At 56.2% G+C, this 461,373-nt stretch carries 397 protein-coding genes, 9 tRNA genes, 3 rRNA genes, 2 pseudogenes, 1 riboswitch and 1 other annotated feature (2 of these 413 cut by a window edge); of the genes and pseudogenes, 160 read left to right on the forward strand and 251 right to left on the reverse strand.

Annotated elements, in window-relative coordinates:
• A protein-coding gene (locus ACOQH0_RS14980; protein WP_120157864.1) for a TerC family protein crosses the window boundary here: on the forward strand, nt 1-671 show its 3' portion. It extends 913 nt beyond the left edge of the window; only the last 671 of its 1,584 coding nucleotides appear in the window; the start codon falls outside the window, past its left edge; its stop codon occupies nt 669-671.
• Nucleotides 672-800: 129 nt separating this feature from the next.
• Here the strand turns inward: ACOQH0_RS14980 and asmA are convergent, their stop codons facing one another.
• The 3 genes from asmA to udk all read right to left on the reverse strand — a co-directional run bounded on the left by asmA (nt 801) and on the right by udk (nt 3,988).
• Nucleotides 801-2,651, reverse strand: a complete 1,851-nt coding sequence (gene asmA / locus ACOQH0_RS14985; protein WP_421510729.1) for an outer membrane assembly protein AsmA — start codon at nt 2,649-2,651, stop codon at nt 801-803.
• Between the two features lie 22 nt (nt 2,652-2,673).
• The gene (dcd, locus tag ACOQH0_RS14990) at nt 2,674-3,255 is read right to left on the reverse strand and encodes a dCTP deaminase (RefSeq protein ID WP_006176323.1); all 582 of its coding nucleotides are present in this window, start codon (nt 3,253-3,255) and stop codon (nt 2,674-2,676) included.
• Nucleotides 3,256-3,346: 91 nt separating this feature from the next.
• Entirely contained in the window at nt 3,347-3,988 is a 642-nt protein-coding gene (gene udk, locus ACOQH0_RS14995; protein WP_010431898.1) for a uridine kinase, read from the reverse strand.
• A gap of 343 nt (nt 3,989-4,331) precedes the next feature.
• Between udk and ACOQH0_RS15000 the strand changes: the two genes are divergently transcribed.
• Nucleotides 4,332-7,661, forward strand: a complete 3,330-nt coding sequence (locus ACOQH0_RS15000; protein ID WP_421510730.1) for a diguanylate cyclase — start codon at nt 4,332-4,334, stop codon at nt 7,659-7,661.
• Here ACOQH0_RS15000 and alkA read toward each other — a convergent pair.
• Nucleotides 7,626-8,498, reverse strand: a complete 873-nt coding sequence (gene alkA / locus ACOQH0_RS15005) for a DNA-3-methyladenine glycosylase 2 (RefSeq protein WP_421510731.1) — start codon at nt 8,496-8,498, stop codon at nt 7,626-7,628. The genes ACOQH0_RS15000 and alkA overlap by 36 nt on opposite strands.
• A gap of 130 nt (nt 8,499-8,628) precedes the next feature.
• Here alkA and yegD point away from each other — a divergent pair, with 130 nt between their 5' ends.
• The 9 genes from yegD to yegQ all read left to right on the forward strand — a co-directional run bounded on the left by yegD (nt 8,629) and on the right by yegQ (nt 23,110).
• Nucleotides 8,629-9,981: a molecular chaperone gene (yegD, locus tag ACOQH0_RS15010; RefSeq protein WP_421510732.1), complete on the forward strand. Its 1,353-nt coding sequence runs from the start codon at nt 8,629-8,631 to the stop codon at nt 9,979-9,981.
• A gap of 208 nt (nt 9,982-10,189) precedes the next feature.
• Nucleotides 10,190-11,392 (forward strand): MdtA/MuxA family multidrug efflux RND transporter periplasmic adaptor subunit, encoded by a 1,203-nt coding sequence (locus ACOQH0_RS15015; RefSeq protein ID WP_108416552.1) that lies wholly within the window; start codon nt 10,190-10,192, stop codon nt 11,390-11,392.
• Nucleotides 11,392-14,514, forward strand: a complete 3,123-nt coding sequence (locus ACOQH0_RS15020) for an MdtB/MuxB family multidrug efflux RND transporter permease subunit (RefSeq protein ID WP_421510733.1) — start codon at nt 11,392-11,394, stop codon at nt 14,512-14,514. The genes ACOQH0_RS15015 and ACOQH0_RS15020 overlap by 1 nt, the downstream gene beginning before the upstream one ends.
• Nucleotides 14,515-17,592 (forward strand): multidrug efflux RND transporter permease subunit MdtC, encoded by a 3,078-nt coding sequence (gene mdtC / locus ACOQH0_RS15025; RefSeq protein ID WP_421510734.1) that lies wholly within the window; start codon nt 14,515-14,517, stop codon nt 17,590-17,592.
• Nucleotides 17,593-19,008 (forward strand): MFS transporter, encoded by a 1,416-nt coding sequence (locus ACOQH0_RS15030; protein WP_120157856.1) that lies wholly within the window; start codon nt 17,593-17,595, stop codon nt 19,006-19,008.
• A complete protein-coding gene (gene baeS, locus ACOQH0_RS15035) occupies nt 19,005-20,408 on the forward strand; it encodes a two-component system sensor histidine kinase BaeS (RefSeq protein WP_089599856.1) in 1,404 nt (467 codons plus the stop codon). Before ACOQH0_RS15030 ends, baeS begins: the two co-directional genes overlap by 4 nt.
• On the forward strand, nt 20,405-21,127 hold the full coding sequence (baeR, locus tag ACOQH0_RS15040; RefSeq protein WP_010433713.1) for a two-component system response regulator BaeR: 723 nt from the start codon (nt 20,405-20,407) through the stop codon (nt 21,125-21,127). Before baeS ends, baeR begins: the two co-directional genes overlap by 4 nt.
• A gap of 134 nt (nt 21,128-21,261) precedes the next feature.
• Nucleotides 21,262-21,594: a YegP family protein gene (locus ACOQH0_RS15045; protein WP_421510735.1), complete on the forward strand. Its 333-nt coding sequence runs from the start codon at nt 21,262-21,264 to the stop codon at nt 21,592-21,594.
• Between the two features lie 154 nt (nt 21,595-21,748).
• The gene (gene yegQ / locus ACOQH0_RS15050; protein ID WP_010433709.1) at nt 21,749-23,110 is read left to right on the forward strand and encodes a tRNA 5-hydroxyuridine modification protein YegQ; all 1,362 of its coding nucleotides are present in this window, start codon (nt 21,749-21,751) and stop codon (nt 23,108-23,110) included.
• Between the two features lie 162 nt (nt 23,111-23,272).
• Here yegQ and ACOQH0_RS15055 read toward each other — a convergent pair whose 3' ends face one another.
• Complete coding sequence (locus ACOQH0_RS15055) at nt 23,273-23,773, reverse strand: DUF523 domain-containing protein (RefSeq protein ID WP_421510736.1); 501 nt, start codon at nt 23,771-23,773, stop codon at nt 23,273-23,275.
• A gap of 141 nt (nt 23,774-23,914) precedes the next feature.
• Between ACOQH0_RS15055 and yegS the strand changes: the two genes are divergently transcribed.
• Both yegS and ACOQH0_RS15065 read left to right on the forward strand, forming a co-directional pair.
• Entirely contained in the window at nt 23,915-24,814 is a 900-nt protein-coding gene (yegS, locus tag ACOQH0_RS15060) for a lipid kinase YegS (protein WP_010433703.1), read from the forward strand.
• Nucleotides 24,815-24,941: 127 nt separating this feature from the next.
• A complete protein-coding gene (locus ACOQH0_RS15065; protein ID WP_421510610.1) occupies nt 24,942-26,084 on the forward strand; it encodes an IS481 family transposase in 1,143 nt (380 codons plus the stop codon).
• 92 nt (nt 26,085-26,176) lie between these two features.
• Here the strand turns inward: ACOQH0_RS15065 and ACOQH0_RS15070 are convergent, their stop codons facing one another.
• The 7 genes from ACOQH0_RS15070 to fbaB form a co-directional block, all read right to left on the reverse strand.
• Nucleotides 26,177-26,950, reverse strand: coding sequence for an ABC transporter ATP-binding protein (locus tag ACOQH0_RS15070; protein WP_120157853.1), 774 nt, complete (start codon nt 26,948-26,950; stop codon nt 26,177-26,179).
• 9 nt (nt 26,951-26,959) lie between these two features.
• Nucleotides 26,960-27,820: an ABC transporter ATP-binding protein gene (locus ACOQH0_RS15075; RefSeq protein WP_421510737.1), complete on the reverse strand. Its 861-nt coding sequence runs from the start codon at nt 27,818-27,820 to the stop codon at nt 26,960-26,962.
• On the reverse strand, nt 27,792-28,697 hold the full coding sequence (locus ACOQH0_RS15080; protein ID WP_421510738.1) for an ABC transporter permease: 906 nt from the start codon (nt 28,695-28,697) through the stop codon (nt 27,792-27,794). Before ACOQH0_RS15080 ends, ACOQH0_RS15075 begins: the two co-directional genes overlap by 29 nt.
• Entirely contained in the window at nt 28,694-29,731 is a 1,038-nt protein-coding gene (locus ACOQH0_RS15085; RefSeq protein WP_421510739.1) for an ABC transporter permease, read from the reverse strand. The genes ACOQH0_RS15080 and ACOQH0_RS15085 overlap by 4 nt, the downstream gene beginning before the upstream one ends.
• Nucleotides 29,728-31,344: an ABC transporter substrate-binding protein gene (locus ACOQH0_RS15090; RefSeq protein WP_421510740.1), complete on the reverse strand. Its 1,617-nt coding sequence runs from the start codon at nt 31,342-31,344 to the stop codon at nt 29,728-29,730. The genes ACOQH0_RS15085 and ACOQH0_RS15090 overlap by 4 nt, the downstream gene beginning before the upstream one ends.
• Before the next feature lie 33 nt (nt 31,345-31,377).
• Nucleotides 31,378-32,532: a mandelate racemase family protein gene (locus ACOQH0_RS15095; RefSeq protein ID WP_421510741.1), complete on the reverse strand. Its 1,155-nt coding sequence runs from the start codon at nt 32,530-32,532 to the stop codon at nt 31,378-31,380.
• 343 nt (nt 32,533-32,875) lie between these two features.
• Nucleotides 32,876-33,928, reverse strand: a complete 1,053-nt coding sequence (gene fbaB, locus ACOQH0_RS15100) for a class I fructose-bisphosphate aldolase (RefSeq protein ID WP_421510742.1) — start codon at nt 33,926-33,928, stop codon at nt 32,876-32,878.
• Nucleotides 33,929-34,178: 250 nt separating this feature from the next.
• On the opposite strand from fbaB, the gene ACOQH0_RS15105 reads away from it, so the two are divergent.
• The 3 genes from ACOQH0_RS15105 to ACOQH0_RS15115 are packed head-to-tail and all read left to right on the forward strand — an operon-like array spanning nt 34,179 to nt 37,407.
• Nucleotides 34,179-35,456 carry a nucleoside permease gene (locus tag ACOQH0_RS15105; RefSeq protein ID WP_089599315.1) on the forward strand — a complete coding sequence of 426 codons (1,278 nt, stop codon included), beginning with the start codon at nt 34,179-34,181 and terminating at the stop codon, nt 35,454-35,456.
• Nucleotides 35,453-36,457 carry an ADP-ribosylglycohydrolase family protein gene (locus ACOQH0_RS15110; protein ID WP_421510743.1) on the forward strand — a complete coding sequence of 335 codons (1,005 nt, stop codon included), beginning with the start codon at nt 35,453-35,455 and terminating at the stop codon, nt 36,455-36,457. The genes ACOQH0_RS15105 and ACOQH0_RS15110 overlap by 4 nt, the downstream gene beginning before the upstream one ends.
• Nucleotides 36,454-37,407, forward strand: coding sequence for a PfkB family carbohydrate kinase (locus ACOQH0_RS15115; RefSeq protein ID WP_421510744.1), 954 nt, complete (start codon nt 36,454-36,456; stop codon nt 37,405-37,407). Before ACOQH0_RS15110 ends, ACOQH0_RS15115 begins: the two co-directional genes overlap by 4 nt.
• On the opposite strand, the gene ACOQH0_RS15120 is transcribed toward ACOQH0_RS15115, so the two are convergent.
• Genes ACOQH0_RS15120 through thiM form a run of 3 tightly spaced genes read right to left on the reverse strand, consistent with a single transcriptional unit; the run spans nt 37,381 to nt 39,737 of the window.
• Nucleotides 37,381-38,127 (reverse strand): GntR family transcriptional regulator, encoded by a 747-nt coding sequence (locus tag ACOQH0_RS15120; protein WP_010433675.1) that lies wholly within the window; start codon nt 38,125-38,127, stop codon nt 37,381-37,383. The two genes, ACOQH0_RS15115 and ACOQH0_RS15120, sit on opposite strands and share 27 nt — an antisense overlap.
• Nucleotides 38,128-38,169: 42 nt before the next feature.
• Nucleotides 38,170-38,970, reverse strand: coding sequence for a bifunctional hydroxymethylpyrimidine kinase/phosphomethylpyrimidine kinase (gene thiD / locus ACOQH0_RS15125; protein ID WP_421510745.1), 801 nt, complete (start codon nt 38,968-38,970; stop codon nt 38,170-38,172).
• A complete protein-coding gene (gene thiM / locus ACOQH0_RS15130; protein ID WP_421510746.1) occupies nt 38,967-39,737 on the reverse strand; it encodes a hydroxyethylthiazole kinase in 771 nt (256 codons plus the stop codon). The genes thiD and thiM overlap by 4 nt, the downstream gene beginning before the upstream one ends.
• 35 nt (nt 39,738-39,772) lie before the next feature.
• A riboswitch (TPP riboswitch) is annotated at nt 39,773-39,869 on the reverse strand.
• A 707-nt stretch (nt 39,870-40,576) separates the two neighbouring features.
• Here thiM and ACOQH0_RS15135 point away from each other — a divergent pair.
• From ACOQH0_RS15135 to ACOQH0_RS15155, 5 genes are all read left to right on the forward strand, one after another.
• Nucleotides 40,577-41,683: a YadA-like family protein gene (locus tag ACOQH0_RS15135; RefSeq protein ID WP_421510747.1), complete on the forward strand. Its 1,107-nt coding sequence runs from the start codon at nt 40,577-40,579 to the stop codon at nt 41,681-41,683.
• Nucleotides 41,684-41,863: 180 nt separating this feature from the next.
• Nucleotides 41,864-42,088 carry a hypothetical protein gene (locus tag ACOQH0_RS15140; protein WP_421510748.1) on the forward strand — a complete coding sequence of 75 codons (225 nt, stop codon included), beginning with the start codon at nt 41,864-41,866 and terminating at the stop codon, nt 42,086-42,088.
• A 9-nt stretch (nt 42,089-42,097) separates the two neighbouring features.
• Nucleotides 42,098-42,535 (forward strand): hypothetical protein, encoded by a 438-nt coding sequence (locus ACOQH0_RS15145; RefSeq protein ID WP_421510749.1) that lies wholly within the window; start codon nt 42,098-42,100, stop codon nt 42,533-42,535.
• A 313-nt stretch (nt 42,536-42,848) separates the two neighbouring features.
• Nucleotides 42,849-44,225, forward strand: a complete 1,377-nt coding sequence (locus ACOQH0_RS15150) for a diaminobutyrate--2-oxoglutarate transaminase (RefSeq protein WP_014884533.1) — start codon at nt 42,849-42,851, stop codon at nt 44,223-44,225.
• Between the two features lie 18 nt (nt 44,226-44,243).
• A complete protein-coding gene (locus tag ACOQH0_RS15155; RefSeq protein ID WP_089599322.1) occupies nt 44,244-45,710 on the forward strand; it encodes a pyridoxal phosphate-dependent decarboxylase family protein in 1,467 nt (488 codons plus the stop codon).
• 50 nt (nt 45,711-45,760) lie between these two features.
• On the opposite strand, the gene ACOQH0_RS15160 is transcribed toward ACOQH0_RS15155, so the two are convergent.
• Complete coding sequence (locus ACOQH0_RS15160; RefSeq protein WP_211449615.1) at nt 45,761-46,681, reverse strand: LysR family transcriptional regulator; 921 nt, start codon at nt 46,679-46,681, stop codon at nt 45,761-45,763.
• Nucleotides 46,682-46,803: 122 nt separating this feature from the next.
• On the opposite strand from ACOQH0_RS15160, the gene ACOQH0_RS15165 reads away from it, so the two are divergent.
• Nucleotides 46,804-48,582 (forward strand): adenine deaminase, encoded by a 1,779-nt coding sequence (locus ACOQH0_RS15165; RefSeq protein WP_421510750.1) that lies wholly within the window; start codon nt 46,804-46,806, stop codon nt 48,580-48,582.
• Between the two features lie 20 nt (nt 48,583-48,602).
• Complete coding sequence (locus ACOQH0_RS15170; protein ID WP_010433650.1) at nt 48,603-49,946, forward strand: NCS2 family permease; 1,344 nt, start codon at nt 48,603-48,605, stop codon at nt 49,944-49,946.
• On the opposite strand, the gene ACOQH0_RS15175 is transcribed toward ACOQH0_RS15170, so the two are convergent.
• From ACOQH0_RS15175 to ACOQH0_RS15185, 3 genes are read right to left on the reverse strand one after another with little or no spacing between them, the layout of a single operon-like run.
• Nucleotides 49,943-52,141 (reverse strand): polysaccharide biosynthesis tyrosine autokinase, encoded by a 2,199-nt coding sequence (locus ACOQH0_RS15175; protein WP_421510751.1) that lies wholly within the window; start codon nt 52,139-52,141, stop codon nt 49,943-49,945. The genes ACOQH0_RS15170 and ACOQH0_RS15175 overlap by 4 nt on opposite strands.
• A gap of 7 nt (nt 52,142-52,148) precedes the next feature.
• Nucleotides 52,149-52,589, reverse strand: coding sequence for a protein-tyrosine-phosphatase (locus ACOQH0_RS15180; RefSeq protein WP_010433643.1), 441 nt, complete (start codon nt 52,587-52,589; stop codon nt 52,149-52,151).
• Nucleotides 52,589-53,728: a polysaccharide export protein gene (locus tag ACOQH0_RS15185; protein ID WP_421510752.1), complete on the reverse strand. Its 1,140-nt coding sequence runs from the start codon at nt 53,726-53,728 to the stop codon at nt 52,589-52,591. The genes ACOQH0_RS15180 and ACOQH0_RS15185 overlap by 1 nt, the downstream gene beginning before the upstream one ends.
• 491 nt (nt 53,729-54,219) lie before the next feature.
• Here ACOQH0_RS15185 and ACOQH0_RS15190 point away from each other — a divergent pair, with 491 nt between their 5' ends.
• Together ACOQH0_RS15190 and ACOQH0_RS15195 are read left to right on the forward strand one after the other, a co-directional pair.
• Nucleotides 54,220-54,552, forward strand: a complete 333-nt coding sequence (locus tag ACOQH0_RS15190) for an RcnB family protein (protein WP_042718816.1) — start codon at nt 54,220-54,222, stop codon at nt 54,550-54,552.
• A complete protein-coding gene (locus ACOQH0_RS15195) occupies nt 54,503-54,982 on the forward strand; it encodes a GNAT family N-acetyltransferase (protein ID WP_421510753.1) in 480 nt (159 codons plus the stop codon). Before ACOQH0_RS15190 ends, ACOQH0_RS15195 begins: the two co-directional genes overlap by 50 nt.
• A gap of 93 nt (nt 54,983-55,075) precedes the next feature.
• Here ACOQH0_RS15195 and apbC read toward each other — a convergent pair whose 3' ends face one another.
• Nucleotides 55,076-56,185, reverse strand: a complete 1,110-nt coding sequence (gene apbC, locus ACOQH0_RS15200) for an iron-sulfur cluster carrier protein ApbC (RefSeq protein ID WP_421510754.1) — start codon at nt 56,183-56,185, stop codon at nt 55,076-55,078.
• A gap of 137 nt (nt 56,186-56,322) precedes the next feature.
• Here apbC and metG point away from each other — a divergent pair, with 137 nt between their 5' ends.
• A complete protein-coding gene (gene metG, locus ACOQH0_RS15205) occupies nt 56,323-58,356 on the forward strand; it encodes a methionine--tRNA ligase (protein WP_421510755.1) in 2,034 nt (677 codons plus the stop codon).
• 31 nt (nt 58,357-58,387) lie between these two features.
• On the opposite strand, the gene ACOQH0_RS15210 is transcribed toward metG, so the two are convergent.
• Genes ACOQH0_RS15210 through ACOQH0_RS15220 form a run of 3 tightly spaced genes read right to left on the reverse strand, consistent with a single transcriptional unit; the run spans nt 58,388 to nt 61,304 of the window.
• On the reverse strand, nt 58,388-58,858 hold the full coding sequence (locus ACOQH0_RS15210) for a DUF1456 family protein (RefSeq protein WP_421510756.1): 471 nt from the start codon (nt 58,856-58,858) through the stop codon (nt 58,388-58,390).
• Nucleotides 58,859-58,905: 47 nt separating this feature from the next.
• A complete protein-coding gene (gene btsR / locus ACOQH0_RS15215) occupies nt 58,906-59,625 on the reverse strand; it encodes a two-component system response regulator BtsR (protein WP_010433622.1) in 720 nt (239 codons plus the stop codon).
• Complete coding sequence (locus ACOQH0_RS15220; RefSeq protein ID WP_042718811.1) at nt 59,619-61,304, reverse strand: sensor histidine kinase; 1,686 nt, start codon at nt 61,302-61,304, stop codon at nt 59,619-59,621. Before ACOQH0_RS15220 ends, btsR begins: the two co-directional genes overlap by 7 nt.
• Before the next feature lie 217 nt (nt 61,305-61,521).
• Here ACOQH0_RS15220 and mlrA point away from each other — a divergent pair, with 217 nt between their 5' ends.
• Together mlrA and ACOQH0_RS15230 are read left to right on the forward strand one after the other, a co-directional pair.
• The gene (gene mlrA / locus ACOQH0_RS15225; RefSeq protein WP_010433616.1) at nt 61,522-62,262 is read left to right on the forward strand and encodes an HTH-type transcriptional regulator MlrA; all 741 of its coding nucleotides are present in this window, start codon (nt 61,522-61,524) and stop codon (nt 62,260-62,262) included.
• Nucleotides 62,263-62,331: 69 nt separating this feature from the next.
• Nucleotides 62,332-62,445 (forward strand): protein YohO, encoded by a 114-nt coding sequence (locus ACOQH0_RS15230; protein WP_010433613.1) that lies wholly within the window; start codon nt 62,332-62,334, stop codon nt 62,443-62,445.
• Here ACOQH0_RS15230 and ACOQH0_RS15235 read toward each other — a convergent pair.
• The 5 genes from ACOQH0_RS15235 to bglX all read right to left on the reverse strand — a co-directional run bounded on the left by ACOQH0_RS15235 (nt 62,420) and on the right by bglX (nt 68,615).
• Nucleotides 62,420-63,157: an ABC transporter permease gene (locus ACOQH0_RS15235; RefSeq protein ID WP_421510757.1), complete on the reverse strand. Its 738-nt coding sequence runs from the start codon at nt 63,155-63,157 to the stop codon at nt 62,420-62,422. The genes ACOQH0_RS15230 and ACOQH0_RS15235 overlap by 26 nt on opposite strands.
• Nucleotides 63,141-64,091 (reverse strand): ABC transporter ATP-binding protein, encoded by a 951-nt coding sequence (locus ACOQH0_RS15240; protein WP_089597976.1) that lies wholly within the window; start codon nt 64,089-64,091, stop codon nt 63,141-63,143. The genes ACOQH0_RS15235 and ACOQH0_RS15240 overlap by 17 nt, the downstream gene beginning before the upstream one ends.
• Nucleotides 64,084-65,241, reverse strand: a complete 1,158-nt coding sequence (locus ACOQH0_RS15245; RefSeq protein ID WP_421510758.1) for an ABC transporter permease — start codon at nt 65,239-65,241, stop codon at nt 64,084-64,086. Before ACOQH0_RS15245 ends, ACOQH0_RS15240 begins: the two co-directional genes overlap by 8 nt.
• Before the next feature lie 12 nt (nt 65,242-65,253).
• Nucleotides 65,254-66,171, reverse strand: a complete 918-nt coding sequence (gene osmF / locus ACOQH0_RS15250; protein ID WP_089597974.1) for a glycine betaine ABC transporter substrate-binding protein OsmF — start codon at nt 66,169-66,171, stop codon at nt 65,254-65,256.
• Between the two features lie 146 nt (nt 66,172-66,317).
• On the reverse strand, nt 66,318-68,615 hold the full coding sequence (bglX, locus tag ACOQH0_RS15255; protein WP_421512363.1) for a beta-glucosidase BglX: 2,298 nt from the start codon (nt 68,613-68,615) through the stop codon (nt 66,318-66,320).
• A gap of 189 nt (nt 68,616-68,804) precedes the next feature.
• Here bglX and dld point away from each other — a divergent pair, with 189 nt between their 5' ends.
• Together dld and ACOQH0_RS15265 are read left to right on the forward strand one after the other, a co-directional pair.
• A complete protein-coding gene (dld, locus tag ACOQH0_RS15260) occupies nt 68,805-70,553 on the forward strand; it encodes a D-lactate dehydrogenase (RefSeq protein WP_214605646.1) in 1,749 nt (582 codons plus the stop codon).
• 112 nt (nt 70,554-70,665) lie between these two features.
• Nucleotides 70,666-71,220, forward strand: coding sequence for a GNAT family N-acetyltransferase (locus ACOQH0_RS15265; protein ID WP_089597972.1), 555 nt, complete (start codon nt 70,666-70,668; stop codon nt 71,218-71,220).
• A 95-nt stretch (nt 71,221-71,315) separates the two neighbouring features.
• Here the strand turns inward: ACOQH0_RS15265 and pbpG are convergent, their stop codons facing one another.
• Together pbpG and ACOQH0_RS15275 are read right to left on the reverse strand one after the other, a co-directional pair.
• Complete coding sequence (gene pbpG / locus ACOQH0_RS15270) at nt 71,316-72,239, reverse strand: D-alanyl-D-alanine endopeptidase (RefSeq protein WP_010433590.1); 924 nt, start codon at nt 72,237-72,239, stop codon at nt 71,316-71,318.
• Nucleotides 72,240-72,406: 167 nt separating this feature from the next.
• Entirely contained in the window at nt 72,407-72,994 is a 588-nt protein-coding gene (locus ACOQH0_RS15275; protein ID WP_010433589.1) for a Yip1 family protein, read from the reverse strand.
• Between the two features lie 157 nt (nt 72,995-73,151).
• On the opposite strand from ACOQH0_RS15275, the gene ACOQH0_RS15280 reads away from it, so the two are divergent.
• Nucleotides 73,152-73,724 carry a DedA family protein gene (locus ACOQH0_RS15280; protein WP_010433587.1) on the forward strand — a complete coding sequence of 191 codons (573 nt, stop codon included), beginning with the start codon at nt 73,152-73,154 and terminating at the stop codon, nt 73,722-73,724.
• Between the two features lie 88 nt (nt 73,725-73,812).
• Here the strand turns inward: ACOQH0_RS15280 and ACOQH0_RS15285 are convergent, their stop codons facing one another.
• From ACOQH0_RS15285 to dusC, 7 genes and pseudogenes are all read right to left on the reverse strand, one after another.
• Entirely contained in the window at nt 73,813-74,577 is a 765-nt protein-coding gene (locus ACOQH0_RS15285) for an SDR family oxidoreductase (protein WP_089597971.1), read from the reverse strand.
• A 50-nt stretch (nt 74,578-74,627) separates the two neighbouring features.
• Nucleotides 74,628-76,046: a multidrug resistance outer membrane protein MdtQ gene (mdtQ, locus tag ACOQH0_RS15290; RefSeq protein ID WP_421510759.1), complete on the reverse strand. Its 1,419-nt coding sequence runs from the start codon at nt 76,044-76,046 to the stop codon at nt 74,628-74,630.
• 327 nt (nt 76,047-76,373) lie between these two features.
• A complete protein-coding gene (locus ACOQH0_RS15295) occupies nt 76,374-77,768 on the reverse strand; it encodes a glycoside hydrolase family 1 protein (protein ID WP_303568929.1) in 1,395 nt (464 codons plus the stop codon).
• Between the two features lie 12 nt (nt 77,769-77,780).
• A pseudogene (bglF, locus tag ACOQH0_RS15300) lies at nt 77,781-79,746 on the reverse strand (PTS beta-glucoside transporter subunit IIABC).
• 24 nt (nt 79,747-79,770) lie between these two features.
• A complete protein-coding gene (gene licT, locus ACOQH0_RS15305) occupies nt 79,771-80,604 on the reverse strand; it encodes a BglG family transcription antiterminator LicT (protein ID WP_010433577.1) in 834 nt (277 codons plus the stop codon).
• 155 nt (nt 80,605-80,759) lie between these two features.
• Nucleotides 80,760-82,067 (reverse strand): carbohydrate porin, encoded by a 1,308-nt coding sequence (locus tag ACOQH0_RS15310; RefSeq protein ID WP_085928921.1) that lies wholly within the window; start codon nt 82,065-82,067, stop codon nt 80,760-80,762.
• A 339-nt stretch (nt 82,068-82,406) separates the two neighbouring features.
• Entirely contained in the window at nt 82,407-83,339 is a 933-nt protein-coding gene (gene dusC, locus ACOQH0_RS15315) for a tRNA dihydrouridine(16) synthase DusC (protein WP_010433571.1), read from the reverse strand.
• A 167-nt stretch (nt 83,340-83,506) separates the two neighbouring features.
• Between dusC and ACOQH0_RS15320 the strand changes: the two genes are divergently transcribed.
• The 5 genes from ACOQH0_RS15320 to ACOQH0_RS15340 all read left to right on the forward strand — a co-directional run bounded on the left by ACOQH0_RS15320 (nt 83,507) and on the right by ACOQH0_RS15340 (nt 87,963).
• Entirely contained in the window at nt 83,507-83,902 is a 396-nt protein-coding gene (locus tag ACOQH0_RS15320) for a CidA/LrgA family protein (protein ID WP_042715956.1), read from the forward strand.
• The gene (locus tag ACOQH0_RS15325) at nt 83,899-84,594 is read left to right on the forward strand and encodes a CidB/LrgB family autolysis modulator (RefSeq protein ID WP_042715955.1); all 696 of its coding nucleotides are present in this window, start codon (nt 83,899-83,901) and stop codon (nt 84,592-84,594) included. Before ACOQH0_RS15320 ends, ACOQH0_RS15325 begins: the two co-directional genes overlap by 4 nt.
• A gap of 129 nt (nt 84,595-84,723) precedes the next feature.
• Nucleotides 84,724-85,608 (forward strand): cytidine deaminase, encoded by an 885-nt coding sequence (gene cdd, locus ACOQH0_RS15330; RefSeq protein WP_421510760.1) that lies wholly within the window; start codon nt 84,724-84,726, stop codon nt 85,606-85,608.
• 126 nt (nt 85,609-85,734) lie between these two features.
• Nucleotides 85,735-86,454: an outer membrane permeability protein SanA gene (gene sanA / locus ACOQH0_RS15335; protein ID WP_010433553.1), complete on the forward strand. Its 720-nt coding sequence runs from the start codon at nt 85,735-85,737 to the stop codon at nt 86,452-86,454.
• A 120-nt stretch (nt 86,455-86,574) separates the two neighbouring features.
• A complete protein-coding gene (locus ACOQH0_RS15340) occupies nt 86,575-87,963 on the forward strand; it encodes a glutamine synthetase family protein (RefSeq protein ID WP_421510761.1) in 1,389 nt (462 codons plus the stop codon).
• A 44-nt stretch (nt 87,964-88,007) separates the two neighbouring features.
• Here ACOQH0_RS15340 and mglC read toward each other — a convergent pair whose 3' ends face one another.
• The 7 genes from mglC to ACOQH0_RS15375 form a co-directional block, all read right to left on the reverse strand.
• Nucleotides 88,008-89,018: a galactose/methyl galactoside ABC transporter permease MglC gene (gene mglC, locus ACOQH0_RS15345; RefSeq protein WP_010433547.1), complete on the reverse strand. Its 1,011-nt coding sequence runs from the start codon at nt 89,016-89,018 to the stop codon at nt 88,008-88,010.
• A 15-nt stretch (nt 89,019-89,033) separates the two neighbouring features.
• Entirely contained in the window at nt 89,034-90,554 is a 1,521-nt protein-coding gene (mglA, locus tag ACOQH0_RS15350) for a galactose/methyl galactoside ABC transporter ATP-binding protein MglA (protein WP_010433543.1), read from the reverse strand.
• A gap of 79 nt (nt 90,555-90,633) precedes the next feature.
• The gene (mglB, locus tag ACOQH0_RS15355; protein WP_010433541.1) at nt 90,634-91,632 is read right to left on the reverse strand and encodes a galactose/glucose ABC transporter substrate-binding protein MglB; all 999 of its coding nucleotides are present in this window, start codon (nt 91,630-91,632) and stop codon (nt 90,634-90,636) included.
• A gap of 296 nt (nt 91,633-91,928) precedes the next feature.
• Nucleotides 91,929-92,951 (reverse strand): HTH-type transcriptional regulator GalS, encoded by a 1,023-nt coding sequence (gene galS, locus ACOQH0_RS15360; protein ID WP_010433539.1) that lies wholly within the window; start codon nt 92,949-92,951, stop codon nt 91,929-91,931.
• 155 nt (nt 92,952-93,106) lie between these two features.
• The gene (yeiB, locus tag ACOQH0_RS15365) at nt 93,107-94,264 is read right to left on the reverse strand and encodes a DUF418 domain-containing protein YeiB (protein WP_010433536.1); all 1,158 of its coding nucleotides are present in this window, start codon (nt 94,262-94,264) and stop codon (nt 93,107-93,109) included.
• Between the two features lie 18 nt (nt 94,265-94,282).
• A complete protein-coding gene (folE, locus tag ACOQH0_RS15370) occupies nt 94,283-94,951 on the reverse strand; it encodes a GTP cyclohydrolase I FolE (protein ID WP_010433535.1) in 669 nt (222 codons plus the stop codon).
• A gap of 102 nt (nt 94,952-95,053) precedes the next feature.
• Nucleotides 95,054-96,202: a YbfB/YjiJ family MFS transporter gene (locus ACOQH0_RS15375; RefSeq protein ID WP_421510762.1), complete on the reverse strand. Its 1,149-nt coding sequence runs from the start codon at nt 96,200-96,202 to the stop codon at nt 95,054-95,056.
• Between the two features lie 138 nt (nt 96,203-96,340).
• On the opposite strand from ACOQH0_RS15375, the gene fghA reads away from it, so the two are divergent.
• Entirely contained in the window at nt 96,341-97,168 is an 828-nt protein-coding gene (gene fghA / locus ACOQH0_RS15380; protein ID WP_120157818.1) for an S-formylglutathione hydrolase, read from the forward strand.
• A gap of 99 nt (nt 97,169-97,267) precedes the next feature.
• On the opposite strand, the gene cirA is transcribed toward fghA, so the two are convergent.
• The 3 genes from cirA to yieE all read right to left on the reverse strand — a co-directional run bounded on the left by cirA (nt 97,268) and on the right by yieE (nt 101,970).
• Nucleotides 97,268-99,238 carry a catecholate siderophore receptor CirA gene (gene cirA / locus ACOQH0_RS15385; protein WP_421510763.1) on the reverse strand — a complete coding sequence of 657 codons (1,971 nt, stop codon included), beginning with the start codon at nt 99,236-99,238 and terminating at the stop codon, nt 97,268-97,270.
• A gap of 225 nt (nt 99,239-99,463) precedes the next feature.
• Nucleotides 99,464-100,933 carry an amino acid permease gene (locus ACOQH0_RS15390; RefSeq protein ID WP_421510764.1) on the reverse strand — a complete coding sequence of 490 codons (1,470 nt, stop codon included), beginning with the start codon at nt 100,931-100,933 and terminating at the stop codon, nt 99,464-99,466.
• Between the two features lie 170 nt (nt 100,934-101,103).
• The gene (yieE, locus tag ACOQH0_RS15395) at nt 101,104-101,970 is read right to left on the reverse strand and encodes a DNA-binding transcriptional regulator YeiE (RefSeq protein ID WP_100165868.1); all 867 of its coding nucleotides are present in this window, start codon (nt 101,968-101,970) and stop codon (nt 101,104-101,106) included.
• A 98-nt stretch (nt 101,971-102,068) separates the two neighbouring features.
• Between yieE and ACOQH0_RS15400 the strand changes: the two genes are divergently transcribed.
• Nucleotides 102,069-103,115, forward strand: coding sequence for a YeiH family protein (locus ACOQH0_RS15400; RefSeq protein ID WP_421510765.1), 1,047 nt, complete (start codon nt 102,069-102,071; stop codon nt 103,113-103,115).
• Nucleotides 103,116-103,179: 64 nt separating this feature from the next.
• Nucleotides 103,180-104,037, forward strand: a complete 858-nt coding sequence (nfo, locus tag ACOQH0_RS15405) for a deoxyribonuclease IV (RefSeq protein ID WP_089597956.1) — start codon at nt 103,180-103,182, stop codon at nt 104,035-104,037.
• A 75-nt stretch (nt 104,038-104,112) separates the two neighbouring features.
• Here nfo and fruA read toward each other — a convergent pair whose 3' ends face one another.
• From fruA to fruB, 3 genes are read right to left on the reverse strand one after another with little or no spacing between them, the layout of a single operon-like run.
• Nucleotides 104,113-105,798, reverse strand: coding sequence for a PTS fructose transporter subunit IIBC (gene fruA / locus ACOQH0_RS15410; RefSeq protein ID WP_089597955.1), 1,686 nt, complete (start codon nt 105,796-105,798; stop codon nt 104,113-104,115).
• Nucleotides 105,799-105,814: 16 nt separating this feature from the next.
• Nucleotides 105,815-106,753 (reverse strand): 1-phosphofructokinase, encoded by a 939-nt coding sequence (gene fruK / locus ACOQH0_RS15415; protein WP_010433510.1) that lies wholly within the window; start codon nt 106,751-106,753, stop codon nt 105,815-105,817.
• Nucleotides 106,753-107,883 (reverse strand): fused PTS fructose transporter subunit IIA/HPr protein, encoded by a 1,131-nt coding sequence (gene fruB, locus ACOQH0_RS15420; RefSeq protein WP_348556392.1) that lies wholly within the window; start codon nt 107,881-107,883, stop codon nt 106,753-106,755. Before fruB ends, fruK begins: the two co-directional genes overlap by 1 nt.
• 365 nt (nt 107,884-108,248) lie before the next feature.
• Here fruB and setB point away from each other — a divergent pair, with 365 nt between their 5' ends.
• A complete protein-coding gene (gene setB / locus ACOQH0_RS15425; protein WP_421510766.1) occupies nt 108,249-109,430 on the forward strand; it encodes a sugar efflux transporter SetB in 1,182 nt (393 codons plus the stop codon).
• Here the strand turns inward: setB and ACOQH0_RS15430 are convergent.
• Nucleotides 109,427-109,681: a YkgJ family cysteine cluster protein gene (locus ACOQH0_RS15430; RefSeq protein ID WP_421510767.1), complete on the reverse strand. Its 255-nt coding sequence runs from the start codon at nt 109,679-109,681 to the stop codon at nt 109,427-109,429. The two genes, setB and ACOQH0_RS15430, sit on opposite strands and share 4 nt — an antisense overlap.
• A gap of 164 nt (nt 109,682-109,845) precedes the next feature.
• Between ACOQH0_RS15430 and yeiP the strand changes: the two genes are divergently transcribed.
• Nucleotides 109,846-110,418 (forward strand): elongation factor P-like protein YeiP, encoded by a 573-nt coding sequence (gene yeiP / locus ACOQH0_RS15435; RefSeq protein WP_008500940.1) that lies wholly within the window; start codon nt 109,846-109,848, stop codon nt 110,416-110,418.
• Between the two features lie 119 nt (nt 110,419-110,537).
• On the opposite strand, the gene uxuA is transcribed toward yeiP, so the two are convergent.
• Complete coding sequence (uxuA, locus tag ACOQH0_RS15440; RefSeq protein ID WP_042715826.1) at nt 110,538-111,728, reverse strand: mannonate dehydratase; 1,191 nt, start codon at nt 111,726-111,728, stop codon at nt 110,538-110,540.
• A gap of 205 nt (nt 111,729-111,933) precedes the next feature.
• Between uxuA and ACOQH0_RS15445 the strand changes: the two genes are divergently transcribed.
• The 9 genes from ACOQH0_RS15445 to yejF all read left to right on the forward strand — a co-directional run bounded on the left by ACOQH0_RS15445 (nt 111,934) and on the right by yejF (nt 123,514).
• Entirely contained in the window at nt 111,934-113,400 is a 1,467-nt protein-coding gene (locus ACOQH0_RS15445; protein ID WP_010433495.1) for a mannitol dehydrogenase family protein, read from the forward strand.
• Nucleotides 113,401-113,524: 124 nt separating this feature from the next.
• A complete protein-coding gene (locus ACOQH0_RS15450) occupies nt 113,525-114,511 on the forward strand; it encodes a CobW family GTP-binding protein (RefSeq protein WP_407585919.1) in 987 nt (328 codons plus the stop codon).
• A gap of 33 nt (nt 114,512-114,544) precedes the next feature.
• On the forward strand, nt 114,545-115,240 hold the full coding sequence (locus tag ACOQH0_RS15455; RefSeq protein WP_421510768.1) for a phosphatase PAP2 family protein: 696 nt from the start codon (nt 114,545-114,547) through the stop codon (nt 115,238-115,240).
• Nucleotides 115,241-115,674: 434 nt separating this feature from the next.
• On the forward strand, nt 115,675-116,244 hold the full coding sequence (gene mepS, locus ACOQH0_RS15460; RefSeq protein ID WP_010433488.1) for a bifunctional murein DD-endopeptidase/murein LD-carboxypeptidase: 570 nt from the start codon (nt 115,675-115,677) through the stop codon (nt 116,242-116,244).
• A gap of 127 nt (nt 116,245-116,371) precedes the next feature.
• The gene (locus tag ACOQH0_RS15465; protein ID WP_421510769.1) at nt 116,372-117,925 is read left to right on the forward strand and encodes a cyclic di-GMP phosphodiesterase; all 1,554 of its coding nucleotides are present in this window, start codon (nt 116,372-116,374) and stop codon (nt 117,923-117,925) included.
• Nucleotides 117,926-117,989: 64 nt separating this feature from the next.
• Nucleotides 117,990-119,795, forward strand: a complete 1,806-nt coding sequence (locus ACOQH0_RS15470; RefSeq protein WP_421510770.1) for an extracellular solute-binding protein — start codon at nt 117,990-117,992, stop codon at nt 119,793-119,795.
• A 9-nt stretch (nt 119,796-119,804) separates the two neighbouring features.
• Complete coding sequence (locus tag ACOQH0_RS15475; protein WP_042714263.1) at nt 119,805-120,899, forward strand: microcin C ABC transporter permease YejB; 1,095 nt, start codon at nt 119,805-119,807, stop codon at nt 120,897-120,899.
• A complete protein-coding gene (locus tag ACOQH0_RS15480) occupies nt 120,899-121,924 on the forward strand; it encodes an ABC transporter permease (RefSeq protein ID WP_010433477.1) in 1,026 nt (341 codons plus the stop codon). Before ACOQH0_RS15475 ends, ACOQH0_RS15480 begins: the two co-directional genes overlap by 1 nt.
• Nucleotides 121,925-123,514: a microcin C ABC transporter ATP-binding protein YejF gene (gene yejF, locus ACOQH0_RS15485; protein ID WP_421510771.1), complete on the forward strand. Its 1,590-nt coding sequence runs from the start codon at nt 121,925-121,927 to the stop codon at nt 123,512-123,514. It begins immediately after the preceding gene.
• Nucleotides 123,515-123,517: 3 nt separating this feature from the next.
• Here yejF and ACOQH0_RS15490 read toward each other — a convergent pair whose 3' ends face one another.
• The 3 genes from ACOQH0_RS15490 to rsuA all read right to left on the reverse strand — a co-directional run bounded on the left by ACOQH0_RS15490 (nt 123,518) and on the right by rsuA (nt 126,063).
• A complete protein-coding gene (locus ACOQH0_RS15490; RefSeq protein WP_010433471.1) occupies nt 123,518-123,862 on the reverse strand; it encodes a YejG family protein in 345 nt (114 codons plus the stop codon).
• A 280-nt stretch (nt 123,863-124,142) separates the two neighbouring features.
• On the reverse strand, nt 124,143-125,339 hold the full coding sequence (locus ACOQH0_RS15495; RefSeq protein ID WP_421510772.1) for a Bcr/CflA family multidrug efflux MFS transporter: 1,197 nt from the start codon (nt 125,337-125,339) through the stop codon (nt 124,143-124,145).
• A 16-nt stretch (nt 125,340-125,355) separates the two neighbouring features.
• Nucleotides 125,356-126,063 (reverse strand): 16S rRNA pseudouridine(516) synthase RsuA, encoded by a 708-nt coding sequence (rsuA, locus tag ACOQH0_RS15500; protein WP_108416614.1) that lies wholly within the window; start codon nt 126,061-126,063, stop codon nt 125,356-125,358.
• Between the two features lie 280 nt (nt 126,064-126,343).
• Here rsuA and ACOQH0_RS15505 point away from each other — a divergent pair, with 280 nt between their 5' ends.
• Together ACOQH0_RS15505 and rplY are read left to right on the forward strand one after the other, a co-directional pair.
• Complete coding sequence (locus ACOQH0_RS15505) at nt 126,344-128,104, forward strand: DEAD/DEAH box helicase (protein WP_421510773.1); 1,761 nt, start codon at nt 126,344-126,346, stop codon at nt 128,102-128,104.
• 125 nt (nt 128,105-128,229) lie between these two features.
• Complete coding sequence (rplY, locus tag ACOQH0_RS15510; RefSeq protein WP_010433464.1) at nt 128,230-128,514, forward strand: 50S ribosomal protein L25; 285 nt, start codon at nt 128,230-128,232, stop codon at nt 128,512-128,514.
• 52 nt (nt 128,515-128,566) lie between these two features.
• Here the strand turns inward: rplY and yejK are convergent, their stop codons facing one another.
• Nucleotides 128,567-129,574 carry a nucleoid-associated protein YejK gene (gene yejK, locus ACOQH0_RS15515; protein ID WP_008500957.1) on the reverse strand — a complete coding sequence of 336 codons (1,008 nt, stop codon included), beginning with the start codon at nt 129,572-129,574 and terminating at the stop codon, nt 128,567-128,569.
• A 134-nt stretch (nt 129,575-129,708) separates the two neighbouring features.
• Between yejK and ACOQH0_RS15520 the strand changes: the two genes are divergently transcribed.
• The 3 genes from ACOQH0_RS15520 (at nt 129,709) to ACOQH0_RS15530 (ending at nt 131,863) form a co-directional block, all read left to right on the forward strand.
• Complete coding sequence (locus ACOQH0_RS15520; protein WP_001135586.1) at nt 129,709-129,936, forward strand: YejL family protein; 228 nt, start codon at nt 129,709-129,711, stop codon at nt 129,934-129,936.
• Between the two features lie 19 nt (nt 129,937-129,955).
• On the forward strand, nt 129,956-131,713 hold the full coding sequence (gene yejM / locus ACOQH0_RS15525; RefSeq protein WP_421510774.1) for an LPS biosynthesis-modulating metalloenzyme YejM: 1,758 nt from the start codon (nt 129,956-129,958) through the stop codon (nt 131,711-131,713).
• Between the two features lie 73 nt (nt 131,714-131,786).
• Nucleotides 131,787-131,863 (forward strand) — tRNA-Pro (locus tag ACOQH0_RS15530).
• Between the two features lie 35 nt (nt 131,864-131,898).
• Here ACOQH0_RS15530 and ACOQH0_RS15535 read toward each other — a convergent pair.
• Together ACOQH0_RS15535 and ACOQH0_RS15540 are read right to left on the reverse strand one after the other, a co-directional pair.
• Nucleotides 131,899-133,086, reverse strand: a complete 1,188-nt coding sequence (locus ACOQH0_RS15535) for an MFS transporter (RefSeq protein WP_421510775.1) — start codon at nt 133,084-133,086, stop codon at nt 131,899-131,901.
• Nucleotides 133,087-133,212: 126 nt separating this feature from the next.
• Nucleotides 133,213-133,473, reverse strand: a complete 261-nt coding sequence (locus ACOQH0_RS15540) for a DUF2534 family protein (RefSeq protein WP_010433451.1) — start codon at nt 133,471-133,473, stop codon at nt 133,213-133,215.
• A 202-nt stretch (nt 133,474-133,675) separates the two neighbouring features.
• On the opposite strand from ACOQH0_RS15540, the gene eco reads away from it, so the two are divergent.
• Nucleotides 133,676-134,182 carry a serine protease inhibitor ecotin gene (eco, locus tag ACOQH0_RS15545; protein ID WP_108416617.1) on the forward strand — a complete coding sequence of 169 codons (507 nt, stop codon included), beginning with the start codon at nt 133,676-133,678 and terminating at the stop codon, nt 134,180-134,182.
• A gap of 135 nt (nt 134,183-134,317) precedes the next feature.
• Here the strand turns inward: eco and mqo are convergent, their stop codons facing one another.
• Complete coding sequence (mqo, locus tag ACOQH0_RS15550) at nt 134,318-135,967, reverse strand: malate dehydrogenase (quinone) (RefSeq protein WP_089597942.1); 1,650 nt, start codon at nt 135,965-135,967, stop codon at nt 134,318-134,320.
• Nucleotides 135,968-136,154: 187 nt separating this feature from the next.
• On the opposite strand from mqo, the gene ACOQH0_RS15555 reads away from it, so the two are divergent.
• Nucleotides 136,155-137,444, forward strand: coding sequence for a SulP family inorganic anion transporter (locus ACOQH0_RS15555; RefSeq protein ID WP_010433440.1), 1,290 nt, complete (start codon nt 136,155-136,157; stop codon nt 137,442-137,444).
• Here the strand turns inward: ACOQH0_RS15555 and mgtE are convergent.
• The 6 genes from mgtE to ACOQH0_RS15585 all read right to left on the reverse strand — a co-directional run bounded on the left by mgtE (nt 137,407) and on the right by ACOQH0_RS15585 (nt 144,743).
• On the reverse strand, nt 137,407-138,843 hold the full coding sequence (mgtE, locus tag ACOQH0_RS15560; RefSeq protein ID WP_218307690.1) for a magnesium transporter: 1,437 nt from the start codon (nt 138,841-138,843) through the stop codon (nt 137,407-137,409). The genes ACOQH0_RS15555 and mgtE overlap by 38 nt on opposite strands.
• Before the next feature lie 148 nt (nt 138,844-138,991).
• Nucleotides 138,992-140,635, reverse strand: coding sequence for a multidrug ABC transporter permease/ATP-binding protein (locus ACOQH0_RS15565; protein WP_420984956.1), 1,644 nt, complete (start codon nt 140,633-140,635; stop codon nt 138,992-138,994).
• A gap of 75 nt (nt 140,636-140,710) precedes the next feature.
• Nucleotides 140,711-141,361: a DNA oxidative demethylase AlkB gene (alkB, locus tag ACOQH0_RS15570; RefSeq protein ID WP_411777390.1), complete on the reverse strand. Its 651-nt coding sequence runs from the start codon at nt 141,359-141,361 to the stop codon at nt 140,711-140,713.
• Entirely contained in the window at nt 141,361-142,419 is a 1,059-nt protein-coding gene (ada, locus tag ACOQH0_RS15575) for a bifunctional DNA-binding transcriptional regulator/O6-methylguanine-DNA methyltransferase Ada (protein WP_211449102.1), read from the reverse strand. The genes alkB and ada overlap by 1 nt, the downstream gene beginning before the upstream one ends.
• Before the next feature lie 72 nt (nt 142,420-142,491).
• Nucleotides 142,492-143,547 (reverse strand): FAD:protein FMN transferase ApbE, encoded by a 1,056-nt coding sequence (gene apbE / locus ACOQH0_RS15580; RefSeq protein WP_108416621.1) that lies wholly within the window; start codon nt 143,545-143,547, stop codon nt 142,492-142,494.
• Between the two features lie 104 nt (nt 143,548-143,651).
• The gene (locus ACOQH0_RS15585; RefSeq protein ID WP_126816609.1) at nt 143,652-144,743 is read right to left on the reverse strand and encodes a porin OmpC; all 1,092 of its coding nucleotides are present in this window, start codon (nt 144,741-144,743) and stop codon (nt 143,652-143,654) included.
• A gap of 742 nt (nt 144,744-145,485) precedes the next feature.
• Between ACOQH0_RS15585 and rcsD the strand changes: the two genes are divergently transcribed.
• Nucleotides 145,486-148,158: a phosphotransferase RcsD gene (gene rcsD / locus ACOQH0_RS15590; protein WP_100165848.1), complete on the forward strand. Its 2,673-nt coding sequence runs from the start codon at nt 145,486-145,488 to the stop codon at nt 148,156-148,158.
• A gap of 16 nt (nt 148,159-148,174) precedes the next feature.
• On the forward strand, nt 148,175-148,825 hold the full coding sequence (rcsB, locus tag ACOQH0_RS15595; protein WP_003859405.1) for a response regulator transcription factor RcsB: 651 nt from the start codon (nt 148,175-148,177) through the stop codon (nt 148,823-148,825).
• Nucleotides 148,826-148,915: 90 nt separating this feature from the next.
• Here rcsB and rcsC read toward each other — a convergent pair whose 3' ends face one another.
• Nucleotides 148,916-151,762: a two-component system sensor histidine kinase RcsC gene (gene rcsC, locus ACOQH0_RS15600; RefSeq protein ID WP_089597935.1), complete on the reverse strand. Its 2,847-nt coding sequence runs from the start codon at nt 151,760-151,762 to the stop codon at nt 148,916-148,918.
• A gap of 135 nt (nt 151,763-151,897) precedes the next feature.
• The gene (gyrA, locus tag ACOQH0_RS15605) at nt 151,898-154,534 is read right to left on the reverse strand and encodes a DNA topoisomerase (ATP-hydrolyzing) subunit A (protein WP_042715151.1); all 2,637 of its coding nucleotides are present in this window, start codon (nt 154,532-154,534) and stop codon (nt 151,898-151,900) included.
• Between the two features lie 146 nt (nt 154,535-154,680).
• Between gyrA and ubiG the strand changes: the two genes are divergently transcribed.
• The 4 genes from ubiG to yfaE all read left to right on the forward strand — a co-directional run bounded on the left by ubiG (nt 154,681) and on the right by yfaE (nt 159,533).
• Nucleotides 154,681-155,409 (forward strand): bifunctional 2-polyprenyl-6-hydroxyphenol methylase/3-demethylubiquinol 3-O-methyltransferase UbiG, encoded by a 729-nt coding sequence (gene ubiG, locus ACOQH0_RS15610; RefSeq protein WP_417931519.1) that lies wholly within the window; start codon nt 154,681-154,683, stop codon nt 155,407-155,409.
• Nucleotides 155,410-155,757: 348 nt separating this feature from the next.
• Nucleotides 155,758-158,043: a class 1a ribonucleoside-diphosphate reductase subunit alpha gene (nrdA, locus tag ACOQH0_RS15615; RefSeq protein ID WP_023312513.1), complete on the forward strand. Its 2,286-nt coding sequence runs from the start codon at nt 155,758-155,760 to the stop codon at nt 158,041-158,043.
• Nucleotides 158,044-158,148: 105 nt separating this feature from the next.
• Nucleotides 158,149-159,279: a class Ia ribonucleoside-diphosphate reductase subunit beta gene (gene nrdB, locus ACOQH0_RS15620; protein WP_010433416.1), complete on the forward strand. Its 1,131-nt coding sequence runs from the start codon at nt 158,149-158,151 to the stop codon at nt 159,277-159,279.
• Entirely contained in the window at nt 159,279-159,533 is a 255-nt protein-coding gene (yfaE, locus tag ACOQH0_RS15625; RefSeq protein ID WP_421510776.1) for a class I ribonucleotide reductase maintenance protein YfaE, read from the forward strand. Before nrdB ends, yfaE begins: the two co-directional genes overlap by 1 nt.
• A 103-nt stretch (nt 159,534-159,636) precedes the next feature.
• Here the strand turns inward: yfaE and glpQ are convergent, their stop codons facing one another.
• Together glpQ and glpT are read right to left on the reverse strand one after the other, a co-directional pair.
• A complete protein-coding gene (gene glpQ, locus ACOQH0_RS15630) occupies nt 159,637-160,695 on the reverse strand; it encodes a glycerophosphodiester phosphodiesterase (RefSeq protein WP_421510777.1) in 1,059 nt (352 codons plus the stop codon).
• A gap of 11 nt (nt 160,696-160,706) precedes the next feature.
• Nucleotides 160,707-162,059 carry a glycerol-3-phosphate transporter gene (gene glpT / locus ACOQH0_RS15635; RefSeq protein ID WP_089597932.1) on the reverse strand — a complete coding sequence of 451 codons (1,353 nt, stop codon included), beginning with the start codon at nt 162,057-162,059 and terminating at the stop codon, nt 160,707-160,709.
• A 252-nt stretch (nt 162,060-162,311) separates the two neighbouring features.
• On the opposite strand from glpT, the gene glpA reads away from it, so the two are divergent.
• Genes glpA through glpC form a run of 3 tightly spaced genes read left to right on the forward strand, consistent with a single transcriptional unit; the run spans nt 162,312 to nt 166,334 of the window.
• Nucleotides 162,312-163,940, forward strand: coding sequence for an anaerobic glycerol-3-phosphate dehydrogenase subunit A (gene glpA / locus ACOQH0_RS15640; RefSeq protein WP_420984947.1), 1,629 nt, complete (start codon nt 162,312-162,314; stop codon nt 163,938-163,940).
• On the forward strand, nt 163,930-165,147 hold the full coding sequence (gene glpB / locus ACOQH0_RS15645) for a glycerol-3-phosphate dehydrogenase subunit GlpB (RefSeq protein ID WP_421510778.1): 1,218 nt from the start codon (nt 163,930-163,932) through the stop codon (nt 165,145-165,147). Before glpA ends, glpB begins: the two co-directional genes overlap by 11 nt.
• On the forward strand, nt 165,144-166,334 hold the full coding sequence (gene glpC / locus ACOQH0_RS15650; protein WP_421510779.1) for an anaerobic glycerol-3-phosphate dehydrogenase subunit GlpC: 1,191 nt from the start codon (nt 165,144-165,146) through the stop codon (nt 166,332-166,334). Before glpB ends, glpC begins: the two co-directional genes overlap by 4 nt.
• Before the next feature lie 33 nt (nt 166,335-166,367).
• Here the strand turns inward: glpC and ACOQH0_RS15655 are convergent, their stop codons facing one another.
• The 4 genes from ACOQH0_RS15655 to tctD all read right to left on the reverse strand — a co-directional run bounded on the left by ACOQH0_RS15655 (nt 166,368) and on the right by tctD (nt 170,401).
• On the reverse strand, nt 166,368-167,567 hold the full coding sequence (locus ACOQH0_RS15655) for a nicotinamide mononucleotide deamidase-related protein YfaY (protein WP_256459138.1): 1,200 nt from the start codon (nt 167,565-167,567) through the stop codon (nt 166,368-166,370).
• A gap of 94 nt (nt 167,568-167,661) precedes the next feature.
• Complete coding sequence (locus tag ACOQH0_RS15660) at nt 167,662-168,201, reverse strand: YfaZ family outer membrane protein (RefSeq protein WP_010433398.1); 540 nt, start codon at nt 168,199-168,201, stop codon at nt 167,662-167,664.
• Nucleotides 168,202-168,330: 129 nt separating this feature from the next.
• Nucleotides 168,331-169,740, reverse strand: a complete 1,410-nt coding sequence (locus tag ACOQH0_RS15665) for a sensor histidine kinase (protein WP_421510780.1) — start codon at nt 169,738-169,740, stop codon at nt 168,331-168,333.
• A complete protein-coding gene (tctD, locus tag ACOQH0_RS15670; RefSeq protein ID WP_042716616.1) occupies nt 169,727-170,401 on the reverse strand; it encodes a transcriptional regulator TctD in 675 nt (224 codons plus the stop codon). The genes ACOQH0_RS15665 and tctD overlap by 14 nt, the downstream gene beginning before the upstream one ends.
• A gap of 151 nt (nt 170,402-170,552) precedes the next feature.
• Here tctD and ACOQH0_RS15675 point away from each other — a divergent pair, with 151 nt between their 5' ends.
• Genes ACOQH0_RS15675 through ACOQH0_RS15685 form a run of 3 tightly spaced genes read left to right on the forward strand, consistent with a single transcriptional unit; the run spans nt 170,553 to nt 173,502 of the window.
• Nucleotides 170,553-171,533, forward strand: coding sequence for a Bug family tripartite tricarboxylate transporter substrate binding protein (locus ACOQH0_RS15675; RefSeq protein ID WP_089597926.1), 981 nt, complete (start codon nt 170,553-170,555; stop codon nt 171,531-171,533).
• An 11-nt stretch (nt 171,534-171,544) separates the two neighbouring features.
• Nucleotides 171,545-171,976, forward strand: coding sequence for a tripartite tricarboxylate transporter TctB family protein (locus tag ACOQH0_RS15680; RefSeq protein WP_010433389.1), 432 nt, complete (start codon nt 171,545-171,547; stop codon nt 171,974-171,976).
• Nucleotides 171,977-171,987: 11 nt separating this feature from the next.
• The gene (locus ACOQH0_RS15685; RefSeq protein ID WP_421510781.1) at nt 171,988-173,502 is read left to right on the forward strand and encodes a tripartite tricarboxylate transporter permease; all 1,515 of its coding nucleotides are present in this window, start codon (nt 171,988-171,990) and stop codon (nt 173,500-173,502) included.
• Here the strand turns inward: ACOQH0_RS15685 and menE are convergent, their stop codons facing one another.
• From menE to ACOQH0_RS15725, 8 genes are all read right to left on the reverse strand, one after another.
• Nucleotides 173,503-174,864 carry an o-succinylbenzoate--CoA ligase gene (gene menE / locus ACOQH0_RS15690; protein WP_421510782.1) on the reverse strand — a complete coding sequence of 454 codons (1,362 nt, stop codon included), beginning with the start codon at nt 174,862-174,864 and terminating at the stop codon, nt 173,503-173,505.
• Entirely contained in the window at nt 174,861-175,826 is a 966-nt protein-coding gene (menC, locus tag ACOQH0_RS15695; RefSeq protein ID WP_421510783.1) for an o-succinylbenzoate synthase, read from the reverse strand. Before menC ends, menE begins: the two co-directional genes overlap by 4 nt.
• Entirely contained in the window at nt 175,826-176,683 is an 858-nt protein-coding gene (gene menB / locus ACOQH0_RS15700) for a 1,4-dihydroxy-2-naphthoyl-CoA synthase (protein ID WP_421510784.1), read from the reverse strand. The genes menC and menB overlap by 1 nt, the downstream gene beginning before the upstream one ends.
• Entirely contained in the window at nt 176,680-177,456 is a 777-nt protein-coding gene (gene menH, locus ACOQH0_RS15705; RefSeq protein ID WP_421510785.1) for a 2-succinyl-6-hydroxy-2,4-cyclohexadiene-1-carboxylate synthase, read from the reverse strand. The genes menB and menH overlap by 4 nt, the downstream gene beginning before the upstream one ends.
• A complete protein-coding gene (gene menD / locus ACOQH0_RS15710) occupies nt 177,453-179,123 on the reverse strand; it encodes a 2-succinyl-5-enolpyruvyl-6-hydroxy-3-cyclohexene-1-carboxylic-acid synthase (RefSeq protein WP_421510786.1) in 1,671 nt (556 codons plus the stop codon). The genes menH and menD overlap by 4 nt, the downstream gene beginning before the upstream one ends.
• Before the next feature lie 88 nt (nt 179,124-179,211).
• The gene (gene menF, locus ACOQH0_RS15715) at nt 179,212-180,507 is read right to left on the reverse strand and encodes an isochorismate synthase MenF (protein WP_421510787.1); all 1,296 of its coding nucleotides are present in this window, start codon (nt 180,505-180,507) and stop codon (nt 179,212-179,214) included.
• A gap of 95 nt (nt 180,508-180,602) precedes the next feature.
• A complete protein-coding gene (elaB, locus tag ACOQH0_RS15720) occupies nt 180,603-180,908 on the reverse strand; it encodes a stress response protein ElaB (protein WP_029485146.1) in 306 nt (101 codons plus the stop codon).
• 53 nt (nt 180,909-180,961) lie between these two features.
• Nucleotides 180,962-181,423 (reverse strand): GNAT family N-acetyltransferase, encoded by a 462-nt coding sequence (locus ACOQH0_RS15725; protein WP_010433368.1) that lies wholly within the window; start codon nt 181,421-181,423, stop codon nt 180,962-180,964.
• Nucleotides 181,424-181,494: 71 nt separating this feature from the next.
• On the opposite strand from ACOQH0_RS15725, the gene rnz reads away from it, so the two are divergent.
• Together rnz and ACOQH0_RS15735 are read left to right on the forward strand one after the other, a co-directional pair.
• A complete protein-coding gene (rnz, locus tag ACOQH0_RS15730) occupies nt 181,495-182,412 on the forward strand; it encodes a ribonuclease Z (RefSeq protein ID WP_421510788.1) in 918 nt (305 codons plus the stop codon).
• 64 nt (nt 182,413-182,476) lie between these two features.
• Nucleotides 182,477-183,481: a chemotaxis protein gene (locus ACOQH0_RS15735; protein WP_120157786.1), complete on the forward strand. Its 1,005-nt coding sequence runs from the start codon at nt 182,477-182,479 to the stop codon at nt 183,479-183,481.
• Nucleotides 183,482-183,573: 92 nt separating this feature from the next.
• On the opposite strand, the gene nuoN is transcribed toward ACOQH0_RS15735, so the two are convergent.
• From nuoN to lrhA, 14 genes are all read right to left on the reverse strand, one after another.
• Entirely contained in the window at nt 183,574-185,031 is a 1,458-nt protein-coding gene (gene nuoN / locus ACOQH0_RS15740) for an NADH-quinone oxidoreductase subunit NuoN (RefSeq protein ID WP_010433361.1), read from the reverse strand.
• A gap of 6 nt (nt 185,032-185,037) precedes the next feature.
• Nucleotides 185,038-186,567 (reverse strand): NADH-quinone oxidoreductase subunit M, encoded by a 1,530-nt coding sequence (gene nuoM / locus ACOQH0_RS15745; protein ID WP_089597916.1) that lies wholly within the window; start codon nt 186,565-186,567, stop codon nt 185,038-185,040.
• 76 nt (nt 186,568-186,643) lie between these two features.
• The gene (gene nuoL / locus ACOQH0_RS15750) at nt 186,644-188,485 is read right to left on the reverse strand and encodes an NADH-quinone oxidoreductase subunit L (protein ID WP_089597915.1); all 1,842 of its coding nucleotides are present in this window, start codon (nt 188,483-188,485) and stop codon (nt 186,644-186,646) included.
• Entirely contained in the window at nt 188,482-188,784 is a 303-nt protein-coding gene (nuoK, locus tag ACOQH0_RS15755) for an NADH-quinone oxidoreductase subunit NuoK (RefSeq protein WP_006176506.1), read from the reverse strand. Before nuoK ends, nuoL begins: the two co-directional genes overlap by 4 nt.
• The gene (nuoJ, locus tag ACOQH0_RS15760; RefSeq protein WP_010433354.1) at nt 188,781-189,335 is read right to left on the reverse strand and encodes an NADH-quinone oxidoreductase subunit J; all 555 of its coding nucleotides are present in this window, start codon (nt 189,333-189,335) and stop codon (nt 188,781-188,783) included. The genes nuoK and nuoJ overlap by 4 nt, the downstream gene beginning before the upstream one ends.
• A 10-nt stretch (nt 189,336-189,345) precedes the next feature.
• Complete coding sequence (gene nuoI / locus ACOQH0_RS15765; protein ID WP_003861491.1) at nt 189,346-189,888, reverse strand: NADH-quinone oxidoreductase subunit NuoI; 543 nt, start codon at nt 189,886-189,888, stop codon at nt 189,346-189,348.
• Between the two features lie 13 nt (nt 189,889-189,901).
• Entirely contained in the window at nt 189,902-190,879 is a 978-nt protein-coding gene (nuoH, locus tag ACOQH0_RS15770) for an NADH-quinone oxidoreductase subunit NuoH (RefSeq protein WP_010433351.1), read from the reverse strand.
• The gene (nuoG, locus tag ACOQH0_RS15775; protein ID WP_421510789.1) at nt 190,876-193,599 is read right to left on the reverse strand and encodes an NADH-quinone oxidoreductase subunit NuoG; all 2,724 of its coding nucleotides are present in this window, start codon (nt 193,597-193,599) and stop codon (nt 190,876-190,878) included. Before nuoG ends, nuoH begins: the two co-directional genes overlap by 4 nt.
• Before the next feature lie 54 nt (nt 193,600-193,653).
• On the reverse strand, nt 193,654-194,991 hold the full coding sequence (gene nuoF / locus ACOQH0_RS15780) for an NADH-quinone oxidoreductase subunit NuoF (protein ID WP_089597913.1): 1,338 nt from the start codon (nt 194,989-194,991) through the stop codon (nt 193,654-193,656).
• Nucleotides 194,988-195,488: an NADH-quinone oxidoreductase subunit NuoE gene (gene nuoE / locus ACOQH0_RS15785; protein ID WP_006176513.1), complete on the reverse strand. Its 501-nt coding sequence runs from the start codon at nt 195,486-195,488 to the stop codon at nt 194,988-194,990. Before nuoE ends, nuoF begins: the two co-directional genes overlap by 4 nt.
• A gap of 2 nt (nt 195,489-195,490) precedes the next feature.
• A complete protein-coding gene (nuoC, locus tag ACOQH0_RS15790) occupies nt 195,491-197,293 on the reverse strand; it encodes an NADH-quinone oxidoreductase subunit C/D (RefSeq protein ID WP_089597912.1) in 1,803 nt (600 codons plus the stop codon).
• Nucleotides 197,294-197,382: 89 nt separating this feature from the next.
• Complete coding sequence (nuoB, locus tag ACOQH0_RS15795) at nt 197,383-198,057, reverse strand: NADH-quinone oxidoreductase subunit NuoB (RefSeq protein ID WP_003861482.1); 675 nt, start codon at nt 198,055-198,057, stop codon at nt 197,383-197,385.
• Nucleotides 198,058-198,072: 15 nt separating this feature from the next.
• Complete coding sequence (nuoA, locus tag ACOQH0_RS15800; RefSeq protein WP_010433335.1) at nt 198,073-198,513, reverse strand: NADH-quinone oxidoreductase subunit NuoA; 441 nt, start codon at nt 198,511-198,513, stop codon at nt 198,073-198,075.
• Between the two features lie 631 nt (nt 198,514-199,144).
• Nucleotides 199,145-200,083, reverse strand: a complete 939-nt coding sequence (gene lrhA / locus ACOQH0_RS15805) for a transcriptional regulator LrhA (protein WP_089597911.1) — start codon at nt 200,081-200,083, stop codon at nt 199,145-199,147.
• Between the two features lie 938 nt (nt 200,084-201,021).
• Between lrhA and alaA the strand changes: the two genes are divergently transcribed.
• Both alaA and yfbR read left to right on the forward strand, forming a co-directional pair.
• A complete protein-coding gene (alaA, locus tag ACOQH0_RS15810) occupies nt 201,022-202,236 on the forward strand; it encodes an alanine transaminase AlaA (protein WP_008500204.1) in 1,215 nt (404 codons plus the stop codon).
• Nucleotides 202,237-202,354: 118 nt separating this feature from the next.
• Entirely contained in the window at nt 202,355-202,954 is a 600-nt protein-coding gene (gene yfbR / locus ACOQH0_RS15815; protein ID WP_010433329.1) for a 5'-deoxynucleotidase, read from the forward strand.
• Between the two features lie 55 nt (nt 202,955-203,009).
• Here yfbR and ACOQH0_RS15820 read toward each other — a convergent pair whose 3' ends face one another.
• The 4 genes from ACOQH0_RS15820 to yfbV form a co-directional block, all read right to left on the reverse strand.
• Nucleotides 203,010-204,842 carry an SLC13 family permease gene (locus ACOQH0_RS15820; protein ID WP_010433326.1) on the reverse strand — a complete coding sequence of 611 codons (1,833 nt, stop codon included), beginning with the start codon at nt 204,840-204,842 and terminating at the stop codon, nt 203,010-203,012.
• Nucleotides 204,843-204,917: 75 nt separating this feature from the next.
• Nucleotides 204,918-205,577, reverse strand: coding sequence for a sugar phosphatase (locus ACOQH0_RS15825; RefSeq protein ID WP_421510790.1), 660 nt, complete (start codon nt 205,575-205,577; stop codon nt 204,918-204,920).
• An 11-nt stretch (nt 205,578-205,588) separates the two neighbouring features.
• Nucleotides 205,589-206,083 (reverse strand): YfbU family protein, encoded by a 495-nt coding sequence (locus tag ACOQH0_RS15830; protein WP_010433320.1) that lies wholly within the window; start codon nt 206,081-206,083, stop codon nt 205,589-205,591.
• A gap of 92 nt (nt 206,084-206,175) precedes the next feature.
• Nucleotides 206,176-206,631, reverse strand: coding sequence for a terminus macrodomain insulation protein YfbV (gene yfbV, locus ACOQH0_RS15835; RefSeq protein ID WP_010433317.1), 456 nt, complete (start codon nt 206,629-206,631; stop codon nt 206,176-206,178).
• 337 nt (nt 206,632-206,968) lie between these two features.
• On the opposite strand from yfbV, the gene ackA reads away from it, so the two are divergent.
• Entirely contained in the window at nt 206,969-208,171 is a 1,203-nt protein-coding gene (ackA, locus tag ACOQH0_RS15840; protein ID WP_010433314.1) for an acetate kinase, read from the forward strand.
• A 76-nt stretch (nt 208,172-208,247) separates the two neighbouring features.
• Nucleotides 208,248-210,389, forward strand: a complete 2,142-nt coding sequence (gene pta / locus ACOQH0_RS15845; RefSeq protein WP_421510791.1) for a phosphate acetyltransferase — start codon at nt 208,248-208,250, stop codon at nt 210,387-210,389.
• A gap of 110 nt (nt 210,390-210,499) precedes the next feature.
• On the opposite strand, the gene ACOQH0_RS15850 is transcribed toward pta, so the two are convergent.
• From ACOQH0_RS15850 to ACOQH0_RS15870, 5 genes are all read right to left on the reverse strand, one after another.
• Nucleotides 210,500-211,453, reverse strand: coding sequence for a transketolase family protein (locus tag ACOQH0_RS15850; protein WP_421510792.1), 954 nt, complete (start codon nt 211,451-211,453; stop codon nt 210,500-210,502).
• The gene (locus tag ACOQH0_RS15855) at nt 211,446-212,276 is read right to left on the reverse strand and encodes a transketolase (RefSeq protein WP_420984934.1); all 831 of its coding nucleotides are present in this window, start codon (nt 212,274-212,276) and stop codon (nt 211,446-211,448) included. Before ACOQH0_RS15855 ends, ACOQH0_RS15850 begins: the two co-directional genes overlap by 8 nt.
• On the reverse strand, nt 212,273-213,664 hold the full coding sequence (locus tag ACOQH0_RS15860; protein WP_421510793.1) for a PTS ascorbate transporter subunit IIC: 1,392 nt from the start codon (nt 213,662-213,664) through the stop codon (nt 212,273-212,275). Before ACOQH0_RS15860 ends, ACOQH0_RS15855 begins: the two co-directional genes overlap by 4 nt.
• A gap of 21 nt (nt 213,665-213,685) precedes the next feature.
• Nucleotides 213,686-213,958 (reverse strand): PTS sugar transporter subunit IIB, encoded by a 273-nt coding sequence (locus tag ACOQH0_RS15865; RefSeq protein ID WP_003861447.1) that lies wholly within the window; start codon nt 213,956-213,958, stop codon nt 213,686-213,688.
• Nucleotides 213,959-214,038: 80 nt separating this feature from the next.
• Nucleotides 214,039-214,482: a PTS sugar transporter subunit IIA gene (locus tag ACOQH0_RS15870; RefSeq protein WP_421510794.1), complete on the reverse strand. Its 444-nt coding sequence runs from the start codon at nt 214,480-214,482 to the stop codon at nt 214,039-214,041.
• A gap of 236 nt (nt 214,483-214,718) precedes the next feature.
• On the opposite strand from ACOQH0_RS15870, the gene ACOQH0_RS15875 reads away from it, so the two are divergent.
• Nucleotides 214,719-215,738 carry a LacI family DNA-binding transcriptional regulator gene (locus ACOQH0_RS15875; RefSeq protein ID WP_010433293.1) on the forward strand — a complete coding sequence of 340 codons (1,020 nt, stop codon included), beginning with the start codon at nt 214,719-214,721 and terminating at the stop codon, nt 215,736-215,738.
• 3 nt (nt 215,739-215,741) lie between these two features.
• Here ACOQH0_RS15875 and yfcD read toward each other — a convergent pair whose 3' ends face one another.
• The 3 genes from yfcD to yfcF are packed head-to-tail and all read right to left on the reverse strand — an operon-like array spanning nt 215,742 to nt 217,616.
• Nucleotides 215,742-216,308, reverse strand: a complete 567-nt coding sequence (gene yfcD / locus ACOQH0_RS15880; RefSeq protein ID WP_010433290.1) for an NUDIX hydrolase YfcD — start codon at nt 216,306-216,308, stop codon at nt 215,742-215,744.
• 55 nt (nt 216,309-216,363) lie between these two features.
• Nucleotides 216,364-216,915 (reverse strand): phosphodiesterase, encoded by a 552-nt coding sequence (gene yfcE, locus ACOQH0_RS15885; RefSeq protein ID WP_010433287.1) that lies wholly within the window; start codon nt 216,913-216,915, stop codon nt 216,364-216,366.
• A 56-nt stretch (nt 216,916-216,971) separates the two neighbouring features.
• On the reverse strand, nt 216,972-217,616 hold the full coding sequence (yfcF, locus tag ACOQH0_RS15890) for a glutathione transferase (protein WP_218307716.1): 645 nt from the start codon (nt 217,614-217,616) through the stop codon (nt 216,972-216,974).
• A 139-nt stretch (nt 217,617-217,755) separates the two neighbouring features.
• Here yfcF and yfcG point away from each other — a divergent pair, with 139 nt between their 5' ends.
• The 4 genes from yfcG (at nt 217,756) to ACOQH0_RS15910 (ending at nt 220,290) form a co-directional block, all read left to right on the forward strand.
• Complete coding sequence (gene yfcG, locus ACOQH0_RS15895) at nt 217,756-218,385, forward strand: GSH-dependent disulfide bond oxidoreductase (protein ID WP_010433282.1); 630 nt, start codon at nt 217,756-217,758, stop codon at nt 218,383-218,385.
• Between the two features lie 75 nt (nt 218,386-218,460).
• Nucleotides 218,461-218,829, forward strand: a complete 369-nt coding sequence (gene folX, locus ACOQH0_RS15900; RefSeq protein ID WP_010433280.1) for a dihydroneopterin triphosphate 2'-epimerase — start codon at nt 218,461-218,463, stop codon at nt 218,827-218,829.
• 13 nt (nt 218,830-218,842) lie between these two features.
• Complete coding sequence (locus ACOQH0_RS15905; protein WP_148400455.1) at nt 218,843-219,736, forward strand: TIGR01777 family oxidoreductase; 894 nt, start codon at nt 218,843-218,845, stop codon at nt 219,734-219,736.
• A gap of 44 nt (nt 219,737-219,780) precedes the next feature.
• Nucleotides 219,781-220,290, forward strand: a complete 510-nt coding sequence (locus ACOQH0_RS15910; RefSeq protein WP_218307718.1) for a GNAT family N-acetyltransferase — start codon at nt 219,781-219,783, stop codon at nt 220,288-220,290.
• Nucleotides 220,291-220,419: 129 nt separating this feature from the next.
• Here the strand turns inward: ACOQH0_RS15910 and hisP are convergent, their stop codons facing one another.
• The 15 genes from hisP to pdxB all read right to left on the reverse strand — a co-directional run bounded on the left by hisP (nt 220,420) and on the right by pdxB (nt 234,512).
• Complete coding sequence (gene hisP, locus ACOQH0_RS15915) at nt 220,420-221,193, reverse strand: histidine ABC transporter ATP-binding protein HisP (protein WP_010433274.1); 774 nt, start codon at nt 221,191-221,193, stop codon at nt 220,420-220,422.
• 8 nt (nt 221,194-221,201) lie between these two features.
• Nucleotides 221,202-221,915 carry an ABC transporter permease gene (locus ACOQH0_RS15920; protein ID WP_010433272.1) on the reverse strand — a complete coding sequence of 238 codons (714 nt, stop codon included), beginning with the start codon at nt 221,913-221,915 and terminating at the stop codon, nt 221,202-221,204.
• Nucleotides 221,912-222,598, reverse strand: coding sequence for a histidine ABC transporter permease HisQ (locus tag ACOQH0_RS15925; protein WP_089597903.1), 687 nt, complete (start codon nt 222,596-222,598; stop codon nt 221,912-221,914). The genes ACOQH0_RS15920 and ACOQH0_RS15925 overlap by 4 nt, the downstream gene beginning before the upstream one ends.
• An 88-nt stretch (nt 222,599-222,686) precedes the next feature.
• On the reverse strand, nt 222,687-223,469 hold the full coding sequence (hisJ, locus tag ACOQH0_RS15930; RefSeq protein ID WP_010433264.1) for a histidine ABC transporter substrate-binding protein HisJ: 783 nt from the start codon (nt 223,467-223,469) through the stop codon (nt 222,687-222,689).
• Between the two features lie 225 nt (nt 223,470-223,694).
• Nucleotides 223,695-224,477 carry a lysine/arginine/ornithine ABC transporter substrate-binding protein ArgT gene (gene argT / locus ACOQH0_RS15935; protein WP_014171026.1) on the reverse strand — a complete coding sequence of 261 codons (783 nt, stop codon included), beginning with the start codon at nt 224,475-224,477 and terminating at the stop codon, nt 223,695-223,697.
• Nucleotides 224,478-224,767: 290 nt separating this feature from the next.
• Nucleotides 224,768-225,337, reverse strand: a complete 570-nt coding sequence (locus tag ACOQH0_RS15940) for a UbiX family flavin prenyltransferase (RefSeq protein WP_010433259.1) — start codon at nt 225,335-225,337, stop codon at nt 224,768-224,770.
• A gap of 88 nt (nt 225,338-225,425) precedes the next feature.
• Entirely contained in the window at nt 225,426-226,943 is a 1,518-nt protein-coding gene (purF, locus tag ACOQH0_RS15945) for an amidophosphoribosyltransferase (RefSeq protein ID WP_010433256.1), read from the reverse strand.
• Nucleotides 226,944-226,976: 33 nt separating this feature from the next.
• Nucleotides 226,977-227,465, reverse strand: coding sequence for a colicin V production protein (cvpA, locus tag ACOQH0_RS15950; RefSeq protein ID WP_000262116.1), 489 nt, complete (start codon nt 227,463-227,465; stop codon nt 226,977-226,979).
• A gap of 254 nt (nt 227,466-227,719) precedes the next feature.
• Complete coding sequence (gene dedD / locus ACOQH0_RS15955; protein WP_126544345.1) at nt 227,720-228,406, reverse strand: cell division protein DedD; 687 nt, start codon at nt 228,404-228,406, stop codon at nt 227,720-227,722.
• Complete coding sequence (gene folC, locus ACOQH0_RS15960) at nt 228,396-229,664, reverse strand: bifunctional tetrahydrofolate synthase/dihydrofolate synthase (protein WP_421510795.1); 1,269 nt, start codon at nt 229,662-229,664, stop codon at nt 228,396-228,398. Before folC ends, dedD begins: the two co-directional genes overlap by 11 nt.
• Before the next feature lie 70 nt (nt 229,665-229,734).
• A complete protein-coding gene (gene accD, locus ACOQH0_RS15965) occupies nt 229,735-230,640 on the reverse strand; it encodes an acetyl-CoA carboxylase, carboxyltransferase subunit beta (RefSeq protein ID WP_010433245.1) in 906 nt (301 codons plus the stop codon).
• Between the two features lie 154 nt (nt 230,641-230,794).
• Nucleotides 230,795-231,454, reverse strand: coding sequence for a DedA family protein (locus ACOQH0_RS15970; protein ID WP_303568988.1), 660 nt, complete (start codon nt 231,452-231,454; stop codon nt 230,795-230,797).
• Nucleotides 231,455-231,482: 28 nt separating this feature from the next.
• Nucleotides 231,483-232,295, reverse strand: a complete 813-nt coding sequence (gene truA, locus ACOQH0_RS15975; protein ID WP_042716992.1) for a tRNA pseudouridine(38-40) synthase TruA — start codon at nt 232,293-232,295, stop codon at nt 231,483-231,485.
• Nucleotides 232,295-233,308 (reverse strand): aspartate-semialdehyde dehydrogenase, encoded by a 1,014-nt coding sequence (locus tag ACOQH0_RS15980; RefSeq protein WP_421510796.1) that lies wholly within the window; start codon nt 233,306-233,308, stop codon nt 232,295-232,297. Before ACOQH0_RS15980 ends, truA begins: the two co-directional genes overlap by 1 nt.
• Before the next feature lie 67 nt (nt 233,309-233,375).
• On the reverse strand, nt 233,376-234,512 hold the full coding sequence (gene pdxB / locus ACOQH0_RS15985) for a 4-phosphoerythronate dehydrogenase PdxB (protein WP_182945759.1): 1,137 nt from the start codon (nt 234,510-234,512) through the stop codon (nt 233,376-233,378).
• A gap of 112 nt (nt 234,513-234,624) precedes the next feature.
• On the opposite strand from pdxB, the gene flk reads away from it, so the two are divergent.
• On the forward strand, nt 234,625-235,632 hold the full coding sequence (gene flk / locus ACOQH0_RS15990; RefSeq protein WP_421510797.1) for a flagella biosynthesis regulator Flk: 1,008 nt from the start codon (nt 234,625-234,627) through the stop codon (nt 235,630-235,632).
• Between the two features lie 91 nt (nt 235,633-235,723).
• Here flk and ACOQH0_RS15995 read toward each other — a convergent pair whose 3' ends face one another.
• Together ACOQH0_RS15995 and fabB are read right to left on the reverse strand one after the other, a co-directional pair.
• Nucleotides 235,724-236,902, reverse strand: coding sequence for an MFS transporter (locus ACOQH0_RS15995; protein ID WP_421510798.1), 1,179 nt, complete (start codon nt 236,900-236,902; stop codon nt 235,724-235,726).
• A 68-nt stretch (nt 236,903-236,970) separates the two neighbouring features.
• A complete protein-coding gene (fabB, locus tag ACOQH0_RS16000) occupies nt 236,971-238,188 on the reverse strand; it encodes a beta-ketoacyl-ACP synthase I (protein WP_089597894.1) in 1,218 nt (405 codons plus the stop codon).
• A 158-nt stretch (nt 238,189-238,346) separates the two neighbouring features.
• Between fabB and mnmC the strand changes: the two genes are divergently transcribed.
• Nucleotides 238,347-240,344: a bifunctional tRNA (5-methylaminomethyl-2-thiouridine)(34)-methyltransferase MnmD/FAD-dependent 5-carboxymethylaminomethyl-2-thiouridine(34) oxidoreductase MnmC gene (gene mnmC / locus ACOQH0_RS16005; protein WP_421510799.1), complete on the forward strand. Its 1,998-nt coding sequence runs from the start codon at nt 238,347-238,349 to the stop codon at nt 240,342-240,344.
• A gap of 58 nt (nt 240,345-240,402) precedes the next feature.
• On the opposite strand, the gene ACOQH0_RS16010 is transcribed toward mnmC, so the two are convergent.
• The 6 genes from ACOQH0_RS16010 to prmB are packed head-to-tail and all read right to left on the reverse strand — an operon-like array spanning nt 240,403 to nt 244,954.
• Complete coding sequence (locus tag ACOQH0_RS16010) at nt 240,403-240,681, reverse strand: YfcL family protein (RefSeq protein ID WP_048029667.1); 279 nt, start codon at nt 240,679-240,681, stop codon at nt 240,403-240,405.
• A gap of 13 nt (nt 240,682-240,694) precedes the next feature.
• On the reverse strand, nt 240,695-241,240 hold the full coding sequence (locus tag ACOQH0_RS16015) for an elongation factor P hydroxylase (RefSeq protein ID WP_238458825.1): 546 nt from the start codon (nt 241,238-241,240) through the stop codon (nt 240,695-240,697).
• Complete coding sequence (locus ACOQH0_RS16020; protein ID WP_089597892.1) at nt 241,240-242,049, reverse strand: sulfite exporter TauE/SafE family protein; 810 nt, start codon at nt 242,047-242,049, stop codon at nt 241,240-241,242. The genes ACOQH0_RS16015 and ACOQH0_RS16020 overlap by 1 nt, the downstream gene beginning before the upstream one ends.
• Nucleotides 242,049-242,873, reverse strand: coding sequence for a penicillin-insensitive murein endopeptidase (mepA, locus tag ACOQH0_RS16025; protein WP_010433221.1), 825 nt, complete (start codon nt 242,871-242,873; stop codon nt 242,049-242,051). The genes ACOQH0_RS16020 and mepA overlap by 1 nt, the downstream gene beginning before the upstream one ends.
• Nucleotides 242,874-242,875: 2 nt before the next feature.
• Nucleotides 242,876-243,961 (reverse strand): chorismate synthase, encoded by a 1,086-nt coding sequence (gene aroC / locus ACOQH0_RS16030; protein WP_421510800.1) that lies wholly within the window; start codon nt 243,959-243,961, stop codon nt 242,876-242,878.
• A 60-nt stretch (nt 243,962-244,021) separates the two neighbouring features.
• A complete protein-coding gene (gene prmB / locus ACOQH0_RS16035) occupies nt 244,022-244,954 on the reverse strand; it encodes a 50S ribosomal protein L3 N(5)-glutamine methyltransferase (RefSeq protein WP_010433217.1) in 933 nt (310 codons plus the stop codon).
• Nucleotides 244,955-245,099: 145 nt separating this feature from the next.
• Between prmB and smrB the strand changes: the two genes are divergently transcribed.
• A complete protein-coding gene (smrB, locus tag ACOQH0_RS16040) occupies nt 245,100-245,651 on the forward strand; it encodes an endonuclease SmrB (RefSeq protein ID WP_421510801.1) in 552 nt (183 codons plus the stop codon).
• Nucleotides 245,652-245,697: 46 nt separating this feature from the next.
• On the opposite strand, the gene sixA is transcribed toward smrB, so the two are convergent.
• The 4 genes from sixA to ACOQH0_RS16060 form a co-directional block, all read right to left on the reverse strand.
• The gene (sixA, locus tag ACOQH0_RS16045; protein WP_003861375.1) at nt 245,698-246,183 is read right to left on the reverse strand and encodes a phosphohistidine phosphatase SixA; all 486 of its coding nucleotides are present in this window, start codon (nt 246,181-246,183) and stop codon (nt 245,698-245,700) included.
• A 209-nt stretch (nt 246,184-246,392) separates the two neighbouring features.
• Nucleotides 246,393-248,540, reverse strand: coding sequence for a fatty acid oxidation complex subunit alpha FadJ (gene fadJ, locus ACOQH0_RS16050; protein WP_421510802.1), 2,148 nt, complete (start codon nt 248,538-248,540; stop codon nt 246,393-246,395).
• Nucleotides 248,540-249,850, reverse strand: coding sequence for an acetyl-CoA C-acyltransferase FadI (gene fadI, locus ACOQH0_RS16055; RefSeq protein ID WP_218307729.1), 1,311 nt, complete (start codon nt 249,848-249,850; stop codon nt 248,540-248,542). The genes fadJ and fadI overlap by 1 nt, the downstream gene beginning before the upstream one ends.
• Before the next feature lie 237 nt (nt 249,851-250,087).
• Nucleotides 250,088-250,372, reverse strand: a complete 285-nt coding sequence (locus tag ACOQH0_RS16060) for a YfcZ/YiiS family protein (protein ID WP_421510803.1) — start codon at nt 250,370-250,372, stop codon at nt 250,088-250,090.
• Between the two features lie 372 nt (nt 250,373-250,744).
• On the opposite strand from ACOQH0_RS16060, the gene fadL reads away from it, so the two are divergent.
• Nucleotides 250,745-252,028 (forward strand): long-chain fatty acid transporter FadL, encoded by a 1,284-nt coding sequence (gene fadL, locus ACOQH0_RS16065; protein WP_010433202.1) that lies wholly within the window; start codon nt 250,745-250,747, stop codon nt 252,026-252,028.
• 44 nt (nt 252,029-252,072) lie between these two features.
• Here fadL and mlaA read toward each other — a convergent pair whose 3' ends face one another.
• Nucleotides 252,073-252,825, reverse strand: coding sequence for a phospholipid-binding lipoprotein MlaA (gene mlaA / locus ACOQH0_RS16070; RefSeq protein ID WP_010433199.1), 753 nt, complete (start codon nt 252,823-252,825; stop codon nt 252,073-252,075).
• 315 nt (nt 252,826-253,140) lie between these two features.
• Here mlaA and ACOQH0_RS16075 point away from each other — a divergent pair, with 315 nt between their 5' ends.
• Both ACOQH0_RS16075 and ACOQH0_RS16080 read left to right on the forward strand, forming a co-directional pair.
• Nucleotides 253,141-254,070: a formate/nitrite transporter family protein gene (locus ACOQH0_RS16075; RefSeq protein WP_256459109.1), complete on the forward strand. Its 930-nt coding sequence runs from the start codon at nt 253,141-253,143 to the stop codon at nt 254,068-254,070.
• Nucleotides 254,071-254,145: 75 nt separating this feature from the next.
• Nucleotides 254,146-254,217, forward strand: a tRNA-Arg gene (locus tag ACOQH0_RS16080).
• A gap of 26 nt (nt 254,218-254,243) precedes the next feature.
• Here the strand turns inward: ACOQH0_RS16080 and ACOQH0_RS16085 are convergent.
• Nucleotides 254,244-255,623: a diguanylate cyclase gene (locus ACOQH0_RS16085; RefSeq protein ID WP_421510804.1), complete on the reverse strand. Its 1,380-nt coding sequence runs from the start codon at nt 255,621-255,623 to the stop codon at nt 254,244-254,246.
• 264 nt (nt 255,624-255,887) lie between these two features.
• Between ACOQH0_RS16085 and lpxP the strand changes: the two genes are divergently transcribed.
• Both lpxP and ypdK read left to right on the forward strand, forming a co-directional pair.
• Nucleotides 255,888-256,808: a kdo(2)-lipid IV(A) palmitoleoyltransferase gene (gene lpxP, locus ACOQH0_RS16090; protein WP_421512364.1), complete on the forward strand. Its 921-nt coding sequence runs from the start codon at nt 255,888-255,890 to the stop codon at nt 256,806-256,808.
• Between the two features lie 357 nt (nt 256,809-257,165).
• Complete coding sequence (gene ypdK, locus ACOQH0_RS16095; RefSeq protein ID WP_099458937.1) at nt 257,166-257,237, forward strand: membrane protein YpdK; 72 nt, start codon at nt 257,166-257,168, stop codon at nt 257,235-257,237.
• Between the two features lie 55 nt (nt 257,238-257,292).
• Here the strand turns inward: ypdK and alaC are convergent, their stop codons facing one another.
• A complete protein-coding gene (gene alaC, locus ACOQH0_RS16100; protein WP_421510805.1) occupies nt 257,293-258,528 on the reverse strand; it encodes an alanine transaminase in 1,236 nt (411 codons plus the stop codon).
• 387 nt (nt 258,529-258,915) lie between these two features.
• On the opposite strand from alaC, the gene ACOQH0_RS16105 reads away from it, so the two are divergent.
• Entirely contained in the window at nt 258,916-260,613 is a 1,698-nt protein-coding gene (locus tag ACOQH0_RS16105; protein ID WP_421510806.1) for a LytS/YhcK type 5TM receptor domain-containing protein, read from the forward strand.
• 13 nt (nt 260,614-260,626) lie between these two features.
• Nucleotides 260,627-261,358, forward strand: coding sequence for a LytR/AlgR family response regulator transcription factor (locus tag ACOQH0_RS16110; RefSeq protein WP_010433183.1), 732 nt, complete (start codon nt 260,627-260,629; stop codon nt 261,356-261,358).
• 35 nt (nt 261,359-261,393) lie between these two features.
• Here the strand turns inward: ACOQH0_RS16110 and glk are convergent, their stop codons facing one another.
• On the reverse strand, nt 261,394-262,359 hold the full coding sequence (gene glk / locus ACOQH0_RS16115; protein WP_089597886.1) for a glucokinase: 966 nt from the start codon (nt 262,357-262,359) through the stop codon (nt 261,394-261,396).
• 205 nt (nt 262,360-262,564) lie between these two features.
• Between glk and ACOQH0_RS16120 the strand changes: the two genes are divergently transcribed.
• On the forward strand, nt 262,565-263,800 hold the full coding sequence (locus ACOQH0_RS16120; protein ID WP_237844566.1) for an ion channel protein: 1,236 nt from the start codon (nt 262,565-262,567) through the stop codon (nt 263,798-263,800).
• Here ACOQH0_RS16120 and ipdC read toward each other — a convergent pair whose 3' ends face one another.
• Nucleotides 263,801-265,459: an indolepyruvate decarboxylase gene (ipdC, locus tag ACOQH0_RS16125; protein WP_089597884.1), complete on the reverse strand. Its 1,659-nt coding sequence runs from the start codon at nt 265,457-265,459 to the stop codon at nt 263,801-263,803.
• A gap of 185 nt (nt 265,460-265,644) precedes the next feature.
• On the opposite strand from ipdC, the gene mgrA reads away from it, so the two are divergent.
• On the forward strand, nt 265,645-266,634 hold the full coding sequence (mgrA, locus tag ACOQH0_RS16130) for an L-glyceraldehyde 3-phosphate reductase (protein ID WP_421510807.1): 990 nt from the start codon (nt 265,645-265,647) through the stop codon (nt 266,632-266,634).
• A 133-nt stretch (nt 266,635-266,767) separates the two neighbouring features.
• Nucleotides 266,768-267,121 carry a DUF2502 domain-containing protein gene (locus ACOQH0_RS16135; RefSeq protein WP_148400472.1) on the forward strand — a complete coding sequence of 118 codons (354 nt, stop codon included), beginning with the start codon at nt 266,768-266,770 and terminating at the stop codon, nt 267,119-267,121.
• A gap of 34 nt (nt 267,122-267,155) precedes the next feature.
• Here the strand turns inward: ACOQH0_RS16135 and ACOQH0_RS16140 are convergent, their stop codons facing one another.
• Nucleotides 267,156-268,394 (reverse strand): Nramp family divalent metal transporter, encoded by a 1,239-nt coding sequence (locus ACOQH0_RS16140; RefSeq protein ID WP_108416672.1) that lies wholly within the window; start codon nt 268,392-268,394, stop codon nt 267,156-267,158.
• A 350-nt stretch (nt 268,395-268,744) separates the two neighbouring features.
• On the opposite strand from ACOQH0_RS16140, the gene nupC reads away from it, so the two are divergent.
• Entirely contained in the window at nt 268,745-269,932 is a 1,188-nt protein-coding gene (nupC, locus tag ACOQH0_RS16145) for a nucleoside permease NupC (protein WP_010433166.1), read from the forward strand.
• Between the two features lie 46 nt (nt 269,933-269,978).
• On the opposite strand, the gene ACOQH0_RS16150 is transcribed toward nupC, so the two are convergent.
• From ACOQH0_RS16150 to ACOQH0_RS16160, 3 genes are all read right to left on the reverse strand, one after another.
• A complete protein-coding gene (locus ACOQH0_RS16150) occupies nt 269,979-272,168 on the reverse strand; it encodes an EAL domain-containing protein (RefSeq protein ID WP_421510808.1) in 2,190 nt (729 codons plus the stop codon).
• A gap of 212 nt (nt 272,169-272,380) precedes the next feature.
• A tRNA-Ala gene (locus ACOQH0_RS16155) sits at nt 272,381-272,456 on the reverse strand.
• Nucleotides 272,457-272,497: 41 nt separating this feature from the next.
• Nucleotides 272,498-272,573: transfer RNA gene (locus tag ACOQH0_RS16160), tRNA-Ala, on the reverse strand.
• 217 nt (nt 272,574-272,790) lie between these two features.
• Here ACOQH0_RS16160 and ACOQH0_RS16165 point away from each other — a divergent pair.
• Both ACOQH0_RS16165 and ACOQH0_RS16170 read left to right on the forward strand, forming a co-directional pair.
• On the forward strand, nt 272,791-273,153 hold the full coding sequence (locus ACOQH0_RS16165; RefSeq protein ID WP_010426183.1) for a YfeC-like transcriptional regulator: 363 nt from the start codon (nt 272,791-272,793) through the stop codon (nt 273,151-273,153).
• Nucleotide 273,154: 1 nt separating this feature from the next.
• Nucleotides 273,155-273,541, forward strand: a complete 387-nt coding sequence (locus ACOQH0_RS16170; RefSeq protein WP_089597879.1) for a YfeC-like transcriptional regulator — start codon at nt 273,155-273,157, stop codon at nt 273,539-273,541.
• Between the two features lie 51 nt (nt 273,542-273,592).
• On the opposite strand, the gene gltX is transcribed toward ACOQH0_RS16170, so the two are convergent.
• A complete protein-coding gene (gene gltX / locus ACOQH0_RS16175; RefSeq protein ID WP_421510809.1) occupies nt 273,593-275,008 on the reverse strand; it encodes a glutamate--tRNA ligase in 1,416 nt (471 codons plus the stop codon).
• Nucleotides 275,009-275,266: 258 nt separating this feature from the next.
• Between gltX and ACOQH0_RS16180 the strand changes: the two genes are divergently transcribed.
• The 5 genes from ACOQH0_RS16180 (at nt 275,267) to ACOQH0_RS16200 (ending at nt 276,123) form a co-directional block, all read left to right on the forward strand.
• Nucleotides 275,267-275,342, forward strand: a tRNA-Val gene (locus tag ACOQH0_RS16180).
• Nucleotides 275,343-275,384: 42 nt separating this feature from the next.
• A tRNA-Val gene (locus ACOQH0_RS16185) sits at nt 275,385-275,460 on the forward strand.
• A 29-nt stretch (nt 275,461-275,489) separates the two neighbouring features.
• Nucleotides 275,490-275,565 (forward strand) — tRNA-Val (locus ACOQH0_RS16190).
• Nucleotides 275,566-275,569: 4 nt separating this feature from the next.
• Nucleotides 275,570-275,645, forward strand: a tRNA-Lys gene (locus ACOQH0_RS16195).
• Between the two features lie 136 nt (nt 275,646-275,781).
• Nucleotides 275,782-276,123, forward strand: coding sequence for a FlxA-like family protein (locus ACOQH0_RS16200; RefSeq protein WP_421510810.1), 342 nt, complete (start codon nt 275,782-275,784; stop codon nt 276,121-276,123).
• On the opposite strand, the gene ACOQH0_RS16205 is transcribed toward ACOQH0_RS16200, so the two are convergent.
• The gene (locus tag ACOQH0_RS16205) at nt 276,114-277,046 is read right to left on the reverse strand and encodes a LysR family transcriptional regulator (protein ID WP_421510811.1); all 933 of its coding nucleotides are present in this window, start codon (nt 277,044-277,046) and stop codon (nt 276,114-276,116) included. The genes ACOQH0_RS16200 and ACOQH0_RS16205 overlap by 10 nt on opposite strands.
• 89 nt (nt 277,047-277,135) lie before the next feature.
• On the opposite strand from ACOQH0_RS16205, the gene ACOQH0_RS16210 reads away from it, so the two are divergent.
• Nucleotides 277,136-278,131 carry a bile acid:sodium symporter family protein gene (locus tag ACOQH0_RS16210; RefSeq protein ID WP_010433751.1) on the forward strand — a complete coding sequence of 332 codons (996 nt, stop codon included), beginning with the start codon at nt 277,136-277,138 and terminating at the stop codon, nt 278,129-278,131.
• On the opposite strand, the gene ACOQH0_RS16215 is transcribed toward ACOQH0_RS16210, so the two are convergent.
• From ACOQH0_RS16215 to zipA, 3 genes are all read right to left on the reverse strand, one after another.
• The gene (locus tag ACOQH0_RS16215) at nt 278,128-278,343 is read right to left on the reverse strand and encodes a DUF3820 family protein (RefSeq protein ID WP_003861328.1); all 216 of its coding nucleotides are present in this window, start codon (nt 278,341-278,343) and stop codon (nt 278,128-278,130) included. The two genes, ACOQH0_RS16210 and ACOQH0_RS16215, sit on opposite strands and share 4 nt — an antisense overlap.
• A 1-nt stretch (nt 278,344) precedes the next feature.
• The gene (gene ligA, locus ACOQH0_RS16220; protein ID WP_421510812.1) at nt 278,345-280,360 is read right to left on the reverse strand and encodes an NAD-dependent DNA ligase LigA; all 2,016 of its coding nucleotides are present in this window, start codon (nt 280,358-280,360) and stop codon (nt 278,345-278,347) included.
• Between the two features lie 69 nt (nt 280,361-280,429).
• Entirely contained in the window at nt 280,430-281,413 is a 984-nt protein-coding gene (gene zipA, locus ACOQH0_RS16225; RefSeq protein WP_010433757.1) for a cell division protein ZipA, read from the reverse strand.
• 230 nt (nt 281,414-281,643) lie between these two features.
• Here zipA and cysZ point away from each other — a divergent pair, with 230 nt between their 5' ends.
• The 5 genes from cysZ (at nt 281,644) to crr (ending at nt 286,437) form a co-directional block, all read left to right on the forward strand.
• Nucleotides 281,644-282,405, forward strand: a complete 762-nt coding sequence (gene cysZ / locus ACOQH0_RS16230) for a sulfate transporter CysZ (protein ID WP_420984531.1) — start codon at nt 281,644-281,646, stop codon at nt 282,403-282,405.
• Between the two features lie 163 nt (nt 282,406-282,568).
• The gene (cysK, locus tag ACOQH0_RS16235) at nt 282,569-283,540 is read left to right on the forward strand and encodes a cysteine synthase A (protein ID WP_010433759.1); all 972 of its coding nucleotides are present in this window, start codon (nt 282,569-282,571) and stop codon (nt 283,538-283,540) included.
• Between the two features lie 317 nt (nt 283,541-283,857).
• Complete coding sequence (gene ptsH, locus ACOQH0_RS16240; protein ID WP_000487600.1) at nt 283,858-284,115, forward strand: phosphocarrier protein Hpr; 258 nt, start codon at nt 283,858-283,860, stop codon at nt 284,113-284,115.
• 44 nt (nt 284,116-284,159) lie between these two features.
• The gene (ptsI, locus tag ACOQH0_RS16245) at nt 284,160-285,887 is read left to right on the forward strand and encodes a phosphoenolpyruvate-protein phosphotransferase PtsI (RefSeq protein WP_010433760.1); all 1,728 of its coding nucleotides are present in this window, start codon (nt 284,160-284,162) and stop codon (nt 285,885-285,887) included.
• A gap of 40 nt (nt 285,888-285,927) precedes the next feature.
• Complete coding sequence (gene crr / locus ACOQH0_RS16250) at nt 285,928-286,437, forward strand: PTS glucose transporter subunit IIA (protein ID WP_003861316.1); 510 nt, start codon at nt 285,928-285,930, stop codon at nt 286,435-286,437.
• 44 nt (nt 286,438-286,481) lie between these two features.
• Here crr and pdxK read toward each other — a convergent pair whose 3' ends face one another.
• The 10 genes from pdxK to ACOQH0_RS16300 all read right to left on the reverse strand — a co-directional run bounded on the left by pdxK (nt 286,482) and on the right by ACOQH0_RS16300 (nt 294,820).
• Nucleotides 286,482-287,318, reverse strand: a complete 837-nt coding sequence (gene pdxK, locus ACOQH0_RS16255) for a pyridoxine/pyridoxal/pyridoxamine kinase (protein ID WP_010433761.1) — start codon at nt 287,316-287,318, stop codon at nt 286,482-286,484.
• 5 nt (nt 287,319-287,323) lie between these two features.
• On the reverse strand, nt 287,324-288,235 hold the full coding sequence (cysM, locus tag ACOQH0_RS16260) for a cysteine synthase CysM (RefSeq protein ID WP_421510813.1): 912 nt from the start codon (nt 288,233-288,235) through the stop codon (nt 287,324-287,326).
• A gap of 113 nt (nt 288,236-288,348) precedes the next feature.
• The gene (gene cysA, locus ACOQH0_RS16265; RefSeq protein ID WP_296229278.1) at nt 288,349-289,443 is read right to left on the reverse strand and encodes a sulfate/thiosulfate ABC transporter ATP-binding protein CysA; all 1,095 of its coding nucleotides are present in this window, start codon (nt 289,441-289,443) and stop codon (nt 288,349-288,351) included.
• Entirely contained in the window at nt 289,433-290,308 is an 876-nt protein-coding gene (gene cysW, locus ACOQH0_RS16270; protein WP_421510814.1) for a sulfate/thiosulfate ABC transporter permease CysW, read from the reverse strand. The genes cysA and cysW overlap by 11 nt, the downstream gene beginning before the upstream one ends.
• On the reverse strand, nt 290,308-291,141 hold the full coding sequence (gene cysT / locus ACOQH0_RS16275; RefSeq protein WP_010433768.1) for a sulfate/thiosulfate ABC transporter permease CysT: 834 nt from the start codon (nt 291,139-291,141) through the stop codon (nt 290,308-290,310). The genes cysW and cysT overlap by 1 nt, the downstream gene beginning before the upstream one ends.
• Nucleotides 291,141-292,154, reverse strand: coding sequence for a thiosulfate/sulfate ABC transporter substrate-binding protein CysP (cysP, locus tag ACOQH0_RS16280; RefSeq protein WP_421510815.1), 1,014 nt, complete (start codon nt 292,152-292,154; stop codon nt 291,141-291,143). The genes cysT and cysP overlap by 1 nt, the downstream gene beginning before the upstream one ends.
• 173 nt (nt 292,155-292,327) lie before the next feature.
• Nucleotides 292,328-293,227 (reverse strand): Dyp-type peroxidase, encoded by a 900-nt coding sequence (locus tag ACOQH0_RS16285; protein WP_089597869.1) that lies wholly within the window; start codon nt 293,225-293,227, stop codon nt 292,328-292,330.
• A 92-nt stretch (nt 293,228-293,319) separates the two neighbouring features.
• Nucleotides 293,320-293,895: an RpoE-regulated lipoprotein gene (locus ACOQH0_RS16290; protein ID WP_010433775.1), complete on the reverse strand. Its 576-nt coding sequence runs from the start codon at nt 293,893-293,895 to the stop codon at nt 293,320-293,322.
• Nucleotides 293,896-293,958: 63 nt separating this feature from the next.
• Entirely contained in the window at nt 293,959-294,408 is a 450-nt protein-coding gene (locus ACOQH0_RS16295) for a DUF2919 domain-containing protein (RefSeq protein WP_421510816.1), read from the reverse strand.
• The gene (locus ACOQH0_RS16300) at nt 294,395-294,820 is read right to left on the reverse strand and encodes a GNAT family acetyltransferase (protein ID WP_003861292.1); all 426 of its coding nucleotides are present in this window, start codon (nt 294,818-294,820) and stop codon (nt 294,395-294,397) included. Before ACOQH0_RS16300 ends, ACOQH0_RS16295 begins: the two co-directional genes overlap by 14 nt.
• A 212-nt stretch (nt 294,821-295,032) precedes the next feature.
• Here ACOQH0_RS16300 and amiA point away from each other — a divergent pair, with 212 nt between their 5' ends.
• Both amiA and hemF read left to right on the forward strand, forming a co-directional pair.
• The gene (amiA, locus tag ACOQH0_RS16305; protein ID WP_421510817.1) at nt 295,033-295,908 is read left to right on the forward strand and encodes an N-acetylmuramoyl-L-alanine amidase AmiA; all 876 of its coding nucleotides are present in this window, start codon (nt 295,033-295,035) and stop codon (nt 295,906-295,908) included.
• Nucleotides 295,908-296,807 (forward strand): oxygen-dependent coproporphyrinogen oxidase, encoded by a 900-nt coding sequence (hemF, locus tag ACOQH0_RS16310; protein WP_421510818.1) that lies wholly within the window; start codon nt 295,908-295,910, stop codon nt 296,805-296,807. Before amiA ends, hemF begins: the two co-directional genes overlap by 1 nt.
• 89 nt (nt 296,808-296,896) lie before the next feature.
• Here hemF and maeB read toward each other — a convergent pair whose 3' ends face one another.
• Entirely contained in the window at nt 296,897-299,176 is a 2,280-nt protein-coding gene (gene maeB / locus ACOQH0_RS16315; RefSeq protein ID WP_010433785.1) for an NADP-dependent oxaloacetate-decarboxylating malate dehydrogenase, read from the reverse strand.
• A gap of 246 nt (nt 299,177-299,422) precedes the next feature.
• Between maeB and tal the strand changes: the two genes are divergently transcribed.
• Nucleotides 299,423-300,373 (forward strand): transaldolase, encoded by a 951-nt coding sequence (gene tal / locus ACOQH0_RS16320; RefSeq protein ID WP_421510819.1) that lies wholly within the window; start codon nt 299,423-299,425, stop codon nt 300,371-300,373.
• Between the two features lie 19 nt (nt 300,374-300,392).
• Nucleotides 300,393-302,381: a transketolase gene (gene tkt, locus ACOQH0_RS16325; protein WP_193939350.1), complete on the forward strand. Its 1,989-nt coding sequence runs from the start codon at nt 300,393-300,395 to the stop codon at nt 302,379-302,381.
• 149 nt (nt 302,382-302,530) lie between these two features.
• Here the strand turns inward: tkt and ACOQH0_RS16330 are convergent, their stop codons facing one another.
• The 3 genes from ACOQH0_RS16330 to aegA all read right to left on the reverse strand — a co-directional run bounded on the left by ACOQH0_RS16330 (nt 302,531) and on the right by aegA (nt 306,318).
• A complete protein-coding gene (locus ACOQH0_RS16330; protein ID WP_126816138.1) occupies nt 302,531-303,574 on the reverse strand; it encodes a DUF1176 domain-containing protein in 1,044 nt (347 codons plus the stop codon).
• A 109-nt stretch (nt 303,575-303,683) separates the two neighbouring features.
• Nucleotides 303,684-304,274, reverse strand: a complete 591-nt coding sequence (gene nudK, locus ACOQH0_RS16335; RefSeq protein ID WP_100165781.1) for a GDP-mannose pyrophosphatase NudK — start codon at nt 304,272-304,274, stop codon at nt 303,684-303,686.
• Between the two features lie 67 nt (nt 304,275-304,341).
• Nucleotides 304,342-306,318 (reverse strand): formate-dependent uric acid utilization protein AegA, encoded by a 1,977-nt coding sequence (gene aegA, locus ACOQH0_RS16340; RefSeq protein WP_421510820.1) that lies wholly within the window; start codon nt 306,316-306,318, stop codon nt 304,342-304,344.
• Nucleotides 306,319-306,469: 151 nt separating this feature from the next.
• On the opposite strand from aegA, the gene narQ reads away from it, so the two are divergent.
• Both narQ and acrD read left to right on the forward strand, forming a co-directional pair.
• Nucleotides 306,470-308,164: a nitrate/nitrite two-component system sensor histidine kinase NarQ gene (gene narQ, locus ACOQH0_RS16345; RefSeq protein ID WP_421510821.1), complete on the forward strand. Its 1,695-nt coding sequence runs from the start codon at nt 306,470-306,472 to the stop codon at nt 308,162-308,164.
• Nucleotides 308,165-308,306: 142 nt separating this feature from the next.
• Entirely contained in the window at nt 308,307-311,420 is a 3,114-nt protein-coding gene (acrD, locus tag ACOQH0_RS16350) for a multidrug efflux RND transporter permease AcrD (protein ID WP_421510822.1), read from the forward strand.
• Nucleotides 311,421-311,527: 107 nt separating this feature from the next.
• Here the strand turns inward: acrD and ypfM are convergent, their stop codons facing one another.
• On the reverse strand, nt 311,528-311,587 hold the full coding sequence (ypfM, locus tag ACOQH0_RS16355) for a protein YpfM (protein ID WP_015572204.1): 60 nt from the start codon (nt 311,585-311,587) through the stop codon (nt 311,528-311,530).
• A gap of 388 nt (nt 311,588-311,975) precedes the next feature.
• On the opposite strand from ypfM, the gene ACOQH0_RS16360 reads away from it, so the two are divergent.
• The 3 genes from ACOQH0_RS16360 to ACOQH0_RS16370 are packed head-to-tail and all read left to right on the forward strand — an operon-like array spanning nt 311,976 to nt 313,684.
• Entirely contained in the window at nt 311,976-312,326 is a 351-nt protein-coding gene (locus ACOQH0_RS16360) for an ArsC family reductase (protein WP_148400482.1), read from the forward strand.
• Between the two features lie 10 nt (nt 312,327-312,336).
• A complete protein-coding gene (gene dapE / locus ACOQH0_RS16365) occupies nt 312,337-313,464 on the forward strand; it encodes a succinyl-diaminopimelate desuccinylase (protein ID WP_253179601.1) in 1,128 nt (375 codons plus the stop codon).
• 22 nt (nt 313,465-313,486) lie between these two features.
• On the forward strand, nt 313,487-313,684 hold the full coding sequence (locus tag ACOQH0_RS16370) for a YpfN family protein (RefSeq protein WP_000383991.1): 198 nt from the start codon (nt 313,487-313,489) through the stop codon (nt 313,682-313,684).
• 38 nt (nt 313,685-313,722) lie between these two features.
• Here ACOQH0_RS16370 and ypfH read toward each other — a convergent pair whose 3' ends face one another.
• The 6 genes from ypfH to dapA all read right to left on the reverse strand — a co-directional run bounded on the left by ypfH (nt 313,723) and on the right by dapA (nt 320,180).
• Nucleotides 313,723-314,418, reverse strand: a complete 696-nt coding sequence (gene ypfH, locus ACOQH0_RS16375; RefSeq protein WP_421510823.1) for an esterase — start codon at nt 314,416-314,418, stop codon at nt 313,723-313,725.
• Nucleotides 314,419-314,491: 73 nt separating this feature from the next.
• Nucleotides 314,492-316,438, reverse strand: a complete 1,947-nt coding sequence (locus ACOQH0_RS16380) for a tRNA(Met) cytidine acetyltransferase TmcA (protein WP_421510824.1) — start codon at nt 316,436-316,438, stop codon at nt 314,492-314,494.
• On the reverse strand, nt 316,438-317,307 hold the full coding sequence (locus ACOQH0_RS16385; protein WP_421510825.1) for a neutral zinc metallopeptidase: 870 nt from the start codon (nt 317,305-317,307) through the stop codon (nt 316,438-316,440). Before ACOQH0_RS16385 ends, ACOQH0_RS16380 begins: the two co-directional genes overlap by 1 nt.
• Before the next feature lie 120 nt (nt 317,308-317,427).
• Nucleotides 317,428-318,141, reverse strand: a complete 714-nt coding sequence (purC, locus tag ACOQH0_RS16390; RefSeq protein ID WP_010433825.1) for a phosphoribosylaminoimidazolesuccinocarboxamide synthase — start codon at nt 318,139-318,141, stop codon at nt 317,428-317,430.
• A gap of 109 nt (nt 318,142-318,250) precedes the next feature.
• The gene (bamC, locus tag ACOQH0_RS16395) at nt 318,251-319,285 is read right to left on the reverse strand and encodes an outer membrane protein assembly factor BamC (protein ID WP_010433828.1); all 1,035 of its coding nucleotides are present in this window, start codon (nt 319,283-319,285) and stop codon (nt 318,251-318,253) included.
• Nucleotides 319,286-319,301: 16 nt separating this feature from the next.
• Entirely contained in the window at nt 319,302-320,180 is an 879-nt protein-coding gene (dapA, locus tag ACOQH0_RS16400; RefSeq protein WP_010433831.1) for a 4-hydroxy-tetrahydrodipicolinate synthase, read from the reverse strand.
• A 145-nt stretch (nt 320,181-320,325) separates the two neighbouring features.
• Here dapA and ACOQH0_RS16405 point away from each other — a divergent pair, with 145 nt between their 5' ends.
• Nucleotides 320,326-320,895, forward strand: a complete 570-nt coding sequence (locus ACOQH0_RS16405) for a glycine cleavage system transcriptional repressor (RefSeq protein WP_042715787.1) — start codon at nt 320,326-320,328, stop codon at nt 320,893-320,895.
• Nucleotides 320,895-321,365 (forward strand): thioredoxin-dependent thiol peroxidase, encoded by a 471-nt coding sequence (gene bcp, locus ACOQH0_RS16410; protein ID WP_010433836.1) that lies wholly within the window; start codon nt 320,895-320,897, stop codon nt 321,363-321,365. Before ACOQH0_RS16405 ends, bcp begins: the two co-directional genes overlap by 1 nt.
• Nucleotides 321,366-321,503: 138 nt before the next feature.
• Here the strand turns inward: bcp and ACOQH0_RS16415 are convergent, their stop codons facing one another.
• Entirely contained in the window at nt 321,504-322,568 is a 1,065-nt protein-coding gene (locus tag ACOQH0_RS16415) for an AI-2E family transporter (protein ID WP_010433838.1), read from the reverse strand.
• A gap of 221 nt (nt 322,569-322,789) precedes the next feature.
• On the opposite strand from ACOQH0_RS16415, the gene bepA reads away from it, so the two are divergent.
• Together bepA and arsC are read left to right on the forward strand one after the other, a co-directional pair.
• Nucleotides 322,790-324,253 (forward strand): beta-barrel assembly-enhancing protease, encoded by a 1,464-nt coding sequence (gene bepA, locus ACOQH0_RS16420; RefSeq protein ID WP_010433840.1) that lies wholly within the window; start codon nt 322,790-322,792, stop codon nt 324,251-324,253.
• A gap of 15 nt (nt 324,254-324,268) precedes the next feature.
• Nucleotides 324,269-324,625 (forward strand): arsenate reductase (glutaredoxin), encoded by a 357-nt coding sequence (arsC, locus tag ACOQH0_RS16425; RefSeq protein ID WP_042715785.1) that lies wholly within the window; start codon nt 324,269-324,271, stop codon nt 324,623-324,625.
• On the opposite strand, the gene ACOQH0_RS16430 is transcribed toward arsC, so the two are convergent.
• Nucleotides 324,622-325,446 carry an XRE family transcriptional regulator gene (locus ACOQH0_RS16430; protein WP_421510826.1) on the reverse strand — a complete coding sequence of 275 codons (825 nt, stop codon included), beginning with the start codon at nt 325,444-325,446 and terminating at the stop codon, nt 324,622-324,624. The two genes, arsC and ACOQH0_RS16430, sit on opposite strands and share 4 nt — an antisense overlap.
• A gap of 147 nt (nt 325,447-325,593) precedes the next feature.
• Here ACOQH0_RS16430 and celB point away from each other — a divergent pair, with 147 nt between their 5' ends.
• From celB to ACOQH0_RS16445, 3 genes are read left to right on the forward strand one after another with little or no spacing between them, the layout of a single operon-like run.
• A complete protein-coding gene (celB, locus tag ACOQH0_RS16435; RefSeq protein ID WP_421510827.1) occupies nt 325,594-326,913 on the forward strand; it encodes a PTS cellobiose transporter subunit IIC in 1,320 nt (439 codons plus the stop codon).
• A 3-nt stretch (nt 326,914-326,916) separates the two neighbouring features.
• A complete protein-coding gene (locus ACOQH0_RS16440) occupies nt 326,917-327,873 on the forward strand; it encodes a N(4)-(beta-N-acetylglucosaminyl)-L-asparaginase (protein WP_421510828.1) in 957 nt (318 codons plus the stop codon).
• Nucleotides 327,873-329,291 (forward strand): leucyl aminopeptidase family protein, encoded by a 1,419-nt coding sequence (locus ACOQH0_RS16445; RefSeq protein WP_421512365.1) that lies wholly within the window; start codon nt 327,873-327,875, stop codon nt 329,289-329,291. The genes ACOQH0_RS16440 and ACOQH0_RS16445 overlap by 1 nt, the downstream gene beginning before the upstream one ends.
• An 88-nt stretch (nt 329,292-329,379) precedes the next feature.
• Here ACOQH0_RS16445 and ACOQH0_RS16450 read toward each other — a convergent pair whose 3' ends face one another.
• The 5 genes from ACOQH0_RS16450 to bglK form a co-directional block, all read right to left on the reverse strand.
• Nucleotides 329,380-330,081, reverse strand: a complete 702-nt coding sequence (locus ACOQH0_RS16450) for a DnaA inactivator Hda (protein WP_211438414.1) — start codon at nt 330,079-330,081, stop codon at nt 329,380-329,382.
• 94 nt (nt 330,082-330,175) lie between these two features.
• Nucleotides 330,176-331,465 carry a uracil permease gene (uraA, locus tag ACOQH0_RS16455; protein ID WP_089597849.1) on the reverse strand — a complete coding sequence of 430 codons (1,290 nt, stop codon included), beginning with the start codon at nt 331,463-331,465 and terminating at the stop codon, nt 330,176-330,178.
• Between the two features lie 83 nt (nt 331,466-331,548).
• Entirely contained in the window at nt 331,549-332,175 is a 627-nt protein-coding gene (gene upp, locus ACOQH0_RS16460; RefSeq protein ID WP_010433852.1) for a uracil phosphoribosyltransferase, read from the reverse strand.
• Nucleotides 332,176-332,401: 226 nt separating this feature from the next.
• Nucleotides 332,402-333,832, reverse strand: coding sequence for a 6-phospho-beta-glucosidase (locus tag ACOQH0_RS16465; protein ID WP_421510829.1), 1,431 nt, complete (start codon nt 333,830-333,832; stop codon nt 332,402-332,404).
• 10 nt (nt 333,833-333,842) lie between these two features.
• Nucleotides 333,843-334,736 (reverse strand): beta-glucoside kinase BglK, encoded by an 894-nt coding sequence (gene bglK, locus ACOQH0_RS16470; RefSeq protein WP_421510830.1) that lies wholly within the window; start codon nt 334,734-334,736, stop codon nt 333,843-333,845.
• Between the two features lie 246 nt (nt 334,737-334,982).
• Here bglK and purM point away from each other — a divergent pair, with 246 nt between their 5' ends.
• The 4 genes from purM (at nt 334,983) to ppx (ending at nt 340,468) form a co-directional block, all read left to right on the forward strand.
• Entirely contained in the window at nt 334,983-336,020 is a 1,038-nt protein-coding gene (purM, locus tag ACOQH0_RS16475) for a phosphoribosylformylglycinamidine cyclo-ligase (protein ID WP_421510831.1), read from the forward strand.
• Nucleotides 336,017-336,658 carry a phosphoribosylglycinamide formyltransferase gene (gene purN, locus ACOQH0_RS16480; RefSeq protein ID WP_010433861.1) on the forward strand — a complete coding sequence of 214 codons (642 nt, stop codon included), beginning with the start codon at nt 336,017-336,019 and terminating at the stop codon, nt 336,656-336,658. Before purM ends, purN begins: the two co-directional genes overlap by 4 nt.
• A 207-nt stretch (nt 336,659-336,865) precedes the next feature.
• Nucleotides 336,866-338,926: a polyphosphate kinase 1 gene (gene ppk1 / locus ACOQH0_RS16485; RefSeq protein WP_010433862.1), complete on the forward strand. Its 2,061-nt coding sequence runs from the start codon at nt 336,866-336,868 to the stop codon at nt 338,924-338,926.
• Between the two features lie 3 nt (nt 338,927-338,929).
• A complete protein-coding gene (ppx, locus tag ACOQH0_RS16490; RefSeq protein WP_089597845.1) occupies nt 338,930-340,468 on the forward strand; it encodes an exopolyphosphatase in 1,539 nt (512 codons plus the stop codon).
• A gap of 4 nt (nt 340,469-340,472) precedes the next feature.
• Here ppx and ACOQH0_RS16495 read toward each other — a convergent pair whose 3' ends face one another.
• Complete coding sequence (locus ACOQH0_RS16495) at nt 340,473-342,713, reverse strand: EAL domain-containing protein (protein ID WP_421510832.1); 2,241 nt, start codon at nt 342,711-342,713, stop codon at nt 340,473-340,475.
• 353 nt (nt 342,714-343,066) lie between these two features.
• On the opposite strand from ACOQH0_RS16495, the gene ACOQH0_RS16500 reads away from it, so the two are divergent.
• Entirely contained in the window at nt 343,067-343,255 is a 189-nt protein-coding gene (locus ACOQH0_RS16500) for a YfgG family protein (protein WP_042717858.1), read from the forward strand.
• Here ACOQH0_RS16500 and ACOQH0_RS16505 read toward each other — a convergent pair.
• Nucleotides 343,252-344,142, reverse strand: a pseudogene (locus ACOQH0_RS16505) (LysR family transcriptional regulator). The gene ACOQH0_RS16500 and the pseudogene ACOQH0_RS16505 sit on opposite strands and share 4 nt — an antisense overlap.
• Before the next feature lie 97 nt (nt 344,143-344,239).
• Here ACOQH0_RS16505 and ACOQH0_RS16510 point away from each other — a divergent pair.
• The 3 genes from ACOQH0_RS16510 to ACOQH0_RS16520 are packed head-to-tail and all read left to right on the forward strand — an operon-like array spanning nt 344,240 to nt 346,743.
• A complete protein-coding gene (locus tag ACOQH0_RS16510; RefSeq protein ID WP_421510833.1) occupies nt 344,240-345,469 on the forward strand; it encodes an MFS transporter in 1,230 nt (409 codons plus the stop codon).
• A 51-nt stretch (nt 345,470-345,520) separates the two neighbouring features.
• Entirely contained in the window at nt 345,521-345,988 is a 468-nt protein-coding gene (locus ACOQH0_RS16515) for a DUF6130 family protein (RefSeq protein WP_010433873.1), read from the forward strand.
• Nucleotides 345,989-345,999: 11 nt separating this feature from the next.
• Nucleotides 346,000-346,743 (forward strand): alpha/beta fold hydrolase, encoded by a 744-nt coding sequence (locus ACOQH0_RS16520; protein ID WP_421510834.1) that lies wholly within the window; start codon nt 346,000-346,002, stop codon nt 346,741-346,743.
• A gap of 13 nt (nt 346,744-346,756) precedes the next feature.
• Here the strand turns inward: ACOQH0_RS16520 and ACOQH0_RS16525 are convergent, their stop codons facing one another.
• Complete coding sequence (locus ACOQH0_RS16525; RefSeq protein WP_421510835.1) at nt 346,757-347,200, reverse strand: winged helix-turn-helix transcriptional regulator; 444 nt, start codon at nt 347,198-347,200, stop codon at nt 346,757-346,759.
• Between the two features lie 116 nt (nt 347,201-347,316).
• Between ACOQH0_RS16525 and ACOQH0_RS16530 the strand changes: the two genes are divergently transcribed.
• A complete protein-coding gene (locus ACOQH0_RS16530) occupies nt 347,317-348,531 on the forward strand; it encodes an MFS transporter (RefSeq protein ID WP_421510836.1) in 1,215 nt (404 codons plus the stop codon).
• On the opposite strand, the gene iolB is transcribed toward ACOQH0_RS16530, so the two are convergent.
• From iolB to ACOQH0_RS16580, 10 genes are all read right to left on the reverse strand, one after another.
• A complete protein-coding gene (gene iolB / locus ACOQH0_RS16535) occupies nt 348,497-349,321 on the reverse strand; it encodes a 5-deoxy-glucuronate isomerase (RefSeq protein ID WP_421510837.1) in 825 nt (274 codons plus the stop codon). The genes ACOQH0_RS16530 and iolB overlap by 35 nt on opposite strands.
• 9 nt (nt 349,322-349,330) lie before the next feature.
• A complete protein-coding gene (gene iolE, locus ACOQH0_RS16540; protein WP_421510838.1) occupies nt 349,331-350,221 on the reverse strand; it encodes a myo-inosose-2 dehydratase in 891 nt (296 codons plus the stop codon).
• Between the two features lie 11 nt (nt 350,222-350,232).
• The gene (locus tag ACOQH0_RS16545) at nt 350,233-352,137 is read right to left on the reverse strand and encodes a bifunctional 5-dehydro-2-deoxygluconokinase/5-dehydro-2-deoxyphosphogluconate aldolase (protein ID WP_421510839.1); all 1,905 of its coding nucleotides are present in this window, start codon (nt 352,135-352,137) and stop codon (nt 350,233-350,235) included.
• A 12-nt stretch (nt 352,138-352,149) separates the two neighbouring features.
• Nucleotides 352,150-353,283 carry a Gfo/Idh/MocA family protein gene (locus tag ACOQH0_RS16550; RefSeq protein WP_421510840.1) on the reverse strand — a complete coding sequence of 378 codons (1,134 nt, stop codon included), beginning with the start codon at nt 353,281-353,283 and terminating at the stop codon, nt 352,150-352,152.
• Between the two features lie 8 nt (nt 353,284-353,291).
• Nucleotides 353,292-354,320 carry an ABC transporter permease gene (locus ACOQH0_RS16555; protein WP_028014045.1) on the reverse strand — a complete coding sequence of 343 codons (1,029 nt, stop codon included), beginning with the start codon at nt 354,318-354,320 and terminating at the stop codon, nt 353,292-353,294.
• Between the two features lie 11 nt (nt 354,321-354,331).
• On the reverse strand, nt 354,332-355,879 hold the full coding sequence (locus ACOQH0_RS16560) for a sugar ABC transporter ATP-binding protein (protein WP_010433898.1): 1,548 nt from the start codon (nt 355,877-355,879) through the stop codon (nt 354,332-354,334).
• Nucleotides 355,880-355,927: 48 nt separating this feature from the next.
• Nucleotides 355,928-356,857 (reverse strand): sugar ABC transporter substrate-binding protein, encoded by a 930-nt coding sequence (locus tag ACOQH0_RS16565; protein WP_064673752.1) that lies wholly within the window; start codon nt 356,855-356,857, stop codon nt 355,928-355,930.
• Between the two features lie 31 nt (nt 356,858-356,888).
• Nucleotides 356,889-357,875, reverse strand: coding sequence for an inositol 2-dehydrogenase (iolG, locus tag ACOQH0_RS16570; protein WP_421510841.1), 987 nt, complete (start codon nt 357,873-357,875; stop codon nt 356,889-356,891).
• Between the two features lie 302 nt (nt 357,876-358,177).
• A complete protein-coding gene (gene iolD, locus ACOQH0_RS16575; RefSeq protein ID WP_421510842.1) occupies nt 358,178-360,103 on the reverse strand; it encodes a 3D-(3,5/4)-trihydroxycyclohexane-1,2-dione acylhydrolase (decyclizing) in 1,926 nt (641 codons plus the stop codon).
• An 11-nt stretch (nt 360,104-360,114) separates the two neighbouring features.
• On the reverse strand, nt 360,115-361,620 hold the full coding sequence (locus ACOQH0_RS16580; RefSeq protein ID WP_421510843.1) for a CoA-acylating methylmalonate-semialdehyde dehydrogenase: 1,506 nt from the start codon (nt 361,618-361,620) through the stop codon (nt 360,115-360,117).
• Nucleotides 361,621-361,911: 291 nt separating this feature from the next.
• On the opposite strand from ACOQH0_RS16580, the gene ACOQH0_RS16585 reads away from it, so the two are divergent.
• Nucleotides 361,912-362,742, forward strand: a complete 831-nt coding sequence (locus ACOQH0_RS16585) for a MurR/RpiR family transcriptional regulator (RefSeq protein WP_008502123.1) — start codon at nt 361,912-361,914, stop codon at nt 362,740-362,742.
• Between the two features lie 56 nt (nt 362,743-362,798).
• Here ACOQH0_RS16585 and guaA read toward each other — a convergent pair whose 3' ends face one another.
• The gene (gene guaA / locus ACOQH0_RS16590) at nt 362,799-364,376 is read right to left on the reverse strand and encodes a glutamine-hydrolyzing GMP synthase (protein ID WP_089597818.1); all 1,578 of its coding nucleotides are present in this window, start codon (nt 364,374-364,376) and stop codon (nt 362,799-362,801) included.
• Nucleotides 364,377-364,443: 67 nt separating this feature from the next.
• Complete coding sequence (gene guaB, locus ACOQH0_RS16595; RefSeq protein WP_010433923.1) at nt 364,444-365,910, reverse strand: IMP dehydrogenase; 1,467 nt, start codon at nt 365,908-365,910, stop codon at nt 364,444-364,446.
• Nucleotides 365,911-366,069: 159 nt separating this feature from the next.
• Here guaB and xseA point away from each other — a divergent pair, with 159 nt between their 5' ends.
• The 3 genes from xseA to ACOQH0_RS16610 are packed head-to-tail and all read left to right on the forward strand — an operon-like array spanning nt 366,070 to nt 368,872.
• Nucleotides 366,070-367,443 carry an exodeoxyribonuclease VII large subunit gene (gene xseA, locus ACOQH0_RS16600; RefSeq protein ID WP_421510844.1) on the forward strand — a complete coding sequence of 458 codons (1,374 nt, stop codon included), beginning with the start codon at nt 366,070-366,072 and terminating at the stop codon, nt 367,441-367,443.
• 58 nt (nt 367,444-367,501) lie between these two features.
• On the forward strand, nt 367,502-368,521 hold the full coding sequence (locus ACOQH0_RS16605; RefSeq protein ID WP_421510845.1) for a M4 family metallopeptidase: 1,020 nt from the start codon (nt 367,502-367,504) through the stop codon (nt 368,519-368,521).
• Nucleotides 368,522-368,872 carry a protealysin inhibitor emfourin gene (locus ACOQH0_RS16610; RefSeq protein WP_006811517.1) on the forward strand — a complete coding sequence of 117 codons (351 nt, stop codon included), beginning with the start codon at nt 368,522-368,524 and terminating at the stop codon, nt 368,870-368,872.
• On the opposite strand, the gene ACOQH0_RS16615 is transcribed toward ACOQH0_RS16610, so the two are convergent.
• The 13 genes from ACOQH0_RS16615 to ACOQH0_RS16675 all read right to left on the reverse strand — a co-directional run bounded on the left by ACOQH0_RS16615 (nt 368,869) and on the right by ACOQH0_RS16675 (nt 388,458).
• Nucleotides 368,869-369,090 (reverse strand): zinc ribbon domain-containing protein, encoded by a 222-nt coding sequence (locus tag ACOQH0_RS16615; protein ID WP_025912814.1) that lies wholly within the window; start codon nt 369,088-369,090, stop codon nt 368,869-368,871. The two genes, ACOQH0_RS16610 and ACOQH0_RS16615, sit on opposite strands and share 4 nt — an antisense overlap.
• Nucleotides 369,091-369,140: 50 nt before the next feature.
• A complete protein-coding gene (locus ACOQH0_RS16620) occupies nt 369,141-370,175 on the reverse strand; it encodes an oxidoreductase (RefSeq protein WP_421510846.1) in 1,035 nt (344 codons plus the stop codon).
• A 58-nt stretch (nt 370,176-370,233) separates the two neighbouring features.
• Nucleotides 370,234-371,778: a peptide MFS transporter gene (locus ACOQH0_RS16625; protein ID WP_089597813.1), complete on the reverse strand. Its 1,545-nt coding sequence runs from the start codon at nt 371,776-371,778 to the stop codon at nt 370,234-370,236.
• A gap of 299 nt (nt 371,779-372,077) precedes the next feature.
• Nucleotides 372,078-373,550 carry a ribosome biogenesis GTPase Der gene (gene der, locus ACOQH0_RS16630; protein WP_108416722.1) on the reverse strand — a complete coding sequence of 491 codons (1,473 nt, stop codon included), beginning with the start codon at nt 373,548-373,550 and terminating at the stop codon, nt 372,078-372,080.
• 112 nt (nt 373,551-373,662) lie between these two features.
• Nucleotides 373,663-374,841: an outer membrane protein assembly factor BamB gene (bamB, locus tag ACOQH0_RS16635; protein ID WP_421510847.1), complete on the reverse strand. Its 1,179-nt coding sequence runs from the start codon at nt 374,839-374,841 to the stop codon at nt 373,663-373,665.
• 10 nt (nt 374,842-374,851) lie between these two features.
• The gene (locus ACOQH0_RS16640) at nt 374,852-375,472 is read right to left on the reverse strand and encodes a YfgM family protein (protein ID WP_042718337.1); all 621 of its coding nucleotides are present in this window, start codon (nt 375,470-375,472) and stop codon (nt 374,852-374,854) included.
• Between the two features lie 13 nt (nt 375,473-375,485).
• Nucleotides 375,486-376,760, reverse strand: a complete 1,275-nt coding sequence (gene hisS, locus ACOQH0_RS16645) for a histidine--tRNA ligase (protein ID WP_089597811.1) — start codon at nt 376,758-376,760, stop codon at nt 375,486-375,488.
• A gap of 80 nt (nt 376,761-376,840) precedes the next feature.
• Nucleotides 376,841-377,959 (reverse strand): flavodoxin-dependent (E)-4-hydroxy-3-methylbut-2-enyl-diphosphate synthase, encoded by a 1,119-nt coding sequence (gene ispG, locus ACOQH0_RS16650; protein WP_008502138.1) that lies wholly within the window; start codon nt 377,957-377,959, stop codon nt 376,841-376,843.
• 26 nt (nt 377,960-377,985) lie between these two features.
• Nucleotides 377,986-378,984 (reverse strand): cytoskeleton protein RodZ, encoded by a 999-nt coding sequence (gene rodZ, locus ACOQH0_RS16655; protein WP_215230129.1) that lies wholly within the window; start codon nt 378,982-378,984, stop codon nt 377,986-377,988.
• Between the two features lie 293 nt (nt 378,985-379,277).
• On the reverse strand, nt 379,278-380,444 hold the full coding sequence (locus ACOQH0_RS16660) for a bifunctional tRNA (adenosine(37)-C2)-methyltransferase TrmG/ribosomal RNA large subunit methyltransferase RlmN (protein ID WP_089597809.1): 1,167 nt from the start codon (nt 380,442-380,444) through the stop codon (nt 379,278-379,280).
• A gap of 147 nt (nt 380,445-380,591) precedes the next feature.
• Nucleotides 380,592-381,023, reverse strand: a complete 432-nt coding sequence (gene ndk / locus ACOQH0_RS16665) for a nucleoside-diphosphate kinase (protein WP_010433958.1) — start codon at nt 381,021-381,023, stop codon at nt 380,592-380,594.
• Nucleotides 381,024-381,179: 156 nt separating this feature from the next.
• Nucleotides 381,180-383,504, reverse strand: coding sequence for a peptidoglycan glycosyltransferase PbpC (pbpC, locus tag ACOQH0_RS16670; RefSeq protein ID WP_421510848.1), 2,325 nt, complete (start codon nt 383,502-383,504; stop codon nt 381,180-381,182).
• Nucleotide 383,505: 1 nt separating this feature from the next.
• The gene (locus ACOQH0_RS16675) at nt 383,506-388,458 is read right to left on the reverse strand and encodes an alpha-2-macroglobulin family protein (RefSeq protein WP_421510849.1); all 4,953 of its coding nucleotides are present in this window, start codon (nt 388,456-388,458) and stop codon (nt 383,506-383,508) included.
• A gap of 286 nt (nt 388,459-388,744) precedes the next feature.
• Between ACOQH0_RS16675 and ACOQH0_RS16680 the strand changes: the two genes are divergently transcribed.
• From ACOQH0_RS16680 to ACOQH0_RS16695, 4 genes are all read left to right on the forward strand, one after another.
• On the forward strand, nt 388,745-390,289 hold the full coding sequence (locus ACOQH0_RS16680) for a PTS transporter subunit EIIC (RefSeq protein WP_089597806.1): 1,545 nt from the start codon (nt 388,745-388,747) through the stop codon (nt 390,287-390,289).
• 12 nt (nt 390,290-390,301) lie between these two features.
• Nucleotides 390,302-391,669: a 6-phospho-alpha-glucosidase gene (locus tag ACOQH0_RS16685; protein ID WP_421510850.1), complete on the forward strand. Its 1,368-nt coding sequence runs from the start codon at nt 390,302-390,304 to the stop codon at nt 391,667-391,669.
• A gap of 90 nt (nt 391,670-391,759) precedes the next feature.
• Entirely contained in the window at nt 391,760-392,605 is an 846-nt protein-coding gene (gene sseA / locus ACOQH0_RS16690; protein WP_059312119.1) for a 3-mercaptopyruvate sulfurtransferase, read from the forward strand.
• Complete coding sequence (locus ACOQH0_RS16695; protein ID WP_010433975.1) at nt 392,605-393,375, forward strand: MurR/RpiR family transcriptional regulator; 771 nt, start codon at nt 392,605-392,607, stop codon at nt 393,373-393,375. Before sseA ends, ACOQH0_RS16695 begins: the two co-directional genes overlap by 1 nt.
• 17 nt (nt 393,376-393,392) lie before the next feature.
• Here ACOQH0_RS16695 and sseB read toward each other — a convergent pair whose 3' ends face one another.
• The 11 genes from sseB to trmJ all read right to left on the reverse strand — a co-directional run bounded on the left by sseB (nt 393,393) and on the right by trmJ (nt 402,143).
• Nucleotides 393,393-394,169: an enhanced serine sensitivity protein SseB gene (sseB, locus tag ACOQH0_RS16700; RefSeq protein WP_420984572.1), complete on the reverse strand. Its 777-nt coding sequence runs from the start codon at nt 394,167-394,169 to the stop codon at nt 393,393-393,395.
• Nucleotides 394,170-394,280: 111 nt separating this feature from the next.
• Nucleotides 394,281-395,567: an aminopeptidase PepB gene (gene pepB, locus ACOQH0_RS16705; RefSeq protein ID WP_421510851.1), complete on the reverse strand. Its 1,287-nt coding sequence runs from the start codon at nt 395,565-395,567 to the stop codon at nt 394,281-394,283.
• Between the two features lie 60 nt (nt 395,568-395,627).
• Nucleotides 395,628-395,828: a Fe-S cluster assembly protein IscX gene (gene iscX, locus ACOQH0_RS16710; RefSeq protein WP_003860650.1), complete on the reverse strand. Its 201-nt coding sequence runs from the start codon at nt 395,826-395,828 to the stop codon at nt 395,628-395,630.
• A 1-nt stretch (nt 395,829) separates the two neighbouring features.
• Nucleotides 395,830-396,165, reverse strand: coding sequence for an ISC system 2Fe-2S type ferredoxin (gene fdx, locus ACOQH0_RS16715; RefSeq protein WP_033146221.1), 336 nt, complete (start codon nt 396,163-396,165; stop codon nt 395,830-395,832).
• A 1-nt stretch (nt 396,166) separates the two neighbouring features.
• Nucleotides 396,167-398,017: a Fe-S protein assembly chaperone HscA gene (gene hscA, locus ACOQH0_RS16720; protein ID WP_421510852.1), complete on the reverse strand. Its 1,851-nt coding sequence runs from the start codon at nt 398,015-398,017 to the stop codon at nt 396,167-396,169.
• Between the two features lie 14 nt (nt 398,018-398,031).
• Nucleotides 398,032-398,547, reverse strand: coding sequence for a co-chaperone HscB (gene hscB / locus ACOQH0_RS16725; protein WP_010433997.1), 516 nt, complete (start codon nt 398,545-398,547; stop codon nt 398,032-398,034).
• A 79-nt stretch (nt 398,548-398,626) separates the two neighbouring features.
• Nucleotides 398,627-398,950: an iron-sulfur cluster assembly protein IscA gene (gene iscA / locus ACOQH0_RS16730; RefSeq protein ID WP_003860659.1), complete on the reverse strand. Its 324-nt coding sequence runs from the start codon at nt 398,948-398,950 to the stop codon at nt 398,627-398,629.
• A gap of 13 nt (nt 398,951-398,963) precedes the next feature.
• Entirely contained in the window at nt 398,964-399,350 is a 387-nt protein-coding gene (gene iscU / locus ACOQH0_RS16735; protein ID WP_003860661.1) for a Fe-S cluster assembly scaffold IscU, read from the reverse strand.
• A gap of 24 nt (nt 399,351-399,374) precedes the next feature.
• On the reverse strand, nt 399,375-400,589 hold the full coding sequence (iscS, locus tag ACOQH0_RS16740) for a cysteine desulfurase (RefSeq protein ID WP_020883022.1): 1,215 nt from the start codon (nt 400,587-400,589) through the stop codon (nt 399,375-399,377).
• A gap of 117 nt (nt 400,590-400,706) precedes the next feature.
• Nucleotides 400,707-401,198 carry a Fe-S cluster assembly transcriptional regulator IscR gene (iscR, locus tag ACOQH0_RS16745; protein ID WP_089597799.1) on the reverse strand — a complete coding sequence of 164 codons (492 nt, stop codon included), beginning with the start codon at nt 401,196-401,198 and terminating at the stop codon, nt 400,707-400,709.
• A 216-nt stretch (nt 401,199-401,414) separates the two neighbouring features.
• Nucleotides 401,415-402,143 carry a tRNA (cytosine(32)/uridine(32)-2'-O)-methyltransferase TrmJ gene (trmJ, locus tag ACOQH0_RS16750; protein ID WP_010434012.1) on the reverse strand — a complete coding sequence of 243 codons (729 nt, stop codon included), beginning with the start codon at nt 402,141-402,143 and terminating at the stop codon, nt 401,415-401,417.
• A 131-nt stretch (nt 402,144-402,274) separates the two neighbouring features.
• Between trmJ and suhB the strand changes: the two genes are divergently transcribed.
• Nucleotides 402,275-403,078 carry an inositol-1-monophosphatase gene (gene suhB, locus ACOQH0_RS16755; protein ID WP_010434013.1) on the forward strand — a complete coding sequence of 268 codons (804 nt, stop codon included), beginning with the start codon at nt 402,275-402,277 and terminating at the stop codon, nt 403,076-403,078.
• Between the two features lie 40 nt (nt 403,079-403,118).
• Here the strand turns inward: suhB and ACOQH0_RS16760 are convergent, their stop codons facing one another.
• Entirely contained in the window at nt 403,119-404,099 is a 981-nt protein-coding gene (locus ACOQH0_RS16760; protein WP_421510853.1) for a nickel/cobalt transporter, read from the reverse strand.
• Nucleotides 404,090-404,728, reverse strand: a complete 639-nt coding sequence (locus ACOQH0_RS16765; RefSeq protein ID WP_108416738.1) for a DUF1007 family protein — start codon at nt 404,726-404,728, stop codon at nt 404,090-404,092. Before ACOQH0_RS16765 ends, ACOQH0_RS16760 begins: the two co-directional genes overlap by 10 nt.
• A 125-nt stretch (nt 404,729-404,853) precedes the next feature.
• On the opposite strand from ACOQH0_RS16765, the gene csiE reads away from it, so the two are divergent.
• Entirely contained in the window at nt 404,854-406,131 is a 1,278-nt protein-coding gene (gene csiE, locus ACOQH0_RS16770; protein WP_010434019.1) for a stationary phase inducible protein CsiE, read from the forward strand.
• Here csiE and ACOQH0_RS16775 read toward each other — a convergent pair whose 3' ends face one another.
• Nucleotides 406,132-407,271: a 3-phenylpropionate MFS transporter gene (locus tag ACOQH0_RS16775; protein ID WP_010434021.1), complete on the reverse strand. Its 1,140-nt coding sequence runs from the start codon at nt 407,269-407,271 to the stop codon at nt 406,132-406,134.
• Between the two features lie 172 nt (nt 407,272-407,443).
• Here ACOQH0_RS16775 and ACOQH0_RS16780 point away from each other — a divergent pair, with 172 nt between their 5' ends.
• A complete protein-coding gene (locus ACOQH0_RS16780; RefSeq protein ID WP_032653045.1) occupies nt 407,444-407,866 on the forward strand; it encodes a DoxX family protein in 423 nt (140 codons plus the stop codon).
• 54 nt (nt 407,867-407,920) lie between these two features.
• Here the strand turns inward: ACOQH0_RS16780 and glyA are convergent, their stop codons facing one another.
• Entirely contained in the window at nt 407,921-409,174 is a 1,254-nt protein-coding gene (gene glyA, locus ACOQH0_RS16785) for a serine hydroxymethyltransferase (RefSeq protein WP_046888197.1), read from the reverse strand.
• A 305-nt stretch (nt 409,175-409,479) separates the two neighbouring features.
• Here glyA and hmpA point away from each other — a divergent pair, with 305 nt between their 5' ends.
• Complete coding sequence (gene hmpA / locus ACOQH0_RS16790; RefSeq protein ID WP_407586126.1) at nt 409,480-410,670, forward strand: NO-inducible flavohemoprotein; 1,191 nt, start codon at nt 409,480-409,482, stop codon at nt 410,668-410,670.
• A gap of 81 nt (nt 410,671-410,751) precedes the next feature.
• On the opposite strand, the gene glnB is transcribed toward hmpA, so the two are convergent.
• From glnB to purL, 5 genes are all read right to left on the reverse strand, one after another.
• Complete coding sequence (gene glnB / locus ACOQH0_RS16795) at nt 410,752-411,090, reverse strand: nitrogen regulatory protein P-II (protein WP_003860685.1); 339 nt, start codon at nt 411,088-411,090, stop codon at nt 410,752-410,754.
• Nucleotides 411,091-411,155: 65 nt separating this feature from the next.
• A complete protein-coding gene (gene glrR, locus ACOQH0_RS16800; RefSeq protein WP_100165739.1) occupies nt 411,156-412,493 on the reverse strand; it encodes a two-component system response regulator GlrR in 1,338 nt (445 codons plus the stop codon).
• The gene (gene qseG, locus ACOQH0_RS16805; RefSeq protein WP_421510854.1) at nt 412,490-413,242 is read right to left on the reverse strand and encodes a two-component system QseEF-associated lipoprotein QseG; all 753 of its coding nucleotides are present in this window, start codon (nt 413,240-413,242) and stop codon (nt 412,490-412,492) included. The genes glrR and qseG overlap by 4 nt, the downstream gene beginning before the upstream one ends.
• 1 nt (nt 413,243) lies before the next feature.
• Nucleotides 413,244-414,671: a two component system sensor histidine kinase QseE/GlrK gene (gene qseE, locus ACOQH0_RS16810; protein ID WP_421510855.1), complete on the reverse strand. Its 1,428-nt coding sequence runs from the start codon at nt 414,669-414,671 to the stop codon at nt 413,244-413,246.
• A gap of 535 nt (nt 414,672-415,206) precedes the next feature.
• Nucleotides 415,207-419,094: a phosphoribosylformylglycinamidine synthase gene (gene purL / locus ACOQH0_RS16815; RefSeq protein WP_303569050.1), complete on the reverse strand. Its 3,888-nt coding sequence runs from the start codon at nt 419,092-419,094 to the stop codon at nt 415,207-415,209.
• A 267-nt stretch (nt 419,095-419,361) separates the two neighbouring features.
• On the opposite strand from purL, the gene mltF reads away from it, so the two are divergent.
• Nucleotides 419,362-420,912, forward strand: coding sequence for a membrane-bound lytic murein transglycosylase MltF (gene mltF / locus ACOQH0_RS16820; RefSeq protein WP_260662445.1), 1,551 nt, complete (start codon nt 419,362-419,364; stop codon nt 420,910-420,912).
• Here the strand turns inward: mltF and tadA are convergent.
• Genes tadA through murQ form a run of 4 tightly spaced genes read right to left on the reverse strand, consistent with a single transcriptional unit; the run spans nt 420,800 to nt 424,272 of the window.
• On the reverse strand, nt 420,800-421,339 hold the full coding sequence (gene tadA / locus ACOQH0_RS16825) for a tRNA adenosine(34) deaminase TadA (RefSeq protein ID WP_089597789.1): 540 nt from the start codon (nt 421,337-421,339) through the stop codon (nt 420,800-420,802). The genes mltF and tadA overlap by 113 nt on opposite strands.
• A gap of 24 nt (nt 421,340-421,363) precedes the next feature.
• Nucleotides 421,364-421,999 carry a phosphatidylglycerophosphatase C gene (gene yfhb, locus ACOQH0_RS16830; RefSeq protein WP_421510856.1) on the reverse strand — a complete coding sequence of 212 codons (636 nt, stop codon included), beginning with the start codon at nt 421,997-421,999 and terminating at the stop codon, nt 421,364-421,366.
• A gap of 3 nt (nt 422,000-422,002) precedes the next feature.
• Entirely contained in the window at nt 422,003-423,367 is a 1,365-nt protein-coding gene (locus ACOQH0_RS16835; RefSeq protein ID WP_421510857.1) for a PTS transporter subunit EIIC, read from the reverse strand.
• Between the two features lie 11 nt (nt 423,368-423,378).
• Nucleotides 423,379-424,272, reverse strand: a complete 894-nt coding sequence (murQ, locus tag ACOQH0_RS16840; protein WP_010434055.1) for an N-acetylmuramic acid 6-phosphate etherase — start codon at nt 424,270-424,272, stop codon at nt 423,379-423,381.
• A gap of 118 nt (nt 424,273-424,390) precedes the next feature.
• Here murQ and ACOQH0_RS16845 point away from each other — a divergent pair, with 118 nt between their 5' ends.
• Together ACOQH0_RS16845 and ACOQH0_RS16850 are read left to right on the forward strand one after the other, a co-directional pair.
• Nucleotides 424,391-425,239, forward strand: a complete 849-nt coding sequence (locus tag ACOQH0_RS16845; protein ID WP_010434058.1) for a MurR/RpiR family transcriptional regulator — start codon at nt 424,391-424,393, stop codon at nt 425,237-425,239.
• A 46-nt stretch (nt 425,240-425,285) separates the two neighbouring features.
• Entirely contained in the window at nt 425,286-425,546 is a 261-nt protein-coding gene (locus tag ACOQH0_RS16850; protein WP_010434061.1) for a YfhL family 4Fe-4S dicluster ferredoxin, read from the forward strand.
• Here the strand turns inward: ACOQH0_RS16850 and acpS are convergent.
• From acpS to rseD, 12 genes are all read right to left on the reverse strand, one after another.
• Nucleotides 425,543-425,923, reverse strand: coding sequence for a holo-ACP synthase (acpS, locus tag ACOQH0_RS16855; protein WP_047346780.1), 381 nt, complete (start codon nt 425,921-425,923; stop codon nt 425,543-425,545). The genes ACOQH0_RS16850 and acpS overlap by 4 nt on opposite strands.
• Nucleotides 425,923-426,654, reverse strand: coding sequence for a pyridoxine 5'-phosphate synthase (gene pdxJ / locus ACOQH0_RS16860; RefSeq protein WP_420984582.1), 732 nt, complete (start codon nt 426,652-426,654; stop codon nt 425,923-425,925). The genes acpS and pdxJ overlap by 1 nt, the downstream gene beginning before the upstream one ends.
• A gap of 76 nt (nt 426,655-426,730) precedes the next feature.
• Nucleotides 426,731-427,438, reverse strand: a complete 708-nt coding sequence (recO, locus tag ACOQH0_RS16865) for a DNA repair protein RecO (protein WP_089598411.1) — start codon at nt 427,436-427,438, stop codon at nt 426,731-426,733.
• Nucleotides 427,439-427,456: 18 nt separating this feature from the next.
• Nucleotides 427,457-428,362 (reverse strand): GTPase Era, encoded by a 906-nt coding sequence (era, locus tag ACOQH0_RS16870; RefSeq protein ID WP_006176722.1) that lies wholly within the window; start codon nt 428,360-428,362, stop codon nt 427,457-427,459.
• Complete coding sequence (gene rnc, locus ACOQH0_RS16875) at nt 428,359-429,039, reverse strand: ribonuclease III (protein ID WP_010434072.1); 681 nt, start codon at nt 429,037-429,039, stop codon at nt 428,359-428,361. Before rnc ends, era begins: the two co-directional genes overlap by 4 nt.
• A 222-nt stretch (nt 429,040-429,261) precedes the next feature.
• Nucleotides 429,262-430,236: a signal peptidase I gene (gene lepB / locus ACOQH0_RS16880; RefSeq protein WP_089598412.1), complete on the reverse strand. Its 975-nt coding sequence runs from the start codon at nt 430,234-430,236 to the stop codon at nt 429,262-429,264.
• A gap of 16 nt (nt 430,237-430,252) precedes the next feature.
• On the reverse strand, nt 430,253-432,052 hold the full coding sequence (lepA, locus tag ACOQH0_RS16885; RefSeq protein ID WP_089598413.1) for a translation elongation factor 4: 1,800 nt from the start codon (nt 432,050-432,052) through the stop codon (nt 430,253-430,255).
• A gap of 185 nt (nt 432,053-432,237) precedes the next feature.
• On the reverse strand, nt 432,238-432,714 hold the full coding sequence (gene rseC, locus ACOQH0_RS16890; protein WP_182401157.1) for a SoxR-reducing system protein RseC: 477 nt from the start codon (nt 432,712-432,714) through the stop codon (nt 432,238-432,240).
• Entirely contained in the window at nt 432,711-433,664 is a 954-nt protein-coding gene (gene rseB, locus ACOQH0_RS16895) for a sigma-E factor regulatory protein RseB (protein ID WP_010434078.1), read from the reverse strand. Before rseB ends, rseC begins: the two co-directional genes overlap by 4 nt.
• Nucleotides 433,664-434,314 (reverse strand): anti-sigma-E factor RseA, encoded by a 651-nt coding sequence (gene rseA, locus ACOQH0_RS16900; protein WP_421510858.1) that lies wholly within the window; start codon nt 434,312-434,314, stop codon nt 433,664-433,666. The genes rseB and rseA overlap by 1 nt, the downstream gene beginning before the upstream one ends.
• A 31-nt stretch (nt 434,315-434,345) precedes the next feature.
• Entirely contained in the window at nt 434,346-434,921 is a 576-nt protein-coding gene (gene rpoE, locus ACOQH0_RS16905) for an RNA polymerase sigma factor RpoE (RefSeq protein ID WP_006176728.1), read from the reverse strand.
• The gene (gene rseD, locus ACOQH0_RS16910; RefSeq protein ID WP_226348011.1) at nt 434,918-434,983 is read right to left on the reverse strand and encodes a rpoE leader peptide RseD; all 66 of its coding nucleotides are present in this window, start codon (nt 434,981-434,983) and stop codon (nt 434,918-434,920) included. Before rseD ends, rpoE begins: the two co-directional genes overlap by 4 nt.
• Nucleotides 434,984-435,346: 363 nt before the next feature.
• Here rseD and nadB point away from each other — a divergent pair, with 363 nt between their 5' ends.
• On the forward strand, nt 435,347-436,966 hold the full coding sequence (gene nadB / locus ACOQH0_RS16915; RefSeq protein WP_421510859.1) for an L-aspartate oxidase: 1,620 nt from the start codon (nt 435,347-435,349) through the stop codon (nt 436,964-436,966).
• Here nadB and trmN read toward each other — a convergent pair.
• On the reverse strand, nt 436,951-437,688 hold the full coding sequence (gene trmN / locus ACOQH0_RS16920) for a tRNA(1)(Val) (adenine(37)-N(6))-methyltransferase TrmN (protein WP_089598416.1): 738 nt from the start codon (nt 437,686-437,688) through the stop codon (nt 436,951-436,953). The genes nadB and trmN overlap by 16 nt on opposite strands.
• A gap of 132 nt (nt 437,689-437,820) precedes the next feature.
• On the opposite strand from trmN, the gene srmB reads away from it, so the two are divergent.
• Nucleotides 437,821-439,149, forward strand: coding sequence for an ATP-dependent RNA helicase SrmB (gene srmB, locus ACOQH0_RS16925; RefSeq protein ID WP_042715662.1), 1,329 nt, complete (start codon nt 437,821-437,823; stop codon nt 439,147-439,149).
• 53 nt (nt 439,150-439,202) lie between these two features.
• Here srmB and grcA read toward each other — a convergent pair whose 3' ends face one another.
• Complete coding sequence (gene grcA, locus ACOQH0_RS16930) at nt 439,203-439,586, reverse strand: autonomous glycyl radical cofactor GrcA (RefSeq protein ID WP_008502190.1); 384 nt, start codon at nt 439,584-439,586, stop codon at nt 439,203-439,205.
• Between the two features lie 313 nt (nt 439,587-439,899).
• On the opposite strand from grcA, the gene ung reads away from it, so the two are divergent.
• Nucleotides 439,900-440,589, forward strand: a complete 690-nt coding sequence (gene ung / locus ACOQH0_RS16935; protein ID WP_214605732.1) for a uracil-DNA glycosylase — start codon at nt 439,900-439,902, stop codon at nt 440,587-440,589.
• 39 nt (nt 440,590-440,628) lie between these two features.
• Here ung and ACOQH0_RS16940 read toward each other — a convergent pair whose 3' ends face one another.
• Nucleotides 440,629-441,759: a tRNA/rRNA methyltransferase gene (locus ACOQH0_RS16940; protein ID WP_089598418.1), complete on the reverse strand. Its 1,131-nt coding sequence runs from the start codon at nt 441,757-441,759 to the stop codon at nt 440,629-440,631.
• Nucleotides 441,760-441,963: 204 nt separating this feature from the next.
• Here ACOQH0_RS16940 and trxC point away from each other — a divergent pair, with 204 nt between their 5' ends.
• The 6 genes from trxC to ACOQH0_RS16970 all read left to right on the forward strand — a co-directional run bounded on the left by trxC (nt 441,964) and on the right by ACOQH0_RS16970 (nt 447,684).
• A complete protein-coding gene (gene trxC / locus ACOQH0_RS16945; protein WP_089598419.1) occupies nt 441,964-442,383 on the forward strand; it encodes a thioredoxin TrxC in 420 nt (139 codons plus the stop codon).
• A 69-nt stretch (nt 442,384-442,452) separates the two neighbouring features.
• Complete coding sequence (tapT, locus tag ACOQH0_RS16950) at nt 442,453-443,151, forward strand: tRNA-uridine aminocarboxypropyltransferase (RefSeq protein WP_421510860.1); 699 nt, start codon at nt 442,453-442,455, stop codon at nt 443,149-443,151.
• Between the two features lie 35 nt (nt 443,152-443,186).
• A complete protein-coding gene (locus ACOQH0_RS16955) occupies nt 443,187-445,850 on the forward strand; it encodes a bifunctional acetate--CoA ligase family protein/GNAT family N-acetyltransferase (protein WP_214605735.1) in 2,664 nt (887 codons plus the stop codon).
• Between the two features lie 84 nt (nt 445,851-445,934).
• Nucleotides 445,935-445,982: a hypothetical protein gene (locus ACOQH0_RS16960; RefSeq protein WP_214594211.1), complete on the forward strand. Its 48-nt coding sequence runs from the start codon at nt 445,935-445,937 to the stop codon at nt 445,980-445,982.
• Nucleotides 445,963-447,315: a CDP-diacylglycerol--serine O-phosphatidyltransferase gene (pssA, locus tag ACOQH0_RS16965; protein ID WP_237702340.1), complete on the forward strand. Its 1,353-nt coding sequence runs from the start codon at nt 445,963-445,965 to the stop codon at nt 447,313-447,315. The genes ACOQH0_RS16960 and pssA overlap by 20 nt, the downstream gene beginning before the upstream one ends.
• 45 nt (nt 447,316-447,360) lie before the next feature.
• Nucleotides 447,361-447,684, forward strand: a complete 324-nt coding sequence (locus ACOQH0_RS16970; RefSeq protein WP_010434103.1) for a YfiM family lipoprotein — start codon at nt 447,361-447,363, stop codon at nt 447,682-447,684.
• On the opposite strand, the gene ACOQH0_RS16975 is transcribed toward ACOQH0_RS16970, so the two are convergent.
• The 8 genes from ACOQH0_RS16975 to rluD all read right to left on the reverse strand — a co-directional run bounded on the left by ACOQH0_RS16975 (nt 447,681) and on the right by rluD (nt 459,013).
• Complete coding sequence (locus ACOQH0_RS16975) at nt 447,681-448,976, reverse strand: MFS transporter (RefSeq protein WP_029485167.1); 1,296 nt, start codon at nt 448,974-448,976, stop codon at nt 447,681-447,683. The genes ACOQH0_RS16970 and ACOQH0_RS16975 overlap by 4 nt on opposite strands.
• 213 nt (nt 448,977-449,189) lie before the next feature.
• A 5S ribosomal RNA gene (gene rrf / locus ACOQH0_RS16980) occupies nt 449,190-449,305 on the reverse strand.
• A 68-nt stretch (nt 449,306-449,373) separates the two neighbouring features.
• A 23S ribosomal RNA gene (locus ACOQH0_RS16985) occupies nt 449,374-452,280 on the reverse strand.
• 192 nt (nt 452,281-452,472) lie between these two features.
• A tRNA-Glu gene (locus ACOQH0_RS16990) sits at nt 452,473-452,548 on the reverse strand.
• Between the two features lie 85 nt (nt 452,549-452,633).
• Nucleotides 452,634-454,173 (reverse strand): 16S ribosomal RNA (locus ACOQH0_RS16995).
• Together the 16S, 23S and 5S rRNA genes with 1 tRNA gene alongside form the textbook arrangement of a ribosomal RNA operon.
• 428 nt (nt 454,174-454,601) lie before the next feature.
• Nucleotides 454,602-457,175 (reverse strand): ATP-dependent chaperone ClpB, encoded by a 2,574-nt coding sequence (gene clpB / locus ACOQH0_RS17000; protein ID WP_089600687.1) that lies wholly within the window; start codon nt 457,173-457,175, stop codon nt 454,602-454,604.
• Nucleotides 457,176-457,304: 129 nt separating this feature from the next.
• On the reverse strand, nt 457,305-458,036 hold the full coding sequence (gene yfiH, locus ACOQH0_RS17005) for a purine nucleoside phosphorylase YfiH (protein ID WP_120159267.1): 732 nt from the start codon (nt 458,034-458,036) through the stop codon (nt 457,305-457,307).
• Nucleotides 458,033-459,013, reverse strand: coding sequence for a 23S rRNA pseudouridine(1911/1915/1917) synthase RluD (gene rluD / locus ACOQH0_RS17010; RefSeq protein WP_010434127.1), 981 nt, complete (start codon nt 459,011-459,013; stop codon nt 458,033-458,035). The genes yfiH and rluD overlap by 4 nt, the downstream gene beginning before the upstream one ends.
• 131 nt (nt 459,014-459,144) lie before the next feature.
• On the opposite strand from rluD, the gene bamD reads away from it, so the two are divergent.
• From bamD to pheA, 4 genes are all read left to right on the forward strand, one after another.
• Nucleotides 459,145-459,882 carry an outer membrane protein assembly factor BamD gene (gene bamD / locus ACOQH0_RS17015; RefSeq protein ID WP_010434129.1) on the forward strand — a complete coding sequence of 246 codons (738 nt, stop codon included), beginning with the start codon at nt 459,145-459,147 and terminating at the stop codon, nt 459,880-459,882.
• A gap of 270 nt (nt 459,883-460,152) precedes the next feature.
• On the forward strand, nt 460,153-460,494 hold the full coding sequence (gene raiA, locus ACOQH0_RS17020; RefSeq protein ID WP_008502470.1) for a ribosome-associated translation inhibitor RaiA: 342 nt from the start codon (nt 460,153-460,155) through the stop codon (nt 460,492-460,494).
• 103 nt (nt 460,495-460,597) lie between these two features.
• Nucleotides 460,598-460,723, forward strand: a sequence feature (Phe leader region).
• The gene (pheL, locus tag ACOQH0_RS17025; RefSeq protein ID WP_100249759.1) at nt 460,599-460,646 is read left to right on the forward strand and encodes a pheA operon leader peptide PheL; all 48 of its coding nucleotides are present in this window, start codon (nt 460,599-460,601) and stop codon (nt 460,644-460,646) included. (Overlaps the previous feature by 48 nt.)
• A gap of 30 nt (nt 460,724-460,753) precedes the next feature.
• Nucleotides 460,754-461,373: the 5' portion of a bifunctional chorismate mutase/prephenate dehydratase gene (gene pheA, locus ACOQH0_RS17030; RefSeq protein ID WP_010434130.1), read on the forward strand. 541 nt of this gene lie beyond the right edge of the window; the window shows 620 of its 1,161 coding nt (coding positions 1-620); the start codon lies at nt 460,754-460,756; its stop codon lies beyond the right edge, outside the window.

Below are 461,373 nucleotides of genomic sequence, written 5' to 3' on the forward strand. Positions count from 1 at the left end.
TCATGACCTCGCGTCACGATATCGAGCACATCGATTTGACGGCGCCGGAAGAGCAAATCCGCGCCCTGCTGGATAAAAACCAGCACACTCGGGTCGTAGTGACGGGCGGTGAAGAGGAAGAGGAACTGCTGGGCGTGGTGCACGTCATTGACCTGCTACAGCAGCAGCTGCACGGCGAGCCGCTTAATCTGCGCGTGCTGGTACGCCAGCCGCTGGTGTTCCCGGAAGGACTGCCGTTGCTCTCTGCGCTTGAGCAGTTCCGTAACGCGCGGACCCACTTCGCGTTTGTCGTTGATGAGTTTGGTTCTGTGGAAGGGCTGGTGACGCTCAGCGATGTTATGGAAACCATCGCCGGTAATCTGCCGAATGAGGTGGATGAAATCGATGCGCGCCATGACATTCAGAAAAACGCAGACGGTACGTGGACGGCTAACGGCCATATGCCGCTGGAAGACCTGGTGCAGTTTGTGCCGTTGCCGCTGGATGAGAAGCGTGAGTATCACACCATTGCAGGTCTGCTGATGGAGTATTTACAGCGCATCCCGCAGCCGGGGGAAGAGGTTCAGGTAGGCGACTATCTGCTGAAAACGCTGCAAATTGAAAACCATCGCGTGCAGAAAGTGCAGCTCATTCCACTGCGGGATGAGGAAGAAATGGATTTTGAGGTGTAGGTAAAAAAAACGGCAACCTGGCTGCCGTTTTAGGGTTTGCTCCCTCTCCCGTGGGAGAGGGCTGGGGTGAGGGCATCAGGCCGCACTGGCTGCCGGGTAAGGCGTAGCCGCCACCCGGCACCACTGACATCAAAGCTTATCTAACAGCTTCTTCACGTCCTTGCCGGTTTGGGAATCTTTATTGCGGTCCGCCCAGCTATTCAGCCGACGTTTTGCTTCGTCCTGCAGATGCTTACGCAATATCTGATCGACCTGCAGGCTGTAATTCAGCGCCTGCCATTTACCGTAAACGTTCAGCGGGATCGGCGTCTCTTTCAGGAAATCGATAAGCTCGCCTTCGCCTTCCCATCCGGAAAGCACACGAACGTTAAACCGCGTATCCGCCGTCTCTTTCACTAAATCCAGCTTGCCCTCCCCCGTCAACGACAGCAGAGAAGATGTTCCCTGCATCTCGTCCAGGGACAGCTTTCCGTTATCCAGGGTCAGCTCACTGGTAAAGTTATCGAGACGCGTTGCGCTATCGTAGTTTTCTTGCGCTTTGACATTGCTGCTGCGCTCTACCGCCTGTTGCACCAGCTGCTGGAAGTTGAGGCCTTCCATTCGGGTGTCTTTCAGCTCAACGTGCGCCTGCCCCTGCCAGTCGCGGCGAAATGCCTCCGCGTCAATCTTCGTGCCGGAGAAATCCCCCGCCAGCGTCAGCTGCCCCGTGAGGTCAATCGGATAATTGAAGGCTTTGAGGATCGCCCCGATCTCAATGTTTTCAAGGTGTGGCTGGAATTCGGCGCTGGCCACGTCTTTGCGCACGTCCAGCGTGCCCGGCAGCGACATGTTCCCCGCGCCCATCTTGCCGCTGAGTTCAGAGATCACCAGCAGGCCATTATGGTTGAACATCTGGCTGCTGACGTCGGTGAAATCAATACCGCGCCAGCGTACGCTGTTGGCTTTCAGCAGTATGTCGGCGGTAAATCCGCGCAGACCGTTGTAATTGGGCTGATCGAGATTTGAGGAGATCACCGGACGCGGTTTCGCGGCCTGGCTTTGCCCTGTCTGCGCGACATCGCCGTCAGCCGCAGCGTTCGGCTGCGGTGGCAGCAGGTTTTCCAGGTTCAGCTTGTCGAACTGCAGGTCAAAAACCCATTTCGGTTTTTCAGCAAGCGAGACGCTCGCCTGCCCTTTCAGGGTACTGTCGTTGGCCTGCAGGTTGAGCGCGTTTAGCTCCAGCTGCTTGTTTTCTTCATGCCAGACGGCCTGCAGCGTACCCTGACCGGTAATCCCTGCTGTCGGCAGGTCTGCACCCGTCAGCTGCCAGTTCAGCTGCTGGACATCCGCCGTCAGACGATGGGGATAGTCCGACGCGTTCACGTTAGCGTTCATGGAGAGGTTCAAATCGCGCTGATCGCGGTTGACCCGCCCGGAGAACTCCACGGTGGCGATATGGTTGGCGTCCTGCTCCATCTTGAGGTTGATGTTGCGCACGGTGACCTGCTCGTCACCTTCATGCTGGAAGACCAGCACGCTGTCGGCCACTTTCAGGTTACCTATATCGAACGACCAGCCGGTATCAGACGGCTCATCCGGCAAGGTATTTTCGCGTGGCGCGACGGGGGCATCCGCTTTACGCACAGCCTCAGTTTGGGGAGTCAGCTGGATCACCGCCCCTTTCAGCATCACCTGGTCAACCTGAAGCTGATGCGAGAAGAGCGGGATCAAAGCCACATCAAGGCGCATATTGTCTGCCGACACCAGCGGCTGAGACGCCCCTGGCGCGGTTAACGACATACGACCCGAGAGAATGCTGAGTTGCGGCCAGACGTGCCAGCGCAGCGGCCCGTCCAGCTTCAGTTCATACCCGCTGCGTGCTTCGACCTGCCGCACCATATAAGCACGGAAATCATTGGGGTTAACCAGCAGCACCAACGCAGAAAGGCCAGCCACCAGTACCACCAGCAAAATCATCAGCGTTGTCAGAACTCTTCTCATGGCATCCTCAGTGAACGAACAATCAGTCTTTATCAATACGACTGGCAACCGCACCCTGCTGGTCGCGATATTTCGCGTCCTGACGGCGGTTGTAAGGACGATCTGCCGGGCCCGTCAGCGGCTCAAAGCTCAACGCGCCAATCATCATGCCCGGGCGCAGCGCCAGAGGCAATTTACCGGCGTTGAAGAACTCCAGCACGATGCGGCCAGACCAGCCGGGATCGATACGATGAGCGGTAACGTGAACCATCAGGCCCAGGCGCGCCAGCGAAGAGCGGCCATCCAGCCAGCCCACCAGATCGGCAGGCAGCGTCACCGACTCAAAGGTCACTGCCAGCGCCAGCTCACCGGGATGCAAATAAAACGCCTCGCCCTCATCAAGGACGATTTCGTCACTCATCACGCGATCGAGCGCGGCGCTGACTTCATCTTTCGGCCCGCTGAGATCGATAAACGGTGCCGTGTGGCCGCTGAAGGTGCGGAATTTATTCCCCAGGCGCACGTCAACGGTGACACCGTTAATGCGCTCTACCGGCGGACGCGGGGTGATAGACAGGCGGCCTTCATCCAGCCAGGCTTCTATATCGCGGTCACAAAGACGCATGGCACTTTCTCCTTTCGTGCATCGTGCCCCGCAACCGTAGGGTCACAGGGCAAAACCAGGTTATCTCTGAACGGTACACAATTCGCGCGGCTTATTCAAAAAACTGGCTGATTTTCGCTTTTAAGATATCAATAGCAATACGGTTTTTACCGCCACGAGGCACGATAATATCGGCGTATTGCTTAGATGGCTCGATAAATTGCAGGAACATTGGACGCACGGTTTTCTGGTATTGCGCCATGACGGAGTCCATGGAACGACCGCGTTCGTTAACGTCGCGCTTGATGCGGCGCATCAGACAGATATCCAGCGGCGTATCGACGAAAATGGAGAAATTCATCGATTCACGCAGACGCGCATCCGTCAGCAGCAGGATGCCTTCAAGGATAATGACTTTTTTCGGTTCAATGTGAACCGTTTCCTGCGTGCGGGTGTGCTCTACGTAGCTGTAGACCGGCAGTTCAATGGCCGTACCGTTTTTAAGCGACTGAAGATGCTGGAACAACAAGCTGTGATCCATCGCACTGGGGTGGTCGTAGTTGGTTTTGACGCGCTCTTCCATCGAAAGATGGGATTGGTCTTTGTAATAGCTGTCTTCGGGAATGACGCCGATGTGCTCATCACCGACTTGTTCACGCAATTCGCGATAAAGCGTACTGGCAATTAGACTCTTACCTGAAGCCGATGCGCCGGCGATGCCTATGATGACGCACTGATGAGACTTATCAGTCATAAATTTAGCGACCTGATTAACCTGGATGTTAAGGAAGGACGACGCCGGAGCGTCAAACGCGGCAATTATAGGGATTTCGCGGGCGTGATACCAGTCGAAAGCGCAGGTTATGCGAGACTGCCTGAAAAGTCTCTTTTTACGCCCTGAGTGAAATTTTAATGCCTGCTTTTTCGGCGTTCACCCGGAATTTTTCCCGGAGTAACTATTTAATAAGTCTATGATGTCAAAATCTGAGCAGTCAGCATATGATTTGTAAATTGTTTGTACTAGCATAAACGAAATTAATCCTTTCACGCGCCCGGACCTCGCTCCTGACGGCATGGCGTCCCTGGATAGAGCGGTAATGAATAAACAATACCAACGGGTTTTGGTTACCACCCCACATCCTTTATTACGACTTGTCTGCCTGGGCCTGGTCACCTTCATTTTTACCCTATTTTCACTCGAGCTGACCCGCTTTGGTACGCTGCTGGCACCGCTGTGGTTCCCGACGTCCATCATGATGGTGGCCTTTTATCGCCACGCCGGGAAAATGTGGCCGGGCATTGCGTTGGCCTGTTCGTTCGGCAATATTCTGGCCTCGTGGATGCTGTTCTCATGGGGATCCCTCAACCTCGCCTATACCTTTGTGAATATTATCGAGGCGTGCGTTGGGGCGTTACTGTTACGCAAACTGCTCCCCTGGTACAACCCGCTGCAGAACCTGAACGACTGGATCCGCCTGACCGTGGGCAGTGCGTTGATCCCGCCTCTTGTGGGCGGGGTACTGGTTTATTTACTGGTGCCGAACACTGAACCCCTGCGTAATTTCCTCATTTGGGTGTTGTCGGAATCCATCGGTGCGCTGGCGCTGGTGCCACTAGGACTGCTGTTTAAACCACACTACCTGCTGCGTCACCGTAACCCGAAACTGCTGCTGGAAACGCTGGTGACGACGGTGATAACGCTGGTGCTCTGTTGGGCGGCGATCACCTGGCTCCCGTGGCCTTTCACCTGCGTCATCGTTCTGCTGATGTGGAGCGCCGTTCGCCTGCCGCGGATGGAAGCCTACCTGGTATTTTTAGCCACTATCATGATGGTCTCCCTGATGATGGCAAGAAATCCGGCGTCGATAACGCCGCAGAATGTTATCGTTGCGTTCAACGCCCCCTGGCTCCCCTTCCTGATGATGCTGCTGCCCGCCAACGTCATGACGATGGTGATGTACGCGTTTCGCGCCGAACGCAAGCACATCACCGAAAGCGAAGAGCGTTTTCGTAATGCGATGGAGTATTCCGCCATCGGTATGGCGCTGGTGGGGATCGAAGGCCAGTGGCTGCAGGCCAACAAAGCGTTATGCAATTTCCTTGGCTATAGTCAGACGGAGCTTCAGTCCCTCACCTTCCAGCAGTTGACCTGGCCTGAGGATTTGAACACCGACCTTGAGCAACTTGAGCAACTGGTAAGCGGCGAAATTAATACCTACACGCTGGAGAAACGCTATTACACCCGTAATGGCGAGGTTGTCTGGGCGCTGCTCGCCGTCTCCGTTGTCCGTCATGCTGACGGCACGCCGCTCTATTTCATCGCCCAGATTGAAGATATTAACGACCTGAAACAAACCGAGTGGGTCAACAAACGCCTGATGGAGCGCATTACGCTCGCCAACGAAGCGGGCGGGATTGGCATCTGGGAGTGGGATCTGGAGCCGGATATTATTAGCTGGGACAAGCGGATGTTCGAGCTTTACGAAATCCCGCCGCACATCAAACCGACCTGGCAGCTCTGGCATGACGCCATGGTGCCAGAAGACCGGGAGCATGCAGAAAAAGTGCTGCGCGATTCATTAATCGCAAGGCTGCCGTTTAAGCTGGAATTTCGCATTCGGGTGAAGGACGGCATTCGCCACATTCGTTCACTGGCCAATCGGGTGCTGAACAAGCAGGGCGAGGTGGAACGCCTGCTCGGCATCAATATGGATATGACCGAGGTGAAGCAGCTTAACGAAGCGCTGTTCCAGGAAAAGGAACGTCTGCATATTACGCTCGACTCCATCGGCGAAGCGGTGATCTGTACCGACATCGACATGAACGTTACCTTTATGAACCCGGTCGCCGAGAAGATGAGCGGCTGGCCGCAAACCGAGGCCATCGGGCAACCGATTCTGCGCGTGCTGCACATTACCTTTGGCGAAAATGGACCGTTGATGGAGAACATCCACAGCGGCGATATGTCACGGTCCGATATCGAACAGGACGTGGTGCTCAACTGCCGCAACGGCGGGAGCTTCGACATTCACTACAGCATCACGCCATTAAGTACCCTGGACGGGCACAATATTGGCTCCGTACTGGTGATTCAGGACGTGACCGAGTCGCGCAAAATGCTGCGCCAGCTGAGCTATAGCGCCTCCCATGATGCGCTAACCCGACTCGCAAACCGCGTCAGTTTCGAGAACCATCTCAAACGTCTGCTGCAAACGGTGCATGAGACGCATCAGCGTCATGCGCTGGTGTTTATCGATCTCGATCGCTTCAAAGCCGTTAACGATACGGCAGGTCATGCCGCGGGCGACGCCCTTCTGCGGGAACTCTCATCCCTCATGCTGACCATGCTGCGCTCCAGCGATGTTCTGGCGCGGCTGGGCGGGGATGAGTTTGGCCTCCTGCTGCCGGACTGCAATATCGAAAGCGCGCGCTATATCGCGGGACGGCTGATTAACACCATCAATAACTATCACTTCACGTGGGAAGGACGGCTGCACCGGATCGGCGCCAGCGCGGGTATCACGCTGATTGATGAGAGCAACCATCAGGCGGCGGAAGTGATGTCTCAGGCAGATATCGCCTGTTATGCCTCAAAAAACAGCGGACGTGGTGTGGTAACGCTCTACGAGCCACAGCAGGAGCGGATCCACAGCAACCGCAGCATGATGTCACTGGACGAGCAGTGGCATATGATCAAAGACAATCATCTGATGATGATAGCCCGCAGCGTCGCCTCCCCGCGCATTCCGGAAAGCGCCAGCTTCTGGCTGCTGTCGCTCCGCCTGTGGACCAGCCAGGGTGAAATGCAGGAAGAGCATGCCTTCCGCTCAGGTCTGGCGGAGCCTGAACTGCTGCACGCCCTCGACAGGCGGATCTTCAACGAGTTCTTCCGTACCTTTGCCGCACCCGTTGCCGCAAAAGGCATGGGCGTTGCCCTGCCGCTCTCGGAAGCCGGATTAGCCAGCGTCACGCTGGTGGATGAACTGCTCGATTTGCTTGAGAAAAGCCCGCTGCCCGGCCGTCTGCTGCATCTGGTTATCCCGGTTGACGTGGTGCGCAACCCGGATGAAAACGCGCAGCGTAATTTGCAAAAACTCCGCCATGCGGGCTGCCGCGTGGTGTTAAGCCACGTGGGACGCGATATGAATGACGTTAACCACCTGAGCCCCAACATGGCTGATTATCTGATGCTGGATACCGACGTGGTTAACAACGTTCACGGCAATTTGATGGACGAAATGATGGTGACCATTATCCAGGGGCACGCTCAGCGTCTGGGGATGAAAACCCTGGCGGGACCCTGTCATCAGCCGATCGTCATGGATACGCTTTCAGGCATTGGTATCGACTTCATTTACGGCGATACCATCGCTGAAGCGCAGCCGCTGGAGCTACTGCTGAATACCAGTTACTTCGCCATCAATTAAGGGTGACCAGCCGTCGGTATACCAGATGTGTAACAGCGCATAGGAGCGCCACGGCTGCCAGCGTTCGGCATAGCGACGGATTTGCGCGGGCGTCATGCCCGCGAAGCGCTGCTTAATCAGATAATCATCCGGCAGAAAGACATCTTTCGCCTGCCAGCCGCGCAGGGCCAGATAGTTTGCCGTCCAGCGACCAATTCCCGGCCGCTGCTGTAGCGCCTTCATTCCGGCCTCAATATCCGCCGGCGGGGAAAGCGGAAACGTCCCGTCGAGCGCCGACTGTGCCAGATGAATCAACGACTCCGCCCGCTTTACCGGCATGCCTAAGGCTTTCAGCGCCATCGGATCCGCTGCCGCCAGCGCGTCCGGCGTGGGGAAACAGAGATAGCCCGGACAATCCGCCACCGGTTCGCCGCACAGCGCCACCACGCGCGACGTCAGTTTCGCCGCCATGGCCACGCTCACCAGCTGTCCGAGAATGGCCCGAACGCCCTGTTCGTAGGCATCCATTGCCCCTGGCAAACGCAAGCCCGGCCGCGCGGCACCGAGATCGCCCAGCGTATCCGCGATGAGCTGTGGGTTACAGGCGAGATCGAACAGGCGCGCTATACGTTCAAGGCAGGTCTGCGCAACCGGGATAAGTCCCGGACTGAGCGTCACGACCAGCGTATGGGCCGCGGTATCTGGCGTCACGCGAAAGACACCCCGATGGCCATCGCAGGCGAAACTGCGCTCGTAGTAGTCGCCCGTGACGGTTTCAATGCCCGTGACCGCACGCGCACCAAGAAAGCTAAACATCCACTGCCAGTCGTAAGGGGGTTGCCAGGTCAGGGTGTACATCGTCTCTCCTTTTGAGTTCTCCACAGCATAAACGGAAAGGTCCTGTTTCGCCTTGCTTTCATATTCCTGTTGTCGCCATGAAGACATTTCGTTAAAGTCTCGCCCCTTCTCACTGGCATGGGGATTTATCGTGTTTATTGGATTCGACTACGGTACGGCAAACTGCTCGGTTGCGATTATGCAAAACGGACAGCCGCAGCTCCTGAAAATGGAGAAAGAGAGCACGCTGCTGCCGTCAATGCTCTGCGCGCCAACGCGCGAAGCGGTCAGCGAATGGCTGTTCCGCCATCACCAGGTTCCCGCTACCGCAGCGGAAACCCAGGCGCTGCTGCGCCGTGCGGTCAGCTTTAACCGTGAAGAAGATATCGACGTTACGCCGTCCAGCGTGCAGTTCGGCCTCTCCTCGCTCGGTCACTATATTGAAGATCCGGAAGAGGTTTACTTCGTCAAATCACCGAAATCCTTCCTGGGTGCCAGCGGCCTGAAGCCGCAGCAGGTGGCGATGTTTGAAGATCTGGTGTGCGCTATGATGCTGCACATCCGTCATCAGGCGCAGACCCAGGTGCCGAATGCCATCACCCAGGCGGTGATTGGTCGCCCGATTAACTTCCAGGGGCTGGGCGGCGACGAGGCCAACCAGCAGGCGCAGGGGATCCTTGAGCGTGCGGCGCACCGCGCGGGCTTCCGCGACGTGGTGTTCCAGTACGAGCCCGTTGCCGCCGGGCTGGATTTTGAAGCCACGCTGACGGAAGAAAAACGCGTATTAGTCGTGGATATCGGCGGGGGTACCACGGACTGCTCGCTGCTGCTGATGGGGCCAGAGTGGCATAACCGTCGCGATCGTGAAAACAGCCTGCTGGGGCACAGCGGCTGCCGCGTAGGCGGTAACGATCTTGATATCGCGCTGGCATTCAAGAGCCTGATGCCGCTGCTCGGCATGGGCGGCCAAACAGAAAAAGGCATCGCCCTGCCGATCCTGCCGTGGTGGAACGCGATTGCCATTAACGACGTGCCTGCGCAAAGTGATTTTTACAGCACCGCGAACGGCCGCTTCCTGAACGACCTGGTGCGCGACGCGCAGGACGCCGACAAGGTCGCGCTGCTGTATAAGGTGTGGCGTCAGCGCCTGAGCTACCGCGTGGTACGTACTGCGGAAGAGAGTAAAATTGCGCTTTCCGACCGCGCAGAACATGCGGTCTCGCTGCCGTTTATCAGTGACGATCTGGCTACAGCAATTTCGCAGGACGGGCTGGAAACCGCACTTGCTCAGCCGCTGCAGCGCATTCTGGAACAGGTGCAGCTGGCGCTGGAAAACGGCAAAGAGAAGCCGGACGTTATCTACCTGACCGGCGGTAGCGCCCGTTCACCGCTGCTCAAGAAAGCGCTGGCGGAACAGCTGCCGGGCATTCCGATTGCAGGCGGCGATGACTTTGGCTCCGTTACCGCCGGTCTGGCCCGCTGGGCGCAGGTGATGTTTAGGTAGTGCTGCTGTGCCGGGTGGCGGCTTCGCCTTACCCGGCCTACAAAATCCTCGAACCGTAGGCCGGGTAAGCAAAGCGCCACCCGGCTAAAAAGATCGCCACACTCAGACCATTCCTGACAGTCTTCCATATTTCCTCCATTTTTCCGCTGTGTTAGCTGACTAAACTAGTATCATTCCCCGAAGTGTTTCAGGATGAGAACGTATAACGATGAAAGGCAGTAACAAATCCCGCTGGGCAATCGCCGCTGGCATCATTGTGGTGGTCCTTGCCGCCGCCTGGTACTGGCACAGCCAATCCGCTAACGCCCCGGCACCCGCCGGTGCCACAAGCGCGTCGCAGGGCCCAGCCGCCGGAGGTCGTCGCGGAATGCGCGGCGGTGCGCTGGCACCGGTACAGGCGGCAACGGCGGTGAACAAGGCCGTTCCTCGCTATCTTACCGGCCTCGGGACCATTACTGCCGCCAACACCGTGACGGTGCGCAGCCGCGTCGACGGCCAGCTTCAGGCCATTCACTTCCAGGAAGGACAGCAGGTCAAAGCGGGTGATTTACTGGCGGAAATCGACCCGAGCCAGTTCAAGGTTGCCCTCGCCCAGGCGCAGGGCCAGCTCGCGAAAGACAAAGCTACCCTCGCCAACGCTCGCCGCGATTTAGCGCGCTACCAGCAGCTGGTGAAAACCAACCTCGTGTCACGTCAGGAGCTGGACACCCAGCAGTCGCTGGTCAGCGAAACGCAGGGCACCCTCAAAGCCGACGAAGCCGCCGTCGCCAGCGCACAGCTGCAGCTGGACTGGAGCCGCATTACCGCGCCGATTGACGGACGCGTGGGCCTGAAACAGGTCGATATCGGCAACCAGATCTCCAGCGGCGACACCACGGGCATCGTAGTCATCACCCAGACTCACCCTATCGATTTGGTCTTTACCCTGCCGGAAAGCGAAATTGCCACCGTGGTGCAGGCGCAAAAAGCCGGAAAGGGGCTGGTCGTGGAAGCCTGGGACCGCACCAACAAGCAGAAGCTGAGCGAAGGTACTCTGCTCAGCCTGGATAACCAGATCGACACAACGACCGGCACCATCAAGCTGAAGGCGCGCTTTAACAACCAGGACGATGCCCTCTTCCCGAACCAGTTCGTCAATGCGCGAATGCTGGTCGCGACCGAAGAGAACGCGGTGGTGATCCCAACGGCTGCGCTGCAGATGGGTAACGAAGGTAACTTCGTCTGGGTACTGAACAGCGACAATAAAGTCAGTAAACATCTGGTGAAAACCGGGATTCAGGACAGCCAGACGGTGGTGATCGCCGCCGGGCTTTCCGCTGGCGACCGCGTGGTGACAGACGGCATCGACCGCCTGACCGAAGGTGCGAAAGTGGAAGTGGTTGAACCGGCGAAACAGGGAGCGAAAGCCTGATGCAGGTGATGCCACCAGGCTCTACAGGTGGGCCTTCACGCCTGTTTATTTTGCGACCTGTCGCCACCACGCTGTTGATGGTGGCGATCCTGCTGGCCGGGATTATCGGCTACCGCTTCTTGCCCGTGTCGGCGCTGCCGGAAGTGGATTATCCCACCATCCAGGTGGTAACGCTCTATCCGGGTGCGAGCCCGGACGTGGTGACGTCCGCCATTACCGCACCGCTGGAGCGCCAGTTTGGGCAGATGTCTGGCCTGAAGCAGATGTCCTCGCAAAGCTCCGGTGGGGCATCCGTCGTGACGCTGCAGTTCCAGCTGACGCTCTCGCTGGACGTCGCCGAGCAGGAGGTACAGGCCGCCATCAACGCCGCCACCAACCTGCTGCCGTCTGACCTGCCTAACCCGCCGGTCTACAGCAAGGTGAACCCGGCGGATCCGCCGATCATGACGCTCGCCGTCACCTCCTCCGCCATGCCGATGACGCAGGTGGAAGACATGGTTGAAACACGCGTGGCGCAGAAAATTTCGCAGGTCTCGGGTGTGGGCCTCGTTACGCTGGCAGGCGGCCAGCGCCCGGCCGTTCGCGTGAAGCTGAACGCGCAGGCCATTGCCGCGCTGGGCCTGACCAGCGAAACCATCCGCACCGCCATCAGCAATGCTAACGTCAACTCGGCGAAAGGCTCGCTGGACGGCCCAACCCGCGCCGTGACGCTTTCCGCCAACGACCAGATGCAGTCTGCCGATGAATACCGTCAGCTCATTGTGGCCTACCAGAACGGTGCGCCGATCCGTCTGGGCGACGTGGCGACCGTAGAGCAAGGGGCGGAAAACAGCTGGCTGGGGGCGTGGGCCAATAAGCAGCAGGCGATCGTGATGAACGTGCAGCGCCAGCCTGGCGCGAACATCATCGACACCGCCGACAGCATTCGCACCATGCTGCCGCAGCTGATCGAAAGCCTGCCGAAATCGGTCAGCGTGAAGGTCCTTTCCGACCGCACCACCAACATTCGCGCGTCGGTTACCGACACCCAGTTTGAGCTAATGCTGGCGATTGCGCTGGTCGTCATGATCATCTATCTGTTCCTGCGCAACGTCCCGGCAACCATTATCCCCGCCGTCGCCGTGCCGCTCTCGCTGGTCGGGACCTTTGCGGTGATGGTGTTCCTCGATTTTTCGATCAACAACCTGACGCTGATGGCGCTCACTATCGCCACCGGGTTCGTGGTGGATGACGCCATCGTCGTTATCGAGAACATTTCGCGCTATATCGAAAAAGGTGAGAAGCCCTTAGCCGCCGCGCTGAAGGGCGCGGGCGAAATCGGCTTTACCATTATCTCGCTGACCTTCTCGCTGATTGCGGTGCTGATCCCGCTGCTGTTTATGGGCGATATCGTCGGACGTCTGTTCCGCGAGTTTGCCGTGACGCTGGCGGTCGCCATTTTGATCTCCGCCGTGGTCTCGCTGACCCTGACGCCGATGATGTGCGCCCGCATGCTGAGCCACGCGTCGCTGCGCAAACAAAACCGCTTCTCACGCGCCTCCGAGCGCATGTTCGAGTGCGTTATTGCCGCTTACGGTCGCGTGCTGGCGAAAGTCCTGAACCATCCGTGGGCAACGCTCGGCGTGGCGCTGGGTACCCTGGCGCTCAGCGTGATGCTGTGGATTTTTATTCCGAAAGGCTTCTTCCCGATCCAGGACAACGGCATTATTCAGGGTACGCTTCAGGCCCCGCAGTCGGTCTCATTCGCCAATATGGCGCAGCGCCAGCAGCAGGTCTCTGAAATCATTATGAAGGACCCGGCGGTGGAGAGCCTGACCGCCTACGTGGGGGTGGATGGTACCAATCCGTCGCTCAACAGCGCGCGCCTGCAGATCAACCTCAAGCCCCTGGATGACCGCGACGACCGCGTTAACGCCGTCATTGAGCGTCTGCAAAACGCCGTCGCGCGGGTGCCAGGCATTGCGCTTTACCTGCAGCCCATTCAGGATTTAACCATTGATACCCAGGTCAGCCGCACGCAGTATCAGTTCACCCTACAGGCGACCACGCTGGATGCCCTCAGCACCTGGGTGCCGCAGCTGGTGGAAAAACTGAACGCGCTGCCGCAGCTCGCGGACGTCAGCAGCGACTGGCAGGATAAAGGGCTGGCGGCGTACGTGAACGTCAACCGCGACACCGCCAGCCGTCTGGGCATTACCATGGCGGACGTGGACAACGCCCTGTATAACGCCTTTGGTCAGCGCCTGATTTCCACCATCTACACCCAGGCGAACCAGTATCGCGTGGTGCTGGAGCACAACACGGATAACACGCCGGGCCTCGCCGCGCTGGACTCGGTGCGCCTGACCAGTAAAGACGGCGGTATCGTGCCGTTAAGCGCCATTGCCAGCGTGGAGGAGCGCTATACCCCGCTGTCGATCAACCACCTGGATCAGTTCCCGTCCACCACCATTTCCTTTAACGTGCCGGACGGATACTCGCTGGGCGAAGCGGTAGAGTCCATTCTGAGCGCCGAAAAAGAACTCAGCTTCCCGTCCGATATTCAGACCCAGTTCCAGGGGAGCACGCTGGCGTTCCAGGCCGCGCTGGGCAACACCGTCTGGCTGATTGTCGCCGCGGTGGTCGCGATGTACATCGTGCTCGGCGTGCTTTATGAGAGCTTTATTCACCCGATCACCATCCTCTCTACCCTGCCGACCGCAGGCGTGGGGGCGCTGCTGGCGCTGATGCTGGCGGGCAGCGAGCTGGACGTCATTGCCATCATCGGCATTATCCTGCTTATCGGTATTGTGAAGAAAAACGCCATCATGATGATCGACTTCGCCCTGGCCGCCGAGCGCGAGCAGGGAATGTCGCCACGCGATGCCATCTTCCAGGCCTGCCTGCTGCGTTTTCGTCCGATCCTGATGACGACCCTCGCCGCCCTGCTGGGCGCGCTGCCGCTGATGCTCAGCACCGGCGTCGGTGCTGAGCTGCGCCGCCCGCTGGGGATCGGCATGGTTGGCGGTCTGCTGGTCAGCCAGGTGCTGACGCTCTTTACCACGCCGGTGATCTACCTGCTGTTTGACCGCCTGGCGCTGTGGGCGAAAAGCCGCTTCCCGAAACGTGAAGAGGAGGCGTAAGTGAAGTTTTTCGCCCTCTTCATTTACCGCCCGGTGGCGACAATTTTACTCTCCGTCGCCATCACCCTGTGCGGTGTGCTCGGCTTCCGGCTGCTGCCGGTGGCCCCGCTGCCGCAGGTGGATTTCCCGGTGATCATGGTCAGCGCCTCGCTGCCCGGCGCGTCGCCGGAAACCATGGCCTCGTCGGTCGCCACGCCGCTGGAGCGTTCGCTCGGGCGCATTGCAGGGGTCAACGAGATGACCTCCAGCAGCTCGCTGGGCAGCACGCGCATTATTCTGGAATTCAGCTTCGACCGGGATATTAACGGTGCCGCCCGCGACGTGCAGGCGGCGATCAACGCCGCACAAAGCCTGCTCCCGAGCGGCATGCCGAGCCGACCGACCTATCGTAAAGCCAACCCGTCCGACGCGCCGATCATGATCCTGACGCTCACCTCGGACACCTACTCGCAGGGTCAACTGTACGACTTCGCCTCTACGCAACTGGCGCAGACCATCGCCCAGATTGACGGCGTGGGTGACGTTGACGTCGGCGGAAGCTCCCTGCCCGCCGTGCGCGTGGGGCTGAACCCGCAGGCGCTGTTTAATCAGGGCGTGTCGCTGGACGACGTGCGTTCCGCCATCAGCAATGCCAACGTGCGCAAACCGCAGGGGGCGATTGAGGACGGTAGCCACCGCTGGCAGCTCCAGACCAATGACGAGCTGAAAACCGCCGCGGAATACCAGCCGCTGATTATTCACTACAACAACGGCGCGGCGGTGCGCTTAAGCGACGTTGCCAGCGTCACCGATTCGGTGCAGGACGTGCGTAACGCCGGGATGACCAACGCCAAACCGGCGATCCTGCTGATGATCCGCAAGCTGCCGGAAGCCAACATCATCCAGACGGTCAACAGCATCCGCGAGCGCTTGCCGGAGCTGCAGGAGACCATTCCGGCGGCCATCGATCTGCAGATTGCGCAGGATCGCTCCCCGACCATTCGCGCCTCGCTTGAAGAGGTGGAGCAAACGCTGATCATCTCCGTGGCGCTGGTGATCCTGGTGGTGTTCCTGTTCCTGCGCTCAGGCCGCGCGACGCTGATCCCGGCGGTGGCGGTGCCGGTCTCGCTGATTGGCACCTTTGCCGCCATGTACCTGTGCGGCTTTAGCCTTAACAACCTGTCGCTGATGGCGCTGACGATTGCCACCGGCTTCGTGGTGGATGACGCCATCGTGGTGCTGGAGAATATCTCCCGCCATCTGGAAGCGGGCGCGAAGCCGCTGCAGGCGGCGCTGCAAGGGACGCGCGAGGTCGGTTTTACCGTGCTCTCCATGAGCCTGTCGCTGGTGGCGGTGTTCCTGCCGCTGCTGCTGATGGGCGGGCTGCCGGGCAGATTACTGCGCGAGTTTGCCGTCACGCTCTCCGTGGCGATAGGTATCTCACTGGTTATCTCGCTCACGCTCACGCCGATGATGTGCGGCTGGATGCTCAAGCGCAGCAAGCCCCACACCCAGCCGCGCCGTAAAGCCTTTGGTCGTGTCCTGATGGCGATGCAGGAAGGCTATGGTACTTCGCTGAAGTGGGTGCTAAACCATACGCGGCTGGTCGGGCTGGTGCTTATCGCCACCATTGGCCTGAACGTCTGGATGTATATCACCATCCCGAAAACCTTCTTCCCGGAGCAGGATACCGGGGTGCTGATGGGCGGTATTCAGGCCGACCAGAGCATTTCGTTCCAGGCAATGCGCGGCAAGCTGCAGGACTTTATGAAGATCATTCGTGAAGACCCGGCGGTAGATAACGTCACCGGCTTTACCGGCGGGTCGCGCGTCAACAGCGGGATGATGTTTATTACCCTCAAGCCCCGCGACGAGCGAAATCTTACCGCGCAGCAGGTGATTGACCGCCTGCGCGTGAAGCTCGCCAAAGAGCCGGGCGCGAACCTGTTTTTGATGGCCGTTCAGGATATCCGCGTCGGCGGTCGTCAGGCCAACGCCAGCTATCAGTACACTCTGCTCTCGGATGATTTAGCCGCCCTGCGCGAGTGGGAGCCGAAGATCCGTAAAGCGCTGGCCGCCCTGCCGGCGCTGGCGGACGTCAACTCGGATCAGCAGGACAACGGCGCGGAGATGGCCCTCACCTACGACCGCGAAACCATGTCGCGGCTGGGCATTGACGTGGCAGCGGCTAACAGCCTGCTGAACAACGCTTTTGGTCAGCGCGAGATTTCTACCATCTATCAGCCGATGAATCAGTACAAGGTGGTGATGGAGGTTGACCCGCGCTACACCCAGGACATCAGCGCGCTGGACAAGATGTTTGTCATCAACAGCGACGGCAAGGCCATCCCGCTGTCGTACTTCGCCAGCTGGCAGCCGTCAAATGCGCCGCTGTCGGTTAACCATCAGGGCCTTTCGGCGGCCTCGACCATTTCGTTTAACCTGCCAACCGGCTCGTCGCTCTCAGAGGCCAGCGATGCTATCAACCGCGCCATGACGCAGCTTGGCGTACCGTCCACCGTGCGCGGCAGCTTTGCCGGCACGGCGCAGGTGTTCCAGGAGACGATGAACTCGCAGGTGATTTTGATTCTGGCGGCGATTGCTACGGTTTATATTGTGCTGGGCGTTCTGTATGAGAGCTACGTTCACCCGCTGACCATTCTCTCGACGCTACCATCGGCGGGCGTGGGGGCACTGCTGGCGCTGGAGCTGTTCGGCGCGCCGTTCAGCCTCATCGCGCTCATCGGGATTATGCTGTTAATCGGTATTGTGAAGAAAAACGCCATCATGATGGTCGACTTCGCGCTGGACGCCCAGCGCAACGGCAACCTGTCGCCGGAGGAGGCGATCTTCCAGGCCTGCCTGCTGCGTTTTCGTCCGATCATGATGACCACCCTGGCGGCGCTGTTTGGCGCGCTGCCGCTGGTGATTTCGGGCGGCGACGGCTCTGAGCTGCGCCAGCCGCTGGGGATCACCATTGTCGGCGGGCTGGTAATGAGCCAGCTGCTGACGCTGTACACCACGCCGGTTGTCTATCTGTTCTTTGACCGCCTGCGGCTGCGCTTTTCACGTAAAAAGAGAACCACGGTGACCGAGTAAATGACCGACCTCCCCAATAACGTTCGCTGGCAGCTGTGGATAGTCGCATTCGGCTTCTTTATGCAGTCGCTGGATACGACCATCGTTAATACGGCCCTCCCCTCAATGGCGAAAAGCCTGGGTGAGAGCCCGCTGCACATGCATATGGTGATTGTCTCCTACGTGCTGACGGTAGCGGTCATGCTGCCTGCCAGCGGCTGGCTGGCGGACAAAGTGGGCGTGCGCAATATCTTTTTTACCGCCATCGTGCTGTTTACCACCGGATCGCTGTTTTGCGCCCAGGCCAACACCCTCGACCAGTTGGTGATGGCGCGGGTACTGCAGGGCGTCGGTGGCGCGATGATGGTGCCGGTCGGGCGGCTAACGGTGATGAAGATTGTGCCGCGCGAGCAGTATATGGCGGCGATGACCTTTGTGACGTTACCCGGTCAGGTGGGGCCGCTGCTGGGCCCGGCGCTGGGTGGGATTCTGGTGGAGTACGCCTCCTGGCACTGGATTTTCTTAATCAACCTGCCGGTGGGCATCATCGGCGCCATCGCCACTCTGACGCTGATGCCGAACTACAAAATGCAGACGCGGCGCTTTGATTTCTTCGGCTTTATCCTGCTGGCGGCGGGCATGGCCACGCTCACGCTGGCGCTCGACGGGCAAAAGGGGCTGGGTATTTCGTCCCTGACGCTGGGGATGCTGGTCGTTATCGGCATCACCGCCATTCTGTGGTATCTGTGGCATGCTCGCGAGAATGACAAGGCGCTGTTCAGCCTGAATTTGTTTAAAAACCCCACCTACCGTCTTGGTCTGTTCGGCAGCTTTGCCGGGCGTATTGGCAGCGGGATGCTGCCGTTTATGACGCCCGTGTTTCTGCAAATTGGCATGGGTTTTTCGCCGTTCCACGCGGGCCTGATGATGATCCCGATGGTGCTCGGCAGCATGGGGATGAAGCGTATCGTGGTGCAGGTGGTGAACCGCTTTGGCTACCGCCACGTGCTGGTCGCCGCCACGCTGGGGCTGGCGCTGGTAAGCCTGTTGTTTATGGCCGTGGCGCTGATGGGCTGGTATTACGTCCTGCCGCTGGTGCTGTTTTGCCAGGGGATCATCAACTCCATGCGCTTCTCGTCGATGAACACCCTGACGCTGAAAGATCTGCCGGACGAGCTGGCGAGCAGCGGCAACAGCCTGCTGTCGATGGTCATGCAGCTTTCCATGAGCGTCGGCGTGACCATTGCGGGCTTGCTGCTCGGCATGTACGGGCAGCACCATCTCAGCGTGGACACGCCCGTTGCGCATCAGGTCTTTTTATATACCTATCTCAGCATGGCGGTGATTATCGCCTTGCCCGCCGTCATCTTCGCCAGAGTCCCGAATGACACCACAAAGAACGTCGTGATCCGACGCGGCAAAAGGAGTGCACCATGAAATTCTGGCGTCCGGGTATTACCGGCAAACTCTTTGTGGCGATTTTTGCCACCTGTATCGTCCTGCTGATCACCATGCACTGGGCGGTGCGGGTCAGCTTTGAGCGCGGGTTTATTGACTACATCAAGCACGGCAACGAACAGCGCCTTCAGGGGTTAAGCGATGCGCTGGGCGAGCAGTATACGCAGCACGGCAACTGGCGGTTCCTGCGCAATAATGACCGATTTATCTTCCAGATCCTGCGCTCGCTGGAGCACGATAATGACGACGACCGCCCGGGCCCGGGCATGCCGCCACACGGCTGGCGCACCCAGTTTTGGGTGATAGACCAGGACATGCGCACGCTGGTTGGGCCGCGCGCACCGATACCGCCGGACGGCACGCGGCGCGCCATCACCGCTAACGGCGCCACGGTGGGCTGGGTGATCGCCTCGCCGGTGGAACGCCTGACGCGCAATACCGATATTAACTTTGACCGCCAGCAGCGTCAGACCAGCTGGCTGATTGTCGCCCTGTCGACGCTGCTCGCCGCGCTCGCCACCTTCCCGCTGGCGCGCGGTCTGCTCGCCCCGGTGAAACGGCTGGTGGAAGGCACGCACAGGCTGGCCGCCGGGGACTTTACCACCCGCGTCGACACCCGCAGCCAGGACGAACTGGGCAAGCTGGCGCAGGACTTTAACCAGCTCGCCAGCACGCTGGAGAAGAACCAGCAGATGCGCCGCGACTTTATGGCCGATATTTCCCACGAGCTGCGCACCCCGCTGGCGGTGCTGCGCGGCGAGCTGGAGGCGATTCAGGACGGCGTGCGTCAGTTTACGCCCGAATCCGTGGCCTCGCTGCAGGCGGAAGTGGGTACGCTGACCAAGCTGGTGGACGACCTGCATCAGCTCTCCATGTCCGACGAAGGCGCGCTGGCCTACCAGAAAGCGCCGGTCGACGTGATTAACATTCTGGAAGTGATCAGCGGCGCCTTCCGCGAGCGCTTTGCCAGCCGCAACCTGAAAATCGATCTCTCCCTGCCGGACAGCGCGGTGGTGTTTGGCGATAAAGACAGACTGATGCAGCTGTTCAACAACCTGCTGGAAAACAGCCTGCGCTACACCGACAGCGGCGGCGGGCTGCATATTTCCGGCAGGCAGGAAAACGGACGCTTCGCCCTCACCTTCGCGGATTCCGCCCCCGGCGTGCAGGATGCGCAGCTGGAGAGACTGTTTGAGCGGTTTTATCGTACTGAAGGATCGCGTAACCGCGCCAGCGGCGGCTCCGGGCTGGGGCTGGCGATTTGCGTCAACATCGTCGAAGCCCACAACGGCACCCTCCGCGCCGCCCATTCGCCTTTTGGCGGGGTTAGCATTACAGTAGAGTTACCTCTGGAACGGGATTTATCGAGAGAAGCATGACCGAGTTACCGATTGACGAAAACACGCCACGCATTTTGATTGTGGAAGACGAGCCTAAGCTTGGGCAGTTACTGATCGACTATTTACGCGCGGCAAGCTATGCCCCGTCGCTGATTAACCATGGCGATCGGGTGTTGCCCTACGTACGGCAGACGCCGCCGGACCTGATCCTGCTTGACCTGATGCTGCCGGGTACTGACGGCCTGACCCTGTGCCGCGAAATTCGTCGTTTCTCCGACGTGCCCATCGTGATGGTGACCGCCAAAATAGAAGAAATCGACCGCCTGCTGGGACTTGAAATAGGCGCGGACGATTATATCTGCAAACCTTACAGCCCGCGTGAAGTGGTCGCCCGCGTGAAAACCATTCTGCGCCGCTGCAAGCCGCAGCGCGAGCTTCAGGTGCTCGACGCCGAAAGCCCGCTGATTGTCGACGAAAGCCGCTTCCAGGCAAGCTGGCGCAGCAAGCTGCTGGACCTGACGCCTGCGGAATTCCGCCTGCTGAAAACCCTCTCCCACGAGCCGGGAAAAGTGTTCTCCCGCGAACAGCTGCTGAACCACCTGTATGACGACTACCGCGTCGTGACCGACCGCACCATCGACAGCCATATTAAAAACCTGCGCCGCAAGCTGGAGGCGCTGGATGCCGACCAGTCGTTCATTCGCGCGGTGTATGGCGTGGGGTATCGCTGGGAAGCGGATGCCTGCAGGATTGTGTAACATATCCCCTCTGAAACCCGCCTCTGGCGGGTTTTTCTTTTCTGGAATCAATCCATGAATCAACCATACTCTTTTTACCGGTTCGCTTATTTATAACTGGTGCTGATAATTTTACCTTCGATAAAGGAGTACCTATGTCTGGTTGGTTCGAATTAAGTAAAAGCAGTGATGGTCAGTTCAGGTTTGTGCTGAAAGCTGGCAACGGTGAGATCATTCTCACCAGCGAGCTTTATACCAGCAAAAGCGCGGCTGAAAACGGCATTGCTTCCGTACGCACAAACAGCCCCCTGGACGAGCGCTTTGATAAGAAAACGGCCTCGAACGGGAAGTTCCATTTCAATCTAAAGGCGGGCAACCATCAGGTGATTGGCAGCAGCCAGCTTTATGCAACGGAACAATCGCGTGATAAGGGCATAGTCTCGGTCAAAACCAACGGGTCTGCCCAGACGGTAAAAGACAACACCTGACAGCACGAAGCACGCCGGGAGCGCGGTGACGCGACCCGGCGCTTTACCTCCCTGCCCCACAGCGCTACAATGCCCGCCCTTAAAGTGTGGGATCTCCCCTTACCGCTGCACCAGGTGCACGCGGATCTGACCTGTCATCAGAACGAGAAAAATCATGTTTAAACCGGAACTCCTTTCCCCGGCGGGAACGCTGCAAAATATGCGTTACGCTTTCGCCTATGGTGCCGATGCGGTATACGCGGGTCAGCCGCGCTACTCGCTGCGCGTGCGCAACAACGAATTCAACCACGAGAACCTGCAGCTCGGCATCAACGAAGCGCATGCCCTGGGCAAAAAATTCTACGTGGTGGTGAACATCGCGCCGCACAACGCCAAGCTGAAAACGTTCATCCGCGATCTAAAGCCGGTCGTGGAGATGGGGCCGGACGCGCTGATCATGTCGGACCCGGGTTTAATCATGCTGGTTCGGGAGCACTTCCCGGAGATGGATATTCACCTCTCTGTGCAGGCCAACGCCGTCAACTGGGCGACGGTGAAGTTCTGGAAGCAGATGGGGCTAACCCGCGTCATTCTGTCTCGCGAGCTTTCCCTCGAAGAGATCGAAGAGATCCGCACCCAGGTGCCGGATATGGAAATCGAGATTTTCGTCCACGGTGCGCTGTGCATGGCCTACTCCGGCCGCTGCCTGCTGTCTGGCTATATCAACAAGCGCGACCCGAACCAGGGCACTTGCACCAACGCCTGCCGCTGGGAATATAACGTCCAGGAAGGCAAAGAGGATGACATCGGCAACATCGTACACAAGCACGAGCCGATCCCGGTGACCAACGTTGAGCCAACGCTGGGCGTCGGCGCGCCAACCGACAGTGTGTTTATGATTGAAGAAGCCAAGCGTCCGGGCGAGTACATGACCGCCTTTGAAGACGAACACGGCACCTACATCATGAACTCCAAAGACCTGCGCGCCATCGCGCACGTCGAGCGTCTGACCCAGATGGGCGTGCACTCCCTGAAAATCGAAGGCCGCACTAAGTCCTACTACTACTGCGCGCGTACCGCGCAGGTGTACCGCAAGGCTATCGACGATGCCGCTGCCGGTAAACCTTTCGATACCACCCTGCTGGAGACGCTGGAAGGTCTGGCGCATCGCGGCTACACCGAAGGCTTCCTGCGCCGTCATACCCACGATGATTATCAGAACTACGAGCACGGCTACTCCATTTCTGAGCGCCAGCAGTTTGTCGGCGATTTCACCGGCGAGCGCAAAGGCGCGCTGGCGGCCGTGGCGGTGAAAAACAAATTCACCAAAGGCGACAGCCTGGAGCTCATGACCCCGCAGGGCAACATGAACTTCCGTCTGGAGCATCTGGAAAACAAAAAGGGTGAAGCGATTGACGTCGCGCCGGGCGACGGACACGTCGTCTGGCTGCCGGTTCCTGAAGAGGTCGAGCTGGAGTTCGCACTGCTGATGCGTAATTTTGAAGGTGAAAACACCCGTAATCCGCACAGCAAATAGTCAATCAGCGGGATTTTTTCATATCGGGATAATTCTTAGAATCGGATCACATACCGCTTCGTTCAATACGGGTATTATCCCCAGCGCTGAAAAACATAACCCATAAATGCTAGCTGTACCAGGAACCACCTCCTTAGCCCGCGTAATCTCCCTTACGTGGGCTTATTTTTTGCCTTCTCTTCCCTCAATCCAGGCGATAAGTTCGGCGATTTGCTCCTCTGAAAACACCGCGATGCCATGTTCTGCGAGCAGCGATGCCGCAACCCCCATGCCCGTCTTGCGTATACCGCTGAAAGAACCGTCATAAATAACCTGGCTGCCGCACGTTGGGCTGCCGTCAGTTAACAACGCGGCGCTACAGCCCGATTCCAGAGCGGTACGCAGCGCGAGCCAGGCTGCAAGCTGGTATTGCTCAGTCACATCCAGCCCCGTATTTTCGATTATCCTGGCTTGCCCATGCATCACGTCTTTACCGTCAGCAGAGATAATCTCTGCCGGTGGACGGGGTACAGGCAATCCGGCAGCAAGCTCTGGACAGTGGATAACCAAACGTTCTTCCTGTTGCCAACGTGCGAGTTGCGCGTTCATTCGGGATTTTTCACTACCGTTATAACGGACTTTGAAGCCCATCAAACATGCGCTTACCAGAATTTTATTTATCATCGCTTTTCTGTGATTACATGAATCTCATCGCTGAATTGTAACGCGCTTTCTTGCCTTTTTTGTCCCTTTCATCCTGTTCTTACCCGCTTTTTTCCTCTCTGCTATACACTCTAACTAACGCTAAAAAAGGGAGCAGCGCGGATGGCAACCTATCCAGACAGTTTATTGATTCTCAACGGCAAAAGTGCGGGCAACGATGTGCTTCGCCAGGCCATTACCGAATTACGGGAAGACGGTGCGCGCATTCACGTGCGGGTGACGTTTGAAAAAGGCGACGCGGCACGGTACATCGATGAAGGCATCCGACTGGGCGTCAAAACCATTATTTCCGGCGGCGGAGATGGAACCATCAATGAGATCGCCTCCGCGCTTATCGACCTGTCGACGACAGACCGCCCGGTGATGGGGATTTTGCCGCTTGGCACGGCTAATGATTTTGCCACCAGTGCCGGGATCCCAGAAGACTTCGGGAAAGCGCTACAGCTGGCAATTCTGGGTAAAGCGACCGCCGTAGACATTGCGCAGGTGAATGATAAAACCTGCTTTATCAATATGGCAACGGGCGGCTTCGGTACGCGCATTACCAGCGAAACGCCGGAAAAGCTAAAGGCGGCGCTGGGCGGCGTGTCATACCTGATCCACGGCCTGATGCGCATGGACACGCTGAAGCCCGACCGCTGTGAAATCCACGGTGAGAACTTCCACTGGCAGGGCGACGCGCTGGTGATTGGCATCGGCAACGGGCGTCAGGCGGGCGGCGGACAACAGCTTTGCCCGGAAGCGTTGATCAACGACGGCCAGCTCCAGCTGCGTATTTTCACCGGTGACGGCCTGCTGCCTGCGCTGTTCACCACGCTGACGCAACCGGAAGAGAGTCCAAATATCATCGCCGGGAAATCGGCATGGTTTGAAGTGAATGCCCCACACGGGATGACCTTTAACCTCGACGGAGAACCGCTGAGCGGGACGCAGTTTCGCATTGAGGTGTTACCCGGTGCGCTGCAGTGCCGTTTGCCGCCGGACTGCGCACTTTTGCGCTGAGGTTTTGTCGGGGATGCCATTCTCCCTCTCCCTGTGGGTGTACGGTCCGGGGACATAGTGAACACTTGTTCGGGGACATGGTAGACACTTACAACTAAGGCATAAGAACCCGTTTATGGAGTCGCTTATGCCCTGGGATGCGAGAGATACCATGTCATTACGTACCGAGTTTGTTTTGTTCGCCTCGCAGGACGGGGCGAACATCCGTTCCCTCTGCCGTCGCTTCGGCATTTCACCGGCCACCGGCTACAAGTGGCTTCGCCGCTGGGCGGAGGAAGGGGCCGCCGGCCTTCAGGACCGCCCGCGCATACCGCACCATTCCCCGAACCGCTCATCTGACGACATCACTGCCCTGCTGCGTATGGCCCATGACCGCCATCAACGCTGGGGCGCACGCAAGATAAAGCGCTGGCTCGAAGACCAGGGGCACACCATGCCCGCCTTCAGCACCGTCCATAACCTGATGGCCCGTCACGGCCTGCTGCCGGGCACTTCACCGGGCATTCCCGCCACGGGACGCTTCGAACACGACGCGCCGAACCGCCTCTGGCAGATGGACTTTAAGGGCCACTTTCCCTTTGGCGGTGGCCGCTGCCATCCGCTCACCCTCCTGGACGACCATTCCCGTTTTTCCCTGTGCCTGGCGCACTGTACCGATGAACGGCGCGAGACCGTGCAGCAGCAACTGGTCAGCGTGTTTGAACGTTACGGCCTGCCGGACCGGATGACGATGGACAACGGCTCACCGTGGGGAGACACCACCGGCACCTGGACGGCGCTGGAGCTGTGGCTGATGCGCCACGGTATCCGGGTGGGGCATTCCCGGCCTTATCATCCGCAGACGCAGGGCAAGCTGGAGCGTTTTCACCGCAGCCTGAAGGCGGAAGTGCTGCAGGGCAAGTGGTTCGCGAGCGAGGGTGAACTGCAGCGCGCCTTCGACCACTGGCGGACGGTGTACAACCTTGAACGCCCGCATGAGGCGCTGGATATGGCGGTACCGGGCTCGCGGTATAAGCCGTCTGCACGACAATACAGCGGCAACACCACGCCCCCGGAATACGACGAGGGCGTGATGGTCAGGAAAGTGGATATCAGCGGAAAGCTGAGCGTGAAAGGGGTAAGTCTGAGCGCAGGCAAGGCGTTCAGGGGAGAACGGGTCGGGCTGAAGGAGACGCAGGAAGACGGCAGCTACGAGGTGTGGTGGTACAGCACGAAAGTGGGGGTGATCGACCTGAAGAAAAAGTCGATCACCATGGGTAAAGGATGTTAAAAAGTGTTCACCATGTCCCCGAACACCTGTCTACCATGTCCCCGGACCGTACAGTGGGAGAGGGCCGGGGTGAGGGCACCAGACCGCCCCCCTTAATACACCGCCACCTCTCGCGCCATCTCGCGGGAATACTGCTGGCTGGCATTGACCAGCATCCGCGTATAGTCGGTTTTGGCCTGTCCGGCCACCAGCGCGTCGACGGTCAGGCTTTCGAGGATTTTGCCGTACTGCATCACCGCCACCTTCTGGCACAGGTGGGCAATCACGCCCAGATCGTGCGTTACCATCAGGTAGGTCAAATTTGACTCACGCTGAAGCTCCGCCAGCAGGTTGAGGATTTCTGCCTGCACGGAGACGTCCAGCGCCGAGGTCGGCTCATCCAGCAGCAGCACCTGCGGCTCCAGAATCAGCGCTCTGGCAATCGCCACCCGCTGGCGCTGGCCGCCGGAAAGCTGGTGCGGATAACGGTCGCGAAAGGCCCGGTTTAACCCCACCTTATCCAGCAACGTATGAATACGTCTGTCGCGGTCTTTTATGCCGTGGATCTGCAGCGGCTCCTCCAGAATATCCCCGATAGTGTGGCGCGGATGCAGCGAGCCGTACGGGTCCTGAAACACCATCTGCACCCGACGGCACCGTTCCCGGCTGATGCGCTTTTCCAACGGCCTGCCGCCAATCGCCAGCTCACCGTCCCAGTGGGTAAACAGCCCGGCCAGACATTTCAGCACCGTGGTTTTGCCCGAACCGGACTCCCCCACCAGGCCATAAATCTCACCCTCTTTCACGCTGATATTCACATCGTCCAGTACCTGATTGCGCTTCTCGCCTTCGCCGAACGCCAGGTTGAGGTGGTTAATCTCGATCATCTCTGCTCCTTACTCGGTGAGCCAGCTGTCCTGACGCTGTAATACCGGTAGCGTCGGACGGCGATGGTTGATTTCAGGCAGCGCGCTGATTAAACCCTGCGTGTACGGATGCTTCGCGTTGTGCAGATCCTTCGCGGCAATCGACTCCACCACGCGCCCGGCGTACATCACCAGCACCCGGTCGCAGAAGCTGCGCACCAGGTTGATGTCGTGGCTGATAAAGATCAGCCCGAGCCCGCGGGACTGCACCAGGTCGTCGAGCAGGCCGAGCACCTGTAAACGCACCGACACGTCCAGCGCCGAGGTCGGTTCGTCGGCAATCACCAGCTCCGGGTCGGTGATCAGCATCATGGCGATCATGATGCGCTGCCCCTGCCCGCCGGAAATCTCGTGCGGATAGAGGTGATACACCCGCCCGGGCTGGCGAATGCGCACCACGTCAAGCATTTCCAGCACTTTGGCTTTCGCTTCCGCCTTGCGCCCCGGATGATGGGTCAGCCAGGCTTCGGCAATTTGATCGCCCACGCAAACCACCGGGTTAAGCGAGTACTTCGGGTCCTGCATGATCATCGAGATACGCTTGCCGCGAATGCCACGCATCTGCGCCTCGCTGACAGAGTGTAAATCGACGTCGCCAAACTGCATCCGCGAAGCGCTGATTTGCGCTTTGGCCGGATGCAGGCGCAGCAGCGACCGCCCGACGGTGGATTTGCCGGAGCCGGACTCGCCGACAATCGCCAGCTTTTCGCGTCCGAGCTGGAAAGAGACGCCGCGCACCGCGTGGGTCACCGCGCCGCCGTTGATGAAATCGACGTGGAGATCGCGCACGTCGAGCAAGGGGTTATTCGCTGCGAGGATCGAGGATGTCACGTAGGCCATCTCCTAAGAAGTTGAACGCCAGGCTGTTAATCAGGATCGCCAGTCCCGGAATAGTCACTACCCACCAGCACTCCATCATGTAGGTGCGACCGCTGGAGATCATCGCCCCCCACTCCGGCTCCGGCGGCTGTGCGCCGAGGCCGAGAAAGCCCAATCCGGCAGCGGTGAGAATGATCCCCGCCATGTTCATGGTGATACGGATAATCACCGACGGCAGGCACAGCGGCACGATGTGGCGCGACAGCACGCGCACCGATGACGCCCCCTGCAGACGCACGGCGGAGATAAAATCGGCCTGACGCAGGGAGAGCGTTTCGGCACGCGCCAGACGGGCTATCGGCGGCCAGGCGGTAAGCGTAATGGCAATGACGACGTGCTCCAGCCCCGGTCCCAGCGCCGCCACAAACGCCAGCGCCAGCACCAGGCTCGGGAAGGAGATAAAGATATCGGTCACGCGCATCAGCACGGCATCCACCTTGCCGCCGAAATAACCTGCGGTCACCCCCAGCAGCAGCCCCAGCGGGCCGACGGTCACGGAGACCAGCAGCACGATATAGAGCGTGATGCGCGAGCCGTACACCAGGCGACTGAAGATGTCGCGGCCAAACTCGTCGGTGCCAAACCAGTGCTGCGCGTTCGGGGCGACCAGCGCGTTATTCAGGTCCTGTACCAGCGGATTGTATGGCGCGATCAGCGGTGCAAAAGCCGCCACAATCAGCAGCAGCAGGATAATCCCGCCGCCGATGGCGGTGAGCGGGTTGCGCGCCATCTTGCCGACAAAACCGGCGGCGCGGCCCAGCGTACGCTTGATACGCTGGCGGCGTTCGGACGGCCCCGCCCCCAGCGGCGTATCCAGAGAAACGGTCATGATTTCGTCCTCGGGTCAAAGAGTTGATACAGCATGTCGGAGAGCAGGTTGAGCATCACGAAGATAACCCCCACCAGCAGCACGCAGCCCATGACCGCGTTCATGTCCCCGAGCAGCAGGCTGCCGGTGAGGTACGAGCCGAAGCCCGGCCAGGAGAAGACGGTCTCAATCAGCACCGCCCCTTCCAGCAGCGAGCCGTAGGCCAGCGCCACCACCGTCAGCAGCTGTACGAGGATATTGCGAAACGCGTGATTCCAGATCACCTGACGCTCGGTTAAGCCTTTTACTCGCGCGGTGATGATGAACTCCTGCGACAGCTGCGCCAGCATAAAGCTGCGGGTCATGCGGCTGATGTAGGCCAGCGAGTGGAAGCCGAGCAGCGAGGCCGGTAAAACCAGATGGTTAACGGCGTTCCAGAACACCGCGCCGTTCCCGGCCAGCAACGCATCCACCGTCATCAGTCCGGTGCGGCGTGGGACTACCCCCTCCAGTCCGAGATCCAGACGTCCCGCGCCCCCCACCCAGCCAAGCCAGGCGTAAAACAGCAGCAGCCCCATCATCCCGACCCAGAAAATGGGCGTGGAGTAACCCGCGAGGCTGATGATGCGCACCACGTAGTCGGAAACGCTGTTGCGACGCGCCGCCGCAAGCACCCCCAGCGGGATGCCTAAGCCCGCGCCGACGATTATCGCCATCGTCGCCAGCTCAAGCGTCGCCGGGAAAACGCGCAGGATATCGGCGGTCACCGGTTTGCCCGTCAGCAGCGCGTTGCCCAGATCGCCGTACAGAAGGTTACTGAGGTAAATGCCGAACTGCGTCAGCAGAGATTTATCGAACCCCAGCTGGTGATAGACCTGCTGGTAGGTGCTGTGGTCGGCATCCGGGCCAACAATCGCCAGCACCGGGTCGACGGGCATCACGCGGCCGATGAAAAAGGTCAGCAGCAGCAGGCCGAACAGCGTTATCAGCACCTGCGTGAGTCGCGTTGAGAAGCGCCGGGCCCGGGAGCCGGGCGCGAAAATCGCCACGCTCATTTTTCACCTCCGGTTTTGTAGACGTCGCGCAGGAAGGTCGTGGCCGACGGGTGCGACTGAAAGTTCTTCACCTCGTTACGCACCACCACCGAATCCACCATCTGCGACAGGGGGATCATCGCCGGGATCAGCGCGTCGTAGCGCACCTGGATCTGCTGGTAGTCGGCGACCTGTTTCTTCGGATCGCGCTCCAGCAGGGCCTTGTCGATCATCTCGTTGAGCGGCTTATCGTAAAAACTGGTGCGCCAGCCCTGGAAATTGGTCAGCCGGGCTTCGTCACTGTTGTCCGGGTTATAGACCAGCGCGCGCAGGCTGGAGTGCGGATGTGGCTCTACCCCGCTGCCCCCGCGCCCGACAAGCATGTCGAACCTGCGCTCGCGCATTGCGCCGTAGATCTGGTTCCCGGTGCCGGTGATGATTTTGGCGTTAATCCCCGCCTGCATCAGCGTTGACTGCACCGCAATGGCAATGTTCAGGAACGGCTGATCCGCCAGCACCCTCAGGGTCGTATCAAATCCATCCGGATAACCCGCCTCTGCCAGCAGTTTTTTGGCACGAGGGATATCGAGCTTATAGCCCGGGTCCGGCAGCGTTGATGGCATACCCGCCTTGATGGGGCGCTGGTGCAGCACACCGTAGCCCGGCATGAGCGCTTTATTGATGCCCTGATAGTCAATCAGGTAGCGCACCGCTTCGCGCACCTTCGGGTTAGCGAAATGGGCCTCCTTCATGCTCATCGCCACGTAGTAGACCGTGCCTTTTTGCACGGCTTCTACGGTGAGCTGGGGGTCTTTACGCAGGGCGTTGATGTCCGCCACCGCCATATTGTTGGCAATGTCGAGGTCACCCTTTTCAATCATCAGACGCAGGGTTTGCGACTCCTGGAAATGGCGCAGCACCACGCGGCTCATCTTCGGCGCGTCGCGCCAGTAGTGCGGGTTACGCTGCATGCGCAGCACGTCCTTCGCCTGCCAGGTCTCCAGCATAAACGGGCCGGAACCGGCTTCGTTGGTGGTCAGCCAGCGGTTGCCCCAGTCGTTGTTGACCGCATGCTGCTGCACCGTTTTGCTGTCCAGCACGCCGAGGTTGCCGAGCGCGCCAAGGGAGTAAATCACCAGCTGCGGGTCGTTGGCCTTTGGCAGGACAATCTGCACCGTGTTCGCATCGGGTGCGCTGATGTGGCTATCGATGTTTTTCTTTGAAAATCCGTAGGATTTCCACACCGACGCCTGCGCAAGGTTGAGGTGCAGCAGGCGGCGCATCGACCAGACCACGTCCTCCGCCGTGAGCGGATTGCCGGAGTGAAACTTCACGTCATCGCGCAGATGGAAGGTCAGGGTTTGACGGTCCGGCGAAATATCCCATGACTTTGCCAGCGCGGGCCTGACGTTGGTGAGTTCGTTCGGATCCAGCTCCACCAGCGAATCATAGAGATTGACCACAATGCAGACCACTTCGTTACCGGTCATTGCCGCCGGGTCGAGGGTCAGGAGGTTGTTCATATTCATGCCGATGATGAGCTGGTCGGGCGGCGTTTTTGCGACCGCCGCACCGCTCCCCATCATCAGCGAGAGCGCGAGCAAGCACGCCCCGGCTAAAGGAGATCGTTTCATGTATATATCGCCTGTAGGGTACGTTTTTATCTGTCAGTCGTGGCTGACGGTATTGGCTTCGATATATGCAAAATTAATGTCTTCGCCCAGTCCTGGGCGGCTCGGCAGGCTGACCATGCCGTGCTCGTCCATCGGGTCGACCAGGCTGTTGAGGTACGCTGCCGGTTTGTCGTAGTCGAGGAACGGGTGCAGCAGGCCGCGCTCGTACCAACGGCAGTTTTTAATGGCGCCAATCACCGCCAGGCTCGCCGCGCCGTTGCCGTGTACTTCGCAGTCCATCCCGAAGGCTTCCGCCAGGTTCGCCACCTTCAGCGTCGGAGAGATGCCGCCCACGCCGTTGGCGCCCGCGCGCAGGATGTCGCACGCCCCGGCTTTGATCCAGTCCGCGCGGCTGTGGTGTTTTCCGCCCAGGCTTTCCGGGCCGATAATCGGGATCGACAGGTTTTCCGCCAGCCAGGCGTAGGAGGCCATGCTCTCCTCCTCCATCGGCTCTTCGAACCAGGCGAAGTTGAGTTTTTCCAGCTCCTTGCCGATGTACAGCGCCTCGGTGCGGCTGTACCAGTGGTAGCCGTCGATCATGAGATCGATATCCGGGCCAACCGCTTCACGCACGGCGGCGCAGGCTTTGACGTCCATCTTCGGGTTGGGGGCAAAGGAGACCGGCGGCATCCAGGTATGCAGCTTGATGGCCTTGTACCCGCGCGACACCAGCGTCTCGGCAAAGCTGGCGTACTCTTCCGGCGTGGATAAGCCACCCGGCAGATCGTCACCGCACATGGTGCTGCCGTAGGCCGGGACCTTGTCGCGATAGCCGCCCAGCAGCTTCCAGACCGGCATGTTGAGCTTGCGGCCAATCAGATCCCACAGCGCCTGTTCGACGAAGCCCAGCGCGCGCTCGGTCAGCTGATGCGCGCTACCGCGCTGCCAGTGCGCCAGATCCTGCCAGATGCGCTCACGGTTGAACGCGTCCTGGCCGACCAGCACCTTGCGAAAGAAGGTGTTGACCACAAAGGGGCGCACCACTTCCGGCGGCGCGAAGGAATACCCTTTGGTGCCATCATCTGCCGTAATAGAAAGCATCGCCATTTTAGCCATGCTCTCAGGCCCCGGATGCGAATGCCCGGCAGCGTCGGAAACCCGACGCGTCGGGTACTGGAAGACGGTGACGTTTACAGATTCAATTTTCATTATCAGTCCTTAAGACGACAGAGGTTCAGCGCGATTCGAATTTTGAAAAGCCGTTTCGAAACTAACTTTAAGCGCAAAATTCGTCCGCTGCCTTAGACAGATTCCGCTAAGCACTGACCTTTTTTTGTGCATATGCACGGGAAGGAGTGACAGTTTTCACAAAAGAAGGGGGAAGTGTGAGGTGGATCGGGAGAGGAGTTCTGGAGAAATGAAATAGTATTTCAAATAGAAAGCTAATTCAGGCTGTAGGCCGGGCAAACAACGTGCCGCCCGGCATTAGCGGCTGAGTGGCCTGAGGCCCTCACCCCGGCCCTCTCCCGGAAGGAGAGGGAGAAATAATGTCTTAAGCGATCGTCACCTTGCTGTCCAGATAGACGTCCTGAACCGCATTAATCAGCTTCACGCCGTCGGCCATGGTTTTCTTAAATGCCTTACGGCCCAGGATCAGCCCCATGCCGCCCGCGCGTTTGTTGATCACCGCCGTACGCACCGCGTCTGACAGGTCAGTATCACCGCCTGCCGCCCCGCCGGAGTTGATCAGCCCCGCGCGGCCCATATAGCAGTTCGCCAGCTGGTAGCGCACGAGATCGATCGGGTTATCGCTGGTCAGTTTGCTGTAAACGCGATCGTCGGTATAGCCGAAGTTTACCGCCTTATAGCCGCCGTTATTTTCGGCCATTTTTTGCTTCACGATATCCGCGCCGATGGTCGCCGCCAGATGGTTCGCCTGGCCGGTCAGATCGGCTGACACGTGGTAGTCCACGCCGTCTTTTTTGAACGCGTTGTTTCGCAGGTATGCCCATAGCACCGTCACCATGCCCAACTCGTGCGCGCGCTCGAAGGCGGCAGAGATCTCTTCAATCTGACGACGAGACTGTTCAGAGCCAAAGTAAATGGTCGCTCCCACTGCCACCGCCCCCATATTGAATGCCTGCTCCACGCTGGCGTACAGGGTCTGGTCATATTCCGTTGGGTAGCTCAGGGTTTCGTTATGGTTCAGTTTGACGAGGAACGGAATGCGGTGGGCATAGCGACGCGAGACGGAGGCCAGCACGCCGTAGGTCGATGCCACGCAGTTACAGCCCGCTTCAATCGCCAGTTCGACAATGTTCTTCGGATCGAAATAGAGCGGATTCGCCGCGAAGGATGCCCCCGCAGAGTGCTCAACGCCCTGGTCTACCGGCAGAATGGAGAGATACCCGGTGCCGCCCAGTCGCCCGGTGTTATAGAGCGCCTGCATGTTTCGCAGCACGGCAGGCGGACGGTTGTTGTCCACCATCACGCGGTCCACGTAGTCGTGCCCGGGCAGGTAGAGCTGGTCAGCTGGAATGGTCATACAACGATGCTGTAAGAGGCTGTCGGCGTCTTTGCCAAGCAACTGCGCAATATCAGTCATAGTGATGCTCCCGTAAGTCCGACGTCGAGTCGGAGCGTGTGATCCAAACCCACGTTTTGCAGGCAGACTAAGCCTGGTACCGACTTAACAGATTTTCCACCGTCTGCAACTTTTTTAAGCACAATCTGCTGGCTCGTTTCATGTACAACAATTTTGTTACACTGATCAAACATTCACCTCAAAGGTATTTAAAAGGTATTATTAAGTGGTATGTTAAAGGCGTACCCTCACTGACATGCAGGATTAAAAAATGAAAACGAAAGTCCAACTGTCATTCATGATGTTTGTTGAATGGTTTATCTGGGGCGCCTGGTTTGTGCCGCTGTGGCTGTGGCTGAGCAAAAGCGGTTTTACCGCCGGGGAAATCGGCTGGTCTTACGCCTGCACCGCCATTGCCGCAATCCTTTCACCGATTCTGGTCGGCTCGCTGACGGACCGCTTCTTCGCCGCCCAGAAAGTGCTGGCGGTGCTGATGTTCGCCGGTGCGATTCTGATGTACTTCGCCGCACAGCAAACCCAGTTCAGCACCTTCTTCCCGCTGCTGCTGGCCTACTCCCTGACCTATATGCCGACCATCGCGCTGACCAACAGCATTGCCTTTGCCAACGTGGATGACGTCGAGGCAGACTTTCCGCGCATCCGCGTGATGGGCACCATCGGCTGGATCGCCTCAGGCCTGGCGTGCGGGTTCCTGCCGCAGATGATGGGCTATAGCGACATTTCCGATACCAATATCCCGCTGCTGATGACCGCAGCCAGCTCCGCCCTGCTCGGCGTCTTTGCCCTGTTCCTGCCGAATACGCCGCCGAAGAGCACCGGCAAGCTGGACTTTAAGGTGATGCTGGGGCTGGACGCGCTGATCCTGCTGCGCGACAGAAACTTCCTGGTGTTCTTCTTCTGCTCGTTCCTGTTCGCCATGCCGCTGGCCTTCTACTACATTTTCGCCAACGGCTATCTCACCGAAGTCGGCATGAAAAACGCCACCGGCTGGATGACGCTGGGCCAGTTCTCCGAAATTTTCTTTATGCTGGCGCTGCCGTTCTTTACCAAACGCTTTGGTATTAAGAAGGTCTTGCTGCTGGGGCTTATTACCGCTGCCATCCGCTACGGCTTCTTTGTTTACGGCGGTGCGGAACAGTACTTCACCTACGCCCTGCTGTTCCTCGGCATTTTGTTGCACGGCGTAAGCTACGACTTCTATTACGTGACCGCGTACATCTACGTGGACAAAAAAGCGCCAGCGCACATGCGCACCGCGGCGCAGGGCTTGATCACGCTGTGCTGTCAGGGCTTTGGTAGCCTGCTGGGTTACCGCCTGGGCGGCGTGATGATGGAAAAAATGTTCGCTTACAAAGAGCCGGTGAATGGGCTGACCTTCAACTGGGCCGGAATGTGGACATTTGGTGCAATCATGATTGCCGTGATTGCCGTGCTGTTTATGCTGTTTTTCCGCGAATCGGATAAAGAGATCACCGCAATTGAGGTGGTTGATGGCGATACCGCGCTGACACAAGGGGAAGTTAAATGAAACAAGAACGTGTTCTCGGTGCCCTTTACGGGCAGGCGTTAGGGGATGCGATGGGCATGCCGTCGGAGCTGTGGCCGAGAAAGCGCGTCAAAGCGCACTTCGGCTGGATCGACCGTTTCTTACCCGGCCCGGCGGAGAATAACGCGGCCTGCTATTTCAACCAGGCCGAGTTCACCGACGATACCTCGATGGCGCTCTGTCTGGCGGATGCGATTATCGAGTGCGACGGGCAGATTAACGCGGACGTTATCGGCAAGCATATTCTTCGCTGGGCGCTGGATTTCGACGCGTTTAATAAGAACGTGCTCGGCCCCACCTCGAAAATTGCCCTCAACGCCATTCGCGACGGCAAGCCGGTGAGCGAACTGGAAAACAACGGCGTGACCAACGGGGCGGCGATGCGCGCCTCTCCGCTGGGCTGCCTGCTCCCGGCCACGCGTCTGGAGCATTTTGTTGAGCAGGTGGCGCTGGCCTCCAGCCCGACCCATAAATCCGATCTCGCCATTGCCGGTGCGGTGGTGATTGCCTGGTCGATTTCCCGCGCCGTCGACGGCGAAAGCTGGCAGAACATCGTTGATGCCCTGCCGGGGATCGCCCGCTTTGCGCAGGAGGCGAAAACCACCACCTTCAGCGCGTCACTCGCGGCGCGTATTGAACTCGCGCTGAAAACCGTACGAGAAGCCAACGGGATTGAGTCCGCCAGCGAGCAGGTGTATCAGCTCGTGGGTGCCGGAACCAGCACCCTCGAATCCGTTCCGGCGGCCATTGCGATGGTCGAACTGGCGGGAACTGACCCAAACCGCTGCGCCATTTTATGCGCCAACCTGGGCGGCGATACCGACACCATTGGCGCAATGGCCACAGCAATATGCGGCGCATTGCACGGCGTGCAGGCCATTGACCCGACGCTGAAGGCCGAACTCGACGCCGTTAACCAGCTCGATTTCGGTCACTACTGCGAAAAACTCCTGCACTATCGGGAGCAACGGGAGGGCATATGACGTCTTTGGCTCAGCGCCTTGAAACCTTGCACGCCACGCGCCCGGTGACGGTGCTGGGCGCGGCGGTGATAGACGTCATCGCCGACGCTTACGCCCTGCCCTGGCGCGGGTGTGATATCGAGCTTAAACAGCAGGGCGTCAATATCGGTGGCTGCGCGCTCAATATCGCCATCGCCCTGAAACGGCTCGGTATTGCGGCGCAAAATGCCCTGCCCGTCGGCCACGGTGTGTGGGCGGATATTATTCGCAACGCCATGGCGAAGCAGGATCTGCACAGCGCGGTGGAAGCCGATACGGGTGATAACGGCTGGTGTCTGGCGCTGGTGGAGCCAGACGGCGAGCGCACCTTTATGTCCTTTAGCGGCGTGGAGAACCAGTGGCAGCAGCGCTGGCTGGATGCGCTTCACGTTCCGCAAAACAGCCTGGTCTATTTATCCGGCTATCAGCTGGCCTCGCCGTGCGGCGAGCTGCTGACACGCTGGCTGGAGGGGTTGCAGCACGTGACGGCATTTATCGATTTCGGTCCCCGCATCGCGGATATCCCCGACGCCCTGATGGCGCGGATTATGGCCTGCAGACCAATTGTGTCGCTCAATCGCCAGGAGGCGGAGCTTGCCGCAGAAAGACTGGGTGTTGAAGTGGAAACCCTCGGCACGCAGTGGCAGCAGCGTTTCGGTGCCGCGCTGATTGTGCGCCATGATAAAGACGGTGCCGCGTGGTATGACGGTGACGTCTCGGGCGTGGTTTCGGCATTTCCGGCTACGGTTGTGGATACCATTGGCGCAGGCGACAGCCACGCGGGCGGCACGCTTGCCGGGCTGGCGGCGGGATGGTCGCTGGCAGATGCGGTTCTGCTGGGGAATGCCGTGGCGTCCTGGGTGGTCAGCCATCGCGGCGGCGATTGCGCACCGACTCGCGACGAATTACTCCTCGCACACAAAGACGTATAGATCGCTGCGGCAGTAGCTGATGCTGTACTCAATTGGCCGGTGCTGTTGGTCAAGCGCAACCTGCTTGATCACCAGCACCGGTATTTTTTCGTCCATCTTAATGTGCGCCTGAAATTCACTGTCCGGCATACGGGCGCTCACGCGCGAACGGGTACGCTGCGGGAAAATATTCTGACTGCGGAAGTAATCGTAAAGCGAGACGCCAATCGCATCAGGGTCGTGGATAAATCCCGTCGGCACCCAGGACTCCTCAATCGAGACGGCGTCATCGTCAACGTAGCGAATACGCTTGAGCAGGAAAACCTCGCTCTCGGGGGGAATTGAAAGATGGTTCGCCACCTCTTCGGGACACTTCACCACCCGCTTGTTGACCCACAGCGTATTGGGTTTTTGACCGCGCAGGACCACCTGTTGAGAGAACCCGCGCGCCTCTTTCAGCGAATACTCGAAGATGTTATTGATTTGCGTGCCATAGCCACGGGAGCGCGTGACCACGCCCTCTTCCTCCAGCGCCTGCATCGCTTTACGCACGGTAATGCGCGACACGCCGGTTAACTGGCTCAGATCGCGCTCGCCGGGCAAAATATTCCCGTGCTCCAGCATGCCGCTTCGCACCGCATTTTTTACCGTTTCGGCAAATTTCAGGTACAGCGGCGTGTTGTCCGGCGCGGCGATCCGTTCATTCAGTTGAGCGATTAACCGGGTATGCGCTTGTTCCATCTCTGTTTTCTCAGGCGTGGTGTTTCCTGCCAGTATACTGGGTTACCACCACGCATGAAAATGATGAACCGGCCCAATACCGTGACCCACTTCCAGAGTATCGGCTTTTGCCAGCGCCGCGGAGAGCCAGATTTTAGCTTCGCCCACCGTATCGGCCCAGCTGTCATGCCGTGGACGCAGCGCAGCAAGCGCGGCTGAGAGCGTGCAGCCCGTGCCGTGGGTGTTTTTAGTCTGCACGCGCGGCGCGGTAAAACGCATTTCGCCGTCGCGGGTAAAGAGCCAGTCCGGGCTTTCGACATCATCAAGATGACCGCCCTTCATCAGCACCGCGCCGCAGCCCATCGCCAGTAGCGCGTTCCCCTGCGCTTTCATTTCACGTTCGTTTTGCGCGTGCGGGGCACCCAACAGCGCGGCGGCTTCCGGCAGATTGGGCGTGATCAGCGCCACCTGCGGCAGCAGCTTTGTGCGCAGCGTCTCCACGGCGGAGGCAGAGAGCAGCGGGTCGCCACTTTTCGCCAGCATGACGGTATCCAGCACCACGTTTTGCACCTGATAACGCTTAAGCCGCTCGGCCACCGCTTCCACAATGTCCGTTTCGGCCAGCATGCCGATCTTGGTGGTATCAATGCGCACGTCGCTGAACACCGAATCCAGCTGCGTGGCAACAAAATCCGGCTCGATACGGTAGACCGACTGCACGCCGCGCGTGTTTTGCGCCACCAGCGCGGTAATGACGGAACAGCCGTATGCGCCAAGCGCGGAGAAGGTTTTCAGGTCAGCCTGGATACCCGCGCCGCCGCTGGGATCGGTACCGGCAATGGTCAGTGCGTTAATCCGCTTCATGCCTGCTCCTCCAGCGTGTAGAGCGCATCCAGGAACGCGCTGGCAAAACTGCCCGGGCCACGAGACTGCGCAACAGCGATTGAGCCAGCTCGCTTCATCCATCCGCAGGCAGCCGTGACGTTATCCAGCCGGTCGCCCGGCAGCGAGCAGCTCGCCGCCACGACAGCCGAGAGCGCGCAACCGGTGCCCACCACGCGCGTCATCAGCGGGTCACCGCCCGTTACCGTGCGCGTGCGCTGTCCATCGGTGATGTAATCCACTTCTCCCGTGACCACGACAATTGCATTCGTCTGACGCGCCAAAGCCTGCGCGGCAGGCACCGCGCTTGCTGCAGTGTCGGTGGTATCAACGCCGCGCCCGCCCGCGCTCATCCCGGCAAGGGCAAGGATTTCAGAGGCGTTACCGCGGATCGCGGCGGGTTTCAGAGCGAGGATTTGATGGCAAAAACGGGTACGGAACGCGAGCGCGCCAACGGCAACCGGGTCGAGCGTCCAGGGCTTACCCGCCGCCACCGCGCTTTCAATCGCCCGACGCATCGACTGGGCGCGCGGTGCGGTCAGCGTGCCAACGTTAATCAGCAGCGCATCGGCGATGTCAGCAAACTGCTCGGCCTCTTCGGCCTCAATCACCATCGCTGGCGATGCACCGAGAGCCAGCAACACGTTGGCCGTGAAGGTCTGTACAACATCGTTGGTCATACAGTGCGTGAGCGGGGAACGGGTTCGGAACTGATGTAAAACGTGTAAATCGAGCAGGTCAGGCTGCATGGTTTCGCTCCTGCCTTGCGTGAAGAAGCGATGACCGGGAAGGCATCTGACTTCCCTACGCTGGCATTATCCAGATCAGGTAATACGGGTATTTCTCAGCCTTCACAAAGAAGGGCACCCCGAGTCAAAATACTTATAAAACAATTAATTACAAATCAATAGTTTGTGAGTATTTAGTGTAACCGGGGCCGTAGGCAGGGTGCAAGATTTTTCGATTTACCGCATCTGGAATAGCTGAATCACGCCCGGCAGGGGCGAACACCAAAGACTAATAGTACCGAAAGGTATTAGTTAGAGCGACGATAAGAAGCAACACAGTTGATACGTATAAGAAGTTAACGATTCTCTTTTATCTTTCCGGTTATATCCCTCTCTCTCATGGATTATTCCTAAAACGTAAATTTTAATCACCGCGATTAATCAGCGCGCATTTTAATGTTTACTTTCACCTTTAAAATCTATTCGTTTCAAATGAAATAAATCATTAAACAACTCCACTACCTAAGCAGTAAAATAAAACCCCTAAAAAAGTGAAATAAAATTCCATTCCAATCATAAACTTAACTAGAACCTTTTCCGGATAAAAATTAAATCACTGATAAACAAATAGAAATTAAAGACTTACTGCAACATACCACTTTAGCTATTGGTGCTTTACTTGACCTAAATCAATAATTTTAAGCGCAAATTATCTATAGTTCACCATCGTCACACAAAACAAATAGATGTTTCTTTACAAAATTTGACATACTTGAACTTACTCTTTTTGCTCTGCCAGACCAAACGTTGGTAATAACACTATCGTTTATTTTATCTATAGAATATTGCGAGTCTTTACAATGAAACCCCTTAATAAATCAGTGATTGCTGTTGCTGTTTTTGGTGCTGTTTTTGGTGCTCTTTTTGCTGGTTCAATGAATATTGCTTATGCTGCTACCCCTGCTAGCGATGTTGAAATGGCTACAGGTGAAACGGTAGAAACTGCAATCACTAACTTACAGGGTAAAACAGACGGCTTATCTAATGATGTAGCTGGTATCGTGTTTACTGATCTCCCTACTCTGCATCAAACTGATAAAGGGCTTCAAAATCAAATCACAGCTACTAACAAAGATGTGAATGATACTAAAGATGCTGTGATTCTGATTAATAATGACCTGCAAGGCGCGAAACAGCTTCTTGCTGATAAAGCACAGATTGCACAAGATACAGCTAATGCTAACTCTACCCGCATTACAGCACTGGAAAACCAGCCTACCCCGAAAGATGGTATTGATGGTAAAGATGGGGCTACAGGTGCGCAAGGTGTACAGGGTTTACAGGGTTTACAGGGCTTGAAAGGTGATACAGGCGCACAAGGTGTAGCGGGTGTTGCTGGTAAAGATGGTGTTGATGGTGTTGATGGTAAAAATGGTATTGACGGTAAAGCAGGTAAAGACGGCATAGACGGGAAAATCGGCGTTAACGGGAAAGATGGTAAGAATGGGTTGAATGGTAAAGATGGTGTGAGTGGTAAGAACGGCGCTAACGGCGTTACCACCACCATCACTAAGAAAGAAGTTGATACTAAAACTATCAATCTTGTTAAGTCACTTAATACACAAACTACAGCACAAGCTAAAGATCTGAAAGCTGCTCAACAAGTATTTGCACAAGCACAATCTTCAAGCAATGCTCAATTTAAAAACCTGAAGGATGAAGTTGACGACAACAAGAAAGAAGCGCGTGGTGGAGTAGCCTCTGCCGTTGCGATTGCATCAATGCCACAGGTCGAAAAAGATCAGGCTATGATGTTCTCTGCTGGTGTAGGGTCATTTAAGAATGAGCAAGCTATCAGCGTTGGCACTTCTCTCCATGCCGGTGAACATACAGTGATCAAAGCTGGTATTAGCGATTCGACAAATAACGATCTTGCTATGGGCGCGGGTATCGGGATCGGTTTTTGAATAAAACACCGCTGATACATATATAACCCGCTCGTCTCTGGTAAGAATTTCGATGATAGCAAAAAACATGTCCAGATATATATTCATCTCAGCCGTGCTGTACCTGATGCTAATTGGCGTCGGGATTTGGATAGGCGTGATGTATTTATCTTATTATCTGTGTAGTTTATAAGGTATAAAATGAAAAAATTAATTATTACCGTGGCGGGTATATTTATACTTGCGGGGTGCGTATCGCCCGATCAGCGCATCGCAAACTGCACGGCGAAAGGCGTAAGTTATGACACCTGCTATTTGTCCGAACAGCAAAGACAGCAAGGCATTAATAACGCTTCGCTCTCTGCCGCTTATGCGAATGCGGCAAGAGCGACAGAAAATGCACATAAACATGCTCACCACCACTAAGGTTTTATAATGAAAGCACAGTTAACAGTGATGACTCTGTTGTTCGCAATCGCTGCGACCCCGGCACATGCGATTAACGCCCACTATCGCGCACAGCTGGAGCGTTCCGGATGCACCCAGATAAGCGAAGGCGATGGCTCTTGCGATATCACTAAAACGAAAGCGGAAAACGCGGCGCAACACGACCAAACGACGACCGTTCACGATCCGATGCGTGCGGCCACCTTTTCGTCACCGACCGTTAATGCCACGATTTCCAACGGCTTTTTTAGTGCGACCATTAATGGCAAAAAGGCCACCGTCAAACGTCTGAATGCGGCGTTCTATGAAATTCACGGTAATGACGTTGTTATATCGTTTAGCCTTGATGAGAACGGTATTGCCGATGCCTCCTGGAATAAAACTAAGGGTCGTGACCACGGCATTTTGCAGGTCAGGCAGAAATAACGTGCTCAAGGAGGCCATGTGCCTCCTTTTTCCACAGCGAAAAGCACGATTTGTCACACTCTTTTCTCTACTTTTACAGTTCTGACAAACCCATCATAAGCGGCTGTTTTTATTGTGCATAAAGTGCAACTTTCTTTCTGGAAACGGGGATAACCCTCCCCCTGTGCCCTCTGCCACAAAACAGTAAACAAATTAACCATTGAGCCCCGTGGCAAAAGGCTCTATATTGGCGGCGTTTTTTTCAGGCCCCCATCTGTTTTTTAACTTTTTATTCAATCGTGGCTCATAACGAAGCGGCGGTTGTAGGAGTGATATGATGACGGATAAAGTCCGTATTGACACCGTAGATGCCCACAAAAGCAACGAAACCTATCTGGCCCGTCAGGCCGAGTTTGAATCTAACGTCAGGAGTTATCCGCGCAAACTGCCTTTAGCGATCACTAAAGCAGAAGGCGTGTGGATCACCGATGCAGATAATAAAGAATACCTTGACTGTTTAGCAGGCGCAGGGACCCTTGCGCTTGGCCATAACCATCCTGATGTGCTGAAAAGCATCCAAAATGTCATTACCAGCGGCTTGCCGTTACATACCCTGGATCTGACTACGCCTCTGAAAGACGCGTTTTCTGAATACCTGCTCTCTCTGCTGCCTGGTCAGGGCAAAGAGTACTGCCTGCAGTTCACCGGTCCATCCGGTGCTGACGCCGTTGAAGCGGCGCTGAAGCTGGCGAAAAAAGTGACCGGTCGTAGCGGTATCATCAGCTTCTCTGGTGGTTACCACGGTATGACCCACGGCGCACTGTCCGTGACCGGCAACCTGTCTCCGAAAGAAGCGGTTGACGGTATGATGCCAGAAGTTCAGTTCATGCCTTATCCGCACGAGTACCGTTGCCCGCTGGGTATCGGTGGTGAAGCGGGCGTGAAAGCGCTGACCTACTACTTCGATAACCTGATCAACGACGTTGAAAGCGGCGTGCGTAAACCTGCGGCGGTGATCCTGGAAGCCGTTCAGGGCGAAGGCGGCGTGAACCCGGCTCCGGCTGAGTGGCTGCAGCGCATCCGTAAAGTGACTCAGGAACACGGCATTCTGCTGATCCTCGACGAAGTTCAGGCTGGCTTTGCCCGTACCGGTAAATTCTTCGCCTTCGAACACGCGGGCATTGAGCCAGACATCATCGTGATGTCTAAAGCTGTCGGTGGCGGTCTGCCGCTGGCCGTGCTCGGTATCAAAAAGCAGTTCGATGCATGGGCACCAGGTCACCACACCGGTACCTTCCGCGGCAACCAGCTGGCGATGGCAACCGGTCTGACGACGCTGAAAATCCTGAAAGACCAGAACATCGCAGGCAAAGTGGCTGCACAGGGCGAATGGCTGAAAGGCCAGCTGAAAGAGATGGCGAAGCGCTACCCGGTTATCGGACACGTTCGCGGTCTGGGCATGATGATCGGTATTGAGATCGTTAAACCACACGAAGCGGCTGACCACATGGGTTGCTTCCCTGGCGACGGCGAGCTGTCTGCACTGATTCAGAAGAAGTGCTTCGAAGCCGGTCTGATTCTGGAGCGTGGCGGTCGTAACGGTATCGTTCTGCGTCTGCTGCCGTCTCTGCTGATCAGCGATGAAGAGCTGAAAATCTTCCTGGATAAATTCGAGCAGGCACTGCTTGCTGCGGGCGTTCGCCCGGCGTAACCGGAGTTGTTGATTACGATGTCTGATTCAAACCCAATTTTGTTCTCCTCTGCGCAGAGCATTGAAGCTTACCAGCAGGCGATTGAACAAAGCACTCAGGCTGTGATGCAGTGGCTGAAACAGCCTGAGATGTACCAGGGCAAAACGGTCGCGGAACTGCGCGACCGTATTAAGCTGGATTTCAACCCGAAAGGGCTGGGCAACGAAGCGGCGATTGAACGCGCCGTGGAGTTCTTCCTGAAAGACAGTTTGTCCGTTCATCACCCGCAGTGTGTGGCGCACCTGCACTGCCCAAGCCTGGTCGTAAGCCAGGCGGCGGAAGTGCTGATCAACGCCACTAACCAGAGTATGGACTCCTGGGATCAAAGCCCGTCCGCAACCATTATCGAAATCAAACTGATCGAGTGGCTGCGTACCCGCGTGGGTTATCAGGCTGGCGACGCAGGTGTGTTCACCAGCGGCGGCACCCAGAGCAACCTGATGGGCCTGATGCTGGCGCGCGATGCGTTCTTCGCGCGTCTGGGTCACTCTGTTCAGCAGGATGGCCTGGTAGGCGATCTGCGCAAAATTCGCGTGCTGTGCTCCGAGAACGCCCACTTCTCCGTGCAGAAAAACATGGCGCTGATGGGTCTGGGCTACCAGTCCGTGGTGCAGGTGAAAACTGACGAATTCTCCCGCATGGATCTGACCGATCTGGCGGCGAAAATTGAGCAGTGCAACGAGAACGGCGAGCAGATTCTGGCGATCGTCGCGACGGCAGGTACCACCGACGCCGGTGCTATCGACCCGCTGCGTGCCATTGCAGAACTGGCGGCGAAACAGAACATCTGGGTACACGTTGATGCGGCCTGGGGCGGTGCGCTGCTGATGTCCGAGCAGTATCGTCACTACCTGGACGGCATTGAGCTGGTGGATTCCATTACCCTGGACTTCCACAAGCAGTTCTTCCAGACCATCAGTTGCGGCGCGTTCCTGCTGAAAGAAGCGCGTCACTATGAGCTGATGCGCTATCAGGCGGCTTACCTGAACTCTGAGTTCGACGAAGAAGCGGGCGTGCCTAACCTGGTGTCCAAATCTCTGCAGACCACCCGTCGTTTCGACGCGCTGAAGCTGTGGATGAGCCTGGAAGCGCTGGGTCAGGAGCAATATGCGGCGATCATCGATCACGGTGTGACCCTGGCACAGCAGGTTGCGGGCTACGTGAAAGAGCAGTCTGCTCTGGAGCTGGTGATGCAGCCACAGCTGGCGAGCGTGCTGTTCCGCTTCCGTCCTCAGGCGCAGATGGATGATGCAGGCATCGCCCTGCTGAACCAGAAGATTGGTGATGCGCTGCTGGAATCTGGCCGTGCTAACGTCGGCGTGACCGAGCATAACGGTATCACCTGCCTGAAGCTGACCCTGCTGAACCCAACCGTGACGCTGGAGGACGTAAAAGTTCTGCTGTCTCTGGTTGAGCGTACCGCACAGGAAGTTCTGGCTAAGTAATGCTTATCCCTCTCCCGTTCGGGAGAGGGTATTTTCCCCTGCCCTATCCCTCAGTGTGTCCTCAAGGTTTCAACCATTAGCGTAAAGCACGATTCGATAAGCGTCGGTAACGGCTGTGGCGCACGCATCAATGCCACCGTTCGGGCAAGTGCCGGTTGCTGAAGATGAACCACCTTAAGCTGCGGATCCTGAAGATGCGTGGTATAGAGTTGCGGCAGTATCGCCACGGCCAGTCGGGAACGCACCAGGCCGTACAGCGTTTCGATATAATCCACCTGATAACGTGTCTGCAACGACAAACGATGGCTTTCAGCGAGCGCGCCGACCAGGCGTTGGATGTTACCTTTTGAAAACACGGCGATATCTCGCCCAACAAGCTGCTTCCAGGGTAAATGCGCCGACGCCGCCAGCGGATCGTCACAATGAATCACCGCAACAAATGGATCCTCCTGCAGCGGGAAGACGGACAGTTGTTCCGGCACAGAACTGTCCAGTGCGCCAATGCCAAAATCAATCTGCCCTTTCAGCAACTGCGCCACCAGCGCATCATTGGTTTGATCGTGAAACTCTACCTTAAGACGCGGAAAAGCCTGCGCCAGCGTTTGGGGTAACTGCGGGAACAAGAGCGAGCTGACGGATGGCACCAGCCCAATGCGCACCGTGCCGTCACCGCCTGCCTGCACAATCTGCTGCATATCGTCAAAGGCAAGCTGAGCCACGCTAAGCACCCGCTGCGCGTGCGGGAGGATTGCGTTGCCCAGCTCCGTCAGCGTCACCGCTGAGGCGGTACGGTTTACCAGCTTGCCGCCGAGCACCGTTTCGATTTGCCGCAATGCGCTGCTGAGCGCAGGCTGGCTGATCGCCAGCTTGCTGGCGGTGTCGGTGAAATGACGCAGTTGCGCCAGAGTGACAAAATACTGTAGCTGTCGCAGTGAGAGCGCGGGCAAGCGCTGCCAGGGTTCCATCGTCATTATCGTTTACACGCGTCGCAGAATAAGCCGGGGTTATCGGGTGATAAATTTTATCAGCTGGGCAAACGTTTGCCGCGTGCATAGAGTAACGCCATTATTTTCATGCTGGAACCGTTAATTACATGAGTGCCGAAACCCGACGCCGTGCCGTCCAGGCTGCACGCGGTGAAATGCCGTTCGACCTGCTGCTTACACACACCCGCATTGTTGATATGGCCACGGGTGAGATCCGCGACGCCGATGTCGGCATCGTGGGCGGCCTTATCGCCAGCGTTCATCCGCGCGGCAGCCGCAGCGATGCGCGTGAGACGCACGATCTGAACAACCGGTATCTCTCTCCGGGACTGATGGATACGCATGTGCATCTGGAGAGTTCACACCTGCCTCCCGCTCGTTATGCAGAGATTGTGCTGGCACAGGGCACCACCGCTGTATTCTGGGATCCGCATGAGCTGGCGAACGTGCTGGGCATTGCAGGCGTACGTTTTGCCATTGAGGCCAGCCGTAACCTGCCGCTGCAGGTGATGGTCGCTGCGCCATCAAGCGTGCCATCGACTCCGGGGCTGGAGATGTCTGGCGCAGACTTCGCCGGAGAAGAGATGAATACCCTGCTCGGCTGGCCGGAAGTGCGCGGCGTGGCGGAAGTGATGGATATGCACGGCGTGCTTAACGGCAGCCAACGCATGCTGGAAATTATGCAGGCCGGGCTGGACAGCGGAAAGCTGATTGAAGGCCACGCGCGCGGGCTTCACGGTGCGGATTTACAGGCTTATCTGGCCGCAGGCGTGACCTCCGATCATGAGCTGACCTCCGCAGACGATGCGCTGGAAAAACTGCGCGCCGGGCTGACGCTGGAGATCCGCGGCTCGCATCCTTATCTGCTGCCCGATATCGTAAGCGCCCTGAAATCCCTGCCCCACCTTTCTTCACAAATTACGGTCTGCACCGACGATGTTCCGCCCGATATACTGTTGGAAAAAGGGGGGATCGTTGCGCTGCTGAACCTGCTGATTGAACACGGATTACCGGCGACGCACGCGCTGCGTTTCGCCACGCTGAACGCCGCCATTCGCCTGCAGCGTAACGATCTGGGGCTGATTGCCGCCGGGCGTCGCGCGGATCTGGTGGCGTTTGACTCGCTTGAAAAGCTGACGGCTCGTCAGGTGTATGTCGCCGGTAAGCTGATTGCGCGCGACGGGGCAATGATTGAACCCATCGTTGACACGATATTGCCCCTCCCGCGTGATACCGTGCGGCTGTCTGCACTCGCAGACGATGATTTCCGTATGAAAATCGACAACGCGAAACACGGCGTGGCGCGCCTGCGCCATATCAGCGGCGCACGCTTCACGCAGTGGGGTGAAGTTGACGCGCAGGTACGTCACGGCGTAGTGGCGATCCCGGATGGCTTTAGCCTGATCTGGGTTCAGCATCGCCACGCCCGCCATGCGGCGAAACCACAAATGGCCCTGCTCGAAGGCTGGGGTGAACTGCGTGGGGCCATTGCCACCAGCTATTCTCACGACTCTCACAATCTGGTGGTACTGGGCCGCGATCCGCACGACATGGCGCTGGCAGCCAACATGCTTATCCAGAGCGGCGGCGGGATGGCGTTGGTACAGAATGGCGACGTCATCGCCCACGTCGCCATGCCGATTGCGGGGATGCTTTCGGAACTGCCCCCTGATGAGCTGGCTCGCCAGTTCAGGGAACTGCGCGAGCGTAGCAATTTGATTGCCGACTGGGAACCGCCGTATCGGGTCTTTAAAGCCATAGAGGGCACCTGTCTTGCCTGCAACGCCGGTCCGCATTTGACCGATCTTGGACTGACCGATGGGACCACGCGCCAGATTGTCGATCCGTTAATTTCTTACCGGGAAACCCCGGACAACACACAATAATGCCGAAGGAGAGCCGGATAATGGCCGACAACACCGTTAATTCGCCAGCACCAGGGAGCTGGCTCGAACGCCGTTTTGCACTGCATGCGCGTGGCAGCACCGTACGCACCGAGTGCCTGGCTGGCATCACCGGTTTTCTCGCCGCCGCCTACCTGCTGGTGGTGATCCCAGGGCTGCTGGCGGTCGGAGGAATGGATAAAGGCGCGGCAACGACGGGCACCATTCTGGTCTTCGTTGCCGGAACGCTACTGATGGCGTTCTATGCCAACCTGCCCTTTATCGTCGGGCCCGGTATTGGCGGTTCGGTCCTGGTCGGCGTCACGCTTGCGGGCAGCGAAGGTATTGGCTGGCAAATTGGTCTCGGCATCGCCTGCTGGTCAGGGATTTTATTCTTCCTGCTGACCCGCTTTGGGCTGCGTGAAGTCGTCACCCGTTCGGTCCCGCAGTCCATCAAGCTGGGGTTGACGGCCTCCATCGGCCTGTTTGTTGCCGTGCTCGGTTTTCGTAACGCCGGGCTGGTGTTGGCAAACGCGAAAACGAATGCCCTGATGCTGGGAGATTTCCTGTCACCGGCGGCGCTGGTCGCGTTAGCGGGTCTCTTCCTGGCCATCGCGTTACAGGCGCGCCGCATTCCAGGGGCAATACTGTGGGCCATTCTGTTCGCCACTCTGGTCGGTATTCCGCTGGGCGTGACAAAGCTTCCTGGTCAGTTTATTGATATGCCGCATTCTCTGGCCCCGGTTATCGGCCACATTGATATGCTCGGGGCGCTGAACATTGCCTTCCTGCCATTCCTGTTTGTCTTCTTTGCGTCGGAATTTTTCTCCACCATGGGCACCACTCTGGCTGTCGGTGGTGAGGCGGGATTACTGGATGACGAAGGCAACATGCCGCATATCAACCGTCCGTTTATGGTGGACTCCATTGCCGCTGCGGTAGGTCCGTGGGTCGGTATTCCAGCCGCGACGGCGCTGATCGAATCTTCGGCTGCTGCTGAAGCGGGCGGTAAAACTGGCATGACGGCACTGGCTGCGGCAGTGATGTTCCTGTTGATGTTGCTGTTTACGCCTGTTGCACTGATGATCCCAAAAGAAGCCACCGCACCGGCGCTGATCCTCATTGGACTGAATATGTTTAGCGGCTTACGTAAGGTTGATCTGGCGAACTTCACCGACGGCCTGCCGGTTCTGATGATGGTCATGATAACGCTGATTGCCAACAGCTTCGGGACAGGAATTGCTGGCGGTTTGCTGTTTTACATCGTGATCAAAGCGATTGCCGGGAAATGGCGCGAAATCCCCGTTGGTCTGTGGATCCTTGCCATTCCCCTGGTCTACTACTTCGCTACGCTGGTGAAGCACTAACCCTCACGCCGCTTTTCCTTCGGGGTATAGCCGTAGTCGTAATGGCTGTACCCCGAGTGATAATAGAGCGAGGCGGACTTCACGATATCATTAAGAATAGCGCCATTCACCTGCACGCCCGTCTGCAGCAAACGTTTTACGCTTTTCTCAATTTCTTTCGCGCTGGTTTTACCGAAGCGGGCAACCAGTAAGGTTGTCGAAGCTAATTGGGCTACCAGCTCTGCATCCGTAACGGCAAGCACTGGGGGAGTGTCCACAATCACAATGTCATAATGTTCGTTAGTCCATGCCATCATTGCCTGGAAGCGTTCACTCATGAGCAGTTCTGATGGGCGCAAGGGCTGCGGGCCACAAGTCAATACCTCTATTCCAGCGCTCTCAACGTGTTGAATTGCCTCTGCCCACTCCACTGTTCCTTCCAGCACATTGGATAACCCACAATGATTGTCGATCTCGAAGATATTATGCACGTATCCCATGCGCATATCCGCATCGATAAACAGCACACGCTGTCCAGCCTGGGCGGCTACCGCCGCCAGCGATGTGCTAACCAGCGTTTTTCCGCAGTCTTGTGTCGGCCCGGAAATCATCACAATCCGATTAGTGGCATCCATTAAAGTGAAGTGCAGGCTGGTTCGCAGTCCACGAATTGCCTCGACAAAGATATCAGTAGGCCGATCGACAGGCAGGAAAGGAACGTTCGACGTCCTGTGTTTCCAGTGGGAGGCAAACAAATACTTCCCGCGCAGGTGCGTTTTTTTCCAGAGCCATACCGAGCGCGGCAGCGTCGCCAGGACCGGCATCCCCTGCGCTTCCAGTTGCTCAGACGAGGTAATTCCCTGTTTAAAGGCAGCAAGAACTAATACAAAGCCGCTGGAGAATATCAGTCCCAACAGTATGCCAAGCACGATAATGAGTGCTTTTCGTGGTTTTATGGGTTCAGGTTGCGTAACCGCAGCGTCAATGATCCGCACGTTTCCGATAGCGCTGGAGCGAGAGATATTGAGCTCTTGCTGGCGCGTTAATAACTGCAGGTAAATGGCGCGCCCGGATTCAACATCCCGGCTCAAACGCAAAATTTCCTGCTGTGTGGAGGGCATGGTTGATACGCGATCGTTCAGGCGGGCACGCTGCTTCTCAAGGGTTTGGCGCTTTTCGCGTAATGCGCGATAGGTTGGGTGATCCTTTTTGAAAAGCTGTGAGATCTCCGCTTCACGGAACGTCAGCTCGTTGAGCTGATTCTCCACATTAACAACCTGATCGAGAACGGACTTCGCCTCCAGGGATAAATCGACGGAATCGCGCTGCTCACGGTATACATTCAGTCGCGCTTCGGCCTGATCCAGATCGTGACTGATTTTCGGTAACTGATGCTGTAAAAAGGTCAGGCTGCGGGCATCCTGGGCTTCCTGACGCTCAATATTCTGATTGAGGAAATTTTCTGCAATCGTATTCAGTACCACGGCAATCTTGCCAGGTTCTTCGCCCGTTAGCGTTAACGCGATCATTCCGCTCTGTTTCGCTGATTCCGCAACGGTGAGCCCTTTCTGAAGCGCGTTGATGGCTTCAAGCTTTGTAATGGTTTTGAGCGAGAACTGCGTCCCTGGCGCAGCGCTGAGCGATGTCACCAGAAGAGAGACACCATCTTTAAGCAGCGTTTTCCCGACATAACCTACAACCTCGAAGCTTTCGCCCTCAAGGTGATACCGTCCCTGCTCCAGCACGGTCAGCACAAGCTCTTGCGGTTTGCCATCCAGTCTGGGGATGGTAAGTTCAGCGATGGTCAGGTGACCTGGCTTGCTGGGGCGAAAATGTGCCCACAGATGTCCCACGATCGGGATAACGCGCTGCTTAACCCGGTACGTCAGCCCCAGTTCATCCACGGTCTTCCCGAGGATCATTCGCGATTTTATCAGCAAGATTTCCGGTGCAACGTCTGGCGAAAGATCGGAGCCGAACTGTCTTATGCTTTTCAGCAATGAGTTATCCTGCTTCGCTTCTATCTGCACAAGCGCGTCAGCCTGATAGACAGGGGTGACAGAAAACGCATAGAGTCCCGCGCACACCGTTAACAGGAGTGTTACCAGGACGATCATCACCCGATGATCGAATATCTCAGCAAGCAGTTGCAGAAGATCAATTTCATTATTTTGCGGTGCCGCTGCACCATATGTATCTGAAGTATTAGATGGCATTCCTGCTTTATTCCTTTTGACTCAAACGACGAGCCCATTCCTGACTGGCTTTTCCCAACTGCCCGAAAACATATTCGAAAGCATCACGGCTTTTGCGGTAGGGATCGGGAATATCCTTTGTCTCCAGCCATTGTCCAAATAGCAGTGATTTCCCACGATTCTCCGGGGCCATAGCCGCAATAAAACGGAGATGTTCTGGCTCCATCACCAGAATCAGATCGGATTTTTGCAGCAAGCTGCGCGTCAGCTTGCGCCCCACGTGATCGTCTAGCGAGACACCATGATGCCAGGCGACATCCTGAGCAACCGCATCTGCCGGATGTCCCTCAAGACCGAAAATACCTGCTGAGGTCACCTGTTTCCCGGGTAATTGCTGACGCAACAGCCGCTCCCCCATCGGGGAGCGGCAAATATTACCCGTGCAAACCACTAAGATTGAGTTGAACATTATTGCGGCCAGGATCGGATGTAACGAACCGTTTCGGTCAGGTCATGTACGCCACTGATGGTCGGCACAAGCTGTGTAATAACGCGATTCCAGCGCGATAACGGTGCCGTTGTCACGTAGACAATGTCATACGGCTCGAGCTGGAATTCAGTGCCCAATACCATCGCTGACGCATCTTTCGCATTGAGCTGATAAATTTTCGCGATGATGTCCGTCTGGCTTTTTTGATGCACCGAGCGAATGACAAAAATGCCGGTTGCATCAGCCATGTTCTGGTTCAGGCCGCCCGCATTGCCCAGCGCTTCCGCCAGCGTCATCCCACTGCGATCCATCTTCAGTGTGCTCTGCTTAACCACTTCGCCCATGACAAAGACTTTCAGGGCATCATTACGCGGTACAAACAGGATATCGCCAGGATAGAGCAGTTTGTTTTGTGTTAAATCGCCGAGTTGCATCAGGGCATACAGCGAAAGGCGAGAGTCCTGGCCATTATGGGTGAGAACGACATTGCGCCAGTCGGCATCCGCTGAAAGACCGCCAGCGGCATTGACCGCATCCATCACGGTCAAGGGGATGTTGGTGATGGGTTGTTGGCCAGATTTCGCGACTTCTCCCGTCACGTAGGTTTTTTGCGAACGGAAAGAAGCGATGCTGACATCCACCTGGGGGCTCTCAATGAATTTATCCAGCCGCGCGGTGATCTCTTCACGTACCTCCGAAACTGTTTTTTCTGCCACATACAGTTTCCCAACGTAGGGATAAAAGAGCGTACCGTCCGCGTTGACCCAGTTTCCCGCGTCACTTGCGCTACGGTACTGCCCTGCTGGCGTCGTCAACTCAGGATGATCCCAGACGGTTACCGTCAGGATGTCACCGGTGCCGATTCGGTATTCCCAGTTTTTCACCTGCTCATCAAGATTAGGATTTGCCTGAGATTTTGATACGGGCGGGCGCAATTGTTCAATCAACACTGGGGTCAGTGGATAAATTTCCACGTGTTTATCAAGCTGATAATCTTTATCTTCTGTTGCAATAACATTTTTTCCGGTCATGGATAAATCCTGGCCCGGTAAAAATACACAGCCTGTTAACTGGCTTATTGCAAGAAATAAAAAGGAAAATACCGTTGTGTTTTTCATTTATATCAACATATCTTTTATCATTGTGCTTATCGTAAGAACGACAATTTTATTTAATATAAATAACCATATAATTCATTGAATTAAATGAATTACAATGTGTTAATAAAGAGTATTGTCAACGCAGTAACCAGATACTGAATCGTCTAAAGCGACCCGCTCTATGGAGCCGGGGTTCAGAAGTCATAACATGTCGTGCCGGGGCCGATATTAAATGTTCTGCTGTGGGAAAGCATTCGCTTAACGGTCCAATTTTGAAGTAGTCATGCGTTTTCAGAATTAATTAATAAATTAATAAATACATTAAATATAAAACACAAATATCATTCACGGCCGTTATGTACTTTCTTTGTTGCGACTACACAAAACCGTTCAGTTTTGTTACATTTTTTTTCAAACACACCATGTTTTGATACTTAAAATGGACTGTCTGCCGCGCATACTAAAACCCACAGACGAAATGTATCTGTAACGATATCACTGGAGAAAAAATGGCTAAGCGTAAATTGCTGCTTCTGGGTGTACTACTGTCTCTGGCGGGCTCCGCATTTTCTGCTCCGCAAACGGCTGCAGCACCTTCTGGCATCAAAGCCTATGAAGAACAAGAGTTCATCGCTGACTTTACAAAATTCAAGATTGGCGACACGGCGCCAGCGCAGTATCAAACGCCCGAGTACACCATCAAACAGTACCAGCTGCGTAACCTTCCAGCACCGGATGCCGGAACACACTGGACCTACATGGGTGAGAACTACGTGCTGATTGGCGATGCCGATGGAAAAATCCATAAGGCCTATAACGGAGATATCTTCTATCACCGCTAATACGATCCTGGTTCGTGCCTGGCAGGAGAGCGATCGTCCTTTCCTTCGCACGATTTACCTGCATGCCCGGCGCGACGCCTGGCCATGGTTGAACGGTGCGGAATGGCAGCTTGAGGACTTTGACGCCGCAATCCTGGACGAAGAGGTTTGGGTGGCTGAGCAGGACGGGCATCGACTTGGCTTCGCCTCCGTCTGGACGAACGATAATTTTCTGCACAACCTGTTTGTTGACCCGCAGTATCAGAGCCTGGGCGTCGGGCATGTGTTGCTGGAACAGGTGCAGAAAACGTTTACCAGTACGGGGTCGCTTAAGTGTCTGGTCAAGAATGGGCGTGCTGTTGCGTTTTACCAGCGACACGGCTGGCACATCGAGGCGACGGGTGATTCTCCCGACGGAGAGTATTATCTGATGCATTATCGGCTTGGGTAAAGTCAGGTGGCGCTTCGCTTACCTGACCTACAAACCCAAATTTCGTAGGCCGGGTAAGGCGAAGCCGCCACCCGGCACTGAAGCGCAGAGGAATTACACCGCGCGGAACGCGATTTCGCTCGGAATGACTTCGCCCTGCCAGTAAAGCTGCGCCGCAACGCGCCCCGCCAGCTGACGATACATATCCGCAAATTCGCTGTCCGGACGGCTCACCACGGTTGGTTTACCGCTGTCCAGATCTTCACGCAGCGTGATGTGCAGCGGCATCTGCCCCAGCAGCTGAGTGTGATACTGCGCCGCCAGCTTCTCCGCACCACCGGTACCGAAAATAGGCTCATGGTGTCCGCAGTTGCTGCAGATATGCATGCTCATGTTCTCAACGATACCCAGCACCGGTACTTCCACCTTCTCGAACATCACGATGCCCTTTTTGGCGTCGATCAGCGCGATATCCTGCGGCGTGGTCACGACGACCGCTCCGGTTACCGGAATGTTCTGCGCCAGGGTCAGCTGAATGTCGCCCGTGCCCGGCGGCATGTCCAGCACCAGATAATCCAGATCCGGCCACATGGTTTCCTGCAGCATCTGCATCAGCGCCTTGCTGGCCATCGGGCCGCGCCAGACCATCGCGTTATCGTCGGTGACCAGATAACCAATCGAGTTGGTTGCCAGACCGTGCGCCATGATTGGCGCCATGTGAGTGCCGTCCGGCGAGGTTGGACGCTGATTTTCCGCGCCCAGCATGTTTGGAATGGACGGGCCATAAATGTCCGCATCCAGAATACCGACTTTTGACCCTTCCGCTGCCAGCGCGAGCGCCAGGTTTACAGCCGTGGAGGATTTACCCACCCCACCCTTGCCCGAGCTGACGGCAATAATGTTTTTTACGCCGTTCACGCCAGGCTGGTTTTTCACGCGCTTCAGCGTGGCGATACTGTGGCTCAGCTTCCAGTCGATCGCCTTCGCACCGGTGATGCGCAGCAGCTCCGAGCTGGTTTGCTCTTTCAGCGCGTCGAAGGCGCTGGTCCAGACGAACGGCATCTGCAGCTCAATGTGCAGCGTATCGTCCAGCCAGGCAACGTGGTGTAACGCTTTCAGCGTCGTAAGATTGTGCTTCAGGGTTGGATGCTGAAAGTTAGCCAGCGTCCCGGCGACCATTGCTCGTAAGGCTTCCGGTGATTTGGCCTGGGATTGAGAACTCATCCCGACTCCTTTGTTCTTGTGAATAAGACCTTAGATGAACAAGTTTACCTGAAAGGCCGTGGTTTGTGCTTACTTAATAATGCCCCTTTTGGTAATATCAAAAACCCTTTTCACAGTTAAAAGAAGTAATGCCTACTATGACTCAAGTCGCGAAAAAAATTCTGGTAACGTGCGCACTGCCGTACGCCAACGGCTCAATCCACCTCGGCCACATGCTGGAGCATATCCAGGCTGATGTCTGGGTCCGTTACCAGCGAATGCGCGGCCACGAGGTTAACTTCATCTGTGCGGACGATGCTCACGGCACGCCGATCATGCTGAAAGCGCAGCAGCTGGGGATTTCCCCGGAGCAGATGATTGCCGAAATGAGTCAGGAGCATCAAACTGATTTTGCTGGCTTTGACATCAGCTATGACAACTATCACTCCACGCACAGCGACGAAAACCGCGAGCTGTCGGAGCTGATCTACACCCGTCTGAAAGAGAACGGTTTTATCAAAAACCGTACTATTTCTCAGCTGTACGATCCGGAAAAAGGCATGTTCCTGCCGGACCGCTTCGTCAAAGGCACCTGTCCGAAATGTAAATCCCCGGACCAGTACGGCGATAACTGCGAAGTGTGCGGCGCGACCTACAGCCCGACCGAGCTTATCGAGCCGAAATCCGTGGTATCCGGTGCAACGCCTGTGATGCGTGACTCCGAGCACTTCTTCTTTGACCTGCCGTCCTTCAGCGAAATGCTGCAGGCATGGACCCGCAGCGGCGCGCTGCAGGAGCAGGTCGCGAACAAGATGCAGGAGTGGTTCGAATCCGGCCTGCAGCAGTGGGATATCTCCCGCGATGCGCCGTACTTCGGCTTCGAAATCCCGAACGCGCCGGGTAAATACTTCTACGTCTGGCTGGATGCGCCAATCGGCTACATGGGCTCCTTCAAGAACCTGTGTGACAAGCGCGGTGACACCGTCAGCTTCGATGAATACTGGAAGAAAGATTCCACGGCCGAGCTGTACCACTTCATCGGTAAAGACATCGTTTATTTCCACAGCCTGTTCTGGCCAGCGATGCTGGAAGGCAGCAACTTCCGCAAGCCAACCAACCTGTTCGTTCACGGCTACGTGACGGTGAACGGTGCGAAGATGTCCAAATCTCGCGGTACGTTCATCAAGGCCAGCACCTGGCTGAACCACTTCGACGCGGACAGCCTGCGCTACTACTACACCGCGAAGCTCTCTTCCCGTATCGACGATATCGACCTGAACCTGGAAGATTTCGTACAGCGCGTGAACGCGGACATCGTCAACAAGGTGGTGAACCTGGCGTCCCGTAACGCGGGCTTTATCACCAAGCGTTTTGACGGCGTGATGGCGGCTGAACTGGCTGACCCAGCTCTGTACCAAACCTTTACTGACGCAGCGGCGACCATTGGCGAAGCCTGGGAAGCGCGCGAGTTCGGTAAAGCGGTGCGTGAAATCATGGCCCTGGCTGACCTGGCGAACCGCTATGTCGACGAGCAGGCCCCGTGGGTTGTCGCTAAGCAGGAAGGTCGCGATGCCGATCTGCAGGCTATCTGCTCCATGGGCATCAACCTGTTCCGCGTGCTGATGACCTACCTGAAGCCGGTTCTGCCACAGCTGGCTACCCGCGCTGAAGCGTTCCTGAACACCGAACTGACCTGGGATGCAATGGCGCAGCCGCTGCTCGGCCACAAGGTGAACACCTTCAACGCGCTGTATAACCGCATCGAGATGAAGCAGGTTGAAGCCCTGGTGGAAGCATCCAAAGAAGAAGTGAAGGCTGCTGCGGCACCGGTCACCGGCCCGCTGGCAGACGATCCGATTCAGGACACCATTACCTTTGACGATTTCGCCAAAGTCGACCTGCGCGTGGCGCTGATTGAAAACGCGGAATTCGTGGAAGGCTCTGACAAGCTGCTGCGCCTGACGCTGGATCTGGGCGGCGAGAAGCGCAACGTCTTCTCCGGTATCCGTTCTGCGTATCCGGACCCGCAGGTGCTGATCGGTCGTCAGACCGTGATGGTGGCGAACCTGGCACCGCGCAAAATGCGCTTCGGCATCTCCGAGGGGATGGTGATGGCTGCAGGCCCTGGCGGGAAGGATATCTTCCTGTTAAGCCCAGACGAAGGCGCGAAGCCGGGTCAGCAGGTGAAATAACAAAAAAGCCGGAGATAATCTCCGGCTTTTTTTATGGTTTCGGGTGATGCACCCGGTGGGTCAGCCCGCGCAGGAAATTACGCAAAAACTGGTCGCCGCACTCGCGGTAGTTTTTATGGTCCGGCGCGCGCATCATGGCGGTCACTTCCGGCACCGACACGCGGTATTTTTGCTCGGTCATGATCGCGACAATATCGTCCGTTTTCAGCGAGAACGCGATGCGCAGCTTTTTCAGCACCGTGTTGTTGTTCACGCGACGCTCCAGCGCCAGTTCTGGCGCGGCCGGATCTTTGCCACGCTTATCGTAAATCAGGCCGTTCAGGAAACCCGACAGAATGATGTCGGGGCAGCGAACAAACCCCTCTTCGTCTTCTTTAGTCATCCAGGTATCGAAACCCGCAGACGTGGCTTCCATGTCGGACAACGCAAGAATGCGCACCATGTCATTATTGTTTGCTTTCAGGGTGTAGCGCAGGCTACGAAGAATGTCATTACTAATCATGAGTGCCTTTAACTGTCGATGATGCAATGGCGCGCAGTGTACCAGTTTTACAGACCAATCGCCTCTTTCAAACTCTTCAGGTAGCGACGGCTGACGGGCACCGTATGCCCGGCACGCAGCACCAGTTCGGCCTGGCCGTTATCTTCCAGGCGGATCTCCTTCAGGTGCGCCATGTTCACCAGATACTGACGATGGCAGCGGATCAGCGGCGTGCGGCTCTCCAGGGTGCGAAGCGTCAGCTCTGTAAAGCCTTCATTTCCCTCCGCGCTGGTGACATATACCCCGCTCAGACGGCTGCTGACAAAGGCCACGTCATCCATCTGCAGGAGATAAATGCGGCTGTGCCCGGTGCAGGGGATAAACTTCAGCGGCTGCTGGTTTTCCGGCAGCAGCGTCATATCCTGCACGGTGCGCTCCTGGCGTAAACGAGTGAGCGTTTTATCCAGCCGCTTCTCTTCAATCGGTTTCAGCAGATAATCAAAGGCATGTTCTTCAAATGCCTTCACGGCATATTCATCAAACGCTGTCAGAAAGACGATATAGGGGCGGTGCTCAGGATCAAGCATCCCGACCATCTCCAGCCCGCTGATGCGCGGCATCTGAATGTCGAGGAACAGCACGTCCGGACGCAGTTTGTGCACCGCACCGATGGCCTCAATGGCATTTGCGCACTCACCCACTACCTCGATATCACTCTGCTCCTGCAATAGCACGCGCAGGTTTTCCCGTGCCAGCGGCTCGTCATCCACAATCAGCACTCTTAACATGCGTTTTCCTCCAGCGGCAGTCGTAAGGTGATACGGGTAAATCGGTCGGGTTCACAGGCGACGGTAATGCCACAGTCGTCACCGAAGTGCGCACGCAGGCGTTTATCCACCAGGCTCATCCCTAACCCACCCGATGCGGAAGGGACGTAGAGTCCGGCGTTATCCTCAATATCCAGCACCAGATGGTGGTTAAACTGGGTAGCAGAAATGGTGATCTCCCCGATGCCCAGCAACTGCGATGTACCGTGTTTGATGGCATTTTCTACAATAGGCTGAAGGGTAAAAGCCGGAAGATGCTGGTACGCCAGCGCGTCCGGGACGGAGAGCGACACCTGCAGGCGAGACTGGAAGCGTGCCTGTTCAATCTGCAGGTACGCGTTAACGTGTTCAATCTCGTCGGCCAGGGTCACGATTTCGGAAGGCCGTTTTAGGTTCTTGCGGAAAAAGGTCGACAAAAACTGCACCAGCTGCGCGGCCTGATCGCTGTCGCGGCGGATCACCGCCTTCAGCGTATTAAGCGCATTAAACAGGAAATGCGGATTGACCTGGGCGTGCAGGAGTTTGATCTCTGACTGCGTCAGCAGCGCTTTCTGCCGTTCATACTGCCCCGCCAGAATTTGCGCGGAAAGCAGCTGGGCAATCCCCTCCCCCAGCGTGCGGTTGATCGAGCTGAACAGACGGTTTTTCGCTTCGTAGAGCTTAATCGTCCCCATCACCCGCTGATTTTCACCGCGAAGCGGGATCACCAGCGTCGAGCCAAGCTTGCACTGCGGATGAAGCGAGCAGCGGTAGGGGATCTCATTCCCGTCCGCATACACCACTTCACCGGTTTCAATGGCGCGCAGGGTATAGGTTGATGAGATCGGTTTGCCCGGCAGATGGTGGTCGTCTCCGGTACCGGTAAACGCCAGCAGCTTTTCGCGGTCGGTAATGGCGACGGCACCGATATCCAGCTCCTTGTAGAGCACCTGCGCCACCTTCATGCTGTTTTCTTCGTTAAATCCCTGACGCAGGATCCCCTCCGTTGAGGCTGCAACTTTCAGGGCCGTCGCGGAAAACGCCGAGGTGTATTTCTCAAACATGGCGCGCTTGTCGAGCAGAATACGCATAAACAGCGCCGCGCCCACGGTATTGGTCACCATCATCGGAGCTGCAATATTGCTCACCAGGTGCAGCGCATCGTCAAACGGACGGGCAATCAGCAGGATAATCGCCATCTGCGCCATCTCTGCCACGAAGGTAATCGCACCGGCGGTAAGCGGGCTAAATACCTTATCCGGACGGCCGCGTTTGATCATGTAGCTGTGGACAAGGCCACCCAGTAGCCCTTCGACGATCGTGGAGATCATACAGCTCAGCGCCGTCATGCCGCCCATAGAATAGCGGTGCAGACCGCCGGTAAGCCCCACAAGGCCGCCGACAACGGGACCGCCAAGCAGGCCGCCCATCACCGCACCGATGGCGCGCGTATTGGCAATGGAATCTTCGATATGGAGACCAAAGTAGGTCCCCATAATGCAGAAAATGGAGAAGGTCACATAGCAAAGCAGCTTGTGCGGCAGACGGACGGTGACCTGCATCAGCGGAATGAACAGGCGCGTTTTACTCATCAACCAGGCGATGACAAGAAACACACACATCTGCTGAAGCAACAACAGCACCAGATTAAACTCGTACATACAAAAAACCGCACATTCTAAAAACGCGTAACATACACTGATGCAGGTAAACTTTCTTTGAAGCGCGCCAAAAAAGCTGCAAATCGTGTCGGTCATCACAGCTTTTGCCGAACATCGCGCATGCTTCGCATTATTTGTTCAAAAAACGATCAATCCTTCCTGGTTCGGCAAAGTGGGTCTACAGTTAAGCTGGGGACGCGTAAGCCAGGGGGCGAATATGGCGCTTTACACAATAGGTGAAGTGGCACTCCTTTGTGATATCAATCCCGTTACCCTACGGGCGTGGCAGCGACGGTATGGATTACTTAAACCGCAGAGAACGGACGGTGGGCATCGTCTGTTCAACGAGGCCGATATCGACCGGATCCGCGAGATAAAAAGCTGGATCGACAACGGTGTGCAGGTCGGCAAAGTGAAATCCTTGCTTAGCCATGACGATCCGGACACCCAGCATCTCTGGCGTGAGCAACAGGAAGCACTGCTGCGGCTCCTGCAGGCGGGTAACCTGCAGCGCCTGCGCGCGTGGATAAAAGATCAAGGGCGTGATTATCCCGCGCAAACGCTGATCACCCATCTTTTCATTCCGCTCCGTCGACGCCTTCAGTGCCAACAGTCTACCCTGCAGGCGCTGCTCAGCATGCTCGACGGCGTACTGATCAACTATATTGCCGTCTGCCTTGCCTCGGCGAAGAACAAGGCCGGAAAAGATGCGCTGGTGGTTGGCTGGAACGTGCACGACACCACGCGTCTGTGGCTGGAAGCCTGGATTGCCACCCAAAAAGGCTGGCGCGTGGATGTGCTCGCGCACTCGCTGGCCCAGCTGCGGCCCGAGTTTTTTGACGGTCAGACCCTGCTGGTCTGGTGTGGCGAAGTGCCCTCCGCCTCGCAGCAACAGCTGCTGACGGAATGGCGCGAGAATGGTTACCCGGTTTATTCCCTGGGCCCGGATGAGCCATAACGGCATTTAATGGTTCATTAACAGCTGCGCTTCACCGTATAATTGTTCCGTTAACAACAGGAGCACATGATGAAGGCAACTAAACTGGCGGTAATTACCCTTTTTGTCCTGATGGCCGTAAGCGGTATCGGCGGCGTGATGCTGGCGGGTTACTCGTTTATCGTCCGTGGCGGTGTCGGCTGAGATACCGAGCCAGGCGCTCGAAAAGGCGATCGACCACAATCGCCGCCAGCGCAACCAGTAGCGCCCCCTGAATAATGTAGGCCGTATTAAATCCGCTTAAGCCGATAATAATCGGCGTTCCCAGCGTATTTGCCCCCACCGTCGAGGCGATAGTCGCCGTACCGATGTTGATAATCACCGACGTGCGGATCCCGGCGATAATGACCGGTGCCGCGAGCGGGAGCTCAACCTTGCGCAACCGCTGCCAGGCGCTCATGCCCATCCCTTCTGCTACGCTCAGCACCGATGCGGGCACCGCCGCAATACCGGCCAGGGTTCCCTGAAGTATCGGCAATACCCCGTATAAAATCAGCGCAATAATCGCCGGCTGCTGCCCAAAGCCAATAACCGGTACCGCAATCGCCAGCACCGCCACCGGCGGAAACGTCTGACCGATCGCCGCAATCGTCTCCACCAGCGGACGAAACTCACGTCCCGATGGCCTTGTCACCGCGATCCCTGCCCCCACGCCGAGGACGATGGCAATGACGCTTGAGATCGTCACCAGCCAGGCGTGCGCCAGCGCAAGGTTAATAAAACTCTCCTGTTGATAGACCGGTCGCGGCAGGCCAGGAAAGAGCGAACCGAACAGCGCCGCGCTGTGCGGCATCAGAAAGAGCAGGCCGACGAAGAGCAGCGCCAGCCAGAGCAGCGGATCACGCATGACCTTCACGCGTCACCTCCCCGGCCAGCAGATCGCGAAAATGCAATGCACCACAGGTTGTTCCCTGGCTGTTGGTCACCGGCAGGATCTCACATTGTCTGGCGACGAAAGCAGACAGCGCATCCCGCAGGCTCATCTGCTCCTGTAACGGTTCCCCGCTTAGCGGCGCATCCTGTCGGCGCATATAATCGCCAACGGTGCGCAAAGAGAGCAGCCTGACGCCAAGCTCGCTGCGGCCAAAAAATTCGCGCACAAAGTCGTTCTTCGGCTGGCTCAACAGCGCAAGCGGCGTGCCCTGCTGTACCACCTCACCGTGGTCCATCAGCACCAGATGGTCAGCCAGGCGCAGCGCCTCATCAATGTCGTGCGTCACAAGGATAATGGTGCGCCCCAGAATGCGGTGGATGCGGGTCATCTCCGCCTGCAGCGCACCGCGTGTGACCGGATCCAGCGCGCCAAAAGGTTCATCCATCAGCAACACCTGCGGATTGGCCGCCAGCGCGCGCGCGACCCCAACCCGCTGCTGCTGTCCGCCGGAAAGCTGATGCGGGTAGCGGTCACGCAGTGTCGGCTCTAATCCCAGCAGGGCCATCAGCTCATCCACCCGCGCATGGGTTTTCGCCCGCGTCCATTTTTCCAGCTGCAGCACGGTGGCGATGTTCTGCGCCACGGTCCAGTGGGGGAACAGCCCGATAGACTGAATGGCATAGCCCATACGACGGCGCAACTCCAGTACCGGCAGGCTGCGGATCTCTTCTCCGGCAAAGCGAATCATCCCGCTGTCGTGCTCAACCAGCCGGTTGATCATCTTCAGGGTGGTGGATTTTCCCGACCCCGATGTGCCGATCAATACCGAAAACGCCCCCTCGGCAAAATGCAGATTCAGGTGGCTTGCCGCCGGACGACCGGCAAAGGTTTTACTGACATCATGAAATTCAATCATTGGCTCTTCTCCCGAGCAGCGCGAGCCACAGGGCAAATAACGCATCCAAAACAACCGCCAGCGCGATAGTGGGCACCACGCCCAATAAGACCAGGTCCAGCGCGCTGCTGAGCAGCCCCTGGAATACCAGCGCACCAAAACCGCCCGCGCCAATGAGCGCAGCAATCACCGCCATCCCCACGGTTTGCACCGTCACTACCCGCAAGCTGCGAATTAACAGCGGAAGCGCAAGGGGTAACTGTATTTTCCAGAAACACTGCCGCGCGCTCATTCCCATCGCATGGGCACTTTCCAGCACATCCGGCGCAACCTGGCTTAAGCCCGCCACCACACCGCGCACCAGCGGCAGCAGCGCATAGAGCACCAGCGCGATCAGCGCGGGCGTGAGTCCGGTACCGGCAATGCCGATGTCCCCCAACGCGGGAAATGACCTCGCCAGACCGGCCAGCGGAGCAATGAGCAATCCAAACAGGGCCACGGAGGGAACCGTCTGAATGACGTTGAGAACGGTGAACACGCTCCCCTGTCGCGCCGGATGGCGATAGCACAAGATGCCCAGCGGGACGCCCAGAAGCAGCGCCGGGAAAAGCGTGCCAAAGAGGATCGTCAGATGTTGCGAGAGCGCATCATCAAACACCTCCTGGCGATTGGCGTACTCTTTTAACAACGAGAGATTATTCAGCTCACCGCTAAACAGGAGGACCAGAGGGATGAGCCAGATTTGCGCGTTCAGCAGCCAACGCCAGACGGGTGCTGGCGTCAGGCGGCGAATGGCATCGCTACAGGCCAGCAGGCAGAGCGCCATCCACAGCCACAAACCGCTGCCGATGGACGTACGCGCCAGCGGGCTTTCCGCAGACATCATGAGCGTCGCCGACTGCCCTGCGATCCAGAACAGCCCCAAAAAAAGGGCTTCACAGAGGAGCAGCGTCAGCCAGTGTGCGGCACGACCTGACCAGAGCGACAGGACGACGGTCGCGCCCAGCGCCACCGCCAGCAGCGCGGGCGAAAACGACCAAATCTGCCAGAGTGCGCGCCCTTCACCCGACATCAGCCGGTTAGGCGCGACGTTCACAAAAGGTAACGCGACCGCCGCGATGGCCACACAGGCCAACAGCAGCAGCACGCGGTTATGACATTGTATTGGCACAGCTTTATCCTGTTACTTCACAAGCCCTTGTTGTTTCAGGAAGTCCGCCGCCACTTTTTTGGCATCCAGTCCCTCAACGGCAATGCTGGCGTTCAGCTGCTGCAGCGTTTTTTCATCCAGTTTTTCAAAGACCGGTTTGAGCCATTCCGCAATATCCGGGTACGCTTTCAGCACCGCTTCGCGCACTACCGGGGTCGGGGCGTAAATCGGCTGGACGCCTTTCGGGTCGGTCAGGGTTTGCAGTCCAAGGGCCGCAACCGGGCCGTCGGTGCCGTAGGCCATCGCGGCATTTACTCCGGAGGTTTGCTGCGCCGCGGCTTTGATGGTCACTGCCGTATCACCGCCTGCCAGAGAGAGCAGCTGGGCCTGATCAAGCTTGAAGTCGTAGGCTTTTTCGAACGCAGGCAGCGCGTCAGGACGTTCGATAAATTCAGCCGACGCAGCGAGTTTGAAATCGCCCTTCTCTTTCAGGTAGCGGCTGAGATCCGCGAGCGAGGTCAGCTTGCCCTTCTCCGCCACGTCCTTACGCACCGCGATGGTCCAGGTATTGTTCGCAGGCGCAGGCGTCAACCAGACCAGTTTGTTCTGATCTGCGTCCAGTTTTTTGACTTTTTCATACCCGGCGCTGGCGTTTTTCCATGCCGGATCGTTCTCATCTTTGAAGAAGAATGCGCCGTTTCCGGTGTATTCAGGGTAGATATCCAGCTCGCCGGAGGTAATAGCACCGCGCACGACGGGCGTTGTACCGAGCTGAACTTTGTTGACCGTTTTGACCCCGTGGCTCTCAAGCACCTGCAAAATAATATTGCCGAGCAGCGCCCCTTCGGTATCAATCTTTGATCCCACTTTGACAGGCTCAGCCGCCTGAAGCGGCAGGCTAAGCGCGGCCAGTAACACCGCAGAGCCTAACATCCCCTTTTTAATCGTCATTCCGCTGTCCTCATTTTTTTATCGCCTTTTTCAGAGGCTTGAGAGAAAAGCGTAGCTTAAAACGGCGTGTTTAACCGTCAAAATGCCTTTTTAGCATAAGGTAAGACGCATCCCCCGTGAGGCGGGGGATGCGAAGGAAGGGAGGATTACTGCAGTTCGAACTCGCCTTTATTCACCCGGGCGGAATCCGCGCCGATGAATACGTTAAACTTGCCGGGTTCCACAACGTATTTCATCTGCTGGTTCCAGAACTTCAGCGCATCGACGTCAATCGGGAAGCTTACGGTTTTGGTTTCGCCAGGCTTGAGTGACACCTTGTCGAAACCGCGCAGCTGCTTCACCGGACGGCTCATGGACGCGGTAACATCCTGAACGTACATCTGGATCACCGTCGCGCCTTCGCGCTTGCCGGTGTTGGTCACGTCCACGCTGGCGGTGACCTTGCCGTCACGCTTCATGGTAGGCGCCGACATTTTCACGTCAGAGACCTTAAAGGTGGTGTAGCTCAGACCGTAACCAAACGGATACAGCGGGCCGTTGGCTTCGTCGAAGTAGCGCGAGGTGTACTTGTTCGGCTTGTCGGCGTTATACGGACGACCGGTGTTCAGGTGGCTGTAGTACACCGGGATCTGTCCGACGGAGCGCGGGAAGGACATCGGCAGCTTGCCCGACGGGTTGTAATCGCCAAACAGCACGTCAGCAATAGCGTTACCGCCTTCAGTACCGGCGAACCAGGTTTCCAGAATAGCATCAGCCTGCTGGTCTTCTTTCACCAGCGCCAGCGGACGGCCGTTCATCAGCACCAGCACCAGCGGTTTGCCGGTGGCCTTCAGGGCGGCGATCAGATCGCGCTGGCTCTGCGGAATGGTGATATCGGTACGGCTGGAGGCTTCGTGCGCCATCCCCTGCGCTTCACCCACGACCGCGACAACAACTTCAGACTGCTTCGCGGTGTTAACCGCTTCGTCGATCATCTCTTTTGGCGTGCGCGGATCCACCTTCACCGCTTCCTCGTACTGATTGAGGAAGGTAACGATGTCTTTATCGTCGGTGACGTTTGCACCTTTGGCGTACACCACTTTCGCGTTTTCACCGACGGCATTTTTAATGCCGGTCAGCACGGTGACGGACTGATCCGCCACGCCAGCCGCAGACCAGCTGCCCATCACGTCGCGCTTGCTGTCGGCCAGCGGGCCGACCACGGCGATGGTGCCGGATTTTTTCAGCGGCAGCGTGTCGAGGCGGTTTTTCAGCAGCACCAGGCTTTCACGCGCGACTTCACGCGCCTCTTTGCGGTGCAGACGGCTTTCGGCATTGGTGTCAGCCGGGTCAGAGTCCTTCGGTCCCAGATGGCTGTACGGATCGTTAAACAGCCCCATGTCATATTTCACGTTCAGCACGTGGCGCGTGGCATCGTCCAGCTCCGCCATCGTCACCTTGCCGCTCTTCACCAGCCCCGGCAGGTATTTGCTGTAGTACTCGTCGCTCATGCTCATGTTGATGCCGGACTTGAGCGCCACGCGCACCGCATCTTCCGGATCGGACGCCGTGCCGTGTTTAATCAGCTCTTTAATCGCGCCGTGGTCAGAGACGGTAATGCCCTTAAAGCCCCACTGGTCGCGCAGCACGTCTTTCAGCAGCCAGGAATCGGACGTCGCTGGCGTGCCGTTCAGCGAGTTCAGCGCCACCATCACCGCGCCGCTCCCCGCATCCAGCCCTGCCTTGTACGGCGGCATGTAGTCATTGAACAGACGCTGCGGGCTCATGTCGACGGTGTTGTACTCTTTACCACCTTCAACCGCGCCGTAGGCCGCAAAATGCTTCACGCTGGTCATCACCGAGTAGCGGTCCGCCGGACTTTTGCCCTGCATCGCTTCCACCATGGTTTTACCCATTGTGGCCGTTAAATAGGTATCTTCACCAAAGCCTTCCGACGCGCGGCCCCAGCGCGGATCGCGGGAGACATCGACCATCGGCGCCCAGGTCATGTTCAGGCCATCGTCCGCCGCTTCATACGCCGACACGCGCCCGACGGTTTTCACCGCGTCGAGGTTAAAGGAGGAGGCTAACCCGAGGCTAATCGGGAAGACGGTACGCTGGCCGTGCAGCACGTCATAGGCAAAGAAGAGAGGGATCTTCAGGCGGCTGAGTTCCATCACCTGATCCTGCATTTTACGGATATCCTGACGGGTGACGGTGTTAAAAATCGCCCCCACCTGGCTCTCTTTAATCATCTCACGGATGGCCTCTTTCGGGTTATCCGGGCCGACGCTGATAAGACGCAGCTGACCGATTTTCTCATCAACCGTCATCTTTTTGAGCAATTCCGTGACAAACGCGTCGCGGGCTTCAGGCGTGAGCGGGTGATTACCAAACAAATCCTCTGCGAGCGCAGGTTGCAGCGCCAGGCTGACGGCGACACCTACAGAACATAGCCATTTCATGTCGTTATACTCTCTCATCAATAACCGCCGGACGATCTCGGCCATACCGTGCGAAAAGCGCAGTGTGCCACAAACCCTTTGAACCTTGCAGGGTTATTCTCTGATTTTTCTCGTGAATACTCGACCGCTTAACAGTTAATCGCGCTATGCTTTACAGCGAGAAATTTGCCCCACCACAAGGAGTGGAAGATGTCTTCTGTTCGAACTGACGATAACAATACTTTTATTAACGAACTGTCGCGCCTGGTTGGTCACTCTCACCTGCTTACTGACCCGGCTAAAACCGCCCGCTACCGCAAGGGTTTCCGTTCCGGCCAGGGTGACGCGCTGGCCGTGGTCTTCCCCGGCACGCTGCTTGAGCTGTGGCGCGTGCTGAGCGCCTGCGTCGCCGCCGACAAGATTATTTTAATGCAGGCCGCCAATACCGGCCTGACCGAAGGCTCCACGCCGAACGGCAATGATTACGATCGTGACATCGTGATTATCAGCACCCTGCGCCTCGACAAACTTCACCTGCTGGACAAAGGCGAACAGGTGCTGGCCTTCCCCGGCACCACGCTTTACACGCTGGAAAAAGCGCTTAAGCCGCTGGGACGCGAGCCACACTCGGTGATCGGCTCCTCCTGTATTGGCGCGTCGGTGATCGGCGGGATCTGCAATAACTCCGGCGGCTCGCTGGTGCAGCGCGGCCCGGCGTATACCGAGATGTCGCTGTATGCCCGTATCGACGAAAACGGCAAGCTGACGCTGGTGAACCATCTGGGTATCGATCTCGGCGTGACGCCGGAGCAGATCCTGAGCAAGCTTGACGATGACCGCGTGAAGGACGAAGACGTTCAGCACGATGGTCGCCACGCGCACGATCATGATTACGTCACCCGCGTGCGGGATATCGACGCCGATACCCCGGCGCGCTATAACGCTGACCCAGACCGCCTGTTTGAATCCTCCGGCTGCGCAGGCAAGCTCGCCGTTTTTGCCGTGCGTCTTGATACCTTCCCGGCAGAGAAAAAGCAGCAGGTGTTTTACATCGGCACCAATCAGCCCGAGGTGTTGACCGAAATCCGTCGTCATATTCTGGGCGAATTTACCCACCTGCCGGTCGCGGGCGAATATATGCACCGGGATATATACGACATCGCCGAGCGCTACGGGAAAGACACCTTCCTGATGATCGACAAGCTCGGCACCGACAAAATGCCGTTCTTCTTCACCATGAAGGGCCGCACCGACGCGATGCTTGATAAAGTGTCGCTGTTCAAACCGCACTTCACCGACCGCTTTATGCAGAAGCTGGGCAACGTTTTTCCGGCGCACTTACCGGAGCGAATGAAAACCTGGCGCGATAAGTATGAGCACCACCTGCTGCTGAAGATGGCCGGAGACGGGATTGCTGAAGCACAAAACTGGCTGACCGAGTTCTTCAAGACGGCTGAGGGTGATTTCTTTGCCTGCACGCCGGAAGAAGGCAGCAAAGCCTTCCTGCATCGTTTCGCCGCCGCAGGCGCAGCCATCCGTTATCAGGCGGTGCATTCCGAAGAGGTGGAAGATATTCTGGCGCTGGATATCGCCCTGCGACGCAACGATACCGAATGGTTTGAGCACCTGCCGCCGGAGATCGACAGCAAGCTGGTGCACAAGCTCTATTACGGCCACTTTATGTGCTATGTCTTCCATCAGGATTACATCGTTAAAAAAGGCGTTGACGCGCACGCGCTTAAAGAGCAGATGCTCGCCCTGTTACATGAACGTGGCGCGCAATATCCTGCAGAACACAACGTCGGGCATCTTTATAAAGCGCCTGACGCACTTAAGCAGTTTTATCGCGAGAATGACCCTACAAATAGTATGAATCCCGGCATTGGTAAGACAACGCGGAAGAAATACTGGAAAGAAGAGACAGATGCGGAGCAGCCCATAACGCAAGCATCTGATTAATTCATACAGCCATATTTGAGAGATTGTTAAGCGCTCCTTAATCGTACTAGAGTAGCGATCTGTCGCCGGAGAGACGTTTCTCCGGCATTCTACGATAAGGAGCGGGCACATCATGTCGGCTGTAGATATTTTATCCGAAACCGAACTAGAGGTGCGTGATGCCCTGCCAGATGATGCGCATGCCATCTCGGCCATCTATGCATGGCATGTACTCCATGGTCGCGCATCCTTCGAAGAAGTTCCCCCCACCGTAGACGAAATGCGTAAGCGTATGAAAAACGTCATCGACAGCGGTTTGCCGTGGCTGGTCGCGCTGTACCGCGGTATCGTCGTCGGCTATTGCTATGCCACACCGTATCGTCCGCGACAGGCTTATCGCTATACGCTGGAAGAATCAATCTATGTGGATGCCAGCACCACGGGCCGTGGATTTGGCTCGACGATGCTGAGCGCGCTGATCGCACGCTGCGAGCAGGGCCCGTGGCGGCAGATGATTGCCGTTGTGGGTGACGGGAATAACAACTCGGGCTCGCTGCGCTTACATAAAAAGCACGGTTTTGATGTCGTGGGTCAATTGCGAAGCGTTGGGTATAAGAAAGGCGACTGGCGGGATACGTTGATAATGCAGCGCCCGCTCAACGACGGTGACTGGACGCTGCCGGAGTAGGCCCAGTGCGGTCTGGTGCCCTCACCCCGGCCCTCTCCCACAGGGAGAGGGTGCAAACACTAAAAACGGCAACCAGGTTGCCGTTTTGCTTTTATCTAATCGTTCTGCGCCGTCGCCATCTGTTCCGCTTTCTGCTTTTTATACGTCAGCGCCGCGGCCGGAACCGGCTGCACTTTCCCGGTCTCAATCCAGGTACGCAGGCGGCTGGCATCCGCGAAGTGGGTATATTTGCCGAAGGCATCCATCACCACCAGCGCAACCGGCTTGCCGTTAAACACGGTGCGCATCACCAGGCAGTGGCCTGCCGCATTGGTAAACCCGGTTTTGGTTAACTGGATATTCCAGTTCTCGCGATACACCAGATGGTTAGTGTTGCGGAATGGCAGCGTGTAGGACGGGTTAGAGAACGTCGCCATGTCCTCACGCGTGGTGCTGAGCTGGCCAAGCAGCGGGTACTGCTTGCTGGCAATCAGCATCTTCGTCAGATCACGCGCCGTTGAGACGTTATGAATCGACAGCCCGGTCGGCTCCACATAGCGGGTGTTGGTCATCCCCAGCGATTTGGCTTTGGCATTCATCGCGCGAATAAACGCATCATAGCCGCCCGGATAGTGGTGCGCCAGGCTCGCTGCCGCGCGGTTTTCGGAGGACATCAGCGCCAGCAGCAGCATATCCTTACGGCTGATTTCACTGTTCAGACGCACACGGGAGTAGACGCCTTTCATTTCCGGCGTGTGGCTGATATCGACCTTCAGTTTTTCATCCAGCGGCAGTCGTGCATCAAGCACCACCATCGCGGTCATTAATTTGGTAATGGAGGCGATCGGACGCACCAGATCCGGGTGGCTGGCATAGATCACTTTGTTGGTGTTGAGATCGACGATCATCGCGCTGCCGGAGGCAATTTGCGGTTGTGCCGCCGCGGAGGTCACCGCAGGCGTTTTGGCGATGGCTGGCGCGGCAGCGGACGCACCCAGCAGCAGCGCCAGGCTCAGTAATGAAACTCGGAATTTCAGCATGGTGAGACTTCTGATAATTATTCACGCACGTAATGACGTACACCGCCTGCGTCAACGGATAAACGCAGGCTGGCATCGGCATCATAGCGGTCACCGTGCGTTGTCGCCAGCGGAGAATCGTGAACAGATGCTGCATTGCTGGCATTTACGCCAGCAATGCAGTGAGCTTAAAAGAGACGGTATCCATAACCCCACAGAATAACCGTCAGAGCCAGTAACGCCTCCAGGACCAGAACCCCGATGGCAAGCGTAGAGCTGGAGAAGCTCAGGCCCTCTTCTTTATTGATATTCAGGAAGGTTGGCACCCCTACATACAGCAGATAACCGGTGTAAAAGAGGGCAACAGTACCGATCAGCGCGCACAGCCAGACCAGTGGATAGAGCGCAACAATACCGCTTAAGAACAGCGGGGTCGCGACATATCCGGCAAAGACCATACAGTGGGCCAGCGACGGACGCTGCGGGTAGTTTCGCGCCATCCAGTGAATAACGCGCCCCATCACCGCCACACCCGCCAGCATCAGGCCGTAAAAAATGACGGCAAGATACAGCCCGGTAAACCAGGAGAGCTGAACCACGGTGCCATCACCAAAGTTCCAGCCGATTTGTGTTGTGCCTATAAACGCACAGATTACCGGCACCGCTGCCATCAGCAGCACATGGTGCGTGTAATGATGCGCGACCGTTTCGTTCTCGCTTCTGATCACGTGCATTTCACGATCGGGATGGGAGAAGAGTCCCCAGACATGGTTCATAGCGCCCCCTTGTTGTCGGCCCGTCAGCGATACTCTAAGTATAATGCAGGCTTTAGATTATTTTATGTACAGCGGGAAAATTCCGTTGATTGCCGCACGGTTGATTCTGGGGGTATATGATTAAAGCAGGCTCGGACAGGGAGATAACTCAGACGTAATGGATATCAACGGACTCATTGAACAATATGGATATGCCGCGCTGGTCATCGGTAGCGTGGCAGAAGGCGAAACCATCACGCTGTTAGGCGGCGTTGCGGCGCATCAGGGATTGCTGAAATTCCCGCTGGTCGTCGCCGCGGTCGCGCTGGGCGGGATGATTGGCGATCAGCTGCTCTACTTTTTGGGGCTGCGCTTCGGGCCTACGCTGCTTAAGCGTTTCGCAAAGCATCAAAAGAAAATCCGCCGCGCTCAGCGCCTCATTCAGCGTCATCCCTATCTGTTCGTCATTGGCACCCGCTTTATGTACGGCTTTCGCATTATCGGGCCGATTCTGATCGGTGTCAGCCGTCTACCGCCCAAAATATTTCTGCCGCTCAATATTGTAGGCGCGATTGCCTGGGCGCTGATCTTCACCACGCTCGGCTACGTGGGCGGAGAGGTGATCGGACCGTGGCTGCATAATCTCGATCAGCATATTAAACACTGGGCGTGGCTGATTCTGGTGGTTGTGGCGGTGATTGGGGTCAGGCTGTGGATGCGGCACAGGGAGAAGAGGCGGGATGAGGATTAGCTTAGTGCGGTCTGTTGCCCTCTCTCACAGGCAGAGGAGGTTTTTAGTTCCCTCTCCCCTTGGGAGAGGGTTAGGGTGAGGGGGAAAACTACCCCTCCGGCTTAAACTGCGGATTCGCCAGCATAAATCCGCCGTCAACGATAAAGGATTGTCCCGTCGTGTAGCTGGCATCGCTGTCGCACAGCCACGCCACCAGGCTGGCGATCTCTTTGGTATGCCCCGGCCTTGCCAGCGGGATTTCCGGCATTGAGCCTTCTTTCACTTCGCTATCATCCATGTCGTTCATCGGCGTGGCAATCGCCCCGGGCGCAACGGCGTTCACCAGAATCTTGTGCTTAACCAGCTCCAGCGCCATGGATTTGGTTAAGCCACCCAGCGCATGTTTTGCCGCGGTATAGGCGCTGGCGTCAGGCAGCGGCGTGTGCTCATGCACCGAGGTGATGTTCACAATTCGCCCCCCTTCCCCCTGCTTCACCATCTGCCGCGCGGCAATCTGCGAACAGAGAAACGCGCCGTCCACGTCAACGGTGAAAATGTTCCGCCAGTCGTCAAACGGCATCTCAAGGAATGGCGCTTTGGTCATCGCCCCGGCATTGTTGACCAGAACATCAAGCCGACCGAAACGCGCAATCAGCGTATCAATGGCCTTTGCACCGTCCGGCAACGTGCTCAGATCAAGCTGGATAGCCTCTGCACGTTGCCCCCTCGCCTCAACCTCGCGACAGGTTTCCCGCGCGCCGCTTTCATCGGAATGCCATGTGACACCGACATCAAAGCCGCGCTCTGCCAGCATCAGCGCGGTGGTTTTACCGATACCGGAATCCGATGCCGTCACAATTGCTACTCGGGTCATATTCACCTCCTGAAAATGTGCAAAGAGGTAAGTATAGATAATCACCCTTTTTAGCTGTGATGATAGCCACCACCCAGCGCGGACGTCAGCTGTAGCGTGGCATCCACGTACTGCCCTTTCAGGGTTAGCGTAGCGATATGTTCCTTGAGTGCCGGAATTTTAGCCTCGCTGACGCGGGAACCGGCAATAATCCCGGCGCTAAAGCGCGCCTGTGCCAGTGCCACCACGCGCGCAGCATCTTTCTCGACCTGCTGCTGTTGCTGGTTTTTAGCGGTCAGGGTTTCAACTTCACTGGCCGTGCGCGCCACCTGGTTAACGGCATCGACCACCGCTTTGTTGTAGTTCGCCACCGAAAGGTTGTTCTGCGCCTGGGCGATATCCAGATTCGCATTCAGCCTGCCGCTGTCGAAGATCGGCAGCGTCAGCCCCGCGGTGACGCCCATTTGCTGGGCGGAGGAACGGAACAGATCGCTCAGATGCAGGGCATCCTGCTGCAGGAATGCCATCAGGTTCACGTCGGGATAGAAGGCGGCTTTGGCGGCATCCACTTCGCTCAGGGAAGCTTCAATGTACCAGTGCGCCTCCTGCAGATCAGGGCGGCGAGCCAGCAGTTCGTATCCCAGCGTGGCGGGCAACGCCGCTTCCGCTGTCGGTAAAGCATGGCGAGTCAGCTTCATCGAGGAGGTATTGGTCAGGGCCTGAAGACGTGCCTCAACGGCTTTCATTTTGCCTTTTACCCCGGCAAGCTGCTCTTCGGTTTTGCTGGCATTGATATCGGTTTCAACACCTTCTACGGAGGAGGTGATCCCGTGCTGATAAAGCTCGCGGTCGGCACCGATGATATTTGCCTGCTCGTGTTTAATCTCTGCAAGAACCTCCCCCACCGCGGCCTGGGTCTGCCACTCCCAGTAAAGCCGCGCGACGCTGCTGGCCAACAGCTGACGCGTCTGCTCCATCTCGGCTTTCTGGGCGTTGACCTTGCCGATGCGGGCTTCAACCTGCGCGCGGTTTTTGCCCCACAAATCGAGATCCCAGCCCGCTGTCAGGCCAAATGTTCCGTTGGTGTACCACGGCCCGGTCGTACCCGCGGCCGGATCGGTAATGGCGAAAGGCCCCATCAACCCTTCCGCAGACATTTTTTGCCGTTCCGCATCGACTGAAAAATCAATCTGTGGGCCATCTGCCGCCATGGTGGCTTTCGCCTGCGCTTCCGCGAGCGTAATACGCTGTCGGGCGATTTGCATATCCGGCGCATCATTTAGCGCCTTCGCGATCAGCGAATTAAGCTGCGGATCGTTATAGTCTTTCCACCATTCGTTTTTCGGCCAGCGGGTTCGGCTTAGCCTTGTATTCACCGACGCCGCAGTGGCTTGCGCTTTAATTGGCGATACGCTGGCATGTTCCGGCGCGCAGGCAGCCAGCATGAAGACAAGAGGGGTACTCAGAGATAAAATAAGAGAACGTTTCATGACGCCATAACTCAAAAAATTAAAGGCGCAAATTACGCTTGATGCCATTCTGTTTTTTAGTAACGCGTGGCAAACCGCAAATTGTCATACATTTTCATATTCGGCAATTTATTCCCAATCACAATGAATAAATTCAATACATTCATACCAATTATGAATTGACTGCTACACTTATTCAGTGTCATACACGGGCAGGAGAAGGGAATGAAAATATTACTGTGGGTTATTTTAATTATATTTTTGATAGGGCTGTTAGTGGTTACCGGCGTATTCAAAATGATTTTCTGATCTATTTGCCCGGCACTGCGCCGGGCGACGTTATTCCTTTCAGGCTTTCAGCGATGCCCCCTTCGTGGCAATCACCTCTTTATACCAGTAAAAACTCTTTTTGCGGCTGCGGGCCAGGGTGCCTTTACCGCTGTCGTCGCGGTCTACGTAAATAAAGCCGTAGCGCTTGGACAGTTCCGCTTTGGACGCGCTCACCAGATCGATCGGCCCCCAGCTGGTGTAACCCATCACCTCGACACCGTCGTCAATGGCCTCACGCACCTGCACCAGGTGGTCATTAAGGTAGCTGATGCGGTAGTCGTCCTGCACCACGCCGTCGGCGTCCGGTTTGTCCTTCGCGCCAAGGCCGTTTTCTACAATAAACAAGGGCTTCTGATAGCGATCCCAGAGTACGTTCAGCAGCGTGCGCAGGCCCACCGGGTCAATCTGCCAGCCCCACTCGGAGCTTGCCAGATGCGGGTTTGGCACCATGCTCAGGATGTTGCCCCGCGCCTGCTTGTTCAACTCTTCATCGGTTGTCACGCAGCCAGTCATGTAATAGCTGAACGAGATAAAATCGACGGTGGATTTCAGCGCCTCACGGTCGGCGTCGGTGATATCAATCTGGATGCCGCTGTCGCGGAAGAAGCGCAGCATATAGCCTGGGTACGCCCCGCGGCACTGCACGTCGCCAAAGAACTGCCAGGCGCGGTTCTCCTGCAGCGCTTCCAGCACGTCTTCCGGCCTGCAGGTCAGCGGGTACATCAGGCCGCCCAGCAGCATGTTGCCAATTTTTGCATCCGGGATAATCTCGTGGCAGGCTTTCACCGCCAGCGCGCTGGCCACCAGCTGATGGTGGATCGCCTGATACACTTCCCCTTTGCTGCTGGTTTCGGGCAGGCCCACGCCGGTCATCGGCGCATGCAGGGACATATTGATTTCGTTGAAGGTCAGCCACAGTTTCACCTTCTCCCTGTAGCGCGCAAACACGGTGCGGGCGTAGCGCTCAAAGAAGGTAATCGTCTGACGGCTGCCCCAGCCGCCGTACTGCTTCACCAGCCCCCACGGCATCTCATAGTGCGACAGCGTAACCAGCGGAGTGATGTCGTGCGCAGCCAGCTCGTCAAACAGCCGGTCGTAAAACGCCAGACCCGCTTCGTTTGGCGCCTGCTCGTCCCCGTTCGGGAAGATACGCGTCCAGGCAATGGAGACGCGCAGGCAGCTAAAGCCCATTTCGGCAAAGAGTTTGATGTCTTCCGGGTAGCGGTGATAAAAGTCGATGGCGACATCCTTAATGCCGCTGTCGCCCGCCACGCGCTCCACCACCGGGCCAAACACCCCCTGCGGCTGGACGTCTGAGGTGGACAGCCCTTTGCCATCCTCCAGCCAGGCGCCTTCTACCTGGTTCGCGGCAACCGCGCCGCCCCATAAAAAATCATCCGGGAAAGTTTTCATCACGTTCTCCTGTTATTGATGGCTTACGCTGAGCAGCGGTGCACCGGCGTTAACGGACGTTGCCGCCACGGTCGCCACCTCGCGATACTCGTCGCTGTTACTGATAATGATTGGCGTCGCCAGGTCGTATCCGGCATCGATAATCGCCTGACGATCAAACTCCAGCATCAGGTCGCCAGGCTGCACCCTGTCGCCCACCTTCACGTGGGCGGTAAACGGTTTACCATCGAGCTTCACGGTGTCGATTCCCACGTGGATTAACACTTCAATCCCGCTGTCGCTGAGCAGGCCAATGGCGTGTTTGGTCTGGAAAAGAGAGGCAACAACGCCCGCAAACGGGGCAACCACCCTGTTGTCGGAGGGAATGATGGCAGCACCGCTGCCCAGCAGGCCGCTGGCAAAGGTGGTATCGGGCACCTGATCGAGCGCCAGCACGGTACCGGTCATCGGTGCCAGTACATCGTTTTCACCCGCTGGCGCAACCACCTCGAGCGCTGAGCGTGCTGGCATGCCCGCCACCAGCGTGAGGACGCAGCTCAGCACCAGCGCCACCACGGTGCCGATAATGCCGCCCCACAGCGTGGCATCTACCCCACCCGGCGGGATCATCTGGGCGATGGTAAAGACGTTGGCAAAGCCGAAGGAGTACACGTGGGTGTCGCTGAAGCCGACAATCGCGCCGCCGATTGCCCCCGCCACGCAGCCGAAAATAAAGGGTCTGCGCAGCGGCAGATTAACGCCATAGACTGCCGGTTCGGTGATGCCGAAAATCCCCGCCGTCACGGACGACCCGGCCAGCATTTTCTGACGCGCATCGCGAGTGCGCAGGAAAATCCCCAGCGCCGCGCCGACCTGGCCGAACACCGCAGGCAGCAGCATCGGCAGCATGGAATCATGCCCCAGCACCGCCAGGTTGTTGATCATCAGCGGCACCAGCCCCCAGTGCAGGCCGAAGATGACGCAGACCTGCCACAGCGCGCCCATCGCCGCGCCCGCCAGCCACGGTGCCAGGACGTAAATCCACTGGTAGCCGTTGGCCAGCAGCTGGCTGAGCCAGGTTGCCAGCGGGCCAATCACCAGGAAGGTCAGCGGCACGGTCACGCCTAAGCAGATCAGCGGCGCGAAGAAGTTTTTCATTGAGGATGGCAGCAGCCTGGTGCTCTGTTTTTCCAGCCAGCAGCTGACCCACGCGGCAAGAATGATGGGGATCACCGACGAGCTGTAGTTGAACCAGGTCACGGGGATGCCGAGAAACGCCTCGGAAACCGCCCCTGGCTGCTGGCTGGCGTTAAACGCCGCAATCATCATCGGGTGGGTGAGCGCCCCACCGATCACCATGGTAATAAAGGGGTTGCCGCCGAATTTCTTGCCCGCGGTATAGCCCAGCACCAGCGGGAAGAAGAAGAACAGCGCGTCGCTGGCCGCGAACCAGATTTTATAGGTGCCGCTTTCAGGGGTGAGCCAGCCGCAGACAACCGCCAGCGCCAGCAGCCCTTTCAGAATACCGGAGGCTGCCAGAATGCCGATAAACGGGGTGAAAATTCCGGAGACGATGTCGATCAGGCGGCCCAGCAGGTTGCCCTTGTCGCCCTTCTCTTCCACGGCTGGCGCATCGTCAGTGAGCCCGGCCTCTTTGCGCACCGCCTGCCAGACGTCATGCACGTGGTTGCCAATCACCACCTGGAACTGGCCGCCGCTTTCGACCACCATAATCACGCCCGGATTTTTCTTCAGCCCTTCGGCATCCGCTTTCTGGTTATCTTTCAGTTTAAAGCGAAGCCGGGTCGCGCAGTGGACAAGGCTGACAATGTTCTCTTTTCCGCCAACGTGGCCGAGAATATCCGTCGCTAAAGCCTGGTATTCCATCTCGATTTCCTTACATCCGATGCCCGCAGGCACCTGTTGACTGAGTATAAAAATAAAAAAACCCGAGAACGTCCTCCATTCGAAGGCCGCGCTCAGGTTTTGCCTGCGTTATGCAGTAACAATCCAGATTTGAGGCTTAACGCCCCTCTTTTCTCACCCGTTCAATATGAATGGCGAGGAACATAATTTCTTCGGTCGTCAGCTCGCGCTGATAGCTTTTGTTCAGGTGCTGCGCGATTTTCTCGGCGCATTTCCATGCTTTCGCGTAGTTGTCCTTTACCGCGGTATGCAGCGAGATATCGTCATCGTCCACCACGGTGCGGGTGAGCATCCGCTGGGCAAAAAACTTCAGATGCGTGACAAAACGCTGATAGCTGAGCGACTCTTCGTCGTACTCCAGCTGCAGCTGATACTTCACCAACTGCAGGATCTCCTGCATCACCCTTGTCACATGCATCACTTCCGGCATTTCGCTGTTCAGCTGCGCGGTGACCAGATGCAGCGCGATAAACCCCGCTTCATCCTCAGCCAGCTCGACGTTCAGGCGTTTGGCGATAATGGCCCTCGCCTCCTGCCCCAGCTCAAACTCCTTCGGATAGAGGCGCTTAATGTCCCACAGCAGCACGTTTTTGATCGCCAGCCCTTTCTTCTGGCGCTCAATCGCGAAGTAACAGTGATCGGTCAGGGTGATATACAAACTTTCCTGCAATTTCCCCAGCCGCTGCGCCGCCAGCCCAATGATGCGGTCGCAGGTGGTCATCACCTCCAGCGGGATCTGGCTCAGCAGCTCACCGAGACGCTGCACCAGCTCATCGCTCTGTAACGCAAATACCTTTTCAATCAGCGCGGTATCCAGCGCGTCACCCACGCGCCTCTGAAAGGCCAGCCCGCGGCCCATCACCACCTGTTCACGCCCGCGCTCATCCTGAACAACCACCACGTTATTATTGAGTATCTTGGCGATTTTCATCGGAACCCCAGAAACAAAAAAACCTGACCTCCAGCAGAAGCCAGAAAATCAGGTTTTGCCTGCCGAAGCAGTAACAATCCAGTTCTGGCACTCTATCAGTTTCATTCGTAGCCTCAATGCATCACGGGTAAAAAACGTGACGCAGATCGACATTGCTAGAACGTCACAACGGTTTTCAGCTCTGTTACCCAGGCATCCTGCGTCCGGGATACGCCGCCCGGATGGTGCCAGTACTGAATGCCCGGCTGCAGCTCCAGCCACGACACCGGACGGAAGCGATAGTAAAACTCACCGTTCAGGGAGTGGCCCGGCACCGGGTGATACGCCGGATCGTTATAGTCCGACACGCCACTCAGGCTGTTCATATAGCGCTGGTTGCGGGCGTACTGGCTGCTCATATCAATCCAGGTTAGCCCGAAGCCAATCCAGTCTTCCGGCCGGGCGTCAAACAGCCCGCGGTAGCGCAGCGAGGCGGCATACACCTGATGCATGTAATTGCTACGCTGATCCGCAAGGCTCATGCTGACCGAGGTGCTTAACCCGCGATTCGGATCGTCCTTGTGCTGCGTGATCTGCTGGTTAAGCCCGGCGTACATGAACCACGTGCGGTTATGCTTCTCGTAACCGTCCGGATCGCTCGCCCCAGCCCCGCCGGATTTTCCGCGGTAGAGATCGGTTTGCGGCGCGTTGGTAAACACCACGCCGAGGTTATAGGCGCCCGGCAGACCGTTAATCAGCGGACGCGCTTCGATTTCGACCGGGAGCAAGACCCCTTTGCTGCCCTTCGTCGACCAGCTCCATGCGTGGCTGCGGCTGGAGGCGTCCGGGTTTTGCTCCATCACGCCGCCTTTTAAGGTGACGGCTGGCGTGAGCTTATACTCCAGCGTGGTGCCCCAGGTGTGAACGTTCCAGTTGTTCCAGGTCAGCGAGTTGGCCGATTTCCCGCCGCACTGGGAGAGCAGCTGAAAGTCGCACGGGATGATCTGGTCGAAGGTCTGCACCTTGTTCATCATGCCGATACGCCAGGTGAGGCGTCGGTCATCAAAGCTGCGGGCAAACGTCAGCCAGCCCAGACGGGTAATGGATTGCCCGCCCCAGCTTTCCTGGGTCAAATCGTTGAAGTTCACGCGCGGATCCTGCACACGTTTGGTGGTAAGGTCGTCGTTGTGGTTGCGGTTGACGATGTTCCCCTCGATACGCGCATCCGGGATGCCCGTCCAGCGCTCCAGATCCTGGTTGAAGGTCAGCGCGAACTGGTCAATATAGGCCACGTGGGAGTCGTGGTTATATCCGCCACCACCGTTCCAGCCAATTTCATTCAGGTATCCGAGGTTATAGGTAAAACCGTTATCGTTAAGGATTTTACGTATGCCGAGCATTTCGCCCAGAACAGGCTCCGGCGGGGCTTCGAACCCTAATACCGTTCCATTCCACTCCTGCGCCATTGTTAAAGGCGATATCATCAATAAAGCGAGGGCATAGAGATTATTTTTATTTGTCATAATAGCAACCTGTAGCTGAGTATTAGTGCGTAACCGTTCGCAGGAAATTTTTCTATTTCCCGTCGTGTTTTAATTATTCGTTCCAGCAAAAAGCGTTAGGCCAAATGGTTCTCCTGCGTGAATGACAGGCAAAAAAAAACCTAAGCGCTCCACAGCGGTGAATGCTGTGAAACGCTTAGGTTTTGCCTGTTAACCAGTAACAATCCTGCGTTGAAAACAGTGGCACCTTAACACCGTCGCGCCACCTTGAAAACCTGCATCGTTTTATATTTTAAAAAAGTGTGAGCAAATTAACGCTTATTATTTTGACTGGATCACGCGCGCAATATCCGCAGAGGTCTGTAGCGTACGGATCTCCTGAAATAAGCCTAACGCTTCGCTATATTCCTTGCGCAAATAACTGAGCCACTGCTTAATACGCGCAACGTGATACAAACCGGTGTCGCCCTGCTTTTCCAGACGGCTGTATTTTTGCAGCAGCGTGACCACGTCTGCCCACGGCATACGCGGTTCATTATATTTCACCACCCGGCTGAGGTTCGGCACGTTCAGCGCGCCGCGGCCTATCATCACCGCATTACAGCCCGTCTCCTTCATGCACGCCTGCGCACTTTCGTAGTCCCAGATTTCGCCGTTGGCGATAACCGGAATGCTGAGGCGTTTGCGGATCTCGCCAATCGCCTGCCAGTTAATGCGGTCCGCTTTGTAGCCGTCCTCTTTAGTACGCCCGTGCACCACCAGCTCGGTGGCACCGGCCTGCTGCACCGCATCGGCAATTTCAAACTGCCGCGCGTCGCTGTCCCAGCCCAGGCGCACCTTTACCGTCACCGGCAGATGCGACGGCACGGCCTCACGCATCGCCTTCGCGCCGCGATAAATGAGTTCAGGATCTTTCAGCAACGTCGCCCCGCCCCCGCTGCCGTTCACCATCTTCGACGGACAGCCGCAGTTGAGATCGACGCCATAAGAGCCCAGCTCAACCGCACGGGCGGCGTTCTCCGCCAGCCATTCTGGGTACTGCCCCAGCAGCTGAATACGCACCAGCGTACCGGAGGTCGTCCGGCTCTGGTTGTGCAGCTCGGGGCACAGACGATAGAAGGATTTTACCGGCAACAACATATCGACCACGCGCAAAAACTCCGTCACGCAGAGATCGTAATCGTTCACCTCGGTCAGAAGCTCGCGCACGAGGGAGTCGAGCACGCCTTCCATAGGGGCCAGTAAAACACGCATAGCAGTACCTGTGAAAAAAGACGCGCTATAGTATCTGCTCTGTATGGTTGAGGAAAGCACGGCGTTCCATTCTGGAATGTCTGGTATGCTCAAATTTCATGATGTGATCCGTGGCACATTTCTGGGTTTAATTGTATGATGAATGCGTTTCATCAAGGACTTTCACCATGAGCAAATCACTGAATACAATCTGGCAGTATCTGCGCGCATTCGTCCTGATTTACGCCTGCCTGTACGCCGGGATTTTCATCGCCTCGCTGCTGCCGATCGTCATTCCCGGCAGCATTATCGGGATGCTGATCCTGTTTGTGCTGCTGGCGTTACAGGTGCTGCCCGCGAAGTGGGTCAATCCTGGCTGCTTCGTCCTTATCCGCTACATGGCGCTGCTTTTCGTGCCCATCGGCGTAGGTGTCATGCAATATTACGACGTGCTCAAAGCGCAGTTCGGCCCGATTGTCGTCTCCTGTGCGGTCAGTACGCTGGTGGTATTCCTGGTGGTGAGCTGGAGTTCGCACATCGTGCATGGCGAACGTAAAGTGGTCGGGGAGAAAACAAAAAAATGATGGCCAATATCTGGTGGTCGCTGCCGTTAACCCTGGCGGTGTTCTTCGCTGCACGAAAACTTGCCGTACGCTTCAAAATGCCTTTGCTCAACCCGCTGCTGGTGGCGATGGTGGTGATTATTCCGTTCCTGCTGCTCACCGGCATTCCCTACGAACGCTACTTCGCAGGGAGCAAAATTTTAAACGATCTGCTGCAGCCTGCCGTTGTCGCGCTGGCATTTCCTTTATATGAACAGCTGCACCAGATCCGCGCCCGATGGAAGTCCATCATCACCATCTGCTTTATCGGTAGCCTGGTGGCGATGATCACCGGCACCTCGGTGGCCCTGTTAATGGGCGCCTCTCCGCAGATTGCCGCCTCTATTCTGCCGAAGTCCGTCACCACACCGATTGCGATGGCCGTGGGCGGCAGCATCGGTGGCATTCCGGCTATCAGTGCGATGTGCGTGATTTTCGTCGGGATCCTGGGCGCGGTGTTTGGCCATACCCTGCTGAATCTGATGAAGATCCGCACCAAAGCTGCACGTGGTCTGGCGATGGGGACTGCATCTCACGCCCTGGGCACCGCGCGCTGCGCCGAAGTGGACTATCAGGAAGGGGCGTTTAGCTCGCTGGCGCTGGTGATCTGCGGGATTATCACCTCCCTGATTGCACCCTTTGTCTTCCCGATTATTCTGGCGGTGATGGGCTAAAATTTGCGATGCGTCGCGCAATTTTCATTTTGTTTTCATAAGTTGCATACATAATGAGAAGTGGATCACATATAAAGCCCCAACGGCTCCGTACACTACCGATCCATTAACCTTTATGAGGCAAACGCCATGCACCCACGTTTTCAAGCTGCTTTCGCCCAGCTTGCAGAGAATTTGCAATCAGCCCTGGCTCCGGTTCTGGCGGATGCGCATTTCCCCGCCCAGCTGACGGCGGAGCAGGTCACGACGCTGAAACAGGCAACGGGACTGGATGAAGACGCGCTGGCTTTCGCACTGCTGCCCCTGGCTGCTGCCTGCGCGCGTGCCGACCTTTCCCACTTCAACGTCGGCGCCATTGCACGCGGCGTAAGCGGAACCTGGTACTTCGGCGGAAACATGGAGTTCCTCGGTGCGACCATGCAGCAGACCGTTCACGCCGAGCAAAGCGCCATCAGCCACGCCTGGATGCGCGGTGAAAAAGCGTTGAGCGCCATCACCGTTAACTACACCCCTTGCGGTCACTGCCGTCAGTTTATGAACGAGCTGAACAGCGGGCTGCAGTTGCGCATTAACCTGCCGGGCCGCGCGCCGCATACGCTGGGGGATTACCTGCCGGACGCCTTCGGTCCGAAAGATCTCGAGATTAAAACGCTGCTGATGGACGAGCAGGATCACGGTTTCGCCCTGTCCGGCGATGACCTGAGCGAAGCGGCCATTCGTGCGGCGAACAAGAGCCATACGCCATACAGTCAATCGCCAAGCGGCGTGGCGCTACAGTGCCGTGATGGCCGCATCTTTACCGGCAGCTATGCGGAGAACGCCGCGTTTAACCCTACGCTGCCTCCGCTGCAGGGCGCACTTAACCTGCTGAGCCTGAACGGCTACGACTATCCGGACATTCAGCGCGCCATTCTGGCAGAAAAAGCCGATGCGCCGCTGATTCAGTGGGACGCCACCGCCGCGACGCTGAAAGCGCTGGGCTGCACCACAATCGACCGCGTGCTGCTTGCCTGAACCTTCCGGCGGGCAGAAATGTCCGCCAGTTTGCTGAAAAAGCCCTCAGTTGATTCACCGTTTCTTGCGCTAACCAGGCGGGTACAGTAGCCTGAGTGAACTTTCATCCACGAACGAGCCATCTCCATGTTAAAGCGCGTTTTTTACAGCCTGTCTGTCCTGGTCGGCATACTGCTGTTGATCGTGCTCGGTCTCGACCGCTGGATGAGCTGGAAAACCGCCCCCTACATTTTTGACGACCTCCAGGATCTTCCCTACCGTCAGGTTGGCGTGGTGCTCGGCACCGCCAAGTATTACCGCACCGGCGTGATCAACCAGTATTACCGCTACCGCATACAGGGTGCGCTGAACGCCTATAACAGCGGCAAGGTGAATTACCTGCTGCTGAGCGGCGATAACGCCCTGCAAAGCTACAACGAACCGGTGACGATGCGTAAGGACCTGATTGCCGCAGGCGTCGATCCTGCCGATATCGTGCTCGACTACGCCGGGTTCCGCACCCTGGACTCCATCGTGCGCACCCGCAAGGTGTTCGACACTAACGATTTCATCATCATCACCCAGCGCTTCCACTGCGAGCGCGCGCTGTTTATTGCGCTGCATATGGGTATCCAGGCGCAGTGCTACGCCGTGCCGTCGCCAAAAGATATGCTGAGCGTGCGCGTGCGCGAGTTCGGTGCCCGCTTTGGCGCATTAGCCGATCTCTACATCTTCAAACGTGAACCGCGCTTTTTAGGCCCGCTGGTGCCGATCCCGGCGATGCACGAAGTGCCGGAAGATGCGCAGGGTTACCCGGCGGTGACGCCAGAACAGCTGCTCGATCTGCAGAAAAAAGAGAAAAAATAGCTTCCGTTTATAGTTTCTTTACGCCGGGTGCCGCGCTTTTTATCCCCTCTTTACGCCTAACCTTTTACGCTGAGTTCACTGCCGCTACGGCTTCATTGAAGACTGACTATGAACTCGATAATGAACGCGTTTTTCCTGAAAAGTATCCGCCCGTACTTTACTTTCCCGGGCCTGGCGCTACCGACCGCGCTCAATTCCGGCCTCTATCTTGAGGAGAAGCTTGCCACCCTGAAGCAGAGCCTGTCGGTGGAAGTGGCGGATTATCTCGAGCGTTACCCGCAAACCAAACACATCGATGTCTGCCTCAACGATAGCAACGGCATTATGCGCGGTAAGCGACTTTCCGTAGACAGCATGCTAAGTCTGGAGAAAGGCTGTTATTTTCCTCTCTCGGTCTATTCGATGGATCAAAAAGGGAAAGTCGCCGCGTCACGTGACGATGAGCCAGACCGACTTTGCATGCCGGTTGCCGGTTCCCTCCGCCCCTCTTCGCACGATCCGCTGCATACCGCACAGATCCTCCTGACGATGAAGGACATCGACGGGCAACCTTGCCCCCTTGAGCCACGCGTCATATTGCAGAACGTTCTGGCGCGTTTTCATCAGCACGGGCTGTATCCGGTTATTGCGCCGGAAATTGAGTTCTACCTGACGGGGCCTGGCACTCAGGAGCTGCAGAATCAGGGCTGCTTTCACATGGATACGTCGTCAGCTCACGCTGCGCTGTTTGACGAGCTGGAACAGCTGGCACACCAGCAGCATATTCCCCTGACCGGAATTGTGGCAGAGGCTGAATCAGGTCAGTTCGAGTTAAACCTGAAGCACAGCCATCGGGTCGTGGAGGTCTGTGACAATATCCTGGCACTGCGTCGGTTAACGCGGTTTGTCGCTGAAAAGCACGGCCTTCAGGCTAACTTTATGGCCAAGCCGTTCAGCCACTTGTCCGGCAGCGGGCTGCATTTTCATTTCAGCCTGAATGATACTCACGGTGATAACGTATTTGCCTCACCGGCTGATGAACTCAATAGCATGATGCGCTTATGCATCGCAGGTCAGCTGGCGCTGATGCCCGCCTCCATCGCCATTCTGGCCCCCGGCGTTAACGCTTTCCGGCGCCTTCGTAAAAACCTCACAGAGCCATTATTCCATTCATGGGGTTATAACACCCGCACTGCCGCGCTGCGTATCCCCTGCTCTGATGAGAGCAACCGTCGTATTGAGTATCGTCTGGCGGGCGCTGATGCCAACCCGTATCTCGTTGCGGCAACCATCCTGACAGGCATGTTGTACGGTCTGGAAAATGTCGATGAGGATGATTTACCGGAACCGCAGCGTGATGAGCCAGAACTTCCACTGTTCCAGCAGCAGGCAATCGAGGCGTTTTCCCGCTGCCAGTATCTCACCGACAGCTTAGGCGAAGCCTTTTCAGAACAGTGGATAGCCTGCAAGCTTTCTGAACTTGACTGGTTCGAGAGCATAGTCACCGGACAGGAATCCACGCTAGCGTAAAAAAAAGCCCGCTCAATGAGCGGGCCGGATAATGCGAGATGCCATTATTTCTTACGTGCGTATTTCAGTGAGTCCAGCGCAACCGCGAAGATGATGATGGCGCCTTTGATGATGTACTGCCAGTACGGGTTCACACCGATGTAGGTCAGACCGTAGTTGATGACGGTAAAGATAATCACACCGGTGACCACGCCGAGCACGGTACCCACGCCGCCGCTGAAGGAGACGCCACCCACCACGCAGGCCGCAATCGCATCCAGCTCGTACATGAAGCCAAGGTTGTTGGTGGCAGAGCCGATACGGCCCGCTTCCAGCATCCCGCCGAAGGCGTAGAACACACCAGACAGCGCATAAATCATCAGCAGGTTCAGGGCAACGTTAACGCCGGAGACTTTCGCCGCTTCCGGGTTACCGCCGATGGCGAAAATGTTTTTACCAAAGCGGGTTTTGTTCCACAGCACCCAAACGAAGGCCACGGCAATCAGCGCATAGAAGGTGATATAGGACAGGCGGAAGCTGCCTAGCGCGATAAATCCTTGCGTAAAGGTCGAGAAGCCGCTGTCAAAGCCCGAGATTGGCGACGCGCCCACGAAGTCGTAGTACAGGGAGTTGATACCGTAAACGATGATCATCGTACCCAGCGTGGTGATAAATGGCGTCACGTTCAGGTAAGCAATGATGATGCCGTTGATCAGGCCGATCACCGCACCGATGGCGCAGACAATCAGGATCACCACGAAAATCGGCATGGTGGCCATTTCCGGGAACACCTTGTTGGCGTTTTCCATCGACTGCAGCAGAGTTGCCGCAATAACCGCCGCCAGCCCTACCTGACGTCCTGCTGACAGGTCAGTCCCCTGGGTAACAATCAACCCCGCCACGCCCAGCGCGATGATGATACGCACGGAGGACTGAGTCAGAATGTTACTCAAGTTCAGCAGGCTTAAGAACGTAGGGTCCTGGAAGATAATAATGGCCAGTAATACTAAAAGAACAACGTAAATACCGCCTTCTTTCAGATAAGTGAGAAAACTTTTCTTATTTAACGCACTCATGAGGAGCCCCTGATCTTAAAGGTGCAAAGACGCAAGACGCAAAATTTCGTTTTGCGTTGTCGTTTTGGTGTCAACAATACCGGCAACGAGACCATTGCTCATAACCAGAATACGGTCTGTGATCCCTAACAGTTCCGGCATTTCGGAAGAAATAATAATGATCCCTTTATTCTTTTTCGCCAGCTCAGCAATCAGCTGATAAATTTCAAATTTTGCACCCACATCAATACCGCGGGTCGGTTCATCCAGCATCAGAATTTCGGGCTGGGTCAATAACCAGCGGCCAATAATGACTTTTTGCTGGTTCCCACCCGAAAGCGAACCAATTTGCGTACGGTGCCCTGGCGTTTTGACGCGCATGGAGTCAATTACCCATTGGGTATCGCTCTTCATGCGGGAATTATCCAGCAGACCGATTTTACTTTTATAGTTGCGAATGTTCGAAATTAACGAGTTAAAGTTAATATCGAGATAGGCATAAATACCGGTCGAGCGACGCTCTTCCGTCACCAGCGCGAAACCGTTATTAATGGCTTCGTTGGCGTTATGGTTGTTAATTTTTTTACCGTGCAGCGTAATGGTGCCACCCGATTTTTCCCGGATACCAAACAGGGTTTCCACGATATCGGTACGTTTGGCCCCTACCAGTCCGGCAATGCCCAGAATTTCACCTTTGTGCAGGTCGAACGAGATATCGCGAATGGACGGCTGGCGCAGCGAGGTGAGATTGCGCACTTCCAGAATCACTTCGCCCGGCTTGTTTTCTTTGTCCGGGAAGCGCTGGTTCAGGGAACGGCCGACCATCATGGCGATGATCTTGTCCATGTCCAGCCCTTCCAGCGGCTGAGTGGCAATCCACTGGCCGTCGCGTAGGATGGTAATTTCATCGCACAGCTGGAAGATCTCTTCCATTTTATGCGAGATATAGACAATGCCGCAGCCGCGATCTTTCAGTTTGCGAATAATGGTAAAAAGGTGATTAACCTCTTTTTCCGTTAATGACGACGTGGGTTCATCCATGATGACGATCTTCGCGTCATAGGAGAACGCTTTGGCAATTTCGATCATCTGCATCTGAGAAACGGATAATGTTCCTACGCGGGCGCGCGGATCGATATCAATATCCAGCTCATCGAAAATCGCTTTGGTGTCGCGATACATTTTATCCTGATCGACAAACACACCTTTGGTTGGGTAACGTCCCAACCACATGTTATCCATTACCGAGCGTTGCAGTACCAGGTTTAATTCCTGGTGAACCATCGAGATACCGTTTTCCAGTGCTTCTTTCGCTGAATGGAAATCGATCTCTTTCCCCTGAAAAAGAATGCTGCCAGAATCTTTTTGATAGATCCCAAAAAGACATTTTAATAATGTTGATTTACCCGCACCGTTCTCCCCCATCAAGGCATGAATAGAGTGAGGACGCACTTTTAAATTAACATTATCGAGTGCCTTAACTCCGGGGAAAGACTTGTTAACACCGGTCATTTCCAACAAGTATTCACCGGACGACTGAGTAGTTGTGCTGACCATAATTATACCTTGTTGGCCTCGCATATCGCGTTATAAAAGGGCGCAACGAATTGCGCCCAGTGAAGACAAAACAAAGATCTTATTTACCGATAAACTCAGCCAGGTTGGACTGGTCTACGCCCACGTATGGCACGCGAACGATTTTGTTTTCAATTTTCCAGGTCGTGCCGTCAGCAGCACCTTTACCGTCGGCCAGGTTTTTCGCCAGGTCGAAGGTGGCTTTCGCCTGGTTGTTGGCATCGTTCAGAACGGTACCGGCCATCGCACCGGATTTAACCAGCGCCAGCGCTTCTGGCAGCGCATCTACGCCGAACACAGGAATGGAGGATTTGTTGTGTGCTTTCAGGGCTTCAACGGCACCCATCGCCATCGCATCGTTGTTCGCGATCACGACTTCGATTTTGTTGGCGTTCGGGCCAGACAGCCACGCATCCATCTTATCTTTCGCCTGAGCGGTATCCCACATGGCGGTATCTAACGCCAGCTGCTGGGTTTTCAGGCCCTTGTCGTTCAGCTCTTTGATAACGTAGGTGGTACGGGCTTCAGCATCCGGGTGGCCTGGTTCGCCTTTCAGCAGAACGAACTGAATTTGACCGTCTTTGTTCAGGTCCCAGTTCGGGTTCGCCGCCCAGTGTTTCGCGATCAGATCGCCCTGAATAATGCCGGACTCTTTGGAGTCAGTACCGACGTAAAACGCTTTGTCGTAGCTATCCAGCGCCTTACGGGAAGGTTCTTTGTTGAAGAAGACGATTGGCACGTTCTGGCCGCGCGCTTTCTCAATAACCGTACCTGCTGCAGCCGGGTCAACCAGGTTGATCGCCAGGGCTTTCACGCCTTTCGCCAGCAGAACGTCGATCTGGTCGTTCTGTTTGGACTGGTCGTTCTGGGAGTCGTTCATCAGCAGCTGAACGTCTGGCGCTGCTTTCGCATCTTTCTCAATTGCTTTACGCACAACGGACATGAAGTTGTCGTCGTATTTATAGATGGTCACGCCAATACGGGTATCCGCAGCGTGCGCTGCTGCACCAAAAAGCATGCTTGCCATTACAGCAGACAGAGTCAACACCTTCTTATTCATGGTATCTCCGGTTTTTTTTTATGCAGGGTAGTTCTTGTGAATAACGGTCGGCGGGCAGGTGTTAATAAAACGTTACTGATCGCCGAAGTTCACTTATAAAATTTCTATCTTCCGTGTTCGGTAACGCTCCAGAAATGCGTTTTATTCGTTGTTTTCGGCTCGCTGGCTATGGTGAAAATGATTAATCACCGTTACATAGCGTTTCAGCCTCTAAAACGCTGACATCATAGTCAGCGGCTTGTTAAGATACTGTGAATTTACTCACAGATTGAAAACGGTTACATCACGCCACATAATTAGTTAGTGATCGGAGCCACAGTTTGCCGAATAGAGACAGAATGCCGCCTGACTAAAGTTGGCATGAAACAGTGTGTTGCATCCGGATCCAGCAGGCCTGCGGCACCCTGTAACGCCAGTTCTGTCGCCAGTTTTGCCATCGAGGCAATGGGGTAACGCACGGTGGTTAACTGTGGGTCGGTGTAACGGGCAATCGGGATATCATCGAAGCCAATCAGCGACAAATGCTGTGGCACCGCAATTCCGTTGTCTTTCAGCGCAGTCAGCGCCCCCGCCGCCATGCTGTCGTTATAGGCAAACACGGCGGAAAGTTGCAGATTACGGCCCAGCAGCTCGACCATTGCGGCTTCCCCACCCTGCATATCCGGCGTACCGGTTCCTACCCAGCTTTCAAGCGGGACAATGCCGTGCTCTTTCAACGCATTCTGCCACCCTTCCCGACGCATTCCGTCGTCTTCAATCTGGTGGCTGGAAGCAAGATACCCGATACGCTGATGGCCGTTGCTGATGAGCATCCGCGTCGCCATCATCGCGCCGCTGACGTTATCCAGCCCAACGCAGCGGTGCGCGTAGCCTGGCACAATCCGGTTGATTAACACCATCCCGGGGATCTGCTCCATAAACCCGGCCAGCTCTTCGTCGCTTAACGCTTTTGAATGCACAATCAGGGCATTGCAACGCTGGCGTATCAGCACCTCAATGGCATGACGCTCTTTTTCCGCCTCGTGATAGCTGTTGCCAATCAGCACGTATTTCTGGTGCTGCTGGGCGACAACGTCCACCGCTTTAACCAGCGCGCCAAAGAAGGCATCGGACACATCCATCACCACGACGCCAATGGTATCGCTCACCTGCGTCGCCAGCGCCTGCGCGTTGGCATTTGGCCGGTACCCAAGCTGGGTCACGGCTTTCATTACGGTTTCACGGGTTTCAGGGCTGACCAGCGCGCTGTTGTTCAGCACGCGAGAGACGGTAGCCACGGAAACGCCCGCCAGGCGGGCGACGTCACGAATGGTGATCATGTTCACCATCCTTCATAGGATTGCAGCAACTCACAGACACCCCCTGTGTTTAGCAAGGAGGCTATTTTGGCAGCGAGAAAGAGGGGACTACGTGAAGAAGCTCACACAGATGAAAACGCTTACATCCGTTTTGTTAATGATTGTGATCCAGATCGTTATCCGGATGTATTACGCAATGATACACCCGAAGCATGTGCGGTTAATTTTCGCCAGACCCACTCCAGCGGTCCCTGGCGGAAATAACGCAGCCAGATAACGGAAAACGCCAGGTTAACCATCCAGACCGGAATAACAAACGCCAGCAGCGTGAGTCGGTCGAATTTCATAAACAGGCCAAATCGGTAGAACAGCGTGGTGCAGATCAGCGTTTGCAGGATGTAATTGCTTAACGCCATGCGGCCAACGCAGGCCACGGCGCTGACAATCCACAGGCGGGAAAGCTGCGGCCAGAAGCCGTAGATCAGCGCCGCGTAGCCAATGGTCTGGAACGGGGCGCTAAGCTCACGTGGCACCTGAAGCAGGAAGGCGCACCAGCGGTAATCCCAGTGAAGATGCCACTGCATTATCACCGCCGGGAGATTAATCAGCACGCCGAGCAGGACCAGACCCGCGCCCGTGCGGCGATAGTGGCGCAGGCTGAATTCGCCCTTCAGCCAGCCGGTGCGCATCAGGGATGCCCCCATCAGCATCATCCCTGCCAGCTGCCAGCCGTACTGCGCGCCCAGCGCAAGGAGATTATCACCGAGCATATCGGCACGATTACCGATCGCCTCAGCCCCCCCTTTCAGCTTCCAGAACTGCTCATACTGCAGGTTGGCCGCGTCGGGGATCCACGAGCGGTTTGTTGAATCGCCAGAGATAACGCCCAGCAGAAACAATACGCAAAGCCCCATGACATAGAGCATCACGCCGGTGTTGAACAGGCTTTTTACGCTGGGCGCATCGCGGATAAGACGCCAGCAGATGAGCCCAACTAACCCGTAGGCGAGCAGAATGTCGCCATCCCAGAAAAACAAACCGTGAATAAAACCGAGGATCGCCAGCAGCGTTAAACGAGACTGGATCCAGCGCGTGCCGCGTTTGAGCAGAAGCTGCAACCCTGCGCCAAACAGCAGCGCAAACAGCGTCAGGAATTTAACCTGCGCAAAGAGATCGAGGATCGCCCATGTCCAGGCATCGCTTCGGGTGATATCGCCGTACCAGGCGGGATTGAGATAAGCGGCCTTCGGCAAACCGAAGGCGCTAATATTGAGCAGCAGGATACCGAGAATGGCGACGCCGCGAACAAAATCGAGCGTGACGTTTCGCTCCATGGTCCCTGCCCTGTCTGATTAATTGTGGTGACGCACGGCGCGCAGGAACTCCTGGCGGGTGTTCTGGCTCGATTTAAACAGACCGCCCAGCGACGTGGTTGTGGTTGCGCTGGTCGCATCACGCACGCCACGCGCTTTCACGCAATAGTGCACAGCGTCGATAGAGACCGCCACGTTACTGGTGCCCAACAGCGTTTGCAGCGCGGTCAGGATCTGCTGCGTCAGACGCTCCTGCACCTGCGGACGCTGGGAGAAGAATCGCACGATACGGTTGATTTTGGACAGGCCAATTACCGTATCTTTTGGAATATACGCCACGGTCGCTTTGCCATCGATGGTCACGAAGTGGTGCTCGCAGGTACTGGTGAGCGTGATATCGCGCACCGTCACCATCTCATCGACCTTCATTTTGTTTTCAATGACGGTGATTTTCGGGAAATTGGCGTAATCAAGGCCAGAGAAGATCTCGTCTACGTACATTTTCGCGATGCGCTGAGGCGTCTCCATCAGGCTGTCATCGCTCAGATCGAGATTCAGCAGTTGCATGATCTCGGTCATATGCCCGGAAATCAGACGTTTACGGGTTTCATTATCCAGTTCCTGAACCGGGGGACGCAGTGGCGTTTCAAGACCGCGCGCAACCAGGGCTTCATGGACCAGAGCAGCTTCTTTACTGAGTGATGACATTCTTTTCTCCTGCAGGTGTGGCGTCTTTTGCCCTCGTTGTGGCAAAAGTGTGCGCTCATTGTGCGTGAGGCGGCGCACATAATCCAGTATTCACGACGATAATTATTGCAATTGCTGCTGCCTTTCAGCCTGACGGTTCCAGACCAGTGCCCCGCCGATGAACAGCGCGATGCCCGCCAGCCCCAGCGCAGGCTCCAGCCGATGCGTTAACCAGGTGGAGAGCGCGGACGTCACAGGGCCAATCAGCTGGCCGATGGCATAGCCGGTGGTGAGCAGTCCCGCCATATAGCGCGTGTGGTTCGGTGCCAGCTCGCGACCGTAGAGCAGAGAAAGCTGCACGGCACATAAGAACCCGCCGCCGACCAGCAGACCGCCCGTCAGCAAACCGCCAATGCCCGGCAGCAGCCAGGCGGCCAGCACGCCTGCACCCTGTAACCACAGAACAATCGCCAGCCTGCGGTTAGCCGTGGATGTATGACGCAGTAGGATGCTGAACACGATGCCGATGACGGCAGCGAAACCGAAAATCGGCCAGACAAACTGGGCAAACAGGCTGCCAGGAAAACGCACCGCCGCCATTTGCGACAGGAAGGTCGCCGGGAGGATATAGCCAAACCCCGCGAGGCTGTAGCTCCAGACCAGGCGCTTTAAATCCGCCGTCAGCACCAGCGGCTCCGGTGCGGTTCCAGGCCGATGGAGTTGCCCGGATCTTGGCAGGTAGCGTGCTACCAGTGCAATCAGCACCAGTGCCAGCACGCCGTAAATCTGCCATGCCGCCCCGGCAGAGAGCGCCTTCGCCTGAATATAGACCGCGAGCAGCCCGCTCAGGGCAATGCCTGCGCCCGGCCCGGCAAAGACAGCGGCGCTTAGCCCCGGTTTACCCAACTGACCCAGCCGTTCGTTGGTCCAGGCGGCTATCAGTACCATAGACCAGCCGCTCATGCAGCCAATCACGAAGCGCAGTAAACCATGAACCATGGCGTTATCCGCCGCAGCCGAGAGCAGCGTCAGCGCAACCGCGCCAGTGATGCCCAACCAGAGGCGTGTTTCCACAAAGCGATGGGCGCGCATGGCATCCCACGCCCCGACCAGATAGCCCAGATAGTTCATCGCCGCCACCAGACCCGCACTGGTTAGCGTGAGTTGCCCGGCGGCAATCATCAGCGGTACCTGAGGCGTAAAGGCAAAGCGCCCGATCCCCATTGCCACCACCAAAACCACAAATCCGCTGAGCGCGATACGCAGCGCCATGACCGCTCCAGTTGTTAAAGAAAAGTAAATTTATGATGCAGTATCTGAGCGTAAGGGGAAAGTGAAAGTTACTCACAGGTCAATGAAAACTCTGTATTATGGATTTTATGAATACGTATCATCATTAAGGAGCCTTGCATGGAACTGCTCGAAGAGCACCGTTGTTTTGAAGGTCGACAGCAGCGCTGGCGGCACGACTCCACCGTACTGAACTGTGCGATGACGTTCAGCATTTTCCTGCCGCCGACGGAAAAACCGCCGGTTCTGTTCTGGCTTTCTGGCCTGACCTGCAACGACGAAAACTTCACCACCAAAGCGGGTGCGCAGCGTATTGCGGCAGAGCTTGGCATTGCGCTGGTGATGCCAGACACCAGCCCGCGTGGGGATGAGGTCGCCGACGATGCCGGATACGATTTAGGCAAAGGCGCCGGATTTTATCTCAACGCGACCGAGCAGCCATGGGCGAGCCACTACCGCATGTATGACTACATTCGTGACGAGCTGCCTGCGCTGATTCAGGCGGAGTTTGCTGTGAATGACCGTTGCGCCATCAGCGGGCACTCAATGGGGGGTCACGGTGCGCTTATCATGGCGCTGAAAAACCCTGGGAAATACACCAGCGTGTCGGCGTTTGCGCCGATTGTGAACCCAACGCAGGTACCCTGGGGGCAAAAAGCCTTTACCCACTATCTGGGCGATAATGCAGAAACCTGGCAGGAATGGGACAGCTGCGCGCTGATGCTGGCAAGTCAGACAGAGGATGCGATACCAACGCTTATCGATCAGGGTGATGCGGATCAGTTCCTCGCAGGACAGCTACAGCCTGCGGTGCTGGCTGAAGCGGCTCGCCAGAAAGACTGGCCGCTGACGCTGCGCATTCAGCCGGGGTATGACCACAGCTATTACTTCATCGGGTCTTTTATTGAAGATCATCTCCGCTTCCATGCGGAGCACTTGTTCGCATAAGTGCGTGCGATTGCCGGGTGGCGGCTTCGCCTTACCCGGCCTACGTTCGTGGTTTTTGTAGGCCCGGTAAGCGAAGCGCCACCGGGCATAAAGGTTACATCAGAACGTATAATCCACGCCTACAAAGTAGCGACGACCATCTTCCGTATAGCTGTAATCGTCACGGCTCAGGTCTTTATCCAGCAGGTTCTGCACGCCTGCGCGCAGCTTAACGGCTTTCGTTGCCTGCCATGCCGCACCGGTGTTCCAGATAACGTAGCCGCCCGGCGTCGGTTCACCGCTGGTAAGCGCGCGTTTCTCGCCTTTATAGTTACCCTGCACATAGAACGACCAGTCCTGAGTTGCCTTCCAGTCAACGGTTCCGTTGGCGGTGTGGAACGGCAGTTCGGAGAGCGGCTTGTTGCCGCCATTGCTGATATCACGACCATCGTTGTAGGTGTAGTTCAGCGTGACTTTCCAGTCTTCCGCAATCGGGAATTTCAGCTCGGTTTCCACCCCACGGATACGCGCCTTGTTGACGTTGTAATAGCGGAAAATGGGTTCGCCGTCGGCGTTCAGCCCAACATAGTTCGGGTAGCTTTGCGCCTGGTTCACGTTAGCCGTACGGCTGATGCTGATGCGGTCGTCCACGTCGTTCTGGAAGGTGGTGATGCTGGCCTGCACGCCTTCTAGCCAGCCCTCTTCCCCGCTGTAGTAGAGTCCAAGCTCGAAGCTTTCGCTGGTTTCTGGCTTCAGATCCGGGTTACCGACAATCTCGCAGGCGCCGCGGCAGGAACCGGTGATCCAGTCCGGGCTGAGCTGCAGCAGCGATGGCGCTTTAAACGCGGTGGCCCAGCCCCCTTTCACCGTGACGGTGTCGGTCGCGTTGTAGACCAGATAGGCACGCGGGCTCCAGTGGTCGCCGTAGGTTTCATGGTCATCCATACGGATGCCGGTGGTCAGCGCCAGCGGCTCGAAGATACGCCATTCATCTTCAAGGAACAGCGCGTACTGGCTTGCCGAGGTCGTGCTGCTGGTACTCCCTGTCAGGTTGACCGGATCCTTCAGCTTATCGTGACGCCACTCGCCGCCGAAGGTCAGCAACTGATTGATTTCGCCCAGCGGCAGGACGTATTTCCCGTCAACCGCGTTACTCTCGGAGGTAATCGGACTGCTGTTGCCCGGGTTTTTGTTGTCGACCTTCTCGCCGTACACCTTCAGTTCACTGTTGCCCAAGCCCCAGCGGCCGTTGTGGCTCAGGGAGTAGTTCTGGCGCTCAAGGCGGTTTTTGTCGAGGGAGTCAGAGTCGCGATCCTGGCGGTCGAAGCCGTATCCCGCGGTAAAGTCATGATTTTCCGTCGGCGTCCAGGCGAATTCGACGTTGGCATCGCGGCTGGTGAAGCCTTCGATACGCGGCGTTTCACCGTTCGCAGAAGTAGAGGAGCGTTGCTGATCGTCTTTTTCACGTTTAGACACGCTGCCGTAGGCTTTAAGCCCCAGCACGCCGTCCACCAGCGGACCGCTAGTGTAGAACTGACCGTTGTTGGTGTCACCGCGGTCGCGGTGTTCCTGAATGGTTGAATCCGCGCTCAGGGTTCCGGTCCATTTCTGACCGATTTTTTTGGTGATGATGTTGACCACGCCACCCAGCGCATCGGAACCGTAGAGGGAGGACATCGGGCCGCGCACCACTTCGATCCGCTCGATAGCGTCGACAGGCACCCAGTTCAGGTCAAAATCGTTGTGGCGGAATACCGCATTGCGGGAGCTAACGCGTTTGCCGTCGACCAGAATCAGTGTGTAGCTGCTGTCCAGACCGCGAATGCTGACCCCTTTGCGGTTGTCCCCTTCGTTTGTGAGCTGCACGCCAGGCACATCCTGTAACACATCTTTCAGGTTCTGAACGGGCTTACGCTTTAAGTCTTCCTGAGTAATGACGCTAATGCTCGCCGGTGCGTCTTTCAGGTTTTGCTCGGTCGCGGAGGCCGTTACAACCAGTGTGTCGCCAGATTCCGCAGCGATGACAGGCAGTGCCAGGGACATTGCGGACGCACAAAGTCCTCCCCTGACGAAGGGATTCAACCTAAACATTCCATATCTCCATGAGGTAAATACAACTAAATCAACAAATTATTGCTCACAACGCCTGAGGGGCCGCCCGCATCTTCGGCAGGTCGGTGTGCTGCTTATTATCCCGTAACGATAAAGCAAACGATAACCATTATCAATTCAATTGTTAAAAATTATATCCGTTCTGCATACTGTGGAGATAAAAAAGCCCGCTCAGGTGAGCGGGCTAAAAGAGAGGAACTGCGGTTATTGTTTAAATCGTTCCGGGAAATCCATTTCACTGTAGCGAACGAAGTGGGTTCCTTTCGTCAGTTTGTAGCCAAACCAGATGATCAGGAACAGCGGAATACCGATGTAGGTGGCCGTGACAGCGCCCCAGTCAATGGAATCCGCAAGGAAGGCTTCATAGTTCTGCCCCAGGGTAATAATCAGGCACAGAATGAAGGCGAAAATCGGCCCCAGCGGGAAGAATCCCGAGCGGTACGGCAGGTTATTCAGGTCATGGCCCTGCATCACATAGCCGCGACGGAAGCGGTAGTGGCTGATGGCAATCCCCAGCCAGGCGATAAAGCCCGTCATCCCGGAGGTATTCAGCAGCCACAGGTAGACCGTCTGGTTGCCAAACATAGAGGTCAGGAAGCACAGACCGGCAATCACCGTAGTTGCATACAGCGCATTACGCGGTACGCCGCCACGTGACAGTTTGGAAAAAATACGCGGGGCTTTACCGTCGCAGGCCAGGGTGTACAGCATACGAGTGGATGCATACATGCCGGAGTTACCCGCAGACAGCACCGCCGTCAGGATCACCGCGTTCATCACCGCCGCCGCCGAGAGCAGACCCGCGTGCTGGAAGACCAGCGTGAACGGGCTGACGCTGATGTCTTTGACATCGTTACGCAGCAGGCTCGGGTCGGTATACGGAATAATCAGGCTGATAATCAGAATAGCGAACACATAGAACAGCAGAATACGCCAGAACACCTGACGCACCGCGCGCGGAATGTTCTTCTCCGGGTTTTCAGACTCACCGGCCGCAATACCGATAAGCTCGGTTCCCTGGAAGGAGAAGCCGACAATCATCGCCACGCCAATCATTGCCGAGAAGCCCCCGGCAAACGGCGCATCGCCTATCGTCCAGTTACTCCATCCGGCAGGCTGAGCGCCTTTAAAAATACCCACGATCATCGCCACGCCGACAACGATAAAGATGATGACGGTAGCCACTTTAATTAAAGAGAACCAGTATTCTGCTTCGCCGAAACCGCGCACGGAGATGTAGTTCAGCAGGAAGATGACGGCCAGGAACAGGGCGCTCCAGATCCAGCCCGGCGTATCCGGGAACCACCAGTTCATCACCAGCTGCGCGGCGACCAGGTCAACGGCGATAGTGACCGCCCAGTTGTACCAGTAGTTCCAGCCCAGCGCGAAGCCGAAACCTTCTTCAACGTATTTTTGCCCGTAGGTTGAAAACGAGCCGGACACCGGCATGTAAGCCGCCAGTTCACCCAGACTGGTCATCAGGAAGTAGACCATCAGGCCAATCAGGATATAAGAGAAGAGTGCCCCACCCGGGCCTGCTGCCGAAATCGTTGCGCCAGAGGCAACGAAAAGACCTGTACCGATTGAACCGCCGATAGCGATCATCGTCAGGTGACGCGCCTTAAGTTCGCGACGTAGCGCGGGCGCTTCTGTGGTTTTAGTTTCTGAAACCATGTGAAAATGCTGTCCATTTATTAAATGAGGCGCGATTGTAGCAGACGATCTCCGTTCCTTCCGGCAGAAATACCCAGTTATAAGAGAGCTTCATGACTCGGCCAGGATTATAAGTAAAGCATAATTTTTCCCTCTCCCCTTTGGGGAGAGGGTTAGGGTGAGGGGCGATTTCACATCTCGCAATAGCGCAGAAAACGCTGCAGAGCGCTGGAAAGGTGTTTCTGGCGATGGTGAATGCACCACAGCGTGCGCACCAGCTTCGGCAGAGGAATGGGAATTTCGACCAGCGATCCGACCTCAAGCTGTTCAGCGATCACGCGCCGCGAAAGGCAGCTGATGCCCAGTCCATGACGCACCGCGTGCTTAATGGCCTCTGAGTTGCCCAGCTCCATCCCCAGCTGGAACTGCGGCAGATGGGAGAGCAGCAGGTAATCGACGATTTCACGCGTGCCAGAACCCTGCTCGCGCAGGATCCACTGCGCCTGCGCCAGACGTTCCAGCGTCACCTCGCCCTGTAATAAAGAAGAGGCCGGGGAGGCAAACACCACCAGTTCATCTTCCAGCCAGGGTTCGGCAATGATATCCACGTTGTGGCACGGCCCTTCAATCAGGCCGATATCGACGCGGAAATCGATCACCGCGTTAATCACGTCCTGGCTATTGCCCACGCTCATCTCCAGCGGCAGCGTCGGGAAATCACGGCGGTAGCGGGCAATCACCTCCGGCAGGATGTAGTTACCAATGGTGCTGCTGGCAAACACGCGGATCGCGCCGTTGTCTTCGCGGAACAGCTGTTCAATTTCGATGGCCTGTTCCAGCAATGCCAACGCGCGCGGGTAAAGCAGACGGCCATGTTCGTTGACCACCAGCCGCTTCCCTACCCTGTCGAACAGCTGCACGCCCAGCTGCCCTTCGAGATCGGTTAGCGCCGCACTGACCGCAGACTGCGAGAGCGCCAGCATCTGCGAGGCCTGGGTCGTCGATCCACTCTTCAGCACTTCAGCGAAGACTTCCAGTTGACGCAATGTAATGTGCATGGTTGTTTACCACTTATATAGATTAATTATAAATATATAATCAATTTTATTTTTAAGCCAGTGCGCCGTAACCTTTAAGCCAGACAAAGGAGAAGGTTATGTCAGAACTCACCTTACAACATCATCGTACAGTGTGGCACTTCGTGCCGGGTCTTGCGCTCAGCGCCGTGATAACCGGCGCAGCATTATGGGGCGGCAGCATTCCCGCTGTTGCGGGCGCAGGTTTCAGCGCCCTAACGCTGGCCATTTTGCTCGGCATGGTGGTCGGGAATACCCTATACCCGCGCATCTGGAAATCCTGCGACGGCGGTGTAATTTTCGCCAAGCAGCATCTGCTGCGTCTCGGGATCATTCTTTACGGCTTTCGCCTCACCTTTTCGCAGATTGCGGATGTGGGTGTGAGCGGGATTGCCATTGACGCCCTGACCCTGACCAGCACCTTTTTACTGGCCTGCTTTATCGGCCAGAAAGTCTTTGGGCTGGACAAGCACACCAGCTGGTTGATCGGTGCCGGGAGCAGTATCTGTGGGGCAGCGGCGGTGCTGGCAACAGAACCCGTCGTTAAAGCCGAAGCCAGCAAGGTAACCGTGGCGGTGGCGACGGTGGTGATCTTCGGTACGCTGGCGATCTTCCTCTACCCGGCGATGTATCCCCTGGTCGCCCACTGGTTTAGCCCGGAAACCTACGGCATCTATATTGGTTCGACCATGCACGAAGTGGCTCAGGTAGTCGCAGCAGGACACGCCATTAACCCGGAAGCCGAAAACGCGGCGGTGATTGCCAAAATGCTGCGCGTGATGATGCTGGCCCCGTTCCTGATTTTCCTGGCCGCGCGGGTTAAACAGCTGGCTCCGGCTGGCGGCAGCGAGAAGAGCAAAATCACCATTCCGTGGTTTGCTATCCTGTTCATCGTGGTGGCAATCTTTAACTCCTTCCACCTGCTGCCAAAAGCGGTAGTGGATATGCTGGTGACGCTGGACACCGTGCTGCTGGCGATGGCGATGGCGGCGCTGGGTGTGACCACTCACGTCAGCGCACTGAAAAAAGCCGGTGCGAAACCGCTGCTGATGGCGCTGGTGCTCTTCATCTGGCTGATTGTCGGCGGTGGCGCGATTAACCTCGCCGTGCACAGCCTGATGGCATAAACCACTACATCCTTCTCCTGTTAACCCGCTATCATAAGCATTTCGGGTTAACAGGAGTCCCTTTATGAAATACGTTGGAGCGCACGTTAGCGCCGCCGGTGGCCTTGCGAATGCCGCCATTCGCGCCGCCGAAATCGAGGCAACCGCTTTCGCCCTGTTCACCAAAAACCAGCGCCAGTGGCGCGCCGCAGCGCTTACCGCTGAAGTGATTGATGATTTCAAAGCCGCCTGTGAGAAATACCACTACGGGCCTGGCCAAATCCTTCCCCACGACAGCTACCTGATTAACCTCGGGCACCCGGTTCAGGAAGCGCTGGATAAATCACGCGAGGCGTTTCTTGATGAAGTGCAGCGCTGCGAACAGCTGGGGCTGACGCTGCTGAACTTCCATCCTGGTAGCCATCTGATGCAGATTGACGAAGATGCCTGTCTGGCGCGCATTGCCGAGTCCATCAACATGACGCTGGACAAGACCAAAGGCGTCACCGCGGTGATTGAAAATACCGCCGGTCAGGGCAGCAACCTCGGCTTTAAGTTCGAACATCTGGCGGCGATTATTGACGGCGTGGAAGACAAATCCCGCGTGGGCGTGTGCATTGATACCTGCCACGCGTTTGCGGCCGGGTATGACCTGCGCACCACCGAGGCAACGAAAAACACCTTCGAAGAGTTCGAGCGCATCGTGGGCTTTCAGTACCTGCGCGGCATGCACCTGAACGATGCAAAAAGTGCGTTCGGCAGCCGCGTTGACCGACACCACAGCCTGGGCGAAGGCAACATCGGCCATGATGCGTTCCGCTTTATCATGCAGGACGCCCGCTTCGACGGTATTCCGATGGTGCTCGAAACCATTAACCCGGATATCTGGGCGGAAGAAATCGCCTGGCTCAAAGCGCAGCAAACCGCTGAACAGGCGGCATAAAAAAAGCCGGGCTGCTTACGCACCCGGCTTTTTTTGTAGGTCGGGTAAGGCGAAGCCGCCACCCGACACCTTTTATTACGCTGCTTTTGCCACAACTTCCGCTTCCGGACGCTTCAGCACCGCATAAGACAGCCCCGCCACCAGCGTACCGGCAATAATCGCCAGCAGATAGCCCAGTACCGGAGTGATTGCGCCTGGGATCAGCAGCACGAACAGACCGCCGTGTGGTGCCATCAGCTTAGCGCCAATCGCCATAGAGATTGCACCCGTTACCGCACCACCGACGATACAGCATGGCAGAACGCGCATTGGGTCACGTGCTGCGAACGGAATCGCGCCTTCGGTAATGAAGCAGAGGCCCAGAACCAGCGCCGCTTTGCCGCCTTCCTGCTGTGCTTTATCGAACTTACGACGGGCAATGATCGTTGCCAGACCGAGCGCCAGCGGTGGCACCATACCTGCCGCCATGATCGCCGCCATCGGCGCGTAGGTCTGGGTACTCAGCAGGCCAACGCCAAAGGCGTACGCCGCTTTGTTCACCGGGCCCCCCATGTCGGTACACATCATACCGCCGAGGATTGCGCCCAGCAGAACCGCGTTAGCGGTGCCCATGGTTTGCAGCCAGTGGGTCAGACCCGCCAGAATGCCCGCAACCGGCTTACCAATCAGGTAAATCATCGCCAGACCGACCACCAGGCTGGAGATCAGCGGGATAATCAGGATCGGCTTCAGCGCTTCCATACTCTGTGGCAGCTTCAGCTTAGCGCTAATCAGCTTCGCGACGTAACCCGCCAGGAAACCGGCAATGATACCGCCGATAAAGCCAGAACCGGTGCTCACCGCCAGCATACCGCCGATAAGACCCGGCGTCAGACCCGGACGGTCAGCAATGGAGAAGGCGATAAAGCCTGCCAGTACCGGTACCATCAATGCGAACGCGGAGCCGCCGCCGATCTGCATTAACGCAGCCGCCAGCGTGCCTTCTTCTTTAAACGCGGTAATACCAAATGCGAAGGAGAGCGCGATACACAGACCGCCAGCCACCACCATCGGCAGCATGTAGGACACGCCGGTCAGCAGGTGGCGATATGCGCCAGCAGACTCTTTTTTCCCTTCGGTCGGGGTTTTCGCTGCACCGGTCGCCTGATACGGCCTGGCTTCCACCAGCGCCTTATCAAATTCCTGAGCGGTCTTTTTCAGCGCCAGACCGGTAGAGGTGCGGTACATTGGCTTACCGGCAAATTTCGCCAGATCCACTTCGATATCCGCCGCCACGATCACCAGATCGGCTTCCGCCACTTCTTCAGGGGTAATCGCATTGCCCGCGCCAACCGAGCCGCGCGTTTCAACTTTCACCCACCAGCCGCGTTTTTTCGCTTCGGTTTCAATGGCTTCAGCCGCCATAAAGGTGTGCGCCACGCCTGTCGGACAGGCCGTAACCGCGACAACGCGTTTCGGACCGGAAGCCGCAGCCGGGGCCGCCGCCACAGGCGCACTGTACACAGTGGCGTGACCTTTCGCTTCGCTCAGGAACAGCTCAGGATGTGCCACCGCGCGATTAATATCGCCCAGCCACACTTTTTTGCCGTTCAGCGCGCTGTCTGCGGGGATTTTATCGCCCAGGACAATCGCCAGTTCGGCATCGCCTGGGTTATCAATGATGTCCAGGTGTGCTTTTTGTGCCGCCGCGCCCAGCAGGGTCTTCGCCATGTAGGCGCGAGCCTGTCCGAGACCGGAGTCAATGATCAGCAGCGTTTTCATTATTCCTCTCCTGCTGTTAGTTAAAAGGTTTTAAGTCAACGCGCGCCATCATCGCGGCTAACTGGGTACGATCGGTAATACCGACATTGCTCTGGCTCACGGCCAGGGCAGCAACGGCGGTGGCAAGACGTAACGTATGTTCACTTGATTCACGCATCAGCAGACCGTAGATCAGCCCACCAACCATGGAATCCCCCGCACCAACGGTACTCACGACTTCCATTGACGGCGGTTTGGCAATCCATTCACCTGAAGCGTTAACCCACAACGCCCCTTCTGCACCCAGCGAAATCACCACGTGAGCGATACCCTGCTCGCGCAGCGCATGGGCAGCTTCAATCACATCCTTTAATTCTGGCAGCTTACGGCCTGCCCAGATCTCCAGTTCGCGACGATTTGGTTTCACCAGCCACGGAGAGGCTTTAAGACCCGCCACCAGCGCATCGCGGCTGCTGTCAAAAATAATGCACGGGCACTGGCTGCGCAGGCGCGTCATCCAGTCGGTGAAGGCTTCCGGGCTCACGCCGGACGGCAGGCTGCCGCTGACGCACACCATGTCGAACTGGCCAAGCCAGGTCAGGGAGTCGGTGACAAAGCGTTCCCAGTCAGCAGGCGTCACTTCGAAGCCAGAGAAGTTGAGATCGGTGACTTCGCCGTCTTTCTCCGTCAGCTTAACGTTGATGCGGGTACGGCCCTGAACGACCTGGAAACGGTTGGCAATGCCCAGCTCGCTGAACAGCTGCTGGAAACCGTCCTGGTTATCTTTTCCGAGGAAGCCGCCGACGGTGACGTCGATACCGAGGTCTTTCAGCACCTTCGCGACGTTAATCCCTTTACCCGCCGCATGCAGGCCTGTGGTACGCACGAGGTTCACTTCGCCGCGTTCAATTTCCGGGCAAAAGCCCACCAGGTCGTAAGCCGGGTTCAGCGTAATAGTCGCAACACGTCTGCTCATTATGCGCCCTCCCCCAGACCTGCCGCGATGGCATCGCCAATCGCTTTCAGTGCCTGTTCAGCATCGGCACCCTGTGCGGTGAAGCGCAGACGGTGGCCTTTCTTCACGCCCAGCGCGACAACTTTCATCAGGCTACGGCCATTCGCCGGTTTGCCTGAGCCATCCAGGTTGGTCACGGTAATCTCGCTTTCAAATTGTTTAATGGTGTTCACCAGCATGGTGCCCGGACGAGCGTGCAGGCCGTGTTCATTACGCACCACGAACTCTGCGTTCAGCACGTCCTCGGTCAGCGCATCGTCGCTGGTCAGCAGCGCAAGCACGGTGGCTGCATCAGCGTTCAGCAGTTTTTCAGCATTGTTGTTCAGCAGCAGATCGCTCAGGCGCTTCAGTACCGCAACCGGCTGGTCATCGACCATTGCCACGGTGACCAGCATCGCGGCGCGCTCGCCATCTACGTCAAACGCAGTAGCGGCGCGGCTGACAGCAACTGCGCTGCGCAGGTTGCCTTCAGCACTGTCGTTCAGCCAGACGCCCTGGCCCAGATTCAGCGGCTTATCATTGATAGCGCGCGTAACGAATGTCGCATCGGCCGCACCGGCCTCCTTCAGGCGACCCGCGTTCAACGCTTGCAGGGTCACCAGGTCAGAGGCTGCAACATCCAGCGTCAGGGTTTCATTATCCAGTTTCAGCGCTTCGCTCTGTTTTTCACCCATCAGCAAGGCGCGCAGCTCTTCAGCCGTGGTCACAGACTTCAGCTGTTCCGCCACCGAGTCATCGCTCAGCACGTGCGTCAGCTGGCGCAGCAGGCCCAGGTGTTCGTCGCTGCTGGCGGCGATACCGATAGCCACATAAGCCACCTGACCGTCACCCCAGAGCACGCCCTGCGGGAACTGATAAACCTGCACGCCCGTTTTCAGCACCTGGTCGCGGGTGTCGGTGGTGCCGTGTGGAATAGCGATGCCATTGCCGAGGAACGTTGAAGTCTGCTGCTCGCGGGCCAGCATGCCGTTAACGTAACCCTCTGCCACGTTACCTGCCTGCACGAGGGCAGCGGCAACCTGGCGAATAGCCTCTTCTTTCGTCCCGGCCTGTGCGCCCGGGTGAATATCCTGAACAGATAACTGGAACATGGTTCTCCTCTCCTGCTGAAGTTGAATCGTTTCAGCCTTAATGAGAAAAAATGCGCTAACCTGCTCCGTCAGTTAAAACAAGATAGCGCTGAAACGTTTCAAAAAGTCTTGCTCTTTCTGCAAAGCGTTGCAAGGAAAGTTACATTTGGCTGTTCAGAATTTAGAGTTACAGCACATTTCTCCTTTCTTCAGCTGAATAGTGCTGACGTTCAGCACGTCAGTTTCAGCTAAGTTCAGCAACCGTTTTCAAATTGAAATGCCATTTTGATTTTTTGTAGCAAAAGTGACCGCACCCTCTGTTTATTTCATGACTGGCGGCGTAAACTCCGCGTCTTTCTGACCCACGCTGATCCTGATACGAAAACATGCATAACACCCCCGCTGCCGCCTCACCAAAGCCCCTTGATTTGACGTCAACGGCGTTTTTGATCGTTGCTTTCCTTACCGGGATCGCCGGGGCCTTACAAACGCCCACGCTGAGTTTATTTCTGACCAATGAAGTCCACGTCCGTCCGGCGATGGTCGGCTTCTTCTTTACCGGCAGCGCCATCATCGGCATCCTGGTCAGCCAGTTTCTGGCAGGACGTTCCGACAGAAAGGGCGATCGCAAAAGCCTGATTGTCTTTTGTTGCCTGCTGGGGGTATTCGCCTGCGTGCTGTTTGCCTGGAACCGTAACTATTTCATTTTGCTTTTTATTGGGGTATTTCTGAGCAGTTTTGGCTCTACCGCCAACCCGCAGATGTTTGCCCTTGCCCGTGAGCATGCTGACCAGACCGGACGCGAGGCGGTGATGTTCAGCTCAATCCTGCGTGCCCAGGTGTCGCTGGCATGGGTCATTGGTCCACCACTGGCTTATGCGCTGGCGATGGGCTTTGGCTTTACGGTGATGTACCTGAGTGCGGCGGTGGCCTTTGTCGTGTGCGGCACAATGGTGTGGTTCTTCCTGCCCTCAATGCGTAAAGAGCCGAAACTGGCGACAGGCGCGCTGGAAGCACCGCGTCGTAACCGCCGCGATGCCTTGCTCCTCTTCATCATCTGTACGCTGATGTGGGGCACCAACAGCCTTTATATCATCAACATGCCGCTGTTTATTATTGATGAACTGCACCTGCCGGAGAAGCTGGCGGGCATCATGATGGGGACGGCCGCTGGCCTTGAGATCCCGACCATGCTGATTGCTGGCTATTACGCAAAGCGCTTTGGGAAACGTTTTTTGATGCGCATCGCGGCGGTCGCCGGGCTGCTGTTCTATGTCGGGATGCTGACGGTGCATACGCCCGCGCTGCTGCTGGCTTTACAGCTGCTGAACGCCATCTATATCGGCATTCTCGCCGGGATTGGCATGCTCTACTTCCAGGATTTAATGCCGGGTCAGGCAGGCTCTGCCACCACCCTTTATACTAATACCACCCGCGTGGGCTGGATTATTGCGGGCTCGATGGCCGGTGTCGTGGCGGAGATCTGGAACTACCACACGGTATTCTGGATTGCCCTGGTAATATGCGTCCTGACGATAACCTGTCTGACGCGGATCAAAGACGTTTAGGGCGCGGTGAGCGCTTCCAGCTCAAGCAGGTACGTCATCGCCTGCGCTCGCGTATTGCCGCACATGTCCGCGGAAGGCTGAAGCCCGGAGCACACCTTTGGGCGCAGGGGCGACCCAAAGATCATACAGAGATTAGCGTCAGAAAGCTGAACGCAGCGGGTATTGGCAGGCTTGCCCTCCGGCATTCCTGGAATGGGGCTTGAAATGGACGGTGCAGTACAGCACGCGCCACAGTCTGAACGACAATCCATAAATGCTCTCAGTCAGTGATGAACACCCGCGCAGTCGGGCATCGGGCGCACAGTAACACCTTTTTTGTATTGATAGCAAAAGCCACGAATTCCGCTTGCCTGAAAGGCCGCGCGCGAGTAATTTGGCGCGATATTTTTTACCTCCCGTAAACAGGATTACTGCAATGCCAAGAGCGAACGAAATTAAGAAAGGTATGGTACTGAATTACAACGGCAAACTGCTGATTGTGAAAGATATCGATATTCAGGCACCTAGCGCCCGTGGTGCAGCGACGCTGTATAAAATGCGTTTCGCCGATGTGCGTACCGGCCTGAAAGTAGAAGAACGCTTTAAAGGTGACGATATCGTCGATACCGTGACCCTGACCCGTCGCTATGTTGATTTCTCCTACATCGACGGCAACGAATACGTGTTCATGGACAAAGAAGATTACACCCCGTACATCTTCACTAAAGATCAGATCGAAGAAGAGCTGCTGTTTATCCCTGAAGGCGGTATGCCGGATATGCAGGTGCTGACCTGGGACGGCGTGCTGCTGGCGCTGGAACTGCCTCAGACCGTGGATCTGGAAATCGTGGAAACCGCACCGGGTATCAAAGGCGCGTCGGCCAGTGCGCGTAACAAACCGGCTACCCTGACCACCGGTCTGGTTGTGCAGGTGCCAGAATACCTGTCTGCTGGCGAGAAGATCCGCATCCATATCGAAGAAAAACGCTATATGGGTCGCGCTGACTGATTGCGGCATTTGTCGGGTGGCGGCTTCGCCTTACCCGACCAACAAAAACACAAAAACCGGCTCTCAGGCCGGTTTTTTATTGTAGACCCGGTAAGCCCGTCGCCATCGGGCAATAGCGCTTACAGAAGCTCCGGATACTTCGTCATCTTCAGCGCCAGCTCAACGCCGCGCACTTCTGCCATCCCTTTCAGGCGACCAATCGCCGAATAGCCTGGGTTGGTTTTCTTACGCAGATCGTCCAGCATCTGGTGTCCGTGATCCGGACGGAATGGAATAGGACGCACATCGCCCGCGTGCTTACGGCGCACTTCTTCCGCCAGAATGGCATCCACCACCGCCACCATATTCACGTCACCGTTCAGGTGCGCGGCTTCGTGGAAGGTTTTTGGGTTCTCTTCGCGGCAGGTTGCACGCAAATGCGTGAAGTGAATACGATCGCCAAAGGTTTCAATCATCCGTACCAGGTCGTTATCCGCACGCACGCCGTAAGAACCGGTACACATCGTAAAGCCGTTATAGATACTGTCTACCGTCTCTTTCAGCCACTGCATATCTTCAATCGTCGACACAATACGCGGCAGGCCGAGGATAGGACGCGGAGGATCGTCCGGGTGAACAGCAAGACGCACGCCGGACTCTTCTGCCACCGGTACTATCGCGCGCAGGAAGTACGCCATGTTTTCGCGCAGCTGGTTTTTATCGATATCACCGTATTCCGCCAGACGCGCGCGGAACTGGTCCAGCGTGTAGCCTTCTTCAGCACCCGGCAGCCCGGCAATGATGTTGCGGGTCAGCTTTTCAATATCCGCTTCACTTGCTGCGTGGAACCACGCGAGCGCCTGCTGCTGCTCTTCTGCGGTGTAATCCGCTTCAGCACCCGGACGCTTCAGAATGTGCAGTTCAAACGCCGCAAACGCGATCTGGTCGAAACGCAGCGCTTTTGAACCATCCGCCATCTGGTATTCAAGATCGGTACGCGTCCAGTCCAGGATAGGCATAAAGTTATAGCAGACCGTATCAATGCCGCAGGCCGCCAGATTTCGGATACTCTGCTGATAGTTGGCAATCCAGGTCTGGTATTCACCCGAATGGGTTTTGATATCCTCGTGGACCGGAATACTTTCCACGACTGACCAGGTTAACCCCTTCTCCGCCAGCAACGCCTGACGCTTTTGAATTTCCTCAACCGGCCACACTTGCCCGTTAGGAATATGATGCAGTGCCGTGACAACGCCTGTCGCGCCAGCCTGACGCACATCATCAAGAGAAACCGGATCGTTCGGCCCGTACCAACGCCAGGTTTGTTCCATTGCCTCACCCTCTCAAGTTGTTATACCAATATGGTTTACTGCAATGACGACTACCATACATGTTTACCGCGAAGGGTCAATACAGCGCCACACATTGATTGATCAAACTCACAGAACGGGGATATTTACGGCTTACCAATTCAATTTGCTGTCATATAACTTTACACTGCCATTGTTAATTAATGGTTAATCAGGTGTGTATTTCATGAAGACAATTGCTTCCACCTCGCTTCCTGCCCGCGTGCAGCAGCCTCGCTACGATCGCCAGCAATTACGCTCGCGCATTGTCCATTTCGGCTTCGGCGCATTTCACCGCGCGCATCAGGCGTTGTTAACAAACCGGGTGCTGAATGAGAAAGGAGGCGACTGGGGTATTTGTGAAATTAGCCTCTTCAGCGGTGATGTGCTGATGAGCCAGCTGCGCGCGCAGGATCATCTCTTTACCGTGCTGGAGAAAGGTGCGGAGGGGAACCAGGCTATTGTTGTCGGCGCGGTACATGAATGTCTGAATGCCAAACTCGATTCGCTGGCGGCCATTATTGAGAAATTTTGCGAACCGCAGGTTGCGATTGTCTCCCTCACCATCACGGAAAAAGGCTATTGCATCGATCCGGCGACCGGCAAGCTGGATATGCACAATACCCGCATTCTGCACGATCTGGAAAACCCGACCGAGCCGCATTCCGCGCCGGGGATCCTGGTCGAAGCCCTTCACCGCCGTCGCGAACGCGGCCTGCCGCCGTTTACCGTTCTCTCCTGCGACAATATCCCGGACAACGGCCACGTCGTAAAAAACGCCGTGCTCGGGATGGCGCAAAAACGTTCCGCTGAGCTGGCCGGGTGGATTGATGCTCACGTGAGTTTCCCGGGCACGATGGTCGACAGAATTGTCCCCGCCGCAACGGAGACCTCGCTTGCGGAAATCACGCAGGAACTTGGCGTTGAAGATCCCTGCGCCATCAGCTGCGAGCCGTTTATTCAGTGGGTGGTCGAAGATAACTTTGTCGCCGGACGCCCTGAGTGGGAAGCTGCAGGCGTGCAGATGGTGAAGGATGTTCTACCGTGGGAACAAATGAAGTTGCGGATGCTCAACGGTAGCCACTCTTTTCTGGCTTATCTGGGATACCTCGCCGGATACGCGCATATAAATGAATGCATGGAGGACGCGAGCTTCCGCGAAGCCGCCCGCCGCGTAATGCTGAACGAGCAGGCTCCCACATTGCGCATCACAGACGTGGATCTCACGGCCTATGCCGACAGCCTGATCGACCGTTTTGCGAATCCCGCATTGCAGCATCGAACCTGGCAAATCGCGATGGACGGCAGCCAGAAGCTGCCTCAGCGCATGCTGGATGGGATCCGTGTCCATCTCGAACGTAAAAGCGCGTGGCCGCTGCTGGCGCTGGGGGTTGCAGGCTGGATCCGCTACGTCAGCGGCACGGATGAGCGCGGAGACGCGATTGATGTTCGCGACCCGCTTAGTGATAAAATCCAGTCAATCGTCAAGGCCAGCAGTGAAGCGGAGCGCGTGAACGCCCTGCTGACGCTGAGCGAAGTCTTTGGACAGGATCTGCCTCATAACAGCGTCTTTGTAAATGCGGTAAACGAAGCATATCAGCGCCTGACCCGCTACGGTGCGCGTCAGGCTGTTATTGAAACGTTAAATATTTAACCATTCTTGCCCTTAAGGCGAACGGAAAACCTCTCCGTTCGCCCTTCCCCCTTCTCATGACGCTTTTTTTTCGCCAGGATGATGGTTAATTGTTATAGCATCACAGTAAGTCATGGGAGCGCATGTGACCAAAACCAACCTCATCACCGGTTTTCTCGGCAGCGGAAAAACCACCTCAATTTTGCACCTGCTCGCGAATAAAGACCCGGCAGAAAAGTGGGCCGTACTGGTCAACGAATTTGGCGAAGTGGGCATCGATGGCGCATTGCTGTCTGACAGCGGGGCAATGATCAAAGAGATCCCGGGCGGCTGTATGTGTTGCGTGAATGGATTACCCATGCAGGTCGGGCTGAACACGCTGCTGCGCCAGGGTAAACCGGACCGTCTGCTGATAGAGCCGACCGGGCTGGGCCACCCTAAGCAGATCCTCGATTTGCTGACCGCCCCGGTTTACGAGCCGTGGATCGACCTGCGCGCCACGCTGTGTCTTCTGGATCCGCGCCTGCTTCTGGACGAGAAGGCCGTGGCCAATGAAAACTTCCGCGATCAGCTCGCCGCGGCAGATATCATCGTGGCGAATAAAGAGGATCGTGCAACGGCTGAAAGCCAGGCCGCGTTTGATGCCTGGTGGCAACATTTCGGCGGCGATCGTCAACGGGTTCACACCACTCAGGGCAAAATTGACAATGCCCTGCTCGATCTCCCCCGTCTGAACCTGGCGGAACTGCCCGTCAGCGCGGAACATGCGCATAGCCACGCGGTGAAGCAGGGTCTGGCGGCCCTGAGCCTGCCGGAACATCAGCGCTGGCGTCGTAATCTCAACAGCGGTCAGGGCTACCAGGCTTGCGGATGGATCTTCGATGCCGATACGGTTTTCGACACCATCGGGATTCTGGAATGGGCCAGACTTGCTCCGGTAGATCGCGTCAAAGGCATTATGCGAACCCCGGACGGGCTGGTACGCATCAATCGCCAGGGCGCAGATTTCTTTATCGAAACGCAAAATGTTGCCCCCCCGGACAGCCGGATAGAGTTAATTAGTGCGGTTAACGCCGACTGGAACACGCTGCAGACCAACCTGTTGAAGCTTCGTTTAAGTTTCGACGGCTAACGTTGCCCCAGATTTCAAACGATGCTGAACGTTATGACGACTCGATTTCCCTTAATACTGCTGCTGAATGCTGCCGGTCTGGCACTCTTTTTATCCTGGTATCTGCCGGTGAACCATGGTTTCTGGTTCCCGCTGGATTCCGGTATTTTCCACTTCTTCAACCAGGCGCTGGTGAAGAGTGAAACCTTCCTGTGGCTGGTCGCGATTACCAACAATCGCGCCTTCGACGGCTGTTCACTGCTGGCCATGGGCTGCCTGATGCTCTCTTTCTGGCTGAAAGAAGATAAAACAGGACGTCGCCGCATTGTGATCACAGGCCTGGTCATGCTGCTGACTGCGGTTGTGATTAACCAGCTGGCGCAACATTTGATGCCGGTAAAACGCGCAAGTCCTTCGCTCTATTTCCCGGATATTCACCGCGTCAGCGAATTACTGCATATCCCGACTAAAGATGCGTCTAAGGACAGTTTCCCCGGCGATCACGGTATGATGCTGCTTATTTTTTCAGCATTCATGTTGCGCTATTTTGGCAAAAAAGCCTTTGCGACGGCGCTGGTAATTGTGGTCGTGTTTGCTTTCCCACGCGTCATGATCGGCGCTCACTGGCTGACAGATATTGTTGTGGGTTCGCTCTCTGCGGTGCTGATTGGTTTGCCATGGGTGCTGATGACGCCGTTAAGCGATCGATTAATAGCCAATTTTAATCGTTACCTGCCTGGCGATAAGTAACAAGTTCTAAACAAATAACCCATCGTAATTAACGCAAACTATCGGGGATCATTTCGTTCCCTGATAGTCCCCTCTCTTAAATTGCCCCGCGCCGTCATATTCTTGTCATCTCATTCATGTTGAAAATGAAGCAATTGCCTGAGCTGGAGCCGCTTCTGACGGCTTTTTGGGGCATTTACGTTTTTTTACTCTCGGTATCACAATTTCTTATAAAAAATCGGACTTTTTTGCTCGCAATGCCCCTTGCAATCGGTTAATCTCGAACTCGTTTTGCCCCACTGAGATAATTATTATCATGGTGAATAAATTTGTGCACTGCGCCACAAATCTGACCAGAAAGAATTGTCTCAATGTGAACAGCTAATTAGTCTCGTCACGTTTGGCATTTTTATAACGATATTTATCGTTAAGGACTTCAAGGGAAAATAAACAAAATGGTCAAATCTCAACCGATTTTGAGATATTTCATGCGGGGGATCCCGGCGATAGCAGTAGCGGTTCTGCTTTCGGCATGTAGTACATCGAACACCGCTAAGAATATGCATCCTGAGACGCGTGTTGTGGGAACAGAAGATTCCTCGTCACTGCAAGCCTCTCAGGATGAATTTGAGAATATGGTGCGTAATCTGGACGTGAAGTCCCGTATTATGGACCAGTATGCTGACTGGAAAGGCGTGCGTTATCGTCTTGGCGGCAGCACGAAAAAAGGCATTGATTGTTCCAGTTTCGTACAACGAACCTTCCGCGAACAATTTGGGTTAGATCTTCCGCGTTCAACCTATGAACAGCAGGAGACGGGCAAGTCGATTTCGCGTTCCAAACTGCGTACCGGTGATTTAGTTCTGTTCCGTGCGGGTTCTACGGGTCGACATGTTGGCATCTACATTGGCAACGACCAGTTCGTTCATGCTTCCACCAGCAGCGGTGTGACCATTTCCAGCATGAATGAACCATACTGGAAGAAGCGCTACAACGAAGCGCGCCGTGTATTGACCCGCAGTTAATATGATGATTGTATCGTTGGTTATCCCTTGGCTGGCGATATAATAAAAAAAAGCACTGCTTCGGCGGTGTTTTTTTTTGCCCGTTACACTGAATACATTCAGCGGCTACTCAGGAATCACGATCTCTATGTTCACCCGCTACTTTTCCAGTCATCGCAAGATACTGTTTCTCAGTATTGTCACAGGGCTCTTTGTCGCCCTGCTCCTGGGCTCATTGCAGTTTTTCTGGAGTTACCACAAGCGGGAAGTCAGATTCGATACCCTGATTGAAGATGTGAGCATCTACATGGAGAGCTACTTCGGAGAGCTAAAAGAGTCTATCGATCTCCTCCAGCCGCTTACGCTGAACAATTGCCATGAGGTTAACGCTGAACTGACTTCACGCGCTGCCTTCAGTATTAATGTGCGCGCCTTCCTGCTGGTCAGAGACAAAATAGCGTTCTGCTCTTCCGCCACAGGGTCGATGAATTCCCCTATGGAAGCGCTTATACCCGAGCTGCACATCAACAAACCGATCGATATTGCCCTGCTGTCCGGCACGCCCATGCTGCCGAATAAACCGGCCATTGCCATCTGGTACCGTAATCCGTTGGTTAAGGACGGCGGCGTCTTTACCTCGGTGAATCTCAATCTGACACCGTACCTGCTCTATGCTGCGCGTCAGGACGAGTTCGCGGGTATTGCCATCATCATTGGCGACAACGCGTTGTCGACAATGTCCAGCACGCTGGTTAAGGCGGAAAATCTCCATGAACACGCCGCCCGCACCGCCACGCTGAAAGACATTCCTCTGACCATCAAGATCTATGCCGAAGCCTGGACCAGCGAGGAAATCCTCTTCGCCCTCTTCTTCGGGCTGGTGTGCGGCATAGCCGCCGGAACGCTCAATTTTTATATCCTGACCATACGTCTGAATCCAGGTAAGGAAATTTTAAGCGCGATTAAGCACAATCAGTTCTATGTGGTGTATCAGCCCGTGGTCGATGCTAAAGAGCTGAAAATGCGCGGTGTGGAAGTGCTGATGCGCTGGAAGCACCCGACGATGGGCGAAATCCCACCGGATGCGTTTATTAACTTTGCTGAAGCGCAAAAGCTGATTGTTCCTCTGACGCTGCATCTTTTTGATCTCATTATTCGTGACGCACCGGTATTACAAAGCGTGTTGCCTGCGGGAGCCAAGCTGGGGATAAACATTGCGCCTGGGCATTTGCATGCGGAGAGTTTTAAAGAAGATATGCAACGCTTCAACGCCTCGCTGCCGCCCGATCATTTCCAGACGGTACTGGAAATCACCGAGCGCGACATGATTAATCAGCGCGAGGCCAACCAGCTTTTTGAATGGCTGCACAATGAAGGCTTTGAAATCGCGATTGATGATTTCGGGACCGGCCACAGCGCCCTGATTTATCTCGAGCATTTCACAATGGACTACATCAAAATCGACCGGGGTTTTGTCAATGCCATTGGAACCGAAACCGTTACATCGCCCGTACTTGATGCCGTATTGACCCTCGCAAGGCGACTGAACATGTCCACCGTCGCCGAAGGGGTGGAAACGCCCGAGCAGGCGGCCTGGCTGCGCGAGCATGGCGTTAACTTCCTGCAGGGATACTGGATCAGCCGCCCTATGCCGCTGGCGCAGTTTCGCACATGGCAACCCAATATGATGTCCGGTGAATAATTTCACAATGGCGGCGACGTCACTTATTATTCAGTTTTAATGTGAACGAAGGATCCGCCACGAGATGTTTATGCGCGTCGTAGTGATGTTAATGGCGGTGGTGAGCCTGTCCAGCCAGGCGCAGACCATCAAAGAGAGCACGGCATTCGCGGTGATTGGCGAACCTAAATACGCGGTTAATTTTACCCACTACGATTACGTCAACCCCGCCGCGCCTAAAGGCGGAAACGTGACGCTCTCGGCCACGGGCACCTTCGATAACTTTAACCGCTTTGCCCTGCGCGGCGTGGCGGCGGCGCGTACGGAGTCCCTCTATGACACGCTGTTTGTGACGTCAGACGATGAGCCGGGCAGCTACTACCCGCTGGTGGCGGAAAACGTACGTTACGCGGATAACTTCGCGTGGGCCGAAATTTCACTCAACCCGCAGGCGCGTTTTCACGATGGCACGCCGGTAAGCGCCCGCGACGTGGCCTTCACGTTTCACAAGTTTATGACCGAAGGGGTCCCGCAGTTCCGTCTGGTGTACAAAGGCACCACCGTGAAAGCTATCGCCCCGCTCACCGTGCGTATCGAACTAAGCGAACCAAACAAAGAGAATATGCTGAGCCTGTTCTCCTTGCCCGTCATGCCTGAGTCCTTCTGGAAAAACCACAAGCTGAGCGACCCGCTCTCCACGCCGCCGCTGGCGGGTGGCCCGTATCGCATTACCGACTGGCGAATGGGGCAGTATGTGGTCTATTCCCGGGTCAAAGATTACTGGGCTGCAAATCTTCCGGTAAACCGTGGTCGCTGGAACTTTGACACCCTTCGCTATGATTATTACCTTGACGATAACGTGGCGTTTGAGGCGTTCAAAGCGGGTGCGTTTGATTTGCGCGTGGAGAGCAGTGCCAAAAACTGGGCTACGCGCTATATCGGGAAAAACTTTGCCAACGGTTACATCGTTAAAGACGAGCATAAAAATGAATCGGCCCAGGATACCCGCTGGCTGGCGTTTAACATCCAGCGCCCGGTATTCAGCGACCGTCGGGTGCGCGAGGCGATTACCCTGGCGTTCGATTTCGAGTGGATGAACAAGGCGCTGTTTTACGGCGCCTACAGCCGCGCTAACAGCTATTTCCAGAACACTGAATATGCCGCTCGCGACTATCCTGATGCCGATGAGCTGGTCTTGCTGGCTCCGCTGAAGGCGGAACTCCCGCCAGAGGTCTTTACGAGCGTGTTTGAACCGCCTAAATCCGACGGTAAGGGTTTTGACCGTGACAACCTTCTGAAAGCCAGCGCGCTGCTGGATGAGGCGGGATGGCACCTGAAAAATCAAAAACGGGTGAACGTGCAAACGGGCAAACCGCTGAGTTTCGAGCTCCTGCTCGCTTCAGGGGCAAATGACCAGTGGGTACTGCCGTTTAAGCAGAATCTCGCCCGGCTGGGGATTACTCTGAATATCCGCCAGGTGGATATCGCTCAGCTCACCAACCGCAAGCGCAGCCGGGATTACGATATGATGCAGAGCCTGTGGGCCGCGCAGCCGTGGCCCAGCGGCGATTTGCAAATTTCGTGGGCCTCCAGCTACATCAACTCCTCCTACAATGCCCCCGGCGTTAAGAGCCCGGCGATCGACTCGCTGATTGAGAAAATTGTGGCCGCGCAGGGCGAAAAAGAAAAATTGCTTCCGCTTGGCCGCGCGCTCGACAGGGTGTTAACCTGGAACTACTACATGCTGCCAATGTGGTACATGGGCGAAGATCGCCTTGCCCGTTGGGACAAATTCTCGCTGCCCTCTGTACGCCCTGTCTATACGCTGGGTTTCGATACCTGGTGGTATGACGTGAACAAAGCCGCCAAACTGCCCGCAGAGCGGCGTTAAGGAATAACAATGGGTGCTTATCTGATCCGCCGCTTGCTGCTGGTTATCCCGACGCTGTGGGCCATCATCACGATTAACTTTTTCATCGTCCAGATTGCCCCTGGCGGACCGGTGGATCAGGCTATCGCCGCCGTGGAATTTGGCCACAGCGGGGGAATGCCCGGCGGCGGCGGTGAAGGGATGGGCGCGAGTCACGCAAGGACCGGCGTGGGTAATATCAGCGAAAGCCACTACCGCGGCGGGCGCGGGTTGGATCCAGAGGTGATCGCCGAGATCACCCATCGCTACGGCTTTGATAAACCGCTGCATGAGCGTTATTTCAAGATGCTCTGGGATTACGTCCGCTTTGATTTTGGCGATAGCCTGTTTCGCAGCGCATCCGTGCTGACGTTAATTAAGCAAAGCCTGCCGGTTTCCGTCACCCTTGGTCTGTGGGGAACGTTGATTATCTATCTGGTCTCCATTCCGTTGGGCATTCGAAAAGCGGTCTACAATGGCAGCCGCTTTGATATCTGGAGTAGCACCTTCATCATCATCGGCTATGCGATTCCGGCGTTTCTGTTTGCGGTTCTGCTTATCGTCTTTTTCGCCGGGGGGAGTTATTTCGATATTTTCCCGCTCCGGGGATTGGTGTCAGCTGATTTCAGCACTCTGCCGTGGTATCAAAAAATCACCGATTATTTCTGGCACATCACGCTGCCGGTCCTCGCGACGGTCATTGGCGGTTTTGCGGCGCTGACGATGCTGACCAAAAACGCCTTCCTTGATGAAATCCGTAAACAGTATGTTGTCACCGCGCGCGCAAAGGGCGTGGGTGAAAAACAGATCATGTGGAAGCATGTTTTCCGCAACGCGATGCTGCTGGTGATTGCCGGATTCCCGGCCACCTTCATCAGTATGTTTTTTACCGGCTCGCTGCTGATAGAGGTGATGTTCTCCCTAAACGGTCTGGGACTGCTGGGCTATGAGGCCACCGTCTCGCGCGATTACCCGGTCATGTTTGGCACACTCTATATTTTCACCCTGATTGGCCTGCTGCTGAATATTATCAGTGATATCAGCTATACGCTGGTCGATCCCCGAATCGATTTTGAGGGCCGCTGATGCCGCGTTTAAGCCCCGTCAACCAGGCCCGCTGGGCACGCTTTCGCCACAACCGCCGCGGCTACTGGTCGCTATGGATCTTCGCCGTGCTGTTTATCTTAAGCATGTGCGCCGAGCTGATTGCGAACGATAAGCCGCTGCTGGTGCATTTTAACGACCGCTGGTATGTGCCTGTGTTGAACAACTACAGCGAGAGTGATTTTGGTGGCCCGTTTGCGACCCCGGCTGAATATCAGGATCCGTGGCTTCGCGATCAAATCGACAGGCACGGCTGGGCGCTCTGGGCCCCCATTCGCTTTGGCGCAAACAGCATAAACTTTGCTACCTCAACCCCCTTCCCTTCGCCTCCCTCCGCGCAGAACTGGCTGGGAACCGACGCGAACGGCGGTGACGTGCTGGCGCGCATTCTCTACGGCACGCGGATCTCTCTGCTTTTCGGGCTGATGCTGACGCTCTTTTCCAGCGTGATGGGTGTCGTCGCGGGTGCCGTTCAGGGCTATTACGGCGGAAAGCTCGATCTCTGGGGGCAACGCATCATTGAAGTCTGGTCGGGAATGCCAACGCTGTTTCTGATCATCCTGCTGTCCAGCGTAGTGCAACCTGGCTTCTGGTGGCTGCTGGGGATCACCGTCCTGTTTGGCTGGATGGCGCTGGTGGGCGTAGTGCGGGCGGAATTTCTGCGCACGCGGAACTTTGACTATATCCGTGCCGCACAGGCGCTGGGGGTCAGCGATCGGGCGATTATTTTCCGCCATATGCTCCCCAACGCCGTGGTCGCAACCCTGACCTTTCTGCCCTTTATTTTGTGCAGTTCCATCACCACCCTCACCTCGCTTGATTTCCTTGGTTTTGGGCTGCCGCTCGGCTCGCCATCGCTCGGCGAACTGTTGCTGCAAGGCAAGAACAATCTTCAGGCGCCGTGGCTTGGCATCACTGCGTTTCTCTCAGTGGCCGTGCTGCTTTCGCTGCTGATCTTTATTGGCGAAGCCGTGCGCGATGCCTTTGATCCCGACAAGGCGGTATAGATGACGCAACCTCTTCTGAGCATTGAAAACCTGTCTATTGCCTTTTCGAAGCAGGGCGAGACCCGCACGGTGGTGAATGACCTGTCACTGCAGATCCAGCGCGGCGAAACGCTGGCGCTGGTGGGGGAATCGGGTTCCGGTAAGAGCGTCTCGGCCCTCTCCATCCTGCGTCTGCTCCCTTCCCCGCCGGTCAGCTATCCGCAGGGTGACATTCTGTTCCATGGCAATTCGCTGCTGCATGCGGATGAGCAAACCCTGCGCGGGATCCGCGGCAATAAGATTGCCATGATTTTTCAGGAGCCGATGGTCTCGCTCAACCCGCTGCATACGCTGGAAAAACAGCTCTACGAAGTGCTGTCACTCCACCGGGGCATGCGCAAAGAGGCGGCGCGGGGTGAAATTCTCGATTGCCTTGAGCGCACGGGCATTCGCAATGCCGCCAAACGGCTGACCGATTTTCCGCACCAACTCTCCGGCGGAGAACGTCAGCGCGTGATGATCGCCATGGCGTTGCTGACGCGTCCTGAACTGCTGATCGCCGATGAACCGACGACGGCACTGGACGTGACGGTTCAGGCGCAGATATTGACGCTGCTGCGGGAACTGCGTGACGAACTGAACATGAGCCTGCTGTTTATTACGCACAACCTGAGCATCGTAAGAAAACTGGCTGACAGCGTGGCGGTGATGCAAAACGGACGATGTGTTGAGCAAAATATGGCAGCCTCGCTGCTGACGGCACCTCAACACCCCTATACGCAGCGCCTGCTCAACAGCGAACCCTCTGGCGATCCCGTTCCCCTGGATGCCGACAGCGAGCCGCTGCTGCGCGTTGAGGGACTGGGCGTTTCATTTCCCGTTCGTAAAGGCATTTTACGGCGCGTTATCGATCGGAACCCGGTTCTGAAAGATATCCGTTTCTCTCTGCGTCCCGGTGAATCGCTGGGGCTGGTTGGTGAGTCGGGTTCTGGCAAGAGCACCACCGGTCTGGCGCTGCTGCGCTTAATCGCCTCGCAGGGTGAGATCCTCTTTGACGGCATGCCGCTCCACACCCGGAACCGTCGCCAGATGTTGCCCGTGCGTCCACGCATGCAGGTTGTTTTTCAGGATCCCAACTCCTCGCTTAACCCAAGACTGAGTATTTTGCAGATTGTTGAAGAGGGTTTACGCGTTCATCGTCCCACGCTGAGCGCTCAGCAACGTGAAGAAGAGGTGATGCTTGTCATGGCTGAAGTGGGATTAGATCCCGCCACGCGCCACCGCTATCCTGCGGAATTTTCCGGCGGTCAGCGCCAGCGCATCGCGATTGCCCGCGCGCTGATCCTGAAACCTGAGTTGATCATTCTTGATGAACCCACCTCTTCACTGGACAGAACCGTACAGGCGCAGATCCTGACGCTGTTAAAAGGGTTACAGGAGAAGCATCGGCTGGCCTATATCTTCATCAGCCACGATTTACAGGTGGTGCGGGCGTTGTGCCATCAGGTGATTGTGTTGCGGCAGGGAGAAGTCGTCGAACAGGGAGAGTGCCAGCGCGTATTCACTGCGCCAACGCAGAGCTACACGCGCCAGCTACTGTCAGCAGACTAGCGCTCAGAAAGGATATTGACCAGAGAAAGGCTCGGCAATCGCCACGCCGAAGTTTTTCAGACGGCAGGTGGCAGCGAATTCATCCTGGCTGTTCACAAACAGGCAAGGCTCGCCTTCGCATTCCAGCACGGAGCTATCCACTTCGATATCCGTCAGCGCCTGACTGAGGCGCTCCATGACCGGCCATGCATTTTCGTCGCTCGGACTCAGCAGTTTGAGCGCAACCAGACAATTCTCGCACCCTGCGCCGCTTTGCGGAATCGGTTCAACTTTCGAACCTGCAAAACCCGCCGACCAGCGATAGCTCTGGGGCAAGCGATGGACAATGGAGAGTTGTAATGTATTCACGTTCGTTCCCCGGAAGCAAAAAATTACTTCACAATTTATTTACATTTATAGTATCACATGATTGCAAACCTGCACTATTTAGCGGTTTTTATAGGCATTGCAGGCTCGCGTGGGCGCTATATGTACCCGTTTCTGCGATCTAACTCAACCTTTTTAAATACAATGATGTGACTTTTTACATAAATATATTTTACATAAAAGAAACAAACACAGGGTAAACGAACAGCGCTTTGGTTGATATGCATCAACAAAAAGGCCCGAATCGGGCCTTCAGTGTGCTTTAGTGAGCGGCTTTACGCGGCCGACTGGCATAAAGATAGAAGAGAATGGAGCTGGTTGCGCAGAAAGCGATTGCCCACAACATCGGCCATGCGGTGTTAAACGTGGCCATCGAGAGCAGCGCCCCAACGACAGCGCCAATCCCAAAGCGGAACGTCCCCGCCAGTGACGACGCCGTGCCTGCCATATGCGGGAATTCATCAAGGATAACCGCCATCGCGTTGGAAGAGATCATCGACACGCAGCCGACAAACGCCGCCACGCCCACCACCAGCGCCCAGAAGCCAATCCCCAGGAACGCGCTCACCACCATCCAGATAGCCATAACGAACTGGATCCACAGCCCGGCGCGGAACATATTGATCGCCCCTACCCGCCGTACAAAGCGGCTGTTGATGATGGTCATAACAAACAGAAACACGATGTTCAGCGCAAAGTAGTAGCCAAAGTGCTGCGGCGAAACGTGGTTCAGTTCGATATAAACAAACGGCCCGGCGCTCAGGAAGGAGAACATCCCGGCAAAGCTGAAGCCGCTCGCCAGCATGTAGCTCAGCACGCGCTTATGGCGAAACAGCGAGGCGAAATTCCCCATTGTGGTACGAATGTGGAACTTCTGCCGACGCTCAACGGGCAGCGTTTCATCAATAAAGAAGAAAATCATCGCCGAGGCCAGCAGCGCGGCAAGCGCCAGGATCCAGAATATGGCGTGCCAGCTGAACCACACCAGCACGGCACCACCGACCATCGGGGCCACCAGCGGCGCAATAGTGGTAACCAGCATGACGAACGACATCATGCGGGAGAACTCTTCTTTCGGGTAGACATCGCGCATCAGGGCGTTGATCACCACGCTCGCGGCGGCGGCGGCCAGACCGTGGAAAAAGCGCATGATAATCAGCTGATCGATACTCTGCGCCAGCGCACAGGCAACGGCTGCGCCCGCAAAGACCAGCGTTCCGCCCAGGATAACAGGCTTGCGCCCAAGGCTATCCGCCATCGGCCCATACAGAAGCTGACCGATAGCAAAACCGAGAATATAGGTACTGAGCGTCATCTGCGCGCTGCCCGCCGGTACGCCAAACTGCGCGGAAATCACCGGCAACGCGGGCAGATACATATCGATGGAGAGCGGCATCAGCATCGCCAGCAGGCCAAGGATGAAAACGATCTTGAAAGACGAGTGTGGCCTGGTGGTCACAGAGTTCTCCTGAAATTTAGCGTGAAGGCAGACCGACGCTGGCGATCTCTTCTTCCGTTAACGGGCGGTATTCGCCCGGCTCGAGTTCCGGGTCAAGCTCAATCGCACCAATACGTTCACGATGCAGGCCCACAACGTGGTTGCCCACTGCGGCGAACATCCGTTTCACCTGGTGATAGCGACCTTCGCTGATGGTCAGACGCACTTCCGTCGGGGTGATGACTTCAAGCACCGCCGGTTTGGTCAGATCTTTTTCATTATGCAGCTGAACGCCTTTGGTGAATTGCTCTGCCGTGTCATCCGATACCGGCGACTCCAGCGTGACCAGATAGGTTTTCTCGCAGTGATGGCGCGGAGAGGTGATGCGGTGAGACCACTGACCGTCATCGGTCATCAGCACCAGACCGGTAGTATCGATATCCAGACGACCCGCGGCATGCAGCTTGTGCGCCACTGGCTCATCGAGGAAATAGAGCACCGTCGGGTGATCCGGATCGTCCGTTGAACAGACGTAGCCTTCCGGTTTGTTGAGCATGAAATAGCGCGGACCGTGCTGCTGGGTCAGCGGATTGCCGTCATACTCCACCTGATGTTCAGGCTGGAGTTTGAAAGCGGTGTCTTTCACAATGTCGCCATCCACGGTAACGCGGCTGGCGCGAATTTCGCGCCCGGCAATAGCGCGGCTTACGCCGAGTTGCTGAGCGATAAACTTATCAAGTCGCATGAAATCTTTTTAGCCTTAATGGTGCTGGAAGTCGGACAACGCGCCCGAAAAAGAAGCAGTCAAGAACGGTTCAGTATAATGGTCTGGTTGCGCCACTCAAGGGAAAAAGTTTCGTGGCATACTATCTATACCCTAAATAATTCGAGTTGCATGAAGGCGGCAAAGGAGTGAATCCCCGGGAGCTTACATAAGTAAGTGACCGGGGTGAACGAGTGCAGCCAACGCACAGGCAACTTGAAGTATGACGGGTATATGTGCGGAATAACGAAACCGAGACCCTATGACTTTTACACTTCGCCCCTATCAGCAAGAAGCCGTCGACGCCACCCTCGCCTGGTTCCGTAAACATCGGGAACCGGCAGCCATCGTGCTCCCGACAGGTGCAGGCAAAAGCCTTGTCATCGCCGAGCTGGCGCGTCTGGCACGCGGGCGCGTGCTGGTGCTGGCGCACGTTAAAGAGCTGGTGGCGCAAAACCATGCCAAGTATTGTGCGCTTGGACTTGAAGCCGATATTTTCGCCGCCGGGCTGAAGCGCAAAGAGAGTCACGGCAAAGTGGTGTTTGGCAGCGTGCAGTCGGTTGCCCGTAACCTGGATCTTTTTCGCAGCGAGTTTTCACTGCTGATTGTCGACGAGTGCCACCGCATCAGCGATGACGACGACAGCCAGTATCAGCAAATCCTGACGCATCTGAAGGAAGTGAACCCTCACATTCGCCTTCTCGGCCTGACGGCCACGCCGTTTCGTCTGGGGAAAGGCTGGATTTATCACTTCCATTATCACGGCATGGTGCGCGGGGATGCGAAAGCCCTGTTCAGCGACTGCATTTATGAGCTTCCGCTGCGCTACATGATTAAACATGGCTATCTGACGCCGCCGGAGCGGCTGGATATGCCGGTGGTGCAGTACGACTTCAGCCGCCTGCAGGCGCAAAGCAACGGGTTGTTCAGCGAAGCGGATCTTAACCAGGAGCTGAAAAAACAAAAGCGCATTACCCCGCACATCATCAGCCAGATTGAAGAGTTTGCGCAGACGCGCAAAGGGGTAATGATCTTTGCGGCCACCGTTGAGCATGCCCGAGAAATTACCGGGTTGCTGCCCGCTGACGACGCGGCGCTGATCACCGGCGAAACGCCCGGTCCGGAGCGCGACAGCCTGATCGAGGCCTTCAAAGCGCAGCGGTTTCGCTATCTGGTCAACGTGTCGGTGTTAACCACCGGGTTTGATGCGCCGCACGTTGACCTGATTGCTATTTTACGCCCGACCGAATCGGTGAGTCTCTATCAGCAGATTGTGGGCCGCGGCCTGCGCCTCTCGCCGGGCAAAACCGACTGCCTGATTCTGGATTACGCCGGGAATCCGCACGATCTGTACTCCCCTGAGGTCGGCACACCGAAAGGCAAAAGTGACAACGTGCCGGTCCAGGTTTTTTGTCCCGCCTGCGGGTTTGCCAATACCTTTTGGGGAAAAACCACCGCTGACGGTACGCTGATCGAACACTTTGGCCGCCGCTGTCAGGGCTGGTTTGAAGACGATGAAGGCCATCGCGAGCAGTGCGATTTTCGTTTCCGCTTTAAAAACTGTCCGCAGTGCAATGCCGAAAACGATATTGCCGCCCGTCGCTGCCGGGAGTGTGACACGATCCTGGTCGACCCTGATGACATGCTTAAGGCTGCGCTGAAGCTGAAAGATGCCCTGGTGCTGCGTTGTTCCGGCATGGCCCTGCAGCCCGGTGCGGATGAAAAAGGCGAGTGGCTGAAAATCACCTACTACGATGAGGATGGCGCAGACGTCAGCGAGCGTTTCCGGGTGCATACACCGGCGCAGAGAACGGCTTTCGAGCAGCTCTTTATCCGTCCGCACACCCGCACGCCGGGGTTGCCCCTGCGCTGGATAACCGTTGCCGATATCGTTCATCAGCAGGCGCTGCTGCGCCACCCGGATTTTGTTGTCGCCCGCAAGAAAGGCCAGTTCTGGCAGGTGCGTGAGAAGGTCTTCGACTACGAAGGACGCTTCCGCCGGGCAAATGAATTGCGCGGTTAACGGGACTTTTCGTTGATGTGAGGGGCATTTGAGTATAAAATGCCGCCCGCTTCACATCCGTGAGGCAGAACACTCACCTGCTGCTGGGTCGCCTGTAGTAGGGTTTAAAATACAGAGAGAAATCAATGTTCACTATCGAAGCAGAAGTACGTAACGTGCAGGGTAAGGGTGCGAGCCGCCGCCTGCGTAACGCCAACAAGTTCCCAGCTATCGTTTACGGTGGCGAAGCTGCTCCAGTTGCAATCGAACTGGACCACGACAAAGTATGGAACCTGCAGACCAAAGCTGAATTCTACAGCGAAGTTCTGACCATCGTTGTTGGCGGTAAAGAAGAAAAAGTGAAGGTTCAGGCTGTACAGCGTCACCCGTTCAAGCCAAAACTGTCTCACATCGACTTCGTTCGCGCGTAATCGCAAACTCGTCGAATAAAAACCCCGCTTCTGCGGGGTTTTTTTATGGCTGCTATTTACCGCCAGAGGTGCGACGCTGCAGCTGATCGCGCAGGTTCGGCGGCGTGCCTTTGATGGTCAGCGTGTCGGTGGCCGGATCCCAGAAGATGCGTTCCCCCAACAGCATGGCGTCAAAGTTGATGGTTAATCCACCGCCGCTACCGGCAAATTTGGTGAGCTGACGCAGCGTACTGCGGTCCGCCGGGAAACTCTCTTCCAGTTCATAGCCTTTTTCAGCCGTAAATTCCTGGAAGCTGACTTCACTCACACCTGCCAGCTCTTTTGACAGGGATTCCAGCTCAATCTCTTCGCCTGCCTGCAGCTGCTCGTTGCAGTAACTGTAAACCTGCTGACGCACGGTCTGACGCTCTGATTTATCGAGCTGCGCTTCCGCCGTAAAATCATCAACCGCCTGCAGCAGACCTTTGTTCTGCGCTTTGGCGTTCAGACCTTCGCTGGCACCGAGGAAGTCCATAAAGAAATCGGCGACTTTGCGCCCCACGCGCCCTTTCAGGAAAGTCAGATAGCGGGTCGATTCCGGATTGGTTTCCCACTCGGTCAAATCAATACGCGCCACGATATCCGCATGGTTGATATCCAGATAGTGCGTCGAGCTGATGTCCAGCTGCTCATTCACGCGCATGCTGCTTAAGTTGTTCAGCACGGTCACCAGCAGGTATTCCACCGCCAGGTAACGGTAATGGCAGAACAGGACGATACCGCCATCGGCGAACGGATATTTTGCCAGCTCGTCACGCAGACGCCCGGTTGCGGCACGGCTGAATGCCAGGAAATCTTCTTCGCCCTGACGCTGAAGACGCAGGCTATCCGCCAGTTCGCTCTCTTCGCTGAACAAACCATAGGCTTTATTTTTAGCACTGTAGACGCGGTGCAACTCCGCCATCATTTCCACAACGGTCGCCGTGGGTTCAAGTAACGAATCGCGCAGCACCACTTCAAGGGTTTGCTCATCACGCTTGATAAGCTGGTGCAAGGCAATCTGGTTGATTTCCAGACTCATGATAAACTCTCCTTTTAGACCGGGCGGTATTCAACCACCACCAGCGTATGTGTGCAACAGAAGATAAAAAAGGGGAAAAAAAGCTGTTGCTACGGTAATATGTCGCCCTTCTCTCAACAAACTGATTTTGATTTATGCCACAACATTCCCGCTACAGTGACGAACACGTTGAACAACTGCTCAGTGAGCTTGTCAACGTACTGGAAAAACATAAAACGCCAACCGATCTCTCCCTGATGGTTTTGGGAAATATGGTTACCAACCTTATCAACACCAGCGTTGCTCCGGCTCAACGTCAGGCGATCGCCAAATCTTTCGCCCAGGCACTGCAGTCCTCGGTTAGCGACGACCAGGCACACTAAGGGAAACGAACAACAGTTTATGGTGACGAATCGTCAGCGCTACCGTGAAAAAGTCTCCCAGATGGTCAGCTGGGGGCACTGGTTCGCCCTGTTCAACATTCTGTTGGCGATGGTTCTCGGCTGCCGTTATCTGTTTGTGGCGGACTGGCCCACCACGCTTATCGGACGTGTTTACTCGTGGATAAGCCTGGTCGGTCACTTTAGCTTTCTGGTCTTCGCCACCTATTTGCTCATCCTGTTCCCTCTGACGTTTATCGTCATGTCGCAGCGTCTGATGCGGTTCTTGTCCGCCATCCTTGCGACCGCGGGCATGACGCTTTTGCTGATCGACAGCGAAGTCTTTACCCGTTTCCATCTGCATCTCAACCCTATTGTCTGGGAGCTGGTCATTAACCCCGATCAGAACGAGACCGCACGTGACTGGCAGCTGATGTTTATCAGCGTGCCCATTATTCTTCTGATTGAGATGCTGTTTGCCACCTGGAGCTGGCAGAAGCTGCGAAGCCTCACCCGGCGGCGCCATTACGCGAAGCCCGTTGCCGCGCTCTTTTTCATCTCATTCATCAGTTCGCACCTCATGTATATCTGGGCGGATGCGAACTTCTATCGTCCTATCACTATGCAGCGCGCCAACCTGCCGCTCTCGTATCCGATGACGGCACGTCGTTTCCTTGAGAAACACGGTCTGCTGGATGCGCAGGAGTATCAGCGCCGCCTGGTCGAGCAAGGTAATCCGGAAGCGGTCAGCGTGCAGTATCCGCTGAGCGATTTGCGCTATCGCGACATGGGCCGCGGGCAAAACGTTCTGCTGATCACCGTTGATGGTCTAAACTATTCGCGCTACGAGAAGCTGATGCCCGCACTGGCGGCGTTCGCGGATAAGAACATCACCTTTACGCAGCATATGAGCTCGGGCAACTCAACCGACGCGGGTATTTTCGGCCTGTTCTATGGGATATCGCCGAGCTACATGGATGGCGTACTGTCTTCACGCACGCCAGCAGCATTGATTACCGGGCTTAACCAGCAAGGTTATCAGCTGGGGCTGTTCGCGTCCGATGGCTTCAACAGTTCGCTGTACCGTCAGGCTCTGCTCTCTGATTTCTCCCTGCCTGCCGCGCAGAGCCAGTCTGACACCCAGACGGCAAACCAGTGGATTAACTGGCTGCAGCGCTACGCTCAGGAAGATAACCGCTGGTTCTCCTGGGTTGCGTTTAACGGCACTACGGATGACAGCAATCAGAAAGGCTTCACCCGTCGTTACACTCGTGCGGCAGGTGATGTTGATGCACAAATTGCGCGCGTGCTGACCGCCCTGAACGACTCGGGCAAGCTGGACAATACGGTAGTGATTATCACTGCGGGCCATGGCGTGCCGCTGGGCGACGATATGGAGAGCATGGCCTGGTCACGTCCGAACCTGCATGTGCCACTGATCGTTCACTGGCCGGGTACCCCTGCGCAGCGCATCAATCTGCTTACCGATCATAAAGATGTGATGACCACATTGATGCAGCGCTTGTTGCACGTCAGCACGCCGGCTAACGAGTACTCTCAGGGGCAAGATCTCTTTAGCGCCACTCGTCGTCACAACTGGGTGACTGCCGCAGGTGGCAATACGCTGGCGGTCACGACGCCTGAGCTGACGCTGGTACTGAACAGTAACGGGAGTTATCAGACCTATAACCTGAAGGGCGAGAAGCTGAAGGACCAAAAACCACAGCTCAGCCTGCTGTTGCAGGTCCTGACGGACGAGAAACGGTTTATCGCTAACTGATTAATAATAAACCAGTTAGCGCGTTCTTCCCCTTGCATTCAAAAAGGAATCGAGTAGTATTCTTTTCATGCGTCGGCACGTAGCGCAGCCTGGTAGCGCACCGTCATGGGGTGTCGGGGGTCGGAGGTTCAAATCCTCTCGTGCCGACCAAAACTTTTAAAACCAGCCTTTTACGGCTGGTTTTTTTATTGCAGCGCGTCCGGCGTTTTACGCAAGTAAACCAGCGTAGCCAGGCAAATCACCGCCCCGGCATAAAACGTATATTCTGCGCCTGCCGCTTCCCAGATCACTCCTGCCCCCACGCTGGCAATAAGCAAGCCAACGCCACTGACCATGCTGAAAATGCCGTAGGCGGTGCCGCGTAAATCCGCTGGTGCAGTTTTCGCAATCATTGCCGGCAACAGTCCCTGCGTCATCCCCATGTGCAAGCCCCACAGCGCGACGCCTAAAAGAATCCCGCCCCAGTGGGAACTCAGCGCCAGCACAACGTCGGCACCTATCAATACCACCAACCCCCACTGCAGCAGCCGGGTGTGGCTCATTGAGTCTGAGAGCTTGCCAAAAGGATAGGCTGAAAGGAAATAGAGCAGGTTCATAGCCACCATCACCAGTGGGATCAACGCCAGCGGGACGCCCGACTGCTGCGCGCGAAGCACCAGAAACGCTTCACTAAAGCGAGCCAGAGTGAAGACGGCCCCCAGTCCAATGACCCACCAGCAGCCTTTGCCCAGCCGCTTCAGGTTCTCTTTTTTAATCGGATTGGTTCGCTTATGTTCGACAGGGGTTTTCGGTTCACGAAGTCCGAAGAAAAGTAACGCTACGGCGAGCACGCCGGGGATCACAGCGATCCAGAATATGGTGCGAAAATCGTCGTTCCACAGCAGCATTAACCCGACGGCCAGCAAGGGGCCAAGAAATGCACCGATGGTATCCATAGACTGGCGCAGACCGAACGCCGCACCGCGCAGTTCGGGCGGCGTCACGTCAGCGACCAGCGCGTCCCGCGGTGCGCCGCGGATGCCCTTCCCCACCCGGTCGATGAGTCGTGCCCCCAGAATCATGCCGGACGACGAGGCGATGGCGAACAGCGGTTTGCTCAGCGCGCCCAGCCCGTAGCCCAACACCGCCAGCCCTTTTCGCTTGCCGAGGTAGTCGCTGATTGCACCGGAAAAGACTTTAATAAACAGCGCCGTGGCTTCTGCCAAACCTTCAATAAGACCGATGAAAATCACGCTGGCACCGAGCGTTGTGACCATAAACAACGGCAGCAGGCTGTGAATGATCTCAGACGAGATATCCATCAACATGCTAACGCCACCTACAACCCAGACTCCTTTCGGGATCCGGCTGAGCGTTGCAAACCGGGATAACATTGAGCATCTCCTGCTTTCTGTAGAACAATCTCGTTCGACACAGAATATCCTGGAAATGCGAATAAATATCATCAGGCATAAAAAAAGCCAGCCCGGGAGGCTGGCTTGATTCTCGCCGATAAACGATCAGTGCTTATCGCGTCCGCCCAGGAAGAAAATGCCCAGCGGAATGGCAAGCAGAACGGTGAACACCAGGCTGTAAACAAAGATCATCGCCGATTGCAGAACGTACATGCTGGTCGTCCATGCAGAGAGGGGAATGTTGTACTGTTCAATGACGCCAACAATGGTTGCCCGTCCAACGCATGCAGCAGCAATCATAAACACAACCAGCAGCGCCAGCAGGAATTTACGGCCTTCAGGTGTTTTCAGTTTTGCGCGAACCATCTCTCTTCCCTTTACAGATGAATAACATTATCTGAGGCTTAAAATAACACGATCTCCCCACCGACTCCATACCAGCATTAAAAACCATTTTTAATGCAAAAATGCAGTTTATTACACTGCACCCAATGAAAATATAAGTAAATCACTCCAATCATTCATGGTGGTTATGTTAATCTCGGCAGGATCGTTTTGACTGAAAGGAATGACTGTGAAAAACGCACCTAAATTTGCTATCGCTCTTATCGCCGCCTGTGTCAGCACCGGGGCTTTCGCCAGTAACACGCAAAGTGAACAGCCGCTTGAAAAAGTCGCACCGTATCCGCAAGCGGAAAAAGGGATGAAACGTCAGGTAATTCAGTTACCGGCGCAGCAGGAAGAAGCGAACTTTAAAGTAGAGCTGTTAATTGGCAAGACGCTGGAAGTGGACTGCAACCAGCACCGTCTGGGCGGTCAGCTGGAAAGCAAAACCCTGGAAGGCTGGGGTTACGACTACTATGTCTTCGACAAAGTGACGTCGCCGGTTTCCACCATGATGGCGTGCCCGGACGGCAAAAAAGAGAAGAAATTTGTCACCGCGTATCTGGGTGATAACAGCCTGCTGCGCTATAACAGCAAGTTGCCGATCGTGGTCTATACGCCTGAAAACGTGGAAGTGAAGTATCGCGTGTGGAAGGCAGATGAAACTGTCGGACAAGCGGTAGTACGTTAAAAATAAGTCGGGTGGCGGCTTCGCCTTACCCGACCCGGAAAGGGTGCGTTCTGGTGCCCTCACCCCACCCCTCTCCCACCGGGAGAGCGAGAAAACACTAAAAACGGTAACAGATGTTACCGTTTTGCTTTTATCTTACAGCGCGATATCCGCAACCGGTTTGTTTTCCGCCTGAGGCTTCAGCTCCGCTTTTGGCGCAGCATCCGCAGCCTGCGGCTTCACGTACTGCAGCTGCAGTACACGGCTGGTGTACTCCAGCTCCTGCTCCGTCGCATCCACGTTACCGTTCAGCTTCGTACCGTATGATGGAATAATGGTTTTCAGCTTCGCCTGCCATTCCGGGCTGGCGACTTTATCTTTAAACACTTTTTCCATCAGGTGCAGCATGATTGGCGCAGCGGTAGACGCACCCGGTGACGCCCCCAGCAGCGCGGCAATGGTGCCATCTTTATCGCTCACCACTTCGGTACCCAGACGCAGCACGCCGCCTTCTTTAGGATCGCGCTTGATGATTTGTACGCGCTGACCCGCCTGCCATAAACGCCAGTCTTCTTTCTTCGCCTGCGGGTAGTACTCTTTCAGCGCCTCGAAACGATCGTCATCAGAGAGCATCACCTGGCTAATCAGGTATTTCACCAGATCGAAGTTATCCAGCCCCACGTCCATCATTGGCTTCACGTTAGAGGTGGTGGTTGCGCTGAGCAGATCCCACAGGGAGCCATTTTTCAGGAACTTGGTGGAGAACGTCGCGAACGGCCCGAACAGTACGACGCGTTTACCATCAAGCATACGGGTGTCGATGTGCGGAACGGACATCGGTGGCGCGCCCACGGAAGCCTGACCGTACACTTTCGCCAGATGACGGTTCACCACTTCCGGGTTTTCAGAGACCAGGAACTGGCCGCCGACCGGGAAGCCCGCATAGTCGTCAGCTTCAGGAATACCGGACTCCTGCAGCAGCTTCAGCGCCGCACCGCCGGCACCGATGAAGACAAATTTCGCCTTGATCACGTGTTCGGCTTCATTGTTTTTCAGATCGGCAACGGTCACGCTCCAGCTGTTGTCCGCGTTGCGCTTAAAACCGCGCACTTCGGTGCTGAGCTGCAGATTGAAGTTCTCTTTTTTCTTCAGAGACGCGACCAGCTGACGGGTAATTTCACCGTAGTTGACGTCAGTACCAATTTCGGTACGGGTCGCTGCCACTTTCTGATTCGGGTCACGACCTTCCATCACCAGCGGTGCCCACTCTTTGATCTGGGCATGATCTTCAGAGTATTTCATCCCGCGGAACAAGGTGCTCTGCTGCAGAGCGGCATAGCGCGCGCGCAGGAAGTTGACGTTCTGGTCGCCCCACACAAAGCTCATGTGCGGTACGGTGTTAATGAAGGAGTGCGGATCGTGCATCACGCCGCTGTTGACCTGGTGTGACCAGAACTGGCGTGAGATCTGGAACGCTTCGTTGATCTCTACCGCCTTCTCGATACTAATGGAACCGTCCTTTTTCTGCGGCGTATAGTTCAGTTCCATGAGTGCCGAGTGTCCGGTACCGGCGTTGTTCCAGCCGTTAGAGCTCTCCTGCGCCACGCCATCGAGGCGTTCAACCATGGTCATGGACCAGTCCGGCTGCAGTTCGTGCAGATAAGTTCCCAGCGTGGCGCTCATGATACCGCCACCAATTAATAGGACGTCCGTTTCCTGCTCTTTTGGTGCGTCTGCTTTCGCCGCCATTGAGACGGTGTTAAGCCCCACGGCCAGAGAAAAGAGCATGGCAGTCATTTTTTTCATAATTTATGCCTTAGTGTAAAAGTGCTTGATGCGTGGAAATTGCAGGTGAAAAAAGCTGCGGGGGCACGGTAACAACTTTTAAATATTGTTTAAAGGTTACGAAATTATTGTAATTGTGAAATTTAATGATGGATTGTTTGTAGGGGATTACGCTGGCAACTGGCAATCACTGAATTTTGTGGATACTATGCTGCACTTTGTGATCGCGCGCACGGAAGCCTGCCCTAACCAGCGAACTGTTATGTCCTTACCTCATTCAGCTGTATCCCCCGAAGACCGCGTAGCCAACGTGCTGCGTTCCCCTAAGCTGCTGACGCGTGAAATGCTGGCGGGCGTGATCACCGCTCTGGCGCTGATCCCCGAGGTCATCTCATTTTCCGTGGTGGCGGGCGTTGACCCGAAGGTCAGCCTGATCGCCTCCGTGGTGTTGTGTCTTGCCCTGTCTGTACTCGGTGGTCGTCCGGCGATGGTCACGGCCGCGGCCGGTTCCGTGGCGCTGGTCATTGGCCCAATGGTGCATCAGCATGGCGTACAGTACATTCTTCCCGCCGTGCTGATGGCTGGCGTGATTCAGATTCTGTTTGGCGTACTGGGCATGGCAAGACTGATGCGCTTTATTCCCCAGTCGGTCATGACCGGGTTTGTTAACGCCCTGGGCATTTTGATCTTCTTCGCACAGGTGCCGCATTTCTGGAGCCGAAGCCCGCTGATTGTGGGCCTGTTCGTGCTGACGCTGCTGATCGTGCTGTGGGTGCCGCGCTATATCAAAAGCATCCCTTCCCCGCTGATTGCGATTGTGCTGTTAACCTTGTTCACCGTTTCAACCGGCCAAATCCTGCCGACCGTGGGCGATGAAGGCTCCATGAGCGGCGGTTTGCCGGGGCTTACCGAGCTGTTGGTTCCGCTCAATGTGCAGACGCTGAGCATTATCTGGCCGTGCGCGTTGAGCATCGCATTTGTCGGCCTGCTGGAATCCCTGCTGACGGCAAAGCTGGTGGATGAGCTGACCGCAACGCCGTCAAGTAAACGCCGCGAAAGCATTGGATTAGGCGTCGGCAATATTCTGTCTGGTTTTTATGGCGGCATTGCGGGCTGCGCGATGATCGGACAAACCATCGTCAACGTGGAGATGGGCAAGGGCCGAAGCCGTATTTCAACGCTTGCGGCGGGCATCGTGCTGCTGATCCTGGTGACGGCGCTCAGCGAAGTGATGGCCAAAATCCCGATGGCGGTGCTCGCGGGGATCATGGCGATTGTCGCCGTTAAAACCTTCAGCTGGCATAGCCTTCAGCCTGCAACGGTAAAAAATGCCCCGATAGCGGAAACGGTGGTCATGCTGGTCACCGTTGCCGCCACGGTATCAACCGGTAATCTGGCGATTGGCGTGCTGGGCGGGATTATCGTCATGGCACTGCTTCCCGCCCGCATTAAACGTCGGGCTACAGAAGAAAAATCGTCGCCAGCCCAAGAAAAATAAAGAAACCACCGGTATCGGTGATGGCGGTAATCATCACGCTCGACCCCACCGCGGGGTCGCGCCCCAGTTTGGTCATCGTCAGCGGGATAATCACGCCCATTATCGACGCCACCAGCAGGTTCAGCACCATCGCCAGCATCATCACACCGCCCAGCGCCATATCATCGTACAACCACCAGGTGATGCCGCCCATAATCCCGCCCCACACCAGGCCGTTAATAAGCGCGACGCCCATCTCTCTAAAAATGAGCCACGAAAAGTTACCCGGCTGAATATTTTCCAGCGCCAGGGCGCGAACGATCATGGTGATCGTCTGGTTTCCTGTGTTACCACCAATCCCTGCGACGATCGGCATCAGCGAGGCGAGCGCCACCAGCTGTGAAATGGTGTGCTCAAAGCCATCAATCACCCGGGAGGCGATAAACGCGGTACAGAGGTTAATGGCCAGCCACGCCCAGCGGGTTTTGACCGCTTTGCCCACGGACGCATGGACGTCATCTTCCGCGCTGATCCCACCGAGAGCACGTAAGTCGTTATCGGTCTCTTCATAAACCACGTCAATGATTTCATCGATGGTCAGACGCCCCATCAGCTTGCCGACGGAATCCACTACCGCCGCGCTCACAAGGTCGTCACGTTCGAAGGTTCGTGCCGCTTTTTCCGCATCGTCTTCCGGGGAGAAGACCATCGGCTCGGTTTCCATCACCTCGCTCACCCGCCGCTGGGTACTGTTCAGCAGGATGGTTTTCAGCTCCAGCTCGCCGAGCAGAGTTTTGTCCCGGGAGGTAACGAACAGTTTATCGGTGTTGTCCGGCATGTTGCCCAGACGTCGTAAATAGCGCTGCACCGTACCGAGCGTGACGTCAGGACGCACCATGATGACGCCGAACTCCATGATCGCGCCGACGCTGTTTTTCTCGTAGTGCATCACCTGACGCACGCGCGCCCGCTCCTCCGCAGGCAGTGACGCCAGCAGGCGACCGGTCAGGTTTCGCGGCAGGTGCTGAACGAGGTAAATCTGCTCGTCGATATCCAGCGTTTGCAGGGCATCCAGGATATCGCGGTCGCTCATCTCATCGATCAGGTCGTCCCAGACGTTTTCCGACGCCTCAAGCAGCACCTGTCCGCGCTCGTGATCCTGCACCAGCCGCCACAGGGCGTGACGTTCTTCCGAGGGAAGCGCTTCGAGAGTATCCGCCAGATCCGGTGGGGGTAAATGAGCAACCAGCGCACCTACCTCAGCAATATCGTCGGCTAAGGTGCCGACATCATATTGCTCAGCCAGGGTCAGTTTACCTAATAACGCAGAAGTAACCGCTTTATCGGTCGTGAGAAGCCAGATAAGTCGCGCACGCTCCTGGTCACGCTGTCTGGCGCTGTTTTTCTTTAATACCGACATCAATCATAAATCCATTAAATGAGTTGGCATTAAGCATAGCGCGGGGATATGTAAATAAGAATAAACAACGGGGCGGGATGGAGAAAAAATCGCCACTACGGCCACGATCTATCCCCTCTCCCTGTGGGAGAGGGTTAGGGTGAGGGCATCAGGCCGTGCGCGCCACCGCGTCACGCGATGCTGCATCGCGTTCTTCACCGGTCAGCTCGCTCAGCGTGCCGTCGCGCATCTCCAGCAGACGGTCGGCGTGAATGAAGTAATGATCGTCGTGGCTGATGGCGAAAATGGTTTTGCCCATATCCTGCATCAGCGGCAGCAGCACCTGATAAAACTCGCGGCGGAAATGCGGGTCCTGATCGGCCGCCCATTCATCCAGCAGGATGATGTCACGCTCTTCCGCCAGGGCCAGCAGCAGCGCCACGCGCTTTTTCTGCCCTTTCGAGAGCTTAAGGTTCAGGATCTTGCCGTCCTGAAGCTCAAGCTTGTGCGACATCTGCAGATGCCCAAGCCACTTCTCCACCAGCGCCGGATTGGCCTGCTGGCCTTCCGGCCCCAGCAGCCGATCAAACAGCCAGACGTCGGTAAATACCGCCGAGAAAAGCTTACGGTAATCCTCCGGTTTCTCTGCGCTCAGCGCCTTACCGTCCAGCAAAATCTCGCCCGACTGCGGTTGATAAAGCCCGGTCAGCAACATTGCCAGCGTGGATTTACCGCTGCCGTTGCCGCCAATCAGGAACAGCAGCTCGCCACGGTGAATCGTCAGGTTAACCGGCCCCACGGAGAAGGCGTTATCCTGATAGCGGAACGTGACGTTACGAAGCTCCAGCGTCTGCCAGTTCGGGAAAGCCTGCGGGCGCGGGAATTCAGCCTTAAACGGCGCGAGATCGAACTTCTTAAGCTTGTTAAACGCCACCTGCGCACTCAGCAAGGTGGGCAACGCACCGACGGCCGAGAGCAGTGGCGTGCGCAAAAACAGCAGCGTCAGCGAGTAGGTTGCCGCCACGTTGGTGTCCGCCCAGCCCAGACTGTTCGCCATCCAGAACACCAGGCCAATGGCACCCAGCATCATGATGTTCGACCAGTTCACCGCGCTCAGGTGGAAGGTATCGGCGCGAATGATGTGATGCCGGTATTCGCGCGCGTCCGGGATATAGAGATTATTGAAAATATGCTCAGCGCGCTCGCGGTTCAGGGTCAGCTCTTTGCGCCCTTCCAGCACCGTCTGGTAATCGTTGTAAAGTTTATCTTCGGTTTCGCGAAGTACCGCCATGTGTTTGTAGACGCGCGACACCAGCAGGAACCCGCCCCATATGGTGATGACAATCCACAGCGCGGTAACCGCCAGCATTTTAGTGGAGAGCCAGGCAAGGTAGGCCGCCGAACCGAAGGTCAAAATGATACCTTGCACCAGCTCAGGCAGACGCACAAAGGCGATGGTAATGGCGCGCACGTCGCTGGTCAGCCCTGCAAGCAGGGAGGCACTGCCGAGCTGCTCCACGCGCTCAACCTGCGTGTCGAGGATCCGCTTGATAAATTCGCTGCGCAGACGGAAAACGAAGTGGTGGCCGAGCGCGGTCAGGGCCAGCTGTGAACCCAGCGTGACCGCCATCAGCAGCAGCAATAAACCCAGAAATTCCGGCAGAACGGCCAGCGAGGAGTCGACCATTTCAATCAAACGGACGTTGATAAAGGCGATCAGGCCGATACCCAGCGCGGCGCTGGCAAGGCTTAACGCCATCACCGCAATAAAAGGCCAGCGATACTGACGCCAGACAAGAAGAAGTAGTTGCATGCAGAGCAATCCGGACAAGAAAATCAGCCCGCAGTGTAAACTGCCTTGCGTTTACATCAAGAATAATTCTTATTTTTATTCGCCATAAGCCGCCTGACGGAACGTCAGGTTAAAGCGAAACGCCCCCGTTTGCGGGTGAACACCAGGTTTAAGCGGTTGAATGCCGTGATAAAAGAGCCTCGACTCGCCGCCCCAGACCACCACATCACCGTGCTCCAGCATCAGACGCTTAAGCGGATCGTTACGACGTAATCCACCAAACTGAAAGACAGCGGGCAGACCCAGAGAGACCGAAACGATTGGCGCGCGCAGATCCGGCTCATCCTTATCCTGATGCAGCGACAGTTTTGCCCCGACGGCATAGCGGTTGATCAGACAGGCATCCGGCTGAAAATCGGCATACCCGGCGGCAACCGCAGCCTCGTGGCAGAGTCGCTGAAACGCATCCGGCATCGGCGGCCACGGCTTGCCGGTGGTGGGATCATTGGGCGCATACAGATAGCCGCGTTCGTTGGTCGCCCAGCCGAGTTGACCGCAGTTGGTCATCGCCACTGACATGGTATACCCGCCCGGCGTCACCATATGGCGAAATGGCGAGACGGCCGCCACCTCATCAATGCCTGTCAGTAACGCCGCTGCGCGGGAAAGCGCAAAGCGGCGCAGGATCACCGCCCCCGGCGCGAGCGGCTCCTGCCAGGGCTCCGCATCGGCAAAAAGATCGAGCATTATTCCTCCCGGCGACTCGCCTCACGTTTAAGCAATATCGCTTTTCGTGCCGTCCCCCAACGATAACCCGAAAGCGCCCCGTCGTTTCGCACTACGCGATGGCAGGGAATGACGATCGCCAGTTTGTTTGCGGCGCAGGCACCTGCCACGGCGCGTACGGCATTGGGTTTACCCATCGCCTTTGCCACCTGTTGGTAGCTTGCCGTTTCACCACAGGGAATGTTGCGAAGGGCCTGCCAGACCTGCTGCTGAAAAGCCGTTCCGCGGATATCCAGCGGAAGCGCCAGCGGCACCGAGCGGCTGTCAATACTGCTCATCACCTGCTGGATGCGCTGCGCGAACGGACCTTCAAGCACTTCTCGCTCCGCGCGGGGAAACAGCGTCAATAGCTCCCCTTCTAAAGTCGCATCGTCGTCACCCAGCAGGATTGCGCAGATCCCGCGCTCGCTTTCGCCAACCAGACAACGCCCCAGGGAACAGTCGCTGATGGCGTAACGAACCGCGACATCCCCGCTGCGGTACTGCTTCGCCGTCATCCCCAGCGCCTCATCGGCTTTCCGGTAATAACTGCTGCTATCGGGAAACCCTGCCGCCAGTACAGCGTCGGTAATTTTATCCCCCTGCGCCAGCGCGCTGCGCAGACGATGTTCCCGCGCGGCCTGCTGCCAGGCTTTAGGCGTCATGCCGGTCACGGATTTAAACAGACGGTGGAAATGGAAAGGACTGCTGGCGACCTTCTGCGCCAACGCCTCCAGCGTTAACGCCGGATCCTGCTCCAGCAGGCGGCAGGCCTGTTCAACTTTCGCCAGCGTCTGCTGATGTGGGTTGAGCTTGTCCGGCATACAACGTTTGCAGGGGCGAAAGCCGTCCTGAACAGCGTGCTGAGCATCAGGATAGAAGCGGACATTTTTACGCAGCGCGTGGCGGGCACGACAGGACGGACGGCAATAAATCCCCGTCGTCTGAACCGCAAAGACAAACTGATTATCGGCGCGAGGATCGCGGCCAAGCACGGCTTGCCAGCGATCTTCATCGGTAGTAAAGGTTACGTTTTTCATCATCAGCTCCTCTTACAAGCATAATCCTACCTTGCCCGAGTGCCACCGAACAAAAACCCGCAACCTTGCTTTTTAATTTTTTTCGCTCACCAGGAAACCCGTAAACTGCGGCGAGCTCCAGGTTTTGAACCCGTCGCCCTCTTTGGTGATCATATAGACCGCGAGCTGTTCCTGCCGCGCCACCTCTTTGGCCTTTTCCGGGCCGAGTACCATCAGGCCGGTATCCCAGGCGTCCGCTTCCAGTGCCGTCGGCGCGATCACCGTAACGGAAACAAGATTATGGGTAATCGGACGGCCGGTCTGCGGATCGATGACATGCGAAATGCGTTTGCCGTCGAGCTCATAATAGTTTCGATAGCTTCCCGAGGTGCTGATCCCGTGGCCGTTGATATCCACAATCGCCTGCACCGCGTTTTGCCGATCGGTCGGTTTTTGAATGGCCACCCGCCACGGTTTGCCACTGGCGTTCATCCCCCGGCTGACGAGCGCACCGCCCACCGAGACCAGATAGCGGGAAATGCCTTCACGCTCCATCAGCGCCGCAAGATGATCTGCCGCATACCCCTCGCCTACCGTTGAGAGATCGACAAAGAGATCGGGAATGTCTTTTTGCAGATATTGTTGACCGTACTGGTTAATGACCGTCAGGTGTTGCAGCCCGGTGCGCGCGCGGGCGTCATCAATCGCCGCCTGGTCAGGCGTGGTCACCGGCTGCTTGTTGGGGCCAAACCCCCACAGATTCACCAGCGGGCCGACGGTCACGTCCATCGCGCCGTTGGTTTTATACCCCACGCGCATTGACTCCGTCACAATATCGGCCATGGCTTCACTCACCGGCCACAGAGAGGTGCTGGTTGAGAGGTTAAAACGCATGAGCGCTGAGTCGTTTTTATAGGTTGAAAGCAGCTGGTCGTCAGCGTCGAGCTGGGACTGAATTTTGCCGCGAAGTTCGTCAGCCCGCGCCGTGTCGAGATGCATGACGCTCACGCGCCAGAAGGTGCCCATCGTTTTTCCTTCCAGCACCGTCGCCGCTGGCGCGTCAGTTTGTGCTGAGGGTGCAGGCGCGTCACACGCTGTCAGGAAAAAAAGCATAGCCAGAACGCTGGCGCGTAAAAAAGTCATATCCATTCATTATTATCCTCATGCCAGGGCGGCAAGAGTACACCAAAATGGTCCCGTTGTAAGACCCAAAAAAAGGGGCCAGAAGGCCCCTTAGTTACGCAATGAAGCGATTAGAACTGGTAAACCAGACCCAGCGCGACGACATCGTCAGTGCTGATGCCAGCGCTACGAGTGAAGTCGTTCTCGTCCAGCAGGTTGATTTTGTAATCAACATAGGTGGACATGTTTTTGTTGAAGTAGTAAGTCGCGCCCACGTCAACATATTTCAGGATATCCTGGTCGCCGTAGCCGTTTTCCAGATCCTTACCTTTAGACTGCAGGTAAGCCACGGATGGACGCAGACCGAAGTCGAACTGGTACTGTGCAACCACTTCGAAGTTCTGCGCTTTGTTAGCCCAGCCCAGATCGCCCGCGCGGGTCGCATTGTAGGTCTGGGTGTACTGTGCAGCCAGGTAGAGGTTGTTCGCGTCGTATTTCAGACCACCGGTGTAGGTGTCAGCACGATCGCCGGTACCGAAGCCCATGTCGTTCTGGGAGTTGGTACGTTTAGAGCTGGTGAGAGCAGTACCGATACCGAAGCCTTCGCCCAGATCGTAAGTGATAGAACCACCGTAGCCATCACCGTTCTGACGGAGTGCAGAACGACCGTTGTTGGTCTGGTCTTCACCACTGACGCTACCGTTTTTACCCTGATACTGCAGCGCGAAGTTCAGGCCATCAACCAGACCGAAGAAGTCCTGGTTACGGTAGGTCGCGAAGCCATTACCACGCTGCTGCATGAAGTTGTCAGAACCGTAGGTGTCGCCGCCGAATTCTGGCAGTACGTCAGTCCAGGAGGTGACATCGTAAACAACACCGTAGTTACGACCGTAATCGAAAGAACCCGCGTCGGCAAATTTCAGACCCGCGAACGCCACACGCGTCCAGGAGTTGTTTTCGTTTTCGCCGGAGTTACCCTGAATCTGGTATTCCCACTGGCCGTAACCGGTCAGTTGGTCATTAACCTGCGTTTCGCCCTTGAAGCCAAGACGCATGTAGGTCTGGTCGCCGTCAACGCTGTCGTCATCAGAGAAATAGTGCAGACCATCAACTTTACCGTACAGATCTAATTTGTTGCCGTCTTTGTTATAAATTTCAGCCGCATTTGCTGCGCCTGCTACCAGCAGTGCTGGTACCAGGAGGGACAGTACTTTAACTTTCATTTTATTAACCCTCTGTTATATGCCTTATTATTACCACTGCTTACTGATTAACCCTCTTAACCAGTCGGCAACTTCATTCTCCTCAAAAATACAGAATAATCCAACGAGAATATGATACGAAAACTTTTAAGATGTTTCATTTATCTATCAAGATGTTTCAATTTGTAAACATCAAGGAACTTTTACAAAGCACGCAGGGGTTAAAAATATAGCACCAATAATCAAAATGAAAAAAAATTGACTTAAAATCAGCTAATTAGATAAAAAATCATGACAGCACTGAATGATAAAACAAAACAAGCCAATATCACTAAAATAGCTCTCGCTATCATCATTAACTTTATTTATTACCGTCATTCAGTTTTGAATGTCTGTTTATCCCTAATTGAACCGAATGCCGAGCGTTCGGTTTTTTTTTACCTTTCTTTACGCAACTATATTTTTCTTGTGCTACCGCTCCGAAATCGTAACGACTATTAACTAAATCGCCCCCTGACCCTTCGCAGACCCGCATCATTTCTACAAAACTCAATTTCTTGTTTATTCGTGCTATTCCCGGAAAGATGTCGATTTATATTTATACACCCCGCCGTCATTTGTACATATTTCACGCACCGAGCACTGCCGACATTCTTCGTGGAAAAAGTCCGTCATTCTCAGACCATGACGCTGGAAATTCAGGTTTTACCCTTTATACTGCCGTATCCCCTTAAAGCACGGCCATCACGGGTTAAAGATATCAATGAGTCAGACTGAAACTACCGCCCTGAGCAAATTCTCCCTCCTTCCTGGGAGCATCACCCGTTTCTTTCTTCTATTGATCGTTGTGCTGTTGGTCACGATGGGGGTCATGGTTCAAAGTGCGGTCAATGCCTGGCTGAAGGACAAGAGTTACCAGATCGTTGATATCACTCATGCGGTACACAAACGGATCGACACATGGCGCTATGCGACCTGGCAGATCTACGACAACATTGCCGCCGCGCCCGCAACCACCACCGGGGAAGGATTACAGGAGACACGCCTTAAGCAGGATGTGTATTACCTGGAAAAACCTCAGCGTAAGACAGAAGCCCTGATTTTCGGTTCGCATGACAGCGCGACGCTTGAGATGACGCAGCGCATTTCAACCTATCTTGATACTCTCTGGGGCGCAGAGACCGTGCCCTGGTCGATGTACTACCTGAACGGTCAGGACAACAGCATGATCCTGATCTCCACCCTGCCGCTCAAAGACCTCTCATCCGGATTTAAAGAGACGACGGTAGGGAGCATTGTGGATTCACGCCGCGCAGAAATGTTGCAGCAAGCCAACGCCCTGGATGAGCGCGAGAGTTTCTCCTCTTTGCGCCGTCTGGCCTGGCAAAATGGACATTACTTTACGCTGCGCACGACGTTTAACCAGCCGGGACACCTCGCAACCGTGGTGGCGTTCGATCTGCCGATCAATGACCTGATCCCCCCGGACATGCCGCTGGACAGCTTCCGCCTGGAGCCTGACAACAGCACGCAAAACCTGCGCAACCCGCCGGATAAAGAAGGGACAGAGAGTGTCTCTATTTCATTTAACGGCTCAAAAATCGAAATTGCGTCATCGTTAAATTCAACCGGCATGCGTCTGGTGTGGCAGGTGCCGTTTGGCACCTTGCTGCTTGATACATTGCAAAACATCCTGCTGCCGCTGCTGCTGAACATCGGTTTGCTGGCGCTGGCGCTGTTTGGCTACAGCACGTTCCGCTTCCAGCCGGGACGTCAGAGTGACGCCTCTGCTGTCTCTGCGGGCACCAGTAATGAACTTCGCGTATTGCGCGCCCTGAATGAAGAGATTATTTCGGTCCTGCCGCTCGGGGTGCTTGTTCACGATCAGGAAGCCAACCGCACCGTGATGAGCAACAAGATTGCCGATCACCTTCTGCCCCACCTCAACCTGCAGAACATCACGGCGATGGCGGACCAGCACCAGGGGGTAATTCAGGCGACCATTAATAACGAACTGTATGAGATCCGTCAGTTCAGCAGCCAGGTTGCATCCCGTACGCAAATCTTTGTTATTCGCGATCAGGACCGTGAAGTGCTGGTCAACAAAAAGCTCAAGCAGGCGCAGCGGCTTTACGAGAAAAACCAGCATGGCCGCACGGCGTTTATGCAAAATATCGGTGATGCGTTCAAACAACCGCTAAAAACGCTAGCTGCTCAGGCTGCGGGTCTGAACACGCCAGAAGGCCAGCAGTTGACGAGCCAGGCCGAGTCGCTGGTGCGTATGGTGGACGAAATTCAGCTCGCAAACATGTTGGAAAATGACATCTGGAAAGGCACCCCAACGCTCTTTTCTATCCAGGATCTGATCGATGAAGTGGTTCCGGAGGTGCTCCCGGTCATTAAGCGCAAAGGGCTGCAGCTGCTGATCAACAACCACCTCCCGGCAAATGACGAGCGCCATGGCGATCGCGAAGCGCTGCGTCGGATCCTGCTGATGCTGATCCAGTATTCGGTCACCACCACCCAGATCGGCAAGATCACTCTCGAAGTCAGCACTGACGAATCGACGGAGGATCGCCTGACGTTCCGTATTCTGGACACGGGTGAAGGCGTCACCGTAAGTGAAATTGATAATCTGCACTTCCCGTTCCTGAACGATACCCAGAGTGACCACTACGGCAAAGCGAACGCCCTCACCTTCTGGCTGTGCGATCAGCTGGCACGTAAACTGGGCGGTCACCTGAATATTAAGGCGCGTGAATCCCTCGGCACACGCTACTCGCTGCATGTCAAAATGGCGGCGAATCCACAGGAAGAAGATGAAGAACGTCTGCTGGATGATGTGGTGGTGATGGTCGATGTGACCTCAAACGAGATCCGCAATATCGTGGTTCGCCAGTTAGAAAATTGGGGTGCGGCCTGCATCACGCCGGACGAAAGGCTTGCGAGTCAAGAATTTGATCTATTTTTAACTGATAATCCGTCTAATCTTACTGCCACAGGCTTGCTTTTAAGCGATGATGAGTCAGGCGTGCGAAAAATCGGCCCAGGCCAGCTGCGCGTCAACTTTAATATAAGCAATGCGATGCAGGAAGCTGTACTACAACTTATAGAAGAGCAACTGGCGCAGGAAGAGATAGCGGAATCACCGTTAGGCGGCAATGAAAATGCCGAGCTCCACGCCAGCGGATACTATTCACTCTTTGTTGATACAGTACCAGATGATGTTAAGCGGTTGTATACTGAGTCCGCTGCGAATGATTTTGCAGCGCTGGCACAGACAGCACACCGGCTTAAAGGGGTGTTTGCCATGCTTAATCTGGTTCCCGGCAAGCAGTTATGTGAAACGCTGGAACATCTAATTCGTGAGAAAGATGCCTCTGGCATTGAAAAATACATCAGCGACATTGACACCTATGTCAAGAGCTTGCTGTAGCAAGGTAGCCTTATACATGAACAATATGAACGTAATTATTGCCGATGACCATCCGATTGTACTGTTCGGTATTCGCAAATCACTTGAACAGATCGAGTGGGTGAATGTAGTCGGTGAATTTGAAGACTCTACAGCACTGATCAATAACCTTCCTAAACTTGATGCACACGTGCTCATTACCGATCTGTCCATGCCTGGAGACAAATACGGTGATGGGATCACGCTCATCAAATACATTAAACGTCACTTCCCGGACATCTCGATCATCGTTCTGACCATGAACAACAACCCGGCGATCCTGAGCGCAGTGTTGGATCTGGATATCGAAGGGATTGTGCTGAAGCAAGGTGCACCAACCGACCTGCCAAAAGCGCTGGCAGCGCTGCAGAAAGGCAAGAAATTCACTCCTGAAAGCGTCTCCCGCCTGCTGGAGAAAATCAGCGCGGGTGGCTATGGCGACAAGCGCCTGTCTCCAAAAGAGAGCGAAGTTCTGCGTCTCTTCGCAGAAGGTTTCTTGGTAACCGAGATTGCCAAGAAGCTGAACCGCAGTATTAAAACCATCAGCAGCCAGAAGAAATCAGCAATGATGAAGCTGGGTGTGGACAATGATATTGCGCTGCTCAACTATCTCTCCTCCGTGACGCTGAGCGCAACGGATAAGGATTGATCCCGGGCAGGTGAGCGGCCTGATGCCCTCACCCCGCCCCTCTCCCACAGGGAGAGGGTGAAAAACGTAAAAGGCCCTCGCGGGCCTTTTTTATATTCTGGTTTTTCTCACGCGATCCGCATAAATCGACAATGTCTGTTTCAGCACGTCCAGCGTCACCGGTTTCGACAGGCAGCTGTCCATGCCAGACTCCAGGCAGCGCTGCTTCTCTTCCGCCAGGGCGTTAGCCGTCACGCCAACGACCGGCAGCGTCAGGCCAAGCTGGCGAATACGCTGCGTCAGACGGTAGCCGTCCATGTTTGGCATATTCACGTCGCTCAGCACGATATCAATATGGTTTTTACTCAGCACGTTCAGCGCATCGACGCCGTCGTTGGCGGTTTTACACTGATATCCGAGCGAGCCAAGCTGGTCGGCCAGCAGGCGGCGGTTAATCGGATGGTCGTCCACCACCAGAATCATCATATCGTCATTCACTGACGCCAGCGCATCCGGTGACGGCAGTGCCGTTGCGCCATCGCTGTCTTCAAGCTGTACGCTGTAAATGCGCGCCAGTAGCCCTAACAGCTCATGCGGGGTCGCCACGCTGTGCACCCATTCCCCCGGCGCGCGCTCCAGCGGAATACCAATATGACGACGGCAGAACATGATCACCCCTCTTCCCGGCCACGCCTGTTCCGGCATGTCGTCAGCGATCAGCATATCGTCCACGTCCGGAGTCTGCCCTTCATATCGGCATACCCGTACGCCACTGTGGTTAAGCAGCGCCGTCAGATAATCATTGAGCGAAGCATTATGCACAGCCAACCAGCAGCGCTTGTCGCTCAGCCCATCGACCGTCGTTTTAGCCGGATACTGCGCCGAGTAGAGCGGAATACGGATGGTGAACTGGCTTCCCATGCCCGGTTCGGTATCGACCGAGATATCCCCGTCCATCATGCTGATGAGCTTTTCACAAATCGCCAGCCCCAGCCCGGTGCCCTGGAAGTTGCGCTGCACGCCCGTCCCGACCTGGAAGAACGGGTCGAACAGACGGACCACCTCCTTCGCCGGGATGCCCACGCCCGTATCACGCACACGGATAGTCAGATAGTCCCCTACGCGGCACACGTGGAGCACAATACAGCCAATATCGGTGAATTTGATGGCATTGCTCAGCAGGTTGGATATGACCTGCTGCAGGCGCATCGGATCGCCGTGCAGCGTCAGCGGCACGTCAGGTTCGATAAAGCAGTACAGTCCCAGCTGTTTACGCACCACCAGCGGCAGGTAGTTGGCGCTAATATGGTTCATGACCTCGCGTGGGGAAAACTCGCGCGGCTCGATTTTCAGCTGCTCTGACTCAATTTTTGAAAAATCGAGAATATCGCTGATGATTTTCAACAACAGGCTTGAAGAGTTGTTCATCGCCGTGACCAGGCGATCAACCCCTTTCGGCAGCTCTTTCGTCTGCAGCAGATCGAGGTTACCGATGATCCCGTAAAGCGGCGTGCGCAGCTCGTGGCTGACGGTAGCAAGGAACATTGATTTCGACTGGCTGGCCTGCTCGGCCGCCTGCGCCATCTCCTGAAGCGACTCTTCCATTTTCACGCGCGCGGAGACATCCACCAGCACGCAAATGGCTACGTTTTCATTACGATAGCGCGAATGCACGAAGCTGATTTGCAGGTTGGTGTGGGTGCTGGTCAGCACGTCCACAAAGTTAACCTGCTGCCCGCAGATAATCTGCGTCAGCCGCTGCCTGTCCTCATGCGTCAGCATGTTCAGGTAGTTATGCGCCAGCTCGTTACTGAGGATATTGGTGCCGTCCTGGGTGCGCAGGATACAGATCCCCACCGGCGCAGAGGCGACAATCTTACGGTTAAACTGCTCATGCTCTTCGAGACGCTGGGCGTCTGCCTCTGCCGGAATAAATATCCGGCGCTCATACATGCGCGCCAGCATAAACAGCGCCACGCCCACCGCGATATTCAGCAAAATGGCGTTGAGGATCAGGATGCGAATGCGTTCGAGCACCATATCCACCGGCACCGAATAGACAATGCTGAGCGACGAAGGCGGCAGACTTTTCTTCAACACCAGTTCGCGGAAACCGGAGGTGTAGCCAAACCATGACCGCTCCTGCATCCAGTGCGGATCAACGTTCAAACGGTTATCCGGCCCGGCAAGGGAGATCAGGGAATGACCGTTTTCATCGAGAATGGTCACCCCCATCGGCAGGCTTCCCGGCGTGAAGAAGTTTTCCATGCGGATGGTTTGTTCAATGCCCAGCAGCGCCTGCAGGCGGTTGCCCAGATACACCGGCGTCAGGGCATAGAAATAGCCCACGCCCGTGCGCGGGCCCTGGCTAATCCAGAAGATGTTATTCCCGCGCTCGTCCTGCGGCGCATTGCGGTATTTCACAATACGCTCATGCAGGCTTTTCAGCGCGTCATCGCGCTCTACAGGCATGTCGCGCAGGCCAAAATCGGCCATGCAGAGATTTTCGCTGCCAATAAGATAGACGCGGTTCAGGTCATAGGCCGCGGAGAAGTTGTCACGCCAGTAGCGCATAAACCACGCCAGCGATTCCAGCGAGCCGCGCCAGGTGCTGCCCATTGCGGAGCAGTCAGAGTCCGGGAACAGGGGCTCAAAGTCGGGCACTTCGGTTTTATCATTGCGCCCACGAATGGCAAGAATACCGTTTTCCGCCGTCAGGCGATTCTCGGCAATGTACTTCAGCTCCTTCATGACGTCAGAGGTGCGCTGAATGTAGCGCTGGGCCTGATCGGAGCTGAGATTAAACTCCTGGCGGATCTCCGCTTCTTTCTGGTGTAGCGCATTAACGATGAAAAACACCGAGAACAGAGCCACCAGCAACCAAAGCAGTAGCGCCAGCGCCCGGAACAGATAGCGAGAGACTTTCAGCGTGGTACGAAAGGAGACGAGGTATTTCAAAGGGGCGAGGCTCCGCCATCGGGGTCAAAAAGAATGTGGTTAAGGTAGCGGTAAACGCGGCTTGTCGCAACGTTCACTTGTCTGCTTGTGCAAAAGAAAAGGGCCGGAAACCGGCCCTTTTTGCGTCAGGAGACATTACTCGTCAGCGTCATCCGCTGCATCTTCGTCGGTGTCCGCTTCCGGCGCGATTTCATCATCGCCTTCCGCTACCGTACCATCGATGGAGTCGAGTTCTTCGTCATCCACAGGCTCAGCAACGCGCTGCAGACCCACCACGTTTTCATCTTCCGCTGTACGGATGAGGATCACGCCCTGGGTGTTACGACCCACCACGCTGATCTCAGATACGCGAGTACGCACCAGCGTACCGGCATCGGTGATCATCATGATCTGGTCGGCGTCGTCCACCTGCACCGCGCCGACAACGGAACCGTTGCGCTCGGTCACTTTGATAGAGATAACGCCCTGCGTACCACGGGACTTAGTCGGATATTCGCTTTCCGCCGTACGTTTACCGTAGCCGTTCTGCGTGACGGTCAGGATAGCCCCTTCGCCGCGTGGAACGATCAGGGAAACAACGGAGTCTTCACCCGCCAGTTTGATCCCACGAACGCCTGTTGCCGTACGGCCCATTGCGCGGACCGCGTTCTCTTTGAAACGCACCACTTTACCGGCGGCGGAGAACAGCATCACTTCATCGGAACCGGAGGTCAGATCCACACCGATCAGTTCGTCGCCTTCGTTCAGGTTCACGGCGATAATACCGGCCGAACGCGGACGGCTGAATTCGGTCAGCGCGGTTTTCTTCACAGTACCGCTCGCAGTCGCCATAAAGACGTTCACGCCCTCTTCGTACTCGCGTACCGGCAGGATAGCGGTGATACGTTCATTCGCTTCCAGCGGCAGCAGGTTGACGATTGGACGGCCACGCGCGCCACGGCTTGCTTCCGGCAGCTGATAGACTTTCATCCAGTAGAGACGACCACGGCTTGAGAAGCAGAGGATCGTGTCATGGGTGTTCGCCACCAGCAGACGGTCAATAAAGTCTTCTTCTTTAATACGTGCCGCAGATTTCCCTTTACCGCCACGACGCTGTGCTTCGTAGTCGGTCAGCGGCTGATACTTCACATAGCCCTGGTGAGACAGGGTGACCACCACGTCTTCGCGGTTGATCAGATCTTCAATGTTGATATCAGAGCTGTTTGCGGTGATTTCGGTGCGACGCGCATCGCCGAACTGATCGCGGACCAGCTCCAGCTCTTCGCGGATCACTTCCATCAGGCGGTCTGCGCTACCCAGGATATGCAGCAGCTCAGCAATCTGTTCCAGCAACTCTTTGTATTCGTCGAGCAGTTTTTCATGCTCAAGGCCGGTCAGTTTCTGCAAGCGCAGATCCAGAATCGCCTGTGCCTGCTGCTCGGTCAGATAGTACTGACCGTCGCGCACGCCGAATTCAGGCTCCAGCCACTCAGGACGCGCAGCGTCGTCGCCCGCACGTTCGAGCATGGCGGCTACGTTACCCAGCTCCCACGGACGCGCGATCAGGGCTGCTTTAGCTTCTGCTGGCGTCGGCGCACGGCGAATCAACTCAATGATCGGGTCAATGTTTGCCAGGGCAACGGCCAGCGCTTCAAGGATGTGGGCACGGTCGCGCGCTTTACGCAGCTCGAAAATAGTACGTCGGGTCACCACTTCACGGCGGTGACGCACGAACGCGCTCAGGATCTCTTTCAGGTTCATGATCTTCGGCTGACCATGGTGCAGTGCAACCATGTTGATACCGAAGGAAACCTGGAGCTGAGTCTGGGAGTACAGGTTGTTCAGCACAACCTCACCCACCGCGTCACGTTTGATCTCAATCACGATGCGCATACCGTCTTTGTCAGACTCGTCACGCAGCGCGCTGATACCTTCAACACGTTTTTCTTTTACCAGCTCGGCGATTTTTTCAATCAGGCGCGCTTTGTTCACCTGATACGGGATCTCGTGAACAATAATGGTTTCACGACCCGTTTTGGCATCCGCTTCCACTTCGGCGCGGGCACGGATGTAAATCTTGCCACGACCGGTGCGGTAGGCTTCTTCAATACCACGACGACCGTTGATGATCGCCGCCGTCGGGAAGTCCGGGCCCGGGATGTGTTCCATCAGCCCTTCAATGCTGATCTCTTCATCGTCGATATAGGCCAGGCAGCCGTTGATCACTTCGGTGATGTTGTGTGGCGGAATGTTGGTAGCCATACCGACCGCGATACCGGACGAACCGTTCACTAACAGGTTCGGGATCTTGGTTGGCATAACATCAGGAATGCGCTCAGTGCCGTCGTAGTTATCGACGAAATCAACGGTCTCTTTTTCCAGGTCGGCCATCAGCTCGTGGGCGATTTTCGACATACGGATTTCCGTATAACGCATCGCCGCTGCGGAGTCGCCGTCAACAGAACCAAAGTTACCCTGACCATCTACCAGCATGTAGCGCAAGGAGAATGGCTGCGCCATACGGACGATGGTGTCATAAACGGCGGTATCACCATGCGGGTGATATTTACCGATGACGTCACCCACGACGCGGGCAGATTTTTTATAGGCTTTATTCCAGTCATTGCCCAATACGTTCATGGCGTATAGTACGCGACGGTGTACCGGCTTAAGGCCATCGCGGACGTCCGGCAGCGCACGGCCAACAATGACCGACATCGCATAGTCCAGATAGGAGCTCTTCAGCTCTTCCTCGATGTTAACCGGTGTAATTTCTCTCGCAAGGTCGCTCATCTAACCGCTATCCCTCTACTGTATCCCGGATTCAAAGGTCGCAAATTATAACACAGCCGCGGTGATTGAGGTAAACCAATAAGCTTTATTCACCCGCGCGGGCTGATATACTCCTTTGTCTTGCTAAATAAGGAGTAAAAGCGCCCATGAATGCCGAAAAATCCCCGGTGGCTCACAACGTTGACCACGAAGAGATTGCCAAATTTGAAGCGGTGGCGTCCCGCTGGTGGGATCTCGAAGGTGAGTTCAAACCTCTGCATCGCATTAACCCGCTGCGTCTGGGCTATATCGCGGAGCGTTCCGGCGGTCTGTTCGGTAAGAAAGTGCTCGACGTCGGCTGCGGCGGCGGCATCCTGGCTGAAAGCATGGCGCGCGAAGGGGCCACCGTTACCGGCCTGGATATGGGCTTTGAACCGCTGCAGGTCGCCCGCCTTCACGCGCTGGAGTCCGGCATTCAGGTGGATTACGTGCAGGAAACCGTGGAAGAGCACGCGGCAAAACATGCCCACCAGTACGATGTGGTGACCTGCATGGAGATGCTGGAGCACGTTCCCGACCCGCAGTCCGTAGTGCATGCCTGTGCAAAACTGGTGAAACCGGGCGGTCAGGTCTTCTTCTCAACCATCAATCGCAACGGCAAAGCCTGGCTGATGGCCGTTGTTGGCGCAGAATATGTGCTGCGCATGGTGCCGAAAGGGACGCACGACGTGAAGAAATTCATCAAGCCTGCGGAGCTGTTAAGCTGGGTTGACCAGACGTGGCTCAAAGAGCAGCACATCACCGGCCTGCACTACAATCCGCTGGCCGATAAATTCAAGCTCGCACCGGGCGTAGATGTTAACTATATGTTGCATACCACCGCCAAAAACGACTAACGTCATTCGTTATTCTTATAAAGATTGCGCGACATCATGTTGCGCAATTCTGACCTCCCGTTGAAGAAATCAGCACTCGATCAAATTTTGAATTTTTTTTCTTAATTATTGACATGTCTTCCAGGCCTTACGGTACGAGGACTTAGCCTTTTTTACCCTTTCACAACCTCAATTTAACGTCAAAATCAACCCTTGTGCTGAAAAGATTCGATACTAGAATACTCACCATATAGCGTTTTTCTTATCGCAAACCCCCTATATGTAGTATTTATCCACAGAGTTAGTCACAAGACGGATCTGTGGATAAGCGGGGGATATTTTTTTATTTCACGGACAGGTAAACCCCACATGAATCAGAGTCTGCTGGTGACAAAGCGCGACGGTACCACCGAGCGTATCAATCTGGACAAAATCCATCGAGTTCTCGACTGGGCAGCAGAAGGACTGAACAACGTATCTATCTCCCAGGTTGAACTGCGTTCCCACATCCAGTTCTACGACGGCATCAAAACGTCTGATATCCATGAAACCATCATCAAGGCAGCGGCGGATCTGATCTCCCGTGAAGCACCGGATTATCAGTACCTCGCTGCACGTCTGGCGATTTTCCACCTGCGTAAAAAAGCCTACGGTCAGTTTGAGCCGCCTAAGCTGTACGATCACGTGGTGAAAATGGTTGAGCTGGGCAAATACGACACGCATCTGCTGGAAGACTATACGGAAGAAGAGTTCGAGCAGATGAACGGGTTTATCGATCACTGGCGCGACATGAACTTCTCCTATGCGGCGGTGAAGCAGCTCGAAGGCAAATACCTGGTTCAGAACCGCGTAACCGGTGAGATCTACGAAAGCGCCCAGTTCCTCTATATTCTGGTGGCTGCCTGCCTGTTCTCTAACTACCCGCGCGACACCCGTCTGGAATACGTGAAGCGTTTCTACGATGCGGTATCGACGTTCAAGATTTCTCTGCCGACGCCAATCATGTCTGGCGTGCGTACCCCAACCCGTCAGTTCAGCTCCTGCGTACTGATTGAGTGTGGTGACAGCCTGGATTCCATCAACGCCACCTCCAGCGCCATCGTGAAATACGTTTCCCAGCGCGCCGGTATCGGTATCAACGCCGGTCGCATCCGTGCGCTGGGCAGCCCGATTCGCGGCGGTGAAGCGTTCCACACCGGCTGTATTCCGTTCTATAAGCACTTCCAGACGGCAGTGAAATCCTGCTCTCAGGGCGGCGTGCGCGGCGGTGCAGCGACCCTGTTCTACCCAATGTGGCACCTGGAAGTGGAAAGCCTGCTGGTTCTGAAAAACAACCGCGGCGTGGAAGGCAACCGCGTGCGTCACATGGACTACGGCGTGCAGATCAACAAGCTGATGTACACCCGTCTGCTGAAGGGCGAAGACATCACCCTGTTCAGCCCGTCCGACGTCCCGGGCCTGTATGACGCCTTCTTCGCCGATCAGGACGAGTTCGAGCGTCTGTACACCAAATACGAAAAAGACGACAGCATCCGCAAACAGCGCGTGAAGGCGGTAGACCTGTTCTCCCTGATGATGCAGGAACGTGCTTCTACCGGCCGTATCTACATCCAGAACGTGGACCACTGCAACACCCACAGCCCGTTTGACCCGGTTGTTGCACCAGTGCGCCAGTCTAACCTGTGCCTGGAGATCGCCCTGCCGACCAAACCGCTGGAAGACGTGAACGACGAAAACGGTGAAATCGCGCTGTGTACGCTGTCCGCGTTCAACCTGGGTGCGATTAAGAGCCTGGACGAGCTGGAAGAGCTGGCCGTGCTGGCCGTACGTGCCCTCGACGCCCTGCTGGATTACCAGGATTACCCAATCCCGGCCGCTAAACGCGGTGCAATGGGCCGTCGTACTCTGGGTATCGGCGTGATCAACTTCGCCTACTGGCTGGCGAAAAACGGCAAGCGTTACTCTGACGGCAGCGCCAACAACCTGACGCACCAGACGTTTGAAGCCATTCAGTACTACCTGATGAAAGCATCTAACGAGTTGGCGAAAGAGCAAGGCGCGTGCCCGTGGTTCAACGAAACCACCTACGCGAAAGGCATTCTGCCAATCGACACCTACAAGAAAGACCTGGACGCGATTGTTAGCGAGCCGCTGCACCTCGACTGGGAAGGCCTGCGCGAGTCCATCAAGACCCACGGCCTGCGTAACTCCACGCTCTCTGCCCTGATGCCGTCCGAGACCTCTTCGCAGATCTCCAACGCCACCAACGGCATTGAGCCGCCGCGCGGCCACGTCAGCATTAAAGCCTCGAAAGACGGCGTGCTGCGTCAGGTCGTACCGGATTACGAGACGCTGGGTAACAACTACGAGCTGCTGTGGGAAATGCCTAACAACGACGGCTACCTGCAGCTGGTGGGTATCATGCAGAAGTTTATCGACCAGTCGATCTCTGCCAATACCAACTATGACCCGACGCGCTTTCCGTCCGGCAAGGTTCCGATGCAGCAACTGCTGAAAGACCTGCTGACCGCGTATAAGTTTGGCGTGAAAACCCTGTACTATCACAACACCCGTGACGGTGCGGAAGACGCGCAGGACGACATGGTGCCGTCAATTCAGGACGATGGCTGCGAAAGCGGCGCATGTAAGATCTAATAAATCCCCTCACCCTAACCCTCTCCCACAGGGAGAGGGAACTCTTTCCCCCTCTCCCTGTGGGAGAGGGCCAGGGTGAGGGAAATACCACCACAGGACACATTCATGGCATATACCACCTTTTCACAGACGAAAAACGACCAGCTCAAAGAGCCGATGTTCTTCGGCCAGCCGGTCAACGTGGCACGCTACGATCAGCAAAAATATGACATCTTCGAAAAGCTGATTGAAAAGCAACTCTCCTTCTTCTGGCGCCCGGAAGAAGTGGACGTTTCCCGCGACCGTATCGATTTCCAGGCGTTGCCGGATCACGAAAAACATATCTTCCTCAGCAACCTTAAGTACCAGACGCTGCTGGACTCCATTCAGGGTCGTAGCCCGAACGTGGCGCTGCTGCCGCTGATCTCAATTCCTGAGCTGGAAACCTGGGTAGAAACCTGGGCGTTCTCCGAGACGATCCACTCCCGCTCTTACACCCACATCATCCGCAACATCGTGAACGATCCGGCGGTGGTGTTTGACGATATCGTCACCAACGAGCAGATCCAGAAGCGCGCGGAAGGCATTGCGCACTACTACGACGAGCTGATCGAGATGACCAGCTACTGGCATCTGCTGGGCGAAGGCACGCATAACGTGAACGGCAAAACCATTACCGTGAACTTGCGCGCGCTGAAAAAGCAGCTGTACCTGTGCCTGATGAGCGTTAACGCGCTGGAAGCGATCCGCTTCTACGTGAGCTTCGCCTGCTCCTTCGCCTTTGCCGAGCGCAAGCTGATGGAAGGCAACGCCAAAATCATCCGCCTGATCGCCCGTGACGAAGCCCTGCACCTGACCGGGACTCAGCACATGCTGAACCTGCTGCGCAGCGGCGCGGACGACCCGGAAATGGCTGCGATTGCCGAAGAGTGCAAGCAGGAATGCTACGATCTGTTCGTGCTGGCGGCCCAGCAGGAAAAAGAGTGGGCAGACTACCTGTTCCGCGACGGCTCCATGATTGGCCTGAACAAAGACATCCTATGCCAGTACGTTGAGTACATCACCAACATCCGCATGCAGGCGGTCGGTCTCGACCTGCCGTTCCAGACGCGCTCCAACCCAATCCCGTGGATCAACACCTGGCTGGTGTCCGATAACGTGCAGGTGGCGCCGCAGGAAGTGGAAGTAAGTTCTTATCTGGTCGGTCAGATTGATTCTGAAGTCAACACCGACGACCTGAGCGACTTCCAGCTCTGATGACGCGCGTAACGCTGAGCCTTTCGGGCACCGAAGTGATGTGCCAGGAAGAGCACCCTTCACTGCTGGTGGCGCTAGAAGCGCATCAGGTGGAGGTAGAGTACCAGTGTCGTGAAGGCTATTGCGGCTCGTGCCGCTGCCGTCTGGTCGCAGGCCAGGTGGACTGGCTGACCGAACCGCTGGCCTTTATCAGTGAAGGAGAAATTTTGCCCTGCTGCTGCAGGGCAAAAGGCGATATTGAGATCGAGATGTGATTGCCCTGTTTCCCTCTCCCTGTGGGAGAGGGTTAGGGTGAGGGCATCAGGCCGCAGAGCCTGATTGTCGGGTGGCGGCTTCGCCTTACCCGACCTACAAAACCTACTTCCGGTGAATGAATTCGACCGCTTTATCCGGGAAATCCGTAAACAGTCCGTCCACGCCTGCCTGCTTATACAACACCTCATAAAGCTGATTCACGTCCGTGGCATACTCCGGCAGCTGGTCTGCACGCACCGTGTACGGATGCACCAGCATCTTGCTGGCATGTGCCTCTTTCACCATCGCCGTCAGCTTCACGTGGCCCGACGTGGAGCCTTCCGCCACCAGCATGTGGTAATCCGGCCCGATACCATCGGCGTACTGGGCAATCAGCTTCATCGCGCCCGGCTTAAACATCCAGTCGTAGTTGTAGTTCACCCACTTCCCGTCCGGCTGCTTCTCCTGGGTTTCATTCCAGTCGGTATAGGCAATCAGCTGTACCAGATTGAGATCCATCCCCATCTTCGGCTCCAGCTCGGTTTTGATGCGCTTCAGCTCGGCGGCGTCAAAACACTGCAGGTAAACTTTGTCCTTCTTGCTGGTATAGCCGTACTGTTTCAGCACCTCCAGCGTCTTCGCGGCAATGTCTTTCCCTTCCTGATGGTGGAACCACGGCGCTTTGATCTCCGGGTAGATACCGATGTTTTTACCGGTGGAGTGGTTCAGCCCCTGAACAAACTCAATCTCCTCCTGGAAGGTATGGATGCGGAAGTCGGACTTGCCCATCGGGAAACGTCCCGGATAGACCTGCACCTTCTTGCCGTTTTCAATCTCGAAGCCTTCGGTAAACTTCAGCGAGCGGATCTCCGCCAGCGTGAAGTCGATGGCGTAGTAGCGCCCATCTTTTCGCGCGCGGTCCGGGAAACGCTCCGCCACGTCCGTTACGCGGTCAAGATAATGGTCATGCAGGACAACCAGCTGGTCATCCTTGGTCATCACCAGATCCTGCTCAAGATAATCCGCGCCTTGCGCATAGGCCATCGCTTTCGCCGGGAGCGTATGCTCCGGCAGATAGCCGCTGGCACCGCGGTGGGCAATCACAATCTTATCAGCAGCCAGCGCGGAGCCGGTCATTAAACCAGCCAGCAGCAGGCCGGTTGCAAGTTGGGTTAATTTCATCGCATTGCTCCTTATTGACGACGCGCCAGCACTTCCGCGTGGTGACGTTTTTCACCGATCATGACGACAATCAACAGCAGTACAGCCAGCACGCTACCGCCAATCATCACCATAAAACCGCCGTCCCAGCCGAAGAAGTCAACGGTGTAGCCCACAATGGCGCTCGCCGCGACCGAACCGCCGAGATAGCCGAACAGACCGGTAAAGCCCGCCGCCGTGCCTGCCGCTTTTTTCGGGGCCAGCTCCAGGGCATGCAGGCCAATCAGCATCACCGGACCGTAAATCAGGAAACCGATAACGATCATGCAGGCCATATCTACTGACGGGTTGCCCGGCGGGTTGAGCCAATAAACGACGGTGGCAATGGTCACCAGGGTCATAAAGAACACGCCCGTCGCCCCGCGGTTGCCCTTGAACACTTTGTCTGACATCCAGCCGCAAAGCAGCGTGCCAGGGATCCCGGCATATTCATACAGGAAATAGGCCCAGGAGGATTTATCCAGCGCGAAGTGCTTCACCTCTTTCAGGTAGGTTGGCGACCAGTCGAGGATGCCGTAGCGCAGCAGGTAAACGAACACGTTGGCAACCGCGATGTACCACAGCAGCTTGTTGGGCAGCACGTACTTCATGAAGATCTGTTTTGCGGTCAGCTCTTCTTCGTGCTCCTTGCTGTAATCATCCGGATAGTCGTTTTTGTACTCTTCAATCGGCGGCAGGCCGCAGGACTGCGGCGTGTCGCGCATCAGCGCGAAAGCAATAATTGCCACGACGATGGCGCCAAAGGCGGGCATATACAGCGCGGCTTTCCAGTCGTTGAACCAGGCCATACCGAGCAGGAACAGCAGAGGCGGAAGCCCACCGCCGACGTTATGGGCACAGTTCCACACCGACACGATGCCGCCGCGCTCTTTCTGCGACCACCAGTGCACCATGGTACGTCCGCACGGCGGCCACCCCATTCCCTGGAACCAGCCGCAGAGGAACAGCAGCACGAACATAATCGCAATACTGGACGTCGCCCACGGCACGAAGCCCATGAACAACATCACCGCGGCCGCCAGGATCAGACCGGCAGGCAGGAACACGCGCGGATTCGAGCGATCCGACACCGAGCCCATGATGAATTTGGAAAAACCGTAGGCGATGGAAATCCCCGACAGCGCGAACCCCAGATCGCCGCGGGAGAAGCCCTGCTCCACCAGATACGGCATGGCGAGCGCAAAGTTTTTACGCACAAGGTAGTACGCCGCGTACCCGAAGAAGATCCCCAGGAAGATTTGCCAACGCAGACGGCGGTAAAGCGGATCAATTTCTGCCTCTGGCAGACGCGCACGATGCGGCGCGGGTTTGAAGATACTGAGCATGACAGCCTCCGTGGCCTTGAATTAAATGGGCAGGTGGCTCGCACCTGACTTCCAGAGGCGGGGATGTTAAGAAATCACGGTGATTGTTACTGTGAATCAACGCACAGATTGTTACAGAAATATGACGGAATGCGCAAAAAAGCGCATGAAATCACGTTTCACTTTCGAATTTCGCGCGTTTATGTTCGAAATCAAACAAACCACACGATTGATATGGCTAAATGATAAAAAAACGAACATAGAGGGTAAACAATGACCATTCACGATCCTCGTTATAGCGATGTGATAATCATTGGTGGTGGTGCAACCGGCGCCGGGATCGCACGCGACTGCGCCCTGCGCGGCCTCAGCGTAACGCTTCTGGAGCGTCATGACATTGCCACAGGCGCAACCGGGCGTAACCACGGCCTGCTGCACAGCGGCGCGCGGTATGCGGTGACCGACTGTGAATCCGCGCGCGAATGTATTGCTGAAAACCAAATCCTCAAGCGTATCGCCCGCCACTGCATTGAGCCGACTGACGGCCTCTTTATTACCCTGCCCGAAGATGACCTCGCCTTTCAGAAGACCTTTATTACCGCCTGCACCGCGGCGGGCATTCAGGCGGAGGCCATGGATCCGGCGCTGGCGAGGCGGCTGGAACCATCGGTTAACCCGGCGCTTATCGGTGCTGTTAAGGTGCCTGACGGCACCGTCGACCCCTTCCGCCTGACGGCCGCCAATATGCTGGACGCCCGCGAGCATGGCGCCCGCATTCTGACCGGGCACGAAGTGACCGGGCTTATCCGCGAAGGTCATCGCATCTGCGGCGTACGGCTCCTTGACACGCAGTACAACGAACACAGCGAGCTGTATGCCGCCGTAGTGGTCAACGCAGCGGGGATCTGGGGGCAGCGCATTGCGGAATACGCCGACCTGTCGGTGCGCATGTTCCCGGCGAAAGGATCGCTGCTGATCCTCGACCACCGCATCAATAACCACGTGATCAACCGCTGCCGCAAACCGTCCGACGCCGATATCCTCGTCCCGGGTGACACCATTTCGTTAATCGGTACCACCTCAACCCACGTCGACTACAGCGAAATTGACTACAACCGCGTGACCGCCGAAGAGGTCGACATTCTGCTGCGGGAAGGGGAAAAACTGGCCCCGGTAATGGCGCAGACGCGTATTCTGCGCGCCTACGCGGGCGTGCGTCCGCTGGTCGCCAGCGACAACGACCCGAGCGGACGCAACGTCAGCCGGGGCATCGTGCTGCTCGATCACGCCGGGCGCGACGGCATGGACGGATTTATCACCATCACAGGCGGCAAGCTGATGACCTACCGCCTGATGGCCGAGTGGGCGACCGATGCCGTCTGCCGCAAGCTGGGGAATACCGAAGCCTGCATGACGGCAGACCAGCCGCTGCCCGGCTCGCGGCAGTCCACCGAAAAAACCCTGCAAAAAATTATCTCCCTGCCCGCGCCGCTGCGCGGATCCGCGATTTACCGCCACGGCGACAGAACGCCACAGTGGCTCGGTGAAGGACGGCTGAGCCGCAGCCTGGTGTGCGAGTGCGAAGCCGTCACCGCCGGTGAGGTGCAGTACGCGGTGGAGAGCCTGACGGTCAATAGCCTGCTCGACCTCCGCCGCCGCACCCGCGTGGGCATGGGCACCTGCCAGGGCGAGCTGTGCGCCTGTCGTGCCGCCGGGCTGCTGCAGCGTTTTCACACCACCACCGCCACCCAGTCGCTCGATCAGCTCAGCGCGTTTTTAAACGAGCGCTGGAAAGGCATTCAACCTGTCGCCTGGGGGGACGCCCTGCGCGAAAGCGAATTTACCCGCTGGGTCTACCAGGGACTTTGCGGTCTTGAGAAGGAGCAACACGATGAAATTTGATACCGTGATTGTCGGCGGCGGGCTGGCAGGCTTGCTCTGCGGCATCAAACTCACGAAGCAGGGGCTGCGCTGCGCCATTATCACCCGCGGCCAGAGCGCCCTGCACTTCTCATCGGGATCGCTGGATCTGGTGGATGAAGCGTACCGCGATACGCTGCCGCCGGAGCACCCGTATCACCTGATTGGCGCGCACAACGTTGACCGTTTTGCCCTGGAAACCGAAGCGCTGCTGGCGGACTGTGGCGCGCGTCTGAAGGGAAGCGCCAGGCAAAATCACCAGCGCGTCACGCCGCTCGGCACCCTGCGCTCCGCGTGGCTCAGCCCGGAAGAGGTGCCCGTCGCCCCCATTCACGCCGCGCGCGTGCGGGTGGTGGGTATTAGCGGCTTTCTGGATTTTCAGCCCCATCTCGCGGCGGCGTCACTTTGCCGCCAGGGCGTTAACGCCGAGACGGCAGAGATAGAACTGCCTGAACTGGATGTCCTGCGCGATAGCCCGAGCGAGTTTCGCGCGGTGAATATCGCCCGTTTTCTGGATAACGAGGACAAATGGCCGCTGCTGTATGACGCGCTCAGGCCACTCGGCGAAACCTGCGATGCCCTGTTGATGCCCGCCTGCTTTGGTTTAAACGACAACCGACTCTGGCGCTGGCTGTCCGATCGTCTGCCCTGCTCGCTCGGCCTGCTGCCTACGCTTCCCCCTTCCGTGCCGGGCATTCGTCTGCACACCCAGCTTCAGCGCCAGTTTGTTGCGCAGGGCGGCGTGTGGATGGCGGGTGATGAGGTAAAAAAAATCACCCTGACCGACGGCGCGGTGAGCGAAATCTGGACGCGGAACCATGATGATATTCCGCTCCGCGCGCGCTACGCGGTACTGGCAAGCGGCAGTTTCTTCAGCAACGGGCTGCTGAGCACACGCAACGGCATTCGGGAAGCCATTATTGGGCTGGATGTCCGGCAGAGCGCTTCCCGCGCGGACTGGTATCAGAGTGATTTCTTCACGCCGCAGCCCTGGCAGCAGTTCGGCGTCATCGCCGATACGCATCTGCACCCGCAGCTTTCCGGTAAATCGATCGGCAATCTCTTCGCCATCGGCTCCGTACTGGGCGGATACGATCCCATCGCACAGGGCTGCGGCGGCGGGGTTTGCGCCGTCACGGCGCTCCACGTTGCAGAGCAGATTATTCAGCGCACGGAGGTTGCACAATGAACGACACCCGTTTCGAAAGCTGCATCAAATGCACGGTTTGCACCACCGTCTGCCCGGTCAGCGGCGTGAACCCGCGCTACCCCGGTCCGAAGCAGGCCGGGCCGGACGGCGAGCGTCTTCGCCTGAAGGACGGCAAGCTGTACGACGAGGCGCTGAAATACTGCATCAACTGCAAACGCTGCGAAGTAGCCTGCCCGTCGGATGTTAAAATCGGCGATATCATCCAGCGTGCCCGCGCGCGCTACAGCACGCAGAAACCCACACTGCGCGATGCGATCCTGAGCCATACCGATCTGATGGGCAGCGTCTCGACGCCCTTTGCCCCGCTGGTGAATGCCGCGACCTCACTCAAGTCGGTGCGTCAGCTGCTGGATGCCACGCTTAAAATCGACCATCACCGCAGCCTGCCGAAATATTCTCACGGCACCTTCCGCCGCTGGTACAAGTCCGTCGCGGCGGAACAGGCCCAGTACGCCGACCAGGTGGCCTTTTTCCATGGCTGCTATGTGAATTACAACCACCCGCAGCTGGGTAAAGATCTGCTGAAAGTGCTGAACGCCATGGGTACCGGCGTACAGCTCCTTAGCAAGGAGAAGTGCTGCGGCGTCCCGCTGATTGCCAACGGATTTACCGATAAAGCGCGTAAGCAGGCGAAAAGTAACGTCTCGTCGCTGCGCGAGGCCATCGTCGACAAGGGGATCCCGGTCCTGGCCACCTCGTCCACCTGTACCTTTACGCTGCGCGATGAGTATCCGCACCTGCTGGATGTCGATAATACCGGACTGCGCGAGCATATTGAGCTGGCGACGCGCTTCCTGTGGCGCAAGCTGGACGGCGGACAGACGCTGCCGCTGAAGGCATTACCGCTGAAGGTGGTCTATCACACGCCGTGTCACATGGAGAAAATGGGCTGGTCGCTCTATACGCTGGAGCTGCTGCGGCTTATACCGGGGCTGGAGCTGACGGTGCTGGACTCACGCTGCTGCGGGATTGCGGGCACCTACGGCTTTAAGCGTGAAAACTACGAAACGTCACAGGCGATTGGCGCTCCGCTGTTCCGCCAGATTGAAGAGAGCGGCGCGGATATCGTGGTAACGGACTGCGAAACCTGCAAGTGGCAGATTGAGATGTCCACCAGTAAACGCTGCGAACATCCCATTACCCTGCTGGCGAAAGCGCTGGGGTAAGCATTGCCGGGGCGAGAGGCCCCGGCAAACGCATCATTCGATGAACAGCGACTCCACGACGTTAATCCAGCCGTGCTCGCTGGCGACTTCTTTACCGTTCAGCCAGCGGCGCAGCATGTTCAGCGCCATCATCGCGCAGACCTCCTGACGCACCGCCAGGCTGTGGCGCGTTATACTCATTTTCACCCGCAGCGCATGCGTGCCTTCCGGCGTTGCCAGCGCAAAATTGAGATGTTCCTCATCCAGCCCACCCACAAACATCGCCAGACCGGCAAAGTGTTTCACCCTGCGCTCTGACGCCCAGCGCGCGGTCTGCGCCAGCGTCTCCTGCTGGAACGGCACCACTTCACTGGCGAGCAGCGGCGCATTCACGCGGGAAAGCTGCAGCGCCAGCAGGCCGCCGGTGAACTGTTCGCTGAGGGTGACGCTCAGCTGACGGGATTGAAGACTCTGGGCAATCTGTGCGGGCAGCCCTTCCGTGCCTTCAAAGATCAGGCTTTCGCCCGCGACGCGCTGCACTTCAGGCCACAGCGCCAGCATGGCGGCTTTTTCCGTCGCCGGGCCGGTCAGCTTGAGTTCGATAATGGGCATCGACGAGCGATAGCCCATCGAGACGCCCGGCGGCAGCTGGAGATGATCCAGGCTCTGAGCCAGATCGCTTTCCGAGCGGCCAAAGGTGGTCAGGCGCAGACACAGCGGCGGCTCTGGCAGCGTAAAGCGCGCCCGCAGGCGCGGCAGGATTTGCTGCTCGACCATCACTTTAAATTCAGAAGGCACGCCGGGGGTGAAGAACATCAGGCAGCGGTTGAGCTGTACGGCAAACCCGCAGGCGGTACCGACCGGGTTATCGACCAGCTCTGCGCTGGCGGGTATTTCAGCCTGCTTGCGGTTGCTGGGTGCCATCACGCGACCACGATCGGAGAAGAAGCGTTCCATCTGCGTCAGCCACGCCTCGTGCAATACCAGCCCCTCGCCTTTCGCGGTGGCGGCAGCCAGCGCGCTGAGATCGTCGCTGGTGGGGCCGAGTCCACCGTTCACAATCAACACGTCGCAGTGCTCGCTGCGCTCGCGAAGAACGTTCACCAGTGACTCAAGATTGTCGCCCACGGTGTTGCGGCGCGTTAACGGTAATCCTTGCTCAAAGAATAAATCGGCAAGCCAGGCGGCATTGGTGTCAATAATTTGCCCATGCAGCACTTCGTCGCCGGTGGATAACATCTCCACGTTAATCATTGTGTTCTCCCGCTTATATGGTCGAAACACTATAGCGCAATTGAATGGGGGGAGCAGAGAGAAACTGGCGCGACAGGACGCCGCGCCGAAGAGATTAGAAGCCTGCGCTTACGCCCACGTAAGGGCCATCAGCCAGCGCGTTGTCGCGGTTGCCGTCTTTACCCGCCAGGTTCAGATAGCGATAACCCGCTTCGATAGTGATCGGACGCATGATAGTCCAGCGCGCACCGGCATTGGCTTCTTCGTAGCTTTCGATACCGCTGGAGAGCGAATCCGGAGAGTAGTAGTACTCGCCGAACAGGCCGAAGCTGTCGCCAATTTTCCACTGCAGGCCGCCGCCGACCGCCGCCGCGTAGCCTTCGTCGCCGTCGTTCGGGTTGGTGTAGATCCCTTTGCCGCCAACGGTCGCCAGGAATGGACCAAGAGGAACGTTGAAGCCGAGCCCAAGGCTTGCCGCATCGCCGTCGTCATCGTTATGCGTCCAGCCGCCGGTCATTGCCAGACCGGCGCTATCCGTGCCAAGACCAAAGCCCAGATGGGTATAATCCTCACCCGCCGAGCCGTTGAAGCTGATGGCGTTAGCCGCCGAAGAGATAACCATCAGGCCTAAGCCCATTAATGCCACTTTTTTCATTGTCGTGATCCCGCACAATTTATAGATATTAAGTCCCAAAACCGCGAGATTTTAACCTGCCTCACTGCGGGATCAAGCACTCTGCGTGCGTCAGACAATTAGTTTGTAACGATTTGATAATATCTGCCTTTATCCCATCAGCAGAAAACGCATTTTCACACTCAGCCCGCCTAAGTGTTCACTGCGGGAAAGTTGAAGATGGCTGCAGTGCAGCCGGGCAATATCGCTCGCCAGCGCCAGCCCGATGCCAGACCCTGCCGCGTCACCGACGTTATCCAGACGGCGAAACGGCAGCATCGCCTGCGGGATCAGATTTTCCGCAATCCCCGGCCCGCTGTCTTCCACGCTCAGGTCAACCGCGCCGTTATCCACGCGCAGGTAAACCGTTACGATCCCGTGCTCCGGCGTGTATTTGATGGCGTTCTCCAGCAGGTTTGCGCAAAGCTCGCCGAGCAAAACCTCATCGCCTTCGATAATCGTCGGCTGCAGCTCACCGTCGTACCCCAGGTCAATCGCTTTGCTGCGCGCCTGCGCCAGCCGTGAAAAGCAACAATTCTGCACGACCTGCACCAGATCCACCGGGGTAAACTGGCGCTCCCCCTGCTCTTTTCGCTTCACCGCCGAAAGCTGAAGCAGGCGTTCAGTCAGCACAATGGTGTTATCCAGCGTCACATTCATCGCCCGTAAACTCTCCTGCCACAGCGCCGGATCGTCCCGCGTCAGGGCCACGGAGACCTGCGTTTTCAGCACCGCCAGCGGGGTTTTAAGCTGGTGAGAGGCATCGGCATTAAAGCGTTCCTGCCGCGACAGCACTCCACGCAGTCGGTCAATATAGCGGTTGAAGGCCACAATCAGCAGGCGCGTTTCTGACCAGGGCAGCAGCTCGGGCAGCGGAGACAGCAGCCCCGGCTCGCGACGCACCATGAGCGAGGACAGCTGGCGCATCGGGCGCAGCACGCGACGCAACAGCCAGGCGGTTAAGATCAGCGTCAGCAGGACCAGCAGCCCCTGAGATACCCAGGACGAAAAAAGCAACTGGCTGGCAAGATAGCGACGGGACTGCAGCGTTTCAGCAACATAGATCTCCGCCATCCCGACGACGTTATCTTCGTTGATGGGCTGAAGCAGCTTCGCCACGCGAATCGCCTGCCCGCGATACTCGGTGTGATAAAACCAGGCCAGCGCCGGGTAGAGCGTAGTGCGCGAGGTTGAAGGGGGCATCTTCGGCAGGTCGTCGTAGCCAGAAATCACCCGCCCGGCGGGGTCTACCACCTTGTAATACAGCCTGTCATTCATGTTGAGCTCAAAGCTGTCGAGCACCACCCAGGGCACATTCACCTGCAGCTTGCCGTTATGCACTTCAAGCCGCTCAGAGACCGTACGCGCCGACGATAACAGCGTGCGGTCGTAAGCCTGCGTCGCCGCTTGCAGGGCGCTGACGTAGCTATTAAACGCTGATAATCCCCATAACAGCAGCAGCGGTAACCCCAGAAACAGCAGAAGTTGCAGATAAAGGGACTGCGGTTTAGCCCACTTCATCGCCACACTCCAGCACGTAACCCAGCCCGCGCAGGGTGGTAATCTTCACCCCGCTGCCGCTCAGTTTCTTGCGCAAGCGGTGAATATAGAGATCGATGCTCTCCGGGCTCACGTCGTCGTTCAGGCTAAACACCTGATCGAACAGCTGCTGGCGGGAAACGGGCCGGGTCCGGCGGTGCATCAGCACCTTCAGCAGGGAAAGCTCGCGCGGCGTCAGGGAGAGCGGTTCATCGTGCAGCAGAAAAAAACCGTCATCGTCGTATTCCAGCTCGCCCAAAAGCTGACGCTCCTGGGTTCGCCCTTCACTTCTGCGCAGCAGCGCGCGCAGCCGCGCATCAAGTTCTTCCAGCTCAAACGGCTTCGGCAGATAATCATCCGCCCCGGCGTTCAGTCCTTTCACCCTGTCCGCCACGTTGCTGCGGGCGGTGAGAAACAGCACCGGGAGCGTCTGCCCGCGCTTTCTCAAACGATGGACGACCTCAAGGCCGTCGAATCCGGGCATACCGATGTCCAGAATAGCGACGGCATAGTTTTCACCCTGCAACAGATGGTCGGCTGCCCGCCCGTCGTTAACGCAGTCCACGGCAAAGCCTCCCTGCACCAGCGCTTTCTCCAGCCAGTGAGCCAGCTCACGATTATCTTCCGCCAGTAAGAGACGCATATCACATCCTGTAAAGTTCGTGTCGCAGTGAAAGGGAAATGAAAGGTTAATGTTTTAACAATCACGCAACGGAACCGCTACAAGGTGGTTCACATAATCAGAAAAAAAGCCCCGTACCCGTACTCCCGGTTCTCCGGCGTGAGGATAAACGATGAAAAAACAATTACTTTCGACCCTTGCTGCAAGCGTATTGATGTTGAGTGCCTCTGTCGTCCAGGCGCAGGATGTCCCGTCCCGCACCGAATGTATCGCCCCGGCCAAACCGGGCGGCGGCTTTGACCTGACCTGCAAGCTGATTCAGGTCAGCCTGCTGGAGACAAAGGCTATCGAAAAACCGATGCGCGTCACCTACATGCCGGGCGGCGTGGGTGCGGTGGCTTACAACGCCATTGTGGCGCAGCGTCCCGCCGAAGCGGGTACCGTGGTGGCCTTCTCCGGCGGCTCGCTGCTGAACCTCTCGCAGGGCAAATTTGGCCGCTACGGCGTGGATGACGTGCGCTGGCTCGCGACCGTTGGAACGGATTACGGCATGATCGCCGTTCGCGCTGATTCCCCGTGGAAATCGCTGAAAGACCTGCTGACTGCGATGGAAAAAGACCCGAACAGCGTGGTGATTGGCGCCGGTGCGTCGATCGGAAGCCAGGACTGGATGAAAGCCGCCCTGCTGGCGCAGCAGGCAAAAGTGGACCCGCACAAGATGCGCTACGTCGCCTTTGAAGGCGGCGGCGAGCCGGTCACGGCGCTGATGGGTAATCACGTGCAGGCCGTCTCCGGCGACCTCAGTGAAATGGTGCCTTACCTGAGCGGGGATAAAATCCGCGTGCTGGCGGTCTTCTCGGAAAACCGTCTGCCGGGCCAGCTGGCGAACGTCCCTACCGCCAAAGAGCAAGGCTACAACCTGGTCTGGCCGATTATTCGCGGCTTCTTCGTTGGGCCGAAAGTGACCGACGCCGAATACCAGTGGTGGGTGGATGCCTTCGCCAAACTCCAGCAAACCGATGAGTTCAAAAAGCAGCGCGATCTGCGCGGCCTGTTTGAGTTCAACCTCAACGGTAAGCAGCTGGACGAGTATGTCAAAAAACAGGTGAATGACTACCGCGAACAGGCGAAAGCCTTCGGTCTGGCGAAGTAAACGGAGGCGCTATGAGCGATCGTATTTTTGCCGGGATATGGCTGCTGCTCTGCATTGGCGGGTTGTTCGTCGCCTGGCAGATCCACAGCGAATACAGTTATGAACCGGTGGGGCCACGCCCCTTTCCGATGGGTATCGTCGGCCTGATGCTGCTCTGCTCCGTAGCAATGCTGTTGCGCCATCCTGACACCGTGGAGTGGCCGCCCAGGCGCATTCTGCAACGTCTGCTGGTAATGGTAATTGTGTTGCTGATGTACGCGTGGGGCTTTGAGTGGCTCGGCTTCCCGATTGCCACCGCTATCCTGACGATGGTGATCGGCATGTTGTTTAACGCCACGCTGCCCACAGCGGGGCTCTCGGGTGCGGTACTGGGCATTTTGCTCTGGTACGCCTTCGACCGCCTGCTGGACGTGACCTTACCCCTTGGCGCATGGTTTAACTAACGGAGCACGCTATGGATACCTGGATTTACCTCTCGCAGGGGTTCGCGGTAGCGATGACCCCGGAAAACCTGGTGATCGCCCTGATCGGCTGCTTCGTGGGCACGATCGTCGGCCTGCTGCCCGGTCTTGGTCCGATTAACGGCGTGGCGATACTTTTGCCGCTCGCCTTTGCCCTGCACCTGCCGGCTGAATCCGCCCTGATCTTACTGGCGACGGTGTATATCGGCTGCGAGTACGGCGGACGCATCTCCTCCATACTCCTGAACGTGCCCGGCGATGCCGCCGCCATTATGACCGCGCTCGACGGTTATCCCATGGCGCAACAGGGACGCGGCGGCGTGGCGCTCTCCATTTCTGCCGTCAGCTCGTTCTTCGGTTCGCTGATTGCCATTGGAGGTATCATTCTGTTCGCCCCTGCGCTGGCCCAGTGGTCGCTGGCGTTTGGCCCGGCGGAATATTTTGCACTGATGGTGTTCGCTATCGCCTGCCTCGGCAGCATGATGGCGCAAAACCCGCTCAAATCGTTTTTGTCTGCGCTGATTGGCTTAGGGTTAGCCACCGTCGGTGTGGATGCCAACACCGGGGTTTATCGCTTTACCTTCGACAGTGTTCACCTGTCCGACGGCGTGCAGTTTATCGTCGTCGTGATTGGCCTGTTCTCTGTCTCAGAAATCTTACTGATGCTGGAACATACCAGCAGCGGGCAGACGCTGGTGCGCAAAACCGGCCGCATGCTCTTTAATGCCAAAGAGGGGGCGCAGTGTGTGGGTGCTACCCTGCGTTCGTCGGTGATTGGTTTCTTCGTCGGCATCCTGCCCGGCGCGGGGGCGACCATCGCCAGCGCTATCACCTACATGACCGAGAAAAAGCTGAGCGGCAACAGCGACAGCTTCGGTAAGGGCGATATACGCGGCGTGGCGGCGCCAGAGGCGGCCAATAACGCCTCGGCCTGCGGCTCGTTTATCCCGATGCTGACGCTCGGCGTGCCGGGCTCCGGCACCACGGCGGTGATGATGGGCGCGCTGACGCTCTATAACATCACCCCGGGTCCGGCGATGTTCACCGAGCAGCCGGACATCGTGTGGGGGCTGATTGCGGCACTGCTGATCGCCAACGTGATGCTGCTGGTGATGAACATCCCGCTGATCGGTCTGTTTACCCGCATGCTGACCATTCCCCTGTGGTTCCTGGTGCCCGCCATTGCGGCGGTCTCTGCGGTTGGGGTGTACGCGGTGCACAGCACCACCTTCGACCTGGTGCTGATGGTACTGCTTGGCGTGCTAGGATACATCTTACGCAAGATGCACTTCCCGATGTCGCCGCTGATTTTAGGCTTTGTGCTGGGTGAGATGCTGGAGCAGAACCTGCGCCGCGCCCTCTCCATTAGCAACGGCAATATGTCGATACTGTGGGAGAGCAGCGTAACGAAGATCCTGCTGGCCATGGCGATCATGGTGATTGTGGTGCCGCCGATCCTACGCCTGCTGCGTCGACGCCAGCGCAAGCCCGAGCCGGACGTCGGCTGATTAGCCCCTCAGCAGGGCATTGACCCACTGTTTTAACGCCTGGCGGGAGATTTTTATCCCGCCATTTTTTAGCTCTGCGGGCAGCACCAGCCAGTGTACCGGCTGTTCAAAACGCGCCAGCCTGCCCTGGATCCAGTCAGGGAATTGCGCGATATCCGTTCCCGGCTCGCACTCCACCACCGCCACAGGACGCTGTCCGAACTCGGCGTCGTCCAGCGGGACGATAAACACCTGGCTTATCTGCGGATGCGTGGCGATAACGCGCTCCAGCGATTCGGGTTGGATCCCCTCTCCTCCGCTGAAAAAGAGGTTGTCCATACGACCTAAAATCGTCAGACGACCGTTGCGCCATTCCCCGCGATCGCGGGTGGCAAACCAGCCCTGCGCGTTAGTGAGCGGAAGAAGCGCACCGTCTCGCCAGTAGCCCGCCGCCATGCTTTGCGCTTTGATCCAGATTTCCCCCTCGACCAGCTCCACTTCCCGACCCGGCAGGGCGGTTCCCACATCCGGCTCGCCGTCCGCCGCTTTCGCGCAAACGGTAGAGGCGAACTCCGTCAGGCCGTAACCGCAGAAGGTGCGAATGCCCTGCTCCCGCGCCTTCTCGGTCAGTTCAACGGGAATTGCCGCTCCGCCGAGCAGAACGGCTTTCAGCGCAACGTGGTGTTGAGTATGAAACAAACGCCACAGCTGGGTCGGCACCAGCGACGCGTGCGTGCAGCCCTCCAGCGCCTGCTCCAGCGGCTGCTTCTTGCGCACGGTCAAGCGCCCGCCCGCCAGCAGCCAGCGCCACAGAATCCCCTGACCAGAAACGTGAAACAGCGGCAACGACAGCAGCCAGTCGTCGTCCCCGCCGTAAGGCATCAGCGCCAGCACGCCTTGCGCGCTCGCAAGATGCGCCGCGCAGGTGTGAACCGCCGCTTTTGGCAACCCCGTCGAGCCAGAGGTTAACGTCATGGAAGCCAGGCGATCCGGCTGCCACGCGGCCGCATATTCCCCTGCGAGTTCTGACAGGCTAAGGGCAGAGAGCCCGTCAAACGCGCCGTCCAGCACCAGCGCATGGCGCAGCGTCATCTGCGGGAGCAGGACGTCCAGCAAGGGGCGCGGAAGCTGGGGATTGACCGGCAGAATGCGCGCACCGCACTGCAGCAGCGCAAGCCACGCCAGCAGCGTTTGCGGGTGGTTATGGGCGAGCAGCATCACGCCGTCACCCTCCTGCACGCCCTGACGATGGAACCCGGCGGCAAGGCTATCGATGCGCGCACAAAGCTGTTGCCAGGTGAGAACATCGTCGTCCAGGCGCAGCGCGGGTTTTTCCGCACGCTGCGTGCGCCAGTGCCGCCAAGGCCAGTCGGTAAAACTCATAGCAGCGGCTCCAGCGCCTCAACGTCGAGGCACGGCAGTATGCTGTCCGGCCACTGACGAATAAGCTGCGTTTGCATCAAGCTTAACGTGTCGAGGCCAGGGATGGTCTGCGGTGTGAGCCAGGCCGCAATGCGCGCCAGCTGCGTCAGCCCGAGGCTGGACTCAATGGATGAACTGATCACCGCCGTCAGCCCCAGGGCGTGCGCAGCCGCGACCTGCTCACGCACCTTGTCCAGGCTGCCGGTCAGCGTCGGCTTAATGACCACCGCACTCACGCCCGGCTCGGCGACAAATTCAAAATCGGCTTCGCGCAGGCTTTCATCCCAGGCAATCGCGATGCCCGTTTCACGGGCAAAGGCGCGGGAGTCATCCCGCGTTTTGCACGGTTCTTCCAGAAACGCGATGCGGTTGCGGTAGGCCGGGTTGACGTACTTCGCGAACTGCTGCGCCTTAAGCGGCGTCCAGGCGCGGTTGGCATCCAGCCGCAGGCGCAGGTCCGGGATTGCTTCCAGCAGCAGGTTGGCGACCATCCCGTCGCGCACCGCTTCGTACAGGCCAACTTTGATTTTCGCCACTTTCTCGCCGGGCATGGCGGAGAGCAGCGCGAACAGTTCGTCCGGATCGCCGGTACAGAGCGGCGCCGCGCGGTAGTTGGCTTCCTGAGGCAAGCTCCCGTCAAGCTCCGCCAGCGCACAGCTGATGCCGAATGCAGCGGAAGGCAGGTCCGGCAGGGCCGGATTAGCGCCTTCACGCCACGCGCGCGCCCAGGCCAGCAGCGCCGCCTGCGCGTCATCCAGCGACTCCAGGCTAAAGCCCGGCAGAGGTGAAATCTCGCCCCAGCCTTCCCGCTCGCCCTGCCGGAGATGCACTAAGAGTCCGTCACGGGTTTTTAACCGCCGCTCGCGCAGCACCACGCCCGCGTCCATCGGTATCTGCCAGCGGTAAACCTGAGCGCGACGCATTACGGGTTCCGTTTGTATTTGCTGAAGTCCGGCTGGCGCTTTTCGTTAAACGCGTTGCGTCCTTCCTGACCCTCTTCGGTCATGTAGAAAAGCATGGTGGCGTTACCCGCCAGTTCCTGCAGACCCGCCTGTCCGTCACAGTCGGCGTTGAGGGCCGCCTTCAGACAGCGCAGCGCCATTGGGCTGTTTTGCAGCATTTCGCGGCACCAGCGCACGGTCTCTTTTTCAAGATCGGCAATTGGCACCAAGGTATTCACCAGGCCCATATCCAGCGCTTCCTGCGCGTTGTACTGACGGCACAGGAACCAGATTTCACGCGCTTTTTTCTGCCCAACGATGCGTGCCATGTAGGACGCACCCCAGCCGCCGTCGAAGGAGCCGACTTTCGGGCCAGTCTGGCCGAAGATGGCATTTTCAGCGGCAATGGTCAGGTCGCACATCATGTGCAGCACGTGGCCGCCGCCGATGGAGTAACCCGCCACCATCGCGACAACCGGTTTTGGACAGGTACGGATCTGGCGCTGGAAATCGAGGACGTTCAGGTGGTGCGTACCCGCATCATCCTGGTATCCGCCGTAGTCGCCACGCACTTTCTGATCGCCGCCGGAGCAGAACGCTTTGTCACCTTCACCGGTCAGGACAATCACGCCGATGTTGTCGTCATAGCGCGCGTCGGCCAGCGCCTGAATCATCTCTTTCACGGTCAGCGGACGGAACGCGTTGCGTACCTGCGGACGATTGATGGTGATTTTGGCGATGCCGTCGGTGGACTTGTGGTAACGAATGTCGGTGTAGCCTTCGGAGCAGTCCTGCCATTCAACCGGGGCGTAGAGCATGTGTTCATCAGGATAGATCATAGAGTGTCCTTTGTTCGAATACGCAGTATCTGAGCCAGACTCGCGGCGACCGCGCCGGGGTTTTCCCGGTGGGCGTTGTGTCCGGCGTGAGGAATAACCTGGCGTTCGGCGTTCAGTTCGGCGGCGATGGCCGAAAACTTCTCGTCGCGTTCACCATAGAGATAATAAAAAGGGGCGTTGCACGCGCTCAGCGCAGAACGCAGGTCGGGCTGCACGGCCAGCGAGGTGGCTTCAAGCATTGCTGCCAGATTCACACCGCTGTTCCGGCTACGCAGGGCAATCAGTTCGCCGCGCTGCGCATCCGTAAGAGAGTCAAACACCGGCTGCTGATACCAGTCGGCAAAGACGTCAGGGAGCGGTTCAGCACGAAAACGCGTCGCCCAGCGGCGATCGGACGCCAGCCGCGCCTCTCGCGAGCCCGCATCCTGCAGCCCAGGATGACCGCCTTCAACGACAATGCCGCATAAGCCCTTTGGCTGCTGGCAAGCCTGAAACATCGCAATGCGGCCGCCGAGAGAGTATCCCACCAGCCAGTAGTTAAGTATGTTGTAACTAAGTAAGGTGCTGGCAAGCAAATTGCTGAGATCGTTAAACCCGGCGACGCTGAAACCGGCAGATTCGCCGTGTCCCGGCAGGTCGAGATACAGCCGGGGATATTCGCGCAATGACTCCCCGACAGCCTGCCACTCGCGGCAATCGCCGGAAAACCCGTGCAGAAAGACCAGCCAGGGGTAACCCGGCTTACCGTTATGCTGCACGCCAGCCAGGGTCACAGGTGGCTCACCTGCGCCAGCAGATTTTGCAGCTTCTGCGCGCCGTCAGCATCGTTCACCACCAGCTCAATAAGCGTGGTGCCCGGCTGCCGCCAGGCGCTGCTTAACGCCGTATCCAGCTGTTCCCAGTTTTCAGGACGATGATACTTGAGGCTGAACATGGCGGCGGCATGCTCGAACTGCACGTTTTGCGGCATCAGGTAGAAGCGTTCGCGCTCGCTCTGCGGCGTCGGCAGCAGGGAGAAAATCTGCCCGCCGTTGTTGTTCACCACAATCAGCACAAAGGGCGCGGAGACCTGACGCAGCAGCGCCAGCGCGTTGAGGTCATACAGTGCAGAGAGGTCGCCCACAATCGCCAGCGTCGATTTCGCACTGGCGCGCTGCACGCCTGCCGCCGTGGAAATAAGCCCGTCGATGCCGCTGGCTCCGCGGTTGCTGTAAACCGGATAGCCTGCGGGCAGCTTAGAGAAGGCATCAATGAGGCGGACTACCAGGCTGTTGCCGACAAACAGCTGCCCCTGCTCGGGCAGATAGTGGCGAATACGGTGCGCAAGCTCGGCTTCACCAAAACCTTCGCACTGCGCACTGGTGAGCTCCCACGCCTGGCGCGAGAGTTCCGGGATCGCCACCGCCCAGGGTTTACGCTTTTCTGCCGGATGCAGTTCCAGCCAGCTATCAATCTCGCTCACCAGACGACGACCGCGATGGTGCGCCGGGTCGAGCCGCCCCTCCCGCGGATCCACCAGCCAGTACTCTTCCGGTGTGCAGGTAGCCTGCCACTGCAACAGACGCTTCCCGGTGAGGCTGGAGCCGATCTGGACCACAATCTGCGCCTGCGCCAGTTCGGTGACCGCTTTGGCATTACCCAGCCAGAGATCGGCGCACGGCAGCGGCTGACCGGTCTGGGAAAGCACGTCGCCAATCAACGGCCAGCCGAGAGTTTGCGCCCATTCGGCGACCAGCTTGCCTTCAGCCGCGCTCATGCGACCGGCAATCACCACACCGCGCTTCTGTCGCCAGAAGAACCAGTCGCGCTGTTTCGCGCTTTCCAGGTGCGTCTGCTCGCGCAGCCAGGGTTTTTCGCTCTCCCACCAGTCACCGAGCTGCTGCTGCCAGGCCAAACCGGTGTCATTCAGTTCACCGTAGAGCGGCTCGGCAAACGGGCAGTTGATATGCAGCGCACCGCTGCGCAGCGAGCCCATCGCGTGGTCAAGGGTCGAAACCAGCCAGCTTGCCGGAATATCCTGAGTTGGACGCGGCAACGAGACCGTCTGGGAAGGATGAGATGCGAAAATACCCGGCTGGCGAATCGCCTGATTGGCACCGCAGTCGATAAGTTCAGGGGGACGATCGGCCGTCAGCAGGATCAATTTTTCACCGGTTAACCCGGCTTCGATGAGCGCCGGATAGAGGTTCGCTACCGCGGTTCCGGAGGTGACAATCACCGCGACGGGGGCGTTGCTGGCTTTCGCCAGCCCTAACGCCAGATGACCCAGACCGCGCTCGTCAAAATGGGTGTGGTGAATAAAGGCCCGGTTTTCAGCCGCCGCCAGCGTCAGCGGCGTGGAGCGGGAGCCCGGTGCAATACACACGTGCCTGACGCCATGGCGGGTCAGGGCTTCGAGGATCACCGTCGCCCAGCGTCGGTTAAAAGAACTTACTGACATGAGTTTGTCCGGTATCAAGAATGCGACACAGTATAAATAATAGAAAAATTTGGAATTTTGATATGAATCGGGAATGCGCGAATCAGTATTAATCCCTAAGGAGCAGAGAACGCAGCCCGGCGGCTTTGTTTTCTATCTCCTGCCACTCCTGTTCCGGGTCAGACCCGCTGACGATCCCCGCCCCGGCGTAGAGCCGCAGCGCCGCGCCGTGGACGCGTGCAGAGCGCAGCGCCACGCAGAATTCACTTTGCTCAGGCGATAAATAGCCGGCCGATCCGGCATACCACTCGCGGTCAAAAGGTTCCACGTTCTGGATAAACGCACGCGCCGCCTGGCGCGGTAGCCCGGCCACCGCCGCAGTCGGCTGCAGAACATGCAGACACTGTTCATCGTCAGCGTGTTTGAGCTCGGTCCAGATGCAGCGCCGCAGATGCTGCACCTTCCGCAACCGCACGACCTGCGCGGGCAGCACCTCCAGCGTTTGGGTGTGATGCTGCAAGCGCTCGCAGATGTCCTCTACAACCAGCATATTCTCACGCTGATTTTTATCGTCTTTCATCAGCCAGTCGCCCAGACGCCGGGCATGAGCGTCATCCGCGTGGCTGGCGACAGTGCCTGCCAGCGCTTCGGTGCGCAGCAACGTGCCGCGCCGACGCCACAGACGCTCGGGCGTAGAGCCCAGAAACGCGTTGCTGGCATCGAAAACCATGCAGAAGTGGTAGCAGTTCAGGTTGAGCGCGCGGCTGGCTGCCATCAGGGCAACGGCATTTACCGGCTGATGGCATTGCAGATCGGTGGCGCGGGCGAGGACCACTTTTTCAAACTCACCGTGCGCGATAGTCTCCGTTGCCTGCCGTATAAGGCGCAGCCATTCCGGTTTTTGCGGCTGGTGCGTTTCGCGTTCCACCTGAACGGACAGCGGGCGGATCGGTTTGGCGTCCTGAAGACTGCCTAAAAAACGCTGTGCCACCTGTGCATCTTCCTGAAGGGAACACTCACTCCACAGCTGCAGGCGCAGGGTGGCAACGCCACCTGAACGTCGCCAGAGCAGGCGCGGTAAAAACAGGCTGCCCTTTTCCGGGGAAAAGGCGTTCAGGCCGCAAATGCGGGTGTCACTGGCTGCATGCTGCGTATGCAAAAACTGCGAGGCCAACGCGAGAGAAGAAAAATGGATAACGGCACCCAGCGCGGCCAGCTCTTCATCGCCGCTACGCTGCTGCCAGTAAAATTGGGGATAGCATTGCTGGGCACCCAGCCAGGCCAGGGGATCGAATGCGTCGTTTAACGGGAAAGAGACGTCGAAATGACGTAAACCGGGTGTTGCGGGTAACGCTTGCGCCAGCCGTGTGCGCAGTTGCTCCAGCGCGAGGAATATCGAATGCACGCGAACCTCTCCCTGTTAAAACCTCGTATTATACGGGGTACCATAAGAAATATCAGTACCCACGTATAGGGAGTGGTTAACCGTTTAAAACGTTGTTAACGACGGGCCAAGAGCAGCCCCAGTACCAGCCCGACGGCAGCACCGGCGCCAATGCCTTGCCACGGTTTTTCATGCACGTAATCATCGGCACGATAAACCGCTTTTTTCGCGCGGTAGTAGTAATTATCAGACGCATGGCTGACGCGGTTTTTCACTTCATGCAGTGCTTTTTCGGCACGCGCTTTAAGCTCAATATATTTCTGATCGGCAGGGTCGCCGGACGAACGTAACACCTCTTCCAGCGTCTCGCTCAGCAAGGCCAGGTCGTCGTCGATACGGGTATCCCAGGATTGAAATGACATATTTTTCTCCATGTTGTTACACCAGTCCGCTAACTATAGCCAACGACTCGCCATTACGCCTGCTTCGTTTCCCTCGCCATGCCGATATGCGGAATGCCATCTTCGTCATACACATCCGTCACTGGCGCAAAGCCAAAGTGCCCGTAAAAGGATTGAAGATGCGCCTGCGCGCCGAGGTATAACGCCTTGTCTGGCCACTGTTTTTCGCACGATGCCAGGGTTTTCTCCATCAGCTGATAGCCCAGTTTTTCACCGCGCGCTTTATCGCTGATGATGACGCGGCCAATCACCACCGGCTCGAAATCGTCGTCGCTTTTCAGAATCCTCGCATACGCCACCAGCTCGTTTTCGCGCCAGCCGAGGATATGACGGTTCTCGCCGACGAGGTCATCGCCATCGATGTCCTGATACGGGCAGGTTTGCTCAACAACAAAGACTTCGCAACGCAGCTTCAACAGGGCATACAGTGAATGAACGGTGAGTTCGCTATGGTGTAAATCTTGCCACTGGATCATGTCTGTCTCCTTACTGGGGTTCATCACGTTATACTAAACCCCTCCCCGTTCGGCAAAGGGCTGATTGCATTATGGAACTGATTTTTCTGGGTACGTCCGCTGGCGTGCCAACCCGCTCACGAAACGTGACGGCGATCCTGCTGGATCGTCATCACCCCACCCGCGGCGGTCTGTGGCTGTTTGACTGCGGTGAAGGCACGCAGCACCAGCTGCTGCGTACCGCTTATCATCCGGGCAAACTGGATAAAATTTTTATTACCCATCTGCACGGTGACCACCTTTTCGGCCTGCCCGGCCTGCTCTGCAGCCGCTCGATGGCCGGTAATGCCAACCCGCTGACGATTTACGGGCCGGCGGGTATTCGGGAATTTGTTGAAACGACGCTGCGCCTGAGCGGCTCGTGGACGGATTATCCGCTCGAGGTGGTGGAGATCGCCGAAGGCCTGGTCTTCGACGATGGCGCGTATACCGTCACTGCCCAGCCGCTTAATCATCCGGTTGAGTGTTACGGCTATCGCATTGAAGAGCACGACAAACCCGGCGCGCTCGACGCCGCGGCTCTCATCGCTGACGGCATAAAGCCCGGCCCGCTGTTCCAGCGTCTTAAGCAGGGAGAGACCGTCACGCTGGAAGACGGGCGCGTGGTGAACGGTCAGGACTACCTCGCGACGCCGCAGCCGGGAAAAAAGCTGGCGATCTTTGGCGATACCGCGCCGTGCCCTTCCGCCCATCTGCTTGCACAGGGCGTGGATGTGATGGTGCATGAAGCGACGCTTGAAACGGCGATGGAAGAGAAAGCCAACAGCCGGGGCCATAGCTCGACGCGTCAGGCGGCGCAGCTTGCCCGTGACGCGGGCGTCGGGAGATTGATCGTCACTCACGTTAGCTCGCGCTACGACGCGCGGGGATGTGCAAGCCTGCTGGCAGAGTGCCGTCACCTGTTCCCGGCGTGTGAGCTGGCGGAAGATTTCACTCAGGTCAGCGTTTAGTCCTTCATTTTTCCCTCAGGATGCCGATAACGATTAAAAGGTCAGCATTTCTCTTGAGGGTAGAATGGATAATTTCCAGAAAGATATTGATGACAGGGCGAATCTGACCCTGTCGAACCGTTTTGAACTGTTGCTGTTCCGTCTTGGCACCTCTCTGAACGAAAATAAGTCCGAGCTGTTTGGCATTAACGTGTTCAAGCTGCGCGAAATCGTGCCGATGCCGGCGTTCACCAAACCCGCAGGCATGAAGTCTCCGCTTATGGGGATGGTGAACATTCGCGACCAGGTGATCCCGGTGATTGACCTGGCCGCCGTGGCCGGATGCAAGCCGACGACCGGACTGAACATTCTGCTGATCACCGAATACGCCCGCAGCGTGCAGGCGTTTGCCGTGGAGTCCGTTGAGAACATCATGCGTCTCGACTGGAAACAGGTTCACGCGGCCGAAACCGCCGTCAGCGGGCGCTATATCACCAGCATCGCCTGTCTGGACGAGAAGACCGATACCAACGATCTGGCGATGGTGCTGGACGTTGAGCAGATCCTGTACGACATCACCCCGGCTAACCACGATCTGCACGCGACCAATCTGAAAACCACCAAATTCAATATCAAGCCGGGCTCGGTCGCGATTGTTGCGGAAGATTCCAAAGTGGCGCGCTCGATGCTGGAGAAAGGCCTGCAGGCGATGGAAATCCCCGCGCAACTGCACATTACCGGTAAAGACGCATGGGAGAAAATTGGCGTACTGGCGGCACAGGCGCAGGCTGAAGGGGTTCCCATCACCGATAAAATTGCACTGGTGCTGACCGACCTCGAAATGCCGGAGATGGATGGCTTTACGCTGACGCGCAAAATCAAAACCGATCCGTTCCTGAAGGATATTCCGGTGGTGATCCACTCGTCTCTGTCCGGCAACGCCAACGAAGACCATATTCGCAAGGTGAAGGCCGACGGGTATGTGGCGAAGTTTGAGCTGAACGAGCTATCGTCAGTGATTGAGGAAGTGCTGGACCGCTCGATGAAGAAGATTGACGGGCCGTTGATTAGCCGGAAGCAGCTGGCTTAAGTCTGGTGCGGGCTGGTGCCCTCACCCCAACCCTCTCCCACAGGGAGAGGGCGAAGACCATAAAAAAACCCGCCGAGGCGGGTTTTTTGCTTTTACATTAACGGCATCGCTCGCTGCACGATATCAATCAGCGGCTGCGGATAGATACCGAAGATCAGCACCAGCAGCGCAGAGATAAGCACCACGATACCACCGGCGCTGTACTGCCAGTTGGTCGGTGCATCGCGGTTAAGCTGCTGAGGCGCGCTCAGGTACAGGCTCACGGCCACGCGCAGGTAGTAGTAAAGGCCGATCGCGGAGCCGATAACGACACCCGCCGTCAGCCACCACAGACCCGCATGAACACCGACTGCCAGCACGTAGAACTTACCGATAAAGCCCAGCGTCATCGGGATACCCGCCAGCGAGAGCATCATTACGGTCATCACAGCAGACAGAATCGGACGGTGCCAGAACAGACCACGGTAGGAGAACAGTGAATCCGCATCCGGACCACGGTACGGGCTGGACATCAGGCTCACCACGCCGAACGCGCCGAGACTGCTGAACAGGTAACCCGCCAGATACACGCCCACGGCTTCCATCGACATCTCGCCGCTCTGCAGCGCAATCAGCGCCACCAGCAGGTAACCCAGGTGTGAGATAGACGAGTAGCCCAGCAGACGCTTGATGTTGGTCTGGCTCAGCGCCATCAGGTTACCGAAGATGATTGAGACGAACGCGATAATGCCCAGCACCACGCGAACCGCTTCGCTGTCACCTACCGGTGCGTACAGGAACAGACGCATCACCACACCGAAGATAGCGATTTTGCTCGCTGTCGCCAGGAAGGTCGACACCGGAGCCGGTGCGCCCTGGTATACATCTGGCGTCCACAGGTGGAACGGCACCAGAGAGAGCTTGAAGCCGAGGCCAACAATCATCATGCCCAGACCCGCCAGCAGCAGCGGCTCGTGCAGCATGCCGTCGCCGAGGCTCTTGCCGATGGCCAGGAAGGAGAGATTACCCGTCTGTGCGTACAGCAGCGCGATACCGAACAGCAGGAACGACGAGGCAGCAGCGGACAAGATGGTGTACTTGATCGCCGCTTCCAGAGAGCGTTTCTGGCGGAAGGCGTAACCAATCAGGCCGAACAGCGGGAGTGAGATCAGCTCAATACCGAGGAACAGCGCGGCCAGGTGGTTCGCGTTCGCCAGCAGAATGCCGCCCAGTGCGGCAATCAGTACCAGCAGGTAAAACTCTTCTTTGTTGTCGTTGTAGCCTTCAAGCCACGGGTACGCAAAGGTGCAGGTTGCCAGGCTTGCCAGCAGAACCAGACCGGTGTACAGCATGGCGTAACCGTCAACGCGCATCAGCGGCGTGACATCCATCGCGCCCGCCTGGCCAACAAACCAGAGGGAGACTAACGCAGCGTTCAGACCCAAAACGGACAGGGTCGCATTCAGGAAGTGATTGCGTCGCCACGCAATGGAGAGCATCACAACCACCACCGTCAATCCGACGATCAGCAGCGGTAGCAGCGCGATCAGTTGTTGTGGAGTTATTGTCATGGCGAATTACGGCCTTGTAGTAGAAGCAGAATTAACAAACCACTGCTGGATGTTGCCCATCGCGCTATGCGAGGTATCCAGAATCGGCTGCGGATAGAAGCCCAACAGCACCAGCAGTACGACCAGCAGCAGGATGATGAACAGCTCACGCAGCGACATCCCCGGCAGTTCTTGTGCAGCAATTTCGCTCTTCGCTTTACCGAAGTAAGCGCGGTGCAGCATCGCCAGCGAGTACACGGAAGCGAACACCAGACCAAAGGTGGAGATGACGGTAATCATCGGAACCACTTTGAAGCTGCCGAACAGAATCATAAATTCGCCGACGAAGTTACCGGTGCCCGGCATACCCAGGGTGGCAACCGCGAAGAACATGGAGAGCGCTGGCAGCCATTTCATTTTGCCCCACAGGCCGCCCATCATACGCATGTCGCGAGTATGCAGACGTTCGTACAGCTGACCGCACAGGATGAAGAGACCCGCGGCGGACAGGCCGTGCGCAATCATCTGAATGACCGCGCCCTGGTACGCCAGCTGGCTGCCGGTGTAGATCGCAATCAGCACGAAGCCCATGTGGGAAACGGAGGTGTAGGCAATCAGACGCTTGATGTCGTACTGCGTGAAGGCCATCCACGCGCCGTAGAAGATACCGATCACGCCGAGCCACATGGCAATGGGTGCGAATTCAGCGGAGGCATTCGGGAACAGCGGCAGTGCGAAACGCAGCAGACCGTAGGCCGCCGTTTTAAGCAAGATGCCCGCCAGGTCAACGGAACCCGCCGTCGGTGCCTGAGAGTGCGCGTCTGGCAGCCAGCCGTGCAGCGGAACCACCGGCATTTTCACCGCGAAGGCGATGAAGAAGCCCAGCATCAGCAGGTATTCCACGCCGTGAGACATCGGGGTCTTCAGCAGCTCTTCATAGTTGAAGGTCCAAACACCGGTCGCATTGTAATGCACGAACACCAGCGCCAGGATGGCAATCAGCATCACCAGACCGCTCGCCTGGGTATAGATGAAGAACTTGGTTGCCGCCGTGATACGCGTTTTACCGTCGGACGCCTTATGCCCCCACAGCGCGATCAGGAAATACATCGGCACCAGCATCATCTCCCAGAAGAAGAAGAACAGGAACATGTCGATGGCAAGGAACACGCCGATCACGCCGCCCAGGATCCACATCAGGTTCAGGTGGAAGAAGCCCTGGTATTTTTCGATTTCTCGCCAGGAGCAAAGTACCGCCAGAACGCCGAGCAGGCCGGTCAGTACCACCATCAGTAGCGACAAACCGTCAATCGCGAGGTGGATCGTAATGCCGAAACGCGGGATCCACGGCAGGATAAACTCAGACTGCCACTGCGGAATGCCCGCAGACTGGGTCAGAGAGTAGCCACCCTGCAACCAGAGTTGCAGGCCAAGTGCGAGCGTTAATCCCATGGTGATCAGCGCGATCCAGCGCGGCATCTTCACGCCAAAGCGTTCAGTCTGCCAGCACAGGAAGCCGCCGATGAAGGGAATTAATATTAGCCAGGGTAGTAACATGGCGATTTACATTCCTTTTTAAGGCCCCCAGCAGGGGCCTGATTTTCAACGAATTCGAATAAAATTCACTTAACGATCAACGCAACACCATCAGCAGCGCCAGCACGACAACCGCACCGATGCTCATGGATGCCACATACCAGCGCAGATAACCGTTCTCACTGTACAGCAGGCCTTTACCTGCAAAGCGGGAGAGGATCGCCGGGATATTCATCAGGCTGTTCAGCGGGTCGCGTTTTACCAGCCACGCGATGCCCAGGAACGGCTTAACGAAGATCATGTCGTACAGCCAGTCGAAGCCCCACGCGTTGTACCACCAGGTGCCCAGCAGACGGCCCGGCGCACTGTTGGCAACGGCAGTTACCAGCGTACGTTTACCCAGCCACAGCCATGCAGCAATCAGGATGCCCGCGATAGCAACCACGCCGGAGGTGATTTCAAGCGTCAGAACGCGACCGTGCTCAAGCTCGGTTGTCGCCGGGAGTACGCCCTGCAGCGGTGGCACAATCATCGCGCCAACGAAGGTGGAGAGTACCAGCAGCACAATCAGCGGCAGGTGATGGGTGATCCCCTTCCCTGCGTGAGCGTGAATTTGTTCTTTACCGTGGAATACGATGAAAATCATACGGAAGGTATACAGGGAGGTCATGAACGCACCGACCAGACCCGCAACCATCAGATTGATATGACCATTCGCCATGGCACCCGCAAGGATTTCGTCCTTACTGAAGAAGCCCGCGGTGATCAGCGGCAGTGCCGCCAGCGCCGCGCCGCCCACCAGGAAGCAGACATACACCAGCGGGATAGACTTACGCAGTCCGCCCATCTTGAAGATATTCTGCTCGTGGTGGCAGGCCAGGATCACCGAACCGGATGAAAGGAACAGCAGCGCTTTAAAGAACGCGTGCGTCATCAGGTGGAAAATGGCGGCGTCCCACGCCTGAACGCCCAGCGCCAGGAACATGTAACCAATCTGGCTCATGGTGGAGTACGCGAGAACGCGTTTGATGTCGGTCTGCACCAGTGCGGCAAAGCCTGCCAGCACCAGCGTGACCGCACCGACGATACCCACCAGATGCAGAATTTCCGGGGTCATCAGGAACAGGCCATGGGTACGCGCAATCAGGTAAACACCCGCGGTTACCATGGTCGCGGCGTGGATCAGCGCGGAGACAGGCGTTGGACCCGCCATCGCGTCGGCCAGCCATGTCTGCAGCGGCAGCTGCGCGGATTTACCCACAGCGCCACCCAGCAGCATCAGCGTTGCCCACCACAGCATGTTGTTGCCTGCTTCGAAGTGCGCCGGCGCCAGTTCCACCATTTCGCGGAAGTTCAGCGTGCCCAGTTCGTTATAGAGAATGAACAGCGCGAAAGCGAGGAACACGTCACCCACGCGGGTCACGACGAACGCTTTCATGGCCGCTGCGCCATTCTTCGGATCGGTGTAGTAGAAACCGATCAGCAGGTAAGAACACAGACCCACGCCTTCCCAGCCCAGGTACATCAGCAGCAGGTTATCGGCCAGCACCAGAACAACCATGCTGGCGATAAACAGGTTGGTGTAGGCGAAGAAGCGGGAGTAGCCCTCTTCACCGCGCATATACCAGGAGGCGAACATGTGGATCAGGAAGCCCACGCCGGTGACAACGGAGAGCATGGTCAGAGACAGACCATCCAGCACCAGGTTGAAACCGATGTTGAAATCACCGACCGACATCCACGTCCACAGCGGCACGCTGAAAGGCTGACGTCCGTTGTTAAAGAAGTCGATACCCGCATACGCTGTAACCAGCGCAGCCAGACCGATTGAGCCGATACCCACGGTCGCAGACAGATTCTCAGACCAGCGGCCGCGAGAAAACGCCAGCAGCACGAAGCCAATCAGCGGAAAAATAATGGTTAAGGCAAGCATGTTCATCCACGCAACTCACTTACTGAATCGATGTTCAGGTTCTGGCGGCGACGATGGAGCTGCAGCAACAGCGCCAGGCCAATACTCGCTTCGGCAGCCGCAAGGCTGATGGCGAGAATGTACATCACCTGACCGTCGGCCTGGCCCCAGTAGCTCCCGGCGACCACGAAGGCCAGCGCCGAGGCGTTAATCATGATTTCCAGACCAATCAGCATAAACAGCAGATTGCGGCGGATAACCAGACCGGTTAAGCCCAGAACGAACAAAATCGCAGCGAGGATCAGTCCATGTGTTAAGGGGATCATGCGCGCTCCTCCGTTTTTCTTTTCGCGCGGTCATCAGTGCGGTTGCTCAGCACCTCGCCCACACGCTCTTCACGGCCGACGTGGAAGGCAACAACCAGACCTGCCAGCAGCAGCATTGACGCCAGTTCAACCGCCAGAACATAAGGGCCAAACAGAGCAATACCCACTGTCTTAGCGCTGATTGGCGTACCGTCGATGCCCTGATCGTTCACGCCCAAAATGGCGTAAACAATCACCACCAGCATGATGGCCGACAGAATTGCCGGACCAATCCACACCTGCGGTTTTAACCACTGACGTTCCTGCTCAATTTCAGAGCCGCCCAGGTTCAGCATCATCACCACGAACACGAACAGCACCATGATGGCACCGGCGTAGACGATGATTTCCAGCGCACCGGCGAAGTGCGCGCCCAGCGCAAAGAACACCCCGGAAATGGCCAGCAGCGAAATGATTAAGTACAGCAGCGCATGCACCGGATTGGTGTGCGTGATCACTCGCAGCGTAGCCAGGATGGCGATAAGGCCACAGATATAAAAAGCGAATTCCATTGCCCTCTCCTTACGGTAACAGGCTCTTGACGTCGATAGGCTTAGCTTCGTTCTCTGCTTCGCCCTTATCTTTGCCGTCGATTGCCATACCCGCCATCCGGTAGAAGTTATATTCCGGGTATTTGCCCGGACCGGAAATCAGCAGATCCTCTTTCTCGTACACCAGGTCCTGACGCTTGTACTCACCCAGTTCGAAGTCTGGAGTCAGCTGAATCGCCGTGGTTGGGCACGCTTCTTCACACAGACCGCAGAAGATGCAGCGTGAGAAGTTGATGCGGAAGAACTCAGGGTACCAGCGGCCATCTACCGTCTCGGCTTTTTGCAGAGAGATACAGCCTACCGGGCACGCTACCGCACACAGGTTACAGGCAACGCAGCGCTCGGAACCGTCCGGATCGCGCGTCAGCACGATACGGCCACGGTAGCGCGGCGGCAGATATACCGGCTCTTCCGGGTACATCCGGGTTTCGCGTTTGGCAAACGCGTGCAGGCCGATCATCCAGATACTGCGTACCTGGGTGCCGAAACCTACTAATAATTCTTTTAAGGTCATGGTCTAAAGCCCCTTATGGCTGCTGCCAGAGAATGACAGCCGCCGTTACCAACAAGTTGACGAGCGTCAGCGGCAGGCACACTTTCCAGCCGAAGGACATTACCTGGTCATAACGCGGACGCGGTAAGGACGCACGAATCAAAATGAACATCATCATAAAGAACGCGGTTTTCAACGCGAACCAGATGAACGGCGGTAAGAACGGGCCATGCCAGCCACCAAAGAACAGCGTTACCATCAACGCGGAAATGGTGACGATACCGATGTACTCGCCCACGAAGAACAGACCGAATTTCATACCGGAATATTCAATGTGGTAACCGTCGGCCAGTTCCTGTTCGGCTTCTGGCTGGTCAAACGGGTGACGGTGACACACCGCCACGCCCGCGATAGCAAAGGTAATAAACCCAAAGAACTGCGGGATAACGTTCCAGATGTCAGCCTGGTTGTTGACGATGTCGGTCATGTTAAATGAACCGGCCTGCGCCACCACGCCCATCAGGGAAAGACCCAGGAACACTTCGTAGCTCAGCGTCTGCGCGGAAGCACGCATCGCACCCAGCAGCGAGTATTTGTTGTTACTGGACCAGCCTGCGAACAGCACCGCGTAAACCGCGAGACCTGCCATCATCAGGAAGAACAGAATGCCGATGTTCAGGTCAGCGACCACCCAGGTCGGGCTGACCGGAACGATAGCAAACGCCAGCAGCAGCGAAGTGAAGGCGATCATCGGTGCCAGAGTAAAGATCACGCGGTCCGAGAAGCGCGGGATCCAGTCCTCTTTAAAGAACATCTTGATCATGTCCGCCACAAGCTGGAGTGAACCACCCCAGCCCACGCGGTTCGGTCCGTAACGGTTCTGGAACAGACCGAGCAGACGACGTTCACCAAAGCTCATGAACGCGCCGCAGGTGACCACCACCAGCAGAATCACAACCGCTTTCAGAATACTCAGCAGGATGTCGATAAGATCCGGCGTTAACCAACTCATGCTTTTGCCTCCTGCAGGTTATCAAGACGCGCACCCGCCAGTACCGGCGCGATGCCAGGCATACCCATTGGCAGACCCACCTGCCCTGCTGTCAGACCCTCAGAGATAATCAGCGGCAGGCTGATTGTCTGGCCGTCATAGCTAAAGGCAATGTTTGCGTCCGCGTTAACGCCAAGCTTCGCGGCATCCGCCGGGTTGAGCTTGATGTACGGCTGCGGCATGCGGGTCTGGAAGACCGGTGAACGCTGGGACAGCTCGTCGCTACCGAACAGATGGTAGTACGGCGCGATACGCCAGTTGCCATCCTGGGCCTGGAAGCTCGCCGGTACGGTGGTGAAGAAGTCCAGACCGGTTTCGGAGGCTTCAATCAGACGCACGCCCGGATCGCCGTGGCGCAGGGAGCCACCCACTTCAGCCTGGAACTTGTTCCATGCCTGCGGGGAGTTCCAGCCTGGCGCCCATGCGAATGGGATTTGCGAACGCGGCGCAGACGGCTGGTTGTTCCCTTCCATTGAGAAGGCGAACATCGTGTCTTTATCCTGCGGCTGGCGCGGTTCGTGCACGCTGATATTGGCGCGCATTGCGGTACGACCGCTGTAACGGTGCGGTTCACGCGCCAGTTTCTGGCCGCGAATGCGGAAGCTTGCTTCAGGCGCGGCATCTTTAATGCCTGCCAGCTGAGGCAGTTTTTCGACGACCGCGTCGATAACGTGGTCGAGCTGCGTCCAGTCCACTTCACGGCTCTGCACGGTGCTGTGCAGGGAGTGCAGCCAGCGCCAGCTTTCCAGCATCACGGTGTTGCTGTCGTAGTACGCCGGGTCATAAACCTGGAAGAAACGCTGTGCGCGGCCTTCGTTGTTGATAACGGTACCATCGCTTTCTGCGAAGCTTGCCGCAGAGAGCACCAGGTGCGCTTTATCCATAATCGCCGTGCGCTGATGGTCAATCACCATCACCAACGGCGCTTTGGAGAGCGCGGCGTCAACGCGAGCAGCAGAGGCATGGCGATGCAGATCGTTTTCCAGCACAACAACGGCGTCAGCAGAGCCGGATTCCAGTTCGCTTAACGCTGCTTCCAGCGAGCCGCCGCCAATCATACCCAGACCGATGCTGTTCACCGCACGGGCAATCATGGTCACACCGACGTTCGCTCCGCGGCCTTTCAGGGCTTTGGCAACGTTGGCTGCCGCCTGAATGATCTCGGCGCTACCGGCGTTGGTCCCGGAAATAATCAGCGGTTTTTTCGCACCGGCCAGGGCCTGAACAATCACGTCGACCTTGTTCTGCAGGTCGCGATCCAGCTCAACGGCCGGAGAGTTGCTGTCCAGCGCGTGGGCAATCGCAAAGCCAAGACGCGCCTGATCTTCAACCGGTGCGCAGTAGGTCCACGCCGCGATATCGTCCAGACGGGTATTGTCAACGTTGGTCACAAACAGAGGATGCTTCGCGCGCTGACCGATGTTCAGGATTGCCGCAATCTGCCAGTCGGCCACTTTCTGCGCCGCTGCCATTTCACGTGCTTTCCCCTTCACCGCCTGACGAACCGCCAGAGCCGCGCGTGCGCCGGTCTGCGTCAGGTCTTCACCCAGCACCAGAACCGCATCATAAGATTCAATTTCGCGCAGCGCAGGGGTGTGGACACCGCCTTCACGCAGCACTTTCAGTACCAGCTGAAGACGTTCCTGCTCGCCCTGAGCGATACCGGTATAGAAGTTTTCCGCCCCAACCAGCTCGCGCAACGCGAAGTTGCTTTCGATACTGGCGCGCGGGGAGCCGATACCGATCACTTTCTTCGACTGGCGCAGAATATCTGCCGCGCCCTGCATCGCCTGTTCAGCGTTCAGGGTAATGAAGTCGTCGCCACGGCGCTGAACCGGCTGACGCGGACGGTCTTTCAGGTTGACATAGCCATAGCCGAAACGACCGCGGTCGCAGAGGAAGTAGTGGTTAACGGTACCGTTGTAACGGTTTTCGATACGGCGCAGTTCGCCGTAACGCTCACCCGGGCTGGTGTTACAGCCGAGGGAACACTGCTGACAGATGCTTGGCGCAAACTGCATGTCCCATTTACGGTTGTAACGCTCGGAGTGGGTTTTATCCGTGAATACGCCGGTCGGGCAGATTTCTACCAGGTTACCGGAGAATTCGCTTTCAAGCGTACCGTCTTCCGGACGACCGAAGTAGACGTTGTCATGTGCGCCATACACGCCCAGATCCTGACCGTCTGCGTAGTCTTTGTAGTAACGCACGCAGCGGTAGCAGGCGATGCAGCGGTTCATTTCGTGAGAGATGAACGGCCCCAGATCCTGATTACGGTGGGTACGCTTGGTAAAGCGATAGCGACGGAAGCTGTGACCGGTCATGACGGTCATATCCTGAAGATGGCAGTTACCGCCCTCTTCACAAACCGGACAGTCGTGCGGGTGGTTGGTCATCAACCATTCCACCACACTTTCGCGGAACTGTTTGGCTTCTTCGTCATCAATCGAAATAAAGGTGCCTTCGGTGGCTGGCGTCATACAGGACATCACCAGGCGACCACGCGTGTCTTCCGCGTTTTGATATTGCTTCACCGCACACTGGCGGCAAGCACCGACGCTGCCCAGCGCCGGATGCCAGCAAAAGTACGGAATATCGAGGCCAAGAGACAGACAAGCTTCCAGCAGGTTGTCCGCCCCGTTGACTTCGTATTCTTTGCCGTCTACATGAATCGTAGCCATTAGCATGCTTCCAGTTGTCTCGGTCGAAACCGAGCGTTAATCAAAATTCTGTTTTTACCAGCGCGCTTTCAGCAGGTTCGGCTGAATCCCATTGATTGAATGGGTATTGCTGAACGGCTGCTTGATGCCTGCTTCGAATTCGTCGCGGAAATATTTAATCGCGCTCTGCAGCGGCTCGACGGCACCCGGTGCGTGGGCACAGAAGGTTTTGCCTGGGCCTAAGAATCGACACAGTTGCTCAAGTGTCTCGATATCGCCAGGCTGGCCTTCGCCACGTTCGATTGCACGCAGGATCTTCACGCTCCACGGCAGTCCGTCACGGCACGGTGTACACCAGCCGCAGGACTCGCGGGCGAAGAACTCTTCCAGGTTACGCACCAGCGAGACCATGCCGATCTCGTGGTCGACGGCCATCGCCAGCGCCGTACCCAGACGGCTGCCTGCTTTACCAATGCTTTCGAATTCCATCGGCAGATCGAGGTGGGCTTCGGTCAGGAAGTCAGTCCCTGCCCCACCCGGCTGCCAGGCTTTGAATTTCAGGCCATCGCGCATGCCGCCCGCGTAGTCTTCAAGAATTTCGCGTGCGGTGGTACCGAACGGCAGTTCCCAGACGCCAGGATTTTTAACGCGACCAGAGAAGCCCATCAGCTTGGTACCGGCATCTTTACTTGAGGAGATGCCCTGATACCACTCCACGCCGTTGGCGAGGATAGCCGGAACGTTACACAGGGTTTCGACGTTGTTTACGCAGGTCGGTTTACCCCATACGCCGGAGCTTGCCGGGAACGGTGGCTTAGAGCGCGGGTTCGCACGGCGACCTTCCAGGGAGTTAATCAGCGCGGTTTCTTCACCGCAGATATAACGCCCGGCACCGGTGTGCACGAACAGTTCGAAGTCAAACCCGGTGCCCAGGATGTTTTTGCCAAGCAGGCCCGCTTCGGTGGCTTCGGCAATCGCGCGACGCAGGTTTTCTGCCGCTTCGATGTACTCACCGCGCAGGAAGATGTAGCCACGGTACGCTTTCAGCGCAAACGCGGAGATCAGCATGCCTTCCACCAGCAGGTGCGGCAGCTGCTCCATCAGCAGGCGGTCTTTATAGGTGCCCGGCTCCATTTCATCGGCGTTACACAGCAGGTAACGGATGTTCATGGATTCGTCTTTCGGCATCAGGCTCCACTTCAGACCGGTGGAGAAGCCCGCACCGCCACGCCCTTTCAGGCCAGAATCTTTTACCGCGTTAACGATGTCGTCCGGCGCCATGCCGCCAAGGGCTTTACGCGCACCGGCATAGCCGTTTTTGCTTTCGTATTCTTCAAGCCATACCGGCTGTTTATCATCGCGCAGACGCCAGGTCAGCGGATGCGTCTCAGCAGTACGAATTACAGTTTTCATTTGTACTGCTCCAGCAGGTCAGGAATCGCTTCCGGCGTCAGATGGCTGTGAGTGTCCTCATCAATCATCATGGTCGGCCCCTTGTCGCAGTTACCCAGGCAGCAGGTCGGCAGCAGAGTAAAGCGTCCATCGAACGTGGTCTGGCCCGGCTTGATATTGAGCTTCTTCTCAATCGCAGCCTGAATGCCCTGATAACCGGTGATGTGGCAGACAACGCTGTCACAGTAGCGGATCACATGGCGGCCAACCGGCTGACGGAAGATCTGGCTGTAGAACGTGGCTACGCCTTCTACGTCACTTGCCGGAATACCCAGCACTTTTGCGATCTCGTAGATCGCCCCATCCGGCACCCAGCCACGCTGTTTCTGTACGATTTTCAGCGCTTCAATGGACGCCGCACGCGGGTCTTCGTAGTGGTGCATCTCGTGCTCAATAGCGGCACGTTCTGCTTCACTCAGCTCAAAAGCCTCGGTCTGTGGTTGTTGATTCTCGTGCATAATTAGCGGTCCACATCTGACATAACAAAATCGATACTACCCAGATACACAATCAGGTCGGAGACCAGACTGCCGCGAATGGCGGCCGGGATCTGCTGCAGGTGCGCGAAGCTTGGCGTACGCACGCGGGTACGGTAGCTCATAGTGCTGCCGTCGCTGGTCAGGTAGTAACTGTTGATACCCTTGGTCGCTTCAATCATCTGGAAGGATTCTTGCGCCGGCATGACCGGACCCCAGGAAACCTGCAGGAAGTGGGTGATCAGGGTTTCGATATGTTGCAGCGTGCGCTCTTTCGGCGGCGGCGTCGTCAGCGGGTGATCCGCCTTGAACGGGCCTTCCGGCATGTTGTTGAGGCACTGCTCAAGGATGCGCAGACTCTGGCGCAGCTCTTCCACTTTCAGCATCACGCGGGTGTAGCAGTCGGAAACACCGCCGCCCACCGGGACTTCAAAGTCGAAGTTCTCGTAGCCAGAGTAAGGACGGGCTTTACGCACGTCGAAATCAATACCGGTCGCACGCAGACCTGCACCTGTCGTCCCCCACTCCAGCGCTTCTTTCGCGCCGTAGGCAGCAACGCCCTGAGAACGACCTTTCAGAATGGTGTTACGCAGCGCGGCTTTCTCATAAGACGCCAGACGTTTTGGCATCCAGTCGAGGAATTCACGCAGCAGACGGTCCCAGCCGCGCGGCAGATCGTGTGCCACACCGCCGATGCGGAACCAGGCCGGATGCATACGGAAACCGGTAATCGCTTCCACCAGATCGTAGATTTTCTGACGGTCGGTAAAGGCGAAGAATACCGGGGTCATCGCGCCGACGTCCTGAATGAACGTGGAGATGTACAGCAGGTGGCTGTTGATACGGAACAGTTCTGACAGCATGACGCGAATCACGTTAACGCGATCCGGCGTGGTGATACCCGCCAGTTTCTCAACGGCCAGCACGTATGGCATTTCGTTAACGCAGCCGCCGAGGTACTCGATACGGTCGGTATACGGAATGTAGCTGTGCCAGGACTGACGCTCGCCCATCTTTTCAGCACCACGGTGGTGGTAGCCGATATCAGGCACGCAGTCGACAATCTCTTCGCCGTCAAGCTGAAGAATAATACGGAATGCACCGTGCGCAGACGGGTGGTTTGGACCGAGGTTGAGGAACATGAAGTCCTCGTTTTCGGTACCGCGCTTCATGCCCCAGTCTTCCGGCTTGAAGGTCAGCGCTTCCATCTCCAGATCCTGCTTGGCTTTGGTCAGCTCAAACGGGTCGAATTCGGTTGCACGTGCCGGGTAGTCTTTACGCAGCGGGTGGCCGGTCCAGGTCTGCGGCATCATGATGCGCGTCAGGTGCGGGTGGCCGTCAAAGGTCATGCCGAACATTTCCCAGGTTTCACGCTCGTACCAGTTCGCGTTCGGGAAAAGTTTGGTAATCGTCGGCAGATGCATGTCGTTTTCAGACAATGCCACCTTGAGCATGATATCCGTATTACGGTCTATTGAGATCAGGTGGTAGAAAACGGAAAAATCCGCAGCAGGGAGACCCTGGCGGTGAGTACGCAGACGTTCATCCATGCCGTGTAAGTCAAACAGCATGACGTAAGGTTTCGGCAATTTCTTGAGGAAATCGACCACTTCCAGTAATTGTTCACGCTTCACCCAAACAACGGGTACCCCGGTGCGGGTGGCCTGAACAGTAAAGGCATCCGGCCCAAAACGGTTGCGCAGTTCGCCAACGACTGGGTCATCGAGATGATCCCGTGTCTGCCAGGCGGCTTCTTGCGCGGTTAAGTCGGTCATATTGTTCACCATTGCAAATGGTCCGTGGTGACTGTTAAGCCTGGCTTCGCGCTATTTGAGTAGTGATATGCGAAGGTGTTCTCCAGGCCCACAGGCGCAAATTAAATTTCGTCAGGCGTACGCAGGTTGGTGACGGCAATACGTTCACCACGTTTACGCTCGCGCTCGGACTGCATGTTCGCGCGATACACACCCTGATCGCCAACAACCCACGACAGTGGGCGACGTTCTTTACCGATAGACTCCTGCAGCAGCATCAGCGCCTGCATGTAAGCTTCCGGACGCGGCGGGCAGCCCGGAATGTAGACATCCACCGGGATAAACTTATCTACGCCCTGCACGACGGAATAAATGTCGTACATACCGCCAGAGTTTGCACATGCGCCCATGGAGATAACCCATTTTGGCTCCAGCATCTGGTCATAAAGACGCTGAATAACCGGGGCCATCTTGGTAAAGCACGTACCGGCCACCACCATCAGGTCAGCCTGACGTGGGGAAGCACGCAGTACCTCTGCCCCAAAACGCGCAACGTCATGCACCGCAGTGAATGACGTCACCATTTCAACGTAGCAGCAAGAAAGGCCAAAGTTGTAAGGCCAGATGGAGTTCTTACGACCCCAGTTGACCATATCGTGCATGGCATGTTCGAGCTTGCCCATGTACACGCTTTTATTGACTTCTTGCTCCAGGGGGTCGGTTACGATCTCCTGTTTTTGCAGGGGGTAACGGTCATTCTCACCGTTAGGATCTATGCGGGTGAGCGTATAATCCATCTTATTGCCTCGCTGTTACTGCTGACGATTAGAGATACTGTTTTCCGGGTTGATCTGTTCACGGCGTGAACGCGCAGGCGTCCAGTCCAGCGCGCCAATACGCACCAGATAAACCAGACCGGCCAGTAACACTAAAATGAAAATTGCGGCCTCGACAAAGCCCACCCAACCACTTTCGCGAATGGAGGTCGACCATGCGAAAAGGTAAAGCGCTTCCACGTCGAAGATGACGAAGAACATGGCTACCAGGTAGAACTTGGCAGACAGGCGTAAGCGAGCGGTACCTACGGAATCAATACCTGATTCGAAAGGTGTGTTTTTGTGCCTTGCGCGGGCGCGACCGCCCAGGAACCAGCCGCCGACTAACATCAGGCAGCACAGGCCAATGGCTACAATAAGAAAGATTGCGAATGCCCAGTGATGAGCGATGACTTCTGTGGATGTTGACATACTCATTGCTTACTCATCAAAAGTGATACCGACGACACTGCTCTTGCTGGCAGATGGGCATCACATCGATTCATGGGGAGGAACAAATAACCTTACACTAACTGTCAGAAATGAGACATAGACAGCAAAATGATGGGGTTTTTTACTCCTTTCTATAACCTTTTGTCAACTTTAACAAAGGTTTCTTCACATTAAATGACATCAAGCGATTCTCATTAACATTTCATGCCCTTTTAACCCTGGTGGGTACCTGACTTTACGTCAAATGCATGTTGTTGAATCGTGTCCGTTTTGGAAGTAAAAAAAATAACCCTCCTATTTTGACAGGATTTGCCAAGGATTCCTCCCCCCAAATAGGAGTATTTTCTTGATCTGAGACACGCTTTTGTTAATTCAATCAAGAAACCGGCAACATATTTCCTGTTTTTTTAACATTGAATGGGGAAGCGGCAAGGTAGAACGGAAAACGAACACGATTTAACCAAAACAATCTATCTCACTGATATTTAAAGCTTACATGATCTAACCCTGTATTCGGAAAGGGTATTTTTACCAAAAAAAAACCACTTCACGCGAAAATCGCGCGAGTGGCTCTTTTTTACACTTACAATTTGTTACGAGAATTTTGAGTGTTTGATCACTCAAAGTCCCCTTCAACGATCAGGGAGTCATCCCCCCCTTCCGGAGTAACATGCTCGTATTGCCAGGGATTATGGTAGTTTTCCATCGCCTCAAACACGACTTTTGCCAGCTCGTTATTGCTGGTTGCGTTGTGGCATAACAGATACTCCGTATCCGGCAACGCAGGAAGACCATCACTTTTACCCAACACGCGGAGATCCGGACTCATCATTTCCACCGGACGCGCTGTTACGCCGAGCCCCGCTTTCACGGCAGCTCGAACAGCGGGTAGCGTTGAGGCCACATAGGCCAAACGCCACGGAATGTTGGCCTCATTGAGCGCCGACAGCACCATATCCCGGAACGGACTTGGATCATCCAGTAAGACCAATGGAATGGGCTCACCTTGTTGCAGTACATATTCAGCCGCGCAATACCAATGCGTTGGAGAAGTCCGCAGCGTCAGACAATCAAATTGCCCAGGACGATGCGTCGTGACCACCAGATCCACTTCATTCTCTTTGAGCATCTCAATCATAAAAGCATTACGCTTTACGCTAACATCCAGCGCAAGCTTCGGATAAACCGAACTGATACGATTGAGAAGAAACGGCAATATCGTATCCGCTGACTCATCAGATGCGCCTAATGTTAACACCCCCTGGAGGTTGCTAAACATTAAAGACATACATGCTTCATCATTAAAGCGAAGTATTTTCCTGGCATAACCCAGTAGCTGGATACCGTGTTCCGTTAAGAGCTTATTACGTCCATGACGTGCAAAAAGCTCTTTACCGACCAGTTGCTCCAGCCGCTGCATTTGCTGGCTAACGGCAGACTGGGTTCGGCAAACTGCGGCAGCAGCTGCTGCAAAAGTGTTGAGATCGGCGACCGCAACAAACGTTCTCAGCAGATCGAGGTCGAGATTCATTATCGGACGATTTGCATTTATCATATCTATTCACTTTCAGGTTGCTCGTGCGGAGCTGCCCGGGTTGAAGCTGTGTGTAACAGTTAAGCAATTCCCTCTGAAGGTTTCCCTCGCATCCCGGCCCGGCAGACTGCCTGACAGATAGTTATTGTGCTGCTGTATATCAACAGTCAGAAAGCACGTTTCATGACGTTATTTTTATTCTCTTAAACGTTCAGAATATTTAGATGTTCGCAGGTTTCTGTAAATTACATTAAAGGTATGACACCTTTACGGCCATCTTTATCGCAGCGCGGTTAACGTAGCAGGATGTGTTCGGCACACACCAGCCAGAGATAAATCCAACAATAACAATCAATTAATTTAGAAAAGCGGATCCAGATATACAAAACATAGGGCTCTGGCGCCTGCTTTCCTGAAAGACATCTTAACCCAAATCCACTTTATTTATAAGTCTTATTGCAATATTAAGGATTAAGAGGGACTGTTAAGCCTCTCAACTAATTTTATTAAAATTAACTAAAGTTGCATTTTGTTGGTTAATAATAAATAAATTTTAATTTAGATTAAGACCATTCATTAATAACACTTAACATTAATTTCACATGAGTAACTTTTAGCCTAAGCATACTATTCCAACAGTCTGTCTCGAAGCATCTGATTTTACGAAAAGTCACTTAGGGGAACTTCTTACTGCGTATTGGGCATGTTTTTTATTTTTATCAGCATAATATGAAATACAACTCAAAATAAACAGCACAATAAACTTCAGAACATACTTATCACATTACTTTAGCACAACAGAACTCACTGCAAGCAGTGAAATAGATTCCACAGGAATTGACGCATTGTACAAAATCTTCTCCTGTACACCCTTCAAAACGAAGCGAGGGGGGAGTACATTGTTCCGTGCAGACTTCCACGGCAGGGAGTGGCAATACTAGCGAAAAGGTTAAAGGTTCATGTCCCCTATCGAAAAATCCAGCAAACTAGATAACGTCTGTTACGACATCCGCGGCCCGGTTCTGAAAGAGGCCAAACGCCTTGAAGAGGAAGGCAATAAGGTTCTGAAACTCAACATTGGTAACCCTGCGCCATTTGGTTTTGAAGCGCCGGATGAAATTCTGGTTGATGTGATCCGCAACCTTCCTACTGCACAAGGCTACTGCGATTCAAAAGGACTCTATTCCGCGCGTAAAGCCATCATGCAGCACTATCAGGCGCGCGGTATGCGTGACGTAACCGTTGAAGATATCTATATCGGCAACGGCGTCTCTGAACTGATTGTGCAGGCGATGCAGGCGCTGCTGAACAGCGGCGACGAAATGCTGGTACCTGCGCCGGACTACCCGCTGTGGACGGCGGCCGTGTCGCTGTCGAGCGGTAAAGCCGTTCATTATCTCTGTGACGAGTCCTCTGACTGGTTCCCGGACCTTGATGATATTCGCGCGAAAATTACGCCTCGCACGCGTGGCATCGTGATCATTAACCCGAACAACCCGACGGGTGCGGTCTATTCGAAAGAACTGCTGATGGAGATCGTCGAGCTCGCCCGCCAGCACAACCTGATCATTTTTGCCGACGAAATCTACGACAAAATCCTGTACGACGCGGCACAGCACCACTCGATCGCCGCGCTGGCCCCGGATCTGCTGACCGTCACCTTTAACGGCCTGTCTAAAACCTACCGCGTAGCCGGTTTCCGTCAGGGCTGGATGGTTTTAAACGGTCCGAAAAAGCACGCCAAAGGCTACATTGAAGGGCTGGAAATGCTGGCGTCGATGCGTTTATGTGCCAACGTTCCTGCACAGCACGCGATCCAGACGGCGCTCGGCGGTTATCAGAGCATTAGCGAGTTCATCGTTCCCGGTGGTCGCTTGTATGAACAGCGTAACCGCGCGTGGGAGCTGATCAACGATATCCCGGGCGTCTCCTGCGTGAAACCTAACGGCGCGCTCTATATGTTCCCGAAAATTGACGCGAAGCGCTTCAATATTCACGACGACCAGAAGATGGTGCTCGACTTCCTGCTGCAGGAAAAAGTGCTGCTGGTTCAGGGTACGGCGTTTAACTGGCCGTGGCCGGATCACGTGCGCATTGTGACCCTGCCGCGCGAAGATGACCTCGAAATGGCCATCAGCCGCTTCGGGCGCTTCCTCTCTGGATACCATCAGTAACGTTGCCTTTCTGCCGGGTGGCGCTGCGCTTGCCCGGCCTACAAAATCCGCAAATTTGCATCTTGCCTCCCCTCCCCGCACAATGAACGCATGTCGCAGTAAAGACAAAAGGTAACCTATGAGTCAGAGTCATTTCTTTGCCCACCTCTCCCGCCTGAAGCTGATCAACCGCTGGCCGCTGATGCGCAACGTCCGCACGGAAAATGTTTCAGAGCACAGCCTGCAGGTTGCGATGGTCGCTCACGCGCTGGCCGCCATAAAGAACCGCAAATTTAACGGGCAGGTCAACGCTGAACGTATTGCCCTGCTGGCGATGTACCATGATGCCTCGGAAGTGCTGACCGGCGATCTGCCAACGCCAGTGAAATATTTCAACTCGCAGATTGCGCAGGAATACAAGGCAATTGAGAAGATTGCTCAGCAGAAGCTGATCGATATGGTGCCGGATGAATTACGCGATATCTTTGAGCCGCTTATCGATGAACATCAGTACACGGAAGATGAAAAGTCGCTGGTGAAGCAGGCCGACGCGCTGTGTGCCTACCTGAAATGTCTGGAAGAGCTGTCTGCAGGGAATAACGAGTTTTTACTGGCGAAAACGCGTCTGGAAAAAACGCTGGAGTCCCGCCGCAGCGAAGAGATGGATTATTTTATGCAGGTGTTTGTGCCGAGCTTCCATCTGTCGCTGGATGAGATTAGCCAGGATTCACCGTTGTAATTTTTTTCGCCGGGTGGCGGCTTCGCCTTACCCGGCCTACGTTTCTGCGCTCACGCTAAAACGGGAATAAAACCGGAATTAACACCACGCACACCACCATTACCAGCACGGTGAACGGCACGCCAATCTTAACGAAATCGCTGAATCTATAATTCCCGGGCCCCAGCACCAGCGTATTCACTGGTGAAGATACCGGTGTCATAAATGCCGCGGAGGCCGCCATCGCCACCATCATCGCGAACGGATACGGCGACACGCCCATGGATTTCGCCATCGCCAGTGCAATAGGCGCCATCAGTACCGCCGTCGCGGTATTGGAAATAAACAGGCCGATGGAGGCGCACATGATAAACAGACAGACCATCATCATGTACGGCCCATACCCGCCGCCAACGTCCATTAAGCCCTTAACGATCAAATCCACCCCGCCGGTTTTTTGCAACGCCAGCGCAAAGGGCATCATCCCGACAATCAGAATAATGCTCGGCCAGTGAATGGCTTTATACGCGCTTTCGGCGTCAATGCAGCGGAATTTCCCCATCAGCAGGCAGGCGATGATGGCCGCGACCGGATTGGGGATTTCATCGGTCAGCATGAGTGCGACCATCAGCACCAGACAGAAAATCGCGTGAGGTGCCTGGCTGTGCGCCGGGGACGCATCGCTCTCTTCAACCGGCATATTGAGCACCACAAAATCACGCCCTTTTTGCCCGAGTTGGCTAATCAGCTTCCAGTTACCGACGACGAGAAAGATGTCACCCAGCAGGATCGGCTCATCCACCACTGCGCCTTCCATCGCCACGCCATCGCGCTTTAGTCCCACGACGTTCAAACCATAGCGGGTGCGGAAGCCGACTTCGCGCACGGTTTTCCCCAACAGCTCCGATTCCGGGATCAGCGATACTTCGGCCATTCCGACATCCAGCGCCTGGTCGGAGAAATACTCGCCGCGCAGCACCATCGGCTCCAGCAACTGTTCGCTGCAAAACTCACGCAGGTCTACCTCTGCGGTGGACATATCAATCAGCAGAACGTCCCGCGCGCGGAATTCCGACACCCCGTTAACGTTGACAATCACCCGGCGGAAACGACGCCAGCGCTCCACGCCGATGACGTTCGCACCGTATCGTTCACGGAGCTTAAGATCGTCCAGCCGCTGGCCAATCATCGGTGAGCCGGGGCGAATAGCCAGACGTCGTGCACGCCCGGTGAGACGGTACTCTTTAATCAAATCGCGAAAGGTGCGTCGCTTCCAGCCCTCTTTGCTTTTATCCTGATTTTCACCTTTCAGGGCAAAACGGGTCAGCAGCATGTAGACCACGCCCATCACCAGAACGACCAGCCCAATCGGGGTAACGCTGAAAAAACTGAAGCCCTGGAATCCTTCGCGGATCAGTTCACTGTTGACGACCAGGTTTGGCGGCGTCGCCACCAGCGTCATCATGCCGCTGATCAAACCGGCAAAGCTCAGGGGCATCATCAGGCGCGAAGGTGAGATTTGCATCCTCATGGAGACGCTCAGCACCACCGGAATAAAGATGGCGACCACGCCCGTTGAGCTCATAAACGCCCCCAGTCCGGCAACCGTCACCATCAGGTAGATCAGCATTTTGGTTTCACTGCTGCCCGCCACCTTCACCAGCCACGTTCCCATGATGGTCGCTACGCCGGTGCGCACCAGCCCGTCCCCAATGATAAACAGGGCGGCGATAAGAATAACGTTGGGGTCGCTAAACCCGGAGAATGCCTCGGGTAGCGTGAGCGTGCCGCTCAGCACAAACGCGACGATGACAAACAGGGCGACGGCATCCATGCGCACCTTGCCTGTAGCGAAAAGAATGATGGCGATTAACAGCAGGCTCAGGACCCAAATCAGTTCACCGTTCACAACCTATCCTTGTCAGTGGAAGATAAAGAATTCTGCCATAAAAAAGCCCCAACAATGTGGGGCTATATCATGGGATTACATTTTTAGCGAGACGGTTACAACTCCGCCGGGTCCCTTCGTGACGTTAATCGCGGTCAGTGTATTCAGCACAAAATCCGCCTCACTCAATCGTGGAGAGTCCGCCGGGACGTTAACGGCGATCACGTGGCTCCCTGCGTTAAGCCCGGCCAGCACGCCGGCCGTTGCATCTTCCACCACCACGCAGTCCGCCGGTGCAAGGCCCAGCAGCTCTGCCCCAAGCAAGAACGCATCCGGCTCTGGCTTGCCGCGCTTGACGCGCTCTGCAGTAATGAACACCTCTGGCTTCGGTAAACCCGCCGCCTTATGGCGAGCATGGGCTACGGGAATGGAGCCGGAGGTCACAATGGCCCACGGAATATGTGCTTCGTTCAGATGTTCAAGCAGCTCGCGCGCGCCCGGCAGCGCGGTGATGCCTTCCGTATCGGTAGCCTCAATGTTCTCGAGGTATTTGAACTCTGCCTGAATCTCTTCCTCAGTACGTCCCGCTAAGAAGTGTCGCAAGGAGGTAATGGCCTGTTTGCCATGGATGAAATTCAGTACGTCCTGATGGTCGATGCCGTGCCTGTCGGCCCAATGGCACCATGAACGCTCCACTACCGGCAGCGAATCCACCAGCGTACCGTCCAGATCAAACAGAAAACCTTTACACTGCACACGTACCTCCGTCATGCATTAATGATTTGTTGAATTTCGTTGCTGCTTAAATGGTACTGGCGCGGGCAGGAATGCCATACGCCCAGCATGCGCTGGTATTTTTCCCACATTGGGGTTTGCGCGTTAAAGCCGTGAGTACCCGCATCAAAATGGGTATAGCGCCCTTCGGTGTTCACCATAAAGCGAACGTAGCTCAGGTAGCGCGCTTCCGTTGCGGCATCAAAGCCTAAGAAGGTTACGCGGCGCTCGTCAATGGACTGGCGATCTTTGAGATTCGTCCAGGACACATGCAGCGCATGATACATCTCCATGATGTCGATCACGATGCGGCAGGTCTCTTCTTTCAGTTCGCCAAACTCGCGATCCAGTTCGCGCATCTGTAAACCAAACCCGCGTTCGACGATAGTTTGCAAGCGGCTGTAGCGTTCTGCGTTATCGGGATCAAGCATAGTCATCATCTTGTACTGGTTAGACAAAATCAGACGTTGGGCATGGGTCATTTCCATCTTTCGACTCCTGTAGCGCATTGCACTTTAAAAAAAAGACACGGTAACTGTTTGTTACTGTGCCTTCTTTTATTAGTCGTTTCGATGATCAATCACAAGTCATCAAGGAATGTTTTATCAAGTTGCTTAAAAGCGCGCTTGAGCGTGTCAGCCAGCGCCTGGTAATCAGGCTTGCCTTCGACCGGTGCCAACGCCTGTCCGGCTTCCTCAAGTTTTCCACGGACTTCATAAAACCAGTGTAAAATTGTAGGCGGCAGCGGCGTAATTGAGCGTTTCCCCAGCCACCATAGCCCCTGCATCGGCAGGCTCAGCGCAAAGAGCGCGGTGGCGACGGCGGGTCCAAGCTGGCCGCCGAGGGCAATTTGCCAGCACAGGGTAAAGATGGCAACAGGGGGCATAAAGCGAATCGCAAAGCGCGTGGCGCGGATAGTGCGATTCTCTATAAACATCGGCGCGAGGCGCTTTTCCAGTGGCCACGTCTTCGCGTAATGCTGCCCCCGACGAAACAGACTAAAGAAATTCACGGATGGGTTTTCGGGTGTCGACATGGCTGTACCTCAACTTCACATATAAAAATTAAAATTTTTGTGCAAAACCACAACAGGCTATGACAACGTTCAAAATATTTTGTCATCGCTACCCCGTATCGGGTATCCTGTGCCAGCCTGATAAGGCCGTAGACGAGAACCGTTAACTCGTCAAATTATCGCATATTATGCCATTGACTGAAAAATGTTCAAAATGGCATAAAATCATAGGTATTTCTTTCATCATGCCGGAATGTTCGCCTGGCATGATGTTAATCATAAATGTCTGGGTCATCATGCGTTACGCTTTTAGACTCACTGACGTTTTTTTAGCCACGTATCAATAATAGGTACTTCCATGTCGAGTAAGTTAGTACTGGTTCTGAACTGCGGTAGCTCCTCACTGAAATTCGCCATCATCGATGCGCTCAACGGTGACGAGTACCTCTCTGGTTTGGCCGAATGTTTCCATCTGCCTGAAGCACGTATCAAGTGGAAGATGGACGGCAGCAAACAAGAAGCGGCTTTAGGTGCAGGCGCCGCTCACAGTGAAGCGCTGAACTTTATCGTTAACACTATTCTGGCACAAAAACCAGAACTGTCTGCTCAGCTGACTGCGATTGGTCACCGTATCGTCCACGGCGGCGAAAAATACACCAGCTCCGTCGTGATCGACGAATCTGTGATTCAGGGCATCAAGGACTCTGCGTCCTTCGCGCCGCTGCACAACCCGGCTCACCTGATCGGTATCGCTGAAGCGCTGAAATCCTTCCCGAATCTGAAAGACAAAAACGTGGCCGTGTTTGACACCGCGTTCCATCAGACCATGCCGGAAGAGTCTTACCTGTATGCCCTGCCGTACAGCCTGTACAAAGAGCATGGCGTTCGTCGTTACGGCGCACACGGCACCAGCCACTTCTATGTGACTCAGGAAGCCGCAAAAGTTCTGAACAAGCCGGTTGAAGAAGTCAACATTATCACCTGTCACCTGGGCAACGGTGGTTCTGTTTCTGCTATCCGCAACGGTAAATGTGTTGATACCTCTATGGGTCTGACCCCGCTGGAAGGTCTGGTGATGGGTACCCGTTCCGGCGACATCGACCCGGCGATCATCTTCCACCTGCACGACACCCTGGGCATGAGCGTTGACGACATCAACAAAATGCTGACCAAAGAGTCTGGCCTGCTGGGTCTGACCGAAGTGACCAGCGACTGCCGTTACGTTGAAGACAACTACGCAGAGAAAGCAGACGCTAAACGTGCAATGGACGTTTACTGCCACCGTCTGGCGAAGTACATCGGTTCTTACACTGCACTGATGGAAGGCCGTTTGGACGCGGTAATCTTCACCGGTGGTATTGGTGAGAACGCGGCAATGGTTCGTGAACTGTCCCTGGGCAAACTGGGCGTTCTGGGCTTCGAGGTTGATCACGAGCGTAACCTGGCTGCCCGCTTCGGCAAGTCTGGCTTCATCAACAAAGAAGGTACCCGCCCTGCTATCGTTATTCCAACTAACGAAGAGCTGGTCATCGCGCAAGACGCGAACCGTCTGACTGCCTGATTCCACACCGCCAGCAATGCTGGCGGTGCTGTTTTGTAACCCGCCCAATCGCGGCGGTAACGAAAGAGGATAAACCGTGTCCCGTACTATTATGCTGATCCCTACCGGAACCAGCGTCGGCCTGACCAGCGTCAGCCTTGGCGTGATCCGTGCTATGGAACGCAAAGGCGTTCGTCTGAGCGTCTTTAAGCCAATCGCCCAGCCGCGTGCCGGTGGCGATGCGCCAGACCAGACCACCACCATCGTTCGCAAGAACTCCAATCTGCCAGCGGCTGAACCGCTGAAGATGAGCCACGTTGAATCTCTGCTGTCAAGCAACCAGAAAGACGTGCTGATGGAAGAGATCATCGCCAACTACCACGCTAACGCGCAAGACGCGGAAGTGGTGCTGGTTGAAGGTCTGGTCCCGACGCGCAAACACCAGTTTGCCCAGTCTCTGAACTTTGAAATCGCGAAAACCCTGAACGCAGAGATCGTTTTCGTGATGTCTCAGGGCACTGACACCCCAGAGCAGCTGAACGAGCGTATCGAACTGACGCGCAGCAGCTTCGGCGGCGCGAAAAACACCAACATCACCGGCGTGATCGTGAACAAACTGAATGCGCCAGTGGATGAACAGGGCCGTACTCGCCCTGACCTGTCCGAGATCTTCGACGACTCTTCTAAAGCGAAAGTCATCAAAATTGATCCGGCTAAGCTGCAGGGATCCAGCCCGCTGCCAGTACTGGGCTCGGTGCCATGGAGCTTCGATCTGATTGCCACCCGTGCAATCGATATGGCGCGCCACCTGAACGCCACCGTGGTTAACGAAGGCGACATCAACACCCGCCGCGTGAAGTCTGTGACCTTCTGTGCGCGCAGCATTCCGCACATGCTTGAGCACTTCCGCGCAGGTTCCCTGCTGGTGACCTCCGCAGACCGTCCGGACGTGCTGGTTGCAGCGTGCCTGGCCGCGATGAACGGCGTGGAAATCGGTGCGATCCTGCTGACCGGTGCCTACGAGATGGACCCACGTGTCAGCAAGCTGTGCGAACGCGCGTTCGCCACCGGCCTGCCGGTCTTCATGGTGAACACCAACACCTGGCAGACCTCCCTGAGCCTGCAGAGCTTCAACCTGGAAGTACCGGTTGATGACCACGAGCGTATCGAGAAAGTTCAGGAATACGTTGCGGGCTACATCAACGCAGACTGGATCGAATCCCTGACGGCGACCTCCGAGCGCAGCCGCCGTCTGTCTCCTCCAGCATTCCGTTACCAGCTGACCGAGCTGGCGCGTAAAGCGGGCAAACGCGTTGTTCTGCCAGAAGGCGACGAACCACGTACCGTTAAAGCCGCTGCTATCTGTGCAGAGCGCGGCATCGCGACCTGTGTGCTGCTGGGTAACCCGGATGAGATCACCCGCGTGGCGGCGTCTCAGGGCGTTGAGCTGGGCGCTGGCATCGAAATCGTTGACCCAGAAGTGGTTCGCGAAAGCTACGTAGCCCGTCTGGTTGAGCTGCGTAAGAGCAAAGGCATGACCGAAGCCGTTGCGCGCGAACAGCTGGAAGACAACGTGGTGCTGGGCACGCTGATGCTGGAGCAGGACGAAGTTGACGGTCTGGTTTCCGGTGCGGTTCACACCACGGCGAACACCATCCGTCCACCGCTGCAGCTGATCAAAACTGCACCGGGCAGCTCTCTGGTTTCTTCCGTATTCTTCATGCTGCTGCCTGAACAGGTTTACGTTTACGGCGACTGCGCGATCAACCCGGATCCAACTGCAGAACAGCTGGCGGAAATCGCTATCCAGTCCGCGGACTCTGCGATTGCCTTCGGTATCGAACCGCGCGTTGCGATGCTCTCCTACTCCACCGGTACCTCTGGTGCAGGTAGCGACGTAGAGAAAGTGCGTGAAGCGACCCGTCTGGCGCAGGAAAAACGTCCTGACCTGATGATCGACGGTCCGCTGCAGTACGATGCTGCGGTAATGGCTGACGTTGCGAAATCCAAAGCGCCGAACTCGCCGGTTGCAGGTCGCGCTACCGTGTTCATCTTCCCGGATCTGAACACCGGTAACACCACCTACAAAGCGGTACAGCGTTCTGCAGACCTGATCTCCATCGGGCCAATGCTGCAGGGCATGCGCAAACCTGTGAACGACCTGTCCCGTGGCGCGCTGGTTGACGATATCGTCTACACCATCGCTCTGACCGCGATCCAGTCTTCGCAGCAGCAGTAAGCTAAAAGCCCGGTGGCGCTAGCGCTTACCGGGCCTACGGTTTTGTAGGCCGGATAAGCGAAGCGTCATCCGGCAAGAAAGGCGACCACTCATCTGGTCGCCTTTTTTATTTACAGCAACTCTCTCGCCGCCGACACAATGTCATGTGCCGTCAGGCCATACTCCTTCTGCAGGAAATCCTGCGTACCTACCTGGCCGTAACGCTCCTTGATGCCCACCCGCCGCATCGGTACCGGACAGGTTTCCACCAGCACTTCCGCCACCGCCGATCCCAGCCCGTTGTGAATGCTGTGGTTTTCACAAGTGACGATGCGCCCGGTTTTCTCGGCGTAGTTTTTCACCAGCATCCGGTCGATGGGCTTCAGGGTAAACATGTCGATAACCGCCGCGCTTACGCCCTCCTGCTCAAGCTGGCGAGCCGCCTCCAGCGCTTCCGCCACCATGATGCCATTGGCGATCAACGTAATATCACTCCCCTCTCGCAGCACGTTGCCTTTGCCAATGGTGAAGGTTGAGCCCGGGGCGTAGACGCTCGGCGCCTGTTTACGAATGGTCCGCACCCAGTAGAAGCCTTCGAGGTCGATAAGCTGGCGCAGCACGTCCTCGAACATCACCGCGTCGGTCACCTCCAGCACCACCGAGTGCGCCAGGCCGCGTACGATGCCCATATCCTCAAATGACATATGTGTCCCGCCGTTGTGGCAGGCCGTCACGCCCGCGTCCGACGCAATCACCTTCACGTTGTTACGCTGGTAGTCCAGGGACATAAACAGCTGATCGAAGCAGCGGCGGCTGGCAAACGCGGTAAAGGTGTGTACGAACGGCTTACGTCCGGTAAGCGACAGCCCCGCCGCAGTGCCGATGACGTTGGCCTCCATAATCCCGCAGTTAATCACGTGCTGCGGATAATCGCGCGCCACGCCGTCCATCGCCATCGAGCTCATCAGATCCGCTTCCAGGGCGATAATCTCACTTCCTGCCTCAATCTGCTTTGCCACAAAGCCCGCGTAGACCTTACGCATCTCAACGGCGTCTTTCTCTCCTGCCGGTGCAACCTTAATCATGTGAAGCCTCCAGTTGGCGAATCGTCTCGTTGAGGGCCGCTTTGCTCTCCGCGGTCAATCGCAGGTGGTGCGAGTTGCTGAGCTGCTCCAGATACGGCACCCCCTGCCCTTTGATGCTGTCGAGGATGACAACTAATGGACGCGCTTCGGCCTCGGGGACACGCGACGTTACCGCCAGCAGACCCGGAATGTCGTCGCCCTTCACCGTCGCCACGTCAAAGCCAAAGGCGCGGAATTTCCCCTCCAGGTCGAACGCGCTGATGATCTCGTCCAGCTCGCCGTCGAGCTGCTGCTTGTTCCAGTCCACGAACACCGTCAGGTTGTTCAGCCGATGATGGGCGATAAACTGGAAGGCTTCCCAGCATTGTCCCTCGTTCAGCTCGCCGTCACCGACGATGCAAAACACCCGATTCGGTCGCCCTGCCAGCTTGTGCGACAGCGCCATACCGCCCGCAATGGAAATACCCTGTCCCAGCGAGCCGGTGGTGGCATCCACGCCGCGCGTTTTCAGGCGGTCCGGGTGGCTTGGCAGCCGCGTGCCGTTTTGGTTGAGCGTGCTCAGCTCTTCAGCGGGGAAGTAGCCCTTGATCGCCAGCGTGCTGTAGAGCGCCGGGCCCGCGTGTCCTTTCGACAAGACAAAATAGTCTCGCTCTGGCCAGTCAGGATCCGCCGGGTCGATTTTCATCACCGCGCCGTACAGCACGGCCAGGGTTTCAACCACCGACATACTGCCGCCGTAGTGGCCAAAGCCCAGTTGCGTCAGGGATTTCAACGTCTCAAGACGGATCTGACGCGCGAGTTCGGTTATCTCTTTCTCATTCATGATTTGGCTCCGGTGTTTTCCTGCGCGTTACCGCCCGCAGGTTTGTTTTTCGCGAAGACGTTGTACGCCACCAGCAGCGCGAACAACGCCACAACCAGCCCGGTAATAGCAAGCGGCGACAGGAAGCGCGCCAGGTTGCCGAGCACAATCCCGACCGCACCGAAATCAGCGTCCGAGAAGGTGGTGTTGGCAAAACCAATTGCGCCCAGCACCGGCAGTAGCAGAACCGGCAGGAAGGTGATCAGCAGGCCGTTAGCAAAGGCACCAATCATTGCCCCGCGACGTCCGCCGGTAGCATTACCGAACACGCCCGCCGTTGCGCCGGTGAAGAAGTGCGGTACCACGCCCGGGAGGATCAACACCCAGCTGAACTGGCCGCAGATGAACAACCCCACAATCCCGCCGAGGAAGCTGAACAGGAAGCCAATCAGCACCGCGTTTGGCGCATACGGATACACCACCGGGCAGTCCAGCGCGGGGCGCGCGTTGGGCACCAGTTTTTCCGAGAAGCCGGTAAAGGCCGGGACGATTTCCGCCAGTATCAGGCGTACGCCCTGCAGGATGATGAACACGCCCGCCGCGAAGGTGATGGCCATGATGATGGCGTAGACCAGGTAGTTCTGGCCACCGCTGAAGGTCGCCTCTACGTACTCACGTCCGGCGCTCACCGCCAGGATGAGGTAGATAATCATCATGGTCAGGGAGATGGAGATCGAACTGTCGCGCAGGAAGCTCAGGTTCTTCGGCAGGTTCATCTCTTCCGTTGAGCGGGAGCCCTTACCGACCTTGCTGCCAATCCAGCCGGACAGCACGTAGCCCAGCGTGCCGAAGTGGCCGAAGGCAATCTCATCGTTGCCGGTTATGCGCTTCATGTAGCGCTGCGCAATCGCCGGGAAGAAGGCCATGATCAGGCCGAGGATCAGCGAGCCGGTAAAGACCAGCCCCACGCCCTCAAAGCCCGCCACCGTCAGGATCACGCCAATCATGCACGCCATGTAAAAAGTGTGGTGACCTGTCAGGAAGATATATTTCAGGCGGGTAAAGCGCGCGACGATAATATTCGCCACCATCCCAAAGGCCATAATCAGCGCGGTCGAGGCACCGTATTTTTCCAGCGCAATCGACACAATCGCTTCATTGTTTGGAATAATGCCCTGAATAGTAAAGGCGTGCTCAAACATTCCGCCCAAAGGATTTAACGACCCCACCAGCACCGTGGCGCCGCCGCCCAGCACAATAAAGCCGAGAATAGTTTTAATTGTTCCTTTCACCACGTCCGAAAACGCTTTTTTCTGCGCAACCAGACCGATTAAGGCAATTAATCCCACCAGCACCGAAGGGACTTTTAAAATATCAACAATGAAATTCAGCGTTTCAAGGATAAACATATCCACCTCGCCTAATCAGGGTTATTGTCTTTCGAACCAGGCACGCAGCTGCGCTTCAAGTTCGTTGATGTCGATGATGTTGTTGATCACCACCAGCTGGCTTTCCGGCACGCTGGCACTGGCCGCGATGTCCTTTGCCATCACGAACAGGTCGGCTGCGCCAGGCGTGGCAGACGAGAGATCGGAGTGTTCAACCTCTGCCTCAATTTCCAGCTTTTTAAGTACCTTTTTGATATTCATTTCGACCATAAAACTGCTGCCAAGGCCGGACCCGCAAATAGCCATGATTTTCATTGTTGTTCCCTTATTTTGAGTAGAGTACGCCCCACCACGCTGACGCGTAATGTTGTGAATAATCGGATTAAAGAATTAAATCAGAAGCGGTCAATAATGGTTTTTATCTCCTCCCGCGTATTCGCCTGATGTAATTCAGCCATATCCTCATCGCTGGAAAATAATTCTGCTAGCGCCGAGATCATTTCGATATGGCTATGTTTGTCCGGTGCCGCCAGCATGACTATCACGTCGACGGGGTCAAACTCACCGGCACCGAAAGAGACGCCTTTTTTCAGTTTTAATAATGACAGGCCGAGTCCTTTCGCCCCTTCTTCCGGCCGCGCATGCGGCATCGCCAGCCCTGGTGCCAGCACGTAATAAGGACCCAAAGTATGATGCTGCTCGATGATAGCCGTGATGTATTCCGGCGAAATCACCTGCAAATCCAGCAGCGGCTTCGCGCACAGCTCCAGCGCCTGCGGCCAGTCCTCTACGCTCTCATGCAGCGTGATGGTTGTATCATATATCCATTTTTTGAGCACTTTGCCCTCCGGCTACAACGCTAAAGATGAGCAAACTTTATTCAACACCTCAACGAATGACTGCGATCAGGATCACAAAGATAGCGCTACCAATAGTTAACATGCAGAAATGTGATAGCGCTATCAAATTGCAATCACGGTGCTAAATCACAGCAAAAAAAGGGATTTAAGGCGTATACTGCCTTTCACGTGAAGCGAAGGATGAAAGTAGTCGCGCCCTGTTAGCAGGAAGGTGTATGTCTCTAACCCGAAAACGACGCAGTACCGGTAAGGTGACGCTGGCCGATGTCGCACTGCTTGCCGGTGTGGGCACTATGACCGTGTCCCGTGCGCTCCGCACGCCCGAACAGGTTTCCGATAAACTGCGAGAAAAAATAGACGCTGCGGTGCAGGAGCTGGGCTACATGCCTAATCTTGCGGCCAGCGCGCTGGCGTCAGCCTCTTCATGGACGATCGCAATGGTTGTTCCTAACCTCTCCGAAGCCGGTTGCTCAGAGATGTTCGCCGGTCTACAGCAGGTGCTGCAACCCGCCGGATATCAGATCATGCTGGCAGAGTCCCAGCATCGTCTTGAGCAAGAAGAGAAATTACTGGAAACGCTGCTGGCGTCAAATATCGCCGCCGCCATTTTGCTCAGCGTCGAGCACACGGATACCGTGCGCCACTGGCTGAAAAATGCCTCCATTCCGGTGATGGAAATGGGGGCGATGCGCGCCGATCCGATTGATATGAATATCGGCATTGATAACGTCGCCGCCATGTACGAACTGACGGAGATGGTGATTCAGCGCGGCTATCAAAATATCGGCCTGTTGTGCGCAAACCAGGAGCAGTGGATTTTCCAGCAGCATTTGCAGGGCTGGTACAAAGCCATGCTTCGCCACCATTTGTCGCCGAACAGAGTGATTAACGCCGCCATGCCGCCAAATTTCTCCACGGGCGCGGCACAGTTGCCGGAATTCCTGCTGGCCTGGCCGGAGCTGGATGCGCTGGTGTGCGTCTCGGACGAACTGGCCTGCGGGGCACTCTACGAATGCCAGCGTCGACGCATTAAAGTGCCGGACGATCTAGCAGTGGTAGGCTTTGGCGATAGCGACGTGAGCCGCGTCTGTCAGCCGCCGCTGACGACCATGGCGGTACCGCATCGTAAGATTGGAATTGAGGCCGGGAAAGCGTTGCTGGAACGTCTGAATGATGGAGACTGGCGCGACCATAAACCTATCGCGTCCAGCCTCTGTCTGCGGGAAAGCTGTTAAGGCTTACTCAGCCTCTTCCTCTTTTTCCGCTTTGCTTTCTGGCTTAGCGGATTCGTTTTTGGCGTTGCGGGTCATCCACAGCGCCAGTGCTTTTAAGGAGTCCGGGGTGAACTCGTCGCAACGCGCGGTGATCTCTTCCGGCGTCATCCAGCAGACTTCGCTCACTTCCTCTTCCTGCAGGGCGAAAGGCCCGTGAGAGACACAGCTAAACAGCCCGCCCCAGACGCGACAGTTTTCGTCCTCGAAATAGAACTGGCCGTGCTCGGCAAACGGCACACCGGCGATACCTAACTCTTCTTCTGCTTCGCGACGCGCGGAATCCAGCAGCACTTCATCTGCCTGCACAACGCCGCCCGCCGTGGCATCCAGCATACCGGGGAGAAAATCTTTGGTGTCCGTGCGGCGCTGGACCAGAATCTTGCCCATGCCGTCATGCACAACGATGTATGTTGCACGGTGACGCAGACGCTCCGCGCGCATTTGTTCGCGGCTGGCCTGCGCGATCACTTCGTTCTCTTCGCTGACAATGTCAACCCACTCAGTACTTGCCAAATGATTCTGCTCCACCATCGGGAAACCTTCTCGTCTAAGCGCTCTTTCGGCGCGTTTGCAGTTGAGGTGTAACTTACGGATTAATCGCTATCTGCGCAATAACTTGCTGATCATTAAGTGCGATAACGCTCAGGGTATTTCCGTCCAGCATGCCATAGCTTGCCGGATAACCGCCTTTCGGAATGCTGACCGAACCGGGGTTAAAGTGATAAATCTCACCGCGTTTTTCCGCTACCGGAATATGAGTATGACCATAAACCAGGACATCGCCAGCAGCGAGTGCAGGAAGGTTATCCGGGCTAAAAAGATGACCGTGAGTCAAAAAAAGACGGCTCTTTTCCAGCAGGACCTGCTGCCAGGGCGCGGTGATGGGAAAATGCAGCAGCATCTGGTCAACTTCACTGTCGCAGTTACCGCGCACCGCGATAATATGCGAGGCATGCTCATTCAGTTTTTCCGCCACCTGCGCGGGTGCATAACCTTCCGGCAACGCATTTCGCGGGCCATGGTTTAACACATCGCCCAGCACCACCAGCCACTGTGCCCCGCTTTCGGCAAACAGAGAAAGAACGCGCTCGGTAGCGGGCAGCGATCCATGGATATCCGACGCAAACATCAGTTTCATCAGTCACTCCTCAGGAAAACAGACTGCCCCTATCATACCTGAAGCACCAGGGCTTATCAGCCCGCGCGCTTAGCGGAGAGTGCCACATAGCGCTGTACGGAAGCGCGCTGCCACTGGAATGCAGCATAATCCACCAGCAGTTGAGGAACCTCGTCGCCATTAAGGATCAGACGGTTCAGCATCAGCGCCAGATCGGTATCCGCAATGCACCACTCGCCGAAGAGATTCGGGTTACCGTGCGCCAGCAACGCAGACGCGGTCTCAATCAGCTTTTGCGCACTGGCGCTGCCCTCCGCGCTCAACGCGGGCTTTTTCACGGCGGCGAAAACCACGTCAGTGGAACGTTCAACGCGGATCGGTACCAGATCGCTGCGCAACCACGCCTGGATCTGCCGTGCACGGGCGCGCTTTTGCAGATCGTGAGGATAAATGCGCTCCCACTCCGGCGGCGCAAAGCGATCTTCAAGGTATTCATCGATCGCCGAGGATTCGCTCAATGCAAAACCGTCAATCTCCAGCACCGGCACGCGTCGGGTCAGGTCGTAACCCTGCCACTGCGGTTTCAGGTGTTCGCCACTGTCCAGATCGATGGTCTTCAGGGTGAAAGACAATCCTTTTTCCGCCAGAGCGACGTAAACGCTCATCACATAGGGTGAAAAATAACAGGCATCGGACCACAACGTTATCGCAGGCTGGTTCATAACTTCCTCATTGGCTGAACGGTTTTCACTCAACATATAATCTCTTTGGCTCGCTGTCACTTGATGAAAACTCACGATTTACAACAGGCACCTATACTGATTTTTATGGCATCACTTTTCACACTAACAGGAGTTGAGAATGATCGACCTTTACTATGCCCCTACCCCAAACGGCCATAAAATCACCCTTTTTCTGGAAGAAGCCGAACTGGAGTACCGGATCATTCGCGTGGATATCAGCAAAGGCGATCAGTTCAGGCCGGTCTTTCTGGCGATATCGCCCAACAATAAAATTCCGGCCATTATTGATAATCTTCCTGCCGACGGCGGCAGACCGTTAAGTCTGTTTGAATCCGGGGAGATTTTGCTCTATCTGGCGGAGAAATCCGGCAAGCTGCTTAGCGGTGAACTGCGTGAGCGTCACCACACCCTGCAATGGCTTTTCTGGCAGTCGAGCGGTCTCGGGCCGATGCTCGGGCAAAATCATCACTTTACCGCCTACGCCCCGCAGCCCATTCCTTATGCTATAGAACGTTATCAGGTTGAAACCCAGCGGTTATATGGCGTGCTAAATCGTCGGCTGGAGAAAACGCCGTGGCTTGGCGGCGATCATTACAGCATTGCCGACATCGCCTGCTGGCCGTGGATCAACACCCATGAAAAACACCGAATTGACCTGGCGACATACCCTGCCGTGAATAACTGGTTTGAACGGATTCGGACCCGCCCTGCGACCGAGCGCGCCATGCAAATAATCCAGCAGATTTAGACCACTGCCCCGTTGGGTGCATGACGCGCTCTCATGTATTATGGGCAGCAAATACTGACACGGAGAAGACCTGCAATGTCACAGCATGACGCGATTATACGTATAAAAAATTTACGCTTACGGACGTTCATCGGTATCAAAGAGGAAGAGATTGCCAACCGGCAGGATATTGTCATCAATGTGGTTATTCACTACCCCGCAGACAAAGCGCGGGCCAGCGAAGATATCAATGACGCGCTGAACTATCGCACAATCACCAAAAACATTATCCAGTACGTGGAGAACAACCGCTTCTCTTTGCTGGAAAAATTAACTCAGGATGTGCTCGACATCGCACGCGAACATCACTGGGTCACTTATGCTGAAGTCGAGATCGATAAACTTCACGCCCTGCGTTACGCCGACTCCGTTTCCATGACGTTAAGCTGGCGACGCCAGGCATAAACCTGGAGGTTGTATGAAGATTCTGCTGACCGGCGGTACGGGCCTGATTGGCCGTCATCTCATTCCCCGTCTGCACGCGCTGCATCACGAGATTACCGTGGTGACGCGCAGCCCGGAGAAAGCACGTCAGGTGCTGGGGGCAGGTGTCGACATCTGGAAAGGTCTGGCTGAGCAGCAGAATCTGGACGGCTTTGACGCCGTCATCAACCTCGCGGGTGAACCCATTGCCGACAAGCGCTGGACCGAAGAGCAGAAGCAGCGGTTGTGCAGCAGCCGCTGGACTATCACCGAGAAGCTGGTCGAGCTGATTCGCAACAGCCATACGCCGCCATCGGTGCTCATTTCAGGCTCTGCGACGGGCTATTACGGCGATCTCGGCGAAGTGGTGGTGACCGAAGAGGAGCCGCCGCATAATGAATTTACCCATAAACTCTGCGCCCAGTGGGAGCGTATCGCCTGCGCGGCGCAGAGCGATCGTACCCGCGTCTGCCTGCTGCGTACCGGCGTGGTACTTGCGCCGAAAGGCGGCATTCTGGGTAAAATGCTTCCTCCCTTCAAGCTGGGGCTCGGCGGGCCAATTGGCAACGGGCGTCAGTATCTGGCGTGGATCCACATCGACGATATGGTGAACGGCATTATCTGGCTGCTGGATAACGATCTGCGCGGGCCGTTTAACATGGTTGCGCCCTATCCGGTGCGTAATGAACAGTTTGCCCACGCGCTGGGGCATGCCCTGCATCGTCCGGCGATTTTACGCGTGCCTGCGACGGCGATCCGGCTGTTGATGGGAGAATCATCGGTGCTGGTGCTGGGCGGGCAGCGCGCGCTGCCAAAACGTCTGGAAGCGGCCGGGTTTGCCTTCCGCTGGTATGATTTAGAAGAGGCGCTGGGGGATGTGGTGCGCTGAATATGTTACAGTGATACGCCATGTTCCGATGAAATGGCGTAACAATGGCAACCATCACCACTCCCCGGCTTCACCTGACTCCTTTCGAACCCTCTGACTGGGCGTTCTTCCGCTCGCTGCGCGAAAACCGCGACGTCATGCGCTATATGGCCGCTATTGCACCCGAAAAAGAGACCCGACGCGTGTTTGCCGCACGCCTGATGGCGGAGTATGTTTTCGTTATTCGTTTTCAGGATGACGATACGCCGCTGGGCGATATCGGCCTGCAAATCAGCCCTGAGAACCGTGAAGAGGCGGATATCGGCTACACGGTTGTGCCTGCCGCGCAGGGAAAAGGCATCGCCAGCGAGGCGCTGCGCGCGGTATGTGACTATGCGTTTAGCCAGACCAGCGTAAAAGCGATTAACGCGTACGTGCTGGCGGACAACGGCGGATCTGTGCGGGTGCTAGAGAAAGCGGGGTTTGTGCGTACGCTGGTGCTGGAAAAGGCGTATGAGATTGACGGCGTACGGTATGACGACTGGGTGTATCGGCTGGAGTGTGCTGCGGTTTGATGCCCTCACCCCGGCCCTCTCCCACAGGGAGAGGGAGAACACCCAGCCCGTAGGCCCGGTAAGCGAAGCGCCACCGGGCGATTTGGCGGTACTGCGGTCTCCCACTGGGAGAGGGGAGAAGGGCAAAACCTACTTCAACGATCCCTTCAGGAACTGCTGCAAACGCGGGCTTTGCGGGTTCGCTAACACCTCGTCCGGATGCCCCTGCTCTTCAATTTTCCCCTGATGCAGGAAAATAACGTGGTTGGAGACGTTACGGGCAAAGCCCATCTCGTGCGTCACCACCACCATCGTTTTGCCCTCTTCAGCCAGCTTCTGCATGATGCGCAGCACTTCGCCAACGAGTTCCGGGTCCAGCGCGGAGGTCGGTTCGTCGAACAGCAGCACTTCTGGCTCCATCGCCAGCGCGCGGGCGATGGAGACACGCTGCTGCTGACCGCCGGAGAGATGCACCGGGTACTTCATCTGCTGGCGCTCGTCGATACCCACTTTCGCAAGGTATTTCACCGCGCGTTCGCGGGCTTCCTGCTTGCTCAGACCCAGTACCTGAACCGGAGCTTCCATCACGTTCTCCAGCACCGTCATGTGGCTCCAGAGGTTGAAGTGCTGGAACACCATCGTCAGGCGCGTACGCAGCAGGCGCAACTGATGCTTATCTGCCACCTTCAGCTGGCCGTCTTTATCGCGCACCAGATTGATATTCTGTCCGCTCACCACGATCGAGCCTTCGCTCGGCTTTTCGAGGAAGTTAATGCAGCGCAGGAAGGTACTTTTACCCGAACCGGATGAGCCGATAATACTGATCACATCGCCTGCGTTAGCCTGCAGCGACACCCCTTTCAGCACTTCATGTTCGCCGTAGCGTTTGTGCAAATCAATAACGTTTAATTTGTTCTCAGCCATCATCTTTCTCAGTGCGTCGAAGGTTTTATATGCTGCAACCAGCGTTTTTCAGCCTTACGGAACAGGCTAATCAGAACATAAGAGATAATTAAATAGAGCACGGCCGCAATGCCAAACGCAGTAAACGGCTGATAGGTCGCGGAGTTAATATCGCGCGCGATTTTGAGCAGGTCCGGCACCGTCGCGGTAAAGGCCAGCGCGGTGGAGTGCAGCATCAGAATCACTTCGTTGCTGTACGCAGGCAGCGCAATGCGCAGCGCCGACGGCAGAATGATGCAGCGGTAAAGCTTCACTGAGGAAAAGCCGTACGCACGCGCCGCTTCGATTTCACCGTAAGGGACAGAGCGGATCGCCCCTGCAAAGATCTCAGTGGTATAGGCGCAGGTATTGAGCGTCAACGCCAGCACCGTACAGTTCAGACCGCTGCGGAAGAACGCATTGAGCATCTCTGTGCCTTTCACGATCTCCAGCGTGTACATTCCCGAATAGAACACCAGCAGTTGCACGTACAGGGGCGTACCGCGAAACACATAGGTGAACAGCCAGATCGGGAACTGGATAAATTTGTTGTTCGACACGCGGCCAATGGCGAGAAACACCGCCAGAATACCGCCCATCACCACGGAAGAAATCAGCAGCCAGAGCGTAATCGCCACGCCGGTAAAGCGGTAGCCATCCGTCCACAGCAGGGATTTCCAGTATTCCTGAATAATCTCAATCACAGGTCAGCCCTCTTCACACCCACGGAGTAGCGACGCTCGAGCAGAAGCAGCACACCATTGGAGACCGTCGTAAACACCAGATAAATCACGCCACAGACTACCGCAAAGTAGAAGGGCTCCCAGGTACTCTTGCCCGCCAGCTGAGTCGCTTTGACGACGTCTTCCAGACCAAGCAGCGAGACCAGCGCTGTCGCTTTGAGGATAACCTGCCAGTTGTTTCCGATGCCCGGAAGCGCATAGCGCATCATGGCCGGGAACATGATCCGGCGAAACGTTTGTGAGGAGGTAAAACCAAATGCGGTTGCCGCTTCAATGTGCCCTCTCGGGACGGCCATGTAAGCGCCACGGAAGGTTTCCGTGAAGTAAGCACCGTAGATAAAGCCGAGGGTAATAATACCGGCTACCATCGGGTCGATATCGATCTGTTCCATGCCGACGGCGTCGGTAATGCCGTTCAGCGCGATCTGCAGACCGTAAAAGATCAGCAGCATCAGCACCAGATCGGGTACGCCGCGAATAAGCGTGGTATAGCCTTCGAATATGAGCGCCAGGGGTTTATTCGCCGACAGCTTTGCCCCTGCGCCCGCCAGACCTATCAGCACCGCCAGTACCACGGAGCTGATAGCCAGCTCAAGGGTGACAAGCGCGCCTTGTAAAATAACGCCAGAAAATCCGTACAGCATACCGCGTGCCCTGTCGTGTCGTGAGTGGTGGAACCGTGTCTTTTCCCCTCCCTGAGTGGGAGGGGCCGCACGTTATTTGACGGGGCGATTAGCCGCCGTAAACATTAAAATCAAAGTACTTTTTCGCCAGCTTGTCATAGGTGCCATCAGCACGCATTTCGGCGAAGGCTTTGTTCAGCGCTTCACGCAGCTCGTTGTCTTCTTTGCGCAGGCCCATACCGGTGCCCACACCAAACAGCTTCACGTCCTTAATGGACGGGCCGCCAAATTTGTAATCTTTACCCACCGGCGTTTTCAGGAAGCCTTCGCTTGCCGCGACTTCATCCTGGAATGCCGCATCAATTCGGCCTGCCGTCAGGTCTGCGTAGATATTTTCCTGGCCCTGATAAGAGACGATTTCGATCCCCTTCGGCGCCCAGTGTTCGTTGCCGTAGGTTTCCTGCGTGGTGCCCTGCAGCACGCCGACGCGTTTGCCCTTCAGCGACTCAAGGGTAGGCTGAATGTCTGAAGACTTAGCCACCACCAGACGAGAATCCGCTGCGTAGAGTTTGTCGGTGAAGGCAATCTCCTGCTGGCGTTTTTCAGTGATGGAAAGAGAGGACATGATGACGTCGATTTTTTTCGCTTTCAGCGATGGGATCAGGGCATCCAGCGGGTTCTCAACGTAGGTACATTGCGCTTTAATACGTTTGCACAGCTCATTGGCCAGATCGATGTCAAAACCCACCAGTTCACCCTTCGCATTCTTCGATTCAAAGGGGGCATAGGTAGGGTCAGTACCAATACGAATTTTTTGCGGAACGGCGGCGAATGCCGCGGTGGCGCTGGAAAAGGCCAGTACCAGAGAGAGTGACAACACGAGTTTTTTCATATCTATCCTCAACAAACTGTCTTCATACGGTTTTTTACGACGACGGGGTGCGGTTAATGTGCCATTAATCCACGCTGTCAGGCAAAGAATAATGCCTTTAAGGCGGGATTTTTTGCATTATAAATGCGTAAGTATGCACACGACGACCCAATATGGTGCACACGCTGCACCATATCGGATCACCCACACCAGCGACGCACCAGGTCAGTGCATCACCGTTATGCGTCAGTCACCGTAGACGTTGAAGTCGAAGTATTTCTTCGCCAGTTTGTCATAGGTACCGTCTTTACGCAGCTCAGCGAAGGCTTTGTCAAAGGCGGCTTTCAGCTCGGTATCGTCCTTACGCAGGCCGATACCGGTGCCGTCACCAAAGTATTTTTTGTCTTTCACGGACGGGCCCGCAAAGGCGTACTCTTTACCGGCTGGCTGCTTCAGGAAGCCTTCGCTCGCGGCGACTTCATCCTGGAATGCGGCATCCAGACGGCCTGCTGCCAGGTCAGAGTAAATCAGATCCTGGTTCTGGTAAGCCACCACATCTACGCCCTTCTCACGCCAGTTGGCATTAGCAAAACCTTCCTGCGTCGATCCCTGAAGCACGCCGACATGCTTGCCTTTCAGCGAGTCGATGGTTGGTTGAATCGGGGAGCCTTTGGCGGCAATCAGACGAGAATCCGCAGCGTAGAGCTTGTCAGAGAAGGCGATCTCCTGCTGACGTTTTTCGGTGATGGAGAGAGAAGAGATAATGGCGTCGATTTTTTTGGCTTTCAGCGACGGGATCAATGCGTCAAAGTCGCTGCCCACCCATGTGCATTTCACCGCAATGCGTTTGCACATTTCATTTCCCAGATCGATATCAAACCCCACGAAATCGCCTTTCGCATCCTTGGAAGAGAATGGCGCGTAGGTTGCGTCTGTACCGATACGAACCGTCTGTGGCAGTGCTGCATAGCTACCTGCTGCTGCACTTAACCCCACGAGCAAAGACAGAGCCAGAACCGTCTTCTTCATACATTTACCCTCAAGTACCGTGATTTTATTATGTATTGTGTAGTGTGTTGTGTTGCAGGCTTCTCTTGCAGGTCTTATGCCACATTCCCGTCTGGTCAAAAATTCGACGTTAAATATGTTAATAAAACGTTGCGATATTGCCTTAGTGGTGAAAGATAGCAGGTCTGCCGAACGAACCGGAGAGGGAAGAAGGGAAAAAACGAATTAAATGTCGAGGATATGATCGCCGTTGCATAATTGCCCTGAAACAGGGCAACTTGTCTTTTCATGCACCTTGTTTGTGCACAAATTCAGGCACCCTGCCAGCGGGTGAAGAGGTCTTCCGGCAGGTCTATATCAAACTGATCCAGCACGCGGTTAACGGTCTGGTTGATGATGTCATCCAGCGTTTGCGGGCGATGGTAGAACGCGGGGACCGGTGGCATGATGACAGCCCCCAGTTCAGCCGCCTGCGTCATTAAGCGTAGATGCCCCAGATGCAGCGGTGTTTCCCGCACGCAGAGTACCAGAGGACGACGCTCTTTCAGCACCACATCCGCCGCACGCGTCACCAGGGTATCGGTATAGCTGTTCACAATGCCGGAGAGCGTTTTTATTGAACAGGGCAGGATAACCATACCCGCCGTTTTAAACGAGCCTGAAGAGATACTGGCTGCGATATCGCGGGCATCGTGGACGACATCCGCCAGCGCCTGAACGTCACGCAGGGAAAGGTCGGTTTCAAGGGAGAGGGTCTGGCGCGCCGCCTGGCTCATCACCAGATGGGTTTCCACATCCGCAACGTCACGCAGCACCTGCAACAGACGTACGCCGTAAATCGCGCCGCTGGCACCGCTGATCCCAATAATGAGTCGTTTCATGATTTTTGCCCTTACTGATTCAGGGCAGACTGTGCAGGATTTTGCGGGGAGTTGCAAGTGAGGGCGTCTGCCCTCACCTGCAGAAGCATCAACCTTCGTTGTGCATCTCTAAGCTTTCAAGATCGTTCTGCAGCTGGACGGCTTTCGCATCGTCGTTACGCAGGGAATCCAGGTAGTCGAGATACTGCTGGTCAACGTCTTTGGTCACGTACACGCCGTTAAACACTGAGCATTCGAACTGCTGAATGTCCGGGTTCTCAGCACGCACCGCGTCGATCAGATCGTTCAGATCCTGGAAAATCAGACCGTCAGCACCGATGATCTGGCGAATTTCGTCCACTTCACGACCGTGAGCGATCAGCTCCGTCGCGGTTGGCATGTCGATGCCGTACACGTTCGGGAAGCGAATTTCTGGCGCCGCAGACGCCAGGTACACTTTCTTCGCACCGGCTTCGCGTGCCATTTCGATAATCTGCTCAGACGTCGTACCGCGAACGATGGAATCATCCACCAGCAGTACATTCTTGTCGCGGAACTCGGCGCGGTTGGCGTTCAGCTTACGACGTACAGACTTACGGCGCAGATGCTGGCCCGGCATGATAAAGGTGCGGCCAACGTAGCGGTTCTTCACGAAGCCCTGACGGTAAGGCTTATCCAGAATACGCGCGATTTCCAGCGCGATATCACAGGAGGTTTCCGGGATAGGGATCACGACGTCGATATCGAGATCGTCCCACTCGCGGGCAATCTTCTCGCCGAGCTTCGTACCCATGTTCACGCGCGCGCTGTAGACGGAAATCTTGTCGATGAAGGAATCCGGACGGGCGAAGTAAACGTATTCGAACAAGCACGGGTTGCTGACCGGATTGTCAGCACACTGGCGGGTAAACAGCTGGCCCTTCTCAGTGATGTAGACCGCTTCACCGGGCGCAACGTCACGCAGGAATTCAAAGCCCAGCGTGTCCAGCGCCACGCTTTCAGAGGCGACCATATACTCCGTACGACCATCGCCGAGCTCACGTTTGCCAAGCACCAGAGGACGAATGCCGTTTGGATCGCGGAAGGCGACCATGCCGTGACCGATAATCATCGCCACGCAGGCATACGCGCCGCGGATCTGACGATTTGTTGCGGCAATGGCAGCAAAGATGTTGTCTGCTTCCAGCGGGTAGTGACGGAAGTTATCCAGCTCGCTGGCGAACACATTGAGCAGGATTTCAGAATCAGAGGTGGTGTTAATGTGGCGACGTTTCTCTTCGAACAGCTTTTTACGCAGCTCGTGCGCGTTGGTCAGGTTGCCGTTATGAGCAAGGGTGATGCCATACGGTGAGTTGACGTAGAAAGGCTGTGCCTCAGAGGCGCTGGAACTGCCAGCAGTAGGATAACGAACGTGACCGATCCCCATATTACCTTGCAGACGCTGCATATGGCGGGCTTCAAACACATCGTTTACCAGGCCATTCGCCTTGCGTAAACGGAAGCAGTTGTTTGCATCAATGGTGATGATACCCGCAGCATCCTGCCCACGGTGCTGAAGCACCGTTAACGCGTCATAAATCGACTGGTTTACCGGCATGAAACCGGCGATACCGACAATACCGCACATTCGTCTTTTCCTCGTTAAGCCACATCTCAGGGTTTATGCCCTGGGCAAAAAACTCGACGAGCTTTGCAGATAGTCAAAGAACCATCTGATGATGAAGCTGAACTCTGGAATGAGCTGCGATTTCTGCCAGTCTTCGCTTTTGGAGAACCCGGTGAAGGTATCCAGGAAGAACAGTATCGCGGCCACAATCAGCACGCCTCGCAACGCACCGAAACAGATCCCGAGCACCCTGTCCGTTCCTGACAGACCGGTTTTCTCGACCAGCTGACCTATCACGTAATTGACGATAGCGCCAACAATCAGCGTCGCGATAAACAGCACCGCGATGGCGATTCCGTTTCGGACCAGTTCATCTTCAAAGCCCGTGAACCAGACAGACAGGTAAGTGTAGTAATGACTGGCAACAAAGAAAGCACAACCCCATGTCACCAGCGATAACGCTTCACGAACAAAGCCACGGATCAGGCTAACCAGACAGGAAAAACCAATCACCGCAATGATGGCGTAATCAATCCAGACCATATGTGTCCCACGATTTAACGCCCTGTCATCCAGTTCGGGGCGAATTCTAACAGAAAAAGAAAACGTTTGCGTAGGGATTTCCTTCCCGCGCGTAAATAAAAAAGGCGCTGAAAAAATGTTCAACGCCATGGGCCTTTTGACGCCTCTGTGGACGTCTGTTCCCCCTCACCCCGGCCCTCTCCCTCAAGGGAGAGGGAGGAGTCTATCCCCTCCCCCCCTTTGGGGAGAGGGTTAGGGTGAGGGGCAAGATCGTGTCAGTTCGCGCTGTAGTTCATCACCACACCGCTCAGCCCGGAGATCTGCTTCAGCTCACCCAGCGACCCTTTCAGCTTATCTTTCGACGCTTCAGGCCCCACCAGGATACGGGTAATTTTACCCTGCACCGGCGTGGAAGGTGAAGTGTAAACACGGTATCCCGCACCGCGCAGTTTACTCACCACCTCGTTGACTTTATCGGCGTTTTTCAATGCGCCAAGCTGAACAACGTAGGCTTTACCCGTCGGTGCCGCGTCCTGTTTCGCCGGTGGTGGGGTTTCTGACGCTGCAGCCAGCTGCTCTGCCGCTTTATCCCGCTGCGGCTTCGGCTGCGGTTTCTCGACAGGCTTCGGTTTTTCAACAGCCTTAGGCTGTTCTACCGGCACCGGATCGATTTCGATATTGTTATTCGCAGCCAGGCGAGAAGGATCGAGCGATGGTGCGGCAGCATCGCCTGCGCGCACCTCTTCTGCCGCGCCCTCTGGCGGCTGAGCAGGTAGCGCCTGCGTCGCGGCGGGCAGCATGTCTGGCTCATCGCGATCGCCCGGTTTCGGCACCAGCGGAATGGCCGCAAATTCGTCCTGATAATGCTTTTTCTGCCCGTCGAGCAGTCCCGGAAGAATAATCACTCCGAGCGCGACCAGCACAATGGTTCCTGTTAAACGGTTCTGAAACTTACTCGCCACCGGTTCTCCCCGCGTCCATCACTTCCATGACATGTGCCACCGTGTGGAATGAACCACACACCAGCACGGTATCTTCTGGTTTAGCATCCGCCATCGCAGCATGCCAGGCCTGAGCCACGCTACTATAGATTGCGCCTGTGCCGAGATGTTCCATCAACTGCTCAGCCGTCGCGCCACGCGGCCCCTCCAGAGGAGCACAATACCAGCTATCGACCACACTCTCCATGCAGGCCAGCGTCCCGCCGATATCTTTATCATGAAGCATACCGATAACCGCCAGCACGCGCCCGGTTTTTGGTAACGATTTGAGACGTCCTGCCAGATACGCCGCCGCGTGCGGGTTGTGGGCCACGTCCAGAATAAGACGCGGCGACTCGCTGACAATCTGGAAACGCCCCGGCAGGATCGCGTTCTGGATACCGTCGCGGATCGCCTGCTCGCTCACCGTCAATCCACTGGCACGCAGTGCCGCCAGTGCGGTGGCGGCGTTCGGCTGCGGTACCTGCGGCAGCGGCAGGTCGTCCAGCGCATCCTGCGCATCGCTAAAGCGCCAGCCGTTGTCCTGAACCTCATAGTGCCAGTCCACGTCGCGGCGCATTAAATGAGCGCCCTTCTCATTCGCCACGTCGGCGATGGTATGCGGCATGTCCGGCTCGCCGACTACGGCGGGCTTATTCGCCCGGAAGATACCGGCCTTTTCACGGCCAATGCTTTCACGGTCTGGCCCCAGCCAGTCGGTATGATCCAGCGCAATGCTGGTGACGACGGCGACATCCGCATCCACCATATTGGTGGCGTCAAGACGACCACCGAGCCCGACTTCCAGAATCACCACGTCAAGCTGCGCCTGTTTGAACAGCCACAGCGCTGAAAGCGTACCGTATTCGAAATAGGTTAATGAGATCTCACCGCGTGCAGCTTCAATTTCCGCGAATGACGCCGTATGGGCAGATTCCGACAGTTCACGGTTCTGCACGCGCACCCGCTCGGTGTAGCGCACCAGATGTGGAGAGCTGTAAACGCCTACCTTGTAACCCGCCGCCATCAGGACAGATTCCAGCGTGCGGCAGGTCGTGCCTTTCCCGTTGGTGCCCGCGACGGTGAACACGAACGGAGCCGGTTTGAGCACATCAAGACGCGCAGCGACCTGGCTTACGCGTTCAAGCCCCATATCGATGGTTTTACTGTGCAGGTTTTCCAGATAAGAAAGCCACGCGGCCAGGGGCGACGTGGCTTGGGGAATGCTTTTATTTTCCATAATGCCCGGTTGTCATTAACAGATTAGAAAGCAAAAGGGCAGCGCCAACCGGCCCTGCCCTTTTCAGTTATCAGGCCTCGGGTTCCTGATCCGGTACGATCACGCCTTCGCGTGGCTCATCCGGGTTCGGCGCGGGCAGATTCATCAGCTTCGCCAGGACGCTTGCCAGTTTCAGGCGCATTTCCGGGCGGCGAACGATCATGTCGATAGCGCCTTTCTCGATGAGGAACTCACTGCGCTGGAAGCCCGGCGGCAGTTTTTCACGTACGGTTTGTTCGATAACGCGAGGACCGGCAAAGCCAATCAGCGCTTTTGGCTCAGCGATGTTCAGATCGCCCAGCATCGCGAAGCTTGCAGAGACGCCGCCCATGGTTGGGTCGGTCAGTACAGAAATGTACGGCAGACCGCGCTCCTGCATTTTCGCCAGCGCTGCAGAGGTTTTCGCCATCTGCATCAGGGACATCAGCGCTTCCTGCATACGTGCGCCACCTGAAGCGGAGAAGCAGATCAGCGGGCAGTTGTCTTCCAGCGCCTGCTCAACGGCACGCACGAAGCGCGCACCAACCACGGAGCCCATTGAGCCGCCCATAAAGGAGAACTCAAACGCCGCGGCAACAACCGGCATCTCATGCAGGGTGCCTTTCATAACGATCAGCGCGTCTTTCTCGCCGGTCTCTTTCTGTGCAGAGGCCAGACGATCTTTGTATTTTTTGGAATCGCGGAACTTCAGCACGTCTTTTGGCTCAAGTTCGCTGCCCAGCTCTACCAGAGAGCCTTCGTCCAGCAGGCTATGCAGGCGGTTGCGCGCCGACATACGCATGTGGTGGTCACATTTTGGACACACTTCAAGATTGCGTTCCAGTTCTGCACGATACAGAACCTGGCCGCAGCTATCACACTTCGTCCATACCCCTTCAGGAATGCTCGCTTTACGCGTTGGGGTAATGTTGCTTTTAATTCGTTCAATCCAGCTCATTGATAACCTTTCTGCCTGAACCTGGTCGTATGCCAGTTTTGCTATAAGAGGCGAATAATGCCATTTTTGCCTCCAACAGACCATGAATGTTGCACATTAAAACATAACAGCCCGAAACTTTGGATAAAAAAGTGGTCGAACCGCCAGCGTGCATTTACTTCGCTTGTTTAGCTGCCGCCCGTTTGTGACGGATGATTTCGATAACACCCGGCAGTACGGAAAGCACAATAATCGCTACAATCAGCAACTTAAGGTTTTCCTGAACCACTGGCAGATCGCCAAACAGGTAGCCTGCGTAAGTAAAGAGCAGTACCCACAGCAGCGCACCGACAACGTTATACATCGCAAAATGACGATAGGACATATGCCCCATTCCTGCCACAAACGGTGCAAAGGTACGAACGATGGGGACAAAACGGGCAAGAATAATGGTTTTGCCGCCGTGACGCTCGTAGAAGGCATGCGTTTTATCTAAATAGCTGCGGCGGAAAATTTTGGAATCCGGATTACTGAATAACCGTTCTCCAAACACGCGCCCGATGGTGTAATTGACCGCGTCTCCCACAATGGCGGCGATGATCATCAGCACAACCATTAGATGGACATTCAGGTCATTGGTCGGCAGAGCGGACAACGCACCGGCCACAAACAGCAGCGAATCTCCGGGCAGGAACGGTGTCACCACCAGACCCGTTTCACAGAACAAGATCAGGAACAGAATGGCATATACCCAGATGCCATACTGCGCGACCAGTTCCGCCAGGTGAACATCAATATGCAGAATGAAATCAATCAGAAAACGTATTACGTCCATATTGTCTAAGCCTTAATTGCACCTTTGTTTAGTCCGCTAGAAACAGCGGGCCCATTGGCGGTTTTGGCAGGTCAAACCGATCCGGATAATCCACCGAGACCAGATACAGCCCTTCCGCTTTCGCCGTTGCTGCCGCAAGCGTTCTGTCCTTCGCTGCCAGCAGTTCTGCAATCCAGCTCTCCGGCTGGTGTCCGGCACCCACTTCCATCAGGCTGCCAACAATATTCCGCACCATATGATGTACAAAGGCATTGGCTTTGATATCGACCACCACATACGCGCCATAACGACTGACGTTAATGTGCATGACGTTACGCCACGGCGTACGGGACTGACACTGCACCGCACGAAACGACGTAAAGTCATTTTCTCCAATCAGACACTGCGCCGCACGCTGCATACGTTCTGCATCAAGCGGCTCATAAAAATGCGTCACGCCCTGGCTTAACACTGCCGGACGCAGACGCTGGTTGTAGATGACGTAGCGGTAACGGCGCGCAGTGGCGCTGAAACGCGCATGAAAATCATCCGGCACAGCTTTCACCCAACGCACGGCAATGTCACCAGGTAAATTCGCATTTACACCCAGCGTCCAGGCAGCATCCTTGCGCACGGCGGTGGTTTCAAAGTGCACCACCTGCCCTGTGCCGTGAACACCGGCGTCGGTTCGGCCTGCGCATAGGACGTTAATCGGCTCATTCGCTACCTGAGAAAGCGCTTTCTCCAGCTTTTCCTGAACGCTGCGCACTTCGTTCTGACGCTGCCAGCCATAATATTTACTGCCATCGTACTCAATGCCGAGGGCAATTCTATGGACCGGCTTTTGTTCCACTTCTGACATCAGTACAGGTACTCCTGCACCAGCTTCTCGGCGATTTTAACTGCCATCAGCGCGCCGCCAAAGCGTACGTTATCGGCAACGGACCAGAACTGAACCTGCTCCGGCATGCCGTAATCGTTGCGCACGCAGCCAACGGAAAGATGCGCGCTACCGGTGGCATCGCCCACCTGGGTCGGGAATTCGCTCTCTTCGGAAAGGACGATATCTTCACCGCGGCCAAACGCATCGCGCGCTTCTTCCGCCGCCAGCGGGCGCAGGGCTTCAAAGCCAACCATCTGCGCGTGGCCGTAGAAGACAGGCGACTGCACAACGTTGGCGGAGATCATCAGTCCTTCATCCTGCAGAATTTTACGCACTTCATCGACGATACGACGCTCTTCGCGCACGGAACCTTCACGATCCGGCAGCAGTGGCAGCATGTTGAATGCCAGCTGGCGACCAAAATAATCATCTTCATCAATCGGAATACCGTTCAGCAGCTTGGCGCTCTGTCCGGCCAGCGCATCGACCGCTTTTTTACCGTTAGCGGAGGCCGACAGCAGGCTGGTCACATTAATACGAGACAGGCCGCCGTCGTCGATCAGCGGTTTCAGCGCAGTCAGCAGCTGACTGGTCAGGCTGTTCGGTACCGCGATGACGTTGCGGTTGCGGTAGTCAGCCAGCACGAACGGGTTCACGTCCGGCACCACCAGCGGCACATCCGGCTCCATTGAGAACAGGCCGCTCAGGTCGATCACCAGGCAGCCTGCGTTGGTCGCCTCTTCAACGTACGCAGCAGTCGCTTCAGCGCCCGCGGCGAAAAACGCCAGCTGCGCCTGCGTCCAGTCAAACGCAGCCGCGTCCTGGACCATGACGGATTTACCGTTAAAACGCAGATGCTCACCTGCGCTGTCGGTACGCGCCAGCGCATAGATGTCGCCCACCGGGAACTGACGCTCAGCAAGGGTTTCGAGCAGGGCTTCGCCCACGGCACCCGTGGCACCTAAAATGGCAATGTTCCAGCCTTCAGACATGGTGGTTTACTCCAGAAATAAAAAAGCGTCCCTGTCGGAGTTTCCGACAGGGAGCATTAAGAAGACATTAACGTGCCGGGTGATGAACGGCGTTAAACCCGAGTTTATGCAGCAGCGTCGCCGCCGACGCATCGTCGCACATCACATACAGGGAAGACCATTCACGGCGCTCAACATAGTTTTTGCGCAGCTTATCAAACTCACCCGGCAAACCCGCTGATTTACGCAGCAGCGCGTCATCGCGGCGCACATCATACACCAAATGCACCAGCCTTTTCAGCGTTGCCTGATCGAGCGGGCCGTGCAGAGTGATGCGACCAAATTCTGGCGCTGGGAGTAAGGTATCCAGCGCTACCTGCTGCGGATGACCGATAAAGGCGCTGTAGGCTTCAAACACCTGCGTCGTGCCGCGCGCTTTGCCTTCAAGCGTATAGCCAGCGATATGCGCGGTGCCCACGTCCACCTTGTTGAGTAGCTCAACGTTGAGTTCCGGCTCGGGTTCCCAGACGTCCAGCACCACGCTGAGGTTTTGTCCTTCGTTCAGACATGTCAGCAGCGCGGCGTTGTCCACGACCGGGCCACGGCAGGCATTTATCAGAATAGTGCCAGCCTTCAGACGGCGGATCAGCGTTTCATCGGCCAGATGAAGAGACTTATACGGCCCCTCTTTAAACAGCGGCGTGTGGAAGGTGATCACATCACACTGTTCAACCAGCTCATCCAGCGAGCGGAAGTCGCCTTCATCGCCGTTATCTTTGCGCGGCGGGTCGCACAGCAGGGTGCGGATCCCTAATGCTTCAAAACGCTTTTGCAGGCGACCGCCCACGTTGCCCACGCCGACAATCCCCACGGTGCGGTCTTTCAGCGCAAAACCATCGCGCTCGGCCAGCATAAGCAGCGAGGAGAAAACGTATTCCACAACGGCAATGGCGTTACAGCCCGGCGCGGCGGAAAAACCGATCCCCGCCTGCTTAAGCCACTTGTCATCCACATGATCGGTCCCAGCCGTTGCGGTGCCGACAAATTTCACCGTTTTGCCGGAGAGCAACGTCTCATTTACTTTGGTCACCGAGCGCACCATCAGGGCATCGGCATCATCCAGTTCGTTCACCGGAATCGGGCGACCAGGGACAGCCTTAACATCGCCAAGGCGGCTAAACAGCTCGCGGGCGTAAGGCATATTTTCATCAACGAGGATTTTCACGTCTGAGTACCTGTTTGAGAGGAAGAAAACCTGCCAAGTGTGCCATAATCTCGCCGCCAGGCATATATGTCAGCCGGGTTAACGCTGAGTTTTGACTTTAAGGATTCCGACGATGCAGCCTATTTCAGGTACGCCGCCGCGCCCTCCGGGTGAAGGCCCCTTAACGCCGCCGAGTGTCGCAGGCGAACAGCCGCTCTCCACGCAACAGCGCACCGTGCTGGAGCGACTGATCACGCGCCTGATTGCGCTGACGTCGCAACAAAACGCGGAAGTCTGGGCCGGGGTGAAGCATGACCTGGGCGTGAAGAACGACGTACCGCTGCAGTCGCGCCATTTCCCTGCCGCCGAGCAGAACCTGAACCAGCGAATCAACGCCGCGCAACAAAATCACACCACTCGACAGATTGTGTCGCAGTTGACCGAGCTCCTGGGCCAGGGGAACAATCGCCAGGCGGTCAGTGATTTTATTCGCCAACAGTATGGCCAGACTGCCCTGAGCCAGCTCACGCCCGATCAGCTCAAAACGGTGCTGACGCTGCTGCAAACCAATCAGCTGTCGATTCCGCAGCCTCAGCTGCGCCCGGCGACCGAACGCCCGCTGCTGCCTGCTGAGCACAACACGCTTAATCAGATGGTGACCAAACTGGCCGCCGCCACCGGCGAGTCGACAAAGCTCATCTGGCAATCCATGCTGGAGCTGTCCGACGTGAAAAGCGGCGAGTTGATCCCGGCCAGACAGTTTACGCATCTGGTCACCTGGCTGCAGGCGCGCCAGACGCTCAGCACGCAAACTACCCCGACCCTGCACACGGTTCAGGCAGCACTTAAGCAGCCGCTCGAACCGCACGAGTTTGAGGCGGTGCGGGATTATACCCAGCAGACCTGGCAGGCCACGCCGCAAACAGTGCTGACCACCGCGCAGGTGCAGGATATATTGAATCAGATCTTTATTCGTCGCGCCGAGCGCGAAGGCGGCATTCCTGAAGCACGGAACATTCAGCCAATTTACAGCCCGCTGTTTGCGCCCGTCGTGGAAACCTTCAAAACGCTGTCCGCCCGTCCGGGGCTGATGTTCATTGCGTTGCTGATTGTGCTGGCGATTTTCTGGCTGGTTGCCTGACCTTTTTGCCCGGTGGCGCTCCGCTTACCGGGCCTACAACGGCTCGAACCGTAGGCCGGGTAAGGCAGAGCCGCTACCCGGCAACAACAGCTCAAGTCCTGCGAAACGCCACCAGCGTCACCACGATCCCCACCACCGCTGAAACGGCCCCGGCAAGAAATACGGACGGATAGCCAAAGGATGTCGCCACCAGCCCCGCCAGCGGCGCAGTAACCCCGTAGGAGATATCCTGAAACGCGGCATACCCACCGAGCGCCGTGCCGCGAACCTGCGGGGCCACGCGTTTCACCACCTCAACGCCCAGCGCCGGGAAGATCAGCGAGCAACCGCAACCGGTCAGCGCCGCCCCCAGCAGCGCAACGTAGGCATTGGGCGCCTGCCAGAGCAGCAGCAGACCAATGGTCTCAATGACCAGCGAGGCCACCGCCACCTTCACGCCGCCTAAGCGATCTGGCATCCAGCCAAAAAGCACGCGCATCAGTACGAACGCGCCGCCAAACGCGGTGAGCGTAAAGCCCGCCATTGCCCAGCCACGGCTCATAAAGTACAGGGAGACGAAGGTACCAATCACCGCGAAGCCAACGCCCTGTAGCGCCAGGCCGAGACCCGGTTGCCAGATTTGACCGACCACGCTCCACAGGGATGGGCGTTCGCCTTTATGGGCCGGGACTTTTCGCACCGAACCATTAAATGCCCACGCCAGCAGCGGCAACACCATGGTGGTACCCGCCAGTGCCGCAAAACCAAAGTGGCTGTGGATCAGCAGACCCAGCGGAGCACCTGCTGCCAGGGCACCGTAGATGGCCATCCCGTTCCAGGACATGACCTTGCCCGAACGCGCAGGGCCAACCAATCCCATCCCCCAGGTCAGGGTCCCGGTCAGCAGCTGACTTTCACCGAATCCCAGGATTAAACGCCCCACCACCAGCAGCGCAAATTTATACACGGCGTCTACCGGCAGGAGCGCGGCCAGCAGCCATGCGCCGCCCGCCAGACCGCAGGCAAACATGCCCTGCAAAGCTGACCGTTTTGCACCGTGCTGATCCGCCAGGCGTCCGGCGTAGCCACGCGTTAACACCGTCGCTAAAAACTGAATACCCACGGCGATGCCAACCAGGGTATTGCCATAGCCCAACTCCTGGTGAACAAACAGCGGGATCACCGGCAGCGGCAGGCCGACGGTCATGTAGGTAAGAAATACCGCAAAAGCGATACGGAACAGCGAGGTGTTCCCGGACGTGGCGTTTATATCTGATGTAGCGGCCGTCATGCATAACTCCGAATTCAGGCATAAAAAAAGGGAGCCATCAGGCTCCCTTCTACTATACATTCAAACGCTTATGCTTTCAGCTTACGCATTACCAGCGTGGCGTTGGTGCCGCCGAAACCGAAGCTGTTAGACATAACGGTCGTCAGCGTCGCATCCATTGGTTTGGTTACGATGTTCAGACCAGCAGCCTGCTCATCCAGCTCTTCCACGTTGATGCTTGGCGCGATAAAGCCGTGCTCGAGCATCAGCAGAGAGTAGATCGCTTCCTGCACGCCAGCCGCACCCAGAGAGTGACCGGTCATGGCTTTGGTTGCAGAGATCGCCGGGCTCTTATCCGCGAAGACTTCGCGGATCGCACCCAGTTCTTTCACGTCGCCTACTGGAGTAGAGGTACCGTGGGAGTTCAGGTAGTCGATTGGGGTATCAACGCCGTGCATCGCCATCTTCATGCAGCGCACTGCGCCTTCGCCGGATGGAGCAACCATGTCAGCACCGTCGGACGTTGCGCCGTAACCCACGATCTCAGCGTAGATGTGAGCGCCGCGAGCCAGAGCGTGTTCCAGCTCTTCAACCACAACCATACCGCCGCCGCCCGCGATAACGAAACCGTCGCGGTGTGCGTCATAGGTACGGGACGCTTTATCTGGCGTCTCGTTGTATTTGGTGGACAGTGCGCCCATTGCGTCGAACTCACAGGCCATTTCCCAGCCCAGCTCTTCGCCGCCGCCAGCAAACACGATGTCCTGTTTGCCCAGCTGGATTTGCTCAACCGCGTTACCGATACAGTGCGCGGAAGTCGCACAGGCGGAGCTGATGGAGTAGTTCACACCGTGAATTTTGAACGGTGTCGCCAGGCAGGCAGAAACAGCTGAACCCATGGCTTTGGTCACAACGTATGGACCTACCGCTTTCAGGCCGCGCGGGCTACGCATGGCGTCCGCACCGAATACCTGCGCTTTAGACGAACCGCCGGAACCGGCAATCAGACCCACGCGCGGGTTGTTCTGATAAACGTCTTCGCTCAGGCCAGCGTCAGCGATCGCTTCCTGCATGGAAAGATAGGCGTAAATAGAGGCATCGTTCATGAAACGAACCACTTTACGGTCGATCAAACCGGTGGTGTCCAGTTTGACGTTACCCCATACGTGGCTACGCATTCCCGAATCTTTAAACTCTTCAGAGAAAGTGATCCCGGAGCGTCCTTCACGCAGAGATGCCAGGACTTCCTGCTGGTTATTACCGATGCTGGAAACGATGCCCAGGCCAGTAATCACTGCACGTTTCATTCAATACCTCTGTAAGTCGCACTATAGTAAGTTTCGAGTCGCACAATAGCGTACACTTGTACGCCGAACAAGTCCGATCAGACAATTTCTGAGGAAATTTGCACCGATGGGCTCACATCGTTAAGATCGTGCCACTGCCTGTCGGACGAGTAACTTACGTGAAACAAAACGCTATACAACCCGCCAACCTCGAATTCAACGCTGAGGGTACACCTGTTTCCCGAGATTTTGATGACGTCTATTTTTCTAATGATAACGGACTTGAAGAGACACGTTATGTTTTTCTCGATGGAAACCAGCTCGGCGACCGATTCCCCGCGCATCCGCGCAGCCTGTTCGTGGTGGCGGAAAGCGGATTCGGTACCGGCCTCAATTTTCTGACCCTCTGGCAGGCGTTTGATCGGTTTCACGCTGCACATCCAGAGGCTACGCTCCAAAGATTACATTTCGTCAGTTTTGAAAAATTCCCGCTCACTTTGCACGATTTACAGCTCGCACATCAGCACTGGCCGGAGCTGGCAACCTGGGCAGAGCAGCTTCAGGCGCAATGGCCACCGGCCGTGGGTGGCTGCCATCGTCTGATTCTGGACGGCGGACGCGTTACCCTGGATTTATGGCTGGGCGACATTAACGAACTTACCGATCGGCTCGATGATTCGATGAATCAGAAAGTGGATGCCTGGTTCCTGGACGGTTTTGCCCCTGCCAAAAACCCGGATATGTGGAGTCAGCATCTGTTTTGCGCAATGGCGCGTCTGGCCCGCCCGGGCGCAACGCTCGCTACCTTCACCTCGGCAGGTTTTGTCCGCCGCGGGCTGCAGGAAGCGGGCTTTACCATGCGTAAAACCAAGGGGTTTGGCCGCAAGCGCGACATGCTGGTCGGGACGATGGAACAGACGTTGAATGTCCCCGCTCAGGCACCGTGGTTTTCCCGTCGCGCCAGTACAACACGCGAGGTAGCACTCATTGGCGGCGGCATTGCCAGCGCCCTGCTCTCGCTCGCGCTTCTCCACCGTGGCTGGCAGGTCACGCTCTACTGCGCCGATGAGGCACCGGCGACGGGTGCCTCAGGCAACCGTCAGGGCGCGCTTTATCCTCTGCTGAGCGCGCACGACCCGGCGCTGTTCCAGTTTTTCCCGGCGGCATTTACGTTTGCTCGTCGTCTGTACGATCTTCTGCCTGTTGATTTTGACCACGACTGGTGCGGCGTGACGCAGCTCGGCTGGGATGAGAAGAGCCAGCAAAAAATCGCGCAAATGCTGTCGCTGGGTCTGCCGGAGGCGATCGCCCGTGCGGTCACTGCGCAGCAAGTTGCTGAAACCACGGGCGTCGACACGAGCTGTGACGGTATACAGTATCCGCTCGGCGGCTGGCTGTGCCCGGCCGACCTGACGGCGGCGGCGATGACCCTGGCCCAGTCTCGCGGGCTGACGGTGCACTATGCCCACAAGGTTGAATCGCTTAGCCGGACAGAACGCTGGAATCTGCGTTTTGCTGATGGCAAAGCGGCGCAGCACGCAAGCGTAGTGCTGGCAAACGGACATAACATCAGCCAGTTTATTCAGACAGAAACATTGCCGGTTTATCCGGTCGGCGGCCAGGTAAGCCATATCCCAACCGCGCCCGAACTGAGCAAGTTGCGTCAGGTGCTGTGCTATGACGGCTATCTGACGCCGCAAAATCCGTCTAACGGCCATCACTGCATCGGGGCGAGCTATCATCGTGGCAAAACGGAAATGCGCTGCAGCGACGCGGACCAGCAGCAGAACCGCCAGCGTCTGATTGATTGTTTCCCGGATGCGGCGTGGGCGAAAGAGGTTGACGTCAGCGAAGGTGAAGCCCGCTGCGGCGTACGCTGCGCCACGCGTGACCATCTGCCGATGGCGGGGAGCGTGCCGGACTATGAGGCAACGCTTGCGGCCTATCAGGATCTGGCTGATAACCGGGACACGGCGGTAAGCGCACCGGTGTATCCGGAGCTGTTTATGCTCGGCGGGCTGGGCTCAAGGGGATTGTGCTCTGCGCCGCTGCTGGCAGAGGTGTTAGCCGCGCAGATGAGCAATGAGCCGATTCCGCTGGACAGAATTACGCTTGCGGGACTCAACCCAAATCGACTGTGGGTACGGAAACTGCTGAAGGGGAAGAAGGTTAAGTAGGGTGCGGTCTGGTGCCCTCACCCCGACCCTCTCCCACAGGGAGAGGGTGGTGAACCACTTACTTCGCTTTCGCCTGCTGGAACAAATTGTCCCACATGCCCAGCACCAGAGACTGGTCGCGCGGAGAGAGCTCCCCGGCCTGAATGGCTTTTTCAAGGCTGCGAGTCACTTCTTCGTGAACTGCGTCGGCAGAGTGATCGTCACCAGCCTCCAGCTCGGCTACGGCAAGCGTCAGGTGACCACGCAGATAACCGCTGGCGAACAGCTCATCATCACTGGCGTGTTCCACCATGTCATCAATTAACGCCAGAATGCGTGATTCAAATTCTGCGATCATCTTCTTTCCTCTGTTAAAGATCTTCCGGCCAAGGGAAGCATTCCGCCGTGATCTCCGGCGTGTGGTAATAATTCTGTAAAGCCTCGATCAGGCGCGCCGGACGTTCCGGGATGCCCTTCTCAAGATATTCCATCACCTGCTTGTGAACGCGGCGCTGGAAGACGATACGATCCGGCTCGAAGTCGCCTTCCAGGTTGTCGCAGCTCACGTTGAACGGGAAGCCCGCCGCCACGCAGAACAGCCACTCCAGCGCCTGGGGTTTGACTTCAACATCTTCAAACTGGCCCTGAGTTGCGGCGTCACGCCCGTCCGGGCAATACCAGTAACCGAAGTCCACCAGCTCGCGACGTGCTTTCCCCGCGATGCACCAGTGCGAAATCTCGTGCAAACCGCTGGCGTAAAATCCGTGTGCGAACACGATGCGGTTATACGGAACCTCTGCATCAGCAGGAAGATAGATCGGTTCGTCGTCGCCTTTAATCAGACGGGTATTAAAATCGTCAGCAAAACAGCCGTCGAAAATCTCAATCAGCTGCTCGTATTTATGCGTACTGTTCATTAGTGCATCCCCAACCAGGTGAGGATCTCCTGTCCATGGCTGTCATAAAGAAGTTTGGCACTCATCACCGCAGAGACCACAACAATCATCGGACGGATCAGCTTTTGCCCCTTGCTCAATACCAGACGCGAGCCCACGCGCGCGCCTAAAAATTGGCCCACCATCATTACAAAGCCGGTTGCCCAGATAACCTTGCCGCCAATGATAAACAGCAGCAGGCCGCCGACATTTGAGGTCGCGTTGAGCACTTTGGCATGGGCAGTGGATTTGGCGAGGTTGAACCCGGCCAGCGTCACGAACGCCAGCGCGTAAAACGAGCCTGCGCCCGGGCCGAAGAAACCGTCATAAAAACCCACACAGCCCCCGGCAACCAGCGCGAACGGCAGGCCGTGCAGGCGACGCTGGCGGTCCTCTTCACCGAGCTTCGGCATCAGCAAAAAGTACAGGCCAATGCAGATAACCAGAATCGGCAGGATCTGACGCAAAATATCGGACTGCACGTGCTGAACCAGCAGCGCGCCCGACGTCGAGCCAATAAAGGTCATCAGAATATTGAGCTTCTGATCGGCCAGGCTCACCACCTTGCGGCGGATAAAATAGAGTGACGCCGAGAGCGACCCACCGCAGGCCTGCAGCTTGTTAGTAGCCAGCGCCTGAGCCGGGCTCATGCCCGCTGCCAGCAGCGCCGGAACCGTCAGCAAACCGCCCCCACCCGCCAGCGCATCGATAAACCCGGCGAGCATCGCAACAAAAAAGAGCACCGCCAGCAGCAGCGGTGACACCATAAACAGATCGACGAAATTATCCATTAAAGTACATGCTCATCCAGTAGCGCCTGGCAGGAAGGCGGCAACGGAGGCGGTGTCTTCTTCTCAGGCTTAGAGGTTCCAGGCTTCGCCGGTTCAAACCAGCTTTGCAGTTCATAACCACAGCCATCGCCAGGCGGTGGAAGCGGCTGATCTTCACATTCCAGACTGTTCGCCGGGCAGCGCAGACGAACGTGCATATGTGCACGGTGCTGGAACCACGGACGCACTTTGCGCAGCCAGTCGCGATCCGTTCCGGCATCCAGACAGAGCTGTTGCTTGATGGCCGGGTTAACGAAAATCCGCGTGACGTCGTTATCTTCTGCCGCCAGCTTGATCATGCTGGAGACATCCTGCGTCCACAGGGACGGCACTACGCGCTTACCGTCGCTCGCGACCAAATCCAGCGCCTGCGGTTTCAGCAGCTGCGAAGACGTCCAGCGCGTTTTCGGCAGCTGTAAGAAGATATCGACATCCAGTCCGGTCTGGTGGCTGGCGTGACCGCCGTTGAAGCGGCCCCCGGCAGGCATCCCCATATCGCCGATCAGCATCGTGCCCAGCCCCAGGTTATGCACCTGATTACCAAGGCGCTGTATAAACAGCACCAGATCCGGATGGCCGAAATAGCGGCGCTGATCGGTACGCATCACCTGATAGGTGTCCGACTGAAGCGGAAGTTCCTGCGCACCCACGATGCAGCCGTTAGAGAAGGCCCCGATGGACTGCGCACTCCCCGCCACCGGATGGGTGATTTTTTGCCACGGCGTGGCGGCCAGAGAGGCTCCACTGGCGAGCAGCGCCAGCAGAGCAATTGCGGTTTTTTTCATGTTTACCAGCGTGGAATGGTGGTCGTCACATCCGCATTCTGCGCGCGCTGGCGCAGGAAGTGATCCATCAACACGATCGCCAGCATCGCTTCTGCGATCGGCACCGCGCGGATCCCCACGCACGGATCGTGACGTCCTTTGGTGATCATCTCAACTTCTTCACCAGAGCGGTTAATCGTGTGGCCCGGCACGGTAATGCTGGAAGTCGGCTTCAGTGCGATGTTGGCAACAATCTGCTGCCCGCTGCTGATACCGCCCAGAATGCCGCCCGCATGGTTGCTCTGGAAGCCCGCTTTCGTGATTTCGTCGCGGTTCTGGCTACCGCGAAGTTGAACCACGTCAAAACCGTCGCCAATCTCGACGCCCTTCACCGCGTTGATACTCATCAGCGCGTGGGCGATGTCAGCGTCGAGACGGTCAAATACCGGCTCGCCCCAGCCAGCCGGAACGCCGTCAGCCACCACGGTGACTTTCGCACCGATGGAGTCGCCCTCTTTTTTAAGGCCGCGCATCAGTTCGTCGAGCGCCTCTAGCTTGTCGGCATCCGCGCAAAAAAATGGGTTTTGCTCGACCTGCTCCCAGTCTTTGATCGCCAGTGGAATGTCGCCCATCTGGGTCAGGCAGCCGCGGATAACGATGCCAAATTTCTGCTGCAGGTATTTCTTGGCAATCGCCCCTGCCGCCACGCGCATCGCGGTTTCACGCGCGGAAGAACGTCCACCACCGCGATAGTCACGGAAGCCGTACTTTTGTTCGTAGGTGTAGTCGGCGTGGCCCGGACGGAAAACGTCTTTGATGGCGCCGTAGTCCTGGGAGCGTTGATCGGTATTTTCGATCAGAAGGCCAATGCTGGTCCCGGTGGTGCGCCCTTCAAAGACGCCGGAAAGAATTTTGACCTGGTCCGGCTCGCGACGCTGCGTGGTGTAGCGAGAGGTGCCCGGACGTCGACGGTCGAGGTCGTGCTGTAAATCTGCTTCGGTCAGTTCGATGCCCGGCGGTACGCCGTCGACAATACAACCGAGTGCCAACCCGTGCGACTCCCCAAAGGTGGTCACGCGGAATACCTGTCCAATACTGTTTCCTGCCATCACGGCTCCGATGTTGTTGTTTGTGTTTGAGCGTTGTGAAACGGGCCGAAGCCCGCTGGATTAATCTTTATAGATGCTGAAGTGTTCGCGCGCGTCGAGCAGCTGCGCTTTGGTCAGCATAAAGACGCCGTCACCGCCGTTGTCAAACTCGAGCCAGGTGAACGGCACATCCGGGTACTGCTCTATCAGATGTACCATGCTGTTGCCCACTTCACAAATCAGAACGCCGTCGTCGGTCAGGTAATCCGGCGCGCAGGCCAGAATGCGGCGGGTCAGCTTCAGGCCGTCAGAGCCTGATGCCAGGCCCAGCTCCGGCTCATGGCGATATTCGTTTGGCAGATCGGACATGTCTTCTGCATCGACGTACGGCGGATTGGTGACGATCAGATCGTACTGCAGCGTCGGCAGATCGCGGAACAGATCGGAGCGAATTGGCGTTACGTGATGGATCAGGCCGTGCTCTTCAATGTTGTGCTCGGTTACGGCCAGCGCGTCGGTGGAAATATCGACCGCGTCCACTTCCGCTTCCGGGAAGGCATAGGCACAGGCAATCGCAATGCAGCCGCTGCCGGTACACATATCCAGAATGTGCTGCGGCTGATGGTTAATCAGTCCGTCAAAGTGGTTGTTGATCAGCTCACCAATCGGCGAGCGCGGCACCAGCACGCGTTCATCAACATAGAACTCGTGGCCGCAGAACCAGGCTTTATTGGTCAGGTAGGCTACCGGGATACGCTCGTTCACGCGGCGGATCACGCGCTCAACGATGCGGTGCTTCTCGCTGGAGGTCAGGCGCGCGGTACGCATGTCTTCCGGAATATCCAGCGGCAGGTAGAGGGACGGCAGCACCAGCTGAACGGCCTCATCCCACGGGTTATCGGTACCGTGACCGTACCAGATGTTGGCGGCGCTGAAGCGGCTAACCGACCAGCGCAACATGTCCTGTATGGTATGCAGCTCGTTTACTGCTTCATCGACAAAAATTTTATCCACTCTTTCCTCCAGGGCATGCTCGCATAATTTTCGGCGGCTAGTTTGCCATGAAGACGGCGATAAATCAGCAATGACGCGTACCGCTTGAGGTTAAAAAATGCGTTTAGTCGGGTACACTATCGGAAATACGAGATGAGAATGCCAAATGAAAAAGAAAACATCGCTCAGCGAGGAGGATCAGACACTCTTCCGACAGCTGATGACCGGGACGCGTAAAATCACGCAGGACACCATCGTTCATCGTCCTCAGCGCAAAAAAATCAGCGAAGTGCCGGTCAAGCGACTGCTCCAGGAGCAGGCCGATAACAGTCACTATTTTTCAGATGAATTTCAGCCGCTGCTCAACACGCAGGGGGCTGTGAAGTACGTACGTGAAGACGTCAGCCATTTTGAGCTGAAAAAGCTACGACGTGGGGACTATTCACCGGAGCTGTTTCTCGATCTGCACGGGTTAACCCAGATGCAGGCGAAACAGGAGCTGGGGGCGTTGATTGCGGCATGTCGTCGCGAACACGTTTTTTGCGCCTGCGTGATGCACGGTCACGGCAAACATATTCTCAAGAAACAGACACCGCTGTGGCTGGCTCAGCATCCACACGTGATGGCGTTTCATCAGGCACCCAAAGAGTACGGCGGAGATGCCGCATTGCTGGTGTTGATTGAAGTCGAGGAATGGCAGCCGCCAGAGTTGCCCTGACAGGATGGCGGGAAGCACATTGCGCCCCGCCATATCGCACGTCACGTCAGATCGCTTTTGCCATCTTCAGGTTGCACGGACTCATTTGCCAGTTAAAGACGCCTTTGCCGGTTTCGTCCAGGGTGACGTTGGCAATGGCGGAGGTCGTGAACATCGGCGGCGTTTCGCCAGGGCACAGCTCAGATACCAGATAGCCGACCAGCGGCAGGTGGGAAATGACCAGTGCGGAAGCGACACCTTCATTGCACAGCGCCTGAAGATAGGCACTCACAAGACCCACATCGCCACACGGCGTGAGTTCAGGGAGAACATCCACACTGGAAGGCAGGTTCATACACTCCCCTACCACATCCAGCGTCTGTTCTGCACGCAGGAACGGACTCACCAGAACGCGTTCAATGTCCACTTTTTGACCTTTAAGCCAGGTAGCCATTTGACGGGATTCGTCGCAGCCACAGACTGTCAAAGGACGTACTGAGTCACTGGCGGCATCGAGTGCCGCGTCGCCGTGACGCATGATAAAAACTTGCATATTGCACCGCTTTTGTTAACCAGAATCACCGGCGTTGACTACCCGCGATTAAAGCTGGGAGGTAGAAAACCCGATGGCCGGGCATTGTGCCTGATCCATTCGGTGAATGAAACGCTGTTTTTTACCTCAATGGCGTAAGTATAGTCAATCTCTGTTTACAAATTCGCCAAAACAGGTCTCTTCACCGAAGGATTTACCCTTCTTTGACCTCAGCTTACGAGGACAGTTTCCCTTGCAGGCCAAAATGTCTGGCCCCGTTCCGCCATCTGCAATAATTCGTCACAGGGTGTAAACCGTGGACCATATTGCGAAGCCAGACGTTGCAGAATTGCAACCACTTCACCCGCCCCGAGGGTGTCCATATACCGGAACGGGCCGCCAAGGAACGGCGGGAAACCAATACCAAATACGGCACCGATGTCACCATCGCGTGCGCTTCTGATCACCTGTTCGCCGAAACAGCGCGCCGCTTCGTTGAGCATCATCATCACACAACGCTCAGCACACTGCGCTGACGACAGTTTTCCCTGACCGGTAACAGAAATAAGCCCATAAACCGCAGGGTCGACCTGTTTCTTGCTTTTACGCCCTTTTGCCCCGTAAAGATAGAAACCGCGTTCATTTTTTCTGCCTTTGCGATCGTCCTTCAAAATTGCAGAAACAATGTTTGCAGGGGGGCTAAAACGGTCTCCGTAAGCAGCCTCCAGTACAGGTATAATTTTAGTGCCGGTATCTATTCCTACCTCATCCAAAAGTTGGATTGGGCCGACAGGGAAACCAAACTTCACCAGCGCCTCATCGACGTGCTCAATCTTCTCCCCTTCCGTCAGCAACCGCATTGCTTCATTAATGTAGGGAGCCAGAATACGATTGACGTAGAAGCCTGCTTTATCCGCCACGACAATCGGCGTTTTGCCCTGCTTTTTCGCGAGCTTGACCACCGTGGCAACGGTTTGCGGACTGGTGGTCGCGTGTGGAATAACCTCCACCAGCGGCATTTTTTCAACCGGGCTAAAGAAGTGCAGACCAATCACCTGCTCCGGTCGTGCGGCTTTCGCCGCGATGTGGCCAATCGGCAATGACGAGGTGTTTGAAGCAAAGATGGTATGCGGGGCGCAATGCTGTTCAACGTCTGCCACCATTTGCTGCTTGAGCGCCAGATCTTCAAACACGGCTTCTATCACCAGATCGCGATGTGCAAAACCGCGGTAGTCCGTGGTGCCAGTGATCATCGCGAGTGTTTTATCGCGCTCGCTTGCTTTGATATGGCGGCGTTTAACCTTCTGATCAAGGTTCTGCCAGCTGTACTGAAGCGCGTGGTTGATTCCCTTAGGATTAATGTCTTTGATACGCACCGGCAATTTGCCTTTACTGGCAGTGACAAACGCAATTCCACCGCCCATCAGCCCGCCCCCCAGCACGCCAACGGCGCGCAGCGGCGCAGGCTCAGCTTCGCTTCCCGGATCTTTTTTGACGTCAGTGCTGGCAAAGAAGATGCTGCGCAGCGCCTGAGACTGCGGCGTCATCGCCAGTTCACCAAAGGCTTTTGCCTCGGCGGCATAACCGCTGCTGCTACCCTGCGACAAGCCGGTTTCAATTACTTCAAGAATGCGCTTCGCCGCCGGGTAGTTGCCTTTGGTTTTTTGCTCGGTCTTTTTGCTTACCATGTTGAACAGGAGCGCGCGCCCCAGTGGCCCTGCCAGCACGCGCTCACGCACAGGAAGAGGACGTTTTGCCTGACGCCCTTTCAGGGCCAGCTCAACGGCGGCCTCCAGCAAAATCGAGTGGGGAACCACTTCATCGACCAGTCCCACTTTCAGCGCCTGACGGGCGCGCAGCTGCTTGCCGGTTAAGATCATCTCCAGCGCGGTACTCACCCCCACCAGACGCGGTAAACGCTGCGTTCCACCCGAGCCAGGTAACAGGCCTAACTGCACTTCCGGCAGGCCTAACACCGTTTTTGCATCATCGGTACAAATGCGGCTATGGCAGGCCAGCGCCAGCTCTAAACCGCCGCCCAGACAAGCGCCGTGAATGGCAGCAATCACCGGGAACGACAGGGCGTGGATCTCAGCCATCACCTGCTGCCCCTGACGCGACAGCTCTTCGGCTTCCTGAGCGCTTTGCGCGCGGGCAATCATGTTGATATCTGCCCCGGCAATAAAGTTATCCGGCTTGGCCGAGATAAACACCAGACCGCGAATGGCTTTGTTTTCGCGAAGCTGCTTTAGCATCGCACGCACCTGAACGCCAAATTCGGCCTTCAGGGTATTCATCTTTTCATCAGGCACATCAATAGTGATAACGGCCACGTTATCGAGGCGAACCGTCAGATTGAATGCAGATGGCATGTCCATTATTCAGCCTCCAGAACCATTGCTGCGCCAAGACCGCCTGCCGCGCAGGCGGTAACGAGACCAAACCCACCGCCGCGGCGACGAAGTTCATGTAACGTTTGGGTAATCATACGCGCGCCCGTTGCCGCAAACGGATGGCCGTAGGCGATGGATCCGCCAAGCACGTTAAACTTACTCTGATCCACTTCGCCGGTCGCGTGGGCACGGCCCAGTACATCGCGCGCGAAGCGCTCGCTTGCCAGCAGCTGGATGTTTGCCAGGGTTTGTGCGGCAAAGGCTTCGTGCATATCGATCAGGGTTAAGTCAGCCAGCGTCAGCCCCGCGCGCTCCAGCGCCAGCGGCGTGGACCAGGCTGGACCTAACAACATGTCCTGCCAGACATCAATCGCCGTAAACGCATAGCTTCGCAAATAACCCAGCGGGGTGATGCCAAGCTCCTTCGCACGGGATTCGGTCATCAGGATCACGGCCGCAGCACCGTCCGTCAGAGGCGTACTGTTGGCCGCCGTAACGGTGCCATGTTTACGGTCAAACGCCGGGCGCAGTTTTGCGTAATCCGCCAGCGTCGAAGTGCCACGGATATTGTTATCTTCCACCAGAGGTTCGCGGAAAGGCGGGATGTAAGCCGTCATCACCTCGTCGACAAGTTTGCCTTCCGACCAGGCCTTCGCAGCGAGCTGGTGCGAACGATGCGCCAGGGCATCCTGCTGTTCGCGGGTGATGCCGTAGGTCTTCGCCATCTGCTCAGCGGTATCGCCCATGCGCAGACCGGTTGAATATTCAGCCACCGCGGGCGGAACAGGCATCAGATCGCGCAGGCGTAAACGCGAGAAGAGTTTAAGTTTCTGGCCAGTAGTGCGGGCCTTGTTAGCATCCACGAGGATACGTGCCAGTTTTTTGCTGACCCCAATCGGCAGCACTGAAGAGGAGTCCGCCCCGCCCGCGATACCCGCGCGAATAGTCCCCGCCATCAGGCTTTCGGCCACGTTAGCCACCGCCTGAAAGCTGGTCGCGCAGGCGCGACTGACGCTGTAGGCATCGGTGTGCACATTCATTCCCGTGCCGAGAACAATTTCACGTGCAATGTTGGGGGCTTCAGGCATCTGCACGACCTGGCCGAAGACCAGCTGTTCGATGACCTCAGGCGGAATTTCGCTGCGAGCCAGCATCTCGCCTACGACCATTTTTCCCAGATCGACGGCCGGTATACCATGAAAGGCGGTTGCCTGACGCGCAAACGGCGTGCGCAACCCGCTAACAATGGCAATGCGATCACCTTGTCGGGTGATAAGCGGTAATGCCTGACTCATAACATTCCCCTGTAAAAAACTTTACACAAATATAAAGTGGTCTGACCTGATAACAGTCTTAACCATTTTTTTACATTCAGCCAATCGGGGAAGCATAAAAATGCGAGCTAAAACACAGAGAAGAAAAAGAAAATGCCCCGAGGTAAAAGCAAAACGGTAACCCTGAGGTTACCGTTTTTGATGTTTGCGCCCTCTCCCGTGGGAGAGGGTTGGGGTGAGGGCACCAGACCGCTGGAATTAACGCAGCCCCAGCTGGAAAATCAGCGTTTCAGCTTCACACGCAAAAACAAAATCGATGTCCAGCTTCACGCCACCTTCCACTTCGGTAAAGGTCGACTTGATTTCGCACGGATCGGATTCGACTTCACGCGCACGTTGACTCAGCGCGACCAGGGTTTCTTCCGCTTCGGCACGGCTAGTGAATACACGGCTGTAAGACGCGGTGCAATCGGTGTTGTCCATGATGGTGCCAACATCCATACAGCAGCAAACCGGGGTTTCATCAGCACTGCATTTACTCATAGCTCAATTTCCTCTGTATTCGCGCAAAGCGCGAGATAAACACGATGCTGATATTTTACGCCCCGCCGCTGGCTCTCTCCAGCCGTTAATGACGCAAAATCGGATAAGTGAGCAATATCACACTAAAAAATGATCTAAAACAAAATTCACCCTTTCGGGTGAGTCTCGCTGGTCACAATTTTGCCAACCAGATCTCGTTTCAAGAAACATGTTTGAAAATATTAATAAACAAACTTGCAACATATTAGCTGGTCAGACCTATACTCACGCCACTGGTCTGATTTGTATGTCATACCTCAGACCCTACACTTCGCGCTCCTGTTACGGTATGTAACAATTATTGAATAAAAATAACTCAATGAGGTTATGGTCATGAGCCAGAAAACCCTGTTCAAAAAGACTGCGCTGGCAGTCGCAGTGGCAATCGTCTCAACGTCCGCCTGGTCAGCGGGCTTCCAGTTAAACGAATTTTCTTCCTCTGGCCTTGGCCGTGCATATTCCGGGGAAGGCGCTATTGCTGATGACGCAGGTAACGCAAGTCGTAACCCTGCGCTTATCATGATGTTCGATCGCCCGACCTTCTCTGCTGGTGCGGTTTACATCGATCCTGATGTCAATATTTCCGGCAAATCGCCTTTCACCGGCGCGAGCCTGAAAGCGGATAACATCGCGCCGACAGCGTGGGTACCTAACCTGCACTTCGTTGCGCCGATTAATGAACAATTTGGTTGGGGTGCGTCAGTCACCTCTAACTATGGTCTGGCAACCGAGTTCAATAACAATTACCCGGCAGGCGAATATGGGGGCAAAACCGATTTAACTACCCTCAACCTGAACCTGAGCGGCGCGTATCGTCTCAATGACAACTGGAGCTTCGGCCTGGGCTTTGATGCCGTCTACGCTGATGCCAAAATTGAGCGCTATACCGGTGAACAAACTGCCGCTCTGCCGAAAAACAGCAACAAGATCGCCAGCCTGAAGGGCGATGAGTGGGGCTACGGCTGGAACGCGGGTATTCTGTATGAGCTGGACAAAAATAACCGCTGGGGTCTGACCTATCGCTCAGAAGTGAAAATTGATTTCGATGGCGATTACAAAAGCGGCATCCTGAGCCCTGTAAACGGCATGGTTCCGGGTGCAGGCACCACCATCCCGTGGGGCACGTCAAACCAGACCGTACCAGGTTCACTGTCACTGCATCTGCCAGAAATGTGGGAAGTCTCCGGTTACAACCGCGTCGCACCACAGTGGGCTATTCACTATAGCCTGGCATACACCAGCTGGAGTCAGTTCGAAGAGTTGAAAGCGACCGGCACCAATGGTCAGACGCTGTTCTATAAGGACGAAAGTTTCCACGACGCATACCGTATTGCGCTGGGTACAACCTACTATATGGACGACAACTGGACGTTCCGTACCGGTATAGCGTTTGATGATAGCCCGGTTCCGGCTGATAAGCGCTCCATCTCCATCCCGGATCAGGACCGCTTCTGGCTGAGTGCTGGTGCAACCTATGCATTCAACGAGAATGCGTCAGTCGACGCTGGCGTTTCTTATATGCACGGTCAGAAAGTGACGTTCCAGGAAGGCCCTTACGAGTTCACCTCTGAAGGTAAAGCCTGGCTGTTCGGTACCAACTTCAACTACGCGTTCTAATCGCGCAGGGATCAAAAAAGGTGAGCATCGCTCACCTTTTTTATTTATTCCGAATCGATATCTTTTAGTTCATTCTCGATGGCTTTCGCGTTCGGATTATCTTCCGGCTTCAGCTTGCCGCCATTGGCGATGAAGTCATGGTTCTGGAAGTACGCCTCACGCACCATGATATACGGATCGGAAGACTGGCGCAGCAGACCGTCAGAGTCCAGCAGTTGCGCGCGCGTTTCGATCCCTTCCACCGTCCACTTACCAATCGACAGCGGCCAGGTCAGCCATGACAGCACAGGATACAGCGTATCCACCATATCGCCGCCATCATCACGCACGGTGAAACTGCCATAGAACGGCAGATGCACATACGGACCATAACCTACGCCGTAATGCCCCAGCGTGCTGCCGAAACGGTGCGGCTGTTCACGCTGCAGTTTTGTGTTTGCCATGCCAGCGACATCAATGAAGCCGCCCATACCCAGCAGGGAGTTCAGGAAGAAGCGCGTAAAGTGCACCATCCCCTGATACGGGTCACCTTGCAGGAAATAGTTCACCATCACCGCAGGCTCTTCCAGGTTACTGGTGAAATTGCTTAATCCATTACGCGCAGGTTGTGGAACATAATCGCGCCATGCCACCGCTACCGGGCGGACCACATACGGATCCAGCACGTTATAGTTGAAGCTGTACATCGAGCGGTTAAATCCTTCAAGAGGATCGGAGCGTCCCGTTTGCTCCCCGGAGCTGGCGCAGCCCACAAGCATCGTCGCGCCCAGCGCAAGCGCCGACAGCCGAAGTTTCATAATTATCTCCCTGTTCAGTATGGCTATCGTTGATTGCCATCCGTAACGGAGCATCTGTCGCTCCGTATGAAAACGTGCAAGTGATTGTAACAGCACGTTTCCCGATGTCTATGAGCACAATTACGGGCAGTAACCACCGTCACTCTGATCTCAGCATAGCCTGGCTTTAGGAATTCGTTTCGCTGGCAATTTTATAATGTCTTTGAAAGAGATGTATCACCTTTGTTGTCATTGCCACCAATTTAAGAGCATCCCCACAGGCATCACGATAAAAGCCGCTACGCTTTAAAGAAAGTTCATCCTCCAGGAGCGGTTATGAAAGAAGTGGGCGAAGAAAAAATTGGCGAGAGCAATGAGGACGTAGAAATTGAGAGTGAGGAAAAAGAGCGTGGCGAGAAGATAGAAATTGACGAAGATCGCCTGCCCTCCCGTGCGATGGCGATCCACGAACATATACGCCAGGATGGTGAAAAGGAGATGGAACGCGATGCCATGGCCCTGTTCTGGTCGGCGATTGCTGCGGGTCTCTCGATGGGTGCGTCACTGCTGGCCAAAGGCATATTTCATGTCCAGCTGGAGGGCGTGCCGGGTGGCTTTTTACTGGAGAATCTTGGCTACACCTTCGGCTTTATCATTGTCATCATGGCGCGCCAGCAGCTCTTTACTGAAAACACCGTCACTGCCGTGCTGCCCGTGATGCAAAACCCTACCCTGGGCAATTTCGGCTTGCTGATGCGGCTCTGGAGCGTGGTATTGCTTGGGAATATCATTGGTACAGGCATCGCAGCCTGGGCCTTTGAGTATATGCCGATATTTGATGAGCCCACCCGGGATGCGTTTGTAAAAATTGGCATGGATGTGATGAAAAACACGCCCTTAGAGATGTTCTCGAATGCGATTATCTCCGGCTGGATCATCGCCACCATGGTGTGGATGTTCCCCTCGGCAGGCAGCGCAAAAATTGTGGTGATCATCCTGATGACCTGGCTGATTGCGCTCGCCGATACCACGCACATCGTGGTGGGTACCGTTGAAATTCTCTATCTGGTCTTTAATGGCACGCTACACTGGAGCGATTTCTTCTGGCCGTTCGCCCTGCCGACGCTGGCGGGCAATATTTGCGGCGGGACCTTTATCTTCGCGTTGTTGAGCCACGCGCAAATCCGCAATGATATGTCGAACAAGCGTAAGGCCGAGCTCAAGGCACAGGAAGATAATGAAAAATCGGCAAAAAAATCGACCTGAATGGTGACTCTTTGAGCAGTCAGGCGGCAATGCGCTTAACGCAAAGTGTAAATAACGCTATACTCGTGCCGCCTCGTCCCCTTAGTTAAATGGATATAACGAGCCCCTCCTAAGGGCTAGTTGCAGGTTCGATTCCTGCAGGGGACACTTTCGTTCTTCCTGACTTCATAAAATCACTGCATTTTCCACAACTCCACACAGTTCCGTCCGCGTCGTTTTGCACCATACAGCGCTTCATCCGCTGCCTGTATCAGACGTTCATAGTCAGGATGTCCATTGAACATCGCCGCCCCGATTGAAAGGGAAAGCGAGATCGCCTCGCCGGTCGGGGAGCTAACCTTAATTTTTTCTACACGCTTGCGGATCCGTTCTGCGATACGCAGGGCGTCAGCTTCGGTGATTTCCGTCAGCACAATTAAAAACTCATCACCACCGTAGCGAAATACGTAGTCGCAGGTGCGAACGTTGTCATAAAACGCACCCGCCACTTTTCGCAGGATTTCATCACCCGTATTGTGGCCCCAGGTATCATTGATTTGCTTGAATTTATCAACATCGATCAGTAGCGCCGACAGCGGCGTACCGGCGCGGGTGGCATGGGTGATTTCACGTTTAAAAATGGTCGGCAGGAAGCGACGGTTCAGCAGTCGGGTGAGCACGTCCATTCCCACCTCATGGCGGGAAACCTCATCAAACAGCTCACGCAGCAGAGTAACGATTTGCGAGAGGGTGTTACGCACCTGCCGCAAAAATTTGACCTGCCGTGACCTGTCACGAAGCGCGTCCTCAGCCTGGCGGACCTCATTAAACGCATCGTCAAACTCCTGAATGAGCCGGGAGATATGCCCTGCTTCGGCAATACCGCTGAAATAGTGACGTCCTTTATGACTAAACCACAGCCCAAAATCTGATTGCCCGAGCGGTCGGCTGTTGCCTATGCTGGAATCTAACATCACCTTATAGAGCAGCGTCATTTCCCAGGTCAGCAGCGCAGCGGTCTGACGCTCCTTCTCTTCTTCCGCATTCTCCATCAGCGAGAAAATCCGGTAGTTTTCATCCTCTTTCGCCGCATTGTTCTCGCTAAAGACATACGCGCGCGACATCACCTCCATCGCCAGATCGATGCTGTTAATGGCGTAGTGATAAACGCTAAGCTTCACGTCAGAAGGATGGGAGGTGGCGTTAATGATAGGTAACAGTAGTTTTTTCAGTACCCGGAAGCCCATTTCGACCAGATCGACCGAAATACCAATACGGGCATGGACATCGGCGGCACGCTGCTGGGCCCGTATCTGCTCCTCAACCTGATCTACCTGACAGGAGAGAACATCAACCAGCCAGCGACGCAGCGCTTCCTGCAACTGTCGTTCCACCTGTTCTGTGGTCAAAAACTCAGCGATGTTGGGATCGGCCAAAACGACGCGATAGAACTCTGCAATCAGAACAGATGCGTGATCGGTAGCAAGCTGGGCAGTAACATCGTGAATGTGCGGATCGGTTTCAGTGATCAGTTGAACCCATTCGCCTTTCACCGTTTGCAGATAAGTTTCCATCGTCAGCGCCTTCAGAGTCACTTGTTACTGTTAATAACAATAGCAAAATCAACCGCCTCCGCAATTGCCGCTTTTTTAATCAAAAACGAGTTATAGCACATACCGTATAAGGGTGCTACATTACTCTGCCCACCCAACGTCAGCTATGGCCAGGCAACGCCGTAAAGATCGGTAAAGCCTGAAACCATGACCTTGTCCTACGGTCTAAATGGCATGCGGTAGTGCCAGCGTGCGCTACTTTAACAGGCTTTACATAGGTTCTCTATTTTGTCTCAATCCAAATTTAAACGCTCATTTCTGCACCCGCGTTACTGGTTTACATGGTTTGGTCTTGGCGTACTTTGGTTGCTGGTTCAGCTTCCATACCCGGTGATCCGCTTTCTGGGTTCAAGACTCGGCAGCGCATCGCGCTATTTCCTGAAACGTCGCGAATCTATTGCGCGTAAAAATCTCGAGCTTTGCTTCCCGCACTACAATGCGCAGCAGCGCGAAAAGCTGATCGCTGAAAACTTTAAATCTATCGGCATGGCATTGCTGGAAACCGGTATGGCCTGGTTCTGGCCTGATGAACGCGTGCGTAAATGGTTTGATGTAGAAGGTCTGGATAACCTGAAGCGCGCCCAGGCGCAGAATCGGGGCGTGATGGTCGTCGGGGTTCACTTTATGTCCCTCGAGCTCGGCGGTCGCGTGATGGGGCTTTGCCAGCCGATGATGGCAACCTACCGTCCGCACAACAGCGCGCTGATGGAGTGGGTTCAGACTCGCGGCCGTATGCGCTCAAACAAGGCGATGATCAGCCGTAACAATCTGCGCGGCATGGTCGGTGCGCTGAAAAAAGGTGAGGCCGTCTGGTTTGCACCCGATCAGGATTATGGCCGTAAAGGCAGCAGCTTCGCGCCTTTCTTCGCCGTTAAAGACGTTGCTACGACCAATGGCACCTTTGTGATTTCACGCCTTTCTGGTGCCGCTATGCTGACCGTAACGATGGTCAGAAAAGCGGATAAATCGGGTTATCGCTTGCACATCTCCCCGGAAATGGCGAACTACCCGGAAAATGAGTGTGAAGCCGCGACCTTTATCAACAAGGTTATCGAGTTCGAGATCATGCGTGCACCTGAGCAGTATTTGTGGATGCACCGCCGCTTCAAAACCCGTCCGCTGGGCGAAGCCTCTCTCTATATCTAAGCCTTCCAGAAGGTTAGTTTCGCTAAGAAACTAACCTTTTCAATCACCTGTAATTACCCTGAGTAACCGTCTTTTTTCTGCGTCGCTCAACGGGAATTTATTGCGTACTGAAATCAAACTGTCGCCGTTCCACGACACTCGTAAGTATCGGAAAGTATTTAGAAAAATCCCACTTGTCACCCCCCATTTTTAGGCGTACATTAGCGCCGTCTGACAATGGGAAGCGCAGAATTCTGAGGTGGAGTCTGAGGCGTAGCGGGATAATTCCGATTTCCGTTTTAGCCCGATTTCAACTCTCTATAATCAGGTGGACTCTGTTTTTGAATGCGTACCACAAGATACGCGGAGTGATGAAACGTGAAATATTTCTTTATGGGCATTTCGGTGATTGTTTTAGTCTGGGCCGGAACCTTTGCCCTGATGATCTAGCAAAGAACATGCAGTCAAAAAAACAGGCGCTCAAGGCGCCTGTTTTTTTGTGTCGTCAGGTTTCGGGCTGTTCAGCCACATTTTTTGATGAGAGAAACCCGTCAGCCCGGAACATGCTTTTAATCCCCCTGACCGCCTGACGAATGCGGTCGCTGTTTTCAATCAACGCAAACCGCACGTGGGTATCGCCATAATCGCCAAACCCGATGCCCGGCGAGACGCACACCTTCGCATCCTGCAGGAGCTTCTTGGCAAACTCCAGCGAACCCATTGCCGCATAGGGCTCAGGAATTTTAGCCCAGACGTACATGGACGCCTTCGGCATTTCCACCATCCAGCCCGCTTCATGCAGGCCTTTCACCAGCACATCGCGACGCCGCTTATACTGGGCAGCAATATCCTGTACACACTGCTGATCGCCTTCAAGCGCAGCAATTGCAGCAACCTGTAGCGGCGTAAATGTGCCGTAGTCGTGGTAACTCTTAATACGCGCCAGCGCATTTACCAGCGTCTTGTTACCCACCATAAAGCCAATGCGCCAACCCGCCATGTTGTAACTTTTCGACAGCGTGAAGAACTCGACCGCCACATCGCGTGCGCCCGGCACCTGCATAATTGAAGGCGCCTTCCAACCGTCGTAGACAATATCCGCATAGGCGAGATCGTGAACCACCAGCACGTCGTAACGTTTTGCCAGGGCGACCACTTTCTCGAAGAATTCGAGCTCAACGCACTGGGCCGTTGGGTTCGACGGGAAACCGAGGATCATCATCTTTGGTTTCGGGTAGCTTTCACGAATCGCGCGTTCCAGTTCGTTAAAGAAGTCTACGCCTTCCACCAGCGGCACAGAGCGAACCTGCGCGCCAGCAATCACCGCACCGTAGATATGGATCGGATAGCTGGGGTTTGGCACCAGCACGGTATCACCGTGATCCAGCGTCGCCAGCATCAGGTGTGCCAGCCCTTCTTTCGAGCCAATGGTGACAATGGCTTCACTTTCAGGATCGATGTCCACCTGGTAGCGATCCTGGTACCAGCGGGAAATGGCACGACGTAATCGAGGAATACCGCGAGACGTTGAGTAACCATGCGTATCCGGGCGCTGGGCAACCGTACAGAGTTTCTCAACAATATGCGGCGGCGTTGGGCCGTCAGGGTTACCCATGCTGAAATCGATGATATCTTCGCCGCGCCGACGCGCAGCCATCTTCAGCTCAGCAGTGATATTGAAAACATAAGGGGGGAGACGATCGATACGCGTGAAACGGCGTTCAGGACTGAATTCAGCCATAGATTCCTCAGATTAACGTTAGCGCCCGGACCGTCCGAGCGACGCTGCCACCGATGTGGCGTGCTTAGAAAATAACCTGAAAAAAAACATGCTGTCGAGAGGGAAAGTAAAAAAAAGATATCGCGTTAAAACAGGAACCCTGCTGTCGCTAAAAGCGGAAGGCTGATGACGTAAAATGGTTTTTTAATACCCGTTATTTAACATGGTGTTATCATAACGATTACCTCGCTGCGCTTCGTTCAGAAAAATTCAGCCGGACTGAAGAACTTTCCGAACAATCCCCTTTGCAGACTGTGGTTTTTCCTCATTTGATAAACCTGACGGATAGCTGGTCAATACGCGCCAGGTTTTTTATCATGGTTCTTTCCCGATTCTCCAGGTTCACTTGTGCACGAAATATTCGATATGCTGCTGGCGGTATTTGATCGCGCAGCGCTAATGCTGATTTGTCTGTTTTTCCTCATTCGCATTCGCCTGTTCCGCGAGCTTCTGCACAAGTCAGCGCACTCGCCAAAAGAGCTGCTGGCCGTAACCGCCATCTTTTCGATGTTTGCCCTTTTCAGCACCTGGTCCGGAGTGCCTGTCGAAGGGTCGCTGGTCAACGTGCGCATTATCGCCGTGATGTCAGGCGGGATACTGTTTGGCCCCTGGGTTGGGGTGATCACCGGATTGATTGCCGGCACACACCGCTATTTGATTGATATCGGCGGCGTGACGGCTATTCCGTGCTTTATTACCAGCATTATCGCCGGGATCCTGTCCGGCTGGATTAACCGCAAATTCCCCAAAAAGCAGCACTGGCGCGCCGGGATCATCGCGGGCATGGTGTGTGAAACCTTGACCATGATTTTGGTTGTGGTGTGGGCACCCACGACCGCTCTTGGGCTGGATATTGTTTCGAAAATCGGTATTCCGATGATCCTCGGCAGCGTCTGCATAGGCTTTATTGTCCTGCTGGTGCAGAGTGTGGAAGGGGAAAAAGAGGCCAGCGCCGCACGTCAGGCCAAGCTGGCACTCGATATTGCCAACAAAACGCTGCCGCTGTTCCGCCACGTTAACGTTGAGTCTTTACGCCAGGTCTGCGATATCATCCGTCGCGATATTCACGCCGATGCCGTCGCCATCACCAATATCGACCACGTGCTGGCCTACGTGGGCGTCGGGGAGCACAACTATCGTGACAACGACGACACCATCAGCCCAACCACCCGACAGGCGATCAACTACGGTAAAATCATCATTAAAAACAATGATGAAGCCCACAGGACGCCCGAAATACATTCCATGCTGGTGATCCCATTGTGGGAGAAAGGGGTCGTCACGGGCACGCTGAAGATTTACTACTGCCATGCGCACCAGATCACCTCCTCATTGCAGGAAATGGCGATTGGTCTGTCGCAAATCATCTCAACTCAGTTGGAAGTCTCGCGCGCGGAGCAGCTGCGCGAAATGGCAAATAAGGCAGAGCTACGCGCGCTGCAAAGTAAAATTAATCCTCATTTCCTGTTTAACGCGCTGAACGCCATCTCCTCCTCCATTCGCCTTAATCCGGACACCGCCCGCCAGCTGATTTTCAACCTGTCACGCTATCTGCGCTACAACATTGAATTGAAAGATGACGAGCAGATCGACATCAAAAAAGAGCTTTATCAAATCAAAGATTACATCGCGATCGAGCAGGCCCGCTTTGGCGATAAGCTCACCGTCATTTACGATATTGATGAAGAGGTCAACTGCGTGATCCCAAGCCTGCTGATCCAGCCGCTGGTGGAAAACGCCATTGTCCACGGAATTCAGCCGTGCAAAGGCAAAGGCGTCGTGACCATTAGCGTGACCGAGAGCGGGAATCGCGTGCGCATTGCGGTGCGCGATACCGGCCACGGTATCGACCCAAAGGTAATTGAACGCTTGGAATCCAACGAAATGCCGGGCAATAAGATTGGCCTTTTGAATGTCCACCATCGGGTCAAACTGCTGTACGGCGACGGGCTGCACATTCATCGCCTGGAGCCGGGCACAGAAATCGCGTTTTACGTGCCGAATGAACGCACCCCCGTTCATGCACCAATATCCCTGATGCCATAGGCCGGAGTTACAGATGAAAGTCATCATTGTGGAAGATGAGGTTCTGGCTCAACAGGAGCTGAGCTGGCTCATCAAAACGCACAGCCAGATGGAGATTGTAGGCACATTCGAAGATGGCCTGGACGTGCTGAAGTTCCTCCAGCACAACCGGGTCGATGCCATTTTTCTCGATATTAATATTCCGTCGCTGGATGGCGTGCTGCTGGCGCAAAATATTAATCAGTTTGCCCACAAGCCCTTTATTGTCTTTGTTACCGCGTGGAAAGAGCACGCCGTGGAGGCCTTCGAGCTGGAAGCGTTTGACTACATCCTCAAGCCTTATCAGGAGTCGCGTATTATCAGCATGCTGCAAAAGCTGGAAGCGGCATGGAAACAGCAAGCCGCGCCTGCGACCGCAAGCCCTGCTATCCGGGAGAATGACACCATTAATCTGGTGAAGGATGAAAGGATCATCGTCACGCCTATCGACGATATTTATTACGCCGAAGCACATGAAAAGATGACGTTTGTCTATACGCGACGTGAATCGTACGTGATGGCGATGAACATCACCGAGTTTTGCAGCAAGCTACCTGCGGCGCACTTCTTCCGCTGCCACCGTTCGTTTTGCGTCAATTTGAACAAGATCCGCGAGATCGAACCCTGGTTTAACAACACGTATATTTTGCGTCTGAAGGATCTCGACTTCCAGGTGCCGGTGAGCCGCAGCAAGGTAAAAGAGTTTCGCCAGCTGATGCACCTGTGAGCGTTCCCCTCTCCCGCTGGAGAGGGGAATGACCATCAGAGAATTTGTCCCAGAACCTGACGCAAATGCGCACCCGAGCCCAGCAGCCCAGGATTATCATGCACAATCAGGTAAACAGGGATGTCCTGCACGTAGCTTCTGAAGCGCCCTTTATCTTCAAACCCGCCGCGGAAACCAGAGGCTTTAAAGAACTCGAGGAAGCGCGGCATGATACCGCCCGCAATATAGACCCCACCAAACGTGCCCAGCGTCAGCGCCAGGTTGCCGCCGAAGCGCCCCATAATCACGCAAAACAGGGACAAGGCACGACGGCAATCGATGCAGCTGTCCGCCAGGGCGCGCTCGGTCACGTCTTTAGGCTGCAGATTTTCAGGCAGACGACCATCAGATTTCACAATCGCACGGTACAAATTGACCAGCCCTGGGCCCGACAGCACGCGTTCGGCAGAAACGTGGCCGATTTCAGCACGTAACTCTTCGAGGATAATGCCCTCTTCTTCACTGTTCGGTGCGAAATCCACGTGGCCGCCTTCGCCCGGCAGACTGACCCAGCGCTTATCGACGTGGACAAGGTGAGAGACGCCCAGCCCGGTTCCCGCGCCGTAAACCGCAATCGGCTTGCCTTCGACCGGCGCCGTGCCGCCAAACTGGATCAGGTGTTCCGGCTTCAGCATCGGGATCGCCATCGACACCGCCGTGAAGTCATTGATGATTTCAAGATGCGCAAAGCCGAGGTTTTTTTTCATTTCGGCAATGGAGAAGGCCCAGGTGTGGTTGGTCATAGCCACCCAGTCACCGGTAATCGGGCACGCAATAGCGATACAGCCGTCTTCGACGCTGACCTTATGCTCTTCAAGATATACGCGAACCACGGCTTCCAGACTTGGATAATCCAGCCCTGAATAGGTTTTCGCCTGGGAAATGTCACCGCTATTTACATCGCAGAGTGCAAGGCGCGCGTTCGTGCCGCCCACATCACCTACCAAAGCATACTTTGTCATTCTTCTACTGCTCCGCTAAAGTCAGAATAAATCTTTGGAACACTGTAAATTCAAGGCGTGATAACAACAACGACCAGAAAGTGAATGCCCCAGGATTATCGATCTTCGTCACAGAATAACTTTACCGTTTCAGCACCTTTTGCACTATTGCCATAAAGCTGATTGTGCAAAGTAACGTTATACCGTTTTGTACAAGGAAATCATCATGCTCCACCCGCGAGCCAGAACCATGCTGTTATTAGCAATACCGGCGCTCGTTATTGGCGTTGCTTCAAGCCTGGTGCTCATCGTCGTGATGAAAGTCGCGTCGGTACTGCAAGCGATGTTATGGACCGCCCTGCCTGCCAATATTGGCTTCAGCCCTGATTCTCCTGTATGGATTATCGTCATGCTGACGCTCACCGGTATTGCGGTGGGTTTGGTGATTCGTTTCAGTCCGGACCATGCCGGGCCCGATCCCGCGCAGGAACCGTTGATCGGCGCGCCCGTCAGCCCGGCAGCGCTGCCGGGACTGATCGTTGCGCTGATCGTGGGTCTGGCGGGCGGCGTCAGCCTGGGGCCTGAACATCCGATCATGGCGGTCAATATCGCGCTGGCGGTTTTCCTGGGTTCGCGCATTTTACCGCGCGTCAACGCGCTGGACTGGACGATCCTGGCCTCTGCAGGCACCATCGGCGCGCTGTTCGGCACACCCGTCGCCGCCGCGCTGATCTTCTCCCAGACGCTGAGCGGTAATAATGACGTCCCGCTCTGGGACAAACTCTTTGCGCCGCTGATGGCCGCCGCTGCCGGTGCGTTGACCACCAGCCTGTTTTTCCATCCCCACTTCTCTCTCCCTCTCCCCCACTATGGCCAGATGCAGGTCGCGGACATTTTCAGCGGCGCAATTGTGGTCGCCATCGCCATTGCGCTGGGCATGGTCGCAGTATGGTGTCTTCCGCGCCTGCATCGGCTGATGCATAAGCTCAAACATCCGGTGCTGATTCTGGGCGTCGGGGGGCTGCTTCTCGGCATTCTGGGCGCTATCGGCGGAAAAGTGACGCTGTTTAAAGGCCTGGACGAAATGCAGCAGCTGGCATTCAGTCAGGTGTTTAGCGTGTCGGATTATCTGCTGTTTGCGGTGATAAAGCTGGCGGCGCTGGTCGTGGCCGCCGCGTGCGGTTTTCGTGGCGGACGCATCTTCCCGGCAGTGTTTGTCGGGGTAGCGTTGGGACTGATGTTGCACGAGCATGTGGACGCCGTACCGGCTGCGATAACCGTTTCGTGCTCAATTCTCGGGCTGGTACTGGTAGTGACGCGGGATGCATGGCTGAGCCTTTTTATGGCCGCCGTGGTGGTGCCTGACTCTACCCTCTTCCCTCTGCTCTGTATCGTGATGTTGCCCGCCTGGCTCCTGCTGGCGGGCAAACCGATGATGATGGCCTGGCGAAACGATAAGTGATCAGGCGCTATTTCGCGCCTCCAGCGCTTTGGTTATCGCGCCCAACAGCGGGGGAATATCCGCTTTGGGCAGCATGACCTCAATGAGCGAAAGCCGCTCATGGTGCGCCACTTTTTCCAGCACGTCCGCCAGTTGATCGACTTCACTGACCCGCCAGCATTCGGCCTGAGGATCCAGGCTCAGTGCCTGCGGGATCTGCGTCCAGTTCCACAGGGCGATATCGTTGTACCGCTGTTCAGGTCCGTGTATGGCCCTCTCAACCGTGTACCCTTCATTGTTGAGCACCAGGATAATCGGGTGCTGCTTATCGCGCAGCATTGAGCCCATTTCCTGAATCGTCAGCTGTGCGGCACCATCCCCGGTCAGGACAATCACGCGCCGGTCCGGGCATGCCGTCTGCGCGCCAAAGGCCGCCGCCAGCGTGTAGCCAATCGACCCCCAGAGCGGCTGAACGATAAAATTAACGTCCGCAGGTAAGCGAAGATCGATCGCGCCAAACGCCGAGGTACCCTGATCGGCAAGAATAATGTCGCCGGGGCGAATGAAGGTTTGCAGCGTGCTCCAGAAGTTCTCCTGCGTGAGTGAAGCGCCCTCTGCAGGCCAGGAAAAACCACTGTGTGTCGAGGGTGCAGGGCTTTCACGCACATGTTGTTTGCATAACTCTGCCAGCGTCTCAATCGCCTGCAGCATGGGAATGCCCGTAAACCAGACGTCGCCCACGCGGGAAGCATGAGGTTGCACTTCGATGGTCTGAGCAGGAGTGAGCTGGTGAGTGAACCCGGCGGTCAGGGTATCGGTAAACCGCGTACCAATGCACAGCACTGTGTCAGCTCTTTCAATCGCCTCTTTGACCGGCTCCGCGCTCGCTGAACCACTGTAAGTGCCGTAAAAACCCGCCTGACGCTCATCAAATATCCCTTTCCCCATCAACATGGTGGCGTGTGCCATCGGCACCTCTTTCACCCATTTCTGCAGCGCAGGTTTTAGCCCATGGCGGAGCACCAGAAAATCGGCCAGCAGCGCGGTCCGTTTGCTCATGGCCAGGCGACTCCGGGCGGCATCACGAAACGCTTTGAGACAGGCATTATCCGCGTGAACAGGCTTAACGGTGAGAGCGCTTACAGGTGGTGTCGCGGCTTTTTTCGCCACATCCGCAGGCAACATCAAATAGCCAGGACGGCGTTCGCGCAGCATGGTGGTCAGCACGCGGTCAATTTCGTAGCAGGCATTTTGTTCGGTCAGGATCGCCTGCGCGACGGTGATGGGTTCGCTCATATGGTAAAAATGACGGAACTCACCGTCACCTAAGGTATGGTGCAATAACTCGCCTTTTTGCTGCGCCGCCATTCCCGGCGCCCCCACAATATGCAACACGGGAACGTGTTCGGCAAAGCTACCCGCCACCCCGTTCATGGCGCTTAGCTCTCCGACGCCGAATGTGGTTAACAGCGCGGCAAAGCCCTTACATCGGGCATAGCCGTCTGCGGCATATGACGCGTTAAGCTCGTTGGCACAACCCACCCAACAGATATCCGGGCTGTCTATTACATGGTCGAGAAACTGCAGGTTATAGTCGCCCGGCACGCCAAACAGATGATCGGTTCCACAATCAGTCAGACGGTCCAGCAGGTAATCGGCGACGCAGTATGGGGTACGCATAAACAGGTATCCTTCTAATGTTGTTCTCACCTTGAGTATTAAATAAGCGTGATGGCTGTCCAGAAAAGGCAGTAAGAAGGAGTTGGAAAGAATGCTTTACAAAAAATGCTGCGCTATTCTCTCTTTTTTCGCGTTAGTGTAACCGTATACACACGTTTTACTTATCAGCGTCAGAGGTCACGATCATGCGTTATCAGCCGGATAAAAATCGTTATCAGACAATGCAGTATCGCCGCTGCGGACAAAGCGGGTTGAAATTGCCCGCCATCTCGCTTGGGCTTTGGCATAACTTTGGCGATGCCACGCTCATCGAAAACAGCCGTCAACTATTACAGCGCGCGTTCGATTTGGGGATTACGCATTTCGACCTTGCCAACAACTATGGTCCTCCTCCCGGTTCAGCCGAACGTAATTTCGGGCGCATTTTGCTGGAAGATTTTCTCCCCTGGCGCGATGAGTTAATTATCTCGACGAAAGCAGGATATACCATGTGGGACGGTCCCTACGGCGACTGGGGCTCGCGTAAATATCTGGTCTCGAGTCTGGATCAGAGCCTGAAACGCATGGGGCTGGAGTATGTCGACATCTTCTATCATCACCGCCCGGACCCGGAAACACCGCTTCAGGAAACAATGAAAGCGCTCGACCATCTGGTGCGACAGGGCAAGGCACTGTACGTCGGGTTATCCAACTATCCTGCGGAACTGGCGCGCCAGGCAATTGAAATCCTTCACGACCTCGGTACGCCTTGTCTTATCCACCAGCCTAAATATTCGATGTTTGAGCGGGCCCCTGAAGCGGGTTTGCTGGATGTACTGCAGCAGACAGGGGTTGGGTGTATACCCTTCTCTCCTCTCGCGGGTGGTCAATTAACCAACCGTTATCTGAACGGCATTCCAGCGGACTCCCGTGCGGCCAGCGGCAGCAAGTTCCTGAACCCGAATCAGCTCACCGAAGAAAAGCTGGAAAAAGTGCGCAAGTTAAACGCCCTTGCCGAAAGCCGCGGTCAGAAGCTGTCGCAGATGGCTCTGGCCTGGATTTTACGCCACGATACTGTGACTTCTGTACTGATTGGGGCCAGTAAAACCGCGCAAATCGATGACGCGGTGGGTATGCTGGACAATCGCCATTTCTCGGAAGATGAATTGACGCGGATCGAAGATATTCTGGCCTGAACAAATTAAAGCCGACTTTAGCAAAAAGTGCTCTTATCTGTGAATTCGGAGTTGAGGCGATGAAACGAGGCTTTACCAACTCGTAATATTGCGTTAACAGGCCCACAAGGCCCCGATCGTGAAGGAGAAGAGTATGTTCAGGTCACTGATTTTAGCAGCGGTATTAATGGCTTCTGCCCCGCTGGTCGCCAATGCTGGCGAGATCACCCTGTTGCCATCAGTAAAATTACAAATTGGCGATCGTGATGACTACGGCAGATACTGGGACGGTGGCTACTGGCGCGACCGTGATTACTGGAACCGTCATTATGAATGGCGTGGCGACCGCTGGCGCAAGCATGATAATGGTCGGCATCGCGGCTGGTATAAAAACAACGCCTATGAGCGTGGCTATCGTGAAGGCTGGAACGATCGCGATGACCGTCGTGGCGGCTGGGGTGGACACGGTGGTAAACATGGTCACGGTGGTCACGGCCATCGTCACTAACGTAAAAAGGAGCCTTTTGGCTCCTTTTTTTGTTTTAAAGACCCAGCGCAGTTCCGACTAACAACCACAGATTCAGCGCCACCACCACGACTACAATCGCCCACCCGGTCCTTTTCACCAGCGTCGAGTTCACGAGATCGCCCATCAGTGTTTTATCGCTGGTAAAAATCAACAATGGCACCAGCGCAAGGGCAATACCAAAACTCAGCAGGACCTGGCTCATTACCAAAATGCGGGTAGGATCCAGCCCCATCAGAATTACAATAAACGACGGCAGCATGGTGACGGCGCGACGCACCCACAGCGGAATATGAAAACGCACGAATCCCTGCATCACCACTTGTCCCGCCAGCGTACCTACCACCGTGGAAGAGAGGCCAGCAGCCACCAGGCTCAGCCCAAATATCGTTGCTGCGGCATGGCTCAGTAACGGTTCCAGCGTCAGATAAGCCTGATCGAGATCGGCAATCCCCGTGTGACCATTAAAGTGGAAAGCGGCAGCAGCGGTCGCCATCATCGCCAGATTCACAAAACCGGCAATCGTCATGGCAAACGCGACATCCCATTTTGTCGCGGAATAGCGTTCCTTACGGGTGCCACCGTGCAGATGTTGTGTCAGGGAGGAGTGCAGATAAATCACATGCGGCATAATGGTCGCCCCGAGGACGCCAGCAGCCAGGAATACCGCTTCGGAGGTGGGCAGACTTGGGATCACCATCCCTTTACTCAGCTGCACCAGATTCGGCTGGGAGAAGATCAGCTCCACAATATAGGCTGCAGCAACAAACAGCAGCAGACCACCGATGACTTTTTCCAGCGGCTTCTGTCCTCGGCGCTGCAGCATCAGAATAAGGAAAGTCGCAATCCCGGTCAGCACTGCCCCCTGCAACAATGACACGCCGAGGATTAGTTTAAATCCAATCGCAGCCCCTATGAATTCGGCAAGGTCGGTTGCCATGGCGATAATTTCAGCCTGGACCCAGTACAGCCAAACCGCCGGACGCGGGTAATGGTCGCGGATCTGCTCTGCCAGGTTTTTGCTCGTGGCAATACCGAGCTTCGCTGAGAGCATCTGGATCAGCATGGCCATCAGGTTAGCCCAGACGACCACCCACAGCAATGTGTAGCCGAAGCTGGCTCCGGCCTGAATGTTGGTCGCAAAATTACCCGGATCGATATAGCCAATGGCAGCAATGAACGCAGGTCCCATTAATGCGAACCGCAACTTGCGCGCTGCTCTGCCACTGCTACCCTCTACGCGACTGTTTGTCATTTCTGCCTCTGAAATATAGCCTTTGCTATGTTTAATGCTATCAAAATGAGAATGATTATCAAGATCATTTGTAAGGTTTGTAATGATTTCTCTGATAGCTTTTGACGATAGATGGGCAGGTGAGATGCGGGTGCTCTAAATGGAACAGAGTTAGCGCACACTTTTGTGAAGCCTAGCACACAAACTTAACTTTTCACTCATTTACCTAACATAACAAAAATGTATTGTTGATCACTATTTTTGAGACTCGTCACAGGATGTAACTATAGTGTGTTCTTGATCTCGTTTTCTTTTCGCTTGTTACATAGAATGTGCACGAAAATTAAACCTGCCTCATATTTGGAGCAAATATGGACCGCGTCCTTCATTTTGTCCTGGCACTCGTTGTCGTTACTGCACTCGCATTGCTGGTCAGCACAGACCGCAAAAATATTCGTATTCGCTATGTTGTCCAACTGCTGGTCATTGAAGTATTACTTGCGTGGTTCTTCCTGAACTCAAACGTGGGCCTCGGCTTCGTGAAAGGCTTCTCCGAGATGTTCGAAAAACTGCTCGGGTTTGCTAACGAAGGGACTAACTTCGTCTTTGGCAGCATGAACGATCAAGGTCTGGCCTTCTTCTTCCTGAAGGTGCTGTGCCCTATCGTCTTCATCTCTGCACTGATTGGTATTCTGCAACACATCCGCGTTCTGCCGGTGGTTATCCGCGCGATTGGCTTCCTGCTGTCCAAAGTGAACGGCATGGGCAAACTGGAATCCTTTAACGCCGTGAGCTCACTGATCCTCGGTCAGTCTGAGAACTTCATCGCGTACAAAGATATTCTGGGCAAAATGTCCCGCAACCGCATGTACACCATGGCGGCAACCGCAATGTCTACCGTATCCATGTCTATCGTGGGCGCATACATGACCATGCTGGAGCCAAAATACGTGGTGGCGGCGCTGGTCCTGAACATGTTCAGCACCTTTATTGTGCTGTCGCTGATCAACCCTTACCGTGTTGATGCCAGCGAAGAGAACATCCAGATGTCAAACCTGCATGAAGGGCAGAGCTTCTTCGAAATGCTGGGTGAATACATTCTGGCAGGCTTCAAGGTCGCCATTATTGTTGCCGCTATGCTGATTGGTTTTATCGCGCTGATCGCCGCCCTGAACGCCCTGTTCGCAGCGGTGCTCGGTATCTCCTTCCAGGGCATCCTGGGCTACATCTTCTATCCAATCGCATGGGTGATGGGTGTTCCGGCTCATGAAGCACTGCAGGTTGGCAGCATCATGGCAACCAAACTGGTTTCTAACGAGTTCGTGGCAATGATGGATCTGCAGAAAATTGCCAGCACGCTCTCTCCACGTGCGGAAGGCATTCTGTCCGTGTTCCTGGTTTCCTTCGCAAACTTCTCTTCCATCGGTATTATCGCCGGTGCGATTAAAGGCCTGAACGAAGAGCAGGGTAACGTGGTTTCTCGCTTCGGCCTGAAGCTGGTGTACGGTTCTACGCTGGTGAGCGTACTGTCTGCCTCTATCGCAGCGCTGGTACTCTAACTCGCAGAGTGAAAAAAAACCGGGAGTATGAAAGCTCCCGGTTTTTTTACGCCCGTAATTCGGCAAGCGGTCTGGGTTTACCTAACAGGTAGCCCTGCAGATAATCGACACCAAGGTGCAGCAACATATCCCGCTGCGCCGGGGTTTCCACATATTCCGCAACCACGCAGAGCGATTTTGTTTTCGCCAGATTACATATCGACTGCACAATCATCGCATCCATGTTGTCGCTGCAAATATCTTTTACGAAACAACCATCAATCTTGATGATGTCGGCCTGCAGGCGCTTCAGACGCTCAAAGTTGGCATAGCCTGTTCCAAAGTCGTCAATAGCAATACGGAACCCATGATCCCTCAGCTGCTGGATATTGTTAATGCTACTGCCCGAATTGGAGAAAGCCTGTTCTTCGGTAATCTCGATGACCACAGCCTGGGGCGGGACGGTATAGCGAGCGAAGAGCGCGATAATCTCCGTGGCGACCTCTTTTTGCATCAAGGTCATCGGCATCAAATTGACGGAGAAACGGGTGCCAGCATGTGTGGCGGGATTATCCCGCAGCCAGACCAGTAACTTCTCAACCACATTCAGATCAAAGCGATGGCTCAGGTTAAACTGGGCAATCAGCGGAATAAAGCGATCGGGGGTGATCATCTCTCCCTCGCTCTCCAGGCGCGAGAGGATTTCGTAATATCCTTTCCCCTCGGCATTCTGAATCGACTGGGCATACAGCTGGAGCCCGTCAGCATCAAGCGCACGTTTAATACGCCCTAACATCAGCACCCTGTCGGTGGTTTGCCCGGAGACGTCCTCAATGCTGTTCGTCAGAGCAAGCACGTTATGCGCAGCACATGACTGCTCCGCCAACCAGCTAAGCTGCCCAAGCGTATGGTGCAGGTTCTCACCATCTTCAACCTCACCCCAGGACGCCCCAAACTCTATATCCAGCCCAGTGTTGTTCCAGTAAATCTTGCGGCTATTCAGTTGGTCGACCATATGTTGCAGGCGCTCTGACGTTCCCGGCCCCAGCAATACCAACACCAGCTCACTGCCGGGCAACTGGAAAAGCTGCTCATCTTTTTGCAGTAAGGGCTGGAGCGACGCGGTAATCATCCGCTTGCAGTGAACCCGCATCAGAATGCCGTAGTGGCGGCTAAGAAACTCCAGATTATCCATTCGCAGACAACACACCTTGGCGTCAGGGTGGATCAGGAGAAAGTCATCCAGCGCGCGAATGTTAGGCAAACCGGTCAACGGATCGGTTAACGCCCTGTCCTGCCAGCCCTTCTTCATCCATTCGCTTCGCCGGTAAATCCGCGACATATAAAGCAAACAGATGGCGAAAGAGATGAGTACAGACAGGATAAAGGAGAGCGAGTGACCCGACTCCACCCCGTTCAAAAAGTTGTCGTTGTAGGTCAGTAGCAGGAGTGCGGATGCCGCCCAGAGCAATGACATAAGCGCATAACTTAAACAGCTGATGCCCAACGTAAAAAGAATAAAAATAATGGGCACAAGATATCCTGCAATTATAGGTGACTCTAGCGGTGCACATAAAATTGCCATGAGGGCGATCAGAAGCATTAGCCAGACAAATATAAACAATGATTTCTTGTGAAAAAACACCGGTTTCACGCTCCGCAGCCAGAAGGTTCTGGCGTAGCGAGGATTAATAATCATTCTTAATGGATAATAGAACATCATGGTGAAAATCAACGCCGCGCAGATCAGGCTTTGAATATCCACAACGCTGTAAATAAGGGTGCCTTCACCGAAGTAAGTGGAGATTGTTACCGGGAAATCGAATAAATAGCCTGCCAGATACATTGATATTTTGATACCTATCGGCACCATAAAACCCAGCCAGAAAATACGGATCCCGATGTATTTATTAGGCACGCTGTGGCGCCAGCGCCTGCCCAGCACAAGACGGATAATGCCACACGCAGCGAAAACTGAAAAAGTCTGACAAAACAGCAAAACTGCATATTGTAGCGGTGCTAAATCAACAACAAATATATTAGTAATAGTAAAACCTAACAGAACGGGAATAATTGCCCGGCGGCCAAACAACAAAATAACGGCCAGCATAACGCTTAAGGGTAGCCATGCTAAATAGACGTCATGCCCGTTAACAATAGCGCGCGGGGAGATATAACGGGAAAATGGCACCGCAATCAGGCATAGCGCGAGGGCAATCATAAATATTTTTACGTTATTGTAAGTTTTTCTATTCATTCAGTCAGGGAATCTATTTTACCATCATATCATTGACCGGATGGATAATAGGTTTATTAATTGCTCGAATCAAGTTCAAGTCTATTTATAGACTCGTTTATTGATTTGAATTGAGGTGAGGTATAGAAAAAGCGTTTTATCGCAACAAAAGCAGTATAAATATTTTACAAAGGCATAAAAAAACCCCCGTCTTGCGACGAGGGTTCAAATTTTGGTGGAGCTAAGCGGGATCGAACCGCTGACCTCTTGCATGCCATGCAAGCGCTCTCCCAGCTGAGCTATAGCCCCACATGTTACTTTACTTACCGCACTCTGTTGGGTTCAGAGTTTGGTGGAGCTAAGCGGGATCGAACCGCTGACCTCCTGCATGCCATGCAGGCGCTCTCCCAGCTGAGCTATAGCCCCGTCGTAAAGCTGTCATGTTGACGGGCGGCATAATATGAATTCCGCCGCTGAGTGTCAACGGCAAAATCAGTCCCCACCTTTCAATCGCTGAAAAATCATGCAAATGAATCACTTTGCGAGCTTGCTCGCAGTCAGGAGTTAAGCCTGTCACGTTTTCGCGTAAAACGGTGCTATAAGATGAACCACTAATTAACCCTACGAACACTCAGGAAATTGCATGATCAAGGAACGAATGACGCCAGAAGAGTTAGCCGTGCTCACTGGCTATAGCCGTCAGACCATCAATAAATGGGTACGTAAAGAAGGTTGGATTACATCGCCAAAACCAGGCGTTCAGGGTGGTAAGGCGCGTCTGGTGCATGTGAATGAAAAGGTACGGGAGTTTATCCGCAGTGCCCGCAGGGCGTCTGAGACGCCTGAAATGCCAGACAGCGCTGGCTACGAGGGTTCACTTCATACTTTACTTCTGACACTGGCAAATGAAATGACGCCGGATGAGCAAAAGCAGCTGACATCGCTGTTACTGCGGGAAGGGATTACCGGATTGTTGCAACGTTTAGGGATTCGCGATCAGAACTAATATGAAAAGATTACGCAGCAAAATGACCACGGATGAACTGGCTGACTGTCTGGGCGTCGCCAGGCAAACCGTTAACCGCTGGATACGCCAGAAGGGATGGAAGACGGAGGGTGTTAACGGCGTAAAAGGTGGAAGAGCAAGACTGATCCATGTCGATGCGCGAGTGAAGGAACATATTATTAGCCTTCCTGCCATCCGTCACCGGCAGGCGATTTACCAGGTGGCCGAAACGCCCTCTCTTTATGGGATACCGTCATCGTCTACCCTGCTCCCACAAATCATCGACTCGCTGGAGAACATGACGCAGGTTGAACAGGAACGTCTTCTCGTATTGCTGAAGCGCGAAGGCGTAAAAGGATTTCTTTCACGTCTCGGTATTGCTGAATAGCAGACAAAAAAAACGGCAGGTTCCCCTGCCGTTTGATTCACTGGCGATTGATTACTGCTGGCATTCACGCTCAGCAATAAAACCCAGTGCCTTATTGATACGCGCCACGCTACGAGACTTACCAATAGCATGCACGGTAACGTCCAGCGCTGGAGACTGTCCTGCACCGGTCACGGCGACGCGCAGCGGCATCCCCACTTTGCCCATACCGACCTCAAGCTCATCTGCGGTTGCCTGAATCGCGTGATGCACATTCTCCGCGGTCCATTCCGTGATTGCGGCGATTTTGTCACGCACCACTTCCAGCGGCTGGCGGGCAACCGGACGCAGGTGTTTCTTCGCCGCGTCAGCATCAAACTCTTCGAATTCTTCGTAGAAGTAACGGCAGCTTTCGGCGATCTCTTTCAGCGTTTTGCAACGCTCACCGAGCAGTTTCACCAGTTCGGCCAGTTCAGGACCGGTACGGGTATCGATATTCGCCTGCTCAATGTGCCACTGCAGATACGTCGCGACATATTCTGGCTGCATGGTATTGATGTAATGATGGTTCAGCCACAGCAGCTTATCGGTATTGAATGCGCTCGCTGATTTGCTCACAGAGTTCAGAGAGAACAGTTCGATCATCTCTTCGCGACTGAAGATCTCCTGGTCACCGTGGGCCCAGCCCAGACGCACCAGATAGTTCAGCAGTGCTTCCGGCAGATAACCGTCGTCGCGATACTGCATCACGCTTACGGCACCATGACGTTTAGACAGTTTTTTACCGTCGTCACCGTTGATCATGGACACGTGTGCATACACCGGCACGGGCGCATTCAGCGCCTTCAGGATGTTGATTTGACGTGGCGTGTTGTTGATATGGTCTTCACCACGAACAACGTGGGTGATCTCCATATCCCAGTCGTCTACCACCACACAGAAGTTGTAGGTTGGTGAGCCGTCGGTACGGCGAATGATCAGATCGTCCAGCTCCTGGTTGCTGAATTCAATCGGGCCACGGATCTGGTCATCAAAGATGACAGAACCCTCTTGCGGGTTAGCAAAACGCACCACGCAAGGCTCATCAGCCGCATGCTCGCTATGGTCGTGGCGGCAACGACCGTCATAACGCGGCTTGTCACCGTTCGCCATCTGCTCTTCACGCAAGGCATCCAGACGCTCTTTGGAGCAGTAGCACTTATACGCCGTGCCCGCGACCAGCATTTCATCAATGACAGCGTTATAGCGGTCAAAACGTTTGGTCTGGAAATACGGGCCTTCATCCCATTCCAGATTCAGCCAGTTCATACCATCCATAATGGCTTCGATTGCTTCCGGCGTGGAGCGCTCAAGATCGGTGTCTTCTATACGCAGCACGAACTCACCTTTGTTGTGGCGTGCAAAAAGCCAGGAATAAAGAGCGGTACGTGCACCACCGACGTGCAGATAGCCTGTCGGGCTCGGCGCGAAGCGAGTTTTGATTTTCATGAAATGGCCTTACGTTATAAAGATGCCGGCAATCGGCAAATCCTGGGGAAAAAACTATGGGCAATATTCTATCACTGTGCGGCGATTCCTCAATGTTGTTCCCTGAATCGGGCCTGAGTTTACTGTTTTTGTTTAGAAATCATGCGCCATCGCCCGTTTCGCGATCGTTTTGTCTAATTTTACGACGAACGAATAAAAACTTTAGAAAATGCGTTGACTCATTTTCAACTCTCCCTATAATGCGACTCCACACAGCGGGGGTGATTAGCTCAGTTGGTAGAGCATCTCCTTTACACGGAGGGGGTCGGCGGTTCGAGCCCGTCATCACCCACCATCTACTTTAAGTAGGCTCGCAGTGTAGATAAGAATTGAGATTGGGCGATTAGCTCAGTTGGTAGAGCATCTCCTTTACACGGAGGGGGTCGGCGGTTCGAGCCCGTCATCGCCCACCATTCTCACCTTATCGCAGCAGTTCCGAAATGGGCGATTAGCTCAGTTGGTAGAGCATCTCCTTTACACGGAGGGGGTCGGCGGTTCGAGCCCGTCATCGCCCACCATTTCGGGTCGTTAGCTCAGTTGGTAGAGCAGTTGACTTTTAATCAATTGGTCGCAGGTTCGAATCCTGCACGACCCACCAATGTAAAAAAGCGCCCTAAAGGCGCTTTTTTGCTATCTGCGATTTAATCAATTCGAACCTGCCAGATATGGCAGTTTTGCTCAAGCTAATCCTTTCCTTGCCGATACCTCTGTTTTATGGCGAAAAGGATCTCATTATGACAACCCTCAATGCAGTTTCTCTGTCGGCGATGGAAATCGGCAGTGCTGATAACAGTTCTGGTAGCAATGACATTGCCTCCCAGATCAATCGGCTGATGAAACAGATAACAAAAGCCACTCAGCAACTCAAAGAAGTGGCACTGAGTGATGCAACAACAGAAGAAAAACAAAAGCAGCAGGAGTTACTCGAATCTCAGTTGACTATGCTGCAGGCACAGCTGGCGCAATTGCAGCGCCAGCAGGCAGAAGAAGAGATGCCAAAACAGGAAAACAGTCAGTCAGTGGCGGAAGGCGTCAACAACCCTTCCGCTGAGCACAAGATTGATATCTATATCTGATCGTTAAACAGGGGATCGCGCGTGCGGGCTTCCATTAAGCGCTGAGCCTGCATGCGCACCACGTCCCAGCAGGCGTGAGCCGCCCCTGAGAGAGAACGGTTTTTACGTCGAACCAGCATCAGCTGGCGTTGAACGCAGGGCGTAAAACGCCTCACCGTTAAGCGACTTCCCTGCGGCAACGGCAGCGCAAGCGCCGGTAGTACGCTTATCCCAATCCCGGCTTCGACCATGGGGAACAGCGTGGCCGGGTGCCCTATCTCCTGCACAATGGTTGCCTTCACACCTTGAGCGACAAGCGCGGCATCAATCAACGGGCGGCTTCCTGAAGCATAATCCTGTAGCACCAGATTTGCCCCTTGCAACGCCTGCCATGTCACGTGCGGCAGCGATGCCAGCGCGTCATCATCGCGACAAAGCAACAAAAAGGGTTCTGAGAGCACCGCTTCACATTCCAGGTCGCTTACCGCACCAGGGTCAATAACAATGCCGAAATCCACATCCCCCTGACGGATACTCTCCAGCACCCACTGCTGCGGCCTGTCATGCAAAACAAAATCAATATCCGGATAGCGATGATTACTTTCGGCAATACACTGAGGAATAAGATGCGCAGAAATGGTCTGACTCGCCGCCACCCTCACCGTGCCGGAAAGCTGTTGTCCGAGTCGCCCCACATCCCTGAGCGTGCTGTTCAGTTCGTCCAGCACCCTCTCCAGACGCGTCGCCAGCTGCTGCCCCGCTTCGGTAAGCACCACCTCACGCGTCGTTCGGTCAAGCAGTTTCACTCCCGTCTGCGTTTCCAGCTCCTTAACGCTATGGCTGACAGCCGACTGGCTCAGGCCGATCATCTCCCCCGCCCGGCTAAAACTGCGGGCCTGCGCCACGGTGACAAAAACACGAAGCTGACGTAATGAATAATTCATCTGTTTAATTCATGAATGGATGCAATAAATCAATTTTATTTCTCAAACGGAAGAAAGCACAATAGCGACATCTGCTTTCAGGAGTGATTATGAAACTTTTTCGTATCCTTGATCCGTTCACGCTTACCCTGGTGGTGACCGTTTTATTGGCCTCGTTTTTCCCGGCTCGCGGCGGTTTCGTCCCCTTCTTTGAAGGGCTGACCACGGCGGCCATCGCCCTGCTGTTCTTTATGCATGGCGCCAAACTCTCCCGCGAGGCCATCATTGCAGGCGGCGGACACTGGCGACTGCATCTGTGGGTGATGTGCAGTACCTTTATCCTCTTCCCTGTGCTGGGCGTACTGTTTGCCTGGTGGGCTCCGGTGAATGTCGATCCAGCCCTGTATACCGGATTCCTGTATCTGTGCATTCTCCCCGCGACCGTGCAGTCTGCCATCGCCTTTACCTCGCTGGCAGGCGGCAACGTGGCGGCGGCAGTTTGTTCAGCATCTGCCTCCAGTCTGTTAGGGATTTTCGTCTCGCCGCTGCTGGTGGGCCTGCTGATGAACATGCACGGTGCAGAGGGCAACCTGGAGCAGGTCGGAAGAATTTGTCTGCAGTTGCTGCTGCCGTTTGTGCTTGGGCATCTTTCCCGACCGTGGACCGGCGCGTTTGTGGCGAAGCATAAAAAATGGATTTCAAAAACCGACCAGACGTCGATTCTGCTGGTGGTTTACTCCGCCTTCAGTGAAGCGGTGGTAAATGGCATCTGGCATAAGGTTGGCGCAGGTTCACTGCTGTTTATCGTGGTCGTCAGCATTATCCTGCTGGCGATAGTGATTGCGGTGAATGTGTTTGTGGCGCGCAAATGCGGCTTTAATAAAGCGGATGAAATCACGATTGTCTTCTGCGGCTCGAAAAAGAGCCTGGCGAACGGCATCCCGATGGCGAACATTCTGTTCCCGACCTCGGTGATTGGGATGATGGTGCTGCCGCTGATGATTTTCCACCAAATCCAGCTGATGGTCTGTGCGGTGCTGGCGCGTCGTTACAAACGCCAGACCGAAAAGCTGGCGCAGGAAGAGACCCGCGCCGCTAAGGCTTAAGGACGTTTCAGGGGCTGAACCAGCTGGGTCAGCCCCTCGGTTTTAATCAGTAACGTGATAGCCATCAGCTCACCCAGTCGCCCGGCCGGGAATTCATCCTTACGGGCAAACCACAGCAGATACTCTTCCGGCAAATCGATCAGCCTGCGGCCCTTGTATTTACCGAACGGCATCTCCGTATTGGCGATCTCAACGAGCTGCTCTTTCTCCACGTTACTCTCCTAACAGGCGCATCATTTCGGCTTCGTCGATAACGTCAATGCCAAGCTCCTGGGCTTTCGCCAGCTTCGAACCGGCCGCTTCCCCGGCGATCACCAGGTCGGTTTTCTTCGATACGCTGCCTGCCACTTTGGCCCCCTGCGCCATCAGACGCGCTTTAGCGTCGTCGCGGGAAAGCTGGCTCAGGCTGCCGGTCAGCACCACGGTTTTACCGGCAAACGGACTGTCGATCTCTTCTGCATTGACCACTACCGGCGCGGGCCATTTGATGCCCTCTTCCAGCAGTTTGCCGATGACCTCACGGTTGCTCTCTTCAGCAAAGAAGTTAAAGACGTGCGTGGCGACCACAATGCCGACATCCGGTACTTTTTGCAGCTCGTCGATACTTGCCTTTTCCAGCGCCTCCAGCGTACCAAAGTACGCCGCCAGCCCTGCCGCTGTCGCTTCGCCGACTTCACGAATGCCCAGCGCGTACAGGAAGCGGGCGAAAGTGGTCTCTTTCGCCGCTTCCAGCGCGTTAACGACATTCTGCGCTGACTTCGGCCCCATGCGATCCAGGCCGGTCAGTTTACCCGCGGTCAGTTTGAACAGATCCGCTGGCGTGTGGACGTACTCTTTCTCAACCAGCTGATCGATAATTTTATCGCCCATGCCGTCGACGTCCATCGCCCGACGAGAGACGAAGTGCTTCAGTGACTCTTTACGCTGCGCGCCACAAATTAAGCCGCCCGTACAGCGCGCCACCGCTTCACCTTCCACACGCTCAACGTCCGAGCCGCACACCGGGCAGTGGGTCGGGAAGACGATCTCGCGCGTTTCGGCAGGGCGTTCTGACTCCACGACGTTAACCACCTGCGGGATCACATCGCCCGCGCGGCGGATCACCACTTTGTCCCCAATGCGCAGGCCCAGGCGTTCGATTTCATCGGCGTTATGCAGCGTGGCGTTACTCACCAGCACACCAGCAACATGTACCGGCTCCAGACGCGCAACGGGAGTAATTGCCCCCGTACGGCCGACCTGGAACTCTACGTCACGAACGAAGGTCATCTGCTCCTGAGCAGGAAATTTAAACGCCACCGCCCAGCGCGGCGCGCGCGCCACAAAGCCCAGCTGTTCCTGCAGCGCCAGTGAATTGACCTTGATGACAACGCCATCAATATCAAAGCCGAGCGTTGGGCGATCCTCTTCCACTTTGTGGTAGAACGCCAGGACCTCCTCCGGAGAGTCGCAGAGCTGAACGCGGTTACTGACCGGCAGACCCCACGCCTTAAACTGCAGCAGGCGTCCGAGGTGCGTATCCGGCAGCTCGCCGCCCTCAAGAATACCGACACCGTAGCAGAAGAAAGTAAGCGGTCGCTTCGCGGTGATACGCGGGTCAAGCTGGCGCAGAGAGCCTGCCGCAGCATTACGTGGGTTAGCAAACACCTTCCCGCCGGTGCGGCGTGCCTCTTCGTTTATTTTCTCAAAGCCCGCCTGAGGCAGGAACACTTCACCGCGCACTTCCAGACGCGCAGGAATATTCTCGCCGTGCAGCTTGAGCGGGATCGCACGGATGGTACGCACATTGGTGGTGATGTCTTCGCCCGTCGTACCGTCACCACGCGTCGCGGCACGCACCAGCACGCCGTTTTCATAAAGAATGCTGACCGCCAGACCGTCCAGCTTCAGCTCGCAGCACCAGCTCAGCGAATCACTGCTTTTCAGACGATCCTGGACGCGCTTGTTAAACGCCAGGAAACTCTCTTCATCAAAGACGTTATCCAGGGACAGCATCGGGACTTCGTGGCGTACCTGACTGAAAGCACCCAGCGGTTCCGCTCCGACGCGCTGCGTCGGAGAGTCCGGCGTAATCAGTTCCGGATGCTGCGCCTCCAGCTCGCGCAGCTCGCGCATCAGGCGGTCATACTCCGCATCCGGAACTTCCGGCGCGTCCATAACATGATAGAGGTATTCATGATGGCGAAGCGTGGTTCGCAGTTCAGTGAGTTGTTGTTCGATTGAGTCCATATCACACCATCAATGAGAAAAAACCCCCGACAGGCGGGGGTTGAGGAGGAGTTGAAGTAAACGCGACGATTACGCGTTGGCTTCCTTAACTTCGCGGATGCGGTCCTGATACTCGCGCAATTTCTGCGGGGTCATCATTCGACGCTGATCGTCGAGCACCACACCACCCACTTCGTCGGCAATGTGCTGAGCGGACTGCAGCATCAGCTTGAAGTTTTGCAGCTCGTCACCGTAGGACGGAACCTGCATAAAGATCGTCACACCCGGCGTCACGAAATCACCGGTCATTTCCGGGTCAAAGGTACCTGGGTTGACCATATTTGCCAGACTGAACAGCGCCGGGCCGCTCCCGTCAGGGCTCAGGTGACGATGGAAAATATTCATGTCGCCAAATTTGAAACCTGCCTGCTCAATGCTGTTGAGCAGCACGTCACCATTAAGGTGGCTACCATGATGGGCGCCAACGTTCATGATGATTACCGCTTCTTTGCGCTGCGGTTTTTCGACAACCGGCTCCGGCTCTACAACGGGCTCTGGCTCAACGTGTGGCGCGGGAGCTGGCTGAGGCGCAGGCTGCACGTGGACAGGCTGCTGCTGCGGTTGCTGAATCGGCTGCACTGGCTGCTGTACAGGTTGTTGCACAGGCTGTTGAGGCACAGGTTGCGGCGCTGCGGGCTGCTGATGAACCGGCTGTTGCGGCGGCTGACGCACCGGCTCTTCCACAGGCTGCGGCGCTGACTGGCGCGGCTGTGCGGAAGCATACGGCGGTTGATACTGGTGCTGCGATGGACGAGGCGCTTCTTGCTCCCCATGTCCTGCGCCGGGCGCAGTATTGACCCGATGAACTCGAACTTCACCCACGCCGTCGTCGTCGCTACCGTCGATGTCGTCTTCAACATCATCGTCATCACGACTGGACTTCATGCGCTTCAGTGGGCGATCGCGAAACATAGAAGAACGCTCTTTACGGCTGGTCCAGAAACCATGTACCAGTAAAGCGATTATGGCGATCGCGCCAACAATGATTAATATCAGACGCAAATCCTGCATCATTATATTCTCTGTTGTTCTAACACCTTGCCACCACGGCAAACATTTACTCACTAAGAGTATTTGCCGTTTAACTCAAGTGCAAGTGTATGCAGAGCATTCACAGCATAAAGATGCGCTAAAACGTGCTTTTTGCTGTTTTTTCGAACATTTCCGAACTGGTCATTGGTCCGTAACTGGATAATATAGGCGGGCAATTCCACTGGTTGTGTAAAAAGGAGTACAGCCTGGTTATGGTTTCAACATCTTCTTCATCCTCGCGCAGCGGCGTCTGGTATTTTTCTCAGGGCTGGAAACTGGTCTCTCTACCGGGTATTCGCCGCTTCGTCATATTGCCCCTGCTCATCAACATTGTGCTGATGGGCGGCGCGTTCTGGTGGCTGTTCACAAAGCTCGAGAGCTGGATCCCGTCGCTGATGAGTTACGTGCCGGACTGGCTGCAGTGGCTTAACTACCTTCTCTGGCCGGTGGCGGTGATCTCCGTGCTGCTGGTGTTTGGCTATTTCTTCTCGACAATTGCGAACTGGATAGCCGCACCGTTTAACGGCCTGCTGGCAGAACAACTCGAAGCACGGCTCACCGGTGCGACACCGCCGGATACGGGCGTAGTGGGGATCATGAAAGACCTCCCGCGCATCATGAAACGCGAATGGCAGAAATTTGCCTGGTACCTGCCCCGCGCGATTGTGTTGCTTATTCTGTATTTCGTGCCCGGTATCGGCCAGACGGTAGCGCCCGTGCTGTGGTTCCTGTTCAGCGCCTGGATGCTGGCTATTCAGTACTGCGACTACCCGTTCGATAACCATAAGGTGCCGTTTAAAGAGATGCGCACCGCCCTGCGCACGCGGAAAGTGACCAATATGCAGTTTGGCGCGCTGACCAGCCTGTTCACCATGATCCCGTTCCTGAATCTGTTCATCATGCCCGTCGCCGTTTGCGGCGCGACGGCAATGTGGGTGGACTGCTACCGTGCTAAGCACGCGTTATGGAAATAATGCAAAAATGTGTAAAGCAGGGGTGGCTTATGCCGCCCCTTATTCCATACTGATCCCCATTATTTCCTTGCAGTATATAGATATGCGAATTCCTTACTTCCCCCTACCTGTTCAACAGGTATGCTGGGTCGGTATCCCAATTTCATACAGTTAAGGACAGGCCATGAGTAAGATTTATGAAGACAACTCGCTGACTATCGGTCACACGCCCCTGGTTCGACTGAACCGTATCGGTAATGGACGCATTCTGGCGAAGGTCGAATCACGTAACCCAAGCTTCAGCGTTAAATGCCGCATTGGTGCAAACATGATTTGGGATGCGGAAAAACGTGGTGTGCTGAAACCCGGCGTAGAGTTGGTTGAGCCGACCAGCGGCAACACCGGTATCGCTCTGGCCTATGTGGCTGCGGCGCGTGGCTACAAGCTGACGCTCACCATGCCTGAAACCATGAGTATTGAACGTCGCAAGCTGCTGAAAGCGCTGGGCGCAAACCTGGTTCTGACTGAAGGCGCGAAAGGCATGAAAGGTGCCATTCAGAAGGCCGAAGAGATTGTGGCCAGCGATCCGGCAAAATATCTGCTGCTGCAGCAGTTCAGCAACCCGGCTAACCCGGAAATCCACGAGAAAACGACCGGTCCGGAAATCTGGGAAGATACGGACGGTCAGGTTGACGTGTTTATCTCCGGCGTCGGTACCGGCGGTACGCTAACCGGCGTGTCCCGCTATATTAAAGGCACGAAAGGTAAAAAAGACCTGATTACCGTTGCCGTTGAACCAACTGACTCACCGGTTATCACTCAGGCTCTGGCAGGTGAAGAGCTGAAACCAGGCCCGCATAAAATTCAGGGTATCGGCGCAGGCTTCATTCCAGGCAACCTGGATCTGAAGTTGATTGATAAAGTCGTGACCATTACCAACGAAGAAGCGATCTCAACCGCACGTCGTTTGATGGATGAAGAAGGCATTCTGGCGGGGATCTCTTCCGGTGCTGCCGTTGCGGCCGCACTCAAACTTCAGGAAGATGAGACCTTTACCAATAAGAATATTGTGGTTATCCTTCCTTCTTCGGGTGAGCGTTACTTGAGCACTGCACTGTTTGCCGATCTCTTCACTGAGAAAGAACTGCAACAGTGATGCCAGCATGTTAAAAACGCGTAAAAAAGCACCTTTCCAGGTGCTTTTTTGTGGCCTGCTTCAAAGTTTTACCCCTCCTGGCATTGCTTCACCCCGTTGTGTCTGGTATTTAAACCAGCAATTATTTTGAAGCGTGAAATTAATCAGTGAACGAAATAGCCTTGCTGAATCGATTTTATGATTTGGTTCAAGTCTTGCTTTCGCTGCATAATGTTTAATGACGCTTGAAACGTCAGCGCTAACAATACAGGCTAAAGTTAAGCCGCCAGGCTAGACTTTAGTTCCACAACACTAAACCTATAAGTTGGGGAAATACAATGTTCCAGCAAGAAGTTACCATTACCGCTCCGAACGGTCTGCACACCCGCCCTGCTGCTCAGTTTGTTAAAGAAGCGAAAGGCTTCACTTCTGAAATCACTGTAACTTCCAACGGCAAAAGCGCTAGCGCAAAAAGCCTGTTCAAACTGCAGACTCTGGGCCTGACTCAGGGCACCGTTGTCACCATCTCTGCGGAAGGTGAAGACGAGCAGAAAGCAGTTGAGCATCTGGTTAAACTGATGGCTGAGCTCGAGTAAGTTAACGGGTTCTTTTCAATATCAGTCACAAGTAAGGTAGGGTTATGATTTCAGGCATTTTAGCATCCCCGGGTATCGCTTTCGGCAAAGCACTGCTGCTGAAAGAAGACGAAATCGTCATTGACCGGAAAAAAATTTCTGCCGACAAGGTTGATCAGGAAGTTGAACGTTTTCTGAGCGGTCGTGCCAAGGCATCTGCGCAACTGGAAGCGATCAAAACTAAAGCTGGCGAAACTTTCGGTGAAGAAAAAGAAGCCATCTTCGAAGGGCACATCATGCTGCTCGAAGATGAGGAGCTGGAGCAGGAAATCATAGCCCTGATTAAAGATAAAGGCATGACGGCCGACGCGGCTGCGCATGAAGTTATCGAAGGTCAGGCAACTGCCCTGGAAGAACTGGATGATGAATACCTGAAAGAACGTGCGGCTGACGTACGTGACATCGGTAAGCGCCTGCTGCGCAACATCCTGGGTCTGGCCATTATCGATCTGAGCGCGATTCAGGATGAAGTGATCCTGGTTGCCGCCGACCTGACCCCGTCCGAAACCGCACAGCTGAACCTGAACAAGGTGCTGGGTTTCATCACTGATGCAGGTGGCCGTACCTCCCACACCTCTATCATGGCGCGTTCTCTGGAACTGCCTGCCATCGTGGGTACCGGTAGCGTCACTGCTCAGGTGAAAAACGACGACTATCTGATTCTGGATGCCGTAAACAACCAGGTTTACGTCAACCCAACTAACGAAGAGATCGAGCAGCTGCGCGCCGTTCAGGAGCAGGTTGCAACCGAGAAAGCGGAACTCGCTAAACTGAAAGACCTGCCAGCCATTACGCTGGACGGCCATCAGGTAGAAGTGTGCGCGAACATCGGTACCGTACGCGACGTTGAAGGCGCTGAGCGCAACGGTGCGGAAGGTGTAGGTCTGTATCGTACTGAATTCCTGTTCATGGACCGTGACGCGCTGCCAACTGAAGAAGAACAGTTCGCTGCGTACAAAGCCGTGGCTGAAGCCTGTGGCTCTCAGGCGGTTATCGTCCGTACCATGGACATCGGTGGCGACAAAGAGCTGCCGTACATGAACTTCCCGAAAGAAGAGAACCCGTTCCTGGGCTGGCGCGCAGTGCGTATCGCCATGGATCGTAAAGAGATCCTGCGTGACCAGGTTCGCGCGATTCTGCGTGCATCCGCTTTCGGTAAACTGCGTATCATGTTCCCGATGATCATCTCTGTTGAAGAAGTGCGTGCACTGAAGAAAGAGATCGAAATCTACAAACAGGAACTGCGCGACGAAGGTAAAGCGTTTGACGAGTCAATCGAAGTGGGTGTGATGGTGGAAACACCAGCAGCCGCAACAATTGCGCGTCATTTAGCCAAAGAAGTTGATTTCTTTAGTATCGGCACCAATGATTTAACGCAGTACACCCTGGCAGTTGACCGTGGTAATGATATGATTTCACATCTCTACCAGCCAATGTCACCGTCCGTACTGACGCTTATTAAGCAAGTAATTGATGCTTCTCATGCAGAAGGTAAATGGACTGGCATGTGTGGTGAGCTTGCAGGCGACGAACGTGCTACACTTCTGTTGCTGGGTATGGGTCTGGACGAATTCTCTATGAGCGCCATTTCCATCCCGCGCATTAAGAAGATTATCCGTAACACGAACTTCGAAGATGCGAAGGTGTTAGCAGAGCAGGCTCTTGCTCAACCGACAACGGACGAGTTAATGACGCTGGTTAACAAGTTCATTGAAGAAAAAACAATCTGCTAATCCACGAGATGCGGCCCAATTTACTGCTTAGGAGAAGATCATGGGTTTGTTCGATAAACTGAAATCTCTGGTTTCTGATGATAAGAAAGACTCCGGAACTATTGAGATTGTTGCTCCGCTCTCCGGCGAGATCGTCAACATCGAAGACGTGCCGGATGTAGTGTTTGCTGAGAAAATCGTTGGTGATGGCATTGCTATCAAACCAACTGGCAACAAAATGGTTGCTCCAGTTGACGGCACCATCGGTAAAATTTTTGAAACCAACCATGCGTTCTCTATCGAATCTGATAGCGGTATCGAACTGTTCGTTCACTTCGGTATCGACACCGTTGAACTGAAAGGCGAAGGCTTCAAGCGTATCGCAGAAGAAGGCCAGCGCGTTAAAGTTGGCGACCCGGTGATTGAATTCGATCTGCCACTGCTGGAAGAAAAAGCGAAGTCTACCCTGACTCCGGTTGTTATCTCCAACATGGACGAAATCAAAGAACTGATCAAACTGTCCGGCAGCGTGACCGTGGGCGAAACCCCGGTTATCCGCATCAAGAAGTAATTCTTGCCGCACAAAGAAATGGCGCCTTCGGGCGCCATTTTTGTTTATGCGGGGAGAATAAGCTCGTCGTAACCTTTCGACTGGGTATAAACCATCACGTCCGTCACCCGATCCCCTGCTTTGCGAATCGCCTCAGCAATGGTTTTGCCTTCGACAATTCCGCTGACCAGCTCCGAACAGAACAGATCGCCCGTCCCTTTCAGATCGGTTTCGACACGAGGGTGCGCGCTCACGGTCACGCTTTCTTTACTCACCAGCACCACGTGGATATTTTCCGGGTCATCGGCCACCGGCGCACTGGTGATCGCAACCCATTTCAACGTATCTGAGAGCAACCCCTGTGCGGCGGCAATCGCGCTTTCAGGAGTACGGCACGGTTTGCCGCTTAACACTTCCAGCTCAAAGACGTTCGGCGTAATCCCCTGCGCCAGCGGCAGCAGATGCTCGCGATAGGCTTCAGGGATATCCGGTTTCACGTACATCCCGCTGTCGATATCGCCGATAACCGGGTCGACCAGCACCAGCAGATCGGGATGCTGCACTTTGATGGTCTTGAGCCACTGGGCCAACAGTTTTATCTGGCTGGCACTGCCCATATAGCCAGTGGTGACCGCCTTAAGCTCGCGCAGGATCTCGCGCTCGTTCAGGGCCTTAAGATAGCCGCTAAACCACTCGTCGGGGATCACCCCACCGTAGAAAGTGTCGTAGTGCGGCGTGTTGCTGAACAGCACCGTCGGCACGGCAGTCACGTTCAGCCGATGGGTACGAATATTTGGCACAGCGATACTGTTGCCCACGCTGCCGTATACCACCTGCGACTGCACCGCAACAATATCGGTTTGCTGCGCCCGGGTTTTATCCCGGAATAGAATCATCTCCATGACGCTTAAATCCCCGCCCCCTGCGAATAACTCTCTTCACCAAAGACGCCGGTAGAGAGGTAACGATCGCCGCGATCGCAAATAATTGCCACCACTACGGCACCCGGGTTTGCCTTTGCCACCCGAATCGCCCCCGCTACCGCGCCGCCCGAGCTGACGCCGCAGAAGATGCCTTCGCGCACGGCCAGCTCACGCATGGTATTTTCCGCCTCGCGCTGGTGAAGATCCAGCACCTGATCCACAAGCTGCGCATTAAAGATGCCCGGCATGTATTCCGCCGGCCAGCGGCGAATCCCCGGGATGCTGCTCCCCTCTTCCGGCTGCAGGCCAACAATGGTGACGGCTTTCTCCTGCTCGCGCAGGAAACGCGACACCCCGGTAATAGTGCCGGTGGTCCCCATGCTGGAGACAAAGTGGGTGATGCGCCCGTCGGTTTGTTGCCAGATTTCCGGGCCGGTGGTGGTGTAGTGCGCGTAGGGATTGTCCGGATTGTTGAACTGATCGAGCAGTTTACCTTCACCGCGCTCGGCCATTTCTAACGCTAAGTCGCGTGCGCCTTCCATACCCTGCTCTTTGGTCACCAGAATCAGCTTGGCCCCGTAGGCACGCATCGCGGCGCGGCGCTCCTGGCTCATGTTGTCCGGCATCAGCAGCTTCATGCGGTAGCCTTTCAGCGCGGCGATCATCGCCAGCGCGATACCAGTGTTGCCGCTGGTGGCCTCGATCAGCACGTCGCCCGGCTTGATTTCACCGCGTTTTTCGGCCTGAACAATCATCGACAGTGCGGCACGGTCTTTCACCGACCCCGCCGGGTTATTGCCTTCGAGTTTGACCCAGATTTCGCTGCCGTTGTCAGGCCCCATGCGCTGAAGTTTGACCAAAGGGGTGTTGCCGATGGTGTGTTCTAATGTATTCATGATCACTGTCCAATAAAAAGCCCGGTGGCGCTTCGCTTACCGGGCCTACAGACGTCATATTGTAGGCCGGGTAAGCGCAGCGCCACCCGGCAAAACTACGTAATCCTAACCTATCAGGCTGTCTCTGCCAGAGCAATATCCTCGCGCGTCTCGATGCGCTCCTTCCCGTGATAAATACGCGCATGCTGCAGCCCAACAAACAGACGCTCACCCCGGTGCGGCGGCTCTTCGTCGCGCATCACCACGGTCAGCGGCTCGGTATACCAGCCCAGCGGCTGTACCACCAATTGGGTGTAGTGACCTTTAGGGCTAGCTTCCAGCACCTGCACCGGCAGCGGTGAATCCAGGCTGGTGCGACGGCTGACGTCCACTTCCCACGGACGCAGGAACAGATCGACCGGCCCCTGATGCGCGGAGGTATAGCCCAGCGGCCAGCGGTGCGCGCCGACGTGGAACTGACCGCCGCGAATGGTCCCCTGTAGACGGTTCACTTCGCCCATAAACTCCAGGACAAAACGGGTTGCCGGTTCACGCCAGAGCTGCTCCGGCTCGTCAACCTGCTCAATATTGCCCTGGCTCATGACCACGACACGGTCCGCGACTTCCATCGCTTCTTCCTGATCGTGGGTCACAAAGACACTGGTAAACTTCAACTCTTCATGGAGCTGACGCAGCCAGCGGCGCAGTTCTTTACGCACCTGTGCGTCCAGCGCGCCGAAGGGTTCATCCAGCAGCAGGATTTGCGGCTCAACGGCTAACGCGCGCGCCAGCGCCACGCGCTGTTTCTGCCCGCCGGACAGCTGGGCAGGGAAACGGTCTGCCAGATGCGCAAGCTGTACCATCTCCAGCAGTTTGGTCACTTTCGCTTTGATAGCTGCCGCATTTGGACGCTCGCGACGCGGCAGCACCGTCAGACCAAACGCGATGTTGTCGAACACCGTCATATGGCGGAACAGCGCGTAATGCTGGAACACAAAGCCTACTTTACGATCGCGGGCATGCAGGCGGCTCACGTCGGTGCCGTGAAAGCGGATATGTCCGCTGGTCTGATGCTCAAGCCCGGCGATAATACGCAGCAGCGTGGTTTTACCGGAACCTGACGGCCCCAGCAGCGCGACCATTTGTCCGGAAGGGATATCCAGCGAGATATCATTCAGCACCTGGGTGCGACCAAAAGACTTCTTAATATTGGCAATCTCAATGCTCATGATTTCCCTCCTGATGCAGACGTTTTTCCTGATTCTCTAAACGCCACTGCACCACACTCTTCAAAAACAGGGTCAAAATCGCCATCAGCGTTAGCAACGCTGCGGCAGTAAAGGAGCCGATGGTGTTGTAGTCCTGCTGCAGCAGCTCAATCTGTAACGGCAACGACAGCGTTTCACCGCGGATGGAACCGGATACAACAGAAACAGCCCCGAACTCCCCAATCGCGCGTGCGTTGGTCAGCACCACGCCGTAGAGCAGCGCCCAGCGGATGTTCGGCAGCGTCACGCGGCGGAACATCTGCCAGCCGGAAGCGCCCAGCAGTACCGCGGCTTCGTCTTCATTGCTCCCCTGGCTTAGCATCACCGGCACCAGTTCACGCACCACAAACGGACAGGTCACAAAGATAGTCACCAGCACCATGCCCGGCCAGGCGAACATAATCTGCAGGTTATGCTCATCCAGCCAGCTGCCCAGCGGGCCGTTAGAGCCGTAAAAGAGCAGGTAAACCAGACCGGCAACAACTGGCGACACGGCAAACGGAATATCCAACAGGGTCAACAGCATCTGACGTCCCGGGAAGTTGAAGCGCGTCACCAGCCAGGCCAGCAGCGTACCGAATACCAGGTTGACCGGTACCGTGATCAGCGCAATCAACACGGTCAGCCAGATGGCGTGCAGCATATCCGGGTCCGCCAGATTTTCCAGCGCGGGCATAATCCCTTTACTGAATGCCTGGACAAAGATATAGACCGTTGGCACAACGAGAATAAGTGCGGATACCAGCACGCCCGTCCCAATCAGAAACCATTTTGCCCAGTTGATGCGGGGCGCATCGTAACGCTTCAATTGAGTAACTTCCGCCATCAGTGACCTACCACACGTCGACCAAAGCGACTTTGCAGAGTGTTAATCGAGTACAGCAGCAGCAGCGACGCGGCGAGGATCACCGAAGCAATCGCGCTCGCAGCCGGATAATCAAACTCCTGCAAACGCACAAAAATCATCAGCGAGGTCACTTCCGTTTTCCACGCGATGTTCCCGGCGATGAAGATCACCGCACCAAACTCGCCGAGGCTGCGGGTGAAGGAGAGCGCCACGCCCGCCAGCAGCGCCGGAGAAAGCTCTGGCAGCACAACCTTGCGGAAACTCTGCCAGCGCGTCGCTCCCAGCGTTTCCGCGGCTTCTTCATATTCCGGGCCTAAATCTTCCAGTACCGGCTGTACGGTTCGCACCACAAACGGAATGCTGGTGAAAGCCATCGCTACGGCGATACCGAGCCAGGTATAGGTCACTTTAATATCAAACTTCGCCAGCCACTCGCCGTAAAAACCATTCACCGAGAACAGCGACGCCAGCGTTAAGCCCGCCACCGCCGTCGGCAGTGCAAACGGCAGATCCATCAACGCATCAAGCAGCGTGCGGCCCGGAAAACGGTAGCGGGTTAAGATCCACGCCATCAGCAGGCCGAACAGGCCGTTAAAAATCGACGCCACAAACGCCGACAGTAGCGTCACCTTATAGGCTGCCACCACCTGCGGGTTGGTGATCACGTCCCAGTACTGGGCCCAGCTCATATCAGAGAGCTGCACCACCAGCGCGCTGAGCGGTAACAACAAAATCAGGCAGACGTACAGCAGGCTGGTTCCGAGGCTTAAGGTAAAGCCCGGCAGCACGCGTTTTGTCGATACTGCAAACATTACTTACGCCCCGCCGCCAGCAATTTATCTAACTCACCGCCGCTGACAAAATGCGTTTTCATCACTTCAGGCCATGAGCCGAAATGGTCTTCCACGCGGAACAAATCGGTCTGCGGGAATTTATCTTTCAGCTTGTTCATCACGTCCGGGTTATTCACGCGGTAGTAGTAATCGGTAATGATGGTCTGCGCCTGCGGGCTGTACAGGTAGTTGAGATAGGCTTTTGCCGCTTTCTCGGTACCGTTTGCCTGCACGTTTTTATCCACCCAGGCCACCGGGAACTCGGCCAGAATGTTAGTTTTCGGGATAACCACTTCGAAGCCCTGCGCTTCGTACTGTTTACGGATATTGTTTACTTCGGACTCGAAGCTGATCAGGACATCGCCAAGACCACGCTCCGCGAAGGTTGTGGTCGCGCCGCGGCCGCCGGTATCAAACACTTCGACGTTTTTCAGGAACTGGGTCATGAACTGCTCGGTCTTCGCTTTATCGTTACCGTCAGCTTTATCCGCCGCGCCCCATGCCGCCAGATAGGTATAACGCGCGTTGCCGGAGGTTTTTGGGTTCGGGAAAATCAGTTTTACGTCGGAACGCACCAGGTCGTTCCAGTCGTGGATGTTCTTCGGGTTGCCCTTGCGCACCAGGAAGCCCATGGTGGAATAGAACGGCGAGCTGTTGTTTGCCAGACGGCTCTGCCAGTCCGCCGGGAGCAGCTTGCCTTTGTCGTGCAGGATCTGCACGTCCGTCACCTGGTTATAGGTCACCACATCGGCCTTCAGTCCCTGCAGGATGGCCAGCGCCTGTTTGGATGAACCGGCATGGGACTGCTTGATGGTCAGCTTATCGCCGTTATTGTCTTTTGCCCACTGCTGTTCAAACGGTGGGTTAAGGGCGGCAAACAGCTCGCGGGAGACATCATACGAACTGTTAAGCAGCTCGGTTGCCTGCGCCTGCGCCACCAGCAGTAAACCTGCCAGTGCCAGCGATCCTTTTTTTAGTACAGTAACGGCCATTGCGCACCCTTATAAATGTGATGACTATCTTATAGTCATAATATTTATAACGAGGTCGAAAGGAGTAACGGTTTTATATACCGTTTGGTGATTTAGAAGCAGAAAAGGGAATAAGGGGTGCGGCCTGATGCCCTCACCCCAGCCCTCTCCCTGTGGGAGAGGGAGAAAGCTCATTACAGCGCCAGCAGGCGCTCAACGGACGGCGCAAAGTAGTAGCCGCCGGTCACCGGTTTGGTGAAGCGCAGCATGGCGTCGCGCTTGCCGTCGGTATCGCCAAACATGCTCAGCAGCTGCTGTTCAATGTTGTACAGGCGCGCGCAGTAGGCGCAGAAGTAAAGGCCGTGCGTGCCGCTGGCCGTACCGTACGGCAGGCTCTGGCGGACAATCTTCAGCCCTTTTCCGTCTTCTTTGAGGTCAACGCGGGTCAGGTGAGAGGTAACGGGACGGTCATCGCCGTCGATCTCTTCGTTGGCTTCTTTGGTTCGGCCAATCATCATCTCCTGGTCGTGCACGCTCATGCGGTTAAGCTGCTTGAGGTTGTGCTCCCAGCGCTGCACGAACACGTAGCTGCCGCCCGCGTCCACACCGTCTTTGATCACCGCCACGTCGCGACGCGTCTCTTCGCCTGCCGGGTTTTCGGTGCCGTCAACGAAGCCGCTCAGATCGCGCTCCTCCACCCAGCGGAAGCCGTGAACCTCTTCCTGCACCTCGATGCTGTCGCCAAAGGCCTCAACAGCGGCCTGGGCTACGGAGAAGTTCACGTCGTGACGCAGGGAAAGAATGTGGATCAGCACGTCGTACTGCGTGGCAGGTGCAAGGCCTTTGCCGTAAGGGATAAAGTCTTTTAACTCTTCCGCCCCTTCGCCACCGCTCAGCTGACGCCAGACGTTATTGCCAAAGGCGACAACGGCACCGAGGTGGGCTTCCGGGAATTTAGCCTGGAAGGTCGCCAGTTTATCAACGAACACTTTACTGGCCGCACGCAGGGCATCCACGTCCCCTTTAACATTGGCTTCAATCCAAATCGCCGCGCGGCAATGTTCTGGCAAAATGCCACTCTGAACCTGAGACATCGCTCCTCCTGAAATAAAGATGCCACGTCAGCGTGGCATTGATGGCGGCTATTATACCCGGATTTCAGCAAGACGGTTTGTTCAGGCGCAAATTACTGCTTCCAGAGTATTTTGCTCACTTTCCAGTTTTTCAGCGTGTCGTCAGATGGCATTAACCCCTCCGGACCGCTCCACTCTCCGGTGAACAGGTAGCTGATGTGCTGGCTGCCTTCAGCCTTACATTCCACCGCAACCTTGTCGTCAGACGGCACGCTGGTGCAGTTGCCGAACGCCTGTTTATAGAGATCGCTAAACGGGGTCCCCACTTTCACACCGGTTGCGGTTGGAATGTCTTCATCCATCACCGCGATACGGTTTACCGTGCCTTTATCACCATTAATCACCAGCGCCAGCGTGTCACCCTTCAGCGCTTCGAAGTAACGCACGATATTGCCATTTTCGGTTTTCATGCCGCTGCGCAGGCGATAATCACTGCTCAGGGCATCCTGAATGGCATCCTGATCCAGCGCGGTTGACGCGGTAATTTTTCCTACGCCCTGCTCGGTCACTTCGGTGGAAGAACCAAACCAGTTCCACGGATACGCAGAAGACCAGTTAATAGAGGAGAGCGTCGAACAGCCGGTCAACGCCAGCGGAAGAGCGCATAAAAGTAAACGCAGCGATTTCATTGAAACGTCCTTTCTAATTAAATCAACGCTTGTTGGAGTGCGACTTCGGCAAAAAGTGCCGAATTAATCATCCTGATGCCTAAAACAGGCGTGAAGGCGAGGATTGGTCAGCAGCCACAGCAGCGCCACGATATCGGCAACGACCAGCGCAATACCGATGCCCGTGAGCGGCTCACCGTACCACCAGAGTACCGGCTGCCAGAAGAGCAGCGCAATTTGGGCAAGGATCAGCAGCCAGCGAAGCGCGCCCCAAAAGCGAGGGATCAGATGCCGCCGTCCGCTGACCAAAAACGCCAGTACGGCCGGAATGCCCGGCAGTAATCCGATCCAGAATGCATCGTGATCGGGATAGAAGAGATTCAGCAGCGTGTCGCCCTGCCCGCGCGACGCTCCGGCCATTACAAACAGCACCCAGGTGCGGGCCTGTAACAGCAGAACGCACCAGAACAGAAAAGGCAGCCTGACACGGCCCTGCGCGTTATAGTCAGCCGGATGGATCTCAGTACTCTTCATCTTCGATCAAACGCTTGCCCAGAGTCAGCACGTCAGCATGCTCGTAGCCCAGACGCTCATACATGCCCAGCACCACGTCGTTATCTTCTCGCACCATAATCTGAATTTTCGGACAGCCGCGGGCGATGAGTTTCTTTTCCAGGCGATTGAGCAGCGCATTGGCAATGCCGCGCGCCCGGTATTCCGGATGCACGCCAAGATAATAGGCCGAACCGCGGTGGCCGTCGTAACCGCCCATCACCGTACCGACAACCTCACCGTTCACTTCCGCGACCAGAAACAAACTGACGTCGTGATTCACCTTACGTTCGATGTCCATTTCCGGGTCGTTCCACGGACGCAGCAGATCGCAGCGCTCCCAAAGGGTAATCACCTCTTCGAAATCTTCCTGGCGAAAAACACGTATCTCCATGGTATTAACCGCCTTTTTGGGTTTAAAAACAGTGATTATGGCGTGAACCCTGCGTTTAGCCAATAACCGGGGAAAATCTCGCCAAAATTTGGCATAATGTCACTTTGTCACGTATTGAAATGAAAAGTAAAACAATTATCAATAAGGACTGTCGTAACGGTAATCACGATACGATATAACACCAGGATCGCAATTTTTACTATTCAGGCCGCATGAGCACATTCAAACCATTAAAAGCACTCACATCGCGTCGTCAGGTTCTCAAAGCGGGGCTGGCGGCCTTAACGTTAACGGGCATCGCTAAGCAGGCTCAGGCAAAAGACGAGAGCACGCTTAAAACCACCAACGGGCACAGTAAACCGAAAACCAAAAAGCCGGGCGCGAAGCGTCTGGTGATGCTCGATCCGGGCCACGGCGGCATCGATACCGGCGCCATCGGCAAAAACGGGTCGAAAGAAAAACACGTCGTGCTGGCGATTGCAAAAAATGTGCGATCGATTTTACGCAGCAACGGCATTGACGCCCGCCTGACTCGCTCCGGGGACACCTTCATTCCGCTGTACGACCGCGTGGAGATCGCCCACCAGCACGGCGCGGATCTGTTTATGTCGATCCACGCAGACGGCTTTACCAACCCTTCGGCAGCAGGCGCATCGGTGTTTGCGCTTTCCAACCGTGGTGCCAGTAGCGCCATGGCAAAATACCTCTCCGACCGCGAAAACCGGGCGGATGAGGTCGCCGGAAAGAAAGCCACCGATAAAGACCATCTGTTGCAGCAGGTGCTGTTCGACCTCGTGCAGACGGACACCATCAAAAACAGCCTGACGCTCGGCTCGCATATCCTGAAGAAGATTAAGCCGGTGCATCGTCTGCACAGTAAAGGCACCGAGCAGGCGGCGTTTGTGGTGCTGAAATCGCCGTCGATTCCGTCGGTGCTGGTGGAAACCTCCTTTATTACCAACCCGGAAGAAGAGCGGCTGCTCGGCACCACGGCGTTCCGCCAGAAGATCGCCAACGCCATCGCCTCCGGCATTATCAGCTACTTCAACTGGTTCGATAACCAAAAAGCGCACTCCAGGAAACGTTGATGAAACCCAATGCACAGCTGGTCAAAACATTCCTGCTGCAGCTGCAGGATGATATTTGCCGGAAACTGGCCGCCGCAGACGGCGGTGAATTTCAGGAAGATAGCTGGCAGCGCGAAGCGGGCGGCGGCGGGCGCAGCCGGGTGCTGCGTAACGGCGGCATCTTCGAACAGGCGGGCGTCAATTTTTCCCACGTTCACGGCGACGCGATGCCCGCGTCTGCGACGGCGCATCGCCCTGAGCTGGCGGGCCGCAGCTTCGAGGCGATGGGCGTCTCGCTGGTGGTGCACCCGCACAACCCGTTTGTGCCGACCAGCCACGCTAACGTGCGCTTTTTCATTGCGGAAAAACCGGGGGCCGATCCGGTCTGGTGGTTTGGCGGCGGTTTCGATTTAACGCCCTACTACGGCTTCGAAGAGGATGCCGTGCACTGGCACACTACCGCGCGCGATCTCTGTCTGCCGTTTGGCGAAGACGTCTACCCGAAATTTAAAAAGTGGTGTGATGACTACTTTTACCTGAAGCACCGCGACGAGCAGCGCGGCATCGGCGGGCTGTTCTTTGACGATCTCAACACGCCGGATTTTGATACCGCGTTCAGCTTTATGCGCGCGGTAGGCGAAGGCTATACCGACGCGTATCTGCCCATCGTCGAACGCCGTAAAAACACCGACTACGGCGTGCGCGAGCGTGAGTTCCAGCTTTACCGCCGCGGGCGCTACGTGGAGTTCAACCTGGTGTGGGATCGCGGGACGCTGTTCGGCCTGCAGACCGGCGGGCGCACGGAGTCGATTCTGATGTCGATGCCGCCGCTGGTGCGCTGGGAATACAGCTACGAGCCAAAAGAAGGCAGCCCGGAGGCTGCCTTGAGGGAGTTTATTAAGGTTCGGGATTGGGTGTAACCCTTACCCCTCACCCCTGCCCTCTCCCAAAGGGAGAGGGAGTATAAATTCCCTCTCCCTTTGGGAGAGGGTTAGGGTGAGGGTAAAAATTACAGCGGCTGCGTCTGCGCCTCAACCACCGCCAGCGCCACCATATTCACGATACGGCGCACTGAGGCAATCGGCGTTAACACATGCACCGGTTTCGCCACGCCCATCAGTACCGGTCCTACGGTCACCCCTTCAGAGCTGGAGACGCGCAGCAGATTATAGCTGATACGCGCCGCTTCCACGTTTGGCATAATCAGTATGTTGGCCGATCCCTTCAGCGGGCTGTCCGGCATGCGTTCGTTACGAATGCTCTCCACCAGCGCGGCATCGCCGTGCATTTCCCCGTCAATCATCAGCTCCGGCGCACGCTCGCGCACCAGCTCCAGCGTCTGACGCATTTTGCAGGCCGCCGCGGATTTAGACGAACCAAAGTTCGAGTGCGACAGCAGCGCCACCTTCGGCTCGATACCAAAGCGGCGCACGGTCTCGGCGGCCATCACGGTGATCTCCGCCAGCTCGTCTGGGGTCGGATCGTCGTTAACGTAGGTGTCAGCAATAAAGGTGTTGCCGCTTGGCAGCAGCAGCGCGTTCATCGCCCCGGCGGTATGGACGCCGTCGCGATAGCCGAAGATCTCCTGCACCACGCTAAAATGCTCGTGGTAATCGCCAATGGTGCCGCAGATCAGCGCATCCGCCTCGCCGCGATGCACCATGATCGCGCCGATCACCGTGGTGTTGCTGATGACCGCTTTCTGCGCCTGCTCCTGGGTGATCCCACGGCGCTTCATGATCGCGTAGTATTCGCTCCAGTACTCTTTGAAGCGCGGATCGGATTCGTTGTTAACGATCTCGAAGTCGACGCCCGGCTTAATCTGCAGGCCGAGCTTTTGAATGCGCATCTCGATGACGCTCGGACGACCAATCAGGATCGGCTTCGCCAGCCCTAAGGTGATCAGCTCCTGGGTGGCGTGCAGCACGCGCGCCTCTTCCCCTTCCGCCAGCACCACACGCTTCGCGTCGGCACGCGCCTGGGAGAAGATCGGCTTCATGAACAGGTTAGTTTTGTAGACGAACTCGGTGAGCTTATCGACGTAAGCGTCGAAATCCTGAATCGGTCGCGTCGCCACGCCGGAGTCCATCGCCGCTTTGGCAACGGCTGGCGCAATTTTGACAATCAGACGCGGGTCGAACGGTTTTGGAATGATGTAGTCCGGGCCAAAGCTCAGATCCTGATCGCCGTATGCAGACGCGACCACTTCGCTCTGCTCGGCGTGCGCCAGCTCCGCGATGGCGTGAACGGCGGCAAGCTTCATCTCTTCGTTGATCGCCGTTGCGCCCACGTCCAGCGCGCCGCGGAAGATGAACGGGAAGCAGAGCACGTTATTCACCTGGTTCGGATAGTCCGAGCGACCTGTACAGATAATGGCATCTTCACGCACCGCTTTCGCCAGCGGCGGCAGGATTTCCGGCTCAGGGTTCGCCAGGGCCAGGATCATTGGCGCGCGCGCCATCTTCTTCACCATCTCCTGAGTCAGCACTTTCGGGCCGGAACAGCCGAGGAAGATATCCGCGCCGTCAATGACGTCCTCAAGCGTGCGTTTGCCGTCGTCTTCCACCGCGTACGCCGCCTTGGTTTCCGCCATGTTCGGCTCGCGGTCTTTGTAAATAACGCCCTTAGAGTCACAGACCACAATGTTGTGTTTCTGCATGCCCAGCGCCACCAGCAGGTTCATACAGGCAATCGCCGCCGCGCCCGCGCCGGAGACTACCATGCGCACGTCGGAGAGATTTTTCTCGACCACGCGCAGGCCGTTCAGAATCGCGGCGGTACTGATAATCGCGGTCCCGTGCTGGTCATCATGGAACACGGGAATGTTCATACGCTCGCGCAGCTTCTGCTCGATATAGAAACATTCCGGCGCTTTGATGTCTTCCAGGTTGATCCCGCCGAAGGTGGGCTCCAGCGCAGCCACCACGTTGATGAATTTATCGGGATCGAGTTCGTCCACCTCGATATCAAACACGTCGATACCGGCGAATTTCTTGAACAGAACGCCCTTCCCTTCCATCACCGGTTTACCGGCCAGCGCGCCAATGTTGCCCAGCCCCAGCACCGCCGTACCGTTAGAAATAACGGCGACAAGGTTGCCGCGCGCGGTGTATTTGTAGGCTGCCAGCGGGTCTTTTTCGATTTCCAGACACGGCGCAGCGACGCCTGGCGAATAGGCCAGCGCCAGATCGCGCTGGGTCGCCAGCGGCTTGGTAGGGGAAACCTGGATTTTGCCCGGGACAGGAAACTCGTGAAAATCGAGGGCACTCTGTTTTAACTGATCGTCCATCTTGTTATTCCTTTTACGTATCGGTCAGATAGTATCGCCGCAGGACAGCGCATAAACTTTGAAGGCTGCCAAACTCTCACCATCACACATTAAAAATTGTTATCAATTTATAACAGCCATGTTACCCGTCTCAAAAGCAATGCCTCCCCCGTCTGCTATGCTTTTTTGTTAAGTCCATCATGATTTTCTCAGAAGTGTGAACTAACGCACTCATCTAACTCTTTTATTTCCAAGGAGTAATGATTTATGAACCAGCTAGACGGCATCAAACAATTCACCACCGTAGTGGCAGACAGCGGCGATATCGAGTCAATTCGCCACTATCAGCCTGAAGATGCGACCACCAACCCTTCGCTGCTGCTCAAAGCGGCAGGGCTTGCCCATTTTAGTCATCTGATTGATGACGCCATTGCCTACGGTAAGCAGCGCGGGAAGACGCAGGAGCAGCAGGTCGCCGAAGCCAGCGACAAGCTGGCGGTTAATTTTGGTGCAGAAATTCTGAAAAGCATTCCGGGGCGCGTGTCGACCGAAGTGGACGCCCGCCTCTCGTTTGATAAAGAAAAAAGCATTAACAAAGCCCGCCGCCTGGTGGAACTCTACCAGGAGCAGGGGATCGATAAATCACGCATTCTGATTAAGCTCGCGTCGACGTGGGAAGGCATTCGCGCCGCGGAGGTGCTGGAAAAAGAGGGCATTCACTGCAACCTGACGCTGCTGTTCTCCTTTGCCCAGGCGCGCGCCTGTGCCGAAGCGGGCGTGTTCCTCGTCTCGCCGTTTGTCGGGCGCATCTACGACTGGTATCAGGCAAAACAGCCGATGGACCCGTACGTGGTGGATGAGGATCCGGGCGTGAAATCGGTCCGTAATATCTACGACTACTACAAACAGCACCGCTACGAAACCATCGTGATGGGGGCCAGCTTCCGCCGTACCGAGCAGATCCTCGCCCTGGCAGGCTGCGACCGTCTGACCATCTCCCCTAACCTGCTCCAGGAGCTTCAGGACAAAGAAGAGACGGTGATCCGCAAGCTGGTGCCGACCTCCACCGTTTTGCCAAAACCGAAAGCCATGACCGAAGCGGAGTTCCGCTGGGAGCACAATCAGGACGCAATGGCCGTCGAAAAGCTCGCGGATGGTATCCGCCAGTTCGCCGTCGACCAGCGCAAACTCGAAGATCTTCTTGCCGCCAAACTTTAACCTTGCCACGGAGTGAACTATGTCCCGTAAAGAGCTCGCCAATGCCATTCGCGCCCTCAGCATGGATGCCGTGCAGAAAGCCAATTCCGGCCATCCCGGCGCACCGATGGGCATGGCCGATATTGCCGAAGTGTTGTGGAACGACTTCCTGAAGCACAACCCTAATGACCCCACCTGGTACGATCGCGACCGTTTTATTCTTTCCAACGGTCACGCATCGATGCTGCTCTACAGCCTGCTGCATCTTTCCGGCTACGACCTGCCGCTTGAGGAGCTAAAAAACTTCCGCCAGCTGCACTCCAAAACGCCGGGCCACCCGGAGATCGGCTATACGCCGGGCGTGGAAACGACAACCGGGCCGCTCGGTCAGGGGTTAGCCAATGCGGTCGGGCTGGCAATTGCCGAACGCACGCTGGCGGCGCAGTTTAACCAGCCGGACCACGAGATTGTCGACCACTACACCTACGTGTTTATGGGTGACGGCTGCCTGATGGAGGGGATCTCGCACGAGGTCTGCTCGCTGGCGGGCACGCTGGGACTCGGCAAGCTGATCGGGTTTTACGATCACAACGGCATCTCCATTGACGGGGAAACCGAAGGCTGGTTTACCGACGACACGGCAAAACGCTTCGAAGCCTACCACTGGCACGTGGTGCATGAGATTGACGGTCACGATCCTGAAGCCGTGAAAAAAGCGATTCAGGAAGCGCAGAGCGTGAAGGACAAACCGTCCCTGATTATCTGCCGCACGGTCATCGGTTTCGGCTCGCCGAACAAGGCGGGCAAAGAGGAGGCGCACGGCGCGGCGCTGGGTGACGAAGAAGTGGCGCTGACCCGGCAGAAGCTGGGCTGGAAATACCCGCCGTTTGAGATCCCGAAAGAGATCTACAGAGCCTGGGATGCCCGCGAAGACGGTGAGAAAGCCCAGCACGCCTGGAACGAAAAATTTGCCGCCTACAAAAAAGCGCATCCGGAGCTGGCGGCCGAGTTTTCACGCCGCATGAGCGGCGGCCTGCCGGAAGACTGGGACGATAAAACCCAGGCGCTGATTGAAAACCTGCAGTCCAACCCGGCGAAAATTGCCACCCGTAAGGCGTCGCAAAACACCCTGAATGCGATTGGCCCGATCCTGCCTGAACTGCTGGGCGGCTCGGCGGATCTGGCGCCGAGTAACCTGACCATCTGGTCCGGCTCAAAATCGTTGAAAGAGGACATTGCCGGGAACTACATCCACTACGGCGTGCGCGAGTTCGGGATGACGGCCATTGCCAACGGCATTGCCCATCACGGCGGCTTTGTGCCCTACACGGCCACCTTCCTGATGTTCGTCGAGTACGCCCGTAACGCGGCGCGCATGGCGGCGCTGATGAAGGCGCGGCAAATCATGGTATATACCCACGACTCCATCGGGCTGGGGGAAGATGGGCCCACGCACCAGGCGGTTGAACAGCTGGCGAGCCTGCGCCTGACGCCGAACTTCAGCACCTGGCGCCCGTGCGACCAGGTCGAAGCGGCGGTGGGCTGGAAGCTGGCGGTGGAACGCCACAATGGCCCAACGGCTTTAATTCTTTCGCGCCAGAACCTGGCGCAGATTGAGCGTACCCCGGAGCAGGTGAAAAACATCGCCCGCGGCGGCTACATCCTGAAAGACAGCGGCGGCAAGCCGGACGTGATCCTGATTGCCACCGGTTCCGAGGTGGAAATCACGGTGAAAGCGGCGGAAAAACTGACCGCCGAAGGCCACGCGGTGCGTGTGGTGTCCCTGCCCTCAACGGATATTTTTGATGCACAGGATGAGGCGTACCGGGAATCGGTCCTGCCGTCCAGCGTCGCGGCGCGCGTGGCGGTGGAGGCCGGTATTGCCGACTACTGGTACAAGTATGTCGGGCTTAAGGGGGCGATTGTCGGCATGCGAGGTTACGGTGAGTCCGCCCCTGCCGATAAGCTGTTCCCGTACTTCGGCTTTACCGTTGAGAACGTGGTGGAGAAGGCGCTGAGCGTGATCTAGTGCGGCCTGCGTGCCCGGTAGCGCTACGCTTACCGGGCCTACGGTTCGAAGTATCGTCGGCCGGGTAAGGTGCAGCCGCCACCCGGCACATTGTCACATACCGCAGGATTCGTAGGCCGGGTAAGGCGAAGCCGCCACCCGGCAAAAAGCTACCGCGTAATCCACAGCGTGGGCCACGCATCTGGCCCGTTCCAGTTATCACAGCTGGGCTCTTCCGCATAGCGGACCAGCCGGAAGCGCTGGCCGTCAAAACGCCAGCGCGTCTGGATCCCGCAGTCCCCAATGCCCCGCCCTAACGCCAGCGTGGTCAGCTCACGCGTTTTCTCATCGAAGCTGGCATTCATCAGCTCCATCTCACTGCTGTTGCTTGAAGGGGTAAATGGCAGACGCAACCTGATGCTACGGGCAGAAAACGGCTTTTTGCGCGAAACCTGCCATGCCAAATCGACGGTGTTATACGCCCCGGCTTCGCAGCTGACGATCAGCAGCGCTTTGTCATCGGTTAACGCGGTAACGCGGACTTCACGGCGGTTCGGATCAAGCGAGCATTGACTGTTATTCATCCGCCAGGTGCCATAATCCAGCAGGTCGTTCAACTCTTCATGGGTCAGCGGCGTCGGTGTCGGGTTGACGACCGCCACCTCTTTTAATGCGGGTGCGGGCGGCACGCTCAGCGGCGGACTGTTCCCTTTTTTTATCCAGGCTGTTTTGCTGCCGACGCGTTTTTGCTGGGCATCGATAAACAGCAGCGCCGCTTTCAGGCCATCCAGTGAGATAACCTGCTTACCACCCTGCAACGTCAGGGCGTGCCCTTCCTGAATGTTTTTCAAAAAAGCGGTGATGGTGGCGGCATCGTCAGTCTTCAGATGCCAGGGCGTTAATTGCCAGTGCTGAGGCGAAAGCTTAAGCGGTACGTCATCCAGCAGCAGTCGCGGCGCGATATCAGGCTCTTTCACGGCGGGGTCAGAAAGCCCACCAAGATCGATCCGCAGCGTGGCGTCCGTTTTCGCGCCCGCGCTGCGGCTGAGCGTCATGACCAGACCGCGATGTTCACCGGTATTTCGCGCAACGCAAAAATTCTGGTTATTGCAGGTGACCTGCCAGTCAGAGAAGGACTGCTGGGCGGGAGCAGCCCACACCAATGGCGCGGGTAGCACGCAAAACAGGAAGAGAATAAAAACGCAGTAGCGCATGGATGGCACAATCCCGGAAACGAAAACGTCAAACTGGGCAGTATCTTCGTGTCCGAACCGGGCTTGCTCAATCGGATTTATCGGATAGATTTATCTGAAATGTAATCTATCACCGTTCGAAAGAGGGGCTCATGATCCCGGTCGTTTGTAGGTACTGCAACAATATTACGGCTTTACCGTCCCTGATCTCTCCGCTTCTCACCATTGCCAGTGCCTGAGAAAACGGCATTTCCAGCACCTCAATATCCTCGTCCTCAACGCCACCGCCCCGGTGAGTGCGCTGCGCATCGTTGTATTCCGCAATGAAGAAGTGGACGATTTCCGTCACGCCGCCTGGCGACATGAACAGTTCGAACACCTTTTTCACCTCACCCACTTCAAAGCCCGTTTCTTCAACGGCCTCTTTGCGGATACAAACCTCAGGCTCATCATCGTCAAGCAGGCCTGCGCAGGTTTCAATTAGTCGTCCGTCAGGATTGCCATTCACCCATGTCGCCACCCGAAACTGGCGAATCAATACCACGGTCTGTTTTTCACGGTTGTAGAGCAAAATGGTTGCGCCATTGCCACGGTCGTAGACCTCGCGCTTGTGGCGGATCACTTCACCATTCTTACGCGTTAAATCATAGGTGATGTTACGCAGGACAAAGTAATTTTCGGACAGGATTTTGTCTTTAATAACGTCAATTTTGAGGGTCATACGGGCTCCACGACATAATGAGTGCCGTTATACTACGCCGTGGAGCGCGCTTTGTCGCCGGTCGGATTTAGTGCGCCGTTGGCGCTGTTATCTCAAGCCAGTCGAGAATACCCTGCGCCGCATGGCGCCCCTCAGCCATCGCAGTGACCACTAAATCGGCACCGCGCACAGCGTCACCTCCGGCAAAAATTTGCGGGTTGCTGGTCTGGTAACGATAGCGCCCTTCGACAGAGGCAATGATGCGCCCCCAGTCATCCGTTTCCACGCCCTGGGCCTGCAGCCAGGGCATCGCGTGCGGGTTAAAGCCAAACGCCATGATCACCGCATCGGCAGGCAGGACGAACTCACTGCCTGCAACCGGAACGGGACGCCGACGCCCCTGCGCATCCGGTTCGCCCAGTTCGGTGCGCAGCATCCGGATACCGTTGACCTTCCCGTCCGAAGCAAGCGTCAGCTCGACGGGCTGGACGTTAAATTCAAACGCCGCCCCCTCCTCTTTCGCGTTCTTCACCTCTTTTTTCGACCCCGGCATGTTGGCCTCGTCCCGGCGATAGGCACAGGTCACTTTGGCGGCCCCCTGTCGCAGCGCGGTTCGCACGCAATCCATCGCCGTATCCCCTCCGCCGAGTACCACCACATTCAGCCCCTGCGTGTCGATAAACGGCTCAGAGGCGCTCGACTCTAGCCCCATCACATGGCGGGTGTTCGCCACCAGGAACGGCAGCGCGTCATAGACACCCGGCGCATCTTCATGAGGGATACCGGCCTTCATGGAGCGGTAGGTTCCAACGCCAATAAACAGGGCATCATAATCACGCTGCAGCTGCGTCAGAGAGACATCGCGTCCCACTTCGCAGTTGAGTTCAAACCGGATCCCCATCGCGGTAAATATCTCTCTGCGCCGCGCGAGCAGGGATTTATCCAGCTTGAAGGCGGGAATGCCAAACGTCAGCAGTCCGCCGATTTCCGGATGGCGGTCATACACCGTCACGCTCACGCCGCTGCGCACCAGCACGTCGGCGCACGCCAGCCCTGCCGGGCCTGCGCCAATAATGGCCACCCGCTTGTCCACCGGGAGGACGTCGCTCATGTCCGGCGTCCAGCCCATCGCCAGCGCCTGGTCTGAGATGTAGCGCTCGATATTACCAATGGTCACGGAACCAGACTCATCGCGCAGCGTGCAGGCACCTTCGCATAAGCGGTCCTGCGGGCAAACGCGGCCAGTAATTTCCGGTAAGCAGTTGGTTTGATGGGAGAGTTCTGCCGCACCAGTGATATCCCCCGCGTTGACGCGCGCAATCCACTGCGGAATGTGGTTGTGCAACGGGCAGGTCCACTCGCAGATGCTGTGCTCCCCGCAGGTCAGGCAGCGGGACGCCTCACGTCTGGCCTGTTCAGCCCGAAACGGCAGATAGATTTCGTTGAAATGGCAGGCGCGTTCTTGCGCCGGCAGCTTGTCAGGCTCGCCCCGTGGAGGAGTATTGTGCAACTGCTGTAGTTTGGTTTGCGGCTGAACCTCTTGCACCGCCTCGCCGTGCCACGGCTGCGCTTCCCGTCGCGCGGTGCGCGTGCGCCGCGCTTTCGACAGGTTATCCAGCACGGCGGGTGTTGCAAGCGTGAGCACGTCAGCCGGGCAGTTTTCAATACAGGCAGGCCCCTGAGACCGCGCCAGGCAGAGATCGCATTTGTGCGCCGACGCCTTCACGCTCGCGTTATCCAGCGGCGTAACGATGATGTCCATCGTGCCGAACGGGCAGGCTACCACGCAGGCTTTGCAACCAATGCATTTGTGTTGATTCACCTGTACGCTGTCGCTGTGCTTGCTGATAGCCCCGTTCGGACAGCTATGCGCGCAAGGGGCATTTTCGCAGTGGTGGCAGGTAACGGGACTGTTCTTCCCCTCTGATTTGAGGACCGTAATACGGGGTTGAAAATGGCGCTCACTCAGAACATGTTGATCATCGTTGTGCGCCATCACACACGCGACCTCACAGGCACGACACCCTATGCATTGCTGACTGTTGGCCATAATAAAACGATTCATAACGACACCTGTTTTTGGTTCAATAACCTTATTCTTTCTATATGTACTGTATTTAGCCACGGTGACGTGTTCAGGCAATGTTCAAATGCCCAGAAAGCCGAACTATCTCCAGTGAACCTGTGGCAGATCAATTTATTCAGGAAGCTGATTTGTGACCGTTAAACGCCCTGTTTCCGGAAGCCTGGCTCGGGCTTTCTTTTCGATGATTGTGTTATCCGTTATGACCAGCGCCATCGCGCTGATGACACTCGCCAGCAGCCAGCGAGACGCTGAGGCGATTAACATTGCGGGTTCGCTGCGTATGCAGAGCTACCGCCTGGGCTACGAGATGCAGCGCGCCAGCCCATCACTGATGGAACACCGTGAAGCCTGGCAGCAGACGCTGAGCGCCCCTGCGCTGCAGACGTTGAACCGCTGGTATGTGCCGGACGATGTTAAACAGCGCTACCACCAGCTGCATCTTGCCTGGCAGGAGATGAGCCAGCGCATCGCCAGCGGCGACACCGCATGGTATCAGGCCCACATTGAGGATTTCGTCGGCCGTATTGATGCCTTTGTGCTGGCGCTTCAGCACTACACCGAACATAAAATTCAGCTGGTGATCCTGATGTCGCTGGCGGGTGGACTGAGCATTCTGCTGCTGGCGCTGGCGACGCTGCGGCGGATCCGCCGTCAGGTGGTACTGCCGCTGAACAATCTGGTCGCGGCCAGCGAGCGTATCGAACAGGGACAATTTGATACGCCCGCACCGGATACCGCCCTGCCCAACGAGCTGGGCCAGCTTTCCCGCGCGTTTAACCATATGTCAGCGGAACTGCATTCGCTTTATCGCTCGCTGGAGCAATCCGTGGCGGAAAAGACGCAGCACCTGAATGAGGCGCACCAGCAGCTCGAAATGCTGTTCAAATGTTCTCAGGCGCTGAATACCGGACAGATAGACAGCCATTGTTTCAGGCATATTTTGCAGATCGTGCATGAATACACGCAGATAAATTATCTGGCGCTGCGGACCAGTGACGACTGGCAACTGTTCGAAGGCAGCGAAGCCGAAGGCGCGGAACTGCACAGTTTGCCTGTTCTGATGCAGGACACCCTGTATGGCGAGCTGCGCTGGCAGAGCGAGACCGGGGGCGTGTCACTCCCGCTGATGAAGAGCGTGGCAACGATGCTGGGGCGCGGGCTTTACTTCAACCAGGCGCAAAAACACTATCAACAGCTGCTGCTGATGGAAGAGCGCGCCACCATCGCCCGCGAACTGCATGATTCCCTGGCGCAGGTGTTGTCCTATCTGCGCATTCAGCTTGCCCTGCTCAAACGCGCCGTCCCGGATGAGAATGCCCAGGCGCAGACCATCATCACGGACTTCTCGCGCGAGCTTAACAACGCCTGGCACCAGCTGCGTGAACTGCTCACCACCTTCCGCCTGACGCTCAACCACGCAAACCTGCCCGCCGCGCTGCAGGAGTCTCTCGAGGGATTGCAAACCCAGACGAAGGCGAAGCTGGTTCTCGATTGTCGACTCTCATCCCTGGCCCTGGATGCACAAAAACAGGTGCATTTGCTGCAGATTGTGCGGGAAGCGGTGCTGAACGCCATCAAACATGCCGACGCAAGCGAGATCGTCGTCAGCTGCATTACCGCCGCTGACGGTACGCACAGCGTGGCTGTACGCGATAACGGTATTGGCATTGGCGAGGCGAACGAACCGCCGGGCCATTACGGGCTGAACATCATGCGCGAACGTGCGGAACGGCTCGGCGGAACGCTGCGCTTTTCACAGCCGAAAAACGGCGGAACGGAGGTCACCGTCACTTTCCGTACACCCGCATCGCTGGCGGGTAAATAACGGTAAAGGGGAGCGCGCAGGGAAAAGCGCATGATAATTTACATTATCTCCTTTATTTCTCCACGTTTGACCTGGGCCTAACCGCTAAAGTTATGCGGGCAATAAACAATAATGACGTGCAGCAAAACGAGGTCACACTTTCATGGCGAATTTCTTCATCGATCGCCCCATTTTTGCCTGGGTACTTGCCATTCTGTTATGTCTGACGGGTGTTCTGGCCATTACTTCACTTCCTGTTGAGCAATACCCCGATCTGGCGCCGCCAAATGTGCGCGTCACGGCAAACTATCCTGGCGCATCAGCACAGACGCTGGAAAATACCGTCACCCAGGTGATCGAGCAGAACATGACGGGTCTCGATAACCTGATGTACATGTCCTCACAGAGCAGCGCCACCGGTCAGGCTACGGTGACACTGAGTTTTACGGCGGGAACCGACCCGGACGAAGCGGTGCAGCAGGTGCAAAACCAGCTGCAGTCTGCCCTGCGTAAGCTACCGCAGGCGGTGCAGAACCAGGGCGTGACCGTACGTAAAACAGGTGACACCAATATTTTAACCATCGCGTTTGTCTCCACCGATGGTTCGATGGATAAGCAGGATATCGCTGACTACGTGGCGAGTAATATCCAGGATCCGCTCAGCCGTATTAACGGCGTGGGTGATATCGACGCCTACGGCTCGCAGTATTCCATGCGCATCTGGCTGGATCCCAACAAGCTGAACAGCGTGCAGATGACGGCCAAAGACGTGACTGACGCCATCGAATCGCAGAACGCTCAGATCGCTGTCGGTCAGCTGGGCGGTACACCCTCTGTCGATAACCAGGCGCTGAACGCGACCATTAACTCTCAGTCCCTGCTCCAGACGCCCGATCAGTTCCGTAATATCACCCTGCGGGTCAATCAGGACGGCTCTGAAGTGCGACTGGGCGATGTCGCGACCGTGGAAATGGGCGCGGAAAAGTATGACTACCTGAGCCGCTTTAACGGCAACCAGGCATCCGGCTTAGGGGTCAAACTGGCTTCCGGTGCCAACGAAATGGCTACCGCGCAGCTGGTATTAGATCGACTGGACGAACTGTCGCACTATTTCCCGCACGGGCTGGAATACAAAGTCGCCTACGAGACCACTTCCTTCGTTAAAGCCTCCATTGAAGACGTGGTGAAAACCCTGCTGGAAGCGATCGGGCTGGTGTTCCTGGTCATGTACCTGTTCCTGCAAAACTTCCGCGCCACGCTGATTCCCACCATTGCCGTTCCGGTGGTGCTGCTCGGCACCTTCGCCGTGCTGTATGCCTTTGGTTACAGTATCAATACCTTAACCATGTTCGCTATGGTGCTGGCGATTGGCCTGCTGGTGGATGACGCCATCGTGGTGGTGGAAAACGTCGAACGCATCATGAGCGAAGAAGGACTCTCGCCGCGCGAAGCCACGCGAAAATCGATGGGGCAAATTCAGGGCGCGCTGGTCGGTATTGCGATGGTGCTCTCAGCGGTGTTTATCCCGATGGCGTTCTTTGGCGGCACCACCGGTGCGATTTACCGCCAGTTTTCCATCACGATTGTCTCCGCGATGGTACTCTCGGTGCTGGTGGCGATGATCCTCACCCCTGCCCTCTGCGCCACCCTCCTCAAGCCGTTACATAAAGGCGAGCATCACGGGCAAAAAGGCTTTTTCGGCTGGTTTAACCGCATGTTCAACCGCAACGCGGCGCGCTATGAGGCGGGCGTGGGTAAGATCCTGCATCGCAGCGTGCGCTGGATGGCGATTTATGTCCTGCTGTTAGGCGGAATGGTGTTCCTGTTCCTGCGTCTGCCAACCTCCTTCCTGCCGCTGGAGGATCGCGGCATGTTTATCACCTCCGTTCAGCTGCCAAGCGGTTCTACGCAGCAACAAACGTTGAAGGTGGTGCAGAAGGTTGAAAACTATTTCCACACCAAAGAGAAAGATAACGTTGTTTCCGTCTTCTCCACCGTCGGCTCAGGCCCGGGCGGGAACGGGCAGAACGTCGCACGCATGTTCGTGCGCCTGAAAGACTGGGATCAGCGCGACAGCGACACAGGCTCCTCGTTTGCCATTATTGAACGCGCGACGAAAGCCTTCAGCCATATCAAAGAAGCGCGCGTATTTGCCAGCAGCCCTCCGGCCATCAGCGGTCTGGGGAGTTCCGCCGGGTTTGATATGGAACTGCAGGATCACGCGGGAGCCGGACATGACGCGTTAATGGCTGCGCGCGATAAATTGCTCGATCTGGCCAGCAAGGATCCACAGCTGACCCGCGTACGTCACAACGGTCTGGATGACAGCCCGCAGCTCCAGGTCGATATCGACCAGCGTAAAGCACAGGCGCTCGGCGTATCCATTGATGACATCAACGACACGCTGCAAACGGCCTGGGGCTCAAGCTACGTCAACGACTTTATGGATCGCGGCCGCGTGAAAAAGGTCTACGTTCAGTCTGCCGCCAAATACCGTATGCTGCCGGACGATATTAACCGCTGGTATGTGCGTAATAACGCAGGGGGCATGGTGCCGTTCTCCGCCTTCGCCACGTCGCGTTGGGAAACCGGCTCACCGCGCCTGGAACGCTATAACGGCTACTCGGCGCTGGAGATCGTAGGTGAAGCCGCGCCGGGCATCAGTACCGGTACCGCGATGGATATTATGGAAAAACTGGTGCAGCAGTTGCCAACCGGGTTTGGCCTGGAGTGGACGGCGATGTCGTATCAGGAGCGGCTCTCCGGTGCACAGGCCCCTGCGCTGTACGCCCTGTCGCTGCTGGTGGTTTTCCTCTGCCTTGCCGCACTGTATGAGAGCTGGTCAGTACCGTTCTCGGTGATGCTGGTGGTGCCGTTAGGCGTCATCGGTGCGCTGCTGGCAACCTGGATGCGCGGCCTCGAGAACGATGTTTACTTCCAGGTGGGGCTGCTGACCGTGATTGGCCTGTCGGCCAAAAACGCCATTCTGATCGTGGAATTTGCCAATGAGATGAATGCGAAGGGCCAGGACCTGCTAGCCGCAACGCTGTACGCTTGCCGCCAGCGTTTACGCCCGATTCTGATGACCTCTCTGGCGTTTGTCTTCGGGGTACTGCCGATGGCGACCAGTTCGGGTGCCGGTTCCAGCAGCCAGCATGCGGTCGGTACCGGGGTGATGGGAGGGATGATTTCAGCCACGATTCTGGCTATTTATTTCGTGCCGCTGTTCTTTGTGCTGGTGCGACGTCGCTTCCCGCTGAAGGAAAAGCCTGAGTAACCAATGAAATAAAAAAGGCGGCTTTCGTAGCCGCCTTTTTATTGTGTGATTCATTCACACTATGGTTATTTTACTTATTTAAGTGCGCTTGCAATTCTTACTGAATGTCATTTACGAAGCATGCCTTCGATAAAATCTTTCCAGTTCCCCAGTTCACGTTCAATCATAACAACCTCTCTTATTATTATGCGCATTCTACGGAAACGTATCATCATTGTGAAGACTATTTAACCAATTGCAGTGATTATACCCCGCTATCCCCGGTGGATTTATGATAAATATGAACGCACGCCCTTAAATTTTGTGTGACCGCCAGCAATATTTTGAAATAACCCTACGAGCAGATGATTAGATATTTAACCACTGACTTTATTAGAGATTTAAACCTGATAGACATTTATGCTTAAATGATGAAAGAATATTCAGCTTACAGGTGTGAGGTGAATTAAGGAGAATTGTAAATCAAGAGAATTCCTGAATGTGTTATATTCCACTTAAGGATATATCTTCGAATTTATTGAACATTCTTTCTGCATAAGAACAAAAGGATTCACTATGGTTGTGATGTACGGCATTAAAAATTGCGACACTATCAAAAAAGCCCGCCGCTGGCTTGAAGCAAACAACGTAGAGTACCGCTTTCACGATTACCGTGCTGACGGTCTGGATGCAGAATTTCTGCATACCGCGATCGGTGAACTGGGCTGGGAAGCGCTGCTCAATACCCGGGGCACCACCTGGCGTAAACTGGATGAATCCGTCCGCGCCGGTATCACCGATGCGGACAGCGCGGCAGAACTGATGCTTGAAATGCCAGCAATTATCAAACGCCCATTGCTCTGCAAGCCAGGTCAGCCTATGCTGCTGGGTTTCAGTGAAACCCTTTATTCTGACTTTTTTCGTTGAGGTGTAGTCTATGTCATGCCCGGTCATTGAGCTGACTCAGCAGCTTATCCGCCGTCCTTCCCTTAGCCCGGACGATGCAGGTTGTCAGGCATTAATGATTGAGCGTCTGCGTGCTATCGGTTTTACCGTTGAGCGCATGGATTTTGGCGATACGCAGAACTTCTGGGCCTGGCGCGGCCAGGGGGAAACGTTGGCGTTTGCCGGGCATACGGATGTGGTTCCCGCGGGTGATGCAGACCGCTGGATCAATCCCCCGTTCGAACCCACTATCCGCGACGGTATGCTGTTTGGCCGCGGTGCGGCAGACATGAAAGGCTCACTGGCGGCCATGGTCGTGGCCGCAGAGCGTTTCGTTGCCCAGCATCCTAATCATAAAAATCGTCTCGCGTTTTTGATCACCTCCGACGAAGAAGCCAGCGCGCATAACGGTACCGTGAAAGTCGTTGACGCGCTGATGGCGCGTAACGAACGTCTGGACTACTGCCTGGTGGGCGAGCCATCCAGCACCGAAGTGGTGGGCGATGTCGTGAAAAACGGTCGTCGCGGGTCCATGACCTGTAATCTGACCATTCACGGTGTGCAGGGGCACGTGGCCTATCCTCACCTGGCCGACAACCCGGTGCACCGTGCCGCGCCGATGCTGAACGAACTGGTGGAGATAGAGTGGGACAAAGGCAACGAATTCTTCCCGCCAACCAGCATGCAGATTGCCAACGTCAAGGCTGGAACCGGCAGCAACAACGTCATCCCTGGCGATTGCTTTGTTCAGTTCAACTTCCGCTTCAGCACGGAACTGACCGACGAGATGATCAAAGCCCGCGTGATCGCACTGCTGGAAAAACACCAGCTGCGCTATACCGTGGAGTGGTGGGTGTCCGGCCAACCGTTCCTGACGCAGCGTGGAAAGCTGGTAGATGCGGTAGTGAACGCCATCGCACACTATAATGAAATTAAGCCACAGCTGCTGACGACTGGCGGCACCTCTGACGGACGCTTTATCGCCCGTATGGGTGCACAGGTTGTCGAACTGGGTCCAGTAAACGCGACCATTCACAAAATCAATGAATGCGTTAATGCGGCTGATTTACAACTGCTGGCCCGTATGTATCAACGTATTATGGAGCAGCTCGTCGCCTGACGACTGCTTAGAGGATTAGCGAATGGACTGGCTTTCAAAGTACTGGTGGATTCTGGTGTTGGTGTTTCTGGTAGGCGTGCTGCTGAACGTGATTAAAGATCTGAAGCGCGTTGACCATAAGAAGTTCCTCGCCAACAAACCGGATCTTCCGCCACATCGTGATTTTAACGACAAGTGGGACGATGAAGACGACTGGCCGAAAAAGGACCAGAAGAAGTAATCGATCTGTTTCCCCTCTCCCTGGGAGAGGGGGAAACCTCACATAAACTCTACAATATCATCATCATTCGGCTTACCGCCGCTGAGCGCTTCGTCGAAGTAGTGCTTCGGCACGGTATAACGCAAACGATCGAGCGCAAACTGCATGCTGCGGTCGTCAATCGCGTGCCCCAGATCGTCAACGATATCCAGCGTGACGTCCCCGCCAGCGCGGATAAGCGATTCCTGCGCGGCAACCGCATGCGAAAGCTCAATCACCCGATCTTCACCACCGTGGATCAGATGAATGGTAGTCTGCGTCGTCACGCTGCCGGGCAGAGTGGCGAAACGACCGCTAAAGGCAATCACGCGGGATACCAGCCCCGGCTGTGCTTTCACACTCTCCAGCGACATAATTGACCCCTGTGAAAAACCAATCAGCGCCGTTGCGTCAGCACCCACGCCGCTCTGCTGCTGCCAGTAGCGTACGGTATCGATGAAGGTCGGCATGATGGCATCGATGCGCGCCTGACGGTTCTCTTCCGTTACACCCTGCACCGAAAACCACTGGCGACCTTCAGGGCCGCAAGGCTCTACGCCGCCGATGCTGACAATCAGCGCATCCGGGAAAACCGGCGCAAACCAGCTGCCAATCTGCCCCATATTGACGGCGTTATCGCCAACGCCATGAAACAGCAGCAGTAACTGTTTAGCCGGTTTTTCAGGGCTTTGAACAACAAAATGGTCGTGTTTCATGGCGATCTCCTTAAGTGATGAGCAGGATTCTACGCCTCTGTGGGGTAATGACCATGCCACTTTACTGATGAAGTCATTGAAAAAATTGCCATTGCAAAATGTCGCCTTTCAACTTCTGACAGCGTGTTTCATCAAGACTTTCAAGCGCTTGTGCTGTTTCTTTGCGCAGGTTCGCCAGCAAGGATTTTCGCCCGGCGTTATCCGTTTCCCCCGCCAATTTACTGCGCAAAAGCGGGAGCGGCATGTCCACGTTTAACAGCAAGCGGGTTAACGCGGCAACGGAGGTCGAGAACGCCCGATGCGCAAAGGCAAACCCCGCCAGCTCCTGCCAGTCGTCATCATTAAGGGTAGCTTCCCAGCCGTCTGATACCGGGATCTTTTCGCCATTCCAGGCCGAGAGGACCCGTGCGTCACGCCGCAGACGCTGATGTGCCTGCGCGCACAGCTGATGCCCCGCCTCGCTGAGCGGAAGCAACGCCATCGCTGTGAAGCAGCCGCTGCTCGCTTCGCGGTGGCTGCCTATCCGCACCAGCACAAAGCCGCACTGCTGCCAGAAGCGCCACAGCTCGTCGGTATAGCCAAAACTCACGGAGAGATAATCCTCCCCGCTGGCGCTACGGATAAGCCGACGACCAATACCTTCCCGTTGACGATGGGGATGAACGGCAATACGCGTGATCCGTCGGCCCTTAAGCGTAGCCGCCAGAGGCGAGCCGCCGTGGGCAGCCAGAGACTGCGCCACCAGATTCCCACGCGGCCGACGAAATCCCGCCCACACCGCGCGACTAAGCTCTGGGGATAAGCCGCCCTCCTCCACCAGCCAGAGAGCACCGGCGAGGGTTGAGTCGGTTTCAGCAACGGTAAAATGCTGTCCCGGCGCATCCATCATCCGGCGTAAATCAAGCGGGGACGTGCGGTAATGCGCGGCACATAACAGCTCATAAACGCCCGCCACACGCGCCGGATTGCTTTCCCACATCTGCGGCTCAAGCGACGTTAAACGTACGTCACCTTCCGGTTTCTGGTCGATGAGCGCATCGTCAAACAGCAGAATGTCAGACACCACACGCTCGAGGGGGCACCCGGCTGCCCAGCGAACCGGCGTTGATAAGGTGAAAGACTGCAACCCGCTGAATCGGGCGCAAAACTTCAGCAGAAAACCCCGGCCGGTTCCTTCATAACCCTGAACCGTGGTGGTCAACAGAGCGCGGGGGAAACGCTCAACCAGCTTTTCAAGAAGCGGTCCCGGAATGGCGGCCGCCTCATCGACAATCAGCCAGTCGGCCTGCAGCGTCGAGGCGAGCAGCGCATCCGGCGCCATAAAGTGAAAATGCTCTCCCGCAAAACGGGCGAGGACATCCGTTGCCCCTTTCGCCGGTGCAGTCACTACCGCAGTGCCCTGAATACGCTTTAGCAACATTCCTGCAAGCGCTGACTTTCCGCGTCCACGAGGTGCCGTGACCGCCACGACGCCAGTATTCATGGCCAGGAGTGTGCACAGGATGTCAGCCTGCTCACGCTGCGGGTCGCCGCTGGCTGGCTGCCAGTCAGGGGTATCAGGAAACGGAGGAAGCGCTAGCGGTTGGTTTTGACACCACAGGATGGTGTCAGGGTCAGCGGCGATGGTGCGCTGGAAATGGTGCACAAAATGCGGCGTGGCGATAGGCTCGGCGCTGTCGCTCCAGCGAACGGAGTCGCTGTCCGGTGTTTCCGCCCAGACGGAGAAAGGCGGAACCAGCAGCACCAGCAGACTCCCGGCGAGCAGCGTCCCGCTGAGGGCAGCAAAGGCCGAGACGTCGAACCCCGCGCGAGCATCAAAAACCGCGTGCTGAAACTCACGCCCCAGCAGCCCGCTGATAGCTTTCGACGGGTGTTCATCCAGCCACAGCCAGTCTCCGGGCTGGGCATCGCGCAGGGCCACCGCCTGCGTCAATGTCCAATGCGCATCGCCGCTGAGTACAACCAAACGACGATGACCTTTACGCCTGAGCTGGCTAATCAGATGTTCAAACGGCAACATTACATCGCTTTGCCGAAGGTATTACATTGCGCAGGGTCACCGCTGTCGAAGCCGCGTTTAAACCAGCTGTAACGCTGCTCCGATGTACCGTGAGTGAAACTGTCTGGCACCACTCTCCCCTGGCTTTGCTGCTGGAGACGGTCATCGCCGATGGCCTGCGCGGCGTTCAGCGCCTCTTCAAGATCGCCCGTTTCCAGCACACCCTGCTGCTTCATGCTGTGGCCCCAGACGCCCGCGAAGCAGTCCGCCTGCAACTCCATTTTGACAGAAAGACGGTTCACTTCAGCCTGAGACGCATTCTGCTGAAGCTGACGCACTTTAGGCTCGATGCCGAGCAATTTTTGCACGTGGTGGCCGACCTCATGCGCGATCACATAGCCCTGGGCAAAATCGCCGTCGGCACCCAGTTTGCTTTTCATGTCATCGTAAAATGAGAGATCGATATAAACAGTGCTGTCTGCCGGGCAGTAGAAAGGCCCCATTACGGACTGTCCGGTACCGCATCCGGTGCGCGTCGCACCGCGGTACATCACCAGCTTCGGCTGCTGATAGGTACGCCCCATTTTCTCGAACTGCTGGCCCCAGGTTTCTTCTGTGGTCGCGAGAATAACGGAGGTAAATTTGGCCGCTTCATCCTCGTTCGGACTGATGGAGCGCTGAGAGTACTGCTGTTGCTGGAGCGGCTCCCCGGTCATCAAACCGGTAAGATCCACACCGTAATACCCCGCGACCAGCACCACAATCAGCAGGATGATACCGCCCTTTCCACTGGGCAACCGGAAGCCGGGACCGCCCATTGAAGGGCCGCCACCACCACTGCTGCGCCTGTCTTCTACATTGTCACTTTCACGACGCCCTTGCCAGCGCATAACCACCTCGAACTATTCCATTAATAATAGCTATGATCGTAGGCGGTTAATGACAAGATTACCATAGTAAACAAGGGTAAGACGCCAAAGGATATGAATATCCTTTGGCAATTGAGGAGATTAGTCGAGCTTAACGCCTAAACGGTGAGCAACCGCTTCGTACGCTTCAATCAGGCCACCCAGGCTCTGACGGAAACGGTCTTTGTCCATTTTATCCAGGGTTTCTTTATCCCACAGGCGGCTGCCGTCCGGGGAGAACTCATCGCCCAGCACCACTTCGCCTTTGAACAGACCGAACTCCAGCTTGAAGTCGACGAGGATCAGCCCTGCGTCATCAAACAGTTTTTTCAGCACGTCGTTCGCTTTGTAGGTCAGCTCCTGCATACGCGCCAGATTCTCTTTGCTCACCCAGCCGAAGGTTTCGCAGTAAGATTCGTTGACCATCGGGTCGTGCATGGCGTCGTTTTTCAGGAACAGGTCAAACAGCGGTGGGTTCAGTTCGATACCTTCTTCAATGCCGAGACGCTTCACCAGGGAGCCAGCGGCACGGTTACGAATGACGCACTCAACCGGAACCATGTCCAGTTTTTTCACCAGACATTCCGTATCGGACAATAACGCTTCCATCTGGGTCGGGATACCCGCTTCGGCCAGTTTGCTCATAATGAAGTGGTTGAACTTGTTGTTCACCATGCCTTTACGATCGAACTGTTCAATGCGTGCGCCATCCCCTGCTGACGTATCATTGCGGAACTCGAGCACCAACAGATCCGGGTTTTCCGTGCTGTATACGGTCTTCGCTTTGCCACGATACAACTCAGCTTGCTTCTGCATCTTCATTACTCCTGGTGTGATGATTTGTGTTCAAAACTGGGGATATTATGCCACGCACACGTTTGCGTGGCACGAAAATAAAAAGGGCTGGATTCACCAGCCCTTGTATTTATTTGCTGAATGCCGCCTGGAAGACGGCGACCAGCGCATCATTCTGCGACTGGGTCAGCGTGTGACCTTTCGGATCGATAAACTGCAGGCTACTGCGGTTATCGAGGTCACCTACCTGAATTTTGTAGTCACCGGAGGCAAGCTGAGGATCTTTCGCGCCCAGTTCCTGCCATGCGCTGTCAGACAGCGGCTTGTAGGTTGCCGTCATGCTACCGGTTGAACGCGTACTGTCGGTCACTTTCATGCCCACTTTTTCCAGCGTCGCTGGCAGACGCTGCCAGGTCTGGTTAAACGGTGCACGCACCACCAGCATTGGCAGACCGGTATCATCCGCCGCGCTCTGCACGTCGAAGGAAGAACCACTGCGGTTCTGCGCTGCGTTAGCGGCGTCAGTCGCGTTCTTATCCAGACCCGCTGCAATGACGTTCAGCATTTCGGTGCTGTAACGCTGCATAGATGCAGCATCAGCAACCGGTTTACCCGCCTGCTCCAGGTTTAACAGCTTAACGGTAACCGCCTGCTGATAACCCTGCGGTTTAACGGAGACTTGATAACGACCACGGTACTGCTGATCTTCATCCAGGCGGTTCCACTCGATCCAGTCCGTGGTTAACGTCTGGCTGGCATCATCGCGTTTATCAATCGTGTAGTTCTTAGACTGGATAACGCTGACAACCTGCGGCCACAGCGTGCTGTTGCGGCTGTTTTCAACCATCAGGGATGCCGTATCACCGGTAAACTGGGTACGCGCGCCGCTCACCAGCGCCAGAGGTTGAGCAGGTGGACGAATATCAAGCGCTTTACCGACAAGACCACTGCCGTTAGTGACGGGGATATTATAATCGCCGTTTTGAATCGGCAGGATCATACCAGCCGGTGCATGAAGTTCAGCAAGCGGCGCCGCATCCAGATAGGATTCATCACCGCTCACCTGGCGCTTGTAGCGCGAGTCCGAACTACAGGCAGCGAGCAGCATAACAAGCGAAACACTCGCAACCTTCGCCAGGCGCGACTTCTGTACTGAATAAGCCATCAAATCTCCCTAAACTTTACAGCAAACCGGCATGCTTCAGCGCGCCAGCGACAATTTCACGACCGTGGTCGGTAATCGGTGTCATTGGCAGACGCAGCGTGTCGGATGCTACAAGTCCCAATTCCTTACACGCCCATTTCACTGGGATCGGATTGGGTTCGACAAATAATTTATTGTGCAATGGCATCAGACGCTGATTAATCACGCGAGCTTCATCAAAATGACCGGCCGCAGCCAGTTTGCACATTTCCGCCATATCGCGGGCCGCAACGTTAGCCGTTACGGAGATCACGCCATGACCACCGAGCTGCATAAAGTCCAGCGCGGTCGCATCGTCGCCGCTCAACAGGATAAAGTCATCTGAAACCAGCTCTTTGATCTGATGAACGCGGCTTAAGTTCCCTGTCGCCTCTTTAATCCCGATAATATTTTTTACTTTCGAGAGACGGCCAACGGTTTCCGGCAGCATATCGCAACCGGTACGGGACGGCACATTATACAGAATTTGTGGCAAGTCAGTATGTTCTGCGATGGCTTTGAAATGCTGGAACAAACCTTCCTGAGTTGGACGGTTGTAGTAAGGCGTGACGGTCAGACAGCCAACAATGCCGCTGTCGTTAAAACGTTGAGTCAGGCTGATAGCTTCTGCGGTTGCGTTAGCCCCTGTTCCTGCGATGACCGGGATACGTCCGTCAGCCAGCTCCAGGGTCAGCATAACCACATCGCCGTGCTCTTCGTGGCTCAGCGTGGCAGATTCACCGGTAGTCCCTACCGAAACGATCGCCGAGGTTCCATTGGCGACATGGTAATCAATGAGCTTCTTCATGCTTGACCGGCAGACATTACCTTTTTCATCCATCGGTGTAACAAGCGCGACAATACTTCCCGTGAACATGAGCCATCCTCTGTGCGAACAAGAGCCTCAATGTTACGTTTGGAACTGTAATAAAAGCAAGCGACCTGAGGCGCTCAGGCGGTTGTATGCATGTTTTTTTTATGCTTTCCTTAGGAAGACTTAACCAAGCAAAGGAAGAACAGGTTTGACAACCTCATCACAACATTACCTGGTTATCACTGCGCTGGGTGCTGACAGGCCGGGTATCGTGAACACCATCACCCGCCACGTAAGCAGCTGCGGCTGTAATATCGAAGACAGCCGTCTCGCTATGCTTGGCGATGAGTTCACGTTTATTATGCTGCTTTCCGGCACATGGAACGCCATTACGTTGATTGAATCAACCCTGCCGCTGAAGGGTGCCGAGCTGGATTTGCTGATAGTGATGAAGCGCACCACCGCGCGTCCGCGTCCGGCACTGCCTTCCACCGTCTGGGTACAGGTTGAAGTGCCTGATTCACCGCATTTGATTGAGCGTTTTACGGCGCTTTTTGACAGCCATCAGATGAACATTGCCGAACTGGTTTCCCGTACGCAGCCAAGCGATGACCATGCTCTTCCGGTGCTGTTTATTCAAATTACCGCGCACAGCCCTGCATCACAGGATGCGTCAAATATCGAGCAAGCGTTCAAAGCCCTCTGTACAGAATTAAACGCGCAGGGCAGTATAAGCGTCGTAAATTATTCGCAGCACGAACAGGATGGAGTTGAGTAATGAATCCACTGAAAGCCGGTGACATCGCACCGAAATTTAGCTTGCCGGATCAAGACGGCGAGCAAGTAAATTTGACCGACTTCCAGGGACAGCGTGTTCTGGTCTATTTCTACCCGAAAGCCATGACGCCGGGCTGTACCGTACAGGCCTGCGGCTTGCGCGACAACATGGATGAGTTGAAAAAAGTCGGTGTAGAAGTGTTGGGCATCAGCACTGACAAGCCAGAAAAGCTGTCACGATTTGCGGAAAAAGAGATCCTGAACTTCACGCTACTTTCCGATGAAGACCACCAGGTTTGCGAGCAGTTCGGCGTCTGGGGTGAGAAAACGTTTATGGGTAAAACCTACGACGGTATTCACCGCATCAGCTTCCTGATTGACGCTGACGGTAAAGTTGAGCATGTGTTTGACGACTTCAAAACCAGCAACCACCACGACGTGGTGTTGAACTGGCTGAAACAAAGTGCCTGAAAGTGAGTGTCGGGTGGCGGCTTCGCCTTACCCGACCTACAAGATAAATGCAAAACGGCAACCTGGTTGCCGTTTTTAGTGTTTTCCCCCTCTCCCCGTGGGAGAGGGCCGGGGTGAGGGCATCAGGCCGCACAAAAACTACTTCTCTTCAACCGCCGGCACATCCGGCCACGCGTGGACCACGGCTTTAATCAGCGTCGCCAGCGGAATGGCAAAGAACACGCCCCAGAATCCCCACAGCCCGCCGAAAATCACCACTGACAGAATAATCACCAGTGGATGCAGGTTTACCGCTTCCGAGAACAGCACCGGCACCAGCAGGTTACCGTCCAGTCCCTGAATAATCAGGTACACCGCGAAGCAGCTCCAGAACTCCGTACCCAGACCAAACTGGAACAGCGCGACGCCCACCACCGGGATGGTCACCACGAAGGCACCGATATACGGGATCAGCACCGACAGCCCCACCAGCACCGCCAGCAGCAGCGAGTAGTTCAGGCCAAAAATCAGGAAGCCAATCCAGGTCGCGACACCCACCACAATCATCTCCAGCACCTTGCCGCGAATGTAGTTGGTGATTTGCTGATTCATCTCCTGCCAGACCTGCCCTGCCAGACCACGGTTACGCGGCAGTATGCGCCTGACGGCGTTCAGCATCTGTTCTTTATCTTTTACCAGGAAGAAGACCATTAACGGCACGAGCACAAGGTAAACCGCCAGCGTCAGCAGGCCGACCAGCGAGGCCAGAGAGTATTTCACCACCGAGTCGCCCATCGTCATGATGCGGGCGCGCATGTTTTCGGCCATCGCGTCAATAATCCCGGCATCCATCAGCGCGGGATAACGACGCGGCAGCGTGGCGGCGAAATCAGAGAGCTTATTCAACATGCCGGGCATATCACGGATCAGGTAGATCCCCTGCTGCCAGGCAACCGGCATGACCACAAATGCCATCAGTAACAATATGCCGACAAACAGTACCAGCACGATGCTGGTCGCCCAGCGGCGGGAACAGCCGATATTTTCCAGACGCGCCGTTGGCCACTCCAGCAAATACGCCAGCACAATCGCCACCAGCAGCGGCGCAAGCAGGCCGCTAAAGAAGAACAGAATACCGAACCCGGCAACCAGAATAACCAGCAAAGCAATGGCTTCCGGGTCGCTAAACCGACGCCGATACCACTGCATTAACATTTCGAGCATACAACCCTTCCCTGAATCGAATGGCGGGAGTGAGAAGCTGAATTGTATCTAACTGTCACAAAAAAGACTTTCGCTTTTTGTATCACTGTAACGATTCGCAAAAGCCTGATGAATGGGATTTTCTTCATGTCGCAACACGGCTACACTCGCAGGTCAGTGGAGATGAACGATATGCCGGTTCATCGGTCAAATTGACACATCCAAAATACAGGACAGTGGTTATGTTCAGGCAGTTGAGAAAAACACTGGTTGCGACACTTATCGCCGCACTGACTGTCGGTCAGGCTGCACCCGCCTTCGCTGATTCGGCCGACTCGTTGCCGGACATGGGTACCACAGCAGGAAGCACGCTCTCCATCGGTCAGGAGATGCAGATGGGTGATTACTACGTTCGCCAGCTGCGCGGCAGCGCGCCGCTGATCAATGACCCACTGTTGGTGCAGTACATCAATGGTCTGGGCATGCGGCTGGTCGCGCACGCCGACTCGGTAAAAACCCCTTTCCACTTCTATTTAATTAATAACGACGAAATCAACGCCTTCGCCTTTTTTGGCGGCAACGTGGTGCTGCATTCGGCGTTGTTCCGCTATTCCGATAACGAAAGCCAGCTGGCATCCGTCATGGCGCACGAAATTTCGCACGTTACCCAGCGTCATCTGGCGCGTGCGATGGAAGACCAGAAACGTAACGCCCCGCTGACCTGGGTTGGTGCGCTGGGCTCTATTCTACTGGCGATGGCCAGCCCGCAGGCCGGGATGGCGGCACTGACCGGGACGCTGGCGGGCACCCGCCAGGGGATGATCAGCTTTACCCAGCAAAACGAACAGGAAGCGGACCGCATCGGGATTCAGGTGCTGCAGCGTTCAGGCTTTGACCCGCAGGCTATGCCGAGCTTCCTTGAAAAACTGCTCGATCAGGCGCGTTACTCCTCACGCCCACCGGAAATCCTGCTGACGCACCCGTTACCTGAAAGCCGACTGTCGGACGCCCGTAACCGAGCTAACCAAATGCGTCCGGTTGTCGTGCAGTCCTCACAAGATTTCTACATGGCAAAGGTGAGAACCCTGGGGATGTACAATTCCGGGCGTAACCAGCTCACCAGCGATCTGCTGGACGCGCTCTCCAAAGGCAACGTGCGGGAGAAAAACGCGGCTCAATATGGTCAGGCGCTGCAGGCGATGGAGGCCAGTAAATATGACGAGGCGCGTAAAGCGTTGCAGCCGCTGCTAGCCGCCGAGCCAAACAACCCGTGGTATCTCGACCTCTCAACCGATATCGATCTGGGACAGAAAAAAGCCACCGACGCCATCAACCGCCTGAAAGGGGCAAAAGACGTTCGCACCAACCCGGTGCTGCAGCTTAACCTGGCGAACGCTTACTTACAGGGCGGTCAGCCTGCCGAAGCGGCGACCATTCTGAACCGCTACACCTTTAACAATAAAGACGATCAAAACGGTTGGGATCTGCTCGCGCAGGTTGAAGCCCAGCTCGGTAACCGCGATCAGGAGCTGGCGGCACGTGCCGAAGGCTTTGCGCTGGTCGGTCGTCTCGATCAAGCCATTTCTATGCTGAGCAGCGCCAGCTCGCAGGTCAAACTCGGCAGCCTGCAGCAGGCCCGCTACGATGCACGCATCGATCAGCTGCGTGCTCTGCAGCAGCGCTTCAAGCCGTACGAAAAGATGTAATAAGGAAGAAAAAACATGACAGACGCGGTAAAAATCTACCATAACCCTCGCTGCTCCAAGAGCCGGGATACTCTCAGCCTGTTGAAATCTAACGGTGTTGAACCAGAGGTGGTGCTGTATCTCGAAACGCCGCCGGATGCACAAACCCTTCATCAGCTGCTGCACATGCTGGGAATGGGCAGCGCCAGGGAGCTGATGCGCCAGAAAGAAGATCTGTATAAGTCCCTCAATCTGGACGACTCACGTTTGTCAGAGGACCAGCTGGTGCAGGCAATGGTTGAGAATCCAAAGCTGATTGAACGCCCGATTGTGGTGGCGAACGGCAAGGCGCGCATTGGACGTCCACCGGAAGACGTGCTCGAGATCCTCTAGCCCTTATGCCGCAGCGCTTCCAGAAAGGCCTGCGGCGTACTTTCCCCCAGCTTTTTCTGCGTTTTTCCCCGGTTATAAAACTCACACAGCGCGATCAGCACCGCGCCTGCGGGTTCATCATTCACGCGTGGAATAATATCGCGTAGCGGCACCGCCACCTGAAGCGCATTGTTTTTATGTGGATGCGTTTTCACAGCCACGTTCTGAGCCGTTAGCGTCACCTCAAAGCCAAAAGTCTCAATAGATTGTATATCAGCCGGACAGGTATCAAGCAGCGCCTGCGTCCAGGTGTTAAAGAGCTGAGGCGAGAGTCCCGCATAAAGCCGGGCATAGCACCAGCCGCTCACCGGTTCACGCGCCCAGAGCAGGTGTTGCTCCCCGCCATCGTCCATGTGAAGCGACAAAGGCAGATGATGCAGCGTCAGCGCGTGCGGCATAATGCCTGCCTTCAGCGCCTTTTTCCCCTGCAACGGCGCCCCTTTTTGTTTCGCAGAGGCCGGTTTGAGATAGCGATTCAATGTCGCCCGGGAAACGGGGATCCCCAGCACACCGTTGACCATCTGCAGCAATTCATCTAACGGCGCGCCCGAGACGTCACGCAGGGCATTCACCAGTACGACCTGCTCTTGTCTCATCGCTTTGTGTATCACTTTCGGTGTCGTCTGGTTATCCGAAACCTGCTCGCGGTTACGCCAGCGCCTGACGGTCGTGACCGAGATCCCAAGCTCAACGGCCAGCTCTCTGTCGCTTTTATCTGACTGCTGAAGATAGCGACGGATGCGCGGCGTGGTGGTGGCATTAGCGTGCAGTTTAATTTCCATCCCGATAATTCCATTAACTAATCATATGAGATTTATATAACACCAGCGAACGCTTTGTGACCGATTTCACCTTTCGCTCGCCTCGCTTCACTGATAATCCACAGACATAACATAAACAACGCCACTCAATCTTGTACGGAGTTCACAATGAACAATGTTCTGGGATTTCTTGAAGCAAAACTGATGCCGCTGGCGGCCAAAACGGCCCAGCAGCGTCATCTCGGGGCCATTCGCGGCGCCTACGTGTCATTCATGCCCTTCATCATCGTCGGTTCTATTCTGCTGGTAATCTCCTCTTTCCCGAATCAAACCTATCAGCAGTTTATGTCTCAGGCCTTTGGTGAGAGCTGGAGCGCCATTATTGAAATCCCGTTCAACGCGGTGTTCTCCACCATGTCGCTGTTCATCAGCTTCCTGGTGGCGTTCCGCCTGGCGGAGCACTACGGGGAAGATCGCATCTCCTGCGGCATTCTTTCGCTGGTCGCCTTTCTGATCCTCACGCCGTTTATTAAGGTGGCGGAAAACGGCGGTATTACCGTCATTCCGGTGGAGTGGATTGGTAGCAAAGGGCTGTTCGTGGCGATGATTGGTTCCCTGCTGTGGACGGAGCTGTTCTGCTGGCTCAAGCGCAAAAAACTGGTGATCAACATGCCGGACGGCGTACCTCCGGCGGTGCAGGAGTCGTTCGCCGCGCTGATCCCGGCTCTGCTGGTGATGATTCTGGTGCTGGGTATCCGCATCGTCTTTGAAAACACCCACTACAGCACCATCCACCAGTTTATTTACGACGTGGTTGCCACGCCAGTGCGCCACTATGGCACCTCATACTTTGGCGCGCTGATGACGGTATTCAGCATCACCATTCTGTGGTCCGTTGGCATTAACTCCGGCTCGATGATTAACGGCATTATTCGTCCGCTGTGGATGGAGAACCAGACCGACAACATCGCGGCGATTCAGGCAGGCACAACGCCACCGCACATTATCACCGAACAGTTTTTTGACATGATCTGGATGGGCGGTGCGGGGGCCACGCTGTCGCTGGTGATTGCGATGCTGATTTTCGCCCGCAGTAAAAACATGCGCGAAGTCGCGCGACTCGGCGCGGGCGCGTCGGTGTTCAACATCAACGAACCGATTCTGTTTGGCCTGCCGGTGATCATGAACCCGATCATGCTTATCCCGTTCAACCTGGTGCCGCTGGTGCTGGTTACCGTTCAGTATGCGGCGATGAAAATGGGTGCCGTCGCCGTCACCACCGGGGTGTTTATTCCCTGGACGCTGCCGCCGGTGATCAGCGGCTTTATCGTCACCGGGCACCTGAGCGGCAGCATCATGCAGCTTCTCAACCTGCTGATTGGCGCCATGCTGTACCTGCCTTTCATGCGTATCCTGGATAAACAGTACCGCGCGGCGGAAATGGCCAGCGTTACGCAAACTGACACCACCCTTGCAAAACAGGAGTAAAGCATGTGGGGAATTATCGCAACCTGGCGAATGGCGCTTGAAGGCGTCACGGAGTCTGCATCTGCGCTGGCTGCTGGCAAACCTGTCGCGCCGGCGGTGGTGGATGCCGTCGCCGCCGTCGAGGACTTTCCGTTTTATAAATCCGTCGGCTACGGCGGACTACCCACCGAAAACGGCGAGGTGGAGCTGGACGCCGCCTATATGGACGGCGACACGCTGGCCTTTGGCGCCGTGGGCAATCTGGTGGATATCGCCAACCCGGTGCGCGTGGCGCACGCGCTCAGCCGCCAGCGCTACAACAGCCTGCTGGTCGGCCAGGGCGCGCGGGAATGGGCGCTGAGCCAGGGCTTTGCCGATAAAACCATGCTCACTGACCGCGCCATGCAGCACTACCGCAAACGCTGCCGCGAGACGCTGGATAAAGGCTTAAGCCCCTACGACGGCCATGACACCGTCGGCATTATCGGCCTCGATAAGCAGGGCTCGATGAGCGTCGCCACCTCCACAAGCGGCCTGTTTATGAAAAAGCGCGGCCGCATTGGTGATTCGCCCATTATTGGCTCCGGCTTCTACTGCGACAGCGATACCGGCGCCGCCACCGCCACGGGCGTCGGTGAAGATCTGATGAAAGGCTGCACCAGCTACGAAATCGTCCGCAGGATGGCGCAGGGTGTGACGCCGCAGCAGGCGGCAGATTCCGTGGTGTTCGAACTGGAGGACAAGCTGATGTCGCGCTTCGGCCGCGTGGGCGATCTCTCCGTGGTATGCATGAATAACAGGGGCGAGTTCGGCGCGGCAACCAACATCAAAACCTTCTCGTTCGTGGTCGCAACGGCCCGCCAGCCTCTCACCGTTTATCGTACCGAGCGCCTGCGGGAAAAGACGCACTTTCACGCCGTGGACGAGGAGTGGATGCAGGCCTACGCCGCGCGGATCCGCGCGCCGATTGAGGAGTTATGATGATTACGTATCAGTTTATCAGCGCGCTTTCTGACGCAAAGCCGCAGAGCCACTTGATTGCCCGCGCGGGCAGTCACCTTCTGCCGCAAAATGCACTTGTCGCAGAAATGCGCGAGTCAGACAGCATCGCAGATACCCGCTTTGGCTGTGCCCCGTTTGCCCGAATCACCCTGCTACCGGATGCGCTCTGGCAGGACAGCCTGACCGAAGGTTTACTGACGGCGCTGCGCCCGCTGCTGGCCTCGCCCGTCAGCCCCGAGCTGATACTGGACGTGACTAATATCGACGATGTGGTGCTTGCGCAGGTGCTGCGCTTTCTGTTTAACCAGGCGCACAGGCTGAGTGATTTGCAGTTGAAGAAAACCAGTGACAAGGTCCGTCTTGAACATATCACCGCGCTCTGCTTACCCGAACAGCAGGACCGACTGGCGGTTATTTTCCGCCGGCAGCAGGCCATCGCCCACGGCATGGTCGCGGCGCGACGTCTGGCCGATACGCCGTCGGATCGCTGCACGCCGCAGTTTGTGGTGAAAGAGGCGCAAAAACTGTGTGCCGCCTTCCCTGCCCTGCGGTGTGACGCGCTGGATGAAAAGCAAATCGTTGAGCAAGGTCTGGGGCTGCTGCACGCCGTCGGCAAAGGCGCAACCTGTCCGCCGCGTCTGCTGGTTATCCACTATGACGGCGTTTCTGACGGCCCGGTGCGCTGCTATGTCGGCAAAGGCATCACCTTTGATACCGGCGGCCTGTGGCTGAAGGACGGCGCGGGCATGTACACCATGAAATACGACATGTGCGGTGCGGCCAACGTGCTGGGGCTGATGCTGGCCGTTGCCGAGCTGGCGATGCCCGTACGCATCATGGGCGTGCTGGCGCTGGCGGAAAATGCCATCGGGCCGGACGCCATGCAGCCCGGCACGGTGGCGACCGCCTGCAACGGCACCACGGTGGAAATCAACAACACCGATGCCGAAGGCCGACTGGTGCTGGCGGACGCCATCGCCTGGGCCAGCCAGCGCCATCCGCAGGCGCGCTATATCATTGATATGGCGACCTTAACCGGCGCCGTCGTCAAAGCGCTGGGCTATGAATTGAGCGGATTAATGACGCAGGATGAACCGCTGCGCGCGGCGCTGACGCTAGCGGGTAAGCGGAGTGGCGACGAAGTGTGGTCCCTGCCGCTGGACGCCCGGCTGAAAAAACAGACCGACAGCGCCATTGCCGATCTGTGCAACACGCCGACCAACAATGCGGCGATCAGCGCCTCGGCGGCGTGGCTGCTGCATCACTTCTGCCCGCCGACCATTCCTTGGGCCCATCTGGACATCAGCGGTACGGCGCTGTGGCGAGAAAACGGACGGAGCGTGGCGTCGGGAAGACCGATTCCGCTGCTGATGGAGCATCTGATGGGAGATATCTAGCCCGGTGGCGGCTACGCCTTACCGGGCCTACAGGATCTGGCAGAATTTCGTAGGCCGGGTAAGGCGCAGCCGCCACCCGGCAAAAAACTCAAAGCTTGAGAATATCTTTCACAAACGGAATGGTCAGCTTGCGCTGGGCGGTAATAGAGGCGCGATCGAGCTGATCGAGCGTGTCAAACAGCGTGCGCATTTCGCGATCAAGCCGTTTAAGCAGGAAGCGCCCCACGTCTTCCGGCAGCTCAAATCCTCGCTGCTTAGCGCGCAGCTGAAGCGCCTGCAGCTTATCTTCATCCGACAGCGGCTGGAGCTTATAGATTTGCCCCCAGTCCAGACGAGAGGCCAGGTCCGGTAGCCCCAGATTCAGCTGACGCGGTGGACGATCGCCGGTGATCAGCAGCCGGGTTTTACCCGATTCCAGAATGCGGTTGTAAAGGTTAAAGATCGCCATTTCCCACGGCTCATCACCCGCCACGCATTCGATATTATCGATGCAGACCAGCGAGAGGTGTTCCATTCCCTCAAGCACCTCAGGCACGAACCAGGTACGTTTATCCAGCGGCACATAGCCTACCGCATCACCGCGCGCTGAAAGCTCCGCGCAGGCGGCATGCAGCAGGTGGCTGCGCCCCGCGCCTTCGCGTGACCAGATATAGATGTATCCGCTGTGATCCTGGCGCAGCACGTTTTGCAGTGCAGCCAGTAAAGAGGGGTTATCACCCGGCCAGAAACTCGCGAAAGTTTCGTCGTCAGGGAGATAAAGTGGCAGAGAGAGCTGTGCCGGTCCGTTCAGAAGTACCTCAACCAGATCTTACATAAAATCGGAACGGAGTTTAACACGGAACCAGCAAGGAGAGAACCGGGCGATCCCTCGCCCGACTTTTCGATCAATGGGGTGCTTTTTCGCTGTCGTCCGCATCCAGAATTTCTTCTTCAGGACGCAGAACGGAAATCAGCTTAAAGATCAGGCTCAGGCCTACACCCACAATGGTCGCCAGCGCCATGCCTTTCAGCTCGGCCGCACCAATGTGCACCTTCGCGCCGCTCACGCCGATAATCAGGATAACGGAGGTCAGGATCAGGTTCTGCGCCTTGCTGTAATCCACTTTGGATTCAATCAGCACGCGAATACCGGAAGCACCGATCACCCCGTACAGCAGCAGAGAAACGCCGCCCATCACCGGCACCGGAATGATCTGAATCGCTGCCGCCAGCTTCCCGACGCAGGAGAGCAGAATGGCGATGATTGCCGCCCCGCCTATAACCCAGGTACTGTAGACCCGGGTAATCGCCATCACGCCAATGTTCTCACCGTAGGTGGTGTTTGGCGTGGAGCCGAAGAAACCGGAGATAATGGTCGAGAAGCCGTTCGCAAACATGGAGCGGTGCAGGCCCGGATCGCGGATTAAATCGCGCTTAACGATATTCGCCGTCACCACCAGGTGGCCGACGTGCTCCGCAATCACCACCAGCGCGGCTGGCAGAATGGTGAAGATAGCGAACCACTCAAAGCGCGGAGTGTAGAAGGTTGGCAGCGCGAACCAGTGCGCCTGAGCAATCGGGGTCGTATCCACTACGCCCATTGCGAAGGAGAGCGCATAGCCCGCCAGCACGCCGATCAGGATCGGGATAATCGCCATGAAACCGCGGAACAGCACGGAGCCAAACACCGTCACGCCCAGCGTCACCAGCGAGATGATAATGGTTTTGGAATCCGGTGACTGGCCGTCAGCAGGCAGCAGACCGGCCATGTTCGCCGCAACGCCCGCCAGCTCCAGGCCGATGACGGCAACGATTGCACCCATCGCCGCAGGCGGGAACATCACGTCCAGCCAGCCGGTACCCGCTTTCTTCACGATGAAGGAGACCAGGCAGAAGAGCACGCCACACATGATAAAGCCGCCGAGCGCGACCTCATAACCCAGCGGCAGCAACAATAGCACCGGCGAAATAAAGGCAAAGCTCGACCCCAGATACGCCGGGATTTTGCCTTTACAGATAAAGAGGTACAGCAGCGTCCCAACGCCGTTGAACAGCAGAACGGTAGCCGGGTTAATGTGGAACAGGATTGGCACCAGCACGGTTGCGCCAAACATGGCAAACAGGTGCTGCAAACTAAGCGGGATAGTCTGTAAAAGCGGCGGTCTTTCACTCACCCCGATAGCACGGCGCGTCATAGTGTTTTCCTCTGTGTAGTATTGTTGGTGTTTTATTCAAAAAAAAGCCGACTATCAAAGTCGGCTTATTTATCGTTATTCGATTATTTCGTACCAAAGATCTTATCGCCGGCATCGCCGAGGCCCGGGATGATGTACCCGTGCTCATTCAGTCCCTGATCGACAGAGGCGGTATACAGCTCAACGTCCGGGTGCGCTTTCTCCAGCGCCGCGATCCCTTCCGGCGCCGCGACCAGCACCAGCACCTTAATGCTGTTACAGCCCGCATTTTTCAGCAGGTCGATGGTGGCGATCATAGAACCGCCGGTTGCCAGCATTGGGTCAACCACCAGCGCCATACGCTCGTCAATGTTAGACACCAGCTTCTGGAAGTAAGGAACCGGCTCAAGGGTTTCTTCGTTACGGTAGATCCCCACCACGCTGATACGCGCGCTTGGCACGTGCTCAAGCACGCCTTCCATCATGCCGAGACCAGCACGCAGGATTGGCACCACGGTAATTTTCTTACCTTTGATCTGCTCAACCTGTACCGGGCCGTTCCAGCCTTCGATGGTCACTTTTTCCGTTTCCAGATCGGAGGTCGCTTCGTAGGTCAGCAGGCTGCCCACTTCAGAAGCCAGTTCGCGAAAACGCTTCGTGCTGATGTCATGCTCACGCATCAGGCCCAACTTGTGTTTAACGAGTGGGTGTTTCACTTCCACAATCTTCATTCTCTTTCTCCTCTGAGGTGGCATCCGCAAAAAAATCGCGGGATTATACCGCTTTTTTCGGATTGCGCCATACCCATCTTGCTTGACGTATATCAAGCAAAGTGATTTAGAGACAAAAAAACCGGAGGCGAAACTCCGGCTTGGGTGCGGGGTTCTGCCGGGTGGCGCTAACGCTTACCCGGCCTACACGTCCCGTAGGCCCGGTAAGCGCAGCGCCACCGGGCAATTATAGCTGCTCGCCGTTGCTCGCAATCACCTGCTTATACCAGTCGAACGACTTTTTCTTACTGCGGTTCAGCGTGCCGTTCCCTTCGTTATCTTTATCGACAAAGATAAAGCCGTAGCGTTTTTTCATTTCGCCCGTTCCGGCAGACACCAGGTCGATGCAGCCCCACGGGGTGTAGCCCATCAGATCCACGCCGTCTTCCACCACCGCTTTTTTCATCTCGCTGATATGCGCGGCGAGGTAATCAATACGGTACTGATCGTTCACGGTGCCGTCGCTCTCCTGCACGTCGATCGCGCCAAAGCCGTTTTCAACGATAAACAGCGGCAGCTGATAGTGATCCCAGAACCAGTTCAGGGAGTAGCGCAGCCCCACCGGGTCAATCTGCCAGCCCCAGTCGGATTTCTGCACGTACGGGTTAGAAACCAGGCTTTTGCTCTCGTCGTAGTCCAGCTGCGGGTTATCCGCCGTCGCCTTGGTGGCGAAGGACATGTAGTAGCTGAACCCGATGTAGTCCACGCAGCCCTGCGTCAGCGCCGCTTTATCTTCTTCGGTAATATCCAACGCGAAGCCGCGACGCTCGAAGTAGTTGAGCAGGTGCTGCGGGTACCTGCCGCGCACGTGCACGTCGGTGAACCAGTAGCGGCGGTGCATGGCGTTCATCGCCATCATCATGTCGTCCGGCGCGCAGGTCAGCGGATAAATAGGACACATGGCAATCATGCAGCCGATCTGCAGCGCCGGGTTAATCTCGCGTCCCGCCTTCACCGCCAGGGCGCTGGCCACCAGCTCATAGTGCGCGGCCTGGAACATCACCGGCTCACGGTCTTCACCCGGCTCATACTTCAGTCCGGAGTTGGTGAACGGCGCAAAGTCTTCGTGGAAGTTAGCCTGGTTGTTGATCTCGTTAAAGGTCATCCAGTACTTCACCTTATGCTGGTAGCGCTGGAACACCACTTTTGCGAAGCGCACGAAGAAGTCGATCAGCTTTCGGTTACGCCAGCCGCCGTATTCGGTGACCAGGTGGAATGGCATCTCGAAGTGGGAAAGCGTAATAACCGGTTCGATGCCGTATTTCAGACATTCGTCGAACAGATCGTCATAGAATTTCAGGCCTGCCTCGTTAGGCTCAAGCTCGTCGCCTTTCGGGAAGATACGCGTCCAGGCAATAGAGGTACGGAAACATTTGAAGCCCATCTCAGCAAAGAGTTTGATGTCTTCTTTATAGCGATGGTAGAAATCGATGGCTTCGTGGTTAGGGTAATTTTTCCCCGACAGCACGCCGTTAGTGATTTCACGCGGCACGCCGTGCGCGCCTGCGGTCATGACGTCGGCGACACTCACCCCTTTGCCGCCCTCTTTCCAGCCGCCTTCGAGCTGATGTGCCGCTACGGCCCCACCCCACAGAAAACCTGCTTTAAATCCTGACATACTCTTTCCCTCATTCGATGTTGCGGATTACTGACGGATACTGCTGTCTGAAATGGTGAACCGCGCCAATTAAGCCAGCGCGGTTGCCGTGGCTGACAACGTCGGCGATATCCGCGATGCCAAACCACGTGAGATGGGTACGAAGCAAAGCCATAAACCCGGGCCGCTCCGCAATTCCGCCGCCAATGAAAATGGTCTGCGGATCGAAAACATTCGCCAGGTTGTAGAGGCCTGTCGCAATGCCATTGAGAAAATCATCCACCAGGCGGCGGCACGCGGCGTCACCTGCGTCATAACCGTCAAAAATGGCTTCGCCGGTGACGTCATCAAGCGCCAGCCCGTTAAAATCGGCGTAACGCTTGCGAAGGGTGCGTAAGGTGCAGTTTTCATTCATGGAGTGGCGGGCAACGCGGCGTGAGTCCGCCCTTTCCGTGAGCATGTAGCCGAATTCCCCGGCGCGGAAACGCGCCCCGTGAACCAGCCTGCCGTTGCAGAAAATCGCCCCGCCGACCCCGGTGCCGATGGTCAACACCAGAAAGTTGTCGATATCCTTCCCCTTGCCCTGCCAGCGTTCCGCGAGCAGCACGCAGTTGGCGTCATTCTCGACAGTGACCGGTAACCCCGTCTGCGCCTCAAGCCAGGCTTTCATTGCGAACTGGTCGAAGCGGCGAATCGCCCCGCCCATGTCGATAAACCCGGTATGCGGATTCACATACCCCGGCGCGCTGACGGCGATCCCTTCAAGCCCGGGATGCGCCGCCACCCAGCTCAGCATCTGCGAAAGGATGGCCTCACCGTCGCTGTTCTTAATGACGGCCTTATCTCTGCGCAGCAACTCTCCCTGCGCTGTCACGATACCCATTTTTAATGCGGTGCCACCAATATCAAATGCGGCGATGTTCATGACTTCATCCCTCCTGAATGAAACTGAAACCGGTTTCAGTTCATGATGTTCATTCAGTAAACCGCTTGCAAGTAGATCGCCGAAACCGGTTTCATTTTCGTGAACGGTATCAAGTTTGCATACCATCAGAGCCGCAGCAGAAAAAAAGATCCTCTCGCCGAGAATAGGCTCGCAAACGTTTGCCTGGACTGTTAGAATTGCGCCGATTTTTCTTACTAGCTATGCAATCGCGTGGGGATTTAAGCCGTGACCAACAAAACTTCTCTCAGCTACAAAGATGCCGGTGTTGATATTGACGCAGGTAATGCGCTGGTTGACCGAATCAAAGGTGTGGTGAAGAAAACCCGCCGCCCGGAAGTGATGGGTGGCCTGGGTGGCTTCGGCGCGCTGTGCGCACTGCCGCAAAAATATCGTGAACCTGTTCTGGTCTCGGGAACTGACGGTGTAGGCACCAAACTGCGCCTGGCGATGGATTTAAAACGTCACGACACGATCGGTATCGATCTGGTCGCGATGTGCGTGAACGATCTGGTGGTACAGGGCGCAGAGCCGCTGTTCTTCCTAGATTACTACGCGACCGGCAAACTGGATGTGGACACCGCAGCCAGCGTGATTAGCGGTATCGCCGAAGGCTGCCTGCAGTCCGGCTGTGCGCTGGTCGGCGGCGAAACCGCGGAAATGCCGGGCATGTACCACGGTGAAGATTATGACGTCGCAGGCTTCTGCGTCGGCGTAGTAGAAAAATCAGAAATTATCGACGGCAGCAAAGTGGCCGACGGCGATGTGCTGATCGCGCTGGCCTCCAGCGGTCCGCACTCAAACGGTTATTCCCTGGTACGTAAAATCCTCGAAGTGAGCGGCTGCGACCCGCTGACCACCGAGCTGGACGGTAAACCGCTGGCTGACCACCTGCTGGCACCGACCCGCATCTATGTGAAAAACGTGTTGGAACTGATCGGGAGCGTCGACGTTCACGCCATTGCTCACCTGACCGGCGGCGGCTTCTGGGAAAACATCCCGCGCGTTCTGCCGGATAACACCCAGGCGGTGATCGACGAATCCTCATGGCAGTGGCCAGCCGTCTTCAACTGGCTGCAGACCGCAGGCAACGTGAGCTCTCACGAAATGTACCGCACCTTTAACTGCGGCGTGGGTATGATTATCGCCCTGCCGGCAAGCGAAGCGGATAAAGCCGTTAATCTGCTGACTGAAAAAGGTGAAAACGCGTGGAAAATCGGTACGATCAAAGCTTCCGATTCCGAACAGCGTGTGGTCATTGAATGAAAAACATCGTGGTGCTCATTTCCGGCAACGGAAGCAATTTGCAGGCAATCATAGACGCCTGCAAACAGAAGAAAATCAATGGCACCATTCGGGCAGTCTTCAGCAACAAGGCCGACGCATTCGGCCTTGAGCGCGCGCGGGAAGCGAACATTCCTGCGCACGCGCTGGAAGCCAGCCAGTTCGCCGGGCGTGAAGCCTTTGACCGCGAGCTGGTGCAGGAGATCGATGCCTACGCGCCGGACGTGGTGGTGCTGGCGGGTTACATGCGTATCCTGAGCCCGGCATTTGTCGAACACTTCGCCGGACGTCTGCTGAATATTCACCCTTCTCTTCTGCCGAAATATCCCGGCCTGCACACCCATCGTCAGGTGCTGGAAAACGGCGACGAGGAGCACGGCACCTCTGTCCATTTCGTGACCGACGAACTGGACGGCGGCCCGGTGATCCTGCAGGCCAAAGTGCCGGTCTTTGACGGCGACAACGAAGACGACGTAACCGAACGCGTACAGACCCAGGAACACGCCATTTACCCGCTGGTGGTAAGCTGGTTTGTTGAGGGGCGTCTGGAGATGCGCGACGGCGCAGCCTGGCTGGACGGCGTGAAGTTACCCCCCCAGGGTTATGCGGCCGAAGAGTAGTTTGTTATGTCGGGTGGCGCTGCTGCGCTTACCCGACCTGTACATTGCATTACCCGATATTCCCTTCTCCAACCCTCTAAATTCCCCAACAAAAAAAATAACTGTCATACTTTTCTGGCACTGTTGGACATATCGTGGAAATGCTCGCCATAATAAGGACGAGACGGATTTACCACGTCCTGTGATTGAACTGGAGTGTGAGCTGTAATGGGTCAGGAAAAGTTATATATCGAGAAAGAGCTAAGCTGGTTAGCATTCAACGAGCGTGTACTCCAGGAAGCGGCAGACAAAAGTAACCCGCTGATCGAGCGTATGCGTTTTTTGGGCATTTATTCCAACAACCTGGATGAGTTCTACAAGGTTCGCTTTGCCGAACTGAAGCGGCGGATCATCATCAGCGAAGAGCAGGGGTTAAATTCCCACTCGCGCCATCTGCTTGGAAAAATCCAGTCTCGCGTCATGAAAGCCGATCAGGAATTTGATGGCCTCTACAACGAGCTGCTGCTGGAAATGGCCCGCAACCAAATCTTTCTGATTAACGAACGCCAGCTCTCCGCCAACCAACAGACCTGGCTGCGCCACTACTTTAAACACTATCTGCGCCAGCACATCACCCCTATTCTGATTAACCGCGAAACCGATCTGGTCCAGTTCCTGAAGGACGATTACACCTATCTGGCGGTCGAAATTATTCGCGGTGAGAATATCAGCTACGCGCTGCTGGAGATCCCGTCCGATAAGGTTCCGCGCTTTGTGAACCTGCCGCCGGAAACCCCGCGCCGTCGCAAGCCGATGATCCTGCTGGATAACATTCTGCGCTACTGCCTGGACGATATCTTTAAAGGCTTCTTCGATTACGATGCGTTAAATGCCTATTCGATGAAGATGACCCGCGACGCCGAATATGACCTGGTGCACGAGATGGAAGCCAGCCTGATGGAGCTGATGTCCTCGAGCCTCAAGCAACGTCTGACGGCCGAGCCGGTCCGCTTCGTCTATCAGCGCGATATGCCAGACGCGATGGTCGAAATGCTGCGCGAGAAGCTGACCATCTCCCGCTACGACTCGATCATTCCCGGCGGGCGCTACCACAACTTTAAAGACTTTATTGGCTTCCCGAACGTCGGCAAAGCCAATCTGGTGAACAAACCACTGCCGCGCCTGCGCCATCTTTGGTTCGATAAATTCCGTAACGGATTCGACGCCATCCGCGAGCGCGATGTCCTGCTTTACTATCCGTACCACACCTTTGAACACGTGCTGGAACTGCTGCGTCAGGCGTCGTTCGACCCGAACGTGCTGGCGATCAAAATCAACATTTACCGCGTAGCAAAAGATTCCCGCATCATCGACGCGATGATCCACGCGGCGCACAACGGCAAGAAAGTGACGGTCGTGGTCGAGCTGCAGGCACGATTTGACGAAGAGGCGAACATCCACTGGGCGCGTCGTCTGACGGAAGCGGGCGTGCACGTTATCTTCTCCGCGCCGGGGCTGAAAATTCACGCCAAGCTGTTCCTGATCTCCCGTAAAGAGGGTGACGACGTGGTGCGTTACGCCCACATCGGTACCGGGAACTTTAACGAGAAAACCGCGCGTATTTATACCGACTACTCGCTCTTAACCGCCGATGCGCGCATCACCAACGAAGTGCGTCGGGTATTCAACTTTATCGAGAACCCGTATCGTCCGGTCAACTTCGACTACCTGCTGGTGTCACCGCAGAACTCGCGCCGCCTGCTGTACGATATGATCGACAAAGAGATCGCCAACGCGCAGAACGGCCTGTCGTCGGGCATCACGCTGAAGCTCAACAACCTCGTTGATAAAGGACTGGTGGACAGGCTGTATGCGGCATCCAGCTCCGGCGTTCCGGTTAATCTGTTGATTCGCGGTATGTGTTCGTTGATCCCGGAACTGGAAGGCATCAGCGACAATATTCGCGTGATCAGCATCGTTGACCGCTATCTGGAACATGACCGGATCTACATTTTCGATAATGCAGGCGACAAGCGGGTTTATCTTTCTTCTGCAGACTGGATGACGCGCAATATTGATTACAGAATTGAAGTCGCGGCTCCGCTGTTGGACCCGCGCCTGAAACAGCAGATCCTCGATATTATCGAGATTTTGTTTAGCGATACGGTGAAAGCACGTTATATCGACAAAGAACTCAGTAATCGCTACGTACCGCGCGGCAATCGCCGAAAAGTGCGGTCGCAGCTGGCGATTTACGATTACATCAAATCACTCGAGCAACCCGATTAACCTATGCCGATAAATGATAATACGCCACGACCGCAGGAGTTCGCCGCGGTCGATCTTGGTTCAAACAGTTTCCACATGGTCATCGCCCGTGAGGTAGATGGTGCGTTACAGATCATCGGTCGTCTGAAGCAGCGCGTGCATCTGGCCGATGGCCTGGACGCGCGCAGCATGCTCAGCGAAGAGGCGATGGAGCGCGGCTTAAACTGCCTGTCGCTGTTTGCGGAACGCCTGCAGGGTTTTTCCCCCTCCAGCGTTTGCATCGTGGGAACGCATACGCTGCGTCAGGCGCTGAATGCGCCGGAGTTTCTCAAGCGCGCAGAGAAGGTTATCCCCTACCCGATTGAGATTATTTCCGGTAACGAAGAAGCGCGTCTGATTTTTATGGGCGTGGAGCATACGCAGCCGGAGAAAGGCCGCAAGCTGGTGATCGACATCGGCGGCGGCTCAACGGAGCTGGTGATTGGTGAAGACTTCGAGCCGCGTCTGGTGGAAAGCCGCCGCATGGGCTGCGTCAGCTTCGCGCAGATGTATTTCCCGGGCGGCACCATAACCCGCGAAAACTTCCAGCGCGCGCGCATGGCCGCCATCCAGAAGCTGGAAAACCTGGCGTGGCAGTATCGCATTCAGGGCTGGAACGTGGCGCTGGGTGCATCCGGCTCGATTAAAGCCGCCCATGAAGTGCTGCTCGCAATGGGTGAAAAAGACGGAATTATTACCCCTGAGCGTCTGGTTCTGCTCACCGAAGAAGTGCTGAAGCATAAAAGCTTCGACGCCCTGAGCCTGCCGGGCCTGTCCGATGAGCGGAAATCGGTCTTCGTACCGGGGCTGGCGATCCTGTGCGGCGTGTTTGATGCGCTGGCGATTAAGGAGCTGCGTCTTTCTGACGGCGCGCTGCGTGAGGGCGTGCTGTACGAGATGGAGGGCCGCTTCCGCCATCAGGACATTCGCAGCCGCACCGCGCAGAGCCTGGCGAACCAGTACAACATCGACCGCGAGCAGGCGAAGCGCGTACTGGAAACCACGGAGCAGATTTACGATCAGTGGCAGGAGCAGAATCCGAAGCTGGCGCATCCGCAGCTTGCCGCCCTGCTGAAATGGGCCGCGATGCTGCACGAAGTGGGGCTGAACATCAATCACAGCGGGATGCATCGCCATTCGGCCTATATTCTGCAAAACAGCGATCTGCCCGGCTTCAACCAGGAGCAGCAGACCATGATGGCCACCCTGGTTCGCTACCACCGTAAAGCCATCAAGCTCGACGATCTGCCGCGCTTCACGCTGTTCAAGAAAAAGCAGTTCCTGCCGCTTATTCAGCTGCTGCGGCTGGGCGTACTGCTGAATAACCAGCGTCAGGCGACGACGACGCCCCCAACGTTAAAACTGAAAACAGACGACCACCACTGGACGCTGAGCTTCCCGCACGACTGGTTTAGCCAGAACGCGCTGGTACTGCTGGATCTGGAAAAAGAGCAGCAATACTGGGAAGCGGTCACCGGCTGGCTGCTCAAAATTGAAGAAGAGAGCGCCGACGTCGCGGCGTAATGTCTCAGGCGTCTGCCTGAGACGCCTCTTCTTCAGGCAAGGATTCAAGTGCTACCGGCTTGCCGATCAGATAGCCCTGTACATAATCGATACCTAGCGCGTGCACCGCGCTACGTATCTCTTCAGTTTCCACATACTCCGCCACCACCAGCATATTCTTCATTCGCGCCAGATGGCAAATCGACGCCACTATCTGATAATCCAGACTGTTGTTGACGATGTTGCGAATGAAGCTGCCGTCGATTTTGAGAATGTCGGCGTCCACGCTTTTCAGCCGCGCATAGCTCGCGTAGCCGGTACCAAAATCATCAATTGCAATGCGCACCCCCATTTTTTGCAGCTGTCTGAGGGTCTGTTCCGCCTGCTGCGCGCTGCCGAAAGTGCTGCACTCTGTCACTTCAACGATCAGTTGCCACGCCTCCACGGCGTATTGTGTCAGCAGGCGGCTCACCTCGAGCGGAAACTGCGCCCTGCACACGGTTGGAGGGGCCAGATTAATGGCAAAGCGTTGAGCGGGCAGCCTGTCACGATGCTCCGCCAGGAAGCGTAGCGTATGTTCCAGTACCCACAGGTCGACGCGTGATGACAGCCCAAACTCCTGCGCGACGGGCAGGAACCGATCGGGAGAAATTAATTCCCCGTTCTCGTCTGGCATCCTGAGCAGCACTTCATGATAGCAATCGCCGCGCAGGCCGCGAACGGGCTGAACCATCAGAGTGAACGCGTTTTTATCGAGCGCACTTTGCAGGCGGCTCATCATCGCGACTTTATCTTTCAGGCTGCGCTGTAAATGTACGGCACCACGCTGCTGGAGATTCTCAGGGTGGTTGGTCGAGAGCGACAGATCGGCGACAACGCCCAATTCCCCCAGAACCAGATAAAGATGGTTAACCGGAGAGCGGACATAGCAGTAGCTGACGCCCACCTGAGGCTGCAAGGGCATGCCGTCCCAGAGAAAGCGGAACTGCTTGATATGTTCATCCAGAGTATCAATACGCTGCTGATGCGACTCGGCGTTGAGTCTCACCGCCAGGTCGCACCCGGTCAGATGATAGACCCGCTCATTGTGCTGAAGCGTGCCATTAATCCAGTGCGCCAGTTGCTGCTTGTACTGAATGCGCAGCAGCACACCGTAGTTGCGCCCCAGCACTTCCAGTTCCGGGATGCGCAGCAAGCACAGCGCCGACCAGGGGTTTTTAGCCAGCTCGCGCGACAACGCGCGCAGGTTGGGCATGTGCACCACCGGGTCGAGCAGCGCCAGCCTGCGGGATCGCGTATTCACGGCACGCTGGCGTGTCGCCAGCATTGACATATAAATCACCACAAACGAAAAAACCAGATAGCTGGATGAGGTGATGGCCAGCTGAATGTCATAGGCCTGGTGCAGCGGAATGTAGCGGTAGAAAAAGTGAATCGACACCAGCAGCACCGGCGTCCAGATTATCGACATCAGCTTATAGCCAAAACGCATTGCTCCCCAGAGCATCACGGGCATCAGTAGCGATAAGGTATAGTTGGTGCTGAAAATTGAGCTGTTTTCATTCATCGGCTGCAGCAGCAGCGAAAGCAGCCCAACCAGTGCCATAGCCCAAATCACCAGCTCAACGGCCGTCACTTTTTTGTCTACCTGGGCGCGGATTTGGGACATAAGCCCGTTAATGTAGCGAGGATGGCGTATCAGGCGAATGAGCAGATAGCTCAGCGGAACGCCGGTCAGTCCGCTGACCAGCAGCGCCTGATAGTTAATGAGCGTTCGAATGTTAAGGGGATTTAATCCCGCAAGACTCTGACGGCTCTCATAGATGCCAAGATAAACCGCAAACTGAAACAGCAGCAAAAACAGTGTTGCCGGGCAGAAAACCTGCCAGAAAATGCGCTGCGCCATCAGCCGTATATCCCCATAGGCCGTCATATTGCGTCGTGGGGCAAACACGCGGTAACCGCCCCAGCTGAGCACTAAAGGGATGATAAAATGGAAAATCCCGGCGACCGTTTCAAACATCCCAACAGACGCGTAGTAACGGAAAAACAGCGCTAACACGATCCCGGGAAGGGCTTCCAGACCAAAAAACATCATCAGTGAAAGCAGGAAAAAGAGAGGCAGATAGTAGAGCGTCACAATACCGTCGCCCAGTTGCGCGAAGGTATTTACCACACTGAGAACAGGCAACAGCGCGATGGGTAATATAAACGGCAGAGCCCACCAGCGATCTTTATTTTTTTTCAGGATAGGGAGAATTTTCATAGATGCCCGTTTAAAACCCTTTCGCTCCAGAGGGTATAAGAAGACAGGCATCCAACCTGACATACTCGTCGTCCGGCAAAGTACGGCACGGACGCAGTGGAGGAGGGATTTTAATTATCGGCGCAGGGAAACCGTTGACATAAATCAAACAAATTTATTCAAATAAACCTTTATTAGGTTTTTTTGAGACTCTTTTTCATGAACTTATCAATACGATAAATAGATATATTATTTTTAATAACAGGAATTAATGTAAACATTGACGGTTATTTACACATCGCAGAATTGACCCTTTCTTCCCGCTGTGCCTTAATATCCGCATCGCCCGGAAGGGTATACCCAGGAAAAACACAGTGAGTCAGGCCACGCGTATGCACAAACGACACCGATTTAACACCCGGATGACCCGCATCATACTGCTCATCAGCTTCCTGTTTTTCTTTGGCCGCTTTGTTTACTCCTCCATCGGCGCCTGGTATCACCACCAGGACAAAATCCAGTCGCAGCAAACCAGCCTGACCGTCGAAACGCCCGAACGCTAGCGTTCCGGATGCTGTTGCAGGATCCGAATAATGCCTGAAATTCCTTTGCTTAGGATCTTATCCTGACGCATCACCACAGCCAGCTGCCGTTGCAGTAAGGGCGAGAGAGAACTGACGCATAATCCTTCACGGTCTGCCTTCTGCTCCACCGCCATTTTCGGCACGATGCTGTAGCCAAGCCCCGAACGCACCATCCGTTTGATAGCCTCAATGCTGCCGAGTTGCATAGCCGGTGCAATCGTTAAGCCACTTGCCTCAAACCAGCCGTCAATCAACGCCCGGGTTCCGCTGCCCGACTCAAAGGCAATCAGCGGTTGCGTATGGAGTGCATCAGGCCTTAAGTCTGTAAACATCGCCTGCTGCGCCTGCGACGCGATAAACACGAATTCTTCGTCCATCACCGGCATCACGTCCAGCGCCCTCCCGCTGACGGGCAGCGTCACCAGTCCCATATCGAGTCGGTTTTCTTCAATAGCGCGAACAATATCGAGCGTATTGCCCGTCGTCACGCCTACGCGTAAAAGCGGATAGTCACTGCGCAGTTGCTGCAGCAATGGCGGCAGAAGATGAATACAGGCGGTCGCGCCCGTGCCAAGCGTAATGGTGCCGCTGACGTCGTGATTGAACGCGCTAACGGAACGAAGGGTTTCATCGACTGCCTGTTCAATGCGCTCACCGTGTACCAGCAATGCCTGCCCGGCAGCCGTTGCTTTAATCCCCCGCCCGGTACGCTCCACCAGACGCGTTTGTAGAAACTGCTCCAGCTGGCGTATTTGCAGACTGACGGCAGGCTGGGAAATGCCCAGCACATCCGCCGCCGCTGAAAAGCTGCCGCGCTAGATCACCAGACGGAACGTGGCGAGATAGCCCAGATTAAGCGTCGTCATTCAAAGTTTCTCTTATACCGCGCATAAGGTTGCTGACCTGCCAGCACAATACCGCGCTCGCTATGCTCTGGACAACTGCATAACGGAATGAAAGACAATGGAAACACCTACCCTGCCTCGCCACCTTGCCCTCGCTGCCGGGTGTAATCAACTCATCAACTGGGGGATCTCGTTTTATATGCCCGGCACTTTAGCGCTGGCGATTTCAGCCGACCGGGGCTGGTCGTCACCGCAGATTTACCTTGGCCTGACGCTGGCGATGCTGGTGATGGCGGCGGTTTCGCCGTTTGTCGCCCACCTGCTGGCGCGCTTTGGCGGTCAGAAGGTGGTCATGAGCGGCACGCTGCTGATTGCCGTTAGCTGCGCGGGTATGGCCTATACCCAGACGCTGTCTGGCTGGTATTGCGCATGGCTGGTCACCGGTATAGGGATGCGCCTGTCGCTGTACGATGCGCTATTCGCCGCACTGGTGAATCTCTACGGACAGCAGGCGCGAAGAACAATCTCACGCGTCACGCTGGCGGGCGGGCTGGCCTCCGCCGTCTTCTGGCCGCTGGGCGATGGTCTGCTTCAGGTGATGAGCTGGCAGGAAGCGCTACACGTCTATGCTCTCTTCGGCCTGCTGAGCGCGACGCTGATTCTCTCGCTTCCCCACCAGCGGTTGACGGTAACCGCGAAAACTACCGCGCCGCTTCAGAGCAATGAACGACGTAACGGCTGGCTTTATGCCGCCTTCATTGCCCTTATCACCTTTGTCTCTAACGGTACCTCTACCCATCTGCCGGAGTTTATCATCCACTTCGGCCTGCCGGTCGCAATCGGCATGCTGTGGGGGATCGGCCAGACGGCTGCCCGCTCGCTGGAAGTGCTGGCGGGTGCCCGCTTAACCCCCTTCAAACTCACGCTTTTCACCGCGCTCGCCATGCCGCTCTGCTTTGTGGTTGGACTAAGCAGTTCCCAGTTTGTCTGGTGCGCAGCCGGGTTTGTGCTGGGTTACGGTGCCATCAACGGGTTGGTCACCATTGTGAAAGCCACGCTGCCGCTGGAACTGTTTAGCACCGAAAGCTATGCCCGCCGTACCGGCATGCTGCTTATCCCCGGCCAGCTGATGGCGGCAGCCTCACCGTTTGCCTATGCGTGGCTGAATAAAACGCTGGGGATCGCGGGAGCAATGTGGGTATCAACGTGGCTGACGCTGGTGATTGCCGGGCTGGCGATAGCGATTGTGCGCCGTCCCGGCAGGCAAAGTGTATCGCACTGTATCCAGAGCACCACGCTGACAAACGGGTACAAAACGCCGCCTCCGGCAAATATCGCCGATACATAAAAATGGTTTTCTTTCCCTGTCGCCATTCAGAACCGATGAGGAGAGAACCTGATGATTCGTCGCTATGCAATATTCCCCCTGCTTGCCCTGGCATCTGTAGCACATGCCCGGGCCACACCGCTGGACAACCTGAGCGCCGCGGACGTTAACGGCCCTGCCGCCGTTGCCCCGCTGGCACAGCCGCAACCGCCCGCAAAACTGATCGTCGATCCGCCCCTTGCCGGGCCGCTAAGCAAAGGCGCGGTGTTTATTCAGTACCGGGCCGAAAACCTGCGCATCGAGCCGGTATTCGGCCCCGAAGCGCTCAAGGTCACCCCGCGCATCGGGCACATTCACGTGGTGGTGGACGGCGCGCCGTGGCACTGGGCTGACGCCAGCGGAGAGCCGGTGATCCTGGTGGGGCTGCCCGCCGGCAAACACAAGGTGACGATTATTCTGGCCGACCCGACGCATAAGCCTCTCGACCACAAAACCATTGAATTCACCGTCCCGCCCCACGCGGCGGTCCACCATTTTTAAGGAGCCCCAGAATGAAAGCACTGACTGTATTGACGGCAGGCCTGCTGGCGCTGTCCACCAGCGCCTTTGCGGAGAGTAAAACCAGCGTTGTGCTGGTGCACGGCGCGTTTGCCGACGGCAGTAGCTGGAATAAGGTGATTACCCTGTTGCAGAAACAGCACGCAGAGGTCATTGCCGTGCAGCTGCCGCTCACGTCGCTAAAAGATGACATAGCCGCCACCCGGCGTGCCATCGCCCGCGCCCAGGGGGATGTGGTGCTGGTAGGCCACTCCTGGGGCGGCACCGTGATTAGCGAGGCGGGCAACGATGCGCGGGTAAAATCGCTGGTTTACGTGGCGGCATTTGCGCCGGATTCCGGGCAGTCGACGGCGGATCTGGCAGGAAGCTTCCCCGCGCCGCCGGGCAGCGCGGACATTACCAAAACGTCGGACGGCTATTTATATCTGCCAACGGACGCCGTCAGGAAGGATTTCGCGCCTGACGTGAAACCGGGTGAACAACAGACCATTGCGGCCACGCAGGGGCCAATAAAGGGCGAAGCTTTCGCAGAAAAAGTGACTCACGCCGCGTGGCACAACAAACCGAGCTGGTATGTGGTGAGTCAGAATGACCGGATGATTAACCCGGCGCTTGAACGCGCGATGGCGAAGACTATCCACGCGAAAACCACCGAGGTGGCGGCGAGCCACGTGTCGATGGTGAGCCAGCCGCAGATCGTTGCCCGGACGATTGAGCAGGCGGTCAGGAACCATTAACGACCGCGGCGGCTCATTCGACTTTCTGCACTTCCGTATCCCCAGGCAGCAGCGCAGTGCCGTCCTGCGCTGCTGGCGCCATAAAGGGAACCGGCTTGCCCGTTCGCCTGTCGACCAGCAGTGAGTGGCGCTCGCCCTGCGCAAACAGATGCTGTTCTCCCCACTGACGCAGCGCCACGACCACGGGGAAAAGACTCTCACCTTTATCGGTCAGGACATATTCCTGATACGCCGTACCGTCTGATGCCCCCTGTAACGTCAGGATGTCCGCATCTACCAGCTTGCGCAGCCGATCAGAAAGGATGTTGCGCGCTACCCCTAGGCTTCGCTGAAAATCCCCGAAGCGCGTCATGCCGTCAAACGCATTACGCACAATAAGCAGCGACCAGCGCTCCCCGATCGCCTCAACGCTGCGGGCAACGGGACAATAGTCCTCTTTAACCATTTTTTGGGACATCTCGTCTTTTCCTCGCAAAGGCCAACCCACAACTAGTTGCATTTTAAAACTACATAGCCTAGCATTCAACCAGTTTCATTTTAAAACCAGGTTAACTCAGGCGAGGAATGTTAAACATGTCACTGACATCAGCCCCACTTTCAGCCGACATGCCCCGCAGCGTGGTCTGGCTGTTTGCCACCGCCAGCGGCTTAAGCGTGGCAAACGTCTATTATGCGCAGCCCCTGCTTAACGCGCTGGCCGGAGACTTCGGCATCAGCCCTGCGACTGTCGGCGGAGTGGTCACCACCACGCAGATTGGCTGCGCGCTGGCCCTGCTGTTTGTCGTTCCCCTGGGCGATAAAGTGGATCGCCGACGCCTGATGGCACTCCAGCTTGTTGCTCTGGTGGTCGCCCTGGCCTCGGTCGGCCTGGCGCAAACCACCTCAGCGCTGCTGGCCGGTATGCTTGCGACCGGCATGCTGGGTACGGCAATGACGCAGGGGCTGATCGCCTATGCTGCCAGCGCCGCGTCGCCGCATGAACAAGGCCGCGTTGTCGGCGCGGCACAGGGCGGCGTGTTCATGGGTCTACTGCTCGCGCGCGTCTTTGCTGGCGGCATCAGCGATATCGCGGGCTGGCGCGGGGTTTATCTGTGTGCCGCCGCGCTGATGCTCATTACTGCGTTACCACTGTGGTGGAGGCTCCCCATCCTGCCAGCCGTCCCGGCCACGATGAGCTACCCGCTCCTGATTGGCTCGATGCTGACGCTGTTGCGACAGGAAAAAGTGCTGCAAATACGCGGCGTGCTGGCGCTGCTGATGTTTGCGTCGTTCAATATCTTCTGGAGCGCGCTGGTGCTGCCGCTGAGCGCCCCGCCCTTCAGCTTCTCGCATACCGTAATTGGCGCGTTTGGACTGGCAGGCGCGGTGGGGGCGCTGGCGGCAGGTCGGGCAGGACGCTGGGCCGATCGGGGATATGCACAACGCACCAGCGCGGCGGCGCTGGTGATTCTGCTGTTAGCATGGTGGCCCTTGTCGCTGATGGACCGTTCACTCGGGATCCTGGTTATCGGCATCATACTGCTCGATTTGGGGGGACAGGCGCTGCACGTCACCAACCAGAGCATGATTTTTCGCTCCCGCCCCGAGGCACACAGCCGGCTGGTCGGGCTTTACATGCTGTTTTATGCCGTCGGCAGCGGGCTCGGCGCGCTCGGCACGACGATGACGTATGCCTTTGCCGGCTGGCCGGGCGTCTGCCTGCTTGGCGCCTCGGTCAGCCTGCTGGCGCTGGTATTCTGGTGGCTAACCCGTGCTAGCCCCCACTCTCCGCGGGATAATCGCGATTAATCCACGCGTGGTCCTCCTCCCAGGTGAACATCCATTTGCGCACCGGCCCGGCCATTACGTTGAGGTAATAGCTGTCATACCCGGCCATCGTCGCCACCGGATGGTAGCCCTTCGGCACCATGACCACATCGCGGTTGTAGACCGCCATACACTCATCCAGCGTTCGGTCATCGGTGTAAACGCGCTGCATGCAGAACCCCTGCTCCGGGTTGAGGCGATGGTAGTAGGTCTCCTCCAGGTAGGTCTCCTGCGGCGGATTATCCGTGTCGTGCTTATGGCTCGGATACGAGCTGGTGCAGCCTTCACTGGTCCACACCTCCACCACCAGCAGGCTGTCGGCGGGTTTGTCTTCCGGCAGAATGTTGTGCACGTAGCGCTGGTTGTTGCCCTTGCCGCGCGCCTCACCGTCGATATCCTGCGGGGCAATCAGCCGCGTAGGGTACGTGCCTTTGCCGGGGGCGGCGCAGACCGCCAGCTCCAGCTTCGTCAGCGCCTTCACCTGGACCGTCTCCTGCGGGGTGACGTAAACCGCCCACGGCTTGATGCGCTCGAACGGGCTCATCCGCTCGCCGATGTCGTTAAACTGCGCGGAAGGCGTGCTGATGGAGGCGCGTCCGGCGACCAGCACCAGGCAGCGCTCTTCGCTGACGGCGGGCAGCGTCAGCTGCTGCCCCTCCTGCAGCTCATATGCCTCAAAGCCAACATATCCCCAGCCGGCGCGCTCCGGCGTGACGGACTGGGTCCGCCCCTCACCGTTCGGCTGTTGCCAGCGTGATAACAGACGTGACATGTCCCCTCCTCAAATCAGTCCGGCATCGCGGGCCAGGCGGCTCAGGTTGCTGTACCCCAGACGGGCGTAGGTCAGCGGATGAGCAATCGCCGGATCCTGCTCGGCCTCCACCACCAGCCAGCCGTGATAGTCCTGCGCCTTCAGCAGCCGCATAATCGGCGGGTAATCGACGCTGCCATCGCCCGGCACGGTAAACACGCCGCTCAGCACCGCATCGAGGAAGCTGGTTTTGCGATTTTTCACGTCCGCCAGCACGTCGGCACGCACGTCTTTGCAGTGGACGTGGTTGATGCGCGACGCCCAGCGCTGCGCCACCGCCAGCGGATCGGCCCCGGCAAAGGTCAGATGGCCGGTATCCAACAGCAATCCAACCTCCTCCCCGGTATGGATCATCAGGTTATCCACGTCGTCGGCGGACTCAATCACCGTGCCCATATGGTGATGGTAGGCAATCTGCACGCCCTGCTGCTGCGTATAGCGGGCAAATTCGGTGAGCCTCTCGCCGTACTCCTTCCAGCGCGCCTGCGGGAAGCGCGGGCGCAGATGCACCGGGGTCTGCTGCTCGCCGTGAATGCAGCCGCTCACTTCCGCAAAGACCAGCACCTTCGCCCCCAGCTCGCGCAGCAGCGTCAGGTGCGACTGCACGGCGGCGATCTCCTCCTCCACGCTGCGCTCCAGCAGGCGGCCGGAGTACCAGCCGGAGACCAGCTGCAGGTCGTGACGCTGCAAAATCGGGCCGAGCAGGCGTGCTTCGCGCGGGAATTTGTTACCCAGTTCGAAACCGGCGAAACCGGCCTCTTTTCCTTCGCTCAGACAGGTCTCCAGCGACGTCTCCGCGCCGAGTGAAGGCAGATCGTCGTTCGTCCACGTCAGCGGGTTAATGCCTAATTGCACACTCATTGTCGTCTCCATTATGCGTGTCCGCGCTCGCGCCACCAGGCGATAAGCTGCAGGTAGTTGTCCCGGATGCGTGCCACCAGCTGCGCATCGTCAATATCGTGTTTCAGCCACGCGCGGGAGGCATCGCCAAACAGCGTGCGCCCTACGGCGAAGCCTTTCACCAGCGTCTGCCCCGCTGCGGCTTTAAAGTCGGCGCGCAACTGTTCCGCCGGAGCGTCCAGGCCGAGGATCACCACCCCGCGGCAGTGCGGGTCCCGGCGTTCGACAATCTCGCTCAGCGCCGTCCAGCCGTCGGCGGAGAGCGGCGGCAGCTTCCACCAGTCCGGGTAAATGCCGAGGTTGTAGAAGCGGGAGATGGCGCGCAGGTAGAGCTCGTCGCTGCGCGGCATGCTGGCGGGCAGGATCACCTCCAGCAGCAGCTCGTGCCCGGACTGGCAGCAGGCGTGGTACACCTCGGCAATTTTCTGCTCCTGCTCCAGGCGCAGACCGTGGGCATCTTCCGGGTGGAAGAAGACCAGGCACTTCACCACGTGCTCCTGCGGCCAGCTGATAAGCTGGGTGCCGATGTTGCCATGCTCCATCTCCAGCGGCCGCGAGCCCGGCAGCTCGATGGGGCGACCAATCCACCACCCTTCCCCGGTGATCGTGTTCAGCGCGTCCTGACCGAAGGTGCCGTCGCACAGCAGACCGGCTTTGCCTTCCAGCCCGGCGCGGCTCGCCGCCTCGCGGCTGGCCTGCAGGATCAGCTGCTTCAGCGCCGGAATGCGCTTAAGCGACGCGCCGCACTGCATCGCCATATCCTCAAGCTGGCTGCGGTGGTCGAAGGCCATCACGCACAGCTCCGGCCACTCGCGGCGGCGGGTGGTGACGCGGTGGAGATGGTTAAGATGCGGGTCAAGATCCGGGCGCGGCACATTCGCGGCACGAGAGAGATAATCATCCAGCTCGATTTTGCTCGGCATCGCCGGGGCGCAGCCGTGGCGCGACACCACCAGCGCGCCGCAGGCGTTGGCGTAGCGGCACGCCTGCTCCCAGCCCTCATCGTTCAGGTAGCCGCGCAGCAGGCCAGACATAAACGCGTCCCCCGCGCCGAGGACGTTCAGCACCTCCACGCGCACGCCGGTCACCGTCAGGCCATCGTCCAGCCGGGGCGGAATGGCGTCGGTATAGACCGAACAGCCGAGCGCACCGCGTTTGCAAACCAGCGCTGCGTCACTGACGGCGCGCACCTGCCCCAGCGCCTGCAGGGTATCCGTGCTGCCACCCGCAATGTGGAACTCCTCTTCGGTGCCGACAATGACGTCGAAGAGGTGCAGCACCTCCTGCAGCTCGCGGGTGACCTTATCGGCGGCGATAAAGCGCGTTTCGCCGTCGCCTAAGGCGGTCAGCCCCCACAGCACCGGACGATAATCGATGTCCAGCACCGTGCGCACGCCGTGGCGGCGGGCATAGCCCAGCGCCGTCAGCACCGCCTCGCGGGTCTGCGGATGAGAAAGATGCGTCCCGGTGATGGCAAGACAACGTGCGGAGGCAATGTAACTTTCGTCGACATCGCTGGCGGTAATCGCCATATCCGCGCAGTTATCGCGATAAAAAATCAGAGGAAAGGTGTCCCGGTCTTTAATGCCGAGTAGCACCAGCGCCGTGAGGCGTTGTTTATCGGTAATCAGATGACTGGTATCGCAGCCCACCTGGTTGAGCTCTTCCCGCAGGAAGCGGCCCATATGTTCATCGCCGACGCGCGCCAGCATCGACGAACGTAAACCCTGACGCGCGGTGCCGTACGCCACGTTGCCGGACGAGCCGCCGAGATATTTGGCGAAGCTCGATGCATCCTCCAGTCGGGCGCCAATTTGCTGACTGTAGAGGTCTACCGCCACGCGGCCCATGCATATCACATCAAACTGCTTTTCCACGTTGATACCTCATCAGACAATGTCGTTCACGTTCAGCCAGCGGCCTTCCCGGTGCGAGAGTGCAATCGCGTCCAGCACGCGCGACACCTTCCAGCCCTCTTCGAAGTCCGGCCACATCGGCGCGTCGGCGGCAATCCCGTCCACCAGGTCGCGCACCTCCACCGTTTTTTGATCGTTAAAGCCAATCCCGTGGCCGGCGCCCATGCAGAACACGGCGTAGTCCGGGTGCGCCGGACCGACGAGCAGCGTGCGGAACCCCTGACGGTTCACCGGATCGTCATGCAGATAGAGCTTCAGCTCGGCCATGCGCTCCTGGGTGAAGCTGATGGCGCCTTTCGTTCCGGTAATGACGTACGACAGCCCCATCTTGCGGCCGCAGGCGACGCGGGAGGTTTCAATAACGCCCTGCGCCCCGCCCGCAAAACGCACTATCGCGTGGGCCTGATCCTCGTTTTCGACGGCAATCATCTCCGACGATCCGGCCTTGGCCGGGCGTTCCGGGACCACGATCTTCAGGTCGCCGCAGACCTGCTCAATCTCCCCCACCAGGTACTGGGCCATATTGACGATATGCGCCGCGAGGTCGCCCAGCGCCCCCAGCCCGGCGGTCTCTTTAAAGCAGTGCCAGTGAATGGGCGATAGCGGGTCGGCCATGTAGTCTTCGTTGTGGGTGCCGTAGAAGTGGATCACCTCGCCAATCTCGCCGCGGGCGATAATCTCCTTCGCCAGCTGCGCCGTCGGGTTCTTCATGTAGTTGAACCCCACCAGGGTTTTCACCCCGGCCCGCTTCGCGGCGTCGACCATCTCGCGCGCGTCGTGGGCATTCAGCGCCAGCGGCTTCTCCGAGTACACGTGCTTGCCGTGGCGAATAGCCTCCAGCGCCATCTCTTTATGCAGGTGGTTAGGTGAACAAATATCCACCACGTCAATGGCCGGGTCGGCCACCAGCGCCCGCCAGTCTCCGGTTGAGCGGTTAAAGCCAAACGCCTGCGCACGCTCTGCCGCCAGCGTCGGGTTTACCTCGGCTACCATCTCGCGCACCAGCTTGCCGCGCAGGTTGAACACCGTCGGGGCCTGGGCATAGGCGATAGCGTGCGCCTTGCCGATATACCCGGTACCAATCAATCCAATACGAACCTCTTTCATCGTGATCCTCACAGTGCGCCGCGACGGCTTTTGGCATAGGTATCGAATGCCACCGCCAGAACGATAATTAATCCGGTGATAATTTGCTGGTAGTAGGCCGAGACGTTCATCAGCACCAGGCCGTTAATCAGAATGCCCATGATGATGGAGCCGATAATGGTGCCGCCGATGCGCCCGTAGCCGCCCATCAGCGAGGTGCCGCCAATCACCACCGAGGCGATGACGCGCAGCTCAAAGGAGATCCCGGCGACCGCCTCGGCGCTCCCCAGACGCGCGCTCAGAATGAAGCCCGCCAGCCCCGCCAGACAGCCAATCAACACGTAGACGCTGACCAGCACGCGCTTGACGTTGACCCCCGCCAGGCGCGCCGCTTCAGGGTTGCCGCCGATGGCGTAGACGAAGCGGCCCCAGCGGGTTTTATGCAGCGCCAGATAGCCGCCGACGGCGACGATGGCGAAGATCCAGATCGGAATAGAGATGCCGAGCAGCTCCCCGCGTCCCCACCAACGGTAGCCAGGGTCGAAACCGGCAATCGGCGCACCGTCGTTAATCACCAGCGTCAGGCCGCGCCAGATGGTCATCCCACCGAGGGTGACGATAAACGGCGGCAGACGCAGGCGGGTGACGCCCAGACCGTGCAGGAAGCCAATCGCCGTGCCCATGGCCAGACAAATCCCCAGCCCAATCAGCCAACTCATGCCGCCCCAGGCGTTCGGGTCGACGGTGGTAAAGTTGTCGCCTTTGATCACGTACGCCGCGGTCATGGCGCACACCGCCAGAATGGAGCCCACGGAGAGGTCGATCCCGGCGGTCAGAATGACAAAGGTCATCCCCACGGCCATGATCCCGTAGATAGACACTTCGGTCAGGATGTTGAAAATATTGCGTTCAGAGAAAAAGTTGCTGTTCTGCGACTGGAAGAAGATCAGCAGCAGGATCATGAAAATCAGCACCCCGAAGCGCTCGAAGAAGGCGATGGGATCGATGCGTCCGGCGCGTTTGACCGGGGCCTGCGTTTTAGAAATCATCTGCGTCATGAGAAACTCCGTTATGCCGCGTTCAGGGCGTTGTGGTTGATGGCCATCATCGTCATCAGCCGTTCTTCGTTAGCGTCGTCACCGTGGATCACGCCGGTCACCCGGCCTTCGCTGAGGGTGATGATCCGGTCAGACACCGCCATCACTTCAGGCAGATCGGAGGAGATCACGATCACCGCCACGCCCTTTTTCGCCATGTCAAACAGCACCTGGTGCACTTCCGATTTGGTCCCCACGTCGATGCCGCGCGTCGGCTCATCGACGATCAGCACCCGTGGATTGAGCGCCATGCAGCGCGCGAGGATCACTTTTTGCTGGTTGCCGCCGGAGAGCTTGCGCACCTCCTGCGCGCTGTTGACCATTTTGATCTGCAGCGCCTGGCGGTAGGACTCAATCAGATCGTCCTCTTTGCGGGTGTTCACAAACCAGCGCCACTGCAGCAGCGAGGAGAGACAGGAGAGCGACAGGTTGTCGCGAATCGACAGCCCCAGCACCGCCCCCTCTTTTTTACGATCTTCCGGCACCAGCGCCACACCGTGGTCGAGGGCATACAGCGGGTCGCGCGGCTGGTACGGCACGCCGTCCAGCTCAAAGCTCCCCGAGGTAAACGCATCAGCGCCAAACAGGCAGCGGGCCACTTCGGTACGTCCCGCGCCCACCAGCCCGGCAATGCCCAGCACCTCCCCGGCGTGGACGTGGAAGCTGATGTCGTGCAGGGCGATGCCGTGCGGATCCAGCGGCGGCTTTTCGCGGCTCAGTCCCTTCACCGCCAGACGGACGGGTTTGTCTTCATGATGGGTTTCGCTGGCGGGACGACGGTTAAAGGCCACGTCGCGTCCGACCATCAGGCGGATCAGCTGTTCTACGTTGGTCTCCGCCACCGCGCCGGTGCCGGTGAAACGGCCGTCCTGGAAAACGGTGAAGCGATCGCAGAGCTGGAAAACTTCATGCAGACGGTGGGTAACGTAAATAATGCTCACGCCGCGGTTTTTAAGCTCCCGCACCACGCGGTGCAGGCTTTCCACCTCGCTGTCGCTCAGCGCGGCGGACGGTTCGTCCATAATGATTAACCGGGCGTTGAGGGTCAGCGCCCGGGCGATCTCCACCATCTGCTGCTGGGCGACGCTCAGGCGGGCGACAGGCGTGGTCGGCGCGACGTTCAGCTGCAGGTAATCGAGAATGACCTGCGCCTCCTGGTTGACCGCCTTTTCGTCGACGATCAGGTTACGCTTGCGCGGCTCGCGCCCGAGAAACATGTTTTCCGCAACGGTCATGTTGGGCAGCAGGTTGAATTCCTGATAGATGGTAATAATGCCCTTGTTCTGGCGCTCCACCGGGGAGTCGTCCACCGGCAGCGTTTCGCCGTTGAACCAGATATCCCCGCGCGTTTGCGGCTGCGCGCCCGCGAGCGCCTTCAGCAGCGTGGATTTCCCCGCCCCGTTTTCCCCCAGCAGGGCGTGAATTTCTCCGCTGCCGACGGTCAGCTGCGCGCTGCTCAGCGCCCAGACGCCGGAAAAGCTTTTTGCCAGGTCGGTCACTTTCAGTAAGGGTTGCGACATCAGTCTGCTCCTCCTCATGATGAGCCGCCAAAGGCGGCTCGGGACATATTAGTTACCGGCCTCACCGATACGCTCAGCCTGCTGCAGGTTCTCTTTGGTGATCAGCGTCGGCGGGTAATCGGCCCCGGTGATGGCTTTCTTCTCACGCACGTTGGCCACCAGCTGGCTCATCGCGGTCTGCACCGCAAAGCCCGGGCGCTGATCCGCCGTTACCGCCAGCCAGCCGTCGCGCACGCGGGCCAGCGCTTCCGGTACCGCATCAAAGCCGGTGACCAGAATTTCGCCCGGCTTCACGCCCTGGCTCTGCAGTGCTTCAATCGCGCCCAGCGCCATATCGTCGTTGGCGGAGAGGATCACCTGCGGGCGTTTCGGCAGCGAAGGCAGCACGCTTTCAACAATGCGCATTCCTTCAGAACGCATCCAGTTCCCGGTCTGATCGGCGACGATCTTGTACTTATCCCCGCCCGCCTTCAGGCTGTCGCGGATCCCTTTGGTGCGTTCAATATTGGAGGAAGAGCCCGGCTGGCCGGTGAGGAGAATGATGTCCGCGCCGTTGGGGAATTTGGTTTTGACGAAGTCGCCAATCGCCTGGCCACCCTTGTAGTTGTTGGCACCGAAGTGCGGCACTTTCTTCTGGCTGTCGACGGAGCGGTCAAGGGTGACGATCGGCAGCTTCGCATCCTGAATTTCATCCACCGCGCTGGAGACCGCGTTCACGTCGTTTGGGGAGACGATAAAGCCCTGCGCCCCGCGGGTAATGGCGTTTTCCAGGTCAGCCACCTGCTTCGGTGAGCTGCCCTGCCCGTCCAGCACCTGAAGCTTCACGCCCATCTCTTTTGCGGCTTTCACCGCCGTGCGCTGCATGTGAACTTCAAACGGCATGGCCAGGTTTGGCGTACTGAAAACAATTTGCTCGTTTTCGGCGAGGGCGGCCCCGGACGTCATGGCGATGAGGGCGGCTACGATCAGTTTTTTCATTATTATGTCTCTCTGTGTAGGGTTGTTGTGTTTAGAGGACGATCTCGCGCTGGCTACGCAGTGACTCCAGCGCTTTATCCGCAAGGTACAGCGCACGTTCACCATCATCGCCGCTGCAGTCAGGCACCGCTTCGCCGCGCAGGACCGCAACAAAGTGTTCCCATTCCGCGGCGTAAGCGGATTTGTAGCGCTGCAGGAAGAAGTGTTCCGGCAGCGCGCTGGTGCAGCCCTGTTTGCCGTAGTGCTGCACCTGGTTTTCAAGAATGTTGCCCGCGCACAGCAGCCCTTCGGAGCCGTGCAGCTCCAGGCGCTGGTCGTAGCCGTAAGATGAACGGCGGCTGTTAACGATGGTCGCCATCGCGCCGGAGGCGTATTTCAGAACGATAAACGCGGTATCGATATCCCCCGCCTCGCCAATCGCCGGATCCACCAGATTACTGCCCTGGGCATACACCGACACCGGCTCTTCACCCATGATGAAGCGCGCCATGTCAAAGTCATGAATGGTCATATCGCGGAACATGCCGCCGGAAACGCTCACGTACTCAGCAGGCGGCGGAGACGGGTCGCGGGAGATGATCAGCAGCGATTCCGGTTTGCCGATGCGCCCAGCCTGGGCATCGGTTTTCACGCGGCGGAACTGCGGGTCAAAGCGGCGGTTAAAGCCGATGAACAGCGGCACGTCGTACTCTTTGACCACTTTCAGGCAGTCGCGCACGCGGGCAAGGTCGAGGTGTACCGGCTTTTCGCAGAAGATGGCTTTGCCGTGGCGGGCGGCCATTTCAATCAGATCCGCGTGGGTATCGGTCGCAGAGGCGATTAGCACGGCATGAACGTTAGGGTCGGTCATCGCCTCATCCAGGCTCTGCTGGCGGGCCTGATACTGCGCGGCGAGACGGGTGGCAAATTCCTGATTCGGGTCAACCACGGACCAGAGCGTGGTCGCACCGTGGCTGGCGATGTTAGCTGCATGTACCTGGCCAATTCGGCCAGCGCCCAGTAAAGCAATGTTAAACATAACGGCTCCCGGTGTTGGTGAATGCTGTGAACTAACGACCCTATAAATAAAACATTTATTTCATTTTTATAAATAGTGAAAATTATGTTTTTGAGTGCGGGTTAACACTTTTGAGATGAATGAGATAAATTTTGTTATCAATCTCACAACATGGGAGGGAGGACATCTTCCCCTCACCCCGGACCTCTCCCTCAGGGGGAGGGAGGAAAAACCGCACTGAACTATCCCCTCTCCCAGTGGGAGAGGGTTAGGGTGAGGGGAAAAAGAAAAATGAAATGAAAATTTCGTTACGGCAGGAAAACTTAATACTGCCGGGCTTTTTTCACCTGCGCCTGCGTTTGCTCAGCGGCCTCACGCACGGCAGACGACTCTGCCACCTGCGCATCACCGGTTCGCCACCAGGAGGCGTAATCGTGGGTCATAGTCTTCGGTAGCACCTTGATGTCCAGCAGCGTCGGGCCCGGATGCGCGCGTGACGCCTCCAGCGCCGCCAGCAGGCTTTGCTCATCGTTCACTCGCCATGCGCGACAGCCGTAACTTTCCGCGTTTTGCGCAAAGTCGACCTTCACCAGCGGCCCGTCAAGCCGCCCGGTTTCCGGGTTGCGCCGACGATTTTCCGTGCCAAAGCTGCCCATGCCGTGCCCCATCTGCAGGTTGTTAATGCAGCCGAAGCTGGCGTTATCAAACAGCAGAACGGTGACCTTAATCCCCTCCTGAACGGCGGTTTGCAGTTCGGAGTGCAACATCATGTAGGAGCCGTCCCCCACCATGGCGTACACCGGCTGCTCTGGCCTGGCGAGCTTCGCGCCGATGGCCGCCGCAATCTCGTAGCCCATGCAGGAGTAGCCGTATTCCAGGTGATAGCTGTCCGGCGTTTTGACCTGCCAGAGGCGCTGTAAATCGCCCGGCAGCGAACCGGCCGCGCCCACCACGATGGCTTTATCTTCAATATTCTGGTTGATCAGCCCCAGTACCCGCGTCTGGGTCAGGCGGGTGTTGAGCGCCTCGCCGTACTCCACCAGCTGCGCATCCAGGTGCCCCGCCACTTCCGGCGCGTCGTCAGGACGCCACTGGCGATCCCACAGGCGACGGCACTCGTCGCGCCAGGCGGACTTCGCCTCGGCGATCGCCTCTCCCCAGCCGCTGCGATACTCCTTGAGCAAGTGGGTTAATGCCTGGATCCCGATTTGGGCATCGGCAATCAGCGCGGTCGCGTCCAGCTTCAGGGCGTCAAACTCGGCCACGTTCAGCAGCAGAAATTCGACGTCCGGGTGGGAAAAGAGCGCCTTCGAACCTGTGGTAAAGTCGGTCAGGCGCGTGCCGATGCCAATCACTAAATCCGCCTGTGGCGCGAGCTGGTTGGCGGCCATTCCCCCCGTCACCCCTACGCCGCCCAGGTTAAGTGGGTGGTCACTTACCAGCGCCCCCTTTCCGGCCTGGGTTTCGGCAAACGGCAGCCGCAGCGTCTCGACAAATTCGCGAAACGCCTCATGCGCGCCGGAATAGCGCACGCCGCCGCCGCACACCACCAGCGGACGACGCTTGCGGGCGATTAGCGCCCGCGCCTGCGCCAGACGCTGCGGGTCAGGCGGACGGCGTTCGATGTGGTGCACGCGACGCGCGAAGAAGCTCAGCGGATAGTCCCAGGCCTCACCCTGCACGTCCTGCGGCAGGCAGATGGTCACCGCTCCGGTATTGGCGGGGTCAGTAAGCGTTCGCATCGCGCTTAGCATGGCGCTCATCAGCTGCTCCGGCCGATTGATACGGTCCCAGTAGCGGGAGACCGGGCGGAAGCAGTCGTTGGTGCTGATGCTGAGGTCGTGATACTGCTCGATCTGCTGCAGTACCGGGTCCGGCTGGCGGCTGGCGTAGATATCGCCCGGCAACAGCAGCAGCGGGATGCGGTTCGCCGTGGCGGTGGCCGCGGCGGTCACCATATTGGCGGCCCCCGGCCCGACGGAGGAAGTGACGGCAAAAATACGCTGACGCCGGTGCTGTTTGGCGAATCCCGTCGCCATATGGGCGATGCCCTGCTCGTTGCAGCCCTGCATCACCTGCAGATGGCCCGGGTCCTGCTCCAGCGCCTGGCCGATACCAAGCACGTTGCCGTGTCCAAAGATGGTGGCGACGCCCTCCACGAAGGGCGTTTCGTTGCCATCCACGCTGACGTACTGTTGATTCAGGAACCGGACCAGCGCCTGGGCCATGGTCATACGTTCGGTTTGCATAAAACCTCCTGTCAGCCCAGCGTCGGCATGGAGAACGCGGCGCCTGTCTCCTGCTGCATTTCCGGCCAGCGCGCGGTGATGGTTTTCATTCGGGTGTAGAAGCGCACGCCGTCGTTGCCGTGGACGTTGAGCGCGCCAAAGATAGAACGCTTCCAGCCGCCGAAGCTGTGGAATGCCATCGGCACCGGGATCGGCACGTTGACCCCCACCATACCCGCCTGCACTTCTTCACAGAAGCGGCGCGCGCAGCCGCCGTCGCGGGTGAAGATCGCCGAGCCATTACCATATTCATGGCGGTTAATCAGATCCACCGCGCTGGCGTAATCTGCTACGCGCACCACAGAAAGCACCGGGCCGAAAATTTCTTCTTTATAGATGGTCATCTCCGGGGTGACGTTATCGAACAGCGTCGGCCCGACGAAGTAGCCCTGCTCGTGGCCCTTCACGCTGAAGCCGCGACCGTCCACGCGAAGTTTCGCTCCCTGCGCTTCCCCGCTGTCGATGTAGCCCAGCACCTTGCTGCGGTGCACTGAGGAGATGAGTGGCCCCATTTCGTTTTCCGGCGACTGGTCCAGACCCGGCCCGACGCGCAGCGCGGCAATCTGTTTTTCCAGCCGGGCGCAGAGGTCATCGGCGGTGTTATCGCCCACCGCCAGCACCACCGAAAGCGCCATGCAGCGTTCCCCCGCCGCGCCGTAGGCCGCGCCCATGATGGCGTTGGTCGCCATCTCCATATCGGCGTCCGGCATGAGAATGCAGTGGTTTTTCGCGCCGCCCAGCGCCTGACAGCGCTTACCGTGGGCGGACGCGGTCTGGTAAATGTATTCCGCAATCGGCGTTGAGCCGACAAAGCTCACCGCCTGCACGCGCGGGTCGGTCAGGAGCACGTCAACGGACTCCTTATCGCCCTGCACCACGTTGAACACGCCGTCCGGCAGTCCAGCCTCTTTCAGCAGCTGCGCCAGCGCGAGCGCCAGAGAAGGATCTTTTTCCGACGGTTTCAGCACGAAGGTGTTGCCGGTAGCCAGCGCAATCGGGAACATCCACATCGGCACCATCGCCGGGAAGTTAAACGGCGTGATCCCGACGCAGACCCCAAGCGGCTGCATCAGCGAGTGGCTGTCGACGCCGGTACCGACGTTCGCCGAGTGTTCGCCCTTTTGCAGATGCGGGATGCCGCAGGCAAATTCCACCACCTCCAGGCCGCGGGTCAGTTCGCCCACCGCGTCGGAGAAGACTTTGCCGTGCTCTTCGCTGATGATGCGGGCCAGGCGCTCCATGTTCTCTTCCAGCAGTGCCTTGAAGCGGAACATCACGCGCGCGCGCTTAAGCGGAGCATGGCGCGCCCACGCAGGAAACGCCTGCTGCGCGGCGGCAATGGTCTGTTCGGTTTCCTGCGCCGTACTCATCACCACCTGGCGGATCTGCTCGCCGGTGGCCGGGTTGAAGATCGCCTGAACGCGCTGGCCTGAACCGGTGACACATTCGCCGTGAATAAAATTCGCTACCGTCTCCATCCTTAACCTCTCGCTGTTGATACGTGACTGTGACTGAACACTGTGTACAGAACACTATATATGAAACAAATATTCCATTTTAAGTTGAAATAAAATAAATGGTGATTATTGTGATCAAGGATGGATTTTTATGTTAACAGGCAACAACACTGACGCAGCGTGCGCTATTAAGGAATTTCGGGCGAGGAAATGACTGAAGTTTCTGTTTCATTTTTGCTGCCAGATGGATGGCCGACATTTAAAAGACGCGGTTTTGCGTTTAGAATCATAAGACTGTATTTGGGGGATAAGATGACGACAGCAACCAGCCTGAACGAACTGCAGCAGCAAATCCGCGATCGCTACGATAGCCTGAGCAAGAGGCTGCAGCAGGTCTCCCGCTACGTGCTGGATAACACCAACAGCGTGGCCTTTGATACGGTTGCCGTCATTGCCGAGCGCGCCGACGTGCCGCCCTCGACGCTGATCCGCTTTGCCAACGCCTTTGACTTCACCGGCTTCAACGAAATGAAACAGCTTTTTCGCATGAACCTGGTAGAAGAGACCGCCAGCTACAGCGACCGCGCCCGGCTGTTCCGCGAGATGGAGAGCGAGGCCGTACCGGAAACGCCGCTCGATATCCTGCAGGAGTTCGCCCGCTCGAACGCGCAGGCGCTACAGCAGCTGGCCGCCCGCGCCGAACCGGAGATGCTGGAGCGCGCGGTACAGCTGCTGGCCGACGCCGACACCATCTACATCGCCGGACTGCGCCGCTCCTTTAGCGTCGCAGCCTACCTCACCTATGCCCTGAGCCACCTCGAGTGCCGCCCTATCCTGCTCGACGGCATGGGCGGCATGCTGCGCGAGCAGATCAGCCGCATTAAGGCGCGGGACATTGTGGTGTCGATCAGCTTCTCGCCATACGCGGAAGAGACGGTGATGGTCAGCGAAACCGCCGCCAGCGTCGGCGCACGGCAGATTGTGATTACAGACAGTCAGATAAGCCCGCTGGCGACGTTTAGCGATCTTTGCTTTGTGGTGAAAGAGGCGCAGGTGGATGCGTTCCGGTCTCAGTCGGCAACGCTGTGCCTGGTGCAGTCGCTGGTGGTGGCGCTGGCGTATAGGTTGGGTGAAGGGAAATAAGGAAATAAAAAACCCCCTGCACAGGCAGAGGGTTTGGGTATTAATTCAGAGGGAGATTATTCCCACTCAATCGTAGCCGGTGGCTTACCGCTGATGTCATACACCACGCGGGAAATACCGTTCACTTCGTTGATGATGCGGTTAGACACGCGGCCCAGGAAGTCATACGGCAGGTGCGCCCAGTGCGCGGTCATGAAGTCGATGGTTTCCACCGCACGCAGGGAAACAACCCAGTCGTATTTACGGCCATCGCCCATCACGCCTACAGAGCGAACCGGCAGGAACACGGTGAACGCCTGGCTCACTTTATTGTACAGGTCAGCTTTGTGCAGCTCTTCGATGAAGATAGCGTCCGCGCGACGCAGCAGGTCGCAGTACTCTTTCTTCACTTCGCCCAGCACGCGCACGCCCAGACCCGGACCCGGGAACGGGTGACGGTAGAGCATGTCGTACGGCAGACCCAGTTCCAGACCGATCTTACGCACTTCGTCTTTGAACAGCTCGCGCAGCGGTTCAACCAGACCCATCTTCATCTCTTTCGGCAGGCCGCCCACGTTGTGGTGAGATTTGATGACGTGTGCTTTACCAGTTGCGGAGGCCGCAGACTCGATCACGTCAGGGTAGATGGTGCCCTGCGCCAGCCACTTCACATCTTCCAGCTTCAGCGCTTCTTCGTCGAACACTTCTACGAACACGCGGCCGATGATTTTACGCTTGGCCTCTGGATCGTTCTCGCCTTTCAGCGCGTCCAGGAAGCGTTTTTCGCCTTCCACGTGAACGATATTCAGACCAAAGTGGTCGCCGAACATGTCCATAACCTGCTGGGCTTCGTTCAGACGCAGCAGACCGTTGTCCACGAAAACGCAGGTCAGGTTTTTACCGATGGCGCGGTGCAGCAGCATTGCAGTTACGGAGGAGTCCACGCCGCCGGAAAGGCCGAGGATCACTTTGTCATCGCCAACCTGCTGGCGGATACGCTCAACGGCGTCGTCGATGATTTTTGCCGGGGTCCACAAGGCTTCACACTGGCAGATGTCACGCACGAAGCGCTCCAGCATGCGCATACCCTGACGGGTGTGGGTCACTTCCGGGTGGAACTGCACGCCGTAGAAGCGTTTTTCTTCGTTCGCCATGATCGCGAACGGGCAGCTTTCGGTGCTGGCAACGGTCACGAAGTCAGACGGAATGGCGGTAACTTTGTCACCGTGGCTCATCCACACGTCCAGCAGCGGTTTGCCGTCTGCGGTCAGGGAGTCTTCGATACCGCGCACCAGCGCGCTGTCGGTGACAACTTCTACCTGTGCGTAGCCAAACTCGCGCTCGTTAGAGCCTTCTACGTGGCCGCCCAGCTGCATTGCCATGGTCTGCATACCGTAGCAGACGCCGAATACCGGCACGCCAGCTTCGAACACGTACTGCGGCGCGCGCGGGCTGTTCTCTTCGGTAGTGCTTTCCGGGCCGCCGGACAGGATGATGCCGCTTGGATTGAATTCGCGAATCTGTGCTTCCGTGACATCCCATGCCCACAGCTCACAGTAAACGCCCAGTTCACGTACGCGACGCGCCACCAGCTGAGTGTACTGAGAACCGAAGTCCAGGATGAGAATGCGATGTTTATGAATGTTTTCCGTCATTGACGCTAATTCCGAGGCAAGTGAAACAAAAACAGAGCGCCCGGCAGAAGCCGGGCGCGGAAACTTATCAGGAGCCCAGACGGTAGTTCGGGGACTCTTTGGTGATCGTCACGTCGTGAACGTGGCTCTCCTGGATACCCGCACCGCTGATGCGTACGAATTCCGCTTTGGTACGCAGCAGGTCAATGGTACCACAGCCTGTCAGCCCCATACAGGAGCGCAGGCCGCCCATCTGCTGGTGAATGATCTCTTTCAGACGGCCTTTATAGGCAACGCGACCTTCGATACCTTCCGGCACCAGTTTGTCAGCGGCGTTATCGGTCTGGAAGTAACGGTCAGAAGAACCTTTGGACATCGCGCCCAGGGAGCCCATGCCGCGGTAAGATTTGTAAGAACGACCCTGGAAGAGTTCGATTTCGCCCGGGGATTCTTCGGTACCGGCCAGCATGGAGCCGACCATCACGGCAGCGGCGCCCGCGGCGATCGCTTTAGCGATGTCGCCAGAGAAGCGGATACCGCCGTCAGCGATAACCGGAATACCGGTGCCTTCCAGCGCTTCAACCGCGTCAGACACGGCGGTGATCTGCGGAACACCCACGCCGGTCACGATACGCGTAGTACAGATGGAACCAGGGCCGATACCCACTTTCACCGCGCTGCAGCCAGCGTCAGCCAGCGCGCGAGCGCCTGCGCCAGTTGCCACGTTACCGCCGATGATCTGCAGGTCAGGGTATTTGGCACGGGTATCACGAATACGTTGCAGCACGCCTTCAGAGTGGCCATGAGAGGAGTCAATCAGCAGAACGTCAACGCCCGCAGCAACCAGCGCGTCAACGCGCTCTTCGTTACCGGCACCTGCGCCAACCGCAGCGCCGACGCGCAGACGGCCATGCTCGTCTTTACAGGCGTTAGGCTTACGTTCTGCTTTCTGGAAATCTTTAACGGTGATCATGCCGCGCAGGTGGAAGCTGCTGTCGACAACCAGCGCTTTTTCAACGCGTTTTTCGTGCATTTTTGCCAGCACCACGTCGCGAGTTTCACCTTCGCGAACGGTAACCAGACGCTCTTTCGGCGTCATGTACACGCTAACAGGCTGGTTCAGGTCAGTCACGAAACGCACGTCACGACCGGTGATGATACCGACCAGCTCGTTCTCTTCGGTCACAACCGGGTAACCGGCGAAGCCGTTACGTTCGGTCAGGGCCTTCACTTCGTGCAGGGTGGTGGTTGGCAGAACGGTCTGTGGGTCAGACACGATGCCGGATTCATGTTTCTTCACGCGGCGAACTTCTTCCGCCTGACGTTCGATTGACATGTTTTTGTGAATAAAGCCAATGCCACCTTCCTGTGCCAGGGCGATAGCCAGGCGCGCTTCAGTCACGGTGTCCATTGCCGCAGAGAGCATAGGAATGTTCAGGCGAATGGTTTTCGTCAACTGCGTGCTGAGATCGGCAGTATTCGGCAGAACGGTGGAATGAGCGGGAACGAGGAGGACGTCGTCAAACGTCAGTGCTTCTTTAGCGATACGTAGCATGGGCAATATCTCTGACCTGGGTGGTTAAATATTGCCGTGGCATTATACAGAGCGTAACCGATTGCATCTACACTTTTTTGAAAAAAATGCTTGCGATCGCCCCTCAGCAGGTTACTATCGACTGAATAACTTGCTGATTTAGAATTTGATCCCGCTCACATGTTATCCTCTCAATCCCCCTCAATTTATACTGTCAGCCGCCTTAATCAGACGGTGCGTTTGCTGCTTGAGCAGGAAATGGGGCAGGTCTGGATCAGCGGTGAGATCTCTAACTTCACGCAGCCCTCCTCCGGACACTGGTACTTTACCTTAAAAGACGACACCGCCCAGGTGCGCTGCGCGATGTTCCGCAACAGCAACCGCCGCGTGACGTTCCGCCCTCAGCACGGCCAGCAGGTTCTGGTTCGCGCCAATATCACACTGTATGAACCGCGCGGTGATTATCAGATTATCGTCGAGAGCATGCAGCCTGCGGGCGAAGGTCTGCTGCAGCAGAAGTACGAACAGCTTAAAGCCAAACTCTCTGAGGAAGGTTTGTTCGACCAGCAGTTCAAAAAACCGCTGCCCTCACCTGCCCACTGTGTTGGGGTCATTACTTCGAAAACCGGTGCAGCGCTGCACGATATTTTGCACGTGCTGAAGCGTCGCGACCCTTCCCTGCCCGTCATCATCTACCCGACCGCCGTTCAGGGTGACGATGCGCCAGGCCAGATAGTGCGCGCCATTGAGCTGGCGAACGCGCGCCGGGAGTGCGACGTGTTAATTGTCGGGCGAGGCGGCGGTTCGCTGGAAGATCTGTGGAGCTTTAACGACGAGCGCGTGGTGCGGGCAATCTTTGCAAGCCTTATCCCCGTAGTGAGCGCCGTCGGCCACGAAACGGACGTCACGATTGCGGATTTTGTCGCGGATTTGCGCGCGCCTACGCCGTCCGCGGCGGCGGAAGTGGTCAGCCGCAACCAGCTGGAACTTTTGCGTCAGATTCAGAACGGCCAGCAGCGCCTTGAGATGGCAATGGACTACTTCCTTGCCAACCGTACTCGCCGCTTTACGCAGCTTCATCATCGTCTTCAGCAGCAGCACCCGCAGCTGCGTCTGGCGCGTCAGCAGACCGTGCTGGAGCGTCTGCGCCAGCGCATGAACTTCGCGCTGGATAGCCAGCTTAAGCGCGCGGTATCGCGCCAGCAGCGCGTGACGCAGCGCCTGAACCAGCAGAACCCGCAGCCGAAAATTTATCGCGCGCAAACGCGGATCCAGCAGCTGGAGTATCGTCTTGCGGAGACTGTTCGGGCGCGCCTGAGCACCACCCGCGAACGTTTTGGCAATGCGGTGACCCATCTTGAAGCCGTCAGCCCGCTCTCCACGCTGGCGCGCGGCTATAGCGTGACGACGGCGACGGACGGCAAAGTGCTGAAGCAAACCAAACAGGTGAATACCGGTGATGTGCTGACGACGCGTCTTTCCGACGGCTGGGTAGAAAGCGAAGTGAAATCAATTAATCCGGTGAAAAAGACGCGTCAGCGTAAAACCGGATAATTCTTCGCCGGTTACTTACTATACTGCTGCTATTCCCTTTTTTAATAAGGAGAGCAGCATGCCCCATCTTCACAGCGTAATTCCCCCCTATATCCTTCGTCGTATTATCGAAAGCGGTTCCGAGCCGCAGCAGCGCTATGCCCGCCAGACCTTAACCCACGTCCAGACGCTGATGGCCCACATGCCGGGAAAACCCGCCGCGCCGCACGTGAATAAAGCTGGACAGCTGGAGCGCGATATTTACGACGCGAAGCAGACCCAGGAGCTGCCGGGTACGCAGGTGCGTTACGAAGGCCAGCCTTCAAACGGCGATGTGGCGGTGGACGAAGCCTACGATTATTTGGGTATTACTCATGATTTCTTCTGGAAAGAATATCAGCGTGATTCGCTCGATAATAAAGGGCTTATTTTGACCGGCACCGTACATTACGGCCGGGAATATCAGAACGCCTTCTGGAACGGTCAGCAGATGGTATTCGGCGACGGGGACGGGGAAATATTTAACCGCTTTACCATCGCCATCGACGTGGTGGCGCACGAGCTGAGCCACGGTGTGACCGAGACCGAAGCCGGGCTTATCTATTTTGAACAGTCGGGCGCGCTGAACGAGTCTCTGTCGGACGTGTTTGGCTCGCTGGTCAAACAGTACCATCTGAAGCAAACCGCTGATAACGCTGACTGGCTGATTGGCGAAGGGCTGCTGGCGAAAGGGATCAACGGCAAAGGGCTGCGCTCAATGTCTGAACCCGGCACCGCCTATGACGATCCTCTGCTCGGGAAAGACCCGCAGCCTGCGCACATGAAAGATTTCATTAAAACGCGCGAGGATAACGGCGGCGTGCACCTGAACTCCGGCATCCCCAACCGGGCATTTTATCTGGCTTCGACGGCGATCGGCGGCTACGCCTGGGAAAAAGCGGGATATGCCTGGTACGACACGGTTTGCGATCGCAATCTGGCGCAGGATGCGGATTTTGAGGCCTTCGCAAAACTGACGATCGCGCACGGAGAAAAACGCTCCGGCGGCGACGTTGGGGCGGCCATTAAACAAGCCTGGGAACAGGTGGGAGTGTTGTAAATGCAGGTTCCGGAACTGACGGATGACGCCGTGGTTGAGCTGGCCCGGGAAGGCGGCGTCGCTTTTATTCCCAAGCTGAGCGGGCAGCGCACCATCGCGCTCTCCTCGCTCAATGAGGCCCAGCGCCAGCGCCTGGTGAGCATCCTTGAACAGGCCTTTCCGCGCGGCCAGCCGCCAGGGCAAGCCTCTTCACCCGGCAGCGGCGACCAGCGCTATTTCCGCATCCAGATTATCTGGACCGGGCAAAATCAGGCGCACTACGCCGATATCATCGTGCTGGTGCCCGAGCAGGAAGCGCCCGAGTCGCTGGTCGAGCTGTGGCAGAAAGGCGAAGGCTGCGTGTGCGATTAACCTTCGGCCCGAACAAACTCCACGCGTTTTTTAGAGATCAGACCGTGGCCGTTCTGGCAGAAATAGTCCACCGCGCCGCAGGCTTTTAATACCTGGAGTGGCTGATGACACTCCGGGCAGCGGGCTTCAAGCGCAATATCCTTATTACAGCTTTCGCAGTGCGCCACCCCATTCTGAGGCTCAAGCGGTGCCTGGCAATCCGGGCAGGTAATCGTCATGGTGACTCCTTCAAAGCGTTGAGGTCTGCGATAATTTTACCACGTCGCGGTCAGTGCGGGCCACGCAGCTGCTGCTGTAACGCCAGCAGCAGCGTCACTTCCTCGATCCTGCGGCGCGTCGTGCGGCTCACCTCGTGCGGATCCCGTTCAAACAGGCTGTTGGCGCCCAGAATATGCTCTGCAAGACAGTGCTCGTAGATCGTGCCGGGAATGTTCCAGCGTTGACGCGTGTCGCCATTTATCAGCTTAAGCACATCTTCTGCGCCGTGCCGGTCGTAACTGATGGTCCGCCCGTCGCGCAACCAGAGCCGTAAGCCTTTTTGCCCGCCCGCGGGTCCAGCGTATTTGTTAAGCCAGATATCCACCGGCACGCCGCTGATTTTCCCCTGAAGATGCGCTTCGCCTTCCGCCGTGGTCAGGTCGCCTTTCGCGATATCGCGCCCCAGGCGGTCTTTAGCCGTGACCACCTGCAACGTCATCTCATCATTCCCGCCCAGATAGCGCACCGTTTCGCGCAGCATCGCCAGCACGTGCGTACCGATATCCAGAATCACGCCATCAGGGTGGCGAAGCGTACGCGCGTCCGGCTCGCCAGTGGCAAAGTTAAGCGCGATGGGCTCCCCTGCAGCGTTATATCCGCTCGGCTCCTGCAAAAAACCGTCGATTTTGATGATGTCAGAGACATTGCCAACCAGCGACCGCTTCACCGTTTCGATGCGCGCCATCCAGTGATCGAGCGCCAGCACGCGGGAGGCGGCGTCGGGGCTCGCCAGCAGCGCGTTGAGTTTTTCTGTTTGGGGAAGCGTGGCGACAATCGGTTTTTCAACCACGATGCGGGAAACCGATGAGGCGAGAGCGTGTTCAAGCACCTCAAGATGGTGCAGCGACGACGTGGTAATAAACAGGGTATCAAGCGGCTGGGAGAGAAGTTCAGACAGCGTGAAGCAGCGCGTTACACCCTCCGGCTGTTTTACGGGCTGGATATCAAAGCCTAAACAGTGAGGGGGAATATCAAAAAGTTTTCGTATCGCGGGCAGGTAAGCTGTTTCAACGACTGCGCCAAGACCAACAAACCCTAACAGCATGCTCTTACCTCGTTGAGTGAATTGCCGGGGCATAACGCCGCCCCGGCAAGATCGAAGTTTAAGAGGCGTTAGCTGCCGGTTTAGTCTGCGCATTTTCCAGCATGCGGCGCACCGGAACAATGAGGACGATCAGTACCGCGGCACAAATCAGCAGCGCGACGGAGCAGCGCGCAAAGAGATCCGGCAGCATATCCAACTGGTCGGCCTTCACGTGGCCGCCAATCAGGCCTGCAGCCAGGTTACCCAGCGCACTGGCGCAGAACCACAGCCCCATCATCTGGCCGCGCATTCTTTCCGGCGCAAGCAGCGTCATGGTCGCCAGACCAATCGGGCTCAGGCACAGCTCGCCAAGGGTGAGCATCAGAATGCTGCCCACCAGCCAGAACGGCGACACGCCCGCCCCACCGTTGCTCAGCACGTTCTGTGCCGCCAGCATCATCAGGCCAAAGCCTGCCGCCGCGCACAGAATACCAATAACAAACTTGGTGATGCTGCTCGGGCGAATGTTCATGCTCGCGAGCTTTGGCCATGCCCAGCTGAACACCGGGGCTAGCAGGATAATAAACAGGGCGTTGATCGACTGGAACCACACCGCCGGAATTTCAAAATCACCGATCATGCGGTTAGTGTAGTCGTTGGCAAACAAGTTGAACGACGTTGGCTTTTGCTCAAACGCAGACCAGAAGAACGCGGCGGAGACCAGCAGGATAAAGCAGACCAGCAGCCTGGCGCGCTCTTTGCGATTCAGACCCGCGAAAAGGAACAGGTAGATAAAGTACAACGCAACGGACGCTGCAATCACGTAGACCAGCACGCTGGCAACAGCCACCGGGTTAATCACAATCACGCCCTGAGCAATCAGCGTCACGATAACTGCCACGCCGACGGCCAGCGCCAGCAGCCATGCGCCCACGCCGTTGCGCTTCACCACCGGGCTGTTCCAAGTGGAGTCGAGACCGACTTCGCTGTCATAGCGTTTCATTGCCGGAACGGCAAACACGCGGAAGATAATCAGCGCCACCAGCATCCCGATACCGCCAATACCAAAGCCCCAGTGCCAGCCGTGAGTTTTAATCAGCCAGCCGGAAATCAGCGGTGCGATAAACGAGCCCATGTTGATGCCCATATAGAACAGCGAGAAACCGCCGTCACGACGCGCATCGCCTTTTTTATACAGGGTGCCGACCATCACCGAAATACAGGTCTTGAACAGGCCAGAACCGAGCACAATGAACATCAGGCCGATAAAGAACAGGTTGTCGCCCATGATTGCAGAGAGCGCAATCGACAGGTGACCGAGCGCAATCAGGATCGAACCGTACCAGACGGCTCTCTGCTGACCGAGCCAGTTATCGGCCAGCCAGCCGCCCGGCAGCGCGGCCAGGTACATGGTACCGGCAAAGATACCGACAATCGCCGAGGCGTTTTCACGTGCCAGCCCCATGCCGCCGTCATAAACGGTTGCAGCCATAAACAGGATCAGTAGCGGGCGAATGCCGTAAAACGAGAAACGTTCCCACATCTCGGTGAAGAACAGTGAACCGAGTGGATACGGATGGCCGAAGAACGTTCGGCTCTCTTTTGGATTAACAGAGGATTGCATAATTCTCCCGAAAGGTATGTGTCGTGCTTGTAAACACCAGCATGTACGCCGGTCAGTTACGTATCCGACCGATTTTTTACATGTGGCGAAAAATTAGTTAACCATTTGATAACCAGTCGCTAGTTTTGTCTAGTACCGGACCCAGGACTTTAAGACGAAAATTCGATGATTGTCTACTTTTCTGGATTTAAAGATGGTTGGGAATGAATAGTGATTGACTTCACACAGAGAAAACCGTCGGTATGATTGAGCAAAAAAAAACCCGCGATATACGCGGGTTTTCAGGAGATCGGCAAAGATTATTTGCTTTTCTTAATGTGCTTAATCAAACGCTTACGCTTACGCATCTGGTTTGGCGTCAGGGTATTACGCTTGTTGGCGAACGGGTTTTCCCCTTCCTTGAACTGGATACGGATAGGCGTACCCATCACATCCAGCGATTTGCGGAAGTAGTTCATCAGATAGCGTTTGTAGGAATCTGGCAGGTCTTTCACCTGGTTGCCGTGGATCACCACGATTGGCGGGTTATAACCACCGGCGTGAGCATATTTCAGCTTCACGCGACGACCGCGCACCAGCGGCGGCTGATGGTCTTCTGCTGCCATATTCATGATGCGCGTCAGCATCGCGGTGCTCTGACGACGGGTTGAGCTGTCGTAGGCTTCACGCACGGACTCGAACAGATTACCCACGCCGCTACCGTGCAGCGCAGAAATAAAGTGCACGCGCGCAAAGTCGATAAAGCCCAAACGGAAGTCGAGGGTCTCTTTCACCTGCTCGCGCACTTCGTTGCTCAGGCCATCCCACTTGTTGACCACGATCACCAGTGAGCGCCCACTATTGAGGATAAAGCCGAGCAGAGAGAGATCCTGATCGGAGATACCTTCACGCGCGTCGATGACCAGCAGCACCACGTTGGCGTCTTCAATCGCCTGCAGCGTTTTGATAACGGAGAATTTTTCCACCACGTCGGTGATTTTCCCACGCTTACGCACGCCCGCGGTGTCAATGAGGACAAACTCACGTTCATCGCGCTGCATCGGGATGTAGATACTGTCACGTGTGGTGCCCGGCATGTCGTAAACGACGACGCGCTCTTCACCCAGAATACGGTTAGTAAGCGTAGACTTACCTACGTTTGGACGACCGACGATGGCCAGCTTGATCGGCAGGTCCTGCGGGTTGAAAGTGTCTTCAGGCTCTTCTTCGCCCTCTTCACTCTCTTCGAACTGCGCCCAATACTCAGCGTCTTCGTCCACTTCTTCCGGCGGGTTCACTTCGTCAACCCACGGCAGCAGCACGGTTTCCAGCAGGCTGGTGACGCCACGGCCATGCGATGCCGCAATCGGGTAGATTTCACCCAGGCCCAGAGACCAGAAATCCGCGACGGCCTGATCGGCATCGATACCGTCAGTTTTGTTCGCCACCAGGAAAGTCGGCTTTTCGCGTGAACGCAGGTGTTTGGCAATAGCGGAGTCTGCAGGCATCAGGCCAGCGCGAGCATCCACCATAAACAGCACCACGTCTGCTTCTTCAATCGCCAGCAGAGACTGTTCCGCCATGCGGGTTTCAACGCCGTCTTCTGTGCCGTCGATACCGCCGGTATCGATACAGATGAACTCGCGTCCTTCCACTTCTGCACGACCGTACTTACGGTCACGCGTCAGCCCCGGGAAATCCGCAACCAGCGCATCACGGGTGCGTGTTAAACGGTTAAAAAGAGTGGATTTTCCAACGTTAGGGCGCCCGACAAGCGCGACCACAGGTACCATGTTTGAAGCCTCATAAAATTCAAATAAACGTCGCTTTTGCGGCGTTTTTAAAAATGTCAAAACGGCTCCTGAGTGAACAGGAGCCGTTTAGTATACTACAACCGCCGGGTAATTAACGCGTGATCGCGTACAGCGTGCCGTCTTTTGCCTGAATCAGCAGTTTACCGTCAGCGACTACCGGATCGGTCAGGAAACCAGAACCGTCAACTTTTTGCTGTGCAACAAAGCGGCCGTTTTCTGGATCGATCCAGTGCATATACCCTTCGCTGTCACCGACCACCAGGCTGCCGTTATACAGGGCTGGCGCAGTCAGCAGGCGGTGCAGCAGATCGCTCTGCGTCCACAGCGTTACGCCGCCTTCAGTGCTCAGCGCCAGCAGGCGATCGTTCTGGTCAACCATATAGATGCGGTTACCGTCAACGATGAAGTCATTCACGGAGCCCAGTTCACGTTTCCACATGATCTGGCCGCTGCGCAGATCCAGCGCGGTCAGGTTGCCGTTATACGCCAGCGTATAAACAACACCGTCAACAATGACCGGGGTGGTGTCCACGTCGCTCAGACGGTCGATTTCTGTTGAACCGGTCGCCTGGGAGATACGCTGCTGCCAAATCATCTGGCCCTGCTGCATCAGTACCGCGCTCACACGACCGTTATCACCGCCAACAATCGCAGCACCGAAAGCCGTTGCCGGGGCGGATTCTCCACGCAGAGACAGCGCTGGCATATCCAGGTTAACGGTCCATTTCACCAGGCCGTCCGCTTCGTTCAGCGCCTGCAGCTGGCCGTTGCTGGTATGGATCAGCACCAGACCATCACTCACCACAGGACGAGACAGAGACTCACCGGCAACAGTCGTTTGCCATGCAACAGAACCGTCACTGGTGTTCAGCGCATAAACCTGCGCTTTTTCGCTTCCCACGTAAACGTGACCGCCAGAGACGGTCAGGCCGCCGGAAAGCAGCGCAGGTTTACGGGAGAACCAACCGTCCTTTTCCGCCAGGTTAACGGACCATACTTCTTTCCCGTCATCGGCGTTCACCGCTTTCACGGTACCTTTGCGGTCAGCGGCATAGACAACGCTGTCCGCATACGCAGGATGCAGGTTGGAGTAGAAATCGCCAATCCCACTGCCCACGGAGACGTCCCACGCGGTGGATGGGGTAAACTGGTTTTCAACCGTTGGCAGCGGGGACATTTTTACAACATCTTCTTCGCCACTGAACAGTGAACAACCACTCAATAACGTAACAGAAAGCAGTCCTGGCAGAAGTAATTTACGCAATTGCATCGGGTCCCTCTCAGACGGACAAATTATTTATTTTCATCTGCATCATTTCGCTCAGCGCAGGTGAAGCTTTGCTATCTACGCCAGCTTGCCACGCTTTACGCGCGCCCGCTTTGTCACCTTTGCTCAGCAGTGCTTCACCGCGCAAATCAGCAACGATGGCAGCAAAACCGTCGCCTTTGATGGTATCGAGCGTTTTCAGCGCGTCATCGACTTTTTTCTGCTGAACCTGGATACGTGCCAGACGCAGGTTGATCACTGCTTTCAGGTTTTCATCGCTTGCAGCAGCAAGACCCTGTGACAGTTGTGCAGCGGCTTTATCCAGTTCGTTTTTATCAACGTACTGCTGAGCCACTTCCAGCGCGGCCAGCGCGCCGTAGGTGTTTTTGTTGTCAGCCGCAAATTTCTCCGCTGCCGTCAGCGTTTGCGGCTGGTCGGCACGAATGGCGCTAACGGTATTTTCGTAGCTCAAAGACGAACCGCGAGCGGCATCAGCCTGATGGTTGTTCCAGTAGCGCCAGCCTACCAGCGCACCTACACCCAAAATAACCCCAACAACCAATGCTTTGCCGTTTTCAGCAAAGAAGCGTTTAATCGCGTCGACCTGGTCGTGTTCGTTCTCGTACATTTCCACGCAGTCTTTCTCCTTAGCCCAATAGAGTGCGCAAGTGCGCCGCAACGCCGTCCTGCGTTACCGTTGTTTGCTCACCAGAGCGCAGGTCTTTCACTACCACTTCGCCGTTAGCCACTTCGGACTCGCCCAGTACCAGTGCAATACTTGCGCCCCACTTATCGGCACGAGCAAACTGTTTTTTGAAGTTGCCGCCGCCATGGTTGGTCATCAGCTTAACGCCCGGCAGCGCATCGCGCACGCGTTCGGCAAGCTGCATCGCCGCAGACTGCGTATCCGCACCTGAGGCCACCAGGTATATATCGACAACGGAATCTGCTTTAAATTCCGGATTAACTGCCTGAACCAGCAAAACAAGTCGCTCAAGACCCATTGCGAAGCCAACAGCAGGCGCCGCACGGCCACCCAGCTGCTCAACCAGCCCATCATAACGGCCGCCCGCACATACGGTGCCCTGCGAACCAAGGCTGGTCGTTACCCACTCAAACACGGTGCGGTTATAGTAGTCCAGACCGCGCACCAGGCGCTGGTTCACGGTATAGGCAATGCCTGCCGCTTCAAGCAGCTTGCACAGGCCCGCGAAGTGTTCGCGAGATTCTTCATCCAGGTAGTCACCCAGCGCAGGCGCATCGTTCAGCAGTGCCTGAACGTCTGCGTTTTTGGAATCCAGAACGCGCAGCGGATTGCTGTACATGCGACGTTTGCAGTCTTCGTCCAGCTTTTCTTTATGCTGTTCCAGGAACGCCACCAGCGCATCGCGGTAGTTAGCGCGAGCTTCCAGAGAACCGATAGAGTTCAGCTCAAGGGAAACGTGATCGGCGATACCGAGGGCGCGCCACCAGCGGGCGGTCAGCATAATCAGTTCGGCGTCAATGTCCGGGCCCTGCAGACCAAAGACTTCCACACCCAGCTGATTAAACTGGCGATAACGACCTTTCTGCGGACGTTCGTGGCGGAACATCGGGCCGATATACCACAGGCGCTGCTCCTGATTGTACAGAAGACCATGTTCGATGCCGGCGCGTACGCAGCCCGCCGTACCTTCCGGACGCAGGGTCAGACTGTCGCCGTTGCGGTCCTCAAAGGTATACATCTCTTTTTCAACCACGTCGGTGACTTCACCAATCGCGCGTTTGAATAACGGGGTCTGCTCTACAATCGGCAAACGGATTTCGCTGTAACCGTAGCTGCCGAGCACCTGTTTCAGTGTGCCTTCAATGCGCTGCCAGATGGCGGTTTCGCCAGGCAGATAATCGTTCATGCCGCGGATGGCTTGAATGTTTTTTGCCACGTTTATTCTCTTTCTATATACAAAAAAAACCCAAAGAATGGGTTCAATCATACATGGGAAGCGGCACGCTTCCCATCACGTTATTTTTCAACCTGCTGAACGTTGATGCGCTGCGTCTCGTCCATCATTGCGGCTTTGGCACGAATGCGTGCTTCGAGCTGGTCGATCATGTCACTATTATCCAGACGATCTTTACGAACGCCATCTTCATAGAGACCACTTTTCTTGTTACCGCCAGTCACGCCCAGTGTTGACACCAGCGCTTCACCCGGACCATTCACCACGCAGCCGATGATGGAGACGTCCATCGGGGTAATGATGTCTTCCAGGCGCTGCTCCAGCGCATTCACCGTACCAATCACGTCGAACTCCTGACGTGAGCAGGTTGGGCAGGCAATGAAGTTGATCCCACGGGCGCGGATGCGCAGTGACTTCAGGATATCGAAACCGACTTTGATCTCTTCCACCGGATCGGCCGCCAGCGAGACGCGCAGCGTATCGCCGATCCCTTCAGAGAGCAGCAGGCCCAGACCGATCGCAGACTTCACAGAACCGCTGCGCAGGCCGCCCGCTTCGGTGATCCCGAGGTGCAGAGGCTGATCAATCTGCTTTGCCAGCAGGCGATAAGACTCTACCGCAAGGAACACGTCGGACGCTTTCACGCTAACTTTGAACTGATCGAAGTTAAGACGATCCAGATGATCGACGTGACGCATAGCGGATTCGAGCAGCGCCTGCGGCGTTGGCTCACCGTATTTTTCCTGCAGGTCTTTTTCCAGGGAACCGGCATTCACACCGATACGGATAGGAATATTTTTATCGCGGGCGCAGTCCACTACCATGCGGATACGCTCTTCGTTACCGATGTTACCTGGGTTAATACGCAGGCAGTCGACGCCATATTCAGCGACTTTCAGTGCGATGCGGTAGTCGAAGTGAATATCAGCCACCAGCGGAACGCTGACCTGCTGCTTGATGAGTTTGAACGCTTCGGCGGCATCCATCGTCGGGACGGAGACACGAACAATGTCCGCGCCTACGCGTTCTAATGCTTTGATCTGATTGACCGTTGCTTCCACATCCGTGGTGCGCGTATTGGTCATCGACTGGACGGCGATGGGTGCCCCGTCCCCGATTGGCACATTCCCAACGTAAATCCGTTTCGATTTTCTACGTTGAATCGGAGCCTGGTTATGCATGAAAAATCTCCCGCGTTGCCCGTCTGTTACTGTGCTGCTGATTGTTCGGCATTAACGGTAAGACGCGCAACCTGGTTAGTTCTGATAAAGCGGCTCAGGTCGACAGGTTTTCCTTGATACTGGATCTGTACCGCTGCCGGAGCGCCGATTTTAAGTTTGTAAGGTGCCTGACCCGTTAGGTTTAACGTGCCATCTTTACGCTGCAGGCCGCTGAACAGCTTTTTGCCTGTGGCATCAGTCACTTCCAGCCAGCAGTCCGCGGTGAAGTTCATCACCAGCGCGTTAGGATCGACTGCTGGTGTCGCAGTGGCTGCCGGGTCGGTAGGCAGGGGTGCCGCAGCAGTATTATCCGCTGGCGCCGTCGCCGCAGGGGCGGTATCCACATTGGCCTGTGAAGGAGAAACAACCGCGTTCTGATCCTGCGCCTGCGTGGCTGGTGCAGCGTCAGGGGTGGTGGCCGGAGCCTGAGCGGCATCGGTCGCAGCTGTTTGCGGCTCGCTGGACGGTGCCGCGCTGTCCGTGTTCAACGGCACGCTCTGTGCGTTGTCATTACCGGATTGATTAAGCTCGGCAGAAGACTGATCGGCCATCGTAGTGATCTCTTCCTGCTGCGCTTTGTGGTTTTGCCACCACCATGCGCCCGTCAGGCCAATCACCACAAACAGCACCAGCCAGGTAAAGCTCATCAGCCAGCCGTCACGTTTTTTACGGCGTTTACCCAGAGAGAAGGTCTGCATCGGCGCAACTTTTGCTGCACGGACCGGTGCCTGCTTCTCCATCATTGGCAGTAATTCTTCTTCGGGGATATGCACCAGTTTTGCGTAAGAGCGGATATAGCCGCGCAAAAATGTTGAAGCCAGATCGGCAGGCGCCTTATCTTCTTCAATATCGCGAACCGTGGAAACCTTCAGGCACAAGCGTTCTGCAACGGCTTGCTGGCTGAGTCCGAGTTGTTCACGGGCGTTGCGAAGACGAACGCCAGTGGAGAGTGCTTCATTTTGGTCGTGAGTGGCTTCAGTATTCATTCGCTACAACTACTGGTACGTGAAAAATAAGGGTTCAGGTGCCGGTGAGTCACAATGCCACCCGCACCGCGAAACTTCTGGTCAGTTAACCTTGAACAGACAGTATAAGACTGTCAGCCGGTAGATGACAGTGCAGCTCTGCCCGCCTGGCTAAACTGTTGTTACGTCGTTACATACTGCCCGAAAGTCATATGAAACGCACCGTAATTATTAATCAAACATCACGAATCTGACTGATTATTCAGTAAGATTATGCTTCACGGCGCAGATCATGCGCCGTGACTGCATAATAATCAAACAGCTTTGACCGCGATTGTCTCACCCTGCATGCGTTTACGCAGCGTACGTTTGGTACGGTCAATCACATCACCCGCCAGCTGTCCGCATGCGGCATCGATATCATCACCACGCGTTTTACGCACGATGGTGGTGAATCCGTACTCCATCAGCACTTTCGAGAAACGATCGATACGGCTGTTCGAGCTACGGCCATAAGGCGCGCCCGGGAACGGGTTCCATGGGATCAGGTTAATCTTGCACGGCGTATCTTTCAGCAATTCTGCCAGCTCATGTGCATGCTCGGTACCGTCGTTGACGTGATCAAGCATCACGTACTCGATGGTGACGCGGCCCTGGTTGGCATTGGATTTCTCCAGGTAGCGGCGCACGCCAGCCAGGAAGGTTTCGATATTGTACTTTTTGTTGATCGGCACAATTTCGTCACGGATCGCATCGTTTGGCGCGTGCAGGGAGATCGCCAGCGCAACGTCAATCATATCGCCCAGCTTGTCCAGTGCAGGCACAACGCCTGAAGTAGACAGCGTAACGCGGCGCTTGGACAGACCAAAACCGAAGTCGTCGAGCATGATTTCCATCGCCGGAACCACGTTGGTCAGGTTCAGCAGCGGCTCACCCATCCCCATCATCACCACGTTGGTGATTGGGCGGGTACCGGTCACTTTCGCTGCACCCACGATTTTTGCCGCACGCCACACCTGGCCGATAATTTCAGACACGCGCAGGTTACGGTTAAAGCCTTGCTGCGCGGTAGAGCAGAATTTGCACTCCAGCGCACATCCTACCTGAGAAGAGACGCACAGCGTGGCGCGGTCATCTTCCGGAATATAGACAGTCTCAACGCGCTGATCGCCGACGGCAATCGCCCATTTGATGGTGCCATCAGACGAGCGCTGCTCTTCCACCACTTCCGGTGCGCGGATTTCAGCCACTTCTTTGAGCTTGTTGCGCAGGACCTTGTTGATGTCTGTCATGTCATCAAAGTTGTCGCTGCAGTAGTGGTACATCCATTTCATCACCTGGTCGGCACGAAACGGCTTCTCACCCATATCTTTGAAGAACTCGCGCATCTGCTGACGGTTCAGATCCAGCAGGTTGATTTTTCCATTTTTATTTGGAACCGCAGGAATGGCGACTTCGGAGGTATTCACTAATTCAGACATAATTTTATCCGGCCTCGTTGTTACACGTTATGGCCCATGGAGGGTTGAAAAGAAACGCCCCGGAAAGCAGTCTGCTCGTCCGGGGCGTTGCATTGTACAAAGTCTGACGCAGGGATGCCACGTTTGCACGCGGCATTTACGAAAATATTAACGAGTGCGAGCGCACACTTCGCCTTCTGCGAAGAAGAATGCGATTTCACGCGCGGCAGATTCAACGGAATCAGAACCGTGGGTGCCGTTCTCGGTGAAGCTGTCTGCGTAATCAGCGCGCAGCGTACCCGCCAGCGCGTTGTCCGGGTTGGTTGCACCCAGCAGATCGCGGTGACGCTGAACTGCGTTTTCGCCTTCCAGTACGGATACCACGATTGGGCCGGAGGTCATGAACTCTACCAGGCCGTCAAAGAATGGGCGACCTTCGTGCTCAGCGTAGAAACCGCGAGCCTGCTCAACGGTCAGGTGCAGCATTTTGGTGCCAACGATCTTAAACCCTGCTGATTCAAAGCGAGCGAAGATGCTGCCAATAACGTTTTTTGCCACCGCGTTTGGCTTGATGATGGAAAAAGTACGTTCAATAGCCATGATAACCTCTGTCAATGTTCTGTTGTTTTGCATACCTGAGTATGGTGTGGCGCGGATTATAATGAGCAATAGCGCCATTGCCTATGGATTCAGGTAACATTTTTTTAAAATAAGACGAGTTTTAGCAACAGCTCACATCTGAAAGCTGTTTTCAGATCACTGCAACGTAAAATTCACCGTCGCGACCTGCCCGGTCTCATCCATAACGAGTAACTGATAATCGCCCGATTTATCAAGCTGTAATGTGTAAACTCTTCCCTTCACACTCAGCGGTTCACCGTTCAAAAACCACCAGCGCTCACCGCTGTTGCCGGTCGCCTGAAGCGGCAGCGAAACGCGGGATTCGCCCGGCAGGCGTTTAATGACGGCCCCTTCGCGCACGCCTGTCAGGATGAGTGGCGCTGGTGCGTCCTGCGACAGCGGAGGACAGATGATTGATGAAGGAGGGACCCGTACCGCGCGACGCTCGGTTGCTGGCAGCCACGGCTCCAGCGGCAGCGGCCAGACATCCAGGACTTTTTCAGTTGCATCAGGGCAATCTGCCGCTACACGTTTACCCGTTTTATCCAGCCAGACCGGGAAGCGAATGCCGCGTATGCCTTCCTGTTCGGGCAGGAGCAGCGTGGGCGGTTCACTCCCTTCCAGCAGCCAGGTCGACAGACGGCGTCGGCAGTTTTCACTGCCTTCTGGCAGCGACTGACCGCCCGGCCAGCAGATCACCCCGCGCCCCACGCTTGTCGGGCGAGGGTCACGCGGCAGACGGGCTTCGTCTACCGTTGAGCGTGACTGAAGCAGGTTATTCACCTGGTTTAATAGCGGAACCGCGCTGGCAAAACCAAACTGTCCCGCCACCGGCGTACCGTCCGGTCGTCCGGTCCATATGCCTATCACGTAACGGGCATTCAGGCCGATAGCCCAGGCATCACGGTAGCCGTAGCTGGTGCCGGTTTTCCACGCCAGCGGCGCGATTTGCGGTAACGCATTATCCGGCAGCGGCTGCGCCTCGTTCGCCAGAATACGGCGAATGATCCACGCCGAACCTTGTGACAACAGCGGACGTTCAGTTAGCGGATCGCCCGGCTGTAACCGCAGCCTTCCCGCTTTACCGTGTCGGGCAAAGGCGCTGTAGGCCGCGGCGATATCAGACAGCCGCGCGCCTGCACCGCCGAGGATCAGGGAGAGATTCGGCTGCGCCCCCGCGGGCAGGATCAGCGGCAACCCCGCGTTACTGAGCATCCCGGCAAAACGTTTTGGCCCGTAGGCTTCCAGCACCTGTACTGCGGGCAGGTTGAGGGAGCGCACCAGCGCTTCACTCATGCTGACCGGTCCGTGAAACCCACTGTCAAAATTCCCTGGCCGATAATCACCGGTTTTTCTGGGAACGTCCTGGAGCAGAGAGGCGGGATGTATCAGGCCATCGTCCAGCGCCATACCGTAGATAAAGGGCTTTAACACCGATCCCGGGGATCGGATCGCATTGACCATATCCACATGGCTGAAACGACTGTCATCGTTAATATCCACCGATCCGACCCAGCCGCGCACCTTCATGTCCGTATGATCCACGACGATCATCGCCAGCGAGCTTCGCGCAGGAAGTCGGGACTTCCAGTTCATCGCCAGCTCTTCCAGCTGCCGCTGTAGTCCGGCATCCAGCGTGGTGACAATTTTAGTGTCGCGGCTTTTGCCGAGCATCATGCGTGCAAAGAGCGGTGCCAACTGCGGCATCTGTCGGGGCGCCAGCCATACCGATTCTTCCCGCGATTCCTTGACCTGCTTCGCAGACCAGACGCCCTGCGTGACCATACGGTCGAGCACTTTATTTCGCGCCGCTTCAGCCCGTTCAGGCCAGCGGTCCGGACGTAATCGACTCGGTGCCTGCGGCAGCACCGCCAGCAGCGCCGCTTCGGAATAGCTGAGCTGCGATGGTGGTTTTCCTAGATAGGTCCAGCTTGCAGCCCCTACGCCCTGCAGCGTACCGCCAAAGGGAGCGCGGTTGAGATAGAGCGTGAGAATGTCGCGCTTGGAAAGATGCCACTCCAGCTGCATCGCCCGCCAGAGCTGACGAATTTTACCGCCAAAGGTGCGCGGATGCGGATCCAGCAGGCGTGCTACCTGCATGGTGAGCGTACTGCCGCCAGAGACGACTTTGCCAGAACTGAGATCCTGCCAGGCGGCACGCAGGACAGAGAGCGGGTTTACGCCAGGATGATCCCAGAACCAGCGATCTTCGTACTGGATCAGCGCCTCAAGATAACGGGGAGACACCTCTTCAATCGTAACCGGGTAGCGCCAGATCCCGTCGCTGTCCGCAAAGCGCCACAGCGGCGTGCCCTTCTCATCCACCACCACCCGGGCGGGGTTAACCTCTTTCAGAGGCAACGGCCACAGGCGGTCGGCGGCGATAATCAGCCCCCATAAAACGAGAAGCGCTCCCGCCAGCCAAAGCCAGCGGGAGCGTGTCAGACGAGCTATCTGCATATTACGGAACAACAATCAGCGGGCCGCTGGCCGCACCCGTTGCCCGCCACTGCGGAACGTACATAGACTCCACCATCGGCACCGGCACCTGGTAGGTACCCGGCGTCACGGCACGCGCCAGATAGACCAGCGTGACCGGCTGACCTTCATTTACCGGCACGGCAGCCACAAAGCGGTCATCGCGGAATTCCATATGCTGAATATCCGCCTGCTGCATCTGGCTGAGCAGGTTCTGGACCTCACTGCCGCTGTCCTGCAGGCTGGCACTGCTGTTCGCCAGGTTTTGGTTTTCCAGCTCCAGACCTGCCGGGAGCAGATCGACCACCAGCGCATCCGGCACGTTCTGGCTGGCCTTCACTTCCAGCCACACCAGCACCAGCTCACCGCTCTTCAGTGAAGAGAGTGACTTGCTGCTGCCGTCGGTTGCCAGGATATGGCGTTCAACCTGCAGCACGTTAGACGTTGGCTGAGGCGCATATTCCGGGTAACCGGTGCTGTCGAGGCGCACCCACAGCGGCGCTGTACCGGTGTTAGTCACCTGCAGCGCGCCAAGCTGGTCACCGTTGACGTTTTGCACCTGCGATTTATCGCCGCTCAGCGCTTGTTCTGAAAGACTGGTCGTTGCCTGCCACGCACCAGACAAGGTTTGCAGCGAACGACCTGCCAGGAACAGCGCATTGCTCTCCTGCGTTGACAGCCAGCGCTGGCTGAACGCTTCTTCAGATAAGGTATTGAGCAGAGCATTTTGTGCTTCCGGCAGCAATTTGTACTCTTCCAGCAGGGAGAGCATCAGCGCGTTATCACGCAGCTGGCTGCCGTAATCGGCCATCCAGTTTTTGCTGTCGTTGCGCGGTGTTTTGAGCGCCAGATCCAGCGCCTGCTGGCTGCGTGGGGCGTCGCCCATCAATTTGAGCGCCATGCCCAGCTGCATCAACGGCAGCCCGGATGCCGCCTGGCCGTGGCGATCCCAGATTTCGCGCAGCGCGCCGAGCGGTGCTTTTTGCTGACGCGCCAGTACCAGCGAAGCATAGGCCTGCACGGCGAATTTGCTGGCCTGCGTATCGTCGCTATAGCGAATGGACATCATGCCCGGATCCTGCAGATAGCGCAGCAGGCGGCTATTGGCGTTATTCACTGCATCGGCAGGTACGCTGTAACCCTGCTCGCCCGCACGCACCAGGAAGTCGGTCACGTAGGCCGTCAGCCAGTACTCTTCCGGACCATTTTTATCCCACAGGGCGAAACCACCGTCGTCACGCTGCATTTGCAGCAGACGGGAGATACCAATATCGATCGCTGCACGGCGTTTATCGTCCGTATCCCCCTTAATGCCAAGCGCCGACAGCTGTGCCGCGTTGGTGTAGAGCGACGGGAACAGGCCACTGGTGGTTTGTTCCAGGCATCCGTACGGGTAGGCCTGAAGTTCGCGAATGTAGCGCGCCAGGTTCAATGGCGGTTTGCCGCTCAGCAGCAGTTGCCCCTGCAGCGTGGCAGGCGAGAAACCGTTGCTATGTTGCGCCGGTGCAATCCAGGACTCACCTGGGTTCAACATCGCGCCAGTGTTTACCGTCTGCGCCGGGAATGCAGGACGCACGCCGATTTTCCAGCTCTTCTGCTGCGGTGCGAAAGTTTCCCCCGGAAGCTGCAGACCGGTCACCTGAGCCGTCACTTCACCGTCACCATAGCCCTCCAGCGCACGCACCGGAATAAACATCGTACTGCGCGCCCCCGGAGGCAGTTGAACCGGCTGCGGCTGCGAGCCTTCCAGCGACACTTTACCCATTGTGGTTAAGGCCACGTTCAGCGTTTGCGGCTGGTCGGTCAGGTTAGTCAGATCCAGCGTCAGCCGTGAGGTATCGCCGTTTGCCAGGAAGCGTGGCGTGTTCAGCTCGGTAATCACCGGCGCGGCGACAACCACCTTACTTTCACTGCTGCCGAAATCGTCTTCCGTCCAGGCTTGCGCCATCAGGCGCAGCTCACCGTTGAAGTCCCCAATCGGCAGCGTAACAGTGCCCTCCCCGTTGGCATCCAGCGTGACCGGCTGTGCCTGCTGGGCAATAATGGTGACGTGGTTCACCGGCGGTTTGCCGCCGCGCTTGAGTTCATCTCCATCGCCACCGAAGCGCAGCGCGGCCATACGTCCCTGCCCTTCAATGACCTGGCCGTAGATATCGTAGATATCCGCGCCGTAGCGCTTCTGGCCGAAGAAAGCCTGCCACGGATCGGGCGTAACGTAATCGGTGATGTTCAACACGCCGCTATCCACCGCCGAGACCAGGACGTTCACTTTCTGCGGCACAGCCCCCTCTTTCACGCTGGCTTTCACTTTCACAGAAAGCGTCTGGTTCGGACGCATTTTCTGCGGAGTATCCAGAGCAATATTCAGACGGCGATTTTCGTCACCCATCGGCAGATGCAGCAGACCAACCGCGCGTTTCGGCGTGGCGGATTTGGATTTATCGCCAGGACGAACCACCAGCGTGCTGAGGTAGAGATCGTGACGTTTCCAGGCTTTATCTACCGGAATGGAGAGATCCAGCCCGTTTGCCGGTACGTCGATCTCTTTCCACCACAGCGGTCCTTCGCTGGACTCGATCATCGCATAGCCTTTGCCCGCAGCCGGTGCTGCAATGTGCAGGTTGATGGTATCGCCTGGCTGGTAGGCTGGCTTATCCAATTTTAGCGTCACGCGATCAGGGCGTGCCGCACCGGTGCCGTCGCTGTTATCCTGCCAGCTATACCCTGCCCAGAAACGCACGCTGCTGACCATTTCATCAGGCGCTTTAACTTCCAGACGGTATGAGCCCCACTCCACCGGGAAAGTGACTTTACCCGTCTCATCGGCCTTGAGCGTCAACTCCTGCTCACCTTCGACCAGGTCTTTCTGATCAAACTGGGATTGCCAGCCATCACTCTCCGACCAGTTCCAGTAGTAGTCCCGGCGTTCGCGGATCAGGCGAACCTGTAACCCGGAAACCGCTTTTTTCGTACCGCTGGCATCGGCATAAACGATGTCGAAGCTGGCGTTGCCGTTTTCATCCACAATCGGCTGGTTGACGGTGGTGTCGGTGCGGTAGTCGTAAACGGCCTTGCTGGCGAACTGCGGACGAATCCCCGGAAGTTCAGCCGCAGGCCAGATAGCCTGTTCAGCACGACGCGTTACCGGACGGCCGCCGGATTCCAGCAGGCTGGCCTGCAGGATCAGCTGCAGCGGAGAGTGTACCTCTTTCCACTGGCTTTCGGTGCTGACCTGTCCACGCCCCTGCTCGTCGAGCGTAAGCTGTACCTCGTCCAGGCTGCGGCTCAGGTTTTCCTCGGCGATATCGCCAAACTGGAAGCCCGGCAACGTAGCCACCGCCTCACGCAGCGGACGCAGGTACAACTGGCCCTGCAGCGAATTGCCATTAGCTGGCGCGCCGTACAGGTAGTACCCCACCACGTTAAAGTCGACATTATCCTGCTGTGATACCGGGGCTTTTTGCCCGGTCAGGTTGAGCGCCATACGCTCCGGCATAAAATCTTCAACGTTGAAGTCCCACAGTCGCTGCAGGTTGTCGCCGGTGTTAGCGCGAATATGCCACATACCGGTCTGCGCCCCGCTGTCCAGCGGATAGTTAAAACGATAGAGTCCGTTTTCTGGCTTGACGACAATCGTACGCGCGACCTGTCCATCCGGACGCAGCACGTCAAGCTTCACAGGCTGATCGGGAAGCGGTTTTCCGTCGCTGTCGCGCAGCAGGCCATTAAGGATCACAGTTTCCCCAGGACGGTAGAGATCGCGCGGGCCAAACATAAAGAACTGCTTGCTGTAGCCAGGGCTACCGGCGATATCGAACTCCGCCAGGTCGAGCGCAGGCAGTTTGAGATCGAGCAGCGTGGTCTGGCCGTCTTTACTGGCCAGGATCAACGCGGCTTCTTTGTCGGTTTCAAGCTTCGCATGACCGTCGGCATCGCTGTTCGCCTCGGCAAGCGTCTGGCCTTTGTCATTCAGCAGCGTAACGGTCACGCCGGACTGCGCCGCACCGTTTTCCAGGCTCTGAGTGAAGATGTCCAGGCGGTTGTGATAGCGGTGAGCGGACAAGCCGATATCGCTCAGGGTAAAGAGCGTTGCGGCGTTGCTGTAGTTGTAGTGCCCTGCCTGGTTCATGACCGCGATATAAACGCCAGACTGCTGGAGTGGTTTAATATCCTTCAGGGGCAACAGCAATTTTTCGCGCGTATTGCGCGCCGGATTAAGGTCGAATCGACCAGTGTAAACCAGTTCCGCCATCTTCAGCAGGTTATCGGATTCCCAGTTGGTCAGAGAATTGCGGTATTCCCACTGGCTGACAAAGGAAGCCAACGACTCCGGCTTCACGCGGTAGAAGTTCACGTCCACGTTGTTAACGTTGAGCGCCATCACCGGCAGGCCTTCCACCACTTTACCCGGCAGCAGTGAGCCGCGGCTGGCAAAACCGACCGTCGGTTCGACATCCCGGGTGGTTAAGGCTTTTTCATAATCGATGCCAAAGGTCGCTTTATTCAGCGCCTGCAGGTCGCGTTCAACGGTGACGACCAGGCTGCGGTTAGGCTCAAGATGGCGCAGTCGAAGCTCTTTCAGGTTAGGCGCAAGTTCCCACGCCCCGTCAACCTTGCCGCTTTTCTTATCCACGACATGCACTGTTTTCGCGAAATCCTGATCGGGATTCAGCGGAACAGAAAAGGTCAGCACCAGCGTGGCGGCACCGTCGAGCTGAACTTCAGAGGTATCCAGCAACGTCAGCGCTTTTCCCTGACTCTGGGCGGCGAGTTTAGCCAGCGTTTCTGCATTGGGCTTTTCCGCGGCTTTCGGTGTTGATGCGGTGGATGCCGCGGGAGCCGCAGCCTGAGATTTATCGTCGCTGTTATCACAGCCGACAAGCGTAAACGTGGTAAGCAGCGCAAGAGAGAGCGCGGCTAAGCGAAACGGTTTCATCCTTTGTCCCTGGCCCATGGAGCCTGTTGGTCGTCGTCCGGATAAGTATTATCCGCAAGTTTCATTAATTCAAAAAGTCCAATTTTAGAATCTTGAAAGCGCCTCGCAGAATCGCATCACGCCGCTACGCCGTGATGGAACCGCGATCACAGCACATAACGTCACATGTTACCTTTCACGTCATTTGTTTTTAAAACAAGAAGATAGCTGGATAAGCGTGCCTGAAGACTGCTAGTTTTATGACCATGACGCACCCCGAGTGCGCGGTTCAATAAGAGAGAAAGCCATGAAACGAGCCGTGAACGCCCTACAAAATTTCGGAAAATCATTGTACGGACCGGTACTTATCTTACCGATTGTCGGTCTTTTTATCGCCTTTGGTAACGTACTGGGTAACGGCAATCTTGCCGAGTACCTGCCGTTTCTTGGCCATCCTCTGATTCAGAATATCGGCCAACTCATCGCGAAATCTGCCGTATCGGTACTGGTTAACCTGGCACTGGTGTTTGCCGTCGGTATCCCGATTGGTCTGGCGACACGTGATAAAGGCTATGCCGCGCTGATTGGGCTGGTGACCTTTGTGGTGTTCATCAACGCAATGAACGTCACGCTGCAGCTACAGGGCGCGCTTGCGCCTGCCGAGCAGATGAAAGCGGCCGGACAGACCATGGTGCTGGGCGTGCAGGTGCTGGAGATGGGCGTGTTCGCCGGGATCCTGACCGGCGCGCTCTCCGGCTATCTGTACAACAAATACTCCGGCGTACAGTTTAACGGCGCGATGGCGATTTACTCCGGCCACTGTTTTGTCGCTATCGTCATGCTCCCCGTCTCCATGCTGCTCGGCGTGGTGATGAGTGAATTGTGGCCGTTTGCCCAGCACGGCATTAGCGCCCTGGCGCTGGCCATTAAAGGCTCCGGGCCGTTTGGCGTGGCAATCTACGGTTTCCTGGAACGCATTCTGGTCCCCACCGGCCTGCACCATCTGGTTTATACGCCGTTCCTCTATACCGAGCTGGGCGGCACGCAGGAGGTATGCGGCGCAACCTATCAGGGCGCGCGCAATATCTACTTCGCCGAGATGGCCTGCCCGGACGTGAAGCAGCTCAGCAGCACGGTGGTGTGGGATGCGCGCGGCATCAGCAAAATGTTCGGCCTGCCTGCCGCCGCGCTGGCGATGTACATGACCGCGAAGCCGGAGCGTAAAGCCATTGCGAAAGCCATTTTGATCCCGGCGGCGCTGACTTCGCTGCTGGTCGGCGTGACCGAGCCGATTGAGTTCTCCTTCCTGTTTGTCGCCCCGCTGCTCTTCGTGGTGCACGCGGTGCTGACCGGCATCGGCATGATGCTGTTCTCGCTGCTGGGCGTTCACGCCATCGGCGCCAATGGGATTATCGACTTCATCCTTTACAACCTGCCGCTCGGCACGGAGAAGTCCAACTGGCCGATGTACCTCCTGGTTGGGCTGATCATGTTCGCCCTCTACTTTGTAGTGTTCCGCTTCCTGATCCTGCGCTTCAACATGAAGACGCCGGGCCGTGAGGATGACGATAAGGAGACGCGCCTCTACAGCAAGCAAGAGTACCAGGCCAAAGGCAATAACGACGGGCTGGGCGAGTCCATCGTGGTGGGGCTGGGCGGCCGGGAAAACATTGAAGTGGTAGATAACTGCTACACCCGCTTGCGCGTCACGGTGAAGGATGTCGCCATCATCGACGAGCCGCGCCTGAAGGCGACTGGCGCGAAGGGGATTATCAAACAAGGTAACAACGTTCAGGTGGTCTACGGGCTGCACGTCAAAAAAATGCGAGAAGCCGTTGAGACGTTTCTCTGAGAGGAGCTAAAGATGTTTACACCCCCATTTATCCTGTCGATTGCCGGCGGCGGTAGCACCTACACGCCGGGTATTGTGAAAAGCCTGATGGTGCGCCTGCAGGATTTCCCGCTGGCCGAAATTCGCCTTTACGACATCGACGAGGCGCGTCAGAACACCATTGCGCCCGTCGTAGAGAAGGTCATTCGCGACCACAGCCAGAGTATCAAATTTACCGTCACCAGTGACCCGGAAGTGGCTTTCAGCGGCGCACATTTCGTCTTCGCCCAGATGCGCGTCGGCCAGTACAAGATGCGCGAGCAGGATGAAAAGATCCCGCTGCGTCGCGGCGTGGTCGGCCAGGAAACGTGCGGCCCCGGGGGTCTGGCGTACGGACTGCGCACGATCCTGCCGATGGTGGAGCTTATCGATCTGGTCGATCGCTACGCGCACGAGAAAGCCTGGATCGTGAACTACTCCAACCCGGCGGCGATCGTCGCGGAAGGCGTGCGCCGCCTGCGCCCGAACGCGCGCGTGCTGAACATCTGCGATATGCCGGTGGCTGCCATGCGTAACATGGGGGCGATTCTGGGGGTCGATCGTCGCAAGCTGGAGGTCGACTACTTCGGTCTGAACCACTTCGGCTGGTTTACCCGTGTGCTGGTGGACGGCGAAGACAAGCTGCCGGAGCTGCGCAAACATATCGCGAAGTTTGGCCTGCTGACGGAAGATGCGGCCAAAACCGACCCGCAGCACTCGGATCCGTCGTGGGTAAAAACCTGGCGCAACATTAAGCCGATCATGGACAACTTCCCGGAGTATCTGCCGAACCCGTATCTGCAGTACTACCTGATGCCAAACCAGATTGTGGAGCATCAGAACCCGGACTATACCCGCGCCAATGAAGTGATGGACGGGCGCGAGAAAAAACTGTTCGCCGCAGCCGAAGAATATAAGCGTACCGGGATCCTGCCGGATGCCTTCCACGTGGGCGTCCACGGTGAATTTATCGTTGACGTCGCCTGCTCGCTGGCCTTTAACCTGCGGAGCCGCCATCTGGTGATGGTGGAAAACCGCGGTGCGATTACCAACCTGCCTTACGATGCCGTGGTGGAAGTGCCCGCGTATATCACCTCCGAAGGCCCGGAACCGATTCGCATCGGTCAGGTGCCGCTGTTCCATCAGACCCTTTTGCAACAGCAGCTCGCCTCGGAACAGCTGCTGGTGGAGGCGACCATCGAGGGCAGCTATGAGAAAGCGCTGCAGGCGTTCACCCTTAACCGCACCGTGCCGACCATGGAGCATGCGAAAGTGATTCTGGATGAGATGATCGAGGCCAACCGCGACTACTGGCCTGCGCTGCAAAAAGCCTGGCAGGACGGCGAAAAGGTGAAAAAATAGGGGCTTGCTCGCGAGTTGAACGTGGTTTGCTTGTCGGTGTCAGAAAAAACACCGACAATCCTTTTTTACGGAAAAGAATGGAGGCAACCCATGTCCACCTCATATTTCGTCGCCGCCGACTGGCTGATTGAGCACGGCGACGATCCGGAAGTTCAAATTATTGATGCGCGTATGGCCCCGCCAGGGCAAGAGCATCGCGACGTGCCCGGTGAATACCGTGCCGGACATCTGCCTGGCGCGGTATTTTTTGATATCGAAGCCCTCTCCGATCACACCTCTCCTCTGCCGCATATGCTGCCGCGCCCGGAAGCGTTTTCCGTGGCGATGCGCGAACTGGGCGTCAGCAAAGACAAACACCTCGTTGTTTATGACGAAGGTAACCTCTTCTCCGCCCCGCGGGCGTGGTGGATGCTGAAAAACTTCGGCGTGGAAAAAGTGTCGATTCTGGCGGGCGGGCTTGCGGGCTGGAAGCGCGACGAGCTGCCGCTTCAGCAGGGCGACGTGACGCTGCCGGAAGGCGAATTCGATGCCACGTTCGACGCACACGTGGTGAAACGCCTGACCGACGTGCTGGTCGTGAGCCATGAAAAAACCGCGCAAATCGTCGATGCCCGTCCTGCTCCGCGCTTCAATGCCGAAGCGGATGAACCGCGTCCGGGGCTGAAGCGCGGACATATTCCGGGTGCGCTGAACGTGCCGTGGGGCGATCTGGTATTTGAGGGCGAGCTGAAAACCACCGACGAGCTGCGCGCCATTTTTGACCGTGCAGGCGTGGATTTACATCGTCCGATTATTGCCAGCTGTGGCTCCGGCGTAACGGCCTGCGTAGTGATCCTGGCACTCGCCACGCTCGGCGCGAACGACGTCACGCTTTACGACGGCGCCTGGAGCGAATGGGGTGCGCGAGACGATCTGCCTGTCGAACCCGCGAAATAATGGATAACCGCCTGGCCACGCTGTTAACACGCGGGGCATCGCTGACCCGCGCGGAGTATCGCGTCCTCGCCCACCTCACGGAGCATCCGCTGCTGGTGGGCAACATCACGGTACGCGAGCTGGCGCAGGCGACGTTTGTTTCGACCGCCACCATCATGCGGCTGTGCCAAAAGCTGGGGTTCAGCGGATTTAGCGAGTTTATCTGGCACTGCAAGCAGTTGCTTTCCGACACGCCGCATATTGCCGCTCAGGCGCCCTCCCTTCCAGAACTCCCGGCGCTGTTTAATCAGTTTATCGCCAACTATCAGCACACCTTCCGGTGGGTCACGCAGGAGAAGCGCCAGCAGTTTGCCGACCTGCTGCGCCAGAAAGAGAGCTTCTTTCTCTACGGCGCCGGTTTTTCTTATCTGTTTGCGGAGTACCTGACCAAGAAGCTGCAGGTTCTGGGCAAAACGGCGTTTATCTCCGGGCCGGGAGACAGCCGAAATATTTTTCTCAGCAATGCCGCACGCTATCAGGTTTTTATTGCCGTCTCGCGCAGCGGCGAAACGGAGCAGGTGCTGGATAAAGCGCGGATTGCCAAAAACGTCGGCATGACAATCGTTGCCTTTACCCGCGCCTCGGCCAATACGCTGGCGGGGATGGCGGACGTGCACTTTGCCCTGTATGACGAAGCGGTACACTACGCCGCCGAAGCCGCGGGGGTGACGTCGTTTGAGTCAAATCTGGTGCTGCTGATGGATTTACTGCTGCTGGAAGCAACGGGGTGATATTCACCCCGCCGTAATCAGATGATGCGGTTAGTTTTGAGATCGCGCAGGAAGCCGCCCCAGCGACGCTCGTAGAACGGGATGATGTGCTCGGTAATAAAGTGGCTGATGCCCTTCTCACCGTTCTTAACCTGGCAGATATCGATCGGCTCATCGCCCGGCAGCGTGTCGGTCGCCACGCTTCCCGCCGCCTGAATGATATCCTCGATATCGCCGTCCGCCTCAATACCAATCAGCAGTACCGGATGTTCGTCCGCGCGCTCTTTAATAGAGCAGAGGAACGCGCGCCTGACGGGCTTGAGCGTTTTGAACAGCGTGGTCAGAGAGTCAATCATCTGCGCGGGCGGTTCAGCCACTTCAGACAGCAGCAGCGTTTCGCCCCCTTCCAGCACTTCCTGAGTGCTGAGCGGGTTACCCTCTTCGCCCATCAGGTGGCTGATTTCACGCGGCGTGAACTCTTTACCGGTCGGCAGCTTCGCGTTAAGGAACAGCGTCTGGCCCAGCGTCATTTCAAACAGGGTACGTACAGGCATCACCACGAACGCCTGTTCGTCTTCAACGGCTTTCTGCAGCGCTTCCAGCGAGGTAAAGAACGGGATCACCGAGGTGCCGTCGTCTTTTTCCCAGTGCAGCAGATCCAGCGCGCTGTCTTCTACGACCTGCTCACCTTCCGCCGCGGTGCCCGGCACCCAGACGGTGGATTCCAGCAGCGTGCGGAAAAATGCCGGACGATGGGCGGGCTCGGTCGCCGCCTGCTCCAGCAGGGTTTCTAATTCGTTTTTGGTTTCTGACATAACAATTCCAGATGATGCATTTCCCCCTCACCCCAGCCCTCTCCCTCAAGGGAGAGGGAGCAAACCATCCCCTCTCCCCGTGGGAGAGGGTTAGGGTGAGGGCAATAACGGTTACTCAGCCGTCAGCAGGTTCGCCACGGTACGCACGCCCAGACCGGTCGCGCCCGCAGACCACTGCTCAACCGCCGCTTTACGGTACGTCGCGGAGCAGTCAATGTGCAGCCAGCCCTCGTGGTAGTTCTCAACGAAGTGGGACAGGAAGCCTGCTGCGGTGCTTGCACCCGCCGGGTACGCCGCGCTCGCGGTGTTGTTCAGCTCGGCAAAGTTGGACGGCAGCTGGCTGCGGTGGAACTCAGCCAGCGGCAGGCGCCAGAACGGCTCGTTCTCTGCGGCAGCGCTTGCCAGCAGGCGCGCGGCCAGCTTGTCGTCAAAGCTGAACAGCGCATGGTAGTCGTTGCCCAAGGCGGTTTTTGCCGCGCCGGTCAGGGTCGCCATGTCGATAATCAGCTCTGGCTTCTGCGCAGAAGCGTCGATCAGGCCATCGGCCAGCACCAGGCGGCCTTCGGCGTCGGTGTTCATCACCTCAACGTTTTTGCCGTTGCGGTAGCGAATGATGTCGCCCAGCTTGAAGGCGTTACCGCTGACCATGTTGTCCGCGCAGCACAGGTACAGCTTCACGCGCTTGTTCAGGCCACGGGTGATAGCGAATGCCAGCGCGCCGGTAATGGTCGCCGCGCCGCCCATGTCGGACTTCATGGAGTCCATGAACGCGCTCTGCTTCAGGCTGTAGCCGCCGGTGTCGAAGGTGATGCCTTTACCGACCAGGCAGGCAAAGACTGGCGCTTCTTTATCGCCGGTTGGGTTGTAATCCAGCGCCAGCAATACAGGAGGACGTTCAGAACCACGGCCCACGGTGTGGATACCCATATAGTTCTGCTCGCGCAGATCTTCACCTTTGGTGATGCGGTAGGACATTTTGTCACCGGCCACGCCGCACAGCAGGTCAACCGCGCGCTGCGCCAGCTGCTCAGGACCTAACTCTTCCGCCGGTGCGTTAATGGTGTCGCGCACCCAGTCGATAATGTTCAGGCGGCTTTCCAGCTCTTTCTGACCGGCTTCATCAAGGTTAGCCCACTCGATTTTGCGGGTGCCTTTCGGGCCTTTGTAGCCTGCCCAGAATGCCCAGCTGCGGTCGGTGTCCCAGCCTTCGCCTTCCAGAGAGACGTGTTTAATCCCCAGGCCGTCAATTTTACGCGCGGCGCGCTGGATCAGGCCCAAATCATCGTTGCCCGTCAGGTGCAGGGTAATGCCGTCGTTGTTAATGCTGTAGGTGGCTTTCTCGCCCCAGCGCGCGTCAGCAGGCTGATTCGAGAGCGTAATCGTCATCGCTTCGGTCATTTTATTTTTCCTTATTAGCAACTAGCAAACGGGCCGCCTGAAGGCAGCCCGTTATGTTTTTTATTCTGCTTCATCTAACCAGACTAACAGAATCGCCTCCAGAATTTTTTCATTGGATGCGTTTGGATCATCGTCGAAATCCTCTAAATCGCAGATCCACTGGTGCATGTCGGTGAATCGTACGGTCTTCGGATCGAGATCCGGGTTCGCGTCGTAGAGCGCTTCGCCGATTTCACGGCTGTCTGTCCACTTCAGTCCCATATCAATGCTCGCGTGCGTGGTTGATGGTGTAGCGTGGGAATTCCACGACCAGATCTTCATCGGTCACCGCGGCCTGGCAGCTCAGGCGGCTGTCTGGCTCCAGACCCCATGCTTTATCCAGCATGTCGTCTTCGTCTTCGGTGCTCTCGACGAGCGAGTCGAAACCTTCACGCACGATGCAGTGGCAGGTGGTGCAGGCACAGGATTTTTCACAGGCGTGTTCCACTTCGATACCTGCACGCAGGGCAACATCGAGAATGGTTTCACCGGTCTTCGCTTCCAGAACAGCGCCATCCGGACAGAGGTCCGCATGAGGCAAAATTACAATCTTTGGCATATTAAACCTCGTCCACGGACTGGCCTTTCAGCGCGACGCGGACAGATTTGTCCATGCGGCGAGCAGCAAAGTCCTGGGTTTGTTTATCAACGTTTTTAATGGCTTCTTCTATTGCGTCAGCGTCATTGCCTTCGGCCACTGCGCTCAAGCGCGCGGCAGCATCGTCAATCACCTGACGCTCAGCGGCGCTTAACAGCGCGGCATCGGCAGCGAGCGCGCCGTTAAGGCTTTCCAGCACGCGTGCGGCTTCAACTTTTTGTTCAGCCAGCATACGCGCCTTCACATCCTGCTCGGCGTAGCTCATTGAGTCCTGAATCATGGAGGCGATTTCGCCATCGGTCAGGCCGTAGGACGGCTTCACCTGGATGGACGATTCCACGCCGGTGGATTTTTCCATCGCCGTCACGCTCAGCAGGCCGTCCGCATCCACCTGGAAAGTGACGCGAATATGCGCCCCGCCCGCAGGCAGTGCCGGGATGCCGCGCAGCGCAAAGCGCGCCAGTGAACGACAGTCCTGCACCAGCTCACGTTCGCCCTGCATCACGTGGATGGACATCGCGGTCTGGCCGTCTTTGAAGGTGGTAAACTCCTGCGCGCGCGCCACCGGGATGGTGGTATTACGCGGGATCACTTTCTCCACCAGGCCGCCCATGGTTTCTAACCCCAGCGACAGCGGGATGACGTCCAGCAGAAGCATTTCACTGTCCGGCTTGTTGCCGACCAGAATATCGGCCTGGATTGCGGCCCCCACGGCAACCACTTTGTCCGGGTCGATGGAGGTCAGCGGCGTGCGGCCAAAGAATTCGCCCACGCGCTCGCGCACCAGCGGCACGCGCGTAGAACCGCCCACCATGACCACTTCCAGCACCTCGTTCGCCTCAACGCCTGCATCCTTCAATGCGCGACGGCAGGCCAGCAGGGTGCGTTTCACCAGCGGGGCAATCAGATCGCTGAACTGGTCGCGGGTGATGTCCCCCTGCCAGCCCGCAACGTTAACAGATACCGTCTGCGCATCGCTCAGGGCGATTTTGGCGTCGATAGCTGCATCCAGTAGTTCACGCTGTACGCGCGCATCGCTGCGATCGCTGATGCCCGCCTGCTCGCGAATGTAATCCGCCAGCAGATGGTCGAAATCATCGCCGCCCAGCGCGGAATCCCCGCCAGTCGCCAGCACTTCAAACACCCCGCGGCTTAAGCGCAGGATCGAGATATCAAAGGTACCGCCGCCGAGATCGTAAACCGCAATCACCCCTTCCTGACCGGAATCGAGGCCATAGGCAATCGCCGCCGCCGTCGGTTCGTTCAGCAGTCGCAGCACGTGCAGGCCAGCCAGACGCGCGGCGTCTTTGGTGCCCTGACGCTGTGCGTCGTCAAAATAGGCCGGAACGGTAATGACTACGCCGTCCAGATCGCCGCCGAGCGTTGCGGTCGCACGCGCCGCCAGCGCTTTGAGGATGTCAGCGGACACGCGGATCGGGTTCAGCAGACCGGCCGCGGTTGCAATCATCGGCAGGCCGTTTTCACTGGCCTGGAGCTGGTAAGGGAGATGCGGATAGCGGGTCTGGATATCGGTCAGCGAGCGGCCCATCATGCGCTTTACAGAGCTGATGGTGTTGGCCGGATCGCGCGCGGCGTTGGCGCGGGCGTCATAGCCAACCGCGTGACCCTGCTGCTGGTAGTGGACCACGGAAGGCAGCAGATGGCGGCCCTGCTCGTCAGCCAGCGTTTCCGCCTGGCCGCTGCGCACGGTCGCCACGAGGGAATTGGTGGTGCCCAGATCAATACCCACCGCCAGACGACGCTGGTGCGGTGCGGCACTTAAGCCGGGCTCACTAATTTGTAATAAGGCCATAATTGCTTCCGAAATTAAAAATCGAGCAGCTTTTCTTCGAGTTGTTCAGCACTGCTTCGCAGTTTATCGAGAAAACGGAGTTTGCGCACAGTGTCTGCCGCCACGTCCCAGGTCTCGTTGTTCAGTTGCTCCACCATCTGCTGATGGCGGGTATCGAACATACCCTTCACGCGAGTAATGAAGCTTTCCAGACGCGCTTCGTCTTTGGCCTGTTCAATCTCATCCAGTTCTTCGCGAAGCTCCAGCTGTTCCATCAGAAATGCGGTATCGCGCACGGTGTGCTGCTCGCTCGCGAGATCAAAGCCGTGGAGCGAAAGCAGGTATTCGGCACGGCTCAGCGGATGGCGCAGCGTCTGCCAGGCCTGGTTGATGGTCGCAGATTGGGAGACCGCAGCCAATTGCTCTGACTGAGTACCGCTCGCGAATTTATCCGGGTGGTACTGACGCTGCAGATCCTGAAAACGGATCGTCAGCGCCTGCAGATCAATCGGGTATTGAGCGGGTAGTCCGAAGAGAGTGAAGTAATCCATAACAATCTCAGGGGTAGCCTGTTAGAACAAACCCCACGCGTAGCAGGTAAGCCACGGTGGGGTTTCGGATGACGCGCGGTTAAACGTGGAAGCTTTCGCCGCAACCACACTCGTCTTTGACGTTAGGGTTCGTGAATTTGAACCCTTCGTTCAGGCCTTCTTTAACGAAGTCCAGCTGAGTGCCGTTGAGGAATTGCAGGCTTTTGCCATCGACCACCACCTTCACGCCCTTGTCTTCAAACACGGTGTCGTCAGACGCCGGTTCATCAACAAACTCCAGTACGTAAGCCATACCAGAACAGCCGGAGGTACGTACGCCCAGTCGCAGGCCAAAGCCTTTACCACGGTTCGCCAGAAAAGAGCTTACTCGCGCGGCAGCGCTGTCGCTAAGGGTAATCGACATACTCAAACCTCAATTATTTTGCTTCACGTTTGCTTTTATAGTCCGCAATGGCGGCTTTGATCGCGTCTTCTGCCAGAATTGAACAGTGAATTTTCACCGGTGGCAGTTCGAGTTCTTCAGCAATATCGGTGTTCTTGATTGCCTGTGCTTCGTCCAGAGACTTGCCCTTCACCCATTCGGTCACCAGGGAGCTGGACGCGATAGCAGAACCGCAGCCGTAGGTCTTGAAGCGCGCGTCTTCAATGATACCTTCATTGTTGACTTTAATCTGCAACTTCATCACGTCGCCACACGCCGGTGCGCCAACCATACCGCTACCGACAGATTCGTCGCTGTTGTCAAATGAGCCAACGTTGCGCGGGTTCTCGTAATGATCGATGACTTTTTCGCTGTATGCCATGATTGAATTCTCCTTATGTACCGATTAGTGATGTGACCATTCAATGCTGTTCAGATCCACGCCCTGCTTGAACATTTCCCACAGTGGAGAAAGGTCGCGCAGACGGCCGATGGAGTTGCGAACCAGCTTGATGGTGTAGTCAATCTCTTCTTCGGTAGTGAAACGACCTAAAGAGAAACGGATAGAGCTGTGTGCCAGCTCGTCAGTCATGCCCAGCGCGCGCAGCACGTAGGATGGCTCAAGGCTTGCAGACGTACAGGCAGAACCGGAAGAAACGGCCAGGTCTTTCAGCGCCATGATCAGCGATTCGCCTTCAACATAGTTGAAGCTGACGTTGAGGATGTTCGGTGCGCCCTGCTCGAGATCGCCGTTCAGATACACTTCTTCCATATCCTTCACGCCGTCCCACAGACGGTTACGCAGCGTGCGCAGGCGCGCCATCTCGGTTTCCATCTCTTCTTTCGCGATGCGGTACGCTTCGCCCATGCCCACGATCTGGTGAACAGGCAGCGTACCGGAACGCATGCCGCGCTCATGACCGCCGCCGTGCATCTGTGCTTCGATGCGGATACGTGGCTTACGACGAACGTACAGCGCGCCGATCCCTTTCGGGCCATAGATTTTGTGACCGGAGAAGGACATCAGATCCACTTTCAGCTGGCTCAGGTCGATAGGCAGTTTGCCCACGCTCTGGGTCGCGTCTACGTGGTAGATGATACCGCGCGCGCGGCACATTTCACCGATGGTCGCGATGTCCTGAACGACGCCGATTTCGTTGTTAACGTGCATGATGGAAACCAGAATGGTGTCATCACGCATGGCCGCTTCGAGCTCTTTCAGGTCGATGATCCCGTTGCTCTGCGGCGCCAGGTAAGTCACGTCGAACCCTTCACGCTCCAGCTGACGGCAGGTGTCCAGCACGGCTTTGTGTTCGGTTTTGCTGGTGATGATGTGCTTGCCTTTTTTCTGATAAAAGTTGGCTGCACCTTTGATCGCCAGGTTGTCGGATTCGGTCGCACCGGAGGTGAAAACAATTTCACGCGGGTCGGCACCGACCAGGTCAGCAATCTGATTACGGGCGATATCAACCGCCTCTTCAGCATGCCAGCCAAAACGGTGTGAACGGGAAGCTGGGTTACCAAAGTTTCCGTCCAGGGTCAGACACTGCATCATTTTCTCGGCAACACGCGGGTCCACCGGCGTGGTTGCGGAGTAGTCGAGATAAATCGGTAATTTCATTGCTCTTTAAACTCCGTACATCGCTTCAATGCAAGGAATCAGGCAACCGGCTGGATGTACGACCGAGTACACGGGGCGTGACCGCCCCGGCCTGATTCTGAAATACTTATCTTTTTATTACGCGCGCAGTTTGACGTCGATAGCGTCTTGCGCGCGGGTGCTGCGTTGTGATTCATGGCTTTGCTGACGACCCGATACGTCCAGAACTTCCTGGTTATTCACCAGTTCACCCAGGGTGATGTTGTTCAGGAAGCCGGTCAGACGGTCGCTCAGATCGCGCCACAGCGCGTGGGTCAGGCACTTATCGCCGCCCTGGCAGCCGCCTTTACCCTGGCAACGGGTCGCGTCAACGGATTCGTCAACCGCACTGATCACTTCGCCAACTGCAATACTGCCCGCGTCTTTACCCAGCAGATAGCCGCCGCCTGGGCCACGAACGCTGGAAACCAGTCCATTTTTACGCAGTCTGGAGAACAGCTGTTCCAGATAAGAGAGGGAGATCCCCTGTCGTTCAGAAATATCAGCCAACGGAACCGGGCCCGCTTCGGAGTTGAGCGCAACGTCCAGCATCGCGGTCACGGCATAACGCCCTTTAGATGTCAGTCTCATGTCTTACTTAACCTCAAACTCGCCCCTGCCCGGGGTTTTTTATTGTAAAATGGGGGTATTGCATAGCAGGGCCAAGTCTGACATTCCTGACTAAAATGGTCAACTATTTACTTGACTGTTTTAGTCAGGTATTTAACGTTCTGTGCCTTCATAATATAGGTGCGGCCTGATGCCCTCACCCCAGCCCTCTCCCACGGGGAGAGGGGGAAATCAACACTACTCTTTATTCTTCTGCTCAATCGATGCCAGGATCCCGCGCAGGATGTTCAGCTCCTGGCTTTCCGGACGCGCGCGGGTGAACATACGGCGCAGCTTGTTCATCACCTGTCCCGGGTGACCTTCGCGGATAAAGCCGGTTGAGAGCAGCGTCTGCTCCAGGTGACCGTAGAAGCGCTCAAGGTCGTCCACCAGCGGGTAGGCGCTCTCTTCCTGAGGCTCGGTACGCTCTTTTTCCTGCGTCGCCAGCCACGCCATACGCACTTCATAGGCGATAACCTGCACCGCCATCGCCAGGTTCAGCGAGCTGTATTCCGGGTTCGCCGCGATGGCGACGTGATAGTGGCACTTTTGCAGTTCGTCGTTGGTCAGGCCAACGCGCTCACGGCCAAACACCAGCGCAACCGGGGCCTGTTCCGCTTCTGAGACACTTTTCAGGCCGCATTCGCGCGGGTCCAGCATCGGCCACGGCAGCGTGCGGGAGCGCGCGCTTGTGCCGACAACGAGGCTGCAACCGGCCAGGGCTTCATCAAGGGTATCGACGATCTGGGCGTTGCCGATCACGTCGCTGGCACCGGCCGCCAGGGCGATGGCCTGCGAGTCTGGTTTTACCAGCGGGTTAACCAACCACAGGTTCGTTAAGCCCATGGTTTTCATAGCGCGGGCAACGGAGCCCATGTTGCCGGTGTGCGATGTTTCGACCAGCACGATTCGAATGTTTTGCAGCATAATTTTAGATGTCTGGATTCTGTGTCTGAAGAATATTCGGGCATATTATCATAAACGGGAGACATAATCCGATCCCGCTGCTATACTCTGCGCCGATTTTCCTGTTCTTTAACATCCAGTGAGAGAGACCGATGCATCCGATGCTGACCATCGCCGTGCGCGCAGCGCGCAAGGCGGGTAATGTAATTGCCAAACACTACGAAACCCCAGACTCCGTAGAAACCAGCCAGAAAGGCAGCAATGATTTCGTGACTAACGTCGATAAAGCCGCAGAAGCGATTATTATCGAAACGATCCGCAAATCTTACCCACAGCACACCATCATCACCGAAGAAAGCGGTGAACATGAAGGTACCGATCAGGATGTTCAATGGGTTATCGATCCACTGGATGGCACCACCAACTTCGTCAAACGCCTGCCACACTTCTCTGTGTCTATCGCAGTACGCATTAAAGGCCGTACTGAAGTCGCCGTTGTTTACGATCCAATGCGTAACGAACTGTTCACCGCTACCCGCGGTCAGGGCGCTCAGCTGAACGGCTACCGCCTGCGCTGCAGCAATGCACGCGATCTGGACGGCACCATTCTGGCGACCGGTTTCCCGTTCAAAGCGAAACAGCACGCGACGACCTATATGAATATCCTGGGCAAACTGTTCACCGAATGCGCAGATTTCCGTCGCACCGGTTCTGCAGCGCTGGATCTGGCCTACGTTGCGACCGGCCGCGTTGACGGTTACTTCGAGCTGTCACTGAAGCCGTGGGACTTTGCGGCGGGAGAGCTGATCGCACGTGAAGCAGGCGCGATTGTTTGCGATTTCACCGGCGGCCACAACTACATGACCACCGGCAACATCGTTGCAGGTAACCCACGCGTTGTTAAAGCCATGCTGGCAAATATGCGTGAAGAACTGAGCGATGCGCTGAAGCGCTAATGCCGAAAATTCCCTCTCCCACAGGGAGAGGGGATCCCAACTAAAACGGCCGCAATCCCCTCCCCACCGGCACCGCACTCATCCACATCGTCACCGCCGCCACCAGCAGAATCACCCCGCCCGCCAGCGCGAGCGTAGTCCACCCTACCTGTCGCCACAGCACCGGCGTTTTATTGCCGCTGAGTTTAACCGCCAACTGACGAAAGCTGTGTACCAGCAGCGCTAAAGACGAAATGGTGAGAGACGTTCCTGCCGCCATCGCCAGCGCGGACAGCATTCCCCAGCCAAACACGCCGATTACCTTACTGAACAGCAGCACCATGATCGCCCCCGAGCACGGGCGCATACCCATCGAGAGAACAATCATCAGCCGCGCGCGCCAGTCGTCGCCGTTCTGTAATTGTTCCTGCGTGGGCAGATGCTGATGCCCGCATCCGCAGTTTTCATCATGAACATGGTGCGGCGTAAAGGTCTTGAATTTCGGCTTTTGCAGCAGCACGCGCAGCTTTTTGAGCGCCCGCCAGCAGAGGATCAGCCCCAGCACGCCCACCAGCGCATAGCTCCCTTTTTCAAGCCAGAAGCTGCTCATGTGTAGCTGACGGGCAGGCAGCTGTAAGAGTGAAAGGACTATCACGACGAGCGCAATCGCCACGCCGCCCTGCAGCAGCGAGGAGGCCAGCGTCAGGCCAATGCTCGATCTCAACTTCGAGGGATGGGTAGCAAGCCAGGTGGTGATGACGATTTTGCCGTGCCCCGGCCCCAGCGCGTGCAGAACACCATAGATAAAGCTAAACGCCAGCAGGGAACCGCCCGCTTTTGTCGGGTTCTCCGCCACCGCCTTCAGCAGCCCGCTCATCTGTTGATTGACTTCACGCTGCCAGATGATGCTTTTCATCATCACCTGCGGCCAGGCCTGCCACAGCCAGAGCGAACAGCAAACGGCGAGCAGGAGAAAAAGCGCCAGCGGCCAGAGATGAAGCCAGCGGCGCGGTTTTTGGTGCGAAGAGGAGATCACTGACATTGTAACGTCACCTCCTGCGCAAATTGTTTACCCAGTTCCATGTCCTCCGGTGGCGCATCTTCTTTGTCGAGAGAGACCGCAAAGTTCAGCGTCTCTTCGCTGGGCTTTGGCGTGTGGACGGTAAGCTTACATTTCTTTTGTAGCGATGCCGGAAGCTGCACGTCGCTGTCCTCGGCGTAGCTCATATCGACATAGTAGGTGGGGTCAAAGGTGGAGAAACGATACTTTTGCCCTGCCAGCGGCTGAGGGTGTGCCAGCGGGAGAATAAATGTCAGCACCGCCTGATGCCCGTCTCGCGTCATACCGTATTCCGTGGGCCGGTTAAGAAATTTGACCTTTTGTCCGTTATGCCAGAACTCGGTGAAATAGTGCTGACCGAGCACGTTGGCCATCACTTCTGCCGCCAGCTTTTTCCAGATCTCATCGCCAGGCTTTGCGTTTCCCGCATCATAGAGCAGATCCGCCGAGGTGATTTCATCCATCGTCCAGCGCATTTTCAGGCCGCTGAGCTGCGTGCCGTCCGTCACAAGCTCGGTTTTCAGGCTGATAAAACTGTGAGGATGTGCGCTGACGGCAAAGGTGATAACCGCCAAAAATAACGCCATCGCGCTTTGTTTAACTATTTGCATCAATTCCTCACGTCAAAAATTCTGTGATGTTCCCCAGCAATCCTGAATGAAAGGCCTGCCGGCGCGCTTTTCAGCGCTCATCCTTTAGCTATTCTTATCAAACATTCACACTGGATACCCGACAGATGATGACGACGCTTGAAATTCCATCTGTGCTTTCCAGTTCGCAGCGCCGCTGCCAGGTGCTTTTGATGCTTTACCTGCCCGATGCTGCCGTCACCGCACAGAGCATAATCGCTGCCAATGGCGTGGACGACGCAATGGCACGGCAAGATATAGCCGAGACGCGCGATGAAATCCAGCGCTATCATCGGCTTGATATCGTCACGCACCTCGACGGCAGCTACCGAATTGAAGGTTCGGTCCTGAATCAGCGTTTATGCCTGCTGCACTGGCTGCGCAGGGCACTTCGGCTTTGCCCGCAGTTCGTCTCTCACCAGTTTACTCCCGCGCTTAAAACCGCACTTAAACAACAGGGCATCGCTCGTCCACTCTATGATGACACCAACCTGCGAGCATTGATCAACTTCTGTTCGCGAAAGCTTCAGCGTCCGTTTGACTGCCGCGACGTACAGTTTTTACAGCTGTTTTTGCAATACTGTCTGATCCAGCATCATCTGGGCAATACGCCGCAGTTTTCCCACGTTCAGCGCAGCTGGACGCAATCGAGAGGGGAATATTTCACCGCACAGGAAATCGTGCGCCACTGGAAACGGCGCGTTCCGCAGGGAACGCACAGCGATGAACAGCTGTTCCTCGCGCTGCTGTTTATGATGCTGCGCACCCCCGATCCGGTGCTTGACAGACATCAGCAGGATCAACGCCTGCGCCGCACCATAGTGCGGATGATCGCGCGCTTTCGGGCCCAAACCGGGATGAATTTTAGCGATGAACAGGGGCTGACCGATCAGCTTTATATCCATCTTGCTCAGGCGTTAGATCGCTCACTGTTTGAAATCGGCATCGATAACAGCCTGCCGGAAGAGATTCATCGGCTTTATCCGCGGCTGTTACGCACCACCAAAGAGGCGCTGTTTGAGCTGGAAGCGGAGTTCGGGCTGCGTTTCTCCGATGAAGAGATGAGCCTGGTGGCGGTGATTTTTGGTGCCTGGCTGATGCAGGAGACCGATCTGCATGAAAAACAGGTGGTGTTACTGACCGGGGAAGATAAAGCATGTGAAGCGTTGATTGAGCAGCAGCTGCGCGAGCTGACGCTGTTGCCGCTCAATATTCGTTATCTGACCCTGCACGCGTTTCAGAAGGAAGGTGCGCCCCGTGAAGCTGCGCTGGTGATCACCCCTTACCCAACCGCCCTGCCGTTGTTCTCGCCGCCGCTGATCCATGCCGTTGAGACATTGAACGCGCAGCAGCAAGAACATATTCGCGCGATGCTGGAATCCTAGTTACGCCCGTGCCGTCACTTTGGGGCGAACGAGCATTGCGGGTAGTGCAACGAGCGCCATCACCCAGAATACGCCGTGCCCAAGGTGCTGATACAGGAAGCCTGCAAAGACCGTCATCACGGCTATGCTGCCGCCCATTGCCACCGCAGAGTAGACCGCCTGCAGTCGAATCACATCCCCACCCTCTCGCGCAGAGATGTAGCGCATCGCCGCCAGGTGGCACACGGTAAAGGTACCGCAGTGCAGAATTTGCGCCAGAATCAGCCACGGCAGTTCGGTCGTCCAGCCCATAATCCCCCAGCGTGCCACGCCGCACACGGCAGAAAGCAGCAGCAAATCGCGCGCGCCGAAGCGACGGAACAGTTTTTTACTGAGCGCAAAGATGATCACTTCCGCCACGACGCCGAGCGACCACAGGTAGCCTACCGCAGAAGCAGAGTAGCCCGCCCCCTGCCAGTAGATGGCACTGAACCCATAGTACGCCGCATGCGCCCCCTGAAGGAGGCAAACGCACGCCAGAAAACGCCAGCTTTGTGCCACCAGGCTCCGCCAGGCCGGCCAGCCAGCGCTCTCCTGGTGACGGCTTTCGCCCTGCGGCATTACCGACGGACGCAACAACATCCCCAGCAGCATGGAGGCAATACCCACACTCAGTAACGCAAGGATGGCGTGATAGTCGTACAGGCTGACCAGCTTACCCACCAGCGCCGAGCCGATCACGAACGCAATCGATCCCCAGAGACGCACGCGGCCATAGTCCATGGTGATCTGCTTTTGCCAGGTGTTCGCCAGGGCATCCGTCAGCGGTACCAGCGGTGAGAAGAACAGGTTGAAGCCAACCATCACCACCATCAGCCAGGCAAACTGCTGACTCACCCAGAAGCAGGCGACAAAGACCAGAGTGAGCAGCGCAAGTATGCGCACGGCCTTGATCAGTAAGGAGGGATCGCTGACGCGCGGCGCAATCAGCAGACTGCCCAGGAAACGCGCCACCAGTCCTGCGCCAAGCAGAACGCCGATGGACTCAGGGGTGAGGCCGATTCCCTTGAGCCAGACGCTCCAGAAAGGCAGAAAAATACCGTAGCTAAAGAAGTAGGTGAAGTAGCTGAGCGCCAGCCAGCGCGTGGAATGCAAGACCATGAATCCCTCCCGAAATGGAGGCGATAGTCTGGCGTTTATCCTGCACTTTAGCAAGTCGTTAGCGCGCTATAAATTAACGATAAATTAACATCATGGACAGCCGGTCGGCGTATGGCGAGAGCGGCAAAATTGTATTACGTTTAAAGAACATCGCCTGAAGAGGTCGTTTGCCATGAACAGCTTACGTTATTTCGATTTCGGCTCCTCACGTTCTTTCCTGCTTTTGATTGCCCGTATTGCTATCGTTGTCCTGTTTATTATTTTTGGCTATCCCAAACTCACAGGGTTTAGCGGCACCGTTCAGTATATGACGTCGCTCGGCGCCCCCATGCCTATGCTGGCCGCGATTATTGCGGTGGTGATGGAAGTCCCCGCAGCAATTCTGATCGTGCTGGGCTTTTTCACCCGCCCCATCGCGGTGCTCTTTGTCTTTTATACGCTGGGAACGGCGGTGATAGGCCACCATTACTGGGATATGACCGGTGATGCGGTTGTGCCGAACATGATTAACTTCTATAAGAATGTGAGTATTGCTGGCGCATTTATTTTGCTGGCGATTGTGGGACCGGGGGCCATATCTCTTGACCGACGTTAGCCCATAAAAAAAGGCCGCAAGCGCGGCCTTTTTTATTTCTGCAAAGCAGAGGGATTATGCGTATACCGGGAAGCGTGCGCAGATATCCAGAACTTTACCTTTGACGCGCTCGATAACCGCTTCGTCATTGATGTTGTCCAGAACGTCACACATCCAGCCCGCCAGCTCTTTCACTTCCGCTTCTTTGAAGCCGCGGCGAGTCACGGCCGGAGACCCGATACGGATACCGGAGGTCACGAACGGGCTCTTCGGATCGTTTGGCACGCTGTTTTTGTTCACGGTGATGTTGGCGCGGCCCAGGGCTGCGTCAGCTTCTTTACCGGTCAGGTTCTTATCAACCAGATCCAGCAGGAACAGGTGGTTTTCAGTACCGCCAGACACCACTTTGTAGCCACGGCTCAGGAACACTTCCACCATCGCTTTGGCGTTTTTGGCAACCTGCTGCTGATAAACTTTGAACTCTGGCTCCATCGCTTCTTTCAGCGCTACCGCTTTTGCGGCGATAACGTGCATCAGCGGGCCGCCCTGCGCGCTTGGGAACACGGCGGAGTTCAGTTTCTTATACAGCTCTTCGTCACCGCCTTTCGCCAGGATCAGGCCACCGCGTGGACCCGCCAGGGTTTTGTGGGTGGTGGTGGTCACAACGTGAGCGTGTGGAACCGGGTTCGGGTAAACGCCTGCCGCGATCAGACCCGCAACGTGCGCCATATCAACGAACAGGTAAGCACCGATGCTGTCTGCGATTTCACGCATTTTTGCCCAGTCAACGATACCGGAGTAAGCAGAGAAGCCACCGATGATCATCTTCGGTTTATGCTCTTTGGCCTGCTTAGCCATGTCTTCGTAGTCAATTTTACCGGACTCATCAATACCGTAAGGGATGATGTTGTACAGTTTGCCGGAGAAGTTAACCGGGGAGCCGTGAGTCAGGTGGCCGCCCTGCGCCAGGTTCATACCCAGAACGGTATCGCCCGGCTGCAGCAGCGCGGTGTAGACAGCGAAGTTAGCCTGAGAGCCTGAGTGCGGCTGCACGTTCGCGTAGTCTGCGCCAAAGAGTTCTTTCGCACGGTCAATCGCCAGCTGCTCAACGATATCAACGTACTCGCAACCGCCGTAGTAGCGCTTGCCCGGATAACCTTCAGCGTATTTGTTGGTCAGCTGAGAACCCTGCGCCTGCATCACGCGCGGGCTGGTGTAGTTTTCGGAGGCGATCAGTTCGATGTGCTCTTCCTGACGTACTTTTTCCTGCTCCATAGCCTGCCACAGTTCGGCATCATAATCGGCAATGTTCATTTCACGCTTTAACATCCGCATCTCCTGACTCAGCTAACAAGTAAATTTTGGCCTGAAAAGGCAGTCCTGTTGGACGACGGGCAACAGTATAACTGAATAGTTCTGCGATAACAGGTCTTGACAAACGATTTTACGCAAACGTTTACCTCCACGCCGCGCAAGGGTTTGAGGAATAAAGCCCTCATCATTTTCAACGGATTTCTTTTCAGGTTTGTGATGCATATTTTTCATCTTGCAAAGAACCATTTACAACGCAGGGTTATTTTTTATAAGATGCATTTAAAATACATCATTAAATATAACATCAGAAGGACGCGCTCATGCTCGACGCTCAAACCATCGCTACCGTTAAGTCCACCATTCCCCTGCTGGTGGAAACCGGCCCTAAACTCACCGCGCATTTCTACGATCGCATGTTCTCGCACAATCCGGAGCTCAAAGAAATTTTCAACATGAGCAACCAGCGCAATGGCGACCAGCGTGAAGCGTTGTTTAACGCCATCGCAGCCTACGCCAGCAATATCGAAAACCTGGCGGCATTGCTGCCTGCGGTAGAAAAGATTGCGCAGAAACATACCAGCTTCCAGATCCAGCCTGAGCAGTACAACATCGTTGGCGGCCACCTGCTGGCCACGCTGGACGAAATGTTCAGCCCGGGCCAGGAAGTGCTGGACGCGTGGGGTAAAGCCTACGGCGTGCTGGCAAACGTGTTTATCAACCGTGAAGCGCAAATCTACAGCGAAAACGCCAGCAAGAACGGCGGCTGGGAAGGCACGCGCGCGTTCCGCATCGTCGAGAAAACCCCACGCAGTGCATTGATTACCAGCTTTGAATTTGAGCCGGTGGACGGTAAACCTGTGGCCGAATATCAACCGGGCCAGTATCTGGGCGTGTGGCTGAAGCCTGAAGGTTTCCCGCATCAGGAAATTCGCCAGTATTCCCTCACCCGCAAGCCAAACGGCAAAGGCTACCGCATTGCGGTGAAACGCGAAGATGGAGGTCAGGTCTCAACCTGGCTGCACAACGAAGCCAGCGTGGGCGATGTGGTTCATCTGGCCGCGCCTGCGGGTGATTTCTTTATGGCCGTTGACGGCAATACGCCAGTAACGCTGATCTCTGCGGGTGTCGGTCAAACGCCAATGCTGGCGATGCTCGATACGCTGGCAAATGCAAACCACGACGCGCAGGTAAACTGGTTCCACGCCGCAGAGAACGGCGACGTTCACGCCTTTGCGGATGAAGTGAAAACGCTCGGGGCGTCCCTGCCGCGCTTCACCGCGCATACCTGGTATCGCCTGCCGACGGACGCAGACCGCCAGGCCTCACGCTTCGACAGCGAAGGTCTGATGAATTTAAGCCAGCATGAAGGGGCGTTTAGCGCACCGGACATGCAGTTTTACGTCTGTGGGCCGGTGGCGTTTATGCAGTATGCCGCGAAGCAGCTGGTAGACCTGGGTGTGGACAAGGACAACATTCATTACGAATGCTTCGGGCCGCATAAAGTGCTGTAATGAAAAAGCCCCTCGTTCGAGGGGCTTTTTTTCGCCGGGTGGCGGCTGCTCCTTACCCGGCCTACAAAACCGTTGGCGCTGTTAAATCGCAGCGTCGTCTTCTTCACCGGTACGGATACGGATCACGCGCGCCACGTCAAAGACGAAGATTTTCCCGTCGCCAATTTTGCCCGTCTGCGCGGTACGAATGATGGTATCCACACAGGTATCCACGATATCGTCGCTGACCACGATTTCAATTTTTACTTTCGGCAGAAAGTCGACCATGTACTCCGCGCCACGGTAAAGCTCGGTGTGGCCCTTCTGACGACCAAAACCTTTCACTTCCGTTACTGTCATCCCGGTGATGCCAACTTCCGCCAGCGCTTCACGTACATCATCCAGTTTGAAAGGTTTAATAATCGCATCAATCTTTTTCATGGTGGGTCCTTAAACTCATGCCTGTAAGCTGCCTCGTAATCGATTGCTCACAGTACCATACGGCATTACTCTTTAAAATCGTTTGCTTCCAGCTCGTGGCGCGACAGCAGCTTGTAGAACTCGGTGCGGTTGCGTCCGGCCATGCGCGCCGCGTGGGTTACGTTACCCTTCGTAATCTGCAGCAGTTTGCGCAGGTAGTTCAGTTCGAACTGGTTACGCGCTTCGGCAAAGGTCGGCAACGCCGTGTTTTCTCCTTCCAGCGCCTGCTCCACCAGCGCGTCGCTGATAACGGGCGACGACGTCAGCGCCACGCACTGCTCAATCACGTTGACCAACTGGCGCACGTTGCCAGGCCACCCGGCGGTCATTAGCCTTTTCATTGCATCAGTGGAAAACGCGCGCACGAAGGGTTTATGGCGATCCGCGGACTGGCGCAGCAGATGGTTTGCCAGCAGTGGGATATCTTCCGCACGCTCGGCCAGCGCAGGAATTTTCAGGTTCACCACGTTCAGGCGGTAGTAGAGATCTTCACGAAACTCATTTCGCGCCATCACTTTTGGCAGATCCCGGTGGGTGGCGGAAATAATACGCACGTTGATGTCTATATCGCGGTTGCTGCCGAGCGGACGCACCTTTCTCTCCTGCAACACGCGCAGCAGTTTCACCTGCAACGGCGCAGGCATATCGCCAATCTCGTCGAGGAACAGCGTGCCGCCTTCCGCCGCCTGGAACAACCCTTCCCGGCTGCTCACCGCGCCGGTGAAGGCGCCGCGCGCGTGACCAAAGAGTTCGGATTCAAGAAGCTGTTCCGGCAGCGCGCCGCAGTTAATGGCGATAAAGGCATTTTTAGCGCGCGGGCTGGCGTTGTGGATCGCCTGCGCCAGGATCTCTTTCCCGGTACCGCTCTGGCCGTTAATCAAAACGCTGACGTCAGATTGCGCCACCATTCGCGCCTGCTCAAGCAGACGCAGCATGACGGGGCTTCGCGTCACGATGGACTCGCGCCAGGCATCATCACCAGAAGGCGCGGCATGCTCCAGCGCGCTGTCGATGGCTTTATAAAGCGCGTCCTTGTCCACCGGTTTAGTGAGGAAGCTGAACACCCCTTGCTGGGTTGCCGCGACCGCATCCGGGATCGAGCCGTGGGCGGTCAAGATGATAACCGGCATGCCAGGCTGCTGCTTTTGAATCTCTGCAAAAAGCTGCAGGCCATCCATTTCGTCCATCCGCAGATCGCTGATCACCAGATCAATCTTCTCGCGGCTGAGCACTTTCAGCCCCTCCTGCCCGCTTTCCGCCGTCACAACGCTGTAGCCTTCACTGACCAGGCGCATTCCCAGCAGCTTTAACAGCCCAGGATCGTCATCGACCAGTAAGAGATGGGCAGGTTTACGGCTTGTCATGGCTTCACATCCTCTTCTTTCTGCGCGTCACCGTCTGGCGATGCGGCAGAATTTCCTTTCGACGAATCTGGCAAATAGCTGCCTGCGGGTTTACGCGTCGACAGTTGCCTTTCAATATCGGTCAGATTTTCAAGCTTGCGCGTGGTGGTCTCAAGCTGGGTGCGCAGATAATTCTGCTGCTGGCGAAGCGTATCAAGCTCGCCGTCCGTTGACTGCTGTAATTTGCTGTAGCGGGAACGCTCTTCAGACAGCTGAAGCTGTAATGCCTGGCCGTCCCGCCAGAGTTGATATATCGGCCGCACCTGCGCAGGAATGTTGGCGCTGAACGCGTCCAGACGCGTGATATTCGTGCGGCGCTCGACGGGCGTGATTTTGGCATCGCCAAGCAGAATGGCACGTTTAAAGGTCGCCTGCCATGCGTTGTCGCCCCACATCGTGGCTTGCGCACGTGCCTCTACGGGTTCCAGACGCTGCGCACAATCGATGCCACGTAGCCAAAACAGCGGGTTGGTATCAACTTCATGTCCTGATAAGTGCCAGATGCCCTCGCAGGGGGTGGTCAGGAAATCCGCCAGCTGATTTTCAGGCCATTTTTCTGCCGGCTTTTCACTGATTGCGCTCTTCGGGGCATGGGTCACACACCCCGCCAGCAGTAAACACGGCAGACTTAGACGTACGGTATTGCGGGAAAACATCGCGCGTGCGGCGCGGAAAAAAACGTGTGACATACTCACCAGACTTAGATTCATTTTATTGATTTTCCGGCTTAAGAGGCAGTTCGATACGAAAGCACACATCCGACCGTTCATCACTGACGATATTAAGTTCGCCGTGCATGCGTCGTATGCCGTCGCGGGCAATACTGAGGCCCAGACCACTTCCTTTTACCGCACCTTTTCGCTGATGACTGCCCTGGAAAAAGGGTTCAAAAATCATCGTTTTTTCTTCATCCGGAATCGGGGTGCCCGTATTCGCTACATCGATAAACACCCGGGAACCCGCCCTGTAGCTTCGGATATAAATGTTACCGGATTCAGTACCATAGTGCACCGCATTGGAATAAAGATTATCCAGAACGCTCATAAACAGCATGGGCTCTGCAAGACAAGCGGGCTCGCTAAGATCGACCTGGGTATGCATCATTTTAGCTCTTGCTGGCAGGCTATGGGCGGAGATCACCATATCCACTATCGGTGCAATCTCCACATTTTCCAGTACCACTGCCCCGTCCGCCAGCTTACGGTTGTAGTCCAGCAGTTGCTCAATCAGCTTTTGCAGATTCCGGCTGCTGTCATCGAGGATCTCGACAATCTCTTTTTGCTCAGAGGTCAGCGGGCCAGCCACTTCGTCCGCCAGCAGCTCGGTGCCTTCTCGCATGCTGGCGAGAGGCGTTTTGAGTTCGTGGGAAATGTGACGGAGGAACTGATGACGCTGCGTTTCCAGCCACGCCAGGCGTTCGGAAAGCCAGATGATCCGCTGACCCACTGAACGCAGCTCGCGCGGCCCGGTGAAAACAACCGTATCACCGAGAGACTTCCCCTCACCCAGACGGTTAATCATCCGCTGTATGCCCTTCACCGGACCGATAATCATGCGGGTGAACAGCAGAACCAGAGCAAGACTGACCAGGAACAGGACCAGCGCCTGCCAGCCGAAGAATTGACCGCGCTCGGCGATTTCCTGCTGCAGCTGCTGCCCGCGAGAGAAGATCACCGTGCGTGTAGACTGGACCATATCCGTATTGGCATTAGCAAAAGCTTCCAGCCGCGCGGCGGCGGCGGCATCCGGGCCGCTATTTTTACACTGTAGCTGAGCCAGATCGTTCAGGTCCTGACGTAATGCCTGGTAGAGTTTGTCGTCCGGCAGCACGCCCGCGTGGGCATCCAGCATTTCGCTGTAGCGTTTACGTTGATTCTGGTAAACCCGCTCCAGGGTGCGATCGTCCAGCACGCAATACTGGCGATAGCTACGCTCCATCTCCAGCGCGGCGTTAGTCATTGCTTCGCTTCGCCTTGCATCAATTAGCGTCGTGCGATTCGTCAATGCCGCCTGTGCGCTTAGCGCATTGAGACTTTGCCAGGCCTGCCACGCCAGTATCAGTAAAGGGAGCAGGATCAGCAGGAATGCCATCATGACGAGCTGTCGCAGGGAGCGAGGGAAAACAGACCAGCGTTTCAACGCATTACTCTCTTAATGGGGGTTTACGCAGAGCGTAACTGAGTCTGCCCTTCAGATACAACAAAGCCGGGTAAAAACCCGGCTTTGTTGTGGAATGAGGCGGTGCCTAACTCGACGTTTCGCCCTGTCCTGATAAAGCATCGCTATGATCAGTAGTTGGACGGCAGGCACCTTTTTGTGCGTCATTCTAAGTTTATGTAGCGCGTCCCGAAGGGGCTGACATAATAAGGTGAATGAGCCACTGATTAATATTATGCAACAGCCGTGCCAGTTTGCAAAACAATAAATTAACATGATGAATTTAAAGAATTTTATACATCCAAACTATTACTTGTTGGCAGAATGATTTCCAGGCTAAGTGTCGCTATTTAACAACACCTTTAGACCACGATTTTTCTACCAATATAAATCAACAAGTTAAGTGTCACCTTTTGGAGACATCGACGGAGCGGGATTGTCGCAATTTTGCGACACGCATAAAAAAGCCCGGTAGCGCTTACGCTTACCGGGCCTACAAGGGTCAGGGTGCTAAAACTTATCCCAGCTGCTTACGCGCGTTGCGGAAAATACGCATCCACGGGCTGTCCTCGCCCCAGTTTTCCGGGTGCCAGGAGTTGCTCACGGTGCGGAACACGCGCTCCGGGTGCGGCATCATGATGGTCGCACGACCGCTTTCACTGGTGACTGCCGTAATACCGTTGGCAGAGCCGTTCGGGTTAGCCGGGTAGGTTTCTGTCACCTTGCCGAAGTTATCGACAAAGCGCAGCGCCACCAGACCTTTGCTCTCCAGCTGAGCCAGATGGGCAGCATCACGCACTTCTACCTGACCTTCACCGTGGGAAACGGCGATTGGCATCTGTGAACCCACCATTCCCTGCAGCAACAGAGACGGGCTTTGGGTCACTTCCACCAGGCTGAAGCGCGCTTCGAAGCGGTCAGACTGGTTACGCACAAAGCGCGGCCAGGCTTCGCTGCCCGGGATCAGTTCGCGCAGGTTAGACATCATCTGGCAGCCGTTACACACGCCCAGCGCCAGGGTCTGCGGACGATGGAAGAAGGTTTCGAACTCGTCACGCACGCGGCTGTTGAACAGGATGGACTTCGCCCAACCTTCGCCCGCGCCCAGCACGTCGCCGTAGGAGAAACCGCCGCACGCCACCAGCGCCTGGAAATCTTCCAGACCGGTACGCCCGGCCAGCAGGTCGCTCATGTGGACGTCGATGGCGTCAAAGCCCGCACGGTGGAAGGCAGCTGCCATCTCAACGTGGGAGTTAACACCCTGTTCGCGCAGCACGGCTACCTTTGGACGCGCGCCTGTCGCAATGTACGGTGCAGCGATATCTTCGTTGATATCAAAGGAGAGCTTCACGTTCAGGCCTGGATCCTGGTCATTCGCTTTCGCGTTATGCTCCTGATCGGCACATTCCGGGTTATCACGCAGGCGCTGCATCTGCCAGGTGGTTTCTGCCCACCACATGCGCAGCGTGGTGCGGCTTTCGCTGAACACCGCGTGTCCGTCTGCTTCAATGACGAAGCGGTCACCCTGAACGGCTTTGCCCAGATAGTGCACGCAGTCTGCCAGACCGTGCTTCGCCAGAATCGCTTCAACCGCGTCGCGATCTGCGGCGCGTACCTGAATCACCGCACCCAGCTCTTCATTGAAAAGCGCCGCCAGACGGTCTTCGCCAAGCGTTGCAATGTTCGCTTCAACGCCGCAGTGGCCAGTGAAGGCCATCTCTGCCAGCGTCACCAGCAGGCCGCCATCGGAACGGTCGTGATAGGCCAGCAGCTTACGCTCCGCCACCAGCGCCTGGATGGCGTCGTAGAAACCTTTCAACTGCGCGACGTCGCGCACATCGGCTGGCTTGTCGCCGAGCTGGCGGTAAACCTGTGCCAGCGCGGTGGCACCCAGCGCGTTGTGGCCTTTACCCAGGTCAATCAGCAGCAGGGCGTTGTCTTCGGTCGCAAGCTGCGGCGTAACGGTGTGGCGCACGTCTTCCACGCGCGCAAACGCGGTGATCACCAGCGACAGCGGAGAGGTCATCTCGCGTTGCTCGCTGCCTTCCTGCCAGCGGGTTTTCATCGACATAGAGTCTTTACCCACCGGAATGGTCAGGCCGAGGGCAGGACACAGCTCCTCGCCCACCGCTTTTACGGCTTCATACAGGCCAGCATCTTCGCCAGGGTGACCGGCTGCGGCCATCCAGTTTGCAGAGAGTTTGATACGTTTGATGTCGCCGATCTGCGTCGCGGCGATGTTGGTCAGCGCTTCACCGACCGCCAGACGGGCGGAGGCGGCGAAGTCCAGCAGCGCCACCGGGGTGCGTTCGCCCAGGGCCATCGCTTCGCCGTAGTAGCTGTCGAGGCTCGCGGTAGTCACCGCGCAGTTTGCCACCGGGATCTGCCACGGGCCAACCATCTGGTCGCGCGATACCATACCGGTCACGGTACGGTCGCCGATGGTCACCAGGAACGTTTTCTCCGCCACGGCAGGCAGGTGCAGCACGCGGTTAACCGCTTCTGCCACGGTGATGCCCTGGCGATCCAGCGCTTTGCCCGCCGCTTTGCGGGTTGTCACGTCGCGGGTCATCTTCGGCGTTTTACCGAGCAGGACGTCCAGCGGCAGATCGATCGGCTGGTTGTCAAAGTGGGTGTCGCTTAAGGAAAGGTGCTGCTCCTCGGTCGCTTCACCTATGACCGCATACGGCGCACGCTCGCGGCGGCACAGCTCGTCAAACAGCGGCAGCTGATCCGCGGCAACCGCCAGCACGTAGCGCTCCTGGGATTCGTTACACCAGATTTCCAGTGGGCTCATGCCCGGCTCATCGCTCAGGATATCGCGCAGGTTAAAACGGCCACCGCGGCCACCGTCGCTCACCAGTTCCGGCATGGCGTTGGACAGACCGCCCGCACCTACGTCGTGGATGAACAGAATCGGGTTGGCGTCGCCCAGTTGCCAGCAGCGGTCGATCACTTCCTGGCAGCGACGCTCCATTTCCGGGTTGTCACGCTGCACGGAAGCAAAATCGAGGTCCGCATCAGACTGACCGGAAGCCATAGAAGACGCTGCCCCGCCGCCCAGACCGATGTTCATCGCCGGACCACCGAGTACAATCAGCTTCGCGCCGACAACGATTTCGCCTTTCTGCACGTGATCGGCACGGATGTTACCGATCCCGCCCGCCAGCATGATCGGTTTGTGGTAACCGCGCAGCTCTTCGCCGTTGTGGCTGTCCACTTTCTCTTCATAGGTACGGAAGTAACCGTTCAGCGCCGGACGACCAAACTCGTTGTTAAACGCCGCGCCGCCCAGCGGGCCGTCGGTCATGATATCCAGCGCGGTGACAATGCGCTCTGGCTTGCCGAAATCTTCTTCCCACGGCTGTTCAAAGCCCGGGATACGCAGGTTGGAGACGGAGAAACCGACCAGACCCGCTTTGGGTTTAGCGCCACGACCAGTCGCACCTTCGTCACGGATTTCACCGCCGGAGCCCGTCGCCGCACCCGGCCACGGGGAGATCGCCGTCGGGTGGTTGTGGGTTTCCACTTTCATCAGGATATGCGCGGGCTCCTGATGGAAGTCATAGCGCCCTGCTTCGCGATCGGCGAAGAAGCGGCCCACCTCGGAACCTTCCATCACCGCGGCGTTGTCTTTATAGGCAGACAGCACGTGGTCAGGGGTTTGTTCCATGGTGTTTTTGATCATTTTGAACAGCGACTTCGGCTGCTGTTCGCCGTCAATAATCCAGTCGGCGTTGAAAATCTTATGTCGGCAGTGCTCAGAGTTGGCCTGCGCGAACATGTAGAGTTCGATGTCGTTCGGGTTGCGGTTGAGCTTAACGAACGCGTCCTGCAGGTAATCAATTTCGTCTTCTGCCAGCGCCAGGCCGAGACGCAGGTTGGCGTCAATCAGCGCCTGACGGCCCTGCCCCAGCAGGTCTACGCTCTGTACCGGCGCAGGCTGATGGTGTGAGAACAGCTTCTGCGCGTCGTCGAGAGAGGCAAATACGCTCTCCATCATGCGGTCGTGCAGCTCAGCCGCAACCGCCTGCCACTGCGCGTCACTCAGGGTGGAGGCTTCAACATAGTACGCCACGCCGCGTTCCAGACGGTTAATCTGGCTCAGACCACAGTTGTGGGCGATGTCGGTGGCTTTGGAAGACCAGGGGGAGATGGTGCCCGGACGCGGCGTCGCAAGGATCAGTTTGCCGGTTGGCGTATGGCTGCTCAGGCTTGGACCATACTTGAGCAGGCGTTCCAGCTGTACGCGCTCCTCTGCATTCAGGGGGGCATTCAGGTCAGCAAAATGGACATACTCAGCGTAAATATTGCTTACCGGAAGGTCGGCCGCCTGAAAACGTGCCAGCAGTTTGGTAATACGGAAGGCAGACAGTGCAGGCGAACCACGCAGAATTTCCATCATAAGTCTCTCGTCTTCGAAGCGCCGGGGCGCTTACAGTGTGCGCAAGGGGGGAAAACGGGCGTCATTATAGAGAATCCTGAGCGCCGACGAAACCGTTTGCGTCGAAATAAAATTTGCACAGCGGTTTAACAATAGGTGTGACCTGTCTCTCTAATTTGTTGCCAAGTGGCGTAACTTTGCGCAAAATGCCGCTCATTCAATGGCAAACCTTATTCTTAACATGGCTACAGCATACTGAGGCAACCGGCGTCGCAGAGAATTAACTAATTGAAAAAATTAAAGATTAATTATCTGCTCATCGGCATTGTTACGTTGCTGCTGGCAGTGGCCCTCTGGCCTTCTATCCCCTGGTTCGGTAAAGCCGAAAACCGTATCGCCGCCATTCAGGAGCGGGGGGAATTGCGCGTCAGTACCCTCTCCTCTCCGCTGATTTACGGCGACATCAACGGCAAAACCATTGGTCTGGATTATGAACTGGCCCAGCAGTTTGCCGACTATCTGGGTGTTAAGCTCAAAATTACCGTGCGTCAGAACATCAGCCAATTGTTCGATGACCTGGATAACGACGATGCCGATATCCTTGCAGCCGGGCTGGTGTACAACAGCGAGCGCAGCAAGAACTACCAGCCAGGCCCGACCTACTACTCTGTCTCCCAGCAGCTGGTTTACCGCGTGGGAAGCGTGCGCCCGCGCTCGCTCGCCACCATTAACGAGCAACAGCTGACGATTGCCCCCGGCCATGTCGTGATTGACGACCTGCGCGCGCTCAAAGAGAAAAAGTATCCTGACCTGAGCTGGACGATTGACCCAAAACTGGGCACGACAGAACTGCTCGATCAGGTTAAAGACAAAAAGCTGCCCTACACCATTGCCGATTCGGTGGCCATCAGCCTGTTCCAGCGCGTGCACCCTGAAATCGCCGTGGCGCTGGATGTGACTGACGAACAGCCGGTGACCTGGTTTACCCAACTGGATAACGATCAGACCCTCTCTGCGGCCATGCTCGATTTCTATAACGCCATCAATGAAGACGGTACGCTGGCGCGCCTGGAAGAAAAATACCTCGGCCATGGTGATGACTTCGATTACGTCGACACCCGCAGCTTCTTGCGCGCAGTTGATAGCGTCCTGCCGGACCTGCAGCCGTTGTTCGAAAAATACGCCCAGGAGATTGACTGGAAGCTGCTGGCGGCGATTTCGTATCAGGAATCCCACTGGGATACTCAGGCTACCTCTCCGACCGGCGTGCGTGGTCTCATGATGCTGACGAAAAATACCGCGCTGAGTCTGGGCGTCAATGACCGTACCGATGCGGAGCAAAGCATCAGCGGCGGCGCACAGTATTTACAGGATATGATGGCCAAAGTACCGGAGACCGTGCCGGAAGAAGAGCGGATTTGGTTTGCACTGGCCGCCTACAACATGGGTTATGCGCACATGCTGGACGCGCGCGCGCTGACGGCAAAAACCAAAGGTAACCCGGACAGCTGGTCTGATGTAAAACAGCGTCTGCCGCTGCTGAGCCAGAAACCGTGGTACAACAAGCTGACCTACGGGTATGCGCGCGGGCATGAAGCCTACGCTTACGTGGAAAATATTCGTAAGTATCAGATAAGCCTGGTGGGGTATCTGCTGGAGAAAGAGAAAGAAGCGGCAGAAGCTAAACAGCTGGCTCAGAGCTACCCGGTGGTCGCACCGGACGAACTTAATCGTCCACCTGCTTCAATTCTGCCTTTTGTTGCTTTTTCTGCTGCCGGCGCATTCGAAAGAAGTCACTCAGCAGACCCGAACACTCTGGTGCAAGTACCCCACCGATAGTCTGCACCTGGTGGTTCATCCCCGGATGGCCTAGCACGTCCATTAGCGAACCGGCCGCGCCTGTTTTTTCATCCCGCGCACCAAACACCAGCGTACCGATACGACTGTGCACCATCGCGCCGGAACACATAACGCAGGGTTCAAGGGTGACGTACAGAGTCGTATCGAGCAGACGATAGTTTTGCAGTACCAGCCCGCCCTGACGAAGCGCCATAATTTCGGCGTGCGCGGTAGGATCGTGGCGGCCAATGGGGCGGTTCCACCCTTCGCCAATCACCTGATTATGATGAACCAGCACCGCGCCCACGGGCACTTCGCCCTCATCCCAGGCACGTTGAGCCAGCGTTAGCGCGTGGCGCATCCAGTATTCATGATTGTGTTCAGGGTTGGACAACGGTTGATACTCCAGTCGAAAAGCGGGCGGCATTATACACGCCCGTTTTAGAGAAGACTATTCGAGTTGCTGAAGTTTACCTGATGGCGTGACGCGCCAGCGGTGCTGGCAAAAATAGAGCAGCGGGTTGTCCTGTTTGCTGTCGCTGTAGCCGCTGTACAGGCGCAGCGGCGTGCCGATACGCTTCTCCAGTTGAACCACTTTCTCGTGCCCCAGGCAGCGCATGGTCAGCACCCAGCCGCCGTAAGCGCGGGAAATTTGCGTGGCGATAAGATTTACGCGCGGCAGCCATGGCGTATCAAAATAGACCTGCTCCACCAGCGTCTGCGGGGAGCCGGTAATCAGCCAGATGTCGGCATCGTTCGCGTCGAGGTAGCTGGTGAGACGCGCCTGCACCACGGGAAACGCGGCGACATGGCCGCGAAACCAGTACGCAAAATCCTGTTCGAGCTGTTTAAGGCGTGCTTCGCTGTGACCAAAGGTGCATCCCCAGAGCAGCAGGCTCATCGGCCAGCGCGCTGCACGGCCTTTCACCAGCAGCGCGATGCCAATCACGGGTAAGAGCGGTAAGACGAGCAGCGCATTCAGAGGCTGACGCCGCAGCAGATAGCGCATAAAGGTGCCAAACATATCCTGCTGGTGCAGCGTTCCATCCAGGTCGAAAAAGACAACGCGACGCACGTGATTTGCCAAACCTTACTCCTCTGGGTCGTTGAATCCTAACAGCCAGGTAAACAGGAACCCGGCGATTACCGCTACTAAATAGCCTAACAGATAGAGCATCACTTTTCCGGTCACGACGGTTAATGCCAGCGGTAAACCGGAAAGTCCAAAGGTGATCACCGTCGCCACTTTCCAGTAGCTAATGAGCGCCCCGCCCACCGCGCCGCCCAGACAGGCTGCGAGGAAAGGTTTCCCCAGCGGCAGCGTAACGCCGAAAATCAGCGGCTCGCCGATGCCGAGCAGTCCGACCGGGAGCGCGCCTTTAATCACTTTTTTCAGTCGCGCGTTGCGGGTTTTCATCAGTACGGCAATCGCCGCGCCGACCTGCCCCACGCCCGCCATCGACAGGATAGGCAGCAGCGCGTTATAGCCGTGCGCCTGCACCAGCTCGACGTGGATCGGCACCAGCCCCTGGTGCAGGCCGGTCAGCACCAGCGGCAGGAAAGTACCAGAGAGCACCGCGCCCACAAGCAGGCCACCACGGTCGATAGCCAGAGACGCACCGTGGGCGATGGCGTCAGAGATCCAGCCACCTAGCGGCTGAAGGACCACAATCGCTACGCTACCGGTAATTAATGTGGTCAGCAGCGGGTTGAGGATAAGCTCAATCGAGCCAGGCAGGATCGCGCGCAGCCTTTTCTCAATCCAGCACATCAGGATGACCACCAGCAGCACGGCAATCACCCCACCGCGCCCCGGCTGGAGCGCCTCACCAAACAGCGTGATCTGCGCCAGCTGCGGGCTGGACAAGATGCCCGCCATTACCCCGCCCATGGCCAGCGATCCGCCAAACACCTTCGCGGTATTCACCCCGACCAGAATGTTCATGATGGCGAAAACTGCGCTGCCGAAGATCCCGAGGATCCCCAGCAGGTTTGGATACTGCGTGGCAAAATCCCCGACGATATCCGGCCGCTTGAGGATATTGATAATCCCGGTGATCAGGCCCGAAGCAATAAACGCCGGGATCAGCGGGATAAAGACGTTTGCCAGCTGTCGCAGCGCATCGCTCATCGGCGCCTTGTATTTGGCTTTTGCCTGCGCTTTGGTGCTTTCGGCATCGTCAAATGAGGCCGTCGCCTCACCGCCAACCATCAGCGCGCGCATGGCATCAACAACCTGCGCCGCTTTCCCCGGCCCGACAATGAGCTGGTGCTGCTGTCCCTGTTTGACGTATCCACTTACGCCGGGGAGTTGCTTCAGGCCCGGTAGATCAAGATCGTCGTCGTTATGCACCTCGACGCGCACGCGCGTCATGCAGTTTTCCAGACGCTGGATATTCTTTTCTCCGCCGATCCCCTGCAGGATGCCGCTGGCGAGCGCTGCTGTCTTTTCCATACACGCCTCTGTTAGTTTTCTAATGCAGCCCGTAAGAACCCGTTATGCGCATCGAGTTTGGCTCTCGCTGCCGTGGCGTCCAGCCCGCTTAAGATCATCAGAATGGCCGGTTTAACATCGTGATCGGTTTGTTTCAGGACCGCTTCCGCCTCTTCACGGCCTGCGCCTGTCGCCTCCATCACCATACGGCAGGCTCTGTCCACCAGCTTGACGTTGGTGGCCTGCATATCGACCATCAGGTTCTGATAAACCTTGCCGAACTTCACCATCGCGCCGGTGGAGATCATATTGAGCACCAGCTTTTGCGCGGTCCCGGATTTCAGGCGCGTGGAGCCGGTCAGCGCTTCCGGCCCAACAACCGGAGAGATGGCGATAGCGGCCACCTGGGCAATCGGCGAGCCGGGGTTGCAGGAGATGGCAACCGTCGTGCAGCCTGTCTGGTTGGCGTATTCCAGGCCGCCAATGACGTACGGCGTGCGCCCGGATGCCGCCAGCCCAACCACCAGATCCTGCGCGGTCAGGTTCAGCGCTTTGAGATCATCTTCACCGAGCTGTTTGTTGTCTTCCGCCCCTTCAACAGCTTTCAGCAGCGCGCCTGGGCCACCGGCAATCAGCCCGATCACCAGGCCGTGCGGAACGCCAAAGGTTGGCGGACATTCGGAGGCATCCAGAACCCCCAAACGTCCGCTGGTGCCCGCGCCCATGTAAATAATGCGTCCACCGGCCTTTAGCGCAGTTGCGGCCGCATCCACCGCTTTCGCCACCTCAGGTAATGTCTCTTTCACTGCCTGCGCGACCAGCGTATCCTGTTGATTAAAGCGGTTAACCAGCTCCAGCGTGGAGAGTGCGTCAAGATCCATGGTTTGCGGGTTACGCGTTTCAGAAACCAGTGAGCCAAGATTCATTTTTTGTACCTCAAGAATTTTTAATTCATAATAATCACACTATTGTGGAATATAAAATTCATTCAGGCGAGCAAAATTCGTATTTGAGCAGATAATCACATTTTCGCCAGGAGACCGTATGAACTGTTTAATTCGCATTCGCCAGCGTTATGCAGGCTTTGCCCAAAGCGACAAGAAGCTGGCGGATTTTCTACTTTCTCAACCCGACCACGCGCGCCATCTGAGCTCGCAGCAGCTGGCGAGTGAGGCCGGTGTGAGCCAGTCCAGCGTGGTGAAGTTTGCCCAGAAGATTGGGTTTAAGGGCTTTCCGGCCCTCAAGCTTGCGATCAGCGAAGCGCTGGTGAGTAACCCCAATCCGCAGTCGATGCCGGTGCATAATCAGATCCGGGGCGATGACCCGATGCGTCTGGTGGGCGAAAAGCTGATCAAAGAGAACGTGGCGGCCATGCATGCGACGCTGGATGTGAATACCGAAGAGAAGCTGCTGGAAAGCGTGGCGATGCTGCGCGCGGCACGGCGCATTATTCTGACCGGGATAGGTGCATCCGGGCTAGTGGCGCGTAACTTTGGCTGGAAGCTGACGAAGATCGGTTACAACGCGATAGTGGAGCAGGACATGCACGCCCTGCTCGCCACCGTCCAGGCAATGGATCCTGACGATTTGCTGCTGGCGATCTCTTATTCCGGTGAACGTCGAGAGATCAATATGGCGACCGATGAAGCGCTGCGCGTCGGCGGTAAAATTCTGGCGATCACGGGTTTTACGCCAAACGCGCTCCAGCAGCGGGCAACGCGCTGTTTATATACCATTGCCGAGGAGCAGGCCACGCGCAGCGCGGCTATTTCGTCCACCAGTGCTCAAATGATGCTGACGGATCTGCTGTTTATGGCGCTGGTGCAGCAGGATCTTGAGCGCGCGCCCGAGCGCATTCGTCACAGCGAAGAACTGGTAAAGAAACTGGTTTGACGCGTATAATGCCCGCCCAGTTTGTGTTGTTTCTGAGAATTTCCTGATGGCGCTGTTAATTACCAAAAAATGCATTAATTGCGATATGTGCGAGCCCGAATGCCCTAACCAGGCCATTTCGATGGGCGACAGCATTTATGAGATTAACAGCGACCGCTGCACGGAATGCATCGGCCACTATGAAACGCCGACCTGTCAGAAAGTGTGCCCGATCCCGAATACTATCCTGAAGGATCCGGCCCACGTCGAGAACGAAGAACAGTTATGGGATAAGTTTGTCCTGATGCATCATGCAGACAAACTCTAGCTTTCAATGATCACCGTTGCGCAGGCGTAGTGGCGTTCATCGGCGAGCGTCACGTGCATGTGATTCACGCCCAGCTTCTCAGCCAGCTTTTGCGCCTCGCCCCATAAGCGCAGGCGTGGCTTACCCAGCTCATCGTTAAACACTTCAAACTGGTTAAACGCCAGGCCATTACGAATGCCTGTCCCGAAGGCTTTAGCTGCCGCCTCTTTAACCGCAAAGCGCTTCGCCAGAAAACGCACCGGCTGCTGATGCGCTTCCCAGATGGCCCACTCGTTATCGCTCAGCACGCGTCTTGCGAGGCGATCGCCACTCCGGGCGATCACCGCTTCAATGCGGGCTATTTCAACGATATCGGTGCCTAAGCCCAGAATGGCCATTACTGACGCGCTTCCAGCATCAGGCGTTTCATCTCTGAGACCGCCTCTTTCAGGCCACTCATCACCGCACGGCCAATAATGGCGTGGCCGATGTTCAGCTCGTGCATTTCCGGCAGCGCGGCAATGGCTTTTACATTGTGGTAGGTCAGGCCGTGGCCGGCGTTAACTTTCAGACCCAGGCTTGAAGCGTACGTGGCCGCTTTAGCGATACGCTCCAGCTCTTTCGCCTGCTCGGCGTCGTTTTTGGCATCGGCATAGCAGCCGGTGTGAATTTCGATATACGGTGCACCCACGTCGGCCGCCGCTTTAATCTGGGTGAAATCAGCGTCGATAAACAGCGAAACCATGATACCGGCATCAGCCAGGCGTTTGCAGGCATCGCGCATTTTGTCGAACTGCCCGGCTACATCCAGACCGCCTTCGGTGGTCACTTCCTGACGCTTTTCCGGTACCAGGCAGCAGAAATGCGGTTGGGTCTCGCAGGCAACGGCGAGCATCTCTTCAGTGACCGCCATCTCCAGATTCATACGGGTGTCCAGCGTCTGGCGCAGAATGCGCACGTCGCGGTCAGTAATATGGCGGCGGTCTTCACGCAGGTGAACGGTAATGCCGTCAGCGCCAGCCTGTTCAGCAATAAACGCCGCCTGAACCGGATCGGGATACGCCGTACCGCGCGCATTACGCAGCGTGGCGATATGATCAATGTTGACGCCTAACAGTAATTCAGCCATGACAATCCTCGGTATTTTGGTTCATTTCTCTTCCCCCCTCTCCTGCCGGGAGAGGGCTGGGGTGAGGGGTAAAACGTTAACGTTTCGGCACAAACTGCCTGAATAATTCGCGGCTCTTTAAGGGCTTGCCGCCAAGATACGGCTTAAGGGCAATCCGGGTAAAGCGTTTTGCTGCGCGCAGGGTGTCCTGATCGGGGAACTCGCGCTCATACAGCGCCCGGAGCTGGCGCCCGGTAAAGGTACTGTTGTCGATCACGATACTGGCGATAAAGCCTTTTTCTTCGCGGTAGCGGTAGGTCATAGTGTCTTCTACCTCGTCCCCGCTCCCCGCACAGTGCAGAAAATCTACGCCGTACCCAAGATGGCCCAGCAGCGCCAGTTCGAAGCGGCGCAGCGCAGGCTCGGGTGTGCCGGTTGCGCCAGCAAGTGCCTGGATACAGTGCAGATAATCGAAGAAAAGTTCCGAGAAGCGAGTCTCATGTTCAAGGACGCGAGAAATGAGTTCGTTGACATACAGACCGCTGTAGAGCGTGATGCCAGAAAGAGGAAGCGCCAGAGAGACGGCTTCGGCACTGCGCAGGGTTTTGACTTCCCCACGCCCGCCAAAGCGAACCAGCAGCGGTGTGAAAGGCTGTAAGGCACCTTTCAGGTTAGAACGTTTGGAACGTGCGCCTTTCGCAACAAGGCGCACGCGGCCCGACTCTTCCGTGAAGACGTCCAGCATAAGGCTGGTTTCGCTCCAGGGACGACTATGGAGAACGAAGGCACGCTGCCAACCTTCCATTATACTCGTCGTCTTGCGTTACTGGTCTTCGCCGTAACCGAGGCTGCGCAGAGCACGCTCATCATCGGCCCAGCCAGATTTCACTTTCACCCACAGTTCGAGGTGAACCGGCGCTTCGAACATCTCCATCATGTCCTTACGGGCTTCGATACCGATGGTTTTTATCTTGGCGCCTTTATTGCCGATCACCATCTTCTTCTGCCCTTCGCGCTCAACGAGGATCAGGCCGTTGATGTCGTAGCCGCCGCGCTCGTTGGTCTGGAAACGCTCGATCTCCACCGTCACAGAGTACGGCAGTTCAGCGCCCAGGAAACGCATCAGCTTTTCACGGATGATTTCAGACGCCATAAAGCGCTGAGAGCGATCGGTGATGTAGTCTTCCGGGAAGTGATGAATCGCTTCCGGCAGATGCTTACGCACGATGCCCGCGATGGTATCAACGTTCAGACCGGTCTCAGCAGACAGCGGAACGATGTCGAGGAAGTTCATCTGACTTCCGAGCCACTGCAGATGCGGCAGCAGGTCGGCCTTTTCCTGCACGTTATCAACTTTGTTAACCGCGAGAATGACCGGCGTTTTGCCGTCACGCAGCTTGTTCAGCACCATCTCGTCGTCCGGCGTCCAGCGGGTGCCTTCAACAACGAAAATCACCAGCTCTACGTCGCCAATCGAGCTGCTCGCCGCCTTGTTCATCAGACGGTTGATGGCACGCTTCTCTTCCATGTGCAGGCCCGGGGTATCGACGTAGATCGCCTGATACGCGCCTTCAGTATGGATGCCGACGATGCGGTGACGCGTGGTCTGCGCCTTACGCGAGGTGATGGAAATCTTCTGCCCAAGCAGATTATTCAGCAGGGTGGATTTACCAACGTTCGGACGTCCGACGATGGCAATAAATCCGCAATAGGTTTTTTCTTCGCTCATTCCAGCTCCAGCATTTTTAACGCCTGTTCGGCGGCAGCCTGTTCAGCCTTACGACGGCTTGAACCTGTGCCCACCACCGGTTCACTCAGGCCACTGACCTGGCAATGGATGGTAAATTCCTGATCGTGTGCTTCGCCACGAACCTGCACCACCAGATAGGATGGTAGCGGCAGATGACGACCCTGCAAATATTCCTGCAGACGCGTTTTCGGATCTTTTTGTTTATCGCCAGGACTGATTTCGTCCAGACGGCTCTGATACCAGTTCAGGATCAGCTTTTCTACGGTCTGGATATCGCTGTCCAGGAACACACCACCAATTAATGCTTCGACCGTATCGGCAAGAATAGATTCACGACGAAAGCCGCCGCTTTTCAGTTCACCCGGTCCAAGACGCAGACATTCGCCCAGTTCAAATTCACGCGCGATTTCCGCAAGGGTATTACCCCGAACCAGCGTGGCACGCATGCGGCTCATATCACCCTCGTCCACACGCGGGAAACGATGATAAAGCGCATTCGCAATCACGAAACTTAAAATAGAGTCACCTAAAAACTCGAGGCGCTCATTATGTTTGCTGCTGGCACTGCGGTGGGTTAATGCCTGTTGCAACAACTCCTGATGATGAAAAGTGTAGCCCAGCTTCCGTTGAAGCCGATTAATTACGATGGGGTTCATGCGATACCAATAAATGAATGCGTCAAAAATGCAGCACACGAAACCGACCTGAGAAAACCAACGCGGTTTCGTGTGCCGTGGCTCCCTTGCAGGGCCAACCTTAAACTTCGGGGGAATATTCTATACACAACGACAAGGGATGTCGTTAGTTCGAAGAGATTTATCGTGGAAATAATTCACGTAGCCGCGAAATAATGCGGCTACGTGCTCTTTTCGTGAGAATTAATGGATCCCGCCAATACGATTCAGGCGTACCCCGGTCGGCCATTCGCCTTCCTGCTTCTCAAAACTCATCCAGATCGCCGTCGCTTTACCCACCAGATTCGCTTCCGGCACAAAGCCCCAGTAGCGGCTATCGGCAGAGTTATCGCGGTTATCGCCCATCATGAAGTAATGACCTGGCGGTACGATCCAACTGGCAAGCTGCTGACCCGGCTGCTGGTAATACATACCCACTTGATCCTGCGCGATTGGAACCGTCAGGATACGATGGGTGACATCACCCAGCGTCTCTTTACGCTCAACCAGGCGGATGCCGTTCTCTTTGGTCTCGCCTTTCGGTACCTGGAAGAAACCACTGGTCGCTTCACCGCCGTTACGACGGGCAAAGGTCTGCACAAAATCACTTGGCTCAACGTTTGAGTAGGTGATGGCCAGCGCGTTTTCACATGCGGTACCGGAACTGCAGCCCGGCTGAACGGTGACTTCCTTCGTGGTCGGATCGTAGGTGACTTTATCACCCGGCAGACCCACCGCTCGCTTGATGTAGTCCAGTCGCGGATCTTCCGGGTATTTAAACACCACGATATCGCCACGTTTCGGATGACCGGTTTCGATCAGCGTTTTCTGGTAGATCGGATCTTTAATGCCGTAGGCAAACTTCTCAACCAGAATAAAATCGCCAATCAGCAGTGTTGGCATCATGGAACCTGATGGGATCTGGAACGGCTCGTAAATGAACGAACGCACCACCAGCACAATGGCCAGCACCGGAAATACCGAGGCTCCCGTTTCCAGCCAGCCCGGTTTCGGGCCGACTTTCTTCAGGGTTTTCGCATCAAGCCCATCGCCAGTGGCTGCCTGCGCGGCAGCCTGACGTTCACGGCGTTTTGGGGCGAAGATAAACTTATCCAGACACCACAGCAGACCTGTCACCAGGGTAGCGATGACCAGGATCAGGGCAAACATGTTCGCCATGCCAACTCCTTAAGGGTTATTTGCCGTCTTTACCAACATGAAGAATGGCAAGGAATGCTTCCTGCGGCAGCTCAACGTTACCGACCTGTTTCATACGCTTCTTACCGTCTTTCTGCTTCTGCAGCAGCTTTTTCTTACGGCTGACGTCACCGCCGTAGCATTTCGCCAGGACGTTTTTACGCAGCTGTTTAACGGTAGAACGGGCGATGATATGGTTACCAATGGCCGCCTGAATCGCGATGTCAAATTGCTGACGCGGGATCAGCTCTTTCATCTTCTCAACCAGTTCACGACCACGGTATGGCGCGTTGTCGTTGTGGGTGATCAGCGCCAGCGCATCGACGCGCTCGCTGTTGATCAGCACGTCCACACGCACCATGTTAGAGGCCTGGAAGCGCTTGAAGTTGTAATCCAGTGACGCATAGCCACGGGAGGTCGACTTCAGACGGTCGAAGAAGTCGAGGACCACTTCCGCCATCGGGATTTCGTAGGTCAGCGCCACCTGGTTACCGTGGTAAACCATGTTGGTCTGCACGCCACGCTTCTCAATACACAGCGTGATGACGTTGCCCAGGAACTCCTGCGGCAACAGCATGTGACACTCAGCAATAGGCTCACGCAGCTCGTGAATATTGTTCAGCGGCGGCAGCTTGGACGGGCTATCGACGTAGATCACTTCTTTCGAGGTGGTTTCCACTTCATACACTACGGTCGGCGCGGTGGTGATCAGATCCAGATCGTATTCACGCTCCAGACGTTCCTGAATGATCTCCATGTGCAGCAGGCCGAGGAAGCCACAGCGGAAACCGAAGCCCAGCGCCGTTGAACTTTCTGGTTCGTAGAACAGGGAAGCATCGTTCAGGCTCAGCTTACCAAGCGCATCACGGAAGTTTTCGTAGTCGTCAGAGCTGACCGGGAACAGGCCCGCGTAAACCTGCGGTTTCACCTTTTTGAAGCCTGGCAGCGCTTTGTCCGCCGGGTTACGCGCCAGCGTCAGCGTATCGCCCACCGGAGCACCGAGGATGTCTTTAATAGCGCAGACCAGCCAGCCTACCTCGCCGCATTTCAGCTCGGTACGGTCAACCTGTTTTGGCGTGAAGATACCCAGACGGTCAGCGTTGTAGACCTGGCCGGTACTCATGACCTTAATTTTGTCGCCTTTACGCATGGTGCCGTTTTTGATACGTACCAGCGAAACAACGCCAAGGTAGTTATCGAACCAGGAGTCGATGATCAGCGCCTGCAGCGGCGCTTCCGGGTCACCTTCCGGTGGCGGAATATCACGCACCAGACGTTCCAGCACATCGGGAACACCGACGCCGGTTTTCGCCGAGCAGCGTACCGCGTCGGTCGCATCAATGCCGACGATGTCTTCAATCTCTTCCGCGACGCGCTCAGGATCGGCGGCAGGAAGGTCAATTTTGTTCAGAACCGGCACGACCTCGAGATCCATTTCCATCGCGGTGTAGCAGTTCGCCAGGGTCTGGGCTTCTACGCCCTGCCCGGCATCGACCACCAGCAGCGCGCCTTCACAGGCCGCCAGCGAGCGTGAAACTTCATAGGAGAAGTCAACGTGGCCAGGGGTGTCGATAAAGTTCAGTTGGTAGGTTTCACCGTCGGTCGCTTTATAGTCGAGCGTCACGCTCTGCGCTTTAATGGTGATACCGCGTTCGCGTTCCAGGTCCATGGAGTCCAGTACCTGGGCTGCCATTTCACGATCAGACAGGCCACCGCAAATCTGGATAATACGGTCAGACAGCGTCGACTTACCGTGGTCAATGTGAGCAATGATCGAAAAGTTACGTATGTTCTTCATATAGTTAAATAATTATGCCTTACGAATTCCTGGAGGCCGCTGTTCTTAGCCTGACGTTTTTCAGTGCGAAAACGCAGCATTCTACACTACATCCCCGCAACCTGGAAATGCACTTAGAGCCAAGCATAGCGCGAAGAAACGGCGTTTTCTTTTTTGAGATGTAAATAATGATAAAGCCCGGTGGATCACCGGGCTTCAGAAGAGAGCGTTTCGACACGAAGCTGGTCAGGCGCGAGTGCAACATTGAGGATAACGGGTTGCCACTCTTCCCGTGCAGCGAGCTTTGGCGACAGGCCTTTGGCAAGCCAAAATCCACCTACGCCACCCAGTGCAGCACCACACATGGCAGCCACATCGGTGCCAAACAACGTCTGGAAAATACCGCCCATAACAAACAAACCAACCAGTGGGGAGAGATAAACCAGCATCGCGGAGGTCAACAGACTGCCTTCTGCGATGCCCAGTTCCACCTTCTGCCCTGCAACCAGCGGCTGTTCGCTCGGGACGGCGATCGTATGCGACGTCTGCGGCCCCAGCTTGTTGAGCACGCGGCTGCCGCAACCCGCTCTGGACGCGCAGCTGTTGCATGATGCTTTTACATCACAGCTCACCAGCGCAACGCCATCCTGCCACGATACGACCGTAGCCCACTCTTTAATCATTGCGCAGCCCTGAATTTAATGCTGTCGGAAATGCGCTTCGCCGTTTGCGGTGGCAATTCCCCGACGATGGTGATCTCGGCGTTATCACGTACCGTGGTACTCACCGTACGGCGCCCGGTACGAAGCATTTGTTCTGAACTGTTTGCCGTTGCACGGTTGATGTTCACCGAGAAGCTGAACAACCCATCTGAATAAAGACGCGATTCGACCGGCGTTTCAATGGTCGGTAACTGGCGACGGCTACTGGAGACTTCACTAAATCCTTGCGGGATCCAGGAAGGAACCCAGTTGAAGTTCACAGAATCACCGGCAGGAACAGAAAGCAGCGGCGGCAGGCTGGCTTTGGCCAGATTCTGCATGCTATTGCCCACCTGATTATTCACGCTGAAGGAGATGACGCGGAACTGTTCCAGCGTTTCACCGTCACGGTCGAGCAGGTCAACGCGCATTGGCAGCTTGGTTTCTGCATCAATCCAGACGATGTAGCTGTAACGCGTACCGTCTCTGGCAACAACGCGGATAACCTCGCAGAGTCTGTCGGCGATGCGGGTTTTGCCGACCGCGATAAAATCGTAGAAAGGCGCAAGACGCTTGAAATCGGTATAGATAAGCGATGGCAAGGAATCAACGATATAGTCGCCATTCAGAGTGAAAGGTTCCAGGCCAGGTTCAAAGTAGCTGATTTCATTGCCACGCTGAACCACTTCCCGACGTGGGCCATCCATCTGTAAAAGCTGGGCGAGCGGCTGGTTATCAAGACGGGCATGGCGATAGCGTAACGATTCGACGCCCTGCTTATTAATGCTGATAAATGCCAACTCGTAATTGAGTGACTGGCTGGCCAGATTCATTTGCTGCAACAACGCCCCGGATGAAACATCAGCCGAGGCGTTGGCAGAGAAGAACAGGCTACCTGTCATCAGAGACATGGCGAACCAAAGTTGCTTCATTACTGCGATTGCGTTCCTAAAGTTTGGTTTCCGGGCACTTGCACAGCAGCCTGCTGGGTTTGTGCCTGCTCAAACTGAAGCTGTTCGGAGTGCAGACGACGCTGCAACTCATAATCCTGCAACATCGCATTGATGCGACGGCGCTGCTCTTGTACCTGCTGTTGCTGACCGCCGCTTGCGGAAGCATCTGCCGGTACGCCCAGGCTAACCGGGCTGGCTTTGCCCATCATCGGCAGTGTATTAAACACTGGCGCTTCAGGCTGCTGATTGGCTTCAGACTGAGTGTTATAGTGCTGGACGCCAACGATAACTGCAAGCGATACGCAAGCAGCCACACCCATTTGGGTAAGCTGGCTGGCCCACGGACGCACCTTTTGCCAGAACGGCATTTTCTGCCACTGGTGAGGCGCGGGCTGAGCTTCAGGAATCAGCGGAGTGGTCTGATGTACTGGCTCGTTCTCGATGGCCGCCATGACGCGAGCCGAGATATCGAAATGGAGAACCTCGCCGGTATCACCACGCAGGGTGTCACGGATGAGATGATAGCTCTCCCAGGTCTCTTGCATTTCGGGAGAATGAGACAGCTCATTGAGCAGCCCACTATCCAGCGTTTCACCATCCATTAAAGCGGAAAGTTGTTCTTTCTGCATGCCTAATACCTTTTCCAGTATCCCGCTATCGTCAACGCCTGATAAGCGGTTGAACTTTATTATCAATTGCTTCTCGCGCACGGAAAATTCGTGAACGAACCGTGCCGACCGGACAATCCATGATGGCCGCTATCTCTTCATAGCTTAGGCCATCCAACTCCCGTAACGTAATTGCCATGCGTAAATCTTCCGGGAGCGACTCGATCGTGCGAAAAACGATTTGTCTCAGTTCTTCTGACAACATTAAGTTCTCAGGGTTCGAAATTTCTTTCAACGCGCCGCCACTTTCGAAGTTTTCGGCGTCGATTGCGTCCACATCACTAGAAGGCGGACGACGGCCCTGAGCGACCAGATAATTTTTTGCTGTATTCACGGCAATGCGATACAGCCAGGTATAAAAAGCACTATCTCCCCGGAATGAATCCAGCGCACGATAGGCCTTAATAAAAGACTCTTGTACCACATCGGGAACGTCTCCCGAGGGGACATAGCGAGAAACCAGACTCGCCACCTTATGCTGGTAGCGAACCACCAGTAGGTTAAAGGCTTTCTGATCTCCCTTTTGGACCCGTTCAACCAGGACCTGGTCCGTTAACTGCTCGCTCATCCGAGGTAATGTCTCCCCAAACCTAAATTCCACGCGCTATCGAAACGCCACTCTAACAGCATTGTACTTTGAGCAAGCACTGGCTTAGAGCGTCTATTCTTCAATAAGTTCCGTCACGCTTTTGTTTTTGTTCATCGCGCCGCAGACCGATCATTTTCTCTCATTATAAGTCTGATCACGATACGCACCCACTTTCTGACAAGAATCATCAACTTTATCGTCAGAAGAGTAACGCAACACCGGCTTTATTTCACCACAAAATCTGAAGCTAACGATCTGCTTCGCAAAATATTTTCGTTCATTTACCTCTTGTTTAGCTCTGACTTTACGTTTAGTCACCATAACAACATACAAAAAAAACGTGCGAAACGTCTCAGCCAGGTGCTATTCTGGCCAAACACTGTTTAGTAAATTAAACAAACATCATGAACACAACGCCAGAACTTCATTGTGATGTACTGATCATCGGCAGCGGTGCTGCTGGTCTCTCCCTTGCGCTGCGCCTTGCTGAGCACCAGAACGTGATCGTCTTGAGTAAGGGCCCGATGAGCGAGGGTTCAACTTTCTATGCGCAAGGTGGGATTGCGGCCGTGTTTGATGAAACGGACAGCATTGCCTCACACGTTGAAGACACCCTCATTGCCGGGGCGGGGATTGTGGATGAACATGCCGCAGAGTTTGTCGCCAGCAACGCCCGACATTGCGTACAGTGGCTTATCGATCAGGGGGTGCTGTTTGATACCCACGTCCAGCCTAACGGTGAAGAGAGCTACCACCTGACCCGTGAAGGCGGACATAGCCATCGTCGGATCCTTCATGCGGCAGACGCGACCGGAAAAGCGGTTGAAACCACACTGGTCAGTAAAGCGCTTAGCCATCCTAATATTCGCGTCCTTGAGCGTAGCAATGCGGTTGACCTGATTATCTCCGATAAAATTGGTCTACCGGGCACGCGACGCGTCGTCGGCGCCTGGGTGTGGAATCGTAATAAAGAGAAGGTGGAAACCTGCCGGGCAAAAGCGGTCGTCCTGGCGACAGGCGGTGCTTCTAAGGTGTATCAGTACACGACTAACCCGGACATTGCCTCCGGGGACGGTATAGCCATGGCCTGGCGTGCCGGTTGTCGCGTGGCGAACCTTGAGTTTAATCAGTTCCATCCAACAGCCCTGTTCCATCCTCAGGCGCGTAATTTCCTGCTGACGGAAGCCCTGCGCGGAGAAGGCGCTTACCTGAAGCGTCCCGACGGCTCCCGCTTTATGCCTGACTTTGATGCCAGGGGCGAACTGGCTCCGCGCGATATTGTCGCTCGCGCAATCGACCATGAAATGAAACGTCTTGGCGTGGATTGCATGTATCTGGATATCAGCCATAAGCCAGCTGAGTTCATTCGTCAGCACTTCCCGATGATTTATGAAAAACTGCTGGGCCTGGGGATCGATTTGACCCGCGATCCGGTGCCCATTGTACCCGCAGCCCACTATACCTGTGGTGGCGTGATGGTTGACGATCACGGTCGCACCGACGTGGACGGCCTGTATGCCATTGGAGAAGTGAGTTATACCGGCCTGCACGGCGCGAACCGCATGGCCTCAAACTCGCTGCTGGAGTGTCTGGTATACGGATGGTCTGCAGCAGAGGATATTACCAGCCGTATGCCGTATGCACGTGAAACAGAGCATTTGCCAGCCTGGGATGAAAGTCGTGTAGAAAATCCGGACGAACTGGTTGTTATCCAGCATAACTGGCACGAACTGCGGCTGTTTATGTGGGACTACGTTGGGATTGTACGGACGACAAAACGTCTTGAACGCGCCCTGCGCCGCATCACGATGCTACAGCAGGAGATTGATGAGTATTACGCCAATTTCCGCGTCTCCAATAACCTGCTGGAACTCCGCAACCTGGTACAGGTTGCGGAGCTTATCGTTCGCTGCGCAATGATGCGTAAAGAGAGTCGCGGGCTACATTACACCCTGGACTATCCCGATCAGCTGGAAGCGTCCGGCCCGTCGGTCTTGTCTCCTTACACTCACATAAACAGATAGAACGCCTGGGTCAGAGCAGTGTAATCTTCGGAGTAACGCTGGTCTGGCCCACGGATGACCATTCTGTCATTGAAACACTCCCCTTCTTTCGGTGAGAGTGCCAGCAATACACGATGCGGCAACCGCCCTTCAGTGTCCGAAATGTCGGTGCGTAAACGCAGATTCCAGCCAATCTCCCGGGCAATCTCAATAAAGTTATTGCCGGTACTTTCTGGCAGTACCACGCAGAAAAAACCCTCTTCGGAGATCAGCTCAGCAGCACTGGTTAACAGCGCCTTATGATCGAGTGAACCGGTATAACGAGCTCGTTCGCGCTCGGGCGTACCGCACTCCACGCCGGGTTCGTAGTAAGGAGGGTTACTGACAATGAGATCGTAACGTGAAGTTTGCTCAGGCGCCCAGGCAAGAATATCCGCACACTCAACGGAAAGGCGCGGCGCCCAGGGGGATTCTGCAGCATTTTCACTCGCCTGCTCTGCGGCCTGCGCATCCAGTTCGACGGCATCAATGGTGACATGTTCTTCCGTGCGCTGCGCCAGCATCAACGCCACCAGCCCGCTGCCCGTACCGATATCAAGAATACGCTTAACACCTGCGACAGGTGCCCAGGCACCCAGTAAAATACCGTCTGTACCGACTTTCATCGCACAGCGATCGTGCGCCACAAAAAACTGCTTAAACGTAAAACCATCGCGGCGCAGCTGCGCTTTGAGTTGAGACATGTCAGGGCAACCTTCTAAGTGAAACTGGAGTAGCATAGGGGAAAGCGAAGTGGTCGAAAAGCGATATCCATACAAACAGATGAAGATTACAGCCGTAACGTCTATAATCAGCGCCCCACACAGAGGTAGAACATGACTGTAACGACTTTTTCCGAACTTGAACTCGATGAAAGCCTGCTCAATGCACTTGAGAGCAAAGGCTTTACACGCCCGACCGCCATTCAGGCCGCGGCCATTCCGCCTGCGCTTGAGGGCCGCGATGTGCTCGGTTCTGCGCCAACCGGCACGGGGAAAACAGCAGCCTACTTGCTGCCTGTCTTGCAGCACCTGCTCGATTTCCCACGTAAAAAATCAGGCCCACCGCGTATTTTAATTCTGACGCCTACGCGCGAACTGGCAATGCAGGTTGCCGATCACGCGCGTGAACTCGCGGCAAATACTCATCTTGATATCGCCACCATCACCGGCGGCGTTGCGTACATGAACCACGCCGAAGTGTTCAGCGAAAACCAGGACATCGTCGTTGCGACGACCGGCCGCCTGCTGCAGTACATCAAAGAAGAGAACTTCGACTGCCGTGCGGTTGAAACGCTGATCCTGGATGAAGCCGACCGCATGCTGGACATGGGCTTCGCGCAGGATATTGAACACATTGCGGGTGAAACGCGCTGGCGTAACCAGACAATGCTGTTCTCTGCCACTCTCGAAGGGGAAGCGATCAAAGACTTCGCAGAGCGTCTGCTGGAAGATCCAGCAGAAGTCTCGGCGACGCCGTCCACCCGTGAGCGTAAGAAGATCCACCAGTGGTACTACCGCGCGGATAACCTTGAGCACAAGGTCGAATTGCTGAAACACCTGCTGAAGCAGGAAGATGCTCTGCGCACAATCGTGTTTGTGCGCAAGCGCGAGCGCGTGCACGAGCTGGCGGAAATGCTGCGTAACGCCGGGATCAACAACTGCTATCTTGAAGGCGAGATGGCGCAGATCAAGCGAACTGAAGGCATTAAGCGTCTGACCGACGGTCGCGTGAACGTTCTGGTTGCGACTGACGTTGCCGCACGCGGGATCGACATCCCTGACGTGAGCCACGTCATTAACTTCGATATGCCGCGCAGCGGAGATACCTATCTGCACCGTATTGGCCGTACCGGCCGCGCGGGCCGCAAAGGTATTGCGATTTCACTGGTTGAAGCGCATGACTACCTGCTGCTGCAGAAGATTGGCCGCTATGTTGATGAGCCGCTGAAAGCGCGCGTCATTGATGAGCTTCGCCCGACCACCCGTGCACCGAGCGAAAAAATGACGGGCAAGCCGTCTAAAAAAGCGCTCGCGAAACGTGCGGAGAGAAAAGAGAAAGAAAAAGAGAAGCCGCGCGTTAAGCAACGCCACCGCGACACCAAAAATATTGGTAAACGTCGCAAGCCAAGCGCTGCCGCGCCAGAAACGAAAACTGAAGAGTAAAAAAAGCCGGGAAATTTCCCGGCTTTTTTATTCCACCCCCGTGGCTGAAACCCTTACAGGCTTTCAGTAAAGGTACGGGCAATAACGTCGCGCTGCTGTTCTGGAGTCAGTGAGTTGAAGCGTACCGCATAGCCAGACACACGAATGGTCAGCTGTGGGTATTTTTCAGGGTGCTCAACGGCATCCATCAGCGTTTCGCGACGCAGCACGTTAACGTTCAGGTGCTGACCACCTTCAACGCGCACTTCTGGTTTCACTTCCATTGGGATTTCACGGTATTCGATTTCGCCCAGTTTGCTCACTGGCACGATTTCGTCTTCTGCAAAACCCGCTTTCGCTACGACACAGCGCGCTTCGTTTTTCTCGCTGTCCAGCAGCCAGAAAGAGTTGAGCAGATCGTCATTTGCAGCTTTAGTAATCTGGATACCTGTAATCATGTGTTGCCTCCCTAGGCTACATTAACTGATGTCGGCCTCTTGCGGCCAATTGGTAAAACCATTGTTTCTTGTGTGTATATATATCATTCACACCTCAGTGATTTATTGATTTAAATCAACAAAAACACCAACCACATAAAGAGTGTGGTTTGAATTTATTGTTTTAGATCAATTTCGCAGCTTTACCAATTCAACTTACCCTGCATCTTTTCAAAATAAATTTAGCCACTTAGCGCACATTTCAGCGTGTAATTTTGCTCACCGGGGTTAAACAGGTAAGCTAGTCACAGATTGAGATTCGCAGGAGAGCGAGATGACGACACCTTTAACCTGGCATGACGTGCTGGCAGAAGAAAAGCAGCAGCCTTATTTTATCAATACACTCAGCACCGTTGCTGCTGAGCGCCAGTCCGGACAGACGATTTACCCGCCGCAGAAAGATGTGTTCAACGCCTTTCGCTATACCGAACTGAGCGATGTAAAAGTGGTTATTTTGGGTCAGGATCCCTATCACGGCCCAGGGCAAGCGCATGGGCTGGCGTTTTCCGTACGTCCGGGCGTGGCTATCCCCCCTTCTCTGCTCAACATGTATAAAGAGCTTGAGGGAACCGTGCCCGGGTTTACCCGGCCAAACCACGGCTACCTGGAAAGCTGGGCGCATCAAGGTGTGCTGCTACTGAATACCGTCCTGACCGTGCGCGCGGGCCAGGCGCACTCGCACGCCAGCCTTGGATGGGAGACCTTTACCGATAAAGTCATCAGCCTGATCAACGAGCATCGCGAAGGAGTGGTGTTTTTACTCTGGGGTTCTCACGCGCAGAAGAAAGGGGCGATTATTGACCGTCAACGTCATCACGTGTTGAAAGCACCGCACCCGTCACCGCTGTCTGCTCATCGCGGTTTCTTTGGCAGTAATCATTTTGTTCTGGCGAATGAATGGCTGGCAAAACGTGGCGAAACGCCAATTGACTGGATGCCTGTGTTACCGGCAGAGAGCGAGTAGGATTTGAATGTGCCGGGTCAGGCCCGGCACATAAGAGGCTTATGCCTTATTCTGACGCCACCATTCAGCCAGCAGCACGCCGGTTGCAACGGAAACGTTCAGACTTTCCACATTGCCTGTCCCGTCAATAGAGACGCTCAGATCCGCACTGGAGAGCGCCGCATCAGACAGACCATCGCGTTCCTGACCTAACACCAACACCATCTTACGTGGCAACGTCGCTTTAAACAGCGGCGTACCGGCGTGGCTCGAGGTGGTCACGATGGAATAGCCCGCTTTACGGAACTGCTCAAGGGCATCCAGAACGCTGTCGCCGGTGATCGGCTGTACGTGCTCGGCTCCGCCTTCCGCAGTACGGATCGCGGCACCGGATTCCAGCAACGCGGCATCCTGCAACAGTACGCCTTTCACGCCAAAGTGCGCGCAGCTACGCATCATCGCACCCAGGTTGTGCGGGTTGCCCACATCTTCCAGCGCCAGCACGCAGTCATCGGCATCCGCCTGGCTGACCCACTGCTGCACGGTGGTGCCGTTACGTTTTTTGATCAGGAAGCAAACGCCGCCGTGGTGTTCGGTACCGGACGCTTTGGTCAGCTCGGCATCATCCACAACGTGGTAGGCTTTGCGGTTCGCGGCCATCCAGCGCAGCGCTTCTTTGAAGCGCGGAGTCACGCTCTGGATAAACCAGGCGCGGACGATACACTCAGGACGGCTCTGGAACAGGGCCTGACAGGCATTCTCGCCATATACGCGGGTCTCTTCCGCACGCTGACGGCGCAGCACTTCCGGGTCGATAAAGCTCTTACCGCTGATACCGCCGTGATCGGCTTTTTCTGGCGTCTCATCGCCAGGAGCGCGAGAAACGGTGCGCCACGGTGAGGCGTTATCGCGTGAGAAGTCATCACGCGGACGATCGTCGCGTGGACGGTCATTACGTGGGCGGTCGGAACGCGGACGGTCATCGCGTTTGCGATCGTCACGTTTGCGGTCATCACCACGGGTATTTTTGTCATCGCGGGCGGGGCGACGGCCACCGTCTGCACGAGAAGACGCCGGACGCCCGCCACCTTTTCCGGTACGCGGATTTTGGGTGCGTTTATCAGAGTCATCATCACTGCGGACATACATCACTTTGACCTTGCCGCTTTTGTTTTTCATTTCGTCGTTCATGCTTTTCTCCACCAGCGCTGCGCGAAGCGCGCAGATTACCCGATGTGCCAACGCATAGCCATAATTTCGTACAAAAGCCTGTGACTATTGTTCTCATTGAATAAAACGCATTGTTGTTTCAAACAGGCTCATTGATAATATGTAACATATTAGAAACATTATCGGCGTTCTGCCGCTGTCCCACGGCTCTATCAGAGGTTAGTTATGAATACCGTATGTGCCAACTGTCAGGCTCTTAATCGCATTCCGGACGATCGGATGGAAGATGGTGCGAAATGCGGACGTTGTGGCCATGAATTGTTTGATGGCGATGTCATTAACGCGACGGGTGCTACGCTGGACAAACTCCTCAAGGACGATCTTCCTGTGGTGGTCGATTTCTGGGCACCGTGGTGTGGCCCCTGCCGCAGCTTTGCGCCGATCTTCGAAGACGTGGCCGAAGAGCGTAGTGGAAAAATGCGTTTCGTTAAGGTGAACACCGAAGCCGAGCGCGAACTGAGCGCACGTTTTCGTATTCGCAGCATCCCGACCATTATGATTTTCAAAAATGGTGAAGTGATCGACATGCTCAACGGCGCAGTTCCGAAGGCACCGTTTGAAAGCTGGTTAAACGAGTCGCTGTAACAATCACGGGGCATATCTTGTGCCCCGTTCTCACCTCTGCGAAAATAGGGTTTTTCCAGCATTTCGCCCATGACTGATAACGCTGTTCTCCAATTACGCGCCGAACGCCTTGCGCGCGCCACGCGCCCGTTCCTTGCCCGTGGCAACCGTATCCGCCGCTGTCAGCGCTGCCTGCTGCCGCTGAAGGTTTGCCTCTGCGAGACGCTTACCCCAAGTACGGCGGAAAGCCGTTTTTGTCTCGTCATGTTCGATACCGAGCCGATGAAGCCCAGCAATACGGGGCGTCTTATCGCCGATATTTTACCGAATACCGCCGCGTTTCAATGGTCTCGTACAGAACCCCCTCAGGCACTGCTCGATTTAGTCACACACCCCGGCTATCAGCCAATGGTGGTTTTCCCGGCGTCCTACGCGGGAGAACAGCGCCAGGTTCTTTCTGCGCCGCCATCCGGTAAACCGCCGCTGTTTATTATGCTGGACGGCACCTGGACCGAAGCGCGAAAAATGTTCCGCAAAAGCCCCTATCTGGATGCTTTACCGGTGATTTCGGTCGATTTGTCTCGCGTCTCGGCCTATCGCCTGCGTGAAGCCCATGCTGACGGGCAATATTGTACGGCGGAAGTGGCAATTGCGCTTCTGGATCTGGCCGGAGATACCCTGGCCGCCAGCGCGTTAGGCAGCCATTTTTCCTGTTTCCGCGAGCGTTACCTGGCAGGAAAAACCGTTCATAAGGGCAGCGTCACAGCAGCCGAGGCAGAAAGCGTTTAAAATCATCAGGCCGCTTGCATTCACAGGAGAGTTGCATGAGCCAGCGAGGGTTAGAAGCGCTACTACGACCTAAATCCATTGCCGTTATTGGCGCCTCCATGAAACCGGATCGTGCGGGTTACCTGATGATGCGTAACCTGCTGGCTGGCGGATTTAATGGCCCTGTTATGCCCGTCACCCCTGCTTATAAGGCCGTTCAGGGCGTGCTTGCGTGGCCAGATATTCAGAGCCTGCCCTTCGTTCCCGACCTCGCCATCATCTGTACGCATGCGAAACGGAATCTGGACTTACTGGAGTCACTTGGCCAAAAAGGGTGCAAAACCTGCATTATCCTCTCCTCACCTCCTGAACAGCAGCCAGAACTCCTGGCCTGTGCCGGTCGCTTTCAGATGCGTATTCTGGGGCCAAACAGTCTGGGACTGCTCGCACCATGGCAAGGACTGAACGCCAGCTTCTCCCCGGTGCCTATCCGCAAAGGAAAACTGGCCTTTATCTCGCAGTCGGCAGCCGTATCGAACACCATTCTCGACTGGGCGCAGCAACGTGAGATGGGATTCTCCTACTTCATCGCTCTGGGTGATAGCCTCGATATCGACGTAGATGAACTGCTGGATTTTCTGGCCAGAGACAGTAAAACCAGCGCGATTCTTCTCTACCTTGAGCACTTAAGCGATGCCCGTCGTTTTGTGTCAGCTTCGCGTAGCGCATCGCGCAATAAACCGATCCTGGTCATCAAAAGTGGGCGTAGCCCGGCGGCGCAGCGTCTGCTGAATTCGCATTCAGGTATGGATCCCGCGTGGGATGCCGCGATCCAGCGTGCCGGTTTACTTCGGGTGCAGGATACCCACGAGCTTTTTTCCGCCGTTGAGACGCTGAGCCATATGCGTCCGTTACGCGGCGAAAAGCTAATGATTGTCAGCAATGGGGCGGCACCTGCAGCGCTGGCACTGGATGAGCTCTGGCTACGCAACGGCAAGCTGGCTACGCTCGGCGAAGAGACGCTTCAACACCTACGTGAGGCATTACCCGTCAGCGTCGCACCAGGCAACCCGCTGGATTTACGCGATGATGCCAGCAGCGAGCGCTATATAAAGGCTATTTCAATTTTGCTGGACAGCCAGGATTTCGACGCGCTCATGATCATCCACTCGCCCAGTGCGGTTGCGCCTGGTACTGAAAGCGCTCGGACGCTCATTGACGCTGTGCGTAATCATCCGCGCGGCAAATACGTTACCGTGCTCACCAACTGGTGCGGTGAATTTTCCTCTCAGGAGGCACGACGGCTGTTCAGTGAAGCCGGGTTACCGACGTATCGCACACCAGAAGGCACTATCACCGCATTTATGCATATGGTGGAATACCGTCGTAACCAAAAGCAACTGCGTGAAACCCCGGCTTTACCAGGTAACCTGACTGCGAATGCCGTCGACGTTCACCGACTGCTGCAGCAGGCTATCGAAGAGGGGGCGACCTCGCTCGACACGCATGAGGTACAGCCCGTTCTCGGCAGTTACGGCATGCAAACGCTGCCGACATGGATCGCCAGCGACAGCGCGGAAGCCGTCCATATTGCTGAGCAAATTGGCTACCCGGTTGCCCTGAAGCTTCGCTCTCCGGATATCCCACATAAGTCGGATGTTCAGGGCGTAATGTTGTACTTACGCACGGCAGCGGAAGTGCAGCAAGCTGCAGATGCCATTTTCGACCGCGTCAAAATGGCCTGGCCGCAGGCCAGGATCCACGGCCTTCTCGTGCAAAGCATGGCTAACCGAGCAGGTGCCCAGGAGCTACGCGTGGTGGTTGAGCACGATCCGGTCTTTGGGCCGCTGATTATGCTGGGTGAAGGCGGCGTTGACTGGCGACCTGAAGAGCAGGCGGTGGTGGCATTACCGCCATTGAATATGAATCTGGCGCGCTATCTGATAATACAGGCGATAAAGAGCAAAAAAATCCGTGGCCGGAGTGCCCTGCGCCCGCTTGATATTGCCGGATTAAGCCAGTTCCTGGTGCAGGTCTCTAACCTGATTGTGGATTGTGCCGAGATTCAGCGGTTGGATATTCACCCGCTGCTCGCCTCCGGCAATGAGTTTATCGCGCTGGATGTCACGCTGGATATTGCGCCATTCACAGGAGACAGAGAGAGCCGTCTGGCGATCCGCCCTTATCCTTTACACCTCGAAGAATGGGTGGAGATGAAAAACGGCGAACGCGCGCTCTTCCGCCCTATTCTGCCGGAAGATGAGCCGCAGCTACGCACGTTCATCTCTCAGGTGACCAAAGAAGATCTTTACTACCGCTACTTTAGCGAGATCAATGAATTCACTCATGATGATTTAGCCAATATGACGCAGATCGACTACGATCGAGAAATGGCGTTTGTGGCCGTACGGCGTTCCGGGCAGAGTGATGAGATCCTTGGCGTGACGCGTGCTATTTCGGATCCGGATAATATCGATGCGGAGTTTGCCGTGCTGGTACGCTCTGATTTGAAAGGCCTGGGCCTGGGGAGACGACTGCTGGAAAAACTCATCAGTTATACGCGAGATCACGGATTGCTCCGCCTGAATGGCATTACTATGCCCAACAATCGCGGTATGGTCACTCTGGCGCGCAAACTGGGTTTTGACGTGGATATTCAGCTGGACGAAGGGATTGTGGCCTTGTCCCTCCCCCTGACATCAGCAGATAAACAAGAGTAACCTACTGGAAATGTTACCCACTTTTGATAGCACTGGGGTATCATTGTCCGCTTATGTTGTTTGCATGCTACAGACAACCCTTCAATGAACAGAGAAGAAACGCACTGTGATGTTGTCAAAATTCAAGCGTAATAAACATCAACAACACCTTGCTCAACTACCGAAGATTTCTCAGTCAGTTGATGATGTAGAGTTCTTTTACGCTCCCGCTCATTTTCGGGAGACGATCCTGGAAAAGATCGCCAGCGCTACGCGACGTATTTGTATTGTGGCGCTGTATCTTGAACAAGATGAAGGCGGGCGCGCGATCCTGAACGCGCTCTATGAAGCTAAGCGTCAACGTCCGGAGCTGGATGTTCGCGTTCTGGTCGACTGGCACCGTGCACAGCGCGGCCGCATTGGTGCGGCGGCATCTAACACGAATGCTGACTGGTATTGCCGTACGGCGCAGGAGAACCCTGGCGTCGATGTGCCGGTTTATGGCGTACCGGTCAATACCCGTGAAGCACTCGGCGTTCTGCATTTCAAAGGCTTCATTATTGATGATAGCGTCCTCTACAGTGGCGCGAGTCTGAATGACGTTTATCTCCATCAGCTCGATAAATATCGCTATGACCGCTACCATCTGATTCGCAATGCGCAGATGGCGGATATCATGTTTAACTGGGTTGACAGACACCTGGTCCATGGCCGTGGCGTGAACCGTCTCGACGATCCCCATCGACCTAAAAGCCCCGAAATCAAAAACGATGTTCGCACTTTCCGTCAGGAGCTGCGCGATGCGGTGTATCATTTTCAGGGCGATGCCAATAACGAAGAGCTTTCCGTTACGCCACTCGTTGGTTTAGGCAAATCGAGCCTGCTGAACAAGACCATTTTCCATTTAATGCCGTGTGCGGAACAGAAACTGACCATCTGCACGCCGTACTTTAACCTTCCCGCGGTGCTGGTTCGCAATATTATCCAGCTGCTGCGTGATGGTAAAAAAGTGGAAATCATTGTCGGGGATAAAACGGCAAACGACTTCTTCATTCCGGAAGATCAGCCGTTCAAGATTATCGGCGCGTTACCTTATCTCTATGAGATCAACCTGCGTCGATTCCTGAGCCGTTTGCAGTACTATGTGAATACCGACCAACTGGTTGTGCGTCTCTGGAAAGAGGAAGACAACAGCTATCACCTTAAAGGTATGTGGGTCGACGATGAGTGGATGCTGCTAACAGGCAATAACCTGAATCCACGCGCCTGGCGCCTGGATCTGGAAAATGCCATTTTGATCCACGATCCGCAGCATGAATTAGCCGCGAAACGCGAGCGCGAGCTGGAATTGATTCGTACTCATACTACTGTCGTTCGCCATTACCGCGATCTGCAAAGCATTGCCGATTATCCTGTGAAGGTCCGTAAACTTATTCGTCGTTTACGTCGGATCCGGATAGACCGCCTTATCAGCCGTATTCTGTAATGTTCAGGCCCTGTCATTAGCAGGGCTTTTTTATGGAGTTCGTTAATGCGCATCCCCCTCTTATTCGCCCTCTTGTGCCTGACAGGATGTAGCCACATGGCTAACGATAGCTGGTCGGGTCAGGATAAAGCCCAACACTTTATCGCTTCTGCCATGTTGTCCGCTGCCGGTAATGAGTATGCGCAACATCAGGGATACAGCAGGGATCGGAGTGCGGCAATCGGCCTGATGTTCTCAGTAAGCCTTGGAGCATCAAAAGAGCTTTGGGACAGCCGCCCCGCAGGGAGCGGCTGGAGCTGGAAAGATTTTGCCTGGGATGTCGCCGGCGCAACGACCGGCTATGCCGTATGGCAGATGGCGCATTATTAAAGCCGAATACCTTTACCCTTGCGGTGCAGCATCAGGGACACGATGAAAGCCAGAGCCCCCATCACCGTGACATACCAGAAAAACGTTGTTTCACTGCCCCATGATTTTAGCGACAGGGCAACGTATTCCGCAGACCCGCCAAAAATCGCATTCGCCACTGCATACGAAAGCCCAACCCCCAGCGCACGAACCTGAGCCGGGAACATTTCCGCCTTGAGTATGCCGCTGATCGAGGTATAGAAACTAACGATCACCATTGCCACCATCACCAGCGCAAATGCCGCATACGGTGAGGAAACATGCTGAAGCGCAGTCAAAATGGGAACGGTACATAATGCAGATAATCCGCCAAAAATGAGCATCGACGTACGTCGACCCATCTTATCCGAGAGCGCTCCGATGAGCGGTTGTATGAGCATAAAAACAAATAAAGCCACCGTCATGACAACGCTGGCGACATTCGCATGCATACCTGTAGTGTTCACCAGATACTTCTGCATATAAGTGGTGAAAGTGTAAAAACTGAGAGAGCCGCCCGCAGTAAAGCCCAGTACCATCAGGAAAGCCTTGCGGTTGCGCCATAACCCTTTGAATGTTCCTGCCTCCTTCAGCGTTCTGACTTCCTTCTGAGAGGTCTCATCTAACTGACGACGCAGCCAAAGTGCGACGATAGCCAGTACAGCGCCCATGGCGAAAGGAATCCGCCATCCCCAGGTGTGAAGCTGTTCATCCGTCAAAATCTGCTGCAGGATCACCACGACAAGGATGGCCAACAGTTGACCACCAATTAGCGTGACGTACTGGAATGAGGCGTAAAAACCTTTACGGCCTTCCAGTGCAATCTCACTCATGTAAGTCGCGCTGGTACCGTATTCGCCCCCGACTGATAGCCCCTGGAATAAGCGAGCCAGCAAAAGTAGCGCCGGTGCCCATGTACCAATCGTTTCATACCCTGGCAAACAGGCGATCACCAGCGAGCCAAAGCACATCATACAAACCGAGATCAGCATGGATGCCTTACGACCACGACGATCCGCAATGCGACCGAACAGCCAGCCACCGATTGGCCGCATTAAGAATCCTGCAGCGAATACCCCTGCCGTTTGTAGCAACTGCGTTGTGGTGTTTCCCGAAGGAAAGAAGATATGTGCGAAATAGAGTGAACAGAATGAGTAGACGTAAAAGTCGAACCATTCAACAAGATTCCCTGAAGAGGCACTGACGATTGCCCATACCCTTCTGCGGGTATCACTGTTAGCCAGCGTCCCGTTTGATGCAATGCTTTCTGTCATTGTGATTATGCTCCAGCCATAAACAGCGGCGTGTTGAGTCCAGAAAGACTCGATCGCCTCGTAAATGAAATGTTATAATTTTGTTATAACAGACATTGCGATGAAGATCACACATTCCATTAGCAGGATAAGCGATTAGGAGAAAGGCTAATTAAGAGAAAATCCAAAAGCAAAAAACCCCGCACCTTACGGTACGGGGTTCTTCTAATTGATGCCTGGCAGTTCCCTACTCTCACATGGGGAGACCCCACACTACCATCGGCGCTACGGCGTTTCACTTCTGAGTTCGGCATGGGGTCAGGTGGGACCACCGCGCTAAAGCCGCCAGGCAAATTCTGTTAATCTGTATCAAAGCTGAAAATATCGTGTCTCTTCGCCAAAACACCTTCGGCGTTGTAAGGTTAAGCCTCACGGTTCATTAGTATCGGTTAGCTCAACGCATCGCTGCGCTTACACACCCGACCTATCAACGTCGTAGTCTTCAACGTTCCTTCAGGACCCTTAAAGGGTCAGGGAGAACTCATCTCGGGGCAAGTTTCGTGCTTAGATGCTTTCAGCACTTATCTCTTCCGCATTTAGCTACCGGGCAATGCCATTGGCATGACAACCCGAACACCAGTGATGCGTCCACTCCGGTCCTCTCGTACTAGGAGCAGCCCCCCTCAATTCTCCAGCGCCCACGGCAGATAGGGACCGAACTGTCTCACGACGTTCTAAACCCAGCTCGCGTACCACTTTAAATGGCGAACAGCCATACCCTTGGGACCTACTTCAGCCCCAGGATGTGATGAGCCGACATCGAGGTGCCAAACACCGCCGTCGATATGAACTCTTGGGCGGTATCAGCCTGTTATCCCCGGAGTACCTTTTATCCGTTGAGCGATGGCCCTTCCATTCAGAACCACCGGATCACTATGACCTGCTTTCGCACCTGCTCGAGCCGTCACTCTCGCAGTCAAGCTAGCTTATGCCATTGCACTAACCTCCTGATGTCCGACCAGGATTAGCTAACCTTCGTGCTCCTCCGTTACTCTTTGGGAGGAGACCGCCCCAGTCAAACTACCCACCAGACACTGTCCGCAACCCGGGTAACGGGTCTACGTTAGAACACCAGCCATTAAAGGGTGGTATTTCAAGGTCGGCTCCACGCAGACTGGCGTCCACGCTTCAAAGCCTCCCACCTATCCTACACATCAAGGACCAGTGTTCAGTGTCAAGCTATAGTAAAGGTTCACGGGGTCTTTCCGTCTTGCCGCGGGTACACTGCATCTTCACAGCGAGTTCAATTTCACTGAGTCTCGGGTGGAGACAGCCTGGCCATCATTACGCCATTCGTGCAGGTCGGAACTTACCCGACAAGGAATTTCGCTACCTTAGGACCGTTATAGTTACGGCCGCCGTTTACCGGGGCTTCGATCAAGAGCTTCGCGTTGCCGCTAACCCCATCAATTAACCTTCCGGCACCGGGCAGGCGTCACACCGTATACGTCCACTTTCGTGTTTGCACAGTGCTGTGTTTTTAATAAACAGTTGCAGCCAGCTGGTATCTTCGACTGATTTCAGCTCCACCCGCAGGGGCTTCACCTACATATCAGCGTGCCTTCTCCCGAAGTTACGGCACCATTTTGCCTAGTTCCTTCACCCGAGTTCTCTCAAGCGCCTTGGTATTCTCTACCTGACCACCTGTGTCGGTTTGGGGTACGATTTGATGTTACCTGATGCTTAGAGGCTTTTCCTGGAAGCAGGGCATTTGTTACTTCAGCACCGTAGTGCCTCGTCATCACACCTCAGCGTTAAAAAGAGTCCGGATTTACCTAAACTCTCCGCCTACATGCTTAAACCGGGACAACCGTCGCCCGGCTAACATAGCCTTCTCCGTCCCCCCTTCGCAGTAACACCAAGTACAGGAATATTAACCTGTTTCCCATCGACTACGCCTTTCGGCCTCGCCTTAGGGGTCGACTCACCCTGCCCCGATTAACGTTGGACAGGAACCCTTGGTCTTCCGGCGTGCGGGCTTTTCACCCGCATTATCGTTACTTATGTCAGCATTCGCACTTCTGATACCTCCAGCAACCCTCACAGGCCACCTTCAACGGCTTACAGAACGCTCCCCTACCCAACAACGCATACGCGTCGCTGCCGCAGCTTCGGTGCATGGTTTAGCCCCGTTACATCTTCCGCGCAGGCCGACTCGACCAGTGAGCTATTACGCTTTCTTTAAATGATGGCTGCTTCTAAGCCAACATCCTGGCTGTCTGTGCCTTCCCACATCGTTTCCCACTTAACCATGACTTTGGGACCTTAGCTGGCGGTCTGGGTTGTTTCCCTCTTCACGACGGACGTTAGCACCCGCCGTGTGTCTCCCGTGATAACATTCTTCGGTATTCGTAGTTTGCATCGGGTTGGTAAGCCGGGATGGCCCCCTAGCCGAAACAGTGCTCTACCCCCGAAGATGAATTCACGAGGCGCTACCTAAATAGCTTTCGGGGAGAACCAGCTATCTCCCGGTTTGATTGGCCTTTCACCCCCAGCCACAAGTCATCCGCTAATTTTTCAACATTAGTCGGTTCGGTCCTCCAGTTAGTGTTACCCAACCTTCAACCTGCCCATGGCTAGATCACCGGGTTTCGGGTCTATACCCTGCAACTTAACGCCCAGTTAAGACTCGGTTTCCCTTCGGCTCCCCTATACGGTTAACCTTGCTACAGAATATAAGTCGCTGACCCATTATACAAAAGGTACGCAGTCACCCCATAAAAGAGGCTCCCACTGCTTGTACGTACACGGTTTCAGGTTCTTTTTCACTCCCCTCGCCGGGGTTCTTTTCGCCTTTCCCTCACGGTACTGGTTCACTATCGGTCAGTCAGGAGTATTTAGCCTTGGAGGATGGTCCCCCCATATTCAGACAGGATACCACGTGTCCCGCCCTACTCTTCGAGTTCACAGCAAGTGTGCTTTCGTGTACGGGACTATCACCCTGTACCGTGCGACTTTCCAGACGCTTCCACTAACACACAAGCTGATTCAGACTCTGGGCTGCTCCCCGTTCGCTCGCCGCTACTGGGGGAATCTCGGTTGATTTCTTTTCCTCGGGGTACTTAGATGTTTCAGTTCCCCCGGTTCGCCTCGTTAACCTATGTATTCAGTTAACGATAGTGTGTCGGAACACACTGGGTTTCCCCATTCGGACATCGCCGGGTCAAAGGTTCATATCACCTCGCCGGCGCTTTTCGCAGATTAGCACGTCCTTCATCGCCTCTGACTGCCAGGGCATCCACCGTGTACGCTTAGTCGCTTAACCTCACAACCCGAAGATGTTTCTTTCGATTCATCATCGACTTGCGAAAATTTGAGAGACTCGAACACACATAACATGTGTGTCGTTTCAATTTTCAGCTTGATCCAGATTTTTAAAGAGCAAATATCTCAAACGTCACCCGAAGATGAGTTTTGAGATATTAAGGCAGGTGACTTTCACTCACGAACCAGCAAGTGGCGTCCCCTAGGGGATTCGAACCCCTGTTACCGCCGTGAAAGGGCGGTGTCCTGGGCCTCTAGACGAAGGGGACACTGAAGTCTCAATCGCAAGACGCCTTGCTATTTACTTTTCATCAGACAATCTGTGTGGACACTACAAAGGCAGGTTCTTTAAGGTAAGGAGGTGATCCAACCGCAGGTTCCCCTACGGTTACCTTGTTACGACTTCACCCCAGTCATGAATCACAAAGTGGTAAGCGCCCTCCCGAAGGTTAAGCTACCTACTTCTTTTGCAACCCACTCCCATGGTGTGACGGGCGGTGTGTACAAGGCCCGGGAACGTATTCACCGTAGCATTCTGATCTACGATTACTAGCGATTCCGACTTCATGGAGTCGAGTTGCAGACTCCAATCCGGACTACGACGCACTTTATGAGGTCCGCTTGCTCTCGCGAGGTCGCTTCTCTTTGTATGCGCCATTGTAGCACGTGTGTAGCCCTACTCGTAAGGGCCATGATGACTTGACGTCATCCCCACCTTCCTCCAGTTTATCACTGGCAGTCTCCTTTGAGTTCCCGGCCGGACCGCTGGCAACAAAGGATAAGGGTTGCGCTCGTTGCGGGACTTAACCCAACATTTCACAACACGAGCTGACGACAGCCATGCAGCACCTGTCTCAGAGTTCCCGAAGGCACCAATCCATCTCTGGAAAGTTCTCTGGATGTCAAGAGTAGGTAAGGTTCTTCGCGTTGCATCGAATTAAACCACATGCTCCACCGCTTGTGCGGGCCCCCGTCAATTCATTTGAGTTTTAACCTTGCGGCCGTACTCCCCAGGCGGTCGACTTAACGCGTTAGCTCCGGAAGCCACGCCTCAAGGGCACAACCTCCAAGTCGACATCGTTTACGGCGTGGACTACCAGGGTATCTAATCCTGTTTGCTCCCCACGCTTTCGCACCTGAGCGTCAGTCTTTGTCCAGGGGGCCGCCTTCGCCACCGGTATTCCTCCAGATCTCTACGCATTTCACCGCTACACCTGGAATTCTACCCCCCTCTACAAGACTCTAGCCTGCCAGTTTCGAATGCAGTTCCCAGGTTGAGCCCGGGGATTTCACATCCGACTTGACAGACCGCCTGCGTGCGCTTTACGCCCAGTAATTCCGATTAACGCTTGCACCCTCCGTATTACCGCGGCTGCTGGCACGGAGTTAGCCGGTGCTTCTTCTGCGGGTAACGTCAATTGCTGAGGTTATTAACCTCAACACCTTCCTCCCCGCTGAAAGTACTTTACAACCCGAAGGCCTTCTTCATACACGCGGCATGGCTGCATCAGGCTTGCGCCCATTGTGCAATATTCCCCACTGCTGCCTCCCGTAGGAGTCTGGACCGTGTCTCAGTTCCAGTGTGGCTGGTCATCCTCTCAGACCAGCTAGGGATCGTCGCCTAGGTGAGCCGTTACCCCACCTACTAGCTAATCCCATCTGGGCACATCTGATGGCAAGAGGCCCGAAGGTCCCCCTCTTTGGTCTTGCGACATTATGCGGTATTAGCTACCGTTTCCAGTAGTTATCCCCCTCCATCAGGCAGTTTCCCAGACATTACTCACCCGTCCGCCGCTCGTCACCCGGGAGCAAGCTCCCTGTGTTACCGCTCGACTTGCATGTGTTAGGCCTGCCGCCAGCGTTCAATCTGAGCCATGATCAAACTCTTCAATTTAAGTTTGATGCTCGTGAATTAAACTTCGTAATGAATTACGTATGTTCACTCAGAGACTTGGTATTCATTTATTGTCCGAAGACATTAAGAATCCATGTCACTTTGAGTGCCCACACAGATTGTCTGATAAATTGTTAAAGAGCAGTGCCGCTTCGCTTTTCGCAGCGGCGCGGGGTGTGCATATTACGCTTTCCCGCTTCAGAGTCAAGCGTTTATTTTCGCTTTTCTCTGCTGACCCGGCGGCGTGTGTGCCGTTGTTCCGTGTCAGTGGAGGCGCATTATAGGGAGTAATTCCGAAGCTGCAAGGATAAAGTGAAAATTATTTACTGACTGCTCACTTTCCAGGCAAAGCACCTCCAGAACCTCAATTTTCGCCTGGTTTTTAAACAAAAACGAGCCGCAAGCGGCTCGTTTTTGCGTTTTGTGATTTACTGCACTGCCACAATGCGATCGTCGTTGGCTTCGAGACGGATAACTTTGCCAGGAATCAGCTCCCCGGAAAGGATCTGCTGCGCCAGCGGGTTTTCGATCTGCTGCTGGATAGCTCGTTTCAATGGACGAGCCCCGTACACCGGGTCGTAACCATTCTCGCTCAGCAGCTTCAGCGCCTCGTCCGAGATGTGGATTTCATATCCACGCTCTTCCAGACGTTTATACAGACGCTGCAGCTGGATCTGCGCAATCGACGCGATGTGTTTCTCACCCAGAGGATGGAAGACCACGACTTCATCAATACGGTTGATGAACTCCGGACGGAAGCTATGGCTGACCACACCGAGTACCAGATCCTTCATATGGCCGTAATCCAGCTCACCGAAGCGTTCCTGAATCAAATCGGAACCCAGGTTCGACGTCATAATCACTACCGTATTACGGAAATCGACCGTTCTCCCCTGCCCGTCGGTCAGTCGACCATCATCCAGCACCTGCAGCAGAATGTTGAACACATCTGGGTGTGCTTTTTCCACTTCATCCAGCAGGATGACGGAGTAAGGGCGGCGACGGACCGCTTCTGTCAGATAGCCCCCTTCTTCATAGCCGACATATCCCGGAGGCGCACCGACCAGACGCGAGACGGAGTGTTTCTCCATAAACTCGGACATGTCGATACGCACCATCGCGTCGTCGCTGTCGAACATAAAGTTAGCCAGCGCTTTACACAGCTCGGTTTTACCGACACCGGTTGGCCCCAGGAACAGGAACGAACCGATTGGACGATTAGGATCGGAAAGCCCTGCACGGCTACGACGAATAGCGTTGGAAACAGCCTCAACCGCCTCGTTTTGCCCAATCACGCGATTGTGGAGATCCTGCTCCATGCGCAGCAGTTTCTCACGCTCGCCTTCCAGCATGCGTGCCACTGGAATACCGGTCCAGCGCGCCAGCACTTCAGCAATTTCTGCATCCGTCACTTTATTACGTAACAAGCGCATCGTTTTGCCTTCGGACTGCGTCGCAATCTCAAGCTGTTTCTCCAGCTCAGGGATTTTGCCGTACTGTAGTTCAGACATACGCGCCAGGTCACCGACGCGACGCGCCTGCTCAATGGCAATTTTTGCCTGTTCCAGCTCTGCTTTGATCGTCTGGGTGCCAGAAAGGGACGCTTTCTCCGCTTTCCACTCTTCTTCTAACTCAGAGTACTGACGTTCTTTATCGTCCAGCTCTTCGTTCAGCATATCCAGGCGTTTCTTACTGGCTTCATCAGACTCTTTCTTCAACGCCTGCTGTTCCAGCTTGAGCTGAATAATACGGCGGTCAAGACGGTCCAGCTCTTCCGGTTTCGAGTCAATCTGCATACGAATGCTCGATGCCGCTTCGTCGATCAGGTCAATCGCTTTGTCCGGCAACTGACGGTCAGCAATATAACGATGCGAAAGCGTCGCTGCGGCCACGATTGCCGGGTCCGTAATCTGCACATGGTGGTGCAGCTCATAGCGCTCTTTCAGGCCACGCAGGATCGCGATGGTATCTTCAACGCTTGGCTCAGCAACAAACACTTTCTGGAAACGACGTTCAAGAGCAGCATCTTTCTCAATGTACTGACGGTACTCATCCAGAGTAGTTGCACCAACGCAGTGAAGTTCACCACGCGCCAGCGCAGGTTTCAGCATGTTCCCGGCATCCATTGCGCCGTCGGCTTTACCTGCACCGACCATGGTGTGCAACTCGTCGATAAACAGAATGACGTTGCCTTCCTGTTTCGCCAGGTCGTTAAGCACGCCTTTAAGACGCTCTTCAAACTCGCCACGGTATTTCGCACCGGCCACCAGCGCGCCCATATCCAGCGCCAGCACGCGGCGGCCTTTCAGGCCCTCCGGCACTTCGCCGTTGACAATACGCTGCGCCAGCCCTTCAACAATGGCGGTTTTACCAACACCAGGTTCACCAATCAGCACCGGGTTGTTCTTGGTACGACGTTGCAGTACCTGGATAGTACGGCGAATTTCTTCGTCACGGCCGATCACCGGGTCAAGTTTGCCCTGTTCAGCACGCTCGGTCAGATCGACCGTAAATTTCTTCAAAGCCTGACGTTGGTCTTCGGCTCCCTGATCGTTCACGCTTTCACCTCCGCGCATTTTCTCAATCGCCTGAGTCACATTGGCGGTGGTTGCACCAGCAGATTTCAGCAGGTCGGTTAAGGTACCGCGTGATTCAAGCGCCGCCAGAACAAAAAGCTCTGACGATATAAAGTTGTCACCACGTTTTTGCGCCAGCTTGTCGCAAAGGTTCAGCACGCGCACCAGATCCTGAGACGGTTGAACGTCACCACCGGTACCTTCTACCTGCGGTAAACGGCTCAGCGCCTGATCGATAGCGGTGCGTAACTGGCCAGCATTAATGCCAGCGGACGTTAATAAAGGACGTACCGATCCCCCTTCCTGATTCAGCAAGGCGCTCATTAAATGAAGAGGTTCGATAAATTGGTTGTCGTGCCCCAGTGCGAGAGACTGGGCATCGGCGAGAGCAAGCTGGAATTTATTAGTAAGACGATCCAGACGCATAACTCCTCCCATTACAGGTCAAATTTGCTACTGGAGATTAAATGAGGTCATCCCTCAATTATTCAAGGTTAATGACCTGAATTATGTGAAAAGAAAACGGCACGTACCGGATCGTCTTGATTCTTTAGGTTATATCAGCCAAATGAAACTTGCCATACGACCCGTCGTCTTGTCGCGGCGATAAGAGAAAAAATCACCCTTTTCGGTGAAGGTACAGCGATCGCCGCCGAAGATCTGCGTTACGCCCACGTTATTCAGGCGCTGACGAGCGAGCGTGTAGATATCGGCCAGATATTTACCTCCTGAAGGCAGGAAGGCTTCCACTGCTTGCGGATCTTTTTCCATAAAGGCTTCGCGGACCTCTGGTCCCACTTCAAATGCGCGAGGACCAATGGCCGGGCCGAGCCAGGCGATGATATTGTCTGGCTCATCGTTAAAGCAGGCGACAGTCTCTTCCAGCACACCTTCACACAGACCACGCCAGCCCGCATGAGCTGCCGCGACTTCAGTGCCCGCACGGTTACAGAACAGAACCGGCAGGCAGTCAGCGGTCATCACGGCGCACACCGTTCCTGGCGTGTTGCTGTAGGAGGCATCGGCACGTTTAGACGCATAGGGTTCCCCCGATAGCGTCAACACATCCTTGCCGTGAACCTGCTCAAGCCAGACAGGTTTAGACGGTAACTTGCCCGCAGCAAACAGACGTTTACGGTTTTCTTCAACGTGTTCCAGGTTGTCACCACAGTGCGCGCCGAGGTTCAACGACTCCCACGCACCCTGGCTCACACCGCCGATTCGGGTCGAACTGCAGGCAGCCACGCCTTCGGGCAGCGGCCACTCTGGAACAATCAGTTTGGTCATAACCAGTCCACGTGATCCTTATGTTCTTCAAAGTCAGCGCGCATGGCGTCGATAAGTTCCACCATATCCTGTGGGATCGGCGCATGCCATTCCATCTGAATCCCCGTAATCGGGTGGTAAAGACGCAGCATGGTTGCGTGCAGTGCCTGACGGTCAAACTTACGCAGTACAGAAATGAACTCATCAGACGCGCCTTTTGGCGGACGTGGACGACCACCGTAGACCTGATCCCCCACCAGCGGATGGGTAATGTGCGCCATATGCACGCGGATCTGGTGAGTACGGCCGGTTTCCAGACGCAGACGCAGGCGCGTATGTATGCGGAAATGTTCCATGATGCGGTAGTGCGTCACCGCTGGTTTACCCATCGGGTGCACCGACATATGGGTACGTTTGGTAGGGTGGCGACTGATAGGCTCTTCAACCGTGCCGCCAGAGGTCATATGACCAATGGCTACTGCTTCATACTCACGGGTGATTTCGCGCAGCTGCAGGGATTCCACCAGACGGGTCTGGGCAGGAACGGTCTTTGCCACTACCATCAGACCCGTGGTGTCTTTATCCAGACGGTGCACAATACCGGCGCGCGGTACATCAACGATTGGCGGATAATAATGGAGAAGTGCGTTAAGTACCGTACCGTCAGGATTCCCCGCGCCCGGATGAACAACCAGGTCGCGCGGCTTGTTGATCACCAGAATGTCATCATCTTCATAGACGATGTCCAGTGGGATATCCTGCGGCTCGAAGCGGATTTCCTCTTCGATTTCAGCATTGATGGCGACAGCTTCCCCACCTAACACTTTCTCTTTTGGTTTGTCCCAGATCTTGCCGTTTACCATCACGCGCTGGTCAAGGATCCATTCTTTTATGCGTGAACGCGAATAATCAGGGAACAATTCGGCCAAAGCCTGATCTAAGCGTTGACCGAGCTGATTTTCGGAGACTGTTGCGGTGAGTTCTACTCGTTGTGCCATAAACTGCTTCTTCGTTTAACGTTGGGTTTTACGGCTTTGCCGTTTAATATAGTGTGCTATTGTAGCTGGTCTTAATCGGGAGCAGGAACAGAGTTTCTCCCGGACAAACATTTGAGGAAAGTCAAAACGTCATGACGCGCATGAAATATCTGGTGGCAGCGGCCACGTTGAGCCTGGCTTTGGTGGGCTGCTCCGGTTCAAATGAACAGGTCCCTGACAATCCGCCGAATGAAATCTATGCGACTGCACAACAAAAGTTGCAGGACGGTAACTGGAAACAGGCGATAACGCAACTGGAAGCGTTGGATAATCGCTATCCATTTGGTCCCTATTCACAGCAGGTACAGTTAGATCTTATCTACGCGTACTATAAAAATGCCGATCTTCCGCTGGCTCAGGCCACCATCGATCGCTTCATGCGTCTGAACCCAACTCATCCTAACATCGATTATGTCATGTATATGCGCGGACTGACCAACATGGCGTTGGATGACAGTGCACTGCAGGGCTTCTTCGGCGTGGATCGTTCTGACCGTGACCCGCAGCACGCACGTGATGCCTTCAATGACTTCTCCAAGCTGGTGCGCGGCTACCCGAACAGTCAGTACATTACCGATGCCACCAAGCGTCTGGTGTTCCTGAAAGATCGTCTGGCGAAATATGAATACTCCGTGGCTGAGTACTACACCCGCCGTGGCGCTTGGGTTGCTGTGGTTAACCGTGTTGAAGGTATGCTGCGTGACTACCCGGACACTCAGGCAACGCGCGATGGCCTGAAGCTGATGGAAAATGCCTATCGTCAGATGCAGATGACTTCGCAGGCTGAAAAGGTCGCGAAAATCATCGCCGCGAACAGCAGCAACACCTGACAGAAGCGTCAATGCAAATCGGCAGCCTCAGGGCTGCCGATTTTTTTATTCATTTCTGTCACCCGCTGAAGCGCTTTAGCCTCAACACATCCAGTCAACTATGGCCCCAATTTTTATCTTCGACAAGGTAAATCTCACCTCTTCCTGCCCTGCCTCACAAAAAAGATTCCCTGACAAAAAGTGACAAAATAACGTGATCTAAATCACACATTTTGACATTAGGTCGGGTATGCTGGAATCACCAAGACGGAAAGACAAGAGGTAAAATTTATGACAATGAACATTACCAGTAAACAAATGGAAATTACTCCGGCAATTCGCCAGCACGTCGCAGACCGTCTCGCCAAACTGGATAAATGGCAAACACATTTGATTAACCCACATATCATTCTGTCCAAGGAACCGCAGGGTTTCATCGCTGACGCAACTATCAATACTCCAAACGGCCATCTGGTCGCCAGCGCAAAACACGAGGATATGTACACCGCTATTAACGATTTGATCAACAAGCTGGAACGGCAGCTCAATAAAGTGCAACACAAAGGTGAAGCCCGTCGCGCCACAACATCGGTGAAAGACGCCAGCTTCGCGGAAGAAGTTGAAGAAGAGTAATCCTTTAAATTGAGTGTACCGCCAACGCGCCTTCGGGCGCGTTTTTTATTGACAGGGTGAAAACAGTACGGGTACTTTAACGGTATCAATTTCAGGATGACTTTATGAAACTTACGCCGTTCTTCTTCGCATTCTTTTTTACCTTCCCCTGACTGGGAGGCGTTTCGTCGTGTGATAAAGAATGCGAAGACGAACAACAAGGCCTCCCACAGCGGGAGGCCTTTTTTATTGATAACGATAAAACGAGACAGGCAACACTATGACACCGGAAAACCCGTTACTGGATCTGCGCGTAAAAATCAGCGCGCTGGACGAGAAATTACTGGCGCTGTTGGCCGAACGCCGCGCCCTCGCCGTCGAGGTGGGTAAAGCCAAGCTGGACTCTCACCGCCCCGTGCGCGATATCGACCGCGAGCGCGATTTACTGGAACGGTTGATTCAGCTCGGCAAAGCGCATCATCTTGATGCCCACTACATCACCCGTTTGTTCCAGCTCATCATCGAAGATTCCGTTCTGACCCAGCAAGCATTGCTCCAGCAGCATCTGAACAAAACCAACCCGCACTCTGCACGCGTCGCGTTCCTCGGTCCAAAAGGCTCCTACTCCCACCTGGCTGCGCGCCAGTACGCTGCCCGCCATTTCGAAGAGTTCATTGAGAGCGGCTGTGCGAAATTTGCTGATATTTTCAATCAGGTAGAAACCGGCCAGGCGGACTACGCCGTGGTGCCTATTGAGAACACCAGTTCCGGCGCCATTAATGATGTCTACGATCTGCTCCAGCACACCAGCCTGTCGCTGGTTGGCGAGCTGACAATCCCAATCGACCACTGCGTGCTGGTCTCCGGCTCAACCGACCTGAGTAAGATCGAAACGGTTTA

Source organism: Enterobacter sp. JS8-1 (genome assembly GCF_049187015.1).
GTDB lineage: Bacteria > Pseudomonadota > Gammaproteobacteria > Enterobacterales > Enterobacteriaceae > Enterobacter > Enterobacter mori.

What these genes read in the sequence shown, in the direction of transcription:
- asmA (WP_421510729.1), bottom strand. Translation starts at nt 2,651, where the DNA reads ATGAGAAGAGTTCTGACAACGCTGATGATTTTGCTGGTGGTACTGGTG.
- dcd (WP_006176323.1), bottom strand. Translation starts at nt 3,255, where the DNA reads ATGCGTCTTTGTGACCGCGATATAGAAGCCTGGCTGGATGAAGGCCGC.
- udk (WP_010431898.1), bottom strand. Translation starts at nt 3,988, where the DNA reads ATGACTGATAAGTCTCATCAGTGCGTCATCATAGGCATCGCCGGCGCA.
- ACOQH0_RS15000 (WP_421510730.1), top strand. Translation starts at nt 4,332, where the DNA reads ATGAATAAACAATACCAACGGGTTTTGGTTACCACCCCACATCCTTTA.
- alkA (WP_421510731.1), bottom strand. Translation starts at nt 8,498, where the DNA reads ATGTACACCCTGACCTGGCAACCCCCTTACGACTGGCAGTGGATGTTT.
- ACOQH0_RS15015 (WP_108416552.1), top strand. Translation starts at nt 10,190, where the DNA reads ATGAAAGGCAGTAACAAATCCCGCTGGGCAATCGCCGCTGGCATCATT.
- ACOQH0_RS15020 (WP_421510733.1), top strand. Translation starts at nt 11,392, where the DNA reads ATGCAGGTGATGCCACCAGGCTCTACAGGTGGGCCTTCACGCCTGTTT.
- ACOQH0_RS15030 (WP_120157856.1), top strand. Translation starts at nt 17,593, where the DNA reads ATGACCGACCTCCCCAATAACGTTCGCTGGCAGCTGTGGATAGTCGCA.
- baeS (WP_089599856.1), top strand. Translation starts at nt 19,005, where the DNA reads ATGAAATTCTGGCGTCCGGGTATTACCGGCAAACTCTTTGTGGCGATT.
- baeR (WP_010433713.1), top strand. Translation starts at nt 20,405, where the DNA reads ATGACCGAGTTACCGATTGACGAAAACACGCCACGCATTTTGATTGTG.
- ACOQH0_RS15045 (WP_421510735.1), top strand. Translation starts at nt 21,262, where the DNA reads ATGTCTGGTTGGTTCGAATTAAGTAAAAGCAGTGATGGTCAGTTCAGG.
- yegQ (WP_010433709.1), top strand. Translation starts at nt 21,749, where the DNA reads ATGTTTAAACCGGAACTCCTTTCCCCGGCGGGAACGCTGCAAAATATG.
- ACOQH0_RS15055 (WP_421510736.1), bottom strand. Translation starts at nt 23,773, where the DNA reads ATGATAAATAAAATTCTGGTAAGCGCATGTTTGATGGGCTTCAAAGTC.
- yegS (WP_010433703.1), top strand. Translation starts at nt 23,915, where the DNA reads ATGGCAACCTATCCAGACAGTTTATTGATTCTCAACGGCAAAAGTGCG.
- ACOQH0_RS15065 (WP_421510610.1), top strand. Translation starts at nt 24,942, where the DNA reads ATGCCCTGGGATGCGAGAGATACCATGTCATTACGTACCGAGTTTGTT.
- ACOQH0_RS15070 (WP_120157853.1), bottom strand. Translation starts at nt 26,950, where the DNA reads ATGATCGAGATTAACCACCTCAACCTGGCGTTCGGCGAAGGCGAGAAG.
- ACOQH0_RS15080 (WP_421510738.1), bottom strand. Translation starts at nt 28,697, where the DNA reads ATGACCGTTTCTCTGGATACGCCGCTGGGGGCGGGGCCGTCCGAACGC.
- ACOQH0_RS15085 (WP_421510739.1), bottom strand. Translation starts at nt 29,731, where the DNA reads ATGAGCGTGGCGATTTTCGCGCCCGGCTCCCGGGCCCGGCGCTTCTCA.
- ACOQH0_RS15090 (WP_421510740.1), bottom strand. Translation starts at nt 31,344, where the DNA reads ATGAAACGATCTCCTTTAGCCGGGGCGTGCTTGCTCGCGCTCTCGCTG.
- ACOQH0_RS15095 (WP_421510741.1), bottom strand. Translation starts at nt 32,532, where the DNA reads ATGAAAATTGAATCTGTAAACGTCACCGTCTTCCAGTACCCGACGCGT.
- fbaB (WP_421510742.1), bottom strand. Translation starts at nt 33,928, where the DNA reads ATGACTGATATTGCGCAGTTGCTTGGCAAAGACGCCGACAGCCTCTTA.
- ACOQH0_RS15105 (WP_089599315.1), top strand. Translation starts at nt 34,179, where the DNA reads ATGAAAACGAAAGTCCAACTGTCATTCATGATGTTTGTTGAATGGTTT.
- ACOQH0_RS15110 (WP_421510743.1), top strand. Translation starts at nt 35,453, where the DNA reads ATGAAACAAGAACGTGTTCTCGGTGCCCTTTACGGGCAGGCGTTAGGG.
- ACOQH0_RS15115 (WP_421510744.1), top strand. Translation starts at nt 36,454, where the DNA reads ATGACGTCTTTGGCTCAGCGCCTTGAAACCTTGCACGCCACGCGCCCG.
- ACOQH0_RS15120 (WP_010433675.1), bottom strand. Translation starts at nt 38,127, where the DNA reads ATGGAACAAGCGCATACCCGGTTAATCGCTCAACTGAATGAACGGATC.
- thiD (WP_421510745.1), bottom strand. Translation starts at nt 38,970, where the DNA reads ATGAAGCGGATTAACGCACTGACCATTGCCGGTACCGATCCCAGCGGC.
- thiM (WP_421510746.1), bottom strand. Translation starts at nt 39,737, where the DNA reads ATGCAGCCTGACCTGCTCGATTTACACGTTTTACATCAGTTCCGAACC.
- ACOQH0_RS15135 (WP_421510747.1), top strand. Translation starts at nt 40,577, where the DNA reads ATGAAACCCCTTAATAAATCAGTGATTGCTGTTGCTGTTTTTGGTGCT.
- ACOQH0_RS15140 (WP_421510748.1), top strand. Translation starts at nt 41,864, where the DNA reads ATGAAAAAATTAATTATTACCGTGGCGGGTATATTTATACTTGCGGGG.
- ACOQH0_RS15145 (WP_421510749.1), top strand. Translation starts at nt 42,098, where the DNA reads ATGAAAGCACAGTTAACAGTGATGACTCTGTTGTTCGCAATCGCTGCG.
- ACOQH0_RS15150 (WP_014884533.1), top strand. Translation starts at nt 42,849, where the DNA reads ATGATGACGGATAAAGTCCGTATTGACACCGTAGATGCCCACAAAAGC.
- ACOQH0_RS15155 (WP_089599322.1), top strand. Translation starts at nt 44,244, where the DNA reads ATGTCTGATTCAAACCCAATTTTGTTCTCCTCTGCGCAGAGCATTGAA.
- ACOQH0_RS15160 (WP_211449615.1), bottom strand. Translation starts at nt 46,681, where the DNA reads ATGACGATGGAACCCTGGCAGCGCTTGCCCGCGCTCTCACTGCGACAG.
- ACOQH0_RS15165 (WP_421510750.1), top strand. Translation starts at nt 46,804, where the DNA reads ATGAGTGCCGAAACCCGACGCCGTGCCGTCCAGGCTGCACGCGGTGAA.
- ACOQH0_RS15170 (WP_010433650.1), top strand. Translation starts at nt 48,603, where the DNA reads ATGGCCGACAACACCGTTAATTCGCCAGCACCAGGGAGCTGGCTCGAA.
- ACOQH0_RS15175 (WP_421510751.1), bottom strand. Translation starts at nt 52,141, where the DNA reads ATGCCATCTAATACTTCAGATACATATGGTGCAGCGGCACCGCAAAAT.
- ACOQH0_RS15180 (WP_010433643.1), bottom strand. Translation starts at nt 52,589, where the DNA reads ATGTTCAACTCAATCTTAGTGGTTTGCACGGGTAATATTTGCCGCTCC.
- ACOQH0_RS15185 (WP_421510752.1), bottom strand. Translation starts at nt 53,728, where the DNA reads ATGAAAAACACAACGGTATTTTCCTTTTTATTTCTTGCAATAAGCCAG.
- ACOQH0_RS15190 (WP_042718816.1), top strand. Translation starts at nt 54,220, where the DNA reads ATGGCTAAGCGTAAATTGCTGCTTCTGGGTGTACTACTGTCTCTGGCG.
- ACOQH0_RS15195 (WP_421510753.1), top strand. Translation starts at nt 54,503, where the DNA reads ATGGAAAAATCCATAAGGCCTATAACGGAGATATCTTCTATCACCGCT.
- apbC (WP_421510754.1), bottom strand. Translation starts at nt 56,185, where the DNA reads ATGAGTTCTCAATCCCAGGCCAAATCACCGGAAGCCTTACGAGCAATG.
- metG (WP_421510755.1), top strand. Translation starts at nt 56,323, where the DNA reads ATGACTCAAGTCGCGAAAAAAATTCTGGTAACGTGCGCACTGCCGTAC.
- ACOQH0_RS15210 (WP_421510756.1), bottom strand. Translation starts at nt 58,858, where the DNA reads ATGATTAGTAATGACATTCTTCGTAGCCTGCGCTACACCCTGAAAGCA.
- btsR (WP_010433622.1), bottom strand. Translation starts at nt 59,625, where the DNA reads ATGTTAAGAGTGCTGATTGTGGATGACGAGCCGCTGGCACGGGAAAAC.
- ACOQH0_RS15220 (WP_042718811.1), bottom strand. Translation starts at nt 61,304, where the DNA reads ATGTACGAGTTTAATCTGGTGCTGTTGTTGCTTCAGCAGATGTGTGTG.
- mlrA (WP_010433616.1), top strand. Translation starts at nt 61,522, where the DNA reads ATGGCGCTTTACACAATAGGTGAAGTGGCACTCCTTTGTGATATCAAT.
- ACOQH0_RS15230 (WP_010433613.1), top strand. Translation starts at nt 62,332, where the DNA reads ATGAAGGCAACTAAACTGGCGGTAATTACCCTTTTTGTCCTGATGGCC.
- ACOQH0_RS15240 (WP_089597976.1), bottom strand. Translation starts at nt 64,091, where the DNA reads ATGATTGAATTTCATGATGTCAGTAAAACCTTTGCCGGTCGTCCGGCG.
- osmF (WP_089597974.1), bottom strand. Translation starts at nt 66,171, where the DNA reads ATGACGATTAAAAAGGGGATGTTAGGCTCTGCGGTGTTACTGGCCGCG.
- bglX (WP_421512363.1), bottom strand. Translation starts at nt 68,615, where the DNA reads ATGAAATGGCTATGTTCTGTAGGTGTCGCCGTCAGCCTGGCGCTGCAA.
- dld (WP_214605646.1), top strand. Translation starts at nt 68,805, where the DNA reads ATGTCTTCTGTTCGAACTGACGATAACAATACTTTTATTAACGAACTG.
- ACOQH0_RS15265 (WP_089597972.1), top strand. Translation starts at nt 70,666, where the DNA reads ATGTCGGCTGTAGATATTTTATCCGAAACCGAACTAGAGGTGCGTGAT.
- pbpG (WP_010433590.1), bottom strand. Translation starts at nt 72,239, where the DNA reads ATGCTGAAATTCCGAGTTTCATTACTGAGCCTGGCGCTGCTGCTGGGT.
- ACOQH0_RS15275 (WP_010433589.1), bottom strand. Translation starts at nt 72,994, where the DNA reads ATGAACCATGTCTGGGGACTCTTCTCCCATCCCGATCGTGAAATGCAC.
- ACOQH0_RS15280 (WP_010433587.1), top strand. Translation starts at nt 73,152, where the DNA reads ATGGATATCAACGGACTCATTGAACAATATGGATATGCCGCGCTGGTC.
- ACOQH0_RS15285 (WP_089597971.1), bottom strand. Translation starts at nt 74,577, where the DNA reads ATGACCCGAGTAGCAATTGTGACGGCATCGGATTCCGGTATCGGTAAA.
- mdtQ (WP_421510759.1), bottom strand. Translation starts at nt 76,046, where the DNA reads ATGAAACGTTCTCTTATTTTATCTCTGAGTACCCCTCTTGTCTTCATG.
- ACOQH0_RS15295 (WP_303568929.1), bottom strand. Translation starts at nt 77,768, where the DNA reads ATGAAAACTTTCCCGGATGATTTTTTATGGGGCGGCGCGGTTGCCGCG.
- licT (WP_010433577.1), bottom strand. Translation starts at nt 80,604, where the DNA reads ATGAAAATCGCCAAGATACTCAATAATAACGTGGTGGTTGTTCAGGAT.
- ACOQH0_RS15310 (WP_085928921.1), bottom strand. Translation starts at nt 82,067, where the DNA reads ATGATATCGCCTTTAACAATGGCGCAGGAGTGGAATGGAACGGTATTA.
- dusC (WP_010433571.1), bottom strand. Translation starts at nt 83,339, where the DNA reads ATGCGTGTTTTACTGGCCCCTATGGAAGGCGTGCTCGACTCCCTCGTG.
- ACOQH0_RS15320 (WP_042715956.1), top strand. Translation starts at nt 83,507, where the DNA reads ATGAGCAAATCACTGAATACAATCTGGCAGTATCTGCGCGCATTCGTC.
- ACOQH0_RS15325 (WP_042715955.1), top strand. Translation starts at nt 83,899, where the DNA reads ATGATGGCCAATATCTGGTGGTCGCTGCCGTTAACCCTGGCGGTGTTC.
- cdd (WP_421510760.1), top strand. Translation starts at nt 84,724, where the DNA reads ATGCACCCACGTTTTCAAGCTGCTTTCGCCCAGCTTGCAGAGAATTTG.
- sanA (WP_010433553.1), top strand. Translation starts at nt 85,735, where the DNA reads ATGTTAAAGCGCGTTTTTTACAGCCTGTCTGTCCTGGTCGGCATACTG.
- ACOQH0_RS15340 (WP_421510761.1), top strand. Translation starts at nt 86,575, where the DNA reads ATGAACGCGTTTTTCCTGAAAAGTATCCGCCCGTACTTTACTTTCCCG.
- mglC (WP_010433547.1), bottom strand. Translation starts at nt 89,018, where the DNA reads ATGAGTGCGTTAAATAAGAAAAGTTTTCTCACTTATCTGAAAGAAGGC.
- mglA (WP_010433543.1), bottom strand. Translation starts at nt 90,554, where the DNA reads ATGGTCAGCACAACTACTCAGTCGTCCGGTGAATACTTGTTGGAAATG.
- mglB (WP_010433541.1), bottom strand. Translation starts at nt 91,632, where the DNA reads ATGAATAAGAAGGTGTTGACTCTGTCTGCTGTAATGGCAAGCATGCTT.
- galS (WP_010433539.1), bottom strand. Translation starts at nt 92,951, where the DNA reads ATGATCACCATTCGTGACGTCGCCCGCCTGGCGGGCGTTTCCGTGGCT.
- yeiB (WP_010433536.1), bottom strand. Translation starts at nt 94,264, where the DNA reads ATGGAGCGAAACGTCACGCTCGATTTTGTTCGCGGCGTCGCCATTCTC.
- folE (WP_010433535.1), bottom strand. Translation starts at nt 94,951, where the DNA reads ATGTCATCACTCAGTAAAGAAGCTGCTCTGGTCCATGAAGCCCTGGTT.
- ACOQH0_RS15375 (WP_421510762.1), bottom strand. Translation starts at nt 96,202, where the DNA reads ATGGCGCTGCGTATCGCGCTCAGCGGATTTGTGGTTTTGGTGGTGGCA.
- fghA (WP_120157818.1), top strand. Translation starts at nt 96,341, where the DNA reads ATGGAACTGCTCGAAGAGCACCGTTGTTTTGAAGGTCGACAGCAGCGC.
- cirA (WP_421510763.1), bottom strand. Translation starts at nt 99,238, where the DNA reads ATGTTTAGGTTGAATCCCTTCGTCAGGGGAGGACTTTGTGCGTCCGCA.
- ACOQH0_RS15390 (WP_421510764.1), bottom strand. Translation starts at nt 100,933, where the DNA reads ATGGTTTCAGAAACTAAAACCACAGAAGCGCCCGCGCTACGTCGCGAA.
- yieE (WP_100165868.1), bottom strand. Translation starts at nt 101,970, where the DNA reads ATGCACATTACATTGCGTCAACTGGAAGTCTTCGCTGAAGTGCTGAAG.
- ACOQH0_RS15400 (WP_421510765.1), top strand. Translation starts at nt 102,069, where the DNA reads ATGTCAGAACTCACCTTACAACATCATCGTACAGTGTGGCACTTCGTG.
- nfo (WP_089597956.1), top strand. Translation starts at nt 103,180, where the DNA reads ATGAAATACGTTGGAGCGCACGTTAGCGCCGCCGGTGGCCTTGCGAAT.
- fruA (WP_089597955.1), bottom strand. Translation starts at nt 105,798, where the DNA reads ATGAAAACGCTGCTGATCATTGACTCCGGTCTCGGACAGGCTCGCGCC.
- fruK (WP_010433510.1), bottom strand. Translation starts at nt 106,753, where the DNA reads ATGAGCAGACGTGTTGCGACTATTACGCTGAACCCGGCTTACGACCTG.
- fruB (WP_348556392.1), bottom strand. Translation starts at nt 107,883, where the DNA reads ATGTTCCAGTTATCTGTTCAGGATATTCACCCGGGCGCACAGGCCGGG.
- setB (WP_421510766.1), top strand. Translation starts at nt 108,249, where the DNA reads ATGCATAACACCCCCGCTGCCGCCTCACCAAAGCCCCTTGATTTGACG.
- ACOQH0_RS15430 (WP_421510767.1), bottom strand. Translation starts at nt 109,681, where the DNA reads ATGGATTGTCGTTCAGACTGTGGCGCGTGCTGTACTGCACCGTCCATT.
- yeiP (WP_008500940.1), top strand. Translation starts at nt 109,846, where the DNA reads ATGCCAAGAGCGAACGAAATTAAGAAAGGTATGGTACTGAATTACAAC.
- uxuA (WP_042715826.1), bottom strand. Translation starts at nt 111,728, where the DNA reads ATGGAACAAACCTGGCGTTGGTACGGGCCGAACGATCCGGTTTCTCTT.
- ACOQH0_RS15445 (WP_010433495.1), top strand. Translation starts at nt 111,934, where the DNA reads ATGAAGACAATTGCTTCCACCTCGCTTCCTGCCCGCGTGCAGCAGCCT.
- ACOQH0_RS15455 (WP_421510768.1), top strand. Translation starts at nt 114,545, where the DNA reads ATGACGACTCGATTTCCCTTAATACTGCTGCTGAATGCTGCCGGTCTG.
- mepS (WP_010433488.1), top strand. Translation starts at nt 115,675, where the DNA reads ATGGTCAAATCTCAACCGATTTTGAGATATTTCATGCGGGGGATCCCG.
- ACOQH0_RS15465 (WP_421510769.1), top strand. Translation starts at nt 116,372, where the DNA reads ATGTTCACCCGCTACTTTTCCAGTCATCGCAAGATACTGTTTCTCAGT.
- ACOQH0_RS15470 (WP_421510770.1), top strand. Translation starts at nt 117,990, where the DNA reads ATGTTTATGCGCGTCGTAGTGATGTTAATGGCGGTGGTGAGCCTGTCC.
- ACOQH0_RS15475 (WP_042714263.1), top strand. Translation starts at nt 119,805, where the DNA reads ATGGGTGCTTATCTGATCCGCCGCTTGCTGCTGGTTATCCCGACGCTG.
- ACOQH0_RS15480 (WP_010433477.1), top strand. Translation starts at nt 120,899, where the DNA reads ATGCCGCGTTTAAGCCCCGTCAACCAGGCCCGCTGGGCACGCTTTCGC.
- yejF (WP_421510771.1), top strand. Translation starts at nt 121,925, where the DNA reads ATGACGCAACCTCTTCTGAGCATTGAAAACCTGTCTATTGCCTTTTCG.
- rsuA (WP_108416614.1), bottom strand. Translation starts at nt 126,063, where the DNA reads ATGCGACTTGATAAGTTTATCGCTCAGCAACTCGGCGTAAGCCGCGCT.
- ACOQH0_RS15505 (WP_421510773.1), top strand. Translation starts at nt 126,344, where the DNA reads ATGACTTTTACACTTCGCCCCTATCAGCAAGAAGCCGTCGACGCCACC.
- rplY (WP_010433464.1), top strand. Translation starts at nt 128,230, where the DNA reads ATGTTCACTATCGAAGCAGAAGTACGTAACGTGCAGGGTAAGGGTGCG.
- yejK (WP_008500957.1), bottom strand. Translation starts at nt 129,574, where the DNA reads ATGAGTCTGGAAATCAACCAGATTGCCTTGCACCAGCTTATCAAGCGT.
- ACOQH0_RS15520 (WP_001135586.1), top strand. Translation starts at nt 129,709, where the DNA reads ATGCCACAACATTCCCGCTACAGTGACGAACACGTTGAACAACTGCTC.
- yejM (WP_421510774.1), top strand. Translation starts at nt 129,956, where the DNA reads ATGGTGACGAATCGTCAGCGCTACCGTGAAAAAGTCTCCCAGATGGTC.
- ACOQH0_RS15535 (WP_421510775.1), bottom strand. Translation starts at nt 133,086, where the DNA reads ATGTTATCCCGGTTTGCAACGCTCAGCCGGATCCCGAAAGGAGTCTGG.
- ACOQH0_RS15540 (WP_010433451.1), bottom strand. Translation starts at nt 133,473, where the DNA reads ATGGTTCGCGCAAAACTGAAAACACCTGAAGGCCGTAAATTCCTGCTG.
- eco (WP_108416617.1), top strand. Translation starts at nt 133,676, where the DNA reads ATGACTGTGAAAAACGCACCTAAATTTGCTATCGCTCTTATCGCCGCC.
- mqo (WP_089597942.1), bottom strand. Translation starts at nt 135,967, where the DNA reads ATGAAAAAAATGACTGCCATGCTCTTTTCTCTGGCCGTGGGGCTTAAC.
- ACOQH0_RS15555 (WP_010433440.1), top strand. Translation starts at nt 136,155, where the DNA reads ATGCTGCACTTTGTGATCGCGCGCACGGAAGCCTGCCCTAACCAGCGA.
- mgtE (WP_218307690.1), bottom strand. Translation starts at nt 138,843, where the DNA reads ATGTCGGTATTAAAGAAAAACAGCGCCAGACAGCGTGACCAGGAGCGT.
- ACOQH0_RS15565 (WP_420984956.1), bottom strand. Translation starts at nt 140,635, where the DNA reads ATGCAACTACTTCTTCTTGTCTGGCGTCAGTATCGCTGGCCTTTTATT.
- alkB (WP_411777390.1), bottom strand. Translation starts at nt 141,361, where the DNA reads ATGCTCGATCTTTTTGCCGATGCGGAGCCCTGGCAGGAGCCGCTCGCG.
- ada (WP_211449102.1), bottom strand. Translation starts at nt 142,419, where the DNA reads ATGAAAAACGTAACCTTTACTACCGATGAAGATCGCTGGCAAGCCGTG.
- apbE (WP_108416621.1), bottom strand. Translation starts at nt 143,547, where the DNA reads ATGGATATGACTTTTTTACGCGCCAGCGTTCTGGCTATGCTTTTTTTC.
- ACOQH0_RS15585 (WP_126816609.1), bottom strand. Translation starts at nt 144,743, where the DNA reads ATGAAAGTTAAAGTACTGTCCCTCCTGGTACCAGCACTGCTGGTAGCA.
- rcsD (WP_100165848.1), top strand. Translation starts at nt 145,486, where the DNA reads ATGAGTCAGACTGAAACTACCGCCCTGAGCAAATTCTCCCTCCTTCCT.
- rcsB (WP_003859405.1), top strand. Translation starts at nt 148,175, where the DNA reads ATGAACAATATGAACGTAATTATTGCCGATGACCATCCGATTGTACTG.
- gyrA (WP_042715151.1), bottom strand. Translation starts at nt 154,534, where the DNA reads ATGAGCGACCTTGCGAGAGAAATTACACCGGTTAACATCGAGGAAGAG.
- ubiG (WP_417931519.1), top strand. Translation starts at nt 154,681, where the DNA reads ATGAATGCCGAAAAATCCCCGGTGGCTCACAACGTTGACCACGAAGAG.
- nrdA (WP_023312513.1), top strand. Translation starts at nt 155,758, where the DNA reads ATGAATCAGAGTCTGCTGGTGACAAAGCGCGACGGTACCACCGAGCGT.
- nrdB (WP_010433416.1), top strand. Translation starts at nt 158,149, where the DNA reads ATGGCATATACCACCTTTTCACAGACGAAAAACGACCAGCTCAAAGAG.
- yfaE (WP_421510776.1), top strand. Translation starts at nt 159,279, where the DNA reads ATGACGCGCGTAACGCTGAGCCTTTCGGGCACCGAAGTGATGTGCCAG.
- glpQ (WP_421510777.1), bottom strand. Translation starts at nt 160,695, where the DNA reads ATGAAATTAACCCAACTTGCAACCGGCCTGCTGCTGGCTGGTTTAATG.
- glpT (WP_089597932.1), bottom strand. Translation starts at nt 162,059, where the DNA reads ATGCTCAGTATCTTCAAACCCGCGCCGCATCGTGCGCGTCTGCCAGAG.
- glpA (WP_420984947.1), top strand. Translation starts at nt 162,312, where the DNA reads ATGACCATTCACGATCCTCGTTATAGCGATGTGATAATCATTGGTGGT.
- glpB (WP_421510778.1), top strand. Translation starts at nt 163,930, where the DNA reads ATGAAATTTGATACCGTGATTGTCGGCGGCGGGCTGGCAGGCTTGCTC.
- glpC (WP_421510779.1), top strand. Translation starts at nt 165,144, where the DNA reads ATGAACGACACCCGTTTCGAAAGCTGCATCAAATGCACGGTTTGCACC.
- ACOQH0_RS15655 (WP_256459138.1), bottom strand. Translation starts at nt 167,567, where the DNA reads ATGATTAACGTGGAGATGTTATCCACCGGCGACGAAGTGCTGCATGGG.
- ACOQH0_RS15660 (WP_010433398.1), bottom strand. Translation starts at nt 168,201, where the DNA reads ATGAAAAAAGTGGCATTAATGGGCTTAGGCCTGATGGTTATCTCTTCG.
- ACOQH0_RS15665 (WP_421510780.1), bottom strand. Translation starts at nt 169,740, where the DNA reads ATGAAGTGGGCTAAACCGCAGTCCCTTTATCTGCAACTTCTGCTGTTT.
- tctD (WP_042716616.1), bottom strand. Translation starts at nt 170,401, where the DNA reads ATGCGTCTCTTACTGGCGGAAGATAATCGTGAGCTGGCTCACTGGCTG.
- ACOQH0_RS15675 (WP_089597926.1), top strand. Translation starts at nt 170,553, where the DNA reads ATGAAAAAACAATTACTTTCGACCCTTGCTGCAAGCGTATTGATGTTG.
- ACOQH0_RS15680 (WP_010433389.1), top strand. Translation starts at nt 171,545, where the DNA reads ATGAGCGATCGTATTTTTGCCGGGATATGGCTGCTGCTCTGCATTGGC.
- ACOQH0_RS15685 (WP_421510781.1), top strand. Translation starts at nt 171,988, where the DNA reads ATGGATACCTGGATTTACCTCTCGCAGGGGTTCGCGGTAGCGATGACC.
- menE (WP_421510782.1), bottom strand. Translation starts at nt 174,864, where the DNA reads ATGAGTTTTACCGACTGGCCTTGGCGGCACTGGCGCACGCAGCGTGCG.
- menC (WP_421510783.1), bottom strand. Translation starts at nt 175,826, where the DNA reads ATGCGTCGCGCTCAGGTTTACCGCTGGCAGATACCGATGGACGCGGGC.
- menB (WP_421510784.1), bottom strand. Translation starts at nt 176,683, where the DNA reads ATGATCTATCCTGATGAACACATGCTCTACGCCCCGGTTGAATGGCAG.
- menD (WP_421510786.1), bottom strand. Translation starts at nt 179,123, where the DNA reads ATGTCAGTAAGTTCTTTTAACCGACGCTGGGCGACGGTGATCCTCGAA.
- elaB (WP_029485146.1), bottom strand. Translation starts at nt 180,908, where the DNA reads ATGTCATTTCAATCCTGGGATACCCGTATCGACGACGACCTGGCCTTG.
- ACOQH0_RS15725 (WP_010433368.1), bottom strand. Translation starts at nt 181,423, where the DNA reads ATGATCCAGTGGCAAGATTTACACCATAGCGAACTCACCGTTCATTCA.
- rnz (WP_421510788.1), top strand. Translation starts at nt 181,495, where the DNA reads ATGGAACTGATTTTTCTGGGTACGTCCGCTGGCGTGCCAACCCGCTCA.
- ACOQH0_RS15735 (WP_120157786.1), top strand. Translation starts at nt 182,477, where the DNA reads ATGGATAATTTCCAGAAAGATATTGATGACAGGGCGAATCTGACCCTG.
- nuoN (WP_010433361.1), bottom strand. Translation starts at nt 185,031, where the DNA reads ATGACAATAACTCCACAACAACTGATCGCGCTGCTACCGCTGCTGATC.
- nuoM (WP_089597916.1), bottom strand. Translation starts at nt 186,567, where the DNA reads ATGTTACTACCCTGGCTAATATTAATTCCCTTCATCGGCGGCTTCCTG.
- nuoL (WP_089597915.1), bottom strand. Translation starts at nt 188,485, where the DNA reads ATGAACATGCTTGCCTTAACCATTATTTTTCCGCTGATTGGCTTCGTG.
- nuoK (WP_006176506.1), bottom strand. Translation starts at nt 188,784, where the DNA reads ATGATCCCCTTAACACATGGACTGATCCTCGCTGCGATTTTGTTCGTT.
- nuoJ (WP_010433354.1), bottom strand. Translation starts at nt 189,335, where the DNA reads ATGGAATTCGCTTTTTATATCTGTGGCCTTATCGCCATCCTGGCTACG.
- nuoI (WP_003861491.1), bottom strand. Translation starts at nt 189,888, where the DNA reads ATGACCTTAAAAGAATTATTAGTAGGTTTCGGCACCCAGGTACGCAGT.
- nuoH (WP_010433351.1), bottom strand. Translation starts at nt 190,879, where the DNA reads ATGAGTTGGTTAACGCCGGATCTTATCGACATCCTGCTGAGTATTCTG.
- nuoG (WP_421510789.1), bottom strand. Translation starts at nt 193,599, where the DNA reads ATGGCTACGATTCATGTAGACGGCAAAGAATACGAAGTCAACGGGGCG.
- nuoF (WP_089597913.1), bottom strand. Translation starts at nt 194,991, where the DNA reads ATGAAAACTGTAATTCGTACTGCTGAGACGCATCCGCTGACCTGGCGT.
- nuoE (WP_006176513.1), bottom strand. Translation starts at nt 195,488, where the DNA reads ATGCACGAGAATCAACAACCACAGACCGAGGCTTTTGAGCTGAGTGAA.
- nuoC (WP_089597912.1), bottom strand. Translation starts at nt 197,293, where the DNA reads ATGGTGAACAATATGACCGACTTAACCGCGCAAGAAGCCGCCTGGCAG.
- nuoB (WP_003861482.1), bottom strand. Translation starts at nt 198,057, where the DNA reads ATGGATTATACGCTCACCCGCATAGATCCTAACGGTGAGAATGACCGT.
- nuoA (WP_010433335.1), bottom strand. Translation starts at nt 198,513, where the DNA reads ATGAGTATGTCAACATCCACAGAAGTCATCGCTCATCACTGGGCATTC.
- lrhA (WP_089597911.1), bottom strand. Translation starts at nt 200,083, where the DNA reads ATGATAAATGCAAATCGTCCGATAATGAATCTCGACCTCGATCTGCTG.
- alaA (WP_008500204.1), top strand. Translation starts at nt 201,022, where the DNA reads ATGTCCCCTATCGAAAAATCCAGCAAACTAGATAACGTCTGTTACGAC.
- yfbR (WP_010433329.1), top strand. Translation starts at nt 202,355, where the DNA reads ATGAGTCAGAGTCATTTCTTTGCCCACCTCTCCCGCCTGAAGCTGATC.
- ACOQH0_RS15830 (WP_010433320.1), bottom strand. Translation starts at nt 206,083, where the DNA reads ATGGAAATGACCCATGCCCAACGTCTGATTTTGTCTAACCAGTACAAG.
- yfbV (WP_010433317.1), bottom strand. Translation starts at nt 206,631, where the DNA reads ATGTCGACACCCGAAAACCCATCCGTGAATTTCTTTAGTCTGTTTCGT.
- ackA (WP_010433314.1), top strand. Translation starts at nt 206,969, where the DNA reads ATGTCGAGTAAGTTAGTACTGGTTCTGAACTGCGGTAGCTCCTCACTG.
- ACOQH0_RS15850 (WP_421510792.1), bottom strand. Translation starts at nt 211,453, where the DNA reads ATGATTAAGGTTGCACCGGCAGGAGAGAAAGACGCCGTTGAGATGCGT.
- ACOQH0_RS15855 (WP_420984934.1), bottom strand. Translation starts at nt 212,276, where the DNA reads ATGAATGAGAAAGAGATAACCGAACTCGCGCGTCAGATCCGTCTTGAG.
- ACOQH0_RS15860 (WP_421510793.1), bottom strand. Translation starts at nt 213,664, where the DNA reads ATGTTTATCCTTGAAACGCTGAATTTCATTGTTGATATTTTAAAAGTC.
- ACOQH0_RS15865 (WP_003861447.1), bottom strand. Translation starts at nt 213,958, where the DNA reads ATGAAAATCATGGCTATTTGCGGGTCCGGCCTTGGCAGCAGTTTTATG.
- ACOQH0_RS15875 (WP_010433293.1), top strand. Translation starts at nt 214,719, where the DNA reads ATGTCTCTAACCCGAAAACGACGCAGTACCGGTAAGGTGACGCTGGCC.
- yfcD (WP_010433290.1), bottom strand. Translation starts at nt 216,308, where the DNA reads ATGGTGGAGCAGAATCATTTGGCAAGTACTGAGTGGGTTGACATTGTC.
- yfcE (WP_010433287.1), bottom strand. Translation starts at nt 216,915, where the DNA reads ATGAAACTGATGTTTGCGTCGGATATCCATGGATCGCTGCCCGCTACC.
- yfcF (WP_218307716.1), bottom strand. Translation starts at nt 217,616, where the DNA reads ATGAACCAGCCTGCGATAACGTTGTGGTCCGATGCCTGTTATTTTTCA.
- yfcG (WP_010433282.1), top strand. Translation starts at nt 217,756, where the DNA reads ATGATCGACCTTTACTATGCCCCTACCCCAAACGGCCATAAAATCACC.
- folX (WP_010433280.1), top strand. Translation starts at nt 218,461, where the DNA reads ATGTCACAGCATGACGCGATTATACGTATAAAAAATTTACGCTTACGG.
- ACOQH0_RS15905 (WP_148400455.1), top strand. Translation starts at nt 218,843, where the DNA reads ATGAAGATTCTGCTGACCGGCGGTACGGGCCTGATTGGCCGTCATCTC.
- ACOQH0_RS15910 (WP_218307718.1), top strand. Translation starts at nt 219,781, where the DNA reads ATGGCAACCATCACCACTCCCCGGCTTCACCTGACTCCTTTCGAACCC.
- hisP (WP_010433274.1), bottom strand. Translation starts at nt 221,193, where the DNA reads ATGGCTGAGAACAAATTAAACGTTATTGATTTGCACAAACGCTACGGC.
- ACOQH0_RS15925 (WP_089597903.1), bottom strand. Translation starts at nt 222,598, where the DNA reads ATGCTGTACGGATTTTCTGGCGTTATTTTACAAGGCGCGCTTGTCACC.
- hisJ (WP_010433264.1), bottom strand. Translation starts at nt 223,469, where the DNA reads ATGAAAAAACTCGTGTTGTCACTCTCTCTGGTACTGGCCTTTTCCAGC.
- argT (WP_014171026.1), bottom strand. Translation starts at nt 224,477, where the DNA reads ATGAAGAAGACGGTTCTGGCTCTGTCTTTGCTCGTGGGGTTAAGTGCA.
- ACOQH0_RS15940 (WP_010433259.1), bottom strand. Translation starts at nt 225,337, where the DNA reads ATGAAACGACTCATTATTGGGATCAGCGGTGCCAGCGGCGCGATTTAC.
- purF (WP_010433256.1), bottom strand. Translation starts at nt 226,943, where the DNA reads ATGTGCGGTATTGTCGGTATCGCCGGTTTCATGCCGGTAAACCAGTCG.
- cvpA (WP_000262116.1), bottom strand. Translation starts at nt 227,465, where the DNA reads ATGGTCTGGATTGATTACGCCATCATTGCGGTGATTGGTTTTTCCTGT.
- folC (WP_421510795.1), bottom strand. Translation starts at nt 229,664, where the DNA reads ATGGAAAATAAAAGCATTCCCCAAGCCACGTCGCCCCTGGCCGCGTGG.
- accD (WP_010433245.1), bottom strand. Translation starts at nt 230,640, where the DNA reads ATGAGCTGGATTGAACGAATTAAAAGCAACATTACCCCAACGCGTAAA.
- ACOQH0_RS15970 (WP_303568988.1), bottom strand. Translation starts at nt 231,454, where the DNA reads ATGGACGTAATACGTTTTCTGATTGATTTCATTCTGCATATTGATGTT.
- truA (WP_042716992.1), bottom strand. Translation starts at nt 232,295, where the DNA reads ATGTCAGAAGTGGAACAAAAGCCGGTCCATAGAATTGCCCTCGGCATT.
- ACOQH0_RS15980 (WP_421510796.1), bottom strand. Translation starts at nt 233,308, where the DNA reads ATGTCTGAAGGCTGGAACATTGCCATTTTAGGTGCCACGGGTGCCGTG.
- flk (WP_421510797.1), top strand. Translation starts at nt 234,625, where the DNA reads ATGCAGCCTATTTCAGGTACGCCGCCGCGCCCTCCGGGTGAAGGCCCC.
- ACOQH0_RS15995 (WP_421510798.1), bottom strand. Translation starts at nt 236,902, where the DNA reads ATGACGGCCGCTACATCAGATATAAACGCCACGTCCGGGAACACCTCG.
- fabB (WP_089597894.1), bottom strand. Translation starts at nt 238,188, where the DNA reads ATGAAACGTGCAGTGATTACTGGCCTGGGCATCGTTTCCAGCATCGGT.
- ACOQH0_RS16010 (WP_048029667.1), bottom strand. Translation starts at nt 240,681, where the DNA reads ATGATCGCAGAATTTGAATCACGCATTCTGGCGTTAATTGATGACATG.
- ACOQH0_RS16015 (WP_238458825.1), bottom strand. Translation starts at nt 241,240, where the DNA reads ATGAACAGTACGCATAAATACGAGCAGCTGATTGAGATTTTCGACGGC.
- ACOQH0_RS16020 (WP_089597892.1), bottom strand. Translation starts at nt 242,049, where the DNA reads ATGGATAATTTCGTCGATCTGTTTATGGTGTCACCGCTGCTGCTGGCG.
- mepA (WP_010433221.1), bottom strand. Translation starts at nt 242,873, where the DNA reads ATGAAAAAAACCGCAATTGCTCTGCTGGCGCTGCTCGCCAGTGGAGCC.
- aroC (WP_421510800.1), bottom strand. Translation starts at nt 243,961, where the DNA reads ATGGCAGGAAACAGTATTGGACAGGTATTCCGCGTGACCACCTTTGGG.
- smrB (WP_421510801.1), top strand. Translation starts at nt 245,100, where the DNA reads ATGAAAAAGAAAACATCGCTCAGCGAGGAGGATCAGACACTCTTCCGA.
- sixA (WP_003861375.1), bottom strand. Translation starts at nt 246,183, where the DNA reads ATGCAAGTTTTTATCATGCGTCACGGCGACGCGGCACTCGATGCCGCC.
- fadJ (WP_421510802.1), bottom strand. Translation starts at nt 248,540, where the DNA reads ATGGACATGCCATCTGCATTCAATCTGACGGTTCGCCTCGATAACGTG.
- fadI (WP_218307729.1), bottom strand. Translation starts at nt 249,850, where the DNA reads ATGAGTCAGGCATTACCGCTTATCACCCGACAAGGTGATCGCATTGCC.
- ACOQH0_RS16060 (WP_421510803.1), bottom strand. Translation starts at nt 250,372, where the DNA reads ATGAGTAAATGCAGTGCTGATGAAACCCCGGTTTGCTGCTGTATGGAT.
- fadL (WP_010433202.1), top strand. Translation starts at nt 250,745, where the DNA reads ATGAGCCAGAAAACCCTGTTCAAAAAGACTGCGCTGGCAGTCGCAGTG.
- mlaA (WP_010433199.1), bottom strand. Translation starts at nt 252,825, where the DNA reads ATGAAACTTCGGCTGTCGGCGCTTGCGCTGGGCGCGACGATGCTTGTG.
- ACOQH0_RS16075 (WP_256459109.1), top strand. Translation starts at nt 253,141, where the DNA reads ATGAAAGAAGTGGGCGAAGAAAAAATTGGCGAGAGCAATGAGGACGTA.
- ACOQH0_RS16085 (WP_421510804.1), bottom strand. Translation starts at nt 255,623, where the DNA reads ATGGAAACTTATCTGCAAACGGTGAAAGGCGAATGGGTTCAACTGATC.
- alaC (WP_421510805.1), bottom strand. Translation starts at nt 258,528, where the DNA reads ATGGCTGAATTCAGTCCTGAACGCCGTTTCACGCGTATCGATCGTCTC.
- ACOQH0_RS16110 (WP_010433183.1), top strand. Translation starts at nt 260,627, where the DNA reads ATGAAAGTCATCATTGTGGAAGATGAGGTTCTGGCTCAACAGGAGCTG.
- glk (WP_089597886.1), bottom strand. Translation starts at nt 262,359, where the DNA reads ATGACAAAGTATGCTTTGGTAGGTGATGTGGGCGGCACGAACGCGCGC.
- ACOQH0_RS16120 (WP_237844566.1), top strand. Translation starts at nt 262,565, where the DNA reads ATGCTCCACCCGCGAGCCAGAACCATGCTGTTATTAGCAATACCGGCG.
- ipdC (WP_089597884.1), bottom strand. Translation starts at nt 265,459, where the DNA reads ATGCGTACCCCATACTGCGTCGCCGATTACCTGCTGGACCGTCTGACT.
- mgrA (WP_421510807.1), top strand. Translation starts at nt 265,645, where the DNA reads ATGCGTTATCAGCCGGATAAAAATCGTTATCAGACAATGCAGTATCGC.
- ACOQH0_RS16135 (WP_148400472.1), top strand. Translation starts at nt 266,768, where the DNA reads ATGTTCAGGTCACTGATTTTAGCAGCGGTATTAATGGCTTCTGCCCCG.
- ACOQH0_RS16140 (WP_108416672.1), bottom strand. Translation starts at nt 268,394, where the DNA reads ATGACAAACAGTCGCGTAGAGGGTAGCAGTGGCAGAGCAGCGCGCAAG.
- nupC (WP_010433166.1), top strand. Translation starts at nt 268,745, where the DNA reads ATGGACCGCGTCCTTCATTTTGTCCTGGCACTCGTTGTCGTTACTGCA.
- ACOQH0_RS16150 (WP_421510808.1), bottom strand. Translation starts at nt 272,168, where the DNA reads ATGAATAGAAAAACTTACAATAACGTAAAAATATTTATGATTGCCCTC.
- ACOQH0_RS16165 (WP_010426183.1), top strand. Translation starts at nt 272,791, where the DNA reads ATGATCAAGGAACGAATGACGCCAGAAGAGTTAGCCGTGCTCACTGGC.
- ACOQH0_RS16170 (WP_089597879.1), top strand. Translation starts at nt 273,155, where the DNA reads ATGAAAAGATTACGCAGCAAAATGACCACGGATGAACTGGCTGACTGT.
- gltX (WP_421510809.1), bottom strand. Translation starts at nt 275,008, where the DNA reads ATGAAAATCAAAACTCGCTTCGCGCCGAGCCCGACAGGCTATCTGCAC.
- ACOQH0_RS16200 (WP_421510810.1), top strand. Translation starts at nt 275,782, where the DNA reads ATGACAACCCTCAATGCAGTTTCTCTGTCGGCGATGGAAATCGGCAGT.
- ACOQH0_RS16205 (WP_421510811.1), bottom strand. Translation starts at nt 277,046, where the DNA reads ATGAATTATTCATTACGTCAGCTTCGTGTTTTTGTCACCGTGGCGCAG.
- ACOQH0_RS16210 (WP_010433751.1), top strand. Translation starts at nt 277,136, where the DNA reads ATGAAACTTTTTCGTATCCTTGATCCGTTCACGCTTACCCTGGTGGTG.
- ligA (WP_421510812.1), bottom strand. Translation starts at nt 280,360, where the DNA reads ATGGACTCAATCGAACAACAACTCACTGAACTGCGAACCACGCTTCGC.
- zipA (WP_010433757.1), bottom strand. Translation starts at nt 281,413, where the DNA reads ATGATGCAGGATTTGCGTCTGATATTAATCATTGTTGGCGCGATCGCC.
- cysZ (WP_420984531.1), top strand. Translation starts at nt 281,644, where the DNA reads ATGGTTTCAACATCTTCTTCATCCTCGCGCAGCGGCGTCTGGTATTTT.
- cysK (WP_010433759.1), top strand. Translation starts at nt 282,569, where the DNA reads ATGAGTAAGATTTATGAAGACAACTCGCTGACTATCGGTCACACGCCC.
- ptsH (WP_000487600.1), top strand. Translation starts at nt 283,858, where the DNA reads ATGTTCCAGCAAGAAGTTACCATTACCGCTCCGAACGGTCTGCACACC.
- ptsI (WP_010433760.1), top strand. Translation starts at nt 284,160, where the DNA reads ATGATTTCAGGCATTTTAGCATCCCCGGGTATCGCTTTCGGCAAAGCA.
- crr (WP_003861316.1), top strand. Translation starts at nt 285,928, where the DNA reads ATGGGTTTGTTCGATAAACTGAAATCTCTGGTTTCTGATGATAAGAAA.
- pdxK (WP_010433761.1), bottom strand. Translation starts at nt 287,318, where the DNA reads ATGGAGATGATTCTATTCCGGGATAAAACCCGGGCGCAGCAAACCGAT.
- cysM (WP_421510813.1), bottom strand. Translation starts at nt 288,235, where the DNA reads ATGAATACATTAGAACACACCATCGGCAACACCCCTTTGGTCAAACTT.
- cysA (WP_296229278.1), bottom strand. Translation starts at nt 289,443, where the DNA reads ATGAGCATTGAGATTGCCAATATTAAGAAGTCTTTTGGTCGCACCCAG.
- cysW (WP_421510814.1), bottom strand. Translation starts at nt 290,308, where the DNA reads ATGGCGGAAGTTACTCAATTGAAGCGTTACGATGCGCCCCGCATCAAC.
- cysT (WP_010433768.1), bottom strand. Translation starts at nt 291,141, where the DNA reads ATGTTTGCAGTATCGACAAAACGCGTGCTGCCGGGCTTTACCTTAAGC.
- cysP (WP_421510815.1), bottom strand. Translation starts at nt 292,154, where the DNA reads ATGGCCGTTACTGTACTAAAAAAAGGATCGCTGGCACTGGCAGGTTTA.
- ACOQH0_RS16285 (WP_089597869.1), bottom strand. Translation starts at nt 293,227, where the DNA reads ATGTCTCAGGTTCAGAGTGGCATTTTGCCAGAACATTGCCGCGCGGCG.
- ACOQH0_RS16290 (WP_010433775.1), bottom strand. Translation starts at nt 293,895, where the DNA reads ATGAAATCGCTGCGTTTACTTTTATGCGCTCTTCCGCTGGCGTTGACC.
- ACOQH0_RS16295 (WP_421510816.1), bottom strand. Translation starts at nt 294,408, where the DNA reads ATGAAGAGTACTGAGATCCATCCGGCTGACTATAACGCGCAGGGCCGT.
- ACOQH0_RS16300 (WP_003861292.1), bottom strand. Translation starts at nt 294,820, where the DNA reads ATGGAGATACGTGTTTTTCGCCAGGAAGATTTCGAAGAGGTGATTACC.
- amiA (WP_421510817.1), top strand. Translation starts at nt 295,033, where the DNA reads ATGAGCACATTCAAACCATTAAAAGCACTCACATCGCGTCGTCAGGTT.
- hemF (WP_421510818.1), top strand. Translation starts at nt 295,908, where the DNA reads ATGAAACCCAATGCACAGCTGGTCAAAACATTCCTGCTGCAGCTGCAG.
- maeB (WP_010433785.1), bottom strand. Translation starts at nt 299,176, where the DNA reads ATGGACGATCAGTTAAAACAGAGTGCCCTCGATTTTCACGAGTTTCCT.
- tal (WP_421510819.1), top strand. Translation starts at nt 299,423, where the DNA reads ATGAACCAGCTAGACGGCATCAAACAATTCACCACCGTAGTGGCAGAC.
- tkt (WP_193939350.1), top strand. Translation starts at nt 300,393, where the DNA reads ATGTCCCGTAAAGAGCTCGCCAATGCCATTCGCGCCCTCAGCATGGAT.
- ACOQH0_RS16330 (WP_126816138.1), bottom strand. Translation starts at nt 303,574, where the DNA reads ATGCGCTACTGCGTTTTTATTCTCTTCCTGTTTTGCGTGCTACCCGCG.
- nudK (WP_100165781.1), bottom strand. Translation starts at nt 304,274, where the DNA reads ATGACCCTCAAAATTGACGTTATTAAAGACAAAATCCTGTCCGAAAAT.
- aegA (WP_421510820.1), bottom strand. Translation starts at nt 306,318, where the DNA reads ATGAATCGTTTTATTATGGCCAACAGTCAGCAATGCATAGGGTGTCGT.
- acrD (WP_421510822.1), top strand. Translation starts at nt 308,307, where the DNA reads ATGGCGAATTTCTTCATCGATCGCCCCATTTTTGCCTGGGTACTTGCC.
- ACOQH0_RS16360 (WP_148400482.1), top strand. Translation starts at nt 311,976, where the DNA reads ATGGTTGTGATGTACGGCATTAAAAATTGCGACACTATCAAAAAAGCC.
- dapE (WP_253179601.1), top strand. Translation starts at nt 312,337, where the DNA reads ATGTCATGCCCGGTCATTGAGCTGACTCAGCAGCTTATCCGCCGTCCT.
- ACOQH0_RS16370 (WP_000383991.1), top strand. Translation starts at nt 313,487, where the DNA reads ATGGACTGGCTTTCAAAGTACTGGTGGATTCTGGTGTTGGTGTTTCTG.
- ypfH (WP_421510823.1), bottom strand. Translation starts at nt 314,418, where the DNA reads ATGAAACACGACCATTTTGTTGTTCAAAGCCCTGAAAAACCGGCTAAA.
- ACOQH0_RS16380 (WP_421510824.1), bottom strand. Translation starts at nt 316,438, where the DNA reads ATGTTGCCGTTTGAACATCTGATTAGCCAGCTCAGGCGTAAAGGTCAT.
- ACOQH0_RS16385 (WP_421510825.1), bottom strand. Translation starts at nt 317,307, where the DNA reads ATGCGCTGGCAAGGGCGTCGTGAAAGTGACAATGTAGAAGACAGGCGC.
- purC (WP_010433825.1), bottom strand. Translation starts at nt 318,141, where the DNA reads ATGCAGAAGCAAGCTGAGTTGTATCGTGGCAAAGCGAAGACCGTATAC.
- bamC (WP_010433828.1), bottom strand. Translation starts at nt 319,285, where the DNA reads ATGGCTTATTCAGTACAGAAGTCGCGCCTGGCGAAGGTTGCGAGTGTT.
- dapA (WP_010433831.1), bottom strand. Translation starts at nt 320,180, where the DNA reads ATGTTCACGGGAAGTATTGTCGCGCTTGTTACACCGATGGATGAAAAA.
- bcp (WP_010433836.1), top strand. Translation starts at nt 320,895, where the DNA reads ATGAATCCACTGAAAGCCGGTGACATCGCACCGAAATTTAGCTTGCCG.
- ACOQH0_RS16415 (WP_010433838.1), bottom strand. Translation starts at nt 322,568, where the DNA reads ATGCTCGAAATGTTAATGCAGTGGTATCGGCGTCGGTTTAGCGACCCG.
- bepA (WP_010433840.1), top strand. Translation starts at nt 322,790, where the DNA reads ATGTTCAGGCAGTTGAGAAAAACACTGGTTGCGACACTTATCGCCGCA.
- arsC (WP_042715785.1), top strand. Translation starts at nt 324,269, where the DNA reads ATGACAGACGCGGTAAAAATCTACCATAACCCTCGCTGCTCCAAGAGC.
- ACOQH0_RS16430 (WP_421510826.1), bottom strand. Translation starts at nt 325,446, where the DNA reads ATGGAAATTAAACTGCACGCTAATGCCACCACCACGCCGCGCATCCGT.
- celB (WP_421510827.1), top strand. Translation starts at nt 325,594, where the DNA reads ATGAACAATGTTCTGGGATTTCTTGAAGCAAAACTGATGCCGCTGGCG.
- ACOQH0_RS16440 (WP_421510828.1), top strand. Translation starts at nt 326,917, where the DNA reads ATGTGGGGAATTATCGCAACCTGGCGAATGGCGCTTGAAGGCGTCACG.
- ACOQH0_RS16445 (WP_421512365.1), top strand. Translation starts at nt 327,873, where the DNA reads ATGATTACGTATCAGTTTATCAGCGCGCTTTCTGACGCAAAGCCGCAG.
- uraA (WP_089597849.1), bottom strand. Translation starts at nt 331,465, where the DNA reads ATGACGCGCCGTGCTATCGGGGTGAGTGAAAGACCGCCGCTTTTACAG.
- upp (WP_010433852.1), bottom strand. Translation starts at nt 332,175, where the DNA reads ATGAAGATTGTGGAAGTGAAACACCCACTCGTTAAACACAAGTTGGGC.
- ACOQH0_RS16465 (WP_421510829.1), bottom strand. Translation starts at nt 333,832, where the DNA reads ATGTCAGGATTTAAAGCAGGTTTTCTGTGGGGTGGGGCCGTAGCGGCA.
- bglK (WP_421510830.1), bottom strand. Translation starts at nt 334,736, where the DNA reads ATGAACATCGCCGCATTTGATATTGGTGGCACCGCATTAAAAATGGGT.
- purN (WP_010433861.1), top strand. Translation starts at nt 336,017, where the DNA reads ATGAAAAACATCGTGGTGCTCATTTCCGGCAACGGAAGCAATTTGCAG.
- ppk1 (WP_010433862.1), top strand. Translation starts at nt 336,866, where the DNA reads ATGGGTCAGGAAAAGTTATATATCGAGAAAGAGCTAAGCTGGTTAGCA.
- ppx (WP_089597845.1), top strand. Translation starts at nt 338,930, where the DNA reads ATGCCGATAAATGATAATACGCCACGACCGCAGGAGTTCGCCGCGGTC.
- ACOQH0_RS16495 (WP_421510832.1), bottom strand. Translation starts at nt 342,713, where the DNA reads ATGAAAATTCTCCCTATCCTGAAAAAAAATAAAGATCGCTGGTGGGCT.
- ACOQH0_RS16510 (WP_421510833.1), top strand. Translation starts at nt 344,240, where the DNA reads ATGGAAACACCTACCCTGCCTCGCCACCTTGCCCTCGCTGCCGGGTGT.
- ACOQH0_RS16515 (WP_010433873.1), top strand. Translation starts at nt 345,521, where the DNA reads ATGATTCGTCGCTATGCAATATTCCCCCTGCTTGCCCTGGCATCTGTA.
- ACOQH0_RS16520 (WP_421510834.1), top strand. Translation starts at nt 346,000, where the DNA reads ATGAAAGCACTGACTGTATTGACGGCAGGCCTGCTGGCGCTGTCCACC.
- ACOQH0_RS16525 (WP_421510835.1), bottom strand. Translation starts at nt 347,200, where the DNA reads ATGTCCCAAAAAATGGTTAAAGAGGACTATTGTCCCGTTGCCCGCAGC.
- ACOQH0_RS16530 (WP_421510836.1), top strand. Translation starts at nt 347,317, where the DNA reads ATGTCACTGACATCAGCCCCACTTTCAGCCGACATGCCCCGCAGCGTG.
- iolB (WP_421510837.1), bottom strand. Translation starts at nt 349,321, where the DNA reads ATGTCACGTCTGTTATCACGCTGGCAACAGCCGAACGGTGAGGGGCGG.
- iolE (WP_421510838.1), bottom strand. Translation starts at nt 350,221, where the DNA reads ATGAGTGTGCAATTAGGCATTAACCCGCTGACGTGGACGAACGACGAT.
- ACOQH0_RS16550 (WP_421510840.1), bottom strand. Translation starts at nt 353,283, where the DNA reads ATGAAAGAGGTTCGTATTGGATTGATTGGTACCGGGTATATCGGCAAG.
- ACOQH0_RS16555 (WP_028014045.1), bottom strand. Translation starts at nt 354,320, where the DNA reads ATGACGCAGATGATTTCTAAAACGCAGGCCCCGGTCAAACGCGCCGGA.
- ACOQH0_RS16560 (WP_010433898.1), bottom strand. Translation starts at nt 355,879, where the DNA reads ATGTCGCAACCCTTACTGAAAGTGACCGACCTGGCAAAAAGCTTTTCC.
- ACOQH0_RS16565 (WP_064673752.1), bottom strand. Translation starts at nt 356,857, where the DNA reads ATGAAAAAACTGATCGTAGCCGCCCTCATCGCCATGACGTCCGGGGCC.
- iolG (WP_421510841.1), bottom strand. Translation starts at nt 357,875, where the DNA reads ATGTTTAACATTGCTTTACTGGGCGCTGGCCGAATTGGCCAGGTACAT.
- iolD (WP_421510842.1), bottom strand. Translation starts at nt 360,103, where the DNA reads ATGCAAACCGAACGTATGACCATGGCCCAGGCGCTGGTCCGGTTCCTG.
- ACOQH0_RS16580 (WP_421510843.1), bottom strand. Translation starts at nt 361,620, where the DNA reads ATGGAGACGGTAGCGAATTTTATTCACGGCGAATGTGTCACCGGTTCA.
- ACOQH0_RS16585 (WP_008502123.1), top strand. Translation starts at nt 361,912, where the DNA reads ATGACGACAGCAACCAGCCTGAACGAACTGCAGCAGCAAATCCGCGAT.
- guaA (WP_089597818.1), bottom strand. Translation starts at nt 364,376, where the DNA reads ATGACGGAAAACATTCATAAACATCGCATTCTCATCCTGGACTTCGGT.
- guaB (WP_010433923.1), bottom strand. Translation starts at nt 365,910, where the DNA reads ATGCTACGTATCGCTAAAGAAGCACTGACGTTTGACGACGTCCTCCTC.
- xseA (WP_421510844.1), top strand. Translation starts at nt 366,070, where the DNA reads ATGTTATCCTCTCAATCCCCCTCAATTTATACTGTCAGCCGCCTTAAT.
- ACOQH0_RS16605 (WP_421510845.1), top strand. Translation starts at nt 367,502, where the DNA reads ATGCCCCATCTTCACAGCGTAATTCCCCCCTATATCCTTCGTCGTATT.
- ACOQH0_RS16610 (WP_006811517.1), top strand. Translation starts at nt 368,522, where the DNA reads ATGCAGGTTCCGGAACTGACGGATGACGCCGTGGTTGAGCTGGCCCGG.
- ACOQH0_RS16615 (WP_025912814.1), bottom strand. Translation starts at nt 369,090, where the DNA reads ATGACGATTACCTGCCCGGATTGCCAGGCACCGCTTGAGCCTCAGAAT.
- ACOQH0_RS16620 (WP_421510846.1), bottom strand. Translation starts at nt 370,175, where the DNA reads ATGCTGTTAGGGTTTGTTGGTCTTGGCGCAGTCGTTGAAACAGCTTAC.
- ACOQH0_RS16625 (WP_089597813.1), bottom strand. Translation starts at nt 371,778, where the DNA reads ATGCAATCCTCTGTTAATCCAAAAGAGAGCCGAACGTTCTTCGGCCAT.
- der (WP_108416722.1), bottom strand. Translation starts at nt 373,550, where the DNA reads ATGGTACCTGTGGTCGCGCTTGTCGGGCGCCCTAACGTTGGAAAATCC.
- bamB (WP_421510847.1), bottom strand. Translation starts at nt 374,841, where the DNA reads ATGCAATTGCGTAAATTACTTCTGCCAGGACTGCTTTCTGTTACGTTA.
- ispG (WP_008502138.1), bottom strand. Translation starts at nt 377,959, where the DNA reads ATGCATAACCAGGCTCCGATTCAACGTAGAAAATCGAAACGGATTTAC.
- rodZ (WP_215230129.1), bottom strand. Translation starts at nt 378,984, where the DNA reads ATGAATACTGAAGCCACTCACGACCAAAATGAAGCACTCTCCACTGGC.
- ACOQH0_RS16660 (WP_089597809.1), bottom strand. Translation starts at nt 380,444, where the DNA reads ATGTCTGAATTAGTGAATACCTCCGAAGTCGCCATTCCTGCGGTTCCA.
- ndk (WP_010433958.1), bottom strand. Translation starts at nt 381,023, where the DNA reads ATGGCTATTGAACGTACTTTTTCCATCATCAAGCCAAACGCGGTGGCA.
- pbpC (WP_421510848.1), bottom strand. Translation starts at nt 383,504, where the DNA reads ATGCAGATAGCTCGTCTGACACGCTCCCGCTGGCTTTGGCTGGCGGGA.
- ACOQH0_RS16675 (WP_421510849.1), bottom strand. Translation starts at nt 388,458, where the DNA reads ATGAAACCGTTTCGCTTAGCCGCGCTCTCTCTTGCGCTGCTTACCACG.
- ACOQH0_RS16680 (WP_089597806.1), top strand. Translation starts at nt 388,745, where the DNA reads ATGAAACGAGCCGTGAACGCCCTACAAAATTTCGGAAAATCATTGTAC.
- ACOQH0_RS16685 (WP_421510850.1), top strand. Translation starts at nt 390,302, where the DNA reads ATGTTTACACCCCCATTTATCCTGTCGATTGCCGGCGGCGGTAGCACC.
- sseA (WP_059312119.1), top strand. Translation starts at nt 391,760, where the DNA reads ATGTCCACCTCATATTTCGTCGCCGCCGACTGGCTGATTGAGCACGGC.
- ACOQH0_RS16695 (WP_010433975.1), top strand. Translation starts at nt 392,605, where the DNA reads ATGGATAACCGCCTGGCCACGCTGTTAACACGCGGGGCATCGCTGACC.
- sseB (WP_420984572.1), bottom strand. Translation starts at nt 394,169, where the DNA reads ATGTCAGAAACCAAAAACGAATTAGAAACCCTGCTGGAGCAGGCGGCG.
- pepB (WP_421510851.1), bottom strand. Translation starts at nt 395,567, where the DNA reads ATGACCGAAGCGATGACGATTACGCTCTCGAATCAGCCTGCTGACGCG.
- iscX (WP_003860650.1), bottom strand. Translation starts at nt 395,828, where the DNA reads ATGGGACTGAAGTGGACAGACAGCCGTGAAATCGGCGAAGCGCTCTAC.
- fdx (WP_033146221.1), bottom strand. Translation starts at nt 396,165, where the DNA reads ATGCCAAAGATTGTAATTTTGCCTCATGCGGACCTCTGTCCGGATGGC.
- hscA (WP_421510852.1), bottom strand. Translation starts at nt 398,017, where the DNA reads ATGGCCTTATTACAAATTAGTGAGCCCGGCTTAAGTGCCGCACCGCAC.
- hscB (WP_010433997.1), bottom strand. Translation starts at nt 398,547, where the DNA reads ATGGATTACTTCACTCTCTTCGGACTACCCGCTCAATACCCGATTGAT.
- iscA (WP_003860659.1), bottom strand. Translation starts at nt 398,950, where the DNA reads ATGTCGATTACCCTTAGCGACAGCGCTGCCGCGCGAGTAAGCTCTTTT.
- iscU (WP_003860661.1), bottom strand. Translation starts at nt 399,350, where the DNA reads ATGGCATACAGCGAAAAAGTCATCGATCATTACGAGAACCCGCGCAAC.
- iscS (WP_020883022.1), bottom strand. Translation starts at nt 400,589, where the DNA reads ATGAAATTACCGATTTATCTCGACTACTCCGCAACCACGCCGGTGGAC.
- iscR (WP_089597799.1), bottom strand. Translation starts at nt 401,198, where the DNA reads ATGAGACTGACATCTAAAGGGCGTTATGCCGTGACCGCGATGCTGGAC.
- trmJ (WP_010434012.1), bottom strand. Translation starts at nt 402,143, where the DNA reads ATGCTGCAAAACATTCGAATCGTGCTGGTCGAAACATCGCACACCGGC.
- suhB (WP_010434013.1), top strand. Translation starts at nt 402,275, where the DNA reads ATGCATCCGATGCTGACCATCGCCGTGCGCGCAGCGCGCAAGGCGGGT.
- ACOQH0_RS16760 (WP_421510853.1), bottom strand. Translation starts at nt 404,099, where the DNA reads ATGTCAGTGATCTCCTCTTCGCACCAAAAACCGCGCCGCTGGCTTCAT.
- ACOQH0_RS16765 (WP_108416738.1), bottom strand. Translation starts at nt 404,728, where the DNA reads ATGCAAATAGTTAAACAAAGCGCGATGGCGTTATTTTTGGCGGTTATC.
- csiE (WP_010434019.1), top strand. Translation starts at nt 404,854, where the DNA reads ATGATGACGACGCTTGAAATTCCATCTGTGCTTTCCAGTTCGCAGCGC.
- ACOQH0_RS16775 (WP_010434021.1), bottom strand. Translation starts at nt 407,271, where the DNA reads ATGGTCTTGCATTCCACGCGCTGGCTGGCGCTCAGCTACTTCACCTAC.
- ACOQH0_RS16780 (WP_032653045.1), top strand. Translation starts at nt 407,444, where the DNA reads ATGAACAGCTTACGTTATTTCGATTTCGGCTCCTCACGTTCTTTCCTG.
- glyA (WP_046888197.1), bottom strand. Translation starts at nt 409,174, where the DNA reads ATGTTAAAGCGTGAAATGAACATTGCCGATTATGATGCCGAACTGTGG.
- hmpA (WP_407586126.1), top strand. Translation starts at nt 409,480, where the DNA reads ATGCTCGACGCTCAAACCATCGCTACCGTTAAGTCCACCATTCCCCTG.
- glnB (WP_003860685.1), bottom strand. Translation starts at nt 411,090, where the DNA reads ATGAAAAAGATTGATGCGATTATTAAACCTTTCAAACTGGATGATGTA.
- glrR (WP_100165739.1), bottom strand. Translation starts at nt 412,493, where the DNA reads ATGACAAGCCGTAAACCTGCCCATCTCTTACTGGTCGATGACGATCCT.
- qseG (WP_421510854.1), bottom strand. Translation starts at nt 413,242, where the DNA reads ATGAATCTAAGTCTGGTGAGTATGTCACACGTTTTTTTCCGCGCCGCA.
- purL (WP_303569050.1), bottom strand. Translation starts at nt 419,094, where the DNA reads ATGATGGAAATTCTGCGTGGTTCGCCTGCACTGTCTGCCTTCCGTATT.
- tadA (WP_089597789.1), bottom strand. Translation starts at nt 421,339, where the DNA reads ATGCCGCCCGCTTTTCGACTGGAGTATCAACCGTTGTCCAACCCTGAA.
- ACOQH0_RS16835 (WP_421510857.1), bottom strand. Translation starts at nt 423,367, where the DNA reads ATGGAAAAGACAGCAGCGCTCGCCAGCGGCATCCTGCAGGGGATCGGC.
- murQ (WP_010434055.1), bottom strand. Translation starts at nt 424,272, where the DNA reads ATGAATCTTGGCTCACTGGTTTCTGAAACGCGTAACCCGCAAACCATG.
- ACOQH0_RS16845 (WP_010434058.1), top strand. Translation starts at nt 424,391, where the DNA reads ATGAACTGTTTAATTCGCATTCGCCAGCGTTATGCAGGCTTTGCCCAA.
- ACOQH0_RS16850 (WP_010434061.1), top strand. Translation starts at nt 425,286, where the DNA reads ATGGCGCTGTTAATTACCAAAAAATGCATTAATTGCGATATGTGCGAG.
- acpS (WP_047346780.1), bottom strand. Translation starts at nt 425,923, where the DNA reads ATGGCCATTCTGGGCTTAGGCACCGATATCGTTGAAATAGCCCGCATT.
- pdxJ (WP_420984582.1), bottom strand. Translation starts at nt 426,654, where the DNA reads ATGGCTGAATTACTGTTAGGCGTCAACATTGATCATATCGCCACGCTG.
- recO (WP_089598411.1), bottom strand. Translation starts at nt 427,438, where the DNA reads ATGGAAGGTTGGCAGCGTGCCTTCGTTCTCCATAGTCGTCCCTGGAGC.
- era (WP_006176722.1), bottom strand. Translation starts at nt 428,362, where the DNA reads ATGAGCGAAGAAAAAACCTATTGCGGATTTATTGCCATCGTCGGACGT.
- rnc (WP_010434072.1), bottom strand. Translation starts at nt 429,039, where the DNA reads ATGAACCCCATCGTAATTAATCGGCTTCAACGGAAGCTGGGCTACACT.
- lepB (WP_089598412.1), bottom strand. Translation starts at nt 430,236, where the DNA reads ATGGCGAACATGTTTGCCCTGATCCTGGTCATCGCTACCCTGGTGACA.
- lepA (WP_089598413.1), bottom strand. Translation starts at nt 432,052, where the DNA reads ATGAAGAACATACGTAACTTTTCGATCATTGCTCACATTGACCACGGT.
- rseC (WP_182401157.1), bottom strand. Translation starts at nt 432,714, where the DNA reads ATGATTAAAGAGTGGGCTACGGTCGTATCGTGGCAGGATGGCGTTGCG.
- rseB (WP_010434078.1), bottom strand. Translation starts at nt 433,664, where the DNA reads ATGAAGCAACTTTGGTTCGCCATGTCTCTGATGACAGGTAGCCTGTTC.
- rseA (WP_421510858.1), bottom strand. Translation starts at nt 434,314, where the DNA reads ATGCAGAAAGAACAACTTTCCGCTTTAATGGATGGTGAAACGCTGGAT.
- rpoE (WP_006176728.1), bottom strand. Translation starts at nt 434,921, where the DNA reads ATGAGCGAGCAGTTAACGGACCAGGTCCTGGTTGAACGGGTCCAAAAG.
- nadB (WP_421510859.1), top strand. Translation starts at nt 435,347, where the DNA reads ATGAACACAACGCCAGAACTTCATTGTGATGTACTGATCATCGGCAGC.
- trmN (WP_089598416.1), bottom strand. Translation starts at nt 437,688, where the DNA reads ATGTCTCAACTCAAAGCGCAGCTGCGCCGCGATGGTTTTACGTTTAAG.
- srmB (WP_042715662.1), top strand. Translation starts at nt 437,821, where the DNA reads ATGACTGTAACGACTTTTTCCGAACTTGAACTCGATGAAAGCCTGCTC.
- grcA (WP_008502190.1), bottom strand. Translation starts at nt 439,586, where the DNA reads ATGATTACAGGTATCCAGATTACTAAAGCTGCAAATGACGATCTGCTC.
- ung (WP_214605732.1), top strand. Translation starts at nt 439,900, where the DNA reads ATGACGACACCTTTAACCTGGCATGACGTGCTGGCAGAAGAAAAGCAG.
- ACOQH0_RS16940 (WP_089598418.1), bottom strand. Translation starts at nt 441,759, where the DNA reads ATGAACGACGAAATGAAAAACAAAAGCGGCAAGGTCAAAGTGATGTAT.
- trxC (WP_089598419.1), top strand. Translation starts at nt 441,964, where the DNA reads ATGAATACCGTATGTGCCAACTGTCAGGCTCTTAATCGCATTCCGGAC.
- tapT (WP_421510860.1), top strand. Translation starts at nt 442,453, where the DNA reads ATGACTGATAACGCTGTTCTCCAATTACGCGCCGAACGCCTTGCGCGC.
- ACOQH0_RS16955 (WP_214605735.1), top strand. Translation starts at nt 443,187, where the DNA reads ATGAGCCAGCGAGGGTTAGAAGCGCTACTACGACCTAAATCCATTGCC.
- ACOQH0_RS16970 (WP_010434103.1), top strand. Translation starts at nt 447,361, where the DNA reads ATGCGCATCCCCCTCTTATTCGCCCTCTTGTGCCTGACAGGATGTAGC.
- ACOQH0_RS16975 (WP_029485167.1), bottom strand. Translation starts at nt 448,976, where the DNA reads ATGACAGAAAGCATTGCATCAAACGGGACGCTGGCTAACAGTGATACC.
- clpB (WP_089600687.1), bottom strand. Translation starts at nt 457,175, where the DNA reads ATGCGTCTGGATCGTCTTACTAATAAATTCCAGCTTGCTCTCGCCGAT.
- yfiH (WP_120159267.1), bottom strand. Translation starts at nt 458,036, where the DNA reads ATGACCAAACTGATTGTTCCAGAGTGGCCGCTGCCCGAAGGCGTGGCT.
- rluD (WP_010434127.1), bottom strand. Translation starts at nt 459,013, where the DNA reads ATGGCACAACGAGTAGAACTCACCGCAACAGTCTCCGAAAATCAGCTC.
- bamD (WP_010434129.1), top strand. Translation starts at nt 459,145, where the DNA reads ATGACGCGCATGAAATATCTGGTGGCAGCGGCCACGTTGAGCCTGGCT.
- raiA (WP_008502470.1), top strand. Translation starts at nt 460,153, where the DNA reads ATGACAATGAACATTACCAGTAAACAAATGGAAATTACTCCGGCAATT.